The sequence below is a fragment of the Paracoccus sp. NSM genome (genome assembly GCF_052379855.1).
Lineage (GTDB): Bacteria > Pseudomonadota > Alphaproteobacteria > Rhodobacterales > Rhodobacteraceae > Paracoccus.
This window is the reverse complement of sequence record NZ_JBQTCG010000001.1, coordinates 54,151-503,455: the sequence shown is the minus strand read 5'-3', so window position 1 is coordinate 503,455 and position 449,305 is coordinate 54,151. Positions and strand designations below refer to the sequence as shown.

Sequence of the window (449,305 nt, the reverse complement as noted above, 5' to 3'; positions counted from 1 at the left end):
TCCTGCCCCTCGGCCTGCCACAGCGCCCCCAGCCTTGCGCGCAGATCCAGCGCCTCGGGGCTGATCTTGCGGGCGAACAGATAGTTCTGGCGCAGAAGCAGGTCGTAATGGTCGTTGTAGAACGTCACCGGCATCCCGTAATCGGTGAAGATCAGGAAGGTCAGCGTCCGCGTTCGGATCTGCGTGCGCGGCACGACATGGGCGACCAGCGTCTGAAAGAACGTCTCGTCCGGAATCCAGGTGGTCGCGAAAAAGCGCGTGATCTCGGGGCGCTGGCGCACCAGTTCCAGGATCGCCTCGACCGTCTGGCGGCGCAGGCACCACCATTGCGACCCGATCATGACCTGCACATCCTCGGGGATATCGCGGGTCAGGCCCAGACGCTGCTGGATGTTGAAGCTGGTATAGAACAGCCATTTCTGGGTGCGTTCGTTGAACCAGTGCCTGTAAATCAGGCGCTCTTCCTTGAAGCCGGTCTTGATCCAGTCGCTTTCGAAGAAATCGAAGCTTTCGATATAGTCGCAATCCTCGCTGTCCAGAAAATTGCGCGCGAATTCCGCCGATTTGATGGGCATGCAGTCGCCCGACAGCATGTAGAAATGCGTGGCCTGCGGAAAGGCGGCCTCGGCGGCACGCAGCGCCTCGAGGCTGGCCGCGACCAGCGACCATTCGCCCCAACCGCATTTCAGCCGCCGTGGCGCAAAGACCACACCCGGATGGCCACCTAGCGCATCCTGCAATTGCTGATACATCGCCTGAGGCGCACGTTTGTCAAAGTGAATCGCCACGAAATCCCCGGTGGCAGTCAGGCGCCTCGCCTGCTCGATCACCCCCTGCGGGTCCTTGTGGGTCAGAAGAATGAAGGCTATGCGCGCCATGGGGCAGACCGGGCTCTGGTGGTTTCGTTACAGATCGACGTAAGGCGTTGAAAAACTCGTCCGGTTTTGCTTTGTCTGTGTAAACGTTTTTGCCAAGGGGGCAAGCGAGGCATGCGCCCCCGGCAATTCGCCTAGGTTCGGAGTGATAGCAGGATGGGTTTTCCCGGCGTCTGGATGACGGAAAGCGAAAGCATGATCTATCGGGTGGTGCCGAAATGCGCCTGCTCGACGATCGGACAGATCATGTTTTATTCGGATCATGGCCGGTTCTTCGACGGCGACATCCATGACAGCACCGAAGGCCTGCACAAATGGGCGCAGGATTACAGCCACGGCCCGATCGAACGCGCGGTCCACGCGCGCGACGGCGTGACCTTCACCTGTGTCCGCAACCCCTATGCGCGCATTCTGTCATCATTCTTCGACAAGATCGCGGGGATCCAGCGCAATGGCCGACGCTATCGCGGCAACCTCGTGCCGCAACTGATCCAGCGCTACGGGATTGACGTGGGCAGCCCTGAAAACGGGTTTGATTTCGACCAGATCGCCAGCTTCCGCCGCTTTCTGCTGTTCGCCCGGGACACCATCCGCTTTCGCAAACCGATGGAGCCCGACATCCACTGGTCGGCGATGTCGGGCCATATCTCGACCTTCATCGTGAATGGCGGCCGCTACGATCAGATCTTCTTCACCGAGGCGTTCAACGACGGCATGGCCAAGGTGCTGGACGCGGCCGAAACCCCGGTCAAGCTGGACCTGTCCGAGGTGCCGCGCTTCAACGAATCCGAAGGGCACGGCCCCAAGCGCGCCCACAAGGTCAGCGACTATTTCGACGACCTGTCGCGGCACCTGATCTGGGAAATCTACAAGGATGATTTCCAGCTCTTCCGCTACGATTTCGACAATCCCGACAACAAGATGCCCCTGGGAGAGGTCGATCTGGACGAGGTTCACGCCAAGCTGGGCCGCTAAGCCTTCGCGGCCGCCTTACGCGGCCTCGAGATGGCTTTCCATGAACCACAGATCCTTGTCGGCCGTGCGCGAGGCGCCCGTCAGGATGTCGGCACTGTCCTCGTCGCCCGCTTCGCCCACGGCCTCGATCCCCTTGCGCAGCTTCGCCCCGTGGGCGCGCATCCGCGAACAGATCTCGCGCAGGTGATCCTCGGCGGCGGTCAGGTCGGTCGGATAGGGCGCCAGCCCCGAAGCCTCGGCCACAACCTCGGCCGTCCCGCGCGCGGTGCCGTCAAGCTGCTGCACCCGTTCTGCGAATTCGTCCAGATGCACGTCCAGATTGGCGCGCACCGTGTCGAAAAGCTCGTGGATCGCGATGAAGTTGCGGCCCTTCACGTTCCAATGCGCCTGCTTGATCGCCAAGGCCAGCGCCAGACCATCGGCCAGACGCGCATTCAGTTCGTCGATCGCCGTCTTGCGGGCATTGTCGGAAAGACCTTCCAGATTGACCGGCATGGTGTGCCTCCTGATATGATGGAATCGCTCCATCAACACCGAGTGCACGGGACGGGTTCCGGCAAGAAAAAACGGCGCCTCGCGAAGCGGGCGCCGTTCAGGTCATCGCGGCCGGGGCCGCGACGAGGGCGGGATCAGACCGCGCCCTTGATGAAGTTCACCGCATCGCCGACGGTCTGGATGGTCTCGGCGGCGTCATCGGGGATCTCGATCCCGAACTCTTCCTCGAAAGCCATGACCAGCTCGACGGTGTCGAGGCTGTCGGCGCCCAGATCGTCGATGAACGAAGCGGATTCGACCACCTTGTCCTCATCGACACCCAGATGCTCGACCACGATCTTCTTCACGCGATCAGCGATATCGCTCATGTCATATCCTCATTGTCGCGGGCATCCGCCCAAGTTTTGCACGCCCCCGAGGGAACGCTTCAGCACAGGGCGGCTCCCCTGCTGCTAAGGGCCGGGATATAGCACCGGGCGACGTTCATGCAACCGCTTTTGCAACGGGGCAACGCGGCGGCCAGATGCCCGGCCCGGCTCAGATCATCGCCATGCCGCCATTCACATGCAGCGTGGCGCCGGTCACATAGCCCGCCTCGCGGCTGGCCAGATACAGGACGGCAGCGGCGATATCCTCGGGGCTGCCCATCTGCCCGGCGGGGATCTGGGTCAGGATCTTGCCCTTCTGCTCGTCATTCAGCTTGTCGGTCATGGCGGTCGCTATGAAGCCGGGGGCGACGCAGTTCACGGTGATCCCGCGGCTCGCGACCTCATAGGCCAGGGATTTCGACATGCCGACCAGCCCGGCCTTGGCAGCGGCGTAATTGCCCTGCCCCGGATTGCCCGTCGCCCCCACGACCGAGGTGATGTTGACGATCCGCCCCCACCGGGCCTTCATCATGCCCCGCAGCACGGCGCGCGACAGCTTGAACACGCTGGTCAGGTTCACGTCCAGAACCTGCGCCCATTCCTCATCGGACATGCGCATGAACAGGTTGTCCCGCGTGATCCCGGCATTGTTCACCAGGATATCGACCGAGCCCATCGCCTCGGCGGCCGCCTTGGGCAACGCCAGAACCGATTCCGCATCGCCCAGATTGGCGGTGACGACATGCGCACGCTCGCCCAGCCTCTCGGCCAGTTCACGCAACGGCGCCTCGCGCGTCCCCGACAGTGTCACGGTGGCGCCTGCCTGATGAAGCGCCTCGGCGATGGCGCCGCCGATCCCGCCCGAAGCGCCGGTCACCAGCGCGGTCTTTCCCGTCAGATCGAACATCCAAAGCCCCTTCTTCTTCACCCAAATATCCCGGGGTCCGGGGCAGAGCCCCGGTCCGCCCTCAGCCCTTCAGCGCCGCGATATCCGCCGGAGCGCCGACATTGCGCACGACCGCATCCTTGGCGATGCGCTTGATCATCCCCGACAGCGCCTTTCCGGCCCCGATCTCCCAGAACTCGGTCACGCCGCTGGCCGCCATGTTGGCGACGCTCTCGCGCCAGCGGACGGTGCCGGTTACCTGCTCCACCAGCAGGCGGCGGATCGCGCCGGGTTCGGTCACGGGCTCGGCGCGGACATTGGCAAAAACCGGCACGGCGGGGGTCTGGATATCCACCCCGGCCAGCGCGTCGGCCATCACGGCGGCGGCAGGCTGCATCAGCACCGAATGGAAGGGTGCCGACACGGGCAGCATCAGCGCGCGCTTGGCGCCGGCGGCCTTCATCGCCTCGGCGGCGGCCTCGACCGCGCCCTTGTGACCCGAGATCACGACCTGCGCCGGGTCGTTGTCATTGGCGGCCTGCACGACCTCGTCACCGCCCACCTCGCGGGCGATGCGGTCCACCGTCTCGAAATCCAGCCCGAGGATCGCGGCCATGGCGCCCATGCCGACCGGCACGGCCTCTTGCATGGCCTGCCCTCGCAGGCGCAGCAGACGGGCCGTGTCCGACAGGCTCAGCGCACCCGCCGCGCAGAGCGCGGAATATTCGCCAAGCGAGTGGCCGGCCACGAAATCGGCGTCACCGATGCCGAAGCCCTCGGCCTCCAGCGCGCGCATCGCCGCGATCGAGGTCGCCATCAGCGCGGGCTGGGCGTTCTGCGTCAGGGTCAGCGTCTCGGCGTCACCCTCCCAGATCAGCGCGGACAGCTTTTCGCCAAGCGCCTCGTCCACTTCGTCAAAGACCGCCTGCGCGGCAGGATAGGCCTGTGCCAGTTCGCGGCCCATGCCGATGGTCTGGGCGCCTTGCCCCGGAAACACGAATGCCCGCATGGCACCCCCCTGAAATCAAACCGTCGCCCACGGGCATAGCCGCTGGCGGGCCGTGCCGCAACCGACCGCCTGTGCCGCTTGCGCAAAGAAAAGGGGGCCGAAAGGCCCCCTGATCGCGGATATGGCAGGCGTTCAGCCGACCAGTTCCAGCCCCGAGAAGAAAAAGGCGATCTCTTGCGCGGCGGTTTCCGGCGCGTCCGAGCCATGGACCGAGTTCTCGCCGACCGACAGGGCGAATTCCTTGCGGATCGTGCCTTCGTCGGCCTGAGCCGGGTTGGTGGCGCCCATCACTTCGCGGTTCTTCGCGATGGCGCCTTCGCCTTCCAGAACCTGCACGACGACCGGCTCCGAGGCCATGAACTCGACCAGTTCGCCATAGAAGGGACGGTCCTTGTGGACCTCGTAGAACTTGCCGGCCTGAGCGGGCGACAGGTGGATGCGCTTCTGCGCGACGATGCGCAGGCCGGCATCCTCGAACTTGGCGTTGATCTTGCCGGTCAGATTGCGGCGGGTCGCGTCGGGCTTGATGATGGAAAGCGTGCGTTCGATGGCCATGATGTTCACCTTGTCATGTATGGGTCGCAAATTCTGCAACGTCGCGGGGGACGGCTGGTCCCGCCCGCGCCGATCCGCGCCCGGTTAACAGGCTTGCCGTCGCCCGGCAAGGCGTGGCCTGTCGGGAACCCTGCGCCCCTTGGCGGCTTGTCCCTGCGACATCCCCAAAGCCCGGTGCCTCATGTCCGACACGCCCGACCGCGCGCTGCCCGCCCCGGCGCCGCCCGCCCAGCCCGCGCCCGAACGCGCCATCGCGCCCGGATCGATCATCGCGGCGCTGCTGCTGGCGCTTCTGGTGGCGGCAAGCTGGTTCTGGTCGGACGTGCTGCTGCTGACCTTCGGCGCGATCCTGCTGGCGATCGCCTTGCGGGCCGGGGCGCGGGGGCTGCACCGGCTGGTGGGACTGAACATCAAGATCGGCGTTCTGGCGGTGATCCTTGCGGTCATCGGCGCGATCGCGGGTGTGGTCGCTCTGGCCGGGCCCGCGATCCGCGACCAGTTCGACCAGCTCATCGGCTCGCTTCCCGATTCGTGGGAGGCCTTGAACAACTGGCTTTCCGGCACCGCGGTGGGCGGGGTGGTGCAGGACCAGATGGAGAATGGCGAGGATCTGGGCAACAACGCCGCCGAGATGGCGCAGCGCCTGCCCGACCTGATCGGTACCGTCTCGGGGGCGATCAACGCCACGGTCGGCGGGATCATGTCGGTCTTTCTGATGCTGATCGTCGCGCTCTATCTGGCGCTGGAGGCCGGGCGTTACCGCGCAGGCGCCGTCGCGCTTTTGCCGATCCGGCACCGCGCCCGTGCCTCGTCGATCCTGGACGAGATGGGCGGCAAGCTGGGCCTGTGGCTGGGCGGGCAGGCGCTGGACATGCTGGCTGTGGGCATCATGGCGGGGGTCGGGCTGTGGCTGCTGGGCGTGCCGCTGGCCTTCATCCTGGCGCTGATCGCCGCGCTGACCAACATCATCCCGATCATCGGGCCGTTCATCTCGGGGGCGATCGCGGTTCTCTTCGCCTTCACGCAGGGCTTCGACGTGGCGCTGCAAGTGGCGATCCTGTTCGTCGTCATCCAGCTGATCGACGGCGAGATCATCCTGCCCTTGATCCAGCGATTCGCCGTGCGGCTGCCACCCGCGCTGACCGTGATCGGAATCATGGCCTTCGGCAACCTTTTCGGTCTGGCAGGGGTGCTGCTGGCCACGCCGCTGCTGGTCGTGCTGATCGTGCTGATCCAGCGGGCCTATGTCGAGGATATGCTGGGCGACGATCTGGACTGACGCCGAAACGGGCAAAGGGTCGCGCAAACCGTTGACGGCTTCGTGATTCCGACACATGGATGGGCTAATATGGCGTCGGACTCACCAAGGGTGACAGGGATGCAGCCGATCCTCAGAGGCCATTACAAGGCGCGACTGGCGCAGGACGACACCGACCTGCGCGGCGCCCAACGCCTGCGCTGGCTGTGCTTTCACGGGCGCAACGGTATACCCGATGACGGGCAGGCGCTGGATCGCGACGGGCTGGACGCCGAATGCCGTCACATGCTGGTCGAGGATGTGGCCACCGGCACGCTGGTCTGCTGCTTCCGCTTCCTGCCACTGGCCGACGGCTCGCAGATCGCGCGCAGCTATTCCGCGCAATTCTACGACCTGCGCGCCCTCGAGGGCTTCGACGGCCCCATGGTCGAGATGGGCCGCTTCTGCATCCATCCCGACCACCACGACCCCGACATTGTGCGGATCGCATGGGCCGCCATGACCCGTTTCGTCGAGGAAAGCGGGGTCGAGATGCTGTTCGGCTGTTCCAGCTTCATCGGCTGCGAGCCCGAGACCCATGCCGAGGCCTTCGCGATGCTCAAGGAACGCCACCTTGCCCCGCGCCGCTGGTGGCCGCGCGTCAAGGCGCCGCGCGTCTTCCGCTTTGCCCGCGCCTTCCGGTTGCGCCAGCCCGATGCGCGGCAGGCCATGGCAGCCATGCCGCCGCTGCTACGCAGCTATCTTGCGATGGGCGGATGGGTCAGCGATCACGCGGTCGTCGATCCGGCGCTGCGGACGATGCACGTCTTTACCGGGCTCGAGATTCGCGCGATCCCGCCCGCGCGCAGGCGCCTGCTGCAGGCGATGGCGGGCTAGGCAGCCGCGCTTTCGCAGACCGCCCGTCGGCTGGGCAGACCGCCCTCGAAACGGGCAGCATCCGCCATGATGCCCGCGATCAAGGCAGCCGCGGCCGCCGCGCCGATTGACCTTGCCCGCGCCGCGCCGCCCTCTGCCCATATGTTCGACACGGATGCCCCCCTTGCCCCGATGCAGCGCAGCCAAGGAGCCGCGCATGTGGTCATGGGCGCACGCGGTCTGGTGGATCTGGCGCAGCGCGGCTCGGCCAAGGCGATGCTGCCGCGCATGAATGCGGGCCTGCCCGAGATCGTGTTCCTGAACACCTCGGGCGGGCTGGCATCCGGCGACCGGCTGCGCTTTGCGGTCGATCTGCGGGCGGGCGCGCGGGTGCTGGCCACGACCCAGACCGCCGAACGCGCCTATCGCGCCACCGCCGCCCCCGCCGGCGCCGAGGTCGCGCTGAGCGTCGGACCCGGCGCCTGGCTGGACTGGCTGCCGCAGGAAACCATCCTCTATGACGGCGCCCGGCTGGAGCGCGACACGATTGTCGATCTGGCCACCGACGCGGGCTGCCTGCTGCTGGAGATGGTCGTTCTGGGCCGTCTGGCGATGGGCGAACGCCCGTCCCGCCTGCATCTGCGCGACCGCCGGATCGTCCGCCGCGCCGGGCGGACGGTTCATCACGATGCGCTGGCGCTGGACGACGACGCGCTGGCCCGCATGACCGGCGCGGCGATGACCGGCGGCGCGCCCGCCATGGCGACGCTGGCGATGATCGCGCCCCATGCGCCCGACCTGTTGGCTGCCGCCCGCGACGCCCTGACCGAACCCGGCGTCAGCGCCGCCGCAAGCGCCCCGCCGGGCCGTCTGGTGATCCGTATGCTGGCCGCCGATGGCTGGCCCCTGCGGCGCCAGATCAACCGATTGCTGCGCGTCCTGCGCCCCGATCCCCTTCCCCGCATCTGGCAGGTCTGACGATGAACCTTTCCCCCCGCGAACGCGAGAAGCTGCTGGTCTCGGTGGCCGCGATGGTCGCCCGAGGCCGCCTGTCGCGCGGCGTCAAGCTGAACCACCCCGAGGCGATTGCCCTGATCACCGATTTCGTGGTCGAGGGCGCGCGTGACGGCCGCACGGTCGCCGACCTGATGCAGGCGGGGGCCCATGTGATCACCGCCGACCAGTGCATGCCCGGCATCCCCGCAATGATCGAATCTGTCCAGGTCGAGGCGACCTTTCCCGACGGGACCAAGCTGGTCACCGTCCACCACCCCATCCGCGAGGCCTCTGAATGAACCGCCCGATGAAACGCCTGATGCTTGCCGCCCTGCCCTGCGTGATCCTTCCGGGGGCGGCGCTGGCCCATCCCGGCCACCATGACGACGTCTCGTGGACGCATCTGCTGACGCAGGGCGACCATCTGGCCACCGTCGCGATGATCACCGCCCTGGGCGCCGCCGCCTGGCTGTTCCTGCGGAACCGCCCATGATTCCCGGAGAGGTCTTTCCCGCCGATGGCACCATCGCGCTGAATGACGGGCGCGAAACGATCACGCTGATGATCGCCAATACCGGCGACCGGCCCATTCAGGTCGGCAGCCATTACCATTTCGCCGAAACCAACGCCGCGCTGGATTTCGACCGCAAAGCGGCGCGCGGGATGCGGCTGGCCATTCCCGCAGGCACCGCCGTGCGGTTCGAGCCGGGACAGTCTCGTCAGGTCACGCTGGTCGAATATGCGGGCGCGCGGGTCGTCCACGGCTTTCGCGGCCAGATCGGAGGTGCGCTGTGACGACGCTGTCGCGCGCCGATTACGCGGCGCTTTACGGCCCCACCACGGGCGACCGCATCCGTCTGGCGGACACGGAAATCATTATCGAGGTCGAACGCGACCTGACCATCCCGGGGGAAGAGGTCAAGTTCGGCGGCGGCAAGGTCGTCCGCGATGGCATGGGCCAAAGCCAGATCACCCGCGAAGGCGGCGCGATGGACACGGTCATCACCGGCGTCGTGGTCTTTGACCATCAGGGCATCGTCAAGGCCGATGTGGGCCTTAAGGACGGGCGCATCGCGGGCATCGGCAAGGCCGGCAACCCCGACACCCAGCCCGGCGTGACCCTGATCATCGGCCCGGGGACCGAGATCATCGCCGGCGAAGGCCGCATCCTGACGCCCGGCGGCTTCGACTGCCACATCCACTATATCTGCCCGCAGCAGGTGGATCATGCGCTGCATTCCGGCGTCACGACGCTTCTGGGCGGCGGCACCGGCCCCGCGCATGGCACGCTGGCCACGACCTGCACCCCCGGCCCCTGGCACATCGCCCGCATGCTGGAGGCCTGCGCCGACCTGCCGGTGAACATCGGCATCGCGGGCAAGGGCAATGCGTCGATCGCCGCGCCCTTGGAGGAGCAGATCCGCGCAGGCGCCTGCGCGATGAAGCTGCACGAGGATTGGGGCACCACGCCCAAGGCCATCGACACCTGCCTGAGCGTCGCCGACGCGATGGATGTGCAGGTGATGATCCACACCGACACGCTGAACGAATCGGGCTTTGTCGAGGACACGATGGCCGCCATCGGCGGGCGCACCATCCACGCCTATCACACCGAAGGCGCGGGCGGCGGCCATGCCCCCGACATCATCCGCATGGTCGGCATGGCGAATGTCCTGCCCTCTTCGACCAACCCGACGCGGCCCTACACGGCCAACACGGTCGAGGAACATCTCGACATGCTGATGGTCTGCCACCACCTCGACCGCCGCGTGCCCGAGGATGTGGCCTTCGCCGAAAGCCGCATCCGCAAGGAGACCATCGCGGCCGAAGACATCCTGCACGATCTGGGCGCATTCGCGGTGATGTCGTCGGACAGCCAGGCGATGGGCCGCGTGGGCGAGGTCATCACCCGCACATGGCAGACCGCATCCAAGATGCGCCAGCAGCGCGGCCGCCTGCCCGAGGAACAGGGCCAGAACGACAACATCCGCGCCCGCCGCTACATCGCGAAATACACGATCAACCCGGCCTTGGCGCATGGGGTCAGCGCCCATATCGGCAGCATCACGCCGGGCAAGCGGGCCGATCTGGTCCTGTGGGCGCCCGCCTTCTTTGCAGCCAAGCCCGAGATGGTGCTGGTCGGCGGCCAAATCAGCGTGGCGCAGATGGGCGATCCGAACGGCTCGATCCCGGTGCAGCCGGTCTTTTCGCGGCCCATGTGGGGGCATACCGGGCGCGCCTCGGCGCTGTTCCTGTCGAAAGCGGGGCTTGAGGCGGGCGCGGCGAGCGGCCTCTCCACGACCCTGATCGCGGTCGAGGGCACGCGCAGCATCGGCAAAGCCGACATGATCCTGAACAACGCCATGCCCGTGATCGAGGTGGACCCGGAAACCTACGAGGTCCGTGCCGATGGACAATTGCTAACCTGCGAGCCCGCGACGGAACTGCCGCTGGCACAGCGCTATTTCCTCTTTTGAGGGAGGACATAACCATGATTGCAACCGCACATACCATCATCCGCAATGCGCCCGGCCCCTTTGATGCCGATGTGTCGCTGGATTACGAGGGCCGCCTGCTCAGGCGCAAACGCCTGGCCTGCTCGGGCGGCGATTTCCTGGTGGATTTGGCCGAAGTGACCAGCCTTGAGGATGGCGACGCGTTCGAATTGTCGGACGGTCGGATGATCGCGGTGCGCGCAGCGCCCGAGCCGGTTCTGGTCATCCGGGGCCATCTGGCCCGGCTGGCTTGGCATATCGGCAACCGCCACACCCCCTGCCGGATCGAGGCCGACCGCCTGATCATCCGGCAGGATCACGTGCTGGAAGCGATGCTGAAGAAGCTCGGCGCCGATATCTGCCGCAAGGAACTGCCCTTCCGTCCCGAAGGCGGCGCCTATGGCCATGGCCGCACCTTCGGCCATGATCACGGGCCGGACCGGGGGCATGGCGACGGCCACCATCATTCCCACGATCACGGCAGCCATCACCATGACCATCACGGCCACAGCCACGACCATACCCCCAGTCACGCCTGACGCGGCGCGCCTGTTCCTGCAGCAGATCCTGTCGCCCGCCTTTCCGGTGGGCGGCTTCGCCTGGTCGCAGGGGCTGGAATGGGCGATGGATCAGGGCGCGGTGACGCGTGCGACGCTGCCCGTCTGGCTGGCCGACTGGCTGGATCACGGCACGGGCCGGGCCGACGCGCTGCTGGTCGCGCTGGCGCTGCGGCCGGGGGCGGACCACGCGGTTCTGGACGATCTGGCCCGCGCCACCTGCCTGACGACCGAGCGCCTGACCGAGACGCAGGAACAGGGCGCGGCCCTGACCGCCAGCCTGTCCGCGCTGACCGGAACCGCGCTGCCGCCCCTGACCCTGCCCGTGGCCTTTGGCCGGGCCTGCGCCGACCTGCCCCTGCCCGCCCCCGAGATCGTCTCGGCCTGGCTGCTGGCGCAGGCGGCCTCGCTGATCAGCGCGGCGGTGCGCTTCATGCCGCTTGGCCCGCTGGAGGGGCAGCGCCTGCTGGCCACGATGCATCCCGCGATCATGGCCCGCGCCGCCGGGGCCTGCGCCGCCGATCAGGACGCGCTTGCCAGCGCCACATGGGGCGCTGATATCGCCGCCATGCGCCACGAAACCATGACAACGAGGATCTTCCGCTCATGAGCCAAAACGGCCCCCTCCGCGTCGGCATCGGCGGCCCCGTCGGCGCCGGCAAGACGACGCTGACCGAACAGTTGGCCCGCGCGCTGGCGCCGCGCCTGTCCATGGCCGTCGTCACCAACGACATCTATACCCGCGAGGATGCCGAGGCGCTGATGCGCGCGCAGGTCCTGCCCGTGGACCGCATCCGCGGCGTGGAAACCGGCGGCTGCCCGCATACCGCCATCCGCGAGGATGCCAGCATCAACCTTGCCGCCATCGCCGATCTGAACGCGGCCTTCCCGGATCTGGAGCTGATCCTGATCGAATCGGGCGGCGACAATCTGGCCGCGACCTTCAGCCCGGAACTGGCCGACCTGACGATCTATGTCATCGACACGGCGGCAGGGCAGGACATCCCCCGCAAGCGCGGTCCCGGTCTGGCGCGATCCGACCTTCTGGTGGTGAACAAGACCGACCTTGCGCCCCATGTCGGCGTCGATCCCGTGCAGCTTGAAAAAGATGCACATGATGCACGCGGCACGCGTCCGGTCGTGATGGCACAGCTTCGCCACGGCAAGGGCGTGCAGCAGATCGTCGATTTCCTGATCGAACAGGGCGGTCTGGCGCCGAACGCAGCCTGAAACTGCCCCTGCGGCGGGCATCTGCCTCTGGCGATGCCCGCCGCCGCGCCAAAACCTGCGCGACCCGCCTCCGGACTGCCCGAATCCTGTCCAGATGCCCGATTTCCGATTTTTCTGCATCTGCGAAGGCGCTGCCTTCCACAGGGACAACAGGGACATCCGGCCAGACCGGGGGAGTTTTAACGATGATCAAGACAACGCGACTGCTGATGACGACCAGCGCCCTTGCGCTGGCGGGCATGGCCCATGCGCAGGAAGGTGAGCCGATCAAGATCGGCGTGCTGCATTCGCTGTCCGGCACGATGGCGATTTCGGAAACCACGCTGAAGGACACGGTCCTGATGATGGTGGAACAGCAGAACGCCAAGGGCGGCGTGCTGGGCCGCCCGCTGGAAGCCGTCGTCGTCGATCCGGCCTCGGACTGGCCGCTTTTCGCCGAAAAGGCGCGCGAGCTGCTGACCGTCAGTGAGGTTGACGTGATGTTCGGCTGCTGGACCAGCGTCAGCCGCAAGGCCGTGCTGCCCGTGATCGAGGAACTGAACGGCCTGCTGTTCTATCCGGTCCAATACGAGGGCGAGGAATCGTCGCGCAACGTGATCTATACCGGCGCCGCCCCGAACCAGCAGGCGATCCCCGCCGTCGATTACATGATGGAGGAGCTGGGCGTCGAAAGCTGGGCGCTTCTGGGCACCGACTACGTCTATCCGCGCACCACGAACAACATCCTTGATGCCTATCTCAAGTCGAACGGCGTCGCCGCCGAGGATATCTTCGTGAACTACACGCCGTTCGGCCATTCGGACTGGTCGCGGATCGTGGCCGATGTCGTGGCGCTTGGCGCGGGCGGCAAGAAGGTCGGCGTCGTCTCGACCATCAACGGCGATGCGAATGTGGGCTTCTACAAGGAACTGGCGGCGGCGGGGATTTCCTCGGACGACATTCCGGTCATGGCCTTCTCGGTCGGCGAGGAAGAATTGTCGGGTCTGGACACGACCAACCTCGTTGGCCACCTGGCCGCCTGGAACTACTTCCAATCGGCCGAATCGGCTGAAAACGACGCCTTCATCGAGGCATGGCACGCCTTTACCGGCGACACGAACCGCGTGACCAACGACCCGATGGAAGCCACGATGATCGGCTTCAACGCCTGGGTCGCCGCCGTCGAGGCCGCCGGCACGACCGATGTGGACGCCGTGCGCGACGCCATCGTGGGCATCGAGGTTCCGAACCTGACCGGCGGCACCGCGACCGTCCTTCCGAACCACCACCTGACCAAGCCCGTCCTGATCGGCGAGATCCGCGCCGATGGCCAGTTCGACATCGTCAGCCAGACCGATCCGGTGCCGGGCGACGCCTGGACGGACTTCCTGCCGGAATCGGCGGTGCTGGAGGCCGACTGGCCGGGCAAGGGCTGCGGCATGTGGAACACCGAGACCGAAAGCTGCGTGCAGATCCAGTCGAATTACTGATCCCTCGCGCGGGGCGGCGTTGCGCCGCCCCGATTGCCGAATGACCCAAAGGATACGCGCGTGCCCCGGTTTTTCCTGATCGCCCCGCTGCTGGCGGTGCTGATGCTGGCGGGCCTTTCTGCCCCCTCTGCCGCAAATCCCGCGCTCGAGACGCTGATCTCCGAGAATATCGACCAGATCGACCAGCCCTCGCGCCGGACGGTCGAGCCTCTGGTGGCCCGCATCGCCGCCACCGGCCCCGAAGGTCTGGCACTGCTGCAGGCCTGGGCCGACCGCAGGCTGGGCCTGCTGGACGGGCGCGCGGTGATCGCCGATGGCGACGCGCTGACCGACGCCGCGACCGGCGTCCCGGTGACGGGCGACGCGAAGATGCTGCGCCCCAATTCCGGCGTGCGCGGCGTGATAGAGGCCGCGCTGGCCGCCGGTGCGCTGACCGATCCCGACCCCGCCCGCCGTGCCGCCGCGCTGGACAGCCTGTCGCGCGGTGCCGACGCCGAGGGGCTGACCGCGCTGCGCGCCGCGCTGGACGATCCCGACCCGGCGCTGGCCGCCCGCAAGGCGCGGCTGGAACGGCTGCTGACCATCCAGCACGACCCCGACAGCGCCGCCCGCGTCGCCGCGATCGAGGAACTGGCGGGCGATGTCGGCCTTGATTTCCGCGCCGCGCTGAACCCGCTGCTGGCGACCCGCCGCGTGGTCGGGACGACCGAGCCGCAGGGCAATATCGCGGATGAACTGACCCCGGGCAGCAAGGATCTGCCGCGCGAGGCGGCCATCGCCCTGCTGATCCAGCAAGGCGCGCTGGACCCGGCCCTGACGCCCGCCGAACAGCGCACCCGTCTGGCCGCCAACATCCAGAACGGCAGCGTGGGCGGCATTCAGGTGGCGCAGCTTTCCGACCCAGCCGCCCGCGACCGCGCCTACGAGGCGCTGGAGGCGTCGGGCGCCGTTCCCCCCGCCGCCACCACGGCCGAGATCGACGCGGCGCTGGCCGCGCACCGCTTCTTTGACCTCTATGCGGAACCCGACCCCGCCGTGACCGATGCCGCCAAGGCCGCGCAGATCCGCGCGCAGGTGCGGCTGGCCGCGATGCAGGGCATCGATCTGGGGCTGGACGCGCTGTCTCTGGCCTCGATCTACTTCCTTGCGGCAATCGGTCTGGCGATCACCTTTGGCGTGATGCGCGTGATCAACATGGCGCATGGCGAATTCATCATGATGGGCGCCTATACGGGCTTTACCGTCCAGACCATCATCGCGGACCGCACGCTGTCGCTGATCGTGGCGCTGCCCTTGGCCTTTGTCGTGACCTTCGGGGCGGGCGTCGTGCTGTACCGGCTGGTGATCCGCCATCTGGCGCATCGCCCGCTTGAGACGCTGCTGGCGACCTTCGGCGTGTCCATCGCGCTGCAACAGCTGGCCAAGAACATCTTCGGCACGCAGGCCCGGCCCCTGACGGCGCCCACATGGCTGGAAGGCTCCATCACCATCAACGACGTGATCGGGATCAGCTCGATCCGCGTGGCGATCTTCGTGCTGGCGCTGCTGTTCCTGGCGCTGTTCCTGTTCATCATGAAGCGCACCCGGCTGGGGCTGGAGGTCCGCGCCGTGACCCAGAACCCCGGCATGGCGGCCAGCATGGGCATCAACCCCGACCGCATCGCCATGATGACCTTCGGCCTTGGCTCGGGCATCGCGGGGATCGCGGGCGTGGCCATCGGCCTCTTCGCGCAGGTCACCTCGGAACTGGGCCAGCAATACATCGTGCAGAGCTTCATGACGGTGGTCGTGGGCGGTGTCGGCAACATCTGGGGCACGCTGGCGGGCGCCACGCTGATCGGCGGGCTGTCCAAGGTGATCGAGGCGCTCAATCCCGCGAACACGCTGGCGGCGCAGACCTTCATGATCCTGTTCATCATCATCTTCATCCAGTTCCGGCCCCGCGGGATCATCCCGCAAAAGGGCCGCGCGGCAGAGGTCTGAGCCCATGACACGCACCCCCTTCGTGCTGCGGCACCCCTCGATCCTGGTTGTCCTGGCGGTTCTGGCGGTCTTTACCGCCGCCGTCACGGCGGGCAGCGCGGCCTATGGATCGGGCGCGATCCCGGTCTCGATGATCAAGCTTCTGGGCAAGACGCTGTGCCTGGCGCTGGCCGCCGTGGCGATGGATCTGGTCTGGGGCTATCTGGGCATCCTGTCGCTTGGCCAGATGGCGTTCTTCGGGCTGGGCGGCTACATGATCGGCCAATGGCTGATGTATGCCCGGACCGAGACCATCGTGGCGGCCCAACTGGCCCAGCAGCCCATCCCCGCCACCGCGCAGGAATTGCAGGACGCGGTGACGAACCAGATCTTCGGCGTGGTCGGATCGTCGGACCTGCCGCTGGTCTGGTCCTTCGCCCATTCGCTGACCCTGCAACTGATCCTTGTTCTGGCCGTGCCGGGGCTGTTGGCGCTGGTCTTTGGCTGGCTGGCCTTCCGTTCGCGCGTGAACGGGGTCTATCTGTCGATCCTGACGCAGGCGATGACGCTGGCGCTGGCGCTGTGGCTGTTCCAGAACGACAGCGGGTTCCGGGGCAATAACGGCCTGTCGGGGTTGCAGAACATCCCCGGCCTGGATCATGTCGGGCAGGCCACGCTGTCGGTCTGGTTCCTCTGGGCCTCGGCGCTGGCGCTGGCCTTGGGCTATGCGCTGGCCGCCTGGCTGGTCAGCGGCAAGTTCGGCAGCGTGGTCCGCGCGATCCGCGACGACGAAACCCGCGTGCGATTTCTGGGCTACCCGGTCGAGGGGTTCAAGCTGGTGGTCTTCACCATCGCCGCGATGATGACGGCCGTGGCGGGGGCGCTGTATTATCCGCAGGCGGGGATCATCAACCCGGCGGAAATGATGCCCATCGCATCGATCTATCTGGCGGTCTGGGTGGCGATCGGAGGGCGCGGACGGCTTTACGGCGCGGTGATCGGCGCGGTGATCGTGTCGCTGCTGTCCAGCTGGTTCACCGGCGGGCGGGCGCCCTCGATCCATCTGCCGGGCTATGTGGTGAACTGGGTCGATTGGTGGCAGGTGGCGCTTGGCCTGACCTTCGTGCTGGTCACGCTGTTCGCGCCCAAGGGCATCGCCGGGGTCTTTGACCGGCTTTCGGGCATCCTGCCGCCGCGCCGCCATGGCCGCGATCTGGGCCCCGGTCAGGGCGCCCTTCAGGAGAAAGAGGCCAAGGCATGAGCGCGCTTCTGGAAGTCAGCGGCATCAGCAAGACCTTCGACGGGTTCAAGGCGATCAACAACCTGTCCTTTTCCATCGGCGCGGTCGAACTGCGCGCGGTGATCGGGCCGAACGGGGCGGGCAAGACCACCTTCATGGACATCGTGACCGGCAAGACCCGCCCCGACGAGGGCGAGGTCCTGTGGGGCGAGGGCTCGAAGTCGCTGCTGCGGATGAACGAGGCCCAGATCGCCCGCGAGGGGATCGGCCGCAAGTTCCAGCGCCCGACCGTCTTCGAGGATCAGACCGTGGCTGAGAACCTGACCATGGCCCTGAAGGCCGAGCGCGGCCCCCTTGCCGTGCTGCGCTGGCGCCCTGATCGGGACAGCGCCACGCGCGTCGCGGAACTGGCCGCCGAGGTCGGCCTGTCAGAGCAGATCGCGCGCAAGGCGGGCGAATTGAGCCACGGCCAGAAGCAATGGCTTGAGATCGGGATGCTCTTGGCCTCGGCCCCGCGCCTGCTGCTGGTGGACGAGCCTGCGGCGGGCATGACCCTGGCCGAGCGCGAGCAGACCACGACGCTGCTCTGTCGTCTGGCCGAGACGCGGGCCGTGGTGGTGGTGGAACATGACATGGATTTCGTGCGCCGCCTGAATTGCCGGGTGACGGTGCTGCATCAGGGTTCGGTGCTGGCCGAAGGTTCTCTGGACCATGTGACGCGCAATCCCGACGTGATCGAAGTCTATCTGGGGCGATGAGATGCTGGAAGCCAAGAACCTGACCCTGCATTATGGCGGCAGCCAGATCCTGCACGGGATCGACATTGCCGCCCGGCCCGGCGCGGTGACCTGCGTGATGGGCAGCAACGGGGTCGGCAAGACCTCGCTGATGAACCTTCTGGCGGGGCGGCATCCGCGCTCCGGGGGGGATCTGTCGCTGGACGGCAAGCCCCTGGGCCGGGTCAGCGCGCAGGCCATGGCGCGGATGGGCGTGGGCTATGTCCCGCAGGGCCGCGCCATCTTTCCGATGCTGACCGTGCGCGAGAACATGGAGACGGGTTTCGCCTGTCTGCCCCGCGCCGAGCGCGCCATTCCCGACGAGATTTTCGAGAGTTTCCCTGTGCTTGCCGAGATGGCGCATCGGCGGGGCGGCGATCTGTCGGGAGGGCAGCAGCAGCAGCTGGCCATTGCGCGGGCGCTGATCACGCGGCCGCGCGTTCTGCTGCTGGACGAGCCGACCGAGGGGATCCAGCCCAACATCATCGCCCAGATCGGCCGGGTCATCGCCGCCCTGCGAGACCGGGGCGACATGGCCATCGTGCTGGTCGAGCAGTTCTTCGATTTCGCCTGGGATCTGGGCGACGCCTTTCTGGTGATGGAGCGGGGCCGCGCGGTCGTGCAGGGGCCGAAGCAGAGCCTGTCGCGCGAGGATCTGCATGCCCGGCTGGCGGGGCATGAGGCGGCCTGAGAGACGTTGCCGCGGGCGGGGTCTAGGGGGGCTGACTGCCCCCCTCTTGGCCTGCGGCCAATTCACCCCCCGTGGATATTTGGACCAAGGCAAAGGCCGGATTGGCCTAGCGCTTTCGTTCCCAACGGCCTGATTCTTCTGACCAATATTCGGATTCTATCGCAGCGGCGGCAAGCTGGCGCCATTGGTCGCGGGCCGTGTTCAAGGCCGTCGTGTCGCTGCCGTCGAAGAGGATGCAGGTTCGGTCCAGCCGGGCGATCTGCGCGGGATCGAGGGGCGGGCCGTCCAGCGTCATCAGGCAGGAGGGGGCGTTCGTCGCCTGCTGGTCGGGCAGGGTCAGCAGGACCGGCTGGCGGGCGTCATGGGGGCCGCCGGCAAGGCCGTGGGGCAGGAAGCCGTCGCCTTGCCACAGATGCAGGTCGAGCCGTTCGAGGCGGGCGGGGGTGGTCGCGCGCAGTTCCACCCGCCAGCCGGCGGCCAGCGCGCGGGTGAGGAGTTGCGGCAGCAGATCCTCGGCCGGGGATCGCGTGAGGTGGTAGAAGAGCGCCTTGCCCATCGTCAGGCCGCGCCGTCCCGTGGCGCAACGCGCGGTGGGTGTTGCGCGGTTCGCCGTGTGGGGACGGTTTTCGCCAGCGCTTGCTGGATTTCGGCGCGCTCCGGGCATACGCCGGGCGTGCACAGGATGTGCACAGGGCGTGCACCGCTTGCGGTTGCCCCGCGCGGGATGGGGCCGCGCCGGGCGGCGCGGCCTGTCAGGGTGCTGTGGCGGTGGGCGGGGGTCACTTGCCCTCGAACCGGTCGCGGACGAGGCGGTCGAGCGTCATCACGCCCCAGCCCGTCGCGCCCTTGGGTGCCAGATCGGTGGCCGAGGGCGGCAGCGCCACGCCCGCGATGTCGATATGCGCCCAAGGCTGATCCTGCTTGATGAAGCGTTGCAGGAACTGCGCGGCGGTGATCGAGCCTGCGGCGCGGCCTCCGGTGTTCTTCATGTCGGCCAGACGCGACTTGATCAGGCTGTCATAGGACGGACCCAGGGGCAGGCGCCATGCGCCCTCGCCCTCGGCCCTTGCGGCGGAGAGGATGCCGTCGGCCAGCGCGTCGTCATTGGCGAAGACGCCCGCATTGTCATGGCCCAGTGCGATGATGACCGCGCCGGTCAGGGTGGCAAGGTCGATCACGGCGGCGGGCTTGTATTCCTGCTGGGCGTACCAGAGGACGTCGGCCAGGACGAGGCGCCCCTCGGCATCGGTGTTGATGACCTCGATCGTGTCGCCCTTCATGGATTTCACGATGTCGCCGGGGCGTTGGGCGCGGCCGTCGGGCATGTTCTCGACCAGGCCGACAAGGCCCACGACATTGGCCTTGGCCCGGCGCAGCGCCAGCGTCCGCATGACGCCCGCCACGACGCCCGCGCCGCCCATGTCCATCGTCATCTCTTCCATCCCGGCGGCGGGCTTGATCGAGATGCCGCCCGAATCGAAGACGACGCCCTTGCCGACCAGCGCCAGCGGGGCCTGATCGCCCGCGCCGTTCCAGCGCATCACCACGACCTTGGAGGGCGATTCGCTGCCCTGGCCCACGGCCAGAAGCGCGCGCATGCCCAGTTTGGCGAGTTTCTTTTCCTCGATCACCTCGACCTCGAGGCCCAGTTCGCGCATCGCAAGCAGGCGGTCCGCGAAATCGCTGGTGGTCAGGACGTTGGCGGGTTCGTTGACCAGATCGCGGGTGAAGAACACGCCTTCGGCCAGGGCGGCGGCGTCGGCGGCGGATTTCGCCAGCGCCTCGGGGTCCTTGACCATGAAGGTCACGCGGGGCTGCGGGGTTTCGTCCTCGTCGGGCTTGCTACGATAGGCGTCGAAGTCGTAGCCGCGCAGGGCAAGGCCCAGCGCGATGTCGCCCGCGCGTTTGTGCGCGCCCGCCATGACCAGCATGTGCTGGCCGCCCAGCCGCGCGCCGATCGCCGCGCCCGCACGGCGCGCGTCAGTGACCGAGGCGCCATCGGGCAGGTTGACCAGCAGCAGCGTCTCGACCTGAAGGCCCGCCGGGAAGGCCAGTTCAAGGGCCTGGCCGGGTTTCAGCGCCTTGCCCGCCCTGGAGTCCAGCGCCCGGGTCACGGCCTCGCGCAGGGCGCGCGGCAGGCGGCCGGGCAGCTTGCCATCGGCGCCGAGGATCAGGGCGGCGCGGCCCTCATGCGTGGCAAGCCGGTCGGGGGCGGTTTCGGTGAAGCTGATCTGCACGGGCTGTGTCATGGGGGTCCTCACGTCTGGTTGCGCATGACCCTAGACCCGCGCCCGGCCCTTTTCCAGAGCCGCCCTTGCGGCTAAGCAGGGCGGAATGTCACGCGGCAAAGGGCCGGGATGCGCCAGATCGACCGATATATGTTTGGGCTGCTGACGACCCTGTTCGGGTTCTTCGCGCTGGTGCTGGTCTCGGTCTACTGGATCAACCGGGCGGTGCAGCTGTTCGACGACCTGCTGAATGACGGCCAGACCGCGCTGGTCGTGCTGGAATTCACCGCGCTGACCCTGCCCATCGTGATCGCCACGGTCCTGCCGGTCGCGGCCTTTGCCGCTGTGGCCTATGGCACGAACCGGCTGTCGAACGAATCCGAGCTGGTGGCGATGCAGGCGGCGGGGCTGTCGCCCTGGCGGCTGGCGCGGCCCGTCGCGGTCTTTGGCGTGATGGTCGCGCTGATGGTCGCGGTGCTGGTTCACGGGCTGGTGCCCATGGCGCGGGCGCGGCTGGCCGACCGGCAGGCCGAGATCACCGAGAACGTCACCGCGCAATTCCTGCGCCCCGGCGCGTTCCAGTATCCGGCGCGCGGGATCACGCTGTTCATCCGCGATGTGGCCGCCGACGGGCGCCTGCTGGACCTGTTCATCGAGGACCGGCGCAATCCGCGCGCCGCCGTGACCTATTCCTCGGAGGAGGCTCTGGTCGTGCGGACCGAGGCCGGGCCGGTTCTGGTGCTGCTGAACGGGCTGACCCAGACGCTGCGCGAGGACGGGCCGGGGCTGGCGGTCACGCGTTTTGCCGAGTTCAGCTATGATATCGGGGCGATGACGGGGGGGCGGTCCGAACGGGGCCGCGATCTGCGCGATTACGGCACGCTGCGGCTGCTGGCGCCCGATCAGGCGCTGCTGGAGGCCACCGGCGCCAGCGCGGGCGCCGCGCGGGCCGAGGCGCATGAGCGGATCGCCCAGCCCCTGCTGTCGCCGGTCGCCGCGATGCTGGGCTTTGCAACTCTGCTGATCGGGGGCTTCTCGCGGTTCGGGGTGTGGCGGCAGGTGGGCTGGGCGATCCTGGGCCTGATCCTGGTGCAGTTCCTGTCGAATGCCGCTGCCGGGCAGGTCGGGCGCAATCCGGGGCTGTGGCCGCTGCTTTACGTTCCGGCGCTGGTCGGCGGGGGGCTGTCGGTCGCGCTGCTGTGGCTGGCTGGGCGCGCGCGCGGGCCGAAAGGGGGCGCGGCATGATCCTGGCGCGGTATCTGGCGCGGCGCTTCCTGCGGGTTCTGGCGCTGATCGCGGCGGTCTTCGGGCTGATCCTGTTCCTGATCGACATGATCGAGACCGTGCGCCGCTTTTCCGGCCGCGGCGTCGGCCTGTCCGAGGCCGCGGGCATCGCCGCCCTGAACGTGACCGGCAGCTTCTATTCGATCCTGCCGCTGATCACCGTCCTGTCGGGGATCGCGCTGTTCATCGGGCTGGCGCGGTCCTCCGAGATGGTCGCGATCCGCGCATCCGGGCGGTCGGCGCTGCGCTGCGTTGCGGTGCCCGCGCTGACGGCGGCGGCGGTGGGGGTGGTGGCGGTGGCGCTGGTGAACCCTCTGGTCGCGGTGACGGGCGGGCTTTACGACGACGCGATCGCCGCGATCGACCGGGGCGGGCAGCAGACGGTCAGCCTGGGCGAAAGCGAGGTCTGGCTGCGGCAGGGCTTTGCGCAGGGCGGCGGGCAGGTCGTGATCCGCGCCGCGCGGACCAGCCCCGACGCGGCGGTGCTGTATCAGGCGAGCTTCATGATCTTTGACGAAAGCCGTGGCCCCGTCCGCCGGATCGAGGCCCGCGAGGCGCGGCTGGAGCCGGGCGAATGGGTGCTGACGGAGGCGCGCGACTTTCCGCTGGACGCGCCCAATCCGCAGGCCGCGATGGTCGCGCGGGACGAACTGCGCCTGCCCTCGGACCTGACGGCGCAGCGCATCCGCGAGGGGTTCGGGCGGCCCGATGCGGTGCCGGTCTGGCAGCTGCCCGCCTTTATCGACGGGCTGGAGCGCGCGGGCTTTTCCGCCGCCCGCCACAAGGTCTGGTTCCAGATGGAGCTGGCCCGGCCCGCCATGATGGCGGCGATGATCCTGATCGCGGCGGCCTTCACGATGCAGCATGTCCGGGGCCGCAATACCGGCGGCGCGGTGCTGATGGCCTTTGGCGGGGGGATTGCGCTGTTCTTCCTGCGCAATCTGGCGCAGGTTCTGGGCGATAATGGCCAGATCACGCCGGAAATGGCCGCATGGACCCCGCCCGCCGTGGGCGCGGCCCTGGCCGTCGCCCTGATCCTGAAGCGAGAGGACGGATGACCCGCAACAGCCTGATCCTGACCTCGGCGCTGGCCCTGCTGATCGGGGCTGCCGCGGCCGGGGCGCAAGATGGCCCCGAGGCGCCTTTCCTCGACATGTCGGCCATGAGCGGCACCCCCCTTGCCGACCGCAGCGGCGGGGCGGCGCTGGCGCCCGCCGCGCAGGAACTGGGCAGCGCGCCGGTGGGCGACCGCACGCCCACCCTGTCGCGCCCCGAGGCCGTCGATCCCGATATCGGCGTGACCCTGCCCGGATCGGCGGGCGCGCGGCAGGGGGGCGCGGCCACGGTTCTGGCCGATCACGTCGCGTTGCAGGGGGACCGCACGCTGATCGCCTCGGGCGGGGTGGTCGTCTGGTATCAGGGCGCGCGGCTGGTCGCCTCGCGGATCGTCGTGGACGGGGCCTCGGGCGATCTGACGCTGGAGGGGCCGATCCACCTGTCGCAGCCCGGCGCCACGGACCCCGATGCAGAGGCCGTGCTGATCGCGGATGCGGGCCAGATCGACGGCGAATTGCAGGACGGCATCCTGCGCGGCGCGCGCATGGTCATCGCCCGCGAATTGCAGCTGGCCGCGACCGAGGCCGAACGCAGCCAGGGCGGGCGCGTGACCACGCTGCGCCGTGTCGCGGCCTCGTCCTGCGAGATCTGCGCGGGCGATCCCGCCCCCCTGTGGGAGATCCGCGCCCGCAGCATCACCCATGACGCCGAGACGCGGCGCCTGTCCTTCGAGCATCCGCAATTCCGCGCCTTCGGCATTCCGCTGGCGCAGGCGCCCTTTACCATCACCGCGCCCGATCCGACCGTCCAGCGGCAAAGCGGGTTCCTGCGTCCGCAGATCCGCACGACCTCGGGGCTGGGGTTCGGGATGAAGCTGCCCTATTTCCAGACGCTTGGCGATCATGCGGATGTGACGCTGACACCCTATCTGTCCTTTGGCCGCACCCGAACGCTGGAGGCGCGCTATCGCCACGCCTTCGCCAATGGCGCGACCGAATGGAACGCCGCGATCACCCGCGACGACCTGCGCCCCGGCGAGACGCGCGGCTATGTCTTTGGTGCGGCGCTGTTCGAACTGGCGCGCGGCTACCGGCTGGCGGCGCAGTTGCAGGCGGCGACCGACCGGGCCTATCTGCTGGATTACAGCGTGACGAATGCCGACCGGCTGTGGTCGGGCGTCTCGGTCGAGCGGGTGCGCCGCGACCGGCTGTTCTGGGGCCGGGTCGGCAATTACCATTCGCTGCGCGAGGACGAGGACAACGCCACATCCCCCGCCCAGGTCGCCACCGCGATCTGGATGCGCCGGCTGACCCCGGACCTGATCGGCGGCGAGGCGCTGCTGGAATGGTCGGTCCATGCCCATCGCCGCCCCTCGGACGAGAACATCCTGGGCCGCGACGTGGCGCGCGGCTCGGTCGGGGTGGATTGGCGGCGTCATGCGATCCTGCCGGGCGGTGTGGTGGCCGCCGCGCTGACCTCGCTCGAGGCCGATCTCTACCGGATCGCGCAGGATGACCGGTTCGACAGGCTGGTGGGCCGCCTGGACCCGATGATCGGCGCCGAACTGCGCTGGCCGCTGGCCGGGGGCACGGGGGCTGCCACCCATCTGGTCGAGCCGGTGATCCAGCTTCTCTATTCGCCGCAGGGCAGCGACGACGACATCCCCAACGAGGACAGCCGCCTGATCGAGTTCGACGAGGGCAACCTGTTCTCGGAGAGCCGCTTTCCGGGCTGGGACGCGCGCGAGACGGGCCTGCGCGCCAATGTCGGCGCGACCTGGACACGGCTGGACCCGGCGGGCTGGTCGATCGGGCTGACCGGGGGCCGCGTGTTCCGGGCGCGCCCTCAGGGGGCGTTCTCAGAGGCGGGGCCGCTGGCAGGGCGGCGATCGGACTGGCTGATGGCGGCGCATTTCGACAGCGGCACGGGGCTGGCCATTGCCAACCGCGCGCTGTTCGACGATTCGCTGACCGTCTCGCGCAACGAATTGCGGCTGGGCTGGCTGCGCCCGGACCTGCAGCTTTCGGCGGGGCATCTGTGGATCGCCAGCGACGCCGAAGAGGGCCGCGACAGCGACACAAGCGAACTGGCCGCCACGGTCGGCTGGCAGATCGCGGATGGCTGGTGGGGCGCGGCCGAAACGCGCTATGACTTTGCCGCCGACCGCGCGCAGCGGGCGTCGCTGCGGGTGACCTATCGCAACGAATGCCTGGCGGTCGAGACGGGGGTGACGCGGCGCTTCACCTCGTCGGATCTGGTGCGGCCAGAGACCAGCCTGGACCTGTCCGTGCGGCTGGCCGGGTTCGGGCAATCGCCCGGCGGTCCCGGCACGGTGGCGCGGCGCAACTGCATGCGCTAGATTGCGCGGCAAGACGAATGAAAGAGGGCGGCGAATGCGGCATATCCTATCCGGCATGATCCTGGCGGCGGCGCTTGCCCTGCCCGTGGCGACACCGGTCGCAGCCCAGGGGCTGTTCCAGCCGGTCATCTACGTCAATGACAGCGCCGTGACCCGCTACGAGGTCGAGCAGCGCCAGCGTTTCATGCGCTTTCTGGGCGCGATGGACACGACCGCCGCCGATGCCCAGCAGGCGCTGGTCGATGACCGGCTGCGCCTGCAGGCCGCCAGCCGCCTTGGCATCGAGATCACCCCCGAAGGGCTTGCCGCCGGGCAGGAGGAATTCGCCGGCCGCGCGGGCCTGACCACGGACGAGCTGATCCAGCGTCTGGCGCAGGGCGGGATCGAGCCGCAGGTCTTCCGCGACTTCATCGAGGCCGGCACCGTCTGGCGCGAGGTCGTGCGCGCGCGCCTTCTGGCGCAGATCAACGTCTCGGAGGCCGAGGTCGAACAGGAACTGCGCCGCGTTCTGGAAACCCCGATCATCGACCGGGTGGCCCTGTCGGAACTGATCATCCCCGCGCCTCCGGGACAAGAGGCGCAGGCCATGGCCATCGCGCAGCGCATCGTCGCCTCGAACCCGACCGAGGCGCAATTCGCGGCCTTCGCGCGCGAGTTCTCGGCCGTGCCCTCGGCCGAGCAGGGCGGGCGGCTGGACGTCGTGCGGCTGAACGAATTGCCGCCCTCGCTGGCGCCGATCGTCACAGGGCTGCAACCGGGGCAGGTCACGCAGCCGCTGACGGTCGAGGGCGCGGTGGTGCTGTTCTTCCTGCGCGACGCGCTTGGCACGCTGCGCCCCGGCGCGCGCGCGCAATTGCTGGACTACATGACCCTGCGTCTGGCGACCGAGGCCGAGGCCGCGCGTCTGGCGCAGATCACCCGCAATTGCGACGACCTCTACACGCAGGCGGGTGCCGCCGCCTCGCAGATCCGCCGCCAGACCCAGTCACCCGAAGGGGTCCCGGCGCTGATCGCCACAAGGCTGGCCTCGATGGACCCGGACGAGGCGACGGCGCTGCCCTTGGGCGACGGCACGGCGGAACTGGTGATGCTGTGTTCGCGCCAACCCGCGCTGGCGCCGCTGCCGCCCCCGAACGTGCCGGTGACGGCCGAGCAGCCCGACGGGATAGGCACGACCCCCGAAGGCGTCCCCGCGCGCGAGGATGTCCGCAACCAGGTCTTCAACCGCAAGATCACGGCAGCGGCCGAGAACCTGCTGGCCGATCTGCGCGCCGATGCGCTGATCCGGCGGCCCTGATGGCCGATCGCATCCTGCTGACCTCGGGCGATCCGGCGGGGATCGGCCCGGAACTGGCGCCGCTGGCGCTGGCCTCGGGCATCGATCTGGTCTGGCTGGGCGATCCGCGCCACCTGCCGCAGGGCGCGGTATTCGCCGAAATCGCCCACCCCTCGGACCCGGTGCCGCCGGGCCATCTGCCGGTGCTGCGCCACGACTTTCCCGCCCCGGCGCGTCCCGGCCAGCCCGACCCCGCCAATGCGGCGGCGACGGTCGCGGTGATCGAACGCGCGGCCCAACTGGCACTGGCGGGCAAGGTCGCGGCGATCACCACCGCGCCGATCAGCAAGGAGGCGCTGCAAAAAGGCGCGGGCTTCGCCTTTCCGGGCCATACCGAATTCCTCGCGCATCTGGCGGGCGACGTGCCGGTGGCGATGATGCTGGCCTCGACCACAGTAACACCGCCCTGCCGGGTCGTGCCGGCAACGATCCACATTCCGCTTAAGGACGTGCCAGAAGCCCTGACAGAAGCGGCGCTGGAACAGGCGATCCGGCTGACCCGCGCAGCCCTGATCCGCGATTTCGGCATCGACGCCCCGCGCATCGCGGTGGCGGGCCTGAACCCCCATGCGGGCGAAGGCGGACGGATGGGCCTTGAGGAACAGCAGATGATCGCGCCCCTGATCGCGCGCCTGCGGGCCGAGGGCTTCAGCCTGACCGGCCCCCTTCCCGCCGACACGATGTTCCACGCCCCCGCACGCGCCCGCTACGACGCGGCGATCTGCGCCTATCACGATCAGGCGCTGATCCCCATCAAGACGCTGGATTTCGCCGGGGGCGTGAACGTGACGCTTGGCCTGCCCTTCATCCGCACCTCGCCCGATCACGGCACGGCCTTCGACATCGCGGGCAAGGGTCTGGCCGATCCCTCATCCACGATCGCGGCGCTGAAGATGGCCGAGGCGATGGCAAAGGCCCGCGCATGAAATTTCTTCTTCACTCAAATATCCAAATCCCGGCGGCGCGGCCATGAGCACGATCGACGACCTTCCGCCGCTGCGTCAGGTGATCGCCACGCATGACCTGCGCGCGAAAAAGCAGCTGGGCCAGAACTTCCTGCTGGACCTGAACCTGACCGCCAAGATCGCGCGTCAGGCGGGCGACCTGTCGGGCTGCGACGTGCTGGAGATCGGCCCCGGCCCGGGCGGGCTGACCCGCGGCCTTCTGGCCGAGGGCGCGCGCCATGTGCTGGCCATCGAAAAGGACGAACGCGCCCTGCCCGCTTTGGCCGAGATCGCCGCCCGCTATCCGGGCCGCCTGACCGTGATCCATGGCGACGCGTTGCAGATCGACCCGCTGGCGCATCTGACGCCGCCGATCCGGGTCGCGGCGAACCTGCCCTATAATGTCGGGACGGAATTGCTGATCCGCTGGCTGACGCCGCCGGAATGGCCGCCCTTCTGGCAATCGCTGACGCTGATGTTCCAGAAGGAGGTCGCCGAACGCATCGTCGCGCGGCCCGGCGACAAGGCCTATGGGCGGCTGGCGCTGCTGGCGCAATGGCGGGCCGAGGCGCGGATCGTCATGCATCTGGCGCCCGAGGCCTTTGTGCCAGCGCCCAAGGTCCATTCGGCGGTGGTCCACCTGACCGCCCTGCCCGAGCCGCGCCACCCCGCCGATCCGGCGGTCCTGTCTCAGGTGACGGGCGCGGCCTTCAACCAGCGGCGCAAGATGCTGCGCGCGGCGCTGAAGGGGCTGCATCCGCAGATCGAGGCGCTGCTGGAAGCCGCAGGCATCCCCCCCACCGCCCGCGCCGAGGAAATCGGGCTGGACCGCTTCTGCGCGCTGGCCCGCGCCCTGGCCGAGGCGCGCCGCCCGGCCTGACGGCTTTCCCTCGCCGCATTGAAAAAGGCCGCAGCGCGGGGCTGCGGCGTTGGCATTCGTGCCATCAGGCGGGGCTCAGTCCCCGGAGCCTTCGGGGGAAGCCGGCGCTTCGGCGGGCGCGCCTGCGGCGGCGGCGGGCTTGCGCCGGCTGCGAGCCGGGGCGATGCGCGGCGCCGTTTCCTCGCCGCCAGTGCTGCGCGGACGGCTGCTGCGGCGCGAGCGGGGCTTGGCCTCGGTTGCCTCGGGGGCCTCGGCGGCTTCGGGGGTCTCGACCGGGCCGGTCTCGGACTCGTCGCCGACGGGATCGGGCAAAGCCGGAGTATCCTCGACCGGGGCGGGTTCGGAGCGCTGTTCGGCACGAGGCTCGGGGCGAAGCTCTGCACGGGGCTCTTGCCGGGGCTCGGTGCGGGCCTGATCTCGGGCCTGATCTCGGGGCTGGTGCTCGCGGGGCTGCTCGTCATCCTGGGTGCGACCCTGCTGGGCGTAGCCGCCCTGATGGCCGGAATGCTGCCCCCCACCACCATTCTGGCCACCGTTCTGGCCGCCCTGATGACCCTGATGGCCGTGCTGCCCGTTGCCGTTCGGCTGGGGCTGGCGTTCGGCCATTTCGCGCTGAGCCTCGCCCAGCATGCGGGTGTAATGCTCGGCGTGCTGCAGGAAGCTCTGCTCGGCGACGCGGTCATGGGACAGCTGGGCGTCGCGCGCCAGCGTCAGGTATTTCTCGATGATCTGCTGGGGCGTGCCGCGCACCTTGCCCTCGGGGCCCGAGCTTTCGAACACGCGGTTCACGATGTTCCCAAGGGAACGCTGGCGGTTCGACTTGCTACGCGAACGTGATTTGGATGATCTCATCAGTCTGTCTGTCAGGTTGTCGGGTCGTCTTGGCAGAGGCTTCGACGCACGGCGTTGGATGACGGCAGCATCGGCGTCTTTGCCGATGCGCTCAGCCCTGCCTCGCCCCTCGATGGGCGCACATGGCGCCCCTTGCGGAATCGGCATTGTCAGGCTGACCGATGCGAGGGGTTCCCCCCTCGTCACGCTGCCGACTAACCACGCCTGCCGCCGCGAGACAAGCGAAAACTTGGCAAAATGGCGCAGATGGGCGGCAATCGGCGGATCAGGCGGGGAATTCGGCCACAACCACGCGGTCGCGCCCGTCCAGATCGGGCCGGATCGAGACCCGTGCCCCCGCCGCCGCGAAGATCGCCGCCACATCGGCGCCCTGGGCCGCCCCGATCTCGACCAGGACATGCCCGCCCGGCGAAAGATGCGCACGGCAGCCCGAGGCGATGGCGCGATAGGCCGACAGCCCGTCGCCGCCATCGGTCAGCGCGGAATGGGGCTCCCAGTCGCGGACATCGGCGGCAAGGCCCGCCATCTCGGAGGCCGCGATATAGGGCGGGTTCGACACGATCAGGTCAAAGACGCCCTCGACGCCCTGAAACCAGTCGGCGCGGCGGAAGCGGGCATCGACGCCGATCCGGCGGGCATTGTGGCGGGCGACATCCAGCGCGGCATCCGACAGGTCGGTGCCGGTGCCGCGCGCGCCCTGACGCGCCGCCAGAAGCGAGATCAGGATCGCCCCCGTCCCGGTCCCCAGATCCAGAACCGTCCGCCAAGGCAGGGTCAGCGCGGCCTCGACCAGGGCCTCGGTCTCGGGGCGGGGGTCCAGCGTGTCCCGCGTGACCTTGAAGCGGTGCGCCCAGAAATCGCGGTAGCCGACGATCTGGGCGACGGGCTGGCGCAGGGCGCGGGCGGCGATGCCGTGATGGAAGGCGGCGGCCTGATCGGCGGTCAGGGCGCGATCCTCGGTCATCCGCAGGGCGCCCGGCTCAATTTCCAGTACGGCGGCCAGAATGCGGTCGGCGTCGCGCGAGGCGCCCTCGATCCCGGCGGCGCGCAACAGGGCCGCGCCCTCGGCCTGGGCGTCCGACAGCCTCATTGCGCCATGGCCAGACGGGCCGCCTGATCATGGGCAACCAGCGCGTCGATGATCTCGGACAGGTCGCCCGCCATGATCCGGTCCAGCGCGTAGAGCGTCAGGTTGATGCGGTGATCAGTCATGCGGCCCTGCGGAAAGTTGTAGGTGCGGATGCGTTCGCTGCGGTCGCCACTGCCGACCTGGCTTTTGCGATCGGCGGCGCGTTCGGCATCGGCGCGCAGCCGTTCGGCGTCGTAAAGGCGGGCGCGCAGGACCGCCATGGCATTGGCGCGGTTCTGGTGCTGGGACTTTTCCGAACTGGTCACGACGATGCCGGTGGGCAGGTGGGTGATCCTGACGGCGCTGTCGGTCGTGTTGACGTGCTGGCCGCCCGCCCCCGAGGCGCGCATCGTGTCGATGCGGATATCGGTGGCGGGAATGTCGATATCGACCTCTTCAGCCTCGGGCAGAACGGCCACGGTGGCGGCACTGGTATGGATGCGCCCGCCCGATTCGGTCTCGGGGACGCGCTGGACGCGATGCACGCCGGATTCGTATTTGAGCCGGGCAAAGACACCCTCGCCCGCGATCCGCACCACCGCCTCGCGCACGCCACCCAGTTCGGACCGCGTCAGTTCCAGGATCTGAAAGTCCCATCCCTGCGCCTCGGCATGGCGGCGATACATCTCGAACAGGTCGCCCGCGAACAAGGCGGCCTCGTCGCCGCCGGTGCCGGGGCGGATTTCCAGGATGGCGGGGCGGGCATCGGCGGCGTCGCGGGGCAGCAGCGCGACGCGCAGGGCCTGTTCCAGCGCGGGCAACTCGGCCTCCAGCCGGCGCAATTCCTCGGCGGCCAGATCGCGCATCTCGGGGTCGGCCAGCATCGCCTCGGCCTCGGCGCGGCCCGAAAGGCCCGCGCGCCACAGGGCGATCTGCTCGACCACGGGTTTCAGTTCGGAATATTCGCGGCTGATCCGCGCGATCTGGTCGGCGGCGGCCCCGGCATTCAGCTGCGCCTCGAGAAACTCGAAACGCTGCACGATCTGGATCAGGCGGTCTTCAGGCAACATCGGATCGGATTACAGCCAGGCCTGCCGCAGGACAAGCCGCGCCGAGACGATGCGGCGGCGGGGGTCCGGGGGGCGCCCCAGCCCCCCGGCACGTCGCGGGACGCCATTCACCGCCGGTTCCAGCCCAGAAGCGCGATCAGTTCGACCGCGACATGCGCCCCCGCAATCGCCGTCGCGCCGGTCGTGTCATAGGGCGGCGAGACCTCGACCACGTCGCCCCCGATCAGGTCGATCCCCGCCAGCCCGCGCAACAGCGCCGCCGCCTGCCAGCTGGCCAGCCCGCCCCAGACCGGCGTGCCGGTGCCGGGCGCAAAGGCCGGGTCCAGCGCGTCGATGTCAAAGGTCAGGTAGCAGGGCCTTTCGCCCACAACCGCCTTGATGCGTGTCAGGGTCGCCTCGACCCCGTCCCGATGGACCGAGGCCGCGTCGAGGATCGTCACCCCCATCGTGTCGGGATTGTCCGTCCTGATCCCGACCGAGACACTGGCGGCCGGGTCCACCAGCCCCTCGCGGATGGCCTTGTAGAGGAAGGTGCCGTGATCGATCCGCGACGGGTCGTCATCGACCCATGTGTCGGAATGCGCGTCGAACTGGATCAGCGCCACCGGCCCCCGCCGCGCCGCCACTGCCCGCAGGATCGGCAGCGTCACGAAGTGATCGCCCCCCAGTGAAACCGGCGCCGCCCCCGCATCCAGAATCGCGCCCAGATGCGCCTCGATCCGGCCCGGAACCTCGTGAACGACGGCATAATCAAAGGCCATGTCGCCGTAATCCACGATGCTCAGCAGGCTGAACGGATCATAGCCCCAGCCATAGGGCGCATCAAACGCCTGCAAGGTCGAGGCCTCGCGGATCGCGCGCGGCCCGAACCGCGCGCCGGGGCGATGCGTCACGGCCTGGTCAAAGGGAATGCCCGTGACGGCCACATCCACCCCGGTCAGGTCCTTTGAATAGCGCCGCCGCAGAAAGCTGACCGCGCCGCCAAAGGCGTTCTCGTAGGACAGGCCGCGCAGGCTGTCCCGGGTAAAGGCCTGATCCACCTGTGTCTTTGCGTCTTCCAGCGCCATCGCGGCCTCCCTGCCTGTCGCCCGCACTCTGCGGCGCGGCCCACAGACCCGCAAGCCCGCTTTGCGGCCCGAGGCGCGGCGGGACGCGCGTCAGAAGGCCCGAATCGCCTTGCATTTCCCGGCCCCGCCCCTATAAGACCCCATCCTTCCGCCGCGATTTGACTCAATCGGCGCAGCCTCTCGTGACGGGATGCGGAAGGTCAGCCCGTCGATGAAATGCGCCCGGACACAGAAAGGATCGCCATGCCTCTCTATGAGCATGTGCTGATCGCCCGTCAGGACCTGTCGAACACGCAGGCCGAAGGGCTGATCGAACATTTCTCGACCGTTCTCGCCGATAACGGCGGCAAGGTTGTCGAGCACGAATACTGGGGTGTCCGCACCCTCGCCTACAAGATCAACAAGAACCGCAAGGGCCATTACGCCTTCCTGCGTTCGGACGCCCCCTCGGCCGCCGTCCAGGAAATGGAGCGTCTGGCCCGCCTGCATGACGACGTGATGCGCGTGATGACCGTCCGCGTGGACGAGCATCAGGAAGGCCCGTCGGTCCAGATGCAGAAGCGCGAAGAGCGTGGCGAGCGTGGCGACCGTCCGCGCGGCGACCGTGGTGATCGCGGCGACCGTGGCGATCGCGCTGACCGCGGCGAACGCCGCGAGCGGAACTGAGAGGATCTGAACCATGGCGAACAAACCCTTCTTCCGCCGCCGCAAGGTCTGCCCGTTCTCGGGTGAGAACGCGCCCGCGATCGACTACAAGGACACGCGCCTGCTGCAGCGTTACATTTCCGAACGCGGCAAGATCGTGCCCTCGCGCATCACCGCCGTCTCGGCCAAGAAGCAGCGCGAGCTGGCCCGTGCGATCAAGCGCGCCCGCTTCCTCGCCCTGCTGCCCTATGTCGTGAAGTAAGGAGACCTGAAAGATGCAAGTCATCCTGCTGGAACGTGTGGCCAAGCTGGGCCAGATGGGCGACGTCGTGAACGTCAAGCAAGGCTATGCGCGCAACTTCCTCTTGCCGCAAGGCAAGGCGCTGCGCGCCTCGGAAGCCAACATCAAGGCGTTCGAAGGCCAGAAGGTGCAACTGGAAGCCCGCAACGCCGAGACCAAGGCCGAAGCGCAGGCCGTGGCCGAGAAACTGGACGGGCAGACCTTCGTGGTCATCCGTTCGGCATCGGATTCGGGCGCGCTTTACGGTTCGGTCACGACCCGCGACGCGGCCGATGCCGCGACCGAGGCCGGCTTCTCGGTGGATCGCAAGCAGGTCGTCCTGCGCGCGCCCATCAAGGATCTGGGCATGCATGACGTCCATGTCGTGCTGCACCCCGAGGTCGAGGCGACGATCATCCTGAACGTCGCACGCTCGGCCGAAGAAGCTGTGCTGCAAGCCCAGGGCAAGTCGATCCAGGATCTGGCCGCCGAGGCCGATGCCGAGGCCGAATTCGAGATCGCCGAACTGTTCGACGATATCGGTGGCGCCTCGTCGGACGAGGACGGCGACGACCGCAACTGATCTTTGTCAAAAAGGTCGGACAAAATCGCCGCGCCGGGAAACCGGCGCGGTTTTCATTTGTTGAATGCCCGTCTCCACCTGAGATTGTGAAAACGGACGGCGCGACCTATCATGGACATGATGATCGGACAGACCGGGGCGATGGCCGCCCCGGCAGGGAACCTGGCGATGACGGATGCCTTGAGCCGCCTTCTGGCGGAACGCGACTGGGTGATGGCCGACGGAGCGACCGGGACGGCCCTGTTCAACATGGGCCTGGAATCCGGCAGCCCCGCCGAATTGTGGAACGCGACCCGCCCCGAGGCGATCCTGACGCTGCATTCCGACGCGCTGGCCGCGGGGTCGGACCTGTTCCTGACCAACAGCTTTGGCGCGAATGCGGGCCGCCTGCGCCTGCATGGCCTGTCGGACCGCGTGGCCGAGCTGAACCGTCTGGCCGCCGAACTGGGCCGCGAGGCCGCCGACCGCGCCGGGCGTCCGGTCGTGGTGGCGGGCAGCATGGGGCCGATCGGCGATTTCATGGCCCCGATGGGCAGCCTGACCCATGCCGCCGCCGTCGAGATCTTTCACGAACAGGCCGAGGCGCTGCGCAACGGCGGGGCCGACATCCTGTGGGTCGAGACGCTGGCCTCGCTGGAGGAATTGCGCGCCGCCGCCGAGGCCGCGCAGCGTGCGGACATGCCGTGGTGCGGGGCGCTCAGCTTCGACACGGCGGGGCGCACGATGATGGGCACCACGCCCGCGCAACTGGCCGCCGCGGTCGAGCGTCTGCCGAACCCGCCCGTCGCCTATGGTGCCAATTGCGGCGTGGGCGCCTCGGACCTGTTGCGGACGATGGCCGCGCTGGTCGCCTCGGGCAATGAGCGCCCGCTGATCGCCAAGGGCAATGCCGGCGTCGCGCGGCTGGAGGGCGGGCATCTGCATTACGACGGCACGCCCGAATTGATGGCCGATTACGCCTGTCTGGCGCGCGATCTGGGCGTGCGGGTGATCGGCGGCTGCTGCGGCACGATGGCCCCGCATCTGCGCGCCATGCGCGACGCACTTGAGACGCGGCCCCAGGGCCCGCGCCCGACGCTGGACCAGATCGCCGAAAAGCTGGGCGCCTTCAGCGCCGGGCTGGACGATGACCGCCTGACCATCGGCCGCCGGAACTAGAACAGCGACAGCTGGTCGCCGGCGCGGGGCGGCGCCCCGAAGCGCGAGCAATCCAGCGCGGGCGCCCCCTCGGCATAGCCCAGCCTGCGCCGCGCCAGCCGGAAACGCTGGCGGGCCAGATCGGCCTCGATCCCCTCGCCCCGGAAGCGGCTGCCAAAGCGTGGGTCGTTGTCGCGCCCGCCGCGCATCGCCTGCACGCGGTTCATCACATGCGCCGCCATGCCGGGCCGGTGGCGTTCCAGCCAGTCGCGGAACAGGGGCGCGACCTCATGCGGCAGGCGCAGGGGGATCATGCTGGCCGTGGTCGCGCCCGCCTCGCGCGCGGCGGTCAGGATCGCCTCGATCTCGGGCTCGGTCAGGACGGGGATGACGGGAGCGACCATCACGCGGACCGGCACGCCCGCGCGGGCCAGCGCGCGGATCATCCCGATCCGGGTGGCGGGCGCAGGCGCGCGGGGTTCCAGCGCGCGGGCGAGGCCTGCGTCCAGCGTGGTAACGCTGATCCCGACCGCCGCCTGATCGCGCGCGGCCAGTTCCGCCCAGAGGTCCAGATCACGCAGCACCGTCCGCCCCCGCGTCACCAGCGTCACCGGGTGGTTCCAGTCGCGCAGCACGCGCAGGATGCCGGGCATGATCGCCAGCTTCGCTTCCACCGGCTGATAGGGGTCGGTATTCGTGCCAAGCGCGATCGGCGCGGGCTTGTAGCCGGGGCGCGCCAGTTCCCGCTCCAGCAGGCGGGCAGCATCGGGCTTGGCGGTGATCTTCGTCTCGAAATCCAGGCCCGGCGACAGGCCCAGATAGCCGTGGCTGGGGCGCGCATAGCAATAGATGCAGCCATGTTCGCAGCCCCGATATGGGTTGATCGAGCGGTCAAAGGAAATGTCGGGCGAGGTATTGCGCGTGATGATGCTGCGCGGCTGTTCAAAGGCCAGTTCGGTGCGCAGCAACGCGTCGTCCTCGGGGATGTCCCAGCCGTCGGATTCGCGCAGCCGCGTCTGATGGTCGAACCGCCCGGCGGGGGCCGAGGCGGCACCGCGCGCCTTGAGGCGCAGATGGGGATCGCGGGGCGGCAGCATGGCGTCATGCTAGAACATTAGCGGAACATCGCCAAGCCCCCGCGCGGGTTGATCTTGGGCGCCCGCGTTCACATCTTGCAGATCAGGCAATGAGGGAACGCGATGAGCACCTATTACACCCCGCCCAAGGTCTGGACCTGGGACAAGGAAAACGGCGGCCAGTTCGCCAGCATCAACCGCCCCACCGCAGGCGCGCGCTTTGACCGCGACCTGCCGCGCGGCAATCACCGGTTCCAGCTGTATTCGCTGGCCACGCCCAACGGGCAGAAGGTCACGATCCTCTTCGAGGAACTGCTGGAGGCCGGCCATGACGCCGAATACGACGCCTGGCTGATCAGGATCGGCGATGGCGACCAGTTCGGCAGCGGCTTCGTCGCGGCCAACCCGAACAGCAAGATCCCCGCGCTGATGGATCACGGCACCGATCCGGCGCAGCGCGTGTTCGAATCGGGCTCGATCCTTCTGTATCTGGCCGAGATGTTCGGGGCCTTCCTGCCCAAGGACCCGGCGGCCCGGACCGAGGCGCTGAACTGGCTGTTCTGGCAGATGGGCTCGGCCCCGTTCCTGGGCGGGGGTTTCGGGCATTTCTACGCCTATGCGCCGACCAAGATCGAATATGCGATCGACCGCTACGCGATGGAGACCAAGCGCCAGCTTGACGTGCTGGACCAGCATCTGGCCACAAACCGCTTCATGGCGGGCGACGAATATTCCATCGCCGACATGGCGATCTGGCCGTGGTATGGGCAGCTGATCGCGGGCAAGCTTTACGGGGACGCGGCGACCTTTCTGGACGCGGCCAGCTACAGCAATGTCCGGCGCTGGCATGACGAGATCGCGGCCCGACCCGCCGTCCGGCGCGGCGTGATGGTCAACAAGACCTCGGGTCAGCCCTCGGAGCAGTTGCACGAACGGCACTCGGCCTCGGATTTCGAGACCATGACCGAGGACAAGCGCGCCGCTCAGGCCGGGGCGTAATAGCCATAGCGCGCGGCCTCGGTGAAGCCGAGGCCGCGATAAAGCGCATGCGCGGCGGCATTGGCCTCGGACATGGCCAAGGCCAGCCGCGTGGCGCCCTGTTCGGCGGCCCAGAAGGCCGCCTGCCGCACCATCCATCCTGCCAGACCCTGACGGCGGAAATCGGGCAGGACCTCAAGCCCGTGCAGCATGGCGACATCGCCCGCCACCGCGACGAACCCCGCCGCCGCCGCCCGGTCGCGCAGGCGCCCCAACAGCGCGGCCTTGGGCAGGGCGACACGATCCATCACGGCCTGACGGGCGGGGTTGATGTTGCCTGCCTCCCAGATGCGGCGCTGGATCGCCAGAGGCGGCCAGAGCGCAAAGCCCGTCACCGGCGGCAGGGGCCGGTCGGTCAGGGCGGAAACGGGCGCCTCGAGCACCAGGGTCGGGATTACCAAGCCGTAACCGCGCCCTTTCAGCGCCGCGATCAGCGCATGATCGCCGTCCCAGGCGCGAAACAGCGGGCGCTGGCCCCATGCGCGGTGCTGCGCCTCGGCCAAAGCGATATCCTCGGGGCGCCAGTCCGGCAGGGCGAGGGCCGAACTGACGCGGCCTCCGGCGCCCTCGCCCAGACCCACCAGAAAGCCGCCCGCCCGTTCGGTCCGGGCGGGCGGCCAGCTTGCCTCGAAGGCATGGGCCAGCGCCGCGTCGGGCAGATGCGTCACAGCCCGATCCGGGCGCGCAGATCGGCCATGGCCGCATCGACGCGCGCCTGATCCAGCCCGCGCACGACCAGGTTCGTCCCCCAGCCGGTCGCGTCATGGAAGGGATAGCTGCCAAGCGACAGGTCGGCATATTCGGCGGCCACGGCCTTCAGCTCTTCGGCGACGTCGCTTTCGCCGCGCCGCACCTCGACCGTGGCCGAACAGACCGGCCGCCCGGCAGACAGGCGCGGCAGAAGCCAGTCCACCATCGCGCGGAACACCTCTGGCACGCCCGCCATCACATGCGTATTGCCGATGGAAAAGCCCGGCGCGGCGGACACGGCATTGTCGATCAGCGTCGCACCGACCGGGATGCGCGCCATCCGCAGGCGGTTCTCGGTCAAGACGGTCCCCATCCGATCGCAGCGGGCCTGAAGCAGGGCGCGCGCCTCGGCGTTGACCTCGATCCCGGTGCCGTGGGCGGCGGCGACGGCATCGGCGGTGATGTCGTCATGCGTCGGCCCGATCCCGCCCGAGGTGAACAGCAGGTCGTAATCGCCGCCCAGGCTGCCATCCAACGCCCGGATCGCCGCCACGATACGGTCATGGTCATCGGCCACCACGCGGATCTCGCGCAGGTCGAACCCGGTCGCGGACAGGACCTGCGCCAGATGATGCGCATTGCCTTCGCGCGTGCGCCCCGAGAGGATCTCGTCCCCGATGACAAGGATCGCTGCGGTGGGATTGTCGGACTGCATTTCCTGCCCTTTTCGATGATGCCCCTTCTTGTAAGCGCCCGCGCGGGGCTGGAACAAGTGCGGCATCGCGTCTATCTAGGCGGGATGACGAAAGGAACCGCGATGGACGAAGGCCGCATCACCCGCGAGGGCATCCGCATCCACCTGCCCGGCGATTTCGACGGGATGCGCAAGGCAGGCCGGGTCGCGGCGCAAATCCTTGACGAGGTGGGGCCGCTGGTCCAGCCGGGCGCCACGACCGGCGCGCTGGACGATTTCATCCGCACCCGGATCGAGGAACTGGGCGTCACCTCGGCCACGATCGGCTATCGCGGCTACCAGCATGCCAGCTGCATCAGCGTGAACCATGTCGTCTGCCACGGCATTCCCGGCGACAAGGTGCTGCAGGACGGCGACATCCTGAACATCGACGTGACCGTCATCGTCGAGGGCTGGTTCGGCGACACCAGCCGCATGTATGTCGCGGGCCGCGCGCCGCTCAAGGCGCAGCGCCTGATCCAGGTCACGCATGACGCGCTGATGAAAGGGATCGAGGCCGTCCGCCCCGGCGCGACCTTCGGCGATATCGGCCACGCGATCCAGACCCATGCCGAGGGCCACCGCATGTCGGTCGTGCGCGATTTCTGCGGCCACGGCATCGGCAAGGTGTTCCACGCGCCCCCGAACGTGCTTCATTTCGGCCGCCCCGGCAAAGGCCCGGTCCTCGAGGAAGGCATGATCTTCACCATCGAGCCGATGATCAATCTGGGCCGCCCCGAGACCAAGGTCCTCGCCGATGACTGGACGGCGGTGACGCGCGACAAGTCGCTCTCGGCGCAGTTCGAACACTCGATCGGGGTCACCGCCGAGGGCTGCGAGATCTTCACCCCGTCCCAGAAGTTCTTCCCCGACTTCGGCTGAGGCGCGATTGCGTCCCGCGAAGCCCCGGGGGGCTGCACCCCCCGGTCCCCCCGCGCGCGACCGCGCCACCGCTAAAGCCGATCGCCACCAGCGCCCTGTCACGGCGCGGATTTCTTCTTCACTGAAATATCCTCGGGGGGTCCGGGGGGCGAAGCGCCCCCGGCCACCGCGGGACGCAAGTCAGGCGCGGCCTGCCGTGCCTGACAGAAGCGAGGGGTCGATACCCTGCGCCTTCAGCGCGCGGCTCCACTTGTCCTCGTGCGAGGGCGCAAAGATCAGGTCCTCGGCGCTATCGCCGGTCAGCCAGCCATTGGCCAGCATCTCAGCCTCCAGCTGGCCCGGACCCCAGCCGGAATAGCCAAGCGCCAGAACCGCCGGGCGGGGACCCTCGCCCGAGGCGATGTCCTCCAGGATATCGCGAGTCGTCGTCATCGCCAGCCCGCCCGAGATGCGCAGCCGCCCCTCGGGGTCGCTTCCATGTTCCGGAACCTTGTGCAGCACGAAGCCGCGCCCCGGCTCAACCGGGCCGCCAAAGCGGACCTCGATCATGCGGGCGCCGTCATCGGCGTCGATCCCCAGCTGCTCAAGCAGGTCGTCGAATCGGATCTCGGGCAGGGGGCGGTTCAGGATCAGGCCCATCGCGCCTTCGACGGAATGAGCGCAGACCAGCACCACCGACCGCTCGAATCGGGGGTCGGTCATGCCCGGCATGGCGATCAGGATCTTGCCCGTGAGGTTCTCGGCCTTGTCCGCTGTGGTCATTGCGTCTCCTTTCCATCACAAGATCGGCACGAGAGCCCCCCGATGCAAGCGCCGCGCGGCTTTGTGACTTCTCAGACGGTCGCGGGCAGCGCTATGTCAGGGGCATGTTGCGCCTTTCCCTTGCCCTTGCCTGCCTGCTGGCCCCGCCCGCCTATGCCCAGATGCGTCTGGCCGAGGGCGAGTTGCCGCTTGGCCTTGTCGATGCCCGTCTGCTGCCCGGCTGGACCGACGCGGCGGGCAACCGGATCGCCGCACTGGAACTGGTGCTGGAGCCGGGCTGGAAGACCTATTGGCGCAGCCCCGGCGACAGCGGCCTGCCGCCCAGTTTCGCATGGGACGGCTCGGACAATCTGGCCGGCGTGGTCTTTCACTGGCCCGCCCCCGAGGCGATCAGTTCCGGCGGCGCGCAGGAGTTGGGCTATCACGAGCATCTTGTCCTGCCCTTCACCGCCAGCCCCACCGATGCTGCCCTGCCCCTGACACTGCACAGCCAGATCGAGCTGGGCCTGTGCGACAACATCTGCGTGCCGGCCCAGCTTGACCTCAGCGCGCCGCCGCCCGGCACCCTGCCCGACAGCCGCATCAAGGCCGCCATGGCCGACACGCCGCGTCTGGTCGAGGACCTGCCCGAATGCCGGATCGACGCGATCGAGGACGGTCTGCGGGTCGAGATGGCGCTACCCTCGGAGACACCCGAACTGGCCGCGATCGAGGTCGAGGGCAAGCCCGACCTCTGGGTCTCGGGGGCCGAGATCGAGATGCGCGCCGATGGCCCCGTCGCCGTGGCCGAGATGGTCGGCCCCGAGGCCGCGCCCTTTCCACTGGACCCCTCGGCCCTGCGGCTGACCGTGGTCAGCGCCGATGATGCGGTCGAAAGCTTCGGCTGCCGTCTCAGCCCCTGATCGCGGGCGCGCGGCGCAGCGCCCAGAGCCCTGCGCCCAGCACCACCGCCAGCAGCGCGAGCGCATAGGCGCCAAGCGCCGCACCGACCGAGCCCGCCACCGGCCACCAGTCGGGCAGCGCCAGCCCCGTCGCGGGCAACAGCGTCACCGGCAGCAGCGTCAGCGCGAAGGCCAGCGCGCCGCCCGCCACCGCCGCGCGCATCACCCCCGCCACCGGCCGCGCCCGGCGGCTGCGCGCAAAGGCCTGCCGCGCCCGCCCCAGATCGGCGCCGATGGCCAGCACCGCCGGCACGACCAGCAGGACGATCAGCATGCCAAGGCCCAGCCCATAAACCAGCGTCACCACGGTGGGCTTCAGGAACAGCGCCTGCGACGAGCGTTCGTAAAGCAGCGGCGCAAGGCCCAGAACCGTGGTCGCCGTGGTCAGCAGAACCGGGCGGAACCGGTCGCAGACCGCCGCGACGATGGCCGGGCGCAGGCCGCGCTTGCGGGTATATTCGTCGATGGTCGAGATCAGCACGATGGAATCGTTGATGATGATCCCCGACATGCCGATCAGCCCCACGATCGAGAACATCGTCAGCGGCAATTGCCAGATGTAATGCCCCCAGATCGCGCCGATCAGCCCGAAGGGAATGACCGACATGACCACCATGGGCCGCGTCCAGCTGGCGAAGATCCAGGCCAGCACCATGTAGATCCCGGCCAGCGCCAGACCGAAACCCAGGACCGCGTCGCCCAGGAATTCCTGTTCCTGTTCGGCCAGCCCGGTGATCGTGTAGCTGATGCCGAATTCAGCGGCGATGTCGGGCATCAGCTCGGCCTGCAGCGCCTGCGTGATCTGCGCCGCGCGCGCCGGGTCGTCATCCGAGATGTCCCCCGTGACCGAGATCATCCGCTCGCCATTCTCGCGCCGCACGACCGAGAAACCGGCCGCCGTCTCGACCGTGACGATATCGGCCAGCGGCACCCATTGCCCCGAGGCCGCGCGCATCATCATCCGGTCAAGAAAATCGCCCTGCCGTTCCTCGGGCGGCAATTCGACATTGATCGCGCCCGACCTTGTGCCGACGGGGAAAGTCGCGGCCTCGATCCCGCCCAGACGCTGGCGCAATTCGCGCGCAAGGCCCTGCGTGGTGAAGCCTAGCGCCTCGCCGCGCGCGGTCAGGCGCAGGGCCAGCTCGTCCTTGTCGTAATCCATGCTGTCTTCCAGCGCGGAGACCTCGGGGAAGGCCGACAGGCGCAGCTTCAGCGCCTCGGCGGCGTCCTTCAGGACGGTCGCGTTTGCCCCCGTCATCCGGACCGAGATCGCATCGCCCCCCGGCCCCGACCGGAAGCCGCGAAAGCTGATCACCTCCAGCCGGGGATCGGTGGGCATCGCCTCTTGCAGGGCAGAGACGAATTCAAAGCTGGAATAGGGGCGGAAATCAGGGTCGATCAGCTCGATCTGGACGGCGCCCAGAAGGTCGGCCTCCTTGGTTTCCGCGCCGGGCAGGGGGCGGCCCGAATTGCCGCCCAGAAGCGTCATCGAATGGGTGATCGGGTTGGTGCCGTATTCGGCCTCGTAGCGGGCGGCGACGCCGTCCACGGCCTCTTGCACCATGCCCATCACACGTTCGGTATCGGCGCGGCTGGCGCCCGCCAGCATGGCGAAATTGCCCGTCACGCTGCCCTGTTCGGGCGCGTCGAAGAACCGCCACGGCACCTTGCCGCTGATCAGCGTGGCCGCCGACCAGGACAGGGCCACCACCGCGAAGGCCAGCGCCGGATAGCGCCAGACCAGGACCAGACGCGCCACCGGGCGCACCACCGCGGCGACAAAGCGGTCCAGCCAGCGGTTCACAAAGGCCGAGGGGCGGTCATACCAGCGTTCCCGCGCCGAATGGGCCAGCGCATGGGCCATGTGGTTGGGCAGGACGAGGAAGCATTCCACCAGCGAGGCGATCAGCACCATGATCACCGTCCAGGGAATGTCCCCGATCATCTCGCCGAAGCGGCCGCCTACCGTCACCAGCCCGGCAAAGGCGATGATCGTGGTCAGGGTCGAGGACACGACCGGCGCGCCCATCCGTTGGGCGGCGCGTTCGGCGGCGACCTGCGGCGGCTCGCCCAGCTTGCGGTGGCGGTAATCGGCATGTTCGCCCACCACGATGGCGTCGTCCACGATGATGCCGAGCGTCAGGATCAGCGCGAACAGCGAGATCATGTTGATCGTCATGCCCGCCGCATACATCAGCGCGACCGCGCCCAAGAGGGCGGCCGGGATACCCGCCGCGACCCAGATCGCGGTGCGTGCGTTCAGGAACAGGAACAGCAACCCCAGAACCAGCGCCAGACCAAGGATCGCATTGTCCAGCAGCAGCGCCAGCCGCCCCGAGATCAGCTCGGCCCGCGCCCGCACCAGGTCGATCTGGACGCCTGCGGGCAGCATGGGCTGCATCTGCGCGACGACCGATTCCACCTTGCGCTGCATTCCGATCGCATCGCCCGAGGCGCTGCGCTCGACCCCCAGCATCACGGCGGGGTTGCCCGCGACGAAATAGGCGGTGCCGCGGTCGATCCCCTCGGCGCTGACATCGGCCACGTCGCCCACGGTCAGCTGCGTGCCGTCCGGCAGCGCCTTGAGGACCAGCGCGGCCACGCCCGCCGGATCGCGCGTCTCGGCCCCCGTCCGCACCCGCGCCGCCCCCGAGGCCACGTCGCCCGCCGGGATCGGCGCCGCCGCCGCCCCGATGACGGCGGCGACCTGCTCCATCGTCAGGTCGTGGCGGATCAGGTCGGCCATGCGGATCTGCACCAGCGTCTGGGGGGCCGAGATGCCCGTCACCGACAGCCGCGTGACGCCGCGCGCATAAAGCCGGTTCGACATGTCGTCGGCGATGCGGCCCAGCTGGTCCAGCCCGACCGGCCCCGAGATCACCACATCCGCCACCCGGTCGCGCCAGGCGCGGCGGGTGATCTGCGGCTCTTCGGTGCCTTCGGGCAGGTTGCCCGCGCCCGCGATCGCCGTCTCGACCTCGGACATGGCGCGGGACATGTCCCAGCCCGGCTCGAATTCCAGCCGCAGCCGGGCCGAGCCCTGCACCGCCTGGGACGAGGTCAGGGCCACGCCCTCGACCCCCATCAGCGCGGGTTCCAGCACCGCGACGACCGACTGGTCCACATCATCCGCGCCCGCGCCGTCCCACCGGACAGAGACGTCGATTTCCTGCACGACCGTATCGGGGAAGAACTGCGCGCGCAGCTTCGGCGCGCTGTAGAGACCCGCGACCACCATGACCGCCAGCACCAGATTGGCCAGCGTGCGGTGGCGCACGAACAGCGACAGAAGGCCCCGGCGATCAGCCACGGCCCGCCCCTTCGCGCCGCGCCTGCTGACCCTCGGGGGGCGGGCCGCCGCGCCGTGCGGCGGGTGCGGTGGCGTCGTCGCCGGGCGGGGATGGACGCGCGCCCACATCTCGGACGCGGATGCCCGTGCCCAGCTGCGGCGCGCGTTCGGCCACGATCCGCGCCCCCGACAGCGGGGCGGGAACAGCCACGATCAGGTCGTCGCCCTGACGCCGCAGCACCTCGACCGGGGTCGAGGACAGCCGCCCCTCGTCATCGGCGACCAGAACCGCACCGTCGCCGCCCACGGCCGAGGCCGGGATCTGCGCGGCCTGGTCCAGCACCGGCTCGGCGATGCGGACGCGGACGAAATCGCCCGGCCGCAGCGGCGTGTCGGCGCCCTGAAGACGGGCAAAGACCTGACGGCCCGCGCCCCCTTCGGCCACCGAGGCGGCGGAACGGTCCAGCACGGCGTCGATCGCCACCTGCCCGGCCGTCCCGTCCAGAACCACGGCGACCGGCACGCCCTCGATGGCGCGGCCTCCGGCCAGAAGCCGGGCGAACTGGTCCAGCGACAGGGGGATCTGCACCTCCAGCGCGGCGGGGTCGATGATCGTGGCAAGCTGTTCGTTCATGCCGACCAAGCCGCCCTCGACCGCGCTGACGGCGGTGACGCGGCCATCGAAACCGGCCCGCAATTCGGTATCGGCCAAGGCGCGGCGCGCTTCTGTCAGGGCGATCTCGGCGCGGCGCAGGGCGTTCTCGGCGGCGGTCACGGCGCTTTCGGCATCGGCCAGGGCCGCACGGCGGCTGATCACGGCCTGCTCTGCGGTCGAGGCGGCCAGTTCGACATTCTCGCGTTCCGTGCTGGTCCCAAGGCCGCGCCCGGCCAGATCCTGTTGACGGGCGACGGCGGCCTGCCGCAAGTCATACTGACGCTCGGCCGCGGCCAGATCCTCGGCGGCGATGGCCACGCTGCGGCGGCGGTCGGCCAGATTGCCCTGCGCGTCGTCGCGTTCGGCCTCGCGGCTGTCCAGGGCGGCCTGCGCGGCCGAGGGGTCGATGCGGACCAGAACCTGCCCCGCCGTGACCGCGCCGCCTTCCTGCATGGCGGGGTCGAGAAACACGATCTGCCCCGCAGCGCCCGCGCGCAGTTCAAGCTGGCGGCGCGACTGGATCGTGCCGAAAACCTGCATCTGCGGCGTGATCTGCCCAGGCTCCAGCGTGATCAGCCGCGCGGTAAAGACCTGTTCGGCGGGTCGAAAGCCCGGACCCCCGCCCGCGCGCCGCTGTTCGGCCGCCTGCCAGATCTGGAACACCGCCAGAAACAGCAGGCCAAGCGTGATGAAGGTCAGAAACAGCCCGGCAAGGCTGCGCGTCAGGAATCGCATGCGTACAGGTCCATCTGTTGGACGTTCCGGTTAGCCCATGATGCGGAAACCGAACCTAAACGGAAAGGGCTTCCAGACGCGCGGCCAGCGACAGAAGGTCCGCCCATGCCTCGCGCTTGGCGGCGGGGTTGCGCAGCAGATAGGCGGGGTGCGTCATCGGCAGGGCCGGACGGTCGAAAGCCTGCACCCACTGGCCGCGCAGGCGCAGGATGCCGCGCTGGCCGATGGCGGCCTGGGTCGCGACATTGCCCATCAGCACCACAAGATCGGGCTGCGCCAGCTGGATATGGCGCCGCACGAAGGGCAGGCTCACGGCAATTTCATCGGGGCTGGGGTCGCGATTGCCCGGCGGGCGCCAGCCGAGGACGTTGGTGATGTAAAGCGCGCGTTCCGCATCGACCGCGTCGCGAGCCAGCCCGATCGCGCCGAACATCCGGTCCAGCAACTGCCCGGCCCGGCCCACGAAGGGGCGGCCCTGCCGGTCCTCTTCATCGCCCGGCGCCTCGCCCAGGATCAGCACGCGCGCCCCCGGCCGGCCATCGGCGAAACAGAAGCGGCGGGCGCCCTTTTTCAGCTCGATCCCGTCGAACCCTTCCTGCGCGGAGGCCAGCGCGTCGAGACTGGTCGCGGCGGCGGCCAGCGCCTCGGCCTCGGATATGCGGGCGGGAAGGTCGTCGGCTTCGGGCGCGGCGACCTGCGGGGCGGGCTGGGCCATCGGGATGGCGGGCGCGGCCTGCGCGGGCAGATCGAACCGGTCCACCGGATCATCCAGCAGCGGCGTGTCGGCGCCCATCTCAAGCTGCCATTCCAGCAGCGCCAGCGCCGTCTGGGCGTCCAGCGCGAATCCCTGATATGTCGCCTGATCCATCACCGCCAAAGGCTAGGGCGAATGGCCGCCCTAGTCCACCACCAGCATGTAGCCCGTGCCGCGCACGGTCTGGATGTAACGAGGCTCGCGCGGGTCGGTCTCGATCTTGCGGCGCAGGCGGGTGATCTGAACGTCGATGGCGCGTTCGCTGTTCTCGCCCTCGTCGCCCGTCCCCCGGCCCAGATCCTCGACCAGTTCCGCCCGGCTGACGGGCTGGCCCCGGCTGGAGGCAAGCCGCCGCATCAGCGCCGCCTCGGTCCCGGTCAGGCGCAAGGGCTGGTCGCCCTGCCACAATTCGCCCTTTTCGGTATCGTAGCGCAGCGCGCCGAGGGTCAGGAATTTCGGCTGCGTCATCTCGACCACCGGCACGCGGCGCAGGATGGCGGCGATCCGCAGCAGTAATTCGCGCGGCTCAAAGGGCTTGGGCAGGTAGTCGTCGGCCCCCGATTCCAGCCCGGTGATCCGGTCCTCGGTCTCGCCCTTGGCGGTCAAGAGCAGGATCGGCGTGTCGATGCGGCGGCGCAGATCGCGGGTCAGGGCCAGCCCATCCTCGCCCGGCATCATCACGTCCAGCACGATCAGGTCGAATTCCAGCCCCGCCAGCAGCCGCCGCGCCTGAGCCGCGTCGCGCGCCAGACTGACCATATAACCGCTTTTCCGCAGGAACTTGCCCAGAAGCGAGCGGATACGCTCGTCATCGTCAACGACAAGGATATGGGCATCTGGCGTGGTCATGGCGGATCAGCGGTCCTCGGGCAGTTCCTTCAGGGCCTGATACTGCGCCCGCGTCTCGGGGTCCATCATCGCCTCCAGCACCTGCCGGAAACCCGCCACCGCCTGCGGCCCGGCCTTGCGATAGGCCGCCCGCATCCGCGCCCGCTGCGATTCCGACAGCCGCCGTTCCAGCGCGACGCCCTGCGGGGTCAGGTAAAGCTGACGCTCGCGCCGGTCGCGCCGACCCACGCGGCTTTCGACAAGGCCATCGTCGATCAGGGTCCGCAACACGCGGTTGAGGCTCTGCTTGGTGACGCCCAGAACCGCCAGCAGCGCGGTCACGGTCAGGCCCGGATCGCGGTTGACGAAATGCAGCGCGCGGTGATGGGCGCGGCCGTAATCCAGATCGGCCAGGATCAGGTCGGGATCGGCCGTAAAGGCGCGATAGGCGAAAAACATCGCCTCGATCCCGCGGCGCAGCTGATCGTCGGTGAGGAACAGAAGATCCTCGCCCACCATGGCCTGGATCCGCGCCTTGTCCTGCATTCCTGACACCCTCGCACCTTGGATCGCCGATATGGCAGCGTTGTTGACTTTCTAACCGCTGATTGCTAGCCGTCAAGCATCTTGCGTAACAAACGGACTGTTCTGCCCTGTCATACGCAAGAATCGTACAGGTTGGGCGGCGGAGGAAGAATGAACATGACGGCGGCATATGACGATCGGGACGGCTGGATCTGGATGGATGGCGAGCTTGTCGCCTGGCGCGAGGCGAAGGTGCATATCCTGACCCACGCCATGCACTACGCCAGCTCGGTCTTCGAGGGCGAACGCTGCTACGACGGCAAGATCTTCAAAAGCCACGAACATTCGCTGCGCCTGATCGAATCGGGCCGCTTGCTGGACATGCCGATCCCCTACACGGCCGAGCAGATCGATGCAGCCAAGGAAGAGGTCCTGCGCGCCAACGGCTTCGAGAACGCCTATGTCCGCGTCGTCGCCTGGCGCGGCTCGGGGCCGGACATGGGCGTCTCGGCGGCGCGCAACCCGGTGCGAATGGCGGTCTGCGCCTGGGAATGGGGCAGCTATTACGGCGATGCGAAATGGCAGGGCGCGAAACTGGACGTCGCCAAATGGAAACGCCCCTCGCCCGAGACCATCCCCACCGCCGCCAAGGCCGCCGGCCTCTACATGATCTGCACCATGTCCAAGCACGCCGCCGAGGCCAAGGGCTGTTCCGACGCCCTGTTCATGGACTGGGAGGGCTATGTCGCCGAAGCCACCGGCGCCAACATCTTCTTCGTCAAGGACGGCGAGATCCACACGCCCCTGGCCGACCGCTTCCTGAACGGCATCACCCGGCAGACGATCATCCAGATGCTGCGCGACAAGGGGCTGACCGTCCACGAACGCCGCATCCTGCCCGAAGAACTGGAAGGCTTCAGCGAATGCTGGCTGACCGGCACCGCAGCCGAGGTCACCCCCGTGGGCCAGATCGGTGACTGGCATTTCCAGGTGGGCCAGATCACGCGCGAGGTCGCCGAGGATTACGAGGCGCTTGTGCGGGCCTGAACCGGAGAGGGGGCTCTGCCCCCATCGCTCCGCGATTCCCCCGGGATATTTGACCCAAGGCAAAGCGCAGGTTTGGTCTTTGCCTTGGTGGCAAGTATCCTCGGGGGGAAGGCGCAAGGCGCCTGGGGGGCAGACAGCCCCCCTTCTTCTTTCGTCCTGGTGCCGTCAGGCTGAGTGGCCGCGCATGATGCGGGCATATTCGACCGCGCGGCGGCTTTCGTCGCGCGATTGCGGCCGCTTGTGCAGGCTGGCGATGCTGGGATGGGGGCCGGCCTCGCGGTCCTGGCGGACGAAGGCGCGCAGCCGCGCGGTGCCGGTGCTGCGGGGTCGGTCGGTCACGTGTTTCTTCATGGTCGATCCTCCTGTCGCGAGCCGACAGTATAGGACCGAATCGGACCGATTGGAACCGTCAGGCCGCCCGGATGCCTTGGGCGGCCGCAAGCACGGCGTGCAGCGCCACCGGGTCGTCATTGGCGCGCAGTTTGGTGCGCAGATCGGCGTCGCGAAGGGTGCGTGAAACCAGCGCCAGCGCCTTGAGGTGATCGACGCCGCCGGTTTCGGGCGCGAGCAGCGCGAAGACCAGATCGACCGGCTGGCGGTCCACCGCGTCGAAATCCAGCGCCTTGTCCAGCCGGATGAACAGACCCGCGACCTTGTCCAGCCCGTGCAGCCGCGCATGGGGCAGTGCGACGCCTTGTCCGACGCCCGTGGGCCCCAGGCTTTCGCGTTCCTGAAGGGCGTCAAGCACCTCGGGGGCGGAGAGGCCGTATTCGGCCTGGGCCAGTTCGGAAAGCTCTTGGAACAGCCGCTTTTTCGACGTGAGCTGGCCGAGCGAGCGGACGGCTCCGGGCTTCAGGATTTCGGCAATCTGCATGCGGTCGCGACTTTCCCAAGATAGGCGCCCCCGCCACGGGGGACGGGGGCGTTTTCTTCGTCTGCGGCGCGAGGCGGACTAGCCGTTTCCGCGCGGGTCGATCCAGCCCACATTGCCGTCATCGCGGCGGTGGACGACGTTCACGCCGCCATGTTTCTCGTTGCGGAACACCAGAAGCGGCGCCCCTGCCAGTTCCATCTGCATCACCGCATCGCCCACCGACAGGGTCGGGACGCGGCTTTCCATTTCCGCGATGATGATCGGTTCGAGGCTGTCGCCCGTCGATTCCCACTCATCCTCGTCGGCGGCCAGCACATAGCTGCCGGCCTCGCCAAAGACAACAGGCTCGACGCGGTCCTTGTGGTGGTCCTTGAGGCGGCGCTTGTAGCGGCGCAGCTGCTTGTCCATGCGCTCGCGGCAGGATTCGAAGGCGGCGTAGATCTCGGTCGCGGCGCCCTTGGCCTGAACGGTCAGGCCGGTGGACAGATGCACCACCGCGTCGCAGGTGAACTGATGTGCATCCTTGGAGAAGGTGACCGTCGCATCGGTGGGACGTTGCGAGTATTTCTCGATCGTCTCGCCCAGTTCGGATTTGACATGCGTGGTCAGGGCATCCCCGACATCGATGTGTTTTCCGCTGATCGTGTAGCGCATCATGCCTCCTCTTCGGTTGCCCGCGCCCCGCAGGGGCGACCTTGCGGTTGCCACGCGCCGGCGCGGGGTGCGCGCAGGGTAGCCAAGAGCCGTCCCTGCATATCTCAATTTGGTGACAGCAGGCGCGTCCTGTCAACGGGAAGCCACGGCGCCGTGATGGAAAAAGCGAGCCCTTGCCGGAAGCCGCGCCTAGACCATGCGGAAGCCTTCGCCCAGATAGACCTCGCGGACGCGGGGATCGGCCACGATCTCGTCGGTCGTGCCCGACATCAGCACATGGCCGTCATGCAGGATATAGGCGCGGTCCACGATGCCAAGCGTCTCGCGGACGTTGTGGTCGGTGATCAGCACCCCGATTCCGCGCGATTTCAGGTCATGGACCAGCGTCCGGATCTCGCCCACGGCGATGGGATCGACGCCCGCGAAGGGTTCGTCCAGCAGCAGGAAGGCCGGGTTCGAGGCAAGGCAGCGCGCGATCTCGGCCCGGCGTCTTTCGCCGCCAGACAGGGCCAGGGCCTGTGCGCCACGCAGATGGGTGATCGAGAAATCGGCCAGCAATTCCTCCAGCCGGTCGCGGCGGTGGCGGGGGTCGTCCAGCGCAACCTCAAGCACGGCCATGATGTTCTGCTCGACCGTAAGACCGCGAAAGATCGACATTTCCTGCGGCAGGTAGCCGATGCCCATGCGGGCGCGGCGAAACATCGGCAGGCGCGTGGCGTCCTGGCCGTCGATGATGACCTGACCCGCATCGGGCACGACCAGCCCCGCGATGCAGTAAAAGCACGTCGTCTTGCCCGAGCCGTTCGGCCCCAGCAGCGCCACGACCTCGCCCCGGCGCAGATCGACCGAGACCTCGCGGATCACCAGCCGGTTGCGATAGGACTTTCGCAGCTTGCGGACCTGAAGGCCGTCCCTTGGCGCGTCGGGCATCAATTCCCCCCGCCCTGCTGGCCCGGTTGCAGGATGGTGCGGACGCGGCCCTCGACGCGGGCGGCGCCGGTGGCCAGATCGACCTCCATCCGCTGGCCGGTCAGCACGTTGCCGCCCTGCGCCAGGATCACGTCGCCGATCAGCGTGACCTGCCCGGCCTCGACATCGTAAAGCGCCTCTTGCGCCTCGGCCGCATCGTCGCCCGAGACCAGCGTCACCTCGCCCTCGGCCCGCAGCGAGCGGATGCGGGTCGTGCCGCCCTCGGCATAGGTCACGTCCACGCGGCCCGCGGACAGGCGCATCGCGCCCTGCCCGATCACGACATTGCCGGTGAAGACCGCCGTGCCGTCGGACTGGTTCACCGCCAGCGCGTCGGCGGCGATCTCGACCGGGGCCGAGGTGTCGGCGCGCATGCCGCCAAAGGTCAGGTTCTGGCCCCAGGCAGGAAGCGCGACCACAAGGGCCAGAGCGGGCAGATAGCGCAGCATCTTTGTCATCCTTCGGGCGGCTCAGGGCTGGTATATCAGACGCACACCGCCCGAGAAATTCAAGACCGCGGCACCCGTCGCGCCCTCGTCGCCGGGTTCCAGCCGCATCCGGCCGGCGCTGATCCGGCCAAAGGGCGCCTCGGCCTCAATCCCGTCATCGGCGGTGATCTCGGACCGGTCGGTGGCCGCGTCGATGCGCGGCGCGTCCATCTGCCAGCCGGTGCTGGTCGTCATGCGGACCCCGCCATCCAGCCGGATGCGGCCATCGGCCAGCCCGCCGGTCGGCGCGACCAGCATCGCGGCCAGACCATCGGGGCGCTGCCAGTCCAGATGCAGCGCCTCGGCCTCGGCGCGGTCAGGGTCGGGGCGCGCGGCGCTGGCCGTCAGGCTGATCCGGGCGCCGTCCTCGGTGACGGCGGCATATTCGGGCGCCACCAGACGCGGGTCGCGGGCCATCGCCTCGGCATCGACCTGCGCGTAGGGGATGCGCGATTCGGTCTCGGACCCGCGCGAGATGAGGAACAGCGTGGACAGCATCGCCAGCGCCGCCAGAGGCAGGATCACACGCAGCGATCTGACGATGCGGGTGCGGTTCATGGGCTAGACCAGACCGGCGCGCAGGCAGTCATGGATGTGCAGGATACCGACGGGGCGGCCATCCTCGACCGCGAAAAGGCAGGTGATCTTGCGGGCCTGCATCTCGGCCAGGGCGGCGGCGGCAAGGGCCTCGGGTTCGATCACGCGGGGGCTGTGGGTCATCACCTCGTGGGCGCGGCGGGACAGCAGGCCCTCCATGTGGCGGCGAAGGTCGCCATCGGTGATGATCCCGGCCAGACAACCGTCCGCATCGGTGACGCCGGTGACGCCGTAGCCCTTCTGGCTGATGACCAGCAGCGCCTCGGACATGGGGGCGTCCTGCGCGACCAGCGGCAGGTCGCGGCTGGCCAGATCGCCCACCTTCGCCAGCAGCGCGCCCAGCTTGCCGCCGGGATGGAAGGTGCGGAAATGTTCGGGGGTGAAGCGGCGATGCTCCATCAGGGCCACCGCCAGCGCGTCGCCAAGCGCCAGCGTCATCGTGGTCGAGGTCGTGGGCACGATGCCGTTGCCGCAGGCTTCCTGAGCCTGGGGCAGGACCAGCGCCACGTCCGATTGCCGAAGCAGCGTCGAGCCGGGCCGCGAGGCCACGCCCACCAGCGGGATCTTGAAGCGCCGCGTATGGGCGATCAGGTCGGCCAGTTCCGGCGTCTCGCCGCTATTGGACAGGACCAGCGCCAGATCGGCCTCGGTCACCATGCCCAGATCGCCGTGGCTGGCCTCGGCGGGGTGGACGAATTGCGCGGGCGTCCCGGTCGAGGCCAGCGTGGCCGCGATCTTGCGCCCGACATGGCCCGACTTGCCCATGCCCGAGACGATCACCCGCCCGCGCACCTGCAGCATCAGCGCGACCGCGCGCGAGAATTCGTCGCCCAGACCCGAGGCCAGCGCCTCGAGGCCAGCGATTTCGGTGGCGATCACCCGCCGCGCCGTTTCGATGTAATCCGCCACGCGCCCGCTCCTGCTTTTGGGTCGTCAAATCCTGTCCGGGCTGGTCGCCTCAGTGCCGGAAGATGTCACCCTCATCGCTCCAGCCCAGAAGGTCCAGATGGGCGCGCGCGGGCAGAAAGTCAAAGCAGGCCTGCGCCAGACCCAGCCGGTTCTCGCGCTTCAGCCGTTCCTCCAGCGCCTCTTTCAGGCGGTGCAGATACAGCACGTCGGATGCCGCATATTCCAGCTGCGCGTCGCTCAGATCGGCGGCGCCCCAGTCGCTGGTCTGCTGTTGCTTGCTGACATCGACGCCGACCAGCTCGTTCAGCAGATATTTCAGCCCGTGCCGGTCGGTATAGGTCCGCACCAGCCTTGAGGCGATCTTGGTGCACCAGACCGGCGAGGTGACGACGCCAAAGGCGTTTTCCAGCGCGGCGATGTCGAAGCGGCCGAAGTGGAACAGTTTCAGCACCTTGGGATCGGTCAGCAGGCGCGTCAGGTTCGGCGCCTCGGTCTGGCCACGATCGATCTGGACCAGATGCGCCTCGCCGTCGCCAGCGGACAGCTGCACCAGACACAGACGGTCGCGGCGGGGATCGAGGCCCATCGTCTCGGTGTCGATGGCCACGACCGGGCCAAGGTCCAGATCGTCGGGAAGATCGTTGGGATAAAGGTGAATGCTCATCGTCTGCTGCCTCGGACCACTTACCGGACTGCGCTGCGCCGGCCTCGCCCTCTCAGACCAGAAACGGCGCGCGCGTTCCAGCGAAAATCGGTCGGCGCGACCTGAGGGCGCGGCACCGGTCCCTGCCAAGGTCCCGCCGCAACGGCGTCAGGCACGCCCGCGCCGCCGCCCGGCGCTAATAGGTGCCGGGCGGGTCGCTGGCCGGAAAGGACTGGTCGGACAGATCGTCGGCGCGGCTCCAACCCTCGGGGGGGTCGCGCATTTCGGCCGGTCCGGCATCGCGGACGGGCCCGGGGGCGCGTCGCAGGGCGGGTCGGTCATGGGAACGGGCCTCGCGGCGGGCCAGGTGCGCGACCAGCGCGCCACCCGCCAGCCCTGCGCAAAATGCGGTTAGCTTGTTCATGGCGCCCCTCAGATGATCGGCTTGCCGCCGGTGACGGCGATTGTCGCGCCCGAGATGTAGCTGGACACCGGCTCGGCCAGCATCACGAAGGCCGAGGCCAGCTCGACCGGCTGGGCGGGGCGGCCCATCGGGTAGTTCTGCCCGAAGGTGCTGACCTTGTCGCCCGGAAAGCTGGCGGGGATCAGCGGCGTCCAGACCGGGCCGGGGGCCACGGCATTGGCGCGGATGCCGCGTTCGGCCAGCATCTGCGCCAGACCGGCGGTGAAGTTCTGGATCGCGCCCTTGGTCGTGGCATAGGCCAGAAGGTCCGGGCTGGGCTGGTCGGCATTGACCGAGGACGTGTTGATGATCGAGGCGCCCTTGCCCATATGCGCCACCGCTGCCTTGGTCAGGTAGAACATCGCGTCGATATTGGTGGCGAAGGTGTAGCGCCATTCCTCGTCGTCGATATCCTCGATCTTCGAGAAGCTGCGCTGGTGGGCGGCGTTGTTCACAAGGATGTCGATGCGGCCGAAGCGCTCGGCGGTCCGGGCGATCACGTCGCGGCAATTGGCGGCGTCGGACAGGTCGGTCTCGATCACCAGACAATCGCGGCCCGCCTCGCGGACCAAGTCTGCAGTGTCCTGCATGTCCTCGGTCTCGTTCAGGCAGACCAGCGCCAGATCGGCGCCTTCGCGGGCATAGGCGATGGCGACGGCCCGGCCGATGCCGCTGTCGGCGCCGGTGATCAGGGCGACCAGACCCTCCAGTCGGCCCGCGCCGCGCCAGCTGTCCTCGCCATGGTCGGGCACCGGGTCCATCTTGCGGAAGCTGCCGGGCAGTTCCTGTTCCTGTTCCGGAAAGGGGGGGTGCGGATGGTCGGTCATGCGCTGTCTCCTGCATTGGGCCCGCCGGGGTGCGGACCGGCCGTCAGAACCGGCGGATCGGACAGATGTTCCAAGGGTGGGGGTCAGGCGCGGCTCCAGGCGAAGCAGCCGGCCGGCAGGCCCGCCCCCGCGACCAGCAGCGCGCCCTGCCCGTAAAGCCGCCAGCCCGCGCCGCGCGGCAGGTCCACAACCGCGATGCCCGCCTGTTGGTCGAACCAGACCAGCGTCGCGCCCGCCTGATCCAGCCGGGCGCGGATCGTGTCCTCGGGCAGCGACTGGCGGAACACGACCGAGGTCAGGGGCAGGTCGGGCGGCGGCTGCATCGCCCAGAGCCCGGCCCCGGTCGTCAGCGCCAGAAGCCCCGCGAAACGGCCCGCCATCGGGCGGCCCGGCCCCGGCCCTCCGGTGATCAGCCACAGCCCCGCCAGCGCGGGCAGGATGCCGAAGGCCGCCAACCAGCCCATATCCCACAGAAGCGGCTGCGGGCTGTCCACCTTGATCCGGTGGATGCCAAGGATCCAATGCGACAGCACCGCGTCCAGCGCATGCCACAGCCCGAACCCGATCATCAGCGGCGCCCAGAGACGGCGCCGCGTATCCTGCCCGATCTTCGCCCGATGTCGCCACAAGGCCACCAGCCCCGCCACGCCCACCAGATACATCACGGCATGGAAGTAACCGTCCCACAGGATCTGCGTCCGCAGGTCGGTGACGCCGGGGACAAGGCTCAGCAGGTGGTGCCATTGCAGGATCTGATGCAGCAGGATGCCGTCGAAGAACCCGCCAAGCGCCAGCCCAAGCGTCGCGGCGGGAACGTAGCGTCGCATCCTCAGAATGCCAGCCAGACGATCACGATCAGCAGGATCACCGCGACCGGCAACCCGATGATCGCCGCCAGATGCAGCGCGCCAGAGCGGGGGCCGATCCGGTAATAGCGCATGTCCGAGGGCATCCCCCCCTCGCCGGGGGATTCGTCGGTCCGGGGGTCGTCCAGCCCCTCGCCCGATTCGCGGTCGGGCCAGTGGGTGTTCTCGCGGCGGGTGTTCTCGGGGTTCATGGCGCGCTCCTGTCGCATGGAAGGGCTGAACCGCCGCGCGGCCCGGATGTTCCCGGGAACAAAGCGCCCCCGCGCCGGTTCAGCGGCCCGGACTTCGACAGAAAGGACCGCGACATGACCGATCGCCGATCCCCTCTTGGGGCCATGCTGGGCGTCGCGGCGCTGGCCGTGGGTGTGACGGGGCTGATCCGGCTGGCCGGCGCCAGCCGTCCGCCCGACAGCGCACCCTCCAGTGCCGCACGCGGCAGGGGGCTTGGCGGACAGCGCCATGCGGCCCGCACCGTCACCATCGGCGCGCCGCGCGACCAGATCCACGCGACATGGCGCGACCCGCAGCGGCTGGCCCTGTTCATGCAGGACATCCTGGCCGTCGAGGGCGACGCCGAACGCCCGGTCTGGGTTTTGGGCGATCCCGACGCCCCCCTCAGGGTCGAGACCCGCCTGACCGAGGATCGCCCCGGTCGCACGCTGCGCTGGAATTCGGTCCCCGGCGCGGATCTGGAGATCGAGGCTTGGATCGACCTGGCCGACGCGCCCGGTGGTCGCGGCACCGAGATCCGCGGCCATCTGCGCTATCGCCCGCGTCTGGGCCTTGCCGGGCACTGGCTGGCCCGCCTGCGCGGCACCGATCCCGAGATGCGCGCCAGACAGGACCTCAAGCGCCTGAAGATGCTGTTGGAAACCGGTGAGATCGCCACCGCCTCGAACCAAAGGAGCCTGTGATGCGCGCCCTCACCTGGCACGGCAAGCACGATGTCCGCGTCGATACCGTCCCCGATCCGGTCATCGTGAACCCCCGCGACGCGATCATCGAGGTCACGGCGACCGCGATCTGCGGATCGGACCTGCATCTTTACGATGCGGTGATCCCCGGCATGCAATCGGGCGACATTCTTGGCCACGAATTCATGGGCCGCGTGGTCGAAACCGGCCCCGGCTCGACCCTCAAGAAGGGTCAGCGGGTCGTGGTGCCGTTCACGATTTCCTGCGGCAGCTGCTTTTTCTGCAAGGCCAGCCTCTATTCCGCATGCGACAATTCCAATCCGGTCGAGACGCAAGAGGCGACCGAGCTGCTTTACGGCCACGCCGTCAGCGGGCTTTTCGGCTATTCGCACCTGACCGGCGGCTATCCGGGCGGGCAGGCGCAATATGTGCGGGTGCCCTTTTCGGATGTCGGGCCGGTCGTCATCCCGGACGGGCTGCCCGATGAACAGGTGCTGTTCCTGTCGGACATCCTGCCCACCGGCTGGATGGCGGCCGAGAATTGCGACATCGCCCCCGGCGACAGCGTGGCGATCTGGGGCGCGGGGCCGGTCGGCCTGTTCGCGGCGCAATCCGCGCTGCTAATGGGTGCCGCGCGCGTCATCGTGATCGACCATTACCCGAACCGGCTGGCCCTGGCGCGCGATCTGGGTGCCTCGGTGATCGATTACCGCCAGACGCATGTGCTTGACGCGCTGATGGAGATGACCGGCGGCCTTGGCCCGGATGCCGTGATCGACGCGGTGGGCATGGAAAGTCACGGCTTTTCGCCCGACAACCTTCTGGACACCGCCAAGCAGAAGATCGGCGTCGGCGCCGACCGCGCTCATGCGCTGCGCATGGCGCTGATGGCCGTGCGCAAGGGTGGGCGCGTCTCGATCCCCGGCGTCTATGGCGGGATGACCGACAAGTTCCCGCTTGGTGCCCTGATGGAGAAGGGACTGCAGATCCGCAGCGGACAGACCCATGTGCAGCGCTACACGCGCCAGCTTCTGGACCTGATCCAGGAGGGCGAGATCGACACGACTTTCCTGATCTCGCACCGGCTGCCGCTTGAAGAGGCACCGACCGGCTATCGCAACTTCCGCGACCGTCAGGACGACTGGACCAAGGTCGTGCTGACCCCCTGACCCCCGTTATCGAAAGGACATCCCATGGTCACCACGACCGGCAAAGAAGACGGCATCCGCGACCTCGTCACCAGCCTGATCCTGCTGGAACGCGACGCGATCGCGGCCTACGAGACGACCATCTCGCGCCTGACCGACCCGGCCCTGTCGAGCCAGGTCGAGACCTTCCGCCAGGACCATCTGCAGCATCTGGACGTGCTGACCCGGATCGCAGCCGAGACCGGCGCCGACGCCCCGCAAGAGGGCGACATGAAACAGATGCTGACCACCGGCAAGGTCGCACTGGCGGGCCTCTTGGGCGATGCCAGCATCCTCAAGGCCATGCGCACCAACGAGGAAGACACCGTCACAGCCTATCAGCGCGCCTCGGATCATCCCGACGCGCTGCCCGAGACGCAGGCCTTCTTCCGGAAGGCATATGCGGACGAATGTCGGCACCGCGACTGGATGGAGCAAACCGCCGACAGCCTGTGAGGGATACCACCCCCTCCCCCCGGGGGCGATCCCTCGGGACCGGCGCGGCGCCCATGCGCCGGTCCCTTCTCCATCCGGCATCCGGGAGGGGGCGTCACGCCCGACAATCCTGGAACATAAGCGCCCCCGCCCGGTTGGGGGCGTCCAAGGCGGCAACAGTCGCATCCCGAACCCCCTTCAGGAGGACGAAGATGACCAATGCCCTGACCATGACCAGCCGTGCAGCCATCGTGGCCGCAGCCCTCGCCGTTCCGGCCCTGCCCGCACTGGCCCAGACGCCGGCGCCCGCAGACGACGCGACGACCACGGCCCCCGATACCGCCGCCCCGGACGCGGGCACCGGCGGCACCAACGGCGGCGGGACGACCGGCGCCCCGGCTGCGGGCACGCCCGCGATGGATTCGCCTGCCATGGACACGCCCGCCGCGGAAGCGCCCGGACTTGGCGGCACGTCGCCCGGATCCAGCGGGATGGCCGCAGGGGACATGAACGCCGATGAGCCGAGTTATCAGCGCCTGCTCTCGGACCTGCGCACCGGCCGCGATTTCAGCGAGGATCTTGACGGAATCGACGACGCGGCCTCGGTCACGATCCTGCCGCTGAGCGAATTGCAGGGCCGCGACGGCGCCTCCAGTCCCGGCATGGCCGGTGACGTCCCCAGTGGCGCCTCCGACATGGCCCCGGACATGGCCGCCGAGGGCGCGGGAACCGAAGGCGCGGGAACCGACAGCCCGTCGCTGGATGCACCCACGGCCGATGCCCCGACGGCGGATGCCCCGTCCATGGGCGGCGCGGCAACCGACATGTCCGGTTCGGGCATCGCGGGTGACACCCCGCCGGGCCTGACCTCCGGTGGCCATGACGATCTGGACAGCGCGCTGGACCAGAGCGAGGGCCTGAGCGACATGCGCGAGGCGCTCGCCGACAACGACGCTGTGACGCAGGCGCTTGAGGATGCGGACCACGAGGCCGAGGACGTGATCGGCCTTTATCGCGACGAGAACGAGCTGACCGTCATCGTGGACGACCGCGACGACTGATCGAAAAGGGCATCGGGGGCGCGTCCCCCGATGCCCGCCCCCGCGTCAGCTGGCGACGCGCCATTCCGCCAGGACCTGATCAGTCGTCGCCACCTCGATCTGCTGGCCCATGCGCCCCGCGAACAGCCCCAGCACCGCGTCATGCGTCTCGTCCGAGGACGAACAGACCGCATCCACCGCCACGATGACCCTGTATCCCCGATCGACCGCGCCCAGAACCGTCGCCAGCACGCAGATATCCGTCTCGCTGCCCGAAACGACCAGCGTGGTCACGCCCTTGTCGCGCAGGGCGGCATGCAGTCCAGACTGGCTCCACGGGGAATAGACCGACTTGTCGAAGACATGCCCGGCCGGCGCCAGAGCCTCCAGTTCCGGCAACAGCCGCAGCCAATCGGGCGACAGCGTCTCGCGCAGGATTTCGGGCCAGGCGGCGTAATAGCGCCCCCAGCTGCCGGGCGCGCCGGTCAGCGACCGCGGCGGGATGAAGCGGGTGAAGAAGCTGCGCCCGGGCCGGGCCGATGCCAGCCGCGTGACCGCGGGCAGCCTGCGCGCGACCCAAGGCGCACCCCAGGGCGAGCCGGGCGCGAACAGGTTCTGCATGTCCACGCAGAGATGCGCCGCGTCCTCGCCCAATGGGCCGAATTTCAGTCCCGTCCGCACCGCGTCCTCCGATCATGGCCTGCTGCGCGGCGAACAGGCGGCAGGGGGCTTTGTTCCCGGCGCCCTGCTCAGGGCCCGGTCGTGTCCACGGCCGCCGCTTCGGGAATGAGGGCGCGCAGCCGTTCGACCTCGGATTCCAGGGCAAGGCCGTGGCGCGCATGCTCGAAGGCGAGGGCGGCCTGAACGCGGGCGGCGTCGCGAAAGGCCGCGTCGCCCATGCCCATCAGCGCCGCCAGCGCCTTTTGCAGGCGGACCTGAACCTCGATCACCCCTGCCCCGTCGCGGGCGATGGCGGAAAAGGCATCCTCGAACAGGTCGCCGGTCTTGATCTGCGGGACATGGACATGCGGATAGCGAACATCGTCCTGCGGCACATCCTCGGACCACAGGGCCACAAGCGCGGTGATACGGGCGATCATGTCGATGGCCGTCCCCGGATCGTTGATCCCCGGCGACAACGCGCGAGAGCCGATCTCGGCCAAGACCAGCAGGCCAAAGCGCGGATCCTGATCGAAATCGCGGCTGGACGAAACGGCGCAGGCGGCGTGGATGCAATCGGCCAGCGCCTCATCGGGTGCGCCATCGACCCATGCGAGGGGCGCGCCGGGATGCACGAAGCTGCCGGGCAGGATGGCCAGATCGACGCGCCGATCCGCCGACGCGGCGGCCTTTTCGATCTTCTGCATGTCCACATGCAGCACATAGCCGATTTCGCGCGCCATGACCGGCCGCGCCGTCGTCGGCAGGGGCTGGCCGGGCCGCCTGATCTTGCCGCCCATGCCGGGTGCGGCGCGACGGTCGGTCAGGGCGCGGCGGGCGACCTGTTCGACACGGGCGGCGGTCTCGTCCACGCGGCCCAGTCGGATCAGGTGGTCGATCCAGCGCAGCAGCGAGACGACCACCAGCGCGATGACCCCGATCGTCGCGATGAACAGCACGGCCCGACCCGTCGCGCCATAGGCCTGTGCCTGCAGCACCACCAGCCCGACGATGCTGAACAGAAACGCGCCCACGAAGCTGGACAGCACGTTCTGCGTCACCCGGTCCTGCATCAGCAGGCGCGTCGCGCGCGGGCTGGCATTCGAGGTCGCCTCGCCCAGGGCCCCCGTCAGTGTCGTCAGCGAGAACGTCGTCACCGCCAGCATGGACGAGGCCAGGATGGTCAGGATCCCGTCCACCGCATCGGCGCCTATCTCGAAGGTCCAGCTGTCGGGCAGGAACCGATCGGCCACCACCGCCACCACCGCCGCCGCCACACCGATCAGCCCGACCAGCGTCGCCCTGAACCACAATTGCCGCGTCAACCGCGCCAGAAGCCAGTTCCACCGAGACAACATAAGCACCCCTTCCCCACGATCCGCCTGCCGGGCGGCTTTTCCGTGGGATAGTGCCCGAACCCGCCGCAAGGTTCCGCACAGATGGCCAACGCTGCGCGTTTTCCCGGCTCTGCCTGTCCATTGATCGCGGCTTACGGGAACATGCCGCCATGCGGGTTGCACAGCCGTCAGAACCGGGGATGCCATGACCCTCCACGCCTCCCGCGCGATCCCTCGGACCGGGGACTGCAGACCTGGCTCTGCCTTTCGGGCAGCAAGCGCCGCGCGCCTTTCACACCGGGGCCTGCGGCGCGCTCGAAGCCGAGCCGCGGGACGCCACGCGGATCGCGGTCACCTCGATCGGCGCCATCGTCGTCGCCCTGATCGCGAGCAGCCCCCCGGTCGCAGGGACAAACCGCGCAACACATGTCTGGACAAGCCTGCGCAGAGGCCGGGGATGGGTCGGCGCAGGCTGCTGGGCCAGCCCTGTTCGCCGCTCCGCTGCCCGGCCTGGCCAAGATCCTGCCCGGCATGCCGCCCGATCCGGCGGTCCTTGACTGCCGCGCGACCCGCCGCCTGCTGCTGAGCCATGTCGAATGCAACCGGATGAAAGGCGGTAAGATCGAGGCGACCGTCACCATCACCGATGCCCAGACGGACGAAGCCCGCGCCTTCCGCAACTCTGACGCGCCGCTGACGGTCAATCACCTTATGGACAGCAGCGCCCTGCTGGTCCTGTTCTCCCCCGCCGTCATCGACGGCCGGCCCTTTTTCGATACGGGGATGACCGAGAACATTCCGCGGTGCCCGCCGCTCGACCCGTGCGACAATGCGCTGATCCTCGCCTGCGATCTCGACAGCCCGACCGGAACGCTGCAGCGCTGAATAGCGGGCGTCACGGACCGCCCGGGAGCCCCTGGCTGCCAAACGCGACCCCTGCCGCCCTCGCCGGACATCGACGGCCGTCGCCTGCGTCCGGCCCACGACGCCCGCCATCCAGCGCAAGACCGCGGACAACGTCGTCTGAACGAGGGCCAGCTGGAAAAGGCTACCCCGATCCTGATCTTTGCGGCCTTCCTGCACCGCAATGGCCGGACCTTGCCGCAGGCCCATCGCTTCAATCCGCCGGCGTGGCAAAAGGGGAGCGAGCGCCCCGGTCTCGGCCCGCTGCCGTGCCGTCAGGGGCCGGTCGCCCATTCGACCATGCGGTTCGTGCCTGCAATCGCGATATTGGCAAAGCTGCCGCTGTCGCGCCCGAGGCTGGCCCCGGAGAAAGGGCAGCGCCTCCTGCCCGAACGTCCGCCCGGGACGCTGGACAATAAGCGGCTGCGCATCCCGGTTTGCCCTGCCTCTCACCAGGAAAGCCAGGCAGGGGCTGCGCTGCCCGCAAATCAGCAGCGGCCAGACGCGGCACATCGGCCCCAATGACCTCATTCGATGATCAGATCCGCGTGCAAGGCCCCGGCCGTATGGATGGATTTCAGGATCTCGATCATGTCGCGGGGGCGGACCCCCAGCGCGTTCAACCCGTCGACCAGATCGCCCAGACTGACCTCGGACGACAACTCGACAAAGCCTATGCCCGGCTGGTTTTCGATCTCGGCGCGCGTGCGGGGGACCGTGACCGTCTCACCCGCAGCAAAGGGGTTGGGCTGGGAAACGACAGGCGCCTCGCTGACCCTCAGGGTCAGCCCACCTTGCGAGACAGCCACCCGCGAGATGCGCACGCGTTCGCCGACCACGATCGTGCCGGATTTATGGTCGATCACCACCTTGGCCCGGTCCTCGGGTTCGATCAGCAGGTTCTCGATCCGGCCCACGACACGAGCCGGGTTGACCGCGCCCAGGTTGCGAAAGTTCACAAGCACGGTGCCGCTGTCCAGCGTGACGGCCAGCTGCCGCTGGAAATCACGGTTTATCGCGTCCTCGACCCGCGTGGCCGTGGTGAAGTCGGCGTTCCGCAGCGCGATCCGGATCGTGTCTATCCCGGCAAAGTCGAACTCGACCTCGCGTTCGACCCGACCGCCGACAGGGATCTTGCCCGTGGTCGGCACACCGTCAACGACCCGAGCCCCTTCACCCGCGGCCGAAACCCCGCCCGCGATGATCGAACCCTGCGCAACAGCGTAGATATTCCCGTCCGCCGCCTTCAGAGGCGTCATCACCAGGGTGCCGCCCAGCAGGCTTTTCGCATCACCAATGGCCGAGACGTTCACGTCGATCCGGCTGCCCGACCGGGCAAAGGGCGGCAGCGTCGCGGTCACGATCACCGCTGCCACGTTCTTCGAACGCAGCGCCTCGTCGGTAACGTTCACGCCCAGTCGCTCCAACAGGCTGGCCAGCATCTCTTCGGTGAAGGGCGCGTTGCGAAAGCTGTCGCCGCTCCCGTCAAGGCCGACGACCAGCCCGTAGCCGACCAGATCATTGCCGCGCACCCCATCAAAATCGGCCAGATCCTTGATCCGGACCGGGATCGCCATGGCTGAGCCGGCCAGAACAAGCGCGACAAGCGCGGAAATGAGACATCTGATCATGTGAGGAAGTTCACCAGCTTGAGCTTGGAGAGCCGCGCCGTGACCGCATACATGGACTCGATCTGGCTCTGGACCTCGGAAAGGGCGGCCGCCGTCTCGAACGGATCGGCCGACCGCATGTCGTTTCGCCTCGTCCCGAGGATCGTCAACGCGGAGGCATTCGCGCCCTGCGCCTGTTCGACGGTCTGCTGCGAGACGCCGACGCGAGCGATCTCGGCGATGACGTCACGATCCGCCTCGATCAACGCGGAACCTGCGCCGAGGATCAAGGCCCGCTGCTCGGCAGGATTACCCGCCAGCGCACCATGCGCCGGCAAGGCGGCCAGCGACAGCGCCTTGAGCAGGTCGCGCAGTTCGGGCGAAGCGGCCGAGCTGCGGATGGCGACGGCGCTGTCGCCCGAAACAGGGATGATTTGCGGCTCTCCGACAGTACCGCGATAGGCCTGATCCAGAAAGCCGCCGCCGCCCGGCGGGGCGTCGAACCAGTCGCTGACCGCCTGCCGCACGTCATCCGCGCTGGTCAACCCGGCCGTGACCGTCGACAACATAGCCGTTATCTGCGCGCCCGAGACCAGAGGCGGGACATCGCTGGACAGGCCTGACAGGACAAAGCGCCCGCCCACCGCGAAATTCAGACGCTCTACCACCTGGTTGAGCGCGGCGGCGGCCCGGTCCGACCGGTTGCGTAACGAGGCCGTGTCATGCGCGAAAAGCTCGGTCGCAAGCTCGACGCCCAGGCTCGAAGCGACCTCTCGGGCGCCACCAAGCGCGTGCTGGACCCCGTCCAGCAAAATCGCGGCATCCGCCGCATTGCGCTGAAACTGCTGCAAGGCGCCGATCCGCGCCTCGATAGCGCCGAGCAGGCGCGTATTGCCCTGCAACCTGGTCCCGATATCGGCGACCTCGCCGCTGGACAGCTCTTGCGTCAAGGTCTGCAGTGACTGTTTCAGCCGGTTCGTGGCGAGGCTTTGGGCGAAAAAGCGGGCCTGATCTCCGATCGTCGAAATGGTCATCTCAGATCCTCAGAAGCTGGTTGATCATGTCGTCCAGGGCGCGGATCACCCGGGCATTGGCAGCATAGGCTTGTTCGTATTGCAGCAGCTTCTGCATCTCGGCATCGCTGTCGACGCCGCCGGTCAGCATACGTTCGCTGATCGTGTTCAAACGTGCATTCCGCGCGGCCAGCTCGGCCTCGGACCCGACGCGCTGCGTCGTGACGTTCGCGCCGAATTCGGCCAGCCGGACGGGCAGCGAGGCACGCGCGCCCGTCACAGGACCGCCCGCCGGCGGGCGCGTGGCGTCCAGCGCCGCCGCCATCGCGTTCAGCCGCCCGGTCTCGGAAACGGGGCCGGGTGTCGGTGCGCCCAGCCCCGCGCGTATCTGCCAGAGCGCCCCTCCCTGGGTCGGATCGGCCATGGCGTTGACAGCGATACGCCCGGCCAGGCCGGCGACAGAGGCTGCGGAGGCGAGCTCGCCAGCATCGGTGAAAAGCCCCGGCCCGCCGCCCAGGGTCGGGTCGACCGTGGGCTCCGAGAGCCGCGCCTGCAGGTCCAGCGCCAGAAGGTCCAGATCGTGCTGAAGGTCGGGCGCAAGCTCGTCCCGGATCGCGAAATGTCCCGCGAGGCTGCCACCACCAAGCAGTTTCATCTGCTCGGGCGCGAGCGTCGCTCCGTCGACCGAAATCAGCGAAAGTGGGCTTCCGACACCGGACTGAGCGTCGATCACCGGCGACGGCGCGAAGCCCAGTTGCAAGGGCCGCGTTCCGTCAAGAAGCGCAAGCCCCTCCTGCGTGAAAAGCGCGATCTTGCTGCCCTCGCGCGCCACTTCTTTGAGCGGGATTATGGAAGACAGGCGATCGACGACCCGCTGCCGCTCGTCCATGAGAGAGGCCGCGTCCTTGCCGCTGGCCTCCAGCGCGGAGATACGGCGGTTGAGCGTCGCAACCTGCTGCAACCCGTCGTTCAGGGTCGTGACCTCGGAGGCGATGGCACCGTCGGCCTCGGCCCGGGCGGATTGCAACGCATCGGTCGCTGTGGTGAAGCCGCGAGCCAGCGCCGTCGCACTGGACAGGACCTGCTGCAGGCGCAGATCGTCGTCCGGGCGGGCGGCGGCTGAGACCAGCGAGGACTGGAAATCCGACAGACGCGCGGCCAGGCCACCCGCCTGCCCCGGCATGCCGATCACGCCCTCGATCGAGGAAAGAAAGGCGGCGCGGGTCGCGGCCTCTCCCTGCGCGGCGCTTGCCAGGCGCCCCTCTGACAGCATGGACAGGTTGACGGCGCGCACCACGCCATCGATCCGCACCCCCCCCATATTGCCGCCCATGGCCTGGGGACTGATCGCCAATTCGCGCCGCGCATAGCCCGGGGTCATGACGTTGGCGATGTTTGCCGATACCAGCTCGGTCCCGCGCGCGGTGGCGGTCAGGCCGGACATGGCGTTCGACAGGGCGCGGGTGATGCTCATCTGCGTCTCCGATCAGGCGTCAGCGCTTGATGTTGGTGGTTTCCTGCAGCATCTCGTCCACAGTCTGAATGATCTTGGCATTCGACGAATAGGCGCGCTGCGTGGTGATCAGGTTCGTCAGTTCCTGCGCGATGTCAGTCGTCGATGCCTCGCGCGCATAGCCGAGGATCGATCCCGTCGGGCCGTCACCGGCATCCCACAGGAAGAAGCTGCCCGAATTGGGCGAGATGCGGTAGGATTGGCCATCAGAAGTCGCAAGCCCGTTGGCATTGGGCACGTCAACCAGCGGGATCTGATACAGACGCCGCGTGAATCCGCTGTCATACGAAGCCGTCAGGAAGCCATCGGCATCGACCTCGACCCCCAGCAGGTTGCCCGCAGCCGAGCCATTCTTGATCACGTTGGTCGGCGAAAAGCTCGAGGCGAACTGACGCAGGCCCGCATTGCCAAGCGGCGTGCCCACGAAAAGGTCCAGCATGCCGCCGCCCACCTGCACCGGAATATTGCCGGTTGCGGGATCATAGGCCTGCCCCGTCAGGGTGGTGATGGACGCGATGCTGCCGCCATGCGCCTGCGAGCCGTCAAAGACGATTTGGTAGCTGGCGATCGGGTTCAGCGCCGGATCGGTCGCGCTGTCGCTGATGGCCATGGTCCAGGTGTTCGAGGTTCCGACCGTCGCCGTCGTGTCGGGCGTGAAGCTGAAGCTGAGCGATTCGGCCGTGCCGAGGTTGCCGTAATATTCGACGCGCATCGGCAGGGTCACGCCCGCCGCACCGGCTGCGGTTTCGCTGGCCGGCAGGTTCACGCCAAGCGAGATCCGCGTCGTCGGATCGCCCGAAGTCTGGTTGGCCTGGATCCGCACAGGCTCCAGCTGGCCCATCGTGTCGCGCGACACGGTCGGGACGTTCCCGTTTGCATCGACCGGCCAGCCCAGCAGAACCAGCCCGCTGCTGGTGCGCAGGATGCCGTTCGCATCCGTGTCGAACGCCCCCGTCCGGGTCATCATGAAGGGCAGGTTCGTCGAATTGTTGTTCAGGTCCACCATCGAGGTCACAGGCAGAAAGCCGCGCCCCGAAATCGCGATATCCAACGGGTTCGAGGTCGTGACCAGGGCGCCATCCGCGTCGATGACGCGTGAAGTGCTGGTGCGGACGCCACCTGCTGAATAGATCCCCGCCACCCGGTTCTGGTTCAGCACGACCGAGGTGAAATCGGTCTCCATCCGCTTGTAGCCGAAGGTGGACGAGTTCGCGATATTGTCCGAGATCGTTCCCAGACGCGAGGAATTCGCCGCGAGCCCGGCGACGCCGGCATTCATGGCAGAGGACATGGACATGGACGGACCCTTTCGATTCAGCTTGTCCCCCGGAAGCTGCCCGACAAGGTTTAAGATTCGGATAATCCCCGCCCGCTCCCCGGCCTATCTCAGTAAAATCACCTCGATCCGGTTGTTGGACGGGTCCATCGGGTTGCCGTTGCGGTTCTTGCGGTCGGCGTAGCCCGACACGCGGTGCATCCGCCGCTGGTCCAGCCCGGCGCCCTCCAGAAGCTGGCGGACCGTGTGCGCGCGCCCTTCCGACAGGGGCCAGACCGGCGAATTCACCAGCGTTTCGGGATAGGCGCGGACATGGCCGGAAATGGCGATGCGGTTGCGCGTATGGCCCAGGGCGCGCGCAATGATCGGGGCCAGTTGCACCAGCGCGGGCTCGGCTGCGGTGCCGTCGGGGGTGAAAAGGGCCGCGTCGGTGAGGTCGGACAGTTCGATCACCAGCCCCTCGTCGGTCATGCGGGTCACGACATGCTTCAAAAGATTGGTTATCTGCTGCGATTCAGCCCCGGTTCCGGTCAGCACGTCCTGCACCTGCTGCGCCAATTCCTGGAACTGGGCGGCATTCTCGCTGTCGGGCAGGTCTTCCTCGATCGCCTGGCGGACGCCCTCTTCGATGCCGTCCCCGGATGAGCCCGGCGTGCGCGTCACCGAGGGCGAGAAGTAATCCGCAAGCCCGCTGCGCTGCGTTTCCGTGGTCGCGTTCAAGAGCCACATCAGCAGGAAGAAAGCCATCATCGCCGTCACGAAATCGGCATAGGCCACCTTCCATGCGCCACCGTGATGGCCACCCTCGGCGTTTTCACCACCGCGCTTGATGATGATCGTCGTTCCGCCCTTGCCCGTCGCCATGATCGCAACCTTTCCTGTTCAGGCTGCAATGTCGCCCCGACCCGGCGACCAGACAAGTTAACGGATCAAATACGATCCATTCAGCAAGGCTTAATCATAGCTGCGCCGGTCCTCGATCACCTTGCCGTCATTGGGCAGGCTGCCCGGAGCGACCAGTTGCACGCGGCCCTTCATCTTCAGCATGTCCACCACCGACAGGCTGATCAGGTCGGCGCAATCGGCGGTCGTCTCGACCTGAACGGTCATCACGTCCATCTCGCCGTCGCGGTCGGCGATGACGCGGGCGCGGGCGATCTCGGGGTGGCGGGCCACAAGGGCGGCGACCTGTTCGGGGCGCACGAACATGCCCTTGATCTTGGTGGTCTGATCGGCGCGGCCCATCCATCCCTTGATCCGCATGTTGGTCCGGCCACAAGGGCTGGTGCCGGGCAGCACCGCCGACAAATCGCCCGTCGCAAAGCGGACCAGCGGGTAATCGGCGTTCAGCGTGGTGACCAGAACCTCGCCCACCTCGCCCTCGGGGACGGGATCGCCGGTGCCGGGGCGCACGATCTCGACGATGACGCCCTCATCGACGATCATCCCCTCCATCGCCTCGGATTCATAGGCGATGTTGCCCAGATCGGCGGTGGCGTAGCATTGCAGCGTGGCGATGCCGCGATCCGCATAAAGCTGCCGCAGCGAGGGGAACAGCGCGCCCCCGCCCACCACAGCCTTGCGGATCGCCAGCGCCTCGCCCGTCTCGTCGGCGCGGTCCAGGATCACCTTGAGGAAATCGGGCGTCCCGGCATAGCAGGTCGTGCCGATATCGACGGCGGCGCGAACCTGTAGGTCGGTCTGCCCGGTCCCTGCGGGCAGCACCGCCGCCCCCACGGCACGCGCACCCGATTCGAACATCATCCCGGCAGGCGTCAGGTGATAGCCAAAGCAGTTCTGGACGATGTCGCCCCGCCCGACCCCTGCCGCGTGCAGAAACCGCCCCAGCCGCCACCAATCGCCGCCGCGCATGCCGGGTTCGTAGATCGGGCCGGGGCTTTGAAAAACATGGTCGAATTCGGCCACGGGACGGGCGGCGTAGCCCCCGAACGGGGGCCGTGCCTTCTGCGCCGCCGACAGATCGGCCTTGCGGATCACCGGCAGGCGGGCCAGCGCGGCGCGGTCGGTCACGCTGGCCGGGTCCACGTCGGCCAAGGCCTCGGCCAGGGCGGGCGCGACCTTGGCGCGACGGATCGCGGCGGGCAGAGCGGTTGCCAGATCCCGGTCCCGTGCCTCGGCGTCACGGGTTTCCAATGCGTCGTAATGTGCCATCTTGGGCTCCTCAGGCCAGCCAGCGCTTGCGGCGGCGATAACTGCGCACCTCGCGGAAGGACTTTCGTCCCGCGTCGGACATGCCCAGATAGAATTCCTTGACGTCGGGGTTCTCGCGCAGCTGGGCGGCGGGGCCGTCCATCACGATGCGCCCGTTCTCCATGATGTAGCCGTAATGGGCGAAGCGCAGCGCGACGTTGGTGTTCTGTTCGGCCAGAAGGAAGGTGACACCTTCGCCCTCGTTCACCGCCTTGACGATCTGGAAGATCTGCTCGACCAGCTGCGGGGCCAGACCCATCGAGGGCTCGTCCAGCAGGATCATCTCGGGGCGCGACATCAGCGCGCGACCCATCGCCGTCATCTGCTGTTCCCCGCCCGAGGTGTAGCCCGCCTGGCTTTTGCGGCGTTCCTTGAGGCGCGGGAAGTATTCATAGACCATCTCGAGATCGCGCTTGATCGCGGCGGCCCCGTCGCGGCGGGTATAGGCGCCGGTCAGCAGGTTCTCTTCGACCGTCAGGTGTTCAAAGCAGTGGCGGCCCTCCATCACCTGGATGACGCCCTGCCGCACCAGCGCGGCCGGATCGGCGGCGCCGACGGGCTTGCCGCGATAGCTGATGCTGCCCTTCGTCACCTCGCCCCGTTCCGAGGCCAGCAGGTTCGAGATCGCCTTGAGCGTGGTGGTCTTGCCCGCCCCGTTGCCGCCCAGAAGCGCGGTGATGCCGCCCTTCGGGACCGACAGGCTGACGCCCTTCAGCACAAGGATGACGTGGTTGTAGATCACTTCGATGTTGTTCACATCCAGAAGCGTCTCGCGGTGTTCGGTGTCGAACATGGGCATCCCCCCGGTGATGGCGTGGGACCGGCGGCAGCGGGGCCGCCGCCGGTCTGGACCTCAGTTGCAGCGCGGCGTGATGCCCGATTCCTGCGCGAAGGCGGCGCTGTCGGCCTCGATCAGCGGGTTCAGAACATCCGCGTCCGGCTCGATGAAGTCGGTGATCAGCGACCATTGCGCGTCACCGGCACTCCATTGCTGAAGACGCGCCAGACCGTCGCCGCCGTGGTTTTCGCAGGACAGGCTGACCGGCTGGCCGAAATCGGGCAGGCCCAGTTCGGCCATGCGCTCAGCGGTGATGTTCAGCGCCTCGAACCCGTCGCGGACCTGCGCCGCGTTCACGTCGGGCGTGCCGGCCAGTTCCTGCGCGGTGCGGATCGCCTCGGCGATGACGACGGCGGCATAGACGCCGCGCGAATAGAGCACGCTGCCCATCTGATCGCCCGCGCCCGACGCCTTGCCGGCGTCAAAGACATATTGCTGCATGTCATCGTAAAGCGGGTAGTCGCGGCCCACCCCGTGGAAGGTCAGCGCCTTGTAGCCATCCGCCCCGGCACCCGCCGCGCGCACGTCGTTTTCCGAACCCGACCACCAGATGCCGATGAACTTGTCCATCGGGAAGCGGATGTTCACGGCCTCCTGAATGGCGACCTGGTTCATCACGCCCCAGGCATACATGATCACGTAATCGGGCCGGTCGCGGCGGATCTGAAGCCATTGTGACTTCTGTTCCTGACCCGGCGCATCGACCGGCAGCAGGGTCAGGTCGAACCCGTGCTTTGCCGACAGTTCCTCAAGCGTGCGGATCGGCTCTTTGCCATAGGCGCTGTTGTGATAGACCAGCGCGATCTTCTTGCCCGACAGGTCGCCCCCCTCCTGGTCGAGGATGTGCTTGACCGCGACCGAGGCGCCGTCCCAGTAATTCGCGGGCGCGTTGAACACCCATTCAAAGACCGAGCCGTTCTTGGCCGAGGTCCTCCCGTAGCCCGGCGTGTACAGCGTGATGCCGTCCACGGCGACGCGCGGGATCAGCTGATAGGTGATGCCGGTGGACAGCGGGTTCAGCACCAGCGGGTTCTGCGGACGCAGCGATTCGTAGCACTCGACGCCCTTTTCGGTGTTGTAGGCCGTTTCGCATTCCGGCACCGCCACCCGCACGCCGCCGATGCCGCCATCGCGTTCGTTCAGCAGGGTGAAGTAGTCGTTGAACCCGTCTGCATAGGGAATGCCGTTGGCCGCATAGGGGCCGGTCCGATAGGACATGTTCGGCACGACCAGATCGGCCAGAACGGGGCTGGCGGCCAGAATGGCGGCGGCCAGGGTGGTGAAGCTCAGTTTCATTGCGGGGTCTCCTCCCAGAGATGATGCCGGTTGCCCGGTTCTTGCAGTGAAAGTCAGTGCGGGAACGGCCAGAGGCGCAGTTTTTCCTTGGCCAGGCTCCAGAGCCGCGCAAGGCCGTGCGGCTCGACGATCAGGAACAGCACGATCAGCGCGCCCACGATCATCAATTCGATATGGGCGGCCAGATCGGTGGGCCAGCCCATGCCGCCGACCAGCAGGTTCTTCAGCAGGACCGGCAGCAGGACCAGGAAGGCCGCGCCCGCGAAGCTGCCGAAGATACTGCCAAGCCCGCCGATGATGATCATGAACAGGACCAGAAAGCTCTTGTTGATGCCGAAAGCCTCGCCCACCTCGGCCGCGCCCAGATAGACCGCGAAGAGAAGCGCGCCGGCGATGCCGATGAAGAAGCTGCTGACCGCAAAGGCCGAGAGTTTCGCGCCAAGGGGGTTCACGCCGATGATCTCGGCCGCGATGTCCATGTCGCGGATCGCCATCCATTTGCGCCCAAGTGTGCCACGCGTCAGGTTGCGCGCCATCCAGGCCAGGGCAAAGGCGAAGACCAGGCAGATCAGGTACTTCGCCGGGGCCGTGGCGGTCGGGCCGGTGACGGCATGGTCCAGAACGGTCCGCGTCGGCGCGTTGATCTGCCCCGAGGCCGAGTAATTGTAGAACCACGGCACCTTGTTGAAGAGCCAGACCAGGAAGAACTGCGCGGCCAGCGTGGCGACGGCCAGGTAGAAGCCCTTGATGCGCAGGCTGGGCAGACCGAACATGACCCCCACCATCGCCGTGATGCCGCCCGCCAGCAGGATGTGGATGACGATGTTCACATCCGGGAAGGCGGTCATCAGCTTGTAGACCGCATAGGCGCCCACCGCCATGAAGCCGCCCGTCCCCAGGCTGACCTGACCCGCATAGCCGGTCAGGATGTTCAGCCCGAGCGCCGCGATGGCGTAGATCAGGAAGGGCACAAGAACCGCGTTGGCCCAGTAATCGTTGATGACGAAGGGGATGATCCCGAAAGCCACCGCCAGCGTGATGTAATAGCCCCACCGGTCCAGCCGGATCGGGAAGGTCTGGCTGTCGTCACGGTAGCTGGTCTTGAAGTCGCCTGCCTCGCGGTAGATCATCGTGTCACCTCGTCTCGGGCCGGGTCGGCGGGGGCCAGCCCCCGCACCCCCGGGATATTTGGATGAAGAAGAAGGGGCATGGTTGTCAGACCCTCTCGATGATGCGTTCGCCGAAGAGGCCCTGCGGTCGGAAGACCAGGAAGACGAGGGCCAGGACATAGGCGAACCAGTTCTCGGTCGCGCCGCCGACCATCGGGCCGATGGCGAATTCGAAGAGTTTCTCGCCTACGCCGATGATCAGGCCGCCCACGATGGCGCCGGGGATCGAGGTAAAGCCGCCCAGCATCAGGACCGGCAGCGCCTTGAGCGCGATCAGCGACAGGCTGAACTGCACGCCCGACTTGGTGCCCCACATGATGCCCGCGACCAGCGCGACGAAGCCCGCGATCGACCAGACCATGACCCAGATGAAGCGTAGCGAGATGCCGACCGACAGCGCGGCCTGATGGTCGTCGGCCACCGCGCGCATGGCGCGGCCCTGCTTGGTGTATTGCGAAAAGGCCACCAGGGCGACGACCAGCAGCGCCGCGATCACGGTCGCCCAGATGTCGAGCCGGTCGATGAAGAAGCCGTAGCCGAACCAGTTGGCCGTCACCTCCTCGACCGTGTCCGAGATGCCCTGGGGCAGGCCCACATCCAGCGTCTTGATGTCGGCGCCCCACATCACGTCGCCCAGACCTTCGAGGAAGTAGGCCAGGCCGATCGTCGCCATGAAGAGGATGATCGGCTCCTGCCCGACGAGGTGCTGGAGGACCAGTTTCTCGATCAGGAAGGCCAGAAGCACCATGACCCCTGCCGTCAGCAGGATCGCCAGCACCGAGGGCACCGTCCAGCCGAAATGGTGCAGCGAGGTGCCGAAAGCCGCGTTGATCAGGTGCGCGAAGGGGATCTGCCCGTTCTGGATGCCCACCAGCGTCAGCGCCGCGAATAGCGCCAGCACCCCCTGGGCGTAGTTGAACACCCCCGAGGCCTTGAAGATCAGCACGAAGCCAAGGGCGACAAGCGCATACATCACGCCGGTCATCAGCCCGTTCAGCACGACCTCGGCGGCAAAGATAAGCTGGTCCATCATTCGGTCCCCCGATTGGCTGCGTCAGTGGCGCGTTCAGTCATGGGCCACCCCCAGATAGGCGTCGATCACGGCCTGATTGCTGCGCACCTCGGCGGGCGTGCCGTCGCCGATCTTCTTGCCGTAATCCATCACGACGACCCGGTCCGACAGGTCCATGACCACGCCCATGTCGTGTTCGATCAGGCAGATCGTGGTGCCGAACTCGTCGTTTACGTCGAGGATGAAGCGGGACATGTCCTCTTTTTCCTCGACGTTCATGCCGGCCATCGGCTCGTCCAGCAGCAGCAGCTGCGGCTCGGCGGCCAGGGCGCGGGCCAGTTCCACGCGTTTCTTCAGGCCATAGGGCAGGCGCCCGACGGGCGTCTTGCGGATGTTCTGGATCTCGAGGAAGTCGATGATCTTCTCGACGGCCTCGCGGTTCTCGTTCTCTTCGCGCTCGGCGCTGCCCCACCACATCGCCTGGGCGAGAAACCCCGCCTTCATGCGGTTCAGCCGCCCGGTCATGATGTTGTCCAGAACCGACATCCCGTCGAACAGCGCGATGTTCTGGAAGGTGCGCGCGATGCCGAGGCGCGCGACCTGATAGGGTTTCATCGGGCCGCGGCGATAGCCCTTGAACCAGACCTCGCCCTCTTGCGGGGTGTAGAAACCCGAGATGATGTTCAGCATCGAGGACTTGCCCGCCCCGTTCGGGCCGATGATCGCGCGGATCTCGCCCTGGCGGATGTCGAAGCTGATATCCTTGATCGCCACCACGCCGCCGAAGCGCAGGGTGATATTCTTCAGTTCCATCAGCACCCCGCCGATCTGGCGGCCATCAGGGGTGACGTAACCTTCGGTGGTCATCTGGTTCATTGGGCGGCCACCTTCTGCTGGCGCTTGTCGCCGAAGACCGGGGCATCCTCGATGCGCAAGGTGGCCTTGATGCTGCCCTTGCGGCCATCTTCGTAGGTCACTTCGGTTTCGGTATAGACGCTGTTCGATCCGTCATAGAGCGCGGTCACGAGGTCGGCGAACTTCTCGCTGATGACCGAGCGGCGGACCTTGCGGGTGCGCGTCATCTCGCCGTCATCGGGGTCCAGTTCCTTGTGCAGCACCAGGAAGCGGTGGATCTGGCAGCCCGACAGCATCGGGTCCGACGCGACCGAGCGGTTCACCTCGGCCACGTGTTCGCGGATGGTCTGATAGACCTGCGGATGCGCGGCCAGTTCCTGATAGCTGCCATAGGCGATGTTGTTGCGCTCGGCCCAGTTGCCCACGGCGGTCAGGTCGATGTTGATCATCGCGGTGCAGAAATCGCGGCCATTGCCGATCACCACGGCCTCTAGGATGTTGGGATAGAATTTCAGCTTGTTCTCGACATATTTGGGCGCGAACATCGTCCCGTCGGCCATGCGGCCCACATCCTTGGCGCGGTCGATGATCCGCAGATGGCCGCTTTCCTTATCGAAGAAGCCCGCATCGCCGGTGGCCACCCAACCCTCGGCATCCTTGGTCGAGGCCGTGCTTTCGGGGTTCTTGTAATAGGACATGAACGTGCCGGGGCTGCGATAGAACACCTCGCCCGTCTCGGCGATGCGGACCTCGACGCCGGGCGAAGGCACGCCGACCGTATCCGAGCGGACCTGCCCGTCGGGCTGCTGGGTGATGAACACGCTGGCCTCGGTCTGGCCGTAAAGCTGCTTGAGGTTGATCCCAAGCGCCCGGTAGAAATCGAAGATCTCGGGGCCGATCGCCTCGCCCGCCGTGTAGCCCACGCGGATGCGGCTATAGCCAAGGGTGTTCTTCAGCGGCCCGATCACCAGCAGTTTGCCAAGCGCATAGGACAGCCGGTCCATCGCGCCGACCGGGCGGCCATCCAGAAGCGCAGGCCCGACGCGGCGCGCGACACCCATAAAGTGCCGGAACAGGCCGCGTTTCAGGCGGCCGGCGTCCTCCATCCGGATCATCACGCTGGTCAGCTGGCCCTCGAAGACGCGGGGCGGGGCAAAGAAATAGGTCGGCCCGATCTCGCGCAGGTCGGTCATCATCGTATGCGCGCCCTCGGGGCAGTTCACGGTAAAGCCGCACCACATCGCCTGACCCATCGAGAAGATGAAATCGCCCACCCAGGCCATCGGCAGATAGGCGACGATCTCTTCGCGCTGGTCCAGCCGGTCGAATTCGGCGCTGTTCTTCGCGGTCTCGATGATGTTGCGGTTCGACAGGACCACGCCCTTGGGCTTGCCGGTCGTGCCGCTGGTATACAGCATCACGCAGGTCGAATCGTAATCCAGCGCGGCGATGCGGCGGTCCAGTTCCGCCCCCAGACGCTGCGCGGCGGCGCGGCCCTCGGCCTGCACATCGGCCAGCGCGTTCATGCTGGCATGGTCGTATTTCCGCATGCCGCGCTTGTCGGTATAGACGATCTGCTCGACGCCCTGAACGGTCTGTCCGACCTCCAGCACCTTGTCGACCTGCTCCTGATCGCCGCAGAGGACGAAGCGCGCGCCGCAATGTTCCAGCACATAGGCCATCTCTTCGGCGACCGCGTCCTGATACAGCGGCACCGGCACCGCGCCGCACATCTGCGCCGCGATCATGCCCCAGTAATGCGCCGGGCGGTTGCGCCCGATGATCGCCATGTGATCGCCCGGCTTCAGCCCAAGCGCCAGCAGCCCAAGGGCCAGCGCCCGGATCTCGTCTGCAGCCTCGGCCCAGGTCCAGCTTTGCCAGATCCCGAATTCCTTTTCGCGATAGGCGGGCCGGTTGCCGAAACGGGCCACATTCCGCGCCAGAAGCGCGGGCACAGATCGCAATTCGCCCGAAGGCGTCAGCCGCTCTGCCATGTTTCCTCCCTCATGCGCGGATCGCGCCTGTTCGCCGGGCCTCCCCGCCCTTGTGCGAACGGGACCCAGTCTTGTCCGCAATCCTTGCCGCAGTTTTTCCGGATTCCAACGAAATGTTACGGCGCTTTCGGCGCGTGACGCAGGGTGCTATCCCCGACAAAGGGGGGCAGCCAAGGGGACGGGGCCATGCACCAGCCGGTGATCGACACGGCGCTGACACAGGCGGAGATCGAGGCAGAGCTGATCCGTTCGGGCCTGAACCTGATCGGTCAGGCCCTGTCGATCTTTGACGCCGACCTGCGGTTGCGGGTGGCGAACCGGCAGTATCAGGCGATGTTCGATCTGCCCGACGCGCTGACCCTGCCCGGCACACGGTTCGAGGACACGATCCGCTTTCTGGTCCTGCGCGGCGAATACGGCCCCCAGCCCGACCCCGATTCGGCGGTGGCCTTCCGCGTCGAACAGGCCCGCGCCTTCCGGCCGCACTACTTCGAACGCGAACGCGCCGATGGCCGGTGGGTCGCGGTCGAGGGCGCGCCCCTGTCGCAGGGCGGCTGGGTCACGGTCTATACCGACATAACCGACATCAAGCAGCAAGAGGCCCTGCTGCGGGCGCGATCCGACGCGCTGTCCGATCAGGTGCTGCACCATGCCGAACGGCTGGCAGCGGCGAACCGCAAGCTGGCCGCCACCAACGCCGCCCTGTCCGAGGCGCAGCGCATCCTGACCCGGACCGAGGCCCGAACGCGGCAAGTGACCGAGATGGTCCCCGCCCATATCGCCCATATGGACGCGCAGTTCCGCTATACCTTCTCGAATCGCAGGCTGGCCTCGGTCTTTCCGGGGGCGGCCAGCGACATCATCGGCAAGACGGTCGAACAGGCGCATGGCGCGGAAACCTTCGCCACGCTGGAACCCCATATGCGCCGGGCCTTGGCGGGCGAGGCGCAGGTCTTCGAGATCACGCATCCCATATCCGGGCGGCGCATCCGCATCGCCCTGACCCCCGACCGCGAGGGGCAGGGCGTCTATATCCTGTCCACCGATGTCTCGGCCGAGGTGCAGGCCCGCGAGGCGCTGGCCCATGCCAGCCGCCGCAGCCTGGCCGCGCAGCTGACCTCCGGCATGGCGCATGATTTCGGCAATCTGCTGACGATCATCCTGGGGCTGCAATCGCGTCTGGCAGCCCGCGACCTGCCCGATGACGCAGCTGATGATGTCGAGGCCACCTTAGCCGCAGCCCGCCGCGGCGTCGCGCTGCTGGAAGGTCTGTCGCGGATCAGCGCGCCGCGCGACCTGACGCCCGAGCCTGCGCTTCTGTCGCGCCTGCTGCCGCAACTGGCGCGGCTGGCCCGCCCCAGCCTGTCCGAGGGGACGGACCTGCACCTGGAACTGGACCTGCCCGACGGCCAGGTCCTTCTGGACCCCGGCGCACTTCAGGATTCGCTGCTGAACCTGATCCTGAACGCCAATGCCGCCATGACCGGGCCGGGACAGATCACGCTGAGCGCACGCCAGAACGGCGACTGGCTCGAACTGACCGTCTGGGATACAGGGCCGGGCTTCACTCCCGAGGCGCTGAAACGCGCGACCGAGCCCTTCTACAGCACCAAGAAGGGGCGCGGCTCGGGGCTGGGGCTGTCGATGGTCTATGACCAGACCAAGCTGGCGGGCGGCACGCTGCGGCTGGACAACAACCCCGAAGGCGGCGCGCGGGTGACGCTGCGCCTGCCCTGGCGGCCGGTCGCGCCGCAGATGGTGCTTCTGGCCGAGGATGACGACGCGATCCGCGCCGAGGTGCGCGACCAGCTGACCGGGCTTGGCCATTCGGTGATCGAGGCCGCCTCACTGGCCGAGGCCCGCGCGCTCTCGGACCTGCCCGGCCTGACGCTGATCCTGTCGGACATCCAGCTGGGCGACGGTCTGGGCCACGAATTGTCCGGACGCGGCCTGCCGCTGGTGCTGATGACCTCGCTGCCCGCGGGCGACGAATTGCGCGACTGCGCCAGCGGCCCGGTCCTGACGAAACCCTTCCCGCCCGCCCGCCTCGCCGCCGCGCTAGCCTCTGCCACAAAGGCCCTGCCATGACCGACACACCCCTGATCGCGATTCTCGACGACGAGCCGGAAATCCGCCGCCTGCTGTCGGCCGCACTGGAGGATGCGGGCTTCCGCACCCAATCCTTCGCCCGCGCCACCGAATTCGAGGCCGCGCTGCGCCGCATCACCCCCGATGCCTGCCTGATCGACCTGGGCCTGCCCGACCGCGACGGGCTGGCGCTGGTCCACCGCCTGGCCAGCGACACGGGTGCGGCCATCATCATCATCTCGGGACGCGCGCAGGTGCAGGACCGGGTGACGGGCCTCGAACTGGGCGCGGACGACTACATCATCAAGCCCTTCGAGCCCGCCGAGGTCGTGGCCCGGATCCGGGCACGCCTGCGCCGCCCGGCGCAAAGCCAGACGGCCCGCGCCCAGAACATCCGCTTCGCGGGCTGGCACGCGGATTTCGACCGCTACATGCTGACCGCGCCCGACGGCACGGAAACACCCCTCAGCCATGCCGAAGCCGAGGTGCTGCGCCTCTTCACGGACAATCCCCGCCGCCTGATCACCCGCGCCCAGATGCTCGAGGCGCTTGGCGGGGCCGCGGGCGACAGCTTCGACCGCGCGATGGATGTCCGCATCTCGCGGCTCAGGACGAAACTGGGCGAAGACCCCAAGAACCCGCGCCTGATCAAGACGATCTACGGCGCGGGCTACATCTTCCTCGCCGAAATCGGCTGAGCCTCCGCCACCACAGCCCCGGACGAACAGCCTGCGAAATTGCCCTGCCGGGCGGTGGCAGCGAAAGCCGGTCCCCATTGAGGGGACCGGCTTTCGCGCGGGGCCATGCCCCGCCTCGCCCCCTCGGGCCTGGCGTGCCACAAAGCCCCTTTGCCTTGGTCGAAATATCCCACAGGGGGGTCCGGGGGGACGTGAAGTCCCCCCGGCTTCGCCTGCCCGTCAGGGCAGGCAATCAGGCGTCAGTGTCCCAGCCGCTGATGGCCTTGCTGTCCATGAACTCCTCCAGCCCCATCACGCCGCCCTCGCGCGCACGGCCCGACATCTTGACCCCGCCAAAGGCCGAACCCGCCCCGCGCGAAACGCCGTTCATCTCGACCATGCCGGACCGCAACTGCCGCGCCACGCGGTTGCGGCGGGCACCGTCCTGCGACTGGACATAGTTCGTCAGGCCATAGGGCGTGTCATTGGCGATGCGGACGGCCTCTTCCTCGCTGTCAAAGGGGATGATCGACAGGACCGGACCAAAGATCTCCTGCTGGGCGATGGTCATGTCGTTGGTCACATCGGCAAAGACCGTGGGCCGCACGAAATAGCCGCGATTGACGCCCTCGGGCAGACCGGTGCCGCCAGCGACCAGCCGCGCGCCCTCGTCGATCCCGGCCTGGATCAGGCCCTGGATCTTGTCCCATTGCTGTTTGCTGACGACAGGTCCGATATGGCGGCCGGGCTGGTGCGCGCTGGCCACGGCGGTCTCGTTGGCGACCTTCGCGGCGATCTCGACCGCACGGTCATAGGCCGAGCGTTCGACCAGCATCCGGGTGGGCGCGTTGCAGGACTGCCCGCTATTGTAGAAGCAATGCCGCGCGCCGCGCACCACCGCCTTGTCGTCGGCATCGGCAAAGACGAGGTTCGCGCCCTTGCCGCCCAGTTCCAGACAGACCTTCTTCAGGCTGTCCGCCGCCGCCTTGCTGATCGCGATCCCCGCCCGCGTCGAGCCGGTGAAGCTGATCATCTCGACATCGGGGTGGACCGAAAGCTGGCTGCCCACGCCCTGCCCGTCACCATTCACCAGGTTGAAGACACCCGCAGGCACCCCGGCCTCGTCAAGGATCTCGGCAAAGACCATCGAGGACAGGGGCGCGATCTCGGACGGTTTCAGCACCGAGGTGTCGCCCGCCAGAAGCGCCGGGATCACCTTGAGCGTCACCTGGTTCATCGGCCAGTTCCAGGGCGTGATCAGGCCGACCACACCCACGGGCTCCCACGCGACGTTGCTGGTCGGGGCGTGATCGCCAAGCGGGCGCACGAAACGGAAATCGCGAAAGGCGGTGATGAAGTTGCGGATGTGGTAGCTGCCCGAATCGACCTGATCGCCAAGCGACATGTCGGTCGGGGCGCCCATCTCCAGCGTGATCGCACGGGCCATGTCGGGGGCGCGGCGCTCGTAGATCTCAAGGATCTTCTCGACCAGGGCCAGACGCTCGGCAGGGGGCGTCGCGGCCCATGCCGGAAAGGCGCGCTTGGCGGCGGCCACGGCGCGGTCTGTATCGGCCTGATCGCCAAGCGAGATCACCGCCACCGGTTCCTCGGTCGAGGGGTCGATCACCTCCAGATCGCGCGGCGCGGCGGGCGCCACCCAGGCACCGTCGATATAGAAGCTGCGCTTGTCCATCACTTCGGCCATGTGACCCTCCATCTGCGTTTCGTGCAAAGCCTGTCATTGCAAACCGCCCGCCGCAAGGCCGGTTCCGGGGCAGCCCGCCCGTTCGCGCGGCACTTCGCCCGCTCTGGCATTCGCGCGCAGGCTGCTTATGTTCAGCCCGAGCCAATCAACCGAAAGGACAGAGCATGTCCCTGCGCATCAACGACATCGCCCCCGACTTCACCGCCGAATCGACCGAAGGCACGATCCGCTTTCACGACTGGATCGGTGACGGCTACGCCATCGTCTTCAGCCATCCGCGCGACTTCACCCCGGTCTGCACGACGGAATTCGGCGCCGTCGCGCAGCTGGCCCCCGAATTCGAGGCCCGCAACACCAAGGTTCTGGGCGTCTCGGTGGACAGCGTGGACGATCACCGAAAGTGGAAGGCCGACATCGCCAAGGTGGCGGGTGTGCCGGCGAATTTCGCGATCATCGACGACAGCGATCTGGCCGTGGCCAAGGCCTATGACATGCTGCCCGCGGATTACTACCTGCCGACCGAAGGCCGCACGCCCGCGCATTCCGCGACCGTCCGCACGGTCTTCATCATCGGCCCGGACAAGAAGGTTCGCCTGACGATGACCTATCCGATGTCGGTCGGCCGCAACTTTGCCGAGATCCTGCGCGCGCTGGATGCCGTCCGCAAGACCGACGGCGTGCCGCTGGCCACCCCCGCGAACTGGGTGCCAGGTCAGGACGTGATCGTCGCGCTGGCGCTGGACGACAAGGCCGCTGCAGAGAAGTTCGGCCCCCTCGACATCAAGCTGCCCTATCTGCGCTATGCCAAGGACCCGGCATAAGCGACTCTAGTAACGGTCGAGCCCCTCGACGGGCTCGACCACCGGGACGCGTTCGACCGCCTCGGCCTCGTAGCGTTTGGCTTCGGTCAGGAAGGAATAGACCGCCCCCTTGGCGCAATGGATGAACCCCGGCCAGCCGCAGCGCCACATCCCGTGCCCCAGATACCAGCGCAGGAAAAAGACCGGCGGGCTGGCGATCATCTTCCACGGCCGCGCGTCTTTGCCATCGCGCCGACGCATCTGCGCCTTGAGGCTGGAATAGCGGTTTTCCTTGAGCATCTGGTCATGCAGCGGAATGGGGCTGTAATGCAGCAGGCCGCCCTCGCGCGCCTTGCGGACCTCTCCGTCGATCAGGATGCCCTCGTGGACAAGCGCATCCGTGTCAAAGCGGCCCTTGCCGCGCCGGAACAGCCGGTTGTGATAGCGTTCCCGCGCGGCGGGCGGCACGTAGCCGTAACCGTTGATGTAGTCGTAGCGGGTGATCCGCCAGCCATCGACGGCGGCATCGTCCAGCAGCCCGGCAAAGGCGCGCGACAGGCGCGGGCTGACCCGTTCGTCACTGTCGATGCTCAAGCACCAATCCTGCGTGCAATGGTCCAACGCGAACTGCTTCTGCGCGCCAAAGCCGCGCCAGGGCTCGTGGATGATGCGAAGCGGCAGGCCCTCGGCGCGCAGGGATTGCAGGATCTCGATCGTGCGGTCGGTCGAGCCGGAATCGACGGCCACGATCTCGCGGCAGAAGGCGACGCTGCGGATGCAGCGCTCGATCACCTTTTCCTCGTTCTGGCAGATGAGGAATGCCGATACCGGCAGCGTGCTCTGGCTCATGCGCGTCTCCTGTCCGGGCCTTCCCCTGCAAGGACCATAGCCTCACCCCCCGGTCAAGGTGGCGCCGCGCGGGGTCGTCGCAGCCGCGGCAAGCGCCTGATGGGCGGCGACAGCCCCGGCCAGGACCGACAGGGCCAGCGTCGCGGGATCGCGGGCGGCGGGGATCAGGCCGGCGGGGCTGTGCAGGCGCGACAGGCTGGCCGGGTCGTGCCGGGCGGCCAGACGCGCGGCCCGGCGCTGGCGGGCGTGGGCGCCGCCGATGGCGGCGATGTGGCAGGCCTCGCTGTCCAGCGCCCAGTCCAGGATGCCCTCGTCGCGTTCGTGGTCATGCGACAGCAGCAGCACTGCCGTCCATGGATCGGGGCGGCGCGCGGGCGGGCGGCCTGACGGGTTCAGCGCGCAAGAGATCCCCATGGCGCTGGCCAGGCGGGCCACGGCCTGACATTCGGGGGCCACGCCGAAGACCTCCAGCCGCAGGGGCGGCAGGCACAGGCGCTGCATATCAGCCGGGTCAGGCAGGTCCAGAGAAGCGGGCCGCCTGTCGCGCAGGGCGGACAGGGCGGCGCGGATCGCGCGGCGGTCAGGCGCGGGGTCGATCAGGATGTCCAGCCCACTGCCGCAGGGCAGGCGAAAGTCGATGATGTCCGAACCGCGCCCGTAGCGCAGTATCCTCGGGGCCTGCCCCCGCAAACGCTGCGCCTGAAGCGCCAGGTCGCGCTCAAGACAGCCATCGGCCAGCGATCCGCGCATCCGCCCGTCCCAGCCCACGGCCAGATGGGCACCCACCGCGCGCGAAAAGCTTCCCTCGACCCCGGTCAGGGTGCAAAGCGCGCCCTCGGACCCGGCCAGAAGGCGCAACGCGGCTAGATCCTGCGGGTTCATGCGGGGCTTGTCCTTGCAAGAATGGGCCGACCGGCAAGATAGGCGCGGCGCCGCGCGATTGCCAGAAATCCGGCGAAACCCCGCCGATCCCGACAGCGTGACGGGACCGTGGCGATCCGCGCGCGTTAAACCCGCCACAGATCGTCCGGATACGGAGAGAAAAATGACCAATACGACCATTTCTTCCGTCGCCGCCCTTGTCGCGGCGGCCCTGACTCTGGCGGCGACCCCCGCGATGGCGGGACCGGGCAAGGGTAACGGCCCGCACGGGGCCCAGTACGCGCAGGCCGGGCATTGCCCTCCGGGTCTGGCGAAGAAGAACCCGCCCTGTGTGCCTCCGGGGCAGGCGCGCCAAGGCGCATCAAGCCCGCGCGTGGGTGATGTGCTTCGCGTGGGCGACTACGTCGTGATCCGCGACCCCGCGCGCCATGACCTGCGGACCAGCCCGGACTGGCGCTATTATCGCGACGGCAACCGCGCCTATCGGATCGACCCGGAGACGCGGCGCGTTCTGGCGGTGGTCGAACTGATCGACGCCTTCGTGAACTGAAAACGCGATGCGGCCCGGCATCACGCCGGGCCGCAGGGAGGCTTGGGGCCGACCCTAGTAATAGGTCAGCTGCGTCGCCTTTCCGCGGAACACGGTATAGGTGAGGATCGAATAGGCCGCGATGATGGGCAGGACGATCAGCGCGCCGACCAGAATGATGATGAGGCTTTCAGGGGCCGAGGCGGCCTCGTAGATCGTCATCCGCTCGGGCACGACATAGGGATAGAAGGAATAGGCGAGGCCGCCGAAAGCCATGACGAAAAGCCCGGTGCCGATGGTGAACGGCGCCCAGGCCCACCGGTCGCCCGGCAGGGGCAGGCGCTGCAGAAGCCGCCACAGGACGTAAAGCAGCACCGCCGACAGGATCGGCAAGGGCGACAGATAAAGGATCGACGGGAAAGAGAACCACTTTTCCCAGATCCGCCCGCTGACCAGCGGCGTCGCCATCGAGATCGCGGCGATGCCGAACAGCACCCCCCAGATCCCGCCGCGCGCCCATGCGACGGCCTTGCGCTGCAACGGCCCCTCGGCCTTGGCGATGATCCAGCTTGCGCCGATGAAGCTGTAGCCCACCGTCAGGAACAGCGCCGTCAGCACGCCAAAGGCGATGGTCGCGGGCGTGATGACCAGCCCGGTGACGTAAAGCCCCAGCATGAAGCCCTGCGACAAAGACGCCATCAGGCTGCCCGCAAAGAACGCCCGGTTCCAGGCCCCGCGATGGCGCGTCGGCGCCTTGACGCGGAACTCGAACGCGACGCCGCGCAGGATCAGCCCGATCAGCATGACCGCGACCGGCAGGTAAAGCGCGGTCAGGATCGTGCCATGCGCGACCGGGAAAGCCACCAGCAGGATGCCGATGGCCATGACCAGCCAGGTCTCGTTGGCGTCCCAGAAGGGGCCGATCGAGGCGACCATGCGGTCGCGCTCGTCGCCGTCGGCAAAGGGGAACAGCAACCCCACGCCAAGGTCAAAGCCGTCAAGGACGACATAGACCAGGATCGAGATGCCCATCAGCACCGCAAAGGCGAAGGGCAGCCAGATGGCGGGGTCTCCGAACAGGGTCATCATGGCACTACTCCGCCGGGGTGAGGATTTCGATCCCGGCATCGCGCGGCGCCGGATCGGGGGTGGTTCGGTCGCCATGGCTGGCCTTGCGCGCCAGATAGGTCAGCGCGCCCAGATAGGCGACGGTCAGGAAGGCATAGACCGCCAGATAGGCCAGCAGCGTGGACAGGACCATTCCGCCCGACACGTCAGCGACGGATTCCGCCGTGGTCAGCACGCCCGTCACCAGCCAGGGCTGACGCCCGATCTCGGTCACGTACCAGCCCGCCAGCGTGGCCAGCCAGCCCGAGAAGGCCATGCCCGCGAAGGCGTAGATATAGACCTTGGGCAGCCCCTCGATGCCGCGCTTGCGGCGCATGAACCACAGGGCCGACCAGGACAGGGCCAGCATCGCAAAGCCCAGACCCACCATCACCCGAAAGGCGAAGAAGACCGGCGCCACGGGCGGATGCTCGATCACGCCGTCTTCGGTGACGAAATCGTTCAGACCGGGCACGACACCGTCGAAGTCATGCTTGAGGATCAGCGACGCCATGCCGGGGATCGCCACCTCGAAGCGGTTCTCGCGCGCTTCCTGGTCGGGGATGGCGAACAGGACCAGCGGCACGCGGGACTGGGTTTCCCAGTTCCCCTCCATCGCGGCAACCTTGGCGGGCTGATGCTCAAGCGTGTTCAGGCCGTGAAAGTCGCCCGCAAGGATCTGCATGGGGATCAGCACCGCGCCCATGATCGCGCCGAAGCGCAGCGTGGCGCGCACCTCGGCGCCCCGGTCGCCCCAGATCCAGCGCAGCGCCGACAGACCGGCGATCAGGAAGGCGACCGTCAGGCCGGATGCCAGCAGCATATGGACCAGCCGATAGGGCATCGAGGGGTTGAAGACGATGGCGAACCAGTCGGTCGCGTGAACGACGCCGTCGCGCAGCTCGAACCCGGCGGGGGTGTGCATCCAGCTGTTCAGCACAAGGATCCAGAAGGCCGACAAGGTCGTCCCGAAGGCCACAAGCGCCGTCGCGGTCGTGTGCAGCCACCCCGGCACGCGCCGGAAACCGAACAGCATGATCCCCAGGAACGCGGCCTCGAGGAAGAAGGCGGTCATGATCTCGTAGGCCAGCAGCGGGCCCGCGACATTGCCCACGACCTCCATGAAGCCCGGCCAGTTGGTGCCGAACTGGAAGGACATGGTGATGCCCGACACGACGCCAAGCGCAAAGGACAGGGCAAAGACCTTCACCCAGAACCGGTAGGCGTCCATCCATTTCTCATCACCCGTGCGGTTGAAGCGCAGCTTGAAGAACAACAGCACCCAGCCAAGCGCGATGGTGATGGTCGGAAACAGGATGTGGAACGAGATGTTTGCCGCGAACTGGATCCGCGACAGGATGAGGGGATCCATGGTCTACTCCTTTACCTTGCGAAAGGGGATCAGGCGCCCTGCCCCTTCGATCATGCGGTTCAGACGGGCGCCCATGTTCAGCAGCGCGACCAGACGTTCGGTCTCCAGACGGTTCAGCTCGTCGTGAAAATGGGTCATCTGCTCGATGACGGCGCGCAATTCGTCGATGCGGGCGCGAGCGGCCAGATCGCCCTCGGCGGGCTGGGTCATGGCAAGCTCGCGCAGCTTGGTCAGGGTGGGGTCGATCTCGCGCTTGCGGCGCTCGGCAACAAGGGTGCGGACGATCTCCCACAGGTCGTCGGGGGTGGCGAAGAAATCGCGCCGGTCGTCGGGCCGGTGTCGCAGCCGGACAAGGTTCCAGCTTTGCAGCTCTTTCAGCGCCATCGACACATTCGAGCGCGAAAAGCCAAGCGCGGCCACGATGTCGTCGGCGCAAAGCGGATCATCGGCCAGAAACAGCAGCGCGTAGACCTGCCCCACGGTGCGGTTGATGCCCCACCGCGACCCCATCTCGCCGAAATGCAGGATGAACTCCTGCCTGAGAGGAGAAATGTTCATGTTTCGCGCGCTCCGGTCTTTTCGGGAATTTCTGAAATGTCAGATAGCGCGAAAAGGCTGGCACACCACGGGGCCGATTGTCGCATTTCGGCCTCGTGATCGGGAACAAAGACCCCGCAGCCCGGTTGACGCAGCCCCAAGACCGAAGGAGTGACCATGGACCACGCAAATCACCCCCGCCTGACCCCGGACGAAATGACCGAGGCCGTGCTGACCGGCGCTCAGATCTATGGCCCCGCGGGCGAAAGCATCGGCACGATCGCCCATACCCACGGCACGGGTCCCGAACAGGGCGTCGTGGTCGATGTCGGTGGATTCCTGGGAATCGGGGCCAAGCCCGTCATGGTACCGTTGCGCGATCTGGACATGATGCGCGACGAGAATGGCGAGGTTCACGGCCTGACCCGCTACAGCAAGGACGAGCTGAAGGCGCTGCCGGAACACCGTCACGGCTGATCACGGCGCGCTTGACGCAGGCGCGGGCCGCATGAGACACGCGCCCATGCGCCTGCGCCGACCCGCCCTGGTTCCGGAAGACGACATGCCGGATGATGCCGCCCCGCGTCGGGGCGGTTTGCTTGTGACTGGACTGCGGGCCTTGCGTCGGCTGGCCCTGCGGGTGGGGCTGGCGGTGCTGGGGCTGGTCACGATCCTCGCCTTCGTGAACCCCCCGGTGACATTGACGATGCTGGCCGAACGGCGCGACCATCCGCTGGCCGAACGTCGTTGGGTGCCGCTGGATCAGATCGCGCCCGTGATGCAGCGATCCGTCGTCGCAGCCGAGGACGCGAATTTCTGCCTGCATTGGGGTTTCGACATGTCCGAGATCCGCAAGGTCGTCGCTTCGGGATCGAGCCGGGGCGCTTCCACGATCACGCAGCAGACCGCCAAGAACGTGTTTCTGTGGCAGAAACGCAGCTGGACCCGCAAGGCGCTGGAGACCGGCCTGACGCCGGTGATCGAGGCGCTGTGGTCCAAGCGCCGCATCCTCGAGGTCTATCTGAACGTCGCGGAATTCGGGCCGGGCGTCTTCGGCATCCACGCCGCCGCCGCGCATCATTTCGGCACCACGCCCGACCGGCTGACCGCGGCGCAGTCGGCGCGACTGGCGGCGATCCTGCCCGCGCCCAAGACCCGGCGGACGGATCGCGCCTCGGCCCGGTCGCGGGCGATCCTGGACGGGGCGGCCACGATCCTGCGCGACGGGCGGGCAGATTGCTTCCAGCCGCGCAGCCGGGAACGGTCCGGCGGTTGAAAGGCCGGGGGGCCGCGCGTATCAAGGCGCCGTTGCGACACGAAGGGGTCCCGAGCAGTCAATGAATACAAACACCCAGACCACGCGACTCTATCATACCGCGCTTTCGCCCTATTCGCGCAAGGTGCGGCTGGTTCTGGCCGAGAAGAAGATCGAGGTCGAACTGGTCGAGGAACGCTATTGGGAGAACCCGCCCGACCTGAAGCGGCGCAACCCGGCAGGCAAGCTGCCGGTGCTGCGCTACCGGGGCAACATGCTGGCCGAAAGCCAGGCGATCATCGAATACCTGGACGAGGCCGTGCCCGCGCCCTCGCTGATGCCGCAGACGCCGCTTGAACGCCACGAGGTCCGGCGCCTCTGCGCCTGGTTCGACGACAAGTTCAACGCCGAGGTCACCCAGCCCATCCTGGGCGAGCGCGTCTGGAAGAAGCTGACCCGGCAGGGCTATCCCGACAGCCGCGTCGTCAAGGACGGGCTGCGCGCGATCAAGGAGCATATCGACTATCTGACCACCCTGCTGGAGACGCGGCGCTGGCTGGCGGGCAACACGCTGAGCCTGGCGGATTTCACGGCGGCGGCGCATTTCTCGTGCCTCGACTACATCTCGGACGTGGACTGGGACCGCTCCGAGATGCTGCGCGACTGGTATGCGACGATCAAGTCGCGGCCGGCCTTCCGCTCCGTTCTGGCCGATCAGGTGCCGGGCATTCATCCGGCCCCCCATTATGCCGAGCTGGATTTCGGGTAAGCCGCCGGCGGGACGGTTGCGTCCCGCGACCGCCGGGGGGCCGGCCCCCCGGACCCCCCCGGACAGCGCGGATCCGACCGACTGGCACCAGGCCCGCACCGAGATCGAGGCCGAGGCCCGCGCGATCGGCTTTGCCGCGATGGGCGTCACCCGGCCCGACGCGCTGCCTGAACTGCCCGCGCGGCTGGCGGCCTTTCTGGAGGCCGGGCATCACGGGCAGATGGGCTGGATGGCCGAACGCACCTCTTGGCGTGCCGACCCCGCCGCCCTGTGGCCCGAGGCGCGGTCGGTCATCATGCTGGCCGAGCTTTACACCCCCGAGACCGACCCGCTGGCAGTGCTGGACCAGCCCGACCGGGCAGCGGTCAGCGTCTATGCGCAGGGGCGCGATTACCACGATCTGGTGAAGAAGCGCCTGAAGCAGCTGGGCCGCTGGATGCTGGAACGCGCGCCGGGGCATCAGATCAAGGTCTTTGTGGACACAGCGCCGGTGATGGAAAAGCCCCTTGCACAGGCGGCGGGGCTGGGCTGGCAGGGCAAGCACACGAACCTTCTGTCGCGCGATCTGGGCAGCTGGTTCTTTCTGGGCGCGATCTTCACCACTCTGCCCCTGCCGCCCGACCGGCCCGAGCGCGAGCATTGCGGTTCCTGCCGCGCCTGTCTGGATGCCTGCCCGACCGGCGCCTTTCCCGCACCCTTCCAACTGGATGCGCGGCGCTGCATTTCCTACCTGACGATCGAGCACAAGGGGCCGGTCGATCCTGAACTGCGCGCGCTGATGGGCAACCGGATCTATGGCTGCGACGATTGCCTTGCGGTCTGCCCCTGGAACAAGTTCGCGCAGGCCGGGTCCGAGATGCGCTATCGCGGGATCATCGGGGCGCCCCTGCTGGCGGAACTGGCGGGGCTGGACGATGCGGCCTTTCGGGCGCGGTTCTCGGGCAGCCCGATCAAGCGGATCGGGCGCGACCGCTTCATCCGCAACGTGCTCTATGCCATCGGCAATTCCAGCCTGCCCGCGCTGCGCCCCGTGGCGGCGGCGCTGCTGGAGGACCCGGACGCGACCGTCGCCGACGCCGCAAGATGGGCCTGTGCGCGGCTGGAAGAGGGCTAGAACAGGAAATCCTCGGCGCCGAGGCCATTCACGCCTTCAAGGCGGATCAGCATGTCGGCGCGCCGGTCTCCGTCAAGGTCGATCCAGACTTGCGTCTCGTTGCCCGAGACCTGCCACCGGACCGAGCGTTCTCCCGAATGCCCCCCCTGCCCCACATACCCGACGCGCAGAAAGGACAGGTCCAGCCGATCCTCGCCGCGCGTGAAGTCGCGGATCAGGTCGGGCGCATCGACACGGCTGTCGTCGCGGCCCAGCACGCGAAAGAGGTCGCGGCCTCGCCCGCCGATCAGCGTGTCGGCACCAAAGCCGCCGACCAGTGTGTCGTTGCCATCGCCTCCGTCCAGCAGGTCGTCGCCCATCTGGCCGCGCAGAAGGTCATGGCCGCCTGCACCGCGCAGCGTGTCGCGGCCCGGACCGCCCACCAGCGTGTCATTGCCGAAACCGCCATGCAGCAGGTCATGGCCCGGACCGCCCAGGATGCGGTCGGCCCCCGGACCTCCGAACAGGCGGTCACTGCCGCCGCCGCCGAAGATCCGATCATTGCCGTTTCGTCCCTCGATCGTGTCATCCCCGGCGCCGCCATAGAGCGTATCATCCCCCGGCCCGCCCAGGACGCGATCATTGCCGCGACCGGCAAACACAAGATCGGCCCCCGTCCCGCCAAGGATCGTATCGCGCCCTGATCCGGCGCGGATGGTGTCATTGCCCGGCCCGCCTGCGAACCGGTTGTCGCCGATCATGTCCTGCAACAGGTCGTTGCCAATCCCACCGACCAGCCTGTCGTTGCCCGATCCGCCCAGGATGCGGTCGGCGCCCGGCCCGCCGAACAGCCGGTCATTGCCCGCGCCCCCCATCAGGCGGTCGTCGCCCCCCTCGCCGTGCAGGCTGTCGTCGCCCGGCCCGCCATCCATGAAGTCGTTGCCGCCGCCGCCAAATGCCAGATCGTTGCCCGCCCCGCCGAAGATCCGGTCGCGCCCCGCCCCGGCGCGGATCGTGTCATTGCCGTCGCCGCCGTCAAAGAGGTTGTCGCCCTGATCGTCGAACAGCAGGTCGTCGCCCAGATCGCCCTGCATCCTGTCATTGCCAAGGCCGCCTCGCAGCGAGTCGTTCCCCGCGCCGCCCAGCAGCAGATCGTCGCCGTCATCGCCCCAAAGCTGATCACTGCCAAGGCCGCCATGCAGCGTATCGTCGCCGCGGCCGCCATAGAGCCAGTCATCGCCATCCTCGCCATGCAGCACGTCATTGCCGTCGTCACCGTGCAGCGTGTCGCGCCCATCGCCGCCGAACAGCACGTCATTGCCCACGCCGCCGCGCAGCACGTCATCCCCGCCCTGCCCCCACAAGGTGTCGTCGCCGTCATCGCCCCAAAGCTGGTCATTACCGCCACCGCCATATAGCCGGTCGCGGCCTGCGCCACCGCGCAGCGTGTCATTGCCCTCGTCCCCGAAAAGCTCGTCGTCGCCTGCCCCGCCAGCCAGCGAATCGTTGCCGTCCCCGCCCTCCAGCCTGTCGTTGCCGTCCTCGCCCAGCAGCGTGTCGTTGCCGCCGCCGCCGCGCAGCAGGTCATTGCCGCTGCCCCCGTTCAGGTAATCGGCCCCCGCCCCCGCAACCAGCGTGTCATTGCCCGATCCGCCCAGCAGGCGGTTGTTGCCCTGCAACGCCTCGAGGTAGTCGTTCCCGGCCTCACCCGACAGCGTGTCATTGCCGCCTCCACCGAACAGCCGGTCATTGCCGTTGCCGCCATAGAGCAGGTCATCGCCGCCCCCGCCGTGCAGCACGTCATCGCCGTCCCCGCCATAGAGCGTGTCGTTCCCCTCATCCCCGTGCAGGATGTCGTTGCCCGCATCCCCGAACAGCGTGTCGCGACCCTGACCGCCAAAAATCAGGTCGTTGCCGTCCCCGCCGCGCACCACGTCGTTGCCCGCCCCCGCGCGCACCGTGTCGTTGCCGCCCCCGGCCGAAATCGTGTCATTGCCCCCGCCCGCATTGATCATCTCGGGGCGGGCGCCGCCCAGCAGCAGGTTCGCCCCCTCGGTGCCGAACAGCCATTCGGGCGCGTCCGAGGGCGTGCCCTCGGGGCGGATGCGGGACGGGTCCAGTTCCGGCAGCAGGTAATGCGCGACCGGGAACAGCATCTCGTTCGAGAAATCGCCGATGGCCAGCGACCGGCCGTTGCGGGTCTGGATGTCGATGACCATCTCGCCCGCGACGATCAGGACGCCGGTGCTGGTCGGAATGAAGCGCAGCTGCCAGATGCTGCGGACATTGCCCAGAAGCGACAGGTCCAGCCGGTCGATGCCCGGCTCGTAATCGGTGATCGTGACGGTTCCGCGCGTGCGCGTCACGACGAACAGATCCGCCCCGTCACCGCCCGTCAGGCTGATCTGGCGCCCGCCGGTCACCAGGATGTCGTCGCCCGCACCGCCCGACAGACGCGTGGACAGGGCGCCCGCCAGCAACAGGTCGCTGCCGCTGGTGCCGTTCTGCGCGCCGGTCCCCGTCTGCGTGGTCAGGCCGATCCGGCCGGGGTCAAAGACGAATTGCGTGATCCCGGTCTCGGTCGTGCTGGACACGAACAGCATCACGCGGCCCTCGACCACCAGCGCGCGGATCGCGCCCACATTGGCCAGCGTGGTGCCGCTCGCATCCTCGATCGTCACCAGATGCAGCAGCCGCCCGTCCGGCAGCAGCGTAAAGACCGAGATCCCGTCATCCGCGCCGCCCACGAACAAAAGGGTGCGGCCGTCCACCTCGACGCTTTCCATGGCGGTGACGGACTGAAAACGGGTCGTGCGCTCGTCGATGATGTGGTCGGTGCCAATCAGCCGCCCCTGCCCGTCCAGCCGGAAGACCGAGATCGAGTTCGACCCGCCCCCGCCCAGAATGACGAAGGTGCTGCCCCCGACCTCGACCACCTGCAGCTGCGAGGGTTGGTCATATCCCATCCCCCGCGCCGCGACATGCAGGTTGCCCGGCCCGATATGCCCGCTATCCGACACCAGATGCGTAGACACGAAATTGCCGTTCCCCGAGATCGTGACGACGATGGTCTGGCCATCGACCTGCGCCACGGCCACCCTGTCGATCTGGGCGCCGGGCGTCGCGCGGTCCGGCGTCGGGATCGTCAGCGAGGATTGCCGCACCAGCCCGCCATCCGCGCCCACGCGATGCAGGCTCAGCGTCAGACCGCCCTGCGCGATCAGCACGAACTCGCCCCCGGGCAGCGACACCGGTTCCAGCGCGGTGATCCTGCCCGGCGGCAGGCCAGAGGGGAAGGCCGTCCCGAAGGCCGGCATCGCGCCGTTGTCGATCCGGTAGGTCAACCCCAGATTGGTCGCGCCGCCCAACTGACCCAGATGCAACAGGTTGCGCCCGCCAAGCGACAGCAGCGTGATCTCGGGCGGGCCGGAATAGGTAAAACTGTCCAGATATGCCCGGTTCCGCAGCATCTGCAGCGGCAGGTCGGGATCCCCGATCGCGTAGCTGGTCACCCCGCCGCCGATCTGGGTCGCCGCGAACAGCATGAACCGCCCGTCCGATTCGGCAATCGCCAGATCGGTGACGTTGGACAGCCAGCGTTGTTGCGTGACACCGAAGGTTGTCACGTGGCGATAGGTGATCATGATGTTCAACGGCTGCGATGGCCCCGGCCCAGACCGGCTTATGCCTAGGCAGGATGGGCGCTTCGCCGCAGGCTGAACAGCCCCGCTTTTGCTTGGATTTTAACAGATCGTCATGATTTACAGGATGTTAACCCTGTTTCTCCGGATCAGGCAGGGCCAGGGGGCCATAAAGGATCAGAGCCGGTTGGTCGGGAACAATCCCCTCAAGACGCCGGGCCAAGGCCTCGATCGTGGTCGGCTCAAGCCGCTGTTCGGGATGGCCCACGGCCTCGGCAAAGAGGGCAGGCGTGTCGCCCGGCAGGCCATGCGCGCGCAGGCCCGCGACCAGTGCGGGAAAGCTGCGCTGGCCCATGAAGACCGCCGTCGTGGCCTGCGGATCGGCCAGCGCGGCCCAGTTCACATCCTGCGGCAATTGGCCGGTCACATCGGCACCGGTGACGAATTGCAGCCGCCGCGCGGTCAGGCGCCGGGTCAGCGGCATCCCCGCTGCCGCCGCCGCCGCGCTGGCGGTGGTGACGCCCGGCACGATCTCGAACGGGATGCCCGCCTGCGCCAGGGCGACCAGCTCTTCCTCGAGCCGCCCGAAGATGCCCGCATCGCCCGATTTCAGCCGCACGACGCGGCGCCCCGACCGGGCGTGATCCACGATCAGCCGGTTCACGGCCTCTTGCCGGGCCGAGGGTCGGCCCGCACGCTTGCCCACCGCGATCAGCTGGGCATCCGGGTTTGCGTGATCCAGCACCGAGCCGGATGCGAGGTCGTCGAACAGCACCACCTCGGCCTCGGCCAGACGGCGCGCGGCCTTCAGCGTCAACAGTTCGGGATCGCCCGGCCCGGCAGAGACCAGCGAGACAAGCCCGGTTGCTGGCGGCGTTTCGGTCACGCTGTGGGGCATCCTTGTTCTGGCGCGGTCAGGGCGACAGCTATAGCAGCCCTGCCCGGTGTGACAATGGCGCGCATCCCCTTGCCGCCGAAAGCAGGGCGTGATCGGGAAACTTTTCGACGCTTTCGCGCGTGTTGGTGCAACGGGAAAGGGCAAATCATGACGGTCATCTGCTGGTTCCGGCGCGTCCTGCGTCTTGACGATCACCCCGCGCTGATCGCGGCCGCCCAGGCGGGCGCGGTGATCCCGCTGGTGATCCTTGACCCGGCCGAGGCCGCGGACCACCCCGCCAGCGCCATGCGGCAGGCCCTGTCGCTGCCGCGTCTGGATGCCAGCCTGCGCCAGCGCGGCAGCCGCCTGATCGTCAGGCGCGGCAACCCGGCCGAGGTGATCGAGGCCCTATTGCTCGAAACCGGCGCGACCCAGATCCATGCCAGCACGGGCTTTCCCTTTGCCTCGGATCACGGGCTTCGGGCGGCGGCGGAGCGCGGCGGGGCCAGCCTGCACCTGCATCCGCTGGCCGATCTGGTCGAACGGGCCAGCCTGCGGACGCAGACGGGCGGGCCATACAAGGTGTTCACCCCCTTCTGGAAGGCGCTGCGCCAGCAGGACATCGCCCCGCCGCAGGACGCGCCGCGCCTGTCCTCGCCCGATGACTGGCCCGACAGCGACGGGCTGGACTGGCCCGAGGCGCGGGCGGCGATGAACCGGGGCTGGGACGTGGTCGCCCGCCATACCCGCCCCGGCGAGGACGAAGCCCATGCCCGCCTGTCGGAATTCCTGGACGGCCCGCTGCCGGATTACGACACGCATCGCAACCACCCCTTCCGGCCCCGCTCCACGTCCGGTCTGGCCGATGCGCTGGCCGTGGGCGAGATCAGCGCCCGGCGCGTCTGGCACCGCGCTTTGCCCGCCTTTCACGACGGCAGGCCCGGCGCCGAGGGCTTCCTGTCGGAACTGGCCTGGCGCGAATTCGCCCGCGACCTGCTGCACGAATCGCCCCGGATGAACCAAAGCTGCTGGCGCGAGGAATGGGACCGCTTTCCGTGGAAGCGCGACAATGCCGATGCCGAATGCTGGCGGCGCGGCCAGACCGGCGTGGGCATGGTCGATGCCGGCATGCGAGAGCTTTACGCCACGGGCCGGATGCACAACCGCGTGCGGATGATCACGGCCAGCTACCTGACCAAGCACCTGCTGACCGACTGGCGCGTCGGGCTGGACTGGTTCGCGCGCTGCCTGACCGATTGGGACCCGGCCTCGAATGCGATGAACTGGCAATGGGTGGCGGGCTGCGGGCCGGATGCCTCGCCGTTCTTCCGGGTGTTCAACCCCGATGGTCAGGGCGACAAGTTCGACCCGAAATGCGCCTATCGCGACCACTGGATGCGCCCCGCCGGCGAGGGCGCCCGCGATTTCGCCGCCGCCGCGCCCCGGTCGTGGCAGATCGACCTGACGCGGCGGGCCATGCCGTCGATCTCGTTGGCGCAGGGGCGGGCGCGGGCGCTGACCGCATACGAGGAACTGAAATCCTGACAAAGGAGAGGACGGGATGGAAAAGGCACTGATCCTTGGGGCCTCGGGCGGGGTCGGCGCGGCGCTGGTGGATCGCCTGCGCGCGCAGGGCGTGGCGGTCACAAGCCTGTCGCGCAGCGGCGACGGGCTGGACCTGACCCGCCCGGACAGCGTCGCCGCCCATGCCCGGGCGCTGGCGGATCACCGCTTCGACCTGATCTTCAATGCGACGGGCGCGCTGGTCATCGACGGGCGCCAGCCGGAAAAGACGATGGACGCACTGGACCCCGAGGCCATGGCCGCGCATTTCGCGCTGAACGCCACGGGCGTCGCGCTGGTCATCCGCCATTTCGCGCCGCTGCTGTCGCGCGAGGGGCGGCCCGTGCTGGCCTCGCTGTCGGCGCGGGTCGGCTCGATCGGGGATAACGGGCTGGGGGGCTGGGTGTCCTATCGCGCCGCCAAGGCCGCGCAGAACCAGATCATCCGCACCGCCTCGATCGAGTGGCGGCGGCGCAATCCGCGCGCGGTGCTGGTCGCGCTGCATCCCGGCACGGTGGCCACGCCCCTGACGGCGAAATATGCCGGGCGCCACCCGACGATCACCCCCGATGAAAGCGCGCGCGCGCTGCTGGGCGTGATCGAGACCCTGACCCCCGAGGATACGGGCAGCTTCCGCGACTGGAAGGGACAGATCGTGCCCTGGTGACGGCTCAGCCCCGCAGATGCGGCGCGAATCCCTGACGGATCGCGTCCGCGCCGGGCCGGGTGAACGAATTCCAGGTGCCTATGACCTGCCCGTCCGGCCCCAGCAGAACCTTGGCAAAGTTCCATTTCGGCACGAACCCCGTCTGCTGACGGACCCACGCATAGAAGGGATGCACCTCGCCGCGCGCCACCGGCAGGATGTCGGTCATCGGCAGGTCGATCCCGTATTCCATCTCGCAATATTCGCGCACCTCTGCCCCGGTCGCCAGCTCTTGGTTGAAGTCATTGGATGGGACGGCCAGCACGACCAGCCCCTGCGGGCCATAGGTCTCGTGCAGGGTCTGCATCTCGCGCAGTTGGCCGGAAAACCCGCAAAGCGAGGCCGTGTTCACCACCAGCACCGGCTGGCCGCGCCAGGCCAGGCTGTCCAGATCGCCCCCGTCGATCGAGGGAAAGGTGAAGCCCGGCGCCTCGGCCGCACGCGCGCGGCCCGTCAGCGCGCCCATCGCGGCGGCCAGTCCAAGAAATACACGACGACGCATCAGAGCCTCCTGTTGATGCGTGAAGCCTATCTGCGCGCGTAAGCCTGCCAGATGCGACCGGACAGCGCAATCGCGGCCAGGGCGGCCAGCGCAACGATCACCCAGTTGCCGCGCGGCGCATTCGCGGCAACGACGCCCAGAAGCGCCCAGATCACCGCCGCCGGATAGGCCCATTCCAGCGGGCGGCGCGACTGGATCGCCAAAGCGGCCCCGGCAATTCCGATCAGGCACAGGATCGCAGCCACCTGCGGCGACAGCCAGCCATGCCCGCCCAGCCAGACGCCGATGGACACGCCCGAGGCCGCCGTCAGCCAGCCCGCATAAAGCGCGACGGGGCGCGCCTCCAGCCACGGATGCCCGCGCCCGGCCCGGATCATCGCGGTGACCGCCGTGGCCATCATCACCAGGATCATCACCGTGGCCAGACCCGGCAGGCGGTTCGCGACCGGGATCCAGAAGAAGCCGACGCCAAGGCTGGCCAGCAGCCACAGCCGCATCGGACGCCAATCGCCGTCACCGGCATGGCGCCAGAACCCGTAGCCCGCGCCAAGGATCAACCAGGCATAGATCACCCCCCAGATCGAGAAGGCCCAGCCCACGGGCTGCACCGGCGGGTTCTCTTGCGGGATCGGGAACAGGTCGGGGCGGTAGCCCGCGAATTCGGGAAAGATCACGGGCGAGGCCGCAAAGGCCAGGGCGGCGATCAGGACGGCGATGGCCAAAGCGCGGTTGCTCATGGTCTCTCCTCGATGCGTGGGAACATGGGATAACGCGCGCGCATTGCGGGCGTTCCCGCCTTCTGTTGCGATGCTTGCGCCAGTAAGCATCGGGCGTCTATGATCGTTTTCGCGCCGCGACATGCGGCGGCCAGATCGCGGCGCATCAGGGGGCGCCGCGACCCCCGGAACGACCCCGACAAGACGGCAAGCAGGACATGAGGCTCAAGGAATTCGCCCGGCTGGTGGGCATGTCGCAAACCACCGTCAGCCGCGCGCTGAACGGCCACCCCGAGGTGAACGAACAGACGCGCGCGCGCCTGATCGCCGCCGCGCGCGAACATGGCTACAGCCCCAACGCCCATGCCCGCTTTCTGGCGATGGGTCGCGCGCCGGTCATCAGCTGCGTCATCCCGATCACCGGCCGGAACGAGATCGTCAACCCGATCTATGCCGATTTCCTGGCCGGGGTCGGCGAGGAATGCGCCCAGCACAAATACGAGATCAACCTGACCGTCCTGCCCGACGAGGAACAGGAAGCCGCCTATCGCAGCCTCAAGTCACGCCAGATGGTGGGCGGCGTCATCGTGCAATTCCCGCAGCATGAGGACCCGCGCCCGGCGCTGCTGGACAGGCTGGGCATGCCCTATGTGGTGCATGGCCGGGTCTCGGGGCGGACAGCGCCCTATTCCTGGGTCGATGTGAACAACCGCCGCGCCTTTGAGCGCGCGACGGGCTTCCTGATCCAGCTGGGCCACAGACGCATCGCCCTGGTCAATGGCGACGAACGGCTGGACTTTGCCCATCGCCGCCGCGAAGGCTATCTGAACGCGCTGCGCGAGGCGGGGCTTGCGCCCGGCGCCGACATGCCGGGCGGAGAGATGACCGTCGCGCATGGCTACGCCGCGACGATGCATCTGTTGCAGCAGCAGCCGCGCCCGACGGCGATCCTGTGTTCCTCGACCATGATCGCCGAGGGCGTGCGGCAGGCCGCCCAGGAATCCGGGCTGCAACTGGGCCGCGACCTGTCCGTAGTCTGTTTCGACGACGACCTGTCCTATTACAGCAACCGCGATGCGGTGCCGGAATTCACGGCGATGCGGTCCTCGGTGCGGCTGGCGGGGCAACGCATCGCCGCCATGCTGATAAACCGGATCGAGACCGACGACCCGACCCCCGTTCAGGAATTGCTCGAGGCCGAACTGGTCGTCGGCCGATCCACCGCGCCGCCCAACAGCTGATCGCGCCAGGGCCGCGCGGCCAGCACGGCGGCAGCGGCGGCGTCCAGCGCGGGCTGGTGTCCGAAGCCCAGGATCTGCCCCTCATCGGCCAGCGCCGTGATCGCGGGATGCGGCATCAGCAGCGGCGCCAGCGCATCGGCATCGTCCAGATGGCGCAGGACATGGGCCAGGACCGTCACCTCGGCCTCGTCGCGGCAGGCAAAGCCGTCAGCCGCGCGCACGGCCTGCCCGATCAGCGAGGGATAGACCTCGGTCAGCACCACGCGCGCGCTGTCGCAGGGCTGAAAGGGCCAGACCGCGATGCCCGGCGCGCGGCGCAGGCGGTTCAGCCAGGCGATGCCCGTCAGGCTCTGGGCGCCGACCGCCCCTGCACCCGCCAGCTGAAACACCGATTTCGGACGCGCCGTGCCGCTGGCGGCCTCGGTCGCGCGGTGCTGGGGCAGGTCGGGATGGGCGCGGGGCTTCAGGCGCGGCAGATCGGGCGTGGCCAGCTTGCGCCCGTCGCCCCAGAAGACCGGCTGGCCCAAGGCGCGGTTCATTGCCGCCGCCAGATCACGGTAATTGCTGCGGTTGCGGTCATCGTCCTGATGGGCCGCGCCCAGATGATCCCACAGGGCCAGCGCACCCGGTTGCCCGGTGATCCGCCGCGCCAGCCCCGCCGGATGGCCAAAGGCGAAATCGGCGCCGACCAGCACACGCTCGCCCGTCTTGCGCGCCCGCGACAGGGCGCAGCCCAGCAGCTTCCATGCGCGGCGGCGCGTCTCGGGGTTCTGGGCGGGGGCGCGGTCGCTGCCGATCCAGATCGAATCGCGGCCCCTTTTCGGCGATCCCGCCGCCGACCAGTCGAGGATCATGATGCGGTCGAACAGTGGCAAAGGCGGCCTTGGTGCAGGGCGACGGATAGGGTCGCGGGTGGGGTCATCCCGCCAGATTGGGCAAGGCCCGCGCCGGGGGCAAGCCCCCGGTCATGCGGCACTTTGCGGCAGCAGCCAGACGCCTTGGTCGGGGGCGTGACGCACCCGCAGGGGGCAGCCATAGGCGCGCTCCAGCAGGCGGTCGGTCAGAACCAGATCGGGCGGTCCCTCGGCCAGCACGCGGCCTGACTGCAACAGCAGCACGTGATCCGCGACCATCGCCGTCAGGTTCAGGTCATGCATCACCGCGACCGTGCCGCCACCGGCCTGAGCGTGGCTCTGCGCCAGTCGCATCACGGCCAGCTGATGGGCGATATCAAGGCTGCTGACGGGCTCGTCCAGCATCAGCCACCGGGGTGGGCCGTCCGGCTGGGGCAGCGCACGGATCTGGGCCAGCGCGCGGGCCATTTGCGCGCGCTGCTGTTCGCCGCCCGACATGTCCTGCCACAGCCGCCCGGCGTGACCGGCCAGCCCGACCTCGGCCAGCGCGGCGCGGATCAGCACGGCGCGTTCGGGCGCGGTCAGGGGCAGCCCGTCCAGCGCGATGCCCACGATCTCGGACGCGGTGAAGGGGAAACCGATGGCGCTGTGCTGCGGCAGGACGGCGCGCTGACGGGCCAGAGCCTCGGGCGGCTGGCCAGCGATGTCGGCGCCGTTCAGCGTGACGCGGCCCGCCTGCGGCGCGACCTCTCCGGTCATGGCGCGCAGCAGCGTCGTCTTGCCCGAGCCGTTCGGCCCGATGATCGCCGTCACCTGCCCGGCCTTCGCCGTCAGATCGACGCCGTGCAGCACCATGCGCCCCGACAGCGCGATGTGCAGGGCGGATGCAGAAAGGCTCATCCCAGCACCTTGCGGTTCGACAAGAGCACCCACAGGAAGAACGGCCCCCCGATCACGGCGGTGATGATCCCGATGGGCAATTCGGCGGGCGCCACGATGCTGCGGCTGATCATGTCCGCCGCGATCAGCATGGTCGCGCCCAGAAGGCCCGAATTGACCAAGAGCCAGCGATGATCCGGCCCCTGGATCAGCCGCAGAAGATGCGGCGCCACGATGCCCACAAAGCCGATCCCGCCCGAAATGGCGACCGAGGCCCCCGTGGCGGCCGAGGTTCCCAGGATCGCCGCCGCCTTGACGCGCTGGACGCGGATGCCGGTATGCGCGGCCACGGCCTCGCCCAAAGCCAGCGCGTTCAGGCCGCGCGCCAGGAAGGGCGCGCAGGCCAGCCCCGCCAGAATGACGGGCGCGGCGGCGGCCAGCTTGGTCCAGCTGGCGCCCGCCAGCGAGCCCATCCCCCAAAAGGTCAGGTCGCGCAGCTGCGCGTCATCGGCGGAATAGACGATCAGCCCCGACAGCGCGCCCACCATCGCGGCCAGCGCGATCCCCGCCAGCAGCATCGTCGCAACCGAGGTCTGCCCGCCCCGCGTCGCCACCGCGTAAAGCACCAGCATGGCGACCCAGCCGCCCGCAAAGGCCGCCAGCGGCACCAGATGCCAGCCCGCGAAGGCCGCGATGGCGGGCGGCAGCATCCCGCCCAGAACGATCGCCGCGATGGCGCCCAGCCCGGCGCCCGCGCTGACGCCCAGCAACCCCGGATCGGCCAGCGGGTTGCGAAAGAGGCCCTGCATCACCGCGCCCGACACAGCCAGACCCGCCCCGACCAGCACGCCGGTCAACAGACGCGGCAGGCGGATCTGGAACAGCACCACGCGGTCAGTCACAGCGACCTCGCGCCCCGCGATCAGGTCGCGCAGCACCGCCAGCCCCGACACGCCCGAGGCCCCCTGCGTCAGCGACAGGGCCGACACGACCAGCAGCGCCGCCAGCAGACACATCCCGACCATGCGCCCGATATGGCGCCGGTCGCCTTCGAGGCGCAGGCCAATCTCGGTCGCAACCATCACGGGGCCTCGTAGAGGGCGCGGTGCAGGTCCAGCGCGGCCTGCCCGGTGCGGGGGCCGAAGCCCAGCAGATACAGCCCGTCCATGCGGATCACCCGACCCTTTTGCGCGGCAGGCGTGGTGCTGATCGCGGGCATGGCCAAGAGCGCCGCGTCCGAGGCGCCGTGATCGCTGTCGCCCTCGCCCCGGTTCATCATCAGGATGATGTCGGGCGCGGCGGCGGTGATCGCCTCGTCGGTCAGGGGTTTGTAGCCGGAAAAGCCCGTCACGGCATTTTCGGCCCCGGCAAGGCGCAGCATCGCATCGGCGCCGTTCTCCTGCCCCGCCGCCAGCACGCGCCCGCCTTGAAGCGACAGGATGAACATGACGCGGGCGGGCTGATCGACGGCATCGCGCGCGGCCTCCAGCGCGGCGAAATCGGCGCGGATCGCCGCCAGCGGCGCAGCGGCGGCCTGCGGCGTGCCAAGCGCATCCGCGACGGCCTCGATCCGGGCAATCACCGAGGCCTCGTCCTCGCCCGAAGCGATCTGGTGGAGCGGGATGCCCGCCGCTTTCAGGATATCCACCGTTTCGGGCGGGCCCGCGCCTTCCTCGGCGATGATCAGGTCGGGGCGCACCGACAGCACGCCCTCGGGCGAGAGCGCGCGGACATAGCCCACATCGGGCAGGTCCAGCACCTCGGGCGGATAGCTCGAGGTCGTGTCGCGCGCCACGAGCCGGTCGCCCTGGCCCAGCACGTGAACGGTTTCCGTCACCGCACCGCCAAGGGCCAGAACCCGGTCGGCCAGCGCGACCGAGGGCAAGGCCAGCACCGCCAGCAGAAGCGCCGCACCCCTCATGCGGGGACCTCGACGCCCGGCAGGGACGCGACCAGCGCCGCCCAGCCCTCGGCATCGCCGCCCTTTTCCGGGCGCCTGCCGAAACATTGCCAGATCAGTTCGCCCGCCGCGTCGAAGGCCTCGACCGACAAAGCCGGGCCGCGCTTGGTGGGTTTCTCGACGGCCCAGACCTCGGCCACATGGTCGGCGCGCAGATGCAGGTTGAAGCGTGCATCCATCACGTTCAGCCACGGCCCCATCGGTTTCAGGCTTTGCACCGGGCCCGAATGGATCTGGATGCAGCCCATGTTGCCGACGAACAGCATCACCTGCTGGCCCTGAGCCAGCAGCGCGCGGAACATCGCGTCCGACGCCGCCGCCGCCAGAGGCCGCGCCCAGGGCGCGCCCACCAGCCGATAGGCGCCAAGGCGGTTCATCTTCAGCCGCCGGACCAGCGTGTTGAACTGATGCGTGTCGGTCATCGCCGCCCATTCGGCGCGCAGAGCCTCGGCCCGGTCGGGCGCGATGCGGGCGCCTTCGGGGGCGGGGGCGGGGGCGTAATCGGACAGGCCGTGCTGATCGGGCAGCGCCAGATCGGTCCGCAGCCAGTCCCACGCCGCCAGATCGCTGGTCTCGCGCAGATGGACCTTGTGGACCGCAGCCCCCGCCGCATCGAAGACCTGCACCGACCGGCGCGTGCCCGATGGCGTGTCGGCCTGAACCGCGAAGGCATGGACCCAGTGGCGCGGAAAGATCCGCAGGTCGATTTCCGCATCCAGCGTCATCGCGGCGTGGTCGCCGTCGTGGAAGTCGTTGTAGGTGCCGATCTTCTCGATCACGCAGGACCGGTTGCGCGTCAGGGCCATCACCTCGCCCAAAGCCTGCACGGCGGGGATCAGGCGCCCCGGCGTCGGGTCGATCCGGGTGGCGCCATGACCCAGCTCGGCCTCGACCAGTGCGGCTTCGGACAGGCCAAGCTGCGCGGCAAGATCATAGGGGCGCAGGGCAGCGTCGCGTTTCAGTTCGCGCAGGCGCGCGGGCGTCAGGTCATTCATGTCAGGCCTCGATCCAAAGCGGTGGCGGGCATCTGGCTGACAGGCTGGACGCTATTCTTGACATCTTTAGTAAGATTCCTTACGCGGCGCAAGACGCCAGCCCGATGCCAGCGCGAACACGCGACGCAAAGGGACAGACATGCGCGGAAACCTGACGGCCTTGGCCGCCCTTCTGGGAACGACCTTGATGACGACGCCGCTTCTGGCACAGGAACAGGCGGACGGGTTGCTCCTTGACCCGATCGTGCTGCGTGCGGGCACGGAAAAGGTCGCATCCTCGGTGCCGCAATCGGTGACGGTGGTGGATCAGGACCAGCTTGACGACCTGAACCCCGGCACGATCGGCGATGTGCTGGCCAATGTGCCGGGCGTGCAGGGCGTGGGTTCGGCCGGGTTCTTCGGACAGGGCTTCAACATCCGCGGCTTCGGCGCGACGGGATCGGCCGCCTCCGAGGCCGGGATCGTCCAGATCATCGACGGCGAGCGGAAATACTACGAAAGCTACCGTCAGGGGTCTTTGTTCGTGGAACCGGACTTTCTGAAACGGGTCGAGGTGCTGCGCGGGCCGGGGTCGTCCACGCTCTATGGCGCGGGCGCGCTTGGCGGCGTCATCGCGATGGAGACGATCGAGGCGGGCGACCTGATCGCCGAGGGCCGGACCAGCGGCGGGCGCGTGCGTCTGGGCTATGCCAGCAACCCCGACACGGCGCTGGCCAGCGCGGTCTGGGGCTGGCGCCCGACCGACGGGTTCGAGGCGGTCGCGGGCCTTGCCTTCCGCAAGCTGGGCGAGACCGAGGATGCCGACGGCAACACCATCGTGCGGTCGAATTCGGAAACGCCGAACCTGCTGCTGAAGGCGCGGCAGCAACTGGGTGACCATTATGTCGAGGCCAGCTATCTGCATCTGGAAGCCGATGGCAGGGATCAGGACTACAACCAGATCGACGGCCCGCAGGTCGGGCTGTTCCCGAACTTTCCGGGTTGGGGCGTCGGCGACATCCTGACCCGCGACCAGACCGCGCGTCTGGTCTGGGGCTACAACCCCGCCGACAATGCGCTGATCGACGCGCGGGTAACGCTGTCCTATACGAACACGATCAAGGATGTGCAGCAGGGCTCGGTCGCGGCGGAGCCCATCATGCCCAGCCTGCTGGGGCGGCGCGATTATGCGCTGTGGAAGCTGAACGTGCGGAACGTCGCGGACCTGTCGGGCGCGGGGCACGAGCATTACCTGACCATCGGCGCGGAAACCTCGCGGCAGGACCGGTCCTCGACGACGATCTCGTCCTCGCATCCCGAAGCCTTCACCCGGCAGAACGCGATCTATGCCCTGTCCGAGGTGACGTTGGGCGCGCTGACCGTGAATACCGGCCTGCGCCAGACCTGGCAGCGGACCGAGCCCAAGGACAGCGTTACCGTCAGCGATGACCGCCTGTCCACCAACGCCGCCGAGCCGCAGATCGCCGCGATCTACCGGCTGAACGACAATTGGCGGGTCTTTGGCTCTGCCGCCGATGTGCGCCGCATCCCCACCGTGGACGAGCTTTACGACGGCTTTGCCGGCGGCGCCGCCTCGCCCGACCTGCGGACCGAAAAGGGCCGCAACCTGGAAATCGGCTTCAGCTATCGCGGCGGCGACCTGCTGGCCCAGGGCGACGAGGCCGCGCTGCGCGTCACGCTGTTCCGCAACCATATCCGCGACATGATCGTGCGGACCAATGGTCGCGCACCCACCCCCGCCTATCAGAACATCGACCGCGCCACTCTGCGCGGCGGCGAGATCGAGGCCAGCTATGCCAGCGCGGGCTGGCAAGTAGGCGCCTCGGTCACGGTGGTCGAGGGCGAGGATCAGGACGGCGCCACGTTGGACACGTTGCAGAACAACCGCCTGATGCTTCAGGCCAGCTATCGGCTGTCCGACAGCTGGAAGATCGGCGCGCGCAGCACGCTGGCCGATGGTCGCGAAAAGGCCAACGGCACGCATCGGTCGGGCTATGGCGTGCATGACATCTATGCCACCTGGACGGCGCCCGACAGCGTGGCGCAGGGGCTGGAGGTCAATTTCGGCGTCGATAACGTGACCAATCGCGATTATACCCCGGCGACATGGCTGACCGGTCCTGCGGCCGGGCGGAATGTCAAACTGACGCTGACCAAGGCGTTCTGATCCGCCCCGAAAGGCGGGATGGCAGACAAGGAGCCACCGAATGAACCAGATGACCGAGACCCTGTCCGCCCTGCCCCTGATCGGCATGATCCGGGATGGCGGCTGGACGATGTGGCTGATCGCGGCCCTGTCGGTGCTGACGCTGACGGTGGTTCTGTGGAAGCTGTGGTCGCTGTGGCGGCTGGGGGTCTGGGGTGGGCGCCATTCGCGCCGCGCCATCCAGCTGTGGTCCGAGGGCCGCTGGCGCGAGGCCATGGCCGAGGTGCGCGGCCGCCCCTCGGCCCGCGCCCGGGTCGTGCAGGCGGCCATCGGCACCACGCTCGACCCCGCCTTTGACGAAAAGGCCGCCCGCGAGGAAACCGCGCGGGTGGCGCGACAGGCGCTCTATCGCTCGCGCGAGGGGTTGCGGGCGCTGGAACTGATCGCGACGATTGCGCCGCTTCTGGGCCTGCTGGGCACGGTTCTGGGCATGATCGCGGCGTTTCAGGTGCTGCAAAGCTCGGGCAATCAGGCCGATCCGTCGGATCTGGCGGGCGGCATCTGGGTCGCGCTGCTGACCACGGCGGCGGGGATGGCGGTGGCGATCCCCGCAGGCGTCGCGCTGTCATGGTTCGAAAGCATCAGCGACCGGCTTCAGGCGGATCTGGAGGATTTGGCCACCCGCGTCTTTGTCGCGGCACCCCGCGCCCTGTCGCGGCCCGAACCGCAGGCGGATGAGGACTGGCAACGGCAGGCCGCGGAATGAGCCACACGGACGACACCGAGGGCTTCGATCTGGGGCCAAGGCGGCATCCCCGGCGGATGTCGCTGACGCCGATGATCGACGTGGTGTTCCTGCTGTTGATCTTCTTCATGCTGGCCTCGCGCTTCGGCATGGATGCGGTCCTGCCCGTCTCGGGCGGGACCGGCGGCGCGGGGACCGAATGGCAGGGACCCCCGCGCCTGCTGGACGTCACGCCCGACGCGCTGCGCCTGAATGGCGCCGAGATCGCGCCCGAGGCCCTGCCCGACGCCTTGGCCCAGCTGATGCCGGTCGAGACCATGCCCGATGGCGGCGCCGTCATCCTGCGCCCGCGCGACGAGGCCGACCTTCAGCGTCTGGTCGCGGTGATGGACCTGCTGCGCGCGGCGGGTTTCACCGACCTCATCCTGATCGAGTAGCCCATGCGGATCGACATGCCCCCCCGACGCCCGCGCGGCGAATCGATCATCCCGATGATCAACGTGGTGTTCCTGCTGCTGATCTTCTTCCTGCTGACCTCGCAGATCGCGCCCTCGACCCCGTTCGAGGTGACGACCCCCGAGGGGGGCGCATCCGAATTGCGGGCCGAGGCGCGCGACGTGCTTTACGTTTCGGCATCGGGCGATCTGGCCTGGAACGAGGCGCGCGGCGACGCGGTCTGGCAGGCCATCGCCCTGGCCGCGCCCGAACAGGCGGTCGAGATCCGCGCCGACGCCGCGACCCCGGCGGTGATCGTGGCCGCCCATCTGAAACGCCTGCGCGAGATCGCCCCCGAGGGCGCGCGCCTTGTCGTCAGCGGAGGGTAAGAATGGCACAGAGACGCGTTCTGGAAACCGCCGGTTTCATCACCATCGCCGCCGCGCTGCATGTCTCGGCGGCGGCGATCCTGATGCCCGAGCAATTGCAGCGCGGCGAGATGGGCGATCTGGGTCCGACCGCACTGGCCGCGGGCGGGGCCGAGGTGCAGTCGATGGTGTCCCAGTGGGAAAACACGCCCGAAATCGCCACGCCCACCGATCTGGCGCAACCCGAGACCCCGCCCGAGATGCAGCCCATGCCGCAGCCCGAGCCCGTCGAGATGACCGCCCCCCCCGAGGCGCCCCCGGCCCTGACCGCGCCCGAGATGCCGATGGCCGCGCCGAACCTGCCCGAGGCGCCCGAACCGCCCCGGATCGAAGCCGCCGACCTGAACCTGCCCGAGATCCAGCGCTTCGAGCCGCCCGAGATCGCCGTCGAACCCGCGCTGACGCTGGAAGCCTCGGCCCGGCCCGAACGCAGGCCCGATCGCAGCCGACCCGAGCCGCAGCAGCAGCGCGCCGAGCCACGCCAGCGCGCCCCCGAAGCCCCCGTGCGCCAGCAGGCGCAATCGCAGCCCCCGCCCCAGCAGGCGGGTCAGGGCGGCACTGCGCCGGCCTCGAACCGGGGCGGCGGCGGGGCTGGCGGCGTCAGCGAGAACCAGCGGGCGAACCTGATGACCCAATGGGGCGGCCAGATCCGCAACTGCATCAGCCGTAGGGCCGACACGCCGCGCGGGGCGCGCGGGGGCAGGGTCGTGTTGGCCTTGTCGGTCGGGCGCGACGGGACGATCCAGAACATCGCGGTCGCGGCCTCGTCGGGGCGGGCCGATATCGACCAGTCCGTCGCCAGGGCGGCGCAGCGGGCCGGTCGTTGCCCGGCGGCGCCGGCGGGCCTGACCGATGCGCGCTATTCCTTCCAGTTGCCGATCACGATCGACCGCTGACCCCGGCAAGCCGCGAAAGCCGCCCCCATCGAAGGGGCGGCTTTCGCCGGGGGCTGCGCCCCCGATCCCGGCCCGACCGGAGTGCGGATATCAGGCGTGGTGCAGGACCAGCGGGCGGCCCTGATGGCGGCCCACGGCAATCGGGGCATCGTAGAGGCGCGACAGCAGATCCTCGGTCAGCACGGCATCCGGGGCGCCTTCCGCAAGGATGCGGCCATCCTTGAGCGCGATGATGTGATCGGCCCAGGCGGCGGCATAGTTAACCTCGTGCAACACAACGGCCACGCCGCGCCCCTGCTGATCGACCAGCGCGCGCAGGCGGGCCATCAGCGCGCGGGCATGGCTCATGTCCAGATTGTTCAGCGGTTCGTCCAGCAGCAGCCATTCCGTGTCCTGCGCGAAGGCCATGGCGATATGCGCGCGCTGCGCCTGTCCGCCCGACAATTCATCCATAAAACGATGCGCCAACGGGCCAAGGGCAAAGGTCCGGATCGCCTCGTCCACATGGGCGCGGTCTGCGGCTTTGGGGCGGCCCTTGTGATGCGGCCAGCGCCCGAAGGCCACCAGTTCGGCCAGGCGCAAGCGGCTGGCGATCAGCGTCTGCTGGCCCAGGATCGCCATGACCTGCGCCAGCCGGTCGGTCGGCGTCGCGGCGATGTCATGGCCCGCCACGCTGATCCGGCCCGCCTGCAACGGCTCCAGCCGCCCGACCAGGCGCAGCAGCGTGGACTTGCCCGCCCCGTTCGGCCCGATCAGCGCGGTCAGCCGCCCCTCGGGCAGGCGGGTCGTGATATCGTGCAGGATCGGCGTTCCCGCGATCTGATGGCTGACGGCCCTGATCTCGATCATCGGATGCGCCCCTTGAGAAGAAGATAGAGGAAAAACAGCCCGCCCGCGAATTCGACCACGACCGACAGCGTGGCGGCCTGGCCCAGTTGCCGCTCGAACAGCCATTGGCCGCCGACAAGGATCGTGGCACCGATCAGCCCGGCGGCAGGCAGCAGCACCGCATGCGAGGCGCTGCGCGTCAGCCCATGCGCCAGCCCGGCAACGATCAGCCCGAAGAACGCGACCGGCCCCACCACCGCCGTCGAGACCGAGACCAGCAGCGCCACCAGCGCCAGCGCCGCGACGACCACGGCCCGGTGCCTCAGCCCAAGCGAGACCGCCGCGTCGCGCCCAAGCGCAAGCACATCCAGCCGCGCCGACATCCGCCACGCGGCCAGCACGGCCAGCAGCGTGACCACACCCGCGACCGGCAGCAGCGTGGCGTTCACCCGGTTGAAGCTGGCGAAGCTGGCCGCCTGCACCACCGCGTATTGCGCGGGGTCCATGACGCGGCCCATGAAGCCCGCCAGCGACCGGAACAGCACGCCCAGGATCACACCCGTCAGGATCATGCGCGGAATGTCCCGCGCGCCCTGCAGCATCAGCGTCCCGAACAGCGCCGAGGCCAGCAGGACCATCAGCGCGATCTCGGACAGGAACTTGGCAGTGGCGGGCAGCCCCGCAAAGCCCGCAATCCCCAGCGAGGCCACCAGTGCCGTCTGCAACAGCACGTAAAGCGCATCGAACCCCATGATCGAGGGCGTCAGCACCCGGTTCGCGGCGATGGTCTGGAACATCACGGTCGAGACCCCGACCGCCACCCCCACCAGCGCCAGCGCGGCCAGCTTGTTCGCCCTCAGACTTAGGACAAAGCCGCGATTGCCGCCGCTCAGCCCCTGCCACATCCACAGGGCCGACATCACCGCCAGCAGGCAGGCCAGCCCCGCCAGCACCCAGACAGGGCGCGAGGGGGCGGGGCGCGCCGCCGGAATGGCCGTCGCCTCAGCCATGGGTGGGCCTGCGATGCAAGAGCCACAGGAACAACCCCGCGCCCAGCACGCCCAGGATCAGCCCGGCGGGCAGCTCGTAGGGGGCCACGACGATGCGCGCCACCAGATCGCAGGCCAGGACCAGCACCGCCCCGGCAAGCGCCACGACCGGCAGCGTCTGGCGCAGGTTGTCGCCCAACAGCCGCGCGACCAGATTGGGCACGACCAGCCCCACGAAAGGCAGCATCCCCACCGTCGTGACGACCATCGCCGTGACCACCGACACGACCAGAAGGCCAAGGCGCATGACGGCATCGACCGACAGGCCAAGCCCCGTCGCCACGGTATCGCCCAGCCCCAGAATCGCGAAACGGTCGGCCGCCAGCCATGCCAGCGCCGCAGCACCCCCCGCGATCCACAATAGTTCATAGCGCCCCGCGATCGCGCCCGAGAATTCACCGCTGCCCAGCCAGGTTCCAACGAACTGCATCAGGTCATGCTGCCATGCGATGAAGGTCACGACCGAGCCCACCACGCCCGACAGGATGATCCCGGCGATGGGAACCAGCATCACCTCGCGCGCGGGCAGGCGGCGGATGACGGCCAGAAACAGCGCCGTCGCGGCCATCGCGGTCAGGCTGGCCACCACCATCCGCAGCCAGAGCGGACTGGCCGGCGCCCAGATCGTGATCGCCAGCAAGCCAAGCGCCGCGCCCTCGGCCGTGCCCGAGGTGTCGGGCCCGACGAAACGGTTGCGCACCAGCGCCTGGATCAGCACGCCCGCCACCGACAGGGCAGCCCCGGTCAGCGCCACGGCCAACATGCGCGGCAGACGCGATTCCAGCAGGACCAGCATCGCCAGCGGGTCCTGCCGCACCATCCGCAGATCGACATGCGCGGCACCGATGGTCAAGCTGGCCAGCATCAGCGCGATCAGCGCCAATGACAAGGCGGGCAGAACGCGCATCAGCTGTGGGTTTCGGCGCCCTCAAGCGCCTCGGACAGCTGGCCGATCAGCGTCATCATCGCGCCGAAACCCCCGGCCGAGATATAGGCCGCGCCGGGGTCCAGGTTCACGACCTGCCCTTGCGACCAGGCTGTCGTCTGCTCGACCAGACCGGAACGCAAGGTCGCCTCGGCGCCCTGCCCCTCTTCGCCGATGGCAGAGCTGCGATCGACGACGATCAGCCAGTCGGGATTCACCTCGGCGATGAATTCGTGGGTGATCGCCTGACCATGCGTGGCCTCGTCCAGACCGGGCGCGGCCTCTTCCAGCGCGGTCGCATCGAAGATCCAGCCAAAGCGCGACCCCGCGCCATAGGCCGACATCCGCGTGCCGTTGGTCAGCACGACCAGCGCGCGGCCCTTCCCCTCGGAGGCGGCGCTCAGACGATCCAGCGCGGCCTCCAACTCGCCAGTCAGGGCCTCGGCCTCGGCCTCGCGCTGAAACAGCCGGCCGTAGCCCGCGATCCGGGCCTTGGTGCTGGCCATCAGATCCTCCTCCAGCGTCATGTCGATGGCGGGGGCGACCTGCGACACCGCCTGCAACTGCGCCGCCGACCGGCCGCCGACGATGATCAGGTCCGGTCCGACCCCCGCCAGCGCCTCCAGATCGGGTTCGAACAGCGTGCCCACGCGCTCGGCCCCGGCGACGGCCTCGGCCAGGGCGGGCACGGTCACGCGCTCGATCGTGGCGGCGGGCGTGACCCCAAGCGCGACCAGCGTGTCCAGCGCGGCCATGTCATAGACGGCCACCCGTTCAGGCGCGGCCTCCAGCGACACCTCGCCTTGCGCGGTGGGGATCACGACGGTTTCAGCCAGCACGGCCGAGGACAGGCCAAGGGTTGCAAGGGCGGTCATTGCCAGAAGACGCATGCCATTTCCTTTCCGGTATGGGCCGGGCGGCAGGCAGCGCCCCGGCGACAGGCGGGGCTTAACGCGTCATTTGCACGACGTAAAGAATGGCCATGTGTTTTAGTCAGGTTATCGCGTCGATTTGTTGACAAATTGCATCAACATTCGCTACCCGCCCCGCAGAACCCGATGACAGGAGCGCCCATGCAGATCACCGCCACCTTCCCCACCGAACGCGGCCCGGCCCTGATGGGCACGATGGCCAAGCATTTTGGCCACAAGATCCCGGTCGAGACCACCCAGACCCAGGCCCTGCTGCAATTCCCCTCGGGCACCGCGACCATCGCGCTGATCCCGACCGGCCTGCATCTCGCCGTGGAAACCCCCGACCCCGCACCGCTGGAAACCCTGCGCGGCGTCGTCGAAAGCCACCTGCTGCGCTTCGCCCATCGCGAAGACCCGCAACCGCTGGACTGGCAACCCGCCTGAGCCCTTTGCCTTGGGCCAAATATCCCGGGGGGAATCCCCGGAACGGGGATGGGGGGCAGCGCCCCCCTGCTCCATCCGACCAAGGCAGCGCCGTGGCCCGTGCGACGCCCTTTCCTCTGGTCCTCGCGGCCCCTTCATCCTATGTCATGGGTCATGCAAAAGATCGCCCTGCCCGTCCGCCCCGACCTGGCCGCGAAAGCTGAAGAGGTCGGCTTCACCTTCGCCAACATGCATGGCGAGCCCTATTGGGATGAAAGTTCGGCCTACCGCTTCACGCTGGCCCGGATCGAACAGGATATCGAAGCCCCGGCGACCCAGCTTCACGCCATGACCCGCGAAGCCGTGGCCGCCATCGTCGCGTCCGAACGGCTGATGGCGCGGCTGGGCATCCCCGAGGCGCATTTCGACCTGATCGCCGACAGCTGGGCGCGAAACGAGCCCGAGATCTATGGCCGCATGGATCTGGCCTATGACGGCACCGGCCCGGCGAAACTGCTGGAATACAACGCCGACACGCCGACCTCGCTTTACGAAAGCGCCGCGTTCCAGTGGCAATGGCTTGAGGATCAGATCGCGGCGGGCCACCTGCCCGAAGGCGCCGACCAGTTCAACGGCATCCACGAGGCGCTGGTCGAACGCTTCCGGGACCTCTTTGCGCCCGATACCGACATCCACTTCACCGCCATCCCCGGTAACCCCGAGGATTACGCCACCGTCGAATCCATGGCCTGGGCCGCGCGCGAGGCCGGGATGGGCGCGCATTACAGCGATCTCGACAAGATCGGCGTCAGCCAGGGGGGCCAGTTCCTCGATGCCGAGGGGCGCGTGATCGGCACGCTCTTCAAGCTCTACCCGTGGGAAGACCTGCTGGCCGACGATTATGCCCGCCACATCGCGGGCTCGGGCTGCATGTTCCTGGAACCCGCCTGGAAGGCGGTCGTGTCGAACAAGGGGCTTCTGCCGGTCCTGTGGCAGATGTTCCCCGGCCATCCGAACCTGCTGCCCGCCTTCTTCGCCGAGGACGTTGCCGATGCGCTGGTCTCGGGCGGGCGGACCGCGCCCGACGTGGCCAAGGCTTTCGAGATGGCGGCCGAGACGATGCGCCGGGGCCATGTGGTCAAGCCGCTCTTTTCGCGCGAGGGTGCGGGCGTCGCCATCGTCGAGGCGGGCGAGGTCTCGGAATCCAGCCCGGCGGGCGATTACGATCGCCATGCCCGCATCGTTCAGGCCTATCACGCGCTGCCCGAATTCGACGGGTTCCGGCCGGTGATCGGCGCCTGGATCGCGGGGCATGATTGCGTGGGCATCGGGGTGCGCGAGGACAGATCGCGCATCACGCAGGATCTTTCGCGCTTCAAGCCGCATTTCATCGCCGAGTGACCCGCAGACTTTCAGGCCGAGCCATCCGCCAAGGAGGGGATATGAGAAAACGATCCAGAACCGTCGCGCTGACCATCCTCGGCGCCGCCGCCTTCACCGTCGCGGGCTGCCGCGAGGAACAGGTCGATGCGCAGGCCTTCCCCGATCTGGCAAGCTGTCAGGCCGCCGCCGCCCAAGGCGGGCTGTTCACCGCAGCCGAATGCGACCAGGCCTTTGCCGAGGCCGCAGCCCTGCATGTCGAGGCCGCCCCGCGCTATGACAGCCTCGAGGTCTGCGAGGAACAGCACGGCGCGGGCAATTGCGGCTCCGAGGCGCAGCAGGCCGGCGGGTCGGGCAGCATCTTCATGCCGCTTCTGGCAGGCTATCTGATCGGGTCGATGCTGGGTCGCGCGACCGCAGGCCAGGCCGCCGCGCAGCCGATGTATCGCAACGCGCAGGGCGGCTACACGAACGCGGCGCGGACCACGAATTTCGGCAGCAACACGGGCCGCGCGACGGTCGGCGGGCAGCAGTTCACCCGCCCCGCCGCCACTGCCGGTCAGGCGCCCATGACCCGCGCCACCGCCGCATCGCGGGGCGGCTTCGGCAGCACGGGCAGCAGCGCCGCCCGCAGCATCGGCGGCTGATCCGCAGCCCGTTGCAGAAATCGGGGAACCGAACGGCGTTTCGTGAATTGGGCTGCGGCCTCACCCGGATTCTGCCGGGGTCTGAAGACGTGGGCCGTGACCAGGACAGGAGTTTACGATGAGCCGACGCCGCCTTGCCCTTGCCGCGATCCTGATGATGGGGGCCGCAAGCGCCTCGGCGCAGGACATCACCGTTTCCTCGAAGATCGACACCGAGGGCGGGCTTCTGGGGAACATGATCCTGATGGCCTTGCAGGATGCGGGCCTGCCGGTGCGCGACCGCCTGCAACTGGGCGGCACGCCGATCATGCGCGACGCGATCACCACCGGGCAGATCGACATCTACCCCGAATACACCGCGAACGGCGCCTTCTTCTTCAACGAGGCCGACAGCGAGGTCTGGCAGGATGCCGAGGCCGGTCTGGCCCGCGTCGCGGAACTGGATCTGGAACAGAACGGCATCGTCTGGCTGACGCCCTCGCCCGCGAACAACACCTGGGCCATCGCGCTGCGGCAGGACGTGGCGCAAGAGAACGCACTGTCCACCATGTCCGAGATGGGCGCATGGATCGCAGGCGGCGGCTCGATCCGGCTGGCGGCCTCGACCGAATTCGTGACCTCGCCCGCCGCTCTGCCGGCCTTTCAGCAGACCTACGGCTTCGCCCTGTCGCCGGATCAGCTGATCCAGCTTTCGGGTGGCGACACGGCGGCGACCATCGCGGCGGCGGCGCAGCAGACCTCGGGCGTGAACGCGGCGATGGTCTATGGCACCGATGGCGGAATCGCCCCCGCCGGGCTGGTCGTGATGGAGGATGACAAGGGCGTGCAGCCCGTCTATCAGCCCGCCCCGATCATCCGCGCCGAGGTGCTTGAGGCCCATCCCCGGATCGCCGAGATCCTGGAACCGATCTTCCTGGCGCTGGATCTGGAGACCTTGCAAGACCTGAACGGCCGCATCCAGGTCGGCGGAGAGCCCTCGGACGCGGTCGCCCGCGAATGGCTGACGGAAGCGGGCTTCATCGACGGATGACCGCGCGGCTGGACCGGCCCGGCCTGCTGTTCGCGCTGATCGGCCTGGCGGGGCTGGCCCTGCCGCTGGTGCGGTTCCGCCCCAACCGCATCCTGCCCGGCGAGGGGCTGACCCTGCATCAGGCGCTGCCCCTTGGCTGGGTGCTTGCGCTTGCATTGGCAGCTTTGTTCATCGCCGCGCCACGGCTGCCGCTGCGGGCGCGGATCGTGCTGTCTCTGGCGGGGGTGCTGTCGCTGCTGCTGGCGCTCGGCGCGGCGGCTGCGGCCCTGACGCCCGAGGGCGACCGGATGGCCCGCGTCTCGCCCTCTGCCGGGTTCTGGCTGGCGGGTCTGGCGCTGTCGCTGATGCTGGCCGACGCGATCGCGCGGCTGGACCCGCCGCTGCGGCTGCGCTGGCTGATCCTTGGCGGCGCTGTGGCGGGGATTGGCGCGGTTCTGGCGTCGGGGGCGCTGGATCAGGTCTCGGTCATGCGGGAATATCAGGCGCGTCAGGCGGTCTTTCTGCGCGAGGCGCGGGCGCATCTGGCACTGGCCTTCGGATCGCTGGCGCTGGCGCTGGCGGCGGGCCTGCCCCTTGGCGTGCTACTGCATGGCCGGGCGCGGATGCGCGGGCCGATCCTGTCGGTGCTGAACATTCTGCAGACCATCCCCTCGCTGGCGATGTTCGGCATCATGATCCCGGTTTTCGGCTGGATCGCGGCGACCCTGCCCGGCGCCGCGCAGGCGGGCGTGTCGGGGATCGGCCCCTTTCCGGCGCTGGTGGCGCTGTTCCTTTACGCGCTGCTGCCGGTGGTGGCGAACACGCTGGCGGGTCTGGCCTCGGTTCCGCAGGCAGCGCTTGAGGCAGCGCATGGCCTCGGGATGACCCGCGCGCAGGTGCTGGCGCAGGTGATGCTGCCGCTGGCGCTGCCCGTGCTGCTGGCGGCGGTGCGGATCGTGCTGGTCCAGAGCATCGGTCTGGCCGTGATCGCCGGGCTGATCGGCGGCGGCGGCTTCGGCACCTTCGTCTTTCAGGGTCTGAACCAGACCGCGATGGATCTGGTCCTGCTGGGCGCGCTGCCCACCATCGCGCTGGCTTTGGTCGCAGGCATCGCGCTGGACCTGCTGACCCGCGCCAGCCGCCGCGAAAGGACCGCGCCATGATCGAGATCCGTAACCTGACGCGCCGCTTCGACGGGGTTCTGGCGGTCGATGATGTCAGCCTGACCGTGCCGACGGGCCAGATCGCGGCGCTGGTCGGCACGTCCGGTTCCGGCAAGACGACGCTTTTGCGGATGATCAACCGGCTGGTCGCGCCAAGCGCGGGGCAGGTGCTGATCGACGGGCAGGACACGGCCGACCAGCCCGCCCATCTGCTGCGGCGGCGGATCGGCTATGCGATCCAGGGCCACGGCCTGTTCCCGCATCAGAGCGTGGCGCGCAACATCGCCACCGTCCCGCGCCTTCTGGGCTGGCCGCGCGACCAGATCGCCGCGCGCGTGGACGAGCTGCTGACCCTGTTCCAGCTGGACCCCGCCGCCTATCGGGACCGAATGCCGCAGGACCTGTCGGGCGGCCAGCAACAGCGGGTGGGCGTGACGCGGGCGCTGGCCGCACGGCCCGACCTGCTGCTGATGGACGAGCCCTTCGGCGCGCTGGACCCGGTGATCCGCGCGCAGGCGCAAGAGGATCTGCGCGCCGTCCAGCGCCGCCTTGGCACGACCGTGATCCTGGTCACGCATGACATGGACGAGGCGATCCGCCTGGGCGACCGCATCGCGGTCATGGATCAGGGGCGGCTGGTGCAATACGCCCCCCCGGCCGAGATCCTGACCGCGCCCGCTTCCGATTTCGTGCGCGACCTGATCGGGGACCGTCAGCGCGCCTTTTACCTGCTGTCGTTGTCTCAGGTGGCAACCCTGCGAGCCGAGGGTCACGCGGATGGCGCCCCCATCCCGCCCGAGGCCAGCCTGCGCGACGCGCTGGCCGAATGCCTGTGGCGAGGGGCCGATGCCCTGCCCGTCGCGGGCGGCGGGATCGTCACACTGGAAGCCCTGCGCGCCGCCGCGCGGCCCGAAGGGGCGGCCCCGTGACGGGCCGCATCCTTCTGGCGCTGGCGGCGGTCTTGCTGCTGGCCTTTCTTATCCAGCCGCAGGCCTTCGCGCCGCTGTTCCAGCCCTTCGCCCGCAACAACGCGCCTGCGATCTATACGCAGACCCCGCTTCTGGCGCTGACGCTGTCGCATCTGGCGCTGGTCGCGCTGGCGGTTCTGGCCTCGACCATCGTGGCGCTGGCGCTGGCGGTGCTGGTCACGCGGCCCTCGGGGCGCGAATTCCTGCCGCTGGCGCGCACGATCACCAGCGTCGGCCAGACCTTTCCGCCCGTCGCGGTGCTGGCGCTGGCGGTGCCGCTGATGGGGTTCGGCACCGGGCCGACGCTGCTGGCGCTGTTCCTCTATGGCCTGCTGCCGGTCTTCGAGAACGCGCTGGCCGGGCTGACCGGCCTGCCCGCCCCCGTGCGAGAGGCCGCCCGAGGCATGGGCCTGACGCCCCGCCAGCGCCTGTGGCAGATCGAGCTGCCGCTGGCCCTGCCGGTGATCCTGACCGGGATGCGGCTGACGGCGGTGATCTCGCTTGGCACGGCGACGATCGGATCGACCGTCGCGGCCCGCACCCTGGGCGAGGTGATCATCGCAGGGCTTTTGTCCGGCAACACGGCCTTTGTGCTGCAAGGCGGGCTGATCGTCGGCATCCTTGCGGTGATGATCCACGAGGGGTTCCAGCGGGCCGAACGCATCGCGGCCCGCCGGGCGGGCGCGGCCTAGGGCGTGACCGGCTGCACGTTCCAGATGTCGCGCATATAGCCCCGGATCGTGCGGTCGGACGAGAAGAACCCCGACCGCGCGATGTTCAGGGCCGCCATCCGGTCCCAGCCCGCGGCGTCGCGATAGGCCCGGTCCACGTCGCGCTGCACAGCGAAATAGGCGTCGAAATCCGAGGCGACCAGGAACGGGTCGTCGTTCCAGGTCCGGTCCAGCAGCGAATAATAGCTTTCGGCGCGGCCGAACCGCCCCTCGGCGATCAGTTGCAGCGCGATCTTCATGTCGTCCGAGGCCTCGATGGCGGCGCGGGCATGGCCGGGTCGGGCAATTTCCGCAGCGGCCTCTTCGGTGGTCAGACCGAACAGAAAGAAGTTTTCGGCCCCGACATGCTCGCGGATTTCGACATTCGCGCCGTCCAGCGTGCCGATGGTCAGTGCGCCGTTCATGGTGAACTTCATGTTGCCGGTGCCCGACGCCTCCTTGCCCGCCGTGCTGATCTGTTCCGAGAGATCGGCGGCCGGGATCAGGTCCTCGGCCATCGAGACGTTGTAATTCGGCGGATAGGCCACCTGCAGCAGGTCGCGCGTCATGGGGTCATCGTTGATCGTGGCGGCCACGTCGTTGATCAGGTGAATTACCGATTTCGCCAGCCAATAGCCCGGCGCGGCCTTGCCGCCGAAGATCTTGACCCGAGGCGTCCAGTCGCCATTCGGATCCTCGTGGATGCGGTGCCACAGGGCGATGGTCTCCAGCACATTCAGAAGCTGGCGCTTGTATTCGTGGATGCGCTTGACCTGCACGTCGAAGATCGCGTCCGGGTCGGCCCTGACGCCCAGCCCCGCCAGCAGCCCGTTCGACAGCGCGACCTTGTTCGCCCGCTTGGCCGCGCGCAGCCGGTCCAGAAAGCCCGCGTCATCGGCATGGGCCTCAAGCCCCGCCAGAAGGTCCAGATCGGCGGTCCAGCCCGTGCCGATCGTGTCATCCAGCAGCCCCGCCAGCGCCGGGTTCGACATCCGCAGCCAGCGGCGCGGCGTGACGCCGTTGGTCTGGTTCACGATGCGGCCCGGATGCAGGCGGTGCAGGTCGGCAAAGACCGTGTCCTTGACCAGATCGGTATGCAGCGCCGACACGCCGTTCACCCGCCCCGCCATGATAAAGGCCAGTTCGCCCATATGGACCTGATCGCCATGCACGATGCCGACATGCGCCGGGCGACCCGAGGTCTGGCGGTGGCGGGTGTCGATCATCTCGATGATCTGCATGTGGCGCGGCAGGACGCGGCCCATCAGCCAAGTGGACCAACGCTCCAGCGCCTCGGGCAGCAGGGTGTGGTTGGTGTAGTTCAGGCAGCCCTGCGCCAGATCATGCGCGCGATCGAAGGTCAGGCCGTGTTCGTCCATCAGCAGGCGGATCAGTTCCGGCCCGGCAATGGCGGGGTGGGTGTCGTTCAGCTGGATCGCGACCTTCTCGGGCAGAAGGGTCAGATCGCCATGTTCCGCCATGAAGCGCCGCAGGATGTCCTGAAGCGCCGCCGAGGTCAGGAAATATTCCTGCTTGAGCCGCAATTCCTTGCCCGATTCCGTCGTGTCGTCGGGATAGAGGACGCGCGACAGCGTGCGGGCCAGCGCCTCGGGCTCGGCCGCCGCCGTGTGGTCGCCCGCGTTGAAGCGGCCCAGATCCAAGAGCGTGGTGGGATGCGCCCCCCACAGCCGCAGGCTGTTCGCCCAGTCACCGCCCCAACCGATCACCGGCGTGTCATAGGCCCGCGCGATCACGCTTTCGCCCGGATGCCAGACGTCGCGCCCATCCACGGTCTCGACATGGCCCTTGAAGCCAATCTCGTAGCTGTAGTCGATGCGGACGAATTCCCACGGATGGGGCTGGTTCAGCCAATCCTCGGGGGTCTCGACCTGCTGGCCGCCTTCGAACCGCTGGCGGAACAGGCCGTGTTCATAGCGGATGCCATAGCCGAAGGCCGGGCAGTTCAGCGAGGACAGCGATTCCATGAAGCAGGCCGCCAGCCGCCCCAGACCGCCATTGCCAAGCGCCGCGTCGGGTTCGTCATCCAGGATCACCTGTTCGTCCAGACCCAGCAGCGCCAGCGCATGGCCCATCGCGGGTTCCAGTTGCAGGTTGATGATCGCGTCGCCCAGAATGCGGCCGATCAGGAACTCCATCGACAGGTAATAGACGCGCTTGGCGCCCTGATCGCGCGCGGCGCGGATCGCGCCGACCCAGGGACCGACCATCAGGTCGCGCACCGTATAGCTGACGGCCAGGCGCCAGTCGAAGGTGGTGGCGAATTCGGGGCCGCGCCCCTGGGTGTGGGTCAGATGGTGCAGGATCTGGTCGCGCAGGGCTTCGGCAGTCGGACGTTCGGACACGGTAAAGGCCTCATTGGGGCATGATGGTGAAAGGGAGCCTTGCCTCAGGAGGCGGGGCAAAGCTGAAAGGCGGTGACGCTTTCGGCGGCGACGGTTTCAAGCGTTCCGGCGGGGTCGTCCACGTCATCGTCGCGGGCACTGTCCAGATGACGGCGCCAGCCGCCGCCAAGCGTCGTCTCGGGCAGGCGGACCTGCGTTTCGGGGCCGTTGTTGAAGACGACGAAGACCGCGCCGGGCAGCGCCGCATAATCGGGCGTCCCCGAGGCCATCCGCATCTCGACCGCCAGCAGGCGGCGGTCGCGGTCGTTCCAGTCCTCGGGCTGCATCGGGGCGCCGTCCTCGCGGCGCCAGAAGATGTCGGGCAGGCCGTCCTGACGGCGCGGCTGGCTGTGCAGGAACCGCTTTTGCCGCAGGATCGGATGGGCCGCGCGAAAGGCGATGACGCGGCGGACAAAGGCCAGAAAGTCCGGGTCGGCGCCGTCCCAGTTCACCCAGCCGGTCGGGTTGTCCTGCGCATAGGCGTTGTTGTTGCCGCCCTGCGAATTGCCCAGTTCGTCCCCCGCCAGCAGCATCGGCGTGCCCTGGGCCAACATCAGCGTGGCGATCAGGTTGCGGCGGCGGCGGTCGCGGCGGGCCAGGATGGCGGGGTCGTCGGTCGGCCCCTCGGCGCCCATATTGTCGGACAGGTTGTGGTTGTGGCCGTCGCGGTTGCCCTCGCCATTCGCGTCATTGTGCTTGTCGTTGTAGCTGACCGTGTCCATCAGCGTGAACCCGTCATGGGCCGCGATGAAGTTCACGCTGGAGGTCGCGGGCCGCCCGTCATGGTCGAACCGCGCCGCCGATCCCGCGATGCGCTTGGCCAGCTTGCCGATCATGCCGGGATCGCCGCGCCAATAGCAGCGGATCTGGTCGCGGAAGCGGTCGTTCCATTCGGCAAAGGGCGCGGGGCAGGCACCCAGCCGATAACCGCCCTCGCCCAGATCCCAGGGCTCGGCGATCAGCTTGACGCGGTTCAGGACCGGGTCCTGCCGGATCGCGCGAAAGAACGGCCCGTCGCGGTCGAACGCGCCCCGCGGCCCGGTGCGGCCCAGAACGCTGCACAGGTCAAAGCGGAACCCGTCCACATGCATCACCTCGACCCAGTAGCGCAGGCTGTCCATGACCAGCCGCAGCGCGAAGGGGTTGTCCAAGTCCAGCACGTTCCCGGTGCCGGCGTCGTTGACGTAATAGCGCGGGTTCTCGGCCAGCCGGTAATAGGACGCGTTGTCGAAGCCGCGAAAGGACAGGGTCGGGCCAAGCTCGTTGCCCTCGGCGGTGTGGTTGTAGACGACGTCCAGGATCACTTCGATCCCGGCCTGATGAAAGCGCGCGACCATCTGCTGGAATTCGGCGATGTCGCCGTCGCGCATATAGCGCGGCTCGGGCGCGAAGAAGCCGTGGGTCATGTAGCCCCAGTAGTTCCGCAGCCCTTTGTCGATCAGGAAACGGTCATCGGTGAAGGCATGGACGGGCAGCAGCTCGATCGCGGTGACGCCAAGGCGGGTCAGGTGGTCCAGCACCGGGTCCGAGGCCATGGCCAGATAGGTGCCGGCGTCGGGGATGTCGCTGCGGCCGGCGGTCAGGCCCTTCACATGCGCCTCGTAGATCACCGTTTCGGTCATGGGGCGGCGGATCGGGCGATCCTCGCCCCAGGTGAATGAGGGGTCCACGACCATGCAGCGGGGCATGTGGGGCGCGCTGTCGCGGCGGTCAAAGGACAGGTCGGCATCGGCATGGCCCGCCCGGTAGCCCATCACGGCGTCATGGATGCGCGGACTGCCCGTCAGGCGCCGCGCATAGGGGTCCATCAGCAGCTTGTTGGGGTTGAAGCGGTGCCCCTCGGCCGGCTTGTAAGGGCCATGGACGCGGTATCCGTAGCGCTGCCCCGGGCGAAGCCCCGCGATGTAGCCGTGCCAGACATGCCCCTCGCGTTCGGGCAGGTCCACGCGGATCTCGCGGTTGCGTTCGTCGAAAAGGCACAGCACGACCCGTTCGCCATGCTGCGAGAAGACGGCGAAATTCACCCCCGCCCCGTCGAAGGTCGCACCCAAGGGTGCGGGATGCCCTGCCGTCACGGCATGGGGGAAACGCTGGCGGGACAGGATCATCGGGCCTCGGTCAGTCTTGCGTAAAGCGCCGCATAGGCCCGCGCGGACGGGCCCCAGCCCACGGGATGGGCCATGGCGTTGCGCATGATGCGGGACCATGTCCGGCGGTCCTTGTAAAGCGCGCAAAGGTGTAGCAACGCGTTCGTCAGGTTTTCGGCATTGACCGGCGCGAATTGCAGCCCCGTTGCCGCATTTCGCGCCAGCGCGGCGGGCGAGGCGTTGATGACCGTATCCGCCAGCCCGCCCGTCAGCGCCACGACCGGGATCGTGCCGTAGCGCAGCCCGTAAAGCTGGGTCAGGCCGCAGGGCTCGAACCGCGAGGGCACGAGGATCGCGTCGCCCCCCGCGATCATGCGATGCGACAGCGCCTCGTCATAGCCGATGCGGACGGCGACGCCGGGATGGTGGTCGGCCAGCGCGCGAAAGCGCCCCTCGAGATCAGGGTCGCCCGACCCCAGCAGCGCAAGCTGGCCGCCCCGATCCAGAAGCGCGGGCAGGGCCTCAGCCAGCATGTCCAGCCCCTTTTGATGCGTCATCCGCGAGATGACGACGCAAAGCGGGCCTTTCGCATCGGGCAGGCCCATCTCGGCGCGCAGGGCGGCCTTGTTCGGGGCCTTGCCCGACGGCGTGTCATAGGGCGTGATCGCGGGATCGGTGGCAGGGTTCCAGACCTGATCGTCGATGCCGTTCAGGATGCCCGACAGCGCGTCGCGGCGGTGGCGCATCACGCCGTCCAGCCCCATGCCGAATTCCGCGCTCATCAGTTCCTCGGCGTAGCGCGGTGACACGGTGGTCAGCGCATCCGCCCCCATCAGCCCCGCCTTCAGCGCCGAGACCGCGCCCCAGAACTCGTATCCCTCGGAATGAAAGCGGCCGGGGTCCAGCCGCAGGGCATGGACAAGGCCCGGATCGGCGGGTCCGGGAAAGGCGATGTTGTGGATCGTCAGGACAAAGGGAGGCGAGGCGGGATCGGCGCGGCGATATTCCGCGATCAGCCCCGCCTGCCAGTCATGGCCATGCAGGATGTCGGGCCGCCAGCCGCCCGCACCTTCGGCCCCGATCCGGGCGGCGACCCATGACAGGGCCGCGAAACGCTGCGGATTGTCCGGCCAGTCGCGCCCGTCCGGCCCCAGATAGGGGTTGCCCGGCCGCGCGAACAGATGCGCCGCGTCCAGCGCCAGAAGATCGAGCCCCCCCGCCTGCCCCGCGACCAGCCGCGCCGGGCCGCCGAACAGGTCCGGCCATTCGGCCAGAGCCTCGCCGCCCTCAAGCGCGGACAGGATCGCCGGATAGCCCGGAACAAGCGTGCGCATCTGCACCCCATACCCGGCCAGCGCGGCGGGCAAGGCGCCGGTCACATCCGCCAGCCCCCCGGTCTTGACCAAGGGCGCAACCTCGGAGGCGACCGACAGGACCCGCATCACCGCCCCCGCCGTCACAGGCCCGCCGCCCGCCGGTCCAGCATGTCCTGCGTGATCAGCGTGACACCCTTTTCGCTGACGCGGAACCAGCGTGCGTCATCCTGCGGGTCCTCGCCCACGACCAGACCCTCGGGGATGGTCACACCACGGTCGATCACCACATTGCGCAGCCGCGCATGGCGGTGGACGGTCACATAGGGCAGCACCACGGCGTGATCGAGGATCGCGTAGCTGTTCGTCTGGACCTGCGTGAACAGCAGCGAATTGCGGATCTCGGTCCCCGAGATGATGCAGCCCCCCGACACCATCGAGGAAATCGCCACGCCGCGCCGGTCCTTTTCGTCATGGATGAACTTCGCGGGCGGCACGCTTTCGGAATAGGTCCAGATCGGCCAGTCGCGGTCCCACAGGTTCAGTTCGGGCACGAAATCGGTCAGGTCGATATTCGCGCGCCAGAAGGCATCGACCGTGCCGACATCCTTCCAATAGGCGGGCGCGCCCGGCGCCCGGATGCAGGACGTGTCGAAGCGATGCGCCATCGCCTTGCCGTTCTTCACGATCTCGGGGATCAGGTCCGTGCCGAAATCATGGCTGGAATTGGTGTCCTGGGCATCCTTCAGCAGCAGGTCACGCAGGAAGGCCCAGTTGAAGACGTAGATCCCCATCGAGGCCAGCGCATGATCCGGATCGCCCGGCATCGCGGGCGGGTCGGCGGGCTTTTCCAGAAACGAGGTGATCCGCCCCGTCCCGTCCACCGCCATGACCCCGAAGGCCGAGGCCTCGGCGCGCGGCACGGTCAGGCAGCCCACGGTCACATCGGCGCCGCTGGCCACGTGCTCGCGCAGCATCACTTCGTAGTCCATCTTGTAGATGTGGTCGCCCGCCAGGATGATGATGTAATCCACCCCGTAATCATCCACGATGTCGATGTTCTGCGTCACCGCATCGGCTGTGCCGCGATACCAGTGATCCTCGGATGTGCGCTGGCTGGCGGGCAGGATGTCCAGGAATTCGTTGCGTTCGGCGCGAAAGAAGTTCCACCCCCTCTGGCAATGGCGGATCAGGCTGTGCGCCTTGTATTGTGTGGCAATCGCGATCTTGCGGATGCCGGAGTTCATCGCATTCGACAGCGCGAAGTCGATGATCCGCGCCTTGCCCCCGAAATAGACCGCAGGCTTCACCCGCCGGTCGGTCAGCTCACGCAGCCGCGAGCCACGCCCCCCGGCCAGAACGAAGGCCATCGCGCGCCGCGTCAGTCTTGTATCGCCCATTTGACTTGCATCCTCCCCGATTAAACCCAGTCTTCCGCAACAAAAAACACCGTTGCAAGCGGCGGCAGCGTCACCGTGATGCGCGCGGGTTGCCCGTTCTGCGCGCCTTCCTCGGCGGTGACGCCGCCCAGATTGCCCATGCCGCTGCCGCCATAGACAGCGGCATCCGTGTTCAGCGCTTCGCGCCAGCGGCCCGCGCGCGGCACGCCAAGGGCAAAGCCCTCGCGCGGGACCGGCGTCAGGTTGCAGGCGACCACGACCGGCGGATCACCCGCCTCGCCCCACCGGATCCAGGCCAGCACCGACTGCGCGGGATCGCTGGTGATCCACTGGAACCCCTCGGGGACGCAGTCGCGCACATGCAGCGCGGGCGTGCCGCGATAAAGCGCGTTCAGGTCGCGCACCAGCGCCTGCACCCCGGCATGAGCGGGCTGGGCGGCGGCGTGCCAGTCCAGCTCGGCATTATGGTCCCATTCCTCGGGCTGGGCGAATTCGCAGCCCATGAACAACAGCTTCTTGCCCGGATGGCCCCACATATAGCCGTAATAGGCGCGCAGATTGGCGAATTGCTGCCAGGGATCGCCCGGCATCTTGCGCAACATGCTGCCCTTGCCATGCACGACCTCGTCATGGCTGATCGGCAGGATGAAGTTCTCGGAAAAGGCGTAGCTGATCGAATGGCTCATCAGGTGGTGATGAAAGCTGCGATGCACCGGATCATGCGCCATGTAGCGCAGGCTGTCATTCATCCAGCCCATGTTCCACTTGTAGCCGAAGCCCAGCCCCCCCGCATGAACCGGCGCCGAGACACCGGGAAACGAGGTGCTTTCCTCGGCCACGGTCATCACGCCCTCGCATTCGCCATAGGCGGCGATATTCATCTGCTGCATGAAGGCGATGGCCTCGTAATTCTCGCGCCCGCCATCCTTGTTGGGCAGCCATTCGCCATCCTTGCGCGAATAATCGCGGTAGAGCATCGAGGCCACCGCATCCACGCGCAGCCCGTCCAGATGATATTCCTGCAACCAGTACAGCGCGTTGGCGGTCAGGTAATTGGCGACCTCCAGCCGGCCGTAATTGTAGATCAGCGTGTTCCAGTCCTGATGAAACCCCTCGCGCGGGTCGGCATGTTCGTAAAGCGCGGTGCCGTCGAAGTGCACCAGCCCGTGCGGATCGGTCGGGAAATGGCCGGGCACCCAGTCCAGCAGCACGCCCAGTCCGGCCTGATGCGCGGCATCGACCAGATCGCGGAATTCATGCGGCGGGCCGAACCGGATCGTCGGGGCGTAAAGCCCGACCGGCTGATAGCCCCATGACCCGTCAAAGGGAAACTCGCTGACCGGCATCAGTTCGATATGGGTGAACCCCATGTCGCGGACATAGGCGACCAGGTCGCGCGCCATCTCGCGGTAGGACAGCGGCCGCCCGCCCTCGTCCCACCGGCGCCGCCAACTGCCCGGATGAACCTCGTAGATCGAGACGGGGGCGCTGCGCCCCTGCGCAGCGCCGCGCCGCGCCATCCATTCCGCGTCGCGCCAGCCATAGCCCGCGATGTCGCGCACCACGCTGGCCTTTTCGGGCGGATGCTGGCTGCCGAAACCGACCGGATCAGCCTTTTGCAGCACCCCGCCATAGGCATCGAGGATCTCGTATTTGTAGATCTCGCCCTCGGCCAGACCGGGCAGGAAAATCTCCCAGAAGCCCTGACCCACGCGGCGCATCGGATGGCGCCGCCCGTCCCAGCCGTTGAAATCCCCCACGACCGAAACGCGCCGCGCATTCGGCGCCCAGACAGCGAAATGCACGCCCGCCACGCCCTGATGCGCGATCACATGCGCGCCAAGCGCGCGCCACAATTGCCGGTGCGTGCCCTCGGCCAGCAGATGCAGATCGACCTCGCCCAGAACGGGACCAAAGCGATAGGGGTCTTCGAACTCCCACTCGTCGCCCTGCCCGTTCCGGGCGCGCAGGCGGTAATCGCCCGCCGGAATGACGGCCCGGAAGACGTCGCCCGAGAGGCGCTCCATCTCCTGCGCGCCGGCGGCGGTCAGCGCCCAGAGCGCCGACAGATCGGGGTGGAACACGGTCAGGACCTGCACCTTGCCCTGTGTCCGCGGGCCCAAAATTGAAAACGGTTGCGAACAGCGCCCCTCGGCCAAAGCCAATAGTTCAGCAGCGTCAAAGCCCTGTTCAGAAAACATTTTCGCAACTCCCCCTCAGAAACCGGCACACAGATTCGGACTTTCTTTTCGTGAACGCTAACACCTCGCTTTGTATCCCGCTATAGTCTCGGTTGAACATTGGGAATCCCTTGCGGCAGGAGGTCGAATAATGGCGGAATGGTGGCGTGATGCGGTGATCTACCAGATCTATCCGCGCAGCTTTCAGGACAGCGACGGCGACGGCGTGGGCGACCTGCCCGGCATCACGCGCAGGCTGGACCATGTGGCGGCGCTTGGGGTGGACGCGATCTGGCTGTCGCCCTTTTTCACCTCGCCGCAAAAGGACATGGGCTACGATGTCAGCGATTACTGCGACGTGGACCCGCTCTTCGGCACGCTGGCCGATTTCGACGCAATGGTCGCGCGCGCCCATGAACTGGGGCTGAAGGTCATCATCGACCAGGTGATCAGCCATTCCTCGGACAAGCATCCATGGTTCGAAGAAAGCCGCCAGTCGCGCGACAACCCCAAGGCCGACTGGTATGTCTGGGCCGATCCGAACCCCGACGGCACGCCGCCCAGCAACTGGCCCTCGGTCTTCGGCGGCCCGGCCTGGGAATGGGAGCCGCGGCGCAGGCAATACTACCTGCACAATTTCCTGATCGAGCAGCCCGACCTGAACCTGTGGAACCCCGACGTGCAGGACGCGCTGCTGGAAACGATGCGCTTCTGGCTTGAACGCGGCGTGGACGGCTTCCGGCTGGACACGGTGAACTACTATTTCCACGACGACAAGCTGCGCGACAACCCGCCAAATCCCGACCACAAAGGCCCGGAAACCTACGGCTTCCAGCGTCACATCTATTCCAAGAACCGCCCCGAGAACATCGCCTTCCTGAAACGGATGCGGGCGCTGACCGACGAATACGACGCCCGCATGATGGTCGGAGAGGTGGGCGACGGCGGCCAGACGGCCATCGACATCATGGCCGAATACACGGCGGGCAGCGACCGGCTGCACATGTGCTACAGCTTCGAGATGCTCAGCCCGGAATTCACTGCCGCGCATTTCCGCCGCTGCATCGAGGGCGTTCATCAGGGCGCCCCGGACGGCCATAGCTGCTGGTCCTTCTCGAACCATGACGTCATCCGGCACGTCACGCGCTGGTCGCCTCATGCACGCGAGCCCAAGGCGCTGGCGCTGCAATCGGCTGCGATGCTGCTGTCCTTCCCCGGCACGATCTGCCTCTACCAGGGCGAGGAACTGGGCCAGACCGAAACGACGCTGGTCTACGAGGAACTGACCGACCCCCCGGCCCTGCGCTTCTGGCCCGAGGTCAAGGGCCGCGACGGCTGCCGCACCCCGATGGTCTGGGACGAGGCCGAACCCCATGCGGGCTTCTCGACCACCGCGCCCTGGCTGCCGGTGAAGCCCGAACAGGCCGCGCGCGCGGTGGCGGGCCAGACCGCGAATGACAGCATCCTCGCCGCCTATCGGGGCACGCTGGCCTTCCGCAAGTCGCAGCCCCCCCTGCGCTACGGCGCCACGACCTTCCTCGACCTGCCCGAACCGATCCTGGGCTTCACCCGCACCCATCAGGGCCAGACGCTGACGGCGGTCTTCAACCTCTCGCCCGACCCGGTCACGCTGTCGGTCAAGGGCGAAACCGCGCCGACAGGCCCCTCGGCCGCCACAATGACCGGGGGACGCCTCGATCTGCCGGGCAACGGCTTCGCCTGGCTCACCGGCGCGCCGTCCCTCTCGGCCTGACATCAACGACGGTCCGGCGCTCAGCCGCCGGGCCGCCGCACGAACAGGACAAACCCCAGATAAAGCCCCGCCGCGGCAAAGATCATCCCCCAGAAGGGGCTGGCGAACCAGAACTCGACCCCCGCCCAGACCAGAGGCAGCACCACACACAGGACCCGCACCCAGAGCGGGCGAAAGAACGGTGCCTCGGGATCGACCAGTTTCATGCGGAACCCTCTCTTTACCTTGGTTCAAATATCCCGGGGGGTCCGGGGGGCTGGCCCCCCGGTCGTCGCGGGACGCAAAAGACCCCGCTGCCATGGCGGGTCGGCGGCGAAGGCCGCCGCGATGTGATCGACGAAGGCCCGCGTCTTGCGCGGCATGGGCCGGATCGGAGGCCAGACCACGCTGATCGGCAGAGGCTCGCGCACCAGATCCGGCAGCACCTGCACCAGCCGCCCGGACCGCAGCGCGTCATGCACGATGAACAAGGGCAGCAGCGCCAGCCCCAGCCCGCCCACCGCCATGTCGCGGATCGCCTCGCCGTTATTGGCCGCGACGCGCCCGCTGCGCGGCGGGGCGACATTCTCGCCAAAGGGCCAGATCTCGCCCAGACGGGCATTCAGATAACCGATCGCCTCATGCCCGGCCAGATCGGCCGGCGACGCGACAGCACGATGCAGCGCCAGATAATCGGGGCTGGCCACCAGCACGCGCGGGTCCTCGCACAGGCGCCGCGCCATCAGGCTGCTGTCCTTCAGATGTCCGATCCGCAGCCCCAGGTCGAACCCCGCCCGGCCCAGATCGGTATGGCGGTCGTCGTAATCCAGCACGATCTCCAGCCCCGGATGGGCGCGCGCGAAACTCGCGATGACCGGCCCCAGATGGCGGATGCCGAAACTCATCGGTGCGGCGATGGCCAGCCGCCCCCGCAGTTCGGCCCCGGGGCCCGAGGCGCTTTCGGTCGCGGCGACCAGTTCGGCCAGGGCCGGGCGCAGACGCTCGGCCAGGGCCAGCGCGCTTTCAGTGGGGGTGATCCGCCCGGCATGGCGGGTGAACAGCGCAACGCCTAGGGCGGCCTCGAAATCGCTGATCCGCTTGCTGACCACGGATTTCGACAGATCCGCACGCGCTGCCGCCCCCGAGATGCTGCCCGCATCCAGAACCGCCAGAAAGGTCTCGATATCCGCGATGCCCCAGCCCATGGCGCAACCCTAGCACGGCCCCCACCGTTCGCAAGAACCGAACACAGCGTTGCCAAGCAAACGGGTGCCGCGAACGCCGCGACTGGCCCATATTGCGATCAAGCACGAACAGGAGGCCAAGATGCAACTGACCGGAATCCATCACCTGACCGCGATCACGGCCGACGCCCCGGCCAATAACCGTTTCTACACCCAGACACTCGGCCTGCGCCGGGTCAAGAAGACCGTGAATCAGGACGACACCTCGGCCTATCACCTGTTCTTCGCCGATGGGGCGGGCAGCCCCGGCACCGACATCACCTTTTTCGACTGGCCCGCCCCGCGCGAGCGGCGCGGCACGAACGCGATCACCCGCACCGGGCTGCGCGTGGCCGAGGGCAGCCTCGATTACTGGGCCGACCGCCTGAACGGGCTGGCGGGCAAGATCACCACGCTGGACGGCCGCGCCACCCTGGATGTCGAGGACCCCGAGGGCCAGCGCCTGCGCCTGATCGCCGCCCCCGACCCGCAGGGCCAGCCCTGGCAGGGCACCGACATCCCCGCCGAACACCAGATCCGCGGCCTGGGGCCGATCACGATTTCCGTCCACGACATTGCCCCGACCGAGGCCGTGCTGACCCGTGTGATGAACATGCGCCGGGTGCGCGACTATGCCAGCCCCGACGGACAGGGACAGGTCCATGTGTTCGAGATGGGTCCGGGCGGTGCCGCCGCCGAACTGCATGTCGCGGTCCAGCCCGGCCTGCCGCAGGCCCGTCAGGGCGCGGGCGGGGTGCATCACGTCGCCTTCCGCGTGCCCGACAATGCCGCGCTGACGGAATGGGCGCGCCATGTCGCCGGTTTCCGCGTCCCGAATTCGGGCGAGGTGGAACGCTTCTACTTCCGGTCGCTTTACTTCCGTGAACCGGGCGGCAATCTCTTTGAACTGGCCACCGACGGGCCGGGTTTTGACGTGGACGAACCGTTCGAGACGATGGGCGAGGGCCTCTCGCTGCCGCCTTTCCTGGAAGGCAAGCGCGCGCAGATCGAGGCAGGGCTGAAGCCCCTGGCCTGAGACGCCTCTGGCGAAAGGAGACGCGATGACGACGATTCTGGGGATTTCGGGCAGTCTGCGAAAGCTGTCCTTCAACACCGGCCTCTTGCGCGCGGCGCAGGAGGTGGCGCCCCAGGGCGTCACGCTGCGGATCGGCTCCATCGCGGAGGTTCCGCTTTATGACGCCGATGACGAGGCCGCGCACGGCGCACCCCCCGCCGTCATCGCCCTGCGCGAGGCGCTGGAGCAGGCCGACGGCTTGCTGCTGGTCAGCCCGGAATACAACAACGGCATCCCCGGCGTTTTCAAGAACGCGATCGACTGGATGAGCAGCGGCAAGGCTGCCGCCCTGTTTCAGGGCAAGCCCGTCGCGGTGATCGGCGCCTCTCCCGGTGGCTTCGGCACCATGCTGGCACAGGCGCATTGGCTGCCCGTCCTGCGCGCGCTCGGCACGCGGCATTGGCAGGAAGGACGGCTGCTGGTCTCCAAGGCGGGCGGTCTTTACGACGATCAGGGCAACCTCACCGACGAGGCGACGCGCGGCAAGCTGGCCGAGTTCGTCGCGGGATTCGCCGCCAGCATCAAGGGCCGCGAATGAGCCGACGCGGCATCGCCCATGTCGCGCTGATCGTCCGCGATCTGGACGGCATGGCGACCTTCTACGCGACCGCGCTTGGCCTTGCGCCGATGGGCGGCGATGGCACGCAGCGCGATCTGGGCGCGGGGGGCCGCGTCCTGCTGCGCCTGATCGCCGACCCCGCGGCCCGGCCCCGCGACCCGGCGCAGGCGGGGCTGTTTCACACGGCCTTTCTGCTGCCCGACCGCGCCGCGCTGGCGCGCTGGCTGCGCCATGCTGCCAATACCGGGCTGCGCCTGACCGGCGCCTCGGATCACGGTGTCAGCGAGGCGCTGTATCTGGACGACCCCGAGGGCAACGGGATCGAGATCTACCGCGACCGCCCCGCCACCGACTGGACCCGCGACGGCGACCGGATAGAGATGTTCACCGCGCGGCTGGACCTGAACGACCTGGCCTCGGCCTCGGACGGGGCGTGGCGGGGCGCGCCCGATGGCACGAAAATCGGCCATGTGCATCTGCAGACCGGCGATCTGGACCGTGCCGAGGGGTTTCTGACCGGCGATCTGGGCCTGACGCGCAGTTTCGACGCGCCGGGCGGGCGCTGGTATGGTTGGGACGGCTATCACCATCATCTGGCGGCGAATGTCTGGAACAGCCGGGGCGCCGGTCCGCGGCCCGAGGGTCAGACCGGCCTTGCCCATGTCGCCCTGACAGGCTTCGCCGGGCCGGATCGCCGCGACCCCTTCGGGATCGCCTTCGTGATGCAGGAATAGGCCCCCGTCGCCGGGGGCCTTTTCTCATGCCTGGGCCAGCCAGCTCTTGGCCGCGTCCAGATCGGCCTGCGCCAACTCATGGCCCGCCGCGATCACCCGCGCATCCAGATCCGCGCCCGAACGGGCAAGCCAGTCGTTCAGCGCCGGGGCATGCGCGCCGTAAGGGTCGCGCGCGCCCTGCAGGGTCAGCACCCGCAGCCCGGACAGATCGGCCTCGGGCACCGGGTCCAGCGCCAGCATGGGCCGCATCAGAACCGCCCGCCGGATCAGGCCCGGATGCAGCGCCATCACCGCCCCCGCGAAATTCGCGCCGTTGGAATAGCCCAGCACCGAGACCCGCGCCGGGTCCAGATCATAGGCCGCCAGCGCGCCCTGCCAGAAGGCCGCGAAAGCCTCGGCCTCGGCGCGGATATCGGCCTGATCGAAGGTGGTCATGTTCAGCCGGCGGAAGAACCGCGCCACGCCTTCCTCGGTCGACCGGCCGCGCAGGCCCAGCAGCGTGGCGCGGGGCGCGATCCGGTGGGCCAGAGGCATCAGGTCGGTCTCGTTCCCGCCGGTGCCGTGCAGCAAGATCACGGTCGATCCGTCCGGGTCCTCGGGCGTGTAGAGGCGGTGGATGAAGGGCAGGTCGCGCATGGGTCTCCTTTCCTCGCCCGGTCGGGCGAATTGCGGCAGGCGCAGCCGCAGGTCGGTCGTGTCATCGAAATGCGGCGGGACGCGCAGGGTCCGGCCAGGTTCGGCCTCGTCCACCGCCATGCCGGGGCCGTCGGTCGCCGCCTCGATCAGCAGCCCCGCCGGATCGCGCATGTAGAGGGACACGAAATACAGCCGGTCATGCGTGGTCGTGTCGGGCAGGTCGCGGGCATGGGCCTCCAGCGCGGCGCGGTCGGGGACGCGCAGGGCGACATGGTCGATGACCCCGGTGCCGGGAATGCCCGGCACAAAGCCCGCCGCATCGCGGATATCCAGCACGTCGCGGTCGGAGCGCAGGCGCGTGACGCCCCCCTCGGACCCTGCCGGGGCATAGCCGAAGCGCGCCAGAAACTCCGCCGTCGCCGCCGCATCCCCGGACCACAGCGTCACCCCCGCCAGATGCGCGGGGGCAGCGGGCCAGCCCGCATCGGCAATCTCCAGCCCCACCAGCTTGACGATGATCCCGTCCGGGTCGCGCAGCCGCAGGACCGGCGCGCCGAATTCGCGGACCGGCCCCTGCACCGACAGCCCGTGCTGCATGGCGCGGGTCAGCCAGTCGCCGATCCGGGCGCGGGGGATGGCCAGCGCGATCTCGGCGGCCTGACCGTGGCCGACGCGGCCAGGCGCGCCGCCCTGCCAGACCAGAAAGCTGACCAGCGTTCCGGGCGCGCCCGTCGCATCGCCATAGAACAGGTGCAGCTGCTCGGCATCCTCAAAGCCCGCCGTCTGCTTGACCAGCGACAGGCCAAGAAAGCCCATCCAGAAATCGACATTGGCCTGCACGTCGCGCGTGATGGCCGTCACGTGATGAAGTCCACTCATGGCGACCTCCTTTCGGCGCCAAGATGACGCGCCGAAGCGTTCGCCGCCACCGGGTCGCGCCCCAACCCGGCGTTCGGCCATGGCGAACGCCTGCGCCCTTGCCCCGCGCCTCTGACACGCCCACCCTCTGACCAAGCGACAGGAGGAACGCATGAGCTGGAACCCCGCCCTGACCCCCGGCTGCCCCGATGCGGTCGCCGCCGATGCCATCGAGACGCTGATCATCCCCCGCGCCCGCGATCTGGGCGGGTTCGAGGTGCGCCGCGCCCTGCCCGCGCCGAAACGCCAGATGGTCGGGCCGTTCATCTTCTTCGACCAGATGGGCCCGGCCGAGTTCCTGACCGATCAGGGCATCGACGTGCGCCCGCATCCCCATATCGGGCTGGGCACTGTGACATACCTCTATCGCGGCAGCTTCCAGCATCGCGACAGCACCGGGGCCGACCAGATCATCACGCCCGGCGCGCTGAACTGGATGGTGGCCGGGCGCGGCGTCACCCATTCCGAACGCAGCCCCGAGGCGGTGCGCGCCGGTCCCAGCAGCCTGTTGGGCATCCAGACCTGGATTGCCCTGCCCGAAGAGGCCGAGGACATCGCCCCCAGTTTCGAACATCACGCCGCGAGCGCCCTGCCCGAGATCCGCGATCAGGGCGTCACCGCGCGGCTGATCCTGGGCGATGCCTATGGCGAACGCGCCCCCGCGACGATGCATTCCGAGACCTTCTATCTGGACGTGGCGCTTCAGGCGCGGGCGCGTTTCCCGCTGCCCGACAATCACGAGGATCGCGGCCTTTACATCACCGAAGGCAGCATCAGCGTGGCCGGGCAGGACTTCGAGGCCGGACAGATGATGGTCTTGCGCCCCGGCGACCGGATCACCGTGCAGGCGGGCGACCGGGGTGCGCGTCTGATGGCGCTTGGCGGCGCGACGCTGAACGGGCCGCGCCATATCTGGTGGAACTTCGTCGCCTCGTCCCGCGACCGCATCGACGAGGCGAAACGCCACTGGCGCGAGGGGCGTTGGGGCGAGGGCCTGTTCGACCTGCCCAGAGGCGACCGCGACGACTATATCCCCCTACCCTGACCCGGAAAGGCCAGACCATGACCAAGACCCCGCAAGAGATCCTCGATTTCTGGTTCTCGGACCAGATGAGCCGCTACTGGTTCGCCAAATCCGACGATATCGACCGCGAGATCACCGCCCGCTTTGCCGACACGCATGAGGCCGCCCATGCCGGGCATCTGGACCACTGGACCCAGGATGCCGACAGCGCGCTGGCGCTGGTGATCGCGCTGGACCAGTTCCCGCGCAACATCCATCGCGGCGGCCCTCGCGCCTTTGCCAGCGACGATCTTGCACTGAGCCATGCATGCGCGGCGCTGGAACAGGGCCACGACCAGGCGCAACCGCCCGAACGGCGGCAATTCTTCTATCTGCCCTTCATGCATGCCGAGGATCTGGCCGCGCAGGACCGCTCGGTCGCGCTGTATGAGACGCTTGGCAACGAGAATTCGCTGCATTTTGCCCGCGATCACCGTGACATCGTCGCGCGCTTTGGCCGCTTTCCGCATCGCAACGCGATCCTCGGGCGCGAGACGACGCCGGACGAGGCCGAATTCCTCAAGACCCATTCCGGCTTCTGAGGGGCTGGATGCAACTGGCGTGATCGGCCTATAGAGGTCGCCAGAGGGGGGCGACATGCGGATCTGCGTCATCAATACCGGCGGCACCATCAGTTGCGTGGGCGAGCCTTTGGCGCCCATGTCCTCGGCCCGGTTCGCCGAGGCGGCGCGGCAGGTGCTTGGCCCGGCCCTTGATGCGGCGCTGCCGGGCGTGGCGCTGCATTTCGACACGGGGCTGCGCTTTGACAGCCCCTCGGGGATGCTGGACAGCACCGATCTGCGCCCCTCGGACTGGTGCCGCATCGCGCGCCGGGTGCTTGACCTTTACGCCGATCACGACGCCTTCGTGATCCTGCACGGTACCGATACGATGGATTACAGCGGCACGGCGCTGGCCCTGCTGCTGAACGCGCCCGACGCGCTTGGCCTGCCGCGCGCCTGCCTGTCGAAGCCCGTGATCCTGACCGGCGCGCAACTGCCCCTGTTCCGCGAGACGCCCGACGGGCTGGTCCTGAACGCGGGCAGCGACGCGCTGGCCAATGTGACCGGCGCGCTTGAGGTCGCGCGCCTGCGCCTGCCCGAGGTGGGGCTGTTCTTCGATGGGCGGCTCTTGCGCGGCAGTCGGGCGCTGAAGGTCTCGACCACACGCTTTGCGGCATTTGGCAGCCCGCATCTGGCGCCCCTGGCAGAACGCGGCATCGGCATCCGCATGGGCGCCGCGCGCCCCCTGCCCGGCCCCGCCGCCCCCGAACTGGCGCTGGACGCGCCCGAGGCGCGCGCGCTGGCGCTGGCGCGGCTGGACCGGATCGCGGCACGGATCGACGGCCAGCGCATCGTGCAGATCCCCGCCGTGCCCGGCGATCACCGGGCCTCGGCCCCGCTCTTGGCGCAGATGGTCCGCGCGGCGCTGGACGATGGCGCCACGGGGCTGGTGCTGGAAGGCTTCGGCGCGGGCAACATGCCGCAAGGAGCGGGCGCGCTGGAACAGGCGCTGCGGGCGGCGCGGGTGCCGGTGCTGATCGCCAGCCGGGCGGTGGCCGGACAGGTCGGCGCCTTCGACTATGCCGCAGGCGCCTGGATCGCGGGGACCGGGGCGATTGCGGCGGGTGACATGACGCCGGTCGCCGCGCTGGCCAAGCTGATGATCCTGAACGCCGATCCCGACACGCCCGATCTGCGCGCGATGCTGCCCCGCAGCCTTGCGGGCGAATGCACGGCGCCCGACCGGATCGGGGATGCGCTGTGGCCCGGTCAGGTGATCGCCGCCACAGACGCGCCCTTGCAGCTGGAAAACGACCCCGCGCAAGGCCCTCGCCTGATCCGCGACGGTGCGGTCCTGTGGCAGGCCCCCCGCGCCGGGCGGCTTGAGATGCGCGGCGACCGGCTGGCCTTGATCGCCCCCGATGGCACAACCCTGTGGCACAGCGCGCCGCAGCCGGGCGGGCTGCCCGTCCTGACGGCGCAGGGCCTGCTGCTGGTCGATCCGGCCCGCCGCGCCGCGCCCGTCATTGCGCTGGCGTGCTGACAGCGCCCCGCCCTTGCGCTAGTCAGGGCGGACGAGGGGCGAAACCGACGGGGAAACCATGCCGCTGATCCATGTGCTGAACGGGCCGAACCTGAACCTTCTGGGCCAGCGCCAGCCCGAGATCTATGGCCGCGAGACCCTGGCGGATATCGAGGCCCTGTGCCGCAAGGCCGCGGCGCCCCATGACATCCGCTTCCTGCAATCCAACTGGGAAGGCCAGATCGTGGACTGGATCCACGAAGCCCGGCACGAGGCCGCGGCCATCGTCATCAACCCCGCCGCGCTGACCCACACCTCGGTCGCGGTGCTGGACGCGCTGATGGCCTTTGACGGCCCCGTGATCGAGGTCCACCTGAGCCAGGTCCACAAGCGGGAACCCTTCCGCCACCATTCCTATGTGTCGAAACGCGCCGATGGCGTCATCGCCGGTCTGGGGATCGAGGGCTACGCCGCAGCGCTCCGCCGGATCGTGCAGCTTCTGGGGTGAAAAAAGCCGCCGGTCGCCTGCCGAGGGAGGAGGAGGGCGGCTGGCACCGGCGGCTTTCCGTTCCGATTGGGGGGCAATCGGAGAATGACGAGTGCGCGTCTCGTACATTCAATATGCCACCAAATCCGGTCAGGGTCATCGGCTCGGCCCGTTCCGCGTGCTGCATCGCAGAATGAAACCCGGTTTCCTGCCCGGATTCGCGGCATCTGCCCATAAATCGGGCAGCTCGCCGATCAATCCGCCGGGCGAAGCCGTTCGAGATAGCGCGAGGACCACCACGACACGTCCTGCTCGATCACGCCTTGCAGCAATGCGGCATGGCGGCGGCGGCGCTCGGCGGGGGACATGGCAAGGGCCTCGGCCATCGCCTCGGCCATTTCCTGCGGATCATGGGGGTTCACGATCAGCGCGTCGGTCATCGTCTCGGCCGCGCCTGCAAAGCGCGACAGGATCAGCACGCCCGGATCGACCACGTCCTGCGCTGCGACATATTCCTTGGCCACCAGGTTCATCCCGTCCGCCAATGGCGTGACCAGCCCGATCCGCGCCTGACGGTAGAGGCCCGCCAGAACCGCACGCGGAAAGGGCCGGTGGATAAAGCGGATCGGCGTCCAGTTCAGCGTGGCGAACTGGCCATTGATGCGGCCCGCCAGATGTTCGGTTTCCTCGCGGATGTCCTGATAGGCCTCGACCTCGCCGCGCGTGGGCGGGGCGATCTGCAGAAAGGACACCTGCTCGGTCAGGTCGGGGCGGGTGTCCAGCAGCATCTGATAGGCGCGAAAGCGCTGCGGGATGCCCTTGGAGTAATCCAGCCGGTCCACGCCGATCATCATGCGCGCACCGGTCAGGCTGCGCATCCGGTCCTCGTCCGGGGCCTGCCGCGCCTCGGCGATGAAGGCGCTGGCATCGATGCCGATGGGAAAGACCCCCGCCCGCAGCGTGCGTCCGCAAAGCCGCAGCATGTCGCGGTCGATGGGCTGGAATTGCGACAATTGCCGCGCGCTTTCGACAAAGGCTCCCAGATCGCGGCGCGTCTGAAAGCCCAGCAGATCGTAATGGGACAGCCACTCGAACAGCTCGGTCGGGTTGGGCAGGGCCGCGCAATCGGCGGGGCCGGGAAAGGGGATGTGCAGGAAATGCCCGATCGGCGCGGTGACGCCCCGTTCCCGCAGCGCGGCGGCCAGCGGGAAAAGCTGGTAATCCTGCACCCAGATCCGGTCGTCGTCGCGCAGATGCGGCAGCATCAGGTCGGCGATGCGCCCGGCCACGCGGCGATAGCCTTCAAGGTACTCGGGTACGATCCGCATGAGATCGGCGCGCCCATGGCACAGCGGCCACAGCGTCGAATTGGAATAGCCCGCGTAGTAGCTGTCGTGCTCCTCGTGCGACAGATCGAAGGACAGCCGCCGGAAGCGCGCGCCGGGATGGTCGTGCAGATGGTCCGCAGGCGCGTCCGAGGGCTCGCCCGAAAAGCCGATCCAGACGCCGCCCGACGTGCCAAGCGCGTCCTCGAGCGCGACGACCAGTCCGCCCGATGGATTATCGCCAAGCGGCAGGCGGTTCGACACGACGACAAGACGGGAAGAGGTCGGGCTGGTCATGGGGGCTCTCAGGTCAGGGACGCGTCCAGCCAGCGGGCCAGCGCGTCGGGGTCGGGCAGGGTGTGGCGGGCGACCGAGGGGCCCGGCCCGATCTTGATGGCGAAACCGCCGCGCGCCTGCGCCTCGGCCATGGCGGGTTCGTCGGTCGTGTCGTCGCCCGCATAGACGGGCATCCGGCCTGCAAAGGGCGACATGCCCATCAGCCGGGCCAGCGCGTCGCCCTTGCCCACCCCGGCGGGGCGCAGTTCGACGGCCATCTTGGCGGGCTGCAGGGCAAGGCCCGGATTGGCCTCGGCCAGACGCTGCGACAGATCCTCGACGAAGCGCTGCAGGGCGGGGTCGGCGCGGTAATGCAGCGCGACGCCGTGGGGCTTTTCCTCGACCAGCACCGCCGGGTGGGGCTGGGCCAGTTCGCGCGCGACCCGGTGCAGGCGCGCGATATCCAGATCCGGGTGGCGGGCGGCCTCGATCCGGCCGGGACCGGGCGAGAATTCGGCGCCGTGGCTGCCCGCGACGACGCCTGGATAATCCGGCAGATGCCCGCGCAGATCGGCCACGTCGCGCCCCGAGATCAGCGCCAACGCACCGCCCTGCCGCTGCAACAGAAGCGTCAGGCGCCGTGTCAGCGCAGGCGTGACCTGCACCGCGTCGGGCCGATGCGCGATATCGACAAGGCAGCCGTCGAAATCCAGAAACAGGGCGGCAGAGGCAGGCAAGGGCGGAGGCGTCATGGCATGTCCCGGTCGTGATCCGTCACGCAATCAACACGCGAAGCCGCCGAAAGGTCCGGGGCGCGCGGATTTTCGCGCCGCTCAGAACTCGACGCCGGGCTGCGCCTTGATGCCCGCGCGGAACGGATGCTTGACCTGCGCCATCTCGGTCACGAGGTCGGCGGCCTCGATCAGCGCATCGGGGGCGCCGCGTCCGGTCAGGATCACATGGGTCATCGGCGGCTTCTCGGCCGTCAGGAAATCCAGCACCTCGGCCACGTTCAGATAGCCATAGCGAAAGGCGATGTTGATCTCGTCCAGCAGGACCATGCGGATCGCGGGGTCGCGGATCAGCGCCTTGGCCTTTTCCCATCCCGCCTCGGCCGCCGCCACGTCGCGGGCCTTGTCCTGCGTTTCCCAGGTGAAGCCCTCGCCCATCGCGTGAAACTGGCAGAGACCCGCGAAATGGGTGGTCAGCAGGCGACGCTCGCCCGTGTCCCAGGCGCCCTTGATGAACTGGACGACCGCGCAGGGCATCTGGTGGGCAATAGCGCGCATGATCATGCCGAAGCCGCTGCTGGATTTGCCCTTGCCCGGCCCGGTATGCACGATGACCAGCCCCTTTTCGCCGGTCCGGGTTTCCATCATCCGGTCGCGCGCGGCCTTCTTTTTAGCCATCTTCGCGGCATGGCGGGCCTGTTCCTCGGCTTGTATTTGGGTCATCGGGTCACTCCTTGCGGTTGACAAAGCGGCCTGTCGCGCCTTTGGTAGCCCCGCGCTGGTTCCCGCCGCAAGGCGGGCGAAGAGGGAATGTGAAGGGCCGTCACCGGCCTGAACGCAGCCGCCCCCGCGACCGTGACCGGAAAGGTCGCCCGATGCCACTGGTCCTGCACCCCATCCGGGGAACGGGCCGGGAAGGTGGGCCGACCGTTGGGCCGATGCCCTGAATCCGCAAGCCGGGAGACCTGCCAGCGCCGATGACAACGGGCGAACGGGGTGTTTCGCAACCGGCAGAAGGCGGCGGGGGCAACCCGTCCGCCCTGTTGGCCCATCCCCGACGCCAAGGCGAAAGGACGGGCCGCGATGCGCGCCATCTTGCATGTCTGCACCACCTGCCGCGGGGCCGCGGCAGAGACCGACCCCGAGGCGCCGCGTCCCGGCGCGGTGCTGCTTCAGGCCTTGGCCTCGGACGCGCCCGATCAAGTGCAGGTCCGGGGGGTCGAGTGCCTGTCGGCCTGTTCGCAGGGCTGCGCCGTCGCGCTGAGCGCACCGGGCAAATGGGCCTATGTCTATGGCCGCATGACCCAGGCCGACGCGCCCGAGATCCTGTCAGGCGCCCTTGCCTATGCCGATGCCGCCGACGGGATCGTGCCTTGGCGCGAACGCCCCGCCGTCTTTCGCAAGCAGAGCCTCGCGCGCATCCCCCCGCAGGAGTGACCATGACCGACCTCGTGAAAACCCCCGTCACCGTGATCACCGGCTTTCTGGGTTCGGGCAAGACCACGCTGATCCGGCATCTGCTGTCCAATCCGAACGGGCTGCGCCTGGCGGTCATCGTCAATGAATTCGGCACGATGGGCGTGGATGGCGACATCCTGAAGGGCTGCGCCGACGACAACTGCCCGGCCGAGAACATCTTGGAGCTGTCGAACGGCTGCATCTGCTGCACGGTCGCCGACGACTTCATCCCTACGCTGGAGGCGCTGATGGCGCTGCCGCAAAAGCCCGATCATATCCTGATCGAAACCTCGGGGCTGGCGCTGCCCAAACCGCTGCTCAAGGCCTTCGACTGGCACAGGGTCCGGTCGCGGATCACGGTCGATGGCGTGATCGCCCTGGCCGATGCCGAGGCCGTGGCCGCGGGCCGGTTCGCCCCCGACGTGGCCGCCGTGGACGCGCAGCGCGCCGCCGATGACAGTCTGGACCACGAGACGCCCCTGTCCGAGGTCTTCGAGGATCAGATCGCCTGCGCCGATGTCGTGCTGCTGACCAAGGCCGATCTGGCGGGCGATGCGGGCCTGGCCGCCGCCCGCGCCGTGATCGAGGCCGAGGCGCCCCGCCCCCTGCCCATCCTGACCGTCACCGAAGGCGCCATCGACGCCCGCCTGATCCTGGGTCTGGGCAAGGCCGCCGAGGATGATCTGGACGCCCGTCCCAGCCACCATGACGGCGCCGACGACCACGAGCATGAGGATTTCGACACCGTCGTCATCGACCTGCCCGAGATCACCGACCCCGCCGACCTGACCGCCCGCATCGCGCGGCTGGCCGAGGAACAGCACATCCTGCGCGTCAAGGGCCATGTGGCCGTCGCGGGCAAGCCGATGCGCCTGCTGGTGCAGGCCGTGGGCGCGCGGGTGCGCCACCAATATGACCGTCCCTGGGGCGATGCCCCGCGCCGCTCGCGGCTGGTGGTGATCGCGGAACATGACCATATCGATCCGGCCGCGATCCGCGCCGTGCTGGAAGGCGTCCCCGCCTGATGCATGTCATCTTCCGCGAACAGGTCGGGCTGGAACAGTCCGACACCCCCTTTGATCCCGGGCAGACGCCCGGCGATCTGGTGGTGCTGTCCTTCTCGGACAGCGACCTGGGGGCCTTCGCGGAGGGCTGGCGGCGCGCGGCGGGGGGGCTGCCCTCGACCAGGCTGTGCAATTTGGTGGCGCTGCGGCACCCGGTCTCGGTCGATACCTATGTGGAACAGACGCTGTCCGGGGCGCGCGGCATCCTGATCCGCCTGATCGGCGGCGAGGCTTGGTGGCCCTATGGGCTGGCCTCCGTGCAGGATCTGGCGCGCAGGCAGGGCATCGCGCTGGCCGTGCTGCCCGCCGATGGGCGCGACGATCCGCGGCTGGACCAGATCTCGACCGTGCCCGCATCGGTGCTGCGCGTGCTGCGGCGGCATTGCGATCAGGGCGGCGCGGTGGCCGCGCAGGCGGCGCTGGCGCAGCTGGCGATCGCGGCGGGGCTGGACGCGGCGCCGGTCGCCGGCGTCAAGACGCTGCCCGCGATGGGGTTCTATGACCCCGACCGGGGGGTGGTGGCCGACCCGGGGCCGGTCGCGGCTTTGGTGACGTTCTATCGCAGCTGGCTGGCGGCGGCGGATATGGCGCCGATCGACGCGCTGATCCGGGCGCTGCGCGCGCGGGGGATCGCGGCGATGGGGGTCTTTGCGCCGTCGCTGAAGGCCCCGGGGCTGGGCGATTGGCTGGCGGCGGCGCTGGCGCAGCCGCCAGCCATAGTCGTGAACGCCACCGCCTTTTCCGCCGGACCCGAGGCGCCCTTCGCCCCCTTCCCCGGCCCGGTCTTTCAGGTTGCCCTGTCCACCAACCGCCGCCGGGACTGGGCGGGGGCGGAACGCGGCCTGTCGCCCTCGGACCTTGCCATGAACGTCGTCCTGCCCGAGGTGGACGGGCGCATCTTCGCGGGCCTGATCAGCTTCAAGTCGCCCGCGCCACGCGACCCGGACCTGCAATATTCGCGTTTCGTGCATCGGACCGATGCCGCGCTTCTGGGACAGGCGGTGGGGCGCATCGTGGGCTGGCGCGGGTTGGCGCGACGCACCGGGCCGGTGGCGATGGTGCTGTCCACCTATCCGGGGCGCGACTGGCAGATGGCCCATGCCGTGGGGCTAAACGCGCCCGCCTCCGCCCAGGCGGTGGGGGCGATGCTGGGCGCGGACCTGCCCGCGCTGCCGGACGGAACGGTGTCCTGGCCGCTGGACGAATACCGCGCCGCGCTGGCCTGCCTGCCACGGACCTTGCGCGACGACCTGCGCGCCGCTTGGGGTGCGCCCGAGACCGACCCAGATTGTCAGGGAGGCGCCTTCCACCTGCGCGCCAGCCTGCACGGGCCGGTGATCCTGGCGCTGCAGCCCGAACGCAGCCACCGCGCGGGGCGGACGGACAGCTATCACGACCTGACCCGCGTTCCGCGCCACGCCTATGTGGCCTTCTATCTGTGGCTTGCGCAGCAGGGCGCGCGGGCGCTGATCCATATGGGCGCGCATGGCACGCTGGAATGGCTGCCGGGCAAGGCGGTGGCGCTGTCGGGCGACTGCTGGCCCGCGGCGCTGCTGGGCGCGATGCCGGTGATCTATCCTTTCATCGTCAACGATCCGGGAGAGGCCGCGCAGGCTAAACGGCGTTTGGGCGCCGTGACCCTGGGCCATATGCCGCCGCCCATGCGGGAGGCCGCCCTGCCCCCCGGCATGGCCGGGCTGGAACGCAGCTTGGACGAATATTCGACCGCCGACGGGCTGGACCCCGCCCGCCGCGACCGCCTGATCGCCGCGATCCGCGACGAGGCGCGCGCCCTGGGGGTCGAGGCCGATCTGGGCATTCCCCCGGACGCCAGCGCAGTCGAGGCGATCACCCGCATCGACCGCTTCGTCTGCGACATCAAGGAAAGCCAGTATGGCGAGGGGCTGCATGTCTGGGGCAGCGGTGCCTGCGGTCAGGCCGAACGCGACGGGCTGATGGCCGCGCTGGCCGGACGCTTTGTGCCGCCGGGGCCGTCCGGGTCGCCCAATCGGGGGCGGTCGGACGTGATGCCCACCGGGCGCAACCTCTACAGCGTGGACCCGCGCGCGGTGCCCACGCCATCGGCACATGCGCAGGGGGTCAAGCTGGCCGAGGAGCTGCTGCGCCGCCACCTGCAGGACCATGGCGACTGGCCGCGCGGGCTGGTGGTTGACCTCTGGGGCAGCGCGACCATGCGCACGGCCGGTGAGGAATTCGCCATGGCCCTGCATCTGGCCGGGCTGAAGCCGGTCTGGGATGCCGGGTCGGGCCGCGTCTCGGGGGTCGAGGTCGTGCCGCTGGCCCTGCTGGGCCGCCCGCGGATCGACGTGACGCTGCGGGTCTCGGGCCTCTTCCGCGACGTGTTCCCGGTGCTGGCGCAGCTGTTTCAGACCGGGGCCACGACGCTCGCCGCGCGGGACGAGGCGCCCGACCAGAACCCCTATGCCGGGGGCGCGCGGGTGTTCGGCCCGCAGCCCGGGCGATACGGGCTGGGCATGGGCAGCGCACCCGACACCTTTACCGACGCCGCGCGGCGGGCCGCGGGCGAGGCCTGGATCGCGGCCTCCAGCTGGGCCATCGGCGCGGATGGCGTCAGCCACGAGGACCGCGCCGCGCTGGAGGCGCGGCTGACCCGCGCCGACAGTTTCGTCCATGCGCAGGACCTGCCCGAGACCGACCTGCTGCTGGCCGCCGATTATGCCGCGCATGAGGGGGGATTCGCCTCCGCCATGGCGCGGATCGGGGCGGATGCGCCCGCTCTCTATCATCTGGACGCCACGCAGCCCGACCGCCCCCGCGCCCGCAGCCTGACCGAGGAGATCGCCCGCACCACCCGCGCCCGCGCCGCCGACCCGGCCTGGGCCGATGCGATGACCGCGCATGGATACCGGGGCGCTGCCGAGATCGCGGCCACGCTGGACCATATGGCGGCCTTCGCGCATCTGGCGGGGGCGGTGCCGACGCATCTGTTCGACCTCTATCACGACGCGACCCTGGGCCGCCCCGAGATCGTGGGTTTCATGGAACAGGCCAACCCCGAGGCGCTGGCCGCGATGCGCGACCTGTTCCGGCGCCTACATGAGGCGGGGCTGTGGGTGACGCGGCGCAACTCGATCGCGGCGGGGTTGGCATGATCCGCGGCTGGTGCCCCGGCGCGCTGCGGCCGATGGAATCGGGCGACGGGTGGGTGGTCCGCATCCGCCCGCCCGGCGGGCGGCTGGACGCAGCACAGGCCCAGGCCATCGCCGATGCCGGCCAGACCCATGGCAATGGCGTGATCGCGCTGACTGGCCGCGCCAACCTGCAGCTGCGCGGCGTCACGCCCGCGACCCATGCGCCGCTGATCGCGGCGCTGCGCCCGCATGGGCTGATCGACCCCGACATCGCCACCGAGACGCGCCGCAACATCCTGGTCACGCCCTTCGCGGATGCCGCCGCCGATACGCTGGCCGCCGATCTGGCCGCGGCGCTGGCCGAAAGCGAGCTGGCCCTGCCAGCCAAGTTCGGTTTTGCGGTCGATACCGGTCCCGCGCCCGTCCTGACCCGCGACCCCGCCGATATCCGCATCGAGGCAGGCCCGACGCTGCGTGCCGATGGCATGGACCGCGCCGCGCCCTATCGCGGGCCGCAGGATGCGCTGGCGCTGGCCCGCTGGTTCCTGGATCAGGGCGGCGCTCCGGGTGGACGGGGCCGCATGGCCGCGCTGACCGCGCGGGTGCACCCCCCCGGGGCCACCCTGCCCGCCCCCCGGCCCGCCGCGCCGCCGCAGCCGGGGCTGCATCCGCAGGGCCTGCTGGTCGCGCTGGAGTTCGGCCAGATCGCCCCCGGCACGCTGCGCCGCCTTGGCCGTCTGGCGCCGCTGCGCCTGACGCCATGGCGGATGCTGCTGGTCGAGGGGGTCCGCCACCTTCCCGCGCTGGAAGGGCTGATCCTGGACCCCCGCGATCCGCGCAACCGTCTGCGCGCCTGTCCCGGCGCGCCCGCCTGCCCACAGGGACGGGCCGCGACGCGCCCCCTGGCGCGGGCGCTGGCGCCGCTGATCCCGCCGGATGCCGTGCTGCATGTCAGCGGTTGCGCCAAGGGCTGCGGCTGGCCGCGCGCCGCCGATGTCACACTGACCGCGACGGATGCGGGCTTCGATCTGATCCGCCATGGCCGCGCCCATGATCCTGCCGCCCTGCGCGGGCTTGACCCCGACCAATTGCCGAAGGTTCTCTGATGCCCCACCTTTACGAAACGGACGGCGCCGCGATCTATCGCCAGTCCTTCGCCACCATCCGGGCCGAGGCGGCACTGACCCGCTTTGACGCCGACGAGGAACCCGTCGTCGTGCGCATGATCCACGCCTCGGGGCTGGTGGGGCTGGAACGCGACGTGGCCTTCACGCCCGGCATGGCCGCCACCGCCCGCAAGGCGCTGCGGGCAGGCGCGCCGATCCTCTGCGATGCGCGCATGGTCAGCGAGGGGATCACCCGCGCCCGCCTGCCCTCGGGGAACGAGGTCATCTGCACCCTGCACGACCCTCGCGTGCCCGACATGGCGCGCGACATGGCCAACACCCGCAGCGCCGCCGCGCTGGAGCTGTGGCGGCCGTTCCTGGAGGGCGCGATCGTGGCCATCGGCAATGCGCCCACCGCCCTGTTTCACCTGCTGAACATGCTGGAGGACCCCGCCTGCCCCCGCCCCGCCGCGATCATCGGCTGTCCCGTGGGCTTCGTCGGCGCGGCGGAGTCAAAGGACGCGCTGATGGCCGCGCCGCCCGCGCCGTCGGTCGTCGTGCGCGGCAGGCTGGGCGGGTCGGCCATCACCGTCGCCGCGATCAACGCGCTGGCCAGCCGGAGGGAATGATGGGACGCATCATCTGCGCAGGTCTGGGGCCGGGTGATCCGGACCTGATCTCGGTCCGGGCCGACAGGGCTGTGCGCGCCGCGCGCCACGTCGCCTATTTCAGGAAACCCGGCCGGCCCGGTCAGGCGCGGCGCATCGTGCAGGGGATGCTGGCCCCGGATGCGGTCGAATATCCGATGGAATACCCGGTCACGACCGAGATCCCCTTCGATCATCCCGATTACAACGACGCGCTGGCGGGGTTCTATGACCTCTGGGCCGCGCGTCTGGCGCAGCTGGCCCGGGCCGACGACGTGGTGGTGCTGTGCGAGGGCGATCCGTTCCTTTACGGCAGCTTCATGCATCTGCATATCCGCCTGGCAGGACTGGCCGAGGTCGAGGTGATCCCCGGCATTCCCGGCATGGTCGGCTGCTGGAACGCGGTGGGCCAGCCGATGACCTGGGGCGACGACGTGCTGACCGTGCTGATGGGCACCCTGCCCGAGGCGGACCTGATCCGCCACATTCAGGGCAGCGACGCGCTGGTGGTGATGAAGACCGGCCGCAACCTGCCCAAACTGCGCCGCGCGCTGGCGGCGTCCGGGCGTCTGGCCGATGCCTGGCTGATCGAACGCGGCACCATGCCCGGCCAGCGCATCGCGCCTGTGGCGGAGGTGGCCGATGATGACTGCCCCTATTTCGCGATCCTGCTGGTCCATGGCCATGGGCGGCGCCCGATGGCGCGGGTGGCGGAATGAGCGGCTGGATCACCGTCGCGGGGCTGGGGCCGGGGTCCGAGGCGATGATCACGCCCGAAGTCATGGCCGCGCTGGCTCAGGCGACAGATGTGATCGGATACATCCCCTATGTGGCAAGGGTGGCGGCGCGGCCCGGCCTTGTGCTGCACGCCAGCGACAACCGGGTAGAGTTGGACCGCGCCCGCCACGCGCTGTCCCTGGCGGCGCAGGGCGCGCGGGTGGTGATCGTCTCCTCGGGCGATCCCGGCGTCTTCGCCATGGCCTCGGCCCTGTTCGAGGCGCTGGAGGCCGAGGGCACCGATCCCGACATCCGCATCCTGCCGGGCATCACCGCGATGCTGGTGGCGGCGGCGCGGGCGGGCGCGCCTTTGGGGCATGATTTCTGCGCCATCAACCTGTCGGACAACCTCAAACCCATGGCGCTGATCGAACACCGCCTGCGCCACGCAGCGCGGGGCGATTTCGCGATGGCCTTCTACAACCCGCGCTCGGCCAGCAGGCCCGCAGGCTTTGCCCGCGTGCTGGAGGTGCTGCGCGAGGAATGCGAACCCGAACGCCTGATGATCTTTGCCCGCGCCGTCACCACGCCGGACGAGGCGCTGCGCGTGGTCACTCTGGTCGAGGCCACGCCCGAGATGGCCGACATGCGCACCGTCGTGCTGGTCGGCAACCGCGCCACGCGGCGCGTGGGGCGGTGGGTCTATACCCCCCGGGGGGCGGTCTGATGCAGCCAGTCCAGCGCCTGTTCCGGCGTGGCGACCTGCACGCGGTCGGGCGCAGCGGGGCGGTCGATCAGCACGACCCGCAGGCCCAGATCGCGCGCCGCGTCCAGTTTCGCGCGGGCCCCCGCGCCGCCGCTGTTCTTGGCGACCAGATGGGTGATGCCATGCGCCTGCATCAGCGCCCGGTCGCCCGCGACCGTGAAGGGGCCGCGCGCCAGCACGACCTGCGCATGGGGCAAGGGGGGCGCACCCGGCGCATCGACCAGCCGCAACAGCCAGCGATGCGGCAGGGCGGCAAAGGGCGCCAAGGTCTGCTTGCCGATGGCCAGAAACACACCGGTCGGCGCGCGGGGCAGCGCCGCGACCGCGCCCGCGATGTCGGGAACCCTCTGCCAATCGGGATCGACCGGCCAAGCGGGGCGGCGCAGCATCAGCATCGGCACCCCAGCCGCCCGGCAGGCTGCGTCCGCATTGCGGCTGATCTGGGCGGCAAAGGGATGGGTCGCATCGACCACTGCGCCGATGTCGTGGTCCCGCAGATAGCGCGCCATCCCCTCGGCCCCGCCGAAACCGCCGATCCGCGTGGGCAAAGGTTGCGCGACGGGCGTCGCGGTCCGTCCGGCATAGGAAAAGACGGCGTGCGCCCCGGCCCCTGCCAGCAGCGAGGCCAGACGGCTGGCCTCACTCGTGCCGCCCAGCAGCAGGATGCGTCGCATGTCTGACCCCTGGCTGACGATCATCGGGATCACCGAAGATGGACCGGACGGCCTGCCCGATGCAAGCCGCCGCGCGCTGGAACGGGCGCAGGTGGTCTTTGGCGGTGCCCGTCATCTGGCGCTGGCAGGGGTCGGCGCACGGGGACGGGAATGGCCGGTGCCCTTCGATCTGGCGCCGCTTCTGGCGCTGCGAGGGCGGCGCGTGGCGGCGCTGGTCTCGGGCGATCCCTTCTGGTGCGGCGCGGGGGGCAGCATTGCCACGGCGCTGGAGCCCCACGAATGGCGCGCCCTGCCCGCGCCGGGGGTGCTGTCTCTGGCGGCGGCGCGGCTGGGCTGGCGGCTGGAGGAAACCGTGACCCTTGGCCTGCACGCCGCGCCGCTGACGCGCCTGCGCCCGCATCTGGCGCGCGGCTGCCGGATCATCGCGACGCTGCGCGACGGCGAAGCCCCCGCCGCGCTGGCCGCATGGCTGGTCGGACAGGGCGCGGGGGCCGCGCGGCTGACGGTGCTGGAGCGTCTTGGCGGGCCGTCCGAGCGCGTCCGGACCACGCACGCCGACGCCTTCTCGCTGACCTGCGCGGCGCCGGTGGCGGTGGCGATCGACGGGGCAGAGTTGCCGCGCGGCTTCGGGCTGGCGCGCGTGCCGGGCCGGGCGGATCATCTGTTCACCGATGACGGGCAGATCACCAAATCCCCGCTCAGGGCGCTAACGCTGGCCGCGCTGGCCCCGCGCGCGGGCGAGGTTCTGTGGGATATCGGCGGCGGTTCCGGTTCCATCGCGGTCGAATGGGCGCTGGCCGGGGGCCGCGCCGTGACCATCGAGCCGCGCGCGGACCGCATCGCCCGCATCCGCGCCAATCTGGACGACTTCGGCGTCGCCCATCGCGTGACCGCCCTTCACGGCGCAGCGCCCAAGGCGCTGCCGCCCGACACGCCCGACGCGGTCTTTGTCGGCGGGGGCGCGTCGCAGGCGCTGCTGGCGGCGCTGTGGCACCGCCTGCCGCAAGGCGCGCGTCTGGTCGCCAATGCCGTGACACTGGAGACCGAGGCGCTGCTGGCGCGCTGGCACACGGCCAAAGGGGGCCGCCTGCTGCGCATCGACATCGCCGAGGCCGCCCCCCTGGGCCGGATGCGCGGCTGGACCCCCGCAAGGCCCATCGTGCAATGGAGCGTGACATGCGCATCGCCGGAATAGGCTGCCGCCCCGGCACCCCCCTGCCCGCCCTGCTGGCCGCCCTCGACGCGGCGGGCGGGGCCGATGCGCTGGCCACCATCCCCGAACGCGCGCCCGAACTGCGCCCTCTGGCCCATGCGCTTGACTTGCCGCTGCATCTGGTCGCCGTGGCGGGTATCGCCACGCCGACGAAGTCGCCGCGCATCCGCGCCGCCTTTGGCACCGGATCGGTGGCCGAGGCCGCCGCCATCGCAGCGGGCGGCCGCCTGACCCGTGCCCGCCACATCCACGGCCCCGTCACCATCGCCATCGCAGAGGTTCCATGACCATCCATTTCATCGGCGCGGGCCCCGGCGCGCCCGACCTCATCACGCTGCGCGGCCGCGACCTGATCGCGGCCTGCCCCGTCTGCCTTTATGCCGGGTCACTGGTGCCCGCCGCGCTGCTTTCCCATTGCCCACCCGGCGCGCGGATCGTGAACACCGCACCCCTGACGCTGGACCAGATCATCGACGAGATGCAGGCCGCCCATGCCGCAGGCCAGGACGTGGCGCGGCTGCATTCCGGCGATCTGTCGGTCTGGTCCGCGATGGGCGAACAGATCCGCCGGTTGCGGGCGCTGGAGATCCCCTTCGACGTGACGCCCGGCGTGCCCAGCTTTGCCGCCGCCGCCGCCGCGCTGGAAACCGAGCTGACCCTGCCGGGCCTTGCGCAATCCGTGGTGCTGACCCGCACGCCGGGCCGCGCATCCTCGATGCCCGCGCGCGAGACGCTGGAGGCCTTTGCCGCCACCGGGGCGACGCTGGCGATCCATCTGTCGATCCACGCGCTGAACCAAGTCGTGGCCGATCTGACCCCGCATTACGGCCCCGACTGCCCGGTGGCGGTGGTCTGGCGGGCGACATGGCCCGACCAGCGGGTCATCCGCGCGACGCTGGCAACCGTGGAGGCGCAGGGCATCGACCGCACCGCGCTGATCCTGGTCGGCCCCGCGCTGGCGGGCGAGGGGTTCGAGGACAGCCGCCTCTATGCCGCCGATTACGACCGTCGCTATCGCCCGGTGGGTGACGCACCGAGGTTTCCGGAATGACGCGCGACCTTTCGCCGGGCCTGATGATCTCGGCCCCTGCATCGGGCACGGGCAAGACGATGCTGATGCTGGGCCTTCTGATCGCGCTGCGCAGGCGCGGGCTGGTGGTGCAGCCCTTCAAGTCCGGGCCGGACTACATCGATCCGGGGTTCCACCTTGCGGCCTCGGGGCGGGCCAGCTTCAATCTGGATGCCTGGGCGATGGAGCAGGGGCGGCTGATCGCCCATGTGACCGGCCAGCCCCCTGCCGATCTGGTCCTGGCCGAGGGGTCGATGGGCCTCTTTGACGGGGTGGCCACGGCGGGCGAGACCGGCATCGGCTCCAGCGCCGAGATCGCCGGGATGATGGGCTGGCCGGTGGTTCTGGTGCTGGATGTCGGCGGTCAGGCGCAATCGGCGGCGGCCACCGCGCGGGGCTTTGCCACGCTGCGCCCCGACCTGCCCTTTGCCGGGGTGGTGCTGAACCGCGTGGCATCCCCGCGCCACGACAGGCTGATCAGCGACGGGATGGATCAGGCGAGCATCCGTGTGCTGGGCAGCCTGCCGCGTCAGGGCAACATCGTGCTGCCCGAACGCCATCTGGGCCTGATCCAGGCCGAAGAGACGGCGGGGCTTCAGTCGATCCTCGACCATGCGGGCGATTTCATCGCCGCGCATTGCGATCTGGACGCGATCGTCGCCGCCGCTGCGCAGCGCGCCCTGCCCGATGCCCCCGCGCCCCGACCGCTGACGCCCCCCGGCGGGCGGATCGCGCTGGCCCGCGACGCGGCCTTCAGCTTTGTCTATCCGCATGTGCTGGAGGCGTGGCGGCGGGCGGGGGCCACGATCCTGCCGTTTTCGCCGCTGGCGGATGAGGGGCCGGATGACAGCGCCGACTGCTGTTGGCTGCCGGGCGGCTACCCCGAACTGCACGCGCCCCGGCTGGCGGCCTGCGACGACTTTCGCACCGCCATGCACCGCTTTGCGGCGACGCGGCCGGTGCATGGGGAATGCGGCGGCTACATGGCGCTTGGGGCAGGCCTGGTGGATGCCGATGGCGTGCGCCACCAGATGCTGGGCCTGCTGGGCTTGGAGACCAGCTATGCGAAACGCAGGATGCATCTGGGATACCGCCGCGCCGAACCGCTGGCCGCCCTGCCCGGGCTGGGCCGGGTGGCGCTGCGCGGGCATGAGTTCCACTATGCCCGGGTCCTGTCCCAGCCAGACGCGGCGCTGGCCCGCGTGACCGACGCGACCGGTGCCGAGGTTCCGGAAACCGGCAGCCATAGGGGCCACGTCACCGGCACCTTCTTTCACCTGATCGCGCCCGCCTCGGCTTGACGCGGGCGGGCGCTTCCCGTCTAGGTAAGGGCCTGCATGGTGCCCGTAAGACGCTCAGCGTCGGGCTTCATCGGGAATGGGGAAGGGCGGACCAAATCGCGGCGCCCGAAGCCCCAGCCGCCCCCGCGACTGTATGCGGCGAGCGCACGTCACCAACGCCACTGGAGCGATCCGGGAAGGCCGACGCCGCGCCACGACCCGCAAGCCAGGAGACCGGCCATGACAGGCAGATCCATGCCGTCGGGTGGACGGCCAAAGGAGTATGACATGCATATCGAACAAGGCGTCGTCACCGGCGCCAAGATCGTCCTGAGCTACGCAACCGCCACGGCGGCCGGGCTCTATTCCCTGAAACTGGCCCTTGATGCGATACGCGCGCAGGGGGCAGGGTCTCTGGCCGCCCGCGCGGGTCTGGCCACGGCCGCGACCTTCGTGTTCTTCGAGGTCCTGCCGACCTGGCCCGTCGGCGTCTCCGAGGTGCACCTGATCCTCGGCTCGACGCTGTTCCTGATCTTCGGGGCGGCGCCGGCCGCGATCGGGCTGGCGCTTGGCCTGCTGATCCAAGGGCTGTTCTTCGCGCCCTTCGATCTGCCGCAATACGGGATGAACGTGACCACGCTTCTGGTGCCACTGTTCGCTGTGAGGGCGCTGGCACGGCGGATCATCGCGCCGGGGACGGCCTATGTGGACCTGCGCTACGGTCAGGCACTGGCGCTGTCGGCGGCCTATCAGGGCGGGATCGTGGCCTGGGTCACCTTCTGGGCCTTCTACGGGAAAGGGGTCGAGGCTACTTCTGGTATCCTGGCCTTCGGCGCGGCCTATATGTTGGTCTTGGCGCTTGAGCCTCTGGTCGATCTGGCGGTGCTGGCCGGGGCCAAGGCGGCGCGCGGGCTGCAGGGCAGCGGGCTGGTCACGCCGCGGCTTTACGCATGATCGACCTGGTGCTGATCGGGGCGGGCACGGGCCATCCCGACCACCTGACATTGCAGGGCGTCCGCGCCCTGCAAGAGGCTGATATCGTTCTGATTCCCCGCAAGGGAGCGGGCAAGGAGGATCTGGCCCATCTGCGCCGCGCGATGCTGGCGCGGCACAGGCCGGGCGGCGCGGTGGTCGAGGTCGATCTGCCGGTGCGCGACAGGGAAATGCCCTATCTTCAATCGGTTGAGGCCTGGCATGATGCCATCGCGCGGGCCTGGGCCGCCGCCATCTATCTGCCGCAGGGCGGCACGGTGGCGATGCTGGTCTGGGGCGATCCATCGCTTTACGACAGCAGCCTGCGGATCGCGGCGCGGCTGGGCTGGCGCGCGCGGGTGGTTCCGGGGATCACCGCGATCCAGGCGCTTTGCGCGGCCCACGCCATCCCGTTGAATTCGCTGGCAAACGAGGTCCGCATCACCACCGGTCGCCGCCTGCGCGATCATGGCTGGCCCAAGGGCTGCGACCGCATCGTGGTGATGCTGGATGGCGATTGCGCCTTTCGCGCGCTTGCGCCCGAGGGGCTGACGATCTGGTGGGGCGCCTATCTGGGCATGCCGGAACAGCGCCTTGATCACGGGCCTCTGACGCTGGCGGGACCGCGCATCGAGGCGCTGCGGCGTGAGGCGCGGGCGGCGCATGGCTGGATCATGGATTGCTACCTTCTGGCCCTCACCGACCGGCCACAGGAGGCGCACCAGACGTACACCGCGCGTACACCGACAACGCCCGGTCCGTTAAGCAGCCCTTAACCCCTGCCCCGCCATGCTGAGCGGGTTCCAGAGGCGGGGGCGTGCATGACGATCACCAAGGCCGAGGCCGCGCGGCGGGCCAATTACCACTATATGGCGGACGCGATGCGGATGCTGGAATGGGACCTGCACAGCACGATCCTGTCCCGCATGCGCATCCCCGAGGAATGGCACCGCATCGCGCAGGAACGCGGGCGGGTCGCCAAGACGCGTGTCACGCTGCGGCTGGATGCGGATGTGGTGGCGTTCTTCCGGTCGATGGGGCCGGACTGGCAGGCGCGGGTCAACCGGATCGTCAGCGCCTGGATGCATGCGCGGCTGGCGGGGCTGATCGAGGGGGCCGAGACGATGGACTACCTTGCGCGCCGCGATTCCGAGGGTCTGGACGGCCCGCGCCCGGAATTCGGCGACCTGCAGCGCGCGTTTGACGAGGCGCTGGAGGGCACGACCGAGCCGCCGCGTTCCCCCCTCGACCCGGAGGGGGTGCCGATGGAGGGCCCCCGCCGGATCAGCGAGAGGGGAAAGAGGGCGCTGCTGGAGGAGATGATGAAGCGGAATGGGTTGTGAGGTTCAAGCACTAAGATAAAATCACAACGATTGACGCCTGCTGTACTCTTTGGCTTTTTGAACTAGGTCAAGAGAACTTCCCCGTTCAGAACTCGCTATTGGATGCGTACCATAAACCAGCTTGATAAAATCTTCCCAGTACAGCTTCCGGGTCAGTTCTACTATTTTTTCAACGGCAGCCTTTTCACTACTAGTTAGACGCGCTACCGGGTGCCCATGCTTCAGACGAAACACCCGCTTCTTCCGCCCAAACATATTCGTCGTCTGAGCTATCTCGAAGATGTCACCCCTTGATTCGGCTATATCTTTTACCGTCCAAACAAAGGGTCCATGAGCGTCGTAAACCCACCGTATATCTGAAGACTGGCGACCGTGGTGTATACAATGGTACCAATCAATTAGGTATATCATCTTTGTAAAACGAGCAGTCGATAATTCTTCCGCCAAAGAGGCAGGGTAAGCTTCTAGCGTCGCAATCATAAGATCAAGAACTTCAGCCATCATAAACCGACTTCTGAGGGTCTGCTCGGGTCTGCAACATAGACACCGATGCATCCGATCATTCTGCCATATTGGTCTGCAACCCCATCTAGTGCTTCTTTGAGCTGCCTCTCATCGAACCGGTCTCGCCTGACGGACTCTATCACAATAACAGCCACGTGGCGATCATTGTAGCTCAAGCGTCTTCCGGCGAGAAGCGCGGGCTTCATACGCAGCTTGCGGCTTGTATTGCGCGGGACGCTGTACGTGGTGAGGTTGTACTCACGGTAGTCGGACTCGCGCGCTGGATCGGGAAACGAGTTGTCAAAATGCCAGTTAGTCTCCCACGCGCTTTTAATACCACCAGACTCATAGGGCAGCGCAGTACGCCCTTTTTTTCGTAATTCATGGTTGTATGAGAATCGGCCGCAAGGCACAAATTCCCGTCGCTTTTCATTAAACACGTAGATCGTAATTCTCTCTTGCCCTTCAGGCTGTAGATTCAGTTGGTGAGCAAGTCCAATCAAGATGTTCTCAAATAGCAAATAGACGTTTTCTGCGACCGCGCCGGACTCTTTCTTGAGCGTATCGATTTCAGAGCGGAGCTTTTTTAGGCTTCTCTGCCGCCACACGTTGTAAATAGAACCAACGGCTGCGACTACAGCAACCGCGATAATCAACCGATACAAAGGAAAGCCTTCAAAATGGTCGAACAGACCCGGCCACCTAGGATATCGCTCCCTTAAATCTTCAATGCGAACACTAAGTAACGCCACAAGTACGGCCAGCACTACGCTGGAGATTGGTGAAATCCAGCGCAGCACCCAACGATCAAGCCAAAGGCCAACCTTCAAGCACAGATCATTGAGGTACGAGGCAATCCTCTTGAAGGTCACTTAATATTGTCTCAGCTATCGAAGATTTATCTATTTCTAAGATTTACGCGAATGGAAGGCTCGCGAGTGAAAATGAATGGACTGGTTGTGAGCGTCAAGCCTGCAGCGACCTGACTCCGACTTCCCCCTCCTCGCGCGACTTGATCGCCGCCACGGCGGCGATACTCCCCGCGGCCGTGGTGAAATAGGGGATCTTGTCGTAGAGGGCGACGGCGCGGATCTCGCGGGAATCGGTGATGGCCTGGGCGCCCTCGGTCGTGTTCAGGACCATCGCGATCTCGCCGTTCTTCAGGCGGTCCACGATGTTCGGGCGCCCCTCATAGACCTTGTTCACGCGGGTCGAGGCCACGCCCTGCGCGTCAAGGAAATCCGCCGTGCCCGAGGTGGCGATCAGCGAAAAGCCCATCTCGACCAGGTCGCGGGCGGCCTGCGCCAGGGCGGGCGTCTTGTCGGCATCCTTGACCGACAGGAAGACGCGCCCCTCGGAGGGCAGGTCGGTGCCCGCGCCCATCTGCGCCTTGAGGAAGGCGCGGGCAAAGTTGCGGTCCCAGCCCATCACCTCGCCGGTGGAGCGCATTTCCGGGCCAAGCAGCGTATCGACGCCGGGGAAGCGGGCGAAGGGCAGCACGGCCTCTTTGACCGAGAACCAGGGCGTGATCGGGTCGGCCAGCGTCATCGGGTCGGCAAAGGGCAGGTCGGTTTCCGGGCCCACGCCTTCGGGATAGGGCGCGCGGGCGGGGAAGTTCGACATCGGCTCGCCCGCCATCAGGCGCGCGGCGATCGAGGCGATGGCGCTGTCGGTGGCCTTGGCGACGAAGGGGACGGTGCGGCTGGCGCGGGGGTTCACCTCGAGCACGAAGATCTGGCCGTCCTTCAGCGCGAATTGCACGTTCATCAGGCCGCGGACCTTCAGCGCGCGGGCCATGGCCTCGGTCTGCGCCTTGAGTTCGGCGATGGTGGCGGCGTCCAGCGTGTGGGGCGGCAGCGAGCAGGCGCTGTCGCCGGAATGGACGCCGGCTTCCTCGATATGCTCCATGATGCCGGCGACGTGGACATTCTCGCCGTCGCAGAGGGCGTCCACGTCAACCTCGATCGCGCCCGAGAGGTAGCTGTCCAGCAGGACCGGGCTCTTGCCCGAGACGGTCACGGCCTCGGAGATGTAGCGACGCAGGTGGTCCATGTCGCGCACGATCTCCATCGCGCGGCCGCCGAGGACATAGGAGGGGCGGATGACCAGCGGGAAGCCGATGCGCTCGGCGATTTCAATGGCTTGCGCGTCGCTGCTGGCGATGCCGTTGATCGGCTGCTTGAGGCCGAGATCGTTCAGCAGCTTCTGGAAACGCTCGCGGTCCTCGGCCAGGTCGATGGCGTCGGGGGTGGTGCCGAGGATCGGGATACCTTCGGCTTCCAGCGCGTTGGCCAGCTTCAGCGGCGTCTGGCCGCCGAACTGGACGATGACGCCGTGCAGCCGCCCGGCCTGCTGTTCGGTGTGCAGGATCTCAAGCACATGTTCCAGCGTCAGCGGTTCGAAATAGAGCCGGTCCGAGGTGTCATAATCGGTGCTGACCGTTTCCGGGTTGCAGTTGATCATGATCGTCTCGTAGCCCGCGCCGGTCAGCGCGAAGCAGGCGTGACAGCAGCAATAGTCGAACTCGATGCCCTGGCCGATCCGGTTCGGGCCGCCGCCCAGGATGACGACCTTCTTGGCGTCGGTCGGGCGGGATTCGCATTCCACGTCGCCCATCGCGGGGGCTTCGTAGGTGGAATACATGTAGGGGGTCTGGGCCTCGAACTCGGCGGCGCAGGTGTCGATGCGCTTGAAGACCGGGCGGATGCCCAAGGCGCGGCGGGCACGGCGGATCTCGGCCTCGTCGCGGCCGGTCAGGTGGGCCAAGCGGGCATCGGTGAAGCCCATCATCTTGACCTGGCGCAGGCCTTCCTCGTCGGTGGGCAGGCCATTCTGGCGGATCTGCTGTTCGGCATCGACGATCTCGCGGATGCGGGCCAGGAACCACGGGTCGAAGCTGGTGACGCGCTGGATCTCGTCATTGCTGAGGCCGAAGCGCATCGCCTCGGCGATGACGCGGATGCGGTCGGGGGTCGCCTTGGACAGGGCCGCGATGACGGCGGGCTTGCCCTGATCGGCAGCGCCCTCGATGACGATCTCGTCAAGGCCGGTCAGGCCGTTCTCCATCGAGGCCAGCGCCTTTTGCAGCGATTCGTGGAAGCTGCGACCGATGGCCATGACCTCGCCCACGGATTTCATCGCGGTGGTCAGCTCGGGCTTGGAGCCGGGGAATTTCTCGAAGGCGAAACGCGGGATCTTGGTGACGACATAGTCGATCGAGGGCTCGAAGCTGGCCGGCGTCACCTTGGTGATGTCGTTGTCCAACTCGTCCAGCGTGTAGCCGACGGCCAGTTTCGCGGCGATCTTGGCGATGGGGAAACCGGTCGCCTTGGAGGCGAGCGCCGAACTGCGCGAGACGCGCGGGTTCATCTCGATCACGACCATGCGGCCATCGGCGGGGTTGATCGCCCACTGCACGTTCGAGCCGCCGGTCTCGACGCCGATCTCGCGCAGGACGGCGATCGAGCCGTTGCGCATGATCTGGTATTCGCGGTCGGTCAGGGTCAAAGCCGGGGCGACAGTGATCGAATCGCCGGTATGGACGCCCATCGGATCGACGTTCTCGATCGAGCAGACGATGATGGCGTTGTCGTTGCGATCGCGCACGACCTCCATCTCGTATTCCTTCCAGCCCAGAAGGGATTCGTCGATCAGCACCTGCGCAACCGGCGAGGCGTCGAGGCCCGAGCGCACGATGCGTTCGTAATCGTCGCGGTTATAGGCGACGCCGCCGCCCGTGCCGCCAAGCGTGAAGGCCGGGCGGATGATCGCTGGCAGGCCGATTTCCTCGAGCGCGTCCATCGCCTGGGCCACACCGGCATTCACGTCGTATTTGCCATTCGCGCCCTTGGGGGCGGCGATGATCGTGGCCTTGGGGTTTTCCAGACCGATGCGGTCCATCGCCTCGCGGAACAGCTTGCGGTCCTCGGCCATCTCGATGGCGGCGCGCTGCGCGCCGATCAGCTCGACCCCGTAGCGGTTCAGGGCGCCGTTATCGGCCAGGGCCAGCGCCGTGTTCAGGCCGGTCTGCCCGCCCATCGTCGGCAAGAGCGCGTCGGGGCGTTCCTTGGCGATGATCTTCTCGACGATCTCGGGGGTGATCGGCTCGATATAGGTCGCGTCGGCCATCTCGGGGTCGGTCATGATCGTGGCCGGGTTCGAGTTGACGAGGATGACGCGATAGCCTTCCTCGCGCAGGGCCTTGCAGGCCTGGGCGCCGGAATAGTCGAATTCGCAGGCCTGCCCGATCACGATGGGGCCTGCGCCGATGATCAGGATGGACTTGATATCGGTTCTCTTCGGCATGGTCGCCCCCGGATGTGCTGGATTTGCGTAAATCGACCGGGGTTATAGTCAAGACCGCCTTGGGCGCAAGGTGCGGCGGGCCGCGCATGGCCGCAAAATGCGCGCAAGGCGAGGTCAGGGCCGGGCCAGAAGCGTCAGCGCGGCGCTGTAGCGGTTCTGGCTGACGGATTGAGTCAGTTGGGCGCGGGCCAGAAACGAGATGATCAGCCGTTCGGTCGCTGCGGGTTCGGCCAGTTCGGCCAGGCTGGACGTGCCGAACTGGCGCTGCGCGGCCTTCATGAATTCGGCGTTCTGACGCTCGACCGGAAGCTTGCCGAAGCTGGGGCCGAAGCCCAGCGCGGTCTCGAAGACCTTGCGCATGGGCGGGTTGCCCATCACCTCGTACCACTGGGTCGTGGCGCTTTTATCATTGTCCGCGAAGGCAGCGATCTCGCGCCGGGCATTGAGGGCAAGGCGCAGATCCTCGTCCCCCGCACCCACGCGGCGTTCGTATTCGCGCTGAATGAAGGCCTGTCCCAGCCTGTCGCCCAGATCGGCAGAGGGGCCGCCGGGGGCCGAGAAGCCCAAAGCCTCGGCCATCCGAAGATAGCGCTTGTCGCTGAGCCGGTTGACCAAGGCGCTGCGGTCGCTGAGGTCGGATTCCAGCACCTTGCGGATGAAGGCCTTGTTCGCGACGTCATTTTCCAGCCCGAAGGCCGAAAGCACGGCGCTGAGCATGCGGTAATCGCCGACAAGCGCCTCGGGCGAGGTCAGCTTGTCGGGGTTGTCGCGCAGATAGCTGGTCGAGCGTTGCACGACGGCATCCCGACGCAGGATCTCGATCTGGCGGGATTCGGTCCTTTGCAGGATCTTCCACCCCAGAAGCCCCCCCGCGCCGGTGGTGATCGCCATCATGCGCGCGCCCTCACTGGCGGGCCATGGCGAAGAGCCGTGCCTCGCGGGGCAGCAATTCGCGCAGGCGGCGCATCGCCTGATAGGGGTTGTCCTGGACGGCATGCTCGCTGGCCTCGGCCAGCAGGATGCGGCTGTCGCGATCGTCGAAGACCTGGCTCAGTTGTTCGATCGCGCGGATCAGGTCGCGCCGCCCGGTGGCGGTGTCGATGTCGCCGGACAACATGAGCTGGGCGATGTAGCAGGCGCGCGATACGGGAGTCGTCGCGGCCTCGGGGTGGATGGCATCGCGTAGGCGCAGCACGTTGACATTGGGTGTCTTGATCGAGATGCGCGACCGGCGGTCGCCGTTCTCGATGACGGCGCCATTGATCAGGACACGCTCGTTCGGGGCGAGCTTGAGAACCAGGCCGCTCATGCTGCGACCTCGCCGCGCAGTCCCTTCATGATAGACAGGTTGATGTCGATCAGTGCGTCCGTGCTGGCCTGGCCGGCGAGCGCCGAATGCCCGTGCCGCAGGCAGAAACCAGCCAGCGACAAAAGGCCCGCGCGCATCGCTTCCGGCAGGGCATTGCCGGGATCGGCAAGATCGGTGGCCAGAATGGTCCAGAGTTCATTGTTCAGGTGAACGGCCTGCACGGCCTCTGCCGTGGTGCATTGCCGGGGCGCCTGACGCATCAGGCGGGTGACGCGCGAAAAGGCGTCGTATTCGGCGTCGCGAGGGTTGCGCAGGGCTGCGCTTTTGTATCCGTGCTGGGTGAGAGGCGTGACCGCGTTCAAGGATGTCTTCCCGTTCTGGAGTGTCTTGGGGATGGGAGGGGGCGCCCGTGGGCGCCCCGACCGTCATCAGCGGAACAGCGACAGGATCGCCGAGGGTGCCTGGTTCGCGATCGAAAGCGCCTGAATGCCCAGCTGCTGCTGGGTCTGCAGCGCCTGGAGGCGGGCCGAGGCCTCCTCCATGTCGGCGTCGACCAACGCGCCCATACCGGTCTTGAGCGAGTCTGCCAGCTTGCCGACAAAGTTCGACTGATCCGAGATGCGTTTGCCGGCCGAGCCAAGGTCGGCAGCGCCCTGAACTGCGAGGTCGATCAGGGCCTCGATCTCGCCGATCGCGGTCACAGCGTCGGCCCGGCTGCCGATCGAGGTGATCGTTGCGCCGGCGATGTCGGCCTCGAAATCCACGCCGTTCACCGCGATCTCTCCGGCAGTGGTGGCAACCGTGCCGTTCACACGGTCCAGCGATCCCAGCACGGTGAAGCTGGTTCCGCCGGCGCCATTGACGTCCGTGGCCAGAAGGTTGATCCCGTTCAGCTGTGAAGCACCGACGATCGACGTGATCTGCGCCATCTTGGCGTCGATATCGGTCTGGATCTTGCCGAAATCGGCCGCGTCGTTCGCTGCGCCAATCGCCAGATCCTTCATCTCGCGCAGCAGATCGGTGATCTGCTCGGCACCGGCGCGTGCGGTGGCGACCACCGCATCGCCGACGTTCAGGTTCTTCTGGATGGTCTTGAAGGCCGACTGATCGGTTTCCATGACCTTGGCGATGGCCCAGACAGCGGCATTGTCCTTGGCGTTGCCCACGGCCTTGCCGGTCGAGATCTCGGCCTGCGCCTTGCCCAGATTGGCATTCACCGATTTCAGGGTCTGGAGCGCGACCATGGCGCTGTTGTTGGTCAGAATGCTGGACATGTTGTCCTCCGATTAAAAGGGGCGCTTTGCACCCGGGTTTGCATCTTCGGCCTTCTGACCCTGGGGTTTCCCCCGCCCTTTCGGCATGTGACCGGTTTAACCGCCGGTGATTGACAAGTAGTGAATTACCCCCTTTCCCTCAAACACAGTTCACTAAGCATTTTATCAAAACCTTTGCGGCATCGGGGCCAGCGTCGTCGCGCTGCGTCGGCGCCCGGCATCGTCATATGTCTGCAGCGACTGGGCCGAGACGATGATGTCGCGCAGGTCCTCAGCGGCCTGCCGGGCGCCCCGCAACGACGCCTCGGCCAAGGCGCGCAGCTCGGTCAGAGCGGGTTCAAGCACGCGGCGATGATCTTCACGCACGCCGCTTTCCAGCGATTTTTCCAGCAGATCCAGCGACTTTTGCGCCGATTCGGCATCACCCGACAGGATCGCGGCCTTGATCTCGGCGATTCGCCGTGCCGGGGCGGTCATGACGGCATCCCGCGCGGCAGGAAGCGGTCGAAGCCAAGATCGACCTGACGCGCCAGGATCGCGGCGTGTTCGCGCGTCAGAAAGCTGCCGAACTGATCCTCGCCCGCGCCGCCGGAAAAGGCCCCCGACATCGGCTTGGGCCCGCAATATTTCAGCATCTCTTCAAGAAAAGCTTGCTCAAGCTGGTCGGCCGAACCGCCACCGCGCGATGAGCGCGCAACATTTTCGGAAACAAGTGTCGAGGTTATTTCAATCACGATCCAGATTCCTCTGATTATGCCGGACTCCGTGAAGCCTAACCCTTGGCAGTAAATAATAAGTAAGGATTTCGCATTATGACGGAGGTCAAAGAAGGATCGTATGCGATGATCGAGTTAACCAGTCTTGCAGCGCCCGCGACGCCCCTTGAAGGAGCGCCCCCCCGCGATTCCCCGAGATCCGAGGGCGCGGATTTCGCCATGATCGAGAAGGTTCTGACCGGGCAGGCGCCCGATCCCCAAGCCGCGCATCCCGCAACAGATCCGGCAGGCGCCGAGGCGGCCGCGACCAAGCCTGCCGCTGACAAAGACCTGCGCGCAGAGCAGATGGATGACCGGGAAGGCGCCGATCCGGTGATCGCCCCTGATCCGCTGGAGGCGTGGCTGGGTGCTCAGACAGGGCTCAGCGCATGGCTGGCACCCGAACCGGCAGTCGCGGCGCGGTTAGGGGCGAATCCCGAGGCAGCACAGGTCGCGAAAGCACGCGATGCGGAGCCTGACGCAACGGTTTCAGCGCCGGCGCCCGTGAATTCGGGCTGGATGCAACATGGCGCCGCCCTGCAGCCCGAGGCAGCGCCTGGCGGTTCGGAGCAGCATGACGATGGTCCGGCTTTTGCGCAGCCGATGGCAGGGAGGATACCGCAGCAGATGGCAGCCTCGGCGGGGCCTGTGCCAGCGGCACCGAATCATGCAGGCAAGACGGCTGATCTTGCAAACCAATCCGATGCGTCGGACGCGGAAGGCCCGCAATCGCAGGCCACCGCCCTTTCGGCCGACGACCGGGTCGAGGCAAGGCCGGAGCCTTCGGGCATGTCCAAGCCCGGCACAAACCCCGAGGCAGTGACCGTGGGTCAGTCGCGCGTTCCTTTGGGCGCGGGCGCGTCGGATGCCCCTGTTGCAGAGGAGGCGTCGCCCGGACCAATCATGAAGGCCAACATGAAAGCGGCCCCTGAAAGTCAGATTGCGGCGCGGGCGGTGTCGCCGGACCATGAGCCCGGACCTGCCGCGAGGGCCGCGGCCCCTGCCGACATGGAGTTGCCCGCAGCCGGACCGCCAGCGGAAACGATGCGACCGCGGGTCGCCCTTGAGACTTCAGGAAAGCCTGCGACGGGGCTGGCTGTGGACCCGGCGGTCACGGAAATGCAGCAGGGCCCGTCGCCGCGCCAAGACATGCCCTTGATCGAGGCCACCGCCGCCCACCGCGAGGCGAACGCAGCGGTGCAGCCCGTGGCACGCCAGATCGTGGCGGCTTTGGTGCCGCCTCCGGCAAGCGGTGGGGTGGCGGTGACCACGGCGAGAGGCGTCACGGAAATTGCGCTGTCGCCCGAGGAACTGGGACGGGTGCAGATCTCGGTCTTGGGTCAGGACAAGCCGCTGATCGTCATCATGGCCGAGCGCCCCGAGACGCTGGAATTGCTGCGCCGCAACGCCGATCTGCTTGGCACCGAACTGCGCGAGGCAGGGCTGGAAGGGGGCGCGCTGTCCTTCCGCGACGGTCCGCCGCCAGAACCCCAACGGCTGCTGCGCGAAACCACGCAGGAGGGCTCCGTGGAGACTGGGATCCCGGTGATCCCCCTGGCCATCGCGCAAGAGGCCGGGCGGCTGGCGGCGCAGCGCCGAATCGACATCAGGTTATAGGAGAGCGCAATGAACGTGACAGAAGTCGGCAATGGCGCCGCCACCGGCCAGACCACCGGAGGGGTATCGGGGGCGGCCTCGGGCGCGGATTTCGAGACCTTCCTGCGGATGCTGACCGCGCAATTGCGCAACCAGGACCCGCTGAATCCGATGCAGGGGGCGGATTTCGCCGTGCAACTGGCGACCTTCGCCGGGGTCGAGCAGCAGGCCCATACGAACAAGCTGCTGGCGCAGATGGCGGGGGCCTCGGGCGGGGGGAACTTCGCCTCGTGGATCGGCAAGGAGGCGCGGACCACGGCGCCGGTCTGGTTCTCGGGGCGGCCGGTGACGCTGGACATCGCGCCCGACCCTTCGGCGGACAGCGTGCAGCTGGTCACGCGCAGCGGCACCGGCGTGGTGATCGACCGGACAGAGATCGGGCCCGGCAGCGGTCAGGTGGACTGGACGGGGCAGCGCGAGGACGGCAGCCGTCTGCCCGACGGGCAATACAGCTTTACCCTGGAAAGCCGACGCGATGGGCTTCTTGTAGCCGAGACCCAGGTCGGCGCCTACGGGCTGATCACCGAGGCGGCCTTTGGCGCGGACGGCACGCGGCTGATCTTTCAGGGCGGCGGCTCGGCCCCGGCAAGCGAGGTCACGGCCCTGCGCGCGGCGCCCTGACGCGTCCGGTCTTGACGCAAGGCTCGCAAGCGGGCAGGCCGCGTTCAGCCAGAGAGGAGGCCGCCATGAGCTTCGACCGACAGATCCGGATCGCGCCGTCGATCCTTTCCGCCGACTTCGCCAATTTCGGCGCCGAGATCCGCGCCATCGAGGATCAGGGCGCGGATTGGGTCCATGTGGACGTGATGGACGGGCATTTCGTGCCGAACCTGACCTTTGGCCCCCCGGCGGTCAAGGCGTTCCGGCCGCATGTCCGCGGCTTCATGGACGTCCATCTGATGATCGCGCCGGTCGATCCCTATATCGAGGCCTATGCCGAGGCGGGCGCCGACATGATCACCGCCCATGTCGAGGCCGGCCCCCATCCCCACCGCACGCTGCAGGCGATCCGCGCGACCGGCAAGAAGGCAGGGATCGCGCTGAACCCCGGGACTCCGCTCGAGGCCGTGTCCTGCCTGCTGGACCTGTGCGACATGGTGCTGGTGATGACGGTCAACCCGGGCTTTGGCGGGCAGAAATTCATCCACTCGCAACTGGACAAGATCGCGCGGCTGCGCGCGATGGTCGGCGACAGGCCGATCCACATCCAGGTCGATGGCGGGGTCGACCCCACCACGGCACCGCTGGTGGCAAAGGCCGGGGCGGATGTGCTGGTGGCAGGCTCGGCCGTCTTCAAGGGCGGCTCGGTCGAGCGGCCCGAGGTGTATGGCGCCAATATCCGCACGATCCGCGAGGCGGCGGAGGGCTGAGGCCCGAGGCCGCCCCCTTCGCGGCCAAGGCGCCGTAGGGCGGCCCAAGGCGGCATCGGACAGCGGCGGCAGGTCGGCCCGCTTGCCCGCCCGTGGTTCGAAGATCGAGGGTCGAGGGTCGAGGGTCGAGAAAAGCGGTGATCCCCCGCGCGCCTTCGACCATGGGGTTTGACATTGGCCCTGGCAGAGGTTTCGCTGCCCGGGCGACGAACAGGGAGGACAGGATGGATCTGGGGATCAGGGGCAAGCGCGGGCTGGTCTGCGCCGCGTCAAAGGGCCTGGGGCGCGGCTGCGCCGAGGCGCTTGCTGCCGCCGGGGTCGATCTGGTGATCAACAGCCGGACCGAGGCCGACATCGTCCGCACCGCCGAGGACATCGCGGCGCGGCATGGCGTCGCAGTCACACCGGTCGCCGCCGACATCACGACCGAGGCGGGCCGCGCGGCCGTGCTGGACGCCTTGGGGCAGGCCGACATTCTGGTGACGAATGCGGGCGGGCCGCCTCCGGGCGATTGGCGCGACTGGACGCGCGACGATTTCATCCGGGCGCTGGATGCCAACATGCTGTCGGCGGTCGCGCTGATGCAGGCCCTTGTGCCCGGCATGATGGAGCGCGGCTGGGGCCGGGTCGTCAACATCACCTCGCAATCGGTGCGGGCGCCGATCCCGGTTCTGGGCCTGTCGAACAGCGCCCGCGCAGGGCTGACCGGCTTCGTCGCCGGCATGTCGCGGCAGGTCGCGCGCCACGGCGTCAACGTGAACAACCTGCTGCCGGGCATCCACGCGACCGATCGCGCCGAGGGCCTGGATCGCGGCGTGTCGCAGGCGCAGGGCATCTCGATGGACGAGGCGCGGGCGCAGCGCAAGGCGACGATCCCGGCCGGGGATTACGGCACGGCCGAGGATTTCGGGGCGACCTGTGCGTTCCTGTGCAGCCAGCATGCGCGCTTCATCGTGGGGCAGAACATCCTGCTGGATGGCGGGGCGACCAATCTCACGATCTGATCAGGCGGTTGCGGCCTGCCTGATGCGCTGCTAGGGCGGGCCATACCCGAGCGAAACACCCGGCAAACAACAGGCAGATCGTGACCGAGCCCGCCCGACTGGAGGTCCAGAACCTGACCCGCGCCTTCGACGGGCGCCGCGTCGTGGACGATGTGTCCTTCCGGGTCGAGGCCGGGCAGGTCGCGTGTCTGCTGGGTCCGTCGGGCTGCGGGAAATCCACCACGCTGCGGATCGTGGCGGGCGTGGACATGCAGGACCGGGGGCGCATTCTGGTCGATGGCCGGGTGGTCTGCGACGGGGCGAACCGGCTGCCGCCCGAGGCGCGATCCATCGGGTTGATGTTTCAGGATTTCGCGCTGTTCCCGCACCTGCCGGTCAGCGAGAACGTGGCCTTTGGCCTCAAGGGCGGGTTCCGCGCGAACCGCGCCCGCGTGACCGATCTGCTGGAGCGGGTGCACATGCTGCGCCATCTGGACAGCTATCCGCATGAATTGTCGGGCGGCGAGCAGCAGCGTGTCGCGCTGGCCCGCGCGCTGGCGCCGCGTCCGGGCGTGCTGCTGATGGACGAGCCCTTCAGCGGCCTGGACGAGCGACTGCGCGACGGCATCCGCGACGAGACGCTTGCCCTGCTGAAGGACGAGGGCACCGCCGTCCTGCTGGTCACGCATGAGCCTGTCGAGGCGATGCGGATGGCCGATCTGATCCTGCTGATGCGGTCGGGGCGGATCGTGCAGCAGGGGGCGCCCTATAACCTCTACAATGCGCCGGTTGACCGGCAGGCGGCGGCTTTTTTCAGCGATATCAACGTATTGCAGGGGCGCGTACAGGGGGCGCTGACCGACACGCCCTTTGGGCAGTTCCTGACGCCGGGGATGCCCGATGGCTGCGAAGTCGATATCGTGATCCGGCCCCAGCATCTGCGGATCGACTTTGACCGGGCCGGTCAGGGACCTGCGCCGACGCCGGAAAACGGGCAGGCGGCGCTGGCGCGGGTGGTGCGCGCCCGCTATCTGGGCCGCGAATCGCTGGTGGAATTCGCGACCGAGCATAGCGGCATCGCGCTGAACGCGACCGTGCCGGGGGTGTTCCTGCCGCCCGCGGGCACGCCGATGTGGCTGATGCTGCGGCGCGACCGCTGCTTCGTCTTTCCGCGCGGGTGATGCCCTAAAGCTGCCCGGTGGCCGCCCGATAGGCCTCGAGCACGCGCGCCAGATGCAGGCGCCGCGCGGCCGGGTCGGCCAGACGGGCGGCAAGCCTGCGCGCGCGGGTGGCGATCTGCGCGCAGGCTTCGGGGCGGGCGCGCGCCCAGGCCAGTTTCTCGGGCAGATCGGCGGCGCCATGCTCCAGCGGGATGACGTGGCGCCAGGGGCGAAAGAGGCCGGTGACGAAACTTTCGGTGCCGTCATCCTCGGCCAGGACCACGGCCTCGTCCAGAAGCAGCGGCAAGAGGTCGCTGTCGCCCTCGGATGAGGCGAGGCTGATCGCGTAGCGCCCGGAGGGCTGGTCCGAGGCCAGGCGCGGCGGCGTCAGGGGCGTATGTGACAGCGCCTGTTCCAGCCGCGCGTCCGGCAGGATCGCGGCATCGAGGCCGGGCAGGTCCAGGCTGGCCAGCCGCCAGCGCGACAGCCCGGTCAGCGCATGCAGGGCACGCGGACCGGCATGGCCCCGGGCCAGCGCGTTCAGCACCTGTTCGGCGCTACGGCCATCGGCGGCGCGCCCCGACAGCCTGCCGCGCCAGACCGCCAGATCGGGCCGGTCGGCCAGGGCGGGGCGGTGCGGCAGGGGCGCGCCCGGAAAGCCGTCATTTCCGATCCGGTGCAGCCAGGGCGCGGGCCAGAGATAGACGTTCGCCGCGCCGCGCGGGCGCAGGCAGGCCAGAAGCGGCGCCTCGGCCGGGCGATCCGGACCCGAGGCGCGCATGTCCAGCCAATAGCAGCCGCCGGTCGCCACCTGCGCGATGTCGTTGGCGACCGGCGCGACGCGCAGCAGGCCGGGTCGCTGCGCGTCCAGATAAAAACCGTCGGGGCCGCGCCGCAGCGGCAACAGGGCACCATCGGCGCCGCGCAGCTCGGCCCGGTCGAGGTCCAGGCACACCGCCTGATCATGCGGGGCGCGGGGCGCGCGGGTCAGGCCCAGCCGGGCGGGCGCGGCCAGCGCGGCCAGACGGCGCGCCAGCCGCTGGCGGCTTGGGGGGGTGTAGCCCGCACCGGGGGGCGGCGTTTCCAGCATCTGGGCCACGCGCGGCAGGTTCTGCTGACGGGCCTGCCGGACGCCCGCGCCGGGCAGATCGGGAATGCGCGGCAGGTCGAACCAGGGCGACAGGGCGCGGCGGTAATCCTCGGGGGTGGCCTCGTCGATGTCGATCTCGATGAACTCGGGACGGCCCGCGAAATGCTGGCGGGCGCCGGTCAGGTGCCTGTCCCATTCCTCGGCCCAGATATCGGCCAGATCGCCCAGCGCCACGCCGCGCCATGCCGCGTGGCTGCGCGCATAGGCGCCGCCGCGATGCAGATAGCGGCTGGCGATCCAGTCCTCGACCCGGCGGGTGTTCAGCATGAAGACCGCGCCGGGATAATGCGCGTCAAGCAGCGCGTAATCCTTGAACGCCTCGATGATGGGCATGTTCAGGAAGCGCGCCGATTCCATGTCGGTGAAGGCCGTCACGCGGTCGGCCCAGCGCGCCAGAGGCCGGGCGCCGGTCAGCTTGGCATAGGCGATATCGTCGGCCAGGGCGCCTTCCAGCCAATGGGCGGCGGGGATGCCGTTCATGTCGAAAAGCCGCGCGATGAAGGTCGTGCCGCATTTGTTGAAGCCGATCTGAAAGAATTTGGGCTGCATGCCGGGCCTGTCCTTGCGCGCGGGCCGACCTTGGCGCGCAGCGGGCCAGGGTGTCAACCAGAGCGGCAGGGCAGCGTCCGAAAACGGCGTTTCAGGTCGCACTTGCGACAAGGTGCTTGCCTTGCGCGCGGCCTGCGGCTACGGGTGAGAACGGAATTCGGGAGACACCGGCACGGTGCCGGGGCCGAAGGAGAAGCCGCCCCGGCAAGCTCTCAGGCGAAAGGACCGCTTTCTGCAAGAACTCTGGAGAGTGGCCACAAGGCCCGCCGAAGGGATAACGATCTCAGGCGCCCGTTTCGGGCAGGGACAGAGGGGGCATCGTGGCGTGGATCATCCGCGTGCAACCGATGCCGGCTGTCCGGCTGTTTCGCAGGAGGGCCTGATGGCCGAGACGAGTCGCCGGACCGGACTTTACGATCTGCATGTCGAACTGGGCGCCCGGATGGTGCCTTTCGCGGGCTGGGACATGCCCGTGCAATATCCGATGGGCGTGATGGCCGAGCATCTGCACACGCGCGCCAGTGCGGGCCTGTTCGATGTCAGCCATATGGGTCAGGTTCTGGTTGCGCCGCAGGATGGCCGGATCGAGACCGCCGCTTTGGCGCTGGAAAGCCTGATCCCCGCCGATGTGCTTGGCCTGCCGGTGGGGCGGCAGCGTTACGGGCTGTTCACCAATGACGCGGGCGGGATCCTGGATGATCTGATGTTCGCCAACCGGGGCGATCACTTCCTGCTGGTGGTGAACGCGGCCTGCGCGGAACAGGACATCGCGCATCTGCGCGGGCTGGCAGGGGTGACGGTGACGCCGGTCACGGATCGCGGGTTGCTGGCGCTGCAAGGCCCCAAGGCCGAGGCCGTGCTGGCGCGGCTGGTGCCGGGCGCCGCCGCAATGCGGTTCATGGATTCGCAGGTTCACGACTGGGACGGGGCTTCGCTGTGGATCTCGCGGTCGGGCTATACCGGCGAGGACGGGTTCGAGATTTCGGTGCCTGCGGCGCGGCTGGAGGCTTTCGCCCGCGCGTTGCTGGACCAGCCCGAGGTGGCGCCCATCGGTCTGGGCGCGCGCGACAGCCTGCGGCTGGAGGCCGGGATGCCGCTTTACGGGCATGACATGGATGCGGGCGTCACCCCCGCCGAGGCCGGTCTGGCTTGGTCGATCCCCAAGCTCCGCCGTCCGGGCGGCGCGCGCGCGGGCGGCTTTCCGGGCGCCGGGCGCGTTCTGGAGGCCGAGGGCGGCACCCGCCGCGGCCTGCGCCCCGAGGGGCGCGCGCCGATCCGCGAGGGGGTGGCGCTGTTCGACACCGGGGGCCGGGCGCTTGGCACGGTCAGTTCGGGGGGCTTCGGTCCCTCGGTCGGCGGCCCCGTCGCCATGGCGCGCATCCCCGCCGACATTCCCGACGGCACCGTGATCGAGGCCGAACTGCGCGGCAAGCGCCTGCCCGTCACCGTCTGCCCCCTGCCCTTTGTCACGCCTTCCTACAAACGCTGAGGTTCTGTCATGCTGAAATACACCGAAGATCATGAATGGCTGCGTGCCGAGGGCGACGAGATCGTGGTCGGGATCACCCGGCACGCCAGCGACCAGCTGGGCGACGTCGTGTTCATCGAGCTGCCCGAGGAGGGGCGCGAGGTCGAGGCGGGTGACGAGATCGTCGTGATCGAGAGCGTCAAGGCGGCATCCGACATCGTGGCCCCTGTCGCCGGCGTGATCACCGCCGTGAACGCCGCGCTTGCGGATGCGCCGGGCGACGTGAACGGCGATCCGATGGCGGCCTGGTTCTTCCGCATCAAACCTGCGGATGCCGGTGCGATGGAGGGCTTCATGGACGAGGCGGCCTATCAGGCGCTGATCGGCTGAGGCTTTTGCCGGGCCTTGGCCCGGAGATGACGGAATTGCCGGGCCTTGGCCCGGCGGGCGCCGGGGGTTTCACCCCCGGACCCCCAGGATATTTGGATGAAGAAGAAGGGGCCCGCGCGCCCCGCAGGGAGGCGAGATGAGCCGCTGGAACGCGACCGAATACAACCCCGACGACTTCGCCAACCGGCGGCATATCGGGCCTTCTCCGTCCGAGATGGCCGAAATGCTGCGGGCGGTTGGGGCAGATAGTCTGGATCAGCTGATCGAGCAGACCGTGCCCGCCGCGATCCGGCAAGCGGATCGGCTTGACTGGCCTGCCCTGTCCGAGGCGGGGCTGATCGCGCGGATGCGCGAGATCGCGGCGAAGAACCGTGTGATGACCAGTCTGATCGGTCAAGGCTATTACGGCACCGTCACGCCCCCCGCGATCCAGCGCAACATCCTGGAGAACCCGGCCTGGTACACGGCCTATACGCCCTATCAGCCCGAGATCGCGCAGGGGCGGCTTGAGGCGCTGCTGAACTTCCAGACCATGGTGGCGGATCTGACCGGGTTGCCGGTGGCGAATGCGTCCCTGCTGGACGAGGCGACGGCGGCGGCCGAGGCGATGGCCATGGCGCGGCGGCAGTCGAAGTCCAAGGCCGATGCGTTCTTCGTGGCCCATGACCTGCATCCGCAGACGATCAGCGTGATCGAGACGCGCGCCGCGCCTCTGGGCATCCGGATCGTCAAGGGCTCGGTCGATGATCTGGTGGCCAATCAGGTCTTTGGCGCGATCTTCCAGTATCCGGGCACTTACGGCCATATCCGCGACCTGAGCCCCGAGATCGGCGCGCTTCATGCGGCGGGCGCGCTGGCCGTGGTGGCGACGGACCTTCTGGCGCTGTGCCTGCTGCGCGAGCCGGGCGCAATGGGGGCCGACATCGCGGTCGGTTCGGCGCAGCGTTTCGGCGTGCCGATGGGTTATGGCGGCCCACATGCGGCCTTCATGTCCTGCCGGGACGAGCTGAAGCGCGCCATGCCGGGCCGGATCGTGGGCGTCAGCATCGATGCCGCCGGGCGGCAGGCGCTGCGTCTGTCTCTGCAGACGCGCGAGCAGCATATCCGCCGCGAGAAGGCGACCAGCAATGTCTGCACCGCGCAGGCGCTGCTGGCGGTCATGGCGGGGTTCTATGCGGTCTTTCACGGGCCGGTCGGTCTGCGCGCCATCGCACAGCGCGTGCATTTGCATGCCGTGACCATTGCCGATGCGCTGCGCGCCGCCGGGGCCGAGGTCGCGCCGGATGCGTTCTTCGACACGATCACGGTCAAGGTGGGCGTGGGTCAGGCGGGGATTCTGGCCGCCGCCGAGCAGCGCGGCATCAACCTGCGCCGCGTGGGCCGCGACCGCGTTGGCATCAGCGTGGACGAGACGACCGATGCCGGGGTGATCACCCGCCTGCTGGACGCGTTCGGGATCGCCGACCCGGCGGCGGCGGCCAGCGCGCCCGCGATCCCGGACGCGCTGTTGCGCGAGAACGATTACCTGACCCACCCGGTCTTTCACATGAACCGCGCCGAATCCGAGATGATGCGCTACATGCGCCGCCTGTCGGACCGCGACCTGGCGCTGGACCGGGCGATGATCCCGCTTGGATCTTGCACGATGAAGCTGAACGCCGCGGCCGAGATGATGCCGATCACCTGGCCCGAATTCGGCGCGCTGCACCCCTTTGCGCCCCATGATCAGGCGGCGGGCTATCACGAGGCCATCGCGGACCTGACGGAAAAGTTGTGCCGCATCACGGGATATGACGCCTTCTCGATGCAGCCCAACAGCGGCGCGCAGGGGGAATATGCGGGGCTCTTGACGATCCAGGCCTATCACAAGGCGCGGGGCGAGGATCGCGACATCTGCCTGATCCCGGTCTCGGCGCATGGCACGAACCCGGCCAGCGCGCAGATGTGCGGGATGCAGGTCGTCGTGGTGAAATCGGCCCCGAACGGCGATATCGACCTTGAGGATTTCGCCGACAAGGCCGCCAAGGCGGGCGACCGGCTGGCGGCGGTGATGATCACCTATCCCTCGACGCATGGTGTCTTCGAGGACACGGTGCGGCAGGTCTGCGAGATCACGCATCAGCATGGCGGGCAGGTCTATATCGACGGCGCGAACATGAACGCGCTGGTCGGTCTGGTGAAGCCGGGCGAGATCGGCGGCGATGTCAGCCACCTGAACCTGCACAAGACCTTTGCCATCCCGCATGGCGGCGGCGGACCCGGCATGGGGCCGATCGGGGTCAAGGCGCATCTGGCGCCCTTCCTGCCCGGCGATCCCCGCACGGGCGAGCGGGCCGTGTCGGCGGCGCCTTACGGGTCGGCCTCGATCCTGCTGATCTCGTGGGCCTATTGCCTGATGATGGGCGGCGAAGGGCTGACGCAGGCAACGCGCGTGGCGATCCTGAACGCGAATTATATCGCCAGCCGCCTTGCCGGGGCCTATCCGATCCTGTTCATGGGCAATCGCGGGCGGGTGGCGCATGAATGCATCATCGACACGCGGCCTTTCGCCGAGCATGGCGTCACGGTCGATGACATCGCCAAGCGCCTGATCGACAACGGTTTCCACGCGCCCACCATGAGCTGGCCGGTCAGCGGGACGCTGATGGTCGAGCCAACCGAATCCGAGACCAAGGCCGAGATCGACCGCTTCATTACCGCCCTGCTGGCGATCCGCGACGAGATCACCGAGGTCGCCGAGGGCCGGATCGCCGCCGATCAAAGCCCGCTGCGCCACGCGCCCCATACTGTCGAGGATCTGGTCCGCGACTGGGACCGCCCCTATTCGCGCGAAGAGGGTTGTTTCCCGCCGGGCGCGTTCCGGGTGGACAAGTACTGGCCGCCGGTGGGTCGGGTCGACAATGCTCATGGCGACCGCAACCTGATCTGCACCTGCCCGCCGCTGGAAAGCTACGCGCAGGCAGCGGAATAGGGCCGTCCCCTGTCGCGGCGTCTTGACATCGGCGCCGCGACGATTAAACCAACGCAGACGTGGGGTCGTAGCTCAGTTGGTAGAGCGCGTCGTTCGCAATGACGAGGTCAGGGGTTCGATTCCCCTCGGCTCCACCATTTCTTCCCAGATCAAAGAAAACCCATCCTCGGTGAATATGGCTTTGATCGGCGGCCAGGCGCTCGGATCCGGGGCCTGATTGTGCATTGCGTCCGGTCTGGCGGCAAAAGCAGCGCGGTCCTGGCTAGGGCTTGCCAGGACCGGAAGGACATACCCCGCCTCAGAGCAGGAAGTCGTTGGCCGTCAGGTCGTAAAGCCCCGTCAGGCGGATGATCCCGTCCGCGCGCCCGTCGCCATCCACGTCCAGCTGGACATGGGTGACGTCGTTCTGCGTGCCGGGTCGATCGAGTCGGACGTAGGAGACCTGTCCCGCGCGCGAGAAATCCGCCGTGCCGATGAAACCGAAATCGTTGTTGCCCTCGCGGTTCAGATCGGCGTCAATCTGGCGCAGGTCGATCCGGTCGCTGCCGCGGCGGAAATCGGTGATCAGATCGGCGCGGGACGGGTCGCTGCCGGTCTCGCCCGGGTTGCGAAAGACGAACACATCGGCGCCCGGACCGCCGGTCAGCACATCGGTGCCGCGGCCGCCGATCAGCGTGTCGCTGCCCAGCCCGCCCAGCAGAGTGTCATTGCCTAGGCCGCCGTCCAGAAGGTCGTTGCCCTGGTTGCCTTCCAACCGGTCGGCGCCGAGGCGGCCGAACAAGCGGTCATTGCCGCCCCCGCCCAGCAGGATATTCGTGGCCGCATTGCCCATCAGCACGTCACTGCCCGCGCCGCCCTGGATGTTCGGAATGCCCCCGATCACGTCGCGGCCATAGCCGGTATTCTGCGGCCCCGAGATCGCCAGATCCACCCGCGCACCCCGCGCCCCCACGACCAGCCAGTCCCTGCCATCGCCACCGCGCAGCACATCATCGCCATCGTCCAGATGCAGCCGGTCGATACCCGGCCCGCCCAGCAGGGTGTCGTTTCCGGCGCCGCCGATCAGCGTGTCGCTGCCGATGCCGCCCATGATGTAATCGTTGCCGGCCTGGCCCAACATGCGATCATTTCCAGCGCCGCCGAACAGCCGGTCATTGCCGTTGCCGCCCAACAGCGCGTCATTGCCGCCATTGCCGAACATCGTGTCGTTGCCATCATAGCCCAGCATGCGGTCGTCGAAATTGCTGAGCTGGATGACGTCGTTGCCCGAGAGCGCGTTGCGGATCAGCGCGCGGTCGTCCTCCAGCGTGGCGGTGAGGCCGGCCTGACGCAGGTCACGAAGCGACAGGTCGATGCCGATGATTTCCCAATCGACGCTGGCGGCGAAAGGGTTGGTCAGTTCGAAGATCACATTGACCCGTCCCGTCGTCGCCGATGCGTTCGCAGGAAACGTGAAGCCGCTGCCTCCGAATGCAGCGCCGCCGACGAAGCCGAAACCGATATCGTAGAACGAGAAATACCAGTCACGATAGAGACGGCCATCATGCGACAGAAAGGAACTCGTCCGCAGTTCGTCCCGCAGCGGGTTCACAAAGGGCGGTGCGAGGTTCAGTCCGAGAACGTCGAACTCGACGCGGCTGCGCAAAGTGGCCATGGGGAATTCCTCGATAAAAACGCAAACATCCGGGGAACACCCCCGGATGTCTTAATGCCCCATCCATTTGGCCGTCAATGAAAGGTTAAGGTTAACAGCTCGTCAGAGGCTTGCGGCCTCGTCCAGACCCAGCATGATGTTGAGGTTCTGCACCGCCGCGCCGGACGCGCCCTTGCCCAGGTTGTCCAGCACCGCGACCACCGTGGCGCAGCCCGCCGCGTCGTCGCCATGCACGCTGATCTCAAGCAGGTTGGTGTCGTTATGCGCCGTCGGCACCAAACGCCCGCCGATCGCGTCCGAGGGGGTCACGCGGATGAAGGTCTGGCCGTGGTAATGCGCGGCCAACACCTGATGCAGCGCGCCGATGCTGCGGTTCTGGTCCAGATGCAGCGGCAATTGCACCGCCATCCCTTGCGCGAAATTGCCCACGGCGGGGGCAAAGACGGGGCGGCGGGTCAGGCCGGTCTGGCGCATGATCTCGGGGATGTGCTTGTGGCTCTGGCTCAGGCCATAGATGAAATGCGCGGGCGCCTCGCCCGACTCGTATTCCGCGATCAGGGCCTTGCCGCCGCCGGAATAGCCGCTGACCGCGTTGATCGACAGGGCCTCGTCGGGCTGGACCAGACCGGCCGCGATCAGCGGCGCCAGGATCGCGATGGCGCCGGTCGAATAGCAGCCCGGATTGCTGACCAGCCGCGCGCTGGCGATCCGCTCGCGCATTTCGGGGGCCAGTTCGGCGAAGCCGTAGACCCAGTCGGGATCGACCCGATGCGCCGTCGAGGCGTCGATGATCCGGGTGGGCAGGTCGGCACACAAAGCCACGGCCTCGCGCGCGGCATCGTCGGGCAGGCAGAGGATCGCCACATCGGCGGCGGCGAAGGCCTCGCGCCGGGCTTCGGGGTCCTTTCGGCGGGAGGGATCGACCTGCACCAGACGGATATCGGCGCGGCCCAGAAGCCGGTCGCGGATCTGAAGGCCGGTCGTGCCGGCCTCGCCATCGATGAAGACGCTGTAGGTCATGGGCCATCCCCCGTTGCGGAACGCGGCCTTCCTAGCGGAAAGCCGCGCGCGCCACAACGCCGGGTCGGTTGGGCGCGTCAGATGCTGCAGATCTCGGACCGGGTCAGAAAGCGCTTCTCGCGCCCGTTATCCAGACTGAACATGCCGCCGCGCCCCGGAACCACGTCGATGATCAGATCGGTATGCTTCCATGCCTCGTATTGACTGGCCGAGATGTAGAAGGGCGCGCCGCCGATCTCGCCCAGCTTCACGTCGCGTTCGCTGATGCGGAAATCCGATTGCGGGTAGCACATCGGCGACGAGCCGTCGCAGCACCCCCCCGACTGGTGGAACAGGACGGGGCCGTGATCGGCCACGATTTCCTCGATCAGCTTCAGGGCTTCAGGTGTCGCGCTCACCTTGCTCATGGGTCAGTCTCCTCCTCAAAAGACGCATGACCTGCCGCTCTTCGGGTCGCAGGCCGGGCTTGTCCAGATTGTCGTCGATCCGGCGACGCAGATCCAGCTTCAGCTCATCGGCAAGATAGGCCTCGATCACGCCGGGATGAACGTAGCATTTCCGGCAGATCGCGGGCGTGTTGCCCAGCCGGGCAGCGACGGATTCGATGGCGTCGCGGATATTGCGCTGGCGGGCGGCATCGCCCTGGGCGGCCTCGGCTTCGGCAAGGGCCAGGGCGGCGAGGACGGTGCCGGTCCAGGTGCGGAAATCCTTGGCGGTGATCGGCTTGCCGGTCACGGTGCGCAGATAGAGGTTCACCTCGGTCGAACTGACGGGCCGGATCTGGCCCTCGTCGTCGGTGTATTGGAACAGGTACTGGCCGGGCAGGTCCTGAAGCCGCCGGATGATGCGGGCGACGCGCCGGTCGCGCAGGCCCAGATCCCATTGCTTGCCGCCCTTGCCCCGGAACCGGAACCGCATGGTGTTGCCGGTCAGCCGGACATGCCTCCCCCGCAGCGTCGTCAGGCCATGCGAGCAGTTTTCCCGCGCGTAGGTGTCGTTTCCGACGCGGATCATGGTGTTTTCCAACAGGTAAACGATGGTGGCCAGCACCTTTTCGGGCGGCGTGCCGCTGAGGCCCATATCGCTGTCCACGCGGGCACGCAGGCGCGGCAGCGCGCGGGCGAAGTCCAGCATCCGTTCGTATTTGGCACTGTCGCGGACCTCGCGGAAGTCGGGGTGATAGCGGTATTGCTTGCGTCCCCGTCCGTCGCGCCCGGTGGCCAGCAGATGGCCCGAACGGTCGGGGCAGATCCAGACCTCGGTCCAGGCCGGAGGAATGGCAAGCGCCGCGATGCGCCGTCTTTCGGCCCGGTCGCGGATCGTCCGGCCCCGCGCGTCGCGATAGGAAAAGCCCCTGCCCGCACGGTGGCGGGTGATACCCGGCATGTCGTCGCTGACATGGATCAGGCCCGCGCTTTCGGCGGCGTCCTCGGGGTCGATGATCGTGCTGGAAGGGGACATGGCTCGCCCGGCTGCCTGTTGCGGGGAAACGCGACAGGGCGGCGGGCGGTTGCCACAGGGCGGCCCGAATGACGGGCCGCCCCTTGGTCAAGGGATCAGAAGAAGCCCAGCTTCTTGGGGCTGTAGCTGACCAGCATGTTCTTGGTCTGCTGGTAGTGGTCCAGCATCATGCGGTGGTTTTCGCGCCCGATGCCGGACTGCTTGTACCCGCCAAAGGCCGCATGGGCCGGATAGGCGTGGTAGCAGTTGGTCCAGACCCGGCCCGCCTGAATGGCGCGGCCAAAGCGATAGCAGGTGTTCGCGTCACGCGACCACACGCCCGCACCCAGACCGTAGAGCGTGTCATTGGCGATCGACAGCGCCTCGTCGGCATCCTTGAAGGTGGTCACGGACACGACCGGGCCGAAGATCTCTTCCTGGAAGACGCGCATCTTGTTGTGGCCCTTCAGGACGGTCGGCTTGATGTAGTAGCCGCCCGACAGCTCGCCGCCGTGATCGGCCGCCTCGCCCCCGGTCAGGACCTCGGCACCCTCTTGGCGGCCGATGTCGAAGTAGGACAGGATCTTCTCTTTCTGCTCGGACGAGGCCTGCGCACCGATCATAGTCGCGCTGTCGCGCGGATCGCCCTGAACGATGGCCTCGACGCGTTTCAGCGCACGCTCCATGAAGCGGTCATAGATCTTTTCGTGGATCAGCGCGCGCGACGGGCAGGTGCAGACCTCGCCCTGGTTCAGCGCGAACATCACGAAGCCCTCGATCGCCTTGTCGAAGAAGTCGTCATCCTCGCGGCAGACATCCTCGTGGAAAATATTGGGCGACTTGCCGCCCAGTTCCAGCGTGACCGGGATCAGGTTTTCCGACGCATATTGCATGATCAGACGGCCGGTGGTGGTTTCACCGGTGAACGCGATCTTCGAGATGCGCGGATTGCTGGCCAGCGGCTTGCCGGCCTCGAGGCCGAAGCCGTTCACCACGTTCAGCACGCCCGGCGGCAGCAGGTCGCCGATCAGGTCCATGAACACCATGATGCCGGCGGGGGTCTGTTCGGCGGGCTTCAGCACGACGCAGTTGCCTGCGGCCAGCGCGGGGGCCAGTTTCCAGCAGGCCATCAGCAGCGGGAAGTTCCAGGGGATGATCTGGCCCACGACGCCCAGAGGCTCGTGGAAGTGATAGGCGATCGTGTCGTGGTCGATCTCGCTGATGCCGCCCTCCTGCGCGCGCAGGACGCCCGCGAAGTAACGGAAATGGTCAACGGCCAGCGGCAGGTCGGCGGCCATGGTCTCGCGGATCGGCTTGCCGTTGTCCCAGGTCTCGGCGGTGGCCAGAAGCTGCAGATTGGCCTCCATCCGGTCGGCGATCTTCAGCAGGATGTTCGACCGCTCGGTCGTCGAGGTGCGGCCCCAGGCGTCCTTGGCGGCATGGGCTGCGTCCAGCGCTGCCTCGATATCGGCTGCGTTCGAGCGCGCGATCTCGCCGATGCTGCCGCCGGTGATCGGCGTGGTGTTCACGAAATACTGGCCCGACTTGGGCGCGGTCCACTTGCCGCCGATGAAGTTGTCGTAGCGGCTGGCAAAGGGCATGACGCCCACGCCCTTGAATTCATGGGTCTGGTCGTTCGGCATGATATCCTCCTCTGATATGTCGCCCGGATCTCCCCATCCGGGCTATGCCTTCACTTTGGGGGGCGGGCAGATTCGCGGCAATCGCCCCCGCTTGCCGCATCGCGTGACCTGTCTCAGTGGTGAGACAGTCTTGCGTCCCTTTCCGCGATGCCCAACCGGGTCATGCGGCGGTAAAGCGTGGCGCGGCCCACCCCAAGCGCGCGGGCCGCGCGGCTGACATTGCCGTCGGCGCGAGCCAGCGCGCGCATGACGGCAGCGCGCTCGGCCTTGTCAAAGCCGGTCAGGTCGTCCTGCCGCCCCAAGAGGTCGGCGGCGGGGCGCGGCCGGATCGCGCCCTCGCGTTCCAGCCCCAGGATACGGCGGGCGGCGCGGGTCGCGCCGATGGCCAGGTCGTCCTTGTCCACCGCCAGAAGCACGGCCTGATCGGCCGCATCCGAAGCCGCCACCACGATGCGGGCATCGGGAAAGCTGGCGCGGAAGAACATCGTCTCGATCGCGCGGGCGGTCTGGGCCACCTGCGCGGCGATCAGGCGGTTGTAGCGTTCGGTCTGGTCGGCGCGGGCGCTGCTGACATCCAGCGCGGCGGCGAGGCGCCCATCCGGCCCCCAGATCGGCGCGTCCATGCAGGACATGGCGGTGTTGCGGGTGTGGAAATGTTCGTCGCGGTGGATCGTGACCTGCCGCCCCTCGGCCAGGCAGGTGCCGATGCCGTTGGTGCCCTGAGCGGCCTCGGACCAGTCATTGCCGGTCCAGAGCCCCCAGTCGCGGAACTGCGCGGCATCGCCGTCGGCGACGCGGTGATCCAGAACGATGCCCCGCGCATCGGTCAGCAGGACGTTGCAGCCCGACAGGCCGACCAGCGTGTAAAGCTGGTCCAGCTGCGGCGCGGCGACGTCCAGAAAGACCTGCATCTGGCCCCGGCGCTGCGCGATTTCAGCATCCGACAGCCTTTCGGGACGGCGCCGGTCCGACGGGTCCAGCCCGTGCTTCATCATCGAACGGCGCCAGGATGCCGCAAGGGCCGAGGTCGCGGATTTCGACTGCGACTGCTCGGCCACGAGGTCTGCGTGGCTTCGCTGTGTCATGGCTCCTCCTTGGCAGGAGGTTAGCGCAGATTCGCCACCACGCAATTCACGACTTTGGTCGCGGTCCGGCCTTAGCGCACTGGGCCCTCTGGCTTGATCACGCCTTCCTCGATGCGGTCGTTGCCCGGCGCGGAATGCCGCGCGGCCCCGCCCATGCTGCCCGAGGGTGCGACGCGGCGCGGCTGATAGGGCGGCAATTCGACCCCATCACGATACAGAAGCGACTGCCCCTGATGGAACAGATGCAGCGCCTGCGGATCGGCGGCCAGACGCACCCGCTGACCCGTCAGACCGGGATGGATGCCGGGCAGCTTCGCGGTGATCGGTGCGGTCTCGGCATTGGTGCCGAAATAGAGCAGCGTCACCTCGCCCAGAGCCTCGGTCAGATCGACCTTGCCCTCGAAGAGGGGGGCGTGATCGGTCTCGACCATGTCCTCGGGGCGGACGCCCAGATTGACGACCATGCCTTCGTCGCCGGGGCGGGTCGGGATGGCGACATCGGCGGTCAGGCCGCTGTCCAGCGTCACCTGCGTCATCTCGCCCGCGCGGGTCACACGGCCGGGCAGAAGGTTCATCGCCGGGCTGCCGATGAACTGGGCGACGAATTCGTTGATGGGGCGTTCGTAAAGTTCCAGCGGCGCGCCGACCTGCGCGATGCCGCCGCCGGCCAGAACCACGATCCGGTCGGCCAGGGTCATCGCCTCGGTCTGGTCATGGGTGACGTAGATCATCGTGCGGTCGGGCATCGAGGCCTTGAGCTGCGCGATCTCGATCCGGGTGGCCACGCGCAGCGCCGCGTCGAGGTTCGACAGCGGTTCGTCGAACAGATAGACCTTGGGGTCGCGCACGATGGCCCGGCCGATGGCGACCCGCTGACGCTGGCCGCCCGACAGCGCCTTGGGCAGGCGGTCCAGATAGGGCGTCAGTTGCAGCATCTTGCCCGCGCGGTCGGTCGCCTCGCGGATCTGATCCTTGGACTGGCCCGCGATCTTCAACGCAAAGGCCATGTTGTCGCGCACCGTCATGTGCGGATAAAGCGCGTAGGACTGGAACACCATCGCGATGCCGCGCTGGCTGGGCGGGATGTCGTTCATCACCTGCCCGTCGATCTCCAGCGTGCCGCCGGTGATCTGTTCCAGCCCCGCGATCATGCGCAGCAGGGTGGATTTGCCGCAGCCCGAAGGACCGACGAATACGATGAACTCGCCCGAGCGGATATCAAGATCGATATCGCTCAGAACCTTCACGTCGCCATATGCCTTGGCAACGCCGGTCAGCTTCAGGTCTGCCATGGAATTCCCCCCTTACCCCTCAATGATCTGAACTTGCCAGGGGTTCAGGCCCCCGGCTTCCTGATCCGACAGATTGGCGCGGATCAGCAGGCTTTGCGTGTCGTCGGTGCGCCGGAACGACAGAACCGGCCCTTCGGCATGCATGTCGGTCATCGTGCCGCCCCGCAGCGCACTGTGCTTGCGGCGCAGGCCGATGGCCCAACGATAATGATGCAGCATCGACTGCGCGTCGGCTTCCTGCGCGACGACGGTGCGCTGCAGATGCGTATGCGGCACGGGCAGCCACGGCTTCGAGGTCGAGAAGCCGCCATTCACGCCCATGTCCCAGACCATCGGCGTCCGGCAGCCGTCGCGGCCCTTGAATTCGGGCCAGAATTCGATCCCGTAGGGGTCGCGCAGGTCCTCGAACTCGATCTCGGCCTCGGGCAGGCCCAGTTCCTCGCCCTGATAGAGGCAGACCGAACCCTTGAGGCAGATCAGCACCGTCGCATAGGCCTTGGCGGCTTGGTCGGTCAGGCTCCAGCGGGTGATGTGGCGCACGACGTCATGGTTCGACATCGCCCAGCAGGGCCAGGAATTCGGCGCGATCTGGTGCAGCCGGTCGAAGACCCCCACGACCGCGCTTGCGGGCAGATCCTCGCCCGCGAGGAAGTCGAACACATAGGACATCTGCACCCGGCCCGGAACGCCGGTATATTCCTCGAGCAGTTCCAGACCGCGCTCGCTGTCGCCGATCTCGCCCACGACGACGGCACCGAAAGGCTCGATCGTCTCGCGGAAACGCTCCAGAAAGGCCAGGTTCTCGGGCTGGGATTTGCTGTAGCGGTGGCTCTGGTGGTTGTAGGGATTGACCGCGGGCGCGGTGTCGGACTTGCGCAGTTCCGGCGGCAAGGGCGGGTTGTCGCGCAGCTGCGCGTCGTGGAAATAGAAGTTGATCGTGTCCAGCCGGAAACCGTCCACGCCCTTTTCCAGCCAGAATTTCGCAACCTCCAGCAGCGCGTTCTGCACCGCCGGATTGTGGAAGTTCAGGTCCGGCTGCGCGGTCAGGAAGTTGTGCAGGTAATACTGCTCGCGCCGGGCGTCCCATTGCCAGGCGCTGCCGCCGAAGATCGACAGCCAGTTGTTCGGCGCCGTCCCGTCAGGCTTGGGATCGGCCCAGACATACCAGTCGGCCTTGGCATTGTCGCGGCTTGACCGGCTTTCCTTGAACCAGGGATGCTGGTCCGAGGTATGCGACAGCACAAGGTCGATCAGGACCTTCAGCCCCAGCTCATGCGCGCGCTCGATCAGCCAGTCGAAATCCTCGGGCGTGCCGAAAAGCGGGTCGATGCCGCAATAGTCGCTGACATCATAGCCGAAGTCCTTCATCGGAGAGGTGAAGAAGGGCGAGATCCAGATCGCATCCACGCCAAGGGACGCGACATAGGGCAAGCGCTGCGCGATGCCGGCCAGATCGCCGGTGCCGCTGCCCGTCGTGTCCTGGAAGCTGCGGGGATAGATCTGATAGATCACCCCGCCCTTCCACCAATCCGTCTTCTGTTCAGTCAAGATTATCCACCTTTCACGGACCCGGCCAGCAGCCCGCGGACCAGGTATTTCTGCATCGCGAAGAATACGAGCAACGGCACGGCTATCGAGATGAAGGCCGAGGTTGCAAGGATCTCCCATTCACCTCCGCGCGAGCCCATGAGTTCGCGCAAAAGCCCCGTCATCACCAATTGCTCGCGCGTGTTGCCCAGGAACACGGTGGCCACCAGCAGGTCGTTCCAGACCCACAGGAACTGGAAGATCGCAAAGCTGGCCAAAGCCGGGAAGGACAGCGGCAGGATGATGCGCCGGAAGATCTGGAACTCGGTCGCGCCATCGACGCGGGCGCTTTCGATCACCTCGCGCGGCAGGCCGACCATGTAGTTCCGAAGAAGATAGATCGCCAGCGGCAGGCCGAACCCGGTATGCGCCAGCCAGATGCCCAGATATCCCTTGCCCAGCCCCAGCTCGTTATGCAGCCGCAGAAGCGGGATCAGCGCGACCTGCAACGGCACGACCAGCAGGCCGACCACGGCGGCGGTCAGCAGCGCGCGTCCGGGGAATTGCATCCAGGCCAGCGCATAGGCGGCGAAGGCCGCGATCAGGATCGGGATGACGGTCGCGGGGATCGTCACCGTCATCGTGTTCATGAAGGCCCGGCCCAGCCCCTCGGCCGTCAGCACGCGCTGGTAATTACCGGTGGTGAAGCTGGGCGGCGCCGAGGTCGTGACGAAGATCCGGTCGCCGCGCGTCATCTCGAACGGCTGGGGCGAGGTCATGCGGTAGCTGCCATCCTCGGTGACGGTCAGCGTCGCGCCATCGCCCAGATCGGCGGTCTCGCCCGGCTGGTATTGTGCAGGATTGCGCGGCCCGGTGCCCCAGGCCATCAGGCTCTGCCCCTCGGTCGTGGCCTGCCCCTCGATCACGTAGAGCGGGCCGTCCTGCACCTGATCCTCGGCCGTGCCCGACCGGACAAAGCCGGTCTTTTCGCTGGCTGAGAAGCTCTGCCACCAGCCCGAGCCCGCGATCTGGTCGCGGTCGCGGAAGGACGACACGAAGAGGCCAAGCGTCGGGATCGTCCACAGCAGGACCAGAAGAAAAGCGGCGATATTCACCGCCCAGGTCAGCGAGGATTTCTGTCCAGCCATTCCCTCCATCAGCGGACCTCCTTGCGGGCGTTGTAGATGTTCCAGACCATGATCGGCGTCACCAGCAGCATCAGCACGATGGCCACTGCCGAGCCGCGCCCCGCGTCATTGGCGCGGAAGGACCAGTCATACATGAAGTTCGCCAGAACCTGCGTCCCCCACTGGCCGTTGGTCATCACGAAGACGATGTCAAAGACCTTCAGCACGACGATGGTAATGGTCGTCCAGACCACCGCGATCGTCCCCATGATCTGTGGCACCTTGATCTTGAAGAAGACCTGAAGCGGGCTGGCGCCGTCCAGGATGGCTGCCTCGATGGTTTCCTCGGGGATGCCGCGCAGGGCGGCGGACAGGATCACCATGGCGAAACCCGTCTGGATCCAGACCAGCACGATCATCAGAAGAAAGCTGTTCCAGCCGGGTATGGTCAGCCAGATCTGCGGCTCGCCGCCGAATTGCGTGACGATCCAGTTCAGCAGACCGATCTGCGTCTCGCCCGAGGCGCGGTATTCATAGATGAACTTCCAGATCACGCCCGCGCCGACAAAGCTGATCGCCATCGGCATGAAGATCAGCGACTTGCCGATATTGCCCCATTTCAGCCGGTCGGTCAGCTGTGCGGCCAACAGGCCGAACAGGGTCGCCAGCGCCGGCACGACAAGCAGCCAAAGCATGTTGTTGACCATGGATTCGCGGAACTTCGCATCTCCGGCCAGCCAGCTGTAATTGGCGCCGCCGACAAAGCTGCTGCCATTTGCGTTGTGCAGCGACCGCCAGAAGCTGTCGATCACCGGATAGACCAGATACATGGTCAGGAACAGGATTGCCGGGCCAAGAAACAGCCAGGGCCGGACCTGGTTCGCCTTGCGGATATTGTCCCCGGCCTTCGGCCCGCGCGCCGGATAGATCCGGTCCAGCACCCAGTTCGAACCCCAGAACCATGCGACGCATCCGAAGACGCCAATGACGATCGTGCTGATCGCCAGCCAGAAAAGCTCCATCCCGTTTACCCCCTTCTCGGACCGGGCGCCTGCGCGCCGGCGATCTTACCCTACACATGCGATGCCACCGCGGCGGGCCCCCCGACCCGCCGCGGCGCGTTTGTCATCAGTTCAGCGAGGACCAGGTCTGCTGGATCTGGTCGGCCACGTCCTGCGCCGAGGCGCCGCCGACGAAGTCGATCATGCCGGTCCAGAAGGCGCCCGCGCCGATCGCGCCCGGCATCAGGTCGGACCCGTCAAAGCGGAACACCGTGGCGTCCAGCAGGATCTGGCCCATCCGACGCAGCGTGTCGTCGCCATAGGCATCCGCGTTGGCGCCGGTATGCGGCGTCAGGAAGCCCTTCTGCGTCATCCAGATCTCGTGCGCGGCTGGCGTCTTGAGGAACTCGATGAAGGCCATGGCTGCCGGATTGTCCGACATGACCGCAAACATCGTGCCGCCGCCCAGAACGGGCTGGCCCAGATCACCCGCCTCGGGCGCCGGGAAATAGAAGAAATCCGCATCCTGGCCGATCTCGGTGCCTTCGGGGAAGAAGGTCGGGATAAAGCTGGCCTGACGGTGCATGTAGCAGGCCGGCGGGCTGGCAAAGAGGCCATTGGGGCTTTCGCGGAAATCGGTCGCCGTCACCGCGCCAACACCGCCCGCAACGAAATCGGGGTTCTTGGCGAACCAGCCGAATTCCTCGATCGCGTTCACCACGATCGGGTCGTTGAAGGGCATCTGGTTGGTGGTCCAGCGGTCGTAATCCTCGGGCGAGGCGGTCCGCAGCATCAGATCCTCGACCCAGTCGGTCGCGGGCCAGCCGGTCGCGCCGCCCGAACCCAGGCCGATGCACCAGGGCGTCTCGCCATCCGCGACCATCTGTTCGGTCAGGGCGCGCAGTTCCTCGTAGGTGGTGGGAACCTCGTAGCCTGCATCCTCGAAGTTCTCGGGGACGAACCAGACCAGCGATTTCACGTCGGCCTTGTAGGGAAAGGCGAACAGCGCGTCGGCGCCGTCCTGGCCTGCATAGGTGCCAAGCGCCTCCCAGCTTGCACCGGCGGCGTAATTCTCGCGCAGCCAGGCGGCGGTCTCATCCCCAAGCGGACGCAGGTGGCCGCGCGCGGCCAGATCCGAGGCCAGCCCCGGCTGCGGGAAGACCGCGATGTCGGGCGGCGATCCGGCCTCGGCGTCGATCACGATCTGCTGCTCGAAACTGTCCGAGCCCGAATAATTCGCCTGCGCGCCGGTCGCGTCGTTGAAATAGGCGATGACCGACTGGAACAGTTCCTGGTCGCCGCCCAGCCAGGGGCCCATGATGTTGAAGCTCTGGCCCGACAGGTCGCCATGCGCTGCCGCGAAATCCTCGAGGCTCTGCCAGTTGATGCGGTCATCGCTGCCCTTTTCGATCACCAGCTGGGCCTGGGCGGTCCCGGCCAGCAGCGCGACAATGGCGGCGGTGGTGAAGAGTTTCTTCGTCAAGTCATCCTCCCAAGATGAACGTGGCCGCGAGGCCCGTTAACGCTAGCAAATGTCAATTCGGAATGCGTCTGTCAAACGCTTCTCATTGGCATCGGATTTCTCTGCGGGACGGCACCGGGGCGATCTGGCGCGTCACGACAAGGACATCCTCTGCATCTTTCATTGTCTTCAACGCTTTGGCAAGTTTCCAGACCAGCCTAAACCGCACAGTTCGTCGCAGTCATGTCGAGAGATCCCGCCCGAAAGCGCTTTCAATATTCCACCGGTCAGCGCCACGTCTTGTCGGTTCGTGAATCGGCGCAGCACCGATGCCGAAGGTGATTCGGTCCTCTCATCCTCTACCCGGTCCGGCGCCCGGGCAAGCGCGCCGTGGCGCCCGGCGAGACTATTGAAGCAGACATATGCGGGGGCGGCCATGCCAATCTGCGCCAGGAACCGGGGAACCATCAGACTTTTGTCCTGTTGATCCCGGACCGTCGCGCCCTACACTTGGGCACGGTCGCCCTCTGGCGCGACGGCTATGACAGGAGGATCAACATGGCCTGGACGAAGCCTATTCTGACGGAAATCGCGTGCGGCATGGAAATCAACATGTACGCACCGGCCGAGGACGAGCCCGTTCTGTTCTGATCGGCTCTGACGGTTTTCTGAAATGGCCCCGTCCGACCGGTTCGGGCGGGGCTTTTTCCTCTGGTTCCTCTGGATCGCCCGACGGGGCAAGGCGGCTCGATGCAGATCATCATTCTGGGCGCGGCTGCAGGGGGCGGCCTGCCGCAATGGAATTGCGGTTGCGGCAATTGCGCGGCCGCCCGCGCGGGGCGCATCCCGTCGCTGACGCAAAGCTCGGTCGCGGTCAGCGCGGATGGCAAGGCCTGGGCGGTGCTGAACGCCTCGCCCGATATCCGCGTGCAGCTTGCCGCGACGCCCGCCCTGCATCCGACCGGCCCGCGCGACGTTCCGCTGCGTTCGGTCCTGCTGACGAATGGCGATATCGACCATGTGGCCGGGCTGCTGACCCTGCGCGAGGCGCAGGGCTACGACCTTTACGCGACGCCCGCCATTCACGCGGCGCTGGCCGCGAACCCGATGATGGCCGCCCTGCGCCCCGATCTGGTGATCCGCCGCGACATCGCGCTTGATGCCAGCGTCGAACTGGCCCCCGGCCTGCAGGCGACGCTATTCGCCGTGCCCGGCAAGGTGCCGCTGTATCAAGAGGGCGAGACCGTCGAAACCGGCCTGATCGGCGAGACGACCGTAGGGGTCGAGCTGCGCGCCAATGGCCGCCGGGCGCTGTATATCCCGGGCTGCGCCGCGATGCCCGACTGGCTGCGCGACCGGATCGAGGGCGCGGATGCGCTGCTTTTCGACGGCACGCTCTGGCAGGATGACGAGATGATCCGCGCGGGGCTGGGCCAGAAGACCGGCCTGCGGATGGGCCACATGGCGGCGCGCGACACGATCGCCGTGCTGGAGGGGGTCCGGCTGGGCCAGCGCATCTTTGTCCATATGAACAATTCGAACCCGCTGACCGACCCGGCCAGCCCCGAAACGGCGCAGGCCAGCGCACAGGGCTGGCTGATCGCCCGCGACGGAATGGAGATCACGCCATGAAGGACCTGACCGACCAGCCGCAATCGCGCGACACGTTCGAAGCGCGCCTGCGCGCAATCGGGGCCGAACGCTACCACGACCTGCATCCCTTTCACCGGCGGCTGCATGGCGGCGAATGCACCCCCGACGAGGTGCGCGCCTGGGTCGTCAATCGCTGGATGTATCAGTCGCGCATCCCGATGAAGGACGCCGCTTTCATGAGCCGGGTCGAGGACCCCGACCTGCGCCGCGCCTGGCGCAAGCGGATCGAGGATCACGATGGCGGCCTGACCGAAGGCGGCGGCATCCGGCGCTGGCTGGCACTGGCCCGCGCGGTGGGGCTGGACCCGGATTACGTGGCCTCGGGCGCAGGGATCATGCCCGCGACGCGCTTTGCGGTGGACGCATATGTCCGCTTTGTCCGCGACATGCCGCTGCTAGACGCCGTGGCCGCCAGCCTGACCGAGCTGTTCGCCCCCAGGATCCACGCGCAGCGGATCGAGGGCCTGCTGAAGCACTACGATTTCGCGGACGAAACCAGCCTTTCCTATTTCCAGCGCCGCCTGACCGAGGCCCCCGAGGATGTGAAATTCGGCCTCGATTACGTGCTGACCCATGCCGATACGCGCGAGAAACAGGACGCCGCGGCGGCCGCGCTGATCTTCAAGACCGACGTGCTCTGGGCGCAGCTTGACGCGCTGTGGCATGGCTATGTCGAGGGCAATATTCCCCCCGGCGCATGGCGCCCCGGTCAGGGGATGCTGCCGTGACGCCGCTGATCGCGCCCGCCGACATTCCCTATCTTCCGCGCGGCGTGCGGCTGCAACGCGACCGGGTGCGCGACATCACCGTGCTGCAGGCGCCCGAACGCGCCATGCGGCTGGATGCGGTAGGCGAGGCGATCCTGACCGAGCTGGACGGCACGCGCAGCATGGCCGCCATCGCCGCCGCGCTGGCCGCGCGCTATGACGCGCCCGAGGATCAGATCACGGCGGACATGCGCGACTTTCTGACCGGCCTGATCGAGCGCCGGATGGTCTTTGTGAAAGGCGCTGCATGAAGGATCAACCTGTCCAGCCCGCCGACATCGACGGCAACCCGGTCACGCCCGGCCTGCCCATGGCCATGCTGGCCGAGGTAACGCATCGCTGCCCGCTGGCCTGTCCCTATTGCTCGAACCCGGTGGAACTGATCCGCGCGGGCGCCGAAATCTCGGCCGACGATTGGGGCCGCGTCTTCCGGCAAGCCGCCGATCTGGGCGTGTTGCAGGTCCATATTTCGGGCGGCGAGCCCGGCGCGCGGCGCGATCTGGCGCAGATTGTCGGCCATGCGCGGGATGCGGGGCTTTACGTGAACCTCATCACCTCGGGGATCGGGATCACGCGGGCGCGGCTTGAGGAGCTGGACCGCGCGGGCGTCGATCACGTGCAGCTGTCGTTGCAGGGCATCCGGCCCGACATGGCCGACCGGATCAGCGGGCATCCGGGGTCTTGGGACAAGAAGATGGCCTTTGCCGAATGGGTGACGCGGATCGGCTTTCCCCTGACGATCAACGCCGTCGTTCATCGCCAGAACATGGAACGCCTGCCCGAGATGCTGGACCTGGCCGAGACCCTCGGCGCGCGCCGGATCGAGGTGGCGACCGTCCAGTTTCATGGCTGGGCCGATCTGAATCGCGACGCGCTGATGCCCACGCGCGAACAGGCCGCCTTTGCACGCCAGATCGTGAACGACGGGCGGCTGCGCCTGCGCGGGCGCATGGTGATCGATTACGTTCCCGCCGACCATCACGCGGTCTATCCCAAGGCCTGCATGGGGGGCTGGGGCTCGACCGGGCTGAATGTCGGACCCGATGGCACGGTCCTGCCCTGCCACGCCGCGCAGTCGATTCCGTGGATGCGGTTCGAGAACGTGCAGGACCGCAGCCTGTCGGATATCTGGCACCTTTCGGACAGCTTCAACGCATTCCGCGGCACCGCCTGGATGCCCGAACCCTGCCAGAGTTGCGACCGCAAGAATGTCGATTTCGGCGGCTGTCGCTGTCAGGCGATGGCGCTGGCGGGGGATGCGCGCGCGACCGATCCGGTCTGCTCGCTTTCGCCGCTGAATGCGGACGTCGTCGCCGCCGCGGAAGCCCATGCCACGGCAGACAGTCAGGCGCTGGTCTATCGCCGCATGTCGCGCGCGGATTAGACCCCGCGCAGCCTTCGATACGACTTTCGTCCGAGATTCCGGCTTGCTTTGTGCGGGTTGCGGCCTAAGATTATGCGCGTGGCGCGGCTCGGGGGGCTTGCCGCCTGGACCGGGAAACCGGCTTCAAACGTCCGATCTCACCTCTGGGAGGAACGCCATGAATGCAACAGCCGGTCATGCGCCGCCGTTGCCCTCGACGCGGCCCGACGCCAGTCAGGTCCGCGATATCCTGATCGTCGATGATCACCCCCTGATGTGCGACGCGCTGGCGCTGACGCTGCGCATCAGCTTTGGCCTGAAACAGGTCCGCACCGCGCGCAGCCTGGCCGCAGCCCTGGAACAGATCCGCAGTCAGGGCGCCCCCGACGCGGTGATCCTGGACCTGAACCTGCCCGACGCGCGCGGCAGCGAGGGCATCATGTCCCTGCGCCGCCGCCTGCCGGACGTGCCGATCACGCTGATCTCGGCCGATCTGGAACGGGCGATGATCGCGGCGGTGATGGCGGCCGGGGCGCAGGGCTATATCAGCAAGTCCCTCTCGCGCGAGGCTTTGGTGGACAGCCTGCGCCGCATGTGGGCGGGCGAATACGTCACCCCCGAAGGCTATGACCGCGAATCCGACGACCCCGAAGAGGAAAGCCGCAGCGAACTGGTGCGCCGCTTCGCCTCGCTGACGCCGCAGCAGCTCAAGATCCTGCGCCTGATCTGCAAGGGCCGCGCGAACAAGGAAATCAGTCACGAACTGGCCATCGCCGAGGCGACCGTCAAGACGCATATCTCGGCGATCATGTCCAAGATCAAGGCACGCCGCCGCACGCAGGCCGTGCTGCTGGCCAATTCGATCCGGTTGTTCGAGACCGGATGACCCATACCGGCCCGAAGGTGAAGGAGGGCGCCGACGGGCCGGTGGTCGTGCAGGCCGACCGCGGCGGGACCGATACGGTCCCGTCCCTGCTGGCCGGCCTGCGCGCCGTCCATCCCGCCCTGGTCCTGATCTTCGGACCACGGGGCGACGAACTGGCCGCCCTTGCGCGCGGGCTGGCCCCGCATCTGCCGCCCGGTTGCGTTCTGGCCGGATGCTCGTCCGCCGGAGAAATCGGGCCCGAGGGCTATGCCTTGGGCAAGGTCGTCGCCCTGGGCTTTCCGTCCCGCCATTTCCGCGCCGAGGCGATCGTGCTGGATCGGCTGTCGGCCATTCCGGTGGCGGAATGGATGGCCGGTCTGCGCCGGATGCATCGCGACTTTGACGCCGATCCCGCGCGGTCGATCTTTGGCCTTCTGCTGGCCGACGGGCTGGCGGGGCAAGAGGACGTGCTGGTCTCGGCGCTGGACGCGGCCTTGCCCGCCGTGCCGGTGATCGGCGGCTCGGCCGGGGACGGGCTGGATTTCCGCGACACCTGGCTGCTGGAGGGCGGCCGCGTCCATCGCGACGCCGCGATCTTCCTGCTGGTCGAGACCGATCTGGCGATCCGCCAGATCACGCTGGCCCATTTCCGCCCGACCGACACCCGCGCCGTCATCACCGCCGCCCGGCCCGACCGGCGCGGCATCCTGGAACTGAACGCCGAGCCCGCCGCGCGCGAATATGCGCGCCTGACCGGCATCGAACAGCGGGCACTTGGCCCCGCCGATTTCGCGCGCCATCCGCTGCTGCTGCGGATGGGCGGGCAGCATCATGTCCGCGCGATCAGCGCCGCGACCGAGGATGGCGGCCTTGCCCTGATGGCCGCGATCGAGCCGGGCATGGTCCTGACCCTCGGCCATGCCGAGGACCCGACGCGCGGCATGGCCGAGGCGCTGGAGGCCCTGCCCCGCCCCCCGCTGATGGTGCTGGCCTTCGACTGCATCCTGCGCCGCCTTGCGCTGGAACGCGACGGGCAGGACGGGCCGATGTCGCAGCTTTACGCCCGCCACCGCGTCGCCGGGTTCAACACCTATGGCGAACAGCATAGCGGCATGCATGTGAACCAGACCTTTGTCGGCATGGCCTTCCTGCCCCCGGCGGACGCCGCGTGATGCTGCGCGACGACGACCCGCCCGCGCGACAGGTCGAAAAGCTGCGCCGCATCACCGACGCGCTGATCGACCGGATCGACCGGCTGGAGGAACGGCGCGGCTCGGGCTGGACGATGTTTCAGGCCGCCCTGGCGCTGGAACAAGAGGTCATCGCCCGCCGCCGGGAACTGGAACGCGCGATGGCCGATCTGTCGCAGAAGAACCGCGAACTGGCCGAGGCCCGCACCGCCGCGGACGAGGCCAACCGCTCAAAGACCCGCTTTCTGCGCGCGGCCAGCCACGACCTGCTGCAACCCCTGTCGGCGGCGCGGCTTTATCTGGCCGCCCTGTCGGACACGGCGATGGGCGAGGATCAGACCGATCTGGTCGCGCGCCTGTCCAGCGCCTTCGAATCGGTCGAGACGCTGATGAATGCGGTCCTCGACATCTCGCGCCTCGATGGCGGCCAGATCGCGCTGCACCGCCAGCCCGTCGCGCTTGGCGACCTGTTCCGCAGACTGGATGCGGAATTCACGCCCTTGGCTCAGGCGGGGGGCCTGACGCTGCGTTTCGTGCCCAGTGCGGCGATGGTGGACAGCGATCCCGTGCTGCTGCGCCGGATCGCGCAGAACCTGATCGCCAATGCGGTGAAATATACGCGGCAGGGCGGCGTGGTCGTCTCGGCCAGGCGGCGTCAGGATCGGTGCTGGCTGACGGTCAGCGATACCGGCCCCGGCATCCCCTTGCGCGATCAGGACCGCATTTTCGAGGAATTCCAGCGCCTTGACCATGACGGCGCGCCCGGCATGGGTCTGGGCCTGTCCATCGTTCGACTGGCCTGCACGCGGCTGGGCCATCCCATCGCGATGTGGTCCCGCCCCGGTCGCGGCACGCGCTTTCGCATCGGCCTGCTCGAGGCCTGACAGGCCGTCCTAAAGCGACAGCCCGATCCCAAGCCCCGCCGCCAGCGACAGCGCGGCGATCACCGCCAGACCCCAGCCCGACCGGCGGCGCGGCGCCCGCGCGGCAGCGGCCTGTTCGGGATGGGCGCGTTCCCACAGGATCTGTTCCACGATGCGCGGCAGCAGCGGACCATAGCGCCCCACCGTCTGCACGATCTGCCCCATGTCGCTGATGGCGGCCTTGGGGCCGATGCTGGCCTTGATGTAGTCCGACACGACGGGCTTGGCCGCCTGCCAGATGTTCAGTTGCGGGTCGATGGACCGGGCCACGCCCTCGACCACGACCATGGTGCGCTGCAACAGGATCAGTTCGGTCCTTGTGGGCATCCCGAAGCGTTCCGTCACCTCGAACAGATAGGCCAGCAGGTTGCCCATGCTGATGCGGCTGGCATCGGCGCCAAAGATCGGCTCGCCCACGGCGCGCAGGGCGCGGGCGAATGCGGCCTCGTCGCGGTCGCGCGGGACATAGCCCGCCTCGAAATGGACGCGCGCCACCAGCCGGTAATCGCGCTGGATGAAGCCATAGAGGATCTGCGCATAGACCCGCCGGGTGTATTCGTCGATCTCGCCCATGATGCCGAAATCATAGGCGATGATGTCGCCATTCGCGGCCACCTTGAGGTTGCCGTGATGCATGTCGGCGTGAAAGAACCCGTCGCGCAGCGCGTGGGACAGGAACAGCTGGATCACCCGCCGCGCCAGATCGCGCGTATCGTGACCCGCCGCGATCAGCGCCTCGCGGTCGCCCATCGGCAGGCCCTCGGCCCAGTCGGCGGTCATCACGCGGCGGCCCGACAGCGACCAATGCGGCAGAGGCACCTGAAAGCCCGCATCCTGCGCGGTGTTTTCGGAAAACTCGGACGCGGCGGCAGCCTCGAGGCGCAGGTCCTGTTCCCCCATGACGGTCTGTTCGAAATGGCTGACCACATCGCGCGGACGCAGACGGCGCGTGCCGGGGGACAGCAATTCGATCAACCGCGCGCCGAAATGGAAGGCGTCGATGTCGCGCTTGAAGGCCGCGCCGATGCCGGGGCGCACGACCTTGACGGCAACCTCGCGGCCCGTCTCGCGCACGCGGGCGCGATGGACCTGCGCGATCGAGGCGGCGGCGACGGGTTCGGAAAACTCGCTGAAAAGCTGATCGACGGGGGCGCGCAATTCGGCCTCGATCGCGGCCTTGGCGATGGCGGTCGGAAAGGGCGGCAGGCGGTCCTGCAACATCCGCAACTGGCCCGCCAGTTCCGGGCCGACCACATCCGCGCGGGTCGAGAGGATCTGCCCGAACTTGATATAGGCCGGTCCAAGCGCGGTGATCGCCCGCGTGATCGGCGGCAGGGTCGGGTCGCCCTTGTAGCCCAGCCAGCGGAACGGCCAACCCATCACCCGCGCCGCGACCCGCAGCCGGATGGGGGCGTCCACCGCGTCCAGTACCGCCGCCATTGCGCCGGTGCGTTCGAACGTGGCGCCGGTGCGGATCAGGCGCCAGATCTGGTGGGGTCCGCGCATGAGGCTACAGCTTCCAGCCGGAATGGATCGCCGCGATGCCAAGCGACAGGTTGCGCCATTGCACGCGGCCAAAGCCCGCCGCGCGGATCATCTGGGCGAACGCCTCCTGATCGGGGAACTTGCGGATCGATTCGACCAGGTATTGATAGCTGTCACGATCGCCCGTCACCGCCTGACCCATGGCCGGGATGACGTTGAAACTGTAGCGGTCATAGGCCCATTGCGCGGCCGGAACCGGGATCTGGCTGAATTCCAGCACCATCAGACGCCCGCCGGGGCGCAGGACGCGGTAAGCCTCGGCCAGGGCATCGGGAATGCGGGTGACGTTGCGGATGCCGAAGCTGATCGTGTAGCGGTCAAAGCTGTTATCGGCAAAGGGCAGCGCCATCGCGTCGCCCGTGACCCAGGCCAGCCGTTCGGCCTTTTCCACGGCCTCGGCGCGTTTGCGGCCCTCGACCAGCATCGATTCGGTCATGTCGCAGACGGTGACGCGCGCGCCCGGCGCCCGGTCCAGAAAGCGGAAGGCGACATCGCCCGTCCCGCCCGCCACATCCAGCAGGTGCTGGCCGTCGCGCGGCGCCAGCCAATCCATCAGCGCGGCCTTCCACAACCGGTGGACGCCGCCGCTCATCAGGTCGTTCATCAGGTCATAGCGCGAGGCGACGCTGGAAAAGACGCCATGGACCATCCCCGCCTTCTGATCCTCGTCCACGGTCCGGAAACCGAAATGGGTCTGTCTGCTGTCGGTCATGCGCTTGCCGTTTCCCCGTTGCGTTGCCAGATATGCCCGGCCCGCGCCCGGCACAATGGCCGGGGCACGCGGCAGGCACAATGCGACGAAAGGGACGGAATTGCCAGAACTGCCAGAGGTCGAAACCGTCCGCCGTGGCCTGGCCCCCCATCTGGAGGGCGCCCGCATCACCCGCGCCGAGGCGCGCCGCCCTGATCTGCGCTGGCCCCTGCCGCCCGATCTGGTGCAGGTGCTGACCGGCGCGACCGTGACCGCGCTCAGGCGCCGGTCGAAATACCTGCTGGCCGATCTGGATCGCGGCGGCACGGTCCTGTGGCATCTGGGCATGTCCGGCCGGATGCTGGTCGAGGGTTCGGCGCCGGGCCAGTTCCACCGCGACCCCGCCATCCATGCGCGCCACGATCATGTCGTGCTGGTGACGGATGCAGGGACGACCATCACCTTCAACGACGCGCGACGCTTCGGCATGGTGGACCTGATCCGCGAGGGCGCGGCCCATCCGCTGCTGGACCATCTGGGGCCGGAACCCTTTGATCCGGTCTTTGGCGGGGCCTATCTGCGCGCGGCCTTTGCCGGGCGCCGCGCGCCGGTCAAGCAGGCGCTGCTGGATCAGCGCATCGTGGCGGGGCTTGGCAACATCTATGTCAGCGAATCCCTGTGGCGGGCGGGGATCGACCCGCGCCGGGCGGCGGGCCGGATCGGGACTGCGCGCATCGACGCGCTGGTCGGCCATATCCGCGACGTGCTGGCCGAGGCGATCGAGGCAGGCGGCTCGTCCCTGCGCGACCACCGGCAGGCCAGCGGCGAGCTGGGCTATTTCCAGCACAGTTTCCGCGTCTATGACCGCGCGGGCCAGCCCTGCCTGCGTCCGGGCTGCGGCGGGCAGGTGACGCGGATCGTGCAATCCGCGCGCTCCAGCTTCTACTGTCCGGGGTGCCAGCGCTGAGGTCTTGGATTTCCGACCCCTGACCTGCTAGGGTCCGCGCCAATGACATTGGCAACGAGGTCCAAGGCCCATGGCTTACGAAACCATCATCGTCGAGATCGAGGATGAGGTCGCCCTGATCCGGCTGAACCGTCCCGAGGCGTTGAACGCGCTGAACTCGACCCTTCTGGCAGAGCTGTCGCAGGCCGTGACCGAGGCCGACCGCAACGACAAGGTCCGCTGCATCGTGCTGACCGGCAGCGAAAAAGCCTTTGCCGCAGGCGCCGACATCAAGGAAATGTCCAAGAAGTCCTACGTCGATGTCTATGACGAGGATCTGTTCGGCCCCCAGATCGACGCGATCAGCCGCGTCCGCAAGCCGATCATCGCCGCCGTCAGCGGCTATGCGCTTGGCGGCGGCTGCGAGCTGGCCATGGTCTGCGATTTCATCATCTGCGCCGAGAACGCCAAGTTCGGCCAGCCCGAGATCAATCTGGGCGTCGTCGCGGGCATCGGCGGCACGCAGCGCCTGACGCGCCTGATCGGCAAGTCCAAGGCGATGGACATGAACCTGACCGGCCGCTTCATGGACGCCGCCGAGGCGGAACGCGCGGGCCTTGTCAGCCGCATCGTGCCGACGGCCAAGCTGATCCCCGAGGCGATGGCCGCCGCCCGCAAGATCGCGGAAAAATCTCAGGTCGCCACCAAGACCGTCAAGGAGGCCGTGAACCGCGCCTACGAGACGACCCTGCGCGAGGGCCTGCTGTTCGAGCGCCGCGCCTTCCACGCGCTGTTCGCCACCGAAGACCAGAAAGAAGGCATGGCCGCCTTCCTCGAAAAGCGCGAGGCGCAGTTCCGCGACCGCTAGGGCGCCCGCGCGCCGATTGGGGGCTTTCCTTTTCGGCGCGCCTGCCCTATAGGCCAGCGTCACATGCGCGTGGGCCCGCTTAGGCAAGAATCATGGCTATCCCTGACCGGGATGGTGCCTTGGGCTTTTTGTGCAACCGAAACACGATAAAGACCGCAAGGAACCAAGATCATGGCCAACACGCCCCAGTCCAAGAAACGCGCCCGCCAGATCGAGCGCCGCACCGACATCAACAAGGCCCGCCGCTCGCGCATCCGCACCTTCCTGCGCAAGGTCGAAGAGGCGATCGCATCGGGCAATGCCGATGCCGCGAAACTGGCCCTGCAGAACGCCCAGCCCGAACTGATGCGCGGCGTGACCAAGGGCGTCGTCCACAAGAACACCGCCTCGCGCAAGATTTCGCGCCTGGCCGCCCGCGTGAAGGCCCTGTCGGCCGCCTGATCGCGCGTCGCGCAATTCGCCGCAAGGCATTGGAAATCCGGCCCTCGCGGGTCGCCTGACTGCCCCGGGGGCGCGCATCGACATGCGCGCCCCTTTTCCTTGCACCGCTAGGTTGTTCCTTAATAAATCGTTAAAAAACAGTCGGCTCGGGAAATTGTTAACAGAGTCAAAGGGCTCGCAGATTCGGTCGCGGGCCGGGGCTGTCAAGCGCATAGTTCGGTTGCAGCGGGGGGCGTGCCGGGGCTAGTTTCCCACCTGCGATTCACGTCGCCTTGGGGGATGGGTCGACCATCCGGCGCCTTGCCGGAAAAGCGACCGGTTGCAATGCAGGATGCATTTGCTGCTCTCGGGTGGTTGACGGCCGGCTGCCACCGGCTTTCGACACCCGGTGCTTGTGAAGTGAACGGGCTTTTGCCCCGACAATCGGCCTTTCGGTCGGTCGGGCAGGCTTTTTCGTTTCGCGCCCCGACGACGTGCGCATTGGGCCTGCGGATCAACCGCAGGCTTCGGGGACAGTACGGGACAAGGGTCGGATGATGGACAGGATCTGGGTGGCGGCATGCGCCGAGCTTGAGCAAAGCGTGGGGCCGAACAACTACAACCACTGGATCAAGCCCCTGCGTCTGACCGGGATCGAGGACGGCGCCGCGCGGCTGGTCAGCCCGACGCGCTTCATCTCGGACTGGGTGAACCGCCATTTCGCCAAGGACATCGTGGCCGTGCTGAACCGCGCCGGCGCCGAGGTCGAGCGTCTGCGATTCGAGGTCGGCCAGGCCGCCCGCCCCTCGGCCCAGTCGGCGCCGGTCTCGACCGCCGAAGCCGCGCCCGCCCCCACCACCCGCGCGCCCCGCGCCGATCTGGGCGCGCCGCTGGACCCGCGCTACACCTTCGCCAATTTCATCGTCGGCAAGCCGAACGAACTGGCCCATGCCGCCGCCCGCCGCGTGGCCGAGGGCGGCCCGGTGGGCTTCAACCCTCTGTTTCTCTATGGCGGCGTTGGTCTGGGCAAGACGCACCTGATGCACGCCATCGCGCATGATTATCAGACCCGCCACTCCTCGGCGCAGGTCCTGTATCTGTCGGCGGAACAGTTCATGTATCGCTTCGTGCAGGCTTTGCGCGAAAGCACGATCATGGATTTCAAGGGCATGTTCCGCAACGTGAACATGCTGATGGTCGATGACGTGCAGTTCATCGCCGGCAAGGACAGCACGCAGGAAGAATTCTTCCACACGTTCAACGCGCTGGTCGATCAGGGCAAGCAGATCGTCATTTCCGCCGACCGCGCCCCGGCCGAGATCAAGGGCCTTGAGGAACGCATCAAGTCGCGCCTGTCCTGCGGGTTGATCGTGGACCTGCATCCCACCACCTACGAATTGCGCCTGGGCATCCTGCAATCCAAGACCGAGGTGTTCCGCGCCCAGCATCCCGATCTTGAGATCGGGACGGGCGTGCTGGAATTCCTGGCCCATCGGATCAGCACCAACGTCCGCGTTCTGGAAGGCGCTTTGCAGCGGCTCTTTGCCCATGCCAGCCTTCTGCGCCGCGAGATCACGCTGGAGGTCGCGCAGGAATGTCTGGCCGACATCCTGCGCACGAATGACCGCAAGGTCTCGATCGACGACATCCAGCGCAAGGTGGCCGAGCATTACAACATCCGCCTGGCCGACCTGATCGGCCCCAAGCGCGCCCGCAACGTCGCCCGCCCGCGCCAGATCGCCATGTATCTGTCCAAGCAGATGACCAGCCGGTCCCTGCCCGAGATCGGCCGCCGCTTCGGTGGCCGCGATCACACCACGATCATGCACGGCGTCCGCAAGGTCGAGGAACTGATCACCGATGATAGCAGCCTGGCCGAGGATATCGCCGTGCTCAAGCGGATGCTGGAAGCCTGATCACGAAAATCTTGTGACCGCCTCGCCGGACGGCTAAAGATCAGGTCCGACGAATGGCCACAGGGCCCAAGGGACAGGGGAAGCTGATGAAATTCGCCATCGAACGTGCCGTTCTGGTCAAGGCCGTGTCTCAGGCCCAGTCCGTCGTCGAGCGCCGCAACACGATCCCGATTTTGGCCAACGTCCTGATCGAGGCCAAGCCCGAGGGCGTCAGCTTCCGCGCCACCGATCTGGATACCGAGGTCGTTGACCGCGCGATGGCTCAGGTCGAGCGCCCCGGCGCCACCACCGTCAGCGCCGTCATGCTGAACGAGATCGCGCGCAAGCTGCCCGATGGCGCGCTGGTCCAGATCAGCAGCGACGATGCCTCGGGGCGGCTGGCGGTGCAGGCCGGGCGGTCCAGCTTCAGCCTGGCGACCCTGCCGCGCGAGGATTTCCCCGTGATGGCGACCAGCGAATACAGCGCGAATTTCAAGGCCAAGGCCGGTCTGCTCAAGCGCCTGTTCGACAAGTCGAAATTCGCCATCTCGACCGAAGAGACGCGTTATTACCTGAACGGCGTCTACATGCATGTGGCCCAGGCCGAGGGCGGCCCGATGCTGCGCTGCGTGGCGACCGACGGGCACCGGCTGGCCCGCATCGACGCGCCCCTGCCCATCGGCGCCGAAGAGATGCCCGGCGTGATCGTGCCGCGCAAGACCGTGGCCGAGCTGCGCAAGCTGCTGGATGACGACGATGCCGAGATTGCCGTCTCGGTCAGCGAGACCAAGGTGCGTTTCGCCACCGCCGAGCTGACGCTGACCTCGAAGGTGATCGACGGCACCTTCCCCGATTACAGCCGCGTCATCCCATCGGGCAACCAGCGCAAGCTGGAGGTGGACGCGACCGATTTCGCCCGCGCCGTGGACCGCGTCGCCACCGTCAGCAGCGAACGCTCGCGTGCGGTCAAGCTGTCGCTGGATCAGGACCGGCTGGTCCTGTCGGTGAACGCCCCCGATGCGGGCGCCGCCGAAGAGGAGCTGATCGTCGCCTATGCCGACGACGCGCTGGAGATCGGCTTCAACGCCAAGTATTTGCAGGAAATCGCCGCGCAGGTGGATCGCGACAATGCAGTCTTCATGTTCAACGGCTCGGGCGATGCCGCGCTGATCCGCGAAGGCAGCGACGACAGCGCGGTCTATGTCGTCATGCCGATGCGCGTGTGACGCTGGCGCGCCTGTCGCTGGCGCAGTTCCGGTCGTGGAAGCGGCTGGACCTGTCCCTGGACGCGCGGCCTGTGGCGATCTTCGGTCCGAACGGGTCCGGCAAGACGAACATCCTTGAAGCCGTCTCGATGCTGGCGCCCGGTCGCGGCCTGCGGGGCGCGCCCGCGCCCGAACAGGCGCGTCAGGGCCCAGATGCGGGCTGGCGCATCCGCGCGAGGCTGGACGACCGCGCGGTCGAGACGGGCGCCCTGCCCGGCCAGTCCCGGACCGTCACCATGGACGACAAGCCCGTGCCGCAGACGGCGCTGGCGCGGCTGGTGCGCGTCATCTGGCTGGTTCCGGCGATGGATCGGCTGTGGACCGACACGCCCGAGGGGCGGCGCCGCTTTCTGGACCGGATCACGCTGTCGCTGATGCCCGATCACGCCGATCTGTCGCTGGCCTATGACAAGGCGATGCGCGAACGGAACCGTCTCTTGCGCGACCAGATCGGTGATCCCGGCTGGTATCGCGCGCTGGAATCGCAGATGGCCGAGGCGGGTGCCGCGATCACCCGCAACCGCCTGGACGCGCTGGCCGCGATCATGGCACATCAGCAGGGCGGCGACTTTCCCGCCGCGCGCCTGACCCTGATCGCCGGAGAGGGCTTTGCCGACGATCCCGACCCCGCCAGCATCGCGGCGCGTCTGGCCTCGATGCGGGGGCGCGATCTGGCGGCGGGGCGCACGCTGTCGGGGCCGCACCGCGCCGATCTGGGGGCAAGCTGGGGGCCGCAGGACATGCAAGCCGCCCTGTCCTCGACCGGGGAACAGAAGGCGCTGCTTCTGTCGCTGATCCTGGCCAATGCGCGGGCGCTGGCGGATCAGCCGGTCCTGCTGCTGCTTGACGAAGTGGCCGCGCATCTGGACGCAGACCGTCGCGCGGCGCTCTACGACCTGATCTGCGCGCTGCCCGCGCAAAGCCTGCTGACCGGCACGGGGGCCGAATTGTTCGACGCGATGGGCGGCCGGGCGCGACACCTTGCGGTGCGCCGAGAGGATGGCGCCTCTGTCGCAACCGAGGAAACGGAATGACTTTGGGATTCGAGGCGCTGTGGCTTTACGCCGGCGCGATGGTGGCGATTTGGCTGACGCCGGGTCCGGTCTGGGTGGCGATCATGGCGCGCGGCCTCTCGGGCGGCTGGGCGGGCGTCTGGCCACTGGCCTTCGGCGTGGTGATCGGCGATCTGCTCTGGCCGCTTGTGGCGATCTTCGGGCTGTCTCTGGTGGCGGGGCAGCAGGCCGAACTGCTGTCCGTGCTGCGCTGGATCGCGGTCGTGGTCTTTCTGGGCATGGGCTGGGCGCTGATCCGCCATGCCGCGCGTCCCGTGGCGACCGACGGGCGTCTGACCCGCGCCGGGGGCTGGGCGGGCTTCAGCGCGGGGCTTCTGGCGATCATCGGCAACCCCAAGGCGGCGCTGTTCTATGTGGGCGTGCTGCCGGGCTTCTTTCCCATCGGCCGCCTGACCGGGCCCGACATCGCGGTGATCGCGCTGATGTCCGGGCTGATCCCCTTCGCGCTGAACCTTGCGATGGGCGGCGGCATCGTGCTGGCACGGCGCAGGCTGGCCACGCCCGCAGGGATGCGGCGGATGAACCTGATCTCGGGGTGGTTGCTGATCGGCGTCGGGCTGGTTCTGGGGCTGGGTCAGGTCCTTTCCGCCTGAGGGGCAGCGAATCGCCACTTGACGGGAAAAAACCCCGCCATCGCGTGACTTTGCCCCTGCGGGTGGCTATATCGGGACAAGAGTTACAGGAAACCTGACGCATGAGCGAAGCCGCATCCCAGCCTGCCGAATATGGCGCCGATTCCATCAAGGTTCTCAAGGGCCTGGAAGCCGTGCGCAAAAGGCCCGGCATGTATATCGGCGATACCGATGACGGGTCGGGCCTGCATCACATGGTCTACGAGGTCGTCGATAACGGGATCGACGAGGCACTGGCCGGTCATGCCGATTTCGTGCGCGTCAAGATCCATGCCGACAGCAGCGTCAGCGTGCGCGACAATGGCCGCGGCATCCCCGTGGACATGCACCCGACCGAGGGCGTCAGCGCGGCCGAGGTCATCATGACCCAGCTGCACGCGGGTGGAAAGTTCGACCAGAACAGCTACAAGGTCTCGGGCGGTCTGCACGGGGTCGGCGTCTCGGTGGTGAACGCGCTGTCCGACTGGCTGGAGCTGCGGATCTGGCGCAACGGCAAGGAACATTACGCGCGCTTCGAAAAGGGCGACACGGTCGAGCATCTGCGGGTCGTGGGCGATGCGCCCGGCGAGTCGGGGACCGAGGTGCGCTTTCTCGCCTCGAACAAGCAGACCGACCCGAACGGCACGTTCAGCAACCTGGAATACAGCTTCAAGACGCTGGAAAACCGCCTGCGCGAACTGGCCTTCCTGAACAGCGGCGTCCGCATCATCCTGGAGGATGAACGCCACGCCGAGATCCAGAAGACCGAACTGTTCTACGAAGGCGGCGTCCGGGAATTCGTGAAATATCTCGACCGCTCGAAAACCGCCGTCATGCCCGAGCCGATCTTCATCACCGGCGAAAAGGGCGGCATCGGCGTCGAGGTCGCGATGTGGTGGAATGACAGCTATCACGAGACCGTGCTGCCCTTCACCAACAACATCCCGCAGCGCGACGGCGGCACCCATCTTGCGGGCTTTCGCGGCGCGCTGACCCGCGTGATCGGCAAATACGCGCAGGACAGCGGCATCGCGAAAAAGGAAAAGGTCGATTTCACCGGCGACGACGCGCGCGAGGGTCTGACCTGCGTACTGTCGGTCAAGGTGCCCGATCCGAAATTCTCCAGCCAGACCAAGGACAAGCTGGTCTCGTCCGAGGTGCGCCCGGCGGTCGAAGGGCTGGTGAACGAAAAGCTGGCCGAGTGGTTCGAGGAAAACCCGACCGAGGCCCGCCAGATCGTCGGCAAGATCATCGAGGCGGCCTTGGCCCGCGAAGCCGCCCGCAAGGCCCGCGAACTGACCCGCCGCAAGACGGCGATGGATGTGGCGTCCCTGCCCGGCAAGCTGGCCGATTGCCAGGAAAAGGACCCCGCGCTGAGTGAATTGTTCATCGTCGAGGGTGACTCGGCCGGTGGCTCGGCCAAGCAGGGCCGGTCACGCCAGAACCAGGCGGTGCTGCCCTTGCGCGGCAAGATCCTGAACGTGGAACGCGCGCGGTTCGACCGGATGCTGTCATCCGACCAGATCGGCACACTGATCACCGCGCTTGGCACCGGGATCGGGCGCGACGAGTTCAGCCTCAAGAAGCTGCGCTACCACAAGATCGTCATCATGACCGATGCCGATGTGGACGGCGCGCATATCCGCACGCTGCTGCTGACCTTCTTCTTCCGGCAGATGCCCGAGCTGATCGAGGCAGGGCACCTCTATATCGCGCAACCGCCACTTTATAAGGTCGGGCGCGGCCGGTCCGAGGTCTATCTGAAGAACGAGGCCGCGCTGGAGGATTATCTGGTCCAGCAGGGGGTCGAGGGCGCCAGCCTGCGCCTTGCCTCGGGCGAAGAGATCACCGGCAACGACCTTGCCCGCGTCGTGGACGAAGCCCGCACCGCCCGCCGCTATCTGCGCGCCTATCCCACGCATTACCCGCCCCACATCACCGAACAGGCCGCCATCGCGGGCGCGCTGGTGCCGGGCCGGGTCGATGCCGACGCGCAGGACGTGGCCGATGCGGTCGCGGCCCGTCTGGACCTGATCGCCGCCGAATATGAACGCGGCTGGCAGGGCCGTCCGACGCAGGATGGCGGCATCCGCCTGTCGCGCACCCTGCGCGGCGTCGAAGAGAACCGCAGCCTTGACGGCCAGATGCTGCGCAGCGGCGAAAGCCGCCGCCTGGGCGAGATGACCACCGCCCTGCAAGAGGTCTATGGCCGCTCGGCCAGGCTGATCCGCAAAGATCGTGAGCAGGCGATTCACGGGCCGCTGAGCCTGCTGCACGCGATTTTCCTCGAAGGGGAAAAGGGTCTGTCCCTGCAACGCTACAAGGGTCTGGGCGAGATGAACCCCGAACAGCTGTGGGAAACCACGCTGGACCCGGTGGCGCGCACCATGCTGCAAGTGCGAATCGAGGATCTGGCCGAGGCCGAGGATCTGTTCACCAAGCTGATGGGCGACGTGGTCGAACCCCGCCGCGAATTCATCCAGCAGAACGCCCTCAGCGTCGAGAATCTGGATACCTGAGACCCGTCAGGCCGGCTTGTTGCCCAAATCACACGCCTTTCCCGTGCTGACGGGCAGGGCGGAAGGTCATTTTGGGTGTTTTGTTTGCCTTCGCGTGTGAAACGGGTTTATCGTACAACGCGTAGTATCGGTGCTGCCGCCGTGCGCGGCGAGAGGGTGCAAGGGGTAATCCATGATGAACGCCAAGTCTATTATCGCAATCTGCGCCGCTTCGGGTGCTACGGCTTTCGTGTCCACGGTGGCAATGGCAGGCGGGACCGCCGTGCCGATCGTCGATATCGCCCCGGTCGAGATTCAGGTGACCCCTGCGGGCCGCAATTGGGAAGGCGGCTATGTCGGCGGCGCCCTGGGCCTCGGCTTCGGCGGTGACGACACGGTCGGCCTTCAGGCCCTTGACGGGTCGGACCCGATCGGCCGTGCGACCGACATCACCGATATCAAGCTTTCGGGCCTGACCGGCTCGGCCCATGTGGGCTATCGCTGGCAGCGCGGCCAGTGGGTCGTCGGTCCGAACCTGGCCGCCGAGCTCAGCGGCGTCAGCGACTCGTCGTCGGGCAGCTTCAGCCTGAACGGCTTCAATTACGAAACGAACGTCGAATCCGAGGTCAAGTCGGTGATCGACCTGACGCTGAAGACCGGCTATCTGGTCGATCCGACCACGATGATTTATGGCGTCGCGGGCGTGTCGCGCGGCAGCTTCAACTACAGCTTCAACACGACCGGCACCGGCGCGGGCAGCTTCAGCGGCTCGAGCAGCGAGGATTATTCCTCGACCGGCTACGTGCTGGGCTTCGGTTTCGAGCGCGCCTTCAACGAGCGCCTGTCGGGCTTTGGCGAGTTCAACTATCGCAGCTACGGCACCAACGATATCACCACGCCGCTGGCCGTCGGTGAGGGCACGACCCGCGCGACCCCGTCGCACAGCTCGATCAAGCTGGGCGTGAACTACGCCTTCTGATCCCTCTGACGGGTGAGATACAGGAAAACCGGCGTCCTGCGGCGCCGGTTTTTTCATGCGCGCCGCAAGGTCCTGACCGGCACCGGCAGGGCACGGGCGCCGCAGGCAATGGCCAGTCCCTCGGGCACCAGGGCGGCCAGCGCGGGATCGGTGATCTCAAGCCCGCCGGTATAGGCGCCAAAGGCGGGCAGGATCAGGTGGTCGCGGCCGACCAGAAAGCACCGCCGCCGTTGACCGGCCAGACGCAGGCAGGGATGGAAATGTCCTGATATGTCAGGCCCCTGCCCCGGAACCGGCTCGTGGCGCAGCACCAGCCCGTCGCGGATTTCGTCCTGTTGCTCGCCCGGCAGGCGAGGACAGATCGCGCCCGGATCGTGGTTGCCGCTGAGCCAGATCCAGCGCCGCCCAGCAGCCATCCGCACCAGCCGCGCGCAGACTGCATCCGGCAGGGCCCGACCCGCCGCGTCATCGTCGAACCCGTCGCCAAGGCTGACCACGACGAGGGGATCGACCGCGGCAATCTCGGTCTCGGCGCGGTCCAGCGTGGCCTGGGTTTCGTAGGGCGGCAGCAGCGCGCCGCCGCGTCGGGCCATGCGCTCGGACTTGCCCAGATGCAGATCGGCCAGGATCAGCCAGCGCCGCGCGGGCCAGTAAAGCGCCCCGGACGGGCGCGCCAGCAGCCTCTGGCCGCCGAAATCGAAAGCGTGGTCCGTCACGTCAAGCCTGCCTCTGCCATCAGGGCCGCCGCCTCGGCCTCGGCCAGCCTTTCACGGCCCTGCCCCGCGATCGGCACGCGCCCGACCTCCAGCAGCAGGGGCGCCGCCAAGGGCGAGACGCGGTCCAGCATCCGGTGATCGCGGCCGGGCGACCGGGCCAGCATGTCCTCGATCCGGTCGAAATCCACAAGGCCGCGCCGGGCCTCGTCGGCGGTGATCCGCAGCAGCAGATGGCCCGGATCGTATTTCCGAAGCGTATCGTAAAGGATGTCGCTGGAGAACGTCGCCTGCTTGCCGGTCTTGCGCTGGCCCGGCAGGTTGCGTTGGATAAGCCCCGCGACGATGGCCACGTTGCGGAAACTGCGCTTCATCACGGCATTGCCGGCCAGCCAGTCGCCCAGCCCCTCGCGCAGGCCGTCGGGGTCCAGCAGCGGCGCGGGGTCCGTGACCGGGTCCAGCGACCAGATCAGCAGCGCGTAATCGGTGGCCAGAAAGCCCAGGGGGCCAAGCCCGGCCTCTTCCATCAGGCGGGTCATCAGCAGGCCAAGCGTCTGCAGCGCGTTCCGCCCGGCAAAGCCATACAGCGCGAATTGCCAGCGGCCCTGATGAGGAAAGGTCTCACTGACCAGCACGCCCGCGCGCGGCAGCGCGCTGACCCGCGCCTGCAGGGACAGCCAGTCGCGGCTGGTGCCCGGCAGGGCAGCATGGGCAGCAGGGTTGCCGATCAGCGCCTGAACCCGCTGCGACAGCTGCGTCGAGGTCGCCAGTTTCAGCCCCGAGAACACCGCGATGCGCGGCTCTTTCGAGGGCTGCTTCGTCACCTCGACCACCATCTCGCGCAGCCCGTCATAGCGCACGGTCTGGCCGCCGATCAGGAACGTGTCGCCGGGCGAGAGGGTCGAGGCGAAGCTTTCCTCGACCTCGCCCAGAGGCGCGCCGCCCCGGCCCCGGAACCGGACCTTGAGCATCTCGGCCTCGACAATGGTGCCGATATTCATGCGGATGTCGCGCGCCGCGCGCGGATCGCGCAGCCGCCACAGCCCGTCGCGCTGCATCAGCCGCTGCCAGCGGTCATAGGCCCGCAGGGCATAGCCACCCGTCGCCGCGAAATCGAGGCAGGCGTCGAAATCCGCGCGGGTCAGGGCCGCATAGGGACCCGAGCGCGTGACCTCGGCGTAAAGCGCATCCGCGTCGAACGGCCCCGCGCAGGCGGTCAGCAGGATGTGCTGGCACAGCACGTCCAGCGGGCCGGGCCCGCGCGGATCGCCATCGAGGTCGCGCTCGGCCACGGCCTGAAGGGCTGCGACGCATTCCACGACCTCGAACCGGTTGGCCGGCACGATCCGGGCGCGGCTGGGGGCGTTGTAACGGTGGTTCGCCCGCCCGATGCGCTGGACCAGCCGCTTGACGTTGCGCGGAGCGCCGACCTGGATGACCAGATCGACCGCGCCCCAGTCGATGCCCAGATCCAGGGACCCCGTCGCCACCACCGCGCGCAGCGCGCCCGCGGCCATCGCGGCCTCGACCCTCTCGCGGGCCTCGCGCGAGAGGCTGCCGTGATGCAGGCCGATCGGCAGGTTCTGGTCATTCGCCGCCCAGAGCGCCTGAAAGAACAGTTCCGCCTGCGCGCGGGTGTTGATGAAGATGATCGTCGTCGTCGCCTCGGCCACGGCTTTCAGCACGTCGGGAACGGCGTAATGCCCGCCCGCGCCCGACCAGGGCGGCGGCTTGGCCGTGTCCAGCATGGCAATGTCGGGATCGGGGCCGGGATCGGCATGGATCACCTGCGCGCCGCCCATGAAGCGGGCCAGCGCGTCGGGGTCCTCGACCGTGGCGGAAAGGCCGGTGACGACCAGATCCGGCGCAAGGCTCCGCAGCCGGGCCAGCGCCAGCATCAGCTGATCGCCCCGCCTGCTTTCGGCCAGCGCGTGCAACTCGTCCAGCACGACCCGCCTGAGGCCGCCAAAGATCGCGGGCGCCTGTTCGTAGGACAGCATCAGCGCCAGCGATTCCGGGGTGGTCAGCAGGATGTCGGGTGGATCTATGCGCTGGCGGGCGCGCTGCGCGGGGCGGGTGTCGCCGGTGCGGTCCTCGATGCGGATGTCAAGGCCCAGATCGGCCACGGGCCGCGCCAGATTGCGCGCGATATCCGCCGTCAGCGCCTTGAGCGGCGAGACGTAAAGCGTGTGCATCCCCCGATGCGGCGCCGTCAGATCGACCAGCGACGGCAGAAAGCCCGCCAGCGTCTTGCCGCCCCCGGTCGGCGCGATCAGCAGGCTGTCGCCGGTCGCCTCTAGCAGCGCAAGCTGATGCGGGTGCGGTTGCCAGCCCTGACGCGCGAACCAGTCCTGAAAGGCGGGCGGCAGCGTCACGGGATCAGCGCCTTGAGGCTGTCCAGCCGGTCGGCCTCGGCCGCGGGCTTGTCCCACCGGATGCGGCTGATGCGCGGAAAGCGCATGGCAACGCCCGATTTGTGCCGGGCCGAGGCGTTCAGCCCCTCGAACGCGACCTCCAGCACCAGCAGCGGTGCGACGGCGCGGACCGGGCCAAAGCGGTCCACCGTGTTCTGGCGCACGAAACGATCAAGCTGGCGCAGTTCCTCATCGGTGAAGCCGAAATAGGCCTTGCCGACCGGCACCAGATCGGCCCCATCCCAAAGACCAAAGGTGAAATCGCTGTAGAACCCCGAGCGTTTCCCGTGCCCGCGCTGCGCATAAAGCATCACCGCATCCACGACCATCGGATCGCGCTTCCACTTGAACCACGGCCCGCGCGGGCGACCGCCGACATAGAGGCTGTCGCGGCGCTTGATCATCACGCCCTCGATCACCGGATCGGGGGGATCGGCGCGCAGGGCGGCCAGATCGTCCCATGTTGCAAAGGGCAGCAGCGGCGACAGGTCGATCCGGTCGCTGCCGAAATCGGCGGCCTCCAGCAGGGCGCGGCGGTCCTGCCAGGGACGGTCGCGCAGGTCGGTGCCCTGCCAGATCATCGCGTCATAGACGCGCAGCGCGGCGGGGTGGCTGTCCAGCAGGGCGCGGCTGACGGCCTTTCGGTTCAGGCGCTGTTGCAGGTCGCCGAAGCTGCAGACCGCGTCGCTGCGCCGAACCAGCAGTTCGCCGTCCAGCGTGCCGTCGAAATTCAGCGCCTCCAGCAGGTCGGGAAAGGCGTTGCCCAGATCCTCGCCGGTGCGGGAATAAAGCCGGCGCGTCCCGTCATCGTTGATCGCCTGCACCCGGATGCCGTCCCATTTCCATTCCGCGACGTGATCGGCGGGGTCCAGCGCGCGAAGCTGGTCCAGATCGGTGGGCGTGGACAGCATGACCGGGCGAAAGGGCGCGCGGGCGGCCTGTTCGGGGCGCGGCCCGCCCGCGATCCAGTCGAAGAGCGGCAGATAAGGGGGCGTCAGGCCGTGCCAGATTTCCTCGATATCCTTGACCTCGGGGGCGCCCATCTCGGCCAGCGCGATCCGGGCCATGCGCGCCGAAAGGCCCACGCGCATATTGCCGGTGGCCAGCTTCAGGAAGGCCAGCCGCTCGGACGGGCCAAGCCGATCCAGCATCGCCGCGATGGCGCCGGGCAGCGCCGCCCGGCCCGTATCGCGCAAAAGGGAAACGGCATCGCGCAGAGGCACGTCGTCATCGCCCTCGCCCTGCCAAAGCAGGGCGATCGTCTCGGCCAGGTCACCCACGAAATCGTAGGACAGCGCGAAAAGCTGCGCGTCGATCCGGTCGGCCATCAGCCCGCGCAAAAGACCCGGCGTCACCGCCCGCAGCTTGAGATCGCCGGTCAACGCCGCCAGCGCATAGCCGCGATCCGGGTCGGGCGTCTGTTCCAGGTAATGCCGCAGCAGCCGCAGCTTGGCATTGCGCGCAGGCGTGAAGGCCAGGCGTTCCAGCAGATGCGCAAATGCCCTCATTCCGGCTCGTCCTCGTAGCCGATCAGGCGCAGGGGGCGGGCGGTGCGGCCCTCGATCTCGCACCAGCGCATCAGCCCGTCCTCGGTGCCGTGGGTGATCCAGACCTCTTCGGGGTTCAGCTCGCGGATGGTCTGCGTGACCTGCGGCCAGTCCACATGGTCGCTGACCACCAGCGGCAATTCCACCCCGCGCTGGCGCGCGCGGGCGCGCACCGCCATCCAGCCCGAGGCGAAGCCGATCACCGGGTCGCGGAACCGCTGCACCCAAGCGCTGGCAAAGGCCGAAGGCGGGGCGATGACCAGCTGCGCGTCCACGCGGTCGGCGGTGGCCGGGACCAGCGGGCCAAGGTCGATCCCCTGTTCCACGTGGAACCGGCAGAGCCGCTCCAACGCGCCATGGATGGCGATGGGGCCGTCGATCCCGGCCTGACGCGCCAGCGCGATGACGCGCTGCGCCTTGCCAAGCGCATAGGCGCCGATCAGATGCGGGCGTTCGGGAAATTCGGCCATGCTGGCGCGCAGGCGGGCCATTTCGGCCAGGGGATCAGGGTGGCGAAAGACCGGCAGGCCGAATGTCGCCTCGGTCACGAAGATGTCGCAGGGGACAGGCTCGTAGGGGGCGCAGACCGGGTTCGGGGCGCGGCAGTAATCGCCCGAGACGACGATCTTCGGCCCCCGGTCGGGCATCACCGCGATCTGGGCCGAGCCGAGGATATGCCCCGCCGGGTGAAAGCTGACCTGCACGTCGCCGATGCGGATGACGCCTTGGGCCACCTGGCGGCTGGCGGTGAAATCCTCGCCATAGCGGATCGCCATGATGTCCAGCGTCTGGGCGGTGGCCAGCACAGCGCCATGACCCGCGCGCGCATGATCGCCATGGCCATGCGTGATCAGCGCGCGCGGAACCGGGCGCACGGGGTCGATGTGGAAATCGCCGGGCGGGCAGTAAAGCCCGGCCTCGGTCGGGTGCAGGATCTGATCGGCGCGCATGGGTGCAAGATGGCAAGGATTTTCGCGAAATCAACGCGACATCGGCGCCCGCGTTCCGCCTCAGCTGGGCGGAGGCCGCTTGACCGGCGGGGCCTTGGACAATTGCACCATCAGGATGCCCGCCATGATGATCGCCACGCCCAGCACGTCGCCCGCCCCAAGCGCCTCGCCCAAGAGCAGGGCGGCGGTCGCCACGCCGAAGAAGGGCGTCAAAAAGTGGAAGGTCGCCGCACGCACCGCGCCGATCCGGCCGACCAGCAGGAACCAGATCCAGGTCGCCAGCAGGCCCGGCGCGATCACCGTGTAAAGGAACGCCCCGACAAGACGCGGCGACCAGTTGACCTGCCACGTCTCGATGAAGGGCGCGATCATGCCAAGCGTGACCGACCCGACCAGCATCTGCAGCCCCACGATCATCATCACGTTGCCGCCCGAACTGGCGCCCCGCACGGTCAGCGTGGCTACGGCCAGCGCAAGGGCCGCGGCAAAGCACATCGCGATCCCCGTCAGGTTGCTGCCGCCATCCAGCCGCGCGCCCATGATGATCGCGACGCCCAGAACCCCGATGCCCAGACCGGCGATCCCCATCGGACGCAGCCGCTCGCCCATCAGCGCCCAGCCAAGCGCGCCCACCATCAGCGGCATCGTCGCCGCGATGATCGAGGCCAACCCCGCCTCGATCCACTGCATCGCCACCCAGTTGAGTCCAAGGTAAAGCGCGTTCTGGCACAGGCCCAGCACGATCACGGCCCGCCATTGCGGCGCGGTCAGCGTGCGCCAGGTCTGGCCCATGGCCAGCGCAATCAGGACGCCGATTCCGCCCGACAGCGCGAAACGCAGCGACAGCGCCATCAGGGGCGGCGCGTCGGTCACGATCATCCGCGTCGAGGTGAAGGCCGAGGCCCAGATGATGGCGAAGCCCACACCCATCAGGATCGCGCGAATATCCATGAACCGGCCCCTGTTGCACACGGTGCAACAACGGCTAGCAGAGCGTCACGGCTCCGTGAAGTCACAAAGCAAAAGGGCCGCGCCTTGCGGCACGACCCTTGCGTTCAGCGCATGGCTGAGGATCAGCTGTTGACGCTGTCCTTCAGGGCCTTGGCGATGGTCACGCGCACCTGCTTGTCCGCAGGCTTGGTCATCATTTCCTGGGTCTGCGGATTGCGGACCTGACGCTCGGGACGGGCGCGGCAGGCGATCTTGCCGATGCCGGGCAGGGTCACGGCACCACCGCCGGACACTTCGCGGGTCACCACGGCGACCAGCGCGTCCAGCGCGGCGGCAGCCGATTTCTTGTCCGAGCCCATTTCCTCGGCCAGGGTTGCGACCAGCTGGGTCTTGGTCATCGGTTTGGCAGAAGCCGTAGCCATGTTTCTGTCTCCTCTTGCCCTGTTCCACCGGGCCACAATTAGCGCCTTTTGCGGCATAACGCCTGCTACACACGGTTTTCCCGGGCAGATCAAGCGTTTTTCGCCCGATGCGCGAAAACCGGCGTTTTGGCGTCGTTATCGCGCCCTCACAGGAACGCCGTTTCACTGAAGGACCGCAACTTGCGCGAGTGGATCCGCTCCAGCGGCATGTCGCGCAGCTTTTCCATCGCGCGAATCCCGATCAGCAGGTGGCTCGCGACCTGGGTGCGGTAGAAATCGGTCGCCATCCCCGGCAGCTTCAGCTCGCCATGCAGCGGCTTGTCGCTGACGCAAAGCAGCGTGCCGTAGGGCACCCGAAAGCGGAAGCCGTTCGCCGCTATGGTCGCGCTTTCCATGTCCAGCGCGACCGCGCGCGACAGTGACAGCCGGTGAACCGGGCCGGATTGGTCGCGCAGTTCCCAGTTGCGGTTGTCGATCGTGGCGACGGTGCCCGTCCGCATGATGCGCTTGAGTTCGTAGCCCTCAAGCTGCGTGACCTCGGCCACGGCTTCCTGCAGGGCCACCTGCACCTCGGCCAAGGCCGGGATCGGCACCCAGACCGGAAGGTCGTCATCCAGAACGTGATCCTCGCGCAGATAGGCATGGGCCAGCACGAAATCGCCAAGGGACTGGCTGTTGCGCAACCCCGCGCAATGGCCGACCATCAGCCAGGCATGGGGGCGCAGCACGGCGATGTGGTCCGTCGCGGTCTTGGCGTTCGACGGACCCACCCCGATATTGACCAGCGTGATCCCCTGCCCGTTCGGCCGCGTCAGGTGATAGGTCGGCATCTGAGGCATCTTGGGCAGCACCGCGATGGGTGCGTCCGGGTCGGTGATGCGCTGATTGCCCGGCGCGACGAAGCCCGTATAGCCCAGCGCCGGATCGGCCAGCGCGCGGCGGGCATAGGCCTCGAATTCGTCCACATAGAACTGGTAGTTGGTGAACAGGACGAAGTTCTGGAAATGCTCGGGCTGGGTCGCGGTGTAATGCGACAGGCGCGCCAGCGAATAATCGATCCGCTGTGCGGTGAAGGCCGCCAGATGCTGGCTGCCATCGGGCATCGGGCCCGCGACGCCGTTCACGATGTCGTCGTTGACCGTGTTCAGGTCCGGCACGTCGAACACGTCGCGCAGGCTGAAATTCAGAACGCCCTCTTGCGGGACGGCCAGATCGGTCTGGGCGGCGACCGCGAAATGCACCGGGATCGGCGTGTCGCTGGCGCCGATGGTCACCGGAACGCCGTGATTGCGGATCAGCAGCGAAAGCTGCTCGGTCAGGTAATTGCCGAACAGGTCCGGCCGCGTGATCGTCGCGACGTAGCTGCCCGGCCCGACCACATGGCCAAAGGACAGGCGGCTGTCGATCTTGGCATGGTTCGGCACGGTCAGCCGCACCTCGGGGTAAAAGGCGCGGTAGCGGGCGCGGGGCTTCTCACCGCCCAGAACGGCGGTGAAATGCTGCACCAGAAACCCGGTGGCCTGATCGTAGAGCGCACGCAGCCGCGCGACCGCCTCTTGCGGATCGGTGAAAGAGGCTCGGGGCAGCGGCTCGGGGGTCTCGATCGGCAGGAAACGGGTGTTCGTCGTCATCGGGCTGTCCTTGTTCATCGCGCAAAACTGCCAGCAGAGGCGCGGGCAGGCAAGCCGTCTGGCGTAGGGCCGCGCCTCGGGTTACGCTGGCGTCATGGAAATGCTGGTATTCGGACATGGTTATTCGGCCGCCGCGCTGACACCCCTGCTGGTGTCGCAGGGCTGGCGCGTGACCGGCACGACGCGCGGCGACCCCGACCGCGTGGCGGCCAGCGGCGCGCGGCCCCTGATCTGGCCGGGGCAAGCGGACGCGCTGCGCGAGGCGCTGGCGCGGGCCGATGCGGTGCTGGTCTCGGTCGCGCCGGGGCCGCAGGGCGACCCGGTTATGGCCGAATTCACGGATGATCTGGCCCGCGCGCGGCTGCGCTGGCTGGGCTATCTGTCCACGACCGGCGTCTATGGCGACCGTCAGGGCGGCTGGGTCGATGAGGACAGCGTTCTGGACGGGTCAGGCCCGCGCGGTCAGGCCCGCATCCGGGCCGAGGCCGCATGGCAGGCCCTGGCGCGCGACCACGGTTTGCCCCTGCACATCTTCCGGCTGGCAGGCATCTACGGCCCCGGTCGTGGCCCCTTCGAGAAGGTCAGGAACGGCACCGCCCGGCGCATCGTGAAGCCGGGTCAGGTCTTTTCGCGCATCCATGTCGCGGATATCGCGCAGGTGCTTCTGGCCTCGATCAACGCGCCGCAGCCGGTCGGCATCTACAACGTCTGCGACGACGACCCCGCCCCGCCGCAGGACGTGATCGAACATGCCGCGCGCCTGTTGGGCCTGCCGGTGCCGCCCGAGGTGGCGTTTGACGAGGCCGCGCCAGAGATGTCGCCAATGGCGCGGTCCTTCTATGCCGACAGCAAGCGGGTGCGGAACGACCGGATCAAGCGCGATCTGGGCGTGCGCCTGCTTTACCCCGATTACCGCAGCGGCCTTGCCGCATTGCTGCAGGCCGAGGGCTGAGGCCCGCCGCCGCATTGCCATTGCCGCCGCCCCGTGACTAGATCGCGCCATGAAACATGATTTCGACGTAGTGATTGCCGGGGGCGGGCTGAACGGCCCGACGCTGGCGCTGGCACTGGCCGGGGCCGGGCTGTCGGTGGCCGTGGTCGATCCGCGCCGCGTCGATGACCGGGCGGGCGACACGTTCGACGGGCGCGCCTATGCGCTGGCCTTGGCCTCGGTCCGGCTGCTGTCGGCGCTGTCGCTCTGGCCCGGACTGGCGGGCGAAAGCCAGCCGATCCGGCAGGTCAAGGCCTCGCAGGGCCGCCCCGGAGAGGGTGCCGCGCCCTTCTTCCTGCACTTCGACAGCGCCGAGATCGAGGACGGCCCCGTCGGCCACATGCTTGAGGATCGCTTTCTCTATCGCGCGCTGATCGCCGCGATGGAGGGCCGCGTCACCCATCTGCCGGGCCATGCCGTCACCGCGCAGGATCCGGGACCGCACGGGATCACGGTCACGCTGTCGGATGGGCGCCAGCTTGCCGCGCGGCTGCTGGTGGGTGCCGACGGGCGCGGATCGGGGGTTGCCACGCGGGCGGGCATCCGTCGTCAGGGCTGGGATTACGGGCAGACCGCGCTGGTAGCGGTGGTCGATCACGCGCTGCCGCATCAGGGGATCGCGCATCAATATTTCATGGCCACCGGGCCTCTGGCGATCCTGCCCCTGCCCGGCAATCGCAGCAGCGTCGTCTGGTCCGAGACCCGAGCCAATGCACGCGCCATCGCCGCGCTGGAGGATGACGCCTTCCTGTCGGTGCTACGCCCCCGCTTTGGCGATTTTCTTGGCCCCGTCTCGCTGGCCGGACCGCGCTTTTCCTATCCGCTCAGCCTGTCGCTGGCCGAACGCTATGCCGCGCCGCGCGTCGCGCTGATCGGGGATGCAGCGCATGGCGTGCATCCGATCGCGGGTCAGGGCCTGAACCTCGGCCTGCGCGACGTCGCCGCGCTGGCCGAGGCCGTGGTCGAGGCCGCACGGCGGGGCGAGGATATCGGCAGCCCTCTGGTGCTGGAACGCTATCAGGGTTGGCGACGGGCCGACGCGACGGCCTTGGCTTTGGGGATGGATGCGGTGAACCGGCTTTTCGGCACCGACAACCCCGTCGTCTCGGCTGTGCGAGGGTTGGGTATGGGGCTTGTCAGCGCCCTGCCCGGTCTGAGGCGCGGCTTCATGCGACAGGCGGCCGGTCTGGCGATCCAGCCGATGCCGCGACTGCTGACCGGGCGGCCTCTTTAGGCTTTTCCTGCGCCTGTTTTCGCGCCATAGGCTGGCGCGTGACGCAGGAGGGGGCGGCATGGAACTGCAGGATTTTCTTCACGATCTGAACCGCCAGATCCGGGATCAGGGCGATTGGGGCAAGGTCGCGGATTACATTCCCGAACTGGGCCGCGTGGCCCCCGACCAGTTCGGGATCGCCGTTGCCCTGGCCGATGGAAAGGTGCTTGAGGCCGGACAGGCGCGGCAGGGTTTTTCCATTCAGTCCATCAGCAAGGTCTTTGCGCTGGCCTGCGTTCTGGGCCGGATCGGCGAGCAGTTATGGAGCCGTGTGGGCCGCGAACCTTCGGGCGACCGCTTCGATTCCATCCTGCTGCTGGAGCAGGAAAAGGGCCGCCCCCGCAATCCCTTCATCAACGCCGGTGCGCTGGTCGTCACGGATGAGCTGTTGACCGGGCGGAGCCCTCAACAGGCCCTGTCCGAGGTGGTGGGCTTCCTGCGCCAGGCCTCGGGCGATGACGCGATCCATATCGACAAGGCCGTGGCGCGGTCCGAGGCACAAACCGGCCACAGAAACGCTGCCCTCGCCCATTACCTGCGCAGCTTCGGCAACCTGAAGAACCCCCCGGATCACGTGATCGGCACCTATTTCCACCAATGCGCCATCGAGATGGATTGCGTGCAGCTGGCCCTTGCGGGGCGGGTGATCGCAGGGCTGGACTGTGCACCCGCGCTGCTGTCGCCGGTCAAGCAGCGGCGCATCAACGCGCTGATGATGACCTGCGGGCAATATGACGGGTCGGGGAATTTCGCGTTCCGGGTGGGGATGCCCGCCAAGTCGGGCGTGGGCGGCGGGCTTCTGGTGATCGCGCCGGGCCGGGCCTCGATCGCGATCTGGTCGCCGGGGCTGGACGGGTGGGGCAATTCGCTGGCCGGGACGCTGGCGGCCGAGCGGCTGGCCGAGTTCACCGGCTGGTCGGTCTTTGGCTGAAGCGTCGCGGGGGGCTGCCTGCCCCCCTCTTGGCCTGCGGCCAATTCACCCCCCGGGGATATTTGGACCAAGGCAAAGTCAGGCGATCTGGTTCGCGGCCTGGGTGAGGTCGGCGCGGAATTGCGCAAGCGCGGCCGAGGCGCGGTCGGGGGGCAGGCGCAGGATCAGGCTGGGATGCCACGTGATGAGGACGGGGCCGCCGTCCAAGGCCGGCTCGATCCGGCCGCGGCGCGGGGTCAAGGGCTGTCGGTTGCCGGTGAGCGCCAGAGCCGCCGTGGCGCCCAGAGCGAGTGTCAGGCGCGGCGCCACGAGGCGACGTTCGAGGTCGAGCAACCAACGGCAATGCTGGATATGGCTGCCATCAGGGGATTGGTGCAGGCGGCGCTTTCCGCGCGGGGTGAAGCGGAAATGCTTGACCGCATTGGTGAGCCATGTTCGGTCGGGGTCGAGGCCGGTCTGGATCATCGTGGTTCGCAGAAGCTGGCCTGCCGGGCCGATGAAGGGGCGGCCTTGAAGATCCTCGTGATCGCCCGGCGCCTCGCCCACGATCATCAGGGGCGCGTCGGGCGGGCCTTCGCCCCAGACCGTCTGCGTGGCGGCGTGGCAGAGATCGCATCTTGTGCAGCGGGCCGCCTGTGACGCGGCATCCGTCAGGGTGGTGGGGGCGCTGTCAGGGAGGGGCTGGCGGATGCGCGCCGTGACTCTGGGTGCAAAGGCGGGGGCGGTGCTGGCGCCTGCCTCGCGCATGGCCTGGACGCGGCGGGGCGCGTCGGCCAGCATGTCGGGGATCAGCCGCGTTTCGGGCAGGTTCTTCCAGTATTTTAGGGGCATTTCGGATCGCATCGCCTGGGTCTTGATGCGGGCCGGGTTGAAGATGTTGGCGAAATAGGTCTGCCACAGGTCGTGGCTGTGATCGTCGGGCAGATCGGGGCGCGGCTGGGGCGGGGCGTAGTCGATCGCCCCGCCGGTGAAGCGGGCGATGCCTTCGGGCGTGGCGATCAGCCAGTCCATATCCGCGAAACGCTTGGCGAAGAAGGGCGTGCCGGCCTCGAGGATCGGGTGTTCGGGTTCGAACCAGGCGGCGAAGCGGCGGCGGGGACTGTCCGAGGGCAGTTCATGGAAGCGCACGAAGGCGTGCATCTTGTGAATGTCGCGGCGGACCGATTTGGCCATGCGCGACAGGCGGTCCAGCATCGGGTCGGCGGGGTTCGACAGAAAGCGCCGGTCGGTCTGCGCCCGCATCAGGGCTGCATAGAGCAGCGACCAGCGTTCCGGGTCGGAATGGCTAGCGACCTGACGGGCCAGTTGCAGGAAATCCTGCGTGGCCGTGACCTGATGCGAGCCGGGCGGCGGCGGGGCATCCGCGCCGAAGAGGTCGGGCGGAGAGTCGGGATCGGCCCATGTCACCGCGCCGGGCAGGACCCGGGCCGAGGCCAGGTCGCGCGCGGCCGTGCGCCATGCCTCGAACCGGGCGAAGCGCGGCAACGTCACCCGGATCATCAGAAGAGGCTCAGCTGTTCGGGCGGGGGCGCGAAGCGGGCGCGCAGGCCCGCGCTGTCGGTCAGCGCGCCGGGCGACCAGTCTGGCAGGGTCACGAAGGGCTGCGCCTTGGACATGATCGCGCCCATCGGCAGAAGATCGCCGTAGCGCAGCGGGCCGTTGCGCCGCGCCGACAGGATGCGCGCCACGGTCTTGGTGCCGAAACCCGGCACGCGCAGCAGCATCTCGCGGCTGGCACGGGCGACGTCCACCGGGAAATGCGCGCGATTGGCCAGCGCCCAGGCCAGTTTCGGGTCGATGGCCAGATCCAGATTGCCCGACGGGTGGGCGGCGCCGATCTCGTCAGCCTCGAACCCGTAGAAGCGCATCAGCCAGTCGGCCTGATAGAGCCGGTGTTCCCGCATCAGCGGCGGCTTGATCAGCGGCAGCACCGCCGAGGCATCGGGGATCGGCGAAAAGGCCGAGTAATAGACCCGCTTGAGCTGATATCCCGAATAGAGATTGGCCGAGGTCTTCAGGATGTCGCGGTCGGTCGCCTGATCGGCGCCGACGATCATCTGCGTAGACTGGCCCGCCGGCGCGAAACGCGGCGGGCGCTTGCCGGTATGGCTGCGGTCCTTCGCGGCCTCGCGGTTCAGGCGGACATCGGCCATGGTCGCGCGGATCGTTTCGGGGCGTTTCTCGGGGGCCAGATCGCGCAGGCTGGCATCCTGCGGCAGTTCGATGTTGACCGACAGGCGGTCGGCGTAAAGCCCGGCCTCGGCCACCAGGTCGGGCGCGGCGTCGGGAATCGTCTTGAGGTGGATATAACCCTTGAACCCGTGATCGACCCGCAGCATCCGGGCGATGCGGACCATGTCGCCCATCGTCTGGTCAGGGCTGCGGATGATGCCCGAGGACAGGAACAGCCCCTCGATCATGTTGCGCCGGTAGAATTCCAGCGTCAGGGTCACGACCTCTTCGGGGGAAAACCGGGCGCGTTCGACGTTGCTGCTGACGCGGTTGATGCAATAGGCGCAGTCATAGATGCAGAAATTCGTCATCAGGATCTTGAGCAGGCTGATGCACCGCCCGTCCGGCGTGTAGGCGTGGCAGATCCCCGACCCGCCCGCCGAGCCGATCCCGCCCGACCGAGAATCGCGCCGCGTTGTCCCGCTGGACGCGCAGGAGGCATCGTATTTCGCCGCATCCGACAGGATGGCCAGCTTCTGCTGCAAGGTGAGTCGCGCCATGTCCCGACACTATGTTCACTATGCGTTCCGCGCAAGATTGCGGCGCTGAAACAAACTGCGTGGAACTGTCACAGGGGCGCGATCATTCCCTGCCATCGCCATCCGCCAGTCGTGATGTGCAAGAATATCGCAAAAGGATAAGAATGGCGCCATGAATATCAAAGCCCTCGCACTTGCGCCCGTCCTCGCCCTCGCCATGGCCATCCCGGCCTTTGCCGAGAGAATTTCACTCAACGAGATCTCGCGTTATCTCAACAGCCTGACCACGGTGACGTCCGAGTTCACGCAGGTGAACCCGGATGGCACGATCTCGACCGGGACGGTCTATATCCAGCGTCCGGGCCGGGTGCGGTTCGAATACAACAACGACCGCACGCTGGTTCTGGCCTCGGGCGGGAACGTCGCGGTGTTCGACGGCAAGTCGAATAGCGGGCCGCATCAATACCCGCTGTCGCAGACGCCGCTGTCGATCATTCTGGACGCCAACATCAACCTGTCGCGCCCGAACATGGTGATCGGCCATACCGAGCAGAACAACGCGACCATCGTCACCGCGCAGGACCCGCAGCGGCCGCAGAACGGCAACATCCAGATGGTGTTCTCGGCGCCCACAGAGCTGCGCCAGTGGATCGTGACCGACGATACCGGCGCCAAGACGACCGTGATCCTGGGCGAGATGCGGAAAGGCGGCTCGATCCCGGCCTCGCGCTTCTCGATCCAGGCGGCGATGGGGCAATAGGGGCGATTGCGCCGATACAATCGCGTGATTGACCGGGCGCGCATCGCGCGGCAAGGCTGAGGCTCCGTTCACCCGGAGCCTCTTTCATGTCCGCCAATGCCCGCCTGTTCACACCCGTCCTGATCGGCGGATCGCTGATCCTGCTGATCAACTTTGCGCTGCGCGCCAGTTTCGGGGTGTTCCAGATCCCCATCGCCGAGGATTTCGGCTGGCCGCGCGCCGAATTCTCGCTGGCCATCGCGATCCAGAACCTGGCCTGGGGGATCGGACAGCCGATCTTCGGCGCGCTGGCGGAACGGTGGGGCGACCGGTGGGCGATCATCCTGGGGGCGTTCCTTTACAGCGCGGGGCTGATCCTGACGGCATTCGCCACCACGCCCGCCGGGGTGCAGCTGCTGGAGATCATGGTGGGCTTCGGCATCGCCGGCACGGGCTTTGGCGTGATCCTGGCGGTGGTCGGACGCGCCGCCAGCGACGAGAACCGCAGCCTGGCCCTGGGCATCGCCACCGCCGCCGGATCGGCCGGGCAGGTCTTTGGCGCGCCTTTGGCCGAGATCCTGCTGGCCTTCTACGCCTGGCAATCGGTCTTCATCATCTTCGGGGTCATCATCCTTAGCACGCTGGCCTTCCTGCCTTTGCTGGGCAGCGGTCGCCCCGCCAGCCCCGCCACGCTGGAAGCCAGCATGGGGCAGGTCGTCGGTCGCGCCTTCCGCGATCCGTCCTTTCTGATGATCTTCGCCGGGTTCTTTTCCTGCGGCTATCAGCTGGGCTTCATCACCGCGCATTTCCCCGCCATGATCACCGAGATGTGCGGCCCGATCGAGCCGGGCGGCATTCTGGCGGGGCTGGGCATCACCACGGCCTCGGCGCTTGGGGCGGTCGCGATCTCGCTGATCGGGCTGGCCAATATCGCGGGTGCGATCCTGGCGGGTTGGCTGGGCAAGCGATATACGCGCAAATACCTGCTGGCGGGCATCTACACGATGCGGACCATCGCCGCCGCCGCCTTCATCCTGACGCCGATCACGCCCGCGACGGTGATCGTCTTTTCGCTGGTCATGGGGGCGTTGTGGCTGGCGACGGTGCCGCTGACCTCGGGTCTGGTCGCCTATATCTACGGCCTGCGCTACATGGGGACGCTTTACGGCTTTGTCTTCCTGTCGCACCAGATCGGGTCGTTCATGGGGGTCTGGCTGGGCGGCTGGCTTTACGACGTGTCGGGCAATTACCTGCTGGTCTGGTGGATCGGCGTGGGCGTGGGCGCCTTCAGCGCGCTGATCCACCTGCCGGTGCGCGAGGCACCCTTGCGGATGCCCGCCCCGGCGGCGGCCTGATCAGCCAGCCTTCGCGACGGGCTGATCGGCGACCTGCTCCACCGGGGCAGGCGCCGGGTCCAGACCCAGACGGCGGCGCCAGAAGGCGTCGCTGGCAAGGCGCAGATAGCCCTCGCGCCAATCGGCGCGGATGGCGTCGTGATTGCGCCACAGATGCCACATATTGCGCGTCATCCGCCAAAGCTGCCGCGCGGCCTTGCGCTTGGAATGATGCACGGTGAAGGCATTGCCGTTGCCGTCCAGATAGGTGACCTGCGCGGCGGCCCAGGTCTGGCGGATCTCGCCCCGGCGGCCTGCGGGCAGGACGCGGCGATTGCCGATCTGGCGCCAGAACGGGATCAGGTGCCCGTTCAGCGTGAGTTTCATCACCAGCCGCACCGCCGGATTAGCGGGGTTCCAGCGGACATGGTCGGCTGGCACCGGACCATCCAGCGGGCGGAACGCCTCGACATCCCTGATCCGGGCCAGATCGGCACGGCGGGCGGCCATGTCGGCGTTTTCCTCGAAGAAGGCGGGGCCGCGCATCACGTCCTCGAAGGACAGGTTCAGCGCCTCCATCGTCTCGTAATGGCATTGCAGCAGGCTGCGCCCGAAGAAGCGCAGCGGGATCGAGGCCAGCGTGCTGCGCGGGATTTGCACGCCGGGAATGGCGATGTGGTTCGCCATATGGCTGCGCAGGTCCAGATACAGCGTGTTCAGCGATTCCTTGTCCGCAAAATTCGCATCCTGGAACGAGACGACGCCGGGCAGCGTCGTGATGCTGAAATCGTTGGCCAGCGAAAAGCCGACATCGTCGCCGCGCACGAAATAGGGGAAGGGCCGGAACCGGGTCGCTGCGATCGGAAAGGCGAAATACCACCAGCCGCCGTAATAATTCCCCGGCTTGCCCCCGGTCGAGGCGAACTCCATCGCCGCAGCCTCGTCGAAATCGCTGAGGTCGGTGCCCATGGATTCCGGCCGGCACTGGATGTGGAAGCGCGCGCCGTTTTCCCAGATCAGGTTCTTGAACTGCGCGTTGGTCAGCGCGCCCGCCACGGCGGCGTTGTCGGCATGGGCATGGGCCAGCCAGGCCCATGTGCGCTGCAGCGCGTCCATATGGATCGAGGCATCATCATCCATGAACAGGACATGCGTGGCGCCGCGACCCTCGGCCTCGATCAGGCCACGGGCAAAGCCGCCCGCCCCGCCCAGATTCTCGTTCGGGATGGGGGTGACATGGGTGCAGGGCTCGATCCCCGCGCTCTGGCCGTTATCGACGACCTGAAGATGCAGATGCGCCGCCAGAGGGCTGGTGGCGATATAGTCGCGAAAGCGGCGGACGCTGGCCTGCACGGCCTCTTCGCGGCGAAAGGTCGTGATCGACAGCGCGATCTGCGGCTGACGGCGGGGCGCCTGACGGGTCAGCCAGCCGATATCGTCCAGATGGCCCGCCCCGAAACTGGTCAGCGCGAAGGTCAGGACGCCACCCAAGGCGTGCTGGATGTGGCCGCTCAGATCGACGATCAGCGGCTGGCCTTCGGTCAGGGTGACGATCTCGGACAGGATCGTCTCGTCGGACCGGCGCGGCGCGTGCTGGCGGACGACCAGCGCGAATTCGCCCTGACCGCAGAGCGACAGCGACAGGTCCGACAGGCCCGCCCCATGCTGCCACTTGCCCAGATTGAACAGGTTGAAGGCCGTGTCGAAGCCCAGCTCTGCCCCGGCGCCCACATGGAGGCGGCGCCGGCTGGCCGCCAGACCCGCCGGACCCGACAGTCGCACATACAGTGCGGGCTCGGACGAAATGCCCGGTTCGGGCCACAGCATACCCTGTAGCAGGTGCAGCGCGGGCAGGTGATCGGCTTGCATCGGAAGGGACACTGTCAGACCTCGGCGGGGTTCGGGGTTGCGCGCAGATGCGCCAGAAAGTCACGGGGTCGCGCTTGCAGCGGCGCGATCCTGTCATCGCTCAGCGCGGCGAGGGCCGCGCGCATCGCCTGGGCCTCGGACAGCGGGCGACAGGTCAGCATGGCGTCGATATCGGGAAAGAACGCCGCCTGCCCCGTGATGCCCGACAGCCAGGCATGAGAGGGCAGAAAGGCCTCGAACATGGCGCGGCGGGCTTCGGGGCCGAACAACTCGACATCCGAGGCGGGCGGCAGGTCAAGCGACGCCTGATGCTTCATCAGGAACTGCACCAGCGCCTGCGCCTCGGGCAGGCTCAGGGCGTGGTTGCCCCGGCGCGCGATCTCGACCAGGGCCGGGTGCAGGCTTTTGTTCGCGCGGCGGGCGGGGGTCATCCCGTCGGGAAAATCGATGCCGGAATGAGCCATGAAATCGGCCTCGGACCCGCCTGCGGACAGGATATCGGCGTAGTTCCGCAGCACCTTCGCCTCGCCCGGGACGCGGATCAGCCAGTCCTCGACGGCAAGGCGATAGTTGAAATGGATCGTCGCCTCGTAATGCCGCCAGCCCTCGCCCGCCAGAAGGCCGGCACGCTCGCCCACCTTGACGCGCTGATTGTGCCAGGACGCCAGATATTCGTCGGGCCGCCTGAGCGCGCCATAAACCGAGAAGGTCGCGTCGGGAAAGATCCGCGTCACGGCGTCGATCAGCTCGGGTTTGACCGCGCCGAAATTGGCGAAGGCCTCGGAGCACAGGATCACCGCCTTGGGCTTCAGTTCGGAAACCTGCATGCGGATCGCGCGGATCATCTGCTGGCGCGGGGGCAACAGCATGAACTGGCGCGGAATGGGGAAATCCGCGGCCTCGGACATGAACTGATAGGCCAGCGCGCTGTGGGGTTCGCGGATATTGGCGGTCAGCGCCGAGACGCGGTCCCCCGACAGCATCCGCGCCGCGACCGAGGCCGCGCCCTGCATCTCGGTATAAGGATAGAGAACGCCGTGCCGGATCAGGCGGACCACGTTCTGCGACAGGAAGACCTGAAGCGAGGTCGATCCGACCTTGTGGTGACCGATATAGAGGCTGACATGCATCCTGCCTGTTCGTCTCCGGTTATCCGTGCGCGTTCCTTCGGGCCAAGCCCGCCTGACCCGATGCACCTACAGGGGGGTCCCGCCTGTCGCAACCCATCCGGGTGGTGCTTCGGCGGAAAAGCGGCGGGCATTGCCGCGCGGGGCGGTGGCTGTTATGCACCCCCGTCCCTTCGCATACAAGGCAAGCGCGCGTGATCGACAGCCCCCCTGCCCCGGCAAAGGCCCGCCCGATCATCGGTGCCATCGTCGTCACCCATAACCGCCTGCCCAAGCTGCGCGACACGCTGACGCGGCTTCTGGCCGAGGATCTGGACCGGGTGCTGGTCTTCGACAATGCCTCGACCGACGGGACGGCGGATCATCTGGCGGGGCTGGACGATCCACGGCTGATCGTCCACCGCAGCGCCGACAATCTGGGCGGCGCGGGCGGCTTTTCGGGCGCGATGGCGCTGATGCGCGACCGGGTGGACCCGGACTGGATGCTGCTGATGGACGATGACGGCCGCCCGGCGCCGGGCGCCGTAACGGCGTTTCGACAGGCCGACCTGTCGGGCTGGGACGCGGCGGGGGCTGCGGTCTTTCACCCCGATGGCCGCATCTGCGAGATGAACCGCCCCTATCGCAACCCCTTCTGGCGGCTGCCCGAATTCCTGCGGACGCTGTCGGGCAAAGGGCGGCGGGGCTTTCATCTGACCGATGCGGCCTATGACCCTGCGGCCGGGCCGGTGGCGGTGGACATGACCTCTTTCGTCGGCTTCTTCGTCTCGCGCCGGGCCGTGGCGCAGGCCGGGCTGCCGGATGCGCGTCTGTTCGTCTATGGGGATGATCAGCTTTACACGCTGTCGATGCGGCGCAGGGGCCTCAGGATCGGGTTCTTGCCGCAGGTCCGCTTCGAACACGACACCGAGGCCGCGCAGGGTGCGACCGGGCTGGTCCTGCGCCCGCTGTGGAAGGTCTATTACATGTATCGCAACGCGCTGATCGCCTATCGCGTGGCGGCGGGGCCGTTCTTCTGGCCGCTGGTGCCGCTGCTGGTGGTCAAGTGGCGGCGGAAGGCGCGCGATTACGGCGACGACGCGCCGGTTTTCCGCCGGATGCTGTCGCTTGCGCTGCGCGACGGGCTGGCCCGGCGGCTGGGGCGCCCCCATGCCGAGGTGGTCGCAGGCGCGACGCGGCGCTGAAAGCCGCGCGGGCAACGGCTTTCGCTTGCCCGCCCCCCATCCAAGACGATATGGCCAGACAACCCCTGCGGGCGGAAACGACAGGAAACGAACGAGGCTGCGATGCGATTTCTTCTGGTGGGCGCCGGTCTTTCGGGCGCGGTGATCGGGCGCAAGCTGGCCGAGGCGGGGCATGAGTGCCGCATCATCGACAGCCGCGACCACGTCGCGGGCAATTGCCACACCGCGCGCGATCAGGCGACGGGCGTGATGATGCATGTCTACGGCCCGCATATCTTTCACACCGACGATCAGGGCGTCTGGGACTACGTCAACCGCTTCGCGACCTTCATGCCGTTCCAGAACCGGGTGAAATCGACGACCCAGGGCGCGGTCTATTCGCTGCCGATCAACCTGCTGACGATCAACCAGTTCTTCGGCAAGACCATGCGCCCCGACGAGGCGCGCGACTTCATCGCGGATCAGGCCGACCTGACGATCGAGGACCCGCAAAGCTTCGAGGAACAGGCCCTGCGCTTCGTCGGCCGCCCCCTCTACGAGGCGTTCTTCAAGGGCTACACCGAAAAGCAGTGGGGCTGCAGCCCGACGGAACTGCCCGCCTCGATCCTCAAGCGGCTGCCAGTGCGGTTCAACTACGACGATAACTACTTCTTCCACCGCTTTCAGGGGATGCCCCGCGACGGCTACACGCCCATGGTCGAGGCGATCCTGGACCACCCCCGCATCACGGTCGAGCTTTCCACCCCCTATGACCCCGCCATGGCCGAAGGCGTCGATCACGTTTTCTGGTCCGGCCCGCTGGACGGGTATTTCGATTACCAACTGGGCCGTCTGGGCTATCGCACGCTGGATTTCGAACGCTTCGATCATCAGGGCGATTATCAGGGCTGCGCGGTGATGAATTACGGCGACCGCGAGGTGCCTTACACGCGCATCACCGAACACAAGCATTTCAGCCCCTGGGAAAGCCACGAGGGCAGCGTCTGCTACCGCGAATTCAGCCGCGCGGCCGAACCGGGCGATATCCCCTATTACCCGATCCGGCTGGTGCAGGAAAAAGCGCTGCTCGAGGAATACATCGCGCTGGCGGAACGCACGCCGGGCGTGACCTTCGTCGGGCGGCTTGGCACCTACCGCTATCTGGACATGGACGTCACCATCCGCGAGGCGCTGGATGCGGGCGACGCCTTCCTGTCCTGCCTGACCGAGGGCCGGTCCGCGCCGGCCTTCCTGACCTCTCCCCGGTGATCCGCGCCTGATCGGAAGCCCGCCATGACCGAGCCTCGCCCCCTTGAACCGGATGCGCGCATGCGCCCCCTGCTGAACGAGATCCGGCAGCAGGATCACCACGGCGCGATCGGGCCGGGCGACAACCCGGTCGGGCATGGCGCCTTTCTGTCGCTGGACCCCGAGGCCGGGATCGCCGGTCGCTTCGCCTCGCGCCCCGGCCAGATCCTCGAACTGGAGATGCAGCCCGCTTTCGGCGTCCAGCCGCGCTGGCAGGGGCTGCACCTGCCGCTAGGCGCGGTCGATCTGGCGGATGCGGCGGCGTTCGGCCTGATCGCGCGCAGCGTGGCGCCATTGTCGATGACGACCCGGATCTGCCTGCGCTCGGGCGTGGGCGCGGACATCGTGGATGTGTTCCTGCCGCGCCTGATGGTGTCCTATGATCAGCCCAGCCTGCACCACGACCTGATCGAGCCCGCCGCCATGCCCGACCTGCCGCAAAAGGCCGATTGGCGCGACCTGATCCTGTTCTTCCGGCCCGGCCCGGTCAATCTGACCCTGCTGGACCTGCGCCTGTTCCTGGTCTGAGGATCAGCCCAGCCGCTCGGCGTGCCAGAGAACGTGATCCTCCATCAGGCTCTGGACGAACCAGTAGCTGTGATCGAAGCCCGGCTGCATGCGGAACTGGCCGGGCTGGCGGCGCGCCATCATCGCATGGGCCAGGGCCTCGGGGCGCAACAGGTCAAGGAACTGGTCGGTGCTGCCCTGATCGATCAGCACCTCTCCGGGATAGCCTCGCTCGGTCATCAGGATCGTGGCGTCATGGGCGCGCCATGTGGCGAGGTCCTCGCCCAGATAGGCGCTGAACTGCTTGCGGCCCCAATCGGATTCGGTCGGGTTGGCAATCGGCGCGAAGGCGGACACGGACCGATAGCGGTCGGGATGCGTCATCGCGATGGTCAGCGCACCGTGGCCGCCCATCGAATGGCCGGTGATGCCCATGGCCTCGGGATCGACGGCGAAAGTGTCGCAGACCAGAGCGGGCAGTTCCTCGGTCACGTAATCCCACATGCGGAAATGCGGCTTCCACGGGTCCTGCGTCGCGTTGACATAGAAGCCGGCGCCCTGGCCCAGATCATAGGCCTCGTCATTGGCCACGCCCTCGCCTCGCGGCGAGGTGTCGGGAAAGACGATGGCGATGCCGGCCTCGTCGCACCATTGCTGAGCGGCGGCCTTGGTCATCGCGTTCTCATGCGTGCAGGTCAGGCCAGACAGGTACCACAGGACCGGCACCTTTCCGAGTTGCGCGGCCTCGGGCAGAAAGACAGCAAAGGTCATGTCGGTGCCGGTCGCCTGGCTGCGGTGGCGATAGACACCCTGCGTGCCGCGAAAGCTGCGGTTCTCGGAGATGGTCTCAAGGCTCATCCGGGCCTCCTTTCAGGGTCTGGAACATGACCAGCGCGTCGACCGGCCCGTGATCGGGATGCATGAAGGCGCCGGGCAGGCGGCCGACAATCGCAAAACCCGCCTTTTGCCACAGATGAACGGCATCCTCGTTGGTCGAGACGACAAAGTTGAACTGCATCGCACGAAACCCCTGCCCCGCGGCCCAGTCCTTGGCATGTTCGACCAGCGCCCGCGCGATCCCGCGCCCGCGCGCCTGCGGCGCGGTGGCGAAAGAGGCATTGGCGACATGCGCCCCGCCGCCCGCGCGGTTGCGCCCGACATGGCTGGTGCCAAGGATCGCGCCGTCAGCCTCGGCTACAAAGGCGGTGAAGGGGTCCGCGAACCAATCCGCGATCGCCTCGTCGCGGGTGACGTCGCGGGGCATGCAATAGGTCTGGCCCGCCCGGTAGACAGGTTCGAGGATGGACCAGATCGCGTCGTGATCGTCAGGGGTGGCGGGGCGGATGATCGCCCCGCTGGCCGTTGTCATTTCAGGTCGTCCACGCTGCGGATGACCTGGCCCAGCAGGCCGTAATCCAGCGCCTCGGCCGTGTTCAGCCAGAAGTCGCGCTGCGTGTCTTTTTCGATCCGCTCGACGCTCTGGCCGGTGGCCTCGGCGAAGATCTGGTTCAGGCGGTCGCGCATCAGGCGCACCTGTTCAGCCTGGATCATCATATCGGACGAAGTGCCGCCGATCCCGCCCGAGGGCTGGTGGATCAGGAACCGCGTGTTCGGCAGGCAGAAGCGGTTTTCCTTTTTCGCGGCGACGAAGATCAGCGCGCCCGCGCTGGCCACCCAGCCCGAGCCGATGGTGCGGACGGTGGGCCGGATGAACTTGATCACGTCATGGATCATGTCGCCCGATTCCACATGCCCGCCGGGCGAGGAGATCAGCATGTTGATCGGATCGTCGCTGTCCTCGGCCAGGGCCAGAAGATGCGCGACGGTGCGCTGTGCCAGCTTGTCGTTGATCGGGCCGGCAACGATCACCGTGCGCGACTTGAAATAGAGCTTGGCGATCTTGTCGCCCTCGGGCATGCCGAGGCCGCTATCCTTGTCGCCCTTGTGGCGGCGGTCGTCGTCTTCCTGATCGTCGTCGTCATCGTCCAGCCACTGATGGCGCATCGGCCTGCTCCTTCGTTCGTTCTTGCGGCGACGGCGGCGCGCGCGGCGCCGCCGTTCTTTTACCTAAGCAGAGGTGAAGGATCAGTAAAGGACGACCGAGCGGATCGATTCACCATGATGCATCAGGTCGAAGCCCTTGTTGATGTCCTCCAGCGGCATCGTGTGGGTGATCATCGGGTCGATCTCGATCTTGCCATCCATGTACCAGTCCACGATCCGCGGAACGTCGGTGCGCCCGCGCGCCCCGCCAAAGGCGGTGCCTTTCCAGACGCGGCCGGTGACAAGCTGGAAGGGCCGGGTGCTGATCTCGGCCCCCGCGGGCGCCACGCCGATGATGATCGACTGGCCCCAGCCCCGGTGGGTGCATTCCAGCGCGTCGCGCATGACCTTGACGTTGCCCGTGGCATCAAAGCTGTAATCCGCGCCGCCGATCTGGTCGAAGGGCGTCTTGGTCAGGTTCACGATTTCCTGCACGACGTTCTCGACGTTCTTCGGATTGACGAAATGCGTCATGCCGAAATGTTCGGCCATCGCCTTCTTGTCGTCGTTCAGATCGACGCCGATGATCATGTCGGCCCCTGCCAGACGCAGGCCCTGGATCACGTTGAGGCCGATCCCGCCCAGACCGAACACTACGGCTTTCGCGCCGATTTCCACCTTGGCGGTGTTGATCACCGCGCCGATGCCGGTGGTGACGCCGCAGCCGATATAGCAGATCTTGTCGAAGGGCGCGTCCTCACGGACCTTGGCCACGGCGATCTCGGGCAGGACGGTGTGGTTCGCAAAGGTCGAGCAGCCCATGTAGTGGTGGATCGGCGTGCCATCCAGCATGGAAAACCGGGTCGTGCCGTCGGGCATCAGCCCCTGCCCCTGCGTGGCGCGGATCGCGGTGCAGAGGTTCGTCTTGCCCGAGAGGCAGGACGCGCATTGGCGGCATTCGGGCGTGTAGAGCGGGATGACGTGATCGCCCGGCTTGACCGAGGTGACGCCGGGGCCGACCTCGACCACCACGCCCGCGCCCTCATGACCCAGGATCGCGGGGAAGATGCCTTCCGGGTCGGCGCCCGAGCGGGTGAATTCGTCGGTGTGGCAGATGCCGGTGGCCTTGATCTCGACCATGACCTCGCCGGCCTTGGGGCCTTCGAGGTTCACCTCCATCACTTCCAGCGGCTTGCCGGCCTCAAGGGCCACGGCGGCACGGGTTCTCATGTTCTGCATCTCCTCTGGCGTGTTGGTCGGGGCCAACGCGGGCTGTGGCGACAGGGTTGCCGCCACGACAGGGATCTGCAAGTCGGAAGAAGGTTGTAGCGGCGTTACGAAGCAGGCATCGACGACACGCCGACCTTGGCCGGGCGCAGAAGGCGATCATGCAGGCGGAAGCCGTTATCCATCACCTGAATGATGTGACCCGCGACGGTGCCGGGAACGGGCGCCTCGAACATGGCCTCGTGCCAGGTCGGGTCGAACTTCTCGCCGGTGGCGGGGCGGATCACGGTGATGCCGTGCTTGGCGAAGACGTTGTCCAGCTCGCGCAGGGTCAGTTCCACCCCCTCGATCAGGGCGGCGGCGGCGGCGCGCTGTTCCTCGCCTGCGGCGTCCAGCGCACGGGTCAGCGCGTCATGGACCGGCAGCAGGTCGCGGGCCAGACGCGAGCCGCCATATTGCTCGGCGTCGCGGCGGTCCTTGTCGGCGCGCTTGCGGGCGTTTTCGGCATCGGCCAGCGCGCGCATGAACTTGTCGCGCAGCTCGTCACGTTCGCCGGTCAGGCGCGCGATCTCGTCAGCGGGGTCGGCCAGCGGATCGGCCAGGGTTTCGTCCAAGGGCTGCTCGTTCTGCTCGGTCATGGTCTTCATCATCCTTTCCGGCCGGACAGAACCCGCCCGACCAGTTGCGCGGTATAATCGACGATCGGCACGATCCGGCCATAATTCAGCCGCGTCGGGCCGATCACACCGACCGCGCCTACGATCTTTCGGTCGGCATTCATATAGGGGGAAACCACCAGAGCGGAACCCGAAAGTGAAAAAAGCTTGTTTTCCGATCCGATGAAGATGCGGACCCCGTCGCCCTGTTCGGCCAGTTCCAGGAATTCCACGATGTCGCGCTTGCGTTCCAGATCGTCGAACAGCACACGCACCCGGTCAAGATCCGCGATCTCGCTGGCCAACAGGTTCGACCGGCCCCGCACGATCAGGCGCGGATCGCTGCTTTCCTGCCCCCAGAGCGCGATGCCCGACTGCACCAGTTCGGCCGCCATCACGTCCAGCTCGGCGCGACGGGCCGCGATCTGCAGCGCGATATGGGTGCGCAGTTCGGACAGGGTGCGCCCCTCGGCCATGGCGTTGAGGAAATTCCCCGCTTCGCGCATCGAGGACGGCGTCTGGCCCGGCGGCGGGGTAAAGATGCGGTTCTCGACGTGGCCATCGGCAAAGACCAGCACGACCAGCGCGCGATCCGGCCCAAGACTGACGAATTCGATATGGCGGATCGGCGCCTCGCGCTTGGGCATCAGCACCAGCGAAGCCCCCCGCGTCAGGGTGCTGAGCGCCGTGCTGACACGGTCCAGAAGCAGATTCGTGTCGGGATCGTCATTGCCAAGCGTCTGGTCGATCACCGCGCGGTCCTGCGGATCGACAGCATCGACCTCCATCATCCCGTCCACGAACAGCCGCAATCCCATCTGCGAGGGCAACCGCCCCGCCGAGACATGCGGACTGTCCAACAGGCCCAGATATTCCAGATCCTGCATGACGTTGCGGACCGTCGCCGCGCTGAGCCGTTCCGACAGGGCGCGCGTCAGCGTCCGCGACCCCACAGGCTCGCCGGTTTCCAGATAGGATTCGACGACCCGGCGAAACACTTCGCGGGACCGTTCGTTCAGTTCATCCAGCAGCGATTCCTGGCTCATGGGCCCTGTCTTGTGATCCCCGTCGGGGTTGCGTGAAGGTGCCCTCGGGCGGTATGGGCAGGCAGCTTCACGAAAAGGATGAATCATGCGCCCTTCAGGCCGGAATCTAAGCCAAATGCGTCCGATTTCAATTGAAACCGGGATCATGCGGCACGCAGAGGGCTCTTGCCTGATCCGCTGCGGCGACACGCATGTCCTGTGCACCGCCTCGATCGAGGAGAGCACGCCGCGTTTCCTGAAAGGCACCGGCCTGGGCTGGGTCACGGCGGAATACGGGATGCTGCCGCGCGCGACCAACACGCGCAACCGCCGCGAGGCCGCGACCGGCAAGCAATCGGGACGGACGCAGGAAATTCAACGGCTTATCGGGCGCAGCCTGCGCGCGGGCATCGACCGCAGCGCGCTTGGCGAACGTCAGATCACCGTCGATTGCGACGTGATCCAGGCGGATGGCGGGACGCGCTGCGCCTCGATCACCGGGGGCTGGGTGGCGCTGCGTCTGGCGGTGAACAAGCTGCTGAAGGCGGGCGCGATCACCAGCGACCCGATCCTGGACCATGTGGCGGCGGTCAGCTGCGGCATTTATGCGGGTCAACCCGTTCTGGATCTGGACTATGCCGAGGACAGCGAGGCCGGGACCGACGGCAATTTCGTGCTGACCGGCGCGGGCCGCCTGATCGAGGTGCAGATGTCCGCCGAGGGCGCGACCTTTTCGCGCGACGAGATGGCGCAGCTTCTGGACATGGCCGAGGCCGGGATGGCCGATCTGGTCGCAGCCCAGAAAGCGGCGCTGGCATGAGGGCCTTCACCGAAAAGCGCCTGCTGGTCGCCACGCATAACGCAGGCAAGCTGGCCGAGATGCGGGCGCTTTTTGCCCCTTACGGCGTCGAGGTGACGGGCGCCGCCGAGGCCGGTCTGGCCGAGCCTGCCGAGACCGAAGAGACTTTTGTCGGCAATGCCCGCATCAAGGCGCGCGCCGCTGTCGAGGCAACGGGCCTTCCGGTTCTGGCCGATGACAGCGGAATTTCGGTCGATGCGCTGGACGGCGCGCCGGGCGTGCATACCGCCGATTGGGCCGAAACCGGCGCGGACCGCGATTTCCGCATGGCGATGGAGCGGACCTGGACCGAAATTCAGGCGACGGGCAAGCCCGGCCCCTATGGCGCGCAGTTCCGCTGCACGTTGGTCCTGATGTGGCCGGACGGGCATGACGAGGTGTTCGAGGGCGTCCTGCCCGGTCAGGTCGTCTGGCCCCCGCGCGGGGCGGAGGGACACGGCTATGACCCGATCTTCATGCCCGACGGCCATGACATCACCTTGGGCGAAATGTCGGCCGAACTGAAGAACAGCCTGAGCCACCGCGCGCTTGCGGTCGAAAAAATGATCGGGGCCGTTCTTGCGTAGGATCACCACCGGATCGCCCTTTGAAGAGGCGCTGGCCTATAGCCGGGCGATCGTCCGGGGCGACTGGTGTTTCGTCTCGGGCGTGACAGGCTATGATTACACGCGCATGGCCATGCCCGAGGACGCGCTGGATCAGGCGCGGAACTGCTTCACGACGATCTTCGCCGTGCTGGCCGAGGCCGGCTTCACGCCCGGCGACATCGTGCGCGTGCAATACACGATCACCGATGCCGCGCTGGTGGACCGGATCGCGCCCGCCCTGCGGGACGCCCTGGGCGATGTGCGTCCCGCCGCGACGATGGTTGTCGCGGGACTGATCCGGCCCGAGATGCAGGTCGAGATCGAAGTGACGGCGTTTCGCGGATGATCGTGCAGGATGATTGGCGGCATGGCGGGTTCGGGCTTTACGTCCACTGGCCCTTTTGTGCCGCCAAATGCCCCTATTGCGATTTCAACAGCCACGTCTCGGCCTCGGTCGATCAGGCGCGGTGGGCGCGGGCGCTGGCCTCGGAAATCGCGCGTCTGGCCGAGGAATTGCCGGGGCGGCACCTGGACAGCATCTTCTTCGGGGGCGGCACGCCCTCGCTGATGCTGCCCGAGACGGTGGATCACGTCCTGCGCGCTGCGCGGGCCGCCTGGGGCTTTGCCAACCGCATCGAGATCACGCTGGAGGCCAATCCGACCAGCGTGGAACGCGAGCGTTTTCGCGGCTTTGCCGAGGCAGGCGTCAACCGAGTCTCAATGGGGATTCAGGCGCTGAACGACCGCGATCTGCGGGCACTTGGCCGGATGCATGATGTCGCCGAGGCGCGGGCCGCCTTTGACGTGGCGCAGGGCGTCTTCGAGCGGGTGAGCTTTGACCTGATCTATGCGCGCCAAGGGCAGGACCGCGCTGCGTGGCGGCAGGAACTGCGCGAGGCGCTGGCCATGGCCGCAGACCACCTGTCGCTGTATCAGCTGACCATCGAACCGGGCACCGCCTTTGGCCGCCGCGCCGAGGCCGGAACGCTGCGCGACCTGCCCGACGAGGATCTGTCAGCGGACATGTATCACGACACGCAGGAAATCTGCGCCTCGGCCGGGTTCCCGGGATACGAGATTTCGAACCACGCCGCACCGGGTAGCGAGAGCAGACACAACCTGATCTATTGGCGACAGGGTGACTGGGCGGCGGTCGGTCCGGGCGCACATGGTCGGATCACCCTGCCCCATGGCCGTTTCGCGACCGAGGCGCATCTGGCCCCCGGCGCATGGTTGAATGCGGTCGAGACCAAGGGCAGCGGAGAAGCCTTGCGCGACGCAGTGCCTTTGGCAGAGCAGGCGACCGAGCTGTTGTTGATGGGGCTGCGCCTTTCGGAAGGGATCAGCGAAAGCCGTCACGCGCGCCTGTCCGGGGCGCCCTTGGCCCCGGATGCGGTCGGGCGGTTGCTGGATCTGGGCATGATCACGCGAGACGGGGACTGCCTGCGCGTGACCGACGCGGGGCGGCCGGTCCTGAACGCGATCTTGCGGGAATTGGCGGCCTGATATGAGACGCGTGTGGTTCGTCGTTGGGTGGATCTTCGTGGTGCTGGCGCTTGTCGGAACTGCGCTGCCCATCGTGCCGACAGTGCCGTTTCTCTTGGTGGCAGCCTGGGCTTTTGCGCGCTCATCGCCCCGGCTGAAACGGCGCATCCTGCGCCATCCCCGCTATGGTCCGCCGGTCCGGGCCTGGCAAGAGCGGGGCGTGGTTGGGCCTTGGGCCAAGGCGTGGGCTATCAGCGCCATGAGCAGCGGGGTGATGCTGTCATGGTGGCTGGGATTGCCGAAGGAGGCCGTGGCGGTTCAGGCGGTTGTTTGCCTGTTGGTCGCCATATTCCTGCTGACGCGGCCTACACGCTAGATCTAGTAGTTCTTCCCATCAGCTACACATCATAAGGTATCAATGACCGCCCAGAAGCTGGCATAGCTTGTCGAGCTGGTCGAGGTCCTTGTAGGTGATCACAACCTGCCCACCATCCATCCCCGCATGTCGGATCTGGACGCGCATGCGAAGATTGGCGGAGAGATCATCCTCGAGTGCGCGCGTATCGCTGTCGGCGGTCTCGACAGCAGCTTTGCGAGGACGCGGGGCCTCGGGATTGTCGCCTTGGGCGAGCTTGCGGACCATGTCTTCGGTCTCGCGCACCGAAAGGCCCTTTTCGATGACCTTGCGGGCCAAGTGTTCCGGATTGGGCGAGGTGACGAGGGCGCGGGCATGTCCGGCTGTCAGGCGCCCTTCCTTGACAAATTCCTGAACCGGTTGCGGTAGGTTCAACAAGCGCAGAAGATTGGCGATATGGCTCCGGCTCTTGTTCAGGGCCTCGGCCAGACGCTCTTGAGTGTGGCCGAACCGCTCCATCAGCTGCTTGAAGGAGGCGGCCTCTTCGATGGCGTTCAGGTCCGCGCGCTGGATGTTCTCGATGATCGCGACCTCGAGCATCTCGGTATCCGAGAATTCGCGGATGATGACCGGCAATTCGTGTAATTGCGCCATCTGCGCCGCGCGCCAGCGGCGTTCGCCTGCGACGATCTCGTAAAGATCCTTGTCACGCGGATGCGGACGAACGATCAGCGGCTGCAGGACGCCCCTGCTGCGAAGCGAAGCTGCGAGTTCGTTCAACGCCTCGGGGTCGAAGTTGCGGCGCGGCTGGTTCGGGTTGGCGGTGATCTGTTCGATCGGCAGCGTCACACGGTCACGGCCGGGGCGATTTGCGGCGGGTTCATCAGCCACATTGATGTCAGCCATGAGAGCAGAGAGACCGCGGCCCAAGCCCCGCTTGATGGATTTCGGATCGGACATCAGACAACCTCCGGCAATTTAAGGCGGGCCGCGAATTCAGCGGCGAGCCGGCGATAGGCCACGCTGCCCTTGGAAAGCGGATCGTAATTGAGAACGGGCATAGCGTGCGACGGCGATTCCGAGACGCGAACGTTCCGCGGAATGACTGTCGAATAGACGAGCTCGCCAAGGGTCGCGCGGGCATCGGCCTCAACCTGTTGGGACAGGTTGTTGCGGTTGTCGGACATGGTCAGAACGACACCGTTGATGCGCAGAGCAGGGTTAGCGCTTGCGCGGACCTCGCGGACCGTGGTCAGAAGCTGAGAAAGACCTTCGAGGGCGTAAAACTCAGCCTGAAGCGGAACAATGACCGCGTGAGCGGCAACCATCGCATTGACCGTCAAGAGGCCCAGTGCGGGCGGGCAATCAATCAGGACAATCGTATCTGCGGGCGCGGTTTGCAGTGCGTTCGACAGCAAACGGAGCCGATCGCTGCGTTGTGACAACTGAGCGTCGGCCGAGGACAGATCCGACGTCGCCGGAACGATGGAGAGACGTGGAAAGGCGGTCGCACAGAGGCCGGCCTGCAAGGTTACATCGCCTGTGAGAAGGTCGAAGGACGACATGTCGCGTTTGTCGGGGGCGATGCCAAGACCGGTCGATGCATTGCCTTGCGGGTCAAGGTCAATAAGGATCACTTCGTGGCCCATCTCTGAGAGCGCCGCGCCGAGGTTGATTGCCGTGGTGGTCTTGCCCACCCCACCTTTTTGGTTGGCAATGGCCAAGATGTGAGTGTCAGGCATTGGCGATGTCCCTCACGTTGAGAATGGCGGCCTCGGGGTCTGTCTCACTGGTAAAGGCTTCGTAGCTGAAACGCCAGTGCTTGGCAGCCTCGTCGGCTTCGTCTTGCCAGCTTCTGCCCTTAAGGAGCCAAGCCTGCCCGCCCGGCGCGAGATGACGCTGAATATATGGCAGCAATCTTTCGAGGGATGCTAGAGCGCGAGCCGACAAGTAGTCTGCGTTTTGAGGTTCGAGATGTTCGATGCGTTGCGCTTGTACCGTAACCTTGGTTAGGGAAAGCTCGCGGATGGCAGAGCGGAGGAAAGCGCATTTTCGCGAGTCACTTTCCACAAGCACAAACTGAAGATCAGCCTCGGCCCAAGCAATCGCCAGAACGAGCCCGGGGAGCCCGCCACCGCTGCCGATATCAACCCATTTTCCGGTCGGGTTCGTGATAAGCCCGGCCACCTGAAGGCAGTCAGCGATATGGCGAGTTCTTAGGTCGGGCAGCGTGGATGGAGCGACCAAGTTTATCGTCGCGTTCCATTTACGAAGGAGGGTTTGGTATAGCGCAAAGCGCTGCTCTGTTTCACGTGAAACAATCATGCGCTGGCTACTCTGCTGGCGCGCTTGGCCGCGAGCAGGAGGACCGACAGTGCCGCCGGGGTCATACCCTCGATCGCCGCCGCTTGAGCGAGAGTCGCTGGCCGTTGGTCTGAGAGCTTTCGGGCGATCTCGCCAGATAAGCCGCCGATCGACGCATAGTCGAGGTCATGTGGCAGGGCGACGCCTTCGTTCTGCCTGAGCGCTTCGACGTCTCGCTGCTGCCGTTCCGTGTATTGCGCGTACATCGCGTCGTTGCGCAACTGCTGCCATGTTTCGGCTGAGACGTCCGAGAGCGCGGGGCACAACCTGGTAATTGTGTCCTCATCTAGATTATCGGAGCCCATAAGGGTGAAAAGCGAACGGCGTTGGCCGTCCAAGCGCTTTTCAATTCCTGCTTTCGCCAGCTCATTCGGACTGAACATGGCGCCATCCAGGGCAGCCTTGGCTTCGTGGTAGCGTTCCATGCGCGCGGCGAACGCTTCGCGTCGTGCCGACGAAACGCAGCCCCAGCGAATCCCACGCGGCGTCAACCGGCGATCAGCGTTATCGGCCCGCAGAGACAACCGGAACTCTGCCCGGGATGTGAACATGCGGTAGGGTTCGGTCACGCCTTTGGTCACCAAATCATCAACCATCACCCCAATATAGCTGTCGGCACGACTGAATACGGCGTGCTCAGCCTTGCCAAGTGCTTGCTGTGCGGCGTTTAGTCCGGCTACCAGACCTTGGGCGGCCGCCTCCTCATAGCCAGTGGTCCCGTTGATCTGACCGGCCAGGAACAGCCCGGCCGCGGCCTTGACAGCCAGCTTGTGGTCCAGTGCCCGCGGGTCTACGTAGCTGTATTCCACGGCGTAACCCGGCTGAGCGATCTCTGCCCTCTCCAAGCCTCGAATGGATCGCACATAAGCCAACTGGACCTCTTCTGGCAGGGACGTGGAGATCCCGTTGGGATAGACCAGTTCGGAATCAATCCCCTCAGGTTCCAAGAAAACTTGATGTGACGACTTATCAGAAAACCGGGTCACCTTGTCTTCGATCGACGGGCAGTATCGGGGTCCGCGGCCCGAAATATGCCCGCCATACATGGCGGAGCGTCCAATATTCTCGGTAATTATCCGATGAGTCTCTGGATTGGTGTGGGTGATAGCACAAGTAACCTGTCGGGCGTCCGGGCCGGTGCTCAGATACGAAAACATAGTGGGCGCATCGTCGCCGGGTTGCTGTTCAAGCATGTCCCAGTCGATACTTTCACGCAAAAGCCGCGGCGGTGTTCCGGTTTTCAGCCGGCCGAGTGGCAGATCGAAGTGTCGCAACGACATCGCCAACGGATTCGATGCGGTATCACCCCATCGGCCTGCTACGCGGCTTTGATCACCGATGTGTATGCGCCCTTCAAGGAATGTTCCGGTGGTCAGGATTGTCGCACTGGATGTGATCTGACCAACCCGCGCCAATTCGACGCCAAGGACCCGGTGACCATCGATAATCAGTGCAACGACTTCATCCAGTATCAGTTCGACGCTCTGGTAAGTCGCCAGTTCAGAAGTGGCGTGGTGTTTGTACAGGCTGCGGTCCATTTGGGCCCGAGGACCCTGAACGGCCGGGCCCTTGCTGCGGTTAAGCAGCCGGAACTGAATTCCCGCTTTGTCGGCAATACGACCCATCACACCGTCAAGGGCGTCTATCTCTCGGACCAGGTGGCCCTTACCCAACCCCCCGATGGCTGGGTTGCAAGATAGCGTTCCAACATCTTCCATCCTCATCGTCACCAGCGCAACCCGCGCGCCGATCCGGGCTGCCCCGGTGGCTGCCTCAAGCCCCGCGTGACCGGCGCCGACGACGATGACATCATAGTGTTTCACGTGGAACACTCCTACTTCCCGATGCAGAACTGGCCGAAGATCACATCCAGATAGTCTTCTGAACCGATTCGGCCAAACAAACGATCAAGTGATGCGGCAGCCGATCTGATGTGTTCAGCAGCCAGTTCAGCGGGCAAGCCATGCAGACCAGACAAGGAAAACACTGCGGACTCAATTTCGGTGCGCTGCCGATGATGACTTATGACCCCGGCCTGGCCAACCCGTTGCCGAAGCTTTTTTGACAGATCCGCAAGCAACGCGTCTAGTCCCTCGCCCGTCAACGCCGATAGTCCATTCGTCCCTGAACCAAGATCAGCCTTGCTGCGTACGGAAATATCACCGTCCTGCCACAAGTCTCCGACTGGCTGCCCACCCGGCGACAGATGGATGCGAAGGTCAGCACACCGTGCTCGATCCTTCGCCAAGCCTATGCCGATTTCCTCAATGGAATCAGTTGCCTCCCGGATACCCGCCGTATCCAGGAACGTCACCGCCAAGCCGTCAAGATCATAGCGCATCTCGATGACATCTCGCGTGGTGCCGGCAACATCCGACACAATCGCGACCGTCCGATCAGCCAGCCGGTTCATCAATGTGGATTTGCCCGCATTCGGAGGCCCGATGATTGCCACCTCAAATCCCAGACGTACGCGTTCAGCCGCCCGAAAACCGTTCAACTCTCGTTGCAATTCGCGGATTAACTGATCCGCCAGATCGAACACCTCAGCCGGAATCTCTTCTGGCACATCCTCATCGGCAAAGTCGACGCTGACTTCGATCAAGGCCCCTGCCCTGATCAGTTTTTCGCGCCATTCGGCGGCACGTTTCGCAAGCTCACCACTGGCAGTCCGCATCGCAAGCTGCCTCTGCGCTTCCGTCTCGGCCGCCAGAAGATCCCCCAGTCCTTCGACCTCGACCAAATCCATACGTCCGTTCAACAACGCACGTCGACTGAACTCACCCGGTTGCGCCAAACGGGCACCGCCCCGCTGCAGCGCATGGGCGACCCGACGCGCCACCACCGGCGCGCCGTGCAGATGCAGTTCGACGCATTCTTCTCCTGTGAAACTTGCGCCCGGCTCAAAGCGGATCAGGACAGCCTGATCAAGAACTTCCCCATCCTCCACCAACCGCCGCAGGTAACTCCGCCGTGCTTCCGGCAACGCTCCACCCAGACGCTCAGCCAGATGCCGTGCGCCTTCCCCACTCAGCCTCACAATGGAAACGCCACCCCGCCCGGGCGGAGTGGCTTCGGCGTAGATCAGGTCCATTTCAGCCCCGTCAGGCGTTCATAGAATCGAAGAATTCACCGTTGCTCTTTGTCTGCTTCAGCTTCGAGATCAGGAATTCGATTGCATCCGTCGTGCCCATCGGGTTGAGGATGCGCCGCAGCAGATAAGTCTTCTGCAGATCCTTCGCATCCACAAGCAACTCTTCCTTCCGCGTGCCGGATTTGAGGATATCCATCGCCGGGAAGACGCGCTTGTCGGCGACCTTGCGGTCCAGCACGATCTCGCTGTTGCCGGTGCCCTTGAACTCCTCGAAGATCACCTCGTCCATCCGCGAACCGGTGTCGATCAGCGCCGTGGCAATGATCGTCAGGCTGCCGCCTTCCTCGATATTGCGCGCCGCACCAAAGAACCGCTTGGGCCGCTGCAACGCATTCGCATCGACACCACCCGTCAGAACCTTGCCCGAGCTTGGAACGACCGTGTTGAAGGCCCTACCAAGCCTTGTGATCGAATCAAGCAAGATCACAACATCTCGTTTATGCTCGACCAAGCGCTTGGCCTTCTCGATCACCATTTCCGACACCGCGACGTGGCGGCTGGCCGGTTCGTCAAAGGTCGAGGACACGACCTCGCCCTTGACCGAACGCTGCATGTCGGTGACCTCTTCCGGCCGCTCGTCGATCAGCAACACGATCAGGTAGCATTCCGGGTGATTGCGTTCGATCGAATGGGCAATGTTCTGCAACAGCACGGTCTTGCCGGTGCGCGGTGGTGCCACGATCAGCGAACGCTGGCCCTTCCCGATCGGCGCAACCAGATCGATGATCCGCGCGCTGCGATCCTTGATGGTCGGGTCCTCGATCTCCATCTTCAGCCGCTCATCGGGATAAAGCGGCGTCAGGTTGTCAAAGGCGACCTTGTGACGCGCCTTTTCCGGATCCTCGAAATTGATCCGCTCGACCCTGGTTAGCGCAAAATAACGCTCGTTCTCGCCGGGGGCGCGGATCACACCCTCGACCGTGTCTCCGGTGCGCAACGAATGCTGCCGGATCATGTCGGGACTGACATAGATGTCGTCCGGGCCCGGCAGATAGTTCGCCTCGGTCGAGCGCAGAAAGCCGAAACCGTCCTGAACGACCTCAAGAACGCCCTCGCCGCCGATGTCCCAACCTTCCTCGGCATGTTCCTTGAGGATCGAGAACATCATCTCGCCCTTGCGCATGGTCGAGGCGTTCTCGATCTCCCATTCCTCTGCCATCGACAGCAGATCAGCCGGGCTCTTGGCCTTCAGCTCGGACAGGTTAAGGCGTTCTTCGGTCATGCGTCTGCAATCTTTCGCTGGCGCTGGCCGAGGCTGCGCAAGGAGGATGATCGTCGGAGAATCCCGCACCGGACGGCCGGGTTTGACGGGGCACATACGCGCCAACCGGCCATGAGTCAATCTTGGGCATCAGAACTTGATGATCACCGCACTGACGATCGCCACCATCAACAGGGTCGGAACCTCGTTCATCATCCGGTAATGACGCCCTTTCTTCGCCTCGCCAGCGGTCAGGCGCCGTGTTTCGCGCACGCACCAGACATGGAACACCGTCATACCCAGAACCCCGGCTGCCTTGACCCAGGGCCATGTGAAATCCCAGCCGACAATTCCGGGAACCGAGACCAACGTGAGGCCACTCAACCAAGTGGCGATCATAGCGGGGCGCATGATCAGCCGCATCAGCTTGTCTTCCATGATCAGAAAGCTCGCCACGGGCTCGGCCTGCCCGGCATTGCGTTCCGAATGATAGACGAAAAGTCTGGGCAGATAGAACAGGGCCGCCATCCAGGCGATCACGGACATCACGTGAAACGCCTTCACGTAGGGATAGATCAGCACAAGCAAGTCCAGCATCGGAACCTCTTTCTTCTTCACTTAATATAAGAAGGAAAGAAAAGGATGTTGTAGATGTAGGGCCTGTGCATAGCGGGATTGAGGCAAAAGACCCACGGAAATCCCCAGATCGGGCCGATGTGGACATATTCCTATAATGCCGTCAGGGGAAGAAAAAAATCCATTTAATTCAATAACCAATCCTGTGGATAAGTTAGGGGACAGATTTCGCGGTCCTGCTCTTTCCACAGATCGGGCGGATTGTCGTTGTGTCCTGTCCACCTGTGGATCGCCGCCATGCGTTCCTGCTTTGTCCGGCGCGGAATTCGGGCGCTCTCGGGTCGCACCCGATTCCTGCCCACGATTCGACCCGATTCCCGCGCAGATTCGTCCACAGCCTGCGCCGTCCTTGCCACAGCGCGACCACTGTGCACGTTCAGCAGGCTTTCTTCCCGCGCTGAAGCCGCTTAACCTGCCGACATGTCAACACATTCAGAGCACGCGATGTCAGAAGAGGCCACAATCCGGCACGCACCCCTGGCGGGGGTGATCGGAATGCCGATCGCGCATTCACGCTCGCCCAAGCTTCACGGGCACTGGCTGCGCCGGTATGGCCTGCCGGGACATTATATCCCGATCCCCGTCCTGCCCGAACATCTGGCCGAGGTGCTGCGCGTTCTGCCGCAAGCCGGCTTCGTCGGCGTGAACGTCACGATCCCGCATAAAGAGGCCGTTCTGACCCTGGCCGACACCGTGACCGACCGCGCGGCCCTGATCGGTGCGGCGAACACGCTGATCTTTCGCCCTGACGGCAAAATCCACGCGGATAATACCGATGGTTACGGCTTCATCGCCAACCTGCGCCAGAACGCCCCCGATTGGCAGCCCGAGGCCGGTCCCGCCGCGATCATCGGCGCGGGGGGCGCCGCGCGTGCGGTTGTCGCCTCGCTGCTGGATTCCGGCGTTCCCGAACTGCGGATCGCGAACCGGACCCGGCTGCGGGCCGAACAGATCAAGGCCGAGTTCGGCGCGCGCCTTGTCGTCTATGAATGGGCGCAACTGGGCAACATGGTGGACGGCGCGGCGACCGTCGTGAACGCGACCTCTCTGGGGATGGAGGGCAAGCAGCCGCTTCGGGTGCCGCTGGACGCGCTGTCGCCTGATGCGCTGGTCACCGATCTGGTCTATACGCCCCTGATGACCCCCCTTCTGATCGAGGCGCAGGAACGTGGTTGCCGCATCGTGGACGGACTCGGCATGCTTCTGCATCAGGCCGCGCCCGGTTTCGAACGCTGGTTCGGCCACCGCCCCGAGGTCGATGACGAAACCCGCCAGGTCGTTCTGGGATGAGCTATCGTCTGGGCCTGACCGGCAGCATCGGCATGGGCAAATCCACCACCGCCGCGATGTTCCGCGATCTGGGTCACCCGGTCTGGGACGCGGATCAGGCTGTCCATCGGCTCTATGCAGCGGGCGGTGCGGCGGTCCAGCCGATCCGGGATGTGTTTCCGGACTGCATCACCGACGGCGCCGTGGATCGCGTTCTTCTGAAACAGGCCCTTGCCGCCGATCCCGGCGCGCTGGAGCGGCTCGAGGCGATCGTGCATCCGCTGGTCGCCGCCGACCGGGCGGCCTTCATCGCCGATCACCCCGAGGCGCCGCTGATCGTGCTGGACATCCCGCTTCTGTTCGAGACCGGGCGCGATCCCTCGCTTGATGGCGTCGCGGTGGTCTCGACCGATGCGGAAACGCAGCGCGCCCGCGTTCTGGCGCGGCCCGGCATGACGCCACAGATGCTGGACATGATCCTGTCGCGCCAGATGCCCGATGCCGAAAAGCGTGCCCGCGCCGATTGGGTCATTCCGACCGACGACCTGACCACCACCCGACAGGCCGTCCTGTCCCTGATCGAGGATATCCGCTCTCATGCGTGAGATCGTGCTGGACACCGAAACCACCGGCTTCGAGGCCGAGGGCGCCGACCGCATCGTCGAGATCGGGGCGCTGGAACTGGTCAACCACCTGCCCACCGGCCGCACCTTTCACGTCTATATCAACCCCGAACGCGCCATGCCGAAAGAGGCGTTCGAGGTTCACGGCCTTGGCGATGATTTCCTGCGCAACAAGCCGAAATTCGCGCAGGTCGCCCGCGATTTTCTGGACTTCATCGGCACGGATTCGCGGCTGGTGATCCATAACGCGACCTTCGACATGCGCTTCCTGAATGCCGAACTGACCCGCGCGGGCCATCCGGCCCTGCCCATGTCGCGCGCGCTGGACACGCTTGAAATCGCCCGGCGGCGCTTTCCCGGCTCGCCCGCGACTCTGGACGCGCTGTGCCGCCGCTTTGGCGTGGACAATTCGGGCCGCGAATTGCACGGCGCGCTTCTGGATTCCGAATTGCTGGCCGAGGTCTATCTGGAACTGGTCGGCGGCCGGCAGCCCGATCTGGTGCTGGTCGGCCCGTCGGGCGCGCAACCCGGTGCGCCGGGCACGCGGACGCAAAGCCGCGGCGCAAGGCCCCGCCCCCTGCCCCCACGCCTGACCGAGGCCGAGGCCGAGGCCCACGCCGCCTTTGTCGGCAAGCTGGGCGAAGGCGCGGTCTGGCTGCGCTACAGCGACGCGTAACCCCGGCAGGTCACTGGACCATTGCGGCCCGGTCCCATGTTCCGGCATGGTCGGGAAAACAGGGCAGGTGCCGATGCTGACGATGCTGCGCGAATTTTGGTCGTTCTGGGCCGCCATCCTCGAACGGATGGACAAGACCCACATGACGCTGATCGCGGCGGGCGTGGCCTTCTACGCCATGTTCGCCGTCTTTCCCGGACTTGGCGCCATCGTCGCGCTCTGGAGCCTGTGGTTCGATCCGGCCGTCGTGCTGACCTATCTGGATGTCGCGCATGAGTTCATTCCCGGCGGCGCGGCCGAGATCGTGGACGATCAGGTCCTGTCCCTGACCGAGGGCGGGCAGACTGCCATCGGCTGGACCTCTTTCCTGTCCTTCCTGATCGCCACCATCGCGGCACGGGCGGGGGTGGATGCGCTGATCCGGGGGCTGAACGCGGCTTATGGCGTGCGCGCGCATTCCACGATCTTCGGCTTTCTTCTGGCCTATCTGCTGACGCTGGTGATCGTGGGGATCTCGCTGGCGGGGCTGGCGACCATCCTGATCGTGCCGATCCTGCTGAATTTCTTCGTCTTTGCCCCGGTCCGCGGGCTGCTTGTCACCGCGCTGCCCTGGGTGGGGATGTATGTGCTGGTGATCGTCACCATCGGCATCCTCTACCGCTATGGGCCGAACGTGAAGAGACCGCGGACGCCGATCTTCACCGTCGGCGCGTTCTTTGCCGCGCTTCTGTGGTCGGCGGGGTCGATCGCCTTTTCGGCCTATCTGTCCAGCTTCAACAGCTACAACCGGATCTATGGCTCGATCGGAACGGTGGTGGCGCTGCTGATGTGGTTCTATCTGGCGGGTTTCTCGGTCCTGCTGGGCGCGCTGATCAATGTCGAGCGCGCCCGCAGGCGCCGGATACGCGAGGTCCGCGCCCTGCGCCGGCACGCGGATGCGGCCGGGCAGGACAGCGCGGGGCGGTGATCAGGCCTCCAGCCCCTCGGTCGAGGCGAAGAACATCGCCTGACTGACGGCGGAACGCACCTGTTCCTCGCTGTAGGGTTTCGAGATCAGGAACGCCGGTTCGGGACGCTCGCCTGTCAGCAGGCGTTCCGGGAAGGCGGTGATGAAGATCACCGGAATCTCGCCCATGTCGCGCAGCAATTCGTTCACCGCATCGACCCCGGACGAGCCGTCGGCCAGCTGGATATCGGCCAGGATCAGGTCGGGGCGATGCTTGCCCGCCAGGTCGATCGCCGCCGCATGGGTGCGGGCGACACCCGTGACCTCGTGGCCCATCGCCTGGACGATGCCTTTCAGGTCCATCGCGATGATCATCTCATCCTCGATCACCATGACCTTGCCGCGGATCGCGCTGCCCATCTCGTTCAGGGCGATCTGGACCAGTTCCTCGGCCTCGGAGGGTTCGACCTGCATCACGCGGGCGATCTGGTCGGGGCGCAGCTCCTCGATGGTGCGCAGCAGCAGCGCCTCGCGGGAATTGGGCGTCAGGCCGCGCAGGTGATCCTGGGCGCGACGCTCGCGCGAGGACAGGTCGTGATCCTCGACCGGCTGGCCCGAGCTTTGCCAGATGACGTGAAAGGTCCGGAACAGGCCGATGCGGATGTCATCTTCGCCCTCCAGCACCGAACGGTCGGTCAGGATCGCCTCCAGCGTGGCGGCGGCGTAATTGTCGCCAGCGGTTTGACTGCCGGTCAGCGCACGCGCGTAGCGGCGCAGAAAGGGCAGCTCGCGCCCGATGGATTGGGCCAGATCGGCAGCGGTCATGGAACAGTCCTCATATTTCGCAACTTGCAAGGAACTAATCTGACGACCTATCGGTTGCATCACGTGCGCACAAGATTTTCAGGACCAGCAACACAATGCCAGCCAAACGCGACGACCGTCGGAGAGCAGCGGTGGAGAAGCAGATAGACGAGAACCTCAAGCGGGTCTACGAACAGGACGCCACGGACGAGATCCCCGACCGCTTTCTGGAGCTTCTCCAGAAACTGAAGGACCAGAAATGAGATCCGGCGCCCCCGCGCTGAGGCACAAGGCCATCCTATGAGCAAACCCCTTCAGGACGATCCGCGGGACCAGCTGGTCTCTCACCTGCCGGCGTTGCGGGCCTTCGCCCTGTCGTTGACGCGCGAGGGGGCTGCGGCCGACGATCTGGTGCAGGACACCATCGTCAAGGCCTGGACCAACATGGACAAGTTCCAGGCGGGCACCAATCTGCGGGCGTGGCTGTTCACGATCCTGCGCAACACCTTCTATTCGTCGCGCCGCAAGACCAAGCGCGAGGTCAGCGATACCGACGGGCTGCACGCCGCGCGGCAGGCGACCAAGCCCGACCATGACGGGCGTCTGGCCATGAACGATTTCCGGGCGGCCTTTGCGCTGCTGCCGGACGAGCAGCGCGAGGCGCTGATCCTTGTCGGGGCCTCTGGTTTCTCCTACGAGGAGGCGGCTAGCATGACCGGCGTCGCCGTCGGCACGGTCAAGTCGCGCGCCAATCGCGGGCGCCGCAAGCTGGCAGAGCTGCTGCACCTTGCGGACGGAGAGGAAATGCAGATGACCGACCAGGCCACTCTGGCCGTGATGGCCCAGAACCACGCCGCGTCCCGCTGAACGGGCGGGATCATGCGCAGGATCACGGAACGGCTGGATTTCACGCGTCGCCTGGGCTTTCGCCTGGGCGCGCTGCTGTCCATCGCGATCCTGCCCATTGGTTTGATCTCGCTGATCCAGAACCTGCACCTGTCGCGCGAGGCCGAGCGCAGCGCCGAACTGGCGCTCTTGGGCCGCACCGCATCGGCGGCGGCGGGCGAGCGCGCGTTGCTGCAAAGCGCCTTCGGCTCCGCCGAGGCACTTGGCCCGGCGGTGCTGGAGACGCTGAACCAGCCGCAGCAATGCTCTGACCTGATGCGCAATTTCGTGCAGCGCAGCGCGACCTACATCGCCGCGGCCTTCATACCTGCCGATGGCCTGACGCGCTGCCTGTCGGATGCCGAGCGCCTGCCCGCGCTGGATCTGGGCGCCCTGATTTCGGGCATGGTCGAGCGGCCGACGACGCATGTCGTCTCGCTTCGCGAGGGACCGATCAGCGGCCAGCCCGCTGTGGGGGTGTTTCAACCCCTGTTCAACGGACCGGAATTTCTGGGCTATACCTCGGTCTCGCTCAGCCAGGATCTGCTGCGCTCGACCCATGTCGTGGATGCCGGGACCGAAGGCGCGCATATCATCAGCTTCAACAGCCAGGGCGAATTGCTGACTGCCGACAGCGTGCTGGGCGCCACGGCGGCCTCGATCCTGCCGCGCGGGCTGGATCTGGCGGCGCTGGCGCGGCAGGGCGAGACCTCGTTCCGCGCCCTGTCCGAAGGGGGCGAAAGGCGGGTCTTCACCGTCGTTCCCGTCGTTCCGGGGCAGGTTTATGCCCTTGGCTCATGGACCCCGCGCACGGCGGGGTTCGGTCTGTTCCAGCTGTCGCGCGTGGGTGCGGTCATCCTGCCTGTCGCGCTTTGGGCCGTGTCGCTGGCGGTGGCCTATCTGGCGGTGTTCCGGCTGGTCCTGCGTCATATCAGCGTGCTGCGCGGCCAGATGCGCCGCTTTGCCATCGGCGCCCGTGACACCGCCCCCCCCGTGCTGGAAGACGCGCCGACCGAGATCGCGGATGTCAGCCAGACCTTCCACAACATGGCCCGCATCCTGATCCGCGACGAAGAGGCGATGGAGCGTTCCGTCGCCGAAAAGACCGTCCTGCTGAAAGAGGTCCACCACCGGGTCAAGAACAACCTGCAACTGATCGCCTCGATCATCAACATGCAGAGCCGCCTGATCGACGATCAGGACGCCAAGCGGGTCCTGCGCTCGGTCCAGGACCGGGTTGCGGCGCTGGCGACGATCTATCGCAACCTTTATCAGGCCGAACAGCTGGACGCGGTGCAGGCTGACACGCTTCTGGGCGACATCATCGGGCAGATGGGCAATGTCGCCGCCGCAAGCGGGCGCGATCTGGACATCCGCACCCGGATCGACCCGCTTCGCATGGTGCCCGATCAGGCCGTGCCCTTGACCCTGCTGGCGACCGAGGCCTTCACCAACGCGCTGAAATACGCCCGCCCCCGCCCCGGCGAGGGCCGCCCCCTCGTCACCGTGACACTGACCGAGCCCAGGCCGGGCATCGGGCACCTCGAGGTGACGAACTCGGTCAGCGACATGCCGGTGGCCAGCGCGGGCACCGGTCTGGGGTCGCAGCTGATCGAGGCTTTCGCCATGCAGCTTGAAGCACAGGTCGAACATGACGCGACGCAGGGGATGCACCGCGTCGCGGTCAGCTTCGATCTGGCACGCGGCGGCCAACCCGTCGGCCACGACCCGCGCAAGGTGGTGCTGACCTCGGCCGCGCGGGCGGGGTCACGGCACTAGGCGCTTGCGCCGGTCCGCAACAGGCCTATCTTTCAGCAATGAGCGCCGAACCATCATATGATCTTGCGACCGGCCGTGGCCTGATCGCCTGTCCCAGCTGCGATGCGCTGCATCTGCGCGAGGAGATGGCCCCGGGAGAGACCGCGCGCTGCATCCGCTGCGGCCATGTGCTGGCCAAACCGCGCGAGGGCGCCTTCGGTCAGCTGATCGCACTGGCCTTCACCTCGATGGTGCTGCTGATCGGGGCGGTGTTCTTTCCCTTCCTCGAAGTTTCGACACTTGGCTTCGGCAATGCCAGCTCACTTTTCGACGTGGCTCTGGCCTTTGCCGACGGCGTGCTGCTGCCGCTGGTCGTCGCCGTTCTGGCCATGATCATCGGCCTGCCCATCGCGCGGGCGTTCCTGCTGGTCTATACGCTGGTCCCGCTGGCGCAGGGTCGCCCGCCCCACCGCCACGCCGCCACGGCGTTCCGCTGGTCGGAAGCGCTGCGCCCCTGGTCCATGGCCGAGATCTTCGTGATCGGCACCGCCGTCGCGCTGGTCAAGGTCGCGGGTCTGGCCTCGGTGCATCTGGGGCCGGCCTTCTGGGCCTTCTGCGCGCTGATCTTCGTCAACGTTGCAAGCCGGTCCTTCATGTGCCGCACCTCGATCTGGGACGCGATCGAGCAATCGGGCCAATCCGTCGATGACCGCGACCCCGAAGGCCCCCCGGCCGAGGCGCAGCGCCCTGCCAACCTTGCCGATCCGCAGGCCGGTGCATGAGCGCGCCCACCGAGCCGCAATCGCCGGTCCTGACCGCCCACCGCGCGGGCCTGATCGGCTGCCGGTCCTGCGGGCGCGTCTGGCCGCAGGACGAAACCCATTGCCACCGCTGCGGGGCCGAACTGGTGCCGCCCGACCGGCGCGGCCTGCAAGCCGTCTGGGCCTGGCTGATCGCGGGGCTGATCGCCTATATCCCCGCCAACGTCTTTCCGATGATGAGCACCCAGACCTTTGCCGGGCTGGCGGGCAATTCCGAAGCCACGATCCTCGGCGGCGTGGTCGAGCTGATCCATTACGGCAGCTGGGACATCGCGGTCATCGTCTTTGTGGCCTCGATCATCGTGCCGGTGGGCAAGTTCATCGCCATCGCCTGGCTGGCGGTGGTCGCCGGGCGCCCGGCCAATGTCGATCAGGCGCATACGCGGCTGAAAGTCTACGAGGTCGTCGAATTCATCGGCCGCTGGTCGATGATCGACGTCTTCGTCGTGGCGATCCTGTCGGCTTTGGTGCAGCTTGGCTTCGTCGCCTCGATCAAGCCCGGCCCGGCGGCGGTGTCCTTCGCCCTGTCGGTTGCCTTCACGATGCTTTCCGCGCAAAGCTTTGACGCGCGGCTGATCTGGCGCGGCCTGCCGCTGCGCAGCCGAACCGCCACCGACAGGACCGAATGATGACCGACACCCCCCCGCCCCTGAAACCGGCCAGCCCGGTCCGCAAGACGGCCGCCCGCGCAGCGCAGGCCGGGGTCAACGTGATCTGGCTGGTCCCCATCGTCGCGCTGGTCGTCACGCTTGGCATCGCCTGGAACGCGTTCCGCGACCGGGGCAGCCTGATCCAGATCGAATTCGCGGACGCCACCGGCATCACTGCGGGCGAGACGACGCTGCGCTTCCGCGAGATCATCGTGGGCCGGGTCGAGGCCGTGCAATTCACCGCCGATCTCAGTCGGGTGGTGGTCGATGTCCGCATCAACCGCGACATCGCGGAATATATCGACGACGAGGCCAGTTTCTGGATCGTGCGCCCTCAGGTCACGGCGCAGGGCGTCACGCGGCTGGACACGGTCCTGACCGGCGCCTTCATCGAGGGGTATTGGGACGCCGATGTCAGCGAACCCGCGACCCGCTTCGTCGGGCTGGACCGCCCGCCCCTGATCCGCAACGACCAGCCCGGCACCTGGGTCACGCTGGCCATGGACGAGGCCGACGGCCTGAACGAGGGCGCGCCCGTCCTGTTCCGGGGCGTCGCCGTGGGCCGGATCGAAAATATCCGCCTGGATCCCGGCTCGGACCGGGTGCTGGCCGATGCCTTCGTCGAGGCGCCCCATGATGGCCGACTGACCAGCGCGACGGTGTTCTGGGACACGTCCGGCTTTTCGCTGTCGCTTGGCGCGCAGGGTCTGTCATTCGACGTGAACTCGCTGGCCTCGATCCTTCAGGGCGGGGTCGCCTTTGACACTCTGGCCAGCGGTGGCCGCCCGGTCGAGCCGCAGCAGGTCTTTACCGTCCAGCCCGACGAGGGCACGGCCCGCAACCTGCTGTTCAGCGCCGAGGATGACAGCCAGCCCCTGATGCTGGGCATGATCATCGACGATTCCCTGCGCGGCCTGACACGCGGCGCCGATGTGCAGTTCCAGGGCCTGCGCGTGGGTCAGGTGAACGACCTGGCGGTCATCACCACCGAAGGCCCGGGCGGGCGCCCCGAACTGCGCCAGCTTGTGACGCTGGCGATCCGGCCCGGCCGTCTGGGTCTGGACGACGATGCCGACCCGGCCGATGCGCTGACCTTCCTGACCTCGGCGGTCGAGGACGGGCTGCGCGCCCGCGTCGCCAGCGCCGGTTTCCTTGGCACCTCGCTGATCGTCGAACTGGCCGAGATACCCGACGCGCCCCCGGCAACGATGGATCTTGACGCCCAGCCCAACCCGCTGATCCCCTCGGTCGAGGGCGATCTCGAGGATTTCTCGGCCAGCGCGCAGGGCTTCATCGAACGCATCGGCCGCCTGCCGATCGAGGAATTGATGAATTCGGCCCGCGACATGCTGGACAGCATCACCGCGATCACCAGCGATCAGGACACCCGCGCCATCCCCACCGCCCTGCGCGAGGCGATCGAGGATGGCCGTCTTGCCCTGTCCGACCTGTCAGCGATCACCGCGCAACTGCGCGAGAACAACAGCGGCGAGACGCTGGCCCAGGCGCTGGAAGATGCCTCGGCCGCGTTCCAGGCGGTGTCAGAAGCCGCCGCCGATGTCCCCGAGATGGTGGACCGGATCGACGCCGCTGCCTCTGCGGTCGAGGAATTCGGCTTTGCCGAGGTCAGCGCCCAGGTCGAGGGGATTCTGGCTGATCTGCGCGCCATGCTGGGCAGCGAGGATGCCGAACAGCTGCCGCGCAACCTGTCGAACACGCTTGAGGCCGCGACCGGCCTGCTGAACGACCTGCGCGACGGAAATGCGGCGGGCAACCTGAACAACGCGCTGCGTTCGGCCAGCACCGCGGCGGACGAGATCGCCGCCTCGGTCCAGCAACTGCCGCAGCTGATCCAGCGCCTTCAGGTCGCCGCCACGCGGGCGGATGGTGTCCTGACCAGCTATGGCGACCGGTCGGCCTTCAACAACGAGGTCATCGGCACCCTGCGCGAATTGCGCCGCGCGACCGAGGCTTTCGGGTCACTGGCGCGGATGATCGAACGTAACCCCCGCGCCTTCATTCTGGGACGTTGACATGACCAAAGCCCTTGCCCTGATCCCTGCCGCGCTGCTGGCGCTTGGCGCCTGCTCCAACCCGGAAAAGACCGCGCGCCACCTGATCGACCCGCCCACGGCGGGGATTCAGGTGCCGAACCGGCTGGGCTCGGCGGTGTTGAAAGATGTGGTGCTGCCGCAATATGCCTCGGATCAAGAGGTCGCGTTCCAGACCGCCGATGGCGCCGTGCGGTCGAACCCGGACAATGTCTGGGCCGACAGCCCCAACCGGGCCTTCACCACGGTTCTTGCCCGCGCGATCACCGACGTGTCGGGCGCGACCGTGATCGGAGAGCCCTGGCCCCTGGCCGAACCCCCCCGCCGCGAGGTCGAGGTGCGCGTCGAACGTGCTCTGGCGCAGGCCAACGGCATCTATCGTCTGAGCGGTCGCTATTTCGTCGCCGATAGCGCGGGCGGTGGCGCGAACCATGCGCGCAGCTTCGACATCAGCGTGCCGATGGCCGCGCAGTCGCCCGCAGCGACGGCTGCCGCGCAAAGTCAGGCCATCGCGGTTCTGGCCCAGCAGATAGCCACCCTGTCCGGGCCGGGCAGCACCATCGCGACCAGCGCGCCCTCGGCCAGTGACCCGTTCGCGCTGCCGCCGCTGTTCTAGGCCAGCGCCTCCAGCAAGGCGCCATGCAGGCGGGGGCCGGCAACGATCAGCCCGTCCACCATCGCGCGCGGGCTGTTGAAGCGCATGGCGCCGCCGCGCCGGTCGCTGACGCGCGCGCCCGCGCGTTCCGCGATCAGCGCGCCTGCGGCAATGTCCCATTCCCAGGCCGCCCGCAGCGACAGGGCAGCGTCGAACCGCCCCTCGGCCGCAAGGCACAGCCGCCAGGCCAGCGAGGACCGGAATTCGCGCCGGAAGGGCGGCACGATGCCGGCGCGCCAGTTTTCGGCCTCGGTCACGGCGCGATAGGTCAGCACCCGCGCGCCGTCTATCCCGGCATTCGAAGGCCTCAGCGGCTGGCCGTTCAGCAGTGCGGGGCCGTCCTCGCGCGCGGTGTAGGTCAGGCCCTGCGCGGGCAGATGGACCACCGCCGCGACGATCCGTTCGCCGCGCGCCACAGCCAGCGAATGGGCGAAACCGTCCTGCCCGTCGATGAAGGCGCGGGTGCCGTCGATCGGGTCTATGATGAAGCAATGCTCGGCGTCCAGCCGCGCCGGGTCGGCCTCGGATTCCTCGGAAAGCCAGCCATAGCCGGGGCGCGCGCCCATCAGCCGGGCCGCAAGCGCGTCGTTCACGGCCAGATCGGCCTCGGTCACGGGGCCTGCGCCGTCGCCCTTGTCCCAGGCCTTGGGGTCTCGCCGCCAATAGCCAAGCGCGATCCGGCCCGCCTGTTCGGCGGCCTCGGCCAAAAGGGCCAGATCAGTCTCAGGCGCCGGCAAGCGTCATGCCCTCGACCAACAGGCTGGGAACCTCGACCCCGCGCCAGGGCAGCGCGTCATCGGCGGCGATCATGCCGCGCAGCATGTCGCGCAGATTGCCCGCGATGGTGCATTCGTTCACTGGATAGGCGATCTGACCGTTCTCGACCCAGAACCCCGCCGCCCCGCGCGAGTAATCGCCGGTCGTCGGGTTGATCGATGCGCCCAGCATCGAGGTCACGATCAGCCCGCGCCCCATCTGCGCGATCAGCGCCTGCTGGTCCCCCTGCCCCGGTGTCAGGATCACGTTGGAATGGCTGGGCGAGGGGGACGAGGCCAGGCCGCGCGCCGCCGATCCGGTGCTGGCCATGCCCAGCTTGCGCGCGGATGCCAGATCCAGCGTCCAGCCCTTCAGCACGCCGTTTTCAACGATGGCGCGGCGCTGCGTCGGCAGCCCCTCGGCATCGAAAGGCCGCGAGGAGGCATAGCGCGGACGCAGCGGGTCCTCGATCAGGTCCATGCCGTTGGGCAGGATCGCCTCGCCCAGATCGCGGCGCAGCCAGCTTGCGCCCCGCGCGATGGCGCTGCCGTTCACCGCCGACAGCAGATGCCCGATCAGCGATCCCGCGACCCGCACATCGTAGAGGATCGGAAAGGCGCCGGTGGGCGGCTTTTTCGCGCCTGCCCGCGCCAGCGTGCGTTCGGCGGCCAAGAGGCCGATATCCTCGGGTTGGGGAAGGTCGGCGGCGAAGGTGCGGGATTCGCCTGCATAGTCGCGCTCCATCCCCAGCCCCTCGCCGGTGATGGACACGACCGACAGAGCATGGCCGGTCCGCGCATAGCCGCCCGAAAACCCGTTCGAGGCCGCCAGCCACATCCGGCGGCGGCTGTAGCTGGAATTGGCGCTTTCGACCTGGCTTATGCCGCGAACCGCCAGTGCCGCGGCCTCGGCGCGCAGGGCCATGTCCTGCAATCCGGCGGGTTCGGGTTCGGGCGCGTTCTCGGCCAGTTCCAGCCCTTCGGCATCGCGGCGGGGTGACAGCTGGTCGGGATCGGCCAGACCGAGCGTGTCGTCCACCGGCGCCTCGCGCGCCATGGCGACGGCGCGTTCGGCCATCCGGGCGATCGCCTCGGCGCTGTGGTCCGAGGACGAGACCGCCGCCTGCCGCCCGCCGATCAGCACGCGCAGGCCGATTTCCAGCCCCTCGGCCCGTTCGGCCTGTTCCAGCGCCCCGGCCCGCACGTCGATGCTGACCGAACGGCCATCCACCGCCAGCGCATCGGCCTGATCGGCGCCGGCGCGTTGTGCGACCTCGATCAGGGTCTCGGCAAGGCGGCGAAGGCGGTCACGGTCGGGGGTCTGGATCGTCATGGTGGAGGCTCGGGTCCGGTTCTGGGGCGCGTTGACGAAAAAAGGCCGGGGTTGGTCGCCCCGGCCGGTCCGTTATCAGGGGATGCGGGTCATTTGACCTGCTGGCCGTTCGCAAAGATCGAGCCGTCCTGCCGGAACTCCATCTCGGTCCGCAGGCGGTCCTGGTCGCCATCGACCGGGCGGGCGAACATGGCCATCATCATCCGCGCCCCCATGACCTGATCCTGAGGGACGACGCCCATCGCGACCAGCGTATCCAGCAGCGTGTTCACGCCGTTGAAGTCGCCGGTCATGCGGCCCTCGGGCATGGTCGGGTCGTCTCCAAAGGTCAGCGCGCCGGTCACCTCGGCCGTGGCGCCGACGGCGGCGACCGCGATGCGGTTCACGTTCAGGCTGAGCGGCATCATGGGCGGCGTGTCGGCCATCTGCTGATCGGCGTCCATCAGATCGGCGGTCAGCATCAGCTTGCCGTCCACATCGATGTTCAGGCTGGCCGGGTCGCGGGGCATCTGCCCCTCGGGGTCGAACATCGCCCAGAGCGAATCGTCCAGCGTCATCTGGTCCAGTACATAGCGCAGCGCGAAGGGCTGCGGCTGGTCGCTGGCCAGAAGCGGCATCGCGACCCGAATGGCGGCCTCGGCGATGTCATAGGACATGGTCATGCCCATCGCAGGGTCCTCGGCCGAGACGGACATGCCGGTGCCGCCGCCGCCGATCTCCAGCCCTTCGGCCGAGAGCTTCACGTTGAATTCGCTGCTGGCCGAGGCGAAACTGCCGCTGCCCTGTTCGGGCTCTCCGAAGTCGTTGGTGCCGTCGCTGGCAAAGCTGCCGGTGATCGCGCCCGTGGTGAAGGCCACATCCGCCATCATCCCCGCGCGCAAGGCCGCCGAGGGATCGGCATCCATGCTGGTCCCGTCGCCGGGGGTGAAGCCGGTCCCGGTCATGTCCAGCGACTCGATCCGCAGGCGGGCCTCGACGTTCTGTGCCGGAACGTCAACGCCTTCAGGCTGGGCGGCGGCAAAGGTCAGGTCGGTGCTGTCGGCGGTGAAGCTGAAATCCTGTTCGTTGCCCCCCGTCTCGCGCAGGCGGATCGCCTGGCTGCCCTGCAATCCGGTCATGGTCAGGACCAGCGGCGTCTGGCCGTCCAGATCAATCGTGGTGCCGGTCAGTCGCAGTTCCGGCACGGTCGAGACATGGCGCATGTCCTCGACGCTGCCGCTGGACAGGGTCTGGTTGCCCGGCATCTGGAGGACCAGATCCATGCCGCCCTCTTCGCCCGACGGATCGGTGAAGCGGCCGGTCATGGTCATGTCGCCCTCGATGGTCGAGCGGACCTGACCGCCGCCCGCATCCTCGAAGATCATGCGGGGCATCGTCATGACAAAGCTGCCCTCGGCCTCGGGCGGGGCGCTGAGCGAGACGTTTTCAAGAACCAGACGGTCGGCGCTTTCGTCGCGGTCGCCGATTTCGACCAGCGTGCCGGAATCCGCAAGGCTGCGTTCGATATTGGCCCAGACATCGGCCGGGGTAAGATCGGCAAGGGCCGCGCCGGCCCCAAGGATCAGCGCAAGCGCCGATGTTGCAATGGGACGAAACATGGCTGATACCTTTCGAAAGACAAATTCGACATGATTTCTGGCACAGGCAGGGCCAAAGGGAAAGAGGCAGGGCATGATCGGCAGCACGCGTCTGGCCGGCGGCGAAATGACGCTGATCACCATTGACCGCCCCGGCAAGGCCAATGCCCTGACCGAAGAGATGCTGCGTGCCCTGATCGACGCCTTCGACCGGGCCGAGGCCGAGCGCGTCAAGGCCGTGATCCTGACCGGAACCGGCAAGGTCTTTTCCGCGGGCGCCGATCTGGATGCCGCGCGTGCGGGGCTGGCGCAGTCTGATGTCTGGGCGGCCCTGTCGGGGCGTGTGGCGACGATGCCCTGCCTGACCATCGCGGCGCTGAACGGCACGATGGCGGGCGGCTCTTTCGGGATGGGTCTGGCCTGCGACATCCGGCTGGCCGTCCCCGAAGCGCAGTTCTTCTATCCGGTCATGCGTCTGGGCTACCAGCCGCCACAAGGCGACCCCGAGCGGCTGGCGGCGCTGATCGGTCCGTCGCGGGCGCGCCTGATCCTGATGGGCGGCGCCCGGATCGCCAGCGACGAGGCGCTGTCATGGGGTCTGATCGACCGCATCCACGACCGCGAGGTCCTGCTGGCCGCCGCGCAGGACGTGGCGGCGGCCGCGCTGTCGGCCTCGGTCGATCATGTCGCGGCGCTCAAGGCACGACTGGCTCAGCTATAGGCGGCTTCCTTGCCGAAATGGCGGCAGAGCATGTAATAGACGACCGCGCGATACTTGTTGCGGTTCGAACTGCCATAGGCGTCCAGCACCTTGGCAATGGCGGCATCCAGATCGGGGCCGTCCGGCAGGCCCAGTTTCTTTTTCAGGTAGCTGTCGCGGATGCGCTCGACCTCGGCCTTGTCGCTGGCGGCGACGGTCTCGCCATCGGCGTTGTAGATCGACGGCCCGCAGCCGATCGTGACCTTGCGAAGAAGGTCCATGTCGGGGCTTTGGCCCAGCTTGTCCTGAATATCCTTGGCGTATTTCGCAATAAGATCATCACGCTTGCCCATTGGCGCACTCCTGCAAAGAAACACCGGGCTACGGTTGCGCAGGTCCGCCATTCAATCAAGAAAAAAGATGTCGCGACAACGAAGGCGCTCAGAAGCCAAGGCTGCTATAATACATCTCGGCCTCGCGGTCGGTCGAGTAGCCGACGCCCGACGCGATGATGCAGCTGGTATCGTCGGCGCGAGGTGCCACCACGCTCCAGGTGCCCAAGATGTCCGAGGCCCAAAGCTCGGTCCCTGCGGCGCCCGCCGTGACGATCACCTCCTCGGCGAAGTCATGGCGCAGGGTAAAGGCGATCTCGTCGTCGCTGGCGCAATAGGGCTGGTCCTGGGTGGCTTCGGCCGAGACGGGCATGTTCTCGACCAGACGCCGCAGGTCGGGGGCGGGGATGTCGGCCATGGCGGACCAGCTTTCGACCGGGCCTCCAGGGCTTGCCGTGGCGGCGGCGGGCAGGACCGACAGCAGCGCGACGCTGCCGGCCAGTCCGAGGCGGGCGATGCGGTTGGCGATGCGGTTCATGGTCTGGCCTTTCTGTTTCCGTTCGGTCAGGGTTGACAGCCGAAAAACGCAAGGGCCCGAAAGGCAGTTCCGGTGACGTAAGGTCAGTCACGCCCAGTTGCGGCACAGATGCAGGCGCGCGACCAGCCCCTGGGCATCGCGCAGAAACTCAAGCCGACCGCCATGCTGCGCCGCCACGGTCGAGACGATGGCAAGGCCCAGACCGACCCCGCTTGCGCCCTCGGCATTCTCGCCGCGCTGGAAGGCGCCGGTCAGCCGGGCAAGGTCCGTATCGGACAGCGCCGAGCCGCGATCGATCACGCTGATCCGGGCATCGTCGGCATCGGCCTCCAGCGTGACATCGGCGGAACGGCCGTATTTCAGCGCGTTGTCGATGAGGTTCGTCAGCGCCCGCCGGATCGAGGTCGGCTGCGCGCGCATCAGGATCGCCGGGTTCTCGACCAGGGGCCGGGTGATGGCGCGGGCGAACAGCGTGCCCGCCTGCGCGCTGCGCGGCGGCGCAAGGCGCAGCGTCACCGGCAGGCCGACATCCTGGTAATCGGCCACGACCGCCTCGACCAGCGAGGTCAGCGAGATCTGGCGGAACGGCTCGGCCCCGATCTCGGCGCGGGTATAGGTCAGCACGCCGTCGATCATGCTGGTCATCTCGTCGATGTCATGTTCCAGCCGGGCGCGCAGGGCCTCGTCCTCGATCAGGGCGCTGCGCAGGCGCAGGCGGGTGGCGGGCGTGCCCAGATCGTGGCTGACGCCCGACAGGACCAATGCGCGGTTTTCCAGCGCCGCGCGGTCCTGCGCGACATAGGCGTTCACGGCCTCGGCGGTCTGGCGCAGTTCCTCGACCCCGCCGACGGGCAGCGCCGCGTTGCGCGCCCGGTGATCGCGCAAGGCCGCGGCGAATGCGGTGAAGGCGCCCGACACCTCGGCCACCCAACCCAGCAAAGCGGCCAAGGCGCCGATCGCCACCGCCCCGGCCAAGAGGCGCCTGTCAGAGGGCGCCGCGTCACAGCCCCAAATCGCCGCGCCCTCGACCCTGACCCAGGGGCCAGAGCCGGATTGAAGGTAAAGCTGCGGCTGGCTGCAGAATTGCGCCAGCGTCCGCGTGACCGATGCCAGACCCGCCGCCTGCCCCGTTCCGCCAAGGCTTTCCACCCGCGAGACCGGATATTGAATGTCGGGCGAATGCACGCGGATCGACAGGCGCAGCCCCTGCGACAGGTCGGGCCGCCCGCCGCCGGTCAGCGCCAGCACGGTTTCGTGCCAGCCGGGCGCAAGGGGCGGCGGCTCGCGCAGCGGGGTCAGCGTCGTGCCCAGGGGCGTCGGGCCGCCATTCAGCAGGCTGTCATGCAGCGCCAGCCCGGTCACATAGGCGCGCGACAGGTGGTCGCGCCACGCGGCCTCGCTGGCGGACCAGAGCCAGGCCGCGCCCGCCCCGGCCAGCATCGCCAGCACCACCCAGAGGCTGGCCAGAACCCTGAGACTGGGGCGCCTAATCATCCTTGCGCGTCACCTCGGCGGCCAGCACATAGCCCAGCCCCCGTTCGGTGCGGATCAGCGCGGCATCGGTCTTTTGCCGCAGGCGTCCGACCAGCATGTCGATGGCGCGGCCCTCGGCGGCCTCGTCATCGTCCAGTGCGGCGGCGATTTCCTCGCGCGTCAGGGGGATCAGCGGATTGGCCAGAAAGACGCGCAGCAAGGCGGTCTCGCGCGCGGACAGCGTGACCTGCCAGCCGCCCGGCGCCGTCACCTCGTCGCGGCGGGCGTCATAGCGCCAGCCGCCGAAGCGCAGCACGCTGTCGCGGCGGCGGTGGATCAGGCTGGGCGCCCTGCCCGCCCGGCGCAGAACCGCCCGGATGCGTGCCAGCAGCAGGTCGGGGTTGAAGGGCTTGGCGATGTAATCATCAGCGCCGACCTCGTATCCGGCCATGCGCTGATGATCGGCCGACAAGGCGCTGACCATGATGATCGGCACGTCCTGCGCGGCACGGATCTCGGCGCACAGGGCGACGCCGTCATCCTCGCCCAGGGACACGTCCAGCAGGATCAGATCGACGCGCCCCGATTTCAGCGCCGCCAGCGCGCCCGCGCGGCTGTCGGCCAGCGTGACATGCAGGCCCTGACGTTGCAGATAGGCCGCCAGCATGGCAGCCATGTCGGCATCATCCTCGACCAGCAGCAGACGGTGCAGGCTCATGCGGTTCCCCCTCGGCGGATCGTCATAGCAGGGTCGTGGCGGGTTTCGTAACAGTTTGTAACGAAGTGTCTTGAAATCTGCCCGGTGCATGGCCGCCATGCATTGCGCGAATGCCCGGCTGTTTGGCATCTTCCGCATCAGGCAGGGCCAAGGTCCCTGCGCTGAAAGATCTGGGAGGATCCATGAAGCTGAAAACCGTTCTGGCGGCCTCGACCGCCGTGATGATGGCTGGCCCGGTGCTGGCCAATCCGCAGGCCGAAGTGCTGCATTGGTGGACCTCGGGCGGCGAGGCCCGCTCGGTCGCCGTCCTGCAGGAGCAGTTCGCCGCCGAGGGTGGCACCTGGACCGACATGCCCGTGGCGGGTGGTGGCGGCGACGCAGCGATGACCGCGCTGCGCGCCCGCGTCCTGTCGGGCAATGCGCCCACCGCCGTGCAGCTGAAGGGCCCCGCGATCCAGGAATGGTACGAGGAAACCGGTCTGGCCGATATCGGCGCCGTCGCCGATGAAAACGGCTGGGCCGATGTCCTGCCCGCCCAGATCGCCGAGCACATGAAGTGCGAGGGCGAATGGTGCGCCGCGCCGGTGAACGTCCACCGCGTCAACTGGATCTGGGGCAACAAGCAGATCCTGGACGAGCATGGCATCGAGATGCCGACCACCTGGGACGAATTCAACGCCGCCGCCGAAAAGCTGGCCGCCGCCGGTGTGACGCCGCTGGCCCATGGTGGTCAGGCTTGGCAGGACGCGACCGTTTTCGAGACCGTCGTTCTGGGTCTGGGCGGACCGGAATTCTTCCAGCAGGCGCTGGTCGATCTGGACCCCGAGGCGCTGACCTCGGACACGATGAAGCAGGTCTTTGACCAGATGCGCGTGATCCGCGGCCATGTCGATCCGAACTTCTCGGGCCGCGACTGGAACCTGGCCACCGCCATGGTGATGAACGGCGAGGCCGCCTTCCAGATCATGGGCGACTGGGCCAAGGGCGAGTTCCTGGCGGCCGGGAAAGAGCCGGGCACCGATTTCGTCTGCGCGCAGACGCCGGGCAACGGTTTCCTCTACAACGTGGACAGCTTCGCCTTCTTCAACGTGGACGGCGACGACAAGCAGCAGGGGCAGGCCCTTCTGGCGCAACTGATCATGGGCGAGGACTTCCAGAAGACCTTCAACCTGAACAAGGGCTCGATCCCGGCGCGCACCGACGTGGCCCTGGACGAGTTCGACAGCTGCGCCGTCGCCTCGGCCGAGGCGATGAATGCGGGCGCCGAGGACGGTTCGCTGCTGCCCAGCTACGCCCACGGAATGGCCCTGCGCGGTGCGCAGGCCGGTGCGATCACCGATGTCGTGACCGCGCATTTCAACAGCGACATGTCGTCCGAGGACGCCGTGCAGCAACTGGCCGACGCCGTCGCCAACGCGATGTAATCCCGGCCCGACTGCCCCGCGCCATGCCGAACGGCCCTTGGCGCGGGGCTTTTTCTTTGGGGATGCCTGACATGGAATGGCTTGAACGCAACGTGCCCAAGCTGGTCTTGGCGCCGTCCTTCGTGGCGATCCTGGTCTTCGTCTACGGCTTCATCGCCTGGACCGCCTGGATCAGCTTTACCCGCTCGCGGCTGATGCCGCGCTACGAACTGGACGGCTTCATCCAGTATGAACGCCTTTTCGCCGCGCCGCGCTGGGACGTGGCGATGAACAACCTGTTCATATTCGGCGGTCTTTTCATCGTGATCTCGATGGTCATCGGCCTCGCGCTGGCGATCTTTCTGGACCAGAAGATCCGGGCCGAGGGCGTCTTGCGGACGATCTACCTCTATCCGATGGCGCTGTCGCTGATCGTGACCGGTACCGCGTGGAAATGGATCCTCAACCCCGGACTGGGCGTGCAGGAGATGGTGCGCGGCTGGGGGTTCGAGAACTTCACCTTTGACTGGCTGATCCGCCCCGAGATGGCGATCTACACGATCGTGCTGGCCGCCGTCTGGCAGGCCTCGGGCTTCGTGATGGCGCTGTTCCTGGCCGGGCTGCGGTCGGTCGATACGGAAATCATCCGCGCGGCCCAGGTGGACGGCATCCCGACCCACCGCATCTATTCCGCGATCATCATCCCGACCATGGCGCCGATCTTCCTGTCGGCCTTCATCGTGCTGGCGCATCTGGCGATCAAGGCCTTCGACCTGGTCATCGCCCTGACCGGAGGCGGCCCCGGCTACGCCACCGACCTGCCCGCGACCTATATGTATGCGATGGCCTTCTCGCGCGGCGATCTGGGTCAGGCGGCGTCCAGCGCGATGATCATGATGATGGTCATCTTCGCCATCGTCGTTCCCTATCTCTACAGCGAATTGAGGCCGCGCCGTGACCAGTAACACCGTCTTGCGTTGGGGCCTTTACGGCATCCTGTTCCTGTTCGCGGCCTTCTACCTGATGCCGCTGTTCGTGATGCTGACCACCTCGCTGAAAAGCCTGGAGGAAATCCGCACCGGCAGCCTGCTGGCCCTGCCGCGCGAGATCACCTTTGCCCCCTGGGCCGAGGCCTGGTCCACCGCCTGTGCGGGCACCAAATGCGAGGGGCTGCGGCCCTTCTTCTGGAACAGCGTGCTGATGGCCGTGCCCGCCGTCATGATTTCCACCGTGGTGGGTGCGCTGAACGGCTATGTCTTTGCCCAGTGGCGGTTCCGGGGCGCGAACCTGTTCTTTGCCGCGATCCTGTTCGGCTGCTTCATCCCCTTCCAGGTCGTGCTGCTGCCGATGGCGCAGATGCTGGGCCTGATGGGGATCGCGGGGACGATCCCGGGGCTGATCTTCGTGCATGTCATCTACGGGATCGGCTTCACCACGCTGTTCTTCCGCAACTACTACGTCACCATTCCGCAGGAACTGGTCCGCGCGGCCAAGGTCGATGGCGCGGGGTTCTTCCGCATCTTCTGGTCGATCTTCCTGCCGATCTCGCTGCCGATCATCACCGTCTCGGTCATCTGGCAGTTCACCCAGATCTGGAACGACTTCCTCTTTGGCGTGTCGTTCAGCGGGCCGGGCAGCCAGCCCGTCACCGTGGCGCTGAACAACATCGTCAACTCCACCACCGGCGTCAAAGCCTACAACGTGGACATGGCCGCCGCGATCATCGCCGCGCTGCCCACGCTTCTGGTCTATGTCGTCGCCGGCAAATACTTCATCCGCGGCCTGACCGCCGGCAGCGTCAAGGGATAAGCCATGCCCATTCTCGAAATCGACCACCTGCAGAAAGCCTATGGCGACACCCACATTCTGCACGACATCAACATCGCGATCGAACCGGGCGATTTTCTGGTTCTGGTCGGCCCGTCGGGCTGCGGCAAGTCCACGCTGCTGAACTGCATCGCGGGGCTTGAGCCGATCACCGGCGGCACGATCCGCATCGCCGACCGCGACGTGACGGGCGTCAGCCCCAAGGACCGCGACATCGCCATGGTGTTCCAGTCATACGCGCTTTATCCGACCATGTCGGTTGCCAAGAACATCACCTTTGGCATGAAGGTGCGCGGCGTCGACAAGGCCACGCAGGACAAGAAGCTGGCCGAGGTCGCGCGCCAGTTGCAGATCGAGCCGCTGCTGAACCGCAAGCCCGGCCAGCTGTCGGGCGGCCAGCGTCAGCGTGTCGCGATGGGTCGGGCGCTGGTGCGCGATCCGGCGCTGTTCCTCTTCGACGAGCCTTTGTCGAACCTTGACGCCAAGCTGCGCGTGTCCATGCGCACCGAGATCAAGAAGCTGCATCAGGACCTGAACGCGTCGATCGTCTACGTCACCCATGACCAGATCGAGGCGATGACGCTGGCCACCAAGATCGTCGTGATGAAGGGCGGCGTGATCCAGCAGATCGGCACACCGGCCGAGATCTACAACAAGCCCGCCAACATGTTCGTGGCCGATTTCATGGGCAGCCCGGCGATGAACCTGATCCCGGCCCGCGCGCGCGCCGAGGGCGGGCAGACAAGGATCGAGATCGACCGCCCCGGCGATGCGCCTCTGGTCATCACCGACCCCGTGGCCCGCGACCTGCCCGCCGAGATCGTTCTGGGCGTCCGCCCCGAGGACATTCACGAGGCGACGGGCAATGCGCACCTGCCCGGCACGGCGCAAGGGGCGGGCGGCGATGTCCTGATCGAGATCGTCGAACCGGCCGGTGCCGACACTTTCGCGGTCACGCATCTGGGCGGCAAGCCGGTCACGGCGCGGCTGCGCGCGGAAAGTGCGGTTCAGGCACGCAAGCCGTTTCCGCTGGCATTCGACCTCTCGAAAGTGTCGTATTTCTCGCCTAAGGATGGCCAGAGGCTGAACTGAAAGGGACCGGCGATGGCGATGCTTCTGGGCGATGTGGGCGGCACCAATGCCCGTCTGGCGATTGCGCGCAACGGCGTGATCGACCAGACGACGGTGACGCGCTTCAAGGGTGACGACTTCGCCAGCTTTGACGATGTCGTGCGCCGATTCATGGCGCAGCAGCACCAGCCCAACATCTCGTCGCTTTGCATCGCCGTCGCCGGGCCGGTCAGCGGGGGTCGCGCCTCGCTGACGAACCGCGACTGGTCCTTTGACGAACAGAACCTGGCGCGGCTAACCGATGCCGACCATGTGCGGCTGATCAACGATCTGACCGCGCTTGGCTATGCGACCCCCGCGCTGAAGGGCGAGGGCCTGTCGGTCCTGCGCCCCGCCGCTGAGGATCGCGCCCGCAACGGTCAGGCGCTGGTCGTGGGGCTGGGCACGGGCTTCAACGTCTGCGCGGTCCGCGTGCTGCCCGGTGGCGCGATCACCGCGCTCGAGGCCGAAGAGGGTCACACCCACCTGCCCGCCAACATCATGGCCCGCCTGATCGACCGCGTGGGCGCGGATGCGGCGCAGGGTTTCTTTTCCACCGAAGAGACATTCGCGGGCCGCGGCCTGTCGCGCCTGCATGCCGCGATGACCGGAACCGATCCCGTCCGCAGCGAGGAGATCGCCGCCGCCGCCGAGGCGGGCGACGCAGCCGCGAACGAGACCTATGACTTCTTCGCCGAGCTGGTCGGGCTTTTGTGCCGCGAACTGGCCCTGCGCTTCATGCCGCTGGAGGGGCTGTTCCTTGCCGGCAGCGTCGGGCGCAGCATCGCGGGGCGGATGGACCGCTTCACTCCGGCCTTCCTGTCCGAGGCTCATATGCGCCACATCCCCGAGAACGCGCCGGTTTTCCTGATCCGCGACGACATGGCGGCGCTGCATGGCTGTCTGGCGGCGCTGAGCCAACCGGGCTGACGCAACGCAAACGTTAAGCGACAAGCCGCCTTTTCGCCGTTGAATTGCTGGATTTCATGGGCTGATCCTGCTTCAATCGTCCTCAAGAACAAAGGACGGGCAGGGCGATGCGGCGATTTCTGGGAACGGTGCTGGCGGTCTCGACCGCGCTTGCGGGCGCGGGCCTTTTGGCGGGCGATGCGCGGGCGCAATCCTCATGGCCCTTTTCCGGCCTGTTCGGCGGCGACGAGGAAGGCCCCGTCGCGCTTGAGATCACCGTGGCAGGCGGCGATGCCGGGCTGGAACGCGCGTTTCGCAATACCTCACTGATTTCGGCGGCTCTGGCCGAAGATCGCATTTCGGGTCAGGATATCCTTGCGGCGGCGCGCGCGGATTACGCGCGCATCCTGGGCGTCCTTTACGACGAGGGCTATTACGCGGGCAATATCAGCATCACCGTGGACGGGATCGAGGCCGCCGAAGTGACGCCTCTGGACGCGCCCGATCTGGTGCGCCGCGCGGTGATCGCGGTCGATCCCGGCCCGCGCTTCCGTTTTTCGCGCGCCCAGATCGCGCCGGTCGCGCCGGGCAGTGCCATCCCCGACGGCTATGCGGCGGCCGAGGTCGCAGGCACCGGCACGATCCGCCGCGCCGCCGTCGCGGGCGTGGATGGCTGGCGCAATGCGGGCCACGCCAAGGCCGACATCGCCGGGCAGGAGATCACCGCCGAACATGACAGCGCCACGGTGGACAGCCGCATCGCGCTGGAGCCCGGCCCCGCCGTGCGCTTTGGCCAGATGCGCGTCAGCGGCAACCAGCGCCTGAACGAACGCCGCCTGCGCAAGATCGCCGGTTTTCCCGAGGGCGAACGCTTCGACCCCGAGGATCTGGACACCGTCCGCAGCCGCCTGCGCCGCACCGGCGTCTTTTCCTCGATCACCCTGACCGAGGCCGACGACCTGCGGCAGGGCGAGATCCTCGACGTGGACCTGACGGTGATCGAACAGCGCCCCCGCCGCGTCGGCGCGGGGTTCGAGGTGTCGAACACCGAGGGTGTGCAGGTCTCGGCCTACTGGATGCACCGCAACCTGTTGGGCGGGGGCGAAAGGCTCAGGATCGACGGGCGGGTCAAGGATATCGGCTCGACCACCAGCGACCGCGACGACCAGCTGACCCTGCGGATCGACCGGCCCGCGACGATCACCGCCGACACGACCGGCTATGTCGAAACCGATTTCGCCCGCATGCGCGAAGAGGATTACAGCGAGGACAGCGCCAGCCTGTCGCTTGGCTTCAGCCATATCTTCAACGACCGCCTGACCGCCGACATCGCCGGGCAATACCGCATCAGCCGCGTCTTCGACGCCAATGGCCGCACGGATTTCCGCGTTCTGGCCCTGCCCTCGGGCGTGGTCTGGGACCGCCGGGACGAACCGAACAACGCCAAAAGCGGCACATGGCTCAGCGCCGAGATCATGCCGTTCTACGGCTTCGACGAGACGGATTCGGGCCTGCGCGCGCTTGGCGAGGGGCGGGCCTATGTCTCGTTCGGGGAAAACGACCGCTTCACGCTGGCCACGCGCGGACGGCTGGGCACGATCCTGGGCAGCGACATCCGCCGCACCCCGCGCGGCTTCCTGTTCTATTCCGGCGGCGGCGGTTCGGTCCGGGGACAGCCTTATCAAAGCCTTGGCGCCGATGTCATCACCACCCGCATGGCCGGCGAGAATATCCGCACCGGCGGCATGAGCCTGGCCAACGCCACGGCCGAGCTGCGCTTTCAGCTGCGCGAGCGGATCGGCGTGGTGGCTTTTGCCGATTACGGGCGCGTCTGGTCGGAAGGCAGCTTCGACGGGATCGACCGCGACCATGCGGGCGCGGGGATCGGCCTGCGCTACGACACGCCCATCGGGCCGCTGCGTTTCGACGTGGCCGGACCCGTCGCGGGCGATACGGGCAGCGGCGTGCAACTTTACCTTGGACTTGGGCAGGCTTTTTGATGCGGCGCTTCTGGATACTGGTCTTCGCCCTGTTCTTCCCCCTCGCCGTTCTGGCGCAGAGCGCGGCCGAGATCGAGGATGATCGCGGTTTTCTGACCGGGCTTCTGGAACGCAGCCTGTCGGGCGCCGGACGGACCGTCGTGATCGAGGGATTCGAGGGCGCCCTGTCATCCCGCGCGACCTTCTCCGAGATGCGGATCGCCGACGAGGACGGCGTCTGGCTGACCCTCCGCGACGGGGCGATCCAGTGGAACCGCAGCGCCCTGTTGCGGCGCCGGATCGAGATCGCCGAACTGACCGCGCGCGAGATCCTTCTGCCCCGCCTGCCCGCTGGCGAGGAAAGCGCCGTTCAGGCCGAGGTCCCGGTCTTTGCCCTGCCCGAACTGCCCGTGGCCCTGACCATCGAACAGATCCGCGCCGAACGCGTCGCCCTGGGCGAGCCGGTGATCGGGGTCGAGGCCGCCTTGCGGATCGACGGCGCCATGAGCCTTGACGGCGGCGAGGGCGAGACGCAGCTGAACGTCACCCGGCTGGACGGGGTGCGCGGCGAATTCGTGCTGGACACCGCCTTTTCCAACGAGACCCGTGTCCTGCGCCTGAACCTTGCGCTGGACGAGGCCGCGGACGGGCTGCTGGCGAACCTGATCGACCTTTACGAACGCCCCGCCCTGACCGCGCAGATCAGCGGCGAAGGCCCCTTGTCGGATTTCGCCGCCGATATCCGGCTGGCCACGAACGGCCAGCCCCGGATCACCGGCCGGATCAGCGCGAATGAACGCCCCGACGAGGCGGGCACCCCCGGAACCGCCTTCTCGGTGCAGATCGGCGGCGATGTCGCGGCGCTTCTGCGTCCCGAGGATCGGGTCTTTTTCGGGCGCGACACGCGTCTGCTGGCCGAGGGCTGGCGCGCCGAGACGGGCCGGATCGAATTGCCGCAGCTGAGCCTGCAGACCGAGGCGCTGAGCCTGACCGGCTCGCTTTCCACGAACGACCGGAACGCGCCGCAGCATGCCGAATTGCAGATCCTGCTGGGCCGCGACGCGGGTGCGCCGGTCCTGCCGGTTCCCCTGCCCTTTGCCGATGCCGGAACGACGGTCGATTCCGGGCGGCTGCAACTGTCCTATGACGCGGCCGAGGGCGAGGGCTGGACCCTGACGGGCCGGGTCGGGCAGGTGGACCGGGGCGATCTGATGATCGGCCAGCTTCTGCTGGATGGCGGCGGAGAGATCGTCCTGGATGACGGCGCCCTGGTCGAGGTCACGGGCGGCCTGTCCTTCGGCGCGGCGGGGCTGGTCTTTGCCGATGCCGGACTGGCCGAAGCGGTGGGCGATGATGTGCGGGGCCGGGCGCGGTTCAACTTCACGCCGGGCAACGTGCTGGACATCCATGACGTGCGGCTGGACGGCGCCGATTTCGGCGTGAACGGCGATTTTCTGGTCGCCGGTCTGGCCAGCGGGATCACCCTGTCCGTCGATGTGACCGCGCGCCATCAGGACCTGTCGCGCCTGTCGCTGCTGGCGGACCGCGACCTGACCGGCAGCGCCGAAGCTGCGCTGAACGGCTATTACATCGTGCTGAACCGCGCCTTTGACCTGGATGCGCGGATCACCGCGACCGATCTGACGCTGGACCAGCCGCAGCTTGACCGCCTGCTGGGCGGCGGCTCGGACATCGTGGTCGAGATCCGGCGCGACGAGACCGGGATCGAGGTCGAGGAACTCAGCCTGACCGCCGCGCGCATCACCGCGGACGCGACGGGGCGGATCGACAGCCTGTCCAGCGATCTTGTCGCGCAGATCTCGATGCCCTCGCTGGCCGAGGCCGATCCCGACTACGGCGGCAGCCTGATGGCCGAGGCACGGCTGAACGGCCCGAGCGGCCAGCGCCGCCTGACCGTCTCGGGCGAGACGATGGACCTGCGCATCGGCATCGATGCGGTGGACCGGGCGCTGGCGGGCATGACGAACCTGACGCTGATCGTGGGCCAGACGCCGGACGGCTACCAGCTGGACAGCTTCCGCTTCGCCAACCCGCAGATCACCGCCTCGGGCGAGGGGGTCTTTGCCGCGGGCGCACTGGACGCGACCGCCGATATCGCGCTGCCCAGCCTGTCTGCGCTGGACCCCCGCTGGAGCGGCGCGCTGAATGCCCGCGCCCGCCTGACCGAGGAGGACGGCCGCCGCATCATCGATCTGACCGGCGAAGGCACCGACCTGTCGCTTGGACAGGGCAATGTGGACGGCGCCTTGACCGGACGCACCGACCTGCGCGTTCTGGCCGATCAGGCCGAGGGCGTCGTGACCCTGCGCGATGTCCGCATCACGAATGACCAGCTGCGCGCCACGGCGACGGGGCAGTTCGGCGAGGGGGTCACGGATCTGGCCGCTGATCTGCAGGTCGATACGCTGGCGCCCTTTGGCCCCGGCTGGCGCGGATCGCTTGCCGCCACGGGCACGTTCCGCGAGGCGGGCGACGGCATCCGGCGGCTCAGCCTGCAGGGCACCGGCCGCGATCTGGCGCTTGGACAGGCGCAGGTCGATGGCGCGCTGGCCGGCGAGACGCAGCTGACGCTGGAGGCGACCGAGGCTGACGGCATCCTGTCGCTGCAGACCGCGCAGATCAGCAATCCCCGGCTTCAGGTCGATGCGACGGGGCAGGTGGGCGACGGCGCGACCGATCTGGCCGCGACCATCGCGGCGGGCGACCTGCGCTTTCTGGGCAACGGCATCGCGGGCGCGCTGCAGGCCCAGGCGCGGGTGCTGGATCAGGGCGGCCAGCGTCTGATCACCGCCAACGGCAATGCCAGCGGCCTGCGCGTCGGACAGCCGCGCGTCGATCCGGTTCTGGCGGGGCAGACGGTCTTTGACCTTGCCGCCACGCAGGATGCGGCGGGCCTCAGCCTGCAACGGTTGCAGGTCCGCAACCCGCAGGTGACCGTCGAGGCCAGCGGAGACCCGGCCTCGGGGCTGCAACTGGACGGGCGGCTGGCCAATCTGGGGCTGATCGTGCCGGAATTTCCCGGCCCCGCCACCCTCGGCGGCACCTTGCGAGAGGACGGCGCCAATCTGGTCATGGACCTGAACGCCACCGCGCCGGGCGGCGTGGATCTGCGGATCGCGGGCGCTGCGGCGCGCAACGGACAATCGGTTGATCTGGCGATCACCGGCCGGGCGGATTCCGCGCTGGCCAATACCGAATTGCGGACCCGCAGCCTGTCCGGGCCTCTGGCGGTCAACCTGCGCCTTGCCGGGCCGCTGGCGCTGCAATCGCTGTCGGGAACCGTGTCGCTGGCCGACGGGCAATTGTCCGATCCGGGGCTGGGCGTCCGGCTTGAGGGGATCAACCTGACCGCCGCCTTTCAGAACGGGCAGATCCGGGTCGATGGCGGCGGCGGCTTTGCTGCGGGTGGCAGCATCGCCGTATCGGGCCCGATCGACCTGCAGGGCGGGTCTCTGGATCTGGCGGTCAACCTGAACGAGGCGGTGCTGCGCGATCCGAACCTCTACGAGACGCGGCTGAATGGGCAGATCCGCATCTCGGGCAGTCTTGCGGCGGGGCCGCTGGTCTCGGGGCGGATCATCCTCGACGGGACCGAGATCCGCATCCCCTCAACCGGGCTTGGCGGCGCGCGGGGCATCCCGGACATCCGCCATGTCGGCAATCAGCGTCCCCCGGTGCGCGCCACCCGCGCCCGTGCGGGGCTGGAGGGCTATCCCAGCCCGGCGGCCGCGGCGGCGGGGCTGGCGGGGCCGCCCTCGGTCCCGGTCCGCAATCCGCCGCGTCTGGATCTGGTGATCGAGGCGCCGAACCGCGTTTTCGTGCGCGGGCGCGGGGTCGATGCCGAACTGGGCGGCGGCTTTCAGGTGTTGGGCACGTCGCGCAATGTCGTGCCGGTCGGCAATCTGGAACTGATCCGGGGCCGCGTCGATCTGCTGGGCAACCGCTTCAACCTGACCGAGGGCCTGATCGAGTTGCAGGGCAGCATGATCCCCGTGATCCGCCTTGTGGCCGAGACGCAGCGCGACGGCATCACCACCCGCATTGTGATCGACGGAGAGCTGCGCGAACCCGATATCCGGTTCGAATCCTCGCCCGAGCTGCCCGAGGAAGAGGTGCTGTCACAGCTTCTGTTTGGGCGGGGCCTCGACACGATCACGCCCCTTCAGGCGGCGCAGCTGGCCAATGCGGTCGCGGTGCTGGCCGGACGCGGCGGTGCGGGGATCATCGGCAATCTGCGCGACAGCGCAGGGCTGGACGATCTGGACCTGACCACCGATGCCGACGGCAATGTCGAATTGCGCGCGGGCCGCTACCTGACCGAGAACGTCTATACGGATGTCTCGGTTGGCGAAGGCGGACGCAGCACGATCAACCTGAACCTCGACATCACGCAAAGCCTGCGGGCGCGCGGTTCGGTCGGCAGCGACGGCAGCAGTTCCCTGGGCGTGTTCTTCGAGCGCGATTACTGATCGCGATAGGGCGCGACCAACTCGCCCAGATCCACCCGCGCGCGCAACCGCGCCAGCAGCAGGTAAAGCCCGCCGAACTTGCGGTGCAGGAACAGGATCTCGGGCGGGGGCATCTCGGCCCGGTCGCGGCGTTGGGTGATCTCCATCACCATTGCCGCGATACGCTGCGGGATGTCGGTCCCGGCCAGATCGAACAGGCCCTGACGCCGCAGGGGGCCGAAGGCCAGCTCCATCATGTCCAGAAGCAGCGCCTTGTGCGCGGGCTCGGTATCCTCGCGGAAATAGCCGATGGCGATGGCGGCCTCGTCGATGGCCTTACGGTCGTCCTGCAAGGCGGCGCTGAGCAGGCGGCGATATTGCGGGCCGACATGGTCCGAGAAACTGCGCGTCGCCCCGAAATCCAGCAGCACCACCCGGCGGCTGTCCGGCTGCCAGCGGTAATTGGCGAAATTCGGATCGGTCTGCATCAGGTTGAAGCTGAACAATTCCTCAAGCACCAGCCGCGCAAGCGCCGCGGCGGCGCGGTCGCGCACGGGTTGATCCTCGTCGATCAGGGCCTCGATGGGGCGGCTTTCGATGAAGTCCATCGCCAGAACGTCGCTGCGGGTGAATTCCGGGTCGGGCGCGGGCAGCAGGAATTCGGGCCGACCGGCCAGCGCCTCGCGGTAGCGCAGCATCTGGCGGGCCTCGTGTTCGTAATCGGCCTCGGCCTTCAGCTGGATGCGGGCCTCGTCCAGCAGGGGCGGCAGGTCGATCCCCTTGGGCAGCAGGCCCGGCATCCGCAGCAACAGCGCAAGGTTGTCGATATCGCTGTCGATGCTGTCGCGGACACCCGGATATTGCACCTTGATCGCCAGATCGCGCCCGTCATTCGTCTGCGCGCGATGCACCTGACCGATCGAGGCCGAGGCGATGGGCCGCGTCTGGAACCGCTGAAAGCGCGGCAGCCAGCCCTCGCCCCAGGCACGGTCAAGCTGGACCCGCAACTGGCGCGGCGGCATCGGATCGGCATCGGCGCGCAGGCGCGACAGGATCTGCGTCAGCTCGGGCGGCAGGAAATCGCCCGCATCCATCGACAGAAGCTGCCCCATCTTCATCGCCGCGCCGCGCATCCGCGACAGCTGGTCGGCCAGCCGCATCGCATTGGCGGGGGTCATCAGCAGATCCTGCGCGCGCGGCCTTTCGCCCTGCGCCAGACGCGCCACCCCCGAGGCCAGCGCCCTGCCCCCGATCCCACCCGCCAGCGCGCCCATCCTCAGGGCGCGCGACAACCGTCCCGAAGGCACCGCGCGGCCGATATAGTCGTCGTCGCCGCTCATGCGCGGGCCAGCAGGTCTTGGGCGATGGCCTCGCCGCTGTGCCAGCCGTCCTCGGCGCGCGGGCCAAGGCACCAGTCGCCGCCGACCCAAAGCCTGCCCTCGGTCAGAAAGGGCCGCCCAAGCGGTTGATCGACCTGCGAATAAAGCCAGCGATGGGCGGCGGCGTGCAGCAGGTGGCCGGGCTGGGCGCCAAGCGTTTCCAGCAGCATCGGCGCCAGCATCGCGGCCAGTTCGTCAAAGGCGACGTTGATATGGGCGGCGCTGAAATCCGGGTCGGATTGGACGATCCAGCCGGTGCCCTGCGCCGCGTCTCGGCCGGGCTTGGCGCTGTCCTGCGCAATCCAGGCCAGCGCGCCCTTGTCCTTGCGCGTGACAAAGGGCCGGGGCGCGTCGGCGGCCAGCACGGCCATCAGCGTGATCGAGGGCAGCATCGCCACCCCATCCAGCGATGGGGCAAAGGCGTGGTCCGCGCCCAGCAGCGCGCGGGCCTGCGCGGGCGGGATCGTCACGACCAGATGCCGCGCCGACAGAACCTTGTCGCCCAGCATCACGCGCCAGCCGGTCTGATCCGGTGCGATCGCGGTCACTTGCGCGGATTGGCGGACGGCCAGCCCCAGGCCCAGATGGCGGACCAGACCGGACATGCCGGGCTGGCCGACCTGCACGACCCCATCGGGCAGCTGCCACGGCGCGGCATGGTCCCCGGCCTCGGCCAGAAGGGCGGCGAAACCCACCGAGCGGGGGCGCAGATATTGCGCGCCGTGATCCAGGATCATCCCGTCGGGCAGCCGCCGCGTCGCCATGCGCCCGCCGATGCCGCGGCCCTTGTCCAGCACCAGAACGCCGCGCCCCGCCTGCGCCAGGCGGCGCGCGCAGGAAATGCCCGTGATGCCCGCGCCGATGACGATGACATCGGTGACGCTGTTGCCTTGATCCATGCTGCCTTCCTTGCGCTGGCTGTCGCGGCACAGTCAGCACAGGGGCAGGCGCGAAAGACAAGGCGATGTTTTGTCCCGCCCCCCGCTGCGCGCTTCAGGCGTTTTCCGACAGAAGCGCCTTTTGACGCTGGCAATGGCGCGCGACCATCCGCCGGGCGCGGCGGCCGGGTGTCAGCGTGCGTGCCGGTTCTGGGCTGTGATCCAGATCGAGGATCTCGGGGAACAGCATCGCGATCTCGCGCCGGGCCGCCGGACCCACCGCCCTCAGCGCCTGCCGACCGGTATAGAGCGATTCCGTCACCAAGCCGTTCGAGCGCAGCAATTCGTGCCGGTCGAACAGCAGATGCACATAGGTCACGCCGGTCGCCTCGCGGTCGATCTCGACCCCCGGCAGGTCCAGCAGATGGCGTGCGGCGACCAGAACCTCGGACGCGCCGAACATCCGCTCGGCCACCTTGGACCGCACAAGGACGCGGTGCTGCGGCGACAGGCGCAGATCGCGCGCGGGGGCGTCGGGTCCAAGCGCGCCTGCGCGGATCAGGATCGGGCGCAGATGCGGCGCGGCGTCCAGCGCCCGCGCATCCAGATGGCGCTGGCCTGCCCAGGCGACGGGGCGCAGGTCGTGATCCTCGGTCCAGACAAGGGTTCCGGGCGTGATCTCGTCCACCCGCATCTCGCCCGAGGCGGTGCGGATCAGCGTGTCGGCGGCAAAGCAGGGGATCAGGTATTCACCGATCTGCAGCTCCAGTACCGATTCGTCCGTCTGGAAGATCTGCCCCGGCGTGACGGGCGAGTTCGACACGATGAACCCGGTCTGCCCATCGGGCTGGGTCGGGTCGAAGGCGGTGATCGCCATCCAGTCGGCTTCGTCCTGACGGGCGAAATAGACCAGATCGGGCCGGCCGATATCGGCGGTGAAGCTGTTCCACGACGCGCCGCCATCGGTCGAGTATTCGACGATGACGGGCGAGAAAGGAACGACCGTGTTACCTGCGGGATCGTCGCTGCCCGTCACGGTCAGCCGCCAGCCCGTCACATCGTCGCGCGCCGTGACCGCGCCCGCCGTGACAAGCCGGTCGGCGGGGTGATCGCTGTTGATACTGAGTTGCTGATCGATCGAGGGGGGGATGACCGAGATGACAAGCGCGACGGAATTGAAATCGCCAAGCTGGTTGTTGGCAAAGGTAAGCTGGAACGTTGACATGGGGGAGCCTCGTGAACAATGACCAAATGGATAGAATTTTACCCATTTGGATAGTCCAAATTAACCCTAGGTCAACTTTTTTGTGCATTCATAGCACAAAAGTTAATCGCGCAAGTTGTGTTTCGCCTCGTCTGGTGCCGAGAGCGTGCAAGGCGCTGCCTTGCCGGACACTCAGGAACAGACCCCGATCGTGGCCTGAACGGCCCGGCGCCATTCGTCCTGACGCTCGGCGCGCAGGTCGTCCGACATCTGCGGCTGAAAACTGCGATCCAGCGCCCATGACCGCGCGAAACCCTCGGCGTCCGGATAGATCCCCTGCCGCTGGCCTGCCAGCCACGCGGCGCCAAGGGCGGTCGTCTCGGTGATGCGGGGGCGGTCCACCTGTGCGCCGATGATGTCGGACAGGAACTGCATCGCCCAATCGGACGCCGCCATCCCGCCATCCACACGCAACGCGGTGCGTCCGTCGCCCTGCCAGTCGGCGCGCATCGCCTGAAGCAGGTCCAGCGTCTGGAAGCCCACGCTCTCCAGCGCGGCGCGGGCCAGTTCGGCGGGGCCGGAATTGCGCGTCAGGCCGAAGATCGCGCCCCGGCATTCGGGCTTCCAGTAGGGCGCACCCAGCCCGGTGAAGGCCGGAACCAGGATCACGCGCTGGCTTTCATCGGCGCTTTCGGCGAGGGGCTGCGTCTCGCGCGCCTCGCGGATGATCTTGAGCCCGTCGCGCAGCCATTGCACCACCGCGCCCGCGATGAAGATCGAGCCCTCCAGCGCATAGGTCGGCTTGCCATCCAGCTGATAGGCGATGGTCGTCAGCAGCCGCTGGCTGGAGGCGACAGGCGTGTCGCCGGTGTTCAGCAGCGCAAAGCAGCCCGTGCCATAGGTCGATTTCATCATGCCGGGCTGGAAACAGGCCTGCCCCACGGTCGCGGCCTGCTGGTCGCCCGCAACGCCCGTGATGGGGATGGGCCGGCCGAAGAGGTCGGGCCGGGTCGTGCCGAAATCGGCCGAGCAATCGCGCACATCGGGCAGCATGGATTGCGGAATGCCGAAGAGGTCGCAGATCGTCACGGACCAGCGGCTCTTGTGGATGTCGTAAAGCATGGTGCGCGCGGCATTGGTCGCGTCCGTCGCATGAACCGCGCCGCCGGTCAGGCGCCAGATCAGCCAGCTGTCCACCGTGCCAAAGGCCAGATCGCCCGCCTCGGCGCGCGCGCGGGCGCCCTCGACATGATCCAGGATCCACTTGACCTTGGTGGCCGAGAAATAGGGATCGACCAGCAGTCCGGTGCGGGCGGTGATCATGTCGCCATGGCCCGCGGCTTCCAGCTCGCGGCAGAATTCGGCGGTGCGGCGGTCCTGCCAGACGATGGCGTTGTGGACGGCCTTGCCGGTCTTGCGGTCCCAGACCACGACAGTTTCGCGCTGGTTGGTGATGCCGATGGCCGCGACCGTAGGATTGCCCGCCTTTTCGATGGCCGCGCGGCAGGTGGCGGCGACGGTCGCCCACAGATCCTCGGGGTCGTGCTCGACCCAGCCTGACCGGGGGAAATGCTGCGGAAATTCCTCTTGCGCGCTGGAGCGGACGTTCATGTCGGCGTCGAACAGGATCGCGCGGGACGAGGTCGTGCCCTGATCGATGGCAAGGATATGGGTCATGGTCTTCCTCGGGTCGGGCTGAGAAAAAGGGGCGCGGTCAACCGCGCCCCCCAAGCGTATCGCGCAGGGCTTATTGCTGCCAGCGCTGGATCAGTTCCTCATAGGCAATGGTCACCGGCTCGGGCTTTTCGTTGTCCAGCTTCGGTTTCGGTGCGCCTTCGCGGTCCAGCCAGACCTGCGGATCTTCCGGCTCGTTCAGGACCGGGCCCAGATCGCCCTGCACGCCCGAACGCTGCAGACGTTCCAGCACGGCTTCCTGCTGTTCGCACAGCGCGTCCAGCGCCTCTTGCGCGGTCTTGGCGCCCGACGAGGCGTCACCGATGTTCTGCCACCACAGCTGCGCCAGACGCGGGTAATCCGGCACGTTCAGGCCGGTATCCGACCAGCGCGTGCGGTCGGGCGAGCGGTAGAACTCGACCAGACCACCCAGACGGGGCGCGCGTTCGGTGAAGCTGTCGTGACGGATCGAGCTGTCGCGCACGAAGGTCAGGCCGACATGGCTTTTCTTGGTGTCCACGGTCTTCGACACGATGAACTGCGCGTAAAGCCATGCGGCCTGGGCGCGATCGACCGGGGTCGATTGCATCAGCGTGGCCGAGCCGACATCCTGATAGCCGACCTTCATGCCCTCTTGCCAATAGGCGCCATAGGGCGAGGGGGCCATGCGCCATTTCGGCGTGCCGTCCTCGTTCATGACGGGCAGGCCTTCCTTGACCATGTCGGCGGTAAAGGCGGTGTACCAGAACATCTGCTGGGCGATGTTGCCCTGCGCGGGAACCGGCCCGGCCTCGGAGAAGGTCATGCCAGCCGCCGCCGGGGGCGTGTAGTTCTTCAGCCAGTCGATGTATTTCTCGATCGCATAGACCGCTGCCGGGCTGTTCGTCGCCCCGCCGCGCGCCACGCAGGACCCCACGGGCTGGTAGTTGTCGTTGACGCGGATGCCCCATTCATCGACAGGGAAGCCGTTGGGTTCGCCCGTGTCGCCCATGCCGGCCATGGACATCCAGGCATCGGTGAAGCGCCAGCCAAGCGACGGGTCCTTCTTGCCGTAGTCCATGTTGCCCCAGACCGTCTGGCCGTCGATCTCGCGCCCGGTGAAGAACTTGGCGATGTCCTCATAGGCGGACCAGTTCACGGGGACGCCCAGCTCGTAGCCGTATTCCTCGCGGAAGGCGGCCATGATCTCGGGATCGGTGAACCAGTCATGGCGGAACCAGTAGAGGTTGGCGAATTGCTGGACGGGCAGCTGATAGAGCTTGTCATCCGGGCCGGTGGCCGAGGCCAGACCGATGAAATCGTCCAGATCCAGATCGGGGTTGGTGAAATCCGCACCCTCGCCCGCCATCCAGTCGGTCATGTTGCGGACCTGCTGATAGCGCCAGTGGGTGCCGATCAGGTCCGCGTCGTTGATATACATGTCATAGACGTTCTCGCCGGTCTGCATCTGGGTCTGCAGCTTCTCGACGACGTCGCCTTCGCCGATCAGGTCATGCGTGACCTGGATGCCGGTGATCGCGGTGAAGGCCGGCGCCAGCACGCGGGCCTCGTATTCGTGGGTGGTGATCGTTTCCGAGACCACGTTGATCGACATGCCGCGCAGAGGCTCGGCCGCGTCGATGAACCATTGCATCTCGGCTTCCTGTTCCTCGCGGGTCAGGACCGAGACATCGCCGATCTCGGCATCGAGGAACGCGCGCGCGGCCTCGATATCGGCGAAGGCGGGGCCGGTCAGGGCCAGCAGGACCGCCGTGGTGGACAGAAGTTTCAGGTTCATGTTTCCCTCCCTAGGAACCAGTCGAGGTCAGTCTTGTCGGCAGGCCGGGCCCCTCACGCCCGGACAGCCCAGCCTTGTCAGACCCACCGGAATACGGCGGCGGCATAGACAAGGCAGATCAGCAGCGCCCAGGGCTGCATCGCCGCCCCCATCACCCCCAGCCAGGCGAGGTTGATGAAGGCCGAGCCCAGAAGCGTGATGAACAGGCGGTCGCCCCGCGTCGTCTCGATCCCCAGCACGCCGCGACGCGGCGTCTCGGGAAAGCGGATCGCCAGCACCGTGAAGGTGACCAGCAGCAGGGCGATGATGATGAAGAAGATCGCGGTGGGTTGGGTCCATGCCATCCAGGACATAGCGGGCCTCCGTTACACGCGGCCCAGGGCAAAGCCCTTGGCGATGTAGTTGCGGACGAAATAGATCACCAGCGCGCCGGGAACGATGGTCAGGATACCAGCTGCGGCCAGCACCCCCCAGTCGATCCCCGAGGCGCCGACCGTGCGGGTCATCGTGGCAGCGATGGGCTTGGCGTCCACGCTGGTCAGGGTGCGCGACAGAAGCAGTTCGACCCACGAGAACATGAAGCAGAAGAACGCCGCCACCCCGATCCCCGACGAGATCAGCGGCATGAAGATCTTCACGAAGAAGCGCGGGAAGCTGTAGCCGTCGATATAGGCGGTCTCGTCGATTTCCTTCGGCACGCCGCGCATGAAGCCTTCGAGGATCCACACCGCCAGCGGCACGTTGAACAGGCAATGCGCCAGCGCCACCGCGATATGCGTGTCGAACAGGCCGACCGAGCTGTAAAGCTGGAAGAACGGCAGGGCAAAGACAGCAGGCGGGGCCATGCGGTTCGTCAGAAGCCAGAAGAACAGGTGCTTGTCGCCCATGAAGTGATAGCGGCTGAAGGCATAGGCCGCAGGCAGCGCCACCGCGACCGAGATCACCGTGTTCATCACCACATAGATCAGGCTGTTGACGTAGCCCATGTACCAGCTGGGATCGGTCAGGATCGTGATGTAGTTCTGGAACGTCAGGTTCTGCGGCCACAGGCTGAACGTGCCGGTGATCTCGGCATTGGTCTTGAGGCTCATGTTCAAGAGCCAGTAGATCGGCAGCATCAGGAACAGCAGGTAAAGCCCCATGACGATGGCGCTGCCCTTGATGCGGGGCATGGTCCGGCTGCGGGCGCGCGGCGTTGCCGTGGCGGTTGCGGTCAGGTCGGCCATGGCATCAACCCCTTTTGTCCAGATTGGTCATCACGGTGTAGAACACCCACGAAATCAGCAGGATGACCAGGAAATACATCAGCGAGAAGGCCGCGGCGGGGCCAAGGTCGAATTGCCCAAGCGCCATCTTCACAAGGTCGATCGACAGGAAGGTGGTGGCATTGCCCGGCCCGCCTCCGGTGACGACGAAGGGCTCTGTGTAGATCATGAAGCTGTCCATGAAGCGCAGCAGGATCGCGATCATCAGGACGCCCATCATCTTGGGCAGTTCGATATAGCGGAACACCTTCCAGCGGCTGGCCTGGTCGATCTTGGCGGCCTGGTAATAGGCGTCGGGGATGGATTGCAGCCCGGCATAGGCCAGCAGCGCCACAAGCGAGGTCCAGTGCCAGACATCCATCACGATCACCGTGGCCCAGGCATGGGCGGGGTTCTGCGTGTAGTTGTAGTTGATGCCCAGGCTGTTCAGCGTATAGCCCAGAAGCCCGATATCGACGCGGCCGAAGATCTGCCAGATCGTGCCGACGACGTTCCACGGGATCAGCAGCGGCAGCGACATCAGCACCAGCACCACGCTGGCCCAGACGCCGCGCTTGGGCATGTTCAGCGCGACGAAGACGCCAAGCGGGATCTCGATCGCGAGGATGATTCCCGAGAAGGCCAGCTGGCGCCACAGCGCGTTCCACATGCGGTCGGATGCCAGCAAGTCCTCGAACCAGCCGAGGCCATGCCAGAAGAAGACGTTGTTTCCGAACGTGTCCTGAAAGGCGTAGTTGACCACCGTCATCAGCGGGATCACCGCCGAGAAGGCAACGAGCACCAGCACCGGCAGAACCAGGAACCAGGCCTTGTGGTTGACGGTCTTTTCCATGTTTTCCCCCTCCCCCTGGCGCGCGTCAGGCGGCTGCCACGCGCCAATCGTCGGCGTAGATGTTGACCCGCTGCGGATCGATGCTCACGCGCCCCATGTCGGGGGTGATGGCCTGATCCTCGGCGGCGATGATGTTGATGTCGTGACCGGCCAGATCGGCGCGGATGATGCGGTGGCGGCCGACATCCTCGATCCGGCGGACGGTGACGGGCAGGCCCTCGTCTGCGGTCAGGCGCAGATGTTCGGGGCGGATGCCCAGCTGCACCTTGCCCGACAGGCCGTGATAGGCGCCCGCCAGCGCGGTGACGCCGCCCGGAATCCGCGCCTCGTGGCCCGAAACCTCGGCCGGCAGCAGGTTCATGCCCGGCGAGCCGATGAAATAGCCCACGAAGGTATGCTCGGGCCGGTCGAACAATTCCTCGGGCGTGCCGATCTGCACGACGCGGCCGTCATACATGACCACGACCTTGTCGGCGAAGGTCAGGGCCTCGGTCTGGTCGTGGGTGACGTAGATCATCGTATGGCCGAAATCGTGGTGCAGCTTTTTCAGCTGCGTGCGCAATTCCCACTTCATGTGCGGGTCGATCACGGTCAGAGGCTCGTCGAACAAGAGCGCGTTCACATCCTTGCGGACCATGCCGCGGCCAAGGCTGATTTTTTGCTTGGCATCGGCGGTCAGGCCACGCGCCTTGCGGTCCAGCATGTGCTCCATACCGATCATGCGGGCGATTTCGGCAACGCGCTCAGCGACATAGCTTTCCGGGCGGCCCCGGTTGCGCAGCGGAAAGGCCAGGTTGTCGCGCACGGTCATCGTGTCGTAGACGACCGGGAACTGGAACACCTGCGCGATGTTGCGTTCCGCCGTCGGCGCATGGGTCACGTCCACGCCATCGAACAGGATGCGCCCCTGCGACGGCACCAGCAGCCCCGAGATGATGTTGAGCAGCGTCGATTTCCCGCAGCCGCTTGATCCCAGCAGCGCATAGGCGGCGCCGTCCTGCCAGTCGTGGTTCAGTTCCTTCAGCGCGAAATCATCCGGCCCCTTGGGCTGGGGCAGATAGGAATGGGCCAGGTTGTCCAGCGTGATCTTTGCCATCGTCCGAACCTCTCAGGCTGCAAGGGCATAGGGGGCGGGGGTGACCAGACGGCCATCCTCGGCGAAGACGTAGATGTGGCGCGGCTCCAGCCAGACCGGCAGGGAGGCATCCAGCGCCAGATCATGCACGCCGTGGATCAGCCCGACCCAACGCGCGCCGTGGTGATCCAGATGGATGAAGGTCTCGGACCCGGTCAGTTCGGTCACGACCAGCTGCGTGTCAAAGCGGATCGCATCGGCCGAGGGCTGGTGCAGATGCAGGTGGTTGGGCCGGAAGCCCGCCAGATAGGCGCCATCCGGCAGCCCGGCCAGCGCGCCCGCAGGCGCATGGCTGTCGCCATAGGACATGCGTCCCTGCGCCAGACGCACCGGCAGAAAGTTCATCGGCGGATCGCTGAAGACCCGCGCCGTGGTCGCATCGACGGGCTGGCGATAGACCTGCGGCGTCAGGCCGAACTGGGTCACGCGGCCCTCCCACAGGGTCGCGGTATTGCCGCCCAGCAGCAGCGCCTCTTCGGGTTCGGTCGTGGCATAGACGAAGATCGCGCCGGACGCCTCGAAGATGCGCGGGATCTCGACGCGCAATTCCTCGCGCAGCTTGTAGTCGAGGTTGGCCAAGGGCTCGTCCAGCAGGACCAGCCCGGCATTCTTGACCAGCGCGCGGGCCAGCGCGCAGCGCTGCTGCTGCCCGCCCGACAATTCCAACGGCTTGCGCGAAAGCATCGGCGTCAGGCGCATCAGCTCGGCGGCCTCATGAACGCGGCGCTCGATCTCGGGGCGCGAGACCCCCATCAGCCGCAGGGGCGAGGCAATGTTGTCGAAAACCGTCATCGCCGGGTAGTTGACGAATTGCTGATAGACCATCGCGACCTGACGGTCCTGCACCCGCATCCCTGTCACGTCCTGGCCCTGCCAGATGACGCGGCCCTGCGCCGGGCGGTCCAGCCCCGCCATCAGCCGCATCAACGAGGTCTTGCCCGACAGCGTCGGCCCCAGCAGCACGTTCATCGTGCCCTTTTCAAGGCGCAGATCGGTGGGGTGGATGTGAACCTGCCCCTCGACGACCTTGCTGACGCCCTTCAATTCCAATGTCATGTCTTTCCCCTCCCCTTGACTGCCGCGTTATTCGGCGGCAGCCGACGCGCCGCCCCTGCGGGCGCGCATCCAGTCGTTCAATTCATCGATCTGGTCCTGCGACATCCGCAGGCCAAGCTTGCTGCGGCGCCAGACGATGTCCTCGGCGCTGCGGGCATATTCGCGGTCCATCAGCCAGATCACCTCGGACTCGGTCAGGGTCGCGCCGAAATCGCGGCCCAGATCGGCGGCATCACGGGCACCTTTCAGGATGATCGCGGCCTCGCTGCCATAGGCGCGGACAAGGCGCAGCGCCCAGGACGCGCTGAGGAATGAATGCGCGCCGCGCAGATCGCAGACCAGCCGCCCCACCGCATCGACCGGGAAATCCCCGCCGGGCAGAGGCTTGCCCCTGGTCCATGCGGCGGGCAGGCCCGGAAAGAACGGCGCGATCTTCTCAAGCGCGGATTCCGCAAGGCGGCGATAGGTGGTGATCTTGCCGCCAAAGACGTTCAGCACCGGCGCCCCGCCATTCTGGTCCACCTTCAGCGTATAGTCGCGCGTGGCAGCCGTCGCGCTTTGCGCGCCGTCATCGTAAAGCGGACGCACGCCCGAATAGGACCAGACGACATCCTCGGGGCCAAGTTGCTGCGTGAAATACTGGTTGGCGAAGGCCAACAGGTAGTCGCGCTCCTCGGGTGTGCATTCGGGCTTGCGCGAGGGGTCGTCATGTTCGGCATCGGTGGTGCCGATCAGGGTAAAGTCGGTCTCATACGGGATGGCAAAGATGATCCGGCCATCGGTGCCCTGGAAGAAATAGCATTTGTCGTGGTCGTAAAGCCGGCGCGTCACGATATGGCTACCGCGCACCAGACGCACGCCCTCGGTCGAGTTCAGCCGGATCTTGGTCTGGATGATCTCTCCGACCCAGGGGCCGCCGGCATTGACCAGCATCTTGGCAAGGTGCTGGCGCGTTTCGCCTGTTTCGGTGTCTTGCGTCGTGACGCGCCAATGTTCGTTTTCGCGCTCGGCTGACAGGACGCGGGTGCGGGTCATGATCCGGGCGCCGCGCGCCTCGGCGTCGCGGGCGTTCAGCACCACAAGCCGCGAATCCTCGACCCAGCAGTCGGAATATTCAAAGGCGCGCTGGAATCGCGGCTGCAGGGGCGCGCCCTCCGGCGTGCCGGGCAGCGACAGCGTTGTGGTGCCGGGCAGGATCTTGCGACCGCCAAGATTGTCATAGAGGAACAGGCCCAGCCGGATCAGCCATGCGGGGCGGCGCCCCTTCATCCAGGGCATGACCACGCCCAGCAGCTTCGAGGTGGGCGTGTCGGATTCAAACCGCATTTCAGGATGATAGGGCAGCACGAACCGCATCGGCCAGCTGATATGCGGCATCGCGCGCAGCAGCACCTCGCGTTCGATCAGGGCCTCGCGGACCAGTCGGAATTCGAAATATTCCAGATAGCGCAGCCCGCCGTGAAACAGCTTGGTCGAGCCGGAAGAGGTCGCCTGCGCCAGATCGCCCATCTCGGCCAGCGTGACCGAAAGCCCCCGGCCCGCCGCGTCGCGGGCAATGCCGCAGCCATTGATGCCGCCGCCGATCACGAAGAGATCGGTCATGTTTTCTGTGCTGCCTGCCGTCATGCCAGCCTCGTCGTCTTGCGCTTCGTTGCGGATCATGGCGCAAGACGCGCGCAAAAGAAAGGTTTTTGTTTTCTTTTTTGTTCGCGCCTGAAGTGACTGGCAAGGCTTGGATTTTCGGCGATTGCGCGCCGACTTCTCGGATTTCACATTCTGCACTTTGCGCGCTGTGCAGCGCCGAATGTTCGTTATTCACGCATACGAAAAACTTGCGCGGACGAATCGAACATGGCAATTCTGATCAACCCGACCGGAGCGAGCATGTCCCAATCCTTTCGCCAGCCCGAAATCCTGGAAATCGCCCGTCGTGACGGCAAGGTGACGGTCGATGCCCTTGCGGCGCATTTCGGGGTGACCCTGCAGACGATCCGCCGCGACCTGACCGAACTGGCCGAGGCCGGGCGGCTGGAGCGGGTGCATGGCGGCGCGATCCTGCCATCAGGGGTCAGCAATATCGGCTATGAGGAACGCCGCGCCCTTAACCAGGACGCCAAGACCGCCATCGCACGGGCCTGCGCCGCCGAGGTGCCCGAGAACATCTCGCTGTTTCTCAACATCGGCACCAGCACCGAGGCCGTCGCCCGCGAATTGCTGGGCCATCGCAACATGCTGGTCGTCACGAATAACATGAACGTCGCCAATATCCTGGCCGCCAACCCCGATTGCGAGGTGATTGTGACCGGCGGCAACCTGCGCCGCTCGGATGGCGGGCTGGTCGGCACCCTGGCGGCCGAGACGATCCGGCAGTTCAAGTTCGATCTGGCGGTGATCGGCTGCTCGGCGCTGGACCGCGACGGCGATCTGCTGGACTTCGACATTCAGGAGGTTGGCGTTAGCCAGACCATCCTGCGTCAGTCGCGCCGGACGTTTCTGGCGGTGGATCACTCCAAGCTGAAGCGCAGCGCGCCCGCCCGGATCGCGTCGCTGGCCGAGCTGGATTGCGTTTTCACCGACCGCCCCCTGCCGCCCGAGTTGATGCGGCTGTGTCAGGTCTGGGATACGCGCGTAGTGGCGGCGCAGGGCTGAGTTTTCGGGGCGTGCGCGGGGGGAGAGCGCCGGGGGCGCTTCGCCCCCCGGACCCCCCGAGGATATTTTTATGAAGAAGAAGGCGTCAGCCCGCCAGCAGGGCGGCGTTTCCGCCCGCCGCGGTCGTGTCCACGCAGAGGTGGCGTTCGTGCAGGACATGCGCCTGATCGGGCATCGCGGTCAGCAGCGGGACAAGTGGGCCTTCGCGTCGGGCAAGCGCCGTGGCCATGTCGCGGGCAGTCGCCTCGTCGCCCCACCACAGAACCGCCGAGAGGCCGGGCAGGTCGGTCAGCGCATCTGCTGCAAGCGTGCCGGATGCGGTGACGGCTTCGCCGCCAAGCGCGCGGACGGCTTGGGCCTGCGCTGCGGCTGCGTCCGCGCCGGGGCCGAGGCACAGGACCGGCGGGCGTGGCAGCAGGGTCAGGCGGTTCAGCTCTCCGGTCGGGCCGGGCATCAGGGTTTCCGAAACGGTTCGAGCGGGCGCCCGGCCCAGGGACGCGGCAAGGCGGGCGGGGTCGTCGTTTGCTGTCCAGCCGCTGCCCAGTTCGGGTTTGGCGGGCTTGAAGAACCGCGGCAGGTAGAGCGGGCCGCCTGCCTTGGGACCGGTGCCCGAAAGCCCCTCGCCGCCGAAGGGCTGGCTGCCGACCGTCGCGCCGACCTGGTTGCGGTTGACGTAGAGGTTGCCGGCATGGACGGCGTCGGCCACTTCTTGCACGCGGCTGTCGATGCGGCTGTGCAGGCCGAAGGTCAGGCCGTAGCCGCGCGCATTGATCCCCTCGATCACCTTGGGCAGGTCGGCGGCGCGGAAGGTTGCGACATGCAGGACTGGCCCGAAGATCTCGCGTTCCAGATCCTTGATCCCCGTCACGCGGATCAGGGTGGGCGGAACGAAGCAGCCGTCCTGCGGCGCGGGGCGCTGGTGCAGGATGCGGGGGCGCTGTGCATCGATCCAGTCGAGGATGCCCTGCCGTGCCTCGGGGTCGATGACGGGGCCGACATCTGTGGTCAGGGACCACGGGTCGCCGACGGTCAGTTCGTCCATCGCGCCCCGGATCATCGCGATGACGTGGTCGGCGATGTCCTCTTGCACATAAAGGCAGCGCAGCGCCGAGCAACGCTGACCGGCCGAACGGAAGCTGGAGGCGATGATGTCGCGCACCGCCTGTTCGGGCAGGGCCGTGCTGTCCACGATCATCGCATTCAACCCGCCGGTTTCCGCGATCAGGGGCGTGCCGGGGGCCATGTGCTGCGCCATGCTGGCGGCGATGCGGCGCGCGGTTTCGGTCGAGCCGGTGAAGACCACGCCGCCGATGCGCGGATCGCGGGTCAGGGCCGCGCCGACCGTGGCGCCGTCGCCCGGCAAAAGTTGCAGCGCCGAGGCCGGGACGCCCGCCTTGTGCAGCAGGCGCACGGCGAAGGCCGCAATCAGCGGCGTCTGTTCGGCTGGCTTGGCCAGGAGCGCGTTCCCGGCCATCAGCGCGGCCGCGATCTGGCCGGTGAAGATGGCCAGCGGGAAGTTCCAGGGGCTGATCGCGGCGATGATGCCGCGCGGGGCGTCGCTGCGGGCCTCGCCCTGCTGGGCGTAGTAGCGCAGGAAATCCACGGCCTCGCGCAGTTCGGCCACGGCGTCGTTCAGGGTCTTGCCCGCCTCGCGGGCGAGGATGGCGAAGATGGGGCCGAACTCGGCCTCGTAGAGGTCTGCGGCGCGGCGCAGGACATCCGCGCGATGGGCGGCGGGGGCGTCCCAAGGGCGGGCATCGTCGACGGCGCGGGTGACGGTGTCGGCGTCGGCCTCGGTCACATGGGCCAGAACCGCGCCCGAGGCGGGGTTCACGACCGGTTGGCGCGGGCCGGTCGCCGGGCGCATCGTGATCGGGGCGGCGTCGTCCAGGGTGATCTGGCGCGCAGCCTCGATCCGGTCCAGCACGTCTTCGGCATTCAGGTCGAAGCCCTGCGCGTTGACGCGCCCTTGGCCATAGATCGCGGCGGGCGCCTTCAGCGCCTGCGGGGCGCGGGCGGTGGGCAGCGCGTCAAAGGGGTCGCGGGCGATGTCCTCGGGGGCGACATCCTCGTCGACGATCTGGTTGACGAAGCTGGAATTCGCGCCGTTCTCCAGCAGGCGGCGCACCAGATAGGCCAGCAGGTCGCGATGCGCGCCGACCGGGGCATAGATGCGGCAGCGCGTGCCGTGATCGGTCAGCACGATGTCGTGCAGCCGTTCGCCCATGCCGTGCAGGCGCTGGAATTCGAAATCGACGCCCGCTGCCATGTCGAGGATCGCGGCGACCGAATGGGCGTTATGCGTGGCGAATTGCGGATAGATGCGGTCGGCATGGTCGATCAACTTCTTCGCGCAGGCGATATAGCTGACATCGGTCGCCGTCTTGGAGGTGAACAGCGGAAAGTCGGGATGCCCCTCGACCTGGGCGCGCTTCATCTCGGTGTCCCAATAGGCGCCCTTGACCAGACGCACCATGATGCGGCGGTCCAGACGCGCGGCCAGCGCGTGCAGCCAGTCGATGACCGCGCCTGCGCGTTTGCCGTAGGCCTGCACGACCACGCCGAAGCCGTCCCAGCCCACCAGTTCGGGGTCGGACAGCACGGCCTCGATCACCTTCATCGACAGGGACAGCCGGTCCTGTTCCTCGGCGTCGATGTTCATGCCCATGTCGGCGGCGCGGGCCGCGCGGGCCAGATCGCGCACCACGGGGACCAGTTCGGCCATGACGCGGGCCTCTTGGGCGACCTCGTAGCGGGGATGCAGCGCCGAAAGCTTGATCGAGATGCCGGGATTGGCGCGCACATCGCCCTTGTCGCAGGATTTCGCGATGGCCGCGATCGCGTCGGCATAGGACCTGGCGTAGCGGTCGGCGTCCTCGCGGGTCATCGCGGCCTCGCCCAGCATGTCGTAGCTGTAGCTGTAGCCCTTGGCCTCCAGCGTGCGGGCGCGCGACAGGGCGTCGGTGATGGTCTGGCCCAGCACGAACTGGCGGCCCATCTCGCGCATGGCGCGCTGCATGGCGGTGCGGATCACGGGCTCGCCCAATCGGCGGATCGCGCCGCGCAGCGTGCCCGCGATGCCCGGTTGCGGATCGTCCAGCACGCGTCCCGTCAGCATCAAGGCCCAGGTCGAGGCATTCACCAGGCTTGAGGCGCTTTCGCCCAGATGCTTGCCCCAGTCCGAGGGCGCGATCTTGTCCTCGATCAGGGCGTCGATGGTCATGCGGTCGGGCACGCGCAGCATCGCCTCGGCCAGACACATCAGCGCGACGCCCTCGCGGGTGGACAGGCCGTATTCGGCCAGCATGTGCTCCATCATCGTCGGCCGCGACTGGGCGCGGATGCGGCGCACGAGATCGGCGGCAGTGGCGCTGATCCGTGCGCGCGCCTCGGGCGACAGGGCGGCTTCGGAGACCAGCCGGTCGAGGATCGCGGCCTCCGGGGCGAATTTGGCGGCGGATTCGAGGGCTTTCAGATCGGTCATGGCGCGGCTCCGGGGTGATGGCGCCATGATAGGGCAGTGGGCATGGTCCTTGTGACCAAAATCGGGCTATCCTGTAGTCTGATGGACCATCCCACGAGGAATTTCGCGATGAACGAGCTTCTGGACCCGATCAACCGCCGCATTCTGTCGGAACTGGTGGCCAATGCGCGAATCCCGATCACCGAACTGGCCCGCAAGGTCGGCCTGTCCAAGACCCCCGTCGCGGGCCGCATCCGCGCGTTGGAGGAGGCCGGGCTGATCACCGGCTACCGGGCGATGCTGTCGCCGCTGAAGCTGGGGCTGACCCATGTGACCTATGTGGAACTGCGCCTGTCCGACACCCGCCAAAAGGCGCTGGAGGCCTTCAATACCGCCGTCCGCGCCATCGAGGCGGTCGAGGAATGTTACATGATCGCGGGCGGTTTCGATTATCTGCTCAAGGTGCGGTCGCGCGACATGGCCGATTACCGCCGCATCATGGCCGAACAGATATCCGCCCTGCCCCATGTCACCGCTACGTCAAGCTATGTCGCGATGGAGGCGGTGGTGGAACAGGGCTGGACCGGCACCGAGGGTTAATCCTCGAAACCAAAGGCGATGTAGTCGCGCAGATAGGCCTGTTTCGCGGCCTGAAGCAGCGGCTTCTGGCGCAGGAAATCGGGCATCGGCTCGGGCTTGAAGTGCTGCAGCCTGGGATTGCGGATGCCGGCCGCGTCGATCAGCGCGGGCAGGTCCTCGGTCAGCCGATCCTCGCGCAGGATCATGTCGGGCGAGACGAAGCGCGCGAAACCGGCAACGACCTCGGACTGGCTGGCCCAATAGGGGCTGGTCGGCAGCGTCGTCTGGGCGTTCAGGTTGCGGCGCAGGAAGTCCAGGAACGCCTCGAACAATTCCAGCCGCTTCTGCTGCGACAGGCCCGGCAGATCGGCATCTGCGGGCAGGGCCACGCGCTGGACATCACGCATCGCCTGCCGGATCTCGGCCGGGGCCTCGGTCAGCAGGTTGTCAAAGGCCGACCATGCGCGAAACAGCGGGTGGCGCAGGACGGTGAAGCTGCGATGGCCGGGATGCTTGCGCTTCCATTGGCGCAGGGTCGTCTGGGTAAAGCCCGATTGCAGGTCGTCCAGACGACCCAGCCAATCGGCCACGCCCTGAGGGCCGCCCTTGATCGGCATGTGCATAAGCCCGCGCCCCGATTCCACCGCCACGAAACCCGGAACCGAAGGCCCCCGGCGTGGCTCGAAATTCGGCACCCGGCGCAGCATGAACGGGTCCATCTGCTGCAGGTCGTCCTGCATCTCGTCGAAATTTCGGACCTTGTCGGCCAGTTCGCGCGGGTTCTGCGGCACCTGATCGCGCGCCGGTTCGACCCGCGCCACATCGGTGCGGCCCATCCAGTGGACAAGGCCGGTCATCACCTCGGCGTCGCGCAGATCCTCGTATCCCAGCCAGAAGGCCGATTGCCCGGAAACCTGCAGGCGGTGCAGGACGCGGCGCTGAAACCGCTCGATCGCGGTCAGCATCTCGCGGAATTCGGTGCCGTCATAGGTGATGGCGGCGGGGATCGGGGTCTCGGTCTCGTTCAGCTTCCACTGGTTGGTTTCCCAGGCCAGCCGGGTCGAGACGTAGCTGTCCAGCGGGTTGCGGGTCAGCACGACCTTGGCGCAGGTCCGGTCCTCGATGATGCGGTCGAAGACGCGCGGGTCGTGGTCGTGGAAATAGCGGAAGCCGGGCAGGTGGCCCGGCCGCTCCATCAGCTTGCGATAGAGGACCATCGGGTCCGCCTCGCGCTGTTCGCGGGTGATGCCCTGCAATTCGTCCTTGTCGGGCCAGCCCATCATGTAGGGGTTGAACGCCTCGCCAAAGCAGGTGACGCCCTTGATGGCGTTCAGCGTCGCCTCGAGCAGGTTCGAGCCGGTGCGCATCTCGGCGAAGATCACGAAGGATCGGAAGGCTTCGGTCATTCTGCGGCCGTCCTTTCGGTCAGGCTTTGTTCAGGAAGCTCCAGCCCTTCGCCCGTCAGGCGGGGACGCAGGCCGGAATTGCGAAGCTGGCGCAGCAGCGCGGGCAGGCCGGCGGTATTGCGCATCCGGGGCATGTCGGCGGCAGGCTGGGCGGGCACCTGAAGCTGCTGCACCGCCGCGGCCAGGATCGCCTGCGGCCGGGCCATGAAATCGTTCAGCTCGTGGATCTGCACCCGCGCCTTGACCCAGACCGAGTTCAGCACCTCGAGCTGCTTCAGCTCGGCCCGCTGAAGCTGGGCGCTGATGCGGCGGATGTCGTCAAAGGGCATGTCGCAGTCCAGAAGCGGCAGCATCCACGCCCCTGTGATCACATGGAACTGCGCATTGGGATCGGTCGCCATGAACCAGTTGAGTTTCTGGTTGTCGCGCGGGCTGAACTGAAAGACCTGCATCCGGTTCGTCACCCGGATCAGCGCGGTCAGGAAACCCTGCGGATCGCGGTCGCGGATCTGCGGGATGGACGAGATCGCGCCGGGTCCGATTTCGGGGCGGCCCGCGAATTCGACCATCTCGGGGCCAAGCAGATGGCCGTGGACATCCGCCTCGATATGGGCGGCCAGCCAGGTCTCGAATTCGGGGAAGATGTCGCCGAAACCCTGAAAGATCGCGTAGGGCGCCGAGGTCTTGCCGTTCTCGCAATCCTTGCGCGGAAAGCGGCTCTGCATGTAGAGGCCGGGCCGTCCCAGCAACCTGCGCCGGACGGTGCGGTTGATCAGCCGCTCGAAATGCTGGGGTTGGGGCGGGGCGGGGTCGGCCTGCGGCTCGACCGCCAGGGGAAAGCGCGTCATCAGCGCGGTCGAGCCCTTCCAGACCTTGCGCGCGACGAAGCAGCGCGATTCCTCGAGCAGCAGCATGTGGTCGTCGTAAAGCTGGTAGGGTTTGCCCTCGTGGTCGAACTTGGCCAGCGTCAGCGACTGGCTTTCGATGCGGACCGCGTGGCGGCGCGCCAGCGTCTGGAAATAGCTTTCGTCGGGTATCCAGGTCAGCCGGAAATAGCGGTCGAATTCCGGTCTGCGCGGGTCCTCGAGGATGGCGCGCAGCGTGGTTGTCGTCATGCACCACCATTGCGAGCCCAGATGCGGCGTGATCCCCTTGGGGATGCGCCGCCGGACGCCCAGCCGCCGTTGCAGGTTCACCAGCCGGTCGAACAGCCAGCGGCGCCGCCGCCAGTCCAGCGGATAGAACAGGGTAAAGCGTTCCTCGTTCAGCCCGCCGACGGTCCAGCCGACATCCAGCGCATTCACGGACTCGATGTGGTCTCGATGGGGGTCCTGGGCCAGATAGGCGACCAGATCGGCGATCGGGCGCAGGGGCAGGCACGACCCCGAGGCCAGATAGACATGGGTCAGGTCGGGATGCGCGGCCAGCAGCGCCTCGGCGGCTTCTTGCGTGGCGCGCACCAGGCTGAAGCGGCCCCAATCGCAGGGGTGGCGGCGCGTAAAGATCACCTGCGGCAGGTCGGCCAGGGCCGCGCGCATCCCGCGCATCGCCTTTTGGCTGGCCTTGGCATCGACATGGATCGCGATCCGGGCCCCGCCCTCGACCCAGATGCGCGCCATGCGGGCGGCCATGTCCAGGTCGGAATGGCACAGCATCACGACGCCAAGCCGGACCGGGGCGTTGGCGGGCGCGATCATGCCCAGTTCCCCCGCGAGATCAGGCCCAGATCCTCGAGCTGGCGCCAGCCGGTATATTCGCGCGACTCGCTGCACCACAGATCGGTGCCGCGCCCGCTGAGGCCCGCATGATAGGCCTTGTATTCGCGGCTGTTCGCGTAGTGCTGGCCGCGATCCAGTTCCTCGGCGGACTTGTCGGCGAAGAGCGACAGGAACTTGGCATGCAGAAGGCAGCCCGATGCCTGCTCGCCGCCATCCTCGTCATAGACCATGTTCAGGCTGCGCGGCAGCAGCATGTGGGTCGAACTGACATAGGCATAGCGCCAATACCATTTCACCAGCGGGATCTTGTTCAGCGCGGGGCCGTCCAGCGGATCCTCGGTGAAAAAGGCGCGGGTGCGGGGGCCGCCCTGAATCCACAGGTTGCCGTAAAAGGCGTTCTTGCTGATCGTGTAGTTCGCCGGGTCGAACCAGCGCGCAACGGTAAAAGGGTTCGCGCCCTCGAGATAGGGTTGCTGGTCGATCTGGCCCTTTGGATACATGTCCAGAAGCATCGCCGGAAAGGACCGACGCCCGGAACTGTCCAGCCAGCTTGTCAGCGCGGCAAGCGGACGGTTGTCGCAATGGGGATAGACGAAGAATTCGTCGGGATCGACCGTCAGGCACCAATGTTCGTTGCCGTAGCGCATCAGCAGCCAGTTGATCCAGTCCATGCCAAAGCGGGACTTCTTGTAGCTGGCCTTGGTCCACCAGACCGACACGTCGGGCTGTTCGCTCAGATAGGCGCCGCTGCCGTCATCGCTGTCATTGTTGACGAACAGGAAATGGTTGACGCCCAGCTTGCGGTAGTAATCCAGGAAATAGGGCAGCCGCGCCTTTTCGTTGCGCAGCGTGACGAAGGCCAGGATGTCGCCCTTGCGGATGCGGCCGGTCCTGTTCACCACCGGCTTGAGCGCGCGCCGACGACGGAACGCCCGGGCGACAAGATATTGTCGCTCTGATCGCCGTTTCAGACGATCGGCAAGGGATACGGCCCGCGAACGAAACATCAGGTCCTGCGCTGGACAGCGGCGGAATGGTTGAAACTCATGCCTCTAGCAATGTTCGGCACCGGCATTCTTGGCAAGCCCTAATCGCCGACATCTTGATCGGTCGCGCCGGTCCAGTTGCCGCGACCCATCAGCCGCAGATAGACCAGTTGCCGCCAGTCGCGGAACCGCACCGATTCCGGCCCGTGCAGGACCGGCCGTTCGGTCAGGCTGCCGTGATAGGCGCGATAGGGCGCGGGATCGACGAAATGCTGGGCGCGGTGCAGTTCCTCGGCGGATTTCTCGACGATCTCTGGCAGGAACTTGCTGTGCAGCAGCACGCCCGACAGGCGCGGATCTCCCGGCCCGTCCCAGAGCAGGTTCAGCCGCGGCGGCAGCATCGAATGGGTCGAGTTGAAATAGGCCATGCCCCGCTGCCAGCGGATCAGAGGCAGCTTGTTCAGCGTCGGCGCGCGTTCCGGCCGGTCGGCGAAAAAGACCCGGTCGCGCACCCCGCCCTGCACCCACAGATTGCGGCGCGGCAGGATGCGCCTGCTGCGATGCGGCCCGGCATCGAACCAGGGCAGCCGCGCGGTCAGCGGCGCGTCGTCGGGCGCATCGGTCGTGCCAAGCGGGCCGGTCGGATAGAGATCCAGCATCAGCGCGCCCATGCCCTCGATCCGCTCTGCGTCCAGATGGCGGGTGAGGGCGCGCAGATCGTGGCGTTCATGGCCGGGATAGATCAGCAATTCGTCGGCATCGACGGTGACGCACCAATGCCCGTGGCCGTGCTGCCACAGCAGCGCCATCAGCCAATCCATGCCGAAGCGCGACGCACGGTAGCCGCCGCCGCAATGCCACAGCGACACGTCAGGCTGCGCAGCAAGGTATTCGACCGAGCCGTCATCGCTGCCATTATCCACGATCAGAAAGTGATCGACGCCAAGCGCACGGTAATGGTTGAGGAATTCCGGCAGGCGGGCGATCTCGTTTCGGATCGTGGCAAAGGCCAGGATTGCGTCCGGCCGGATCGCCGCCTTGCGGTCGGCGACGGGCAGCAGATCGCGCCCGGCACGCCATGCGCGCCAAAGCAGCTTGCGCCGCTTCCAGCGCAGCCGCATGGCCCACCACAGCGCCCCGGCGGCGCCGGTCACGCCTTGTAATCGCCCGTCTGGTGCCAGCGCCAGGCGTCGGTGATCATCTGCCGCATGGTCGAGCGGTCGGGGCTCCAGCCCAGTTCCGATTTCGCGCGCTGGCTGCCGCAGACCAGCTTGACCGCGTCGCCGCCCCGGCGGGGGCCATCGACCATCGGAACCTCGCGGTTGGTGACATGGCGCGTGGCCTCGACAACCTCGCGGACCGAAAAGCCGTCGCCGGTGCCCAGGCAGAAGACCCGGCTGCCCTTGCCCGCGCGCAGCCATTCCAGACCCTTCACATGGGCATCGACCAGGTCCATCACATGGACATAATCGCGGATGCAGGTGCCGTCGGGCGTGGGGTAATCGGTGCCGTGGATGGTCAGCGCGGCGCGCTTGCCGTCCACCGCGTCAAGGATCAGCGGGATCAGATGCGTCTCGGGGCGGTGGAATTCGCCCACCTCGCCATCGGGATCGGCACCCGCCACGTTGAAGTAGCGAAAGATCACATGGCGCAGGCCATGCGCGGCCTCGAAATCGACCAGCATGTCCTCGATCGCGCGCTTGCTGGCGCCATAGGCGTTCAGCGGCGCCTGGGGCGTATCCTCGTCCAGCACCTCGCCGTCGCGGTCGCCATAGGTCGCGCAGGTCGAGGAAAAGACGAAATCCATGCAGCCCGCCGCAACCGCGGCCTCGATCAGGTTCAGCGAACCCGAAACATTGTTGCGCCAGTATTTCGCGGGGTGGGCCATTGCCTCGCCCACCTGGCTGAGCGCCGCGAAATGCAGGACGGCGACCGGCTTCCATTCGGCAAAGGCGGCATCCAGCGCGGCGCGGTCCATCAGATCGGCCTCGACCACCGGACCGAAGCGGACGGCATCGCGCCAGCCGGTCGAGAAATTGTCCAGCGTGACGGGCACATAGCCCGCCGCCGCCAAGGCCTTGCACGCATGCGAGCCGATATAACCGGCACCGCCGGTCACGAGAACATGGTTGCTCATGGCTTATTCGGCCGCGCGGCGCATCGCCATGACCTGATACAGGTATTCGGCGAATTCGTCCTTGAGGTCTTCGCGCTCCAGGCCAAAGGCCACGGTCGCCTGCAGGAAACCCGCCTTCGAGCCGCAATCGAAGCGCTGGCCGCGGAAGCGCAGGCCATAGACATTGCGTCCGGCCTCGATCTCGTCGGCGATGGCGTCGGTCAGCTGGATCTCGCCACCGGCGCCCTGCTTCAGTTTGTTGAGGTTCTTCATGATCGTCGGCGCAAGGATGTAGCGGCCGATCACGGCAAGGTTCGAGGGCGCATCCTCGGCCTTGGGCTTCTCGACCATGCCGCGGGCGCGGACGATGGCGCCCATATCCTCGGCCACGTCGAGGACGCCGTAGGACGACACCTTGTCCGACGCGACCTCCATCGTGGCGACCATGCTGCCGCCGGTCTCGCCATAGGCCTCGATCATCTGCTGCAGGCAGGGCGGCTCACCCTGGATCACGTCATCGGTCAGGACGACGGCAAAGGGCTCGTCATCCGACAGAAGCCGTCGCGCACACCAGACGGCATGGCCCAGGCCAAGCGCCTTGTGCTGGCGAATATAGGCGATGGCACCCGAATCCATGTTGGTGCCGCGCAGCACGTCCAGCAGCTTGTCCTTGCCCGCTTTCTTGAGGTTCGATTCCAGCTCGTGGGCGTGGTCGAAATAATCCTCGAGCGCGCCTTTGCCGCGCGAGGTCACGAAGATGAATTCCTTGATGCCCGCGGCGCGCGCCTCGTCGATCGCGTATTGGATCAGGGGTTTGTCCACCAGCGACAGGATCTCTTTCGGGATGCTTTTCGTAGCAGGCAGGAATCGCGTGCCGAGTCCGGCTACGGGGAAGATGGCTTTCGTAACCTTGCGGCCCATGGAGAGATACCTCTTTCATTCCGACAAACGGGAAATGCTGCAACAGCATTATTCCGACAGCAACCAGATACAACCAGAGTTTATTCGCTCGGCAAAGGACCGCCAAGAGATTCCTTAAAATAATGCGGACAATTCACAGGAATGTCTTATGCCGCGGCGCAGCGACGTCGTTTTGCTCAGCGCTGACCCATTTCGGCCATCATCTGTTCGATCCGTGCAACATCCGAGGGGTTGTTAAGTTCCCAGAATTGTCGTCCGCGCGCCTCGACCTCGACACAAAGGACGTGTCGACCCTGTTCGAGGAAGCGCAGCTGCTCCAGACCCTCCAGCCGTTCCAGCGCGCCTTCGGGCCAGCCGCGATAGGCGGCCAGCGCGGCAGGGCGGTAGGCATAGACGCCGACATGGTGAAAGACCGGGCTCGGCTGATCGTCGGCGAAGCTGTCGGCCGCAAAGGGAACCACCTCTTTCGAGAAATAGAGCGCCCTGCCCCCCTGCCCGAAGACCGCCGTCGTGCCGCCCACGCGGCCTGCGTGACGGTCGGCGATCAGGTCCGCCCGCATCCGGCCAGTGCAGCGCAGGACCGGGGTGGCGACCTCGGCATCGGGGGCGGCGCGCAGGCCCGCGACCAGATCCTCGACAAACCAGGCCGGGGTCAGCGGCGCATCGCCCTGAAGGTTGACGACGATCTCGGGCGCGATGCCCAGCCGGTCGATGGCCTCGGCGCAGCGTTCGGTGCCGTTGCGGCAATCGGTGCCGGTCATCACGACCTCGGCGCCGAAGCCTTCGGCATGGTCGCGGATGCGGTCGTCATCGGTTGCGACCACCACGCGATCGACGCCCCGCACCGCCAGCGCCGCGTCATGGCTGCGCCGGATCAGGCTGCGGGCCTCGCCGCCCACGCCGCGCAGTTCCACGAGGGGCTTGCCCGGATAGCGGCTGGAGGCATGGCGGGCGGGAATGACGATGACGACCGACATGTCAGTCGCGCGCCAGAAGCACGCCCGGCGCGTAGGCGATGAAGAACGGGTTCTCGAAACCGGGCTTGCCATAGGTCAGCGCGCTGTGGTCGTCGAAGCGCACGACCTCGCCGCCCGCGCCGCGCAGCACCGCGTCGCCGGCCGCCGTGTCCCATTCCATCGTGCGGCCGAGCCGGGGGTAGAGATCCGCCTCGCCCGTCGCCACAAGGCAGAACTTGAGCGAGCTGCCCGCGCTGGTCATGTCGCGCACGCCGTAGCGCGCGATGTATTCGTCCGTCGCCGCGTCGCGATGCGATTTCGAGGCCACGACCATCAGGGCGCGATTGTCGGGCGTGGCGTTGACGCCGATGGGCCGGGTCTCGCCGGGTTCGGTGCCGAAGGGGCCGGTCTCTTCGACCGAGCGGCCGTCGGCGGTCGTGTAGAACAGCCGCCCCTTGGCCGGGGCATAGACCACGCCGCGCACCGGAACGCCGTTCTCGACATAGGCGATGTTGACGGTGAAATCGCCGCGGCGCTGCACGAATTCCTTGGTGCCGTCCAAGGGGTCCACGATCAGGAAGCTGCTCAGCGTCTGGCCGTGCGTGTCTGCCTGTTCCTCGGTCACCAGAGGCACGTCGGGAAAGACGGCGCGCAGGCCTTCCGAGATCAGCGCATCGGCCGCCTCGTCGGCAGCGGTCACGGGCGAATCATCCGACTTGGAGCGGGTCTCGAAATCGTCCGAGTTGTAGATTTCCATGATCCGGTCGCCGGCCAGCAGGGCCAAACGGCGCATTTCCGAGGTCAGACGATCAAATTGCATCCAGTTTCCTTTCGTGGCGCGGGTCCGGCAGGCATGGCGCGGGCTCCGCACGGATTGTATGGCCGCTTGTGCACCCTTATGATGGCCCACAAGCCCCACGGCAAGCACGAGGCGCGGCAGCCGCGCCTGCGATCCGCCATTGCGCGGCGGCCGGGCATCGAAGGGACCACGCATGTTCAAGCAGCGCCACAACCGAAACATGCTGGAGGCGACATTCGCCACCACGGCGCTGATCTATCACCAGACGGTATACAAGCTGCGAACCCAGCATCGCAACGCGCTGGTGGGGCTGTTGCTGACGATGATGCAGAGCCTGATCATGATTATCGTGCTGATGACACTGTTCCTGCTGATCGGCATCCGCACGTCGCCGATCCGCGGCGACTTCATGCTGTACATCATGTCCGGCATCTTCATGTTCATGACCCATGTCCAGACGGTCGGGCAGGTCGCCAACAGCCATTCGATCTCGTCTGCGCTCGTCAAGCACGAGCCGCTGAACGCCGCCATCCTGATTTCGGCAGCCGCCCTGTCGGTGCTCTACCGCCAGACGATCGTCTGCCTGACGGTGCTGGGAACCTATCACCTGGCCTTCGCTCCGGTCTCCTTCTACGACCCTGTCGGGGCGGCGGCACTGTTCCTGCTGGCCTGGTTCTCGGGCATCTCGGTGGGGATCATCTTTCTGGGCATCAAGCCCTGGGCACCTGCAGCGGCGACGATGCTGACGATCTTCTATCAGCGGGTGAACATGTTCGCCTCGGGCAAGATGTTCGTGGCCAATACGATTCCCGGTTTCATCCTGCCGTGGTTCGTCTGGAACCCGCTGTTTCACCTGATCGACCAGCAGCGGGGCTTTATCTTCATCAACTACTCGCCGCATCGCACGATGCTGCTCTATCCGCTGTGGTTCTCGATCGGGGCGCTGATGGTCGGACTGCTGATCAACTTCACCACGCGCAAGTACGAATCCGCCAGTTGGGGCGCGATGCAGTAGCAAGGAAGGCCCGCGGCTGCTTGCGGGCCTGAAATCCATCCCTATATACAGCCGCGAAGCCGTTCCGGCAGGACCGGGACCAACTCAAGGGATCGGGCCTCGGGGGCCGCAACGGACCCGAAGCCTGAATATCGCCGCAAGAAAGGTTAAGAAACTATGTCCAAAGTCATCGGCATCGACCTCGGCACCACCAACAGCTGCGTTGCGATCATGGATGGCAGCCAGCCCAAGGTCATCGAAAACAGCGAAGGCGCCCGCACCACGCCCTCGATCGTGGGCTTCACGGATGGCGAGCGTCTGGTCGGCCAGCCCGCCAAGCGGCAGGCCGTCACCAACCCCACGAACACCGTTTTCGCCGTCAAGCGCCTGATCGGCCGCCGCATGGGCGATGAAGCCGTGGAAAAGGACCGCAAGCTGGTCCCCTATGCGATCGTGGATGGCGGCAACGGCGATGCCTGGGTCGAGGTCAAGGGCGAGAAGTTCTCGCCCGCGCAGGTCAGCGCGATGATCCTGCAGAAGATGAAGGAAACCGCCGAAAGCTATCTGGGCGAGACCGTCACCCAGGCCGTCATCACCGTTCCGGCCTATTTCAACGACGCGCAGCGTCAGGCGACAAAGGATGCGGGCAAGATCGCGGGCCTCGAAGTCTTGCGCATCATCAACGAGCCGACCGCGGCCGCGCTGGCTTATGGCCTCGACAAGAAGGACAGCAAGACCATCGCGGTCTATGACCTTGGCGGCGGCACCTTCGACATCACCATCCTGGAAATCGACGACGGCCTGTTCGAGGTGAAGTCCACGAACGGCGACACTTTCCTCGGCGGCGAGGATTTCGACATGCGGATCGTCAGCTACCTGGCCGACGAGTTCAAGAAAGAGCATGGCGTCGATCTGACCGGCGACAAGATGGCGCTTCAGCGCCTGAAGGAAGCCGCCGAGAAGGCCAAGATCGAGCTGTCCTCGTCCAACCAGACCGAGATCAACCAGCCCTTCATCAGCATGGACAAGAACAGCGGCACGCCGCTGCACCTTGTCGTCAAGCTGACCCGCGCCAAGCTGGAAAGCCTTGTGGCCGACCTGATCAAGCGCACGATGAAGCCCGTGCAAGAGGCTCTGAAAGATGCCGGTTGCTCGAAGACCGACATTGACGAGGTCGTTCTGGTCGGCGGCATGACCCGCATGCCCAAGGTCGTGGCCGAAGTGACCGAGTTCTTCGGCAAGGAACCCCACAAGGGTGTGAACCCCGACGAGGTCGTGGCGCTTGGCGCGGCCATCCAGGCGGGCGTGCTGCAAGGCGACGTCAAGGACGTCGTGCTGCTGGACGTGACGCCTCTGTCCCTGGGGATCGAGACGCTTGGCGGCGTCTTCACCCGTCTGATCGACCGCAACACGACGATCCCGACCAAGAAGTCGCAGATCTTCTCGACCGCCGAGGACAACCAGAACGCGGTGACGATCCGCGTCTTCCAGGGCGAACGCGAGATGGCCGCGGACAACAAGATGCTGGGCCAGTTCAATCTGGAGAACATCCCGCCCGCGCCGCGCGGTATGCCCCAGATCGAGGTGACGTTCGACATTGACGCGAACGGCATCGTATCGGTCAGCGCCAAGGACAAGGGCACCGGCAAAGAGCAGAAGATCACCATCCAGGCGTCCGGCGGTCTGACCGACGAGGACATCCAGCGCATGGTCAAGGACGCCGAGGAGAATGCCGAGGCCGACAAGGGCCGGCGTGATCTCGTCGAGGCCAAGAACCAGGCCGAAAGCCTCATCCATTCGACCAAGAAGTCGCTGGAAGAGCATGGCGACAAGGTCGACAGCTCGACCGTCGAGGCGATCGAACTGGCCCTCGGCGCGCTTGAGGAATCGGTCAAGTCCGAGGATGCGGGCAAGATCCGCTCGGGCATCCAGAACGTGATGGACGCCTCGATGCGTCTTGGCGAGGCGATCTACAAGGCGCAGGCCGGCGCCGAGGGTGGCTCGGACGGTGATGGCGACAACCCGCGCAGCGTGGATGACGACATCGTGGATGCCGATTTCGAGGATCTGGGCGAAGACAAGAAGCGCGGCTGATCCGGGCCGCGAACCCGACAAGGGCCGGCCCGCGCATCAGCGGGCCGGCCTGTTCGTTGCGGATTGCTGAACAGGACGACAGATGAGCAAGCGTTGCTATTACGAGGTGCTCGGGGTCAGCCGCGGCGCCTCGGCGGACGAGATCAAGAAGGCCTATCGCAACAAGGCCAAGGAACTGCATCCCGACCGCAACCCGGACGACGCCACCGCCGAGGCCCGCTTCAAGGAAGCGAACGAGGCCTATGATTGCCTGAAAGACGACCAGAAGAAGGCCGCCTATGACCGCTTCGGCCATGCCGCCTTCGAGGGGGGCGGCGGCGGTTTCGGCGGCGCGCGGGGCGGCCATCCGGGCGATTTCGGCGCGGCTTTTGCCGATGTGTTCGAGGATCTTTTCGGCGACATGATGGGCCGTCGCGGGGGCGGGGGCGGCGGACGGTCGCGCGCTCAACGCGGGCAGGATCTGCGCTACAATCTGCGCGTCTCGCTGGAAGAGGCCTATCTGGGCACACAGAAGACGATCAACGTCCCCGGCTCGGTCGCCTGCGAGGAGTGTCACGGCACCGGCGCCGAGGGCGCCTCGCAGCCTGCCGCCTGCCCGACCTGTGCGGGCATGGGCAAGGTCCGGGCGCAGCAGGGTTTCTTCACGGTCGAGCGCACCTGTCCCACCTGTGGCGGCGCGGGCCAGATCGTCAAGAATCCCTGCAAGGCCTGCCATGGTGCGGGCCGTGTCGAACGCGAGCGCGCGCTGTCGGTGAACATCCCGGCTGGTGTCGAGACCGGGACCCGCATCCGCCTGGCGGGCGAGGGCGAGGCCGGTCTGCGCGGCGGGCATCCGGGTGATCTCTATATCTTCATCGAGGTGGCCGAACACGCGATCTTCCTGCGCGAAGGCAAGATGCTGGCCTGTCAGGTGCCGGTCAGCATGGCGACCGCGGCCCTTGGCGGCGAGGTCGAGGTGCCGACGATCGATGGGGGACGGGCGCGGGTCAAGGTGCCTGCGGGCAGCCAGTCGGGCCGCCAGATGCGCCTGCGCGGCAAGGGCATGCCGCCCCTGCGGCACGGCCCCGGCGCGGGTGGCGATTTCGGCGACATGCTGATCGAGCTGACGGTCGAGACACCGGTGAACCTGTCGGCGCGCCAGAAGGAATTGCTGCGCGAGTTCGAGGCCGCCAGTTCCGGTGACAACAGCCCCCAATCCGAGGGGTTTTTCGACAAGGTGAAGCATTTCTGGGAAGGCATGACGCGTTAGCCCTTTCTTAACCGCCATGCGCGCAGGATGGCGGCATGGATCAGAATCGCGCCTTTGGTGAAATGCCCCTGCCCCTGTTCGCGCCTGCGCCTGACGATGTCGGGCAGGCGCCGCCCGGACGCGGGGGCTCGCCCTCTTATCTGGCCGATCACCGGGCGCGGCTTCGCGAACGCTTCATGTCGGGCGGGGCCGCGGCCCTGCCGGATTACGAGATGCTGGAACTGGTCCTGTTCCGGGCCATTCCGCGACAGGATGTGAAGCCCCTCGCCCGCCGCCTGATCGAGCTGTTTGGCGATTTCAACCGCGTCGTCACCGCCCCTCCGGCGCGGTTGCAGCAGGTCGATGGCGTCGGCCCTGCCGTCGTCACCGAGCTGAAGATCGTCGAGGCCGCCGCGCAGCGCATGGCGCGGGCACGGGTGATGCACCGCCCGGTCCTGTCGGGTTGGCAGGCGCTGCTGGATTACTGCCACACCGCCATGGCGCATGGCGAGATCGAGGAATTTCGCGTCCTGTTCCTCGACCGCAAGAATATCCTGATCGCGGACGAGGCGCAGGCCCGCGGCACGGTCGATCACGTCCCGGTCTATCCGCGAGAGGTGATCCGCCGCGCGCTGGAACTGAACGCCTCGGCGCTGATCCTGGTGCATAACCATCCTTCGGGCGATCCCACGCCATCGGACGCCGATATCGCCATGACCGCCCGCATCGCGCAGGCCGCCGACAGTATGGGAATCACCGTCCACGACCACCTGATCATCGGCAAGTCGCGCGAGCTGAGTTTCCGTTCGGAAGGCCTGCTCTGAGTCGCCCTGACCCCGTCAGCCGGACCGTTCCGACAAGGTCTCTGCGACAGCAGGTCGCAGTTTGGGCGCAAACGGTGGCCCGCGACCCAGTGGATGCGGCGATTTGCGGCGCCGCCCACGGGCTTATCATCTGGACTGACACGGAATTGAACGCTAGAACCGCCTCCGCGAAGGCTGCGTTCGGACGCGGCCCGGAATGTCGTATCGGCCAAGATTTGAGGCCCGAATTGGAGTATGACCCGTGTCCCACGCAGATGACCACGTAGGCACCCGGAGGGATTTCCTCTACTTTGCCACGGCGGGCGCAGGCACGGTGGCCGCCGGTGCCGCCGCCTGGACGCTTGTGAATCAGATGAACCCGTCGGCCGACGTGCAGGCTCTGGCCTCGATCCAGGTCGATGTCAGCGGCGTCGCTCCGGGTTCGCAGATCACCGTGCTGTTTCTGGGCAAGCCCGTGTTCATCCGTCGCCGCACCCCCGCCGAGATCGAGGCGGGCCGCGCGGTTCAGCTGAACGAGCTGATGGACCAGAACGCGCAGAACCCGAACCTTGGCGACAACGAGCCCGCGACCGACGAGAACCGCACGCTGGACGCCGAAGGCGAATGGCTGGTCCAGATCGGCGTCTGCACCCATCTGGGCTGCGTGCCGATCGGTGACGGTGCGGGCGACTTCGGCGGCTGGTTCTGCCCCTGCCACGGCAGCCACTACGACACGGCCGGCCGCATCCGTCGCGGCCCCGCACCGCAAAACATGCATATTCCCGTGGCGTCGTTCCTGAACGACACCACCATCCAGCTGGGCTGAGGGGGGACCGATGGCCGGAATTCCGCACGATCATTACGAACCCAAGTCGGGGTTCGAACGCTGGCTGCACCGCCGCCTTCCGGTGGCCGGGCTGCTTTACGACACCCTCATGATCCCCACGCCCAAGAACCTGAACTGGATGTGGATCTGGGGCATTGTCCTTGTTTTCTGCCTTGTCCTTCAGATTGTTACCGGCATCGTGCTGGTGATGCACTACACGCCGCATGTCGATCTGGCCTTTGCCAGCGTCGAGCATATCATGCGCAACGTGAACGGCGGCTACATGCTGCGATACATGCACGCGAACGGTGCCTCGCTGTTCTTCGTGGCGGTCTATCTGCACATCTTCCGCGGCCTCTATTACGGCAGCTACAAGGCCCCGCGTGAGGTGACCTGGATCATCGGCATGCTGATCTACCTGCTGATGATGGCCACCGCGTTCATGGGCTACGTTCTGCCCTGGGGTCAGATGTCCTTCTGGGGCGCGACCGTGATCACCGGCCTCTTCGGCGCCATCCCTGGCGTGGGCGAGACGATCCAGACCTGGCTTCTGGGCGGACCGGCGGTCGATAACGCGACGCTCAACCGCTTCTTCTCGCTGCACTATCTGCTGCCCTTCGTGATCCTGGGCCTGGTGATCGTGCATATCTGGGCCTTCCACACGACCGGCAACAACAACCCCACCGGGGTCGAGGTGCGCCGTTCCAGCAAGGAAGAGGCCGAAAAAGACACCCTGCCCTTCTGGCCGTATTTCGTGATCAAGGACCTCTTCGCGCTGGCGCTGATCATGGTCGTGTTCTTCGCCATCGTCGGCTTCATGCCGAACTATCTGGGCCATGCCGACAACTACATCCCGGCCAACCCGATGGTGACACCCGCCCATATCGTGCCGGAATGGTACTTCCTGCCCTTCTACGCCATCCTGCGCGCCTTCGACGGCGATGTCTGGCTGGTGCAGCTGGTCCAGTTCGTGACCTTCGGCATCGTGGACGCCAAGTTCTTCGGCGTGCTGGCGATGTTCGGCGCGATTCTGGTCATGGCGCTTGCGCCCTGGCTGGACACGTCGCGCGTCCGTTCGGGCCGCTATCGCCCGATGTTCAAGTGGTGGTTCTGGCTGCTGGCCGCGGACTTCATGCTGCTGATGTGGGTTGGCGCCATGCCGGCCGAGGGGATCTATCCCTACATCGCGCTGGTCGGTTCGGCCTACTGGTTCGCCTATTTCCTCGTGATCCTGCCGCTGCTTGGTGTGATCGAGAAACCCGATCCCGTCCCGGCCACGATCGAGGAAGACTTCAATGCGCATTACGGCGCCAAGGCGACACCGGCCGAGTAAGGAGAGCCAAGCAATGACCCTGAGAACCAAGACGCTCACGGCGGCTCTGGCGCTGACGATCTCTGCCGGCGGGATGGCCTGGGCGCAGGACAGCACGACGGTCCCGATGACGGCGCCCGCCGACGCCCCCGAAGCGGGGGCCGAGGGCACCGGCTTCGTCGCCACGCCCGAGGCGACCGAAGAGGCACCTGTCGCCGAAGCCCCGGCTGAAGAAGCGCAGCCCGAGGAAGCGCAGGCCGATGCCGGTTCGCCGGACCCTGTCGGCCTGACCGCCGGCGGTGAATCCGTCGTGCCGGTCGAGACCACCGAGGCGGTTCCCGCCGTCGAGGATCACGCCCGTCTCGAAGAGGGTGTCGAGGAAGCCGTTGACCCCGGTGCCGACGACCATGGTGTCGACGCCTATGGCGGCGGCACCTACTATGGTCACACCGAGGACGTCGCCTTCAGCTTCGAAGGCCCGTTCGGCAGCTTCGACCAGTTCCAGCTGCAGCGCGGCCTTCAGGTCTATACCGAGGTCTGCGCCGCCTGCCACGGCATGCAATTCGTTCCGATCCGCACCCTGTCGGACCAGAACGGCCCCGGCCTGCCCGAAAACCAGGTCCGCGCCTATGCCGCCGAACTGCTGCCGATCTTCGACCCGGACCTGGGCGAAGAGCGTCCGCGTGTCCCCACCGACCACTTCCCGACCATCGAGGGCGCGGGCATGGGCCCTGACCTGTCGGTGATGGCCAAGGCGCGCGCGGGCTTCCACGGCCCCTATGGCACCGGGATCAACCAGCTGGTGCGCGGCATCGGCGGCCCTGAATACATCTACTCGCTTTTGTCGGGCTATACCGGCCAAGAGAAGGAAGAGGCCGGCACGCTGTATTACGGAAACACCGCATTCCCGGGCGGCTGGATCAGCATGGCGCCCCCGCTGTCGGATGACCGCGTGACCTACGAGGACGGCACCCCCGCCACGGTCGAGCAGATGTCGCTGGACGTCGCGGCCTTCCTGATGTGGACCGCCGAGCCCAAGATGATGGATCGCAAGCAGGTCGGCCTTGTGTCGGTGCTGTTCCTGATCCTGCTGACGGTGCTGCTGTATCTGACCAACAAGCGTCTCTGGGCGCCGCACAAGAACAAGCTGAAGCACTGATCTCAGCGCAACGGCCAAGGACGCGCCCCTTTCGGGGCGCGTTTTTCGTTTCTGGACAAGCCGAGGCCGAAGGCTGCACATTGCCGCCGGTCATAGGAGGGGATCATGGCGATCTGGAATCTGGGCTCGATCAATATCGACCATGTCTATCGCCTGCCGCATCTGCCGCAGCCCGGCGAGACGCTGGCGGCGCGCGGCTACGGGCTGGGCCTTGGCGGCAAGGGCGCGAACCAGTCGGTCGCGGCGGCGCGGGCCGGTTCGGTCACGCATCATCTGGGTGCGATGGGGGCGGGCGATGATTGGGTTCTGGCGCGTCTGGACGCGGCGGGCATCCGCACGGCTGCGATCCAGCGGCTTTCCGATCAGGCGACGGGCCATGCCATCATCCTGCTGGATGCCGAGGCCGAGAACGCCATCGTCATCCATCCCGGCGCCAATCGCGCCATCGACGCGGCGCGTCTGGACGCTGATCTGGCCGGGATCGCCCCCGGCGACCTGCTGCTGCTGCAGAACGAGACCAGCGCCCAGCCCGAAGCCGCCAGCGCCGCCAGGGCCCGCGGCGCGCGCGTGATCTATTCAGCCGCGCCCTTCGATCTGGCGGCCGTTCGCGCGGTGCTGCCCCATGTCTCTATCCTTGCGATGAACGAGGGCGAGGCCGCGCAGCTTGCCGCCGCCATGCCCGAGGGGCCGGGCGTCGAGGCCATGCTGATCACCAAGGGCGCGAAGGGTGCCGACTATCGCGACCTGCGGACGGGCGCGGTGCATCATCAGGCCGCTTTCCGCGTCGATCCGGTGGACACGACCGGCGCGGGCGACACCTTTGCGGGATATTTCGCCGCCGGGCTGGATCAGGGGCTGGAGGTGGCGCAGGCGCTGCGTCTGGCCTCGGGTGCGGCGGCGCTGAAGGTCACGCGGGCAGGGGCGGGGGACGCCATTCCCACCCGCGCCGAGGTTGACGCGTTCCTGGCAGATCAGCCGATCTGACCGCGCAGGCCCCCGGTCTGCGCCCGGTCCATCAGCAGATGGTCCAGCACCACGCAGGCCGCCATCGCCTCGGCCACCGGCACGGCGCGGATGCCGACGCAGGGGTCGTGGCGGCCCTTGGTGATGACGTCAATCTCCTCTCCGCGCGAATTGATCGAGCGGCGCGGCGTGGTGATCGAACTGGTCGGCTTGATCGCAAAGCGAACCACAATGTCCTGACCCGTTGAAATCCCGCCCAAAATCCCGCCCGCATGGTTCGACAGGTACTCAGGCCCGTCCGGCCCCATGCGGATCTCGTCGGCGTTGTCCACCCCGGTCAGCGCAGCCGAGGCCATGCCCTCGCCGATCTCGACCGCCTTGACCGCGTTGATCGACATCATCGCGGCGGCCAGATCGGTGTCGAGTTTCGCATAGACCGGCGCGCCCAGGCCGGGCGGGCAGCCCTGAACGCGGACCTCGATCGCCGCGCCGACGCTGTTCTGATCCTTGCGGATGCCGTCGAGGTAATCGGACCAGGCCTGAACCGCGCCCGCATCGGGCAGGAAGAACGGATTGTCGTTCACCGCGCCCAGGTCCAGCCGCGAGCGGTCCAGATGCATCGCCCCCATCTGCACCATGTAGCCGGTGATCTTCAGATCGGGCACAAGCCGCGCCAGCACCGCCTGCGCCACAGCACCCGCCGCGACCCGCGCCGCTGTCTCGCGCGCCGACGACCGGCCTCCGCCGCGATAATCGCGCACCCCGTATTTCAGGTGATAGGTGATGTCGGCATGACCGGGCCGGAAGCTGGTCGCAATGTCGCCGTAATCCTTGGACCGCTGGTCGGTATTCTCGATCATCAGCTGGATCGCGGTGCCGGTGGTGACCCCCTCGAAGACGCCCGACAGGATGCGCACCTGGTCGGGTTCGCGTCGCTGCGTGGTGTGCTTGGACGTCCCGGGGCGGCGGCGGTCCATGAAGCGCTGGATGTATTCTTCGGTCAGCGGCACGCCGGGCGGCACGCCGTCCACCGTCGCGCCAAGCGCGGGGCCGTGGCTTTCGCCCCAGGTGGTGAACCGGAACTCGCGGCCAAAGGTGTTGTAGCTCATGGGCGCGTCTCCTCGGACAGGGCTTTCAATTCATAGATCAGGTCCAGCGCCTCGCGCGGGGACAGGGTGTCGGGATGCACCGCCTTCAGCCGGTCGTCCAGCGGGCGGGACCTTGGCGCGGGCGGAGGTGCGGCCCGGAACAGCGGCAGATCGTCGATCAGCGCGACGGGCCGGGTCGAGCCCTGCCGTTCGCCCGATTCCAGCGCATCCAGCACCGACCGCGCGCGTTCCACGACCGAAGCGGGCAGGCCCGCCAGCTTGGCCACCTGCACCCCGTAGCTGCGATCCGCCGCGCCCTTGCGGACCTCGTGCAGAAAGATCACCTCGCCCTGCCATTCGCGCACGGCGACGGTGGCGTTCTCGACGCCCTCCAGCTTGGCCGACAGCGCCGTCATCTCATGGTAATGCGTGGCGAACAACGCGCGACAGCGGTTGGCGGCATGAAGATGCTCCATCACCGCCCAGGCAATCGACAGCCCGTCCCAGGTCGAGGTGCCGCGCCCGATCTCGTCCAGGATCACCAGCGCGCGGTCATCGGCCTGATTGAGGATCGCGGCGGTCTCGACCATCTCGACCATGAAGGTGGACCGGCCCCGCGCCAGATCGTCGGCGGCGCCGACGCGGCTGAACAGCTGGCTGACCAGCCCGATATGCGCCTCGCGGGCAGGGACAAAGGCCCCCGCCTGCGCCAGCACCGCGATCAGCGCGTTCTGCCGCAGAAAGGTCGATTTGCCCGCCATGTTCGGGCCGGTCAGCAGCCAGATCGCGGGCGTCGCGCCGTTGGTCAGCGCGCAATCATTGGCGACGAAGCTTTCCGCCTTGCGCTTCAGCGCGCGCTCCACGACCGGATGGCGGCCGCCTGTGATCACAAAGGCGCGGCTGTCGTCGACGCGGGGCCTGACCCAGCCTTCGCCCGAAGCCAGATCCGCAAAGGCCCCCGCCAGATCAATCTCGGCCAAGGCGCGGGCGGCTTGCCCGACCTGCGCGGCACGCTCCAGCACGGCGGCGCGCAGGCGGTCGAAGATGCCGCGCTCGATCTCCAGCGCACGGTCGCGGGCGTTCAGGATGCGGGTCTCCAGCTCGCTGAGTTCGACCGTGGTGAAGCGGATCTGGTTCGCGGTGGTCTGGCGGTGGATGAAGGTCTGGTTCAAGGGCGCGGCCATCATGCGTTCTGCATGGGTGGTCGTCGTTTCGATGAAATAGCCCAAGACGTTGTTATGCTTGATCTTCAGGCTGGAAACGCCCGTCAGCGCCGCGTAATCGGCCTGCATCCCGGCGATGACGCCACGCCCCTCGTCGCGCAGGCGCCGGGTCTGGTCCAGATCGTCGTCGTAACCCTCGGCCACGAAGCCGCCATCACGCGCCAGCAGGGGCGGCTCGGCCACCAGCGCATCGTTCAGAACCGCGACCAGTTCGTCATGGCCCACCAGATCGCCCGCCGCGTCGCGCAGAACCGCAGGCACATCCGCAGGCAATCGCGCGGCGATGGCAGCGCCCTGCGTCAGCCCGGCGCGGATCGCGGCCAGATCGCGCGGCCCGCCGCGTTCCAGCGCCAGCCGCGACAGCGCGCGGTCCATGTCGGGCACGCGGGCCAGCGCGCTGCGCAGATCCGAGAGCAGCCGCGCATCCCCGGCCAGAGCCTCGACCGCATCATGCCGCGCCGCGATCAGCGCCAGATCGCGCGACGGTGCGCTGATCCGGCGTTCCAGCAGACGCGCGCCCGGCGCCGTCACCGTGCGGTCGATGGCCGCCAGCAAGGACCCCTCGCGCCCGCCCGACAGGGCCTGCGTCAGTTCCAGATTGCGCCGGGTCGCCGCGTCGATCTGCATCGCGCCGCCCGCCCTTTCGCGGACCGGAGGCCGCAGCAGCGGCAGCTTGCCCTTCTGCGTCAGCTCAAGATAATCGACGATGGCGCCCATCGCGGACAGTTCCGCCCGGGTGAAGCTGCCGAAGCCGTCCAGCGTCTCGACCCCGTAAAGCGCGCACAGCCTGCGCGCCCCGGCGCCGCTGTCAAAGGCGCTGGCATGCAGGTCGGTCATCGCCGCGCCCGCCTCGGAGATCAGTTCGTCAAGGCCCGTGTCGCAGGCCAGCACCTCGCGCGGGGCCAGCCGCGCCAGTTCGGGCGCAAGGCGGGGCAGGGGGCAATCCATCACCGAAAACGCCCCGGTCGAGATATCGACCCAGGCCAGCGCGCCCTCGTCGCGCACTACGACGAAGGCCGCCAGGTAATTGTGCCGCCGCGCTTCCAGCAGCGATTCCTCGGTCAGGGTGCCGGGCGTGACCAGCCGCACCACGTCGCGCGCGACGACCGATTTCGACCCGCGCTTCTTGGCCTCGGCCGGGTCCTCCATCTGTTCGGCGATGGCGACGCGGAACCCCTTGCGGATCAGCGTCAGCAGATAGCTTTCGGCGGCATGGACCGGCACGCCGCACATGGGGATCGGCTCGCCCAGATGGGTGCCGCGCTTGGTCAGCGCGATGTCCAGCGCGGCGGCGGCGGCGACCGCGTCGTCAAAGAACATCTCGTAGAAATCGCCCATGCGGTAGAACAGAAGCGCACCGGGATTCGCCTCGCGGATCGCAAGATACTGCGCCATCATGGGCGTCGGCTGATCGGTCATGTCCTTCACCATGGCCTGCGTTCTAGCGCCTTGCGCGCGGGCGCGAAACCTCTACATTCGGGACCACCTCGGGGTGCCTTCATGGCTGAGACGCGACAGCGGACCCGTTGAACCTGATCCGGCTAAAACCGGCGGAGGGAAGGTCAAGCGCCCCTTTCATCCGAAACCCCATATGAAAGGAGGCGCCGATGCGAACCGCCCTTGCCCTGTTGCTGATGGCCGCGCCCGTCGCGGCACAGGCCCAGGCCGAAAACCGCGTGCTGACGGTCTATGCCGAGGATTACATCGCCAGCGAATGGGGCCCGGGCCCCGCGATCAAATCCGGCTTCGAGGCGTTTTGCGATTGCGAATTGCGCTTTGTCACCGGCGACATCCTGCCCCGCATCCTGATGGAGGGCGCAGGCACGCAGGCCGATATCGTCTTTGGCCTGAACACCGACGTTCTGGCCCGCGCCCGCGCATCGGGCCTGTTCGCGCCGCATGGGCAGGACACCAGCGACATGTCGCTGCCCATCGCATGGGACGATCCGATCTTCCTGCCCTATAACTGGGGCGAAACGGCCTTTGTCTATGACACGACGCGGCTGGAAAACCCGCCTGCCAGCTTTGCCGAGCTGCTTGAGGCGGATGACCTGCGTATCGTCATCCAGGACCCGCGCAGCTCGATTTCCGGGCTGGCGCTGCTGTTCTGGGTGAAACAGGTCTATGGCGACGAGGCCGGTGCGGCCTGGGCCGCGCTTGCGCCCAAGGTGCTGACCGTGACGCGCGGCTGGTCGGAAAGCTACGGCATGTTCACCAGCGGCGAGGCCGACATGGTGCTGTCCTACACGACCTCGCCCGCCTATCACATCGCCGCCGAGGAGGACGACACCAAGCGCGCCGCGATCTTCTCCGAGGGCCATTATTTCATGACCGAGGTTGCGGGCCAGCTGGCCGGGACCGATCAGCCCGAACTGGCCCAGGCCTTCATGGACTGGATCATGACGCCCGAGTTCCAGCAGGTCGTGCCCCTGGCCAACTGGTCCCTGCCCGCCGCGCTGCCTCGGGATGAATGGCCCGAGGTCATGCGCGACCTGCCCCGCCCCGAAACCACGCTGTTCTATTCCGAGGACGAGGCCGAGGCCCTGCGCCAACCCGCGCTGGACGAATGGCTGCGCGCCTTCAACTAGGCCATCTGGTCGCGGCGGCTCTGGCTGCCGCGATCCTTGGCACGCTGGCCGCGGTCGCATGGTTTGCGGGCGGCCTGACCGGGCTGACCGAATGGGACTGGCGCGCGGTGCGCTTCACGCTGTGGCAGGCGGCGCTGTCGGCCACGCTGTCGGCGGTGCTGGCGATCCCGGTCGCCCGCGCGCTGGCGCGGCGGCGCTTTCGCGGGCGGGGGCTGCTGGTCACGCTACTGGGCGCGCCCTTCATCCTGCCGGTGATCGTAGCGATCATGGGGCTGATCGCGGTCTTCGGTCGCAACGGCACCGTGAACGAGGCGATGCGCGCCCTCGGCCTGCCCGAAATCGGCATCTATGGCTGGCAGGGCGTGATCCTGGCGCATGTGTTCTTCAACCTGCCCCTGTCGGTGCGGCTGATCCTGCAAGGCTGGCAGGCGATCCCGGCGGAACGCTTCCGTCTGGCCGCCAGTCTGGATTTCGCGCCCCGCGACGTGGCGCGGCATCTGGAACGCCCGATGCTGCGCGCGACCTTGCCGGGTGTCTGGCTTTCGGTGTTCCTGGTCTGCCTTACCTCGTTCACCGTCGCCCTTGCGCTTGGCGGAGGTCCGCGCGCCACCACGGTCGAGCTGGCGATCTATCAGGCCTTCCGCTTCGATTTCGACCTTGGCCGCGCCGCGACGCTTGGGCTGGTGCAGATTGCGCTGTGCATCGCGGCCCTGCTGGCGGCGCGGGCCATCGCGCTGCCTGCGGGCTTTGGCGCGGGGATGGACGCGGCCATGCCGATCCCCGCGCCGCGCGGCTGGTCGCTTGCCACCGATGTGTTTGTGATCACGCTGGCGGCGGGATTTCTGCTCTGGCCGATGATTGCTGTGATCACGACCGGTCTGCCGCGCATCCCGGCCCTGCCGCCCGAGGTCTGGGACGCGGCCCTCCGCTCGGTCGTCATGGCGGTCGCCTCGGCGCTGTTGTCGGTGGGCGCCTGCCTTGCGCTGGCGCTGAGCATCGCCCAAGGCCGCGCGCGTTGGGTCGAAGTCGCGGGGATGCTGCCGCTGATCGCCTCGCCCCTGGTGCTGGGGACGGGGCTGTTCATCCTGTTGCGCGGCGCGGTCAGCCCGCAGCAGATGGCGCTGCCCGTGACGGTGGCGGTGAACGCGGCGATGGCGCTGCCCTTCGGGCTGCGCGCGCTGATCCCGGCGGCGCAGGCGCTGCGGGCCGATTACGACAGGCTGGCGGCCTCGTTGGACCTGCGCGGCTGGGCGCGGCTGCGATACCTGACCCTGCCGCGCCTGCGCCGCCCGCTTGGCTTTGCGGCGGGGCTTGCGGCGGCCCTGTCAATGGGCGATCTGGGTGTGATCACACTTTTCGCCAGCGATCAGCCGACCCTGCCGCTGAAGCTTTACCAGCTGATGAACAGTTACCGGATGGCGGATGCGGCGGCGGCCTCGGTCCTGCTGATGGCGCTCAGTTTCGGGGTGTTCTGGCTGTTCGACAAGGGAGGCCGGCTTGAGCCTTGAATTCCGAGACATCCTGATCCGGCAGGGCGATTTCACGCTGGCCGCCGACCTGACCGTGCCGCAGGGCCGCCACGCGGTCATCGGCGCCTCGGGGTCGGGCAAATCGACGCTTCTGTCGCTGATCGGCGGCTATCTGGCGCCCGATCGCGGGCGGCTCTTGTGGCAGGGACAGGACATCGCCGCGACGGCGCCGGGCCAGAGGCGCGTCTCGACGCTGTTTCAGCACCACAACCTGTTTCCGCATCTGACAGTGGCACAAAATGTGGGCATGGGCCTGCGCCCTGATCTGCGGCTGGACCGGGCGCAAAGGGCTGCGGTCGAACAGGTGCTGGACCGGGTCGGGCTGGCCGGAACGGCGTCCCGGCGTCCCGGCGATCTGTCGGGTGGGCAGCAAAGCCGCGTCGCGCTGGCCCGCGTGCTGTTGCGCGCGCGCCCGGTGCTGCTGCTGGACGAGCCCTTCGCGGCGCTTGGCCCCGCGCTGAAATCCGACATGCTGGCCCTGCTGGCCGAGGTGGCGGGCGATGCGACCGTGCTGATGGTCACGCATGACCCCGCCGATGCACGCGCCTTCGCCCCCACGACCCTGCTGATCGAGGACGGCCGCGTCCATCCCCCCCGCCCGACCGGCCCGCTGCTGGACAACCCGCCGCCGGGCCTGCGCGCCTATCTGGGCTGACGCTTGCGGCCCGGACGCGCCGCCTTATGCTGGCCTTAGCGCGGCAACCGGGCGGCGCTTGGCCGCATTGCATCGGACGCGGCAATGGCCGTCTTGGCAGGGGCTTGGCAGAGGGGCCGCAGAATGACCGACATCACCAGCCGCAAGTCGCAGCATATCCAGATCGTGGCCGAGGGCAGGGGCCTTCAGCACAGCCGCGCCACGGGCTTTGACGCGGTGCACTTCCAGCATGATGCCCTGCCCGATCTGGATTTCGACAAGATCCGCACCGACACGCGGCTGCTGGGCCGGACGCTTGGCGCGCCTCTGCTGGTCTCGGCCATGACGGGCGGCCCGGTCGAGGCCGCGCGCATCAACGCCCATATCGCCGAGGCCTGCCAGCATCTGCGGATCGCGCTGTCGGTCGGCTCGCAGCGGATCGCGGTCGAGGATGGCGCGGCGGGCGGTCTGGGGCGCGACCTGCGCGAGCGGGCGCCCGACATCCCGATCCTGGGCAATATCGGCGCGGTGCAGCTGAATTACGGCTTTGGCCCCGATCAGGCCCTGCGCGCGGTCGAGATGATCGGCGCCGACGCCCTGATCCTGCATCTGAACCCGCTGCAAGAGGCCATCCAGCCCGGCGGCGACCGCAATTTCGCGGGCCTCGCGCCCCGGATCGAGGCTTTGGCCCGCGCCCTGCCCGTGCCCTTGGGCGTCAAGGAGGTCGGCGCGGGTCTTTCGGCCCCCGTCGCGCGGCGGCTGATCGAGGCGGGCGCCTCGATCATCGACGTGGCGGGCTTGGGCGGCACAAGCTGGGCGCGCGTCGAGGCCGAGCGCGGCCCCGACGCCCTGCGCCGCATCGCCGCGCCCTTCCACGATTGGGGCATCCCGACGGCCGAGGCGCTGCGGCAGGTGGCGCCCGTGATGGCGCCGGGGGGCGTTCTGGTCGCCTCGGGCGGGGTGCGGCACGGGCTGGACGTCGCGCGCGCGATCCGGCTGGGCGCCGATCTGGCGGGGCAGGCGGCCCATGCGCTGGCCGCCGCCCGCACCAGCGCCGAGGCGCTGGCGGCACATTTCGAAGAGGTGATCGCCCAGTTGCGGATCGCCATGTTCTGCACCGGCTCGCCCGATCTGGCGGCGCTGCGCCATGCGACATTGCTGCGACAGGATGATGGCTGGCAAAGCGCCGGGCAGGGGTCTAGTGTTGGCGCGTAAGGCAGGATCGGACATATGACCACCGCTCATCCCACGCATCGCACCGACGCCCGCACCAGCCTGACGCTGGCCGCCATCGTGATCGCCGCATGGGCGGTGCTGCATGTCGCCGCCGTCTGGCACCTGGACGCGCTGGCCCATCCGCTGCTGGCGCTGGTTGCGCTTGCGGGACTGACCTGGCTATCGACCGGGTTGTTCATCATCGCCCATGACGCCATGCACGGCGTCGTCGCGCCGGGCCGTCCGCGTCTGAACGCGGCGATCGGGCAGCTTGTCCTGTGGCTGTTCGCGGGCTTTTCCTGGCGCAAGCTGATCGTCAAGCACATGGCCCATCACCGCCATGCGGGCACCGATGACGACCCCGATTTCGGCCATGGCGGCCCGGTCGGCTGGTATCTGAAATTCGTCCGCACCTATTTCGGCGCGCGCGAGGCGGTTCTGCTGGGCGGTGCGACGATCCTCTATGCGGTGATCCTGGGCGACCGTTGGGCCTATGTCGCCTTCTGGTCGGTGCCGTCGATCCTGGCCTCGATGCAGCTGTTCTATTTCGGCACCTACCTGCCCCACATGCCGCGCGAGGCCGAGACCTTCCCGGACCGCCATCGCGCCCGGTCGTCGCGGGTCAGCGACCCGATCTCGTTCCTCAGCTGCTTTCATTTCGGCGGCTATCATCACGAACATCACCTTTATCCGCATGTGCCGTGGTGGCGCCTGCCCCGCACCCGCAAGGGGGGCGCCGAATGAGCTGGCTTCTTCCCCTTGCCATCGTTCTGGCCACTGTCGCCGTGATGGAACTGGTCGCCTATTCCGTCCATCGCTGGATCATGCACGGTCCGCTTGGCTGGGGTTGGCACAAATCGCACCATGACGAACATGGCGACCATCAGGGCGGGTTTGAGAAGAACGACCTCTATGGCCTGATCTTCGCCGTGATCGCGGCTGGGCTGTTCATCTTCACCTCGGGCTGGCTGTGGTGGGTCGCGGTCGGCATGTCGGTCTATGGGGTGATCTATCTGCTGATGCATGACTGCCTTGTGCATCAGCGCTGGCCGTTTCGGGCGATCCCGCGCAAGGGCTATCTGCGGCGCGTCTATCAGGCGCACAAGATGCATCACGCGGTCGAGGGGCGCGACGGCTGCGTCAGCTTCGGCTTCGTCTATGCGCCCCCGCTGGACCAGTTGAAGGATCAGTTGCGCCGGGGTGGCGCGCTGAGGCGGGACGAGGACAAAGCCGCGGCGCAGGACCGCTGAGGGCATGGCCCGCATTGCATTCTGCCTGCCCGCCATGCGCGGCCATCTGGGCGCCCATGCTCCGTTGGCGCGTGAATTGGCGCGGCGGGGCCATGATTGCGTGCTGCTGGGCAGCCGCAGGCTGGTGCCTCTGGCGCAGGGCCTGCCGGCCCACGCGATGGAATGGGACGAGCCCGATCTGGGCGGTGCCGGGCTGGCGATGACGCTGTGGCGCACCGCGCGTGCGACCCGCGGCGTGATCCGTCACGCGCCCGCGGCCTTGCAGGCCCTGCGTCCCGATCTGGTCGTCGCCGATCAGGCCGAGCCGGGCTTTGCCCTGGCCGCCGAGGCCGCGCGGGTTCCCTGGGTCACGCTGGCGGCGGGTCTGCCGCTGGATGGCGATGCCTCGGTGCCACCACCCTTCCTGCCCTGGCCGCACGAGGACAGCGACAGCGCAAGGCGGCGCAATCAGGGCGGCTGGCGGGTCTCGGATGCGCTGATGGTGCTGCAACGGCGCGCCCTGGCGGCAGGGTGCCGCCGCCACGGGCTGGCGCCGCGTCCGGGTGCGGGTGGCTGGATCAGCGACCGGCTGGACCTGCGCCAGATCGTCCCCGCGCTGGATTTCCCGCGCCCCTGGCCCGCGCATTCGGTGGGGCTTGGGCCGCTACGCGACGCGGAACCCGATGGCGACCTGCCGCCAGAGCTGCTGAAATCCGAGCGGCCGCTGGTCTTCGCCTCGCTTGGCACGCTGTCGGGGCGCAGGGCGCGGATGCTGAACGCGATCTGCGCGGCGGCGGCGGACCTGCCGGTGACGCTGGTTCTGGCCCATGCCGGGATGCTGACCGAGGCCGAGGTGGCGGCCCTGCCCGGCCGCCCGCTGGCCCGCGCGCTGTGGCCGCAAAGGGCGGTGCTGGGCCGCGCCTCGGTCTGCATCACGCATGGCGGGCTGAACACCACGCTGGACAGCGCCGCCGCGGGCGTGCCGATGCTGGCCATGCCGCTGGCCTTTGAACAACCCGGCATCGCCGCCCGGATCGAGGCGCATGGCCTTGGCCTGCGCCTTGACGCCCGCGCCGCGCCGGGCGCGATCCGCGCGGCGCTGTCGCAATTGCTGGACGCGCCGCGCTGGCGCGACAGCCTGTCACGCGCGCAGCAGGAACTGCGCGCGGCGGGCGGCGTTCGACGCGGTGCCGACCTGATCGAGGCGGTGCTGGCCGGTGCCCGCATCCACGAGGCTGCCGAATGAGGTCCGCGCATGAAGGCTGACATCATCCTTGCCGGGGCAGGGCTGGCCTCCAGCCTGATCGCGCTGGCGCTGCGTCGCGCGCGGCCCGACCTGTCGGTGCTGCTGCTGGACACGGCGCCCGGCCCCTCGGACGCGCATACCTGGTCGTTCCACGATCCCGACATCCCGGCGGCCTGGCACAAGGCGCTGGCCCCGGCCAAGCGCGGCGACTGGCCCGATCAGGAGGTCCGCTTTCCGACCCATGCGCGGCGCCTGAGGGCGGGCTACAACTCGATCGACGGGGCAGGGCTGGCGCGACTGGTGGCCGAGGCGGGCGCGCAGGTGATCCACGACGCGACCGTCACCGATCTGGGCGCGGGCCATGCGCTTCTGCTGGACGGCCGCCGGTTCGAGGCGCCCTGCATCATCGACGGACGCGGCCCACAGCCCGGCCCGCATCTGGTCACGGGCTACCAGAAATTCGTCGGCATCGAGATTGAATGCGACGCCCCCCACGGCGTGCAACGCCCGGTCATCATGGATGCGACCGTGCCGCAGCGCGACGGCTACCGCTTCATCTACCTGCTGCCCTTCAGCCCGACCCGCATCCTGATCGAGGATACGCGCTACAGCGACGGCGCCGACCTGCAGGATGCAAGGCTGGCCCGCGCGTCCCATGATTACGCCGCCGCGCAGGGCTGGACCGGGCGCGAGGTGCGGCGCGAGCGTGGCATCCTGCCCATTGCCCTGGCCCATGACGCGGCGGGCTTCTGGCGCGACCGGGCCGAGGGGCCGGTTCCGGTGGGCCTGCGGGCGGGCTTCTTCCACCCGGTCACCGGTTATTCGCTGCCCGTCGCGGTCGAGGTCGCGGACCTGATCGCCTCTCTGCCCGACCTGACCACCGGGGCCGTGCGCCGCGCCGTGCGCGACTTCGCGCTGGCCCGCGCGCATCAGGACCGGTTCCTGCGGCTTCTGAACCGGATGCTGTTCCGCGGCTGCCCCGGCCCGGAACGCTACCGGCTGCTGCAACGCTTCTACCGCCTGCCCGAACCGCTGATCGAGCGGTTCTATGCGGGCCGCCTGACCTGGGCCGACAGGCTGCGGATCGTGACCGGCAAGCCGCCCATCCCGATCCGCCGCGCCCTGCCCTGTCTGCCCGAGAAACCCCTCCTGAAAGGTGACACATGACGAAAGCCATCGTGATTGGTGCGGGCTTTGGCGGCCTTGCCCTGGCGATCCGCCTGCAATCGGCGGGCATCGCGACGACGCTGGTCGAGGCCCGCGACAAGCCGGGCGGACGGGCCTATGTCTGGAACGATCAGGGCCACATCTTCGACGCGGGCCCCACGGTCATCACCGATCCCGACGCGCTGAAAGAGCTTTGGGCGCTGAGCGGGCAGGACATGGCGCGCGACGTGACGCTGGTGCCGGTCACGCCCTTCTACCGGCTGATCTGGCCGGGCGGGAAGGTCTTCGACTATGTGAACGAGGCCGACCAGCTGGAAGAACAGATCGCGCGCTTCAACCCCGACGATCTGGCGGGCTATCGCCGTTTCCGCGATTACGCCGAAGAGGTCTATCAGGAAGGCTATGTGAAGCTTGGCACCGTGCCCTTCCTGAAGCTGGGCCAGATGCTGCGCGCTGCCCCCGCCCTGATGCGGCTCGAGGCCTATCGCTCGGTCCATTCCAAGGTCGCGACCTTCATCAAGGACCCCTATCTGCGGCAGGCCTTTTCGTATCACACGCTGCTGGTGGGCGGAAATCCCTTTGCCACCAGCTCCATCTATGCGCTGATCCACGCGCTGGAACGGCGCGGCGGCGTCTGGTTCGCCAAGGGCGGCACCAACCGGCTGGTCGCGGGCATGGTCGCGCTGTTCGAGCGTCTGGGCGGGCAGGTGCTGCTGAACGCCAAGGTCGCCCGGATCGAGACCGAGGGAAGCCGCGCCACCGGCGTCACGCTGGCCGATGGCCGGCGCCTGGATGCCGACATGGTGGCAAGCAACGGCGACGTGATGCACAATTACCGCGATCTTCTGGGCCATACCGAACGCGGGCAGGGGCAGGCGCGCGCGCTTGGCCGCAAGCGCTGGTCGATGTCGCTCTTCGTGCTGCATTTCGGTCTGCGCGAGATGCCCAAGGGGCTGGCGCATCACACGATCCTGTTCGGACCGCGCTACAAGGAGTTGGTGAACGAGATCTTCAAGGGGCCGAAACTGGCCGAGGATTTCTCGCTCTATCTGCATTCGCCCTCGGTCACGGACCCGGACATGGCGCCTGCGGGCATGTCCACGCATTATGTCCTGGCCCCCGTGCCGCATCTGGGCCGCGCGGATATCGACTGGGCCAAGGAAGGCCCGGCCTATGCCGACCGCATCCTGGCCAGTCTTGAGGAACGGCTGATCCCGAACCTGCGCGCCAACCTGACCACGACGCGCATCTTCACGCCCGCCGATTTCTCGACCGAGCTGTCGGCCCATCACGGCAGCGCCTTCTCGGTCGAGCCGATCCTGACGCAATCGGCGTGGTTCCGGCCGCATAACCGCGACAAGGTGATCCGCAACTTCTATCTGGTAGGCGCCGGCACCCATCCGGGCGCGGGCATCCCCGGCGTCGTGGGCAGCGCAAAGGCCACCGCGCAGGTGATGCTGTCGGACGCCATGCCGGGCGCGGGTGCGGCATGAACCAGACGGTCGCGGCCAGCCAGCAGGCCATCGCGCAGGGCTCGCAAAGTTTCGCGGCGGCGGCGCGGCTGATGCCTGCGGGCATCCGTGACGATACGGTGATGCTCTATGCGTGGTGCCGCTACGCCGATGACGTGATCGACGGGCAGGAGATGGGCAGCCGCCCCGAACTGGCCGACGACCCCGAGGCGCGGCTGGAGGCGCTGCGCGCCGACACGCTGGCGGCGCTGCATGACGACCGGCCCATGTCCGCGCCCTTCGAGGCCCTGCGCGCCGTCGCCCGCCGCCACGATTTCCCCGAGGCATGGCCCCTGGACCTGATCCAGGGCTTTGCAATGGATGTCGAGGCGCGCGAATACCAGACGCTTGGCGATACGCTGGATTATTCCTACCACGTCGCGGGGGTGGTGGGCGTGATGATGGCGCGGGTCATGGGCGTGCGCGATCAGGCCGTGCTGGACCGCGCCTGCGATCTGGGGCTGGCCTTTCAGTTGACGAACATCGCGCGCGACGTGATGGACGATGCCCGGATCGGGCGCGTCTATCTGCCCGGCGACTGGCTGGACGAGGCAGGCGCCCGGATCGAGGGCGAGATCCCGTCCGAGATGCTTTATGCCGTCATCCTGCGCCTGCTGGACGCGGCCGAGCCCTATTACGCGTCCGCGATGGCGGGGCTGCCCGCCTTGTCACCGCGCTGCGCGTGGTCCATCGCTTCCGCCGCGCGGATCTATCGGGCGATTGGAACGCGCATCCGTCAGGGCGGGCCGCAGGCCTACCGCGCGCGCATCCGCACCTCGGGGGCTGCCAAGGCGGGGCTTGCCTTGCGCGGCGGCTGGGATGTCGCGCGGTCGCGCCTGCCTGCCGCCGCGCCGGGGCGCGACGGGCTGTGGACCCGGACGCACGGGCGCGACTAGGCGCGGATTTCAGGCCTGGCGCTTCAGCTGATGCGGCAGGACGCGGGCCAGCAGGTCCTGGATTTCCGGGTGATGGATGCGGCGCCCGCGCAGCATCCGGTCCAGTTCGGCGCGCCGCGCCTCGTATCCGCGTGACACGTCCTGAAGGTTCGCCACCGCCAGGACGCCCCGCGCAGGGCCGTCCTCGCGCCGGTCGCGGCCCGTGTCCTTGCCGGTCGAGGCGCTGTCGCCCAGCAGGTCCAGAAGGTCGTCATAGGACTGGAACACCCGGCCAAGCTGGCGGCCAAAGGCGATCATCGCCTCAAGCTCGTCCTGTTCGATCCCCTTCAGCGCGGCCAGCATCTCGAGCCCGGCGATGAACAGGACGCCGGTCTTCAGGTCCTGTTCGCGCTGCACCCCGTCGGGCGTCTTTTCCGCGCTGAGGTCCAGATCCTGTCCGGCACATAGCCCAAGCGGCCCAAGCGCATGGGACAGGATCGCGACCAGCCGCGCCTGAACGGCGGGCTCGGCCCCGCGCGCGGTCGCCAAAAGACGCATCGCCTCGGTGATCAGGGCGATCCCGGCCAGCACCGCGCGGCTTTCGCCATGCGCGATATGGGTGGCGGGCTTGCCGCGCCTGAGGCTGGCATCGTCCATGCAGGGCAGGTCGTCGAACACCAGCGAGGCCGCATGCACGATCTCCAGCGCCGCCGCCGCATCGACACTGGCGTCGCAGGCGCCGCCCGCGGCCTCGGCCGCCATCAGCAGCAGCACGCCGCGGAACCGCTTGCCCGAGGACAGGGCCGCATCCTCCATTGCGCGGCCAAGCGCGGGCGAGGCCGCGCCGAAGCCCGCGGCGGTCTCGGCCAGCCGCTTGTCCAATCGTGAACGAAGCAGGTCTGAAAGGGTGTCGGTCATTGCCAGCCTCGCTTGCCTTCGGTCAGGCCGGTCGCGCGACCGGGGGAAACCATGCCCTGAGATGAAATGCGCATTTTTCCCGTGTCATATCGTTTCACGTCCGCATACACGGACGATCCTGCACTTATGTTGCGGGCTGGTGGCGCGGCTGTCCACCGCTATTCTGTGCGGCCCCGCTGCGTCGGCGCGCGGCGGGGCGTTCAAGGGGGGCCAAAAGGGGGCGCGGATTGCCGCACCCCCCCGTCGCGGTGGCGACGGGATCACATGGCGGGCATGATCGTCAGGTCGCGGATCGGGGCTTCGGCGCCTTCGATTGCGCCGGCCTCGGACGCGGCACCGGTTTCCAGATCGACGGTGTAGAGGGTGTTGTTCGTCACCAGCCAGGCGGTGTTTTCCATCGCCTCGGTCGTCTGGATGTCGAAGCCCATCACCTCGCCCGGGGTCTCGATGCCAAGCGAGCCGATCGTGGCCAGGATCCCGTCATTGGGCGAGGTCTGCCGCAGCAGCGCGCCCAGACCCGCATCCAGATCGAACATCGCGGTCGAATCGGGCGTGCCGAAGCTGTTGGTATAGGCGGCGGCCACGACCTGCGCGGTCTCGGCCTCGTTCGCGTCGCCCGATTCGAAGGCCAGCACACCATCCACGATGACTTCGCCGGTATCGACGTTCACGCGGTGGTTGGTGGTGCCGGTCATCAGCCGCAGCCGGTCGGCGGCGGGGTTGAAATCGACCACGACCTGAACGTCGGTCTCGGGCAGGGGGGTGTTCATCGTGGACAATTCGCCGACCGCGCCGCTGGCCGGGTCGATGGTGACGATGCGGTTGTCGTCGGTCACGCCCACCAGCGTCTGGTCGGCGGGGCGCAGGTCGATCCCGTGCAGGCGGTTGACGCCCTCGACCTCGACCATGCCGGTCACTTGCAGGGTCGAGGTGTCGAACATCACCAGCGTGCGGTCGCCCGCCAGGCCGATCGCAGGTGCGGCAGCGGCGGCCGACAGCGACAGGGCCAGCGCGGTGGTCGAACAGGCAGCAATGCGAAACATCAGGTTTTCCTCTCGTTTCTGATCGTGACGGGCGGCGCGGATCGCCGTCCTTGCCTGTGAAGACGCTGGCAATCGCGGATCGGATGCAGAAAAAACGCAAAAGTCATCGCGCGGGTGGGATTGCGCCTTGGCCCCGGCATGGGCCAGTCTGCGCCGCGACAGGACGCCGTGACGGAACAAGGGGCGCGCGTGGACGATCAGGACAGGAACCGCGACCGGGCGCTGGCCGGGGCGCTTGCCGATTGCGCGGCGGGCCGCGCACGGGGGATCGACCGCATCCTTTCGGTCGAGGGTGCGCAGCTGCGCGGCGTGGCGCGGCGGATGCTGGGGCGCGACGATCTGGCGGACGAGGCATTGCAGGACGCGATGGTGCTGATCTGGCGCAAGGCCGCGCAGCAGGCGGGCGGGGCGGGTTCGGCGCGCGGCTGGATCTATGCGGTGCTGCGCAACCGCTGTCTGACGATCCTGCGCGACGGATCGCGGCTGGCCAGCCTGCCGCCCGAGGAACTGACCCGGCTGCAAGAGGCGCGGCAGGATCTGGTCCCCGACGAGGGCTGGCGGCTGCTGGCGGGGCCGGGGCGTCTGGGCGATTGCCTTCAGGCGCTGGACGACCACAGCCGCCGCGCGATCCTGATGGCCCATGTCGCGGGCTTCAGCCACGGAGAGATCTCGGCCCGGCAGGGCGTGCCGCTTGGAACGACGAAGTCCTGGATCAGGCGCGGCCTTGCCTCGTTGAAGGAGTGCCTGTCATGACCGGAGCGGATCGTGCCGAACTGACCGCGCTGGCGGGCGATTACGCCCTGGGCCTGATGTCCGCGACCGAGGCCGCGCTGTTCGAGACCCTGATGCAGCGCGACCCGGCTCTGGCGGCCGAGGTGGCGCTGCTGAACGACCGCCTGCTGCCGCTGGACCTGTCGGCCCCGCCCGCCGCCCTGCCCGAGGGGTTCGCCGAAGGGCTGCGCGCCCGGCTGCGCGAGGGTGAAACCGGGCGCGACCCCGCGCCGGGCGCCTGGGCCGGGACGGAAACAGGGGACGCGGCCAACCTGAACCGGGCGCCGTGGCGGCGGCGTGCCGGGTTGGCGGCGGCGCTGGTGATCGGGGTGGCGCTTGGGCTTCTGGGCGCCGCGCAGCGTCCCGCGCCGCAGCCCATCGTCGTGGCGGTGCTGCTGGACGATCAGGGCCAGCCCCGCGCCGTGATCGAGGATTACGGCAACGACACCGCGCAGATCCGCTTCGTCTCGGATGTCGAAGTGCCGCCCGGCACCAGCATCGAGGCCTGGACCCTGCCCTCGCAGGATCTGGGTCCGGTCTCGCTGGGGGTTCTGGACGATGCCCGGGCCGCGACCCTGCGCGGGCCGGATCTGCCGCGCCCCGCCGATGCGCAGCTTTACGAGATCACGCTGGAACCACTCGGCGGCTCGCCCACCGGGCGCCCGACCGGGCCGATCATCGCCAAGGGACTTGCGGCGGCGCAGAGACTCTGACGCGGGGGCGGGAACGTCCGACGCCTTGCGCCGTTGGTCCGCAGGGCGCGCCCATCTGCCGCAATCGCAGCGGGCGACAAGTCCGCTGCGATTTCGCATGATCGCAGCAACTGAAAGGATGGATGCATGGCCGAGGGGTTGCTGGATCTGGGCAATGGTTTCTGGAATATCCGGGGCGATTTCCGGCTGGCGGGCGTGGTGAATGTCGGCACCCACGCCTCGCTGGTGCGGCTGGGCACGGGGCGGTTCGTGCTGTTGGACAGCTACAGCCTGACAGGCGCGCTGCGTGACAGGGTCATGGCCCTGACCGATGGCGGTCGTGCGGTCGAGGCGATCCTGAACCTGCACCCGTTCCACACCCTGCATTGCGAGGCGATGCACCGCGATTTCCCCGACGCCGCGCTTTATGGGACCGCCCGCCACCGCCAGAGGCTGCCCTCCCTGCCCTGGGCCGATGCACCGGTCGAATCCGGGGCGCTGGCGGCGCGCTATGCCGATGACCTTGTCCTGTCGGTGCCTGCCGGGATCGACCTCGTCTGTGCCGATGAACATGTCCATGCGGGCTCGGTTCTGGCCTGGCACAAGGCCAGCGCCACGTTGCATGTGGACGACACGCTGAACCTCGTGCCGGTGCCGCGCCTTCTGCGCGGGGTGCTTCCCCCTCCGCGCCTGTTCCTGCACCCGACGCTGCCGCGGGCCCTTGCGCCGGGGCCGGGCGCGGTCCGCGATTTCCGGGCCTGGGTCAAGGGGCTGGCCGCGCAATGCGCCGATCTCAGGCATCTGGTCGTTGCCCATTCCGGCCATCGCAGCTTTGCGCCCGGAACCTTTGGCGATGCGCTCTTGACCGCGCTGCGCCGCATCTCGCCCCGTCTGGAACGCGCCGAGGCCCGCCGCAGCACTCCTGCCGCCTGAAGGCCGCACCCGCCCTTTGCCCGGGACGCAGGCGTCTGCCCATTCAGAGGGCGCCGCCAGCCGGGCGGCAGCCTGCCGACAGGGCAGGTTGATGAGAAAGCGGCGCATAAGGCTATGGCCTTGCCCTGTGCCCTCGTCTAGAACCGGAAAACGCTGGCCCGGCAGATCCGGTCCGCGGTTAATGAGTGTCGAACCAAGGGACGAAAGCATGTCGAAACGCGCCTTGATCACCGGGATCACCGGACAGGACGGGTCCTATCTCGCGGAATTCCTGATCGCGAAGGGCTACGAAGTTCACGGGATCAAGCGCCGGTCGTCCTCGCTGAACACGCAGCGGATCGACCACATCTATCAGGACCCCCATGCCGACAACGCCAGCATGTTCCTGCATTACGGCGATCTGGGCGACACGTCCTCGGTCATGCGGATCATGTCGGACGTGAAACCGGACGAGGTCTATAACCTCGGCGCGCAATCGCATGTCGCCGTCAGCTTCGCGACGCCGGAATACACCGCGAATGTGGACGCGATCGGCACGCTGCGCATCCTGGAAGCCATCCGCTTCCTGGGGCTTGAGGACAAGACCCGGTTCTACCAGGCCTCGACCTCGGAGCTTTACGGGATGGTGCAGGAAATCCCGCAGCGGGAAACGACGCCCTTCTATCCGCGCTCGCCCTATGCGGTGGCCAAGATGTATGCCTACTGGATCACGGTGAACTACCGCGAGGCCTATGGGATCTATGGCTGCAACGGCATCCTGTTCAACCACGAATCCCCCCGCCGCGGCGAGACCTTCGTGACCCGCAAGATCACCCGCGGCCTGGCCAATATCGCGCAAGGTCTCGAGGATTGTCTGTATATGGGCAATATCGACGCGCTGCGCGACTGGGGCCATGCCAAGGACTATGTCCGCATGCAGTGGATGATGCTGCAACAGGAACAGGCCGAGGATTTCGTGATCGCCACGGGCGTGCAGTATTCCGTGCGCCAGTTCATCGAATGGTCGGCGGCTCATCTGGGCATCACCCTGCGCTTCGAGGGCACCGCCGAGGCCGAGATCGGCATCGTCGAATCCGTCACCGGCGATGACGCGCCGGGCGTGAAGGCCGGCGACGTGATCGTGCGGATCGACCCGCGCTATTACCGCCCGACCGAGGTCGAGACGCTTCTGGGCGATCCGACCAAGGCCAAGGAAAAGCTGGGCTGGGTCCCCGAGATCACCACGCAGGAAATGTGCGAAGAGATGGTGGCCGAGGATCTCAAGGCCGCCCGCCGTCATGCGCTGCTGCGCAATCACGGCTATGACATGCCGATCTATCACGAAAGCTGAGGCCCGCCATGACCCGGATCTTTGTCGCAGGTCATCGCGGGATGGTCGGCAGCGCGATCCTGCGCCAGCTCGAGGCGCGTCGCGCCTCGGGCGAGGATCTGGTGCTGATCACCCGCACCAGCGCCGAACTTGACCTGACCGATCAGGCCGCCGTGCGCGGCTTCATGCAGGCCGAGCGGCCCGATGCAGTGATCCTGGCCGCGGCCAAGGTGGGCGGTATCCATGCCAACAACACCTATCCGGCGGATTTCATCCACAAGAACCTGATGATCCAGTGCAACGTCATCCAGGAGGCTCATGCCATCGGGGTGACGCGCCTGCTGCAACTGGGGTCCAGCTGCATCTACCCGCGCGAGGCCGCCCAACCCATCCGCGAGGATGCGCTGCTGACCGGCATCCTTGAGGCCACGAACGAACCCTATGCGATCGCCAAGATCGCGGGCATCAAGCTGTGCGAAAGCTACAACCGGCAATTCGGCACGGATTACCGCTCGGTCATGCCCTGCAACCTCTATGGGCCGGGCGACAATTTCGACCCTGAAAACAGCCATGTGATGCCCGCCCTGATCCGCCGCTTCCACGAGGCCGCGCGCGAGGGCCGCGAAGAGGTCGTCATGTGGGGCACCGGCACGCCGCGCCGTGAATTCCTGCATGTGGACGACATGGCGCGCGCCTCGCTGTTCGTGTTCGATCTGGACCGCGCCACCTACGAGGCGAACACCCAGCCGATGCTGTCGCATCTGAATGTCGGTTCGGGCAGCGACATCTCGATCGGGGAACTGGCCGCGATGGTCGCGCGGGTGGTGGGCTACAAGGGCCGCATCACCAATGACCTGACCCGGCCCGACGGCACGATGCGCAAGCTGATGTCCTCGGACAAGCTGATGGCGATGGGCTGGCGCCCCGAAGTCGCGCTGGAGGAAGGCATCGCCGACGCCTATCGCTGGTTCCTGGAACACCGGGCCGGCTGATGGACCAACCGTCCGGCAAGCTGATCGCATTCCGCGCCGACCGCATGGGGGGGCGGCTGATCGCGCTGCTGAACACGATGCGTTTCGCGCGCAGCTACGGCTTGCCCTTCGTCGTGCATTGGCGCGACAGCGACGGGCTGGGCGACGGGACCGAGCTGTTCTCCGAGGATTTCGTCCGCGACCATTTCATCGACAAGCCGACCTATCAGCAGATGCGCGACGCGGCGACGGCGCATGGTTCGGTCATCTCCAGCACTTCGACCGACGCGTTCCTGGATTTCCTGCGCGATGGCCGGCACATCCTGTTCGACCCGCCCTTTGACGTACTGAAGATGCCCTTCGAAGCCGAGGACGAGGTCAAGGCCACCTTCCGCGAGGTGGTGGACAGCCTGCCCCTGAATCCGGTCCTGCAACGCCATCTGGACGATCTGCGCGCGCGGCTGCGCGACGGGACGCGCACGGTGTCCTATCACATCCGCCGGGGCGATCTGACCAGCGACATGCGCGCCATGAACCGCGCCTGGCCCAACAAGTTCGTCCCCGACGAGTTCTTCGAGACCCATATCCGCGCCAATCTGGAAGGGTCCGGCACGCGCACGGTGCTGTTCAGCGACAACAAGAACGTGTTGGACCGCTATACCCGCATGTTCCCCGGCCTGCTGACTTTCGCGGATGTCGCCGATACCAGCGCCCTGACCGAGGTTCAGCGCGACGCGCTGGAATTGTTCGCCATGTCGCTGTCGGACCTGATCGTGGCGCCGCCTTCGTCGGCCTTTTCCTCGACGGCCAAGACGATCGGTGGCTGCGAATTCCGCGACGTGGAATCCGAGATTTCGCCCGCCGAACGGCTGGCCGCGCTGGATGTGCTGGCCGCGCGGATGAAGGACCAGCCCGAATTCTTCGCCAATGAGGGCGAGATCGGGCAATACATGGTCTACGTCTGCAACCACCTGGTCGAGACGGGCCGCCGGGCCGAATTCATCCAGATCGCCCGCGCCCATGTCGAGGGCGGGCTGAACATCGCCTTCGTCCATGCGCTGCTGTTCCGCGAGATGTTCAACGAGGGGCAGTTCCAGGAAATCTGCGATCTGCGCCCGGTCGTGGATCGCGGCTTCGTGCTGTTCCAGCGCAGCTTCGCGCAGATCGCGCTGTATCACGGGCTTGCGCTGCTGATGCTCGGCCAGCGCCCCGAGGGGTTGCGCCAGATCGCCTCGGCCTTCTGGCACGAGCCGATTGAGGGCGAAATCAACACCCTGTCCGGTCTCCTGCGAAAGCAGGGGGATTTCGACGACACGAATTTCTGGATCACCGATCCCGTGGTCGAGCCGCTGTTTCCCAACCGCACGGTCGTGGACATCACGCGGCGCTTCTATACCGGGGCGATCTCGGCGGGGGTGCTGCAATTCGACGGGATGGTGCCGGCCAGCCGGGTCGCGGTCTGGGAGTGGCCGGATTTCACGCGCTCGGACCATCGCAACAAGGAACGGTTGTTCGGGCATTTCCGCACGATCCTCAAGATCTTGGCGCGGCGCAGCTGGGCGCCCGACACGCAGCCGCATTTCGACAGCTTCACCGGCATGATCGCCCTGCGCGAGGGCAATCTGGAACAGGCCGAGGGGCTGATCCTGTCCAGCATCGCCGCAAGGCCCGACATGGCCTTGTTCCACAAGCGTCTGGCCGAGCTGCGCCACGAACAGGGCCGCCATGACGAGGCGATGGCCGCGCTGGACCACGCGATCAGCCTTGCGCCGCATGTGTCGATGTTCCGCGCGCTGAAGGGACTGTTCCAGTTCCGCGCGGGCGATGCCGGGGCCGCCGCCGAAACGCTGTGTTCGCTGATGGACGAGGGGCGGCTGCATTTCCCCTCGGTCTTCTTCTTGGCGTCGGATGCCGCGCGCAAGGCGGGTCGGGTCGAGGATGCGATCCGCATGCTGCAATCGGGGCTGGACCTGTCGCCGATGCAATGGCGCCGCCAATGCGATCTGGCCGAGATGAAGGCCGAAACCGGCGATGCCGAGGGCGCGATGCGGATCCTTGACTGGGCGCTGCAATGGGCGTCCGACCATCCGCCGCTGGTCCTTTTGCAGACCGACCTGCTGATCGCCTCGGGTCAGGCCGACCGCGCGCGCCAGGTGCTGGAGGCCGCGATCCGGCGCCATCCCGACAAGCAGCAATATCAGCGACGTCAGCGCAAGCTGGAAAAGGCCTGACGTCCCGGACCGGGTTACACGCGAGGGAAAGACAAGATGACCTCTGCCGCTGCTGGCCGTATCCACTTCGTGGTCCTGTCCGACCGGACAGAGCCCTTCGCGGGCAATGCCGCCGCGCTTTGCGCCGCCGCGCTTCAGGCCGGAGCCGACGAGGCGCTGCACTACGATGCCGACCGGCTGGAGGCCGACGGCTTCTGGCAGGCCCATCCCCATATCCCGCGCGACGCGCCTCGTCTGGGCTTTGGCGCCTGGCGACCCTTTGTGCTGCGGCGGATGCTGGAACAGGTCGCGCCCGAGGATGTCGTGATCCTGCATGATGCGGGCAGCCATGCGACGGACCGCCTGCCCGCCATGCCCGCCCGTCTGCGTCTGCTGGCCGATCTGTGCGCCCATGTGCCGCAGGGCATGATCCACGGCAGCGCGCTGGCCGCGACCCCGCAGGAAAGCCTGACCAAGCAGGATTGCCTGATCCTGCTGGGCGCCGATTCGACCGAGGCGCGGCGCGCGGCCTTTGTCAGTTCCGGGATGCTGGCCTATCGGCCCGCCCGCACGGCCTTTGCCTTCCTTGACGATTGGCAGGCCGCCTGCGCCGATCCGCGCCTGTTGACGGACGAGCCCGACCGCCACGGCGCGCCCAATCCCGCGATGCGCCGCCATGCGGAGGAGGAAGCCATCGCCTCGATCCTCGTCCATCGCCACGGCGTGCCGCATTTCGACCTGAAGGCCGCCGCGCCCGACCTGCTGGACGCCGTGCGCAAAGGTCGCCGCCAGCTTGCCGATCCCGAGGCGCATCTGGCCTCGATCCTGTGGGTGCTGGACCAGTCCGGCGGCACAGTCGATGACGGTCTGCGCCTGCTGCGCTATCTGGACGGCCCCGGGCCCGCCCGCGCGGTCCGCAATATCGGCTACAAGCCCGTGCTGGACGGGGAATTGCGCCGTCTGGGCAGCGGTTGGCGGGCGCGGATCGTCATCGCCCATCTGCGTCATGTCGTGTCCGAGAACCGCGTCCTGTCGGCGATGCTGCACGGGTTGAAGGACATGCCCGAACTGCGCGACGATTTCTGGCAGCGCGCCACCGTCCATGCGAACCGGGCGCTGACCGATCTGGTCATCTCGGGCGGGGCGGTCGATCTGGCCGGCATGAAGCGCCTGATCCGGCGGGCGATCACCGACACGCTGGACGAGATGCCGCTTCTCTCTGACGAATTGCTGGGCGCGTGCATCTGGGCGCGGCTGGATCTGTCCGCCCGCGAGGTGGTCCGCGTCGCGCGCGGCGCCTATCGCACCGAACAGGGCAACGAGGCGATGGCCGAATTCGTCGCCCGCATCCGTGCGCAGGGCTTCCCGCAGGACGATCTGCTGGACGGTGGCGATCTGGACGAATTCACCAACCGTATGCGCCGACTGCTGATGGATTGGCTACTGCTGGACCATCTGTGAGGCGCGATGCGGATCGAGAAAACCCCCCTGCCCGGCGTTCTGGCGCTGACCCCCATCCGGCACGGTGACGCGCGGGGGTTCTTTTCCGAAAGCTGGAACCGCCGCAGCCTGCAACAGGCCGGGCTGGACCTGCCCGATTTCGTGCAGGACAACCATTCGATGTCGCGCGCGACCGGCACTTTGCGCGGGCTGCATTATCAGGCGCCCCCCCATGCGCAGGGCAAGCTGGTGCGTTGCGGGCGGGGCCGCATCCTTGACGTGGCGGTGGATGCAAGACGGGGCAGCGCGCATTACGGGCAATGGGTCGCGCGCGAACTCAGCTTCGAGAATGGCCTGCAATTGTGGATTCCGGCGGGCTTTCTGCACGGCTTCGTCACGTTGGAGCCCGACAGCGAGATCATCTACAAATGCACCGCCCATTACGACGCGGCCAGCGACGGGTCGGTCAGGTGGGATTCGCTTGGCATCGACTGGGGCGTCAGCGATCCGGTCCTGTCCGACAAGGACCGCGCCGCGCCGGCCTTTAGCGATTGGCAATCGCCCTTTGTGATGGGGGGCGCATGAAGATCCTTGTCACCGGCGGGGCGGGCTTCATCGGGTCCGCCGTGGTGCGGCTGGCGGTGGCGCGGGGCCATCAGGTCGTCAATCTGGACGCGCTGACCTATGCGGCGAACCTGGCCAATGTCGCCTCGGTCGCGGATCATCCGGGCTATGCGTTCGAACATGCCGACATCCGCGACCGACCCGCGCTGGACCGCATCTTGGCGCAGCACCGGCCCGACGCAATCATGCATCTGGCCGCCGAAAGCCATGTGGACCGGTCCATCGACGGGCCTGCGGCCTTCATCGACACCAACGTGACCGGCACCTTTCACCTGCTTGAGGCCGCGCGCGCCTATTGGCAGCAGACCCGGCCCCAGGGGTTCCGCCTGCACCATGTCTCGACCGACGAGGTGTTCGGCTCGCTTCCTGCGACGGGGCGGTTCGACGAGACGACGCCCTATGACCCGCGCAGCCCCTATTCCGCCAGCAAGGCCGCCAGCGACCATCTGGTGCGCGCCTGGGGCGAGACCTATGGCCTGCCGGTCGTCATCTCGAATTGTTCCAACAATTACGGGCCGTTCCACTTTCCCGAAAAGCTGGTGCCGGTGGTGATCCTGAACGCGCTGGCCGGGCGGCCGATCCCGGTCTATGGCGACGGCGCCCATATCCGTGACTGGCTTTACGTCGAGGATCACGCCGAGGCGCTGCTGGCCGTCCTGACGCGCGGCGAGGTCGGGCGCAGCTACGCCATCGGCGGCGAGGCCGAGGCCCGCAATCTGGATCTGGTGCGGATGATCTGTGTCCATATGGACCGGCTGAACCCCGCGGGCGCGCCCCATGACCGGCTGATCACCTTTGTCGAGGATCGCCCCGGCCATGACCGCCGCTATGCCATCGACCCCTCGCGCATCTGGCGGGAACTGGGCTGGCGCCCCTCGGTCACGCTGGATCAGGGGCTGGGCCGGACCGTCGCCTGGTATCTTCAGAACCGCGACTGGTGGGAACCGCTGCTGGCCCGCGAGGGCGTGGGCCAGCGTCTGGGCCGCGCCTGATGCGGGGCCTTCTGGTCTTTGGCCGCAGCGGTCAGGTCGCGCGCGAGGTGGCCCGGCTGGCCCCCGATGCCCGCTTTCTGGGCCGCGATCAGGCCGACCTGACGGACCCCGAGGCCTGCGCCCGCGCCATCAAGGGGGCTGGTGCGGTGCTGAACGCGGCGGCCTATACCGCCGTTGACCAGGCCGAGACCGAGCCGCAGACCGCCCATGCCGTCAACGCGCTGGCCCCCGCCGCGATGGCGCGGGCGGCGGCGGCCGAGGGGATTCCCTTTCTGCACCTCTCGTCGGATTACGTCTTTGACGGCAGCGGCGATCACCCGCGGGCCGAGGATGCGCCGACCGGCCCTCTGGGCATCTATGGCGCCTCGAAACTGGCGGGCGAACAGGCCGTGGCGCAGGCGGGCGGGCAATGGGCGGTGATGCGGACCTCGTGGGTCTTTGGGGCGCATGGCCGGAACTTCGTCAAGACGATGCTGCGTCTGGGCGCCGAGCGTGACGAAGTGTCGGTCGTGGACGACCAGATCGGCGGGCCGACCCCGGCGGATGCCGTCGCCGTCGCGGTGCTGCAGATGCTGGCCCGGATGCGCGACGACCCGGCGAAGGGCGGGCTTTACCATTTCGCCGGCGATCCGCAGATCAGCTGGGCGGGCTTTGCCGCGCGCATCATGGCGCAGGCGGGGCTGGCCTGTCGCATCCGCCCCATCGCCAGCGCCGACTATCCGACGCCCGCGCGGCGTCCGCTGAATTCCCGGCTGGACTGCACGGCCATCACGCGCGATTTTGGGCTGGCTCGGCCCGATTGGCGCGACGGGCTGGACCGGGTTCTGGCCGAATTGGGGGCGACATGACCGCACGCAAGGGGATCATCCTCGCCGGAGGCAGCGGCACCCGGCTTTACCCGATCACCATGGCCGTGTCGAAGCAGCTGCTGCCGCTTTATGACAAGCCGATGATCTATTACCCGATCACGGTGCTGATGCTGGCAGGCATCCGCGAAATCGCGATCATCACCACGCCGCAGGACCAGCCGCAATTCCAGCGCCTGCTGGGCGATGGCAGCCAATGGGGGTTGCGCTTCGAATTCATCGTGCAGCCCCGCCCCGAAGGGCTGGCGCAGGCCTATCTGCTGGCGGCGGATTTCCTGGACGGTGCGGCCTCGGCGATGGTGCTGGGCGACAACATCTTCTTCGGTCACGGCCTGCCGCCCTTGCTGCATCAGGCGGATGCGCGGCAAACGGGCGCGACGATCTTCGGCTACCGTGTCCGCGACCCGCAGCGTTACGGGGTCGTGCTGTTCGACGATCAGGACCGCCCCGCAGGGCTGGTCGAAAAGCCCGAAACGGCGATCTCGCCCTGGGCGGTGACGGGGCTCTACTTCCTCGACGGCACTGCGCCCGAACGCGCGGCGCAGGTGATGCCCTCGGCCCGGGGCGAGCTGGAGATCACCGCGCTGCTGGACAGCTATCTGGCCGAGGACGCGCTGACCGTTCAGCGGATGGGGCGCGGTTTTGCCTGGCTGGACACCGGCACGCATGAAAGCCTGCTGGACGCGGGCAACTTCGTCCGCACGCTGGAAAACCGGCAGGGCCTTCAGACCGGCTGCCCCGAAGAGATCGCCTACGAGGCCGGGTGGATCTCGGGCGATGCCCTGCGCAAGCGGGCCGAGTTGTTCCACAAGACGGAATATGGCGCCTATCTTCTGCGGCTGTTGGGGTGAGCGCCCGAAACTTGCTTTCTGCCCGGACGTATAAAACCTGAACGGACTGCCAGCTTGCAAACCGTGCGCTGGCCGTGGGATTATCGGAACTTGAATGTATCCGCCCTGCCAAGGGCTATTTCCAGGAGTTCTCATGCGGCGTGGAAAAAGCAGGATCAATAAGGCCCATTTCCTTGTCTACTCGAATGGCGTCGATCCGTTTGCCACCAATGCGCAGGATTACTGCGACGCGGCCCTGGCGGTCGGCTTCGACAGCGCCGAGCATGTGACCGAGGCCGCGCTGCGCCAGACGCCCTTCTGGGAAGAGAACCGCTTCATTCTGGAACAGCCGCGCGGCGCGGGATATTGGCTGTGGAAGCCGTGGATCATCCTGCAGAAGCTGCGTGAATGCGGCCCCGACGACATCGTGATCTACAACGATGCCGGGCGCTACGAAAAGGGCGCTTTCCGCCAGTTTCCGGCCTTTCCCCATGCCGCGGTCGAGCTGTGCGCGATGACGCCCAATCGCTTCATTCACGGCTTCATCGGCGCCTGGCAGGTGCAGGGCGATTACACCAAGCGCGATGCCTTCATCCTGATGGGCGCCGATACCGACGAGATGCGGCGCGCCGCGCAGGTTTGCGCGGGACCGCTGCTGTTCATGCCCTCGGATGCCAGTTTCGCCTTTTTGGAAAAGTGGGTGGAATTCTGTCGTGATCCGCGCGTGCTGACCGACCAGCCCGACGAATTGGCGCCGACCCACCCGCAATTCCTGGATCACCGGCACGACCAATCTGTCGGCTCGATCCTGGCGCATCAGACGGGCGCGCATTATTTCGACTTTTCCGACTCGGGTGTGATCAACGCCTCCGAGGATGTGCGACAGCGCAACCGGCATGTGCCACGCCTGCATACCCATATCGGCTATGTCTCGCTGATCGCAGGCCGTGCGTTGCCCGACGATTTCTTCATGCGCGAGGATGCCGACATTCTCGAGGCGCGGCCCCTGTTGCGCAACCTCGAAGCGGGCGAACCCTTGCCGCTGCACGCGGAAAAGACGCCGGATTCCGTGTTGACGCAGCAGATCCTGTCGGCGCTGGCATCGCCCGAAAATCGCATCGGTATCGACCATATGCGGCTGCTGTGCGGTGAGAACCGCATCACCAATTCGCGCCTGCACATCCTGCAGAAGCTGGGCCATGACCTGACCGCCTTCTGGAAAGAGGCGATCGACCATTTCAGTGCCGCCGTCGAAGCCATGCATGCCTCCGGCACGGTGCCGGGCCTCGAGGATGCGCAAGGAATGGCCGTGCGCGCGATCCGAAAGGCCGAGGATTCGAACCCGCAATGGCGTCAGGATGTGATGGCGGGCTTCCTCTGGTCGATGCTGGACGACGAGGCGCGGCGCGTCTTCAAGGCCGCGCACAAAGGCATCAAGTCGGCCGCGGGGGTGAATGCGATGTATCGCTTCGCCCAGCATCTGGAGCAGACCGAGCTTTTGTCGCTGGAGACCGAGCTGGGCGGCGACGACCGCAAGCTGCGGCCCGCGATTTCGCAGCAGATGATGGCATGGATCATTCAGCCCGCCGCTGCGAAGGCGGGCTGACGACCGCGCGGGTCAGACCTCGACCTCGACCCGACCAAGCGGGTTGGAACAACAGGCGAGGATCCAGCCCTCGGCGATATCCTCGTCGCTGATGCCGCCGTTATGGACCATATGCACCTCGCCCGAGGTCTTGCGGATCCGGCAGGTGCCGCACAGCCCGAAGGTGCAGCCCGACGGGATGTTCAGCCCCGCGCGCTTGGCCACCGCCAGCACGGTGTCGGTCTCGGCGCAGGCTGCCGTGACGCCGCTGGCCGAGAACACGACCTGGGCGCGCGATTCACCGTCGGGGGCGACATCCTCGATCACCGGGGCCTCGGCCTCGGTGGCGACGGGGGCACCGAAGCTTTCCTGGTGATACCGCTCCATGTCATAGCCAAGCGAGACCAGCATCTCGCGGACGGCCTGCATGAAGGGCTCGGGGCCGCAGCAGAAGACCTCGCGGTCCAGATAATCGGGCGCCATCAGGCCCAGCATGATCTGCGACAGGCGGCCCTGATAGCCGTGCCAGGTCTTGAAGGGCTCGGGTTCTTCGACGGTGAAGCGCAGTTGCAGCCCCGGCACGCGGGCGGCGAATTGCTCTAGCCGCTCGCGGAAGATGATGTCCGAGGGCATGCGCGCGGCATGGACGAACACGATGTCGGTGTCCTGCGCCTGATCCCAGGACCAGGTCGTCATCGACATCATCGGGGTGATCCCCGACCCGGCCGAGATGAAAAGGTATTTCTTCGCCGGATGGCGGTGGAAGCTGAAGATCCCCGCCGGGCCGAAGGCCTTGATCCGCATCCCGGGCTTCAGATGGTCCAGCATCCAGCGCGTCCCGATCGAGGTCGCCTGCGCCTTGACCGTCACCGAGATCGACAGCGGCCGCGAGGGCGACGAGCTGATCGTATAGGTCCGCTGCACATTCCCGGCCGCGCCCTTGGCAGGATCGACAGGCAGGTCCAGCGTGATGAACTGGCCCGGCTGATAGTCGAACCATGCGCCCGAGGGCGCGCGAAAGATGAAGGTCGCGGTGTCGCGGGTTTCCGGCACGACCATGACGCATTCAAGCGGCTCGTCATCGGACCACGGCTCGGCGGCCCAGTTCAGGCGGGGTTTGGGCATGGGATCACTCGGCCGCGATGCGGGTGGGGGTCAGGCGGTCTGCCATGGTCTGGCAGTACCAATCGACGAATTGCAGAACGCCCTCTTCCTGAAGGGGCGAATAGGGTCCGGGTTCGTAGGCGGGGGACAGGATGCCGGCCTGGTTTTCCTCGACCACCAGCCGATCCTCGTCATTGGTGTGCATCCAGACATGGGTCAGGTTCTCGAGGTCGTAATCCGTCCCCTCGACCGCGTCGGGATGGACAAGCCACCAGGTCGTGACCTGCGTTTCCGTCGGGCTGACCGGCAGGACCCGGAAGACGATCGAATGGTCGGCCAGAAAGTGGTTCCAGGTGTTCGGGTAATGGAAGAACAGCAGGCTGCCCGCATCGTCGAAGGGCATCTGGCCCAGACGGCGCGACACGGCTTTCTTGCCGTCCAGCGTATAGCTTTCGGCGTGGTTCAGCAGCGGAATCCGCGCCAGACGCCATTGCATCGCCGGATGGTTCACGAAGCGCGAGGGCAGGTTCGCGGCCTCGCAGCGTTCCCAATGGGCCAGGATCTCGGGGCTGGCGGCATGGGGGCCTTCCATCGCCGTCATCGAGGGATCGTCGGAATAGGTGCGGCACAGCGACGGGTGGCTGCCGCCGCAATGATAGCATTCGCGGTTGTTCTCGATCACCAGCTTCCAGTTGCCGTTCTCGATGATGGTCGAGACCTGTGCGATCTTCGTCTTGGCCAGATCGGTCGGCGCCAGATAGCGCATCAGTTGCGGCGCCAGATCATTGATCGCCGGCGGCACCTTGGCCAGGCAGATGAAGACCATCCCGCCCAGATCGACGCAATGCACGGTTTTCAGGCCGTATTTCGCGGCATCGAAGCCCTCGCCCATGTCGCGGGCGTAAAGCAGCTTACCGTCCAGATCGTAGGTCCATTGGTGATAGGGGCAGACCAGCTTGGGGTTCGTGCCGCTGGCCTTGGAACACAGGCGCTGGCCGCGATGGCGGCAGACATTGTGGAAGGCCCGGATGCGGCCATCGGCGCCGCGCGTCAGGATCACCGGATAATCGCCCACCTGCATGGTGATGTAGCTGCCGGTCTTGGGCAGGGCCGAGGCCGGGCCCGCGAACAGCCATTCGCGATACCAGATCTGTTCCAGATCGTCGCGGAAGGTCTGTTCCCCGCAATAGAGATCGCGCGGCAGCGAATGGCCGGGCTGGCGGCCGGCGATCAGCTCGGCTGTGGAGGGGGTGGTGTTCATGGCGCGGCTCGAATCCTGCGGCGGGCTGTGTTTTCGCGCAGATTAGCGCCTTGTTGCGACGGGACAGGGTGATTTGCGACATTCAGCCTGCGGAAACAGACATTCACGACATTTGCCCGCGCCGAACCAGCCCCTGTTTCACCAGATGTCCGTGATGCAGACCGGAATGGGGGCTGCGTCCGCCGATCACGGCGGCGACCTCGGCCATCATCGCGGGCGGCCGCTCGCGGTTCACCGTGTCGAACAGCGAGGTCGGGCGCAGGTCGTCGGTCATCAGGCTCTGCATCCAGTCCTGTTCATGCGGCGCGACCCACAGCCAGCGCCCGGCCGCCGCATGCAGCCGCGCATGGCGCAGATCGACAAAGCCTGCCGCATCCTCGATCTGGTCCAGACGGGGCAGGTTGCGGCCCATCTGGCAGGTCGTGCCGGTGCCAAGGATATCGACCTTCATCAGATGGGCCGAGCGTTTCCAGAACATCACGGTCTTCCAGCCCATCTGGCCCAGCTTGCCGCGCTTCAGCCAGGCATTGCCCAGATGGCCAATCACGCTGGTCTCGGGGTCCAGCCTGTCCATCTGCGCCAGCGTCGCCGCGACGTAATCGGGCGGATAGGCAATGTCGTCATCCACGGTAAAGACCCAGTCGTCGGGGCCGGGCGCAAAGGCGAACTTGCCCGCATCCTTCAGGTCGCGGTCGGGGATCGTCGCCTCGATCTTCGGCTCGTCCGCGATCCAGCCGGGCACCGAATCAAACCGGTTCAGGCACAGGAACAGCCGGTCCACCTGCGGCAGGATCGAGGCGACGGCCTGCGGCAGGACGCCCGCGCGGGGTGGAAAACTGGCCATATGCGCGCGGATCATCCATCGCCCTCCGATCTGGTTTCCCGTCAATAGCATGTCGGCGCAAGGCCGCGACGCCTTTCTGCGCGCTTGATCGGGCCATGCCGGATTTCGCGGCATTTTCCATTTGTGGAAAAATATTCCGCCCCGCTTGGCAGGCGGGCGCTTCTGTCGTAAGCCATGCGGCAAGGCATCATCTGTAAGGAGGAAGGCATGGCACGCGTCACCCGTCACGGACTGGAGGTCGATCAGGATTTCGCCCGCTTCGTCGAAGATCAGGTCCTGCCGGGCACCAAGGTTCAGGCCGACGCCTTCTGGCGGGGCTATGCCGCGCTGCTGGACGGCTTCATGGCCGAGAACCGCGCCCTGCTGGACCGCCGCGCCGAATTGCAGGCGCAGATCGACGACTGGCTCAAGGCGCGCGGCAACCAGCCCTGGGACGCTGCCGCCTATCGCGCCTTTCTGACCGAGATCGGCTATCTGGTGCCCGAACCCGCGCCCTTTGCGGTCGAGAACGGCGCCGTCGATCCCGAAATCGCCAGCCTTGCCGGGCCTCAGCTTGTCGTGCCGGTCAGCAATGCCCGTTTCGCGCTGAACGCGGCGAATGCGCGGTGGGGCTCGCTTTATGATGCGATGTATGGCTCGGACGTGATGGGGCCGCCGCCCGCCGGGGGCGGGATCGACCCCGCGCGCCGCGATGCGGTCGTGGCCAAGGCCGCCGCCTTCCTGGATCAGGCGCTGCCGCTGGCCTCGGGCAGCCATGCCGAGGTGACGGCCTATGGCGCCGATGATCAGGGTCTGGTGGCGACCATCGCGGGCCAGACCGTGCGACTGGCCGACCCGGCCGCCTATGTCGGCATCCGGCGCGAGGGCGGCGATACGGCCTATGTGCTGCGCCATAACGGGCTGCATGTCGAACTGGTCGTGAACCCCGACCACCCGATCGGCGCCGCCTGCGAAAGCGGCCTGCGCGACGTGGTGATGGAGGCCGCGCTGACCGCGATCCAGGACTGCGAGGACAGCGTCGCCGCCGTCGATGCCGAGGACAAGATCGGCGTCTATGCCAACTGGCTGGGCCTGATGAAGGGCGATCTGGTCGAAAGCTTCGACAAGGGCGGCAAGACGCTGACCCGCCGTCTGGCCGGCGACCGCCAGATCACCCGCCCCGACGGCAGCACCCTGACCCTGCCGGGCCGCGCGCTGCTGCTGGTTCGCAATGTCGGCCATCTGATGACGACCGATGCGGTCCTGAAGGACGGCGCCGAGACGCCCGAGGGGCTGATGGACGCGATGGTCACCATCGCCTGCGCGCTGCACGATCTGGATCGCGGCGACCGGCCCGGCAACAGCCGCGTGGGCTCGGTCTATGTGGTCAAGCCCAAGATGCACGGCCCGGACGAGGCCGCCTTTGCCGACCGCGTCTTTACCCATGTGGAACAGGTGCTTGGCCTGCCTGCCAATACCGTGAAACTGGGCCTGATGGACGAGGAACGCCGCACCAGCGCCAACCTTGCCGCCTGCATCCACGCGATCCGCAACCGCATCGTCTTCATCAACACGGGCTTCCTTGACCGCACCGGCGACGAGATCCACACCTCGATGCAGGGCGGTGCCTTCGTCGGGCGCGCGGGCATGAAGGCCTCGACCTGGTTGCAGGCCTACGAGGATCGCAACGTCCTGATCGGCTTGGCCGCCGGGATGAAGGGCCGTGCCCAGATCGGCAAGGGGATGTGGGCCAAGCCCGACGCCCTGGCCGAGATGCTGGAGGTCAAGATCGGCCACCCGAAATCGGGCGCCTCGACCGCCTGGGTGCCCAGCCCCACCGCCGCGACGCTGCATGCGATGCATTACCACATGGTCGATGTCGCCGCGCGTCAGGACGAACTGGCGGGCAAGGCGCTGCCCGATCTGGACCTGCTGCTGACGCCCGCCCTTGCCACCGCTCCGCTGACCCGCGACGAGATCCTGCGCGAGCTGGACAACAGCGCGCAGGGGATTCTGGGCTACGTGGTGCGCTGGGTCGATCAGGGGATCGGCTGTTCCAAGGTGCCCGATATCGACGACGTGCCCCTGATGGAGGACCGCGCGACCTGCCGGATCAGCGCGCAATATCTGGCTAACTGGCTGGAACACGGCCTGATCACCCGCGATCAGGTCGAGGACGCGCTGCGCCGCATGGCCGCCAAGGTCGATGCCCAGAATGCGGGCGATCCGGCCTATCGCCCGATGGCGCCGGGCTTTGACGGCCCAGCCTTCGAGGCCGCGCGCGACCTGATCCTGACGGGGACGCGGCAGCCCTCGGGCTATACCGAACCCGCGCTGCATGCCCGCCGCAAAGAGGCCAAGGCGCTGGCGCGGGCCTGAAAGCGCGCGGCAGGGCGCGATCGGCGCCTTGCCGCAAAGCCGGTCTTTTCGGCGTTTTCATCCGTGCGCGCAGCAGCCATAAGGCATCGGGGCCGCCTTGCCCCGTGCCTAAGGTCAGGGAAAACGCATGTCGCAGAAAACCATCGCCGTTGCCGGGATCGGCTATGTCGGGCTGTCCAATGCCGTGCTGCTGGCGCGCCAGAACCGCGTTCGCGCCATCGATATCGATCCGCGCCGCTGCGAGATGCTGAACGCCCGGCAATGCCCGATCGTCGATGCCGAAATGGCCCGCTATCTGGCCGAGGAAGATCTGGACCTGATCGCCACGACCGATCCCGCGACCGCCTATGAAGGCGCGGATTTCGTCATCGTGGCGACGCCGACCGACTACGACCCGGTCACGAATTTCTTTGACACGTCCAGCGTCGAGACGGTGATCCGCACCGTCATGCAGCACGCCCCCAAGGCCGTGATCGTGGTCAAGTCCACCGTGCCGGTCGGATTCACGCTGGATGTGTCACAGCGACTGGGCTGCGATCAGGTGATCTTCAGCCCGGAATTCCTGCGCGAGGGCCGCGCCCTGCAAGACAACCTGCACCCGTCGCGGATCGTGGTGGGCGAGAACAGCCCCCGCGGGCAGGCCTTTGCCCAGCTTCTGGCCGATGCCGCGCTGGACCGCGACGTGCCGATCCTGCTGACCGGCCCGACCGAGGCCGAGGCGATCAAGCTTTTCGCCAACACCTACCTTGCCCTGCGCGTGGCCTATTTCAACGAGCTGGACAGCTATGCGCTGACGCATGGCCTCGACAGCCGCCAGATCATCGAAGGGGTGGGCCTCGATCCGCGCATCGGCAGCCATTACAACAACCCCTCGTTCGGCTATGGCGGCTATTGCCTGCCCAAGGACAGCAAGCAATTGCTGGCCAATTACAGCAACGTGCCGCAGAACCTGATCGCCGCCGTGGTCGAGGCGAACCGCACCCGCAAGGACGTCATCGCCGAGGATATCCTGTCGCGCGGTCCCCGCGTCGTCGGCATCTACCGGCTGGTGATGAAGTCGGGCTCGGACAATTTCCGCCACAGCGCGGTGCAGGGCATCATGAAGCGGCTCAAGGCCAAGGGGATCGAGGTGATCGTCTATGAACCCGCCATGGCCGAGGACCGCTTTTTCGGCTCGCGCGTGGTGCGCGATCTGGACGCCTTCCGGCAAGAGGCCGACATCATCGTCGCCAACCGCCTTGGGGCCGAACTGGAAAGCGTGCGCGCCAAGGTCTATACGCGCGACCTCTTCGGCGCCGACTGACCGGGCCTAATCCTCCAGTGCGAAGGCGATGATGTAATCGCCGGTCTCGGTCATCAGGCGTTCATGGCCGGTGGCGGTGATGACGACATACTGGCGCCCGTCGATCTGGTAGCTCATGGGCGAGGCCTGCCCGCCCGCAGGCAGCCGCCCCTGCCACAGCAACCGGCCGGTTTCGGTCTCGTAGGCGCGCAACCAATTGTCCTGCGAGGCGGCGATGAAGGTCAGCCCCGTCGCCGTGACCAGCGGGCCGCCGATATTCGCCGTGCCGATGGGCAGCTTCAGAAAGGTCGGCAGCGCCAGCGGGCCGGTGTCGAACCCGGTCCCGAGGGGCTTCTGCCAGACGATCTCGCCGCTATCCAGATCGGTGGCCACGATGAAACCCCAGGGCGGCGCGATGCATGGCACCTCCAGCGCGGACAGCCAGATCGGTCGGTCCACCCCATAGGGCGAAAGGTAATGCGGCGCGACCTCCTGATCGGGGCGGGCGCCGCCCATGCCGACGGGCAGATCGTCCACCTGATCGCGCGGCACCATCACGACCTTGTTCGGCAGGCGCGAATGGTTCGAGATCACGATGTTGCGGTCGCGGTCCAGCCCGATACCGCCCCAGTTCGGGCCGCCGATCGTGCCGGGAAACAGCAGCATGCCGCCCGGATCGTCGGTCGGCGGGGTGAACATCCCCTCGTACCGCATGCGCTGGAATTCCAGCCGGCACATGACCGCATCCAGCGGCGTCATGCCAAAGGCGTGGCGCGCGTCCAGTTCCTCGGGTTCGGGGCCGGGCAGCCCCGAGATGTTGGCGTAATGCACCGATTGCGGCTGCGCCTCGCTGACCCAGTCGCCGGGCAGCGCGCCCTGCGGGGCGGGCGTCATGCGGATGTCGGTCAGCGGTTCGCCCGTCGCGGCGTCGAAGACGAACAGCGACCCGGTCTTGGTCGCCTGAATGACCGCGCGCGTGGTTTGCCCAGCCACGGTGACGTCGCCGACGACCGGCTGCGCGCCGATATCGTAATCCCACAGGTCGTGGATGACGGTCGCGAAATCCCAGACCGTCTCGCCGGTCTCCAGATCGATGGCGACCACGGCCGAGGTGAAGCGGTCCTCTTCCTCGGTCCGGGTGCCGCCCCAATGGTCGTTCGCCGAATTGCCGGTGCCGACATAGACCAGCCCCGCCTGAGGATCGCCCGAAATGACGTTCCAGACATTCGGCGTGCCGCGGGGATAGACCTCGCTCTCGGCCAGGGGCTCTTGCGCCTGACCCTGCCGCAGCGCGTCCCACGCCCAGAGCAGATCGCCGGTCGCCGCGTCATAGGCCCTGACCACCCCCGATGGCGCGTCGCGGCGCTGGTTGTCGCTGACTTGCTGCCCCACGATCAGCGCATCGCCCACCAGCGCCGGACCCGAGGTGGACGAGGCCAGCCCCGTTTCCTGAATGCCCATGCCCAGTGTCAGATCGACGATGCCGCCCCGACCGAAATCCTCGCAGACCGCGCCGCTGGCCGCGTCCAGCCCGTAAAGGCGCCCATCGACGGTCGCGACATGCACCCGCGTGGCACATTCGCCGGTCGCATCGGGCAGGTTGTAATGCGCGACCGTTCGGCAGGCGGCCGAGAACAGCGATTCCATATGCTGAGGATCGACGCCGGGATCAAAGCGCCACAGGACCTGCCCCGCCGTCGGGTCCAGGGCCAGAACCTGATTGCTGGGCGTGCAGGTGAACAGCCGCCCGTCCACCAGGATCGGCGTGTTCTGGGCCGAGTAATAGACCCGCTCGTTCGGCGGCAGATCGCCCGTCTGCACGCGCCAGACCTCGGTCAGTTGGGCGACGTTCTGCGGCGTGATCTGGCTGGCCGGGGTAAAGGCCTGCCCATGCGCGCTGCCCGCATGGGCGGGCCAGTCGGCGGGGCCGTTCACCCCCTCGGGGGCCGGGCGCGGCTGGATCCGGGCCAGATCCGAGGGCTGGGTCGTGCGCTCCCAGTAAAGCGCGATCAGGCCGATGGCGACGAGGCCGGCAGCAGCGGTCGCTCCGGCCGTGATCCGCAACAGGCCCGGCGCGCGCAGGGGGCGCGGGGTGCCCGCCGCCGCGACCAGCGCCGACAGGAAGAAGAAGGCCGCGATGACACCGACCCGCGCGCCGAAATCCGCCCCCCAGCCGGGAAGAAACCCCTTGCCCCAGATTTCCCAGATCGACCACAGCATCGTGGCCAGAAGGACACAGGCCTGGATCGGCACCGACAGGCGCGTCAGGCCGGCGATCTGCGTCAGCCCGGCCAAGGCCAGTGCCATTCCGGCCAGCAGGTAATACCAGCTGCCACCCTCCCAGACGAGAAGAGCGCCGAACCACGCGGTCGCCCCGCCCAGGGCCAGCAGCGCCAGCCCCAGCAAGGCCAGCGCGATCCGGGCCCAGATTTGGTGACGGTGCGAAGCAAGGGCGGGGCGGGTGGCTTGGGGCATCGGGGGATCTCGGGCTTCACGGGCTTGTGCGCTGAAGTGAGGAAACGCGCCCTGGCCAACGGGGTTCCGGCGCGTTTTTGCCTCGTGCGGCAAAAAGCGCGCCGGAGGTGCATCACAAACCGCGACGGCGCCGTTGCTTTTAGTTAAACTGACCTGTGCGAAACGAGGATCCGATGACTGCAGGCAATGACGAGACAGACAAGCGGGTGGACGAGGCGATCGAAGCCTTGCGCAAAGGGGTCGAGGCCGAACCCCTGACCCCGCGCAGCCGCGAACTGGCCGAGGAACTGGCCCGCAAGCTGGCCGAGGCTGCCGCCCGGACCGATCGCGAGACCGGCTGAGCGGTTGCGCGCCCCCGGCTTCTCTGCCAGCCTGCCGCGATCAACAGGAGTGCTGTGATGAACAACGCATCCGAACGGCTCGACCAGATCGAGGGGCGTTTGCTGGCGCAGCGGCGCCTTTTGGCGCAGATGCTGGCGGCGATGCCCGACACGCAGCGCAGGATGCTGCTGGACTGGCTGGATGCGCGTCTTGTGATGCGCGACGGGCAGGAAGATCCGGGTGCGGTCCCCTCGGACGGTCTGGCCGAGGCGATGGCCGTGGCCGACGAATACCGCGCGATCGCCGATCTGGTCGCGCCGCTGCCCGTCACCGCGCGACCCTGATCTGGCTGCGGCCTGCCCCCCGGTGGACAGAATCGCCCCGGGGGATTAGAAGCCCCTGCATCATTTCAGCAGGGACAGGCCCGCAAGCATGACGACGCAGCACTTCCACGCACAAGGTCGGATCGCGAAATTCGCCCTCGGCCAGGTGGTACGGCATCGCGAGCGCCCGTTCCGTGGCGTCATCTTCGATGTCGATCCGCAATTCGCCAATACCGAGGAATGGTACGAATCGATCCCCGAGGAATCGCGCCCCGACAAGGATCAGCCCTTCTACCATCTCTATGCCGAGACCGAAGCGACCTATTACGTGGCCTATGTCTCGGAGCAGAATCTCGAACCCGACACGTCGGGCGAGCCCATCGATCACCCCGAGCTGAGCGATCTGTTCGGAGACTTCGAGGACGGGCGCTATTACCTGATGGCACCGATCAACTGATCACTCTGTCATGCCTCCGGGCGGGATGCGGAAGGCCAGGAAATTGCGCCGCCCCTCGCGGTAATAGCACAATTCCTGCGTCAGGTCCTGGATCAGATACCAGCCGAACCCGCCCTCGGGCAGATCTTCGCTGCCGATTTGCGGCAGGTCGCGGGGCAGAAGGCATTCGGCGGGCAGCGAGGCCCCGTCATCGCTGAGCGCGCAGGCCAGACCCTCTTCATGGCCGACCACCCAAAGATGCACCAAGGGCGGGCGCACGATCTGGCCGGGCGCGATATGGTCCCCCGCATGTTCGGCGATGTTGTTCATCACCTCGGCCAGGACCAGTTCCAGACGGCCGAGCGTATCCTGGCCCACTTCGTCGCGAAACCGCGCGCGCACCGCGCCGAGCGCCTCGCGGACGGTTTCGGGCGTCGCCTTCAGGATGCGATGGAACATCGGCAGGTTCTGCACCGAGGGCCGATTGTCCACGCCGGCATTCTGCCGTTCTTCGGGGTTCATTGAGGCGTTTCCTCCTGCGAAATTGCGGGGCGGATGTCGAAGACGCTGTCCATTCGGGTCAGCCGAAAGACGCGTTCGACATTCGGGGTGACGGCGTGCAGGACCAGCGGCAGGCGTTCGGCCAGCGCCTTGCGCACCGCGATGACGGCGCCAAGGCCGGAACTGTCCATGAAATCGACATGATGCAGGTCAAGATGCACGGGCTTGGTCGCCTTGGTCACGATGGCGCGCAGCCTGTCCTTGAATTGCGTGGCGATGGCGGCGTCGATCCGCGTTTCGCCAACCGTGATCAGCAGGTGGCTTTCGGTATCCTCGACGACGAGTTGCATATACGTTTCCTTCTGCGTTCCCGCCGACCCGTATAGACGCCAAAGGTTAGCATCCGGTAATCGAGGGACGGGACCGCAAGGGGGAGAATGATGACAATGCGACAGATCTACATCAACGGAGCCGCGCGGACGCCGATGGGGGGCCTTCAGGGGGCGCTGTCTGCCATGCCCGCACCGGCGCTTGGCGGGGTTGCGGTGGCGGCGGCGCTGGCGCGTGCGGGGGTGGCGCCAGGCCGGGTCGATGCGCTGCTGATGGGCTGCGTGCTGCCCGCCGGTCAGGGTCAGGCGCCCGCGCGGCAGGCGGGCTTTGCGGCGGGCCTGCCGCAGGGCGTGCCGGCGACGACGCTGAACAAGATGTGCGGCTCGGGGATGCAGGCGGTGATGATGGCCGCGGATGCCATCGCGGCCGGCAGCGCCGATCTGGTCGTCGCGGGCGGGATGGAGAGCATGTCGAACGCACCCTATCTGCTGCCCAAGATGCGGGCGGGGGCGCGGCTGGGCCATGGGCAGGTGATCGACCACATGTTCCTTGACGGGCTTGAGGACGCCTATGACAAGGGCCGCCTGATGGGCACCTTCGCCGAGGATTGCGCCGCCGAATTCGCCTTTTCCCGCCAGGCGCAGGACGATTACGCCCTTGCCAGCCTGACCCGCGCGCAAGAAGCCATCGCCTCGGGCGCCTTTGCCGCCGAGATCGCGCCGGTCACGGTCACGGGCCGGGGCGGCGACAGCACCATCGACACGGACGAACAGCCCGGACTGGCGCGACCCGACAAGATCCCGCATCTGAAACCCGCCTTCCGCAAGGACGGGACGGTGACGGCGGCCAACAGCTCGTCCATCTCGGACGGGGCGGCGGCGCTGGTGGTCAGCGCCGATCCGGCAGGCGCCATCGCGCGTATCGTGGGCCATGCCAGCCACGCGCAGGCGCCGGGCGCCTTTCCGACGGCACCGGTCCCCGCCGCCGAAAAGCTGCTGGCCCGCATCGGCTGGAGCAAGGACGAGGTCGATCTGTGGGAGGTCAACGAGGCCTTCGCCGTCGTGCCGATGGCCTTCATGGCGCGGATGGGTCTGCCCCATGATCGCGTGAACGTGAATGGTGGGGCCTGCGCGTTGGGGCATCCGATCGGCGCGTCCGGGGCACGCATCATCGTGACGCTGATCCATGCGCTGCAGGCGCGCGGCCTCAGGCGCGGGGTTGCGGCCATCTGCATCGGCGGCGGCGAGGGCACGGCGATCGCGGTCGAACTGACCTGACGCTGCCCGCAAAACAGGCAGGCGGGCAGGGGTCTGCGTTCCCTGCCCGCCGCCTGCCGCCGGATTTGCGAAGCGAACGGGCAAATCCGCGGCATCCCCTGTGGACTTCCCGAAAGCGCTTGCAGATCATCGACCTGTCCAAAGGCAGCAAGCCAAGGCAGCAAGAACGACCGGGGGGACGTGATGAGTTACTATAACGAGATGTTTGACGGCGACGCGGTGCGCGAACCCTATGCCCGGTTGCGCGACTGGGTGGACACGATGCCCGCCGATTTCCGCCAGATGAAGCAGGCCGAGGCCGAGGCCCTGTTCCGCCGCATCGGCATTACCTTCGCCGTCTATGGCGAGGGCGGCGATCCGGACCGGCTGATCCCCTTCGACATGATGCCCCGCGTCTTTGAACAGGCCGAGTGGCGCCGCCTTGAACGCGGTATCAAGCAGCGCGCCCGGGCGCTGAACGCCTTTCTGCGCGACGTCTATGGCCGGGCCGAGATCGTGCGCGCGGGCCGCATCCCGGCCCGGCTGGTCTATCAGAATGATGCCTATGAAAAGGCTGTGGTCGGCGTCGTGCCGCCGCGCGGGGTCTATTCGCACATCATTGGCATCGACCTTGTCCGCACCGCCAAGGACGAATTCTATGTGCTCGAGGACAATTGCCGCACGCCGTCCGGGGTCAGCTACATGCTGGAAAACCGCGAGATCATGATGCGGATGTTCCCGCAGCTGTTCCGCGGCAACCGGATCGAGCCGGTGGACCAATATCCCGAACTTCTGCGCCGCACGCTGGAATCGGTGGCCCCCGCGAAATGCAACGAGCGCCCGACCTGCGTGATCCTGACGCCGGGCCATTACAACAGCGCCTATTACGAGCACAGCTTTCTGGCCAACCTGATGGGGGTCGAGCTGGTCGAGGGCCAGGATCTCTTCGTGGATGGCGAATTCTGCTACATGCGGACCACGACCGGCCCCAAGCGTGTGGACGTGATCTATCGCCGGATCGACGACCCCTATCTGGACCCTCTGTGCTTCCGCCCCGATTCCATGCTGGGCATTCCGGGGCTGATGGATGTCTATCGCTCGGGGGGCGTGTCGATCTGTTCCGCGCCGGGCGCGGGCGTGGCCGACGACAAGGCGATCTACACATTCGTCCCCGAGATGGTGCGTTTCTATCTGGGCGAGGAGCCGATCCTGAACAACGTCCAGACCTGGACTTTGTGGAAGGACGACGATTACCGCTATGTCATGGAGAACCTGGGCGATCTGGTCGTCAAGGAGGTCCACGGCTCGGGCGGATACGGGATGCTGGTCGGCCCGAAATCCACCAAGGCCGAGATCGAGGCCTTCCGCGCCAAAATCGAGGCCAACCCCTCGAACTACATCGCGCAGCCCACGCTGGCCCTGTCCACCTGCCCGACCTTCGTGGATGAGGGCATCGCCCCGCGCCATGTGGACCTCAGGCCCTATTGCCTGTGTGGCGACCGGATCGAGCTGGTGCCGGGCGGCCTGACCCGCGTGGCCTTGCGCGAAGGCTCGCTGGTGGTGAACTCGTCGCAGGGCGGGGGCGTCAAGGACACCTGGGTCCTGTCGGAATGAGGGGGAGAACGACCATGCTGAGCCGCACCGCCTCGAACCTCTACTGGATGGGCCGCAATCTCGAGCGCGCCGAAACCGCCGCGCGCCTGCTGGACGTGGGCCAGCGCATCACGCTCTTGCCCAATACCGAACTGGGCTATCAGAACGAATGGAACTCGCTCTTGCAGGCTTCGGGGACATCCGACCTGTTCCGGCAGAAATACGGCGAGATCACGCAGGAGAAGATCGAGGAATTCATCTTCTTCGACCATGACAATCCGTCATCGGTCGCAAGCTGTCTGGAACGCGCGCGCGAGGCCGGGCGCATCGTGCGGACTGCGCTGACCAGCCAGGTCTGGGATGCGCTGAACGTCGCCTATCAGGAACTGCGCAAGATCGAGCGCCAGCCCCGCGCCAAGCTGGACACGGCCGGGCTGACCGATTTCACCACCGGCCACACCTCGACCGTGCGCGGCGCGATCAACGCGACGCAATTGCGCAACGACGGCTGGCACTTCATGAATCTGGGCTACAGCATCGAACGCGCCGACGCGACGGCGCGACTGCTGGACGTCAAGTATTTCGTGCTGCTGCCCCGGATCGAATTCGTGGGCTCGGGGCTGGACAGCTATCAATGGCAGGTGATCCTGCGGGCGCTGTCGGCGCACCGGGCCTATCACTGGGCCTATGGCGGCGACATCACGGCGGCGCAGGTGGCCGATTTCCTGATCCTGAACGGCGAAAGCCCGCGCGCGCTGATCACCTCGCTCTACGAGGCGGTCTGGCACCTTGAGGGACTGGCCCGCCGCTATGGCGACAGCGTCCCGACCGAGGCCCGCGACAAGGCGCGCGAGGTGCTGGCCGCGCTGGAATCGCGCAATATCGAGATGATCTTTGACGAGGGCCTGCATGAATTCCTCAGCTGGTTCATCCGCGAGATGGCAGCCATCTCGAACCTGGTGCATCAGGATTACCTTATGGGAGGGGTCTGACCATGAAGCTGCGGATTTCCCACGAAACGGTCTATCGCTACGATCAGCCCATCCGGAACCTGGTGCAAAGCCTGCGGCTGACCCCTTCGGTCTTCGAGGGGCAGCGGACGCATGAATGGCAGATCCAGGTCTCGGGCGGGGTGCGCGGGCCGGGCTTTCGCGACGGCGCGGGCGACTGGATCGAGGGCTGGACCGTGCGTGGTCCGGTCAGCGAGGTGAATGTGCGTATCGAAGGCCGGATCGACACGCGCGACACCGCGGGCGTGCTGCGCGGTCATCGAGAGCTGATCAACCCGTTGACCTACCTGCGCTCCAGCAAGGTGACGGCGCCGGATCCAAGCCTGCGCGCACTGGCAACCGAGGCAGGCGCAGATGCGCAGGACGGCCTCGATCTGGCGCACCGCCTGTCGCGCGCGGTCAGTGCGGCGATCGCCTTCCGCCCGGGCGTGACCGAGGCCCACACGACCGCAGCCGAAGCATTGGCCCTGGGCGAAGGCGTCTGCCAGGACCACACCCATGCCCTGATCGCACTGGCCCGGCTGTCGGACCTGCCAGCGCGCTATGTGTCGGGCTACCTGCATTCGACCATCGACGGCGAGCCGCATGATGCCGCCCATGCCTGGGCCGAGATTTTCGTCGAGGGTCTGGGTTGGGTCGGGTTCGACGCGGCGAACAGCTGCTGTCCGGATGAACGCTATGTGCGGCTGGGCTCGGGTCTTGATGCCTCGGACGCCGCCCCGATCCGGGGGGTGGCGCTTGGCAATGGCGCTGAAGAGCTTGCCGTGGCCGTCCATGTCGAGGAACTGGTTCAGTAGGCGCCTGGCCTCGGGGGCGCAGGGGGGGGCGCTGCCCCCCGGCCCGTTCCGGGCCTCCCCCCGGGATATTTGGCCCAAGGCAAAGAGCCTGTTGTTTTTTTGGTCAGTCCGGTCCCGGCGCGCTGGCTCGGCGATTGCACGGTGCCAGGCCGCGCCCTAGTGTCGGGCGGTATTTTTACGGGAAGACCTGCCGATGACCTATTGCGTCGGATTGAAACTTGATGCGGGCCTTGTCCTGCTGTCGGATACACGGACGAATGCCGGGCTGGACAACATCTCGTGCTATCGCAAGATGTTCTTCTTCGAGGAACCGGGCGAACGGATCATCACCATCATGACCGCCGGCTCGCTGTCGGTGACGCAGACCACGATCGCACGCCTCGAAGAGGCCATCGAAGACGAGATGGCGGATGAGACGACCTCGATCATGCGCGCCCCGACCATGCTGCGCGCGGCGACGATCATCGGCGACACGCTCTGCCGCACGAGGCGCGAGATCGCCGAGCAGTGCCGCGACCTCAAGCAGCAGGCCTCGGCCAGCATGATCGTGGCCGGCCAGCGGCGTGGCGGGGACATGCGGCTGTTCCTGATCTATCCCGAGGGCAACTTCATCGAGGCGACCGAGGACACGCCCTTTCTGCAGATCGGCGAACACAAATACGGCAAACCGATCCTCGACCGCGTCGTGACGCCGGCGACCAGCCTTGCCGATGCGCAGAAGGCCGTCCTGTTGTCGATGGACTCGACCCTGCGGTCGAACCTGTCGGTGGGCATGCCCCTCGACCTGGCCCTGATCGAACGCGACCAGTTCCGGCTGGGCCTCCGGCGCCGCATTCTCGACGGCGACCCCGATTTCGCCCGGATGAGCGCCGCCTGGTCCGCTGCCCTGCGCGACAGCTTCGGCAAGGTCATGATCTGAGCCTGCTCCTTTGCCTTGGGCCAAATATCCCGGGGGGAGGCCCGGAAGGGCCGGGGGGCAGCGCCCCCCTCTACCGCTTGACCCTAGGTCAATCCTTGCCGATTGAGCCGGCCCCCGTGTCGCGCTAAGCAGGCCGGGATCTCAGGGGGACAGGAAGATGACAGACCGGACGCCGCGCAACAATCGCATCACGCCCGAAGAGGCCTTGGCCTATCACATGGAGCCGCGGCCGGGGAAATACGACATCGTCGCCTCGACGCCCATGGCGACGCAGCGCGACCTGTCGCTGGCCTATTCGCCCGGTGTCGCCGTCCCGGTCGAGGCCATCGCGGCATGCCCCGAGACCGCCTATGATTACACGACCAAGGGCAACATGGTCGCCGTCATCTCGAACGGGACCGCGATCCTCGGGCTGGGCAATCTAGGCGCGCTGGCCTCGAAACCGGTGATGGAGGGCAAAGCCGTCCTGTTCAAGCGCTTCGCCGATGTCAACGCCATCGACATCGAGCTGGACACCGAGGACCCGGACGAGATCATCAATGCCGTCCGGCTGATGGGCCCGACCTTCGGCGGCATAAACCTCGAGGACATCAAGGCCCCCGAATGCTTCATCATCGAGAGCCGCCTCAAGGAGATGATGGACATTCCCGTCTTCCATGACGACCAGCACGGCACCGCCGTCATCTGCGCGGCGGGTCTGCTGAACGCGCTGGAACTGTCCGGCAAGAAGATCGAGGATGTGCGCATCGTCCTGAACGGCGCGGGTGCGGCGGGGATCGCCTGCCTGGAACTGCTGAAATCCATGGGCGCGCGGCACGAGAACTGCATCATGTGCGACACCAAAGGCGTCATCTGGCAGGGTCGCACCGAGGGCATGAACCAGTGGAAGTCCGCCCACGCCGTCGTGACCGAGGCGCGCACCCTGAAAGAGGCGATGAAGGGCGCCGACGTCTTCCTGGGCGTCAGTGCCAAGGGTGCGGTGACGCAGGAAATGGTCGCCAGCATGGCCGACAATCCGGTGATCTTCGCCATGGCCAATCCCGACCCCGAGATCACCCCCGAGGATGCCCATGCCGTGCGCCCGGATGCCATCGTCGCCACGGGCCGCAGCGATTACCCGAACCAGGTGAACAACGTCCTGGGCTTTCCCTATCTGTTCCGGGGCGCGCTGGACATCCATGCCCGCGCCATCAATGACGAGATGAAGATCGCCTGCGCCCGCGCGCTGGCGGAACTGGCGCGCGAGGATGTGCCCGACGAGGTGGCCGTCGCCTATGGCCGCAAGCTGCGTTTCGGGCGGGATTACATCATTCCCACGCCCTTTGATCCGCGGCTGATCCATGTGATCCCGCCCGCCGTGGCCAAGGCCGGGATGGAGACCGGCGTGGCGCGCCGTCCGATCATCGACATGGAGGGCTATGTCCAGTCGCTGAAATCGCGCATGGACCCGACGGCGACGATCCTTCAGGGCATCCATGCCCGCGCCCGTCAGGCCCAGGCGCGGATGATCTTTGCCGAGGGCGACGATCCACGCGTGTTGCGCGCCGCCGTGTCCTGGACCCGGACGGGGATGGGGCAGGCCCTGGTCGTCGGCCGCGAGGCCGAGGTCAAGGCCGAGCTGGAGGCCCTGGGGCTGGGCGATGCATGGCGCGAGATCACGGTGGTGAATGCCGCCAACAGCCGCCATCTGGATGCCTATCACGAGTTTCTCTATCAGCGGCTTCAGCGCAAGGGCGTGGACCGCGAGGATGCCTTCAAGCTGGCCAACCGCGACCGTCACATCTTTGCGGCGCTGATGCTGGCGCATGGTCATGGTGACGGGCTGGTGACCGGGGCTACGCGGAAAAGCGCGCCGGTTCTGGCGCAGATCGGTCATGTCTTCGACGTGCGCCCCCAGGACGGCACTGTCGGCATCACCGCCGTGCTGCATCGGGGCCGGATCGTGCTGATCGGCGACACGCTGGTCCATGAATGGCCCGAGGCCGAGGATCTGGCCGATATCGCCACGCGCGGGGCGGATGTGGCCCGCAGTCTGGGGCTGGAGCCTCGGGTTGCGTTCCTGTCGTTCTCGAACTTCGGCTATCCGGTCAGCGAGCGTGCGACCAAGATGGCGCAGGCCGCGCATGTGCTGGACGCGCGGCGCGTCGATTTCGAATATGAGGGCGAGATGACCGTCGATGTCGCGTTGAACCGCGAGGCCGCCGCGCGTTATCCCTTCAGCCGCCTGACCGGGCCGGCCAATGTGCTGGTCGTGCCTGCGCGGCATTCGGCCTCGATCTCGGTGAAGCTGATGCAGGAGATGGCGGGAGCGACCGTGGTCGGGCCGATCCTGACCGGCGTGCCGCGTCCGATCCAGATCTGTTCGACCAGCTCGACCGTCAGCGACATCCTGAACATGGCCGCCATCGCCGCGGGCGGGCTGACGACGGCGCGCTGAGAGAGGGCGTCGGGGGGCGCTGCCCCCCGTCCCCGTGCCGGGGACTCCCCCCGGGATATTTTCGTGAAGAAGAAATCAGGCGCGGCGGTCGAACTGGCGCTGTCTTTCGCGGAAGCGGGCGCGGTCCTCGGGACTGTATTCGTCGGCGCAGCGGTGGCAGGACACGCCCTCTTCGTATTGGGGGCGGGTGCGGTCCTCGGGCGCCAAGGGGCGGCGGCAGGCATGGCAGAGCCCGTGGCGGCCCTGACCCAGGCCGTGGGTCAGGCTGACGCGCTGGTCGAAGACGAAGCATTCGCCCTGCCAGAGGCTGTCGGCCTCGGGCACGTCCTTGAGATATTTCAGGATGCCGCCTTGGAGGTGATAGACCTCGGGGACGCCCTGCGAGAGGAGGTAGTTCGTCGATTTCTCGCAGCGGATGCCGCCTGTGCAGAACATCGCGATGCGTTTGCCCCGAAAGCGTTCGGCGTTTGCCGCCCACCATTCGGGGAAGTCGCGGAAGCTTCTGGTGCCGGGGTCGATGGCGCCCTTGAAGCTGCCGATCTGGACCTCGTAGTCGTTGCGGGTGTCGATCACGGCGACATCGGGGGCCTGGATCAGGGCGTTCCAGTCGTGCGGCGCGACATAGTGGCCGGTTGCCGCGACCGGGTCCACCTCGGGTTGGCCCATCGTCACGATCTCGCGCTTGAGGCGAACCTTCATGCGGCCAAAGGGCGGGGTTTCGGCGGCGCTTTCCTTCCAGACCAGCGTGGCGCAGCCCGGTAGGGCGCGGATATGGGCCAGGGCCGCGTCGATCCCCTGGCGGGGTCCGGCAATGGTGCCGTTGATTCCTTCGCGTGCGAGAAGCAGCGTGCCGCAGAGGCCCTGCATTCGGCAGAGGTCGAGAAGGGGGCCGCGCAGGGCGGCGGGGTCCTCGAATCGGGTGAAGTGATAGAGTGCGGCGACAACGAGCATGGGCGCGGCCTAGCGCCGTGCCCGTCCTGTGGCAAGGCCGGTTGGCGCGGCGGGGTGACCCTGCGTCACCAAAAACCCTCTGCCACAGGAGTTATTGTCACGGGGGGTTGACCGTGACGCGAGCGCGCCGTTCAACTGCGACCGGTCTTTCCCCAAGCAGGAGCAGCCCTTGTCCCACGCGTTGATTGTGGTTGATGTCCAGATCGACTTTTGCCCGGGCGGCGCTTTGGCCGTCCCCGCCGGAGACGAGGTCGTTGCCCCGATAAACCGGATGATGGGCGATTACGATACCGTCATCCTGACCCAGGACTGGCATCCGGCCGAGCATTCCAGCTTTGCCGATAATTTCCGGCCCGGTCCGGGCGATCCTGCAGGCGCGGGGGCGCCGTTTTCGCTGACCGTGATGGATTACGGCCCGCAGGTCCTGTGGCCGCGCCATTGCGTGCAGGGCAGCCGCGGCGCCAAGCTGCATCCCGATCTGGACCAGAGCCGGGCCGAACTGATCCTGCGCAAGGGGTTCCGGCCTCAGATCGACAGCTATTCCGCGTTCTTCGAGAACGACAAGCTGACGCCGACCGGCCTGCACGGCTACCTGGGCGAGCGGGGGATCACGCACCTGACCTTTGTCGGGCTGGCCCATGATTTCTGCGTGGCCTACAGCGCGATCGACGCCGCGCGGCTGGGCTATGATACGCGGATCGTCGAATCCGCCTGCCGCGCCATCGATCTGAACGGCAGCTTGGCGCAAGCGCGCGACCGCATGTGGCAGGCGGGGGTCGCCCTGTTCTGACATCTTGCGGCCCCGGTCCAATAAGGGCACCAAGGACGGGCCGGAAAGGGGGCCAGGATGGTCGATATCGCCACGCGCGTCTATAACCACAAGTGGAAGATCGATCCGATCGTCCGGTCCCTGATCGACACCGATTTCTACAAGCTTCTGATGTGTCAGTCGATTTTCCGGAACAAGCCGGATACGACCGTCACCTTCAGCCTGATCAACCGCAGCCGCGACATCCGCCTGGCCGATCTGATCGACGAGGGCGAGCTGCGCGAGCAGCTGGACCATGTGCGCGGCCTGTCGCTGACGCGCGGCGAAAGCACCTGGCTGCGCGGCAACACCTTCTATGGCAAGCGGCAGATGTTCCGGCCCGACTTCATGGCCTTTCTGGAGGGGCTGCGTCTGCCCCCCTATCATCTGGAAAAGCATGACGGCCAGTATCGCCTGACCTTCGAGGGCGCCTGGCCTCAGGTGATGCTGTGGGAGATCCCGGCCCTGGCCATCCTGATGGAGCTGCGTTCGCGGGCGGTTCTGGGCGACATGGGCCGGTTCGAGCTGCAGGTGCTTTACGCCCGCGCCATGACCCGGCTGTGGGAAAAGATCGAGGCCCTGCGCGCCCTGCCCGATTTGCGGATCGCGGATTTCGGCACGCGGCGGCGGCATAGTTTCCTGTGGCAGGACTGGGCCGTGCAGGCCATGATCGAGGGGCTGGGCGAGCGTTTCGCAGGCACGTCGAACTGCCTGATCGCGCAGCGTCGTGACATCGAGGCAATCGGGACGAATGCCCATGAACTGCCCATGGTTCACGCGGCCCTGGCTGATGACGATGCGGCCTTGCGCCGGGCACCCTACGAGGTGCTGGCCGATTGGCAGGAAGAACATGACGGCAATCTGCGGATCATCCTGCCCGACACCTATGGCACGGAAGGCTTTCTGGCGGGCGCCCCCGACTGGCTGGCAAGCTGGACCGGAATGCGGATCGACAGCGGCGAACCCGAGGCTGGCGCCGAGGCCGCGATCCGCTGGTGGCAAGAGCGCGGCGAGGACCCGCGCGACAAGCTGGTGATCTTTTCCGACGGGCTGGATGTGGACCGGATCATCGCCCTGCACCGGCAGTTTCGAGGGCGGGTCAAGGTCAGCTTCGGCTGGGGGACCCTGCTGACCAACGATTTCAGGGGGTTGGTCAAGGATGACGGGCTGGCGCCGTTCAGCCTTGTCTGCAAGGCCGTGGCGGCGAATGGCCGCCCGACGGTCAAGCTTTCCGACAACCCCGAAAAGGCCACCGGCCCAGCCGAGCAGATCGCGCGATACAAGCGCGTTTTCGGCGTGGGCGAGCAGCAGCCCCAGCAGGTGCTGGTCTAGCACGCGGCCTCGGCCGGGCGGACGGCACAGGAGAACGCCAGGAAACGGCCATCCGCATTGCCTACCAGATCGCCAAGGGGGCGCGGCGTCCAGCCCAGCCGGCTGGCCATCCGCAGAAAGGCCGGCGGCCCGAGGAACAGGCATTCCGAGGCGCCGACCGCGTGCAGATGCTGGTTCGCGGCCTCGAGGATCTGTTCGGCCAAGCCAGGCACGGGCAGGGCGGCAAAGCGCGTCAGCTCCCATGCGCGCTGATCGACTGGGGGCTCGTCATGGCAGAGATTGCGCGGCATGCCCGGCAACAGGCCCAGATGGGCGTCGCGGATCATGTAGGAATAGACCACCTTGCCGCCGCCAAAGCAGTGATCGGTCCGCTTCAGCCGCGCGCCTCCGACGGCGCGGCCGTCGCGATGTGCGATCACATAGGCGGTGTCGAACGTGTCATATTGCTCGAACTCGATGCCGTCGGCGTGGTGCAGGGGCCAGGCCATCCGGTCGACGAAGATCTGCTTGCGCAGGCGGAAGAAGCTGGCCACGAGATCAAAGCGGTGCATGTCGCGCGGCAGCACCACGACCTCGATCCGGACGGGGATGTCGCTGTCGCTCATTGGCGCATCCCCTCGGGCAGGCGGGCAAGGCCCAGGAACTGACGCCCGCCGGTCACATGGTTGGGCAGCCAGAGGCCCCAGGGCGTGACCTCGACCTTGAGGACGCCGTCCTCGGCATAGGTATCGAAATAGGTCAGCATCGTCTCGACCATGTCGCGGCTGAACTCGGCCGTCGCCAGCCGCGGTTCGCGGATTTCCTTCACCATCGGTTTTCCTTTCCTGTCTAACCGGGATGTTCTGAAGGAATCCTTAAGGGGACGGGAAAGTCGTGGCCAATCGACCGAGCCTGCCTTTTCGGTATATCCGAAAAGGCATATGATGCCGCGACTGGTGGGGCTTCGGCCCGGAACGGAAGGCTGCGATGCTCAAAGACCTGATTCCCGGCTTCGACGACGAGATCGCCGAGATGCACACGCTGGCGCCGACCGGCTGGATCATGGGCTTCAACCTGACCTTCCGAGGCCCGGAGCATCTGTTCAACGCCTATCCCGAGGCGTGGCGCGCCATCTACGAGGAGCGCAACTATTTCTTCGGCGACCCCATCGCGATGTGGACCATGACCAATGACGGCTGGGTCCGCTGGTCCGAGGTCCGCATCCCGGACCTGCGCGGCGTCATGCGCGAGGCGCGACGCTTCCGGCTGAACCACGGCGTCGCCATTTCGCGCAAGGTGAACGGCAAGCGGTCCTTCCTGACGCTGTCCCATCCCGACCGCGAATTCACCGACGAAGAGATCGGACGCTGCGCCGCGCGCTTTTCGCTGTGGACGGATCTGGTGCTCAGCCGCGCGACGCTGGGCGTGGGAGAGCTTGATGTGCTGCGCTGTTTCCGCGACGGATTGGGCCAGGCCGAGACCGCCAGCGCTTTGGGCATCGCGGAATCGACGGTCAAGCAGCGTGCTTTGAAGGCCTGTTCCAAGTTGGGGGCCAAGACCCGCACGCAGGCCGTGGCCATCGCGGTGTCGCGCAACTACCTCTAGCCGACCTTGGCCGCGCCGGTCAGATCGGGCGCATGGTCCAGCGCCAGCAGCGCGTCGGGCGCGGTCAGGCTTTCGGCGGCGGGCTGGCGGAAGCGCAGCATCACGCGCCCCCCCGCAAGATGCGAGACCGCCCAGCCCAGTAGCTGGCCCTGAGGGCCGGCCATCGCGCCACTGGCGCGCGGCGCGTCGGCGCGTTGCAACGCCGCGCACAAGGCGGAATGGCCGGCACCGGCGGCGCGGTTCCCGCTCCAGAGGGTCATCGCTTCGGGCAGGTCGGTCGCGGCGTCGCCCCACAGCGCGCGATAGGCCTGGTTCGCCATCACCATCTTGCCACCATGGGCGAACACGACCAGCGCATCCTCGATCCCGTCCAGCACATTGCTGCCCAACATCAATTCCGCCCGGAACTTGCGGGTCAGGCTGACCTCGGAGGTGATGTTCTCGAACAGGAAGGCCACCGCGCCGTCAGGGTGCGGACGCCCCGTCACGCGATAGGTCTGGCCGCCGGGCAGGGACCAGGTCTCGACATGATGGCCGGTCGCGGCGGCGCTTTCCAGATTGGCCATGTGCTGGCGCCAGCTGCGGTAATCCTTGGGCTCTGGGACCATGCGCTGTTCGCGCAACTGGTCGAGAAAGTCGAACAGCGTCGGGCGCGCGGTCAGGAAACCCGTCGGCAGGCCGGTCAGGTCGATCAGCGCAGGGTTGAACAATTGCAGGTTCCGCTGACGGTCGAAGATCGCCAGACCGATCGGCAGGTCGGCAAAGGTCTTGGTCAGGGTCTGGACGAATTCGCGCAGGCTGCGTTCCGCGCGCACCGCGGCATCGGCGGGCAGGGCGAACATCATCACCTCGTCGCCCATCCGGTGGCTGTGGCAATCATACCAGGACACGATTCCGTTATCCTCGAGCGCGGCGCGACGGGTTGCGGTGCCTGCGCCAGGAACGGGCTTCGGCGCGTCCAGAAGGCGCGGCAGGGGCCAGCCCAGAACGCCGTCGGCCCGCGTCTCGGCCCGGCGCAGGTAGGCGGCGTTGGCCCAGGTGATGCGTTCGTCCTCGTCCTGGCGCCAGACCAGCATCGGGGTCTGGTCCAGCGCGCGGCGCAGCAGGTCCAGTTCCTCCTCCATCGCGTGAAGCGACATCGAATCGACCACGATGCCCGCATGTTCGGCCTGGGGGTCGGTTACGGTCAGCCGCCACATCCGGTCGCCCAGATCCTCGGCCACAAGGCGCAGGGTCGCGCTGCCCCGCCCCTCAGCCCCTGTCATCTCGATCCGGCCCAGCCGTTCAAGCTGTCCCATCCGGGCGGGCGCCTCGGGGAAGCGCGGACCCAGCCATTGCTGCAGCCGCGACCAGTCGTCGCCCGGCGCGCCGATCCGGTCCAGAAGCCCGCGCGCGGGGGGCGTGGCGTCGATCAGGCGGGTCTGGCGGAACAGGAACACCATCGGCTGGATCGCTGCGTCCAGACGGTCGCGCCCCGCTGCGCCACCGTGGCTGCGCGCGCGTACGCCATCCCATAGCCGGATCGTCGCCACCGCCAGGATGACGGACAGCGTTCCTGCCAGAACCGCCGTGGCGACCAGACCGATCCCTTCGCTCAACATCACCAGCCCCCGTGCCTGTTCCACTCCGCTTGCGGCAAATGTTGCACAGCTTGCTTAAGAATGGGTTAAGCGATCAGCTGTCGATATGCGGATTTTCCGCCAGGGCAAGCCGGTCTTCGGCCCGGATGCGGTCCAGGGGCCAGCGCACGGAGACAATGGCCCCCGGCCCGCCATTCCCGAAGCTGAGCCTTGCGCCCGACCGTTCCAGCAGCGTCTTGGCGATGAAAAGGCCAAGGCCCATCCCCTCGTAGCTGCCGCGCTGCGCCTCGGCCCGGCGCGAGAGATAGGGGTCGCCCAGCCGCGACAGCAGCGCCACCGGATAGCCCGGCCCGTCGTCGCGGATCGTCACGCCAAGGCTGGTCTGGGTCATCTGCGTCTCGATCACGACGCGGCTTTCGGCGAAATCCACGGCGTTCTGGATCAGGTTCCGCAGTGCATGGATCACCGCCGGGTCGCGCCGGATCACCGGGCCATCGGCCTTGATCTCGACCACGGGGCCGCGTTCGGCATGGGGGGCTGCCGCGTCCTCAAGCACGGCGCGCAGGGGGGCTGCGCGCATGTGCAGGTCGTCCTTGCCCGCGCGGCCCATGCTGCGCAGGATCTGCGCGCAGCGATCGGCCGAGGCTTTCAGCGCCGCCGCGTCGGCGCAAAGATCGGGGCGGTCCTGCAATTCGTCGGCAAGCTCTCCGGCGATCAGCTTGATCGTGGCCAGAGGTGTGCCCATCTCGTGCGCGGCCGCCGCGACAACCCCGCCCAGATGCTGCAGCCGCTGTTCGCGCGACAGCGCCATCTGCGTGGCGAACAGCGCGTTCGACGTTGCCTGCAATTCCGCCGTCACCCGATGCGCGTAGCCCGCAAAGAACACCACGCCGATCACCAGCGCGACCCAATGGCCGAGGGCCAGGATCGGCTCCATCCGCAGGATCTCTCCGTCCGGGCCGCGCAGGGGCAGGCCGAAGAGCGCCGCGACCGAGATCAGCGCCACCGTCGCAAGGCCAAGCGCCAGCACCTGCCGCCCGTTCAGCGAGGCCGCCGCAATCGTCACCGGCGCCAGAACCAGCAGCGCGAAAGGGTTGGCCATGCCACCGGTCAGCGCCATCAGGGCCGAAATCTGCACCAGATCAAAGCTGAGCTGCGCCACCGCCCGCCCCGGCGAGGTGCGTTTCGGCGGGTGCAGGAACAGCCACAGGTTCATCGTGATCGAGGCCGCGATCAGCAGCAGGACCGGCGTCTTGACGAAGCCGATCCCCATGAACCACGCCACGATCACCGCTGCCATCTGGCCGCCGATGGCGAACCAGCGCAGCAGCACCAGCGTGCGGATGCGAATGGGTTCGGCCTTGTGCTGGTCCGTCATCACGACCGGCGTTTCAAGGCTGGCCGCGCCCTGGGCGGTTTCCGTCATCGTGATGTCCCTGCGGCGGTCCGTGCCTTGATAACGGCGGCACGATCAGCGATCAATGCGCCCAATTGGCACGCAAGGATGGTGAGAGTCATGGCGGATCGCAAGATCCTGATGTTCGGCGCTGCGGCGGCAATCGGTGTTCTGGTTGGCGGGGGGCTGTTTCTGACGCAGCAGCGTGCGGGCGATCCGCTGGCGCAATGCCGGGGCAGCACCGTGGCAGGGGGCATGGACAGTTTCGGCACCGACTTCACCCTGACCCGCCATGACGGCCAACGCGTCACCCAGGACGAGGTTTTCACAAAACCCTCGCTGCTTTATTTCGGCTATACATTCTGCCCGGATGTCTGCCCGCTGGATACCGCGCGCAATGCCGAGGTGGAACATATCTTGGCCGAGCGTGGCACCGAAATCCAGAATGTCTTTGTCACCGTCGATCCGCGCCGCGATACGGTCGAGGTTCTGGCCGATTATACCAGCCTGTTTTCCGATGACATGATCGGCCTGACCGGCTCGGACGCGGAAATCGCCCAAATCAATCAGGGCTGGCGCAATTACTACAAGGCCCATGACGAGGAAGATCAGGAATATTACCTGGTCGATCACATGACCAATACCTATCTGGTCATCCCCGGAAACCGGACCGTCGAGTTTTTCTCGCGCGAGGCGACGGCCGAACAGATGGCCGACCGGGTGGGTTGTTTCGTGGACGCTCTGTCCTGAAACGGCGCCCGAAAAGGGGCGCGTGCGCACCAAGCGCCTGAAAAAGAAACGGCGTTTTGTCGCAACTGTTTGCCTTGCGGGCCGTGGATCACTACATCACGGTTCTAGCTTTCAGAGGCGCGCGATGGATAATGTGACCCACCCGATCGGACCGGACCCCAGTCTGCTGCTGGTCGATGATGACGAGATCTTCGTGACACGCCTGGCAAGGGCGATGGAAAAGCGGGGCTTCCAGACGGAAACCTCGCTCAGCGTCTCGCAGGCCATGCGTCAGATCGAGCGCAAGGCCCCGGCCTACGCCGTGGTCGATCTGCGGCTCGAGGATGGCAACGGGCTGGATGTGGTCGAGGCCCTGCGCGAACGCCGCGCGGATGCCCGGATCATCGTCCTGACCGGATATGGCGCAATTGCGACCGCCGTAGCGGCCGTGAAGATGGGCGCGACCGATTATCTGGCCAAACCCGCCGATGCGAATGACGTGACCTCGGCGCTTTTGTCCAGCGGAGAGGTTCTGCCGCCGCCGCCGGAAAATCCGATGTCCGCCGACCGTGTCCGGTGGGAACATATCCAGCGCGTTTACGAACAATGCGACCGGAATGTCAGCGAAACGGCACGCCGTCTTCACATGCATCGGCGCACGCTTCAGCGGATCCTTGCCAAAAGGGGCCCGCGCTGATTTAGGGTAATGGTTGTATTACCCCGTTTTTCGCATATAAGCTGATTATCAATATCAGTCTTATTTTCGGGAGACGAAAAGAATGGACTTTGACAAGATGTCGCTTAAGGAATTGCGCGATTTGCGGACCAAGCTGGATCGCGCGATTTCCAGCTATGAGGATCGCCGCCGCCGCGAGGCGATCCAGGCCGCCGAAGAAGCCGCCCGCGCTCATGGCTTCAACCTGTCCGAGCTGACCGGCGCCGCGCCGCGCAAGGGCGGCACGGTGGCGCCGAAATACGCGCATCCCGAAAACCCGACGCTGACCTGGACCGGCCGTGGCCGCAAGCCGCGTTGGGTTCAGGAAAACCTCGATGCGGGCAAATCGCTGGAAGACCTGCTGATCTGACGCCTAGGCCGCATCCATCCGCGCAATGATCCCGGCGAAGCGCGCCAGATAGGCGGCGCGCGTCTCGGCCGGGGGGCGCAGGACCAGTTCCAGCCCCTCGACCGCGCTTTCGTCGCGCAGCGGGAACAGGCGCCGCGCCTCGGCCGGGTCAAAGCCGGCAATCGCCACAGCCTCGATCCGGGCCGAGATGCGGTCGGCCTCTTTGATGCGGGCTTTGATCGGCTTGGGCAGCGCTGCGGGCAGGCCGAAACGGCGGTGGATCGCGGCGGCGATGCGTTCGTCCATCGCGCCGTATTCCGCCCCAAGCGCCGCCTTGACCGGCGAGATCATGTCCCCAATCACATATTCAGGCGCGTCATGCAGCAGCGCGGCCAGTCGCCATTGCGGCGGCAGGCCGGGTTCCAGCCGGGTGAAGATCTCTTCGACCAGCAGCGAATGTTCGGCCACGGAATAGGGCCAGTCGCCGCGCGTCTGGCCATTCCAGCGCGCGACAAAGGCAAGACCGTGGGCGATATCCTCGATCTCGATGTCGAAGGGCGTCGGGTCCAGCAGGTCCAGCCTGCGGCCCGACAGCATCCGCTGCCAGGCCCTGCGCGGTCGCGCGGCCATCCCCGATCAGGAGGGCCGGGTTTCGCCCTGCGCCTGCTGCGCCTGGGCCTGCGCGCGGCGCGCCAGTTCCTGGCGATACAGCGCGACGAAATCCACCGGGTCCATGTTGAAGGCCGGGAAGCCGCTGTCGCGCGTCAGGTCCGCGATGATCCGGCGCACAAAGGGGAACAGCATCCGCGGGCATTCGATCATCAGGAACGGATGCATCTGATCCTCGGGCACGCCCTCGATCTGGAAGACACCGGCATAATCCAGCTCGGCCAGGAATAGCGTCGCGCCGTCAACGCGGTTCTTCGAGGTCACGCGGAACTTGTTGATGACCTCGTACTGGTTCTCGGCGCCGCGACGGCGGGCATCCAGGCTGACCTGGACCGAGATTTCGGGCTGGACCTCGCCGGTGGGCGCGCCCTTCTGGGCGACGCCGTTCTCAAAGGACAGGTCGCGGATATACTGCGCCAGTACCTGCATGCGAAGCTGCGGCTGGCCTGCGTTCTGAGGCTGGGCGGCGGGTTGCGGCGCGGCGCCGTTCGGGGTGTTTTCGTCAGCCATCTTGCTTCCTCGTCTGCGGGGTTTGCCCGCTTCTATCAGGGGGGGACGCCCGCCTCAATGCTGCGTCCAGCCGGAACCGCCCGGACGGCGCGGGCCGGGGGGCAGGTCGTCCAGCTGCGGCGGCAGGTCGGGCGGCGCGGGGCGGGCGGGGCGCTGATCCTCGTCGGCGACGTAATACTCGCCGTCGATCACGCCATCGCCATAAGGCGGGCGGTGATCGTCGCGGCGCATCGTCGCATGGCCGGCCTGCACCCGCGTCACGCGGACGCGCGCGGCCAACTTGCGCAGCACCAGATCGCGGATCCCCGGCACCAGCAGCGCCAGCCCGACCGCATCGGTGAAGAAGCCCGGCGTCAGCAGCAGCATCCCCGCCACAAGGATCATCACGCCATGCGCCAGGGGCCGCGTCGGATCGCGAAATTCCGAGAAACTGCGCTGAATCTCGACCCAGGCATGGGCGCCCTGGCTGCGCATCACCGCCGTCCCCACGATCGCGGTCAGCACCACGATGCCAAGGGTCGGCCACAGCCCGATCAGGCCGCCGACCTGAATGAACAACGCGATCTCGATGATCGGGACGGCCAGGAACAGCCAGAAAAGCCACATGCGGGTATCCCTCCTTGCGGTGCTGAAACTGGACTTGCACCGGCGCGTTCCCTACATAATGGCCGAGCCGCCCGATACCAACAGACCCGATCGCACAAAAGGTTGCCTGCATGTCCAACCCTCTTCTTCAGCTGCTTGTCCTGGCGGGGATCGCCATTTTCCTGATCCTGCGCTTGCGAAATGTGCTGGGAACGCGCGACGGGTTCGAACCGCCCAAGGTCGAGAACCCGGCCCCCACGCCCCGCCGCTTCGAGGTGATCGACGGAACCGCCGACGAGGTGGACCACGACATTCTCGACCATGCCGAGGCCGGCAGCCCCACCGCCGAGGCCCTGACCGCGATGAAGCAGGCCGAGCCCTCGTTCGGCGTGCGCGACTTCCTCGGCGGCTCGAAGATGGCCTACGAGATGATCCTGATGGCCTTTGAGCGCGGCGACCTGTCCGAGGTGCGGCCCTTCCTGGCCGAGCCCGTGGCCGAGGCCTTTCAGTCGGTGATCGACCAGCGCGAGGCAAACGGCCAGAGCGTCGAGGCCAGCTATCTGGGCACCCGCGAGACCGCGCTGGTCTCGGCTGAATTCGACCGCGTGACCGGCATGGCCGAGGTGACGGTGCGCTTCGTCGGTGAACTGATCGCTGCCACCCGTGACGCGGCGGGCAATGTGGTCGAGGGCGACCCCAAGGCGCCGCGCAAGCAGAAGGACGTCTGGACCTTTGCGCGCGTGATGGGTCAGGACGACCCGAACTGGCAGCTTGTCGCGACCGGCTGATGCCCCGCCGCAAGGGCCTGTCGCCCGAAGAGGCCGAGCTTTGGGCGCGGATCGCAGCGACGGCCTCGCCGCTTGACCGCAAGGCGCGGGGGCCGCTGGCCAAGCCCGCCCCGCCGCCTCCGGCCCCGCCCGAACCGATGCCGCAACAAGCCGCGCCGCGCCCGCAACCGGGCGCGGTTCCCGCTTTCCGCATCGGCCAGTCGGTCCAGCACCCCCTGCGCCAGACCAGCACCGCGCCCAGCCCGGCCGCTTCGCTGTCGGCGCAGGCCCTGCGGATGGACCCCAAGACCCACAAGCGCATGACCCGCGGCAAACTGCGCCCCGAGGCACGGCTGGACCTGCACGGCCTGACCCTGGCCGAGGCGCATCCCCGTCTGATCGAATTCCTGATCTCGTGCCATGCCGCCGGTCTGCGGCTGGTCCTGGTGATCACCGGCAAGGGGCGCGGCGATCACGGGCCGCTTCCCACGCGGCCCGGCGCCTTGCGCCATCAGGTGCCGTTCTGGCTTCACACCGGCCCGCTTTCGGCGGTCGTGCAGCAGGCCACCGCCGCCCATCACAATCACGGCGGCGACGGCGCCTATTACGTCTATCTGCGCCGCCCGCGCGGGGCGCTATAGGACATAGCGTGACAGGTCGGTGGACCGCGCCAGATCGCCCAGATGCTTCTCGACATAGGCGGCATCGACGCTGACGACCTCGCCGCTGCGATCGGGCGCGGCAAAGGACAATTCCTCGAACACCCGCTCGATGACGGTGTAAAGCCGCCGCGCGCCGATATTCTCGACCGCGCCATTCACCTCGGCAGCGATGCGGGCAAGGGCCGCGATCCCATCCTCGGTGAAGGTGACGCTGACCTCCTCGGTGGCCATCAGCGCGGAATATTGCCGCGTCAGGGCGTTGTCGGTCTCGGTCAGGATGCGGATGAAATCGCCCTCGGTCAGGGCGCGCAGTTCGACCCGGATGGGCAGACGGCCCTGCAACTCGGGCAACAGATCCGATGGCTTGGCCACATGGAACGCCCCCGAGGCGATGAACAGGATGTGATCGGTCCGCACGGGGCCGTATTTCGTGCTGACGGTCGTGCCCTCGATCAGGGGCAGCAGGTCGCGCTGCACGCCCTCGCGGCTGATATCGCCGCCGCGCGCCTCGGTCCGGGCGCAGACCTTGTCGATCTCGTCGATGAAGACGATGCCGTTCTCCTGCACGGCCTCAAGGGCGGCAGTCTTGACCGCCTCGTCATCCAGCAGCTTGTCCGCCTCTTCCGCGATCAACAGCTCATAGCTTTCCCGCACGCTGACCTTGCGCCGCACGCGCCGCCCGCCAAAGGCCTTGAACAGCGCCGACAGGTCCATCCCCCCCGCCATGCCCGGCTGGCCCGGAATCTCCATCCCCAGAGGCGAGGAATGGTCCTGCAGCTCCAGCTCGATCACCGTGTCGTCCAGCTCGCCGCGCTTCAGCTTGTCGCGAAACATCTGGCGCGTGCCGTCACGGGCCGCGTCCCCGGCCAAAGCGGCGATGACGCGATCCTCGGCGGCCTTGTGGGCGCGCGCCTTGACGGCCTCGCGCATCCGGTCGCGGGTCTCGACCATGGCGGCATCGGCCAGATCGCGGATGATCTGCTCGACATCGCGCCCGACATAGCCGACCTCGGTGAACTTCGTCGCCTCGACCTTGATGAAGGGCGCATTGGCCAGCTTCGCCAGACGGCGGCTGATCTCGGTCTTGCCGACGCCGGTCGGCCCGATCATCAGGATGTTCTTGGGATAGACCTCGTCGCGCAGATCCGCCCCCAGCCGCTTGCGCCGCCAGCGGTTGCGCAAGGCGACAGCGACGGCCCGCTTGGCCTCGTTCTGCCCGATGATGAAACGGTCCAGTTCAGACACGATCTCGCGAGGGGTCAAGTCAGTCATGTCGCTCTCCACAGCGGACCGCCGCCCGCCCACTTCTTCTTCACTCAAATATCCTCAGGGGGTCCGGGGGCAGAATGCCCCCGGCTTCCTCAACCGATGGTCTCGACCGTCAACCGGCCGTTGGTGTAAACGCAGATATCCGCCGCGATCTGCATCGCCTTGCGGGCGATGGCCTCGGCATCCAGATCGCTTTCCAGCAGACCGCGCGCGGCAGCCAGCGCGAAGTTGCCGCCCGATCCGATGGCGGCCACGTCATGCTCGGGCTCCAGAACGTCGCCCGCGCCGGTCACGACCAGCAGGTCGGTCCCGTCCGTCACGATCAGCATCGCCTCCAGATTCCGCAGATACTTGTCCATCCGCCAATCCTTCGCCAGATCGACGCAGGCGCGCTGCAACTGGCCGGGTGCGGCCTCCAGCTTCTTTTCCAGCCGTTCCAGCAGGGTGAAGGCATCCGCGGTCGAGCCCGCGAAGCCCACCACCACGTCGCGTCCGCCGGGGCTGAGGCGGCGCACCTTGCGGGCGCTGCCCTTCATCACGGTCTGGCCCACGCTGACCTGACCGTCACCCGCCACCACGACCTTGCCGCCGCGCCGCACCGCCAGGATGGTGGTGCCGTGCCAGCCGGGAAATCTGTCCTCTGCCATGATCGCTCCGCAAGATGGTTCAGGGCGTCAGATATGGACCGCCCGGCCCGCTTGCAACCCGTTGAAAAGCGGCCCCCGCCATCCTAGCCTGCCGCGCATGAGCGGTGATCTGGTCCTCAACGTCTATCTGCACCCGCCGATCCTGCACACGGCGCAGGCGGGAAAGCTGGGCTTTCTGAACCGCATCCGCGCCCTGCTGGAACCGCGCGGCTGGCAGATCAACATCCGCCATTCCGGCATCGACGCCCGGGCCGAGGCGCCCCGCCAGCCCGGCTATGCGCTGTTCAACATGGAGCGTCCGACCCATCCCCGCGCCCTGACCTTCCGGCTGGCCTATCACTACCCCTATTGGCGGCTGGAACGGCGTGCCGAACGCTGGCACTGGCCGATCGCAGGGGCGCCCTTCGATCCCGCCCGGATCGAGGATGACGCCGCCGCCAATTTCACCCGCCGCCTGCGGAACCGGGTCCTGCCCGGCCCGGATCCGGTCCGGGGCGATCACATCCTGATCCCGCTTCAGGGCCATATCCGCCGCCAGCGCAGCTTTCAGTCGGCCAGCCCCGTCCAGATGATCCGCGCTGCGGCGCGCAGCGGGCGACCCTGCATCGCCACCCTGCACCCGAAAGAGACCTACGACCAGGCCGATCACGCCGCGCTAGAGGCGCTGGCGCGCGAATTCCCGAACCTGACCATCGGAGGCGACACGATGGCGCGCCTGCGCGACTGCGCCTTTGTCGTGACGCAGAATTCCTCGGTGGGCTTCGACGGGCTGATCCTGGGCAAGCCGGTGGTGCTGTTCGGGCAATCCGATTACCACCATGTCTGCCTGAACGCGGCGCAACTGGGCGCGGACGAGGCCATCGCCCGTGCGCCCGATCACGCGCCGCCGACCGGGAAATTCCTTGACTGGTTCCTGCGCCGGACGGCGCTGGACATGATGGCGCCCGATGCCGACCAGCGGCTGCTGGCCGCCATGGAAAAGGGCGGCTGGCCCGTTCAGGCCGCCGCCCCCGATTGACCGAAAGCCCGAGGCCCCGATCAGACCGATTCGTCGATCCAGCTTTTCAGCGCGGCCTTGGGGGCTGCGCCCATGCGGTTGCTGACGACCTCGCCGCCCTTGAACATGAACAGCGCCGGGATGCCGCGCACGCCAAGCGCCGCCGCCTGTTCGGGGTTCTCGTCCACGTTGATCTTCACGATCTTCACGCGGCCCGCATATTCGTCGGACAGTTCTTCCAGCGCGGGGCCGATCTGCTTGCAGGGGCCGCACCATTCGGCCCAGAAATCGACCACGACAGGCATGTCCGCCTGACGGACCTCGGCATCGAATTCGGCGTCGTTCACATGCACGGTGGCCATGCGCTGCTCCTTCCTGGGATTGGGGTTGCCGGCGCGGGCCGGCGGGTCATACCCAACAGCTATGGACCCGGCGGCCTCTGGTCAAGTCCGGCCATGACCGCGTCCAGCAGCGGATCGGGCAGGATCATCAGGCTGCGCGAGGCCGTCCACAGCACCGCCGTGTCGACCGGGCGGTCGCCCCAGATCCCCCGCAAGGCCGCCCGATAGGCCGCCATCTGCCGCAGGATGCCCAAGGGAACGGCATCAGGCGAGGCGGGAACCTCGGCATTGGTCTTGTAATCCACGGCCAGGATGCGCCCATCCTCGACGATCAGCCGGTCGATTACGCCGTTCAGCACGCCGATGCCGGGCAGGGGCGCGGTGATCGCCACCTCGGCCATGATCTCGGCCCCCGGCGCGGGGCGCAGGACCTGCGCCAGATCGGGCGCGCCGATCACAGCCTCGGCCTCGGCCAGCAGGTCGTCCAGTTCCGTCGCGTCTGGCAGGCCCCCCTCGGCCCCGGCCAGCAGGGCGCGGGCAAGGGCGGGCCAGTCGGCGCGCGGTTGATGGGGCAGATGCTCCAGCAGCAGGTGCAGGCGGATACCCCTTTCAATTGCGGTCTCTCTGTCAGCCTTGCCCGAGCCGATACTCTTGAGCCCCTCAAGTTTGCTCGGTCGCACTGGTGAGATATAATCCGGAGGGGTGGCTGCTTTTTTCCGCGCCCAATCGGGCAGCGCGACCGCCACGGGCGCGGCGGGTGCGGCGGCCTCGGCATGGTCGGGCCAGTCGCCGAAGGACAGGCGCAGCCCGTCGGGCAGGTCGGGCAGAGGCAGGGGCGCGCGGGCCAGATCGCAGCGCGCCGCCCCCGCCGCGATCATCGAATGCCAGCTGTCCAGCGCGTCACCCACCTCGCCCGCAGCCGCCACGACCAGCCAGCTTTCCGCGCGCGTCATGGCGACGTAAAGCAGACGCCTGCGTTCTTCCACTTGCCGCCGTTCCCAATCGGCCACGGCCAGCGCGACGGGATCGCAGCGTTCCGCCGCAGTGCCGCGCCAGACGGGCATCCCGTCCAGATCGACGACCCGCCCGCCCGCAGGCGCGCGGCGCTTCTGCGTCTCGGGCAGGAAAACGATGGGGCTTTCCAGACCCTTGGAGCCGTGGACCGTCATCACCCGGATCAGCCCGCCCGCGCCCGAGGGAAGCTGACGCTTGACCTCGACCTCGTCGCCCTCCAGCCAGACAAGGAACCCGGTCAGCGAGGGCGTCTCGACCTGTTCATAGGCCAGGGCCTGCGACAGTAATTCGTCGATCCCGTCCTCGGCCTCGGGGCCAAGGCGGGCCAGCAGCGCTGCGCGGCCGCCATGCCGGGTCAGCAGCCGCGCGATCAGGTCATGGGGGCGGATGAAGTCTGCTTGCTTCATCATATCTTGGATGACATCGTGGGCTTTATGGTGCTCCGAGTGCCGCAGCCGCTCCCATACTGTTTCTCGCGGCTTGCGGTTAACGGCTAGCCGATAGAGATCATCCTCGGACAGCCCGAACAGCGGCGAGCGCAGGGCAGCGGCAAGCGCCAGATCATCCTCGGGGGTGGCCAGAACCGACAGGGTGGCGGTGATGTCGCGCACGGCCAGTTCGGCCGCCAGCTTCAGCCGGTCGGCCCCCGCCACGGGCAGATCCGCAGCTTTCAGCGCCCCGATCAGCGCGTCGAACAGCCGCCCGCGCCGCTGCACCAGGATCTGGATGTCGCCCGGCCCGATGGCGCGCGGCTGGCCGGTCTTGGCGTCCAGGATCGGGCTGCCCAGCATGGCTTCGATCTGGCGGGCGATGGCGCGGGCCAGAACCACCTCGGCGTCGTTTTCGGCGGGGGCATCGACGGGGCGGGTCCAGTCGCCCTCCTCGGGCTTTTCGGGGGCGGGGATGGGCGGCCACAGATCGACGCGCCCCGGCAGGTCCGCGCGAAAGGCGATGTGGCTGGGCTGATCGCCCAGACCCTGCGCGGCCTCGGCCTGAAAGACCGCATCGACCAGCCGCAGGATCGCGGGCGAGGACCGGAAGCTATGCGCCAGCCCGCGCTGCTGCATCGGCGCCTGCGCCTCGTGAAAGGCGGTGTCGAAGCGGTCGCGCATATCCTCGAAGACGGCGATGTCGGCGCCCTGAAAGGAATAGATCGACTGCTTGGGGTCGCCCACCACGAACAGCGTGCGGGGCCGGTCCTGCGCGCCCGCGCCGCTGGTGAATTCGTCGGTCAGGCGGCGGATCACGCGCCATTGGCCGGGGCTGGTATCCTGCGCCTCGTCCACCAGAATATGGTCGATCCCGCCATCCAGCCGCCAAAGCACCCATTGCGCCATGCTGGATTCCTCAAGCAGTTCGGCGGTGCGGCGGATCAGGTCGTCGAAGTCCAGCCAGCCATGCGCGGCCTTCTCGGCCTCCATCCGGCGGGTGAAGGCATGGCCGAAGCGGTGCAGCGCCAGGGTGCGTTCGGCGGTGGCCAGCGCGTGCATCTGCGGGCGGGCCAGTTCGACCCTGATCATCAGGTCTTCCAGATCGGGGACCAGCGCGGCGCAGGACCCTGCGCGCAGATCCTTGGTCGGAATTCCGCCAATCTTGGCGGCAAAGGGCGTCTTGGCCGTGCCGCCGAACAAGAGGCAGCCGGTCAGGATCGCCAGATCGTCAAGGCCCGGATCGCGCCATTTGCCCTGAGCCAGCTTCTCGGCCAGCTTGGCGTCGGTGGACTTGCCCGCCCGCAGCAGGGGCAGCAGCGCGTCCATCAGATTGCCCTCGGACCCCGTGAAGACCTGCGCCAGCAGCGCGTCGGCGGTCAGGCCGGGGGGCAGGTCCAGCGCGCGCCAGATCGCCGCCGCGTCGGGCGGGTCCGCGTAATCCGAGGCCGACAGCCCGGCCAGAAACCCGTCAATCCCCTCGCCCGAATGCAGCCGCGTCAGGTCGGCGATAACCGGATCGCCCGCCTCGGCCATCTCTTCCAGGATGCGGGCGCGCAGCGCGCCGGCGCTGCGGTCGTCCAGTTCCGCGAACCCCATCGGAACGCCCGCCTCCAGCGGGAAGCGCCGCAGAAGCGCCGCGCAGAAGCTGTGGATCGTCTGCACCTTCAGCCCGCCGGGCGCCTCGATCGCGCGGGCGAAAAGGCGCCGCGCCTCGGCCAGATCGGGGGCGCCGCCTTCGCCAAGCGCGGCCAGTTCGTCGCGCAGCGCGGGTTCGGGCAGCATCGCCCATTTCCCCAGCCGCGACAGCAGGCGGTTCTGCATCTCGGTCGCGGCGGCCTTGGTGTAGGTCAGGCAGAGGATGCGTTCGGGCGGCGTGCCGGCCAGCAGCAGCCGCGCCACGCGGTCGGTCAGCACCCGCGTCTTGCCCGACCCGGCATTCGCCGTCAGCCATGTGGAGCGCAGCGGGTCCGCCGCCGCGATCTGGTTGCGGGTCGCGTCATCCATGATCGCCCACCTTCTGCGGTTCGGCGGCATCGGTCAGCGCCCATTCGCCATAGCGCGCCAGATGGTCGTAATCGCCCGCAAAGGACAGCATCGCAGGCGCGCGCATGGCGGTGAAACCCACCTCGCCGGTCAGATAGGCGCGCAGCAGGGCGACCAGCCCCTCCCAGTTCTGGCCCTCGAGATCCAGCGAATGCTCGCGCAGATGCGTCTCGCCGCGCTTGCCCAGCTGGATGTAGCGGATGCCCGCCACATCGACCGGCCCCAGATCGGCAAAGCCGCCGCGCCGGGCCATCGCGGCCTGCAGGATCAGCTGTTTGTCGAAGGCCGCGATCTGCTTGTCCGAGGGCGGGTCGCCGGTCTTGTAATCGTAGATCACCACCCGCCCGTCATGCAGCATGTCGATCCGGTCGGGCCGGGCGGTCAGCACGATGTCGAAACCGGCGACGGTCACGCGGCCGCCATTCTCGATCACCACGGGGCGGCCTTCGGCGCGGCGTGCGACCTCGTCTGCGACAAGCTGGTCCGCGATCCCCGCGATGCGGGCGGACCAGAAGGCGCGGGCGGCGGGCCAGGGCACCTGCCGGGCCAGAACCTCGTCGGCCAGGGTCAGGAACCTCGCTTTCAGCGCCGCCGGATCGGTCACGTCGGCATCGCCGCGCAACAGCGCCTCGACGATGGCATGCAGCGCCTGCCCGCGCAGCGAGGCGTCGGGCTGGGGCCTGAGCGGCGGCAAAGGACGCAGGCCAAGGACGCGCTTGGCGTAGATCGCGTAAGGGTCGCGGATCAGCGTCGCCACATCGGTGACCGGCAGGTCGGCAAAGGGATTGCCCGGCGGCACCGGGGCGGGGCGAGGGGCGGGCGGTGTGCGCGTCTCGGGGCGGGCGATCGCTTCGGCCAGGTCCAGCCACAGCCGCCCGCGCGCGCGCATTGCGGCCAGCGCCTCAGGGCCGTTCCGGTCGGGCAGGCCGCTCATCAGGTTGACCAGCCGGTTCAGCCAGCGCGAGGGGATGGTCTCGGCCTCGGCATCGCGGCGCGCGCGGGTCAGGATGACGCGCTTGGCGCCGATGGCCTGCTGAAAGTCATGCGCGGCCAGCCCGATCTGGCGTTCCGGCACCGGCAGCCCCGCCGCCAGCCGCATCTGCCGCGACAGCCACGGATCGGGCGAGGGCGCCTGCGGCCACCCCCCCTCGTTCAGGCCCGACAGGATCACCGCGCCATGCCCGAAGATCCGCGCCTCGCGCGGGCCGCGAATCCGCAGGCGGTGATCGCTGGCGATGTCCTCGCGCTGCGATTTCGTCTGAAGCTGCCCGATCAGCAGGGCGCAGAAATCGCCGGGCGACAAGGGCGGGCCAAGCGGGGCGTGCTCCGCCAGATGGTCCAGCACCGCGCGCGACAATTGCCCGGCCTTGTCCTGCCACAGCCGCGACCGGCCCGCATCGCCGTCCGGCCCCGCCGCCAGCGCCTCGGCCAGAGACATCAGGTCGGCCAGCCGCTCGGGCAGCGGGCGCGGGCCACGGTCGCGGGCCAGGGGGGTGATGCGCTCGACCATCCCGGCCAGCCATTCCGCCCAGATCTTGCGGCTGGCATCGCCCTTGGTCGCCCAATCGTGCAGAAAGGCCGCGTCGGGAAAGGCCGGACCCTTGCGCCGCAGCCGCAATTCCAGATCGCGGGCATGGCGCAGCATGTCGTTGCGCGCCACCGCGTCGGAGCCCGTCGCGGTCAGCGGATGCTTCAGCAGGATCAGCAGGCGGTCGATGGTCAGCGCCTCGCCGAACAGTGCCGCGACCTGCCGCAGGAACAGCCCCGGCGGCGTCAGCGGCAAAGGCTGGCCCGCGCTGTCATCGGGGCGGATATGCCAGCGGTCCAAAGCCGCCGTGACGCGGCGGATCAAGCCGCTATCGGCGGCGATCAGGGTGATGTCGCGCCCGGTCTCGGCGGCCTCGCGCATGATCAGCGCGATGGCCTCGGCCTCTTGGCCCGGCTGGTCGGCCTCGATCAGGGTCAGCCCCTCGGTCGCGCCCATCAGGTCGGGCAGCGAGGGGCCTTCGGTGATCCACTGATCGGTGACGGGCGCCGGGCGCAGGGCAAGCGACACCAGCCGCCCCCGCGCCGGGCTGGGCGGGGCCAGATCGGTCCAGGGGCGCGGCGGCCCGGCGGCGATCAGGGGCGCATAGCGGGCCTGCGGGTGATCCTCGGCCCGTTCGTCCAGCCGGTCCCAGACCGCCTGCGGCTGGTCGAAATCGAAGCCGGGCAGCACCACGGCGCCCTCGGGCAGGGCCATGACCGCCTGCATGAACAGCCGCGTCGCCCCGTGCGATCCGGTCGAGCCCGCGACGATCACCGGCCCGTCGGGCAGGTTCAGCCCAAGCGGCCAGTCGCGGGCGGCGGCCTCGGCGGCCAGATGCTGGCGGGCGGCCTGATCGCTGGCCGCGCCGTCCAGATAGAAGCCGGCCGCGATCCGCAGAAAGACCAGCGCATTCTGCCAATGGCGGGCGTGATCGCCGGTGTCGATCGCCTCAAGCGCGGGCAGGTCGCTGCCCTCGCGCTGCATCTCGGTCATCAGGTCGGCCAGCGATTTCGCCAGAACCGGGACCGAGCTTGCCGCCAGATCGGGCCGCGTCGCCGCAAAGCCCGCCACCAGCCGCGCCAGTTGCAGCTGCCGCGCCAGAGGCGGCTCGGGCGGGTCGGGCAGGGCCAGCGGATCGGGCGCCAGTGCGGTGACGACACGCAGGCGCGGCAGCAGCAGCGGGCCGTGATCGTCCAGCGCCCGGCGGATCGCGGACAGGGTCGCGGTGGCGTTGACGCAGATCGTCACCCGCGCCAGATCCTGCGGCGGCCTGCCGCGATACCGCTCCAGCAGGCCGCGCACGAATTCGGCGGCGAAATCCACCCCGCAGGGCAGCGCGTAAAGGCCGCGCATCGGCTCAGCCATGCAGCAGCCCCTCGGCCAGAGGGATGGCCTCGGGGTAGCCCACATCGCACCAGCCGCCCTGATGGATCAGGCCGAAGGCACGGCCCTTCTCGATCATCAGGTCCCACAGACGGTTCAGCGAAAAGGCGCGTTCGGGGATGGCGGCCAGACGGTCGGGGCGGATGATCTGCGCGCCGCCATAGACCAGATCGCCCCGCCGCGCGATGCGGCCCTCGGGGTCCAGCGCGAAATCGCCCGCGCCCTTGCGCCCGACCGCGCGGTCCAGCGGCACCAGCGCCAGCAGCGCGTCCATCCGGTCGCCGTCCCAGGCCGCGGCCAGCGCCGCCAGCGGGTTCGGCCCGGTCCAGACCACATCCGGGTTCAGCGTCATCACCGGCCCGGCGCCCAGCAGGGGCAGCGCCTTTCGCAGCCCGCCCCCGGTATCGAGGATCGCGCCCGCCTCGCTGCTGATGGCGATGTCGCGCCCGGACAGATGGCGGCGGATCTGCGCGCCCAGATAATGCGTGTTCACCACGACCGGCGCGGCCCCGGCCTCGGCCCCCAGATCCAGCGCGCGGTCCAGCAGGGTGCGGCCCGCGACCTCGATCAGGGGTTTGGGGCGCATGTCGGTCAGCGGGCGCATCCGCGTGCCAAGCCCGGCGGCAAAGATCATCAGGGGCAGGGTCATCGCGCGGCAAGCCTTTCGATCATCGCATCCGAGGGCGGCGGCACCGCGTCAAGCGCCCGCGCCAGAGGCGCCAGCGCCGGGTGGCGCAGGTTCGTCTGCACATGGTCCCAGACGCGCGGCATCAGCGCCAGATAGCGCGGCTTGCCGTCGCGCAGCGCCAGACGCGCGAAGATGCCCAGAATCCGCAGGTTGCGCGCCGCACCCAGCAGGGCATAGGCCGCAGAGAACCGCTCCGGGTCGTGGCCGGTCGCGTCCAGATAGCGGCGGATCGTGGCTTGGGCGATGTCGGGCGCCACGTCGCGACGGGCATCCTGAAGGGCCGAGACCAGATCATAGGCCGGATGCGCGGCCACCGCGTCCTGATAGTCGATCAGCCCAAGCGGCGCTGCCCCGCGCCAGATCAGGTTCTCGGCGTGGAAGTCGCGCAGCGCCAGAACCGGCGGCAGATCCTCGGCCAGACCCCGATGCAGGGCGGCGATGATCGGGGCGATGTCGGGCGCCGTGGCCCCGGCTGCGGGCAGGTAGAATTCCGCGAAGAGCCCGACCTGATCGGCCAGAGCCGCCCCGTTCAGGGGCCGCACGCTGTCCGGCACGGGCAGGCGGTGCAGCCCGGCCAGCAGGTCCGCGATCCGCGCATAGGCGACGGGCGCCAGATCGGGCTCGCGTTCCAGCACCCGCGCCAGAAGGTCGTCGCCCAGATCCTCGACCAGCGCCAGCCCCTGCGCGGCATCCTCGGCCAGGATCGCGGGCGCGCCGAATCCGTGGCCGCGCAGCCAATGCGTCATGGCCAGAAAGGCCGCCATGCTGCCGCCCGGATCGTCCATCAGCACGGCGCGGTCCCGCGCGCCCTCCAGCCGAAAATAGCGCCGCGCCGAGGCATCGCCCGCCAAGGGCAGCACCCGCGCATCCGACCAGCCCGCCCGGTGCAGGAACCCGGCGCAAAGCGCCAGACGCGGATCGGCCCCGTCCAGATCGATCCGGCGCAGCGCCGGGTCGGGCAGATTGGCCAGCCGCAGCCAGATCGCGCCCTTTGGCACGCGGTCCAGCCGGTCGGGCCATTCGATCAGGCAGATCGCGTCGTCCAACGCCTCGTCCAGACCCAGCTCGGCCAGTTCCGACGGGTCGGTCAGGCGGTAGAGGTCGGCGTGCCAGATCTCGGTCCCCATCGGGTCGTCATAGGTCTGGACCAGCGTGAAGGTCGGGCTTGGCACGTCCTCGGCCGCGTCGCCCTGACGGGCGCGGATGAAGGCGCGGGCGAAATGGGTCTTGCCCGCGCCGACCGGCCCCTCCAGCAGCAGGGTCTGGCCGGGGCGCATCGTGGCGGCCAGCATCCGGGCCAGCCCGGCGGTCAGGGTCTCGTCGGCGATCAGCGTGCTCATGGCGCCGTTCTAGCCAAAGCGGCGGGCCGGGGGAACAGGCCGCGCGTCAGGCCGCGGCCTCGCGCGCCAGTTCGGCCACCAGTTCCGCGGCAGGCAAAGCGCGGGCACGGGCCGCGCCGGTCCCGGCCCAATGCGCGCCAAAGCCGGTCTCGCCCTGCGCGCGGGCGGCGGCGTTCAGCGCCTTGCCCAGATCATAGGCGCAGGGATAAGGCGCGGTTGCGTCCTGTGGCTGATCCCCGGCCCAGAGGGTGAAGCGGTTTTCCAGAACGCGCGCCGGCCGCCCCGAGATCGCCCGTGTCATCACCGTCCGCCCGCCCGCCAGCCGCGCGCGGTAATCGGCATCGGCGGCGCTTTCGGGGCAGGCGACGAAGGCGGTGCCAAGCTGCGCGGCCTCGGCGCCCCATGACAGGGCGCGGGCGATGTCGCGCCCGTCCATCAGCCCGCCCGCCGCCACGACCGGCAGCGAAAGCTCGGCCCGGATGCGGCGGGTCAGGTCCTCGGTGGTCAGGCGACTGTCGGGGCCGTCGGGGTCGAAGATGCCGCGATGCCCGCCCGCCTGCCAGCCCTGCGCGATGATCCCGTCCAGCCCGGCTGCGGCGATGGCACGCGCCTCGGGCAGATCGGTCGCGCTGGCCAGCAGGACCGCGCCCGTGCCACGCAGCGCGGCCAGCTGGTCAGCGGTCGGCAGGCCGAAATGAAAGCTGATGACGGCGGGGCGCAGATCCAGCAGCACGGCCAGCATCGCCGGGTCGTCGCGGAAGCTGCGATAGATCTCGGCCAGCGTTTCGGGCGGATGGGCGCCGAATTCCGCGAACAGGGGCGCGCTGCGGGCGATCCATGCGGCTTCGCGCGCCGGGTCGCGCAGCGCGGGGGCGTGGCAGAACAGGTTCACGTTGAAGGGTCGCGCGGTCAGGGCCTGCGTGTCGCGGATCATCCGGGCGGCGCCCTCGGCCCCGGCGGCGCCAAGGCCCAGCCCTCCAAGCGCGCCCGCATTGCTGACGGCGGCGGCCAGCGCCGGTGTGGCGATCCCGGCCATCGGGGCCTGGAACAGGGGATGGGTCAGGGACAGGCGTTCGGTCAGGGTCATGGCGACGATGCTGCCCCAGGCCCGCGCCCGGGGCAAGCGGCCTCAGCCCTGAAAGCGGCGGCGCAATTCGTAACGCAGCGCGCCGCAGACATCGCGGAACAGGCGGCGCGGGTCATGCTCGCACAGGGCAAGCCAAGGCATGTCGCCCGATGTCACCTGCACCGCGCCATCGTCGCGCAATTCCAGATGCAAGGTGATCGTCGTGCGGCGCAGGATCCGGGGCGGCGAGTTGCGCCCCGGCCCGACAAGCGGAACCGGATCGGCCTCGGCCAGGGCATCGCCGCCACCTTGGGCGGTCAGGGCATGAAAGCTCATCGGGGGTCTCCGTGAAGATGCGGCGAAGAGATGGTGCTGGAACAAGTGTCCCGCCGCTTTGTTCCCGCTGTGGACGATGCCGCCATAGGCGGCACACCGCCGAGTATGCGGCGGCACGGAACTGAACGACCCGGTGTGGCATTTTGTCAGGCGAGAGGCCTGTTTCGCCTTTCGCCCCGATCGACCCCGTTCCGACCGCGACGGTCCCGCCACCGAAAGCAGACCCGAAAGAACCCCATGTCCGACGACGTCCTAGCCCATGTCCGCGCGCTGAAAGCCTATGGCAGATCGTTGTGCGGCAACGCTGCCGATGCCGAGGATCTGGTGCAGGAGACCCTGCTGCGCGCCATCGAGAACGCCCACAGCTACCGCCCCGGCACCCATATGCGGGCCTGGCTGTTCACCATCATGCGCAACCGCTTCTATACCGATTGCCGCAAGCGTGCCCGCGAACGGACCGGGTCCGAGGATTGCGTTTCGGGCGGGCCGGTCGTGGCGGCGACGCAAGATTGGCACATGGCGTCCCAGGAAATGCAGCAGGCCCTGCGCGAGATGCCCGTCCATTACCGCGAGGCGCTGGTGCTGGTCGCGGTGATCGGCGAAAGCTACCAGCACGCCGCCGAGGTGCTGGATTGCGACATCGGCACGATCAAGAGCCGCGTGAACCGCGCCCGCGCCATCCTGCGCCGCAGGCTGCACGCAGAGGCATGACCGGCCCTATCCGGCGGGCCGCGCCTGTCGCCCGGCGGCCATGACGATCCGCGCCAGCGTGGCGGGCAGGATCGGCTTGGTCAGCAGTTCGACCGACAGGGCGGCGGCCTCTTGTGCCAGCGCATCGGCGCGGTTCGCGGTCATCAGCCAGCAGCTTGTCGTCGCGGGCAGCATCCCCGCCAGCGCCTTCAGGCATTCCAGCCCGTCCATCCCTGCGCCAAGCTGGTAATCGCACAGGCACAGATCCGGCTCGACCCCGGTTTCCTCGATCAGGGCGACGGCTTCCTCGCCCGAGGTCACGTCCAGCACATCGACGCCCCATTGCTCCAGCAGCTGGGTCAGGGCCTGGGTCATGCCCTGGTCGTTTTCCACGATCAAAGCGGTCAGGCACAAAGCCTGCGTGGGCGCCGCCGCGACCGGGCCGGACAGTCCGTCGCTGGCGCCCTGCCGCGTCGTCGTCATCTCGACCGAGAAGGTCGAACCCCGGCCCGGCGTCGAACGCAGGCTCAGCCCGTGGCCCAGAAGCGAGGCCGCCCGGTCCACGATGGCCAGCCCCAGCCCCAGCCCCTCGGCGGCCGAGGCCTTGGCATCCAGCCGCCGGAATTCGGCGAAGATCACCTGATGATCCTTTGCCGCGATGCCCCGCCCGCTGTCGCGCACCTGCACCAGCAGCCGGTCGCCCCGCATCCGCACCGCGACCATCACCCGGCCCCGATCCGTGTAGCGGATCGCGTTCGAGATCAGGTTCTGCAGGATGCGCCGCAGATAGGTCCGGTCCGACACCACCGTCGCGCGCACCGGCCGCAGGATCAGCTCCAGCCCCTTCTGTTCGGCCAGGGGCGCGAATTCGGCGCGCAACTGTTCCAGCATCGGGGCCAGCGCGACCGGCTCGATCGTCAGCGCGGCCTGCCCGGCCTCAAGCCGCGAGATGTCCAGCAGCGCCTCGATCAGCCCGCTGACCGAATCCAGCGAGCGCTGGATCTTGTCCAGCTTGGCGCGCGGCCCGGCGCCCGCGATCTCTTCCATCAGCGACCCGACATACAGCGTCGCCGCCGACAGGGGCTGCATCAGGTCATGGCCCACCGCCGCGACGAACCGCGCGCGCGACGCATTGGCGCGTTCGGCGCGGGCCAGCGCGTCCTCCAGCTCCAGCGTGCGTTCCTGGACGCGGGTCTCCAGCGTCTCGTTGGCGCGGCTGATCTCGTAGAGGGCGCGCTTGTGGTCGGTGATGTCATCCAGCGACATGACGAAGCCGCCATCGGGGATTTCCTGCGCAAAGATCGCCAGCGTCCGGCCCGCGCCCAGCATCACCTCGGTCCGGTAGCTGTCCTTGCGCCTGACCGACCGCGCCCAGGACATCAGCGAATGCGCCCCCTGCCCGACCGGAAAGACGAATTGCCGCCGGATCTGCTGCCACAGATCGTCGAAATGCAGCCCCCGGCGCAGGCGCGGCAGCGGCAAGGCCAGCATCTGCGACAGGTTGCTGTTCCAGCCCAGCAGCCGCAGCCCGCCATCGAACAGACAGACCCCAAGCGGCAGATGTTCCAGCGTCGCCTGAAGGATCGCGGCCTGATCGTCCAGCATTCGCCCGCGCAGGGCGCGTTCGGCGCGCACCAGTTCCGTCACCTCGGTCTGGATGATCGCGGTGGCGCCATCGCCGGTGCGCTGTTCCGAGACCTGCACCAGCCGCCCGTCGGCCATGCCTTGCGTCAGGATGAAATGGCGTTCGGCATGGCGGCGGCGGCGCATCTCGATCCAGCCGTCGCGGGTCAGGCCCTCGGGCAGGACCAGATGGCGCGAACTGGCCGCCAGCGCCAGATAATCCTCGAAGGTCAGGCCGGGGCGCAGGCGGTCGCGGATGTCGGGCAACAGCGCGTTGAAGCGCGAATTGCACATCACCATCACATCCGAGGCGTCGAACAGCGCGAACCCTTCCTGCACCGTCTCGATGGCCGAGGCCAGGTTGCGCCGCGCGGCCTCTTTCTCGGCCAAAGCCGCCGAAAGCTGCGCGTTCGAGGCGTTCAGCAGGTCCAGCGCATGTTCCAGCTGTTCGGTGCGGGCGCGGACCTCTTCCTCCAGCACGGCGGCGCGCTGGAATTGCGCATAGCCCGCGCCGTGATCGTCGGGCAGATCCTCGATCTGGCGGATCAGCGATTGCACGATCCGGACCAGCTTGTCATGGCGCCGCGCCGGGTCGTCGCCGGGCTTCATCATCGCCTCGATATCGGCGGGCAGGTCGGGCAGGACGGGCGGTTGTGTCATCCCCAGCCCGCCCCGTCGGGATAGAAGGCGACGCCCGTCAGCGTCTGGTTCAGATGCATCCCGTTGACCTGTTCGCCATAGGTCGAAAAGCCCGCGACCCGGTGGCGCGCCAGCAGCCCCGACACCTCGGCCACGCGCTGCCGCGTCTCGACCTCGATGCGGCGGAACACGCAGTCGAACCCCAAAATCAGGCTGGGCGGCCCGTCGCGCGACAACCCGTCCAGCGCGCGTTCCAGATGGGCGGCGATGTCGGTTTCCGCCGAAAGGGTCAGCACCATCCCCTCGGCCACGGCGCCGAAAAAGACCAGCGACTGCCCCGGCCCGACATCGCGGATCGCGCGCACGAAATGGCGCCCGCCCACGCGGACCAGAACCGGACGGGTGGCGAAAAGCTCTGGCCCCAGATTGTCGGGCGGGCAATCCAGCAGCCGCGCATATTCGGCGGCGGCGGGCTCGTCATTGATCCGCAGGATGATGCGCCGGGCCGGGTCTGCCTGCGTCACCACCATCTGACGGCGCGAGGGCATGGTGGAGTCGAACGAAAAGGTCCGCATCACCATCTTGCTGCGGATCATGCAGACGATGGCCGCATGGTCATGCACGCGCTCGCCGCGAAAGACCTGCGTGCGGTTGAAATTGTGCCCGTCCCCGGCCGAGCCGCCGACAATCGGCATCGGCCCCAGCCCGCCCGAGAGCGAGGCGATCAGGAACTCCTCCTCGCCCGAGACGCCATCCACCAGAAGCAGCGCCAGCTCGTGCCGCAGCCGGTCGGCATGGCGGCTGAGGTCCAGACGCGCCTGCTGAAGCCGGGCGACCATCCGGCGCGAATCGATGGCCGACAGGGGGTCGATCACCACCGTCTCGACCGCGAAAGAGGATGCCGGAAAGGCGATGGCGACCAGATGCCCCTCGGCATAGCCGTCCTCGCCGATCTCGCCCGCGGTGGTGCAGCCCAGGATCTCGGTCCGGGGATAGCGCGTGGTCAGGCCCGCCAGCACCTGCGGCAGCACGGCGCCCTCGCCCGCGAACAGAACGATCAGCGCATGTGGCCCCGCCCCCAGCCGCGCGGCCAGCGCGCCCGCCGGATCGGCCATCCCCGCCGGGACCGAGGCGCGGATCGGCGCATCCTGCTGCGCCGCGTCCTGCCCGCCGTGCTCGGCCATCAGATCATGCCGTGCCTCCGCCATCGGCAATCCGTCCCCTCAGATTCGCGTCCCGCGCCATCAGAACCGCCTGCGTCCGCGACGACACGCCCATCTTCCGCATGATCGCGGTCACATGGGCCTTTACGGTCGTCTCGGCGATCGACAATTCATGCGCGATCTGCTTGTTCATCTGCCCCTCGCAGATCAGATCAAGGATCCTTGCCTGCTGTTTTGTCAACTGGGACAGGCGGCGCATGATCGATTCCGGGTTCGGGCGGCCGCCCGCATCCTCGTCCAGGGCGGGTTCGGCGGGCAGATCGGGGGCGAAGATCTCGCCCGCCGCCAGCGCCTCGAAGGCGGCGCGAAAGACGTCGCGGCGTGAATGCTTGGGCACGAAACCCGCCGCGCCCCCGGCCAGGGCCGAGCGGATCACCTGCGTCTCGTTCACGGATGTGACCAGCAGGACCGGCACGCCCGGCGCGGTGCGGCGCAGGGTCAGCAACCCTTCCAGCCCGTCCACATCGGGCAGGTTCAGGTCCAGCAGGATCACGTCGAACGGATGCCCCGAACCCAGCAACGCGCAGGCCTGCGCCAGGCTTTCGGCATGGGTCACATGCGCAACCCCCGAGACCGACCGCAGCGTCATCGCCAGCGCATCGCCGAACAGGGGGTGGTCCTCGACGATCAGGGCCGTTCGGAACCCCTCGGCGGCAATCTGGGGATCGTGCCTGATGTCTGCCATGTCTAGCCCCTTCGGCGACGCTGCTTGCAGCCAGTCTAGACCTTTCCGCAGGAAAGGCCGACTTGTCAAAAGGTCGAATGCCCGGCGCGCAAAAGCGTGAAGCGCGCGGCGCTTCTGCGCGGCGGGTTTTCCGGTCTAGACTGGCCGCGCAACCTGGGAGCCGAACCATGCGCCTGCTGACCTCTGCCTGCCTTGCCGTCCTGCTGACGCTGGGCACGGCCCCTGCTTTCGCGACGCAGGAATACATCCTGCCGACGCTGTTCGACGTGGCCCGCGTGGCCCCTGATGATGTGCTGAACATCCGCCAGCGCCCCGATGCCCGATCCCCGGTGATCGGCACGCTGGCCCCCGACGCCACCGGCATCGAGATCACCGAAGCCCGCGGCAACTGGGGCCGTGTGAACGCGGGCGAGGTCTCGGGCTGGGTTTCGATGCGTTTCCTCGACTACCGCACGGATGTCTGGGAATGGGGCCAGCTGCCCGCGGGCTTTTCCTGCTACGGGACCGAGCCCTTCTGGTCGCTGTCGGTCGAGGGCGATGATCTGGTCCACGCCACCCCCGAGGGCGAGGCCCGCCACAGGATCACCGCGATCCTTGACCGCGGCGTGTTCCGCGACCCGACCCGCGCGGTCGTCGCGGGGCCGATCACGCTGACCGCCGCACCGCAGATCTGTTCGGACGGCATGTCCGACCGGGTGATGGGCCTTGGCGCGATGGTCGTGATGGACGGGACCGAACTGCTGACCGGCTGCTGCCACATCGCCCGCTAGATCGCCCGCTAGGGCCGCATGGCCCGCGCCAGATCGGCGGCCACCTGCGCCATGCGCCCGTCCTCCAGCCGTGGCGGGACCGAGAAACCCTCGGCCCCGTCCGCCAGATAGGCGGTGGATGTCACGTCATGGACATGGTGCATCGGCACGACATGGGCATGGGCATGCGGCACATGGATGCCGGTGAAAAACATCGACACGCGATCCACCGGGTAAAGCGCCTTCATCGCGCGGGCGATGCCTTGCGCGCAATGGGTGACGCGGGCGGCCAGGTCGGCGGGCATGTCCTCGAACCAGACGTGATGGGCGCGCGGGATGACCAGCGCATGACCCTCGCGGATCGGGTGCAGGTCCAGAAAGGCCATGACGTGATCGTCCTGATGCAGGACATGCGCGGGCAGCGCGCCCTGGGCGATCTTGCAGAACAGGCATTCGGTCATGGCGTCCTCCGGCTGGCACGGCCCAAGGCTGCGCCGGGCCGGGGGCCGCTGGCAAGAGTGCTTTCGCCCTTACAGCCCCAGCACGTCATGCATGTCGTATTCGCCCGGCCCCTTGTCCTGTCCCCAAAGCGCCGCGCGCAAGGCGCCGCGCGCAAAGATCGCGCGGTCCGTCGCCAGATGGCGCAGCACGATGCGCTCGCCCTCGGCGGCGAAGATCACGTCATGCTCGCCCACCACATCGCCGCCGCGAATGGCCGCAAAGCCGATGCTGCCGGGCGCGCGGGCGCCGGTGATCCCCTCGCGCGCCGGTGTCCGCAGATCGTCAAGGGTCGCGCCGCGCCCCTCGGCTGCGGCCTCGCCCAGCATCAGCGCCGTCCCCGAGGGCGCATCGACCTTGTGGCGGTGATGGGCCTCGACGACCTCGATATCCCAGTCGGTGCCAAGGGCGGCGGCAACCTTGCGCGTCAGCCCGACCAGCAGGTTGACGCCAAGGCTCATGTTGCCCGCCCGGATTATCGGCGCATGACGCGCGGCGGCCTTCAGGGCGTCCAGATGCGCGGGCTCGAACCCGGTCGTGCCGATCACATGGACCGCCCGCGCCTGCGCGGTCAGTTCGGCAAAGGCGACGGTCGCGGCGGGGGCGGTGAAGTCGATCACCGCCTGCGCCTGCGCGATGGCGGCAACCGCGTCGTCGCTGACCACCACGCCCGCCCGCGCGCCGCCCATCGCCTGGCCCACATCCTGCCCGATCCAGTCATGGCCGGTCCGCTCCAGCGCGCCGACCAGCCGCAGGTCGGGGCTGTCCAGCAACAGCCGGATCAGCATCTGCCCCATCCGGCCCGATGCCCCCGTCACGACTACGCCCGGACGCTGGGGCTGGGTGCTGTTCTGGAAATCGCTCATCGGGCTTCTCCGCGCTTTGGCTGTCCTGCGGCTCATATCCCGTTGCGGCGCGCGCCGCGACCCCCTACATCGGAGGACATGGCACAGAACCGCTTTTCCCATGGACAAGGCCCGACGCAGCGACAATTGCGCGTGGGCGAACTGATCCGCCGCACCCTGTCCGACGTGCTGTTGCGCGGGGATGTGCATGATCCCGACCTTAACCGGCATTCGATCACCGTGGGCGAGGTCCGCACCTCGCCCGATCTCAAGGTCGCGACCGCCTTCGTGCTGCCCCTTGGCGGCGCGGGGGCCGAGGACGCGCTGGCCGCCCTGCGCCGCAACGCGCCCGAACTGCGCCATCTGGTCGCCAAGGCGATGTCGCTGAAATACGCGCCGCAACTGCGCTTTCAGCTGGACGAGACCTTCGACCGGCTGGACGACACCCGCCGCATGTTCGCCGATGAACGCGTGCGCCGCGATGTCGAAGGCGACAGCCCCGAGGATGACGATGACCGCTGACCTGCCGCGCCGTCTGGGCGTGGCGTTCGGGATGCTGATGGCGCTGGCCCTGCCCTCGGGCGCGGCTGTCTGCGAGCGCGTGGACCATGACGGCCAGGGCTATGTCCTCTGCGAGGTGCCCGCCACGCAGGAACCCGCGCTGCGCCTGTGGCAGGACGGCCCGGACGGCGCGCCCCTGCGCAACTTCGCCAATCTGCGCCGCGTCCTGGGGCCGGGCGAATCGCTTGGCTTTGCGATGAATGCCGGGATGTTTCACGCCGATTACCGGGCCGTGGGCCTGCTGGTGATCGACGGCGAGGAATTGTCGCCCATCGTCACCGCCGGCAGCGCAGGCAATTTCGGCATGTTGCCCAACGGCGTCTTCTGTTCGGGCGGCGCGCAGCCCTTCGCGGTGATCGAAAGCCGCCACTTCGCGCAGACCCGCCCCGATTGCCGCCTTGCCACCCAATCCGGCCCCATGCTGGTGATCGAGGGCGAGTTGCATCCCCGCTTTCTGGTCGATTCGACCAGCCGCTACATCCGCAACGGGGTGGGCGTCTCGGCGGACGGGCAGACCGCATGGTTCGCCATCTCGAACCGGCCCGTGACCTTCCACGAATTCGGGCGATTCTTCCGCGACGGGCTGGGCGTGCCGAACGCGCTCTATTTCGACGGCTCGGTGTCGCGGCTATACGCGCCCTCGGTCCGGCGGGCGGATTTCGGGCGCTCGATGGGGCCGATCATCGGGCTGGTGGGGCAGGACGGCTGACCCCGCCCTGTTGACCACACCCGCCCGGCCCGCTATGCCGCCGCCTTCATTTCGGAAAGGTTAGGGCATGGGCCGCAAGAAGGGTCGCGACATCAATGGCTGGCTGATCGTGGACAAGCCCGCGGGCGTGACCTCGACCGCCGTCGTCGCCAAGGTGCGTTGGGCGCTGGACGCGAAAAAGGCGGGCCATGCCGGCACGCTGGACCCCGACGCGACCGGCGTTCTGGCCGTGGCCCTGGGCGAGGCGACCAAGACCGTTCCCATCGTGACCGACGCGCTGAAATGCTATGATTTCACCGTGACCTGGGGCGCCGAGACGACGACCGACGACGCCTCGGGCGAGGTGCTGCGCCGCTCGGATCTGCGCCCCGACCGCGCCGCCATCGAGGCCGCCCTGCCCGCCTTCACCGGCGAAATCATGCAGGTCCCCCCCGCCTTTTCCGCCGTCAAGGTCGAGGGCGAGCGCGCCTATGACCTGGCCCGCGAAGGGGTCGAGATGGAACTGGCCGCCCGCCCCCTATGGGTCGAGAGCCTGACCCTGCTGGAGGTGGCCGAGGGTTCGGCCCGGCTGGAAATGGTCTGCGGCAAGGGCGGCTATGTCCGCTCCATCGCCCGCGATCTGGGCCGCGCGCTTGGCTGTCTGGGCCATGTCGCGCATCTGCGCCGCACCTGGTCCGGCCCCTTCGACGCGGCCGAGGGCGTGGATTTCGCCCGCGTGGACCGCGAGGCGCAGGACTGGCTTGAGACGCAGCTGAAGCCCCTGGAGACCGGGCTGACCGACCTGCCGATGCTGCGCGCCACGCCCGAGGGAGCGGTCCGCATCCGGAACGGAAATCCCGGCCAGGTGACGGGCGGGGCCGAATGGGGCGAGCTGGTCTGGGTCTCGGACCCTGCCGGGCCGGTCTGCATCGGGCGCTATCAGGGCGGCATGGTCCAGCCCGAGCGGGTGTTCAACCTCTAGGCCGGGCAGGGGGGCGCTGCCCCCCGTCGCGTGCCGCGACTCCCCCCGGGATATTTGGACCAAGGCAAAGGGCTGTCAGGGTCGGTGCGCGCCGAGGAAGGGGCCCTGGCCTGCGGCCTCGATCCGGCTCATGGCGTTGGCGATGGGTTCGAGGATGACGGCCATGGCCCAGGCGGTCGCGTGGATCATCATGTCCGCCGAGACGGCCATCGCCACATGGCCGGGCCAGAACAGCAGGTCGCCGCGTTCGATCCGGTCGGTGGGCGCGAACGCCGCCCGTTGCAGGTCGCTGTCGCCCGGGCAGGGGCGGTCGCAGGCGGTCAGCGCCATCTGCACGAGGCCCGAGCAATCGATGCCCCACCGGCTGTTGCCACCCCAGAGATAGGGCGTGCCCAGCAGGCTTTCCGCGACCCTGACCGCGTCGGGGGCGGGGCCTTGCCCGACATGCTGGGCGGGGACGTAGCCGCCGGTTGCCAGGGCCGCGAAGCCGTCGCGGATTGTGGTGACGGCGAGGCGGCTGCCGAGCGAGAGGCTGTTCTGCTCGCGGGTCTTCATGTCGGGTTCGGGATAGACATGCGTGGCCGGTGCCGTGACGCGGTGGGTCAGAGGGGGCAGGTCGCGGGTCAGCGCGGCGCGGTCGATCCAGCCGCAATAGCCGTCGGCGCGGGCCTGCACGAAGGCATGCGCGCCGCGTGTCTCGATCAGGGTGACATCCGCGCCCCAGAGCAGCTGGCGGTCGCGCGGCCCGTCGGGGCGGGCCAGCAGGTCCGTGACCGGGCGGGCGATGCGCGCGGGCTGGCCGTCGGTCCATTCCGGGCGGTCCAGCACGCCGCGCAGGCTGGTCAGCGCCACGCGGTCGGTGGCGGCGGTCAGGCGGCGGTCGCTCATGCGATGATCCGGGGCAGGGCCGCCAGGATCGCGCGCGCGCCCTGGCCGACGCCGCCTTTTGGGCGGCCCGGTGCGGCGGTGGGTTGCCAGCCGTAGATGTCGAAATGCGCGTAGCGGCCGGCGCCTTCGGCGAAGCGGCGCAGGAACAGGGCCGCCGTGATCGAGCCCGCCATCCCCCCCGAGGGCGCGTTGTCCAGATCCGCGATGGCCGGTTCGATCTGCGATTCATAGGGCGCCCAGAAGGGCATCCGCCAGATCGGGTCGCCGACTTGCATCCCGGCCTGTTGCAGCGCCTCGGCGGTCGCGTCGTCGTCGCAGTAGAAGGGCGGCAGATCGGGGCCGAGCGCCACCCGCGCCGCCCCCGTCAGCGTGGCCAGCGTGATCATCAGGTCGGGGCTTTCCTCGGCCCCGTAGGCCATGGCGTCGGCCAGGACCAGCCGCCCCTCGGCGTCGGTGTTGTTCACCTCGACGCTTGGTCCCTTGCGGCTGGCCAGCACGTCGCCGGGGCGGAAGGCATTGCCAGCCACGCTGTTTTCCACCGCCGGGATCAGCACGCGGATGCGCATCCGGTCCGCAGCGCCGGTCAGGGCCAGCATCTTCAGCAGGCCAAGCGCCGTTGCAGCCCCGCCCATGTCCTTTTTCATCAGCCCCATCGAGGCGCCGGGCTTGAGGTTCAGCCCGCCCGTGTCAAAGCACACGCCCTTGCCCACGATGGTCAGCAGCGGCCCTTCGTCGCCAAGCCGCATGTCGATCAGGCGCGGTTCCACCGCCGAGGCGCGGCCGACCGCATGGATCAGCGGAAAGTTCTGCTTGGCAAGCGCCGCGCCGCAGATCACCTCGACCCTTGCGCCGATGCTGTTGCCAAGCGCGCGGGCGGCGGCCTCCAGCTTGTCGGGGCCCATGTCGCTGGCGGGGGTGTTGATCAGGTCGCGCGTCAGGAATTCGGCCGAGGCGATGGCGACCAGCCTGTCGGCATCGACGCCTTCGGGGCAGACGAGGCGCGGGCCGGGGGTCGGGCTGCCCTTGTAGCGGGTGAAGCGGTATTGGCCCAGAAGCCAGCCCAAGGCGGATTCCTCGGGGTCGAGGCCCTCGGGCAGGGCGGCAAGGTGCCAGTCCCCGGCAGGCAGGGCATGGGCGCGGGCCAGCGCGAACCGATCGCGCACCGCCTCGGCCGGATCGCCCAGACCCAGCAATGCGCCCGCCAGTCCGCCACCTGCGCCGGGCAGCAGGCAGATCTCGCCCGGGCGGGCGGAAAAGCCGCAGGCGCGGGGCCACTCGCCGGCCTCGGTCGGCAGGTCCTGGCCTTTCCACAAGGGCCACAAGGGAAGCGTATCGGCCGAGGCCGGGGCGAATTCAGGGGTCATCATAGGCTCCGTTCGCGGTTCGGCGCCACGTTACAGGCTGCGCCCCGACCCGCAACCCCCCACCCCGAGGGGGTGGAGGCAGCCCGTTCAGGCCAAGGCCGTCCGGTCCCAGATCGCCGTCAGCGAGCGGTTGCCCACCCGCATCAGCCTTGCCTGGACCGCCGCCAGCGCGACGCGGTCGCCCCTGTCCGCGCAAGAGCCCAGATCCATCGCCACCCCGGCCAGCGACAGCAGGCCGATCTGCCAGGCCAGCCGCGCCACACGGTCGGCATCGGCCACCGCCAGCGCCAGTTCCCCCCGGTCGAGGGCCTGATCCACTGCCGTCAGCTTGGCCGCCAGCTGTTCCAGTGCCAGTTCGATCACGTTGCGGGCCGAGGTCTCGCCCAGCTCGTTGACGATTCCCGCCACGCGCCGCGTATCCACCCGAACCTGTTCCCACATGGCCAGCGTCGTCACCTGCGCCATCCCCAATCTCCAACGTCCTGATCTTGCATGCTTGCCGAAACTGCCCGGAAGCCATGAAGAAAGCCTTGCCCGGCACCGCCGAAACGCGTCGAATTTGCTGCAATTAGCGGGCCAGAACCGGGGGAAGTTACGGCAGGATCGTCAGAGGGGTTTCACGCGCGCCCGCGATCCCCGGCAAAGGCCACGAACCGAAAGGCCACGACAGGGCGCGGCGCAGGCATCCGGATGCAGGAAGGGGAAATTTCGGGATATCAAGCGACCGTGGCAAGCCGCTCTGGCAGGGTGCAGATAGTTCTGCCTTTAGCGGTGGGGAAAATTGCGGGAAATCAGTGGGGCCTGTTCCCGATGCGAAGGCGGGCTTGCCTTTCCTGTCACAAAGGTTTGCCTCTGATGGGCCACAGCCCATGCTCTGCCCCGTGTTTTGATCCGGTCCGACATATCGTGGCGCTCCTTCTTGCTTCCGCCAGTGGCGAAGCCATCGCTGCTTTTCACTTTGGATGACTTCATGTCATCCGAAGGGCAAAGCAGGGTGGGTGCAGCCCGACCTGCGGCCGGACGGTGATCTGACACACGGGGCCGGAGCGGTGAAATTGGGAGGGACCCGCGCGCTTGCGCGTGGGAGGAACCGAATTTCTCCGTGGAGGCTGACGCGCAGCGGCACCAGAGCCCGTGTTCAGATCGCCGGCCGGGTGGCAGGCGGAAAACGAAATGAAAGATCGTCAGTCGTGCCAGAGCGAAGCGGAGGCGCGGCTGTCACCTGGATCAGCGATCGCGGTGCCCGCGATCACCATATCTCTTGGAAAGCAGCCTCTCGCTTGACGGGCAGCATCGACGCAAAAGCCCAATCAGCGACATTCAGTCAGGCCGCAGCATGGACGGCACCTTCGCAGATGCAGCATCGTGCTGGGCTCTCATAGCGGACTTCGATGCGATCCGCAGCCAAGGCCCGAAAACAAGCACCGTCCCACAAATGCAGTGGGTCACGAGAATCCGCTTGTCATAGATCTCTCCACCCTGACAGCGTTGTCGCAAATTCGCCTACATCATTATGCGCCACTTTATGAAAGTCGATGCCGAGTTCACGAGCTATCGAAGCTGCATGGTTGCGAGATGTCGATTGATGCTGGTCCAGGGTTTCGGATGGGTAAGTCGGCCGCGAGCGTGAAGTATCGAGCGAACGGTTTGCTGCGACCCAGTCTGAATCAGCCTCCAAATGGACCATACGTGATATTCCTAGCGCGCGGAAAACCGTTGACGGCAGCTCAGTCAGACTGTTGCCGCCATCAATGACGACATGACCGTCCAAAATCACCAGTTCTGCGTGCGGATCACAGGCGACAAAAAAACCTTTAATAAGAAGCTGCTGGTTTTCGTCAAGATCAGCATGACGCATCGCGTCTCGCTGATCTGCATTCGCTTAACGAGCGGAGGCAATTAGGCTCCCACCTGACAGGTGCTGAAAAGGCACATTCTTCGCCAGTTTCTTTAGGAACGTCGTCTTTCCAACGCCAGAGATTCCGGTAAACGCAACGATCTTCTGGCTCATACTTCGAACTCCAAGCCAGCGCGCTGAACAAGTTGTTTCGTTAAGTCATGACGGAGCTTGTATATTGACTGCTGCGGGTGCCCCTTTACAATCCCAAGTGCCCTTAACTCATCAAGAGAAACCGCTGGTTCGATGTATGATACCAGAAGATAGTTGATGACTTTGACTGGCCTCTGTGGCGTCGCCTCCCATCCGTCAAGTTCCTCTTCACTATAGACAGATCGACCACCAGTCAGTTGCATGAGTTCTTTCGTGGATTTCGCCAACGTGACGCTTTCAAGCACCCCGAGTGTCGTGATCGCTTGCGAAGGTGGGTTATTAGACGCACTCTTGTAAAAGAACAGAAGCGATCCTGCCGGACCCAGGTTTGATTGCGCGCGACAAAGATAGACCTTCCGGATCGTGTTTCCGGGGCGTGTGATGGTCTCGGCGCGTGAAGCGCCCCCAAAAAGGTCCGGCTGTTTCGGCTTCCATAGGTCAGGATATAGCGTATCGTGATAGTCCTCTTGGATAGGGATGCCGAAACCAAGTACCTCATCGTGAAGCACAAACCGGGGGTAGTTCTCCCTTGCCTGCTCGAAATCTGTTCTGGTCGTCGATCGCGCCAAGGCGCTCGCAGAAAAATCTCGTTCGTAGATGTATTCGCCATTGGCATTCTTACCGGCGTTACGAAACCCGTAGAACTCCAGCAGGTCCATGAGGGCGGCCTGATCTTCATAAGTCGTTAGGTAGGCCAGGTCGTATCCGTTGCTCTGTGCGTACCAAAGAACCTGCTTCAACAGCAACTCACCCAGCTTGACGCCCCTACTCTGCGGTGCCACCTTGAATGTGCAGATCTTTAGGATTTTTTCAGCTTTTGTGACCGCATCTGTATCGGCCGCGGTTTCATCTTTACGAACGATCAATCCCGCAAGTTGGTCGTTGTCGTAGACGACCCAGCAGGGCCGATGCTGTTTGACGCATTTCTTGCGCCACCAGTCATCGAACTCGGGATAACCGTCGCGAAGGCTGTCAAAGAAAACATCCTGACTGTTGATCTCGTGAGCTTCGACCTCTCCAACGTGGCGGATCGGAACCTTTTTTGGTTCATAGGTCTGGATCAACAGTTCGGCTGCGTCGCCGACAAACAGGACTCGGCGGGCAAGGTCCGGGGACCGGTTCTGCGCGCGTTGATGCAGCCCCTTGTCTTGGGTCACAAGAAAGTCTGCGGCTCCGCCCTCAAGCGCGTGCAACAGGGTCGCATCGACAACATCGTTGGGCTTTTTCAGCGGACCGTAGGTGGCATCCAGGTCTGCATGCGACAGCCCGTGCTGCTTCTTCAGCAGACGGTATTTGGCGATCTTGCTGAGAGAAATCTCACGGCGCTTGACCTTCTTGTCGCGCGCGATGTCATCTTTCGCAGCCTCATGTACATAGATGTCGACCTTATGGGTCAACGCGAGAGCGTGGAACCTTGAATATGCCGCTTCTACTGTGTGATTGTCTTCAAGCCCGATCAGGATATTCGTATCAATGAGATACGCTTGCTGGCTCATCTCGAAGGGCCTTTCTTAGATCACGCTTGGCGTAAAGAAAAGATTGGGGTGGTTCAAATCCAAATCTTTCGCGAAGTTCGTGCAACGGTAATGGACGAGAAAATGACTTCACATCTTCGAAGACAAGCGCATAGCCGTGATCGAGGCCTTCGAAGTATTTGTCGAAAAGGGGCCGCTCGATAAATACTGTTTTTTTAAACTCCGTCCATATCTGCTCGATGGGCAGTTTCAATACATCCCGGATCGAGGCCGTACCAACCATCGCTTTGACGGGTGAGCTTGAATAGATATAAGCGAGCGTCCCATTGGGCGCAGAGACGGGAAACCGGCGGCGCAGTTCGACGGTTTTTCGACCTGCAAGAATTTTCTCGGAATATATTGGCTTTATCGACAGAACAACGTCCCGCTGCGGTTTGAACGGTTCGTCTGCGAGCAGAGGCAAAACCAGCTGATCGTCATGACCTTGCTCGACATCGAAGTGTGCGCTGTGAAGCCTCGCAGAGATGGGTGCATCGGTTGGAAAATGAGCATTCAATTGCAGCGAAGCACCGAGAGCTTCGACATATCGCTTCACGGTGCTAAGGTAGATTTCGCCACCCTTCTCGATCTTAGAAATGGCAGCCTGCTGCACTTGCATACGCTCAGCGAGCTGACCTTGAGTCATTCCCGACAGAATACGAAGGCGCTTCAACTCTGGCCCAACCAACGCCATTCCGTTCGCGCTCTCTACTGCTCGCGCCTCAATGATTTTTCCGGTGAGCTTGCCCATTTGCATCCCTTTTTGCGACCTTGTACACAGACCTAACATTCCCCGCAAGGAATACTTCTTGAAAGCAGTCACTGCTTTGGCCGCAGACAAAGTTGAGAATACTGCGGAACTCCATCCACGCCTTTTGGCAGTACACCTTTCACAGCTAGAGCGGGAGCGGACAGCGGCAGAGCGGGAGCGGGCAACGGCACGCGCGGTCGCTTCGGGTGAAACCGCGCGTGCCATTCGCGAAATGCTGGGTGTCCCGACCCCTTGACCCGTCGGCATAGCACTTCAAGAGTGAGATCAGCGCAGGTTTCCCCGTGAGGGATTCAAGTCGGGCTGACCGGCAGCTAAGGGCTCTTCGCGTCGATGCTGCGCCGATCTCTGACCGTCCGCTTTCGTCAAGCTGACAAGCTAGAGAGGCAGACCGCCTGACACAAAAGGCAGAACTATGTGCCACAGAACACGTGTGAATTGCCACGGGAGTTCTCCTCAGCGCCGCTTGGATATCAATGGCATAGCAGTCAGGCGGTTCAGTCTTGCCACCTCATTTGCCAATTAAGCTTTCTTCGCGGCGAACGGTGGCTATGGACGCATCGGGGGCTGTATGATGGGAAAGCAGCCACGGTCTCCACGTGGCTGCTCAGACGCTCACGGCTGCTGCCAATCTTCCGTGCCACAAATGATGTGCTGGATAGCTCTGATTTCCCTGTGCAAAAAGGCAACTGGCCCGATAGGTTAGGAAAAAGACCTTTTCGCGAGCTTCCGGTTCCCATGCCCGACATTTCCGACCTGATCCTGACCCTGATACCCGAAGACGGCTCTTCCATCGGCAATGGCGCCATGCTGGCGCTGCTGCGAGAGCAAATTCCCGAACTGAGCGACGACGACTATGTCGCTACGCGTGACGCGCTGATCGGCGAGGGTGTGCTGGGGCGTGGACGGGGACGTGGCGGGTCGATCTTCCGCATCTCCGACGATCCGGACGACGAGGGTGAAGACGACCTGAACGAGAGCCAAGATAATGAAGATGATGGATTCGAACTGACGCTCACTGAGGACGCTACGCCGCGCCAAGGACGGGTTAGCAGTAAGAAGAAGGCCGCGCGCAAGCCGGACGGGCCGGCGCAGGTGCTAAGCTACCGACACGGTGCGACGCGGGTAAACAACCCCGAGGTCGGGATGGTTCATGCTGGCTCCGATCCGGATGGTGACAAGACGGTCTGGGCCTACGATCCGCATCTCGACCCGGTGCTGAACTTCGACTCTGCGCGGGCGGGCATCGAAAAGCTGATAGATGATGCGTTGGCCAGCGACGATCCCGAGCGGATGAAGGACGCGCTGCAGGAGCTGAAGCGGCTGCAGGCACCCTATCTTAACTGGACCGGCAAGGCGGAGCGGACGAGCGTCGAGGTCGATACCGTCTCGCTCCATGTTCATGAACGAGTGGACCCGGCGACGATCCTTGCCAATGCCGCAAAGCGGCTGAAGGGCAAGGACGCCCCGACGCAGTGGCGGCAGCCTGACCTGTTCGCGGCCCCGTTTGAAAATCTGCCGCTGCGCCAGGCGCTGGATTTCTATCACCACGAAAAGGGCTGGTCGAACCGACTGGTGGCGGGCGACAGTCTGCTGGTGATGAATTCGCTCCTGACCAAGGAGAGCATGGGCGGCAAGGTCCAGATGATCTACATCGACCCGCCCTACGGCATCAAATACGGGTCGAACTTTCAGCCTTTCACGAACAAGCGCGATGTGAAGGACCGGTTAGACGCCGACCTTACCCAGGAACCCGAGATGATCAAGGCGTTCCGGGACACTTGGGAACTCGGCATCCACTCCTACCTCACCTATCTGCGCGACCGGCTGATGCTGGCGCGGGAACTGCTGACCGAAAGCGGTTCGGTATTCGTGCAGATTTCGGACGAGAACGTCCATCACGTTCGTGAGCTGATGGAGGAGATTTTCGGCGTCGATAACTTCATTTCTCAGGTTATTTTCAAAAAAACGACAAGTTCTTCGTCTGACGCTCTATCCGTCGTTGCCGATCACTTGCTCTGGTTTGCGAAGTCAAAGGACAAGCTAAAGTTCCGTCCCGTCTATCAGGAGAAGGTGGCGGGTGAGACTGGTGCCACGGACTACAAAAACATTGAACTCAGCGAAGGGTTCAGGCGACCGCTTAGAACCGGAGATAAGAGCGGGCGGCTCTTTACACTGAGCGACATCACGAGCCAGCGTCCAGCGCAGGGCGGTGACCTGAGAGAATTTGACTTCGAAGGAAAGTCCGTCTCGCCTGGCGCGGGAACCTTTAAGACCGATCTCCGCGGATTGACCCGTTTAAAGAAAAGCAGAAGGCTGTTTTCGCGCACCAATTCTATTCGTTATGTCCGTTTCTTCGACGACTTTCCCGTTATTCCATATAACAACGTTTGGGAAGACACGATCATTGGCCACAACGCCGACAAAATGTATGTGGTTCAAACCTTTGGTCGTGTCATCGAACGCTGCCTCCTGATGACCACCGATCCCGGGGATCTGGTGCTCGACCCCACCTGCGGCTCGGGCACCACCGCCTTTGTCGCCGAGAAGTGGGGGCGGCGTTGGATCACCTGCGACACATCCCGCGTGGCGATCACGCTGGCCAAGCAGCGATTGATGACCGCCAGCTTCGATTATTTTGCTTTGCGCCATCCGACAGAAGGGCTGCCGGGCGGCTTTGACTATGAAACCGTGCCGCACATCACCCTCAAAAGCATCGCCAACAATCCCGACATCGACACGATCCATGACGACGATCACCCGAGGATTGCGGCGGCGCTGGCGGACCTCAACGCCGTGCTGGCCGCCAATGCGCCCAAGCCTTTCAAGCCCGCGCAAGGTGTGCGCAAGGGCAAGCCGGTGGATTTCGCCAAGGGCGACAGCCTGCACGAATGGGAGGTGCCCTTCGACTGGCCGCTCGATAATGATAACCGTCCGCTCTGGCCGGCCTCTGCCCGCGCGCCCTTTGATGCCTTCCACACCGCCCGGCAGGCGATGCAGCGCCGCATGGATCAGTCCATCGCCGACCATGCCGAGCAGGAAACGCTCTACGACAAGCCCCGCAAGGATCCGAACAAGCTGCGCATCTGCGGGCCCTTCTCGGTCGAGGCGGTGCCGGCGCCAACCGTCCTGTCGCTGGACGAGAGCATGCCTCCGCAGGAGGCTGACGAGACCATCGCCCGTTCCGGTGAGACATCACGCCAGGCGCTCTGGCGCGACGAATTGCTCAAGACCGGCGTGCGCGGCAAGGGCGGTGCCATGCTGCGCTTCGCCGAGTTCGAGACCCTGCCGGGCCTCAAGTATATCCATGCCAGCGGATCCCTGGCCGAGACGGGCGAACGCGTGGTCGTGAGCTTCGGCCCCAAGCATGCGGCGCTTGAGCAGCGGCAGGTGGAACTGGCACTGGACGAGGCGCAAACGCTGCGCCCGTCGCCGAAATTCATCCTGTTCTGCGCCTTCACCTTTGACCCCGAAGCAGCGAAGGATATCGACGAGGTGAACTGGCCCGGCGTCACGTTGCTCAAGGCGCAGATGAACACCGATCTGCTGACCGAGGACCTTAAGAAGAAGCGCACCTCGAACCAGTCCTTCTGGCTGATGGGCCAGCCGGACGTCGAACTGCGCAAGCGCAAGGACGGGATGTGGGAAATTGAGGTGAACGGCTTCGACTACTTCGACCCTCGCAAGGGAGATCTGGTTTCCGGCGGCAAGTCGCAGATCGCCATGTGGTCACTGGACGTGGATTACGACAACCGTTCGCTGATGCCGCATCAGGTGTTCTTTCCCATGGCGGATGCGAAGGGCGGCTGGAACCGCCTGCGCAAGACCGTTCGCGCGGAATTGGACGAGGATCTGCTGGAGCAGTTCCACGGCACCGTCTCGCTGCCTTTCGAGGCGGGCGAGAACCGGCGGATAGCGGTGAAAATCGTGGACGACCGTGGGATCGAGTCTCTCAAGATTATTCCGCTTGAGGATTGAGCAATGTCATTGATCATCAACAAGCCATGGGAATGCCCGGAACAGCATTGGGTCGAGGGCAAAGGCGGCAAGCTGGAAATCAAGCCCGAGCGGCGCCCGGCAAGCTACGAGGTCTTCGACGCCCGCAATAACACCAAACGCACCGAGGTGCTGGATCTGGTCAACGTGATAAGGGCGCGCGTGGACCAGTGGCGGGAGGATGGCTGGCCAGGCGTCACTATTGTTACGCGCAAGCTGCTCGACCATTGGCATGATAAGGAAGCACGGCAGCATCCGTTTTATTTCTGCCAACTCGAGGCGATCGAGACGCTGATCTGGTGGGTCGAGGGGGCTGAGGCCTACAAGCAAGGCATCGCAGTCCCCGGTGACGGAGGGGCGTGGGAACGACTTTGCAACAAGATGGCCACGGGTGCTGGCAAGACTACCGTGATGGCGATGATCATCACTTGGCAGGTCCTGAACGCATTGACCTATCCGAAGCGGAACAAGGACTTCAGCCGTGCCGTGTTCATCGTGGCGCCGGGCCTGACCGTAAAAGAACGTCTGCAAGTACTGATCCCTCGGGATGGCAGCTACTACGACGAGTTTAACCTCTGCCCTTCCGAGGCGTTGCGGCAGCGGCTTAATCAGGCTGAGGTTCTCATCGAGAACTGGCACACGCTGATGCCGTTAAAAGAAGCGGACCGTTCTGTCGTCAAGAAGGGCCGCGAGTCCGACGAGGCCTACACTCGGCGCGTGCTAGGGAAGCTGGCGACGCACAAGGACATCATCGTCATCAACGATGAGGCCCACCACGCCTATCGCAAACCGCCCGAGGTGAAGATCAGCAAAAAGCACGCCGAAGAGCATGGCATCGATCTCGACGAGGCAACGCGCTGGATCGAAGGCCTTGATCGCATCCATAAGACTCGGCGCATCCTGCGCTGTTTCGACCTATCGGCCACGCCCTTTGCGCCGACCGGAAAGAAGAGCACCGACACTGCGCTGTTTGACTGGATTATTTCCGACTTCGGCCTGAACGACGCGATTGAAGCCGGGTTGGTCAAGACCCCTCGCGTTGTAGTGCGCGACGATGCTGTCCCGGACGCAAGGACGCTGCGCTCCAAGCTCTACCACATTTACCGCGATCCGGCCGTTTCCGAGGACCTGAACCGCAAGGCTGAACCTCATGAGGCGCTGCCTAAGCTCGTCCAAGACGCCTATACGCTGCTCGGCGCCGACTGGCGGGCAGCCTTGGCGCAATGGCGGGAGACCGGGCATCATTCCCCGCCGGTGATGTTGACGGTCTGCAACCGCACAGAAACCGCAGCTCGCATCGAGACATACTTCAATAAAGGCGATGCGCACTGGCCCGAATTGCACGCACCGACCAGAACCCTCCGCGTCGATTCCAAGGTGCTGGAGAAGGCCGAGATTGGCGAGACCGCGACCTCCGACAAGGATTACGAGGCACGGCTGAAGGCAATCATCGACGCCGCGACCATTCCGGAGACCCGCCGGCAGCAGTTCCGCGCGCTGAAGAAAGAAGAAATGCTGCGCGAGATCGTGGATAACGTCGGAAAGCGGGGAGCGGCCGGACAGGACCTGCAGAACGTCATATCGGTTGCAATGCTGTCGGAGGGATGGGACGCCAAAAACGTCACCCACATCATGGGCCTCCGAGCTTTCACCTCTCAGTTGCTTTGCGAGCAAGTGGTCGGGCGCGGATTGCGTAGGGTGTCCCATGACATGGACGAGAATGGTCTCTTCCTACCGGAATACGTCAATGTTTTCGGTGTGCCGCTTTCCATCTCGGAAACAGGCGAGGCCGGGGAGGCTCCGCCGCCTCCAAAGCCGACCACCCAGATCGAAGTCGTGCCCGACCGCGCTCATCTGGAACTTCGCTGGCCAAACGTCCTGCGGGTTGAAACGGTTGTGAGACCGCAGCTGGCCATGGACTGGACCAAGGTGACGCCGCTCGTGCTCGATCCTGCCAGCACGCCAATCAGCGCGGAGCTGGCTCCCGCACTTGGCGGCGCGACTGACCTGGGCAAGGTGACTGCCATCGATCTCGAGAAGCTGCCCGATGGCTTCCGTCTCCAACGAATCGTCTTTCAGGCAGCGCGGAAGGCTTTTACCGAGCTCAGCCACGGTTTTTCGGGAAGCCAAGAATATCTCGCAGCGCAGCTGGTCAGGATCATCGAGGCGTTCCTTGACTCCGATCACCTTCACATCCCCTCGCTATTCCACTCTGATTCACTGCGACGGCGGATTCTGATTGCGCTTAACATCGACCTTGTCGTCCAGCATGTTCTCCGCACTGTGACCGAGCAAAACACGGAACGCCTGACGCCGGTATTCGACGAAGAAAACCCGATTGGTGCCACTGGGCAGATGCGGACATGGTACACCACCAAGCCGTGCTTTCCGGCCACCAAGTCGCACATAAGCCATCTGGTCGGAGATTCGTCCTGGGAAGGACACGCGGCGAACATCTTCGAAAAGCGCGAAGACGTCATCACCTATGCCAAGAATGATCATCTCAGCTTCCAGATTTACTACCTGTGGGCAGGTTCGCGGCGCCGATATGTTCCAGACTTCCTTGTTCGCCTTGCCAACGGAACCAATCTTGCGCTTGAGATCAAGGGCACCGACAGCCCCCAGAACAAGGCCAAGAGAGACGCTTTGAAGGAGTGGGTGAAGGCGGTAAACGCAGGTGGAGGCTTCGGGCAATGGGCTTGGGATGTCGCGTTCAAGCCGGGGGAAATACAGGACATCATTACCAACCATGCAGAGGCTGGCGATACCAAACTTGGGCACATGGTGAGATCCAGCGGATGAACGGCACAACTAGCCACTATATCTGTCGATGCCCATTGAGGGTTTTTGCGAGATCGCGCATTTTGAGCACCTCCCGGACGACACTGATGTGATAAACGCGGCTGACATTCGGTACTGAATAGATTGGCCTGATCCCAAACGCCTCCAACCGCTTCGACAAGGGGCCGGGACGTTCGCCCAGCTCTGTTGCCAGCATACCGACCGTGAAGAACTGTTTCTCGAACTGCTCCAAGCTGCAACGCTCGACATACCATCTGATGCTGCGCGTGACAGGATGCCGCCGCCGGTTCAGCTTTAGGAGACCCTGACTCGCCAGGTAGTGCAGGGTTTGCTGATTGGTTCTCAGCCTTTTGGCGGTCTCCTTGGCGGGTGGATCGTCAGGTGCCTCCATGATGAGATGCCGTCGCACCTCTTCCGGATCCACGAGCACCGTGGACAGGTTTGGAGGGCCCGGTAGCCGACACGCGCTCTCTAGCCGCCGGTCCAAAAGCAGCCGGCAGATGTCCGCGATCGAGCATTTCACGTAGTTGTAGGTTTTCCAGAGCGTTCGAGATGCACCGGCTTTCGTCACTTCTGGTAGACTTGCAACTGCTCGCAGAAACGCATCAAGGTCACGGCGATGCAGGCGATGGACGCCTTCCTCCATTTCTCGCGCGATAAGCAGCCCGGCATTCTGAAGCTGTGCAAGCTGACTTGGATGACATCCTATGATGGATGCCGCTTCCGTCGTGGTGACGAACTGCCGGATATAGGCCTCGAGCTGCGAAACCTTTTCCACGCTGATCCCGCGCGACAGATCGGTGTCGTGAAGCCCGGCCTGCCTTAGCAACCGCACGACCCGCTCAGGGCGCATCTCGAGGCGCTTCCGCACATGCTCCAGGCTGAGCACCTTCGGTTCATGGACTGCCTGGCCCAAGATGGCGCGACCGGGATCGAGGGGATAGGTTTCAATGATGAAACTCCGGACGATATGCTGGATCGGTCGCAGTTCCTTCGGGGCTCGGCTTGCTGACAGCCAGTGGTAAAAGACCCCCAGATCGGCGGCATGCTGGAAGCCACCTTTGCGGATCGCATCGCTTTTCAAACCCTCAAGATTGCGTCTTAGTACTGCAGGGCCATCCTTAATTGCTGCAAAACCGGATCCCCCTGCTCGATGCAGCATTTCCTCGGTCAAATCGACGGCACGAACCATGGAGTCGAACTCCAAACGGGCGCCCAGCATCTCGGAGAGGCGAGAAACAACATGCATCGGGAATGCATCCAGCCACAAGCCAGGCCGGGTACCATCGAGCCGCCGCCTCAGGTACGCCTCCAACGGGGTCGAAACGGCACCGTCGCTAGCCTCATCAACCAGCGTTCTATGCCGTTCAATGCAGCGAACGACATCGTAGTTGGCGATCGTGTATGTCTCGTGTGGCAGCGAGGTGAGCCAGATCCCGTGCCGCTCGCAGGTTCTGATTGAGACAAGCTGCCAGTCGGCGCGACGAAATGCGCCTGAAAGGCCATGTCGGTGCATGCTTTCCGCGACACACTCGATGCAGATCTTTGTACGCGACCTGTGAATGGTTGCGATCGTTCCCGTTTCCCTGCCGATCCGGAAGCGCGAGGGGCCGGCCGTCCGCAGGGCGTAGCGTTGGAGCGCACGACGATCTGCTCCCGCAAGCGCCGCGAGTTTGTCGATCTCAACCGCTGAACCCCTGATGACGGCCTTCCAGTCGAGACCAATATCGAGGCAGAAGTCATTGGCTGTCGGGCACAGGTTGAGTACAGCGAGGCGCGATACGAAAGAAGTGGGTGTCTCTCGAAGCATCGGAACATGCGTCAGGGCCAGTATCCTAACACTCATGTGTCTTCCCCATCATCGAGAAGTCGCCGAACATCAATCCTTTCGAAATCGTCGGCTATGAAGACGTTGAGGCCGTCCACGCAGCCGGTTCGCTTGCGGAACATCGACGTGAAATGCGCACGCGAGAGCCCTTCAGCGCTCGCCTTCATGGCGTCTTCCAACGATGCGATGATCATCTCAATCATCAGGCCGAACTCGCGATCCGCCGCATTGGCCAGACGTGCCGCGATCTCCGGATTGAGGATGTCGGCAGAAACGGCGATCCCGGCAGCGTCGGCGTAGCGAGTGATGGCATTGAGGATGCGGTCGCTGTCCAGGAGGATATTCAGCCGGGCGAACTCGATCGGATAGACCCGCCGCGCCAGTTGCGGATCGTGATTGATCAGCGTTTTCAGTTCGGCGGTGCCGGTTAGGATCAGCCCCACCGGCCAGGATTTGTGCTGCAGAAGGGATTTCAGTGTGCTGACGACAGCGTTGAGCTCCCTGGGCGTCTGGTGACGCATGAGGTCCTGCGCCTCATCAATATGCAGGAACAACGTTCTGCGCGCTTCCAGATGCCCCTTGGCCATGCTCCAGATGATCTGAGCTGATTTGTCCCGCTTGAGCTCGAAACCAAGTGTTTCCAAAACCGTCTGACCGACGAATTTCAAGGTCGCGGGCGATGGCACCTGGAAGCTGGCGACGTCTAGCCTTGGGCCGTGAGGATCATGGAGCACTAGATCCGGTTGTGATGCGAAAAGGTGCTCGGCCGCGGTGGTCTTGCCGCTGCCTGACGCACCGATCAGGGCGATGCATCGGGCTTCGGCGATCACGCCAGCTTCCAGTTCCGTACGGCGTCGGTCCAGAAGGTAACGGAAGCGTTCGTCGAGTTCGCGATGGGTGCGGTTCTTCGAGAACATGCTCCGCAGCGCGAGGACGCGCTGCGGAATGCCATTCTGGGTGCCATCAGCCATGGAAGCTCCAGTCATCATCATCGCTGGACTTAGGTGGATCGACTGGACCTGCCTGTCCGCCGTCGCTTGGCGGTTTCGGCGCGTTGGGCGGCTCGATGACCTCACTCAGCAGATCATCGGGGTTCGGGCGCTTCCGCCCTGTCGGCTTCTCCAGGTCGCCGGAAGCCGCGGACGCTTTGGGCCCGACACGAAGGCCCAGGAAAAGCCTGCTCTCCAGACGGTTCAGTGCCTCGGCGGTCAGGTGTTGCGGCTGGATGCGCCGCAATTCCCGCGCCCGGGCATCGATAGCCCGAATCTTCCTGCGCGCTTCACGGATGATGTCCTCGGACAAGGAGGCCTGTTCCTTGAAGCGCGTGCGCAGGTCGCGCACGATGGTCTGCCATTCATCAAGCGAAAGCCCGTGAACGGCCTCAGAGACTGCCAGAGCAGAATGCCATTCGTGGCCCAGGCAGACCGATATATGGGTCAGATCCTCCGGATCGACCCGGACCGGGATTTCGATGTCTGCACCGCGCATCAGTGCTTCCTGAAGCATCGGGCAGGTGTAGTTGACGCCGAACACCCTTATACCATGCCGATCCAGCTTCCGGCTGAGCGGGATCCCGAAGACCGCGCGGCGCTGATTGGCATCAGGTGGCGGCGTGACGCCTTGCTCGGTGGACAGGCGCTTCCAAGCATTGGCCGGGGTCTCTCCCTTCAGGCCGGAATGCGGCGTATTATGGTAGATGTCGACGACGAACAGCGTGAAGATTTCTGCAAGCTCGTCATCGGTCAGCGCGGCCCATTGCTCGGATGGGTAATCGCCGCGCTCGGTCGGGTTGGAAAAGGTCCGCCCGATCAGCATCGGTGCAAGCTGCTGACCGAAGGTTCGGAAGATGCGCTCGATCCGGGCCCGCAGCTTCGGCACGCCTGCCGGTGGTGCCTCATAGGTGGCGCCTAGGTCGGCCACAGCCATGCGGAAGATCTCGGCGGCAAAGGCTGATCCCTGATCGGTCACCAGGACGCCGATGCCGCCTGAGTGATCCCATCGGCTGACGCAGCCAGCAGCCAGCGAGATTGGTGTCTTGTCCTGAATGATCAGGTTCAGCGTGCGGATCGCATCCTGGGCATTCGGCGTTGCAACGATCCGGAAACCCAGGACGCAACGGGTGGCACAGTCGATGGCGACATAGATCCAGCGCCGACCAACCGCGAACTTCGCTCGATCCCCTGCCGCCAGCCCATCCAGTGCGCCGCTGTCGCCGAGTAACGTGGCAAGATCGATCTGCCATTCATCCATTTCAACGCGCTGCAACGGATAATCCGCCATGAGACCCTCCTCGTAAAATCCGAACTTCCTGCGGGCCGCCTCGATGCCTTTGCGTTGGGCGACGACCTCGAATGGATCCAGCGCCTTGATCCGGCGCCGGACGGTGCGAGCGGAGGGAAATGGGAGACACGGCTTCCCGGCTTCGGCACGCCCGTTGTTCTCGATTTTGAACCGTTCCTGGACCTTATTCACGATGTCCTGCTGGGAGGGCTCGTTTCGGTCGAGGTAGCCAAAAACGCATTCTGCCAGCAGAGTTTCAGCTTCGGCCACCAGCTTGCGTGACGCTGGCCCAAGGCGACGCTTGCGCAAGAAGACGAGAGGGGTTCGCCCGGCCCTTTCATAAAGGCGCGCCCATTCCAGCAGCGTACGTGCACAAGGGAACTTGCGCGTGATGTAACCCTGACCGGCCCGAGGCGTACGCCCCACATCCTGCCCGCTATGCTCCACAGCGTTCACATGCTGTTCGAGCTCTGCCAGGATCTCTTCGACGCTGGCTTCCGAACGCGTGGTGTCGCCCCTCGCCTCCGCCTCCAGGAAGAACTTGGCGCATGTCGTCTGCCAGAGAATGCGGCTCCGTTCTTCCGCGGGCAGAGTCGCTAGGTACCTGAAGTCGCACCGCAGCCTCAGGAATGCGGATTGATCAGAGAATTGACCGCGTTTCAGGCGTGTGTCGGGCGCCGCGAGCAGTCTGAGCAACTCTTCACCCGTAAACGACAGACGGACATTGTCGTCATCAAGTCTTGCCCAGATCGTTCCGGTCTTGTCTGATCGGATGAGCCGATGCGCGGTACCGGCGATTTCGAGGCAGTCCGCCTCAGAGACACGGAAATGACGGGTCATTGCAGGGCCTCCGGAATGATGCGGGTCGTGGGAAGAATGTCGCCAGGCTCCAGGGCGCGCAGGATACCGGCATAGATGGCCCTGAAGGCTGCGCGGAACGCCCGACCGCCGAGTCCCGATGCTTCCACCAACTCGGCAATAGTCGTTGGCCCGCTGAGGCCCCGCACCAGGGTTTCGATAGAGCCGTCAGCCTCGTGGTCCGGGGTTCGCCGGAAATCGTGCAGCTTCTGCGCATTTCGGGCGGCTGATGGGCAGTAGGACTTCTCAGTGATCAGCACGATCTCATCGGCGAAACTGAGCGGAGTTGCCGCGCGGATGCGCTGCAGGGTTCCGCGGAAACCTTGGCGCTCGGCGATCGCATCGGGCTTCACCGCGATGGCAATGCGCTTTCCACTGGTCAGCGTGATCAGGAAGTCGAAGGTGTGGCTGCGCTTCCGGCCGTTGGCATCGTGATAGCAGATGCGCGCGGGCTGATCCCAGACATCGACAACATCCGGACGCGCCAGAAGCAGATAGAGCACATCCTGCTCTCGCTTGCTTTCGAAGTACCTCAGACGCGGCGGAGATCCGGAAGGTGGCCCTCCGCCGGTGACGTGTCCGCGGCTGCTGGCCTTGGATCGGGCGGGTGGTTTGCGTGTCGCCTTGCTTGGTAAGGGACGCTTGAACGAAGACTCTGATGAATAGCTCATGGCTGGTTGGCCCGGCGAATGGCCATGCACGACCATTCGCCCAAGGGCGCTCCTCCTGTCTCAGGGCAAGAAGGGTTGCGGCGCTGCCGGTGGCAGCGCTCGTGCTTGACTTTTTGAAGCTGGCGCGGGAGGATTACCTATCGAGGACCAATCGATTGGCGATCTCGGAAGCGACAGCTTTCGGGGTCGCTTTTCTATCCGGTGCTCATGTCAGCGCTCCTTCTCTATGTTGTACCGGTCGGGCCAGAGCGTCTCCGGCTTCTTGCCGAGCTTCTCTGCGATCAGCCCTTCGACGACCTTGCTGGACCTGTGTCCCTGCGACACCATCGAGGCCATGCTGAGGCTACAGCCCGCTTCTTGAGCAATGCTGCGCAGCGTGACCTGCTGTGCCCTGAGCGCACGCTTGATTTCATCGTGCAGTTCTAGGTTCACCTCTGGCGTTGATCGCAACATGTTGGCACGAACCCGACGAGTTGAGTGGATAGTTCACAAGAAAGCTAGCACTAGGATCGCGTCTTTATCAACGTAATTATCTTGCATGGTGTCGAGATACGTCCGAAAGTGCGTCTGCGCCGAGGGTTTCCGCATTTGCCCTACGGGGCGCAGGTTGCTCGTCGTTACGTCTGCCTTGGAGACAGTTGTGCCCGAACAGCCCTCTTCTGTATTGCCTGATCTCGATAGCGATATGGCCATCGGCAAACGTCTGGCCCTGATCCGCGTGGGCCTTGGGATGACACAGGCAGGCTTCGCCGCCAGCCTCAACGTGTCGCCGCGCTCGTACCAGCACTATGAAAAAGGAACGCGGAGCATCTCTGCGGAGCTCTTGCGCCAGCTCCGGGCATGCCATGGACTTGCTCCGAACTGGGTCCTGCTAGGCCAAGGCCTGCCCCGCGAAGGTGAGGATGAAGAAGCCTTGGCTGCCTTTGTCGAGGAGCTTGGCGCCCATCTCGCCGCGACACAGGTGTCACTGCCGCCGAAAAACCAGGGCAAGATCATATCCAAGTGGTTGAAGGCCCTGCGGGATGGAACCCGTGTCGGGATGCCGGATGTCAGGCACTGGGTCGATCTGCTGAAAGAGTGAGGTATCGCATGCCGCCATATTCGGTCGACCGGGGACTTGCGCAGATCGACCTTGAGCGGGCTTGGGCGCGGTCCATCGAGCACAGCAGGCGGGCGGGATCCGTCTATACGACCAGCGCTATCGTATTCGTTCTTGGCCAAATCAAGTTTTCCATGCTGGTCCCTGTCGCGGAGGCTTTTCTTTGGGAAGTAGTCCTATGGCTGTCATCCGCTGCGCTTCTTGTGCCGGCGTTCCTTTGGCTTGGACATGCCGTTTGGAGGGAGTGGCAAGCCTACAGGCGATTGGCAGCGCTGATCGGCCATCCAGGGGCAGCTATCAGCGGCACAACCCAAGCGCGCCTGAATCTATTCAAGGAGTTCTGTCGGGCCGGGCGCGGCTGACGCCGGATGCGCACAGGCTCCCTAGATAGGATGACATCACGGAGCAAAGAGGGGCGCGATGACACCTCGCCACCATCCCGACCGTCACGACCTAGATGACTGGGCGCTGTATGGACCCAAGAATCCCGAGATCGGCCAGCTTGTGGATCGATTAGCCTTCGATCACGGACTGCGGGTGAAGGAGATTGAGGATTTTATTCTGCAGGCACTGAAGAACCGCGTTGCTGAGGAGGAGGCGCGCCATAAGCCTTGATACTCACTCTTTACAGGATACGCTTTTCGTAAAGAGTTGGCGCAGACGGAGTGTACCAGAACGCATGCTTTCTTGACCTAAGCGGATCCGCCAAACCTATGTCCACACGGCGAAATGTCAAAAGTGATACAGATGTGGCCGCCGATGCCCATGAGCGCGGTCGGGACTATCTAGGCCTTGCTCAGATCGATAAGCTCCTCGCGTGCGCGAAGGCTGGCCGGCACGGTGCCCGGGATCACCTGCTAGTCCTGATGATGTTCCGGCATGGGCTGCGGGTTTCCGAAGCAATTGCCCTACGCCGGGATCATGTCGATTTGGAGCAGTCCCGCCTGTGGGTGCCGCGGCTAAAACGCGGGCTGAGCGTCGAGCACCCCGTCGAGGGAGACGAACTACGGGCGATCCGACGCTGCCTCGGCCAACGTGACGACTTTCTGCCTTGGCTGTTCGTCTCGGAACGGCAACAGCCGCTTACCCGGCAGGCCGTCAACTATGTTCTCGCGGCGGCTGGAGAACGGGCCGGTCTCGGTCATATCCATCCCCACATGCTGCGCCATTCCTGCGGTTTCGCGCTCGCCAATCGCGGATACGACCTACGACTGATCCAAGACTATCTTGGCCACCGTGATCCAAGGCACACAGCGCGGTATACGCGAACAGCTGCCAGCCGATTCGAGGGACTATGGTGAGGACCGAGCGACAGGGCCAAAGGGAGAATGGGCCAAGAACCGACCTTCGCTTTACCTTCTCGCCGCTCTCTTAGCACCGTTATCACAAATGAGGATTGTCGAATGGACCCAAGTCAATATTTGAGAACGCCTCGACAGCTTCTTTGAGGTTCTTACCCGCGCGAACCCTTTCCTTGAGACTTTCGAGTGTCTCGCCGCTTGTTGATGCAGCCACATGCGGGCGCACCTCCTCGAACGCGCGATGGGTTGCTCTTCGAGGTAAACCGCCAGCCAACATAGAAAATGCTGCCATCTCTGCATCTCGAAGCCCTCTTCGAACGCAGACATGAGCGAGGAGGAGGGGGCCAGCACCTTCCACAGTATTCGGCTCAGATCCTCCTAACGTGAATATTTGCATCATACGAGAAGGCAAACCCATCACGTGCGCCAGGTCGGGGATTATGCGAATGACAAACTTGCGTGCGTCAGGCGAGAACTGCGCCGAAGCCTCATTTGTCGATATCGTCTGCTGGATTTCTTTCAGGGGCGCGCCGTCCATCCATTGTCGCAGAGCCGCCTCAAGCTTGGGGACCGCATACCTCGCTTTCTCTTCATCCGATGCCAGGTCTCTATAGGTTTTCCCAAAGAGATCTTCGAAGGTCGAGGGCTTAATCATTCGGAAGAGGTGACCCGGATTGGCCTCCATCCATGAGAACATCCACTCGCAGATCCCGGCAACCGTGCTTGCCATGTCATCTTGGGCGTCGGCTAGCGCGTCAGACAAAGCTTTGAGCACGTCCTCTGGGAGGCCGACCATGGAGGTGAGGTCTCGGTATCTCTGATCCAGCACAACAGCATCTTTATCGGTGCCGGACATGACAGACAGGGCGGCCTCCGTGCGACTCGCGACCCACTGTTCGTCACCTGCCTTGCGCTTTAGGAACGCAGTGAGGCTCCGGGACAGATCGACCCGAGGCGAGCCTCCGTCTTCGCCTCCTGAGGGCGTTTCCATTAGACGGCTGACGACATACCGTTCCAGATCTCCGGCGTCCTCCGCCTTTTGATGGACACGGTCCATGACGGCTTCGAATGGGTCCTCGAGCACCAAGCACTGATCGGACTGGCTGAAAACCTCCCGGAGCTGCGTCCATTGCTCACCAATCGTTCCGTCTTCATCTGACAGGGGAACAACCTTTCCAGGAACAATCAGCACGATACCTGACGCGCTTTGACCCGCGCGTCCTGCCCGTCCGGCAGCATTCAGCAACGCAGCAGCATCGAGAAGATCTCGACGGTTCGTTTCACGATCGAAGCGGCTGTCTTCAGCGATGATCACCAAATCGGCAGGAAGATTCATCCCCTGCGCCAAAGTCGGGGTCGCCGCGAGTACCCGCAGGCCGTCATTCCTACCGTAAAGCCTCTCCGCCAAATCTCTTTCGTAGGGAAGCAAAAGGCCGTGATGCGCCGTGGCGGCGCTTTGCAGAAGACCGTTCTCGACGGCGAGATATACATCTCCCGCGTCACCCATTTCATCGACTGCCGTCTCGTATAGGTCCTTTTCGCCTGTAGTGAGTTCGGTCGGTGTAGCGTCGATGAGCGTCGATGCCTTTTTGGCGATCGACCATGCGTTCGGGATTGACTGGGAGAAGACGAGGGTCCGGAGTCCAGCCCTTGATGCCGATGCCGCGATGTGCGACGCAAGCTCGCCCGAGTTTGGGGTAAGGCTCCAGTAGTTGTTCGCCGTCAGCAGAACCTGATGATCCAAGAGCGAGAGCAGGGCGTAATCGTCGCGTTTCATCGAGGCCCATGTTTGTTTCAGACTGAACAGTCCCAATGGGGACGCATGGAGATCCCTCTTGAGCCCTACAGGCGGTAATTTTGTCGTCTTATTCCTCCACGCCTCCCCAATTTTCTGGTTCAGATGTTTGATTTCGCTTGCCTGATAGACGACGCAGCCCCGCAACTGCCGGGTTGGTTTCCAAACGTCGTCAAGGGGGATTGATCGACGCCCTTTCAGTTCTCCCCCAGTCAGCTCCCCAAGCCATTCAGCGATTTCTGCCGTGTTTTTCATCATCGCCGATAGAAGGACGAGGTCAGCCTCCGGGGCGACTCGCGTGAAGCGAATTAAGCAGAGCATCGCGTCGATGGCTCGCCGATCCCCGTCAGTCTTCGGGTGAATCAAATGGCATTCGTCGAAGATCAGCAATCCGACATCCGCGAAGCTATCAGGCTCAATGTGACTCGCGTAAAGGCATGCCTCTGGGGTCATGACGAGTATGTCAGGCAGCTCTTCGAGCAGCGTGCCTTCTTCAAACTCCTCTGCTCGCTGTCCCTTAACGTCGGTATTCGGGAAGGCAATCCGCAGATCCCGGGCCGTCTGATCGACCAGCGCATGGGTCGGCGCGAGGAAAACCACCTTCAGGTTTCGCAGAAGAGCTGCGTGGATCTTCAGTTGAGCGGTAGTCGATTTCCCTGCGCCTGTCGGAAAGCCAACAGCGCAGGATGTACCCGGTTCGAGATAACCTGCACTGATCGCGGCAAGGTGGTTAGTCCAAAGATATGGCCTCTTCTTCGCGATTCTTGCCATCGAATTGTGCCAACGATCCGCAGGTACACCGTCCGGCGGGTTGATATTGATGACTGCCGCCTCGAGAAGTGACGAAGTCGCCGTTTCGAGAAGCCGCGCCAAGTGGAACGGGCCTGGAAACGAAGCGATCGGTATCGGCGGAAAGCCTGCAATTGAGATGGCATCGTCTGGTTTCGCTGCTCTTGCGACGGCACGAAAGATCGCGGTAGGTCGGTCCCGATCCGCTTCCGGGATGCCTCCCAAAACAGCCGCGAGGGCACGGACGCCGTCGAGAATTCGGTGGTACAAAGCGTTCGCGGCTCGCGTGCCATCAACACCTTCGCCTGCGACCAGCTCGGTGACCGGACGTCGCTCCTGATTGAGGATTGTCCCAATCATTCCACGCGCTAACCAGCCGAGGTTCAGTACGAGTTCGTGTTGAAGCCGATCTTCTTCTGGTGACCGAAGCGCCCGCGCGGCCTCGGTGGCGTCAGCAGACGAGCCTGCGATCAAAAAAAGCAGCATTGCTGAGACGTCGGAACTGATCGCGTCCTCTGTGAATGAGGTAGTCCTTGAAGCCAAGCCGAGAAGAGCTTCGGCCTGGTGGACAAGTTGATGCGCGGACGCTGCTACGAAGCTTGCAGCGCGACGGTTCTCGCGCTCAGGACTTGTCGTAACCAATACCTCATTGGTCGCGGCAAGCTTACGCGCGAACGCGATGGTCTCGCTGATGTCGCCCGCAGGAGTCTCCGTATCGCGCAATGCGATGCGGGCCGACACGATCTCAGAAAACGCTTGCGACAGTTGTTCCGGCAACCGATCTCGATCGAGGCCGGGAAGGTCTGGGGCGGATCGGATTAGATCGGCCGTCCTCTCGTCATACATTTATGGCGACCTCCTCGGCATTGATGATTGCGGTTGCCATGACGGCGATATTTTCGAACCAGGGCCGGAGATTCTGAACTTGAAAGGCCTCCGCCCGGCGACGGTCGATCGCGCCGGAGACGGCCGCCTCGTAGCCCTTGTAGAGAGCCTTAAGGCCTTTCGCCGAAGCGTGCGTGTCGTCGATCGTTACCGCAACCCGGTAGGCCCGCCTCTCCGTCCACAAGATGGCGGCCACCACGGCATCGGGATTAGGATGCCCAGCACCCGCAAGCAATGTTGAGACACCATCGACGAGTTCAGCATCCCGTCTTCCCGTCTCAAAGTCCTGAAACTCGGGCCAAACCCGATCCCGGACCATAGATCGAGCATTTCCTGTCGCCTTCTCCTCAGAGATCACTACGCGCGCGATTTCCGCGTCGTCAAACTCAATGAAGAGCCCATCGAGACCCTTGTCCGCATGGCGCATATGTGGCAACCGGATCATGCCAGGCCTGCCTGCGCGGTGCGCGGCAATCCACGAGATCACTTGGAAAATCCATCCATCACGATGGGCCGGATCACCACTAGGGCCAAGTTTGAGTAGGTTCCGCGCACTCTCATAGCCGCCCATTGGGTAGTTGATGTCGACTAAACCGTCCTCGCGCAGAATGCGCTCAGCAACTCGGGCTTGCCCAATAGCCACGCGAGCAAGCAGCACTGCCAACTCATTTTCGTCCTCGATCCTCCAAGTAGCACCAGACCATATCTCACGCTCTAAGATAGGTGTCAGCGCAATTACCATGGTAGTCGGTCATCCCGTTTGGAGGCGAGTATTGCCCAAGGAGTATTGGTCCGGCAAAAGCTACGGAGTGCTCCCAGCCCATTGTGATGCTGCAGAAAGTGGTCCTCACCCAATCAATGTGTAACAAACGGAGCGTGTCTCAACACGTCCCTAATTAGAAGGCGAAAAGCAGGTAATCAATGTTGATGCGTCGCGGAATCTACTCCTCGCTGAATGACAGCTTTGGGCTGAAATTATAAGCGGGTCACCCGATAGGCGATCTGGCTTAGCGATCCGCGTCCTTACCTTCGCCCCATTGATCATCCATGAATGCCTTCAGCTCGGCCGATGTGAGCGTTTGCTCGCTGCATCGCGGCCTGGCCCTTTCCTGTAAGGAAGCGATGCGCTTTGCCAGCCGCTGCTCGTGCTCTGCCTTCGTGTTCTCGGGCTTCTGATCGTTTCTTCCCATGCTATTAGCCCCATCATTGGTGCGGCGACATTAGCAGACGGCTGTCCCAGATAAAAACTTAGGTTGGAGGCGCGAGAGAAAACTCTTCGCGTCTTACGTCAGTCTTGCTGCCGCAAAGGAAGAATTGTGGCCACTTGAGGAAGACTTCAGTGGCAATCGACAACACGCTCTTCATGGTCGGAGCGAGAGGATTCGAACCTCCGACCCCCTGCTCCCGAAGCAGGTGCGCTACCAGGCTGCGCTACGCTCCGACCGTGACTTGGGCAGGTAGCGAAAGCCCGTGGGGATTGCAAGCCCCTCAGCCGCGCGGACCCCACAATCTTTGCAGGATCGTGGTCTTGGGGGCGGTCACGGTCTCGCTGCGCATCCGGGTCTCGATCACGGGGCTGTTGGCGGAATTGCCGCCGCGCCGCTCGCGCCAGACGATGTAGACGCCCGAGCTCACGATCACCACGATGCCGACAATCGTCGGCAGATCGACCGATTCCCCGAACAGGAACCAGCCATAGGCCGTCGCCCACAGGATCTGGGAATACTGCATCGGCGCGACCATCGCGGCCTCGCCCGCGCGATAGGCCAGGATCAGCAGAAAGCCCGCCACGAGGCCCATCGCCGCGATCGCCCCGCTCAGCGCCAGCGCGCCCGCGGTCATCGGCTGATAGGCAAAGCCCAGAGACGCGCCGGTCACCGCGAAATTGGCCAGCATCGGCCACATCATCAGCACCATCGGCCGCTCGGTCCCGCCCAGCTTGCGGATGATCACCGCCGCTGTGGCCCCGGTCAGCGCGGCCAGCAGCGCCGCCAGATGGCCCGCCGACAGGGCCTGCGTGCCCGGGCGCAGCACGATCAGCACCCCGATCAGCCCAAGCGCCACCGCGAACCAGCGATGCCGGCCCACCTTTTCGCCCAGCAGCGGGATGGACAGGACCGTGATCAGCAGCGGCATGGAAAACAGGATCGCATAGACCTGCGCCAGCGGCAGCGTCGAGAAGGCGTAGAACCCCGTCATGCCGCCCAGCACCGCGCAAACCGTGCGCAGCGCCACCCAGCCCGGATTGGCGGCGCGCAGCGTGCCGGGATTGGGGTCGCGCAACAGGACCAGCGTCACCAGCGGAAAGGACAGCAGCGACGAGAAGAACAGGATCTGCAACGGCGGATAGCTGCTGCCAAGCGCCTTGATCACGACATCATGGGTCGCGTAGATGCCCATCGCCAAAAGCGCCAGCGCGGCGCCGCGCAAATTGTTTGCGGCCATGGTCCCTCCGATGTCGCTGTTGGCGCCAACACAAGGCATCCGGGCAGCAATTGTCAATCCCGCAGAGGTCGGGAATCCGGTCGGCTTGATCGTGCGCCCGGCTGCGGCGCGGGCGGCCGACGGCCTTGCCGGACCTTGGGACAATCCGGCCCGGCAAGCCCCGCCAGCGCGCCCAAAGGTCACGCCGACGGGATCGGGCCAATGCAATCAGGCCGACAGGATCAGGCAGACAGGGCCGCCACGATCCGGTCGCCCATCTCGGCGGTGCTGACCGGCTGGCCGCCTTCGGGGCCCATCAGATCGGCGGTGCGGACGCCCTCGGCCAGAACCGTCTGCACGGCGGCTTCCAGCTGATCGGCGGCCTCGCCCTCGGCAAAGGAATAGCGCAAGGCCATCGCAAAGCTGAGGATGCAGGCGATCGGGTTCGCCTTGCCCTGACCCGCAATGTCGGGGGCCGAGCCGTGGACGGGTTCATAAAGCGCCTTGGGCCGGCCATTGGCCATCGGCGCGCCAAGGCTGGCCGAGGGCAGCATCCCCAGAGACCCGGTCAGCATCGCCGCCGCGTCCGACAGAAGGTCGCCGAACAGGTTGTCGGTCAGGATCACGTCGAACTGGCCGGGCTTGCGGACAAGCTGCATCAGGCCCGCATCCGCATACATGTGCGACAGCTCGATCTGGCTGTATTCGTTGTCATGCACCCATTGCGTTTCCTCGCGCCACAGGATGCCCGATTCCATCACATTGGCCTTTTCCATCGAACAGACCTTGCCGCGACGCTTGGCGGCCAGTTCAAAGGCGGCGCGGGCGACGCGCCGGATCTCGCCCGAGGTGTAGCGCTGCGTGTTGATGCCCACGCGGCCGCCCTCGTTGCCCGGCGTCGGGTCGGCCTCGATCCCGCGCGGGGTGCCGAAATAGACGCCCGAGGTCAGCTCGCGCACGATCAGGATGTCCAGCCCGGCGATGAACTCGCGCTTGAGGCTGCTGAAATCGGCCAGCGCGTCAAAGCACTGCGCCGGGCGCAGGTTGGCGAACAGGTCCATCTCCTTGCGCAGGCGCAGCAGGCCGCGCTCGGGCTTCACCGAGAAATCCAGATCGTCGTATTTCGGGCCGCCGACCGCGCCCAGAAGGACCGCATCCACCGATTGCGCCACATCCATCGTCTCGTCGGTCAGGGGCGTGCCATGCGCGTCATAGGACGAGCCGCCGACCAGACCATGCTGGATGTCGAACGGCATGGCGCGGTTCGTCTTGAACCAGTCGATGACCTTGACGACCTCGGCCATGACTTCGGGGCCGATCCCGTCGCCGGGCAGGATGAGAAGCGAATAACGGTCGGACATGAACCCTCCAAAGCGCGCCGGGATGGCGCGGGTCTTCGGCCGCCGGACGCGGCGCAAGGCCGGGTTAGACAAGGGTTGCGCGTGGGTCAAGTTCGCGGGCATCCTCACGCCGAGTTGCCTTGCACCCCGGCGCCCGCAAGGCGACCTTGCGACCCGCACCGACCGCGAAGGGGGACATGCGATGAAGAGCTGGGATGCGATCATGCTGGGAACCGTGCTGGCCGGAGGGCTGCTTCTGGCCGGGCAGGCCCTGTCGCAGGGCGCCGACGGCGTGCCGGGCGACCGTCTGGTCGTGCCGCTGCCCGATGTCTCGACCCTGTCGGACGAGGCCGCCCGCGACCTGACCCGCGAACTGGCCGAGGCGAACGTGATCAGCGACAACTGCCCCGAATACGCCGTCAGCGATGGCGAATGGCAGCTGCTGAACGGCACCTCGGACCGGCTGATCGCGCGGCTGGGGCTGGACCCGCTGACCTTCGACCGCGAATATTTCCGCCCCGCCTACAGCGTGATGGACGACCCGCAGGCCTGCGCCACGCGCGGCCCGGCCCTGACGCCCCTGATCGAGCGGCTTGAAGCCATGGGCGGCGCCACCAGACCCGCCGAGGGCTGACGTCCCTTCGGCCGGAAATTGCACATCTTGCAGCTTTCCGCTCCTTGGCGCAGCTTGCGGCCGGGGAACGGAGGACCACATGCCACTCGTCACGGCCGGAATCGTCAGCCTCGTGCTGGCCTACATGCTCAGCCAGTTCTATCGCGCCTTTCTGGCGGTGATGTCGCCGGTGCTGCAGGACCAGCTGGGCGCCACCCCGGGCGATCTGGCGCTGTCCTCGGGCCTGTGGTTCATCGCCTTCGCGCTGATGCAGATCCCCGTCGGGCAGGCGCTTGACCGCTTCGGCCCGCGCCGCACCTGCGCCCTGATGCTGGCCGTGGGCGGCGGCGGAGGCGCGACGGTCTTCGCCCTGGCCACCGCGCCCTGGCACCTGCATGTCGCGCTGACGCTGCTGGGCATCGGCTGCGCGCCGGTGCTGATGGCGTCCTACTACATCCTTGCGCGCGAATACCCGGCCTCGGCCTTCGGAACGCTGGCGGGGGCGGTGGTGGGCTTCGGCTCGCTGGGCAACATCCTCGGCGCCGCGCCGCTGGTCTGGGTGATCGAGGCGATCGACTGGCGCCCGACGCTGTGGCTGCTGGTCGCGATCACGCTGGGCGTGGCGCTGATGATCGCGCGGACGGTGCGCGACCCGGCGCGGCTGGGCGACGACCAGCCCAAGGGCTCGCTGCGTGAAATCCTCGCCCTGCGCGCGCTGTGGTTCATCCTGCCGCTTCTGGCGGTGAACTACGCGGCGGCGGGGGCGATTCGCGGCCTCTGGGCGGCGCCCTGGCTGGATCAGGTCTTTGCCGCCGATGCGCGCACGATCGGCAATGCGACGCTGGCGATGGGTCTGGCGATGGTGCTGGGCAATTTCCTCGTCGGTCCCGCCGCGCGGGTCATCGGCAGCCTGCGCCGCACGATCCTGCTGTTCACCGCCGCCACGATCGCGGTGATGGCGGCGATGTGGCTCGTGCCGCAGCCCAGCCTTGGCCTTGCGGTGACGCTTCTGGCGCTGGTCGGTGTCTCGGGCGCGGCCTATCCGCTGCTGATGGCGCATGGCCGGTCCTTTCTGCCGCCGCATCTGGTGGGGCGGGGCGTGACCTTCCTCAACATGTTCTCGATCGGAGGCGTCGGGGCGATGCAGTTCGCCTCTCGTCCGGTTTATTACGCGTCCGAGGCGGCCTATCCCCCCGCGCAGGCTTTCTCTATGCTGTGGCTGTTCTTCCTGATCCCGCTGGTGATCGGGTTCCTTCTGTACTTCCGCACCCCCGAGGCCCGCCCGGATGCCCGACCCGACGCCTGATCCGCTGATCGTCGCCCCCAACCTGAAACGCCGCCTGTCGGGCGTCACCGCGACGGTTGTGCGGCTGATCCCGGTGCAGGCGCGCATGATCGCCATCGCCGCGACCGGGCCGGGCCTGCCGCCCGAGATACCCCATATCCCGCTGACCCGCGCCGCCACGATGCCGCGCGACCGCTGGCGGGTCTGGCACGCGCGGCGCAACACCGAAATGGCGCTTGGCCTGATCCTGCGCCATGTGCTGCGGCGCAAATACCGGCTGCTGTTCACCTCCGCCGCGCAGCGCAGGCACACGGGCTTTACCCGCTGGCTGATCCGCCAGCAGGACGCGCTGGTGGCGACCTCGCCGCAGGCCGCCAGCTATCTGGAACGTCCCGCGCAGGTGGTCCTGCACGGCGTCGATACGCAGGTGTTCCAGCCCGCCCCCGACCGCGCCGCCCTGCGCCGCGAACTGGGCCTTGACCCCGACGCGCTGCTGATCGGCTGCTTCGGCCGCATTCGCGCGCAGAAGGGCATCGACCTTCTGGTGCAGGCGGGGCTGGACCTGCTGCCCGACCGCCCGCGCGCGCAGATCCTGATGACGGGCCGCATCACGCAGGACCAGCAGGGCTTTGCCGACGACCTCAAGGCGCGGATCGCGCAGGCCGGTCTGACCGACCGCATCCGCTTTCTGGGCGAACTCCCCTGGGATCAGGTCGTGCGCCATTATCAGGCGCTGGACCTGTTCACCGCCCCCGCCCGGTGGGAGGGGTTCGGCCTCACCCCGCTCGAGGCGATGGCCTGCGGCGTGCCGACCGTCGCCGCCCGCGTCGGCGCCTACGAGACGCTGATCCGCGACGGCCAGACCGGCAGCCTGATCCCGCCGGGCGACGCCCCCGCGCTGACGGCGGCTCTGGCGCGCTGGCTGGATGACGACGCCGCCCGCGCGCAGGCCGGTCAGGCCGCCCGCGCCCATGTCACCGCCAACCACGCCATCGAGGGCGAGGCGCAGGCGCTGGTGGACCTCTACCGCCGGATGCTGGCGTGACGCGGCTGGGCTTTCTGCTCGCGCGCAGCCTGCGGGCCGAGGCTCCTCTGGCCGCCCTCTCGATCCCGCAACCCGACCTGCTGTCGGCGCTGGCGGGCCGCCATGTCGCGCTGATCGGCAATGCCCGCGCGCTGGCGGAAACCGCGCATGGCCCGGCCATCGACGCCGCCGATCTGGTCATCCGCATCAACCGCGCGCCGATGCCGGGAGCTGCCAGCCACGGCACCCGCACCGACTGGCTGGCGCTGGCCACGCGGCTTGGCGATGCCGACCGCGCAAGGCTGGACCCGGCGCGCATCCTCTGGATGTCGCCCAAGCGCAAGCGGCTGGACTGGCGCAGCGCGACCTCGCCCGGCTTCTACCTGCACCCGCAGGCCGACCATCGCGCGCTGGCCGCCCGCCTTGGCGCGCCGCCCACGACCGGCGCGCTGATGATCAACCTGTGCCTGCGCGCGCCCTTGGCGTCGCTGACGCTTTACGGGTTCGACTTCTTCGCCAGCCTCTCGCTGTCGGGGCGGCGCAGCGCCGCGCAGGTGCCGCATGATTTCGGGGCCGAGGGCGCATGGGTCCGCACTATGGCCGCATCCGATCCCCGCCTGCGCCTGACCTGAGCCCCAAGCGCAACGTTCGCAAGCGGTGTACATCCGGTGTACGCCCTGTGCATCCCCGGTGGACGGGCGGTGCGGCCATTTTTCCCGACATTTCAAGGCCCGCCCTGCCACACGGCGCAAGAGTGTTGCGCGGGATGCCACGCAACGCGCACTGGCGTTGCGCGCGGTTTTGCGCTAAACGCCCCCGACCGCAGGAAAAGGAGTCCCCCCGAAATGGGTTACAAAGTCGTCGTCGCTGGCGCCACGGGCAATGTGGGCCGCGAAATGCTGAACATCCTGGCCGAGCGCCAGTTCCCGGTGGATGAAATCGCCGTGCTGGCCTCGCGCCGCAGCCAGGGAACCGAGGTCAGCTTTGGCGACAAGACCCTGAAAATTCAGGATATCGAGCAATTCGATTTCGCTGGATGGGACATGGCGCTGTTCGCCATCGGCTCGGACGCGACCAAGCTGCACGCCCCCCGCGCGGCGGCGGCGGGCTGCGTCGTGATCGACAATTCCTCGCTCTATCGCTACGATCCGCAGATCCCGCTGATCGTCCCCGAGGTGAACCCCGAGGCCGTCCACGACTACAAGAACAAGATGATCATCGCGAACCCCAACTGCTCGACCGCGCAGATGGTGGTGGCGCTGAAGCCGCTGCATGACCGCGCCCGCATCAAACGCGTGGTTGTCTCGACCTATCAATCGGTTAGCGGCGCTGGCAAGGATGGCATGGACGAGCTGTGGGACCAGACCAAGGGCATGTATGTGCCGGGTCAAGAGGTCGCGCCGAAGAAGTTCCAGAAGCAGATCGCCTTCAACGTCATTCCCCAGATCGACGTCTTCATGGAAGACGGCACGACCAAGGAAGAATGGAAGATGGTGGTCGAGACCAAGAAGATCATGGACCCCGCGATCAAGGTCACCGCGACCTGCGTGCGCGTCCCGGTCTTCGTCGGCCATTCCGAATCGATCAACATCGAGTTCGAGGATTTCCTGGACGAGGACGAGGCCCGCGACATCCTGCGCGAGGCCCCCGGCATCCTGGTCATCGACAAGCGCGAGCCCGGCGGCTACGTCACGCCCATCGAATGCGTGGGCGATTACGCGACCTTCATCAGCCGCATCCGTCAGGACAGCACGGTCGAGAACGGCCTGAACCTCTGGTGCGTCAGCGACAACCTGCGCAAGGGCGCGGCGCTGAACGCGGTGCAGATCGCGGAATTGCTGGGCAACAAGGTCCTGAAAAAGGGCTGATCCGTCAGACCCTTGAATGAAAGAACCGCCCGCGCCCCGAAAGGCGCGGGCGGTTTTCGTTTCCGCCTATGGCGTCCGATGTCAGGCGGCCTCGCCCTTCAGCAGGGCGGCCAGCTCGGCCTGTTTCTCGGCCACCAGCGCGGCATCGCCATCTGCCTCGACATTCAGGCGCACGACCGGCTCGGTGTTCGATTTCCGCAGGTTGAAGCGCCAGTTCCCGAAATTCAGCGACACGCCGTCCAGATCGTCGCGGCTGTCGGCGCGCGATTCATAGGCGCCGATCACACGCCCGATCGCCGCGTCGGGATCGTCGATGTGATAGTTCGTCTCGCCCGAGGACGGGTAAAGCCGCATCCGTTCCGACAGCAGTTCCGCCAGCGTCTTGCCCTTGCGCGACAGCAATTCCACCATCAGCAGCCAGGGGATCATGCCGCTGTCGCAATAGTAGAAATCGCGGAAATAATGGTGGGCCGACATCTCGCCGCCATAGATCGCGCCGACATCGCGCATCTTGCGCTTGATGAAGGCGTGGCCGGTCTTGCTGACCACGGCCTCGCCGCCCGCCTCGCCGATCATGGCGCGGGTGTTCATGATGACGCGCGGGTCATGCACGATCTTCTCGCCCGGCGACTTTTCCAGGAACGCGGCGCCCAGAAGGCCCACGATATATTCGCCCGGAATGAAGCGGCCATCCTCGTCAAAGAAGAAGCAGCGGTCGAAATCGCCGTCCCAGGCGACGCCCAGATCGGCGTCCTGCGCCTTGACCTCGGCCACGGTGGGGGGCTGGTTCTCGGGCAGAAGCGGGTTCGGGATGCCGTTCGGGAAGCTGCTGTCCACATTGTGGTGCATCCGCACGAAGGTCAGCGGCGCGCCGCGACGCTGCAACTCGGCGGCGATGGCGTCAAAGGTCGGCCCGGCGGTGCCGTTGCCGGCATTCACCACGATCTTCATCGGCTTCAGCGCCGCGACATCGACGAAATCGGCCATCCGCGACGCATATTCGGCGCGGGCATGGCTGAAATCGGTCACGCTGCCCTTGGTGGCGGGGGCAAAATCGCCCGAGGTCGCCAGTTCGACGATGGGCGGCAGTTCGGTCGCCGGGTCCAGCGGCGCCGAGCCGCGACCCACGATCTTCATGCCGTTGTAATTGATCGGATTATGCGAGGCCGTGACCTCGATCCCGCCATCGGTGTCGTGAAAGCCGGTGTGGAAATAGACCTCTTCGGTGCCGGCCAGACCCAGATCCAGCACATCCGCGCCGCCATCGGTCAGACCCGCGATCAGCGCCTTGGCCAGTTCCGGCGAGCTTTCGCGGCTGTCGCGGCCCACCACCACGCGCTTGGCGGCGCGGGCCTGCGCAAAGGCGCGACCGATGCGATAGGCCACGTCAGGGTCGAGGTTCTTGCCCAATTCTCCGCGCACGTCATATGCCTTGAAGCAGGTGATCTCGCGCCTGCCCATCTGATCCTGTCCGCTCATCGGGAACCTCCTCGCTGGTCAATGGACACTAGCGCTAACAGCTTCACTCAAGATTGCAAGGCGTCTGGTCCTTCCCCCTTAAGGCCGAGGTGACGCCTGCGCGAATCGCCGCTAGGGTCCCCGCAAAAGAAGGAGGTCCCGATGGACAGCAAGGCCCTGATCACCGCCTATTACGACGCCTTCAACGCAGGCCAGACCGACCGGATGCTGGACATGCTGCATGACGAGATCGAGCATCACGTGAACGAGGGCCAGATCCGCAAGGGGCGCGACCTGTTCGCGGCCTTCAACGCCCATATGACCCGCTGCTACCGCGAGACGCTGACCGACATCGTCGTCTTTGCCAACGAGGCGGGCGACCGCGCGGCGGCGGAATTCGTGGTGAACGGCACCTATCTGGAAACCGACGAGGGGTTGCCCCCCGCCAATGGCCAGACCTATCGTCTGCCCGCGGGCGCGTTCTTCACCATCCGCGACGGCCGCATCGCGCGGGTGACGACCTATTACAACCTGGCCGACTGGGTCCGGCAGGTCGGCGGATGAGCGTCACGACCCGCGTCCTGACAGGCCCGGCGCTGGTCGAGGCACTGGACGATGTGGCCCGCCTGCGGATCGCGGTCTTCCGCGATTTCCCCTATCTCTATGACGGGTCGCTGGACTACGAGCGCGATTACCTGCGCGCCTATCTGTCGCCCGGCGCGGTGGTGGTCGTGGCGCTGGATGACGGGCGCATCGTGGGCGCTGCGACCGGCGCGCCGATGGCCGATCACGCCGCCGATTTCGCCGCCGCCTTCGCGGACCGCCCCGAGCCTCTGGACCTGATCTTCTACTGCGCGGAATCGGTGCTGCTGGCCGATTATCGCGGGCAGGGGCTGGGCCACGCCTTCTTTGACGCGCGCGAGGCCCATGCCCGAACGCTTGGCGCGCGCTGGTCGGCCTTCTGCAGCGTGATCCGGCCTGCCGATCACCCCGCCCGGCCCGCCGACTACCGCCCGCTGGACGGGTTCTGGACCCGGCGCGGCTATCAGCCCTTGCTGGGCGTCGTCGCGCAGTTTTCCTGGCGCGACCTGGACCAGCCCGCGGACACGACGAAAGACCTGCAATTCTGGATGCGCCCGCTATGATCCGCATTGCCGCTGCCGCCTATCCCGTCGAGTTCATGCCCGATTTCGACGCCTATGCCCGCAAGCTGTCGGAATGGGTGGCCTCGGCGGATGCCGACCTGCTGGTCTTTCCCGAATATGCCGCGATGGAGCTGGCCTCGCTTGGCGGGCCGGCCGTCGCCGCCGATCTTCAGGCCAGCCTGCACGAGGTCGCCCGCCACTGGCAGGCCATCGAGGCGCTGCACCTGCAACTGGCGGCGCGGCATGGCTGTCACATTCTGGGCGGCTCGGGGCCGGTCTTTGAAGGCGCGGACCGGCCCTTCAACCGGACGGTTCTTTACGGACCGCAGGGGCGGATCGGCCATCAGGACAAGCAGATCATGACCCGGTTCGAGCGCGAGGAATGGCATGTCGCCGGCGCGCCGGGCCTGCGCGTCTTTGACACCGCGCTTGGCCGCATCGGCATCCTGATCTGCTATGACAGCGAGTTTCCGCTGCTGGGCCGCGCCCTGGCCGAGGCGGGGGCCGAGATCCTGCTGGTGCCCAGCTGCACCGACACGGTGGCGGGCTTCAACCGCGTGCGGATCGGCGCCATGGCGCGCGCGCTGGAAAGCCAATGCGTCGTGGTGCAGGCACCGACCGTGGGCGCGTGCGACTGGATGCCCGCTTTGGACGAGAACCGGGGCCGCGCCGCGATCTACGGACCGCCCGACGGGTTCTGGCCCGAGACCGGCATCATCGCCGAAGGCGCGATGGACGAACCCGGCTGGGTCCGCGCCGACATCGACCCCGCCCGCATCCGCCGAAGCCGGACCGAGGGCGCCGTCCTGCCCTTTGCCCACTGGCCCGAGCAGGAAGCCTGCCGCGTCCTGCGCCAGATGCCGGAGAATTAACCCCAGATTCGCAAAAAGCGCTTTAACTGTGATTCGTGGGCGCCATATCTTCGGGCATGCTTCACGTCACGGATCAAATCGCGATAGCGGAATGGGAATTGTCAGAACAATTCACCCGGTCTCAGGGGCCGGGCGGGCAGAATGTGAACAAGGTCGAGACCGCCGTCGAATTGCGGTTCGAGGCTGCGCGTTCTCCGAACCTGCCCGACCCCGTCAAGCGGCGTCTGCAGCGTCTGGCCGGTCGCCGCTGGACGCAGGACGGCGCCGTCGTGATCCTTGCGCAGGAAACTCGCAGCCAGGCCCGCAACCGCGAAATCGCGCGCGAAAGGCTGGCGGAACTGATCCGGCAGGCCGCGGTTCAACCCAAGCGCCGCATCGCCACGCGGCCCACCTTGGGCAGTCAGCGCCGCAGGCTCAAGGCCAAGGCGGTGCGGGGTGACGTCAAGATGCTGCGCGGAAAGGTAAGCGACGAGGAATGAACGCATTGGCCCGCTCTCTCAGGCTGGTTCTTGGCCGCCGCCCCCCTGCGATCCAGGTCGGTGCGATCTGCCGTGATCCGGTCTCGGGGGACGTGGCGCTGGTGACCAGTCGCGGCACGGGTCGGTGGGTGATCCCGAAAGGATGGCCGATGGAGGGGCGCAGCCTCTCGGGGGCCGCCGCGCAAGAGGCCTGGGAAGAGGCCGGCATCCGCGGCCATGTCCACGACACCGAGCTGGGCCGCTATCGCTATGACAAGAAGCAGGACGAAGGCTTTGCCATCCCCGTCGAGATGCGCGTCTTCCTGCTGGACGTGACCGAGGCCGCCGAGGATTTCCCCGAAGCCCGCCAGCGCCGCCGCCGCTGGTTCACCCCCGAGGATGCCGCCCGCATGGTCGTCGAGCCGGGGCTGAAGCGTATCCTGCTGGCTCTGCCGCCGGATCATCGTGGCTGAGCCCCGTCCCGGCCGCAGGGGCGGGCGCTTTCGTATTCTGGACAAGGACCTGGGCCGCATCACCCATGCCGAGGCCGCGCAGCTTCACGCCATGCGCCCGGTCTGGCGACTGGGGCTGATGGTGCTGGCTTTCGTGGCCCTGATCCTGCTGGCGGTCGGGCTGTCGGGTGCGGGTGCGGCCTATGTCTGGCTGGGCGCCGGGCTGATCGTGGCGGCCTGGCTGGGGCTGGCGATCGGGTCGAACGACGTGGCGAACTCGCTTGGCCCGGCGGTCGGCGCGGGGGCCATCGGGCTGGTGCCGGGCCTGGTCCTCGTGGCCCTGGCCGAGGTCGCGGGCGCGGTCCTTGCAGGGGGCGCGGTGGCGCAGCGTCTGGCGGGCGGCATCGTCGATCCCGCCGTGCTGGAGGCGTCGGGGACGGGCGCGCTGGTCATGCTGGCGGCCCTGACCGGGGCGGCCTGCTGGATCACGCTGGCCACAGGGATCGGCCTGCCGGTCAGCACCTCGCATTCCATCGTCGGCGGCATCGCGGGCGCGGGAACGGCGGCCTACGGGTTCTCGGGTGTGGACTGGGGCTCGATCGGGCGGATCGCCCTGACATGGGTGGCGGCGCCGGTCCTGGCGGGGCTGCTGGCCGGGGCGCTGGTGATCCTGTTGCGACGCAAGGTGCTTGAGGCGCCGGACCGTGCCCGTGCCGCCCGCCTTTGGCTGCCAGGGCTGGTCGGGCTGATGTGCGGGCTGTTCACCATCTATCTGACGCGGCTTCTGGATCTGGATCGCGGCGGGGCGGGGCTTGCGCTGGCGGCGCTGGCGGGGGGCATCGGCTGGATCACCACCCGTCGCGGCGTGACGGCCGAGGTCGCGCGTGGCGGCAAGGCGGGCGCCAAGACGCTGTTGCGCCCTGCACTGCTGGTCTCATTGCTGATCATGGGCTTCGCGCATGGCGCCAACGATGTCGGCAATGTCGCGGGGCCGCTCTCGGTCATTCTGGGCGGTGCCCGGACCGGCGGCTACGGCATGGTGCCGGGCGCGGTCCTGCTGGCGGCGGGGATGACGATCGCGCTTGGCACGATGCTGTTCGGGGCGCGGCTGGTCAGCATGGTCGGCAGCGGCATCACCCGGCTGAATGCGGGCCGCGCCTTCTGCGTGACGCTGGCAACGGCCATTGTGGTGATCGCGGCCTCGGGCTCGGGGCTGCCGGTCTCGACGACCCATGTCGCGGTGGGCGGCGTCTTTGGCGTGGGCTTCGCCCGCGAATGGCAGGACCGCCGTCGCCGTGAAGCGGCGCGCCCCGACCTGCCCGAGGAGGAACAGAGCCGCCGACGCCTGATCCGCCGCAGCCATGTTGCCACGATCCTTGCCGCCTGGGCGGTCACGCTGCCGGTGACGGCGCTGCTGGGGGGCTCGGCGTCCTGGCTGATGCTGCTTCTGTCGGGGGCCTGAGCCTCAGCCCGTCATTTCGGGCACCAGCGGCACGCGGCCCTTGCCGGTCAGCAGATGCGCGCCCCGAGGCTCGATCACGGCGGCGCAGAGCGGACGGCCATAGCCCGCCCCGCCATCGAGGTTCAGCCGGTTGCCATGATGCGCGGCGCTGTCCAACGCGGTATGGCCATGCACGACCAGTGGCCCGAAATCGGCATCGCTGTCCAGAAAACCCTGTCGGATCCAGACAAGGTCCTGCTCGGCCTGATCCAGCAAGCCGACGCCCGGCCTGATCCCGGCATGGACGACCAGCGCCAGCGGATGCAGGTGCCAAAGGGGCAGGGTGGCCAGAAAGCGCGCATGGTCGGGGGGCACGGCGCGCCGCACCTCGCGCAGCAGGGCTTCGCGGTCCAGACCGGGATCGACCCCGTAGGATGCCAGCGTCTGGGCCGCGCCCAGACCGGGATGGTCGATCCAGTGCTGCCCCGAGCTCAGCCCCGGATCGATCCAGTCGGGCCGTTCCAGAAACGCGGGCAGAAAGCGGTCGTGATTGCCGCGCACGACGATCCAGTTCCGGCCGGCATCGCGGCCCCGCATCAGATGCTCGACCACGCCGCGCGAATCCGGGCCCCGGTCGATCAGATCGCCCACATGCGCGATGACGGCGTCATGGCCTGCTTCGGTCTGGATGCGGTCATGGGCCTCCAGCAGCTTGTCCAGCTGTCCGTGGATGTCGCCGATGGCGTAAAGCCGCATGCCGCCCCCATTCGTCTGTGCCGCGCCCCTAGATGACGGGGCGCGGCGCCAAGGTCAAACCTCGAATTGCAGCCGGCGGGCCTGCTGGAACTTGCCGGTATTCTCCAGCGCGGCCAGCGCCTCGTCGCTGATCGCCTCGTCCAGATAGAGGATCGCGATCGCGTCCCCGCCATTGGCCGCCCGGCCCAGGGTGAAGTTCGCGATGTTCACCCCCAGATTGCCCAGGATCGAGCCAAGCGCACCGATCACGCCCGGCACGTCCTTGTTGCGGGTGTAAAGCATGTGCGCGCCCACCTCGGCATCGACATTGATGCCGCGGATCTGGATGAAGCGCGGCTTGCCGTCGCTGAACACCGTCCCCGCGATGGACCGTTCGCGCGTCTCGGTCACGCAGGTCACCTTGACGTAACCCTCGAAGACGCCCGCCTTGTCCTGCGTGGTGGTCGAGACCTGCACGCCGCGCTCCTTGGCCATGACCGGGGCCGAGACCATGTTCACATCCGGGTTCGTCGCCTGCATCACGCCCGCGATCACGGCCGCGTTCAGCGCGTTCAGGTTCATCTCGGACACGACGCCGTCGTAAAGCACGTTGATCGCCTTGATCGGCTCGTCGGTCATCTGGCCGACAAAGGCGCCCAGATGCCCGGCCAGCTTGATCCAGGGACCCATCACGGCGGCCTCCTCGGCGGTGACCGAGGGCATGTTCAGCGCGTTCTGCACGGCACCGGTCAGCAGGTAATCCGACATCTGTTCGGCGACCTGCAGGGCGACGTTCTCCTGCGCCTCGGTGGTCGAGGCACCCAGATGCGGCGTCACCACCACATTGGGCAGGTTGAAGAGCGGGCTTTCCGTCGCGGGCTCGACGGCGAAGACGTCAAAGGCCGCCCCGGCCACGCGGCCCTCTTTCAGGGCCTCGGCCAGCGCCTCCTCGTCCACCAGACCGCCGCGGGCGCAGTTGATGATCCGCACGCCGGGCTTAAGCTTGGCGATGGCCTCGCGCGACAGGATGTTCTTGGTCTTTTCGGTCAGTGGCACGTGGAAGGTGATGAAATCGGCCTTGGCCAGCAGGTCGTCAAGTTCCACCTTGGTGACGCCGATCTCCTTGGCGCGCTCTTCCGACAGGAAGGGATCATAGGCCAGCACCTTCATGTGCAGCCCAAGCGCCCGGTCGATCACGATCGAACCGATATTGCCCGCCCCGATCACGCCAAGGGTCTTGTTGAACAGCTCGACCCCCATGAAGCGGTTCTTCTCCCACTTCCCGGCATGGGTGGAAACGCTGGCCTCCGGCAGCTGACGCGCGACCGCGAACATCATGGCGATGGCGTGCTCGGCGGTGGTCACGCTGTTGCCAAAGGGCGTGTTCATCACGATGACGCCCTTCTTGCTGGCGGCGGGGATGTCCACATTGTCCACCCCGATGCCCGCGCGCCCGATCACCTTCAGGTTCGTGGCGCCCTCCAGCAGCTTTTCCGTCACCTTGGTCGCGGACCGGATGGCCAGCCCGTCATACTGCCCGATCACCTCGGCCAGCTTCTCCTTGTCCTTGCCCAGATCGGGCAGGTAATCCACCTCGACGCCGCGATCGCGAAAGATCTGGACGGCGGTTTCGGACAGCTTGTCAGACACAAGAACCTTAGGCATGGGATTCATCCTTGTCATGCGGCATCCGGGCACAGCCTCGCGGACGCCTTGTTTCTTCTTCAGAGAAATATCCTGCGGGGGGTCCGGGGGGCGCAAAGCCCCCCGGCCTCTCGGATCACTGCGCGGCCAGCTCGGCGCGATAGGCCCACTCGACCCACGGCATCAGCGCGGCCACATCGGCGGTCTCGACCGTCGATCCGCACCAGATCCGCAGCCCTGCAGGCGCGTCACGATAGGCGCCGGCATCCAACGCCACGCCTTCCTTCTCCAGCCGCTTGGCCACGGCCTTGGCAAAAGCCGCCCCGTCCTTGATGGCCGGATCGGTGAATTTCAGGCAGACGCTCGTCGTCGAGGCCGTCGCCGGGTCCTCGGCCAGATCCGCGATCCAGTCCTTGCCCGCGATGAAATCGCGCACCGCGGCGGCATTGGCATCCGCCCGCGCGATCAGCGCCGTGAGGCCGCCAAGCGACTGCGCCCATTTCAGCGCGACCAGATAATCCTCGACCGCCAGCATCGAGGGCGTGTTGATCGTCTCGCCCTTGAAGATGCCCTCGATCAGCTTGCCGCCCTTGGTCATGCGGAAGATCTTGGGCAGCGGCCAGGCGGGGGTGTAGGTCTCCAGCCGCTCGACGGCGCGCGGCGACAGGATCAGGACGCCATGCGCGCCCTCTCCGCCCAGCACCTTCTGCCAGCTGAATGTCACCACATCCAGCTTGTCCCAGGGCAGGTCCATGGCGAATGCCGCGCTGGTCGCGTCGCAGATGGTCAGGCCCGCGCGGTCCGCCGGGATCGCGTCGCCATTCGGCACGCGCACGCCGCTGGTGGTACCGTTCCAGGTGAATACGACGTCCTTGTCGAAATCGACCTGTGTCAGATCGACGATCCTGCCGTAATCCGCCTTGCGGACTGTGGCGTCCAGCTTCAGCTGCTTCACGGCATCCGTGACCCAGCCCTCGCCAAAGCTCTCCCAGGCCAGCATCTCGACGCCGCGCGCACCCAGCAGGCTCCACATCGCCATCTCGACCGCGCCCGTATCCGAGCCGGGAACGATGCCGATGCGGTAATCCGCCGGCACGGCCAGAACCTCACGCGTCAGGTCGATCGCCTCGGCCAGCTTCGCCTTGCCGACGGCGGCGCGATGCGACCGGCCCAAGGGCGCGTCTGACAGCATGTCCAGCGAATAATGGGGGATCTTGGCGCAGGGGCCCGAAGAAAAGCGCGGATTTTCCGGCCGCGCGGCCGGGATCGGATGATCGGTCATGTGGCTAGCCTTCCAGCTAAAAGCCCCTCGTTGGGGAGGGGTGTCCCACCGCCGCAAATAAGCCCGCCTCGGCTCTGGCGCAAGAAAAAACTTTGGCCTAGACCCGCGACAGGCCGACGGCCGTGCTGACAAAGGATGAAGCGCATGTTCACCCTCTCGCTGATCGCATCGCCCCGCGCCGCCAATCTAGACGCGGACCTGCCCGCGGGCCTTGCCGCGCGATGGGGCGCCCACGCGCCGCGCTGGCTGGCTCAGGGGATCGCGGCCGAATTCGACCTGCCGCAGGCACCTGCCGACATCGAGAACGTCTGGCAGGATCTTCAGGCCATCGGCATCGACATGGCGCTTCAGCACAAGGCGGGGCGGCGCAAGCGCATCCTGATCGCGGATATGGATTCGACCATGATCGAACAGGAATGCATCGACGAACTGGCCGATCTGGCGGGCGTGGGCCCGCGCGTCGCCGACATCACCGCCCGCGCGATGAATGGCGAACTGAACTTCCACGAGGCGCTGATCGAACGCGTCTCGCTGCTGGCGGGCCTGCCCGAAGCCACCATCGCCGAGGTGTTGGCCACCCGCATCACCCTGGCCCCGGGCGGCGCGGCCCTTGTCGCCACGATGCGCGCGAACGGCGCCCATGCGGCGCTTGTCTCGGGCGGCTTCACGTCCTTTACCGAATCGGTCGCCCGCCAACTGGGCTTCGATGAACACCGCGCCAACACGCTCCTGGCCGAAGAGGGCGTGCTGACCGGCCATGTCGCCCTGCCGGTGCTGGGCCGCGAGGCCAAGGTCGAGGCCCTGACCGACATCGCCGCCCGCCTCGGCACGACGACCGATGACGCGATCGCGGTCGGTGACGGCGCCAATGATCTGGGCATGATCCAGCTGGCCGGCACGGGCGTGGCGCTTCACGCCAAGCCCGCCGTGGCCGCGCAGGCCCAGATCCGCATCAATCACGGCGACCTCACCGCCCTTCTCTACCTTCAGGGCTACCACGCCGACGAATTCGTCGTCCCCTGACGGCCACAGCACGGCGGACAGGCTCTTTGCCTTGGTCCAAATATCCCGCGGGGGTGTGGGGGCGCGAAGCCCCCACGGCGCCCGGCCCCGGAAAGGCCACCATGCCCGAACTCACGCTCGACCTGATCCTTCTGCTTCTTGGCGCGGCCTTCGCGGCGGGCTTCGTCGATGCCATTGCGGGGGGCGGAGGGCTGATCACCCTGCCGGTCCTGATGCTGGCCGGGTTCTCGCCCGCGCAGGCGCTGGCCACGAACAAGGTGCAGGGCGCCTTTGGCGCGGCCACGGCAGCGATCAGCTATGCCGCGCGCGGGCTGGTCGATCTGCGCGCGCAATGGCGGCTGGCGCTGATCGCGGGGCTTGCAGGCGCGGCGGGGGCGGTTCTGATCAGCAGCGTGCCCACCGACGGGCTGCGGCTGGTCCTGCCGGTCGTGCTGATCGGGATCGCGCTGTTCTTCGCGCTGAAGCCCGGCCTGAACGATCTGGACCGCGTCCGCCGCATGGCGCCCTGGGCATTCGCCGCGTTCGCGGTGCCGTTGGTCGGCTTCTATGACGGGCTGATCGGGCCGGGGGCGGGGTCGTTCTACATGATCGCCTTCGTGACGCTGGCTGGCTACGGGGTGCTGAAGGCCACCGCGCATACCAAGCTGTTGAACTTCGCGTCGAATATCGGCGGGCTGATCGCCTTTGCGGTGGTGGGCCAGCCCCTGTGGCTGATTGGGCTGATGATGGGCGCGGCGCAGATTTTCGGTGCGGTGCTGGGCGCGCGGGCGGCGTCGAGGATCGGCGCGCGGCTGATCAAGCCGCTTCTGGTCGTCACCTCGACGGCGCTGGCGCTGCGGCTGATCTGGCAGATGATCTGAGCCCGGCTTCCGGCGCCGTCTCTGCCAAGGGGCGCCGGTCCTTGAGGCGGGTCGGGACAGTCAGGCGCGGGAGCGCCGCGCGCATCAAAACATCAAAGCGCGACGATTTCGTGACGCAGCGCAGCCGTCAGGCCGGAAAACCCGGCGCGCAGCGCAGATCGCCCGTCGCGATGCCGCGCCAGTTGCGGATCGGCTGCGGCAGGAAGCGCGCGATCACCGGATCATCGGCCGCCAGCGCGCCGACATGCCGCAGAAGCGCCGTGATCGCGGCCTCGCTGGCCCGCGTCGCCCCGTCCGAGATCTTCAGCGCGATCCCCAGCCCCTGCGCGGGCAGGATGGCCACGAACACGGCCTCGGCCCCGGTCTTCAGCGCGGCGCCGCCGCCGAAGGCGCGCATCAGCGTGGTGCAGGCCCGGCCTTCGCCCGCGACCATCTCAGGATAGGCGCGCATCGCATCGACCAGCCGCCGCATCGCCTGGCCGCGCCGGTCATCGCCCGGCGTCGCAAACGCCGCCATCGCGCGGCCCAGCCCCTCCAGCGTGCAGGCCCAGTTCGGGGCCGAGCAGCCGTCGATCCCGTAGCCGGGGCTGGTCTCGTCCGTGACCTCTTCGAAGGCGGCGCGGACGGCCTGCTGGACGGGGTGATCGACTGTCTCGTAATCCGGCCCGCCCTTGAGGTGCCGGTTCAGGGTCAGGAAACCCGCATGCTTGCCCGAGCAGTTGTTGTGGCACTGGCAGGGGGCCTCGTCCGAACAGGTCAGGCGGCGGTTCTCGTGGCGGTCCTGCGGCATGTGGCTGCCGCAGCGCAGGTCGTCATCGCCCAGGCCCAGCCCGGCCAGCCAGTCCTGCACGGCCTTCACATGGATGCGCGCGCCCGAATGGCTGGCGCAGGCCAGGGCCAGCTGACGGTCGGTCAGCCCCGCCGCATCGGCCGCGCCGCTTTCGATCAGGGGCAGCGCCTGGATCATCTTGCAGGAAGAACGCGGAAAGATGGTCGTGGCGGGGCGGCCCCAGGCCTCGATGACGCCCTGCCGGTCGCAGATGACCGCGTGGCCGGCATGGTGGCTCTCGCGCAGGTCGCCGCGCCAGAGTTCGATCAGGGTTGCTGCATTCATGGTCATCCTCGTGCCGGACCTGCTTTTGCGCTGTTCTCCCTGCCGGGCTGGCGGGGTGACAATTGCGCGATCATGCGAGGCCGGGCTTTCTTGGCGGTCGAATTTCGCTATCCTTACGGCAGATGGTTGAAAAGACCACGGCAATAAGGGAAAACGCCGGGCGAAACGGCGAAAGTGAATGGCAGGAGGCCAGAGCATGTTGACCACCACGCTGCGCGGACTGGGCGCCAGCCTCGTCCTGATCGCCGGGCTCGGGACGGCCATGGCGCAGGAATCCACGAATGTCGTCGCCACCGAGGGCGACTGGACGGTGTTCGCGGCGGATAATCCGCGGGAATGCTGGGCGGTCTCGCCGCCGCGCTCCAGCATTGCGACCCGCGACGGACAGACCGTCGAGGTGACGCGCGGCGATATCCGCCTGTATATCGCCTATCGCCCGGGCCAGAATGGCGAGGTGTCCTTTGCAGGCGGCTATCCCTTTGCCCCGGATTCGACGGTCGAGGTCGATGTGGGCGGGCGCAAGTTCAATCTGTTCACCGAAGGGGACAGCGCCTGGACCGGCGGTCCCGCGGATGACGAGGCGCTGGTCGCCGCGCTGCGCGCGGGGTCAAGCGCGGTCGTGACGGGTCGTTCGGCCCGCGGCAACACGACCAAGGACACGTTCAGCCTGGCCGGTGTGACGGCTGCCACCAACACGGCGCGGTCGCGCTGTCAGTGAGGCCGGGCAGGGGGGCGCTGCCCCCCGCCACCTGACGGTGGCTCCCCCCGGGATATTTCGGGCCAAGGCAAAGCGGCGGGCTGGTTGATTTCCGGCCCGCTTTCGCTTAGATAACGGCCTTTCGCGCCTTTTCCCTGACCCAGAGCCGGTGGTGCCATGACCGATCAGACCCCGTCTGCGCCGATCACGCAGGATGTGCTGACCATTCCGCGCAAGCTGCCCGAGACGGGCCGCGTGAACATCGTCGGCCTGACTCGCCCGCAATTGCAGGAGGCCCTGATCGCCGCCGGCACGCCCGAGCGGCAGGCCCGGATGCGCGTGGGGCAGGTCTGGCAATGGGTCTATCACTGGGGCGTGCGCGATTTCGCGGCGATGACCAATTTGGCCAAGGAATACCGCGCGCTTCTGGCCGAGCATTTCGAGATCGTGCTGCCCGAGATGGTCGCCCGGCAAATCAGCCAGGACGGCACGCGTAAATATCTGGTGCGTATCGCGGGCGGTCACGAGGTCGAGGTCGTCTACATCCCCGAGGAGGGGCGCGGCACGCTCTGCGTCAGCAGCCAGGTGGGCTGTACGCTGACCTGTTCCTTCTGCCATACCGGCACGCAGAAGCTGGTCCGCAACCTGACCCCGGCCGAGATCGTGGGCCAGTTGATGCTGGCGCGCGACGATCTGGGCGAATGGCCCGTCCAGGGCGCCCCCAAGGACGAGACGCGGCTTGTCAGCAACATCGTGCTGATGGGCATGGGCGAGCCCTTGTACAATTTCGAGAATGTCCGCGACGCGATGAAGGTCGTGATGGATGGCGAGGGCCTGTCCCTGTCGCGTCGCCGCATCACCCTGTCCACCAGCGGCGTCGTCCCCGAAATCGCCCGCACCGCCGAGGAGATCGGCTGCTTGCTGGCCGTCAGCTTCCACGCCACCACCGACGAGGTGCGCGACCGGCTGGTGCCGATCAACAAGCGCTGGAACATCGCCACCCTGCTGGACGCGCTGCGTGAGTATCCTCGCCTGACGAACAGCGAGCGGATCACCTTTGAATATGTCATGCTGGACGGGGTGAACGACACGGATGCAGATGCGCGCCGCCTGGTCAAGCTGATCCAGGGCATCCCCGCCAAGATCAACCTGATCCCCTTCAACGAATGGCCGGGCGCGCCCTACAAACGGTCCTCGCCCGAGCGGATCCGGGCCTTCGCCGACATCATCTACAAGGCGGGCTATGCCAGCCCCATCCGGACCCCGCGCGGCGAGGATATCATGGCCGCCTGCGGGCAGCTGAAATCCGCGACCGAGCGGGGCCGCAAGACCCGCGCCCAGATCGAGGCCGAGGCCTCCTAGTCCTGCGGGGCGGGGAAGGCGTCGATGATCGCGACGGCTTCCTCGGCCGTCTCGACATAGCGGATCAGGTCCAGGTCTTCCTCGCTGATCGTGCCGGCGCGGGCCAGGGCGCGCCAGTTGATGATCTCTTCCCAGAAGGCTTCGCCGAACAGCAGGACCGGGATGCGTGCCATGCGCCGCGTCTGGATCAGGGTCAGCGTCTCGAACAATTCGTCCAGCGTGCCGAAGCCGCCCGGAAAGACCGTGATCGCGCGGGCGCGCATCAGGAAATGCATCTTGCGGATCGCAAAATAGTGGAAGTTGAAGGACAGGTCCGGCGTGACGTGCCGGTTCGGCGCCTGTTCATGCGGCAGCACGATGCCAAGGCCGATGGACTGGCCGCCGACTTCTTCGGCGCCCAGATTGCCCGCCTCCATCACGCCGGGGCCGCCGCCGGTGCAGATCACGAAGTCGCGCCCGCCCGTCGTCAGGCTGCGTTCGGTCATCTGCCGGGCGAAGATGCGGGCCTGTTCGTAGTATCTCGACAGCGCCGCCAGTTCGGGCGTGCGCGCCTCGGCCTGACGCTCGGGCGAGGGGACGCGGGCGCCTCCGAACATCACCACGGTCGAGACGATGCCGCGTTCGTCCAGGATCATCTGCGGTTTCAGCAGTTCCAGCTGCAGCCGGACGGGACGCAGTTCCTCGCGCAGAAGGAATTCGTTGTCGGCGAAGGCCAGCCGGTAGGAGGGCGCGCGTGTCTGCGGCGTATCGGGCGAATGGCGCGCGGCCTCGATATCCTCGCCGCTATGGCGGAACGGGGTCTTGCGGCTGTCGTCGTGCATGGTCCTGCCTCGCGCTGATCCACCCCAAGGACTAACCCGCCCGCGCGCCCGTGGCAAACCGATGCAGCCGCGGTCGTGGGGCCTGTCGGTAAACCGACGGTGCGGACCTGCGCGGCCTGTCCCTGCTGGCCGGATAGGATCTGGCACGATTCTTGCATGAGTGGGGGGCGAATGCGCGACAACGACGCCAAAGGAATAGGCTATGGTCAGTGAAATCATACTCAAGCGGACGCTGTCCGAAAACGGCGACCTCAAGGGCGCCTCTTTGGGGACGCGGATTCTGGTGAACCGCCTGCGGGTGGAACTGCGCGCGAACCCCTCGACCCTGGCGGTCAAGCTGGCAGAGCTGAAGGATTACGTCGCCCGCAATCCCGCCGCCGCCGCCGAGCTGGCGTCAGCCTGATACCCTGTCGGAGAAAAACAGCATGAAAAACGAATTCCTGACCCCCGCCGAAGCGGCAGAACGCATCCGCGCGGGCGCCGTGATGACCATCGCGGGCGACGAGGCGCTGATGGCGCAACTGCCCCAGGGCAACTGGATCGGCGGCTCGACCGTCTATTTCATGACGGATGCGGGCGGCAAGGTGGACCGCGAGCGTCTGTTCTGCTCGACCCTGCCCGAGGGCAGCACGGCCACCGCGCGCCATCTGGACGTGGCAGGCCTGTCGGGTCTGGCCGATGGTTATGCGGCGGGCGGCATCACGTTGATCATCATTCCCGCCTTCTCGCAGGCTCATGCGCGTTTCGCCGAGGACGGCGCGACCTATCCGCGCCTGTTCGATCAGCCGCTGCTGGGCTGGATCAGCGGCGTGCATCTGGACGATATCGGCACCGTCGCGCCTTCGGTCTTTGACGGGGCGACCGGCACCCGCCACCACGAGGGCGCGGTGCTGCTGCATGTCGCCCTGCCCGAAGGGACACAGCCGCGGCTGGACATCGTGAACCTGTTCTCGCAGGGCGATGATCCGGCGCAGACCGTGACCTTCCCCGAGGGCGGTTTCGCCGTGAAGAAGGCCGTGATCAATGGCGCCGAGGTCGATTTCGCCGATTACGTGACGCAGCACGGTTTCGACACCCGCCTGCCTCTGGTCGCCGATTACGCCGGCGCGAACATCAACGTGTCCTTCCGCGCGGTCGATCCGGTGGCGCACGAGGTCCAGTTCTACGCCCCCGTCTTTCCGGGCGTCGAATACCGGCTGGCCGCGCCGCAGGGCGATTACGTCGCCAATTTTGCCGCGCAGGCCGGGACGGGCGGCGAACGGATGCTGTCGTGCAACTGCATCCTGAACTTCCTTTACGGAGAGCTTGAGGGCCGCAGCACCGGCGGTTTCACCGGCCCCGTGACCTTTGGCGAGGTGGCTTACGTGCTGCTGAACCAGACGCTGGTCAAACTGGACGTGGCCGCCTGACGGACAGGCACTGACCGAAGGGCTTGCCCCGCCATTGCGTCGGCGGGGCAAGCCCGTTAATCCCGGTCCCGACACTTGACCGGGGGACCGCAGATGAACAACGCCGCACTGGAAGCCGCCATCGAAGCCGCCTGGGAGGCGCGCGACGGCATCACCTCGGCCACCAAGGGCGAGGCCCGCGACGCCGTCGAGGCCACCCTGACCGCGCTGGACAGCGGCGCGCTGCGCGTGGCCGAGCGCCGCGAGACGGGCGAATGGCATGTGAACCAATGGGCCAAGAAGGCCGTGCTGCTGTCCTTCCGTCTGAACGACATGGAAGAGATGTCGGGCGGTCCGCAGGGCAGCAACTGGTGGGACAAGGTTCCCTCGAAATTCCACGGCTGGACCGATGCCGATTGGCGGCAGGCCGGGTTCCG

Annotated in this window: 421 protein-coding genes, 2 tRNA genes, 2 pseudogenes and 4 riboswitches (2 of these 429 running past the window's edge); of the genes and pseudogenes, 218 read left to right on the top strand and 207 right to left on the bottom strand. The window is 67.2% G+C overall.

Going from position 1 to position 449,305, the window contains the following annotated elements; genetic code table 11:
• Positions 1–878, bottom strand: the 5' portion of a protein-coding gene (locus ACTZWU_RS02400) for a DUF5928 domain-containing protein (protein ID WP_444735749.1). The gene continues 700 nt to the left of window position 1, outside the view; the window shows 878 of its 1,578 coding nt (coding positions 1–878); it begins with the start codon at positions 876–878; its stop codon lies off the left edge, out of view.
• A gap of 153 nt (positions 879–1,031) precedes the next feature.
• Between ACTZWU_RS02400 and ACTZWU_RS02395 the strand changes: the two genes are divergently transcribed.
• Positions 1,032–1,850: a sulfotransferase family protein gene (locus ACTZWU_RS02395; protein WP_444735748.1), complete on the top strand. Its 819-nt coding sequence runs from the start codon at positions 1,032–1,034 to the stop codon at positions 1,848–1,850.
• A 15-nt stretch (positions 1,851–1,865) separates the two neighbouring features.
• Here ACTZWU_RS02395 and dps read toward each other — a convergent pair whose 3' ends face one another.
• The 5 genes from dps to ndk form a co-directional block, all read right to left on the bottom strand.
• A complete protein-coding gene (gene dps / locus ACTZWU_RS02390; protein ID WP_444735747.1) occupies positions 1,866–2,345 on the bottom strand; it encodes a DNA starvation/stationary phase protection protein Dps in 480 nt (159 codons plus the stop codon).
• A gap of 134 nt (positions 2,346–2,479) precedes the next feature.
• Complete coding sequence (locus ACTZWU_RS02385) at positions 2,480–2,713, bottom strand: acyl carrier protein (protein WP_111299847.1); 234 nt, start codon at positions 2,711–2,713, stop codon at positions 2,480–2,482.
• A gap of 169 nt (positions 2,714–2,882) precedes the next feature.
• Positions 2,883–3,620 (bottom strand): 3-oxoacyl-ACP reductase FabG, encoded by a 738-nt coding sequence (gene fabG, locus ACTZWU_RS02380; RefSeq protein ID WP_444735746.1) that lies wholly within the window; start codon positions 3,618–3,620, stop codon positions 2,883–2,885.
• Between the two features lie 61 nt (positions 3,621–3,681).
• Complete coding sequence (fabD, locus tag ACTZWU_RS02375) at positions 3,682–4,608, bottom strand: ACP S-malonyltransferase (protein WP_444735745.1); 927 nt, start codon at positions 4,606–4,608, stop codon at positions 3,682–3,684.
• A 132-nt stretch (positions 4,609–4,740) separates the two neighbouring features.
• Positions 4,741–5,163 (bottom strand): nucleoside-diphosphate kinase, encoded by a 423-nt coding sequence (gene ndk / locus ACTZWU_RS02370; protein WP_444735744.1) that lies wholly within the window; start codon positions 5,161–5,163, stop codon positions 4,741–4,743.
• A 181-nt stretch (positions 5,164–5,344) separates the two neighbouring features.
• Here ndk and ACTZWU_RS02365 point away from each other — a divergent pair, with 181 nt between their 5' ends.
• The 15 genes from ACTZWU_RS02365 (at position 5,345) to urtE (ending at position 18,692) form a co-directional block, all read left to right on the top strand.
• Positions 5,345–6,442, top strand: coding sequence for an AI-2E family transporter (locus tag ACTZWU_RS02365; RefSeq protein WP_444735743.1), 1,098 nt, complete (start codon positions 5,345–5,347; stop codon positions 6,440–6,442).
• Positions 6,443–6,541: 99 nt separating this feature from the next.
• Positions 6,542–7,297, top strand: coding sequence for a GNAT family N-acetyltransferase (locus tag ACTZWU_RS02360; RefSeq protein WP_444735742.1), 756 nt, complete (start codon positions 6,542–6,544; stop codon positions 7,295–7,297).
• 141 nt (positions 7,298–7,438) lie between these two features.
• Complete coding sequence (locus ACTZWU_RS02355; protein ID WP_444735887.1) at positions 7,439–8,254, top strand: urease accessory protein UreD; 816 nt, start codon at positions 7,439–7,441, stop codon at positions 8,252–8,254.
• A 2-nt stretch (positions 8,255–8,256) separates the two neighbouring features.
• Complete coding sequence (locus ACTZWU_RS02350; RefSeq protein WP_444735741.1) at positions 8,257–8,571, top strand: urease subunit gamma; 315 nt, start codon at positions 8,257–8,259, stop codon at positions 8,569–8,571.
• 8 nt (positions 8,572–8,579) lie between these two features.
• Positions 8,580–8,765 carry a DUF6732 family protein gene (locus ACTZWU_RS02345; RefSeq protein WP_444735740.1) on the top strand — a complete coding sequence of 62 codons (186 nt, stop codon included), beginning with the start codon at positions 8,580–8,582 and terminating at the stop codon, positions 8,763–8,765.
• Entirely contained in the window at positions 8,762–9,067 is a 306-nt protein-coding gene (locus tag ACTZWU_RS02340; protein WP_444735739.1) for an urease subunit beta, read from the top strand. The genes ACTZWU_RS02345 and ACTZWU_RS02340 overlap by 4 nt, the downstream gene beginning before the upstream one ends.
• Positions 9,064–10,749, top strand: a complete 1,686-nt coding sequence (gene ureC / locus ACTZWU_RS02335) for an urease subunit alpha (protein ID WP_444735738.1) — start codon at positions 9,064–9,066, stop codon at positions 10,747–10,749. Before ACTZWU_RS02340 ends, ureC begins: the two co-directional genes overlap by 4 nt.
• 8 nt (positions 10,750–10,757) lie before the next feature.
• Positions 10,758–11,306, top strand: coding sequence for an urease accessory protein UreE (locus ACTZWU_RS02330; RefSeq protein ID WP_444735886.1), 549 nt, complete (start codon positions 10,758–10,760; stop codon positions 11,304–11,306).
• Positions 11,215–11,934, top strand: a complete 720-nt coding sequence (locus tag ACTZWU_RS02325; RefSeq protein ID WP_444735737.1) for an urease accessory protein UreF — start codon at positions 11,215–11,217, stop codon at positions 11,932–11,934. Before ACTZWU_RS02330 ends, ACTZWU_RS02325 begins: the two co-directional genes overlap by 92 nt.
• Positions 11,931–12,554, top strand: a complete 624-nt coding sequence (ureG, locus tag ACTZWU_RS02320) for an urease accessory protein UreG (protein WP_444735736.1) — start codon at positions 11,931–11,933, stop codon at positions 12,552–12,554. The genes ACTZWU_RS02325 and ureG overlap by 4 nt, the downstream gene beginning before the upstream one ends.
• 185 nt (positions 12,555–12,739) lie before the next feature.
• The gene (gene urtA / locus ACTZWU_RS02315; RefSeq protein WP_444735735.1) at positions 12,740–14,023 is read left to right on the top strand and encodes an urea ABC transporter substrate-binding protein; all 1,284 of its coding nucleotides are present in this window, start codon (positions 12,740–12,742) and stop codon (positions 14,021–14,023) included.
• A gap of 102 nt (positions 14,024–14,125) precedes the next feature.
• Complete coding sequence (gene urtB, locus ACTZWU_RS02310) at positions 14,126–16,006, top strand: urea ABC transporter permease subunit UrtB (RefSeq protein ID WP_444735885.1); 1,881 nt, start codon at positions 14,126–14,128, stop codon at positions 16,004–16,006.
• Between the two features lie 4 nt (positions 16,007–16,010).
• Complete coding sequence (urtC, locus tag ACTZWU_RS02305; protein ID WP_444735734.1) at positions 16,011–17,246, top strand: urea ABC transporter permease subunit UrtC; 1,236 nt, start codon at positions 16,011–16,013, stop codon at positions 17,244–17,246.
• Positions 17,243–17,983 (top strand): urea ABC transporter ATP-binding protein UrtD, encoded by a 741-nt coding sequence (gene urtD, locus ACTZWU_RS02300; protein WP_444735733.1) that lies wholly within the window; start codon positions 17,243–17,245, stop codon positions 17,981–17,983. Before urtC ends, urtD begins: the two co-directional genes overlap by 4 nt.
• A 1-nt stretch (position 17,984) precedes the next feature.
• A complete protein-coding gene (gene urtE / locus ACTZWU_RS02295; RefSeq protein WP_444735732.1) occupies positions 17,985–18,692 on the top strand; it encodes an urea ABC transporter ATP-binding subunit UrtE in 708 nt (235 codons plus the stop codon).
• 106 nt (positions 18,693–18,798) lie between these two features.
• On the opposite strand, the gene ACTZWU_RS02290 is transcribed toward urtE, so the two are convergent.
• Both ACTZWU_RS02290 and ACTZWU_RS02285 read right to left on the bottom strand, forming a co-directional pair.
• Positions 18,799–19,248, bottom strand: coding sequence for a DNA polymerase III subunit chi (locus ACTZWU_RS02290; RefSeq protein ID WP_444735731.1), 450 nt, complete (start codon positions 19,246–19,248; stop codon positions 18,799–18,801).
• Positions 19,249–19,471: 223 nt separating this feature from the next.
• Positions 19,472–20,941: a leucyl aminopeptidase gene (locus tag ACTZWU_RS02285; protein WP_444735730.1), complete on the bottom strand. Its 1,470-nt coding sequence runs from the start codon at positions 20,939–20,941 to the stop codon at positions 19,472–19,474.
• A gap of 108 nt (positions 20,942–21,049) precedes the next feature.
• Between ACTZWU_RS02285 and lptF the strand changes: the two genes are divergently transcribed.
• Genes lptF through rsmA form a run of 6 tightly spaced genes read left to right on the top strand, consistent with a single transcriptional unit; the run spans position 21,050 to position 28,779 of the window.
• Positions 21,050–22,165, top strand: coding sequence for an LPS export ABC transporter permease LptF (gene lptF / locus ACTZWU_RS02280; RefSeq protein WP_444735729.1), 1,116 nt, complete (start codon positions 21,050–21,052; stop codon positions 22,163–22,165).
• Positions 22,162–23,262 carry an LPS export ABC transporter permease LptG gene (gene lptG / locus ACTZWU_RS02275; protein WP_444735728.1) on the top strand — a complete coding sequence of 367 codons (1,101 nt, stop codon included), beginning with the start codon at positions 22,162–22,164 and terminating at the stop codon, positions 23,260–23,262. Before lptF ends, lptG begins: the two co-directional genes overlap by 4 nt.
• On the top strand, positions 23,259–25,619 hold the full coding sequence (locus ACTZWU_RS02270; protein ID WP_444735727.1) for an LPS-assembly protein LptD: 2,361 nt from the start codon (positions 23,259–23,261) through the stop codon (positions 25,617–25,619). Before lptG ends, ACTZWU_RS02270 begins: the two co-directional genes overlap by 4 nt.
• 34 nt (positions 25,620–25,653) lie before the next feature.
• Entirely contained in the window at positions 25,654–26,916 is a 1,263-nt protein-coding gene (locus tag ACTZWU_RS02265; RefSeq protein ID WP_444735726.1) for a peptidylprolyl isomerase, read from the top strand.
• A complete protein-coding gene (pdxA, locus tag ACTZWU_RS02260; protein ID WP_444735725.1) occupies positions 26,916–27,881 on the top strand; it encodes a 4-hydroxythreonine-4-phosphate dehydrogenase PdxA in 966 nt (321 codons plus the stop codon). Before ACTZWU_RS02265 ends, pdxA begins: the two co-directional genes overlap by 1 nt.
• 43 nt (positions 27,882–27,924) lie before the next feature.
• Positions 27,925–28,779: a 16S rRNA (adenine(1518)-N(6)/adenine(1519)-N(6))-dimethyltransferase RsmA gene (rsmA, locus tag ACTZWU_RS02255; protein WP_444735724.1), complete on the top strand. Its 855-nt coding sequence runs from the start codon at positions 27,925–27,927 to the stop codon at positions 28,777–28,779.
• 75 nt (positions 28,780–28,854) lie between these two features.
• Here rsmA and ACTZWU_RS02250 read toward each other — a convergent pair whose 3' ends face one another.
• From ACTZWU_RS02250 to speB, 4 genes are all read right to left on the bottom strand, one after another.
• The gene (locus tag ACTZWU_RS02250) at positions 28,855–29,631 is read right to left on the bottom strand and encodes a DUF4167 domain-containing protein (RefSeq protein ID WP_444735723.1); all 777 of its coding nucleotides are present in this window, start codon (positions 29,629–29,631) and stop codon (positions 28,855–28,857) included.
• 265 nt (positions 29,632–29,896) lie between these two features.
• On the bottom strand, positions 29,897–30,721 hold the full coding sequence (gene prmC / locus ACTZWU_RS02245) for a peptide chain release factor N(5)-glutamine methyltransferase (RefSeq protein WP_444735722.1): 825 nt from the start codon (positions 30,719–30,721) through the stop codon (positions 29,897–29,899).
• Entirely contained in the window at positions 30,718–31,770 is a 1,053-nt protein-coding gene (gene prfA / locus ACTZWU_RS02240) for a peptide chain release factor 1 (RefSeq protein ID WP_444735721.1), read from the bottom strand. The genes prmC and prfA overlap by 4 nt, the downstream gene beginning before the upstream one ends.
• A 107-nt stretch (positions 31,771–31,877) precedes the next feature.
• Positions 31,878–32,837 carry an agmatinase gene (gene speB, locus ACTZWU_RS02235; RefSeq protein WP_444735720.1) on the bottom strand — a complete coding sequence of 320 codons (960 nt, stop codon included), beginning with the start codon at positions 32,835–32,837 and terminating at the stop codon, positions 31,878–31,880.
• 243 nt (positions 32,838–33,080) lie between these two features.
• Here speB and rpsF point away from each other — a divergent pair, with 243 nt between their 5' ends.
• The 4 genes from rpsF to bmt all read left to right on the top strand — a co-directional run bounded on the left by rpsF (position 33,081) and on the right by bmt (position 35,503).
• Entirely contained in the window at positions 33,081–33,503 is a 423-nt protein-coding gene (gene rpsF / locus ACTZWU_RS02230) for a 30S ribosomal protein S6 (protein ID WP_444735719.1), read from the top strand.
• A gap of 13 nt (positions 33,504–33,516) precedes the next feature.
• On the top strand, positions 33,517–33,744 hold the full coding sequence (gene rpsR / locus ACTZWU_RS02225) for a 30S ribosomal protein S18 (RefSeq protein ID WP_103173059.1): 228 nt from the start codon (positions 33,517–33,519) through the stop codon (positions 33,742–33,744).
• Positions 33,745–33,757: 13 nt separating this feature from the next.
• Complete coding sequence (gene rplI / locus ACTZWU_RS02220) at positions 33,758–34,345, top strand: 50S ribosomal protein L9 (protein ID WP_444735718.1); 588 nt, start codon at positions 33,758–33,760, stop codon at positions 34,343–34,345.
• A gap of 168 nt (positions 34,346–34,513) precedes the next feature.
• Positions 34,514–35,503, top strand: coding sequence for a betaine--homocysteine S-methyltransferase (gene bmt, locus ACTZWU_RS02215; RefSeq protein WP_444735884.1), 990 nt, complete (start codon positions 34,514–34,516; stop codon positions 35,501–35,503).
• Here the strand turns inward: bmt and ACTZWU_RS02210 are convergent.
• Positions 35,500–36,579 (bottom strand): PA0069 family radical SAM protein, encoded by a 1,080-nt coding sequence (locus ACTZWU_RS02210; protein WP_444735717.1) that lies wholly within the window; start codon positions 36,577–36,579, stop codon positions 35,500–35,502. The two genes, bmt and ACTZWU_RS02210, sit on opposite strands and share 4 nt — an antisense overlap.
• A gap of 102 nt (positions 36,580–36,681) precedes the next feature.
• Between ACTZWU_RS02210 and yghU the strand changes: the two genes are divergently transcribed.
• Positions 36,682–37,557, top strand: coding sequence for a glutathione-dependent disulfide-bond oxidoreductase (yghU, locus tag ACTZWU_RS02205; protein WP_444735716.1), 876 nt, complete (start codon positions 36,682–36,684; stop codon positions 37,555–37,557).
• Here the strand turns inward: yghU and ACTZWU_RS02200 are convergent.
• Positions 37,542–38,264, bottom strand: a complete 723-nt coding sequence (locus ACTZWU_RS02200) for a GNAT family N-acetyltransferase (protein WP_444735715.1) — start codon at positions 38,262–38,264, stop codon at positions 37,542–37,544. The two genes, yghU and ACTZWU_RS02200, sit on opposite strands and share 16 nt — an antisense overlap.
• Complete coding sequence (locus tag ACTZWU_RS02195) at positions 38,261–39,001, bottom strand: competence/damage-inducible protein A (protein ID WP_444735714.1); 741 nt, start codon at positions 38,999–39,001, stop codon at positions 38,261–38,263. Before ACTZWU_RS02195 ends, ACTZWU_RS02200 begins: the two co-directional genes overlap by 4 nt.
• 102 nt (positions 39,002–39,103) lie before the next feature.
• Here ACTZWU_RS02195 and map point away from each other — a divergent pair, with 102 nt between their 5' ends.
• Complete coding sequence (map, locus tag ACTZWU_RS02190; protein ID WP_444735713.1) at positions 39,104–39,901, top strand: type I methionyl aminopeptidase; 798 nt, start codon at positions 39,104–39,106, stop codon at positions 39,899–39,901.
• A 180-nt stretch (positions 39,902–40,081) separates the two neighbouring features.
• Here map and ACTZWU_RS02185 read toward each other — a convergent pair whose 3' ends face one another.
• Positions 40,082–40,663: a YqgE/AlgH family protein gene (locus tag ACTZWU_RS02185; RefSeq protein ID WP_444735712.1), complete on the bottom strand. Its 582-nt coding sequence runs from the start codon at positions 40,661–40,663 to the stop codon at positions 40,082–40,084.
• A gap of 104 nt (positions 40,664–40,767) precedes the next feature.
• On the opposite strand from ACTZWU_RS02185, the gene ACTZWU_RS02180 reads away from it, so the two are divergent.
• Positions 40,768–41,565, top strand: coding sequence for a protein-disulfide reductase DsbD domain-containing protein (locus ACTZWU_RS02180; protein ID WP_444735711.1), 798 nt, complete (start codon positions 40,768–40,770; stop codon positions 41,563–41,565).
• Here the strand turns inward: ACTZWU_RS02180 and ACTZWU_RS02175 are convergent.
• The 5 genes from ACTZWU_RS02175 to ACTZWU_RS02155 are packed head-to-tail and all read right to left on the bottom strand — an operon-like array spanning position 41,555 to position 48,411.
• Positions 41,555–44,914, bottom strand: coding sequence for an efflux RND transporter permease subunit (locus tag ACTZWU_RS02175; RefSeq protein WP_444735710.1), 3,360 nt, complete (start codon positions 44,912–44,914; stop codon positions 41,555–41,557). The genes ACTZWU_RS02180 and ACTZWU_RS02175 overlap by 11 nt on opposite strands.
• Positions 44,907–46,283: an efflux RND transporter periplasmic adaptor subunit gene (locus ACTZWU_RS02170; RefSeq protein ID WP_444735709.1), complete on the bottom strand. Its 1,377-nt coding sequence runs from the start codon at positions 46,281–46,283 to the stop codon at positions 44,907–44,909. Before ACTZWU_RS02170 ends, ACTZWU_RS02175 begins: the two co-directional genes overlap by 8 nt.
• A gap of 55 nt (positions 46,284–46,338) precedes the next feature.
• Positions 46,339–47,151, bottom strand: coding sequence for a uracil-DNA glycosylase (locus ACTZWU_RS02165; RefSeq protein ID WP_444735708.1), 813 nt, complete (start codon positions 47,149–47,151; stop codon positions 46,339–46,341).
• 30 nt (positions 47,152–47,181) lie between these two features.
• Positions 47,182–47,886 carry a response regulator gene (locus ACTZWU_RS02160; protein WP_444735707.1) on the bottom strand — a complete coding sequence of 235 codons (705 nt, stop codon included), beginning with the start codon at positions 47,884–47,886 and terminating at the stop codon, positions 47,182–47,184.
• A gap of 6 nt (positions 47,887–47,892) precedes the next feature.
• Positions 47,893–48,411, bottom strand: a complete 519-nt coding sequence (locus ACTZWU_RS02155; RefSeq protein WP_444735706.1) for a MarR family winged helix-turn-helix transcriptional regulator — start codon at positions 48,409–48,411, stop codon at positions 47,893–47,895.
• A 156-nt stretch (positions 48,412–48,567) separates the two neighbouring features.
• Between ACTZWU_RS02155 and ACTZWU_RS02150 the strand changes: the two genes are divergently transcribed.
• Entirely contained in the window at positions 48,568–49,437 is an 870-nt protein-coding gene (locus tag ACTZWU_RS02150) for a branched-chain amino acid aminotransferase (protein ID WP_444735705.1), read from the top strand.
• 165 nt (positions 49,438–49,602) lie between these two features.
• Here ACTZWU_RS02150 and ACTZWU_RS02145 read toward each other — a convergent pair whose 3' ends face one another.
• The 12 genes from ACTZWU_RS02145 to ACTZWU_RS02090 all read right to left on the bottom strand — a co-directional run bounded on the left by ACTZWU_RS02145 (position 49,603) and on the right by ACTZWU_RS02090 (position 56,918).
• Positions 49,603–49,788 (bottom strand): hypothetical protein, encoded by a 186-nt coding sequence (locus ACTZWU_RS02145; protein WP_444735704.1) that lies wholly within the window; start codon positions 49,786–49,788, stop codon positions 49,603–49,605.
• A gap of 58 nt (positions 49,789–49,846) precedes the next feature.
• Positions 49,847–50,311 (bottom strand): PTS sugar transporter subunit IIA, encoded by a 465-nt coding sequence (locus ACTZWU_RS02140; RefSeq protein WP_444735703.1) that lies wholly within the window; start codon positions 50,309–50,311, stop codon positions 49,847–49,849.
• A 78-nt stretch (positions 50,312–50,389) separates the two neighbouring features.
• Positions 50,390–50,965: a ribosome hibernation-promoting factor, HPF/YfiA family gene (hpf, locus tag ACTZWU_RS02135; RefSeq protein WP_444735702.1), complete on the bottom strand. Its 576-nt coding sequence runs from the start codon at positions 50,963–50,965 to the stop codon at positions 50,390–50,392.
• A gap of 189 nt (positions 50,966–51,154) precedes the next feature.
• Complete coding sequence (gene lptB, locus ACTZWU_RS02130; protein WP_444735701.1) at positions 51,155–51,895, bottom strand: LPS export ABC transporter ATP-binding protein; 741 nt, start codon at positions 51,893–51,895, stop codon at positions 51,155–51,157.
• Positions 51,895–52,383 (bottom strand): lipopolysaccharide transport periplasmic protein LptA, encoded by a 489-nt coding sequence (lptA, locus tag ACTZWU_RS02125; RefSeq protein ID WP_444735700.1) that lies wholly within the window; start codon positions 52,381–52,383, stop codon positions 51,895–51,897. Before lptA ends, lptB begins: the two co-directional genes overlap by 1 nt.
• Before the next feature lie 21 nt (positions 52,384–52,404).
• A complete protein-coding gene (locus tag ACTZWU_RS02120) occupies positions 52,405–52,980 on the bottom strand; it encodes a hypothetical protein (protein ID WP_444735699.1) in 576 nt (191 codons plus the stop codon).
• A gap of 3 nt (positions 52,981–52,983) precedes the next feature.
• Entirely contained in the window at positions 52,984–53,928 is a 945-nt protein-coding gene (locus ACTZWU_RS02115; protein ID WP_444735698.1) for a KpsF/GutQ family sugar-phosphate isomerase, read from the bottom strand.
• Between the two features lie 49 nt (positions 53,929–53,977).
• Entirely contained in the window at positions 53,978–54,592 is a 615-nt protein-coding gene (locus ACTZWU_RS02110) for a ribonuclease D (RefSeq protein WP_444735697.1), read from the bottom strand.
• Positions 54,593–54,767: 175 nt separating this feature from the next.
• The gene (locus tag ACTZWU_RS02105; RefSeq protein WP_444735696.1) at positions 54,768–54,995 is read right to left on the bottom strand and encodes a hypothetical protein; all 228 of its coding nucleotides are present in this window, start codon (positions 54,993–54,995) and stop codon (positions 54,768–54,770) included.
• An 8-nt stretch (positions 54,996–55,003) separates the two neighbouring features.
• Positions 55,004–55,861 (bottom strand): SDR family oxidoreductase, encoded by an 858-nt coding sequence (locus ACTZWU_RS02100; RefSeq protein ID WP_444735695.1) that lies wholly within the window; start codon positions 55,859–55,861, stop codon positions 55,004–55,006.
• Between the two features lie 83 nt (positions 55,862–55,944).
• Positions 55,945–56,688, bottom strand: a complete 744-nt coding sequence (locus ACTZWU_RS02095) for a DUF2243 domain-containing protein (protein WP_444735694.1) — start codon at positions 56,686–56,688, stop codon at positions 55,945–55,947.
• A 2-nt stretch (positions 56,689–56,690) separates the two neighbouring features.
• A complete protein-coding gene (locus ACTZWU_RS02090; RefSeq protein WP_444735693.1) occupies positions 56,691–56,918 on the bottom strand; it encodes a hypothetical protein in 228 nt (75 codons plus the stop codon).
• A gap of 114 nt (positions 56,919–57,032) precedes the next feature.
• Between ACTZWU_RS02090 and ACTZWU_RS02085 the strand changes: the two genes are divergently transcribed.
• The 4 genes from ACTZWU_RS02085 to ACTZWU_RS02070 all read left to right on the top strand — a co-directional run bounded on the left by ACTZWU_RS02085 (position 57,033) and on the right by ACTZWU_RS02070 (position 60,324).
• Positions 57,033–57,641: an SRPBCC family protein gene (locus ACTZWU_RS02085; RefSeq protein ID WP_444735692.1), complete on the top strand. Its 609-nt coding sequence runs from the start codon at positions 57,033–57,035 to the stop codon at positions 57,639–57,641.
• Positions 57,641–58,810 carry a zinc-dependent alcohol dehydrogenase gene (locus tag ACTZWU_RS02080; RefSeq protein ID WP_444735691.1) on the top strand — a complete coding sequence of 390 codons (1,170 nt, stop codon included), beginning with the start codon at positions 57,641–57,643 and terminating at the stop codon, positions 58,808–58,810. Before ACTZWU_RS02085 ends, ACTZWU_RS02080 begins: the two co-directional genes overlap by 1 nt.
• Before the next feature lie 24 nt (positions 58,811–58,834).
• Positions 58,835–59,284 carry a DUF2383 domain-containing protein gene (locus tag ACTZWU_RS02075; RefSeq protein WP_444735690.1) on the top strand — a complete coding sequence of 150 codons (450 nt, stop codon included), beginning with the start codon at positions 58,835–58,837 and terminating at the stop codon, positions 59,282–59,284.
• 191 nt (positions 59,285–59,475) lie between these two features.
• A complete protein-coding gene (locus ACTZWU_RS02070; RefSeq protein ID WP_444735689.1) occupies positions 59,476–60,324 on the top strand; it encodes a hypothetical protein in 849 nt (282 codons plus the stop codon).
• Between the two features lie 45 nt (positions 60,325–60,369).
• Here ACTZWU_RS02070 and ACTZWU_RS02065 read toward each other — a convergent pair whose 3' ends face one another.
• Both ACTZWU_RS02065 and ACTZWU_RS02060 read right to left on the bottom strand, forming a co-directional pair.
• Positions 60,370–60,984, bottom strand: a complete 615-nt coding sequence (locus ACTZWU_RS02065; RefSeq protein WP_444735688.1) for a cysteine hydrolase family protein — start codon at positions 60,982–60,984, stop codon at positions 60,370–60,372.
• A 68-nt stretch (positions 60,985–61,052) separates the two neighbouring features.
• A complete protein-coding gene (locus tag ACTZWU_RS02060; protein ID WP_444735687.1) occupies positions 61,053–62,321 on the bottom strand; it encodes a DUF2254 domain-containing protein in 1,269 nt (422 codons plus the stop codon).
• A gap of 510 nt (positions 62,322–62,831) precedes the next feature.
• Here ACTZWU_RS02060 and ACTZWU_RS02055 point away from each other — a divergent pair.
• Entirely contained in the window at positions 62,832–63,185 is a 354-nt protein-coding gene (locus ACTZWU_RS02055; RefSeq protein WP_444735686.1) for a hypothetical protein, read from the top strand.
• A gap of 545 nt (positions 63,186–63,730) precedes the next feature.
• Here the strand turns inward: ACTZWU_RS02055 and ACTZWU_RS02050 are convergent.
• The 12 genes from ACTZWU_RS02050 to ACTZWU_RS01995 all read right to left on the bottom strand — a co-directional run bounded on the left by ACTZWU_RS02050 (position 63,731) and on the right by ACTZWU_RS01995 (position 77,990).
• Positions 63,731–64,834: a flagellar basal body P-ring protein FlgI gene (locus ACTZWU_RS02050; protein WP_444735685.1), complete on the bottom strand. Its 1,104-nt coding sequence runs from the start codon at positions 64,832–64,834 to the stop codon at positions 63,731–63,733.
• The gene (locus tag ACTZWU_RS02045) at positions 64,831–65,847 is read right to left on the bottom strand and encodes a hypothetical protein (protein ID WP_444735684.1); all 1,017 of its coding nucleotides are present in this window, start codon (positions 65,845–65,847) and stop codon (positions 64,831–64,833) included. The genes ACTZWU_RS02050 and ACTZWU_RS02045 overlap by 4 nt, the downstream gene beginning before the upstream one ends.
• 1 nt (position 65,848) lies before the next feature.
• The gene (gene flgK, locus ACTZWU_RS02040) at positions 65,849–67,270 is read right to left on the bottom strand and encodes a flagellar hook-associated protein FlgK (protein WP_444735683.1); all 1,422 of its coding nucleotides are present in this window, start codon (positions 67,268–67,270) and stop codon (positions 65,849–65,851) included.
• A gap of 49 nt (positions 67,271–67,319) precedes the next feature.
• The gene (locus ACTZWU_RS02035) at positions 67,320–68,636 is read right to left on the bottom strand and encodes a flagellar hook protein FlgE (RefSeq protein ID WP_444735682.1); all 1,317 of its coding nucleotides are present in this window, start codon (positions 68,634–68,636) and stop codon (positions 67,320–67,322) included.
• An 84-nt stretch (positions 68,637–68,720) separates the two neighbouring features.
• Positions 68,721–69,479: a flagellar motor protein MotB gene (locus tag ACTZWU_RS02030; protein ID WP_444735681.1), complete on the bottom strand. Its 759-nt coding sequence runs from the start codon at positions 69,477–69,479 to the stop codon at positions 68,721–68,723.
• A 90-nt stretch (positions 69,480–69,569) separates the two neighbouring features.
• Positions 69,570–70,787, bottom strand: coding sequence for a phenylacetate--CoA ligase family protein (locus ACTZWU_RS02025; RefSeq protein WP_444735680.1), 1,218 nt, complete (start codon positions 70,785–70,787; stop codon positions 69,570–69,572).
• Positions 70,788–70,797: 10 nt separating this feature from the next.
• Positions 70,798–71,619, bottom strand: coding sequence for an ABC transporter ATP-binding protein (locus tag ACTZWU_RS02020; protein ID WP_444735679.1), 822 nt, complete (start codon positions 71,617–71,619; stop codon positions 70,798–70,800).
• Between the two features lie 60 nt (positions 71,620–71,679).
• Entirely contained in the window at positions 71,680–72,960 is a 1,281-nt protein-coding gene (locus ACTZWU_RS02015; RefSeq protein WP_444735678.1) for an ABC transporter substrate-binding protein, read from the bottom strand.
• A gap of 53 nt (positions 72,961–73,013) precedes the next feature.
• A complete protein-coding gene (locus tag ACTZWU_RS02010) occupies positions 73,014–74,090 on the bottom strand; it encodes a branched-chain amino acid ABC transporter permease (protein ID WP_444735677.1) in 1,077 nt (358 codons plus the stop codon).
• Between the two features lie 85 nt (positions 74,091–74,175).
• Positions 74,176–75,162: a branched-chain amino acid ABC transporter permease gene (locus ACTZWU_RS02005; protein ID WP_444735676.1), complete on the bottom strand. Its 987-nt coding sequence runs from the start codon at positions 75,160–75,162 to the stop codon at positions 74,176–74,178.
• Positions 75,163–75,195: 33 nt separating this feature from the next.
• Complete coding sequence (locus ACTZWU_RS02000) at positions 75,196–76,017, bottom strand: ABC transporter ATP-binding protein (RefSeq protein ID WP_444735675.1); 822 nt, start codon at positions 76,015–76,017, stop codon at positions 75,196–75,198.
• The gene (locus tag ACTZWU_RS01995) at positions 76,014–77,990 is read right to left on the bottom strand and encodes an AMP-binding protein (RefSeq protein ID WP_444735674.1); all 1,977 of its coding nucleotides are present in this window, start codon (positions 77,988–77,990) and stop codon (positions 76,014–76,016) included. The genes ACTZWU_RS02000 and ACTZWU_RS01995 overlap by 4 nt, the downstream gene beginning before the upstream one ends.
• 186 nt (positions 77,991–78,176) lie before the next feature.
• On the opposite strand from ACTZWU_RS01995, the gene ACTZWU_RS01990 reads away from it, so the two are divergent.
• Positions 78,177–80,078, top strand: coding sequence for a PAS-domain containing protein (locus tag ACTZWU_RS01990; protein WP_444735673.1), 1,902 nt, complete (start codon positions 78,177–78,179; stop codon positions 80,076–80,078).
• Entirely contained in the window at positions 80,075–80,776 is a 702-nt protein-coding gene (locus ACTZWU_RS01985) for a response regulator transcription factor (protein WP_444735672.1), read from the top strand. The genes ACTZWU_RS01990 and ACTZWU_RS01985 overlap by 4 nt, the downstream gene beginning before the upstream one ends.
• A gap of 232 nt (positions 80,777–81,008) precedes the next feature.
• Here ACTZWU_RS01985 and ACTZWU_RS01980 read toward each other — a convergent pair whose 3' ends face one another.
• Positions 81,009–82,460: an aldehyde dehydrogenase family protein gene (locus ACTZWU_RS01980; protein WP_444735883.1), complete on the bottom strand. Its 1,452-nt coding sequence runs from the start codon at positions 82,458–82,460 to the stop codon at positions 81,009–81,011.
• A 164-nt stretch (positions 82,461–82,624) separates the two neighbouring features.
• Between ACTZWU_RS01980 and ACTZWU_RS01975 the strand changes: the two genes are divergently transcribed.
• Complete coding sequence (locus ACTZWU_RS01975) at positions 82,625–83,281, top strand: redoxin domain-containing protein (RefSeq protein WP_444735671.1); 657 nt, start codon at positions 82,625–82,627, stop codon at positions 83,279–83,281.
• 6 nt (positions 83,282–83,287) lie between these two features.
• Here ACTZWU_RS01975 and ACTZWU_RS01970 read toward each other — a convergent pair whose 3' ends face one another.
• Together ACTZWU_RS01970 and ACTZWU_RS01965 are read right to left on the bottom strand one after the other, a co-directional pair.
• Positions 83,288–84,109, bottom strand: a complete 822-nt coding sequence (locus ACTZWU_RS01970) for a glycosyltransferase family 2 protein (protein ID WP_444735670.1) — start codon at positions 84,107–84,109, stop codon at positions 83,288–83,290.
• 42 nt (positions 84,110–84,151) lie between these two features.
• Positions 84,152–84,991 carry an XdhC family protein gene (locus ACTZWU_RS01965; protein ID WP_444735669.1) on the bottom strand — a complete coding sequence of 280 codons (840 nt, stop codon included), beginning with the start codon at positions 84,989–84,991 and terminating at the stop codon, positions 84,152–84,154.
• Positions 84,992–85,154: 163 nt separating this feature from the next.
• Here ACTZWU_RS01965 and ACTZWU_RS01960 point away from each other — a divergent pair, with 163 nt between their 5' ends.
• On the top strand, positions 85,155–85,541 hold the full coding sequence (locus ACTZWU_RS01960) for a hypothetical protein (RefSeq protein WP_444735668.1): 387 nt from the start codon (positions 85,155–85,157) through the stop codon (positions 85,539–85,541).
• A gap of 54 nt (positions 85,542–85,595) precedes the next feature.
• Here ACTZWU_RS01960 and ACTZWU_RS01955 read toward each other — a convergent pair whose 3' ends face one another.
• The 3 genes from ACTZWU_RS01955 to ACTZWU_RS01945 are packed head-to-tail and all read right to left on the bottom strand — an operon-like array spanning position 85,596 to position 88,557.
• Positions 85,596–86,606: a cytochrome d ubiquinol oxidase subunit II gene (locus ACTZWU_RS01955; protein WP_444735882.1), complete on the bottom strand. Its 1,011-nt coding sequence runs from the start codon at positions 86,604–86,606 to the stop codon at positions 85,596–85,598.
• A gap of 7 nt (positions 86,607–86,613) precedes the next feature.
• Positions 86,614–87,999, bottom strand: coding sequence for a cytochrome ubiquinol oxidase subunit I (locus ACTZWU_RS01950; RefSeq protein WP_444735667.1), 1,386 nt, complete (start codon positions 87,997–87,999; stop codon positions 86,614–86,616).
• A 3-nt stretch (positions 88,000–88,002) separates the two neighbouring features.
• Positions 88,003–88,557 carry a GbsR/MarR family transcriptional regulator gene (locus ACTZWU_RS01945; protein WP_444735666.1) on the bottom strand — a complete coding sequence of 185 codons (555 nt, stop codon included), beginning with the start codon at positions 88,555–88,557 and terminating at the stop codon, positions 88,003–88,005.
• Between the two features lie 156 nt (positions 88,558–88,713).
• On the opposite strand from ACTZWU_RS01945, the gene ACTZWU_RS01940 reads away from it, so the two are divergent.
• From ACTZWU_RS01940 to queG, 4 genes are all read left to right on the top strand, one after another.
• A complete protein-coding gene (locus ACTZWU_RS01940; protein WP_444735665.1) occupies positions 88,714–89,013 on the top strand; it encodes a PRC-barrel domain containing protein in 300 nt (99 codons plus the stop codon).
• Between the two features lie 31 nt (positions 89,014–89,044).
• Positions 89,045–89,812 carry a monofunctional biosynthetic peptidoglycan transglycosylase gene (mtgA, locus tag ACTZWU_RS01935; protein WP_444735664.1) on the top strand — a complete coding sequence of 256 codons (768 nt, stop codon included), beginning with the start codon at positions 89,045–89,047 and terminating at the stop codon, positions 89,810–89,812.
• A 61-nt stretch (positions 89,813–89,873) separates the two neighbouring features.
• Positions 89,874–90,560, top strand: coding sequence for an FtsZ-binding protein FzlA (fzlA, locus tag ACTZWU_RS01930; protein WP_444735663.1), 687 nt, complete (start codon positions 89,874–89,876; stop codon positions 90,558–90,560).
• A 103-nt stretch (positions 90,561–90,663) separates the two neighbouring features.
• Complete coding sequence (gene queG, locus ACTZWU_RS01925; RefSeq protein ID WP_444735881.1) at positions 90,664–91,674, top strand: tRNA epoxyqueuosine(34) reductase QueG; 1,011 nt, start codon at positions 90,664–90,666, stop codon at positions 91,672–91,674.
• Here queG and ACTZWU_RS01920 read toward each other — a convergent pair.
• Entirely contained in the window at positions 91,671–95,297 is a 3,627-nt protein-coding gene (locus ACTZWU_RS01920; RefSeq protein WP_444735662.1) for a calcium-binding protein, read from the bottom strand. The two genes, queG and ACTZWU_RS01920, sit on opposite strands and share 4 nt — an antisense overlap.
• Before the next feature lie 127 nt (positions 95,298–95,424).
• Positions 95,425–96,180 (bottom strand): uroporphyrinogen-III C-methyltransferase, encoded by a 756-nt coding sequence (gene cobA, locus ACTZWU_RS01915; protein WP_444735661.1) that lies wholly within the window; start codon positions 96,178–96,180, stop codon positions 95,425–95,427.
• A 159-nt stretch (positions 96,181–96,339) separates the two neighbouring features.
• Between cobA and ACTZWU_RS01910 the strand changes: the two genes are divergently transcribed.
• Together ACTZWU_RS01910 and ACTZWU_RS01905 are read left to right on the top strand one after the other, a co-directional pair.
• Complete coding sequence (locus ACTZWU_RS01910) at positions 96,340–97,716, top strand: cryptochrome/photolyase family protein (RefSeq protein ID WP_444735660.1); 1,377 nt, start codon at positions 96,340–96,342, stop codon at positions 97,714–97,716.
• Between the two features lie 16 nt (positions 97,717–97,732).
• Positions 97,733–98,401: an SDR family NAD(P)-dependent oxidoreductase gene (locus tag ACTZWU_RS01905; RefSeq protein WP_444735659.1), complete on the top strand. Its 669-nt coding sequence runs from the start codon at positions 97,733–97,735 to the stop codon at positions 98,399–98,401.
• 4 nt (positions 98,402–98,405) lie between these two features.
• Here the strand turns inward: ACTZWU_RS01905 and ACTZWU_RS01900 are convergent, their stop codons facing one another.
• Both ACTZWU_RS01900 and ACTZWU_RS01895 read right to left on the bottom strand, forming a co-directional pair.
• The gene (locus tag ACTZWU_RS01900; RefSeq protein ID WP_444735658.1) at positions 98,406–98,942 is read right to left on the bottom strand and encodes a glutathione peroxidase; all 537 of its coding nucleotides are present in this window, start codon (positions 98,940–98,942) and stop codon (positions 98,406–98,408) included.
• Positions 98,943–98,968: 26 nt separating this feature from the next.
• Positions 98,969–99,679: a TspO/MBR family protein gene (locus tag ACTZWU_RS01895; protein WP_444735657.1), complete on the bottom strand. Its 711-nt coding sequence runs from the start codon at positions 99,677–99,679 to the stop codon at positions 98,969–98,971.
• A gap of 197 nt (positions 99,680–99,876) precedes the next feature.
• Between ACTZWU_RS01895 and ACTZWU_RS01890 the strand changes: the two genes are divergently transcribed.
• On the top strand, positions 99,877–100,899 hold the full coding sequence (locus ACTZWU_RS01890; RefSeq protein ID WP_444735656.1) for a LacI family DNA-binding transcriptional regulator: 1,023 nt from the start codon (positions 99,877–99,879) through the stop codon (positions 100,897–100,899).
• Here ACTZWU_RS01890 and ACTZWU_RS01885 read toward each other — a convergent pair.
• From ACTZWU_RS01885 to ACTZWU_RS01865, 5 genes are all read right to left on the bottom strand, one after another.
• Positions 100,839–101,774, bottom strand: a complete 936-nt coding sequence (locus tag ACTZWU_RS01885) for a molybdopterin guanine dinucleotide synthesis (protein ID WP_444735655.1) — start codon at positions 101,772–101,774, stop codon at positions 100,839–100,841. The two genes, ACTZWU_RS01890 and ACTZWU_RS01885, sit on opposite strands and share 61 nt — an antisense overlap.
• A 90-nt stretch (positions 101,775–101,864) precedes the next feature.
• Positions 101,865–102,653 carry a heme ABC transporter ATP-binding protein gene (locus ACTZWU_RS01880; RefSeq protein ID WP_444735654.1) on the bottom strand — a complete coding sequence of 263 codons (789 nt, stop codon included), beginning with the start codon at positions 102,651–102,653 and terminating at the stop codon, positions 101,865–101,867.
• Positions 102,650–103,714, bottom strand: coding sequence for a FecCD family ABC transporter permease (locus tag ACTZWU_RS01875; protein ID WP_444735653.1), 1,065 nt, complete (start codon positions 103,712–103,714; stop codon positions 102,650–102,652). Before ACTZWU_RS01875 ends, ACTZWU_RS01880 begins: the two co-directional genes overlap by 4 nt.
• On the bottom strand, positions 103,714–104,553 hold the full coding sequence (locus ACTZWU_RS01870) for a heme/hemin ABC transporter substrate-binding protein (protein WP_444735652.1): 840 nt from the start codon (positions 104,551–104,553) through the stop codon (positions 103,714–103,716). Before ACTZWU_RS01870 ends, ACTZWU_RS01875 begins: the two co-directional genes overlap by 1 nt.
• Complete coding sequence (locus ACTZWU_RS01865; protein ID WP_444735651.1) at positions 104,550–105,587, bottom strand: hemin-degrading factor; 1,038 nt, start codon at positions 105,585–105,587, stop codon at positions 104,550–104,552. Before ACTZWU_RS01865 ends, ACTZWU_RS01870 begins: the two co-directional genes overlap by 4 nt.
• Before the next feature lie 139 nt (positions 105,588–105,726).
• Between ACTZWU_RS01865 and ACTZWU_RS01860 the strand changes: the two genes are divergently transcribed.
• From ACTZWU_RS01860 to ACTZWU_RS01840, 5 genes are read left to right on the top strand one after another with little or no spacing between them, the layout of a single operon-like run.
• The gene (locus tag ACTZWU_RS01860) at positions 105,727–107,754 is read left to right on the top strand and encodes a TonB-dependent receptor domain-containing protein (protein ID WP_444735650.1); all 2,028 of its coding nucleotides are present in this window, start codon (positions 105,727–105,729) and stop codon (positions 107,752–107,754) included.
• A 40-nt stretch (positions 107,755–107,794) separates the two neighbouring features.
• Positions 107,795–108,499: a MotA/TolQ/ExbB proton channel family protein gene (locus ACTZWU_RS01855; RefSeq protein ID WP_444735649.1), complete on the top strand. Its 705-nt coding sequence runs from the start codon at positions 107,795–107,797 to the stop codon at positions 108,497–108,499.
• Positions 108,496–108,915: an ExbD/TolR family protein gene (locus ACTZWU_RS01850; protein WP_444735648.1), complete on the top strand. Its 420-nt coding sequence runs from the start codon at positions 108,496–108,498 to the stop codon at positions 108,913–108,915. The genes ACTZWU_RS01855 and ACTZWU_RS01850 overlap by 4 nt, the downstream gene beginning before the upstream one ends.
• Before the next feature lie 15 nt (positions 108,916–108,930).
• The gene (locus ACTZWU_RS01845) at positions 108,931–109,302 is read left to right on the top strand and encodes a biopolymer transporter ExbD (protein WP_444735647.1); all 372 of its coding nucleotides are present in this window, start codon (positions 108,931–108,933) and stop codon (positions 109,300–109,302) included.
• 2 nt (positions 109,303–109,304) lie between these two features.
• A complete protein-coding gene (locus tag ACTZWU_RS01840; RefSeq protein ID WP_444735646.1) occupies positions 109,305–110,237 on the top strand; it encodes a TonB family protein in 933 nt (310 codons plus the stop codon).
• 90 nt (positions 110,238–110,327) lie between these two features.
• Here ACTZWU_RS01840 and ACTZWU_RS01835 read toward each other — a convergent pair whose 3' ends face one another.
• The 4 genes from ACTZWU_RS01835 to ACTZWU_RS01820 all read right to left on the bottom strand — a co-directional run bounded on the left by ACTZWU_RS01835 (position 110,328) and on the right by ACTZWU_RS01820 (position 113,929).
• Positions 110,328–111,086 carry an iron ABC transporter ATP-binding protein gene (locus tag ACTZWU_RS01835; protein ID WP_444735645.1) on the bottom strand — a complete coding sequence of 253 codons (759 nt, stop codon included), beginning with the start codon at positions 111,084–111,086 and terminating at the stop codon, positions 110,328–110,330.
• Complete coding sequence (locus ACTZWU_RS01830; protein ID WP_444735880.1) at positions 111,083–111,985, bottom strand: iron chelate uptake ABC transporter family permease subunit; 903 nt, start codon at positions 111,983–111,985, stop codon at positions 111,083–111,085. Before ACTZWU_RS01830 ends, ACTZWU_RS01835 begins: the two co-directional genes overlap by 4 nt.
• An 82-nt stretch (positions 111,986–112,067) precedes the next feature.
• Complete coding sequence (locus ACTZWU_RS01825) at positions 112,068–113,021, bottom strand: ABC transporter permease (protein WP_444735644.1); 954 nt, start codon at positions 113,019–113,021, stop codon at positions 112,068–112,070.
• On the bottom strand, positions 113,021–113,929 hold the full coding sequence (locus ACTZWU_RS01820) for a siderophore ABC transporter substrate-binding protein (protein ID WP_444735643.1): 909 nt from the start codon (positions 113,927–113,929) through the stop codon (positions 113,021–113,023). Before ACTZWU_RS01820 ends, ACTZWU_RS01825 begins: the two co-directional genes overlap by 1 nt.
• Positions 113,930–114,112: 183 nt before the next feature.
• Here ACTZWU_RS01820 and ACTZWU_RS01815 point away from each other — a divergent pair, with 183 nt between their 5' ends.
• The 7 genes from ACTZWU_RS01815 to ACTZWU_RS01785 all read left to right on the top strand — a co-directional run bounded on the left by ACTZWU_RS01815 (position 114,113) and on the right by ACTZWU_RS01785 (position 120,235).
• On the top strand, positions 114,113–114,397 hold the full coding sequence (locus tag ACTZWU_RS01815; protein ID WP_444735642.1) for a DUF2218 domain-containing protein: 285 nt from the start codon (positions 114,113–114,115) through the stop codon (positions 114,395–114,397).
• Between the two features lie 153 nt (positions 114,398–114,550).
• The gene (locus ACTZWU_RS01810) at positions 114,551–115,777 is read left to right on the top strand and encodes a glutathionylspermidine synthase family protein (RefSeq protein ID WP_444735641.1); all 1,227 of its coding nucleotides are present in this window, start codon (positions 114,551–114,553) and stop codon (positions 115,775–115,777) included.
• Between the two features lie 41 nt (positions 115,778–115,818).
• Complete coding sequence (locus ACTZWU_RS01805; RefSeq protein ID WP_444735640.1) at positions 115,819–116,403, top strand: DUF1190 domain-containing protein; 585 nt, start codon at positions 115,819–115,821, stop codon at positions 116,401–116,403.
• A gap of 118 nt (positions 116,404–116,521) precedes the next feature.
• Complete coding sequence (osmF, locus tag ACTZWU_RS01800) at positions 116,522–117,433, top strand: glycine betaine ABC transporter substrate-binding protein OsmF (RefSeq protein ID WP_444735639.1); 912 nt, start codon at positions 116,522–116,524, stop codon at positions 117,431–117,433.
• Positions 117,400–118,575, top strand: coding sequence for an ABC transporter permease (locus tag ACTZWU_RS01795; RefSeq protein WP_444735638.1), 1,176 nt, complete (start codon positions 117,400–117,402; stop codon positions 118,573–118,575). Before osmF ends, ACTZWU_RS01795 begins: the two co-directional genes overlap by 34 nt.
• A complete protein-coding gene (locus ACTZWU_RS01790; protein ID WP_444735637.1) occupies positions 118,572–119,504 on the top strand; it encodes an ABC transporter ATP-binding protein in 933 nt (310 codons plus the stop codon). Before ACTZWU_RS01795 ends, ACTZWU_RS01790 begins: the two co-directional genes overlap by 4 nt.
• The gene (locus ACTZWU_RS01785) at positions 119,501–120,235 is read left to right on the top strand and encodes an ABC transporter permease (protein ID WP_444735636.1); all 735 of its coding nucleotides are present in this window, start codon (positions 119,501–119,503) and stop codon (positions 120,233–120,235) included. Before ACTZWU_RS01790 ends, ACTZWU_RS01785 begins: the two co-directional genes overlap by 4 nt.
• Here ACTZWU_RS01785 and ACTZWU_RS01780 read toward each other — a convergent pair.
• Genes ACTZWU_RS01780 through glgB form a run of 5 tightly spaced genes read right to left on the bottom strand, consistent with a single transcriptional unit; the run spans position 120,232 to position 129,656 of the window.
• Positions 120,232–122,616: a glycogen/starch/alpha-glucan phosphorylase gene (locus tag ACTZWU_RS01780; RefSeq protein WP_444735635.1), complete on the bottom strand. Its 2,385-nt coding sequence runs from the start codon at positions 122,614–122,616 to the stop codon at positions 120,232–120,234. The genes ACTZWU_RS01785 and ACTZWU_RS01780 overlap by 4 nt on opposite strands.
• A gap of 44 nt (positions 122,617–122,660) precedes the next feature.
• Entirely contained in the window at positions 122,661–124,763 is a 2,103-nt protein-coding gene (gene glgX, locus ACTZWU_RS01775) for a glycogen debranching protein GlgX (protein WP_444735634.1), read from the bottom strand.
• Positions 124,760–126,184 carry a glycogen synthase GlgA gene (gene glgA / locus ACTZWU_RS01770; protein ID WP_444735633.1) on the bottom strand — a complete coding sequence of 475 codons (1,425 nt, stop codon included), beginning with the start codon at positions 126,182–126,184 and terminating at the stop codon, positions 124,760–124,762. Before glgA ends, glgX begins: the two co-directional genes overlap by 4 nt.
• A 14-nt stretch (positions 126,185–126,198) precedes the next feature.
• On the bottom strand, positions 126,199–127,455 hold the full coding sequence (gene glgC / locus ACTZWU_RS01765; RefSeq protein ID WP_444735632.1) for a glucose-1-phosphate adenylyltransferase: 1,257 nt from the start codon (positions 127,453–127,455) through the stop codon (positions 126,199–126,201).
• 20 nt (positions 127,456–127,475) lie between these two features.
• On the bottom strand, positions 127,476–129,656 hold the full coding sequence (gene glgB / locus ACTZWU_RS01760) for a 1,4-alpha-glucan branching protein GlgB (RefSeq protein ID WP_444735631.1): 2,181 nt from the start codon (positions 129,654–129,656) through the stop codon (positions 127,476–127,478).
• Between the two features lie 130 nt (positions 129,657–129,786).
• Between glgB and ACTZWU_RS01755 the strand changes: the two genes are divergently transcribed.
• Positions 129,787–131,388, top strand: a complete 1,602-nt coding sequence (locus ACTZWU_RS01755) for an alpha-glucosidase (RefSeq protein WP_444735630.1) — start codon at positions 129,787–129,789, stop codon at positions 131,386–131,388.
• A 20-nt stretch (positions 131,389–131,408) separates the two neighbouring features.
• Here ACTZWU_RS01755 and ACTZWU_RS01750 read toward each other — a convergent pair whose 3' ends face one another.
• Both ACTZWU_RS01750 and ACTZWU_RS01745 read right to left on the bottom strand, forming a co-directional pair.
• The gene (locus ACTZWU_RS01750) at positions 131,409–131,594 is read right to left on the bottom strand and encodes a hypothetical protein (RefSeq protein ID WP_444735629.1); all 186 of its coding nucleotides are present in this window, start codon (positions 131,592–131,594) and stop codon (positions 131,409–131,411) included.
• Positions 131,595–131,618: 24 nt separating this feature from the next.
• Positions 131,619–132,572: a LysR family transcriptional regulator gene (locus ACTZWU_RS01745; protein ID WP_444735628.1), complete on the bottom strand. Its 954-nt coding sequence runs from the start codon at positions 132,570–132,572 to the stop codon at positions 131,619–131,621.
• A gap of 121 nt (positions 132,573–132,693) precedes the next feature.
• On the opposite strand from ACTZWU_RS01745, the gene ACTZWU_RS01740 reads away from it, so the two are divergent.
• From ACTZWU_RS01740 to ACTZWU_RS01730, 3 genes are read left to right on the top strand one after another with little or no spacing between them, the layout of a single operon-like run.
• Positions 132,694–133,626, top strand: a complete 933-nt coding sequence (locus ACTZWU_RS01740; RefSeq protein ID WP_444735627.1) for a ring-cleaving dioxygenase — start codon at positions 132,694–132,696, stop codon at positions 133,624–133,626.
• Between the two features lie 25 nt (positions 133,627–133,651).
• A complete protein-coding gene (locus ACTZWU_RS01735) occupies positions 133,652–134,203 on the top strand; it encodes an NADPH-dependent FMN reductase (protein WP_444735626.1) in 552 nt (183 codons plus the stop codon).
• Entirely contained in the window at positions 134,200–134,958 is a 759-nt protein-coding gene (locus tag ACTZWU_RS01730) for a VOC family protein (RefSeq protein WP_444735625.1), read from the top strand. Before ACTZWU_RS01735 ends, ACTZWU_RS01730 begins: the two co-directional genes overlap by 4 nt.
• 24 nt (positions 134,959–134,982) lie before the next feature.
• Here the strand turns inward: ACTZWU_RS01730 and ACTZWU_RS01725 are convergent, their stop codons facing one another.
• Complete coding sequence (locus ACTZWU_RS01725) at positions 134,983–136,473, bottom strand: VOC family protein (protein ID WP_444735624.1); 1,491 nt, start codon at positions 136,471–136,473, stop codon at positions 134,983–134,985.
• A gap of 151 nt (positions 136,474–136,624) precedes the next feature.
• On the opposite strand from ACTZWU_RS01725, the gene ACTZWU_RS01720 reads away from it, so the two are divergent.
• Genes ACTZWU_RS01720 through aroQ form a run of 4 tightly spaced genes read left to right on the top strand, consistent with a single transcriptional unit; the run spans position 136,625 to position 140,108 of the window.
• Complete coding sequence (locus ACTZWU_RS01720) at positions 136,625–137,557, top strand: pirin family protein (protein WP_444735623.1); 933 nt, start codon at positions 136,625–136,627, stop codon at positions 137,555–137,557.
• A gap of 17 nt (positions 137,558–137,574) precedes the next feature.
• Positions 137,575–138,117, top strand: a complete 543-nt coding sequence (locus ACTZWU_RS01715) for a DUF924 family protein (protein ID WP_444735622.1) — start codon at positions 137,575–137,577, stop codon at positions 138,115–138,117.
• 55 nt (positions 138,118–138,172) lie between these two features.
• Entirely contained in the window at positions 138,173–139,621 is a 1,449-nt protein-coding gene (locus ACTZWU_RS01710; protein WP_444735621.1) for an asparaginase domain-containing protein, read from the top strand.
• A 58-nt stretch (positions 139,622–139,679) separates the two neighbouring features.
• The gene (aroQ, locus tag ACTZWU_RS01705) at positions 139,680–140,108 is read left to right on the top strand and encodes a type II 3-dehydroquinate dehydratase (protein ID WP_444735620.1); all 429 of its coding nucleotides are present in this window, start codon (positions 139,680–139,682) and stop codon (positions 140,106–140,108) included.
• Between the two features lie 233 nt (positions 140,109–140,341).
• Here the strand turns inward: aroQ and ACTZWU_RS01700 are convergent, their stop codons facing one another.
• The 3 genes from ACTZWU_RS01700 to cobO all read right to left on the bottom strand — a co-directional run bounded on the left by ACTZWU_RS01700 (position 140,342) and on the right by cobO (position 143,142).
• A complete protein-coding gene (locus ACTZWU_RS01700; protein ID WP_444735619.1) occupies positions 140,342–141,709 on the bottom strand; it encodes an alpha,alpha-trehalose-phosphate synthase (UDP-forming) in 1,368 nt (455 codons plus the stop codon).
• Positions 141,710–141,717: 8 nt separating this feature from the next.
• Positions 141,718–142,440: a trehalose-phosphatase gene (otsB, locus tag ACTZWU_RS01695; protein ID WP_444735618.1), complete on the bottom strand. Its 723-nt coding sequence runs from the start codon at positions 142,438–142,440 to the stop codon at positions 141,718–141,720.
• An 81-nt stretch (positions 142,441–142,521) separates the two neighbouring features.
• Positions 142,522–143,142 carry a cob(I)yrinic acid a,c-diamide adenosyltransferase gene (cobO, locus tag ACTZWU_RS01690; RefSeq protein ID WP_444735617.1) on the bottom strand — a complete coding sequence of 207 codons (621 nt, stop codon included), beginning with the start codon at positions 143,140–143,142 and terminating at the stop codon, positions 142,522–142,524.
• Positions 143,143–143,181: 39 nt separating this feature from the next.
• Positions 143,182–143,406: riboswitch (cobalamin riboswitch) on the top strand.
• A gap of 96 nt (positions 143,407–143,502) precedes the next feature.
• Here cobO and ACTZWU_RS01685 point away from each other — a divergent pair.
• The 7 genes from ACTZWU_RS01685 to cobJ are packed head-to-tail and all read left to right on the top strand — an operon-like array spanning position 143,503 to position 151,251.
• Positions 143,503–143,856, top strand: a complete 354-nt coding sequence (locus tag ACTZWU_RS01685; RefSeq protein WP_444735616.1) for a DUF1636 domain-containing protein — start codon at positions 143,503–143,505, stop codon at positions 143,854–143,856.
• 2 nt (positions 143,857–143,858) lie between these two features.
• A complete protein-coding gene (gene cobW / locus ACTZWU_RS01680; RefSeq protein ID WP_444735615.1) occupies positions 143,859–144,902 on the top strand; it encodes a cobalamin biosynthesis protein CobW in 1,044 nt (347 codons plus the stop codon).
• Positions 144,902–148,075: a cobaltochelatase subunit CobN gene (gene cobN / locus ACTZWU_RS01675; protein ID WP_444735614.1), complete on the top strand. Its 3,174-nt coding sequence runs from the start codon at positions 144,902–144,904 to the stop codon at positions 148,073–148,075. The genes cobW and cobN overlap by 1 nt, the downstream gene beginning before the upstream one ends.
• Positions 148,072–149,160 (top strand): precorrin-3B synthase, encoded by a 1,089-nt coding sequence (gene cobG, locus ACTZWU_RS01670; protein WP_444735613.1) that lies wholly within the window; start codon positions 148,072–148,074, stop codon positions 149,158–149,160. Before cobN ends, cobG begins: the two co-directional genes overlap by 4 nt.
• A complete protein-coding gene (locus tag ACTZWU_RS01665) occupies positions 149,160–149,789 on the top strand; it encodes a precorrin-8X methylmutase (protein ID WP_444735612.1) in 630 nt (209 codons plus the stop codon). Before cobG ends, ACTZWU_RS01665 begins: the two co-directional genes overlap by 1 nt.
• On the top strand, positions 149,789–150,526 hold the full coding sequence (locus ACTZWU_RS01660; RefSeq protein ID WP_444735879.1) for a precorrin-2 C(20)-methyltransferase: 738 nt from the start codon (positions 149,789–149,791) through the stop codon (positions 150,524–150,526). The genes ACTZWU_RS01665 and ACTZWU_RS01660 overlap by 1 nt, the downstream gene beginning before the upstream one ends.
• Positions 150,523–151,251: a precorrin-3B C(17)-methyltransferase gene (gene cobJ, locus ACTZWU_RS01655; RefSeq protein WP_444735611.1), complete on the top strand. Its 729-nt coding sequence runs from the start codon at positions 150,523–150,525 to the stop codon at positions 151,249–151,251. The genes ACTZWU_RS01660 and cobJ overlap by 4 nt, the downstream gene beginning before the upstream one ends.
• On the opposite strand, the gene ACTZWU_RS01650 is transcribed toward cobJ, so the two are convergent.
• Positions 151,227–151,964, bottom strand: coding sequence for a cobalt-precorrin-6A reductase (locus ACTZWU_RS01650; protein WP_444735610.1), 738 nt, complete (start codon positions 151,962–151,964; stop codon positions 151,227–151,229). The genes cobJ and ACTZWU_RS01650 overlap by 25 nt on opposite strands.
• Between ACTZWU_RS01650 and cbiE the strand changes: the two genes are divergently transcribed.
• The 7 genes from cbiE (at position 151,963) to ACTZWU_RS01615 (ending at position 157,841) form a co-directional block, all read left to right on the top strand.
• A complete protein-coding gene (gene cbiE, locus ACTZWU_RS01645; RefSeq protein WP_444735609.1) occupies positions 151,963–153,159 on the top strand; it encodes a precorrin-6y C5,15-methyltransferase (decarboxylating) subunit CbiE in 1,197 nt (398 codons plus the stop codon). The two genes, ACTZWU_RS01650 and cbiE, sit on opposite strands and share 2 nt — an antisense overlap.
• A complete protein-coding gene (locus ACTZWU_RS01640) occupies positions 153,141–153,464 on the top strand; it encodes a cobalamin biosynthesis protein (RefSeq protein WP_444735608.1) in 324 nt (107 codons plus the stop codon). The genes cbiE and ACTZWU_RS01640 overlap by 19 nt, the downstream gene beginning before the upstream one ends.
• Complete coding sequence (cobM, locus tag ACTZWU_RS01635; RefSeq protein ID WP_444735607.1) at positions 153,461–154,228, top strand: precorrin-4 C(11)-methyltransferase; 768 nt, start codon at positions 153,461–153,463, stop codon at positions 154,226–154,228. The genes ACTZWU_RS01640 and cobM overlap by 4 nt, the downstream gene beginning before the upstream one ends.
• On the top strand, positions 154,225–155,547 hold the full coding sequence (locus ACTZWU_RS01630) for a cobyrinate a,c-diamide synthase (protein ID WP_444735606.1): 1,323 nt from the start codon (positions 154,225–154,227) through the stop codon (positions 155,545–155,547). The genes cobM and ACTZWU_RS01630 overlap by 4 nt, the downstream gene beginning before the upstream one ends.
• Positions 155,548–155,567: 20 nt before the next feature.
• Positions 155,568–155,783: riboswitch (cobalamin riboswitch) on the top strand.
• A 31-nt stretch (positions 155,784–155,814) separates the two neighbouring features.
• The gene (locus tag ACTZWU_RS01625; RefSeq protein WP_444735605.1) at positions 155,815–156,480 is read left to right on the top strand and encodes an energy-coupling factor ABC transporter permease; all 666 of its coding nucleotides are present in this window, start codon (positions 155,815–155,817) and stop codon (positions 156,478–156,480) included.
• A complete protein-coding gene (cobF, locus tag ACTZWU_RS01620) occupies positions 156,477–157,274 on the top strand; it encodes a precorrin-6A synthase (deacetylating) (protein WP_444735604.1) in 798 nt (265 codons plus the stop codon). Before ACTZWU_RS01625 ends, cobF begins: the two co-directional genes overlap by 4 nt.
• 45 nt (positions 157,275–157,319) lie before the next feature.
• Entirely contained in the window at positions 157,320–157,841 is a 522-nt protein-coding gene (locus tag ACTZWU_RS01615) for a BrnA antitoxin family protein (protein WP_444735603.1), read from the top strand.
• Positions 157,842–157,862: 21 nt separating this feature from the next.
• Here the strand turns inward: ACTZWU_RS01615 and ACTZWU_RS01610 are convergent, their stop codons facing one another.
• The 9 genes from ACTZWU_RS01610 to ACTZWU_RS01570 form a co-directional block, all read right to left on the bottom strand.
• Complete coding sequence (locus ACTZWU_RS01610; RefSeq protein ID WP_444735602.1) at positions 157,863–158,342, bottom strand: Panacea domain-containing protein; 480 nt, start codon at positions 158,340–158,342, stop codon at positions 157,863–157,865.
• A complete protein-coding gene (locus tag ACTZWU_RS01605) occupies positions 158,342–159,175 on the bottom strand; it encodes a hypothetical protein (RefSeq protein ID WP_444735601.1) in 834 nt (277 codons plus the stop codon). Before ACTZWU_RS01605 ends, ACTZWU_RS01610 begins: the two co-directional genes overlap by 1 nt.
• Positions 159,176–159,311: 136 nt before the next feature.
• Positions 159,312–162,650: a carbamoyl-phosphate synthase large subunit gene (carB, locus tag ACTZWU_RS01600; protein ID WP_444735600.1), complete on the bottom strand. Its 3,339-nt coding sequence runs from the start codon at positions 162,648–162,650 to the stop codon at positions 159,312–159,314.
• A gap of 114 nt (positions 162,651–162,764) precedes the next feature.
• Entirely contained in the window at positions 162,765–163,544 is a 780-nt protein-coding gene (locus tag ACTZWU_RS01595; protein WP_444735599.1) for a DUF1217 domain-containing protein, read from the bottom strand.
• Between the two features lie 10 nt (positions 163,545–163,554).
• A complete protein-coding gene (gene flbT, locus ACTZWU_RS01590; protein WP_444735598.1) occupies positions 163,555–163,959 on the bottom strand; it encodes a flagellar biosynthesis repressor FlbT in 405 nt (134 codons plus the stop codon).
• Positions 163,956–164,321: a flagellar biosynthesis regulator FlaF gene (gene flaF, locus ACTZWU_RS01585; RefSeq protein ID WP_444735597.1), complete on the bottom strand. Its 366-nt coding sequence runs from the start codon at positions 164,319–164,321 to the stop codon at positions 163,956–163,958. Before flaF ends, flbT begins: the two co-directional genes overlap by 4 nt.
• A gap of 66 nt (positions 164,322–164,387) precedes the next feature.
• A complete protein-coding gene (locus ACTZWU_RS01580) occupies positions 164,388–165,233 on the bottom strand; it encodes a flagellin N-terminal helical domain-containing protein (protein WP_444735596.1) in 846 nt (281 codons plus the stop codon).
• Between the two features lie 165 nt (positions 165,234–165,398).
• On the bottom strand, positions 165,399–165,710 hold the full coding sequence (locus ACTZWU_RS01575) for a hypothetical protein (RefSeq protein WP_444735595.1): 312 nt from the start codon (positions 165,708–165,710) through the stop codon (positions 165,399–165,401).
• A complete protein-coding gene (locus tag ACTZWU_RS01570; protein ID WP_444735594.1) occupies positions 165,707–165,868 on the bottom strand; it encodes a rod-binding protein in 162 nt (53 codons plus the stop codon). The genes ACTZWU_RS01575 and ACTZWU_RS01570 overlap by 4 nt, the downstream gene beginning before the upstream one ends.
• A gap of 1,275 nt (positions 165,869–167,143) precedes the next feature.
• Between ACTZWU_RS01570 and fliK the strand changes: the two genes are divergently transcribed.
• The 5 genes from fliK to ACTZWU_RS01545 all read left to right on the top strand — a co-directional run bounded on the left by fliK (position 167,144) and on the right by ACTZWU_RS01545 (position 171,178).
• Entirely contained in the window at positions 167,144–167,605 is a 462-nt protein-coding gene (gene fliK, locus ACTZWU_RS01565; protein WP_444735593.1) for a flagellar hook-length control protein FliK, read from the top strand.
• A gap of 9 nt (positions 167,606–167,614) precedes the next feature.
• A complete protein-coding gene (locus ACTZWU_RS01560) occupies positions 167,615–168,265 on the top strand; it encodes a flagellar hook capping FlgD N-terminal domain-containing protein (RefSeq protein ID WP_444735592.1) in 651 nt (216 codons plus the stop codon).
• Positions 168,266–168,330: 65 nt separating this feature from the next.
• Positions 168,331–169,014, top strand: coding sequence for a ribulose-phosphate 3-epimerase (gene rpe, locus ACTZWU_RS01555; protein ID WP_444735591.1), 684 nt, complete (start codon positions 168,331–168,333; stop codon positions 169,012–169,014).
• Positions 169,015–169,238: 224 nt separating this feature from the next.
• Entirely contained in the window at positions 169,239–170,018 is a 780-nt protein-coding gene (locus tag ACTZWU_RS01550; protein ID WP_444735590.1) for an SDR family oxidoreductase, read from the top strand.
• An 80-nt stretch (positions 170,019–170,098) separates the two neighbouring features.
• Complete coding sequence (locus ACTZWU_RS01545) at positions 170,099–171,178, top strand: ABC transporter ATP-binding protein (RefSeq protein ID WP_444735589.1); 1,080 nt, start codon at positions 170,099–170,101, stop codon at positions 171,176–171,178.
• 4 nt (positions 171,179–171,182) lie between these two features.
• Here ACTZWU_RS01545 and ACTZWU_RS01540 read toward each other — a convergent pair whose 3' ends face one another.
• Positions 171,183–172,856, bottom strand: a complete 1,674-nt coding sequence (locus tag ACTZWU_RS01540; protein WP_444735588.1) for a hypothetical protein — start codon at positions 172,854–172,856, stop codon at positions 171,183–171,185.
• A gap of 148 nt (positions 172,857–173,004) precedes the next feature.
• Positions 173,005–173,094: riboswitch (glycine riboswitch) on the top strand.
• A 144-nt stretch (positions 173,095–173,238) separates the two neighbouring features.
• Here ACTZWU_RS01540 and gcvT point away from each other — a divergent pair.
• The 4 genes from gcvT (at position 173,239) to ACTZWU_RS01520 (ending at position 177,822) form a co-directional block, all read left to right on the top strand.
• On the top strand, positions 173,239–174,345 hold the full coding sequence (gene gcvT, locus ACTZWU_RS01535) for a glycine cleavage system aminomethyltransferase GcvT (protein ID WP_444735587.1): 1,107 nt from the start codon (positions 173,239–173,241) through the stop codon (positions 174,343–174,345).
• A gap of 12 nt (positions 174,346–174,357) precedes the next feature.
• Positions 174,358–174,714, top strand: coding sequence for a glycine cleavage system protein GcvH (gene gcvH, locus ACTZWU_RS01530; protein WP_444735878.1), 357 nt, complete (start codon positions 174,358–174,360; stop codon positions 174,712–174,714).
• A 136-nt stretch (positions 174,715–174,850) separates the two neighbouring features.
• Entirely contained in the window at positions 174,851–177,685 is a 2,835-nt protein-coding gene (gcvP, locus tag ACTZWU_RS01525; RefSeq protein ID WP_444735586.1) for an aminomethyl-transferring glycine dehydrogenase, read from the top strand.
• 61 nt (positions 177,686–177,746) lie between these two features.
• Positions 177,747–177,822 (top strand) — tRNA-Ala (locus ACTZWU_RS01520).
• Positions 177,823–177,983: 161 nt separating this feature from the next.
• Here the strand turns inward: ACTZWU_RS01520 and ACTZWU_RS01515 are convergent.
• The 11 genes and pseudogenes from ACTZWU_RS01515 to ACTZWU_RS01465 all read right to left on the bottom strand — a co-directional run bounded on the left by ACTZWU_RS01515 (position 177,984) and on the right by ACTZWU_RS01465 (position 190,957).
• Entirely contained in the window at positions 177,984–179,339 is a 1,356-nt protein-coding gene (locus ACTZWU_RS01515) for a calcium-binding protein (protein ID WP_444735585.1), read from the bottom strand.
• A 102-nt stretch (positions 179,340–179,441) separates the two neighbouring features.
• A complete protein-coding gene (argC, locus tag ACTZWU_RS01510; protein ID WP_444735584.1) occupies positions 179,442–180,359 on the bottom strand; it encodes an N-acetyl-gamma-glutamyl-phosphate reductase in 918 nt (305 codons plus the stop codon).
• Positions 180,360–180,436: 77 nt separating this feature from the next.
• A complete protein-coding gene (locus ACTZWU_RS01505; RefSeq protein ID WP_444735583.1) occupies positions 180,437–180,766 on the bottom strand; it encodes a DUF779 domain-containing protein in 330 nt (109 codons plus the stop codon).
• Positions 180,741–181,820, bottom strand: a complete 1,080-nt coding sequence (locus tag ACTZWU_RS01500) for a DNA topoisomerase IB (protein WP_444735582.1) — start codon at positions 181,818–181,820, stop codon at positions 180,741–180,743. The genes ACTZWU_RS01505 and ACTZWU_RS01500 overlap by 26 nt, the downstream gene beginning before the upstream one ends.
• Before the next feature lie 95 nt (positions 181,821–181,915).
• A complete protein-coding gene (gene adh, locus ACTZWU_RS01495) occupies positions 181,916–183,442 on the bottom strand; it encodes an aldehyde dehydrogenase (protein WP_444735581.1) in 1,527 nt (508 codons plus the stop codon).
• 113 nt (positions 183,443–183,555) lie between these two features.
• On the bottom strand, positions 183,556–184,527 hold the full coding sequence (locus ACTZWU_RS01490; RefSeq protein WP_444735580.1) for a helix-turn-helix domain-containing protein: 972 nt from the start codon (positions 184,525–184,527) through the stop codon (positions 183,556–183,558).
• A gap of 203 nt (positions 184,528–184,730) precedes the next feature.
• A pseudogene (locus ACTZWU_RS01485) lies at positions 184,731–185,819 on the bottom strand (ABC transporter ATP-binding protein); the annotation flags it as partial.
• A gap of 12 nt (positions 185,820–185,831) precedes the next feature.
• Positions 185,832–187,373 carry an alpha-glucosidase gene (locus ACTZWU_RS01480; RefSeq protein WP_444735877.1) on the bottom strand — a complete coding sequence of 514 codons (1,542 nt, stop codon included), beginning with the start codon at positions 187,371–187,373 and terminating at the stop codon, positions 185,832–185,834.
• Positions 187,370–188,503 (bottom strand): carbohydrate ABC transporter permease, encoded by a 1,134-nt coding sequence (locus tag ACTZWU_RS01475; RefSeq protein WP_444735579.1) that lies wholly within the window; start codon positions 188,501–188,503, stop codon positions 187,370–187,372. The genes ACTZWU_RS01480 and ACTZWU_RS01475 overlap by 4 nt, the downstream gene beginning before the upstream one ends.
• On the bottom strand, positions 188,503–189,495 hold the full coding sequence (locus tag ACTZWU_RS01470; RefSeq protein WP_444735578.1) for a carbohydrate ABC transporter permease: 993 nt from the start codon (positions 189,493–189,495) through the stop codon (positions 188,503–188,505). Before ACTZWU_RS01470 ends, ACTZWU_RS01475 begins: the two co-directional genes overlap by 1 nt.
• Positions 189,496–189,601: 106 nt before the next feature.
• On the bottom strand, positions 189,602–190,957 hold the full coding sequence (locus ACTZWU_RS01465) for an ABC transporter substrate-binding protein (RefSeq protein WP_444735577.1): 1,356 nt from the start codon (positions 190,955–190,957) through the stop codon (positions 189,602–189,604).
• Between the two features lie 537 nt (positions 190,958–191,494).
• On the opposite strand from ACTZWU_RS01465, the gene pqqA reads away from it, so the two are divergent.
• The 8 genes from pqqA to ACTZWU_RS01425 all read left to right on the top strand — a co-directional run bounded on the left by pqqA (position 191,495) and on the right by ACTZWU_RS01425 (position 197,658).
• Positions 191,495–191,587: a pyrroloquinoline quinone precursor peptide PqqA gene (gene pqqA / locus ACTZWU_RS01460; RefSeq protein ID WP_042250260.1), complete on the top strand. Its 93-nt coding sequence runs from the start codon at positions 191,495–191,497 to the stop codon at positions 191,585–191,587.
• Positions 191,588–191,686: 99 nt separating this feature from the next.
• Complete coding sequence (gene pqqB / locus ACTZWU_RS01455; protein ID WP_444735576.1) at positions 191,687–192,568, top strand: pyrroloquinoline quinone biosynthesis protein PqqB; 882 nt, start codon at positions 191,687–191,689, stop codon at positions 192,566–192,568.
• Positions 192,565–193,317 carry a pyrroloquinoline-quinone synthase PqqC gene (gene pqqC, locus ACTZWU_RS01450; RefSeq protein ID WP_444735575.1) on the top strand — a complete coding sequence of 251 codons (753 nt, stop codon included), beginning with the start codon at positions 192,565–192,567 and terminating at the stop codon, positions 193,315–193,317. The genes pqqB and pqqC overlap by 4 nt, the downstream gene beginning before the upstream one ends.
• Positions 193,314–193,607 carry a pyrroloquinoline quinone biosynthesis peptide chaperone PqqD gene (pqqD, locus tag ACTZWU_RS01445; RefSeq protein ID WP_444735574.1) on the top strand — a complete coding sequence of 98 codons (294 nt, stop codon included), beginning with the start codon at positions 193,314–193,316 and terminating at the stop codon, positions 193,605–193,607. Before pqqC ends, pqqD begins: the two co-directional genes overlap by 4 nt.
• Positions 193,604–194,740: a pyrroloquinoline quinone biosynthesis protein PqqE gene (pqqE, locus tag ACTZWU_RS01440; RefSeq protein WP_444735573.1), complete on the top strand. Its 1,137-nt coding sequence runs from the start codon at positions 193,604–193,606 to the stop codon at positions 194,738–194,740. Before pqqD ends, pqqE begins: the two co-directional genes overlap by 4 nt.
• 157 nt (positions 194,741–194,897) lie before the next feature.
• Positions 194,898–195,605, top strand: a complete 708-nt coding sequence (locus ACTZWU_RS01435) for a response regulator (RefSeq protein WP_444735572.1) — start codon at positions 194,898–194,900, stop codon at positions 195,603–195,605.
• The gene (locus ACTZWU_RS01430) at positions 195,602–196,756 is read left to right on the top strand and encodes an FIST N-terminal domain-containing protein (protein ID WP_444735571.1); all 1,155 of its coding nucleotides are present in this window, start codon (positions 195,602–195,604) and stop codon (positions 196,754–196,756) included. The genes ACTZWU_RS01435 and ACTZWU_RS01430 overlap by 4 nt, the downstream gene beginning before the upstream one ends.
• Positions 196,756–197,658, top strand: a complete 903-nt coding sequence (locus tag ACTZWU_RS01425; RefSeq protein ID WP_444735570.1) for a sensor histidine kinase — start codon at positions 196,756–196,758, stop codon at positions 197,656–197,658. Before ACTZWU_RS01430 ends, ACTZWU_RS01425 begins: the two co-directional genes overlap by 1 nt.
• 9 nt (positions 197,659–197,667) lie before the next feature.
• Here the strand turns inward: ACTZWU_RS01425 and ubiB are convergent, their stop codons facing one another.
• Together ubiB and ubiE are read right to left on the bottom strand one after the other, a co-directional pair.
• Positions 197,668–199,203, bottom strand: a complete 1,536-nt coding sequence (ubiB, locus tag ACTZWU_RS01420; RefSeq protein ID WP_444735569.1) for a 2-polyprenylphenol 6-hydroxylase — start codon at positions 199,201–199,203, stop codon at positions 197,668–197,670.
• 4 nt (positions 199,204–199,207) lie between these two features.
• The gene (gene ubiE, locus ACTZWU_RS01415) at positions 199,208–199,954 is read right to left on the bottom strand and encodes a bifunctional demethylmenaquinone methyltransferase/2-methoxy-6-polyprenyl-1,4-benzoquinol methylase UbiE (protein WP_444735568.1); all 747 of its coding nucleotides are present in this window, start codon (positions 199,952–199,954) and stop codon (positions 199,208–199,210) included.
• Between the two features lie 100 nt (positions 199,955–200,054).
• On the opposite strand from ubiE, the gene mutM reads away from it, so the two are divergent.
• From mutM to ACTZWU_RS01370, 9 genes are all read left to right on the top strand, one after another.
• Positions 200,055–200,900 (top strand): bifunctional DNA-formamidopyrimidine glycosylase/DNA-(apurinic or apyrimidinic site) lyase, encoded by an 846-nt coding sequence (mutM, locus tag ACTZWU_RS01410; protein WP_444735567.1) that lies wholly within the window; start codon positions 200,055–200,057, stop codon positions 200,898–200,900.
• 70 nt (positions 200,901–200,970) lie between these two features.
• Positions 200,971–201,747 (top strand): enoyl-CoA hydratase, encoded by a 777-nt coding sequence (locus ACTZWU_RS01405; protein ID WP_444735566.1) that lies wholly within the window; start codon positions 200,971–200,973, stop codon positions 201,745–201,747.
• Between the two features lie 171 nt (positions 201,748–201,918).
• On the top strand, positions 201,919–202,188 hold the full coding sequence (rpsT, locus tag ACTZWU_RS01400; protein WP_444735565.1) for a 30S ribosomal protein S20: 270 nt from the start codon (positions 201,919–201,921) through the stop codon (positions 202,186–202,188).
• 533 nt (positions 202,189–202,721) lie between these two features.
• Positions 202,722–204,083: a chromosomal replication initiator protein DnaA gene (gene dnaA / locus ACTZWU_RS01395; protein ID WP_444735564.1), complete on the top strand. Its 1,362-nt coding sequence runs from the start codon at positions 202,722–202,724 to the stop codon at positions 204,081–204,083.
• Between the two features lie 86 nt (positions 204,084–204,169).
• Entirely contained in the window at positions 204,170–205,288 is a 1,119-nt protein-coding gene (gene dnaN / locus ACTZWU_RS01390; protein ID WP_444735563.1) for a DNA polymerase III subunit beta, read from the top strand.
• Positions 205,285–206,361, top strand: coding sequence for a DNA replication/repair protein RecF (recF, locus tag ACTZWU_RS01385; RefSeq protein WP_444735562.1), 1,077 nt, complete (start codon positions 205,285–205,287; stop codon positions 206,359–206,361). Before dnaN ends, recF begins: the two co-directional genes overlap by 4 nt.
• A complete protein-coding gene (locus ACTZWU_RS01380) occupies positions 206,358–206,993 on the top strand; it encodes a LysE family translocator (RefSeq protein WP_444735561.1) in 636 nt (211 codons plus the stop codon). Before recF ends, ACTZWU_RS01380 begins: the two co-directional genes overlap by 4 nt.
• 101 nt (positions 206,994–207,094) lie before the next feature.
• Positions 207,095–209,530 carry a DNA topoisomerase (ATP-hydrolyzing) subunit B gene (gyrB, locus tag ACTZWU_RS01375; RefSeq protein ID WP_444735560.1) on the top strand — a complete coding sequence of 812 codons (2,436 nt, stop codon included), beginning with the start codon at positions 207,095–207,097 and terminating at the stop codon, positions 209,528–209,530.
• Between the two features lie 172 nt (positions 209,531–209,702).
• A complete protein-coding gene (locus tag ACTZWU_RS01370; protein WP_444735559.1) occupies positions 209,703–210,488 on the top strand; it encodes an outer membrane protein in 786 nt (261 codons plus the stop codon).
• A gap of 53 nt (positions 210,489–210,541) precedes the next feature.
• On the opposite strand, the gene pdeM is transcribed toward ACTZWU_RS01370, so the two are convergent.
• The 7 genes from pdeM to ACTZWU_RS01335 form a co-directional block, all read right to left on the bottom strand.
• Positions 210,542–211,204 carry a ligase-associated DNA damage response endonuclease PdeM gene (gene pdeM, locus ACTZWU_RS01365; protein ID WP_444735558.1) on the bottom strand — a complete coding sequence of 221 codons (663 nt, stop codon included), beginning with the start codon at positions 211,202–211,204 and terminating at the stop codon, positions 210,542–210,544.
• Positions 211,201–213,576, bottom strand: a complete 2,376-nt coding sequence (locus ACTZWU_RS01360; protein ID WP_444735557.1) for a ligase-associated DNA damage response DEXH box helicase — start codon at positions 213,574–213,576, stop codon at positions 211,201–211,203. The genes pdeM and ACTZWU_RS01360 overlap by 4 nt, the downstream gene beginning before the upstream one ends.
• Entirely contained in the window at positions 213,573–215,123 is a 1,551-nt protein-coding gene (locus tag ACTZWU_RS01355) for a cisplatin damage response ATP-dependent DNA ligase (protein ID WP_444735556.1), read from the bottom strand. The genes ACTZWU_RS01360 and ACTZWU_RS01355 overlap by 4 nt, the downstream gene beginning before the upstream one ends.
• Entirely contained in the window at positions 215,120–216,112 is a 993-nt protein-coding gene (locus tag ACTZWU_RS01350) for a ligase-associated DNA damage response exonuclease (protein ID WP_444735555.1), read from the bottom strand. Before ACTZWU_RS01350 ends, ACTZWU_RS01355 begins: the two co-directional genes overlap by 4 nt.
• Before the next feature lie 60 nt (positions 216,113–216,172).
• Positions 216,173–217,063, bottom strand: a complete 891-nt coding sequence (locus ACTZWU_RS01345) for a DMT family transporter (protein ID WP_444735554.1) — start codon at positions 217,061–217,063, stop codon at positions 216,173–216,175.
• Between the two features lie 122 nt (positions 217,064–217,185).
• A complete protein-coding gene (locus ACTZWU_RS01340) occupies positions 217,186–217,485 on the bottom strand; it encodes an HU family DNA-binding protein (RefSeq protein ID WP_304615974.1) in 300 nt (99 codons plus the stop codon).
• A gap of 146 nt (positions 217,486–217,631) precedes the next feature.
• Entirely contained in the window at positions 217,632–219,116 is a 1,485-nt protein-coding gene (locus ACTZWU_RS01335) for an AMP nucleosidase (RefSeq protein ID WP_444735553.1), read from the bottom strand.
• A gap of 94 nt (positions 219,117–219,210) precedes the next feature.
• Between ACTZWU_RS01335 and ACTZWU_RS01330 the strand changes: the two genes are divergently transcribed.
• From ACTZWU_RS01330 to ACTZWU_RS01320, 3 genes are read left to right on the top strand one after another with little or no spacing between them, the layout of a single operon-like run.
• Positions 219,211–220,068, top strand: coding sequence for an SDR family oxidoreductase (locus tag ACTZWU_RS01330; protein WP_444735552.1), 858 nt, complete (start codon positions 219,211–219,213; stop codon positions 220,066–220,068).
• 49 nt (positions 220,069–220,117) lie between these two features.
• A complete protein-coding gene (locus tag ACTZWU_RS01325; protein WP_444735551.1) occupies positions 220,118–221,341 on the top strand; it encodes a UbiH/UbiF/VisC/COQ6 family ubiquinone biosynthesis hydroxylase in 1,224 nt (407 codons plus the stop codon).
• 58 nt (positions 221,342–221,399) lie between these two features.
• On the top strand, positions 221,400–222,311 hold the full coding sequence (locus ACTZWU_RS01320; RefSeq protein ID WP_444735550.1) for a glutaminase: 912 nt from the start codon (positions 221,400–221,402) through the stop codon (positions 222,309–222,311).
• Positions 222,312–222,389: 78 nt separating this feature from the next.
• Here the strand turns inward: ACTZWU_RS01320 and ACTZWU_RS01315 are convergent, their stop codons facing one another.
• On the bottom strand, positions 222,390–223,811 hold the full coding sequence (locus ACTZWU_RS01315; protein ID WP_444735549.1) for a UdgX family uracil-DNA binding protein: 1,422 nt from the start codon (positions 223,809–223,811) through the stop codon (positions 222,390–222,392).
• Entirely contained in the window at positions 223,811–225,043 is a 1,233-nt protein-coding gene (locus tag ACTZWU_RS01310) for a putative DNA modification/repair radical SAM protein (protein ID WP_444735548.1), read from the bottom strand. Before ACTZWU_RS01310 ends, ACTZWU_RS01315 begins: the two co-directional genes overlap by 1 nt.
• A 151-nt stretch (positions 225,044–225,194) precedes the next feature.
• On the opposite strand from ACTZWU_RS01310, the gene ACTZWU_RS01305 reads away from it, so the two are divergent.
• Both ACTZWU_RS01305 and ACTZWU_RS01300 read left to right on the top strand, forming a co-directional pair.
• Positions 225,195–225,782, top strand: coding sequence for a LolA family protein (locus ACTZWU_RS01305; protein ID WP_444735547.1), 588 nt, complete (start codon positions 225,195–225,197; stop codon positions 225,780–225,782).
• 86 nt (positions 225,783–225,868) lie between these two features.
• Positions 225,869–227,116, top strand: coding sequence for an MFS transporter (locus tag ACTZWU_RS01300; RefSeq protein ID WP_444735546.1), 1,248 nt, complete (start codon positions 225,869–225,871; stop codon positions 227,114–227,116).
• Here ACTZWU_RS01300 and ACTZWU_RS01295 read toward each other — a convergent pair whose 3' ends face one another.
• Together ACTZWU_RS01295 and ACTZWU_RS01290 are read right to left on the bottom strand one after the other, a co-directional pair.
• Entirely contained in the window at positions 227,117–228,976 is a 1,860-nt protein-coding gene (locus ACTZWU_RS01295) for a glycosyl transferase (protein ID WP_444735545.1), read from the bottom strand.
• A 2-nt stretch (positions 228,977–228,978) separates the two neighbouring features.
• Positions 228,979–230,094 carry a hypothetical protein gene (locus ACTZWU_RS01290; RefSeq protein ID WP_444735544.1) on the bottom strand — a complete coding sequence of 372 codons (1,116 nt, stop codon included), beginning with the start codon at positions 230,092–230,094 and terminating at the stop codon, positions 228,979–228,981.
• Between the two features lie 191 nt (positions 230,095–230,285).
• Here ACTZWU_RS01290 and ACTZWU_RS01285 point away from each other — a divergent pair, with 191 nt between their 5' ends.
• The 3 genes from ACTZWU_RS01285 (at position 230,286) to ACTZWU_RS01275 (ending at position 233,090) form a co-directional block, all read left to right on the top strand.
• On the top strand, positions 230,286–231,275 hold the full coding sequence (locus tag ACTZWU_RS01285; protein ID WP_444735543.1) for a glycosyltransferase: 990 nt from the start codon (positions 230,286–230,288) through the stop codon (positions 231,273–231,275).
• A 102-nt stretch (positions 231,276–231,377) separates the two neighbouring features.
• Positions 231,378–232,523, top strand: coding sequence for a UDP-galactopyranose/dTDP-fucopyranose mutase family protein (locus tag ACTZWU_RS01280; RefSeq protein ID WP_444735542.1), 1,146 nt, complete (start codon positions 231,378–231,380; stop codon positions 232,521–232,523).
• A 24-nt stretch (positions 232,524–232,547) separates the two neighbouring features.
• Entirely contained in the window at positions 232,548–233,090 is a 543-nt protein-coding gene (locus ACTZWU_RS01275) for a hypothetical protein (RefSeq protein WP_444735541.1), read from the top strand.
• Between the two features lie 3 nt (positions 233,091–233,093).
• On the opposite strand, the gene fghA is transcribed toward ACTZWU_RS01275, so the two are convergent.
• The 6 genes from fghA to hrcA form a co-directional block, all read right to left on the bottom strand.
• On the bottom strand, positions 233,094–233,927 hold the full coding sequence (gene fghA, locus ACTZWU_RS01270; protein ID WP_444735540.1) for an S-formylglutathione hydrolase: 834 nt from the start codon (positions 233,925–233,927) through the stop codon (positions 233,094–233,096).
• Positions 233,917–234,438 carry a GNAT family N-acetyltransferase gene (locus ACTZWU_RS01265; RefSeq protein WP_444735539.1) on the bottom strand — a complete coding sequence of 174 codons (522 nt, stop codon included), beginning with the start codon at positions 234,436–234,438 and terminating at the stop codon, positions 233,917–233,919. Before ACTZWU_RS01265 ends, fghA begins: the two co-directional genes overlap by 11 nt.
• Positions 234,435–235,073, bottom strand: a complete 639-nt coding sequence (locus ACTZWU_RS01260) for an ATP-dependent Clp protease proteolytic subunit (protein WP_444735538.1) — start codon at positions 235,071–235,073, stop codon at positions 234,435–234,437. Before ACTZWU_RS01260 ends, ACTZWU_RS01265 begins: the two co-directional genes overlap by 4 nt.
• Positions 235,074–235,154: 81 nt before the next feature.
• Entirely contained in the window at positions 235,155–236,282 is a 1,128-nt protein-coding gene (locus tag ACTZWU_RS01255) for an S-(hydroxymethyl)glutathione dehydrogenase/class III alcohol dehydrogenase (protein ID WP_444735537.1), read from the bottom strand.
• A 104-nt stretch (positions 236,283–236,386) separates the two neighbouring features.
• A complete protein-coding gene (locus ACTZWU_RS01250) occupies positions 236,387–236,926 on the bottom strand; it encodes a nucleotide exchange factor GrpE (RefSeq protein ID WP_444735536.1) in 540 nt (179 codons plus the stop codon).
• Positions 236,926–237,981 (bottom strand): heat-inducible transcriptional repressor HrcA, encoded by a 1,056-nt coding sequence (hrcA, locus tag ACTZWU_RS01245; RefSeq protein ID WP_444735535.1) that lies wholly within the window; start codon positions 237,979–237,981, stop codon positions 236,926–236,928. Before hrcA ends, ACTZWU_RS01250 begins: the two co-directional genes overlap by 1 nt.
• 85 nt (positions 237,982–238,066) lie before the next feature.
• Here hrcA and rph point away from each other — a divergent pair, with 85 nt between their 5' ends.
• The 5 genes from rph to ACTZWU_RS01220 are packed head-to-tail and all read left to right on the top strand — an operon-like array spanning position 238,067 to position 241,267.
• Complete coding sequence (gene rph / locus ACTZWU_RS01240; RefSeq protein WP_444735534.1) at positions 238,067–238,780, top strand: ribonuclease PH; 714 nt, start codon at positions 238,067–238,069, stop codon at positions 238,778–238,780.
• Positions 238,777–239,385: a non-canonical purine NTP pyrophosphatase gene (locus tag ACTZWU_RS01235; protein WP_444735533.1), complete on the top strand. Its 609-nt coding sequence runs from the start codon at positions 238,777–238,779 to the stop codon at positions 239,383–239,385. The genes rph and ACTZWU_RS01235 overlap by 4 nt, the downstream gene beginning before the upstream one ends.
• Positions 239,378–239,752, top strand: coding sequence for a RidA family protein (locus ACTZWU_RS01230; protein ID WP_444735532.1), 375 nt, complete (start codon positions 239,378–239,380; stop codon positions 239,750–239,752). The genes ACTZWU_RS01235 and ACTZWU_RS01230 overlap by 8 nt, the downstream gene beginning before the upstream one ends.
• A complete protein-coding gene (hemW, locus tag ACTZWU_RS01225; protein ID WP_444735531.1) occupies positions 239,749–240,912 on the top strand; it encodes a radical SAM family heme chaperone HemW in 1,164 nt (387 codons plus the stop codon). The genes ACTZWU_RS01230 and hemW overlap by 4 nt, the downstream gene beginning before the upstream one ends.
• Position 240,913: 1 nt before the next feature.
• Entirely contained in the window at positions 240,914–241,267 is a 354-nt protein-coding gene (locus tag ACTZWU_RS01220; protein ID WP_444735530.1) for a YbaN family protein, read from the top strand.
• A 39-nt stretch (positions 241,268–241,306) separates the two neighbouring features.
• On the opposite strand, the gene ACTZWU_RS01215 is transcribed toward ACTZWU_RS01220, so the two are convergent.
• The 7 genes from ACTZWU_RS01215 to ACTZWU_RS01185 all read right to left on the bottom strand — a co-directional run bounded on the left by ACTZWU_RS01215 (position 241,307) and on the right by ACTZWU_RS01185 (position 248,562).
• On the bottom strand, positions 241,307–242,206 hold the full coding sequence (locus ACTZWU_RS01215; RefSeq protein WP_444735529.1) for a ParB/RepB/Spo0J family partition protein: 900 nt from the start codon (positions 242,204–242,206) through the stop codon (positions 241,307–241,309).
• Positions 242,206–242,988 carry a ParA family protein gene (locus tag ACTZWU_RS01210; protein ID WP_444735528.1) on the bottom strand — a complete coding sequence of 261 codons (783 nt, stop codon included), beginning with the start codon at positions 242,986–242,988 and terminating at the stop codon, positions 242,206–242,208. Before ACTZWU_RS01210 ends, ACTZWU_RS01215 begins: the two co-directional genes overlap by 1 nt.
• Positions 242,981–243,571: a 16S rRNA (guanine(527)-N(7))-methyltransferase RsmG gene (gene rsmG / locus ACTZWU_RS01205; protein ID WP_444735527.1), complete on the bottom strand. Its 591-nt coding sequence runs from the start codon at positions 243,569–243,571 to the stop codon at positions 242,981–242,983. The genes ACTZWU_RS01210 and rsmG overlap by 8 nt, the downstream gene beginning before the upstream one ends.
• Complete coding sequence (gene mnmG, locus ACTZWU_RS01200; protein ID WP_444735526.1) at positions 243,568–245,433, bottom strand: tRNA uridine-5-carboxymethylaminomethyl(34) synthesis enzyme MnmG; 1,866 nt, start codon at positions 245,431–245,433, stop codon at positions 243,568–243,570. Before mnmG ends, rsmG begins: the two co-directional genes overlap by 4 nt.
• An 11-nt stretch (positions 245,434–245,444) precedes the next feature.
• The gene (gene mnmE / locus ACTZWU_RS01195) at positions 245,445–246,704 is read right to left on the bottom strand and encodes a tRNA uridine-5-carboxymethylaminomethyl(34) synthesis GTPase MnmE (RefSeq protein ID WP_444735525.1); all 1,260 of its coding nucleotides are present in this window, start codon (positions 246,702–246,704) and stop codon (positions 245,445–245,447) included.
• A gap of 10 nt (positions 246,705–246,714) precedes the next feature.
• Positions 246,715–247,986, bottom strand: a complete 1,272-nt coding sequence (gene rho, locus ACTZWU_RS01190; RefSeq protein WP_444735524.1) for a transcription termination factor Rho — start codon at positions 247,984–247,986, stop codon at positions 246,715–246,717.
• A 129-nt stretch (positions 247,987–248,115) separates the two neighbouring features.
• The gene (locus ACTZWU_RS01185) at positions 248,116–248,562 is read right to left on the bottom strand and encodes a CopD family protein (RefSeq protein ID WP_444735523.1); all 447 of its coding nucleotides are present in this window, start codon (positions 248,560–248,562) and stop codon (positions 248,116–248,118) included.
• Between the two features lie 483 nt (positions 248,563–249,045).
• Here ACTZWU_RS01185 and ACTZWU_RS01180 point away from each other — a divergent pair, with 483 nt between their 5' ends.
• Genes ACTZWU_RS01180 through ACTZWU_RS01165 form a run of 4 tightly spaced genes read left to right on the top strand, consistent with a single transcriptional unit; the run spans position 249,046 to position 252,136 of the window.
• Complete coding sequence (locus ACTZWU_RS01180; RefSeq protein ID WP_444735522.1) at positions 249,046–249,891, top strand: shikimate dehydrogenase; 846 nt, start codon at positions 249,046–249,048, stop codon at positions 249,889–249,891.
• Positions 249,888–250,475 (top strand): dephospho-CoA kinase, encoded by a 588-nt coding sequence (gene coaE / locus ACTZWU_RS01175; RefSeq protein WP_444735521.1) that lies wholly within the window; start codon positions 249,888–249,890, stop codon positions 250,473–250,475. Before ACTZWU_RS01180 ends, coaE begins: the two co-directional genes overlap by 4 nt.
• Positions 250,468–251,169, top strand: coding sequence for a DNA polymerase III subunit epsilon (dnaQ, locus tag ACTZWU_RS01170; RefSeq protein WP_444735520.1), 702 nt, complete (start codon positions 250,468–250,470; stop codon positions 251,167–251,169). The genes coaE and dnaQ overlap by 8 nt, the downstream gene beginning before the upstream one ends.
• A gap of 46 nt (positions 251,170–251,215) precedes the next feature.
• The gene (locus tag ACTZWU_RS01165; protein ID WP_444735519.1) at positions 251,216–252,136 is read left to right on the top strand and encodes a YihY/virulence factor BrkB family protein; all 921 of its coding nucleotides are present in this window, start codon (positions 251,216–251,218) and stop codon (positions 252,134–252,136) included.
• Here ACTZWU_RS01165 and ACTZWU_RS01160 read toward each other — a convergent pair whose 3' ends face one another.
• Positions 252,137–252,940, bottom strand: a complete 804-nt coding sequence (locus tag ACTZWU_RS01160; RefSeq protein WP_444735518.1) for a response regulator — start codon at positions 252,938–252,940, stop codon at positions 252,137–252,139.
• Between the two features lie 95 nt (positions 252,941–253,035).
• On the opposite strand from ACTZWU_RS01160, the gene ACTZWU_RS01155 reads away from it, so the two are divergent.
• Genes ACTZWU_RS01155 through ACTZWU_RS01125 form a run of 7 tightly spaced genes read left to right on the top strand, consistent with a single transcriptional unit; the run spans position 253,036 to position 259,700 of the window.
• Positions 253,036–253,182: a NepR family anti-sigma factor gene (locus ACTZWU_RS01155; RefSeq protein WP_444735517.1), complete on the top strand. Its 147-nt coding sequence runs from the start codon at positions 253,036–253,038 to the stop codon at positions 253,180–253,182.
• Between the two features lie 37 nt (positions 253,183–253,219).
• Positions 253,220–253,786: an RNA polymerase sigma factor gene (locus ACTZWU_RS01150; RefSeq protein WP_444735516.1), complete on the top strand. Its 567-nt coding sequence runs from the start codon at positions 253,220–253,222 to the stop codon at positions 253,784–253,786.
• A 12-nt stretch (positions 253,787–253,798) separates the two neighbouring features.
• On the top strand, positions 253,799–255,583 hold the full coding sequence (locus ACTZWU_RS01145) for a sensor histidine kinase (protein ID WP_444735515.1): 1,785 nt from the start codon (positions 253,799–253,801) through the stop codon (positions 255,581–255,583).
• A gap of 38 nt (positions 255,584–255,621) precedes the next feature.
• Complete coding sequence (locus ACTZWU_RS01140; RefSeq protein ID WP_444735514.1) at positions 255,622–256,344, top strand: paraquat-inducible protein A; 723 nt, start codon at positions 255,622–255,624, stop codon at positions 256,342–256,344.
• Positions 256,341–257,012 (top strand): paraquat-inducible protein A, encoded by a 672-nt coding sequence (locus ACTZWU_RS01135; RefSeq protein ID WP_444735513.1) that lies wholly within the window; start codon positions 256,341–256,343, stop codon positions 257,010–257,012. Before ACTZWU_RS01140 ends, ACTZWU_RS01135 begins: the two co-directional genes overlap by 4 nt.
• Positions 257,012–259,066, top strand: coding sequence for an MlaD family protein (locus tag ACTZWU_RS01130; protein WP_444735512.1), 2,055 nt, complete (start codon positions 257,012–257,014; stop codon positions 259,064–259,066). Before ACTZWU_RS01135 ends, ACTZWU_RS01130 begins: the two co-directional genes overlap by 1 nt.
• 1 nt (position 259,067) lies before the next feature.
• Complete coding sequence (locus tag ACTZWU_RS01125) at positions 259,068–259,700, top strand: PqiC family protein (RefSeq protein WP_444735511.1); 633 nt, start codon at positions 259,068–259,070, stop codon at positions 259,698–259,700.
• Here the strand turns inward: ACTZWU_RS01125 and ACTZWU_RS01120 are convergent.
• From ACTZWU_RS01120 to ACTZWU_RS01110, 3 genes are all read right to left on the bottom strand, one after another.
• Complete coding sequence (locus ACTZWU_RS01120; protein ID WP_444735510.1) at positions 259,697–260,476, bottom strand: inositol monophosphatase family protein; 780 nt, start codon at positions 260,474–260,476, stop codon at positions 259,697–259,699. The two genes, ACTZWU_RS01125 and ACTZWU_RS01120, sit on opposite strands and share 4 nt — an antisense overlap.
• The gene (locus tag ACTZWU_RS01115) at positions 260,463–261,827 is read right to left on the bottom strand and encodes a TldD/PmbA family protein (protein ID WP_444735509.1); all 1,365 of its coding nucleotides are present in this window, start codon (positions 261,825–261,827) and stop codon (positions 260,463–260,465) included. Before ACTZWU_RS01115 ends, ACTZWU_RS01120 begins: the two co-directional genes overlap by 14 nt.
• Before the next feature lie 89 nt (positions 261,828–261,916).
• Positions 261,917–263,425: a DUF2125 domain-containing protein gene (locus ACTZWU_RS01110; RefSeq protein WP_444735508.1), complete on the bottom strand. Its 1,509-nt coding sequence runs from the start codon at positions 263,423–263,425 to the stop codon at positions 261,917–261,919.
• Positions 263,426–263,498: 73 nt separating this feature from the next.
• Between ACTZWU_RS01110 and ACTZWU_RS01105 the strand changes: the two genes are divergently transcribed.
• Positions 263,499–264,125, top strand: a complete 627-nt coding sequence (locus ACTZWU_RS01105; RefSeq protein WP_444735507.1) for an enoyl-CoA hydratase/isomerase family protein — start codon at positions 263,499–263,501, stop codon at positions 264,123–264,125.
• Here ACTZWU_RS01105 and ACTZWU_RS01100 read toward each other — a convergent pair.
• The 4 genes from ACTZWU_RS01100 to ACTZWU_RS01085 form a co-directional block, all read right to left on the bottom strand.
• Positions 264,116–264,457, bottom strand: coding sequence for a DUF2853 family protein (locus tag ACTZWU_RS01100; RefSeq protein ID WP_444735506.1), 342 nt, complete (start codon positions 264,455–264,457; stop codon positions 264,116–264,118). The genes ACTZWU_RS01105 and ACTZWU_RS01100 overlap by 10 nt on opposite strands.
• 88 nt (positions 264,458–264,545) lie before the next feature.
• A complete protein-coding gene (locus ACTZWU_RS01095; protein ID WP_444735505.1) occupies positions 264,546–264,974 on the bottom strand; it encodes a hypothetical protein in 429 nt (142 codons plus the stop codon).
• An 87-nt stretch (positions 264,975–265,061) separates the two neighbouring features.
• Entirely contained in the window at positions 265,062–266,468 is a 1,407-nt protein-coding gene (locus tag ACTZWU_RS01090; protein ID WP_444735504.1) for a sensor histidine kinase, read from the bottom strand.
• The gene (locus ACTZWU_RS01085) at positions 266,461–267,165 is read right to left on the bottom strand and encodes a response regulator transcription factor (RefSeq protein ID WP_444735503.1); all 705 of its coding nucleotides are present in this window, start codon (positions 267,163–267,165) and stop codon (positions 266,461–266,463) included. Before ACTZWU_RS01085 ends, ACTZWU_RS01090 begins: the two co-directional genes overlap by 8 nt.
• 182 nt (positions 267,166–267,347) lie before the next feature.
• Between ACTZWU_RS01085 and ACTZWU_RS01080 the strand changes: the two genes are divergently transcribed.
• From ACTZWU_RS01080 to ACTZWU_RS01050, 7 genes are all read left to right on the top strand, one after another.
• Positions 267,348–268,589, top strand: coding sequence for an ABC transporter substrate-binding protein (locus ACTZWU_RS01080; protein ID WP_444735502.1), 1,242 nt, complete (start codon positions 267,348–267,350; stop codon positions 268,587–268,589).
• 71 nt (positions 268,590–268,660) lie between these two features.
• Positions 268,661–269,533 (top strand): carbohydrate ABC transporter permease, encoded by an 873-nt coding sequence (locus tag ACTZWU_RS01075; protein ID WP_444735501.1) that lies wholly within the window; start codon positions 268,661–268,663, stop codon positions 269,531–269,533.
• A complete protein-coding gene (locus tag ACTZWU_RS01070; RefSeq protein WP_444735500.1) occupies positions 269,523–270,377 on the top strand; it encodes a carbohydrate ABC transporter permease in 855 nt (284 codons plus the stop codon). Before ACTZWU_RS01075 ends, ACTZWU_RS01070 begins: the two co-directional genes overlap by 11 nt.
• A 3-nt stretch (positions 270,378–270,380) precedes the next feature.
• Positions 270,381–271,487: an ABC transporter ATP-binding protein gene (locus tag ACTZWU_RS01065; protein WP_444735499.1), complete on the top strand. Its 1,107-nt coding sequence runs from the start codon at positions 270,381–270,383 to the stop codon at positions 271,485–271,487.
• A 12-nt stretch (positions 271,488–271,499) separates the two neighbouring features.
• Positions 271,500–272,435, top strand: a complete 936-nt coding sequence (locus ACTZWU_RS01060; RefSeq protein WP_444735498.1) for a glucokinase — start codon at positions 271,500–271,502, stop codon at positions 272,433–272,435.
• A 107-nt stretch (positions 272,436–272,542) separates the two neighbouring features.
• Positions 272,543–274,414 carry an autotransporter assembly complex protein TamA gene (locus ACTZWU_RS01055; protein ID WP_444735497.1) on the top strand — a complete coding sequence of 624 codons (1,872 nt, stop codon included), beginning with the start codon at positions 272,543–272,545 and terminating at the stop codon, positions 274,412–274,414.
• Positions 274,414–278,883 (top strand): translocation/assembly module TamB domain-containing protein, encoded by a 4,470-nt coding sequence (locus tag ACTZWU_RS01050; protein WP_444735496.1) that lies wholly within the window; start codon positions 274,414–274,416, stop codon positions 278,881–278,883. Before ACTZWU_RS01055 ends, ACTZWU_RS01050 begins: the two co-directional genes overlap by 1 nt.
• Here the strand turns inward: ACTZWU_RS01050 and ACTZWU_RS01045 are convergent.
• The 11 genes from ACTZWU_RS01045 to glpD all read right to left on the bottom strand — a co-directional run bounded on the left by ACTZWU_RS01045 (position 278,877) and on the right by glpD (position 291,664).
• A complete protein-coding gene (locus ACTZWU_RS01045; RefSeq protein WP_444735495.1) occupies positions 278,877–280,202 on the bottom strand; it encodes an ABC1 kinase family protein in 1,326 nt (441 codons plus the stop codon). The genes ACTZWU_RS01050 and ACTZWU_RS01045 overlap by 7 nt on opposite strands.
• A complete protein-coding gene (locus ACTZWU_RS01040) occupies positions 280,199–281,140 on the bottom strand; it encodes an NAD(P)/FAD-dependent oxidoreductase (protein WP_444735494.1) in 942 nt (313 codons plus the stop codon). Before ACTZWU_RS01040 ends, ACTZWU_RS01045 begins: the two co-directional genes overlap by 4 nt.
• A gap of 94 nt (positions 281,141–281,234) precedes the next feature.
• Complete coding sequence (locus ACTZWU_RS01035; RefSeq protein ID WP_444735493.1) at positions 281,235–282,344, bottom strand: Hint domain-containing protein; 1,110 nt, start codon at positions 282,342–282,344, stop codon at positions 281,235–281,237.
• Between the two features lie 171 nt (positions 282,345–282,515).
• Entirely contained in the window at positions 282,516–284,000 is a 1,485-nt protein-coding gene (gene glpK, locus ACTZWU_RS01030) for a glycerol kinase GlpK (RefSeq protein ID WP_444735492.1), read from the bottom strand.
• Between the two features lie 70 nt (positions 284,001–284,070).
• Positions 284,071–285,774, bottom strand: a complete 1,704-nt coding sequence (locus tag ACTZWU_RS01025; RefSeq protein WP_444735491.1) for an ABC transporter substrate-binding protein — start codon at positions 285,772–285,774, stop codon at positions 284,071–284,073.
• Between the two features lie 77 nt (positions 285,775–285,851).
• Positions 285,852–286,127, bottom strand: coding sequence for a DUF2160 domain-containing protein (locus ACTZWU_RS01020; protein ID WP_219828945.1), 276 nt, complete (start codon positions 286,125–286,127; stop codon positions 285,852–285,854).
• Between the two features lie 12 nt (positions 286,128–286,139).
• Positions 286,140–287,000 carry a carbohydrate ABC transporter permease gene (locus tag ACTZWU_RS01015; protein WP_444735490.1) on the bottom strand — a complete coding sequence of 287 codons (861 nt, stop codon included), beginning with the start codon at positions 286,998–287,000 and terminating at the stop codon, positions 286,140–286,142.
• 4 nt (positions 287,001–287,004) lie between these two features.
• Positions 287,005–287,871, bottom strand: a complete 867-nt coding sequence (locus tag ACTZWU_RS01010) for a carbohydrate ABC transporter permease (protein ID WP_444735489.1) — start codon at positions 287,869–287,871, stop codon at positions 287,005–287,007.
• Between the two features lie 25 nt (positions 287,872–287,896).
• Positions 287,897–288,967 carry an ABC transporter ATP-binding protein gene (locus tag ACTZWU_RS01005; RefSeq protein WP_444735488.1) on the bottom strand — a complete coding sequence of 357 codons (1,071 nt, stop codon included), beginning with the start codon at positions 288,965–288,967 and terminating at the stop codon, positions 287,897–287,899.
• A 12-nt stretch (positions 288,968–288,979) separates the two neighbouring features.
• Positions 288,980–290,062: an ABC transporter ATP-binding protein gene (locus ACTZWU_RS01000; RefSeq protein WP_444735487.1), complete on the bottom strand. Its 1,083-nt coding sequence runs from the start codon at positions 290,060–290,062 to the stop codon at positions 288,980–288,982.
• 27 nt (positions 290,063–290,089) lie between these two features.
• On the bottom strand, positions 290,090–291,664 hold the full coding sequence (glpD, locus tag ACTZWU_RS00995) for a glycerol-3-phosphate dehydrogenase (RefSeq protein WP_444735486.1): 1,575 nt from the start codon (positions 291,662–291,664) through the stop codon (positions 290,090–290,092).
• A gap of 282 nt (positions 291,665–291,946) precedes the next feature.
• Here glpD and ACTZWU_RS00990 point away from each other — a divergent pair, with 282 nt between their 5' ends.
• On the top strand, positions 291,947–292,711 hold the full coding sequence (locus tag ACTZWU_RS00990; RefSeq protein WP_444735876.1) for a DeoR/GlpR family DNA-binding transcription regulator: 765 nt from the start codon (positions 291,947–291,949) through the stop codon (positions 292,709–292,711).
• A gap of 85 nt (positions 292,712–292,796) precedes the next feature.
• On the opposite strand, the gene putA is transcribed toward ACTZWU_RS00990, so the two are convergent.
• Positions 292,797–296,195, bottom strand: a complete 3,399-nt coding sequence (gene putA / locus ACTZWU_RS00985) for a bifunctional proline dehydrogenase/L-glutamate gamma-semialdehyde dehydrogenase PutA (RefSeq protein ID WP_444735485.1) — start codon at positions 296,193–296,195, stop codon at positions 292,797–292,799.
• 108 nt (positions 296,196–296,303) lie between these two features.
• On the opposite strand from putA, the gene ACTZWU_RS00980 reads away from it, so the two are divergent.
• Positions 296,304–296,774, top strand: a complete 471-nt coding sequence (locus tag ACTZWU_RS00980) for an Lrp/AsnC family transcriptional regulator (RefSeq protein ID WP_444735484.1) — start codon at positions 296,304–296,306, stop codon at positions 296,772–296,774.
• On the opposite strand, the gene ACTZWU_RS00975 is transcribed toward ACTZWU_RS00980, so the two are convergent.
• The 8 genes from ACTZWU_RS00975 to cysQ form a co-directional block, all read right to left on the bottom strand.
• Complete coding sequence (locus tag ACTZWU_RS00975; protein WP_444735483.1) at positions 296,771–298,159, bottom strand: sulfotransferase family 2 domain-containing protein; 1,389 nt, start codon at positions 298,157–298,159, stop codon at positions 296,771–296,773. The two genes, ACTZWU_RS00980 and ACTZWU_RS00975, sit on opposite strands and share 4 nt — an antisense overlap.
• Entirely contained in the window at positions 298,156–299,856 is a 1,701-nt protein-coding gene (locus tag ACTZWU_RS00970; RefSeq protein WP_444735482.1) for a DUF5927 domain-containing protein, read from the bottom strand. The genes ACTZWU_RS00975 and ACTZWU_RS00970 overlap by 4 nt, the downstream gene beginning before the upstream one ends.
• Positions 299,853–300,884 carry a glycosyltransferase family 2 protein gene (locus ACTZWU_RS00965; RefSeq protein ID WP_444735481.1) on the bottom strand — a complete coding sequence of 344 codons (1,032 nt, stop codon included), beginning with the start codon at positions 300,882–300,884 and terminating at the stop codon, positions 299,853–299,855. The genes ACTZWU_RS00970 and ACTZWU_RS00965 overlap by 4 nt, the downstream gene beginning before the upstream one ends.
• 80 nt (positions 300,885–300,964) lie before the next feature.
• Complete coding sequence (locus ACTZWU_RS00960; RefSeq protein WP_444735480.1) at positions 300,965–302,017, bottom strand: glycosyltransferase family 2 protein; 1,053 nt, start codon at positions 302,015–302,017, stop codon at positions 300,965–300,967.
• A complete protein-coding gene (gene galE / locus ACTZWU_RS00955) occupies positions 302,014–303,000 on the bottom strand; it encodes a UDP-glucose 4-epimerase GalE (protein ID WP_444735479.1) in 987 nt (328 codons plus the stop codon). The genes ACTZWU_RS00960 and galE overlap by 4 nt, the downstream gene beginning before the upstream one ends.
• 3 nt (positions 303,001–303,003) lie before the next feature.
• Entirely contained in the window at positions 303,004–303,900 is an 897-nt protein-coding gene (gene galU, locus ACTZWU_RS00950) for a UTP--glucose-1-phosphate uridylyltransferase GalU (RefSeq protein ID WP_444735478.1), read from the bottom strand.
• 176 nt (positions 303,901–304,076) lie between these two features.
• Positions 304,077–304,877 (bottom strand): 3-deoxy-manno-octulosonate cytidylyltransferase, encoded by an 801-nt coding sequence (locus ACTZWU_RS00945; protein WP_444735477.1) that lies wholly within the window; start codon positions 304,875–304,877, stop codon positions 304,077–304,079.
• Between the two features lies 1 nt (position 304,878).
• Positions 304,879–305,676 carry a 3'(2'),5'-bisphosphate nucleotidase CysQ gene (gene cysQ / locus ACTZWU_RS00940; RefSeq protein WP_444735476.1) on the bottom strand — a complete coding sequence of 266 codons (798 nt, stop codon included), beginning with the start codon at positions 305,674–305,676 and terminating at the stop codon, positions 304,879–304,881.
• 172 nt (positions 305,677–305,848) lie between these two features.
• On the opposite strand from cysQ, the gene ACTZWU_RS00935 reads away from it, so the two are divergent.
• From ACTZWU_RS00935 to ACTZWU_RS00900, 8 genes are all read left to right on the top strand, one after another.
• The gene (locus tag ACTZWU_RS00935; RefSeq protein ID WP_444735475.1) at positions 305,849–306,670 is read left to right on the top strand and encodes an ABC transporter permease; all 822 of its coding nucleotides are present in this window, start codon (positions 305,849–305,851) and stop codon (positions 306,668–306,670) included.
• A 156-nt stretch (positions 306,671–306,826) separates the two neighbouring features.
• A complete protein-coding gene (gene dnaK, locus ACTZWU_RS00930; protein WP_444735474.1) occupies positions 306,827–308,743 on the top strand; it encodes a molecular chaperone DnaK in 1,917 nt (638 codons plus the stop codon).
• 82 nt (positions 308,744–308,825) lie between these two features.
• Positions 308,826–309,992 (top strand): molecular chaperone DnaJ, encoded by a 1,167-nt coding sequence (dnaJ, locus tag ACTZWU_RS00925; protein WP_444735473.1) that lies wholly within the window; start codon positions 308,826–308,828, stop codon positions 309,990–309,992.
• Positions 309,993–310,027: 35 nt separating this feature from the next.
• Positions 310,028–310,795, top strand: coding sequence for a RadC family protein (radC, locus tag ACTZWU_RS00920; RefSeq protein WP_444735472.1), 768 nt, complete (start codon positions 310,028–310,030; stop codon positions 310,793–310,795).
• Between the two features lie 241 nt (positions 310,796–311,036).
• Positions 311,037–311,600, top strand: a complete 564-nt coding sequence (petA, locus tag ACTZWU_RS00915) for a ubiquinol-cytochrome c reductase iron-sulfur subunit (protein ID WP_444735471.1) — start codon at positions 311,037–311,039, stop codon at positions 311,598–311,600.
• Between the two features lie 10 nt (positions 311,601–311,610).
• Positions 311,611–312,933: a cytochrome b gene (gene petB / locus ACTZWU_RS00910; RefSeq protein WP_444735470.1), complete on the top strand. Its 1,323-nt coding sequence runs from the start codon at positions 311,611–311,613 to the stop codon at positions 312,931–312,933.
• Positions 312,934–313,222: 289 nt separating this feature from the next.
• The gene (locus tag ACTZWU_RS00905) at positions 313,223–314,071 is read left to right on the top strand and encodes a cytochrome c1 (RefSeq protein WP_444735875.1); all 849 of its coding nucleotides are present in this window, start codon (positions 313,223–313,225) and stop codon (positions 314,069–314,071) included.
• Positions 314,072–314,176: 105 nt separating this feature from the next.
• Entirely contained in the window at positions 314,177–315,055 is an 879-nt protein-coding gene (locus ACTZWU_RS00900; protein ID WP_444735469.1) for a ribokinase, read from the top strand.
• Here ACTZWU_RS00900 and aroC read toward each other — a convergent pair.
• Positions 315,043–316,143: a chorismate synthase gene (gene aroC / locus ACTZWU_RS00895; protein ID WP_444735468.1), complete on the bottom strand. Its 1,101-nt coding sequence runs from the start codon at positions 316,141–316,143 to the stop codon at positions 315,043–315,045. The genes ACTZWU_RS00900 and aroC overlap by 13 nt on opposite strands.
• On the bottom strand, positions 316,140–318,764 hold the full coding sequence (gene mutS / locus ACTZWU_RS00890; RefSeq protein WP_444735467.1) for a DNA mismatch repair protein MutS: 2,625 nt from the start codon (positions 318,762–318,764) through the stop codon (positions 316,140–316,142). The genes aroC and mutS overlap by 4 nt, the downstream gene beginning before the upstream one ends.
• A gap of 59 nt (positions 318,765–318,823) precedes the next feature.
• Positions 318,824–318,921, top strand: a riboswitch (TPP riboswitch).
• A 31-nt stretch (positions 318,922–318,952) separates the two neighbouring features.
• On the opposite strand from mutS, the gene ACTZWU_RS00885 reads away from it, so the two are divergent.
• The 10 genes from ACTZWU_RS00885 (at position 318,953) to ACTZWU_RS00840 (ending at position 329,360) form a co-directional block, all read left to right on the top strand.
• Positions 318,953–319,933, top strand: coding sequence for a thiamine ABC transporter substrate-binding protein (locus ACTZWU_RS00885; protein WP_444735466.1), 981 nt, complete (start codon positions 318,953–318,955; stop codon positions 319,931–319,933).
• The gene (locus tag ACTZWU_RS00880; protein WP_444735465.1) at positions 319,912–321,441 is read left to right on the top strand and encodes a thiamine/thiamine pyrophosphate ABC transporter permease ThiP; all 1,530 of its coding nucleotides are present in this window, start codon (positions 319,912–319,914) and stop codon (positions 321,439–321,441) included. The genes ACTZWU_RS00885 and ACTZWU_RS00880 overlap by 22 nt, the downstream gene beginning before the upstream one ends.
• A complete protein-coding gene (locus tag ACTZWU_RS00875) occupies positions 321,431–322,117 on the top strand; it encodes a thiamine ABC transporter ATP-binding protein (RefSeq protein WP_444735464.1) in 687 nt (228 codons plus the stop codon). Before ACTZWU_RS00880 ends, ACTZWU_RS00875 begins: the two co-directional genes overlap by 11 nt.
• A gap of 123 nt (positions 322,118–322,240) precedes the next feature.
• Positions 322,241–323,311 carry a type 2 isopentenyl-diphosphate Delta-isomerase gene (gene fni, locus ACTZWU_RS00870; RefSeq protein ID WP_444735463.1) on the top strand — a complete coding sequence of 357 codons (1,071 nt, stop codon included), beginning with the start codon at positions 322,241–322,243 and terminating at the stop codon, positions 323,309–323,311.
• A gap of 15 nt (positions 323,312–323,326) precedes the next feature.
• Complete coding sequence (locus ACTZWU_RS00865; protein ID WP_444735462.1) at positions 323,327–324,055, top strand: fatty acid desaturase; 729 nt, start codon at positions 323,327–323,329, stop codon at positions 324,053–324,055.
• Positions 324,052–324,561, top strand: a complete 510-nt coding sequence (locus ACTZWU_RS00860) for a sterol desaturase family protein (protein ID WP_444735461.1) — start codon at positions 324,052–324,054, stop codon at positions 324,559–324,561. The genes ACTZWU_RS00865 and ACTZWU_RS00860 overlap by 4 nt, the downstream gene beginning before the upstream one ends.
• A gap of 4 nt (positions 324,562–324,565) precedes the next feature.
• On the top strand, positions 324,566–325,786 hold the full coding sequence (locus ACTZWU_RS00855; RefSeq protein WP_444735460.1) for a glycosyltransferase: 1,221 nt from the start codon (positions 324,566–324,568) through the stop codon (positions 325,784–325,786).
• A gap of 9 nt (positions 325,787–325,795) precedes the next feature.
• Positions 325,796–326,953, top strand: coding sequence for a lycopene beta-cyclase CrtY (gene crtY, locus ACTZWU_RS00850; protein ID WP_444735459.1), 1,158 nt, complete (start codon positions 325,796–325,798; stop codon positions 326,951–326,953).
• Positions 326,950–328,446 carry a phytoene desaturase gene (locus ACTZWU_RS00845; protein ID WP_444735458.1) on the top strand — a complete coding sequence of 499 codons (1,497 nt, stop codon included), beginning with the start codon at positions 326,950–326,952 and terminating at the stop codon, positions 328,444–328,446. The genes crtY and ACTZWU_RS00845 overlap by 4 nt, the downstream gene beginning before the upstream one ends.
• Positions 328,443–329,360 (top strand): phytoene/squalene synthase family protein, encoded by a 918-nt coding sequence (locus ACTZWU_RS00840; protein WP_444735457.1) that lies wholly within the window; start codon positions 328,443–328,445, stop codon positions 329,358–329,360. Before ACTZWU_RS00845 ends, ACTZWU_RS00840 begins: the two co-directional genes overlap by 4 nt.
• Positions 329,361–329,369: 9 nt before the next feature.
• On the opposite strand, the gene ACTZWU_RS00835 is transcribed toward ACTZWU_RS00840, so the two are convergent.
• Together ACTZWU_RS00835 and ACTZWU_RS00830 are read right to left on the bottom strand one after the other, a co-directional pair.
• The gene (locus tag ACTZWU_RS00835) at positions 329,370–330,257 is read right to left on the bottom strand and encodes a polyprenyl synthetase family protein (protein WP_444735456.1); all 888 of its coding nucleotides are present in this window, start codon (positions 330,255–330,257) and stop codon (positions 329,370–329,372) included.
• 260 nt (positions 330,258–330,517) lie between these two features.
• Positions 330,518–331,300, bottom strand: a complete 783-nt coding sequence (locus ACTZWU_RS00830) for a DUF4394 domain-containing protein (RefSeq protein WP_444735455.1) — start codon at positions 331,298–331,300, stop codon at positions 330,518–330,520.
• Positions 331,301–331,468: 168 nt separating this feature from the next.
• On the opposite strand from ACTZWU_RS00830, the gene ACTZWU_RS00825 reads away from it, so the two are divergent.
• The 12 genes from ACTZWU_RS00825 (at position 331,469) to ACTZWU_RS00770 (ending at position 344,544) form a co-directional block, all read left to right on the top strand.
• Positions 331,469–332,053 carry a sigma-70 family RNA polymerase sigma factor gene (locus ACTZWU_RS00825; RefSeq protein ID WP_444735454.1) on the top strand — a complete coding sequence of 195 codons (585 nt, stop codon included), beginning with the start codon at positions 331,469–331,471 and terminating at the stop codon, positions 332,051–332,053.
• Positions 332,050–332,784 (top strand): anti-sigma factor, encoded by a 735-nt coding sequence (locus ACTZWU_RS00820; RefSeq protein WP_444735453.1) that lies wholly within the window; start codon positions 332,050–332,052, stop codon positions 332,782–332,784. The genes ACTZWU_RS00825 and ACTZWU_RS00820 overlap by 4 nt, the downstream gene beginning before the upstream one ends.
• Before the next feature lie 126 nt (positions 332,785–332,910).
• Positions 332,911–333,696, top strand: a complete 786-nt coding sequence (locus ACTZWU_RS00815) for a hypothetical protein (RefSeq protein ID WP_444735452.1) — start codon at positions 332,911–332,913, stop codon at positions 333,694–333,696.
• 208 nt (positions 333,697–333,904) lie between these two features.
• Positions 333,905–335,026: a GDP-mannose 4,6-dehydratase gene (gene gmd / locus ACTZWU_RS00810; protein ID WP_444735451.1), complete on the top strand. Its 1,122-nt coding sequence runs from the start codon at positions 333,905–333,907 to the stop codon at positions 335,024–335,026.
• 8 nt (positions 335,027–335,034) lie between these two features.
• Positions 335,035–335,997, top strand: a complete 963-nt coding sequence (gene fcl, locus ACTZWU_RS00805) for a GDP-L-fucose synthase (protein ID WP_444735450.1) — start codon at positions 335,035–335,037, stop codon at positions 335,995–335,997.
• The gene (locus ACTZWU_RS00800) at positions 335,997–338,207 is read left to right on the top strand and encodes a tetratricopeptide repeat protein (protein ID WP_444735449.1); all 2,211 of its coding nucleotides are present in this window, start codon (positions 335,997–335,999) and stop codon (positions 338,205–338,207) included. Before fcl ends, ACTZWU_RS00800 begins: the two co-directional genes overlap by 1 nt.
• Before the next feature lie 36 nt (positions 338,208–338,243).
• Positions 338,244–339,647, top strand: a complete 1,404-nt coding sequence (locus tag ACTZWU_RS00795; protein ID WP_444735448.1) for a hypothetical protein — start codon at positions 338,244–338,246, stop codon at positions 339,645–339,647.
• Positions 339,648–339,653: 6 nt separating this feature from the next.
• Positions 339,654–340,211 (top strand): dTDP-4-dehydrorhamnose 3,5-epimerase, encoded by a 558-nt coding sequence (rfbC, locus tag ACTZWU_RS00790; protein ID WP_444735447.1) that lies wholly within the window; start codon positions 339,654–339,656, stop codon positions 340,209–340,211.
• Positions 340,208–341,242: a dTDP-glucose 4,6-dehydratase gene (gene rfbB / locus ACTZWU_RS00785; RefSeq protein WP_444735446.1), complete on the top strand. Its 1,035-nt coding sequence runs from the start codon at positions 340,208–340,210 to the stop codon at positions 341,240–341,242. The genes rfbC and rfbB overlap by 4 nt, the downstream gene beginning before the upstream one ends.
• Positions 341,242–342,090 (top strand): dTDP-4-dehydrorhamnose reductase, encoded by an 849-nt coding sequence (gene rfbD / locus ACTZWU_RS00780; RefSeq protein WP_444735445.1) that lies wholly within the window; start codon positions 341,242–341,244, stop codon positions 342,088–342,090. The genes rfbB and rfbD overlap by 1 nt, the downstream gene beginning before the upstream one ends.
• Positions 342,087–342,959 carry a glucose-1-phosphate thymidylyltransferase RfbA gene (gene rfbA, locus ACTZWU_RS00775; protein ID WP_444735444.1) on the top strand — a complete coding sequence of 291 codons (873 nt, stop codon included), beginning with the start codon at positions 342,087–342,089 and terminating at the stop codon, positions 342,957–342,959. Before rfbD ends, rfbA begins: the two co-directional genes overlap by 4 nt.
• A 133-nt stretch (positions 342,960–343,092) precedes the next feature.
• Complete coding sequence (locus tag ACTZWU_RS00770; RefSeq protein WP_444735443.1) at positions 343,093–344,544, top strand: hypothetical protein; 1,452 nt, start codon at positions 343,093–343,095, stop codon at positions 344,542–344,544.
• Positions 344,545–344,556: 12 nt separating this feature from the next.
• Here ACTZWU_RS00770 and ACTZWU_RS00765 read toward each other — a convergent pair whose 3' ends face one another.
• The 3 genes from ACTZWU_RS00765 to ACTZWU_RS00755 form a co-directional block, all read right to left on the bottom strand.
• Positions 344,557–345,648 (bottom strand): 2Fe-2S iron-sulfur cluster-binding protein, encoded by a 1,092-nt coding sequence (locus tag ACTZWU_RS00765; RefSeq protein WP_444735442.1) that lies wholly within the window; start codon positions 345,646–345,648, stop codon positions 344,557–344,559.
• Positions 345,649–345,652: 4 nt separating this feature from the next.
• On the bottom strand, positions 345,653–346,888 hold the full coding sequence (locus ACTZWU_RS00760; protein WP_444735441.1) for an aromatic ring-hydroxylating oxygenase subunit alpha: 1,236 nt from the start codon (positions 346,886–346,888) through the stop codon (positions 345,653–345,655).
• Positions 346,889–346,991: 103 nt separating this feature from the next.
• Entirely contained in the window at positions 346,992–347,747 is a 756-nt protein-coding gene (locus tag ACTZWU_RS00755; RefSeq protein ID WP_444735440.1) for a hypothetical protein, read from the bottom strand.
• A gap of 192 nt (positions 347,748–347,939) precedes the next feature.
• Between ACTZWU_RS00755 and ACTZWU_RS00750 the strand changes: the two genes are divergently transcribed.
• Together ACTZWU_RS00750 and ACTZWU_RS00745 are read left to right on the top strand one after the other, a co-directional pair.
• Positions 347,940–350,090, top strand: coding sequence for a malate synthase G (locus tag ACTZWU_RS00750; protein ID WP_444735439.1), 2,151 nt, complete (start codon positions 347,940–347,942; stop codon positions 350,088–350,090).
• Positions 350,091–350,217: 127 nt separating this feature from the next.
• Positions 350,218–351,393, top strand: a complete 1,176-nt coding sequence (locus ACTZWU_RS00745) for a nucleotide sugar dehydrogenase (RefSeq protein ID WP_444735438.1) — start codon at positions 350,218–350,220, stop codon at positions 351,391–351,393.
• A gap of 6 nt (positions 351,394–351,399) precedes the next feature.
• Here ACTZWU_RS00745 and ACTZWU_RS00740 read toward each other — a convergent pair whose 3' ends face one another.
• Entirely contained in the window at positions 351,400–353,847 is a 2,448-nt protein-coding gene (locus tag ACTZWU_RS00740; RefSeq protein ID WP_444735437.1) for a pyrroloquinoline quinone-dependent dehydrogenase, read from the bottom strand.
• 173 nt (positions 353,848–354,020) lie between these two features.
• Here ACTZWU_RS00740 and ACTZWU_RS00735 point away from each other — a divergent pair, with 173 nt between their 5' ends.
• The 3 genes from ACTZWU_RS00735 (at position 354,021) to hspQ (ending at position 354,948) form a co-directional block, all read left to right on the top strand.
• The gene (locus tag ACTZWU_RS00735) at positions 354,021–354,188 is read left to right on the top strand and encodes a hypothetical protein (RefSeq protein ID WP_444735436.1); all 168 of its coding nucleotides are present in this window, start codon (positions 354,021–354,023) and stop codon (positions 354,186–354,188) included.
• Between the two features lie 57 nt (positions 354,189–354,245).
• Positions 354,246–354,512, top strand: coding sequence for a hypothetical protein (locus tag ACTZWU_RS00730; RefSeq protein WP_444735435.1), 267 nt, complete (start codon positions 354,246–354,248; stop codon positions 354,510–354,512).
• 88 nt (positions 354,513–354,600) lie between these two features.
• Complete coding sequence (hspQ, locus tag ACTZWU_RS00725; RefSeq protein WP_444735434.1) at positions 354,601–354,948, top strand: heat shock protein HspQ; 348 nt, start codon at positions 354,601–354,603, stop codon at positions 354,946–354,948.
• Here hspQ and ACTZWU_RS00720 read toward each other — a convergent pair whose 3' ends face one another.
• Positions 354,949–355,449, bottom strand: a complete 501-nt coding sequence (locus tag ACTZWU_RS00720) for an ATP-binding protein (protein WP_444735433.1) — start codon at positions 355,447–355,449, stop codon at positions 354,949–354,951. It lies immediately after the preceding gene.
• Entirely contained in the window at positions 355,446–355,778 is a 333-nt protein-coding gene (locus tag ACTZWU_RS00715; RefSeq protein ID WP_444735432.1) for an STAS domain-containing protein, read from the bottom strand. The genes ACTZWU_RS00720 and ACTZWU_RS00715 overlap by 4 nt, the downstream gene beginning before the upstream one ends.
• Before the next feature lie 96 nt (positions 355,779–355,874).
• Here ACTZWU_RS00715 and ACTZWU_RS00710 point away from each other — a divergent pair, with 96 nt between their 5' ends.
• The 6 genes from ACTZWU_RS00710 to ACTZWU_RS00685 all read left to right on the top strand — a co-directional run bounded on the left by ACTZWU_RS00710 (position 355,875) and on the right by ACTZWU_RS00685 (position 363,770).
• Complete coding sequence (locus tag ACTZWU_RS00710; protein ID WP_444735431.1) at positions 355,875–357,035, top strand: acetyl-CoA C-acyltransferase; 1,161 nt, start codon at positions 355,875–355,877, stop codon at positions 357,033–357,035.
• A gap of 183 nt (positions 357,036–357,218) precedes the next feature.
• On the top strand, positions 357,219–358,628 hold the full coding sequence (locus ACTZWU_RS00705; protein WP_444735430.1) for a circularly permuted type 2 ATP-grasp protein: 1,410 nt from the start codon (positions 357,219–357,221) through the stop codon (positions 358,626–358,628).
• Positions 358,629–358,642: 14 nt separating this feature from the next.
• A complete protein-coding gene (locus tag ACTZWU_RS00700; protein ID WP_444735429.1) occupies positions 358,643–359,599 on the top strand; it encodes an alpha-E domain-containing protein in 957 nt (318 codons plus the stop codon).
• Positions 359,600–359,601: 2 nt separating this feature from the next.
• Positions 359,602–360,414: a transglutaminase family protein gene (locus ACTZWU_RS00695; protein WP_444735428.1), complete on the top strand. Its 813-nt coding sequence runs from the start codon at positions 359,602–359,604 to the stop codon at positions 360,412–360,414.
• A 193-nt stretch (positions 360,415–360,607) separates the two neighbouring features.
• Positions 360,608–361,333 carry a proteasome-type protease gene (locus tag ACTZWU_RS00690; protein ID WP_444735427.1) on the top strand — a complete coding sequence of 242 codons (726 nt, stop codon included), beginning with the start codon at positions 360,608–360,610 and terminating at the stop codon, positions 361,331–361,333.
• Positions 361,334–361,490: 157 nt separating this feature from the next.
• Complete coding sequence (locus ACTZWU_RS00685; RefSeq protein ID WP_444735426.1) at positions 361,491–363,770, top strand: NADP-dependent malic enzyme; 2,280 nt, start codon at positions 361,491–361,493, stop codon at positions 363,768–363,770.
• Between the two features lie 75 nt (positions 363,771–363,845).
• Here the strand turns inward: ACTZWU_RS00685 and trhO are convergent, their stop codons facing one another.
• Positions 363,846–364,721 carry an oxygen-dependent tRNA uridine(34) hydroxylase TrhO gene (trhO, locus tag ACTZWU_RS00680; RefSeq protein ID WP_444735425.1) on the bottom strand — a complete coding sequence of 292 codons (876 nt, stop codon included), beginning with the start codon at positions 364,719–364,721 and terminating at the stop codon, positions 363,846–363,848.
• Between the two features lie 169 nt (positions 364,722–364,890).
• On the opposite strand from trhO, the gene pncA reads away from it, so the two are divergent.
• On the top strand, positions 364,891–365,511 hold the full coding sequence (pncA, locus tag ACTZWU_RS00675) for a bifunctional nicotinamidase/pyrazinamidase (protein WP_444735424.1): 621 nt from the start codon (positions 364,891–364,893) through the stop codon (positions 365,509–365,511).
• A 57-nt stretch (positions 365,512–365,568) separates the two neighbouring features.
• Positions 365,569–366,861 carry a nicotinate phosphoribosyltransferase gene (gene pncB, locus ACTZWU_RS00670; protein ID WP_444735423.1) on the top strand — a complete coding sequence of 431 codons (1,293 nt, stop codon included), beginning with the start codon at positions 365,569–365,571 and terminating at the stop codon, positions 366,859–366,861.
• Here the strand turns inward: pncB and ACTZWU_RS00665 are convergent.
• Together ACTZWU_RS00665 and ACTZWU_RS00660 are read right to left on the bottom strand one after the other, a co-directional pair.
• The gene (locus ACTZWU_RS00665; RefSeq protein ID WP_444735422.1) at positions 366,858–367,466 is read right to left on the bottom strand and encodes an acyl-homoserine-lactone synthase; all 609 of its coding nucleotides are present in this window, start codon (positions 367,464–367,466) and stop codon (positions 366,858–366,860) included. The genes pncB and ACTZWU_RS00665 overlap by 4 nt on opposite strands.
• On the bottom strand, positions 367,463–367,672 hold the full coding sequence (locus ACTZWU_RS00660) for a hypothetical protein (RefSeq protein WP_444735421.1): 210 nt from the start codon (positions 367,670–367,672) through the stop codon (positions 367,463–367,465). Before ACTZWU_RS00660 ends, ACTZWU_RS00665 begins: the two co-directional genes overlap by 4 nt.
• Before the next feature lie 155 nt (positions 367,673–367,827).
• Here ACTZWU_RS00660 and ACTZWU_RS00655 point away from each other — a divergent pair, with 155 nt between their 5' ends.
• Positions 367,828–368,445 carry an autoinducer binding domain-containing protein gene (locus ACTZWU_RS00655; RefSeq protein ID WP_444735420.1) on the top strand — a complete coding sequence of 206 codons (618 nt, stop codon included), beginning with the start codon at positions 367,828–367,830 and terminating at the stop codon, positions 368,443–368,445.
• On the opposite strand, the gene ACTZWU_RS00650 is transcribed toward ACTZWU_RS00655, so the two are convergent.
• Positions 368,442–370,046, bottom strand: coding sequence for a PAS domain-containing protein (locus ACTZWU_RS00650; RefSeq protein ID WP_444735419.1), 1,605 nt, complete (start codon positions 370,044–370,046; stop codon positions 368,442–368,444). The two genes, ACTZWU_RS00655 and ACTZWU_RS00650, sit on opposite strands and share 4 nt — an antisense overlap.
• Positions 370,047–370,119: 73 nt before the next feature.
• On the bottom strand, positions 370,120–371,451 hold the full coding sequence (locus ACTZWU_RS00645; protein ID WP_444735418.1) for an ActS/PrrB/RegB family redox-sensitive histidine kinase: 1,332 nt from the start codon (positions 371,449–371,451) through the stop codon (positions 370,120–370,122).
• Positions 371,452–371,541: 90 nt separating this feature from the next.
• On the opposite strand from ACTZWU_RS00645, the gene ACTZWU_RS00640 reads away from it, so the two are divergent.
• The 3 genes from ACTZWU_RS00640 to ACTZWU_RS00630 all read left to right on the top strand — a co-directional run bounded on the left by ACTZWU_RS00640 (position 371,542) and on the right by ACTZWU_RS00630 (position 373,235).
• Complete coding sequence (locus ACTZWU_RS00640) at positions 371,542–372,171, top strand: SCO family protein (RefSeq protein ID WP_444735417.1); 630 nt, start codon at positions 371,542–371,544, stop codon at positions 372,169–372,171.
• Between the two features lie 124 nt (positions 372,172–372,295).
• Positions 372,296–372,847 carry an ActR/PrrA/RegA family redox response regulator transcription factor gene (locus tag ACTZWU_RS00635; RefSeq protein WP_444735416.1) on the top strand — a complete coding sequence of 184 codons (552 nt, stop codon included), beginning with the start codon at positions 372,296–372,298 and terminating at the stop codon, positions 372,845–372,847.
• A gap of 82 nt (positions 372,848–372,929) precedes the next feature.
• The gene (locus ACTZWU_RS00630; RefSeq protein ID WP_444735415.1) at positions 372,930–373,235 is read left to right on the top strand and encodes an H-NS histone family protein; all 306 of its coding nucleotides are present in this window, start codon (positions 372,930–372,932) and stop codon (positions 373,233–373,235) included.
• Between the two features lie 3 nt (positions 373,236–373,238).
• Here ACTZWU_RS00630 and ACTZWU_RS00625 read toward each other — a convergent pair whose 3' ends face one another.
• Genes ACTZWU_RS00625 through ACTZWU_RS00615 form a run of 3 tightly spaced genes read right to left on the bottom strand, consistent with a single transcriptional unit; the run spans position 373,239 to position 374,999 of the window.
• On the bottom strand, positions 373,239–373,844 hold the full coding sequence (locus ACTZWU_RS00625) for an HD domain-containing protein (RefSeq protein ID WP_444735414.1): 606 nt from the start codon (positions 373,842–373,844) through the stop codon (positions 373,239–373,241).
• A 6-nt stretch (positions 373,845–373,850) separates the two neighbouring features.
• Positions 373,851–374,393, bottom strand: coding sequence for a protein-export chaperone SecB (secB, locus tag ACTZWU_RS00620; protein WP_444735413.1), 543 nt, complete (start codon positions 374,391–374,393; stop codon positions 373,851–373,853).
• A gap of 54 nt (positions 374,394–374,447) precedes the next feature.
• A complete protein-coding gene (locus tag ACTZWU_RS00615) occupies positions 374,448–374,999 on the bottom strand; it encodes an FxsA family protein (RefSeq protein WP_444735412.1) in 552 nt (183 codons plus the stop codon).
• 110 nt (positions 375,000–375,109) lie between these two features.
• On the opposite strand from ACTZWU_RS00615, the gene ACTZWU_RS00610 reads away from it, so the two are divergent.
• Both ACTZWU_RS00610 and ACTZWU_RS00605 read left to right on the top strand, forming a co-directional pair.
• A complete protein-coding gene (locus tag ACTZWU_RS00610; protein WP_444735411.1) occupies positions 375,110–375,766 on the top strand; it encodes a Tim44/TimA family putative adaptor protein in 657 nt (218 codons plus the stop codon).
• Positions 375,766–376,386, top strand: a complete 621-nt coding sequence (locus tag ACTZWU_RS00605) for a Smr/MutS family protein (RefSeq protein ID WP_444735410.1) — start codon at positions 375,766–375,768, stop codon at positions 376,384–376,386. The genes ACTZWU_RS00610 and ACTZWU_RS00605 overlap by 1 nt, the downstream gene beginning before the upstream one ends.
• Here ACTZWU_RS00605 and hslU read toward each other — a convergent pair.
• Together hslU and hslV are read right to left on the bottom strand one after the other, a co-directional pair.
• Positions 376,381–377,679: an ATP-dependent protease ATPase subunit HslU gene (hslU, locus tag ACTZWU_RS00600; protein WP_444735409.1), complete on the bottom strand. Its 1,299-nt coding sequence runs from the start codon at positions 377,677–377,679 to the stop codon at positions 376,381–376,383. The two genes, ACTZWU_RS00605 and hslU, sit on opposite strands and share 6 nt — an antisense overlap.
• Before the next feature lie 89 nt (positions 377,680–377,768).
• Positions 377,769–378,323: an ATP-dependent protease subunit HslV gene (hslV, locus tag ACTZWU_RS00595; protein ID WP_444735408.1), complete on the bottom strand. Its 555-nt coding sequence runs from the start codon at positions 378,321–378,323 to the stop codon at positions 377,769–377,771.
• Positions 378,324–378,420: 97 nt separating this feature from the next.
• Here hslV and ACTZWU_RS00590 point away from each other — a divergent pair, with 97 nt between their 5' ends.
• Positions 378,421–379,341 (top strand): capsular polysaccharide export protein, LipB/KpsS family, encoded by a 921-nt coding sequence (locus ACTZWU_RS00590; protein ID WP_444735407.1) that lies wholly within the window; start codon positions 378,421–378,423, stop codon positions 379,339–379,341.
• Between the two features lie 20 nt (positions 379,342–379,361).
• Here the strand turns inward: ACTZWU_RS00590 and trxA are convergent, their stop codons facing one another.
• Genes trxA through ACTZWU_RS00555 form a run of 7 tightly spaced genes read right to left on the bottom strand, consistent with a single transcriptional unit; the run spans position 379,362 to position 389,490 of the window.
• Complete coding sequence (gene trxA / locus ACTZWU_RS00585) at positions 379,362–379,682, bottom strand: thioredoxin (RefSeq protein ID WP_444735406.1); 321 nt, start codon at positions 379,680–379,682, stop codon at positions 379,362–379,364.
• A 59-nt stretch (positions 379,683–379,741) separates the two neighbouring features.
• Entirely contained in the window at positions 379,742–383,110 is a 3,369-nt protein-coding gene (gene addA, locus ACTZWU_RS00580) for a double-strand break repair helicase AddA (RefSeq protein ID WP_444735405.1), read from the bottom strand.
• Entirely contained in the window at positions 383,103–386,042 is a 2,940-nt protein-coding gene (gene addB / locus ACTZWU_RS00575) for a double-strand break repair protein AddB (RefSeq protein ID WP_444735404.1), read from the bottom strand. The genes addA and addB overlap by 8 nt, the downstream gene beginning before the upstream one ends.
• Positions 386,035–386,709, bottom strand: a complete 675-nt coding sequence (locus ACTZWU_RS00570) for a nucleotidyltransferase family protein (RefSeq protein WP_444735403.1) — start codon at positions 386,707–386,709, stop codon at positions 386,035–386,037. The genes addB and ACTZWU_RS00570 overlap by 8 nt, the downstream gene beginning before the upstream one ends.
• Positions 386,706–388,088: a tRNA (adenosine(37)-N6)-threonylcarbamoyltransferase complex ATPase subunit type 1 TsaE gene (gene tsaE / locus ACTZWU_RS00565; RefSeq protein WP_444735402.1), complete on the bottom strand. Its 1,383-nt coding sequence runs from the start codon at positions 388,086–388,088 to the stop codon at positions 386,706–386,708. Before tsaE ends, ACTZWU_RS00570 begins: the two co-directional genes overlap by 4 nt.
• 46 nt (positions 388,089–388,134) lie before the next feature.
• Positions 388,135–389,175 carry an NAD(P)H-dependent flavin oxidoreductase gene (locus ACTZWU_RS00560; protein WP_444735401.1) on the bottom strand — a complete coding sequence of 347 codons (1,041 nt, stop codon included), beginning with the start codon at positions 389,173–389,175 and terminating at the stop codon, positions 388,135–388,137.
• 42 nt (positions 389,176–389,217) lie between these two features.
• Positions 389,218–389,490 carry a hypothetical protein gene (locus ACTZWU_RS00555; RefSeq protein ID WP_444735400.1) on the bottom strand — a complete coding sequence of 91 codons (273 nt, stop codon included), beginning with the start codon at positions 389,488–389,490 and terminating at the stop codon, positions 389,218–389,220.
• A gap of 237 nt (positions 389,491–389,727) precedes the next feature.
• On the opposite strand from ACTZWU_RS00555, the gene ACTZWU_RS00550 reads away from it, so the two are divergent.
• A complete protein-coding gene (locus ACTZWU_RS00550; RefSeq protein WP_444735399.1) occupies positions 389,728–390,201 on the top strand; it encodes a sigma-70 family RNA polymerase sigma factor in 474 nt (157 codons plus the stop codon).
• Positions 390,202–390,207: 6 nt separating this feature from the next.
• Here ACTZWU_RS00550 and ACTZWU_RS00545 read toward each other — a convergent pair whose 3' ends face one another.
• From ACTZWU_RS00545 to ACTZWU_RS00535, 3 genes are read right to left on the bottom strand one after another with little or no spacing between them, the layout of a single operon-like run.
• On the bottom strand, positions 390,208–392,463 hold the full coding sequence (locus ACTZWU_RS00545; protein ID WP_444735398.1) for a PAS-domain containing protein: 2,256 nt from the start codon (positions 392,461–392,463) through the stop codon (positions 390,208–390,210).
• Positions 392,460–393,650 carry an FIST N-terminal domain-containing protein gene (locus ACTZWU_RS00540; RefSeq protein WP_444735397.1) on the bottom strand — a complete coding sequence of 397 codons (1,191 nt, stop codon included), beginning with the start codon at positions 393,648–393,650 and terminating at the stop codon, positions 392,460–392,462. Before ACTZWU_RS00540 ends, ACTZWU_RS00545 begins: the two co-directional genes overlap by 4 nt.
• A complete protein-coding gene (locus tag ACTZWU_RS00535) occupies positions 393,631–394,350 on the bottom strand; it encodes a response regulator (protein ID WP_444735396.1) in 720 nt (239 codons plus the stop codon). The genes ACTZWU_RS00540 and ACTZWU_RS00535 overlap by 20 nt, the downstream gene beginning before the upstream one ends.
• A 167-nt stretch (positions 394,351–394,517) precedes the next feature.
• Here ACTZWU_RS00535 and ACTZWU_RS00530 point away from each other — a divergent pair, with 167 nt between their 5' ends.
• On the top strand, positions 394,518–395,120 hold the full coding sequence (locus tag ACTZWU_RS00530) for a COG3650 family protein (RefSeq protein WP_444735395.1): 603 nt from the start codon (positions 394,518–394,520) through the stop codon (positions 395,118–395,120).
• Positions 395,121–395,128: 8 nt separating this feature from the next.
• On the opposite strand, the gene ACTZWU_RS00525 is transcribed toward ACTZWU_RS00530, so the two are convergent.
• Both ACTZWU_RS00525 and dapB read right to left on the bottom strand, forming a co-directional pair.
• Positions 395,129–395,560 carry an HIT family protein gene (locus tag ACTZWU_RS00525; RefSeq protein WP_444735394.1) on the bottom strand — a complete coding sequence of 144 codons (432 nt, stop codon included), beginning with the start codon at positions 395,558–395,560 and terminating at the stop codon, positions 395,129–395,131.
• Between the two features lie 69 nt (positions 395,561–395,629).
• Complete coding sequence (dapB, locus tag ACTZWU_RS00520) at positions 395,630–396,463, bottom strand: 4-hydroxy-tetrahydrodipicolinate reductase (RefSeq protein WP_444735393.1); 834 nt, start codon at positions 396,461–396,463, stop codon at positions 395,630–395,632.
• A 78-nt stretch (positions 396,464–396,541) separates the two neighbouring features.
• Between dapB and rbfA the strand changes: the two genes are divergently transcribed.
• The 3 genes from rbfA (at position 396,542) to truB (ending at position 398,673) form a co-directional block, all read left to right on the top strand.
• On the top strand, positions 396,542–396,964 hold the full coding sequence (gene rbfA, locus ACTZWU_RS00515) for a 30S ribosome-binding factor RbfA (protein WP_444735392.1): 423 nt from the start codon (positions 396,542–396,544) through the stop codon (positions 396,962–396,964).
• Positions 396,954–397,712 (top strand): phosphodiester glycosidase family protein, encoded by a 759-nt coding sequence (locus ACTZWU_RS00510; RefSeq protein WP_444735391.1) that lies wholly within the window; start codon positions 396,954–396,956, stop codon positions 397,710–397,712. The genes rbfA and ACTZWU_RS00510 overlap by 11 nt, the downstream gene beginning before the upstream one ends.
• A gap of 67 nt (positions 397,713–397,779) precedes the next feature.
• The gene (gene truB / locus ACTZWU_RS00505) at positions 397,780–398,673 is read left to right on the top strand and encodes a tRNA pseudouridine(55) synthase TruB (protein WP_444735390.1); all 894 of its coding nucleotides are present in this window, start codon (positions 397,780–397,782) and stop codon (positions 398,671–398,673) included.
• Positions 398,674–398,748: 75 nt separating this feature from the next.
• On the opposite strand, the gene ACTZWU_RS00500 is transcribed toward truB, so the two are convergent.
• From ACTZWU_RS00500 to ACTZWU_RS00475, 6 genes and pseudogenes are all read right to left on the bottom strand, one after another.
• Complete coding sequence (locus tag ACTZWU_RS00500; protein ID WP_444735389.1) at positions 398,749–399,561, bottom strand: C40 family peptidase; 813 nt, start codon at positions 399,559–399,561, stop codon at positions 398,749–398,751.
• On the bottom strand, positions 399,558–400,925 hold the full coding sequence (locus tag ACTZWU_RS00495) for a leucyl aminopeptidase family protein (RefSeq protein ID WP_444735388.1): 1,368 nt from the start codon (positions 400,923–400,925) through the stop codon (positions 399,558–399,560). The genes ACTZWU_RS00500 and ACTZWU_RS00495 overlap by 4 nt, the downstream gene beginning before the upstream one ends.
• Positions 400,926–401,012: 87 nt before the next feature.
• Positions 401,013–401,390, bottom strand: a complete 378-nt coding sequence (locus ACTZWU_RS00490) for a hypothetical protein (RefSeq protein ID WP_444735387.1) — start codon at positions 401,388–401,390, stop codon at positions 401,013–401,015.
• 997 nt (positions 401,391–402,387) lie between these two features.
• Positions 402,388–402,936: pseudogene (locus ACTZWU_RS00485) on the bottom strand (ATP-binding protein).
• A complete protein-coding gene (locus ACTZWU_RS00480) occupies positions 402,933–404,471 on the bottom strand; it encodes a GNAT family N-acetyltransferase (protein WP_444735386.1) in 1,539 nt (512 codons plus the stop codon). Before ACTZWU_RS00480 ends, ACTZWU_RS00485 begins: the two are co-directional and overlap by 4 nt.
• Complete coding sequence (locus tag ACTZWU_RS00475; RefSeq protein ID WP_444735385.1) at positions 404,446–405,240, bottom strand: helix-turn-helix domain-containing protein; 795 nt, start codon at positions 405,238–405,240, stop codon at positions 404,446–404,448. The genes ACTZWU_RS00480 and ACTZWU_RS00475 overlap by 26 nt, the downstream gene beginning before the upstream one ends.
• A 756-nt stretch (positions 405,241–405,996) precedes the next feature.
• Here ACTZWU_RS00475 and ACTZWU_RS00470 point away from each other — a divergent pair.
• A complete protein-coding gene (locus ACTZWU_RS00470; RefSeq protein ID WP_444735384.1) occupies positions 405,997–409,236 on the top strand; it encodes a site-specific DNA-methyltransferase in 3,240 nt (1,079 codons plus the stop codon).
• A gap of 3 nt (positions 409,237–409,239) precedes the next feature.
• Complete coding sequence (locus ACTZWU_RS00465) at positions 409,240–412,056, top strand: BPTD_3080 family restriction endonuclease (RefSeq protein ID WP_444735383.1); 2,817 nt, start codon at positions 409,240–409,242, stop codon at positions 412,054–412,056.
• A gap of 16 nt (positions 412,057–412,072) precedes the next feature.
• On the opposite strand, the gene ACTZWU_RS00460 is transcribed toward ACTZWU_RS00465, so the two are convergent.
• The 5 genes from ACTZWU_RS00460 to ACTZWU_RS00440 all read right to left on the bottom strand — a co-directional run bounded on the left by ACTZWU_RS00460 (position 412,073) and on the right by ACTZWU_RS00440 (position 418,125).
• The gene (locus tag ACTZWU_RS00460; protein WP_444735382.1) at positions 412,073–413,866 is read right to left on the bottom strand and encodes a TniQ family protein; all 1,794 of its coding nucleotides are present in this window, start codon (positions 413,864–413,866) and stop codon (positions 412,073–412,075) included.
• A gap of 32 nt (positions 413,867–413,898) precedes the next feature.
• Positions 413,899–414,855, bottom strand: a complete 957-nt coding sequence (locus ACTZWU_RS00455; protein WP_444735381.1) for a TniB family NTP-binding protein — start codon at positions 414,853–414,855, stop codon at positions 413,899–413,901.
• Complete coding sequence (locus ACTZWU_RS00450) at positions 414,848–417,004, bottom strand: Mu transposase C-terminal domain-containing protein (RefSeq protein WP_444735380.1); 2,157 nt, start codon at positions 417,002–417,004, stop codon at positions 414,848–414,850. The genes ACTZWU_RS00455 and ACTZWU_RS00450 overlap by 8 nt, the downstream gene beginning before the upstream one ends.
• Positions 417,001–417,525: a TnsA endonuclease N-terminal domain-containing protein gene (locus tag ACTZWU_RS00445; RefSeq protein WP_444735379.1), complete on the bottom strand. Its 525-nt coding sequence runs from the start codon at positions 417,523–417,525 to the stop codon at positions 417,001–417,003. Before ACTZWU_RS00445 ends, ACTZWU_RS00450 begins: the two co-directional genes overlap by 4 nt.
• A gap of 378 nt (positions 417,526–417,903) precedes the next feature.
• Positions 417,904–418,125, bottom strand: a complete 222-nt coding sequence (locus ACTZWU_RS00440; protein ID WP_444735378.1) for a helix-turn-helix domain-containing protein — start codon at positions 418,123–418,125, stop codon at positions 417,904–417,906.
• Positions 418,126–418,300: 175 nt separating this feature from the next.
• On the opposite strand from ACTZWU_RS00440, the gene ACTZWU_RS00435 reads away from it, so the two are divergent.
• From ACTZWU_RS00435 to ACTZWU_RS00425, 3 genes are all read left to right on the top strand, one after another.
• Positions 418,301–418,774, top strand: a complete 474-nt coding sequence (locus ACTZWU_RS00435) for a helix-turn-helix domain-containing protein (protein WP_444735377.1) — start codon at positions 418,301–418,303, stop codon at positions 418,772–418,774.
• A 438-nt stretch (positions 418,775–419,212) separates the two neighbouring features.
• On the top strand, positions 419,213–419,407 hold the full coding sequence (locus ACTZWU_RS00430) for a hypothetical protein (protein WP_444735376.1): 195 nt from the start codon (positions 419,213–419,215) through the stop codon (positions 419,405–419,407).
• Between the two features lie 134 nt (positions 419,408–419,541).
• Entirely contained in the window at positions 419,542–420,093 is a 552-nt protein-coding gene (locus ACTZWU_RS00425) for a tyrosine-type recombinase/integrase (protein WP_444735375.1), read from the top strand.
• A gap of 82 nt (positions 420,094–420,175) precedes the next feature.
• Here ACTZWU_RS00425 and ACTZWU_RS00420 read toward each other — a convergent pair whose 3' ends face one another.
• From ACTZWU_RS00420 to leuB, 5 genes are all read right to left on the bottom strand, one after another.
• The gene (locus ACTZWU_RS00420) at positions 420,176–423,523 is read right to left on the bottom strand and encodes a DEAD/DEAH box helicase (RefSeq protein WP_444735374.1); all 3,348 of its coding nucleotides are present in this window, start codon (positions 423,521–423,523) and stop codon (positions 420,176–420,178) included.
• A complete protein-coding gene (locus ACTZWU_RS00415) occupies positions 423,516–424,304 on the bottom strand; it encodes a hypothetical protein (protein WP_444735373.1) in 789 nt (262 codons plus the stop codon). Before ACTZWU_RS00415 ends, ACTZWU_RS00420 begins: the two co-directional genes overlap by 8 nt.
• A 622-nt stretch (positions 424,305–424,926) precedes the next feature.
• A tRNA-Pro gene (locus tag ACTZWU_RS00410) sits at positions 424,927–425,003 on the bottom strand.
• A 47-nt stretch (positions 425,004–425,050) separates the two neighbouring features.
• Positions 425,051–426,007, bottom strand: coding sequence for a DMT family transporter (locus tag ACTZWU_RS00405; protein ID WP_444735372.1), 957 nt, complete (start codon positions 426,005–426,007; stop codon positions 425,051–425,053).
• A gap of 221 nt (positions 426,008–426,228) precedes the next feature.
• Complete coding sequence (gene leuB / locus ACTZWU_RS00400) at positions 426,229–427,347, bottom strand: 3-isopropylmalate dehydrogenase (protein ID WP_444735371.1); 1,119 nt, start codon at positions 427,345–427,347, stop codon at positions 426,229–426,231.
• Between the two features lie 181 nt (positions 427,348–427,528).
• On the opposite strand from leuB, the gene ACTZWU_RS00395 reads away from it, so the two are divergent.
• The 5 genes from ACTZWU_RS00395 (at position 427,529) to ACTZWU_RS00375 (ending at position 432,116) form a co-directional block, all read left to right on the top strand.
• The gene (locus ACTZWU_RS00395; RefSeq protein ID WP_444735370.1) at positions 427,529–427,960 is read left to right on the top strand and encodes a hypothetical protein; all 432 of its coding nucleotides are present in this window, start codon (positions 427,529–427,531) and stop codon (positions 427,958–427,960) included.
• 79 nt (positions 427,961–428,039) lie between these two features.
• Entirely contained in the window at positions 428,040–429,245 is a 1,206-nt protein-coding gene (locus ACTZWU_RS00390) for an MFS transporter (protein ID WP_444735369.1), read from the top strand.
• Positions 429,226–430,269 (top strand): glycosyltransferase family 4 protein, encoded by a 1,044-nt coding sequence (locus ACTZWU_RS00385; protein ID WP_444735368.1) that lies wholly within the window; start codon positions 429,226–429,228, stop codon positions 430,267–430,269. Before ACTZWU_RS00390 ends, ACTZWU_RS00385 begins: the two co-directional genes overlap by 20 nt.
• The gene (locus tag ACTZWU_RS00380; RefSeq protein WP_444735367.1) at positions 430,266–430,880 is read left to right on the top strand and encodes a glycosyltransferase family 29 protein; all 615 of its coding nucleotides are present in this window, start codon (positions 430,266–430,268) and stop codon (positions 430,878–430,880) included. Before ACTZWU_RS00385 ends, ACTZWU_RS00380 begins: the two co-directional genes overlap by 4 nt.
• A 213-nt stretch (positions 430,881–431,093) precedes the next feature.
• The gene (locus ACTZWU_RS00375; RefSeq protein ID WP_444735366.1) at positions 431,094–432,116 is read left to right on the top strand and encodes an aspartate-semialdehyde dehydrogenase; all 1,023 of its coding nucleotides are present in this window, start codon (positions 431,094–431,096) and stop codon (positions 432,114–432,116) included.
• Positions 432,117–432,197: 81 nt separating this feature from the next.
• Here ACTZWU_RS00375 and ACTZWU_RS00370 read toward each other — a convergent pair whose 3' ends face one another.
• Positions 432,198–433,595, bottom strand: coding sequence for a phosphomannomutase (locus ACTZWU_RS00370; RefSeq protein ID WP_444735365.1), 1,398 nt, complete (start codon positions 433,593–433,595; stop codon positions 432,198–432,200).
• 141 nt (positions 433,596–433,736) lie between these two features.
• On the opposite strand from ACTZWU_RS00370, the gene ACTZWU_RS00365 reads away from it, so the two are divergent.
• Genes ACTZWU_RS00365 through ACTZWU_RS00340 form a run of 6 tightly spaced genes read left to right on the top strand, consistent with a single transcriptional unit; the run spans position 433,737 to position 437,963 of the window.
• Positions 433,737–434,138 (top strand): ketosteroid isomerase-related protein, encoded by a 402-nt coding sequence (locus ACTZWU_RS00365; protein WP_444735364.1) that lies wholly within the window; start codon positions 433,737–433,739, stop codon positions 434,136–434,138.
• On the top strand, positions 434,135–434,719 hold the full coding sequence (locus tag ACTZWU_RS00360; protein ID WP_444735363.1) for a GNAT family N-acetyltransferase: 585 nt from the start codon (positions 434,135–434,137) through the stop codon (positions 434,717–434,719). Before ACTZWU_RS00365 ends, ACTZWU_RS00360 begins: the two co-directional genes overlap by 4 nt.
• On the top strand, positions 434,719–435,591 hold the full coding sequence (locus ACTZWU_RS00355) for a carbon-nitrogen hydrolase family protein (protein ID WP_444735874.1): 873 nt from the start codon (positions 434,719–434,721) through the stop codon (positions 435,589–435,591). The genes ACTZWU_RS00360 and ACTZWU_RS00355 overlap by 1 nt, the downstream gene beginning before the upstream one ends.
• Before the next feature lie 56 nt (positions 435,592–435,647).
• Positions 435,648–436,070, top strand: coding sequence for an alternative ribosome rescue aminoacyl-tRNA hydrolase ArfB (gene arfB / locus ACTZWU_RS00350; protein ID WP_444735362.1), 423 nt, complete (start codon positions 435,648–435,650; stop codon positions 436,068–436,070).
• Positions 436,067–436,522: an NUDIX hydrolase gene (locus tag ACTZWU_RS00345; protein WP_444735361.1), complete on the top strand. Its 456-nt coding sequence runs from the start codon at positions 436,067–436,069 to the stop codon at positions 436,520–436,522. Before arfB ends, ACTZWU_RS00345 begins: the two co-directional genes overlap by 4 nt.
• Positions 436,515–437,963, top strand: a complete 1,449-nt coding sequence (locus ACTZWU_RS00340; RefSeq protein WP_444735360.1) for an inorganic phosphate transporter — start codon at positions 436,515–436,517, stop codon at positions 437,961–437,963. Before ACTZWU_RS00345 ends, ACTZWU_RS00340 begins: the two co-directional genes overlap by 8 nt.
• 3 nt (positions 437,964–437,966) lie before the next feature.
• On the opposite strand, the gene ACTZWU_RS00335 is transcribed toward ACTZWU_RS00340, so the two are convergent.
• From ACTZWU_RS00335 to ACTZWU_RS00325, 3 genes are all read right to left on the bottom strand, one after another.
• Positions 437,967–438,698, bottom strand: coding sequence for a metallophosphoesterase (locus tag ACTZWU_RS00335; RefSeq protein WP_444735359.1), 732 nt, complete (start codon positions 438,696–438,698; stop codon positions 437,967–437,969).
• A gap of 54 nt (positions 438,699–438,752) precedes the next feature.
• Positions 438,753–440,342, bottom strand: coding sequence for a phosphoglycerate dehydrogenase (gene serA / locus ACTZWU_RS00330; RefSeq protein WP_444735358.1), 1,590 nt, complete (start codon positions 440,340–440,342; stop codon positions 438,753–438,755).
• 115 nt (positions 440,343–440,457) lie between these two features.
• A complete protein-coding gene (locus tag ACTZWU_RS00325; RefSeq protein WP_444735357.1) occupies positions 440,458–441,603 on the bottom strand; it encodes a phosphoserine transaminase in 1,146 nt (381 codons plus the stop codon).
• 144 nt (positions 441,604–441,747) lie between these two features.
• Between ACTZWU_RS00325 and serB the strand changes: the two genes are divergently transcribed.
• Together serB and ACTZWU_RS00315 are read left to right on the top strand one after the other, a co-directional pair.
• Positions 441,748–442,626: a phosphoserine phosphatase SerB gene (gene serB / locus ACTZWU_RS00320; RefSeq protein ID WP_444735356.1), complete on the top strand. Its 879-nt coding sequence runs from the start codon at positions 441,748–441,750 to the stop codon at positions 442,624–442,626.
• Positions 442,627–442,727: 101 nt separating this feature from the next.
• A complete protein-coding gene (locus ACTZWU_RS00315) occupies positions 442,728–443,486 on the top strand; it encodes a TSUP family transporter (protein WP_444735355.1) in 759 nt (252 codons plus the stop codon).
• Between the two features lie 127 nt (positions 443,487–443,613).
• On the opposite strand, the gene ACTZWU_RS00310 is transcribed toward ACTZWU_RS00315, so the two are convergent.
• Positions 443,614–444,600 carry an asparaginase gene (locus tag ACTZWU_RS00310; RefSeq protein ID WP_444735354.1) on the bottom strand — a complete coding sequence of 329 codons (987 nt, stop codon included), beginning with the start codon at positions 444,598–444,600 and terminating at the stop codon, positions 443,614–443,616.
• Between the two features lie 196 nt (positions 444,601–444,796).
• On the opposite strand from ACTZWU_RS00310, the gene ACTZWU_RS00305 reads away from it, so the two are divergent.
• Both ACTZWU_RS00305 and rlmN read left to right on the top strand, forming a co-directional pair.
• Positions 444,797–445,318: an invasion associated locus B family protein gene (locus ACTZWU_RS00305; RefSeq protein WP_444735353.1), complete on the top strand. Its 522-nt coding sequence runs from the start codon at positions 444,797–444,799 to the stop codon at positions 445,316–445,318.
• Positions 445,319–445,474: 156 nt separating this feature from the next.
• A complete protein-coding gene (gene rlmN / locus ACTZWU_RS00300; RefSeq protein ID WP_444735352.1) occupies positions 445,475–446,659 on the top strand; it encodes a 23S rRNA (adenine(2503)-C(2))-methyltransferase RlmN in 1,185 nt (394 codons plus the stop codon).
• Here rlmN and ACTZWU_RS00295 read toward each other — a convergent pair.
• Positions 446,656–447,480 (bottom strand): LOG family protein, encoded by an 825-nt coding sequence (locus ACTZWU_RS00295; RefSeq protein WP_444735351.1) that lies wholly within the window; start codon positions 447,478–447,480, stop codon positions 446,656–446,658. The two genes, rlmN and ACTZWU_RS00295, sit on opposite strands and share 4 nt — an antisense overlap.
• 202 nt (positions 447,481–447,682) lie before the next feature.
• Here ACTZWU_RS00295 and ACTZWU_RS00290 point away from each other — a divergent pair, with 202 nt between their 5' ends.
• The 3 genes from ACTZWU_RS00290 to dapD all read left to right on the top strand — a co-directional run.
• On the top strand, positions 447,683–447,883 hold the full coding sequence (locus ACTZWU_RS00290; protein WP_444735350.1) for a hypothetical protein: 201 nt from the start codon (positions 447,683–447,685) through the stop codon (positions 447,881–447,883).
• 22 nt (positions 447,884–447,905) lie between these two features.
• The gene (locus ACTZWU_RS00285) at positions 447,906–448,889 is read left to right on the top strand and encodes a DUF6976 family protein (protein ID WP_444735349.1); all 984 of its coding nucleotides are present in this window, start codon (positions 447,906–447,908) and stop codon (positions 448,887–448,889) included.
• Positions 448,890–448,982: 93 nt separating this feature from the next.
• Positions 448,983–449,305, top strand: the 5' end (the start) of a protein-coding gene (gene dapD / locus ACTZWU_RS00280) for a 2,3,4,5-tetrahydropyridine-2,6-dicarboxylate N-succinyltransferase (RefSeq protein ID WP_444735348.1). It continues 505 nt past the right edge of the window; the window shows 323 of its 828 coding nt (coding positions 1–323); the start codon lies at positions 448,983–448,985; its stop codon lies beyond the right edge, outside the window.

Bases quoted from the DNA above. Each gene is read 5' to 3' on its own strand.
- ACTZWU_RS02395 (WP_444735748.1), top strand. From the start codon at position 1,032: ATGGGTTTTCCCGGCGTCTGGATGACGGAAAGCGAAAGCATGATCTAT.
- dps (WP_444735747.1), bottom strand. From the start codon at position 2,345: ATGCCGGTCAATCTGGAAGGTCTTTCCGACAATGCCCGCAAGACGGCG.
- ACTZWU_RS02385 (WP_111299847.1), bottom strand. From the start codon at position 2,713: ATGAGCGATATCGCTGATCGCGTGAAGAAGATCGTGGTCGAGCATCTG.
- fabG (WP_444735746.1), bottom strand. From the start codon at position 3,620: ATGTTCGATCTGACGGGAAAGACCGCGCTGGTGACCGGCGCTTCGGGC.
- fabD (WP_444735745.1), bottom strand. From the start codon at position 4,608: ATGCGGGCATTCGTGTTTCCGGGGCAAGGCGCCCAGACCATCGGCATG.
- ndk (WP_444735744.1), bottom strand. From the start codon at position 5,163: ATGGCCATCGAACGCACGCTTTCCATCATCAAGCCCGACGCGACCCGC.
- ACTZWU_RS02365 (WP_444735743.1), top strand. From the start codon at position 5,345: ATGTCCGACACGCCCGACCGCGCGCTGCCCGCCCCGGCGCCGCCCGCC.
- ACTZWU_RS02360 (WP_444735742.1), top strand. From the start codon at position 6,542: ATGCAGCCGATCCTCAGAGGCCATTACAAGGCGCGACTGGCGCAGGAC.
- ACTZWU_RS02355 (WP_444735887.1), top strand. From the start codon at position 7,439: ATGTTCGACACGGATGCCCCCCTTGCCCCGATGCAGCGCAGCCAAGGA.
- ACTZWU_RS02350 (WP_444735741.1), top strand. From the start codon at position 8,257: ATGAACCTTTCCCCCCGCGAACGCGAGAAGCTGCTGGTCTCGGTGGCC.
- ACTZWU_RS02345 (WP_444735740.1), top strand. From the start codon at position 8,580: ATGAAACGCCTGATGCTTGCCGCCCTGCCCTGCGTGATCCTTCCGGGG.
- ACTZWU_RS02340 (WP_444735739.1), top strand. From the start codon at position 8,762: ATGATTCCCGGAGAGGTCTTTCCCGCCGATGGCACCATCGCGCTGAAT.
- ACTZWU_RS02325 (WP_444735737.1), top strand. From the start codon at position 11,215: ATGGCGACGGCCACCATCATTCCCACGATCACGGCAGCCATCACCATG.
- ureG (WP_444735736.1), top strand. From the start codon at position 11,931: ATGAGCCAAAACGGCCCCCTCCGCGTCGGCATCGGCGGCCCCGTCGGC.
- urtA (WP_444735735.1), top strand. From the start codon at position 12,740: ATGATCAAGACAACGCGACTGCTGATGACGACCAGCGCCCTTGCGCTG.
- urtB (WP_444735885.1), top strand. From the start codon at position 14,126: ATGCTGGCGGGCCTTTCTGCCCCCTCTGCCGCAAATCCCGCGCTCGAG.
- urtC (WP_444735734.1), top strand. From the start codon at position 16,011: ATGACACGCACCCCCTTCGTGCTGCGGCACCCCTCGATCCTGGTTGTC.
- urtD (WP_444735733.1), top strand. From the start codon at position 17,243: ATGAGCGCGCTTCTGGAAGTCAGCGGCATCAGCAAGACCTTCGACGGG.
- urtE (WP_444735732.1), top strand. From the start codon at position 17,985: ATGCTGGAAGCCAAGAACCTGACCCTGCATTATGGCGGCAGCCAGATC.
- ACTZWU_RS02290 (WP_444735731.1), bottom strand. From the start codon at position 19,248: ATGGGCAAGGCGCTCTTCTACCACCTCACGCGATCCCCGGCCGAGGAT.
- ACTZWU_RS02285 (WP_444735730.1), bottom strand. From the start codon at position 20,941: ATGACACAGCCCGTGCAGATCAGCTTCACCGAAACCGCCCCCGACCGG.
- lptF (WP_444735729.1), top strand. From the start codon at position 21,050: ATGCGCCAGATCGACCGATATATGTTTGGGCTGCTGACGACCCTGTTC.
- lptG (WP_444735728.1), top strand. From the start codon at position 22,162: ATGATCCTGGCGCGGTATCTGGCGCGGCGCTTCCTGCGGGTTCTGGCG.
- ACTZWU_RS02270 (WP_444735727.1), top strand. From the start codon at position 23,259: ATGACCCGCAACAGCCTGATCCTGACCTCGGCGCTGGCCCTGCTGATC.
- ACTZWU_RS02265 (WP_444735726.1), top strand. From the start codon at position 25,654: ATGCGGCATATCCTATCCGGCATGATCCTGGCGGCGGCGCTTGCCCTG.
- pdxA (WP_444735725.1), top strand. From the start codon at position 26,916: ATGGCCGATCGCATCCTGCTGACCTCGGGCGATCCGGCGGGGATCGGC.
- rsmA (WP_444735724.1), top strand. From the start codon at position 27,925: ATGAGCACGATCGACGACCTTCCGCCGCTGCGTCAGGTGATCGCCACG.
- ACTZWU_RS02250 (WP_444735723.1), bottom strand. From the start codon at position 29,631: ATGAGATCATCCAAATCACGTTCGCGTAGCAAGTCGAACCGCCAGCGT.
- prmC (WP_444735722.1), bottom strand. From the start codon at position 30,721: ATGAGGCTGTCGGACGCCCAGGCCGAGGGCGCGGCCCTGTTGCGCGCC.
- prfA (WP_444735721.1), bottom strand. From the start codon at position 31,770: ATGTTGCCTGAAGACCGCCTGATCCAGATCGTGCAGCGTTTCGAGTTT.
- speB (WP_444735720.1), bottom strand. From the start codon at position 32,837: ATGGCGCTGGAAGACGCAAAGACACAGGTGGATCAGGCCTTTACCCGG.
- rpsF (WP_444735719.1), top strand. From the start codon at position 33,081: ATGCCTCTCTATGAGCATGTGCTGATCGCCCGTCAGGACCTGTCGAAC.
- rpsR (WP_103173059.1), top strand. From the start codon at position 33,517: ATGGCGAACAAACCCTTCTTCCGCCGCCGCAAGGTCTGCCCGTTCTCG.
- rplI (WP_444735718.1), top strand. From the start codon at position 33,758: ATGCAAGTCATCCTGCTGGAACGTGTGGCCAAGCTGGGCCAGATGGGC.
- bmt (WP_444735884.1), top strand. From the start codon at position 34,514: ATGACGGATGCCTTGAGCCGCCTTCTGGCGGAACGCGACTGGGTGATG.
- ACTZWU_RS02210 (WP_444735717.1), bottom strand. From the start codon at position 36,579: ATGCTGCCGCCCCGCGATCCCCATCTGCGCCTCAAGGCGCGCGGTGCC.
- yghU (WP_444735716.1), top strand. From the start codon at position 36,682: ATGAGCACCTATTACACCCCGCCCAAGGTCTGGACCTGGGACAAGGAA.
- ACTZWU_RS02195 (WP_444735714.1), bottom strand. From the start codon at position 39,001: ATGCAGTCCGACAATCCCACCGCAGCGATCCTTGTCATCGGGGACGAG.
- map (WP_444735713.1), top strand. From the start codon at position 39,104: ATGGACGAAGGCCGCATCACCCGCGAGGGCATCCGCATCCACCTGCCC.
- ACTZWU_RS02185 (WP_444735712.1), bottom strand. From the start codon at position 40,663: ATGACCACAGCGGACAAGGCCGAGAACCTCACGGGCAAGATCCTGATC.
- ACTZWU_RS02180 (WP_444735711.1), top strand. From the start codon at position 40,768: ATGTTGCGCCTTTCCCTTGCCCTTGCCTGCCTGCTGGCCCCGCCCGCC.
- ACTZWU_RS02170 (WP_444735709.1), bottom strand. From the start codon at position 46,283: ATGCGATTCCTGACGCGCAGCCTTGCCGGGCTGTTTCTGACCTTCATC.
- ACTZWU_RS02165 (WP_444735708.1), bottom strand. From the start codon at position 47,151: ATGGATCAGGCGACATATCAGGGATTCGCGCTGGACGCCCAGACGGCG.
- ACTZWU_RS02160 (WP_444735707.1), bottom strand. From the start codon at position 47,886: ATGACCACGCCAGATGCCCATATCCTTGTCGTTGACGATGACGAGCGT.
- ACTZWU_RS02155 (WP_444735706.1), bottom strand. From the start codon at position 48,411: ATGCAGGACAAGGCGCGGATCCAGGCCATGGTGGGCGAGGATCTTCTG.
- ACTZWU_RS02150 (WP_444735705.1), top strand. From the start codon at position 48,568: ATGACGGCGGCATATGACGATCGGGACGGCTGGATCTGGATGGATGGC.
- ACTZWU_RS02145 (WP_444735704.1), bottom strand. From the start codon at position 49,788: ATGAAGAAACACGTGACCGACCGACCCCGCAGCACCGGCACCGCGCGG.
- ACTZWU_RS02140 (WP_444735703.1), bottom strand. From the start codon at position 50,311: ATGCAGATTGCCGAAATCCTGAAGCCCGGAGCCGTCCGCTCGCTCGGC.
- hpf (WP_444735702.1), bottom strand. From the start codon at position 50,965: ATGCGCTACACGATCAGCGGAAAACACATCGATGTCGGGGATGCCCTG.
- lptB (WP_444735701.1), bottom strand. From the start codon at position 51,895: ATGCCCGACGCGCCAAGGGACGGCCTTCAGGTCCGCAAGCTGCGAAAG.
- lptA (WP_444735700.1), bottom strand. From the start codon at position 52,383: ATGCTGCGCTATCTGCCCGCTCTGGCCCTTGTGGTCGCGCTTCCTGCC.
- ACTZWU_RS02120 (WP_444735699.1), bottom strand. From the start codon at position 52,980: ATGAACCGCACCCGCATCGTCAGATCGCTGCGTGTGATCCTGCCTCTG.
- ACTZWU_RS02110 (WP_444735697.1), bottom strand. From the start codon at position 54,592: ATGAGCATTCACCTTTATCCCAACGATCTTCCCGACGATCTGGACCTT.
- ACTZWU_RS02105 (WP_444735696.1), bottom strand. From the start codon at position 54,995: ATGAACAAGCTAACCGCATTTTGCGCAGGGCTGGCGGGTGGCGCGCTG.
- ACTZWU_RS02100 (WP_444735695.1), bottom strand. From the start codon at position 55,861: ATGACCGACCATCCGCACCCCCCCTTTCCGGAACAGGAACAGGAACTG.
- ACTZWU_RS02095 (WP_444735694.1), bottom strand. From the start codon at position 56,688: ATGCGACGCTACGTTCCCGCCGCGACGCTTGGGCTGGCGCTTGGCGGG.
- ACTZWU_RS02090 (WP_444735693.1), bottom strand. From the start codon at position 56,918: ATGAACCCCGAGAACACCCGCCGCGAGAACACCCACTGGCCCGACCGC.
- ACTZWU_RS02085 (WP_444735692.1), top strand. From the start codon at position 57,033: ATGACCGATCGCCGATCCCCTCTTGGGGCCATGCTGGGCGTCGCGGCG.
- ACTZWU_RS02080 (WP_444735691.1), top strand. From the start codon at position 57,641: ATGCGCGCCCTCACCTGGCACGGCAAGCACGATGTCCGCGTCGATACC.
- ACTZWU_RS02075 (WP_444735690.1), top strand. From the start codon at position 58,835: ATGGTCACCACGACCGGCAAAGAAGACGGCATCCGCGACCTCGTCACC.
- ACTZWU_RS02070 (WP_444735689.1), top strand. From the start codon at position 59,476: ATGACCAATGCCCTGACCATGACCAGCCGTGCAGCCATCGTGGCCGCA.
- ACTZWU_RS02060 (WP_444735687.1), bottom strand. From the start codon at position 62,321: ATGTTGTCTCGGTGGAACTGGCTTCTGGCGCGGTTGACGCGGCAATTG.
- ACTZWU_RS02055 (WP_444735686.1), top strand. From the start codon at position 62,832: ATGCCGCCCGATCCGGCGGTCCTTGACTGCCGCGCGACCCGCCGCCTG.
- ACTZWU_RS02050 (WP_444735685.1), bottom strand. From the start codon at position 64,834: ATGATCAGATGTCTCATTTCCGCGCTTGTCGCGCTTGTTCTGGCCGGC.
- ACTZWU_RS02045 (WP_444735684.1), bottom strand. From the start codon at position 65,847: ATGACCATTTCGACGATCGGAGATCAGGCCCGCTTTTTCGCCCAAAGC.
- flgK (WP_444735683.1), bottom strand. From the start codon at position 67,270: ATGTCCGGCCTGACCGCCACCGCGCGCGGGACCGAGCTGGTATCGGCA.
- ACTZWU_RS02035 (WP_444735682.1), bottom strand. From the start codon at position 68,636: ATGTCCATGTCCTCTGCCATGAATGCCGGCGTCGCCGGGCTCGCGGCG.
- ACTZWU_RS02030 (WP_444735681.1), bottom strand. From the start codon at position 69,479: ATGGCGACGGGCAAGGGCGGAACGACGATCATCATCAAGCGCGGTGGT.
- ACTZWU_RS02025 (WP_444735680.1), bottom strand. From the start codon at position 70,787: ATGGCACATTACGACGCATTGGAAACCCGTGACGCCGAGGCACGGGAC.
- ACTZWU_RS02020 (WP_444735679.1), bottom strand. From the start codon at position 71,619: ATGTTCGACACCGAACACCGCGAGACGCTTCTGGATGTGAACAACATC.
- ACTZWU_RS02015 (WP_444735678.1), bottom strand. From the start codon at position 72,960: ATGAAACTGAGCTTCACCACCCTGGCCGCCGCCATTCTGGCCGCCAGC.
- ACTZWU_RS02010 (WP_444735677.1), bottom strand. From the start codon at position 74,090: ATGATCTACCGCGAGGCAGGCGACTTCAAGACCAGCTACCGTGACGAC.
- ACTZWU_RS02005 (WP_444735676.1), bottom strand. From the start codon at position 75,162: ATGATGGACCAGCTTATCTTTGCCGCCGAGGTCGTGCTGAACGGGCTG.
- ACTZWU_RS02000 (WP_444735675.1), bottom strand. From the start codon at position 76,017: ATGAACCAGATGACCACCGAAGGTTACGTCACCCCTGATGGCCGCCAG.
- ACTZWU_RS01995 (WP_444735674.1), bottom strand. From the start codon at position 77,990: ATGGCAGAGCGGCTGACGCCTTCGGGCGAATTGCGATCTGTGCCCGCG.
- ACTZWU_RS01990 (WP_444735673.1), top strand. From the start codon at position 78,177: ATGCACCAGCCGGTGATCGACACGGCGCTGACACAGGCGGAGATCGAG.
- ACTZWU_RS01985 (WP_444735672.1), top strand. From the start codon at position 80,075: ATGACCGACACACCCCTGATCGCGATTCTCGACGACGAGCCGGAAATC.
- ACTZWU_RS01980 (WP_444735883.1), bottom strand. From the start codon at position 82,460: ATGGCCGAAGTGATGGACAAGCGCAGCTTCTATATCGACGGTGCCTGG.
- ACTZWU_RS01975 (WP_444735671.1), top strand. From the start codon at position 82,625: ATGTCCCTGCGCATCAACGACATCGCCCCCGACTTCACCGCCGAATCG.
- ACTZWU_RS01970 (WP_444735670.1), bottom strand. From the start codon at position 84,109: ATGAGCCAGAGCACGCTGCCGGTATCGGCATTCCTCATCTGCCAGAAC.
- ACTZWU_RS01965 (WP_444735669.1), bottom strand. From the start codon at position 84,991: ATGAACCCGCAGGATCTAGCCGCGTTGCGCCTTCTGGCCGGGTCCGAG.
- ACTZWU_RS01960 (WP_444735668.1), top strand. From the start codon at position 85,155: ATGACCAATACGACCATTTCTTCCGTCGCCGCCCTTGTCGCGGCGGCC.
- ACTZWU_RS01955 (WP_444735882.1), bottom strand. From the start codon at position 86,606: ATGACCCTGTTCGGAGACCCCGCCATCTGGCTGCCCTTCGCCTTTGCG.
- ACTZWU_RS01950 (WP_444735667.1), bottom strand. From the start codon at position 87,999: ATGGATCCCCTCATCCTGTCGCGGATCCAGTTCGCGGCAAACATCTCG.
- ACTZWU_RS01945 (WP_444735666.1), bottom strand. From the start codon at position 88,557: ATGAACATTTCTCCTCTCAGGCAGGAGTTCATCCTGCATTTCGGCGAG.
- ACTZWU_RS01940 (WP_444735665.1), top strand. From the start codon at position 88,714: ATGGACCACGCAAATCACCCCCGCCTGACCCCGGACGAAATGACCGAG.
- mtgA (WP_444735664.1), top strand. From the start codon at position 89,045: ATGAGACACGCGCCCATGCGCCTGCGCCGACCCGCCCTGGTTCCGGAA.
- fzlA (WP_444735663.1), top strand. From the start codon at position 89,874: ATGAATACAAACACCCAGACCACGCGACTCTATCATACCGCGCTTTCG.
- ACTZWU_RS01920 (WP_444735662.1), bottom strand. From the start codon at position 95,297: ATGATCACCTATCGCCACGTGACAACCTTCGGTGTCACGCAACAACGC.
- ACTZWU_RS01910 (WP_444735660.1), top strand. From the start codon at position 96,340: ATGACGGTCATCTGCTGGTTCCGGCGCGTCCTGCGTCTTGACGATCAC.
- ACTZWU_RS01905 (WP_444735659.1), top strand. From the start codon at position 97,733: ATGGAAAAGGCACTGATCCTTGGGGCCTCGGGCGGGGTCGGCGCGGCG.
- ACTZWU_RS01900 (WP_444735658.1), bottom strand. From the start codon at position 98,942: ATGCGTCGTCGTGTATTTCTTGGACTGGCCGCCGCGATGGGCGCGCTG.
- ACTZWU_RS01895 (WP_444735657.1), bottom strand. From the start codon at position 99,679: ATGAGCAACCGCGCTTTGGCCATCGCCGTCCTGATCGCCGCCCTGGCC.
- ACTZWU_RS01890 (WP_444735656.1), top strand. From the start codon at position 99,877: ATGAGGCTCAAGGAATTCGCCCGGCTGGTGGGCATGTCGCAAACCACC.
- ACTZWU_RS01880 (WP_444735654.1), bottom strand. From the start codon at position 102,653: ATGAGCCTTTCTGCATCCGCCCTGCACATCGCGCTGTCGGGGCGCATG.
- ACTZWU_RS01875 (WP_444735653.1), bottom strand. From the start codon at position 103,714: ATGGTTGCGACCGAGATTGGCCTGCGCCTCGAAGGCGACCGGCGCCAT.
- ACTZWU_RS01870 (WP_444735652.1), bottom strand. From the start codon at position 104,553: ATGAGGGGTGCGGCGCTTCTGCTGGCGGTGCTGGCCTTGCCCTCGGTC.
- ACTZWU_RS01865 (WP_444735651.1), bottom strand. From the start codon at position 105,587: ATGAATGACCTGACGCCCGCGCGCCTGCGCGAACTGAAACGCGACGCT.
- ACTZWU_RS01860 (WP_444735650.1), top strand. From the start codon at position 105,727: ATGCGCGGAAACCTGACGGCCTTGGCCGCCCTTCTGGGAACGACCTTG.
- ACTZWU_RS01855 (WP_444735649.1), top strand. From the start codon at position 107,795: ATGAACCAGATGACCGAGACCCTGTCCGCCCTGCCCCTGATCGGCATG.
- ACTZWU_RS01850 (WP_444735648.1), top strand. From the start codon at position 108,496: ATGAGCCACACGGACGACACCGAGGGCTTCGATCTGGGGCCAAGGCGG.
- ACTZWU_RS01845 (WP_444735647.1), top strand. From the start codon at position 108,931: ATGCCCCCCCGACGCCCGCGCGGCGAATCGATCATCCCGATGATCAAC.
- ACTZWU_RS01840 (WP_444735646.1), top strand. From the start codon at position 109,305: ATGGCACAGAGACGCGTTCTGGAAACCGCCGGTTTCATCACCATCGCC.
- ACTZWU_RS01835 (WP_444735645.1), bottom strand. From the start codon at position 111,086: ATGATCGAGATCAGGGCCGTCAGCCATCAGATCGCGGGAACGCCGATC.
- ACTZWU_RS01830 (WP_444735880.1), bottom strand. From the start codon at position 111,985: ATGTCGGCCCTGTGGATGTGGCAGGGGCTGAGCGGCGGCAATCGCGGC.
- ACTZWU_RS01825 (WP_444735644.1), bottom strand. From the start codon at position 113,021: ATGCGCGTTCTGCCCGCCTTGTCATTGGCGCTGATCGCGCTGATGCTG.
- ACTZWU_RS01820 (WP_444735643.1), bottom strand. From the start codon at position 113,929: ATGCGTCTTCTGGCAATGACCGCCCTTGCAACCCTTGGCCTGTCCTCG.
- ACTZWU_RS01815 (WP_444735642.1), top strand. From the start codon at position 114,113: ATGCAGATCACCGCCACCTTCCCCACCGAACGCGGCCCGGCCCTGATG.
- ACTZWU_RS01810 (WP_444735641.1), top strand. From the start codon at position 114,551: ATGCAAAAGATCGCCCTGCCCGTCCGCCCCGACCTGGCCGCGAAAGCT.
- ACTZWU_RS01805 (WP_444735640.1), top strand. From the start codon at position 115,819: ATGAGAAAACGATCCAGAACCGTCGCGCTGACCATCCTCGGCGCCGCC.
- osmF (WP_444735639.1), top strand. From the start codon at position 116,522: ATGAGCCGACGCCGCCTTGCCCTTGCCGCGATCCTGATGATGGGGGCC.
- ACTZWU_RS01795 (WP_444735638.1), top strand. From the start codon at position 117,400: ATGGCTGACGGAAGCGGGCTTCATCGACGGATGACCGCGCGGCTGGAC.
- ACTZWU_RS01790 (WP_444735637.1), top strand. From the start codon at position 118,572: ATGATCGAGATCCGTAACCTGACGCGCCGCTTCGACGGGGTTCTGGCG.
- glgX (WP_444735634.1), bottom strand. From the start codon at position 124,763: ATGATCCTGTCCCGCCAGCGTTTCCCCCATGCCGTGACGGCAGGGCAT.
- glgA (WP_444735633.1), bottom strand. From the start codon at position 126,184: ATGCGGGTCCTGTCGGTCGCCTCCGAGGTTGCGCCCTTGGTCAAGACC.
- glgC (WP_444735632.1), bottom strand. From the start codon at position 127,455: ATGGGCGATACAAGACTGACGCGGCGCGCGATGGCCTTCGTTCTGGCC.
- glgB (WP_444735631.1), bottom strand. From the start codon at position 129,656: ATGTTTTCTGAACAGGGCTTTGACGCTGCTGAACTATTGGCTTTGGCC.
- ACTZWU_RS01755 (WP_444735630.1), top strand. From the start codon at position 129,787: ATGGCGGAATGGTGGCGTGATGCGGTGATCTACCAGATCTATCCGCGC.
- ACTZWU_RS01750 (WP_444735629.1), bottom strand. From the start codon at position 131,594: ATGAAACTGGTCGATCCCGAGGCACCGTTCTTTCGCCCGCTCTGGGTG.
- ACTZWU_RS01745 (WP_444735628.1), bottom strand. From the start codon at position 132,572: ATGGGCTGGGGCATCGCGGATATCGAGACCTTTCTGGCGGTTCTGGAT.
- ACTZWU_RS01740 (WP_444735627.1), top strand. From the start codon at position 132,694: ATGCAACTGACCGGAATCCATCACCTGACCGCGATCACGGCCGACGCC.
- ACTZWU_RS01735 (WP_444735626.1), top strand. From the start codon at position 133,652: ATGACGACGATTCTGGGGATTTCGGGCAGTCTGCGAAAGCTGTCCTTC.
- ACTZWU_RS01730 (WP_444735625.1), top strand. From the start codon at position 134,200: ATGAGCCGACGCGGCATCGCCCATGTCGCGCTGATCGTCCGCGATCTG.
- ACTZWU_RS01725 (WP_444735624.1), bottom strand. From the start codon at position 136,473: ATGAGTGGACTTCATCACGTGACGGCCATCACGCGCGACGTGCAGGCC.
- ACTZWU_RS01720 (WP_444735623.1), top strand. From the start codon at position 136,625: ATGAGCTGGAACCCCGCCCTGACCCCCGGCTGCCCCGATGCGGTCGCC.
- ACTZWU_RS01715 (WP_444735622.1), top strand. From the start codon at position 137,575: ATGACCAAGACCCCGCAAGAGATCCTCGATTTCTGGTTCTCGGACCAG.
- ACTZWU_RS01710 (WP_444735621.1), top strand. From the start codon at position 138,173: ATGCGGATCTGCGTCATCAATACCGGCGGCACCATCAGTTGCGTGGGC.
- aroQ (WP_444735620.1), top strand. From the start codon at position 139,680: ATGCCGCTGATCCATGTGCTGAACGGGCCGAACCTGAACCTTCTGGGC.
- ACTZWU_RS01700 (WP_444735619.1), bottom strand. From the start codon at position 141,709: ATGACCAGCCCGACCTCTTCCCGTCTTGTCGTCGTGTCGAACCGCCTG.
- otsB (WP_444735618.1), bottom strand. From the start codon at position 142,440: ATGACGCCTCCGCCCTTGCCTGCCTCTGCCGCCCTGTTTCTGGATTTC.
- cobO (WP_444735617.1), bottom strand. From the start codon at position 143,142: ATGACCCAAATACAAGCCGAGGAACAGGCCCGCCATGCCGCGAAGATG.
- ACTZWU_RS01685 (WP_444735616.1), top strand. From the start codon at position 143,503: ATGCGCGCCATCTTGCATGTCTGCACCACCTGCCGCGGGGCCGCGGCA.
- cobW (WP_444735615.1), top strand. From the start codon at position 143,859: ATGACCGACCTCGTGAAAACCCCCGTCACCGTGATCACCGGCTTTCTG.
- cobN (WP_444735614.1), top strand. From the start codon at position 144,902: ATGCATGTCATCTTCCGCGAACAGGTCGGGCTGGAACAGTCCGACACC.
- cobG (WP_444735613.1), top strand. From the start codon at position 148,072: ATGATCCGCGGCTGGTGCCCCGGCGCGCTGCGGCCGATGGAATCGGGC.
- ACTZWU_RS01665 (WP_444735612.1), top strand. From the start codon at position 149,160: ATGCCCCACCTTTACGAAACGGACGGCGCCGCGATCTATCGCCAGTCC.
- ACTZWU_RS01660 (WP_444735879.1), top strand. From the start codon at position 149,789: ATGGGACGCATCATCTGCGCAGGTCTGGGGCCGGGTGATCCGGACCTG.
- cobJ (WP_444735611.1), top strand. From the start codon at position 150,523: ATGAGCGGCTGGATCACCGTCGCGGGGCTGGGGCCGGGGTCCGAGGCG.
- cbiE (WP_444735609.1), top strand. From the start codon at position 151,963: ATGTCTGACCCCTGGCTGACGATCATCGGGATCACCGAAGATGGACCG.
- ACTZWU_RS01650 (WP_444735610.1), bottom strand. From the start codon at position 151,964: ATGCGACGCATCCTGCTGCTGGGCGGCACGAGTGAGGCCAGCCGTCTG.
- ACTZWU_RS01640 (WP_444735608.1), top strand. From the start codon at position 153,141: ATGCGCATCGCCGGAATAGGCTGCCGCCCCGGCACCCCCCTGCCCGCC.
- cobM (WP_444735607.1), top strand. From the start codon at position 153,461: ATGACCATCCATTTCATCGGCGCGGGCCCCGGCGCGCCCGACCTCATC.
- ACTZWU_RS01630 (WP_444735606.1), top strand. From the start codon at position 154,225: ATGACGCGCGACCTTTCGCCGGGCCTGATGATCTCGGCCCCTGCATCG.
- ACTZWU_RS01625 (WP_444735605.1), top strand. From the start codon at position 155,815: ATGCATATCGAACAAGGCGTCGTCACCGGCGCCAAGATCGTCCTGAGC.
- cobF (WP_444735604.1), top strand. From the start codon at position 156,477: ATGATCGACCTGGTGCTGATCGGGGCGGGCACGGGCCATCCCGACCAC.
- ACTZWU_RS01615 (WP_444735603.1), top strand. From the start codon at position 157,320: ATGACGATCACCAAGGCCGAGGCCGCGCGGCGGGCCAATTACCACTAT.
- ACTZWU_RS01610 (WP_444735602.1), bottom strand. From the start codon at position 158,342: ATGGCTGAAGTTCTTGATCTTATGATTGCGACGCTAGAAGCTTACCCT.
- carB (WP_444735600.1), bottom strand. From the start codon at position 162,650: ATGCCGAAGAGAACCGATATCAAGTCCATCCTGATCATCGGCGCAGGC.
- ACTZWU_RS01595 (WP_444735599.1), bottom strand. From the start codon at position 163,544: ATGATGGCGATCACCACCGGCGCGGGGGGGCTTCTGGGGTGGAAGATC.
- flbT (WP_444735598.1), bottom strand. From the start codon at position 163,959: ATGAGCGGCCTGGTTCTCAAGCTCGCCCCGAACGAGCGTGTCCTGATC.
- ACTZWU_RS01580 (WP_444735596.1), bottom strand. From the start codon at position 165,233: ATGTCCAGCATTCTGACCAACAACAGCGCCATGGTCGCGCTCCAGACC.
- ACTZWU_RS01575 (WP_444735595.1), bottom strand. From the start codon at position 165,710: ATGACCGCCCCGGCACGGCGAATCGCCGAGATCAAGGCCGCGATCCTG.
- ACTZWU_RS01570 (WP_444735594.1), bottom strand. From the start codon at position 165,868: ATGCTGAAATATTGCGGGCCCAAGCCGATGTCGGGGGCCTTTTCCGGC.
- ACTZWU_RS01560 (WP_444735592.1), top strand. From the start codon at position 167,615: ATGAACGTGACAGAAGTCGGCAATGGCGCCGCCACCGGCCAGACCACC.
- rpe (WP_444735591.1), top strand. From the start codon at position 168,331: ATGAGCTTCGACCGACAGATCCGGATCGCGCCGTCGATCCTTTCCGCC.
- ACTZWU_RS01550 (WP_444735590.1), top strand. From the start codon at position 169,239: ATGGATCTGGGGATCAGGGGCAAGCGCGGGCTGGTCTGCGCCGCGTCA.
- ACTZWU_RS01540 (WP_444735588.1), bottom strand. From the start codon at position 172,856: ATGCAGCCCAAATTCTTTCAGATCGGCTTCAACAAATGCGGCACGACC.
- gcvT (WP_444735587.1), top strand. From the start codon at position 173,239: ATGGCCGAGACGAGTCGCCGGACCGGACTTTACGATCTGCATGTCGAA.
- gcvP (WP_444735586.1), top strand. From the start codon at position 174,851: ATGAGCCGCTGGAACGCGACCGAATACAACCCCGACGACTTCGCCAAC.
- ACTZWU_RS01515 (WP_444735585.1), bottom strand. From the start codon at position 179,339: ATGGCCACTTTGCGCAGCCGCGTCGAGTTCGACGTTCTCGGACTGAAC.
- argC (WP_444735584.1), bottom strand. From the start codon at position 180,359: ATGACCTACAGCGTCTTCATCGATGGCGAGGCCGGCACGACCGGCCTT.
- ACTZWU_RS01505 (WP_444735583.1), bottom strand. From the start codon at position 180,766: ATGAGCAAGGTGAGCGCGACACCTGAAGCCCTGAAGCTGATCGAGGAA.
- ACTZWU_RS01500 (WP_444735582.1), bottom strand. From the start codon at position 181,820: ATGTCCCCTTCCAGCACGATCATCGACCCCGAGGACGCCGCCGAAAGC.
- adh (WP_444735581.1), bottom strand. From the start codon at position 183,442: ATGCCGAACGACCAGACCCATGAATTCAAGGGCGTGGGCGTCATGCCC.
- ACTZWU_RS01490 (WP_444735580.1), bottom strand. From the start codon at position 184,527: ATGACACAGCGAAGCCACGCAGACCTCGTGGCCGAGCAGTCGCAGTCG.
- ACTZWU_RS01475 (WP_444735579.1), bottom strand. From the start codon at position 188,503: ATGGAGGGAATGGCTGGACAGAAATCCTCGCTGACCTGGGCGGTGAAT.
- ACTZWU_RS01470 (WP_444735578.1), bottom strand. From the start codon at position 189,495: ATGGAGCTTTTCTGGCTGGCGATCAGCACGATCGTCATTGGCGTCTTC.
- pqqA (WP_042250260.1), top strand. From the start codon at position 191,495: ATGGCCTGGACGAAGCCTATTCTGACGGAAATCGCGTGCGGCATGGAA.
- pqqB (WP_444735576.1), top strand. From the start codon at position 191,687: ATGCAGATCATCATTCTGGGCGCGGCTGCAGGGGGCGGCCTGCCGCAA.
- pqqC (WP_444735575.1), top strand. From the start codon at position 192,565: ATGAAGGACCTGACCGACCAGCCGCAATCGCGCGACACGTTCGAAGCG.
- pqqE (WP_444735573.1), top strand. From the start codon at position 193,604: ATGAAGGATCAACCTGTCCAGCCCGCCGACATCGACGGCAACCCGGTC.
- ACTZWU_RS01435 (WP_444735572.1), top strand. From the start codon at position 194,898: ATGAATGCAACAGCCGGTCATGCGCCGCCGTTGCCCTCGACGCGGCCC.
- ACTZWU_RS01430 (WP_444735571.1), top strand. From the start codon at position 195,602: ATGACCCATACCGGCCCGAAGGTGAAGGAGGGCGCCGACGGGCCGGTG.
- ACTZWU_RS01425 (WP_444735570.1), top strand. From the start codon at position 196,756: ATGCTGCGCGACGACGACCCGCCCGCGCGACAGGTCGAAAAGCTGCGC.
- ubiB (WP_444735569.1), bottom strand. From the start codon at position 199,203: ATGCGCGGACCCCACCAGATCTGGCGCCTGATCCGCACCGGCGCCACG.
- ubiE (WP_444735568.1), bottom strand. From the start codon at position 199,954: ATGACCGACAGCAGACAGACCCATTTCGGTTTCCGGACCGTGGACGAG.
- ACTZWU_RS01405 (WP_444735566.1), top strand. From the start codon at position 200,971: ATGGCTTACGAAACCATCATCGTCGAGATCGAGGATGAGGTCGCCCTG.
- rpsT (WP_444735565.1), top strand. From the start codon at position 201,919: ATGGCCAACACGCCCCAGTCCAAGAAACGCGCCCGCCAGATCGAGCGC.
- dnaA (WP_444735564.1), top strand. From the start codon at position 202,722: ATGATGGACAGGATCTGGGTGGCGGCATGCGCCGAGCTTGAGCAAAGC.
- dnaN (WP_444735563.1), top strand. From the start codon at position 204,170: ATGAAATTCGCCATCGAACGTGCCGTTCTGGTCAAGGCCGTGTCTCAG.
- ACTZWU_RS01380 (WP_444735561.1), top strand. From the start codon at position 206,358: ATGACTTTGGGATTCGAGGCGCTGTGGCTTTACGCCGGCGCGATGGTG.
- gyrB (WP_444735560.1), top strand. From the start codon at position 207,095: ATGAGCGAAGCCGCATCCCAGCCTGCCGAATATGGCGCCGATTCCATC.
- ACTZWU_RS01370 (WP_444735559.1), top strand. From the start codon at position 209,703: ATGATGAACGCCAAGTCTATTATCGCAATCTGCGCCGCTTCGGGTGCT.
- ACTZWU_RS01355 (WP_444735556.1), bottom strand. From the start codon at position 215,123: ATGAGGGCATTTGCGCATCTGCTGGAACGCCTGGCCTTCACGCCTGCG.
- ACTZWU_RS01350 (WP_444735555.1), bottom strand. From the start codon at position 216,112: ATGCGCGCCGATCAGATCCTGCACCCGACCGAGGCCGGGCTTTACTGC.
- ACTZWU_RS01345 (WP_444735554.1), bottom strand. From the start codon at position 217,063: ATGGATATTCGCGCGATCCTGATGGGTGTGGGCTTCGCCATCATCTGG.
- ACTZWU_RS01340 (WP_304615974.1), bottom strand. From the start codon at position 217,485: ATGGCTACGGCTTCTGCCAAACCGATGACCAAGACCCAGCTGGTCGCA.
- ACTZWU_RS01335 (WP_444735553.1), bottom strand. From the start codon at position 219,116: ATGACGACGAACACCCGTTTCCTGCCGATCGAGACCCCCGAGCCGCTG.
- ACTZWU_RS01330 (WP_444735552.1), top strand. From the start codon at position 219,211: ATGGAAATGCTGGTATTCGGACATGGTTATTCGGCCGCCGCGCTGACA.
- ACTZWU_RS01325 (WP_444735551.1), top strand. From the start codon at position 220,118: ATGAAACATGATTTCGACGTAGTGATTGCCGGGGGCGGGCTGAACGGC.
- ACTZWU_RS01320 (WP_444735550.1), top strand. From the start codon at position 221,400: ATGGAACTGCAGGATTTTCTTCACGATCTGAACCGCCAGATCCGGGAT.
- ACTZWU_RS01315 (WP_444735549.1), bottom strand. From the start codon at position 223,811: ATGATCCGGGTGACGTTGCCGCGCTTCGCCCGGTTCGAGGCATGGCGC.
- ACTZWU_RS01310 (WP_444735548.1), bottom strand. From the start codon at position 225,043: ATGGCGCGACTCACCTTGCAGCAGAAGCTGGCCATCCTGTCGGATGCG.
- ACTZWU_RS01305 (WP_444735547.1), top strand. From the start codon at position 225,195: ATGAATATCAAAGCCCTCGCACTTGCGCCCGTCCTCGCCCTCGCCATG.
- ACTZWU_RS01300 (WP_444735546.1), top strand. From the start codon at position 225,869: ATGTCCGCCAATGCCCGCCTGTTCACACCCGTCCTGATCGGCGGATCG.
- ACTZWU_RS01290 (WP_444735544.1), bottom strand. From the start codon at position 230,094: ATGCATGTCAGCCTCTATATCGGTCACCACAAGGTCGGATCGACCTCG.
- ACTZWU_RS01280 (WP_444735542.1), top strand. From the start codon at position 231,378: ATGCGATTTCTTCTGGTGGGCGCCGGTCTTTCGGGCGCGGTGATCGGG.
- ACTZWU_RS01275 (WP_444735541.1), top strand. From the start codon at position 232,548: ATGACCGAGCCTCGCCCCCTTGAACCGGATGCGCGCATGCGCCCCCTG.
- fghA (WP_444735540.1), bottom strand. From the start codon at position 233,927: ATGAGCCTTGAGACCATCTCCGAGAACCGCAGCTTTCGCGGCACGCAG.
- ACTZWU_RS01265 (WP_444735539.1), bottom strand. From the start codon at position 234,438: ATGACAACGGCCAGCGGGGCGATCATCCGCCCCGCCACCCCTGACGAT.
- ACTZWU_RS01260 (WP_444735538.1), bottom strand. From the start codon at position 235,073: ATGCGCCATCAGTGGCTGGACGATGACGACGACGATCAGGAAGACGAC.
- ACTZWU_RS01255 (WP_444735537.1), bottom strand. From the start codon at position 236,282: ATGAGAACCCGTGCCGCCGTGGCCCTTGAGGCCGGCAAGCCGCTGGAA.
- ACTZWU_RS01250 (WP_444735536.1), bottom strand. From the start codon at position 236,926: ATGAAGACCATGACCGAGCAGAACGAGCAGCCCTTGGACGAAACCCTG.
- hrcA (WP_444735535.1), bottom strand. From the start codon at position 237,981: ATGAGCCAGGAATCGCTGCTGGATGAACTGAACGAACGGTCCCGCGAA.
- rph (WP_444735534.1), top strand. From the start codon at position 238,067: ATGCGCCCTTCAGGCCGGAATCTAAGCCAAATGCGTCCGATTTCAATT.
- ACTZWU_RS01235 (WP_444735533.1), top strand. From the start codon at position 238,777: ATGAGGGCCTTCACCGAAAAGCGCCTGCTGGTCGCCACGCATAACGCA.
- hemW (WP_444735531.1), top strand. From the start codon at position 239,749: ATGATCGTGCAGGATGATTGGCGGCATGGCGGGTTCGGGCTTTACGTC.
- ACTZWU_RS01220 (WP_444735530.1), top strand. From the start codon at position 240,914: ATGAGACGCGTGTGGTTCGTCGTTGGGTGGATCTTCGTGGTGCTGGCG.
- ACTZWU_RS01215 (WP_444735529.1), bottom strand. From the start codon at position 242,206: ATGTCCGATCCGAAATCCATCAAGCGGGGCTTGGGCCGCGGTCTCTCT.
- ACTZWU_RS01210 (WP_444735528.1), bottom strand. From the start codon at position 242,988: ATGCCTGACACTCACATCTTGGCCATTGCCAACCAAAAAGGTGGGGTG.
- rsmG (WP_444735527.1), bottom strand. From the start codon at position 243,571: ATGATTGTTTCACGTGAAACAGAGCAGCGCTTTGCGCTATACCAAACC.
- mnmE (WP_444735525.1), bottom strand. From the start codon at position 246,704: ATGGACCTGATCTACGCCGAAGCCACTCCGCCCGGGCGGGGTGGCGTT.
- rho (WP_444735524.1), bottom strand. From the start codon at position 247,986: ATGACCGAAGAACGCCTTAACCTGTCCGAGCTGAAGGCCAAGAGCCCG.
- ACTZWU_RS01185 (WP_444735523.1), bottom strand. From the start codon at position 248,562: ATGCTGGACTTGCTTGTGCTGATCTATCCCTACGTGAAGGCGTTTCAC.
- ACTZWU_RS01180 (WP_444735522.1), top strand. From the start codon at position 249,046: ATGTCAGAAGAGGCCACAATCCGGCACGCACCCCTGGCGGGGGTGATC.
- coaE (WP_444735521.1), top strand. From the start codon at position 249,888: ATGAGCTATCGTCTGGGCCTGACCGGCAGCATCGGCATGGGCAAATCC.
- dnaQ (WP_444735520.1), top strand. From the start codon at position 250,468: ATGCGTGAGATCGTGCTGGACACCGAAACCACCGGCTTCGAGGCCGAG.
- ACTZWU_RS01165 (WP_444735519.1), top strand. From the start codon at position 251,216: ATGGTCGGGAAAACAGGGCAGGTGCCGATGCTGACGATGCTGCGCGAA.
- ACTZWU_RS01160 (WP_444735518.1), bottom strand. From the start codon at position 252,940: ATGACCGCTGCCGATCTGGCCCAATCCATCGGGCGCGAGCTGCCCTTT.
- ACTZWU_RS01155 (WP_444735517.1), top strand. From the start codon at position 253,036: ATGCCAGCCAAACGCGACGACCGTCGGAGAGCAGCGGTGGAGAAGCAG.
- ACTZWU_RS01150 (WP_444735516.1), top strand. From the start codon at position 253,220: ATGAGCAAACCCCTTCAGGACGATCCGCGGGACCAGCTGGTCTCTCAC.
- ACTZWU_RS01145 (WP_444735515.1), top strand. From the start codon at position 253,799: ATGCGCAGGATCACGGAACGGCTGGATTTCACGCGTCGCCTGGGCTTT.
- ACTZWU_RS01140 (WP_444735514.1), top strand. From the start codon at position 255,622: ATGAGCGCCGAACCATCATATGATCTTGCGACCGGCCGTGGCCTGATC.
- ACTZWU_RS01135 (WP_444735513.1), top strand. From the start codon at position 256,341: ATGAGCGCGCCCACCGAGCCGCAATCGCCGGTCCTGACCGCCCACCGC.
- ACTZWU_RS01130 (WP_444735512.1), top strand. From the start codon at position 257,012: ATGACCGACACCCCCCCGCCCCTGAAACCGGCCAGCCCGGTCCGCAAG.
- ACTZWU_RS01125 (WP_444735511.1), top strand. From the start codon at position 259,068: ATGACCAAAGCCCTTGCCCTGATCCCTGCCGCGCTGCTGGCGCTTGGC.
- ACTZWU_RS01115 (WP_444735509.1), bottom strand. From the start codon at position 261,827: ATGACGATCCAGACCCCCGACCGTGACCGCCTTCGCCGCCTTGCCGAG.
- ACTZWU_RS01110 (WP_444735508.1), bottom strand. From the start codon at position 263,425: ATGTTTCGTCCCATTGCAACATCGGCGCTTGCGCTGATCCTTGGGGCC.
- ACTZWU_RS01105 (WP_444735507.1), top strand. From the start codon at position 263,499: ATGATCGGCAGCACGCGTCTGGCCGGCGGCGAAATGACGCTGATCACC.
- ACTZWU_RS01100 (WP_444735506.1), bottom strand. From the start codon at position 264,457: ATGGGCAAGCGTGATGATCTTATTGCGAAATACGCCAAGGATATTCAG.
- ACTZWU_RS01095 (WP_444735505.1), bottom strand. From the start codon at position 264,974: ATGAACCGCATCGCCAACCGCATCGCCCGCCTCGGACTGGCCGGCAGC.
- ACTZWU_RS01090 (WP_444735504.1), bottom strand. From the start codon at position 266,468: ATGATTAGGCGCCCCAGTCTCAGGGTTCTGGCCAGCCTCTGGGTGGTG.
- ACTZWU_RS01085 (WP_444735503.1), bottom strand. From the start codon at position 267,165: ATGAGCCTGCACCGTCTGCTGCTGGTCGAGGATGATGCCGACATGGCT.
- ACTZWU_RS01080 (WP_444735502.1), top strand. From the start codon at position 267,348: ATGAAGCTGAAAACCGTTCTGGCGGCCTCGACCGCCGTGATGATGGCT.
- ACTZWU_RS01075 (WP_444735501.1), top strand. From the start codon at position 268,661: ATGGAATGGCTTGAACGCAACGTGCCCAAGCTGGTCTTGGCGCCGTCC.
- ACTZWU_RS01065 (WP_444735499.1), top strand. From the start codon at position 270,381: ATGCCCATTCTCGAAATCGACCACCTGCAGAAAGCCTATGGCGACACC.
- ACTZWU_RS01060 (WP_444735498.1), top strand. From the start codon at position 271,500: ATGGCGATGCTTCTGGGCGATGTGGGCGGCACCAATGCCCGTCTGGCG.
- ACTZWU_RS01055 (WP_444735497.1), top strand. From the start codon at position 272,543: ATGCGGCGATTTCTGGGAACGGTGCTGGCGGTCTCGACCGCGCTTGCG.
- ACTZWU_RS01050 (WP_444735496.1), top strand. From the start codon at position 274,414: ATGCGGCGCTTCTGGATACTGGTCTTCGCCCTGTTCTTCCCCCTCGCC.
- ACTZWU_RS01045 (WP_444735495.1), bottom strand. From the start codon at position 280,202: ATGAGCGGCGACGACGACTATATCGGCCGCGCGGTGCCTTCGGGACGG.
- ACTZWU_RS01040 (WP_444735494.1), bottom strand. From the start codon at position 281,140: ATGGATCAAGGCAACAGCGTCACCGATGTCATCGTCATCGGCGCGGGC.
- ACTZWU_RS01035 (WP_444735493.1), bottom strand. From the start codon at position 282,344: ATGTCAACGTTCCAGCTTACCTTTGCCAACAACCAGCTTGGCGATTTC.
- glpK (WP_444735492.1), bottom strand. From the start codon at position 284,000: ATGACCCATATCCTTGCCATCGATCAGGGCACGACCTCGTCCCGCGCG.
- ACTZWU_RS01025 (WP_444735491.1), bottom strand. From the start codon at position 285,774: ATGAACCTGAAACTTCTGTCCACCACGGCGGTCCTGCTGGCCCTGACC.
- ACTZWU_RS01020 (WP_219828945.1), bottom strand. From the start codon at position 286,127: ATGTCCTGGATGGCATGGACCCAACCCACCGCGATCTTCTTCATCATC.
- ACTZWU_RS01015 (WP_444735490.1), bottom strand. From the start codon at position 287,000: ATGGCCGACCTGACCGCAACCGCCACGGCAACGCCGCGCGCCCGCAGC.
- ACTZWU_RS01010 (WP_444735489.1), bottom strand. From the start codon at position 287,871: ATGGAAAAGACCGTCAACCACAAGGCCTGGTTCCTGGTTCTGCCGGTG.
- ACTZWU_RS01005 (WP_444735488.1), bottom strand. From the start codon at position 288,967: ATGGCAAAGATCACGCTGGACAACCTGGCCCATTCCTATCTGCCCCAG.
- ACTZWU_RS01000 (WP_444735487.1), bottom strand. From the start codon at position 290,062: ATGACATTGGAATTGAAGGGCGTCAGCAAGGTCGTCGAGGGGCAGGTT.
- glpD (WP_444735486.1), bottom strand. From the start codon at position 291,664: ATGACCGATCTCTTCGTGATCGGCGGCGGCATCAATGGCTGCGGCATT.
- ACTZWU_RS00990 (WP_444735876.1), top strand. From the start codon at position 291,947: ATGTCCCAATCCTTTCGCCAGCCCGAAATCCTGGAAATCGCCCGTCGT.
- putA (WP_444735485.1), bottom strand. From the start codon at position 296,195: ATGACCGATCTGAAAGCCCTCGAATCCGCCGCCAAATTCGCCCCGGAG.
- ACTZWU_RS00980 (WP_444735484.1), top strand. From the start codon at position 296,304: ATGAACGAGCTTCTGGACCCGATCAACCGCCGCATTCTGTCGGAACTG.
- ACTZWU_RS00975 (WP_444735483.1), bottom strand. From the start codon at position 298,159: ATGACCGAAGCCTTCCGATCCTTCGTGATCTTCGCCGAGATGCGCACC.
- ACTZWU_RS00970 (WP_444735482.1), bottom strand. From the start codon at position 299,856: ATGATCGCGCCCGCCAACGCCCCGGTCCGGCTTGGCGTCGTGATGCTG.
- ACTZWU_RS00965 (WP_444735481.1), bottom strand. From the start codon at position 300,884: ATGTTTCGTTCGCGGGCCGTATCCCTTGCCGATCGTCTGAAACGGCGA.
- galE (WP_444735479.1), bottom strand. From the start codon at position 303,000: ATGAGCAACCATGTTCTCGTGACCGGCGGTGCCGGTTATATCGGCTCG.
- galU (WP_444735478.1), bottom strand. From the start codon at position 303,900: ATGGGCCGCAAGGTTACGAAAGCCATCTTCCCCGTAGCCGGACTCGGC.
- ACTZWU_RS00945 (WP_444735477.1), bottom strand. From the start codon at position 304,877: ATGTCGGTCGTCATCGTCATTCCCGCCCGCCATGCCTCCAGCCGCTAT.
- cysQ (WP_444735476.1), bottom strand. From the start codon at position 305,676: ATGCAATTTGATCGTCTGACCTCGGAAATGCGCCGTTTGGCCCTGCTG.
- ACTZWU_RS00935 (WP_444735475.1), top strand. From the start codon at position 305,849: ATGTTCAAGCAGCGCCACAACCGAAACATGCTGGAGGCGACATTCGCC.
- dnaK (WP_444735474.1), top strand. From the start codon at position 306,827: ATGTCCAAAGTCATCGGCATCGACCTCGGCACCACCAACAGCTGCGTT.
- dnaJ (WP_444735473.1), top strand. From the start codon at position 308,826: ATGAGCAAGCGTTGCTATTACGAGGTGCTCGGGGTCAGCCGCGGCGCC.
- radC (WP_444735472.1), top strand. From the start codon at position 310,028: ATGGATCAGAATCGCGCCTTTGGTGAAATGCCCCTGCCCCTGTTCGCG.
- petB (WP_444735470.1), top strand. From the start codon at position 311,611: ATGGCCGGAATTCCGCACGATCATTACGAACCCAAGTCGGGGTTCGAA.
- ACTZWU_RS00900 (WP_444735469.1), top strand. From the start codon at position 314,177: ATGGCGATCTGGAATCTGGGCTCGATCAATATCGACCATGTCTATCGC.
- aroC (WP_444735468.1), bottom strand. From the start codon at position 316,143: ATGAGCTACAACACCTTTGGCCGCGAGTTCCGGTTCACCACCTGGGGC.
- mutS (WP_444735467.1), bottom strand. From the start codon at position 318,764: ATGACCGATCAGCCGACGCCCATGATGGCGCAGTATCTTGCGATCCGC.
- ACTZWU_RS00885 (WP_444735466.1), top strand. From the start codon at position 318,953: ATGCGAACCGCCCTTGCCCTGTTGCTGATGGCCGCGCCCGTCGCGGCA.
- ACTZWU_RS00880 (WP_444735465.1), top strand. From the start codon at position 319,912: ATGGCTGCGCGCCTTCAACTAGGCCATCTGGTCGCGGCGGCTCTGGCT.
- fni (WP_444735463.1), top strand. From the start codon at position 322,241: ATGACCGACATCACCAGCCGCAAGTCGCAGCATATCCAGATCGTGGCC.
- ACTZWU_RS00865 (WP_444735462.1), top strand. From the start codon at position 323,327: ATGACCACCGCTCATCCCACGCATCGCACCGACGCCCGCACCAGCCTG.
- ACTZWU_RS00860 (WP_444735461.1), top strand. From the start codon at position 324,052: ATGAGCTGGCTTCTTCCCCTTGCCATCGTTCTGGCCACTGTCGCCGTG.
- ACTZWU_RS00855 (WP_444735460.1), top strand. From the start codon at position 324,566: ATGGCCCGCATTGCATTCTGCCTGCCCGCCATGCGCGGCCATCTGGGC.
- crtY (WP_444735459.1), top strand. From the start codon at position 325,796: ATGAAGGCTGACATCATCCTTGCCGGGGCAGGGCTGGCCTCCAGCCTG.
- ACTZWU_RS00845 (WP_444735458.1), top strand. From the start codon at position 326,950: ATGACGAAAGCCATCGTGATTGGTGCGGGCTTTGGCGGCCTTGCCCTG.
- ACTZWU_RS00840 (WP_444735457.1), top strand. From the start codon at position 328,443: ATGAACCAGACGGTCGCGGCCAGCCAGCAGGCCATCGCGCAGGGCTCG.
- ACTZWU_RS00835 (WP_444735456.1), bottom strand. From the start codon at position 330,257: ATGACCGACACCCTTTCAGACCTGCTTCGTTCACGATTGGACAAGCGG.
- ACTZWU_RS00830 (WP_444735455.1), bottom strand. From the start codon at position 331,300: ATGTTTCGCATTGCTGCCTGTTCGACCACCGCGCTGGCCCTGTCGCTG.
- ACTZWU_RS00820 (WP_444735453.1), top strand. From the start codon at position 332,050: ATGACCGGAGCGGATCGTGCCGAACTGACCGCGCTGGCGGGCGATTAC.
- ACTZWU_RS00815 (WP_444735452.1), top strand. From the start codon at position 332,911: ATGGCCGAGGGGTTGCTGGATCTGGGCAATGGTTTCTGGAATATCCGG.
- gmd (WP_444735451.1), top strand. From the start codon at position 333,905: ATGTCGAAACGCGCCTTGATCACCGGGATCACCGGACAGGACGGGTCC.
- fcl (WP_444735450.1), top strand. From the start codon at position 335,035: ATGACCCGGATCTTTGTCGCAGGTCATCGCGGGATGGTCGGCAGCGCG.
- ACTZWU_RS00800 (WP_444735449.1), top strand. From the start codon at position 335,997: ATGGACCAACCGTCCGGCAAGCTGATCGCATTCCGCGCCGACCGCATG.
- ACTZWU_RS00795 (WP_444735448.1), top strand. From the start codon at position 338,244: ATGACCTCTGCCGCTGCTGGCCGTATCCACTTCGTGGTCCTGTCCGAC.
- rfbC (WP_444735447.1), top strand. From the start codon at position 339,654: ATGCGGATCGAGAAAACCCCCCTGCCCGGCGTTCTGGCGCTGACCCCC.
- rfbB (WP_444735446.1), top strand. From the start codon at position 340,208: ATGAAGATCCTTGTCACCGGCGGGGCGGGCTTCATCGGGTCCGCCGTG.
- rfbD (WP_444735445.1), top strand. From the start codon at position 341,242: ATGCGGGGCCTTCTGGTCTTTGGCCGCAGCGGTCAGGTCGCGCGCGAG.
- rfbA (WP_444735444.1), top strand. From the start codon at position 342,087: ATGACCGCACGCAAGGGGATCATCCTCGCCGGAGGCAGCGGCACCCGG.
- ACTZWU_RS00770 (WP_444735443.1), top strand. From the start codon at position 343,093: ATGCGGCGTGGAAAAAGCAGGATCAATAAGGCCCATTTCCTTGTCTAC.
- ACTZWU_RS00765 (WP_444735442.1), bottom strand. From the start codon at position 345,648: ATGCCCAAACCCCGCCTGAACTGGGCCGCCGAGCCGTGGTCCGATGAC.
- ACTZWU_RS00760 (WP_444735441.1), bottom strand. From the start codon at position 346,888: ATGAACACCACCCCCTCCACAGCCGAGCTGATCGCCGGCCGCCAGCCC.
- ACTZWU_RS00755 (WP_444735440.1), bottom strand. From the start codon at position 347,747: ATGATCCGCGCGCATATGGCCAGTTTTCCACCCCGCGCGGGCGTCCTG.
- ACTZWU_RS00750 (WP_444735439.1), top strand. From the start codon at position 347,940: ATGGCACGCGTCACCCGTCACGGACTGGAGGTCGATCAGGATTTCGCC.
- ACTZWU_RS00745 (WP_444735438.1), top strand. From the start codon at position 350,218: ATGTCGCAGAAAACCATCGCCGTTGCCGGGATCGGCTATGTCGGGCTG.
- ACTZWU_RS00740 (WP_444735437.1), bottom strand. From the start codon at position 353,847: ATGCCCCAAGCCACCCGCCCCGCCCTTGCTTCGCACCGTCACCAAATC.
- ACTZWU_RS00735 (WP_444735436.1), top strand. From the start codon at position 354,021: ATGACTGCAGGCAATGACGAGACAGACAAGCGGGTGGACGAGGCGATC.
- ACTZWU_RS00730 (WP_444735435.1), top strand. From the start codon at position 354,246: ATGAACAACGCATCCGAACGGCTCGACCAGATCGAGGGGCGTTTGCTG.
- hspQ (WP_444735434.1), top strand. From the start codon at position 354,601: ATGACGACGCAGCACTTCCACGCACAAGGTCGGATCGCGAAATTCGCC.
- ACTZWU_RS00720 (WP_444735433.1), bottom strand. From the start codon at position 355,449: ATGAACCCCGAAGAACGGCAGAATGCCGGCGTGGACAATCGGCCCTCG.
- ACTZWU_RS00715 (WP_444735432.1), bottom strand. From the start codon at position 355,778: ATGCAACTCGTCGTCGAGGATACCGAAAGCCACCTGCTGATCACGGTT.
- ACTZWU_RS00710 (WP_444735431.1), top strand. From the start codon at position 355,875: ATGCGACAGATCTACATCAACGGAGCCGCGCGGACGCCGATGGGGGGC.
- ACTZWU_RS00705 (WP_444735430.1), top strand. From the start codon at position 357,219: ATGAGTTACTATAACGAGATGTTTGACGGCGACGCGGTGCGCGAACCC.
- ACTZWU_RS00700 (WP_444735429.1), top strand. From the start codon at position 358,643: ATGCTGAGCCGCACCGCCTCGAACCTCTACTGGATGGGCCGCAATCTC.
- ACTZWU_RS00695 (WP_444735428.1), top strand. From the start codon at position 359,602: ATGAAGCTGCGGATTTCCCACGAAACGGTCTATCGCTACGATCAGCCC.
- ACTZWU_RS00690 (WP_444735427.1), top strand. From the start codon at position 360,608: ATGACCTATTGCGTCGGATTGAAACTTGATGCGGGCCTTGTCCTGCTG.
- ACTZWU_RS00685 (WP_444735426.1), top strand. From the start codon at position 361,491: ATGACAGACCGGACGCCGCGCAACAATCGCATCACGCCCGAAGAGGCC.
- trhO (WP_444735425.1), bottom strand. From the start codon at position 364,721: ATGCTCGTTGTCGCCGCACTCTATCACTTCACCCGATTCGAGGACCCC.
- pncB (WP_444735423.1), top strand. From the start codon at position 365,569: ATGGTCGATATCGCCACGCGCGTCTATAACCACAAGTGGAAGATCGAT.
- ACTZWU_RS00665 (WP_444735422.1), bottom strand. From the start codon at position 367,466: ATGAGCGACAGCGACATCCCCGTCCGGATCGAGGTCGTGGTGCTGCCG.
- ACTZWU_RS00660 (WP_444735421.1), bottom strand. From the start codon at position 367,672: ATGGTGAAGGAAATCCGCGAACCGCGGCTGGCGACGGCCGAGTTCAGC.
- ACTZWU_RS00655 (WP_444735420.1), top strand. From the start codon at position 367,828: ATGCTCAAAGACCTGATTCCCGGCTTCGACGACGAGATCGCCGAGATG.
- ACTZWU_RS00650 (WP_444735419.1), bottom strand. From the start codon at position 370,046: ATGTTGAGCGAAGGGATCGGTCTGGTCGCCACGGCGGTTCTGGCAGGA.
- ACTZWU_RS00645 (WP_444735418.1), bottom strand. From the start codon at position 371,451: ATGACGGAAACCGCCCAGGGCGCGGCCAGCCTTGAAACGCCGGTCGTG.
- ACTZWU_RS00640 (WP_444735417.1), top strand. From the start codon at position 371,542: ATGGCGGATCGCAAGATCCTGATGTTCGGCGCTGCGGCGGCAATCGGT.
- ACTZWU_RS00635 (WP_444735416.1), top strand. From the start codon at position 372,296: ATGGATAATGTGACCCACCCGATCGGACCGGACCCCAGTCTGCTGCTG.
- ACTZWU_RS00630 (WP_444735415.1), top strand. From the start codon at position 372,930: ATGGACTTTGACAAGATGTCGCTTAAGGAATTGCGCGATTTGCGGACC.
- ACTZWU_RS00625 (WP_444735414.1), bottom strand. From the start codon at position 373,844: ATGGCCGCGCGACCGCGCAGGGCCTGGCAGCGGATGCTGTCGGGCCGC.
- secB (WP_444735413.1), bottom strand. From the start codon at position 374,393: ATGGCTGACGAAAACACCCCGAACGGCGCCGCGCCGCAACCCGCCGCC.
- ACTZWU_RS00615 (WP_444735412.1), bottom strand. From the start codon at position 374,999: ATGTGGCTTTTCTGGCTGTTCCTGGCCGTCCCGATCATCGAGATCGCG.
- ACTZWU_RS00610 (WP_444735411.1), top strand. From the start codon at position 375,110: ATGTCCAACCCTCTTCTTCAGCTGCTTGTCCTGGCGGGGATCGCCATT.
- ACTZWU_RS00605 (WP_444735410.1), top strand. From the start codon at position 375,766: ATGCCCCGCCGCAAGGGCCTGTCGCCCGAAGAGGCCGAGCTTTGGGCG.
- hslU (WP_444735409.1), bottom strand. From the start codon at position 377,679: ATGACTGACTTGACCCCTCGCGAGATCGTGTCTGAACTGGACCGTTTC.
- hslV (WP_444735408.1), bottom strand. From the start codon at position 378,323: ATGGCAGAGGACAGATTTCCCGGCTGGCACGGCACCACCATCCTGGCG.
- ACTZWU_RS00590 (WP_444735407.1), top strand. From the start codon at position 378,421: ATGAGCGGTGATCTGGTCCTCAACGTCTATCTGCACCCGCCGATCCTG.
- trxA (WP_444735406.1), bottom strand. From the start codon at position 379,682: ATGGCCACCGTGCATGTGAACGACGCCGAATTCGATGCCGAGGTCCGT.
- addA (WP_444735405.1), bottom strand. From the start codon at position 383,110: ATGGATGACGCGACCCGCAACCAGATCGCGGCGGCGGACCCGCTGCGC.
- addB (WP_444735404.1), bottom strand. From the start codon at position 386,042: ATGGCTGAGCCGATGCGCGGCCTTTACGCGCTGCCCTGCGGGGTGGAT.
- ACTZWU_RS00570 (WP_444735403.1), bottom strand. From the start codon at position 386,709: ATGACCCTGCCCCTGATGATCTTTGCCGCCGGGCTTGGCACGCGGATG.
- tsaE (WP_444735402.1), bottom strand. From the start codon at position 388,088: ATGAGCACGCTGATCGCCGACGAGACCCTGACCGCCGGGCTGGCCCGG.
- ACTZWU_RS00560 (WP_444735401.1), bottom strand. From the start codon at position 389,175: ATGACCCTGACCGAACGCCTGTCCCTGACCCATCCCCTGTTCCAGGCC.
- ACTZWU_RS00555 (WP_444735400.1), bottom strand. From the start codon at position 389,490: ATGAGCTTTCATGCCCTGACCGCCCAAGGTGGCGGCGATGCCCTGGCC.
- ACTZWU_RS00550 (WP_444735399.1), top strand. From the start codon at position 389,728: ATGTCCGACGACGTCCTAGCCCATGTCCGCGCGCTGAAAGCCTATGGC.
- ACTZWU_RS00545 (WP_444735398.1), bottom strand. From the start codon at position 392,463: ATGACACAACCGCCCGTCCTGCCCGACCTGCCCGCCGATATCGAGGCG.
- ACTZWU_RS00540 (WP_444735397.1), bottom strand. From the start codon at position 393,650: ATGGCGGAGGCACGGCATGATCTGATGGCCGAGCACGGCGGGCAGGAC.
- ACTZWU_RS00535 (WP_444735396.1), bottom strand. From the start codon at position 394,350: ATGGCAGACATCAGGCACGATCCCCAGATTGCCGCCGAGGGGTTCCGA.
- ACTZWU_RS00530 (WP_444735395.1), top strand. From the start codon at position 394,518: ATGCGCCTGCTGACCTCTGCCTGCCTTGCCGTCCTGCTGACGCTGGGC.
- ACTZWU_RS00525 (WP_444735394.1), bottom strand. From the start codon at position 395,560: ATGACCGAATGCCTGTTCTGCAAGATCGCCCAGGGCGCGCTGCCCGCG.
- dapB (WP_444735393.1), bottom strand. From the start codon at position 396,463: ATGAGCGATTTCCAGAACAGCACCCAGCCCCAGCGTCCGGGCGTAGTC.
- rbfA (WP_444735392.1), top strand. From the start codon at position 396,542: ATGGCACAGAACCGCTTTTCCCATGGACAAGGCCCGACGCAGCGACAA.
- ACTZWU_RS00510 (WP_444735391.1), top strand. From the start codon at position 396,954: ATGACCGCTGACCTGCCGCGCCGTCTGGGCGTGGCGTTCGGGATGCTG.
- truB (WP_444735390.1), top strand. From the start codon at position 397,780: ATGGGCCGCAAGAAGGGTCGCGACATCAATGGCTGGCTGATCGTGGAC.
- ACTZWU_RS00500 (WP_444735389.1), bottom strand. From the start codon at position 399,561: ATGAGCGACCGCCGCCTGACCGCCGCCACCGACCGCGTGGCGCTGACC.
- ACTZWU_RS00495 (WP_444735388.1), bottom strand. From the start codon at position 400,925: ATGACCCCTGAATTCGCCCCGGCCTCGGCCGATACGCTTCCCTTGTGG.
- ACTZWU_RS00490 (WP_444735387.1), bottom strand. From the start codon at position 401,390: ATGGCGCAGGTGACGACGCTGGCCATGTGGGAACAGGTTCGGGTGGAT.
- ACTZWU_RS00480 (WP_444735386.1), bottom strand. From the start codon at position 404,471: ATGAGCCAGCAAGCGTATCTCATTGATACGAATATCCTGATCGGGCTT.
- ACTZWU_RS00475 (WP_444735385.1), bottom strand. From the start codon at position 405,240: ATGGGCAAGCTCACCGGAAAAATCATTGAGGCGCGAGCAGTAGAGAGC.
- ACTZWU_RS00470 (WP_444735384.1), top strand. From the start codon at position 405,997: ATGCCCGACATTTCCGACCTGATCCTGACCCTGATACCCGAAGACGGC.
- ACTZWU_RS00465 (WP_444735383.1), top strand. From the start codon at position 409,240: ATGTCATTGATCATCAACAAGCCATGGGAATGCCCGGAACAGCATTGG.
- ACTZWU_RS00460 (WP_444735382.1), bottom strand. From the start codon at position 413,866: ATGCTTCGAGAGACACCCACTTCTTTCGTATCGCGCCTCGCTGTACTC.
- ACTZWU_RS00455 (WP_444735381.1), bottom strand. From the start codon at position 414,855: ATGGCTGATGGCACCCAGAATGGCATTCCGCAGCGCGTCCTCGCGCTG.
- ACTZWU_RS00450 (WP_444735380.1), bottom strand. From the start codon at position 417,004: ATGACCCGTCATTTCCGTGTCTCTGAGGCGGACTGCCTCGAAATCGCC.
- ACTZWU_RS00430 (WP_444735376.1), top strand. From the start codon at position 419,213: ATGACACCTCGCCACCATCCCGACCGTCACGACCTAGATGACTGGGCG.
- ACTZWU_RS00420 (WP_444735374.1), bottom strand. From the start codon at position 423,523: ATGTATGACGAGAGGACGGCCGATCTAATCCGATCCGCCCCAGACCTT.
- ACTZWU_RS00415 (WP_444735373.1), bottom strand. From the start codon at position 424,304: ATGGTAATTGCGCTGACACCTATCTTAGAGCGTGAGATATGGTCTGGT.
- ACTZWU_RS00405 (WP_444735372.1), bottom strand. From the start codon at position 426,007: ATGGCCGCAAACAATTTGCGCGGCGCCGCGCTGGCGCTTTTGGCGATG.
- leuB (WP_444735371.1), bottom strand. From the start codon at position 427,347: ATGTCCGACCGTTATTCGCTTCTCATCCTGCCCGGCGACGGGATCGGC.
- ACTZWU_RS00395 (WP_444735370.1), top strand. From the start codon at position 427,529: ATGAAGAGCTGGGATGCGATCATGCTGGGAACCGTGCTGGCCGGAGGG.
- ACTZWU_RS00390 (WP_444735369.1), top strand. From the start codon at position 428,040: ATGCCACTCGTCACGGCCGGAATCGTCAGCCTCGTGCTGGCCTACATG.
- ACTZWU_RS00385 (WP_444735368.1), top strand. From the start codon at position 429,226: ATGCCCGACCCGACGCCTGATCCGCTGATCGTCGCCCCCAACCTGAAA.
- ACTZWU_RS00375 (WP_444735366.1), top strand. From the start codon at position 431,094: ATGGGTTACAAAGTCGTCGTCGCTGGCGCCACGGGCAATGTGGGCCGC.
- ACTZWU_RS00370 (WP_444735365.1), bottom strand. From the start codon at position 433,595: ATGAGCGGACAGGATCAGATGGGCAGGCGCGAGATCACCTGCTTCAAG.
- ACTZWU_RS00365 (WP_444735364.1), top strand. From the start codon at position 433,737: ATGGACAGCAAGGCCCTGATCACCGCCTATTACGACGCCTTCAACGCA.
- ACTZWU_RS00360 (WP_444735363.1), top strand. From the start codon at position 434,135: ATGAGCGTCACGACCCGCGTCCTGACAGGCCCGGCGCTGGTCGAGGCA.
- arfB (WP_444735362.1), top strand. From the start codon at position 435,648: ATGCTTCACGTCACGGATCAAATCGCGATAGCGGAATGGGAATTGTCA.
- ACTZWU_RS00345 (WP_444735361.1), top strand. From the start codon at position 436,067: ATGAACGCATTGGCCCGCTCTCTCAGGCTGGTTCTTGGCCGCCGCCCC.
- ACTZWU_RS00335 (WP_444735359.1), bottom strand. From the start codon at position 438,698: ATGCGGCTTTACGCCATCGGCGACATCCACGGACAGCTGGACAAGCTG.
- serA (WP_444735358.1), bottom strand. From the start codon at position 440,342: ATGCCTAAGGTTCTTGTGTCTGACAAGCTGTCCGAAACCGCCGTCCAG.
- ACTZWU_RS00325 (WP_444735357.1), bottom strand. From the start codon at position 441,603: ATGACCGATCATCCGATCCCGGCCGCGCGGCCGGAAAATCCGCGCTTT.
- serB (WP_444735356.1), top strand. From the start codon at position 441,748: ATGTTCACCCTCTCGCTGATCGCATCGCCCCGCGCCGCCAATCTAGAC.
- ACTZWU_RS00315 (WP_444735355.1), top strand. From the start codon at position 442,728: ATGCCCGAACTCACGCTCGACCTGATCCTTCTGCTTCTTGGCGCGGCC.
- ACTZWU_RS00310 (WP_444735354.1), bottom strand. From the start codon at position 444,600: ATGAATGCAGCAACCCTGATCGAACTCTGGCGCGGCGACCTGCGCGAG.
- ACTZWU_RS00305 (WP_444735353.1), top strand. From the start codon at position 444,797: ATGTTGACCACCACGCTGCGCGGACTGGGCGCCAGCCTCGTCCTGATC.
- rlmN (WP_444735352.1), top strand. From the start codon at position 445,475: ATGACCGATCAGACCCCGTCTGCGCCGATCACGCAGGATGTGCTGACC.
- ACTZWU_RS00295 (WP_444735351.1), bottom strand. From the start codon at position 447,480: ATGCACGACGACAGCCGCAAGACCCCGTTCCGCCATAGCGGCGAGGAT.
- ACTZWU_RS00290 (WP_444735350.1), top strand. From the start codon at position 447,683: ATGGTCAGTGAAATCATACTCAAGCGGACGCTGTCCGAAAACGGCGAC.
- ACTZWU_RS00285 (WP_444735349.1), top strand. From the start codon at position 447,906: ATGAAAAACGAATTCCTGACCCCCGCCGAAGCGGCAGAACGCATCCGC.